Source organism: Mycobacteroides sp. LB1 (assembly GCF_013449725.1).
Lineage (GTDB): Bacteria > Actinomycetota > Actinomycetes > Mycobacteriales > Mycobacteriaceae > Mycobacterium.
This window is the reverse complement of record NZ_JACCFF010000001.1, coordinates 791,266-1,252,638: the sequence shown is the minus strand read 5'-3', so window position 1 is coordinate 1,252,638 and position 461,373 is coordinate 791,266. Positions and strand designations below refer to the sequence as shown.

Sequence of the window (461,373 nt, the reverse complement as noted above, 5' to 3'; positions counted from 1 at the left end):
CACGCCTCGTGAACGCCATATCCAAGACAGCCTTCATCTGCTGCGGCATCCGCGCTGAAGATGCGAAGTCGCGGGGCCCGATCTGCGCAGACACCTATGCCGAAGATTTCATGACCGACGAAGGCAGATCCATTTGGCAGCGCTTCGCCAGTAGCGCTCGTGGCAGTGCTATCAACGTGGCGCGAGCGCGCATGGTTCAGGACGAGATCAGCAGACACATTAAGCAGAACAAAGACCTGCAAATCGTCAATATCGGCGCGGGCTTCGACAGTCGTGCCTACAGGCTGGCAGGCGGGCGGTGGTTTGAGTTCGATGAGCCCGCCATCATCGAGCATAAGAACGATCGCCTACCTGCCCGTCTCTGTCCAAATCCGTTGCAACGCATTGCGGTTGACTTCGAGGCTGGCGAGCTGGCGGCCGCATTGCGCCAGTGTGACCGCCAAGCCGAAACTGTCGTGGTTATTGAGGGTGTCTTCCAGTATCTCGATAAGGCGCAGATTCTCGGCCTGCTCGATACGCTGTCCGAGGGATTTCCCCGGCATACGTTGATCTGCGACTTGATGACCAAGACCTTCTTCGACAGATACATAGGGAAGAAGCACGACCAGATACGCGCCCTTGGTAGTGAGTTCAAGTTCTTCGAGGCAAAGCCCGAGCAGCTTTTCCTCAACCATGGTTATGCGCGGCAACACAAGCCACGTTCGATCGTGGGCCAAGCGCGCGACTTCAAGGCCATCTTCGTGCCGGCCATCCTGTTCCACACCGCGCTGATGAGCCTCCGCGACGGATACCGCATACACAACTTCAGCAGATCGTAGTTTCGACGACCTGGGATCGGTAACCATCGATCCTCGGGGCCAGTCACGCCAGGTCGGTGTCGAAATGTACTCCCCTGTACCGTCACGGTATGAACCGCGCCACCCTGCAAAAGGACCCGCACGAGGTCGCGTCGATGTTCGACGGGGTGGCCCGCCGGTACGACATCACCAACACCGTGCTGTCCTTCGGCCAGGATCGCTTCTGGCGCCGCGCCACCCGCGAGTCGCTGAAGCTCAAGCCCGGAGACAAGGTGCTCGATATTGCCGCCGGGACAGCGGTATCGACGGTCGAGCTCACCCAATCCGGAGCATGGTGTGTGGCGGCGGATTTCTCGGTCGGCATGCTCAAGGCGGGTGCGCATCGCAATGTGCCGAAGGTTGCCGGGGATGCGACGCGGTTACCGTTCGCGGATCACTCGTTTGACGCGGTGACCATCAGCTTCGGGCTGCGCAATGTCGTCGATCACGTCGAAGGATTGCGAGAGATGGCCCGCGTCACCAAACCCGGTGGCCGCCTTGCGGTATGCGAATTCTCGACACCCGTCTACCGGCCCTTCCGCACGCTGTACATGGAGTACCTGATGAAGACGCTGCCGGAAGTGGCGCGGGCCGTCAGCAGTAATCCTGATGCCTATGTCTACCTGGCGGAGTCGATCCGGGCTTGGCCCGATCAGGAGGCGCTGGCTCAGCAAATCACCTCGGCCGGATGGTCGAATGTGCGGTGGCGCAACCTCACTGGCGGCGTCGTAGCCCTGCACGTGGCTTCCCTTTAGCCGCTCGCTGGTGAGGTCAGGAAAACGGCGGGCGCGCGTCGAGACGGCGTGAGCCGCCGCCGGCCACCCGCCAGGCGCGTGCGATCACGTCGTGGTCCTCATCGGTCACCAAATTTCCCATGAGCCGCACCGCGATTCGCATCATCACCTGCGAGCGCATGCCGACCGGCCCCATGGTGGGTAAGAAGCGCGGCAAGGTCAGCAGCGCCCCCAGTCGGCGTGCGATCGAGAACGATCGCCCGTAGCGTTCCCGCAACAGCTCCGGCCACAGCAGCGAGTAGTCATCGGCGTCGAGCACCTCGGCGGCCAGGTGGCCGGTCTCCAGTCCGTAGTCGATGCCCTCGCCGTTGAGTGGATTGACACATGCCGCCGCGTCGCCGATCAGCATCCAGTTGGGGCCCGCCACCCCGGACACCGCACCGCCCATGGGCAGCAATGCCGACGAGATGGACTGCAGCCGCCCGCTGAGCCCGAAGTCCTCGCGCCGCAGCTCGGTGTAGTACTCGATGAGCGGCCGTAACGCCGCGTCGGCGGGACGTTTCGAGGTGGCGAGCGCGCCGACGCCGATGTTGATCTGCCCACCGCCCAACGGGAAGATCCAGCCGTACCCGGGTAGGACTGCACCCTCGGGGGAGCGCAGCTCCAGATGCGACGTCATCCATTCCTCGTCGCCGCGGTCCGAGTCGATGTAGGCACGCCCCGCGACGGCATACACGGTGTCCTTGTGCCATTCGCGCCCAAGAACCTTCCCGAGCGTGGAGCGCACTCCGTCGGCGACGATGACGGCCTTGCAAGTGATCTCGCCGGGCCCGCTGTTGTCGAGTACGCGGATGGAGGTGACGCGGCCCGCCGAGTCACGTTCCACGTCAACGGCCTTGGTGGATTCGGCCATCTTGGCACCGGACTCCACTGCAACCTGCCGGATCTTGTCGTCGAGCTCGGTGCGGCGTACTGCGCTTCCGGTGCCACCGAAAGACGGTCCAGGCCAAGGTACTTCGAGGTTGCCGCCAAATCCGTGGAGTCGCAGACCTTGGTATCGGATGTGCTCGTCGAGCCATGGTCCGAGACCGAGTAACTCAAGTTGTTCGACGGCTCGCGGGGTCAGCCCGTCACCGCAGGTCTTGTCGCGGGGAAACACCGCCGAATCGACCAGAACCACCTCACGCCCGGAGCGTGCCGCCCATGCCGCGGCCGCCGATCCGGCTGGTCCGGCACCGACGACGACCAGGTCCGCTGACGTTTGCACCTTCCCAGTATGTTGGACCGGTGAGTAACTCGACCACGGTGGCCGGAGTTGATATCGGTGATCCCGTATTCGCCGCAAAGGTGCGCGACCATTTGGCCGCCATCGAATCCCTCATCGTGACCGAGCTGGGGCAGGCCGACCCGCTGTTGACGGAGTCTGTGCTGCACCTTTTCCATGCCGGCGGTAAGCGCTTCCGCCCGCTGTTCACGGTGCTTTCCGCGCAGACCGGCCCGGATCCGGACAATGACGAGGTGATCCTCGCCGGCGCGGTTTGCGAGCTCATCCATCTGGCCACGCTGTACCACGACGACGTCATGGACGAGGCGCAGAAGCGCCGCGGAGTTCCCAGTGCCAATGCCCGGTGGGGTAACAACGTGGCGATCCTCGCGGGGGACTATCTGCTGGCCACGGCGTCACGGCTGGTGTCCCAGCTGGGTCCGGCGGCTGTGCGGATCGTCGCCGAGACCTTCGCCGAGCTGGTCACCGGTCAGATGCGGGAGACCGTCGGGGTGCCAGAGGGTGGCGACGAAACCGAGCACTACCTCAAGGTGATCCACGAGAAGACCGGCTCGCTCATCGCCGCGACCGGCCGGTTCGGCGCGATGATGTCCCGCTGCGATGACGAGCAGATCGAACGGATGAGCCGCCTCGGCGGGATCGTCGGAACCGCCTTCCAGATCTCCGACGACATCATCGATATCGAGAGCCTCACCGACGAGTCGGGCAAGACCCCCGGCACCGACCTGCGCGAGGGTGTGCACACCCTGCCCATGCTTTACGCATTGCGCGAAACCGGATCCGACGCTGACCGGCTGCGTACCTTGCTGGCAGCACCTATCACCGACGATGCCGAGGTGGAGGAGGCGTTGACGCTGCTGCGCGCCTCCCATGGGCTCGCACAGGCCAAGTCCGTCGTCATCGACTATGCCGACCGCGCCAAGGCCGAGCTGGTGGAGCTGCCACCGGGCGATGCCCGCGATGCGCTGGGTGTGCTCATCGAATACACCGTCCGTCGCCACGGGTAGGCGCCCGGAACCCGAGCGCTCCCTGTTTCGTTAGCTTGAGTGAACCCGAGTAGACGGAAGGGAAGCTCATGTCGACGGCAGGACCGAGCCACGTCAACGGACTAAAGACAGTGCTGCTCCTGGGTGGTATGTCGGCGATGATCGTGTTCATCGGATCGCTGTTCCACAGCAAGTCCATCCTGCTGCTGGCCGTTCTGTTCGCTGTCGGTATGAACGCGTTCGCGTACTTCAAGAGCGACACCCTGGCGTTGCGTGCGATGCACGCCCAGCCGGTGACAGAGCTGCAGCAGCCCGCCATGTACCGGATCGTCCGGGAGCTGGCGACCGTCGCGCGCCAGCCGATGCCACGGCTCTACATCAGCGACACCAATGCACCTAATGCCTTTGCGACGGGTCGTAATCCGCGTAACGCGGCGGTCTGTTGCACGACCGGCATTCTCGACCTGCTCAGTGAGCGTGAGCTGCGCGCGGTGCTGGGCCACGAGCTCTCGCACGTCTACAACCGCGACATCCTGATCTCGAGTGTGGCGGGCACGCTGGCGGCCGTCATCTCGGGGCTGGCCAATATGGCGATGTTCATGAACTTCTTCGGTGGCGGCGGCGAGAACCGCCCGAACCCCTTTGCCCTGTTCCTGGTTTCGATGCTGGGGCCGATCGCCGCCACCGTGGTGAAGATGGCGGTGTCGCGTTCGCGCGAGTACCAGGCCGACAAGTCCGGTGCCGAGCTCACCGGCGACCCGCTGGCGCTGGCCTCGGCGTTGCGCAAGATCTCCGGCGGGGTACAGGCCGCGCCGCTGCCGCCGGAACCGCAGCTGGCCAGCCAGTCGCATCTGATGATCGCCAACCCGTTCCGGGCCGGTGACAGAATGGCGTCGCTGTTCTCCACACACCCGCCGATGGCCGATCGCATTGCGCGCCTTGAGGATATGGCCCGATTCTGAGGTTCCGCCGAGCGTGAAGCTATGGCGAGAAATCGGCAGAATTTCCGCCGTGGGTGCACGCTCGGTGAAATCGTCAGACGGACCGTCCGCTCAGAGCGGCCAGCCTCTCGAGTACCGGCGCGTTCGCGGCGACGGGCTGTGGGGTGCCGAACTTTCCGGACCGCGCGAATGCCCCGGCAAGTTTCTCGACGAAGCCCAATGCGTTCTCGACGAGATCGGCGGGCAGATTCGGGGAAACACCGGTGGACTGTGCCAGGTCCCAGCCGTGGGTCAACAGATCGGCCATCCGGACCTGCAGCTGCTTGTCGCCGGTCGTGTGCGCGAACGGGCCGGGGTAGGTCTGCTCGAGCACACCCGGAAGCGCCAGCGCGTCACTCAACGCCTGTGCGGACTGCTGGTATGCCGCCACGGGATCATCGCCAGTGCCGCCGCTGTGCCCGCCGAAGCGCGCGGCCAGCGAGTAGTTCACCTCGACGAGGTGGTTCACCAACTGGCGCAGATTCCACTCGGTGCATGGCGTCGGGGCGTCCCACTGGTCTGGACGCACGGCCGCGATCATTTCCTCGATGGCCGACGAAGCCCGCAGGAAGTCTTCGCGCAAGCGGCTCATCAGCGGTACACCATCACCGTGGTGGTCCCGTGTGCGACGAGCCGGCCCTGGGAGTCGACGACCTTGCCCTCGGCGGTCGCCACCCGCCGTCCCGGGTGCAAGACCGTGCCCGTCGCGATGAGCCGCTCGCCGTCGGTGGAGACGGTCCGGACATAGTTGACCTTGAGTTCGAGTGTCCCGTAACCGATTCCGGCCTCCAGCGTGGAGTGCACGGCGCAGCCCAGCACCGAGTCGAGCAGTGTCGCGCAGATGCCGCCGTGCAGAGTGCCCAGCGGGTTGGCGAATTCGGGCCGGGTCACCACGCTGAACGACACCGAGCCGAAGGTGATTTCCTCCAGCTGCATTCCGAGCAGCCGGGAGATGGGTGGCATCGCCTCTGGCGTTCCTCCCATGCTCTGCAGCAGTTCGAGCCCGGACAGGTTTTCGATTTCGGTGGTCATACCGCCCCTTCCGCGTAGACTGATTGGTCCATAACGACGGTAGCAGGCAATGGATCAATCGGTCCATTTCGAATGAGGAGGCTGACGTGACACCGGGCCCACGGCAACGGCTGATCGACAGCGCGATCGCGATGATGCGCGAACGCGGGGTGCACGCCACGGGGCTTGCTGACCTGCTTAAACGCAGCGGAGCCGCACGCAACTCCATCTACCAGCACTTCCCGGAGGGGAAGGCCGAGCTCATCGCCGCGGCGACGCGGGAGGCGTCCGCTCAATCGGTTGGGTTCTTCAATTCCTTGCGAGAACGGGGTGATGTCGAATACGTCATCACCCGGTTCACCCGGTGGTGGGTCAAGCAGCTCGAATCCCATGGCTACGACACCGGCTGCCCGCATGCCGCCGCGGCGCTGGCGGGGCCGGGGGAGGAGCAGATCCGGGAAGCGGCACACGAGGCGTTCCTGGGGATGCGTGCTCAGCTGGAGGGTTCTCTGCGGGACTCGGGCATAACAGTCGGGGCCAGAAGTCTGGCATCTCTCATCGTCAGCGCGATCGAGGGGGCGCTACTGCAAGCGCAGGCCGCTCACTCGGTGGAACCGCTGCGGGATGCCGAGCGTGAGCTCGTTGAACTCATCCGCTCGCGGAGGCGGTGAGGGCGAAAGCCCTTATTCCGCCTCGGCTTCCGCGAGATCGGTGGGCACGTGGAATGGCGGGGTGCTTTTCCCGATCACCCGATACCGGTTCCATGGGTCGGGATCGCCGATGAAAGCGTCGCGGGCGCTGTGGGTGGTGCGAATTGTGGCCTTCACGCGCGTCTCGTCACCGATGATTGCGGTGAGCTGATCATTCGGCCTGATACGCCCTATCCAGCGGAAGACGCCGTCTATTGGCTCGCTGTACCCCTTCAGCTCCAGTTCGACGGGGATTTCGATACCGCGAACGGTCACCGTGGCCTCGCCGATGTAGTCCGAATCGTCATGGGGGCTGTGGTTGAAGACGCTATTGGTCTCGTCTTGTCGGGGAAGACTCATGACTCTCCTCGGGTCGCCGTGGATGCAGTGAGGGTGTAGTTCCGGCTCGGGCCTTCGCTACCTCTTGACAATCGGGACATCTCCCCGACATGCTCGCTGGCATATGCGTAACAAATAGTACCTCATACCTTGAGATACGTATATCTAATTTGGCTGACCAGAAGGTGATGGCGTGACTTCCAGCAGTTACAAAGACATCAACTACACCGACCATGAGTTCAGCCCGGCCACCACGGTCGACGGCGCGCTCCCCACGCGTCGACGTCGGGTCGGCGATCGACTGAAGACGGCCCGCCGCCTGCTCTTCGAGGCGACCGAACTCAGCTACGATCCCGATCTGGACATCGACTGGGATGCGCCCCTGAATTCCGGGATGCACTGGTTGGCCGCCGATCGGGTATCTCTCTATGGCACCCCGGAATGGGATGCGCTCGCGGTGGGGCGGCAAGGCGAGCTGGCGCGCCAGGAACTGGTCAGCCTGCTGAGTTTCGTTCTAGACGCCCAGGGTGCGCTGGCTTCGATGATGTTCCGAGACGTCATCGAAGGCAACATCCTGGCAGATGACTACACACGTTTTCTGTTGGCGAGTGTTCGCGATATCAGCCGCAACGCCACCATGGTGGGCCGGCTGATCAACAAGACGGGCCTCGAGCTCCAGCCCGCTCCAGTGGTTGTGCAGCGCCTCCAGCGATTCCTGGTGCCGCTGATCCCTCATGGCCCCCTGGGGCGTGGATTCATCTTCCTGCTCAACAGGTTGATCCATCAGTCGATGCGTGAACTCGAGGCCGACGAGCTGGCCGAGCCCGTAGTCCGGCAGGTCGCGAAGATCTGCGTCCTGGTCAGCCGTCGCCAGCTCGAGTTCGCCGAGGGCGAGCTGTACCGCGCGGTGGATACCCGTAGGTACCTGCCGCCAGCCTTGGCTGACGTTTCGCTCGCGCTACTGACGGTGTTGGCGACGTCACTGATCGTGCGTCCGCAGGTGTATCGCAGTGTGGGCATGACCCCGCGGGTCGGCCGACGGGCGGCCCGGCGGAGTGGAAACAATCGTCGGCGCAACGAGGTGCTGCTGCAGCGATACTTCGAGGTCGCTGAGGATGCGGGAATGTTCAGAACCGGTGTTGCGAGGGCGATTCTCAGGCGCGCCGGCCTTCTCTGAAGGTCCTCGGCAGGGATTGACAAACCGAGGCTCGAGGGCAAGACTCAGTTCATAGTATTCAAAGTAACGGATACTTATCGTAATATATAAATCTGGAGGGCGGGATCAATGACGACCATCGACCAGCCGGCGGCTCTGCACGAGGCGGGTGCCTCGTCGGTACGGGGCAAGTCCGTGGGCGATCGACAGAAGACGGCTCAACGGCTCCTGCGTTCGGCCGCAGACCGGGCATACGACGGCGAGGTCGATATCGACTGGGACGCCCCGATTGTCCCCGGGCTGTACTGGACCACCCCACGCCGGACATCTCTTTACGGCACCAAACTGTGGGACAAGCTGACCCAGGAGCAGCGAATCGAGCTGACCAGGCATGAGTTAGCTTCCGTACTGAGCTTTGGCATATATGTCGAGACCGGGCTCAGCGCCATGCTGTGGCGGCAGGTCGTCGAACAGAACGGGGGAGCGTCCGATCACGGCCGCTACGCGCTGACCGAGGTCAGCGAGGAGGCTCGGCATTCCACCATGTTCGGCCGCCTGGTGAACAAGCTGGGAGTCAAGCCCTATACCTATCCCAAGTTCGCGACGCGCGTGATCCGGCTCCTCGGCCTGGCACCGCTAGGGCCGTCGGGGCTTGGTGTCCTCCTGCTGGTCGAGGAGGTACTGGACCGGATGCAGCGCGAGGCGATGATGGACGAGACGGTACAGCCGCATGCTCGTCAGCTGATGAAGATCCACGTGCTGGAGGAAGCGCGGCACATCACCTATGCGCGCGAGGAACTGGTGCGGCAGATCGCGGAGCGGGGGCCAATCTCCAATGCGTTCCACCGGGGGGTCTTCGCCATCGCGGTGGTGGGCATCTATCCGGTGCTCGTCAACCCCAAGGCCTACCGGTCGGTGGGTATCCGCCCCCTCCGCGGCATGCGTTCCTTCCTCACATCACCGCAGTATCGCGAGAACGCGGCATGGATTTCGGAGCCGCTGATGCGCTTCATGCACGAGATCGGTTTCCTGGACGGGAAATTCACGGGCCGACTGTTGCGGATGTCGCGGGCGATGCCGGAAGACATCCTGGCCGAGATCAAGGCTCGGTAGGGGCGACACTAAACCGCTTCGCCATCAAGAGTTTTCGCGGCTGAAATGGCTCGTTGCCGGAGGCGATGAGCCATTTCAGCCGTGTCAAGGGTCCACCTGTGAAACAGAAAGAGATTGCGCCACATGACTGTTACCGATACGCCGCCCGACGAGCAGCAGCCCGACACTGTGGTCGATAGTGGCTCTTCGGATCCCATTCGTACCCGTGCGTTGATCGTCGGCACAGGGTTCTCGGGTATCGGCGCGGCGATCGCGTTGCAGAAGATGGGAGTGCCCTTCCATATCCTCGAAAAGGCGGGGGAGATGGGCGGCACGTGGCGTGACAACACGTATCCCGGTGCGGCATGTGACGTACCAACCCACCTGTACTCCTTCTCGTTCGAGCCGCGATCGAACTGGGAACAGCTCTTCTCCAGGCAGCCCGAGATCTTCGACTATCTCAAGGAGGTCGCCGCCAAATACGATCTCTACCGGCACGTCACCTTCAACACGAGGGTCACCCGCGGGTACTGGGATGAGGACGAATACCGCTGGCATGTGTTCACCGACAGCGGGCAGGAGTACATCTGCCAGTTCCTCATCTCCGGGGTCGGCGCCCTGCATATCCCGAGCATCCCGGGGATCGAGGGCCTCGAGCGCTTCGAGGGGCCGGTCTTTCATTCCGCGCAGTGGAACCACGACTTCGACCTGACCGGCAAGAAGGTCGCTGTGATCGGCACGGGCGCCAGTGCTATTCAGTTCGTCCCCGAGATCGTCGGGGACGTCGGCGAGCTGAAACTGTTCCAGCGCACCCCACCGTGGGTATTGCCGCGCGCCAACGTCGAGTTCAGCGCGGGGGTCAAACGGGCGTTCGCGACCATTCCGGGTTTGCGCGCGCTGTTCCGTAGCGGCATGTATTTCGGAGCGGAAGCCGGTGCGTACGCGATGAACCGGCGCCCGGCCTTGCTGAAAGGTGTTGAGCTCCTTGGCCGCGCGTACATCAAGAGCCAGATCTCCGATCCGGAGGTACGCCGGAAGGTGACTCCCGACTATCGAGCTGGATGCAAACGCCTCCTCGGGTCGGCGACCTACTACAAGGCCATCGAGAATCCCAAGACGGAGCTGGTCACCGAGTCCATCGTGCGGGCGACGGCGGACGGGGTCGTCACCAACGACGGGATAGAGCGGAAGGTCGATGCCATCATTTTCGGCACGGGCTTCCACGTCACCGACTCGTACAAGTACCTGGATCTGAAGGGCCAGAACGGTGAGGACCTCGGCGACCGCTGGTCGAGAGAGGGCGTCAACGCCCATCGCGGTATCACCATCGCCGGCATGCCCAATCTCTTCTTTCTCCTGGGCCCCAACACCGGTCTGGGCCACAACTCGATCGTGTTCATGATCGAATCGCAGATCCATTACGTCACCGAGGCGATCAAACAAGTGGACGAGTCGTCTGCCCAAGCGATGGTGCCCACCCGTGAGGCCCAGGATCGTTTCAACGCCGAGGTCCAGCGCAAGTTACAGGGGTCGGTATGGAACAGCGGCGGCTGCAAGAGCTGGTATTTGGACGAACAGGGCAACAACCGCACGCTGTGGTCCGGATTTACCTTCGAATACTGGTCTCAGACAAGGAAAGTCGACCCCGCCGAGTACGAGTTCGAGGGTGCGGTGCGTCCGACTGTGCGTAGGACCGTTCCCCTTGTGGACGGTCCCCGCCAGACCTCGCCGAGTATGGCCGCAACCTAGATCACCCTCCCCGCCGAACAGAAGCGAGAAACGATGAAAGACTTCGATAACAAGGTCGCGGTGATCACCGGTGCCGGTTCAGGTATCGGCCGCAGTCTGGCGTTGGCGCTCGCGCAGCGTGGCGCACGGCTGGCGCTCTCCGACATCGACACTGCCGCAGTGGCGGACACCGCGGGGCGCTGCGAGAAGGCGGGTGGGACCGCCATCCCGTTTCACCTCGATGTCGCCGACCGTGCTGCCGTCTACGCCCACGCCGCCGACGTCAAGAACGAGTTCGGGCAGGTCAACCTGGTGTTCAACAATGCCGGGGTAGCGCTCTCGGCCGATGTCAAGGACATGGAATGGGATGACTTCGACTGGTTGATGAATATCAACTTCTGGGGTGTCGCACACGGCACCAAGGCCTTCCTGCCGCATCTGATCGAGTCGGGCGACGGTCATATCGTCAACGTGTCATCGGTGTTCGGATTTATGGGCATACCCTCCCAAAGTGCCTACAACGCAGCGAAATTCGCTGTTCGCGGCTTCACTGAAGCACTGCGTCAGGAGATCCGGGCGGCAAAGTACCCCGTCGGCGTTACCTGTGTGCACCCCGGCGGGATCAAGACCAACATCGCGTCGAGCGCCCGCGGTATCCCCGAAGGCGTGGACCGGGAGACCGTGCGAAAGGGGTTCCAGCTTGCGGCGATCACCCGCCCGGACTCGGCGGCCCGGATCATCCTGCGCGGGGTGGAGAAGAACCGACCACGTGTCCTGATCGGCCCCGATGCCCGGGTTTTCGACGCCATACCGCGCATCATCGGACCGCGTTACGGGGACCTGATGGCGCCGTTCTACGGAATCGGCAAGTACGGAATAGGCAGGAAGATTGCGGGCCGTTTCGGTATCGAGCTGTAGGCGGCTGTCGATGACGGACATTGCCGCACCCGATACGCGCACCGTGACGAGCAATCCCCATGTTCACTCGCTGGAGGTCGTCGAGATCATTAGGGAGACAGGAGATGCGGTCTCCCTGGTTTTCGAAGTGCCGGACGCGCTCAGCGGCGTCTTCCGCTACCGGCCGGGACAGTTCCTCACGCTGAAAGTCCCCAGTGAACAGACGGGCTCGGTCGCACGCTGCTACTCGTTGTCGAGCTCTCCTCACCTCGATGATGATCTCGTCGTCACCATCAAACGCACCGACGGGGGATATGCGTCGAACTGGCTGTGCGACAACGTCGGCGTCGGGGACCACATCACCGTGCTCACCCCTTCTGGGGTCTTCGTCCCGCGCTCCCTCGACGGCGACTTCTTGCTGATTGCGGCGGGCAGCGGCATCACCCCAATGCTGTCCATAGCCAAGTCGGTGCTACTCGGCGGGGCGGGAACGGTCTATCTCTTCTACGCCAACCGAGACGAGGGGAGCGTCATCTTCGGGGCCGAGATCAACGAGATCATGGTCGAGTTCCCGGACCGACTGCGAGTCGTGCACTGGATCGAGGCCGCACGTGGTCTGCCCAACCGTGAGGCTATGGCGGAGTTTTTCGCCGCCTACACCCGATACAGCACATACATTTGCGGTCCGGCGCCCTTCATGGACGAGGCCCGCGGCGCGCTGTCGGCGATCGGGATGCCCGCCAATCACATTCACGTCGAGCTTTACCAGTCGCTGACCGGCGACCCGTTCGCCGACATCGTGGTGCCGCAGGGCGATGCCGGAGATGCGGCCCAGGCGACCGTGGAACTCGACGGGGCACACGTGACCGTCGAGTGGCCCAGGAACACCCCGCTGCTCGATGTGTTGCTGGCCCAGGGGATCGATGCACCGTACTCATGTCGCGAAGGCGCGTGCAGCGCGTGTGCGTGCACGGTGCGCCAGGGCGAGGTGCGGATGCTCCGCAACGACACCCTCGTCGATGCGGATCTCGCGATCGGGCTTACCCTCGCCTGTCAGGCCATTCCGGTCACCGACAGCGTCGATATCGTCTTTGACCAGTAGACGCGAGATTGCCGGCGATCTTGGATAGGGTCACCGGATGCGTACCCTGCCTATTGCCGCCGCGCTGACCAGCGCCGTTGCCGCCGTGGTGCTCGGAGCGACCTTCGCCGGACCCGCATCCGCCGACCCGGACACCCCGAATCCCCTTGACCCGTCCGGGCTTCCGAACGTCAACGGGCTCACCCCGGTGTCGCCGCTGGAATACAGCACGATGGCAGACACGGCATACGGTTTCACCATTCCGGGTGGGATCTCGTGCCTGATCAAGCGTGCCGACGCCAGCTACGGCTGCAGTGGCGCGCTGCCCGGTGCGCCCAACGGGGCCAACCTCGTCAGCGGAAGTAACGCTCCCGGTTTCGCCAGCACCGACCGGCCGATTTACGGCTTCGGTGGCGAGCCGTTCAAACCTCTGCCACCAGGTTCTCGGCTGAGCTATCGGGAGGTCAGCTGCGGTCTGGACGGTGGAGGAACGCTGACCTGCGTCAACAACCGCTGGCAGAACGGTTTCGTGGTCGGACCGGGCGGCTCTTACACCACGTAGCGTCCAGTGGCGTCCGGATAGATTGGATTGCATGCGTCTCTGGTATCTGTTGTTGGCCGTCGCGTGCGGTGTCGTTCTCGTCGGTTGTGACAAGGGAGAAGCGCCCAGAGCGGCTCCCGCCCAAGAATCCACCTCCTTAGCCACCCCCACCTCCTCAGCCGTCCCCACCGCGACGGTCGACGCTGCCGCCGCCCAGTCCGCCTGCCCCAAACACGGCGGCCGCTGGGATGCCGAAGAGGGCTGTGTCATCGACGAGGTCACTCCGCAGGCCACCCAACACCTGCTCATCCCCGTCCAGTGGGATTCGTCGTTCCCCGAGCTGCAAAAGGCCGTTGACGCGATGGTGGCCGATATCCGCGCGAACTTCCGCGGGTCCCTTGAGCGGGCCGGGGCTCCGCCCGAGGGCAAGCCATGGGCACTCAAGGTCACCTTCGACGCGTATCAAGGCAAGGGTCTGCATCCGTCCGACGGGGTGAGGTTCACGGTCACCGAGGCATTGGGCGGATACCACCCGAGGTTCGCGTACCGCACCCTCGTGTTCGACCGCACCACCAAACAGGCTGTCAGCTTCGGTGCCCTGCTGATCGACCCGGCCACCGCGCTGCCCAAGATCTCCGCGCTGGTCCGTGCCGACCTGCGCGCGCGGCTCCGCGGCGTGGGAACCGAATTCGTGGACACCGGAACGGCTCCGGAGGAGGGCAACTTCCAGGACTTCGCGCTCGACGGCGATGAACTGGTGTTCTGGTTCGAGCCCTACCAGGTCGCTTCCTATGCGGACGGGCCGATAGAGAGCCGGTCACCGCTGTCCACACTGCGCGGTGTGGTGAAGCCCGAGTACCTGCCGGCCTGATCAGAATCCGGTGCCGTGCACCTCATGGCCCGGCGTCGCTGCCATCAGGCCACGGTAGGCCTGCTCCACCGTGGAGCCGTGGTTGATCACCCCGTCGACCTCGCGAGCTATCGGCATCTGGATGCCGTACTCATCGGCAAGGGTCATCACCACCGATGATGCCTTCACCCCCTCGGCAACCTGGTTCATCGCCTGGATGATCTCGTCGATGGTCTTGCCCTTGCCGATTTCCTCACCCACGTGTCGGTTGCGGCTGCTGGCACTTGTACAGGTGACGATGAGGTCGCCCAGGCCCGCTAGGCCCGGGAACGTCTCGGGGTTACCGCCCATGGCCACACCGAGTTTCGTCATCTCCCGCAGTGCCCGCGCAATCACCATGGCGCGGGTGTTCTCGCCGATCCCGATCGCATAACCCATACCGGTGGCGATGGCGAAGACGTTCTTGAGCGCGCCCGCCATCTCCACGCCCACCACGTCGTTGGTGCTGTACACCCGAAAACGCGAAGTGCGGAAAAGCTCGCCCAGCCGGTCCGCCTGGCGCTGATCCGGCATCGCGACAACTCCGGCGGCCGCATATCCGCGGGCCACCTCCTTAGCGATATTAGGCCCGGCAAGGATGCCCGCCGGATGCCCGGGCAGCACTTCCTCAATGATCTGCGACATTCGCATCCGTGAACCTTGTTCGAGGCCCTTCACCAGCGAGACGATCGGCACCCAGGGACGCAGTGACTGCCCGATCTCCGTGAGTACCTCACGGAAGCTGTGCGAGGGAACCCCCATGATCACCACATCGGCCTGCTCGATGGCCTCGTGCAGATCAGAGGTGGCACGCAGAGTTTCCGACAGCTCCACCTCGTCGGTGAGATACCGCGAATTGCGGTGGCGCTCATTGATATCGGCGACAGTCTCCGGCGAGCGGGCCCACTGCAGGGTAGGGGTTCGCCGCGCCACGATCGAGGCGACCGTGGTGCCCCACGATCCGCCACCGAGAACGACCACTTGCGGTTCACGACGTACTGCCATGCTCGCCAGGGTATGGGCCGCGTGCGTCTCGAATATGGACTTCGGCAATATGGGTGCGGTGCTGATCGATGTGACGCTCACGACCGGGTTGACCGCCATGGCTGCCGAAGCCGCCGAGGCCGAGGGGGCGGGATATGCAGGCATCTGGACATTCGAGGGTGCGCACGACCCGTTTCTGCCACTGCTGCTGGCCGCCGAGCACACCCGCGAGGTGACACTCGGGACATCGATTGCGGTGGCCTTCGCGCGGAATCCAATGCTGTTGGCCAATATTGGCTGGGACCTGCAGGCCTACTCGGGTGGCCGATTCATCCTCGGGCTCGGCACGCAGATCAAACCGCACATCACCCGCCGGTTCGGCATGCCGTGGAGCAGTCCCGCCGCGCGGATGCGGGACATGGTGCTCGCGGTGCGCGCCATCTGGCAGTCGTGGCAGGAGCGTGGACGTCTGGACTATCGCGGCGAGTTCTACCAGAACACCCTTATGACGCCGATGTTCATGCCGGATCCGGCCGAGGTGAGCGCCTTTGGCCCCCCACCGATCTGGCTGGCCGGTGTGGGCGGCCAGATGACCGAGGTGGCCGGTGAGGTGGCCGACGGATTCATGTCCCACCCGTTCTGCACGCCCGAGTACCTTGCGCAGGTCACGCTGCCGGCACTGGGGCGGGGTCTCGAGAAGTCAGGGAAATCAGGAAAGACGCTCGCCGACATCCACATCCATCACTCGCCGATGGTTGTCATCGGGTGCGATGAAGCCGAGCTGGCCCGTGCACGTGCGGCGGTACGCAAACAGCTGGCCTTCTATGGGTCGACACCTGCCTACTGGCCGATCCTGGAATTGCACGGCAGGGGAGAGGTTGGCCCAAAACTGAAAGAGCTTTCCAAACAAGGCGAATGGGACGCCATGACCAATCTGATCGACGACGAGTTTCTCGACGCCGCCGCCGTCACCGTGACCGATGCCGATCAGGGCGCGCGCGAATTGCAGGAGCGCTACGGCGATCTGGTGCACCGGTTGGGCTTCAACACCCCGTACCGACCCGACCGTGGACTGCTGGCCGAGCTGCGCACTGCCTGCGTGCAGGCCCGCTAAGAGCGGGCGCCCGAGACCGCCACACCTGCGCCCAGGCCGACGATCATGAGGCCTCCCGCGCCGCCCACGGCCTCCAAGCGCCGGGGTGAACGGGCGAACCAGTTGCGCGCGGTGCTGGCGAGCAGCGCCCACAGACTGTCGGAGACAAGAGCCATCGCAACGAACACGATGCCGAAGACGAAGATCTGCATCGGCACCGAGCCCGCGGCCGGATCGGCGAACTGTGGCAGCACGGCGGCGAAGAACAGCGCAGTCTTCGGGTTGGTCATGCCAACGATGAAGCCCTGTCGGAAGACTCGCTGCCGTCCTACCGCGGGCTGGGTTGCGTTCAATGCCTCGATAAGTGACTTGCGGTCCCGGAATGCCTGCACACCGAGGTAGATCAGGTATGCCGCACCGGCTAGCTTCACGGCTGTCAGCGCCCATGAGGAGGCTGTCAGCAGGGCGCCCAGCCCGGCCGTCGCCAGCACCACGAAAACCGCAGTGCCCGCCGTATTGCCGAGGACGCTCATGAGGCCCGAGCGGCGGCCCAGGCTGAGTGAACGGCCGATGGAAAACAGCACGCTTGGGCCCGGAATCACGATGAGGGCGTACGCAACGATCACGAAGCCGATCAGGTGGCTTGTGGAAATCACCGGACCATCGTCTTACCGGTAGTTCACGAACTGCAAGGCAATATCCAGGTCGGAACCCTTCAGCAGCGCCTGGACGGCCTGCAGATCGTCACGCTTCTTGCTCGAGACCCGGATTTCCTCGCCCTGTACCTGCGACTTGACCCCCTTGGGGCCCTCGTCGCGGATGAGCTTGTTGATCTTCTTGGCGTTCTCGGTATCGATGCCCTGCTTGAGGGTTCCGGTGAGCCGGTAGACCTTGCCGCTGGCCTGCGGGTCGCCCGCGTCGAAGGTCTTCATGCTGATATCCCGGCGGATCAGCTTCTCTTTGAAGACGTCGACGGCAGCCTTCAGGCGCTCCTCGGTGGAGCTGACCAGCTCGATGGCCTCGTCACCCTTCCACTCGATGGTGGTATCGGTGCCGCGGAAGTCGAATCGGGTGGCCAGCTCCTTGGCGGCCTGGTTCAGCGCGTTGTCGACCTCCTGACGTTCGAACTTGCTCACGATGTCGAATGATGAATCCGCCATGGCTGCTCCCTCTTTCTGGTCCTCGTATGTTCCGTATCCAGTCGGTTTGCGTTGGCACGACCCTATCGTTGTATCCTGCATCGTCTGATAAGGCGGGTTGCCCGAGCGGCCAATGGGAGCGGACTGTAAATCCGTCGGCTTACGCCTACACAGGTTCGAATCCTGTACCCGCCACAGCGGTCAGGCCCCCTTTCGAGGGGGCCTGACGTCGTTTTGGGGTTCGGATTGCCACCGGGAGAGGCGCTGCGGCCGAGCATGGGGCTGTGAGTGCACGTAGGTCTGCTGCGTGCATGCCGACGACCCAACCCGCCGGGTAGACCTGCAAGGCCCCACCGGCCACAGCCAGCGGCCCCGAATCTCCTATTGGGGTGGCCGCTCAGCGCAGATGGCCGGCCAGCTGGCCTTGCTCACCGAACAGTTGGGTGTTCCAGCGCTCCACCAGGTCGGTGTTATCGAATTCGTCCGGATGGAAACCGGGGCGGTTGTAGGCCCTGATGCGGTCAAGCATGGCCCGGCTCGCAAATGGTGAATGTCGTAACTCGGCAATGCTTTTGAATAACCTGACGGGGTGGTAGGCCGCCCTGTCGAGGCCCAGGGACATCATGGTGTCGAGGAACGTCCCGCAGATGAACACGGTCGTGATCAGCCGCATTGCCCACGCGCGCATACGTTCGGTGCCTCCGACCATCCGATAGACATCGAATGCGACGGCACGATGCTCGGACTCCTCCAGCGCATGCCACAGCAGCATCGACCGGACCTCGCTGTCGCCCAACAGGTCTTGGGCGCGCTGATCGGTCAGCAGCGTCTCGGCGAGCGTCGCGGTGTAGTGCTCTAGCGCTGCCGTCATCGCAAGGTTGAAGCGAGGCGACAGGTATCGGGTGTAGAGATTCATCCCTCGCCTGGTCATCCGGTCGACGAGGGCGGTCGGGTAGCCCATCTGCTGCAGGCGGTCGTTGAGTTCGCGGTGCTCACGCCCATGCGTCACCTCCTGACCGATGAACCCGGCCACCTGTTTCTTCAGTACCGGATCGGTGATCTCGCCGGAGAAGTGCTTGACGGAGCGGATGAAGTAGTCCTCACCCTCAGGAAACACCGCGGACAGCATCGCGATGAGGTGGCTCATCACAAGGTCGCCCTGCACGTAGTGGCGATTCAACGAACCAGTCGGATAGCGGAACTTGATGCGCCTCGTCGTGATGGGCCTGGTGCTATCACCAATGGCGGTGTTCATTGCGGCTCCTCGGTGGGTGTTGCGTGGGTGTCCCGGTCTGTGACCCCTGTGGGCCAGGGCTCGGCGGGGGGTTGTTCCTCGGGGCGTTGACGCCAAATAGTGCTGGCGACGATGTAGTGCGCGATGAGGCCAATTCCCCAGCCCAGTAGCGGGTAGACGAACCAGGGGTAGGCGGTGCCGTGGTCGAATCGCCAGGTGAGCGCCCAAATCGCGACCAGGAGGATCTGCACGGCGACGTAGGTGCCGGCGTGGATCTGGAACGCTGCTCGATTCACCTGCCGGATCCAGTCACGGCGTTTTCGATCGAGCCTGCGCTGCTCGTCCTCGGCTCGTCGTTCCGCGCGTTCCACCGCTCGTTCAAAGGCATCACCGCTCACTTCTTGGCTCCTCTCCTGCGGTCTTGAACTCGGGCTAGTTCTGTGATCTCGGTGGCGGCCCGATCGAGGATCGCCTCCATCGCCACGGGATCGACACGGCCCGCCGACGGCATGATCCGCGCAGTGAATCGAGCGAGGATCTTCTCGAACGAATCGCCGCGGCCGAAGCGTGCGCCGGTGCGCAGCTCCACGGCCGCCAGCACATCGGCTCGACTGGTCAGCGCTCGTTCGCCCTCTGCAGACGCGCGATAGACCGTCCGCCCCTCGCGTGTCTGGCCGGTCAAAAGGCCTTCCGCGGCCAACGCTTCGACGGCGGGATAGACAGCGCCGGGTGACGGCTGGTACCCGCCGGCCTCGAAGAGCCGCGATAGTTCGGACATCAGCTCATATCCATGCATGGGTCGCTGTGCCAGCAGTGCCAGAAGTATGAGCGGTAGCTCGCCATGACGGAAGAAGCGTGCCATTCAAAGCCCCCTCTCTTCTCCTACGAAACTATTACGAAAACTATATCGAAACTATTACGAAGTCAACGGTTGGGCAAGCGGTCTGCCAGAGAGGCACTACGGCTGTTGTGGCTCATTTCCCGATCGGCCCGGCGCCGTCGCGAACAGCGGAGAAAATGGTGCGACCATGCCCGCATGGCTGAAGACGCAGCGGTTGCGCAGGCTCGGGCCCTGTTGCTGTCCCTGCATGAGCATGTAGACCGCGTATCGGAACAGATCGCCAAGACCGAACGGCGGATCCACCGCGATGCGAATCCCGCCGCGCCCCGACATCATCGGCGCTTGCGGGCTATGCACAAGGACCTTGATGAGGCGCATCGCCTCATCAACGGTCTGCACGGTTGTTATCCGGCCACTCGCGCCACGCCGAGCAGGACATCGCGCTGATCTTCACGGGTGGCTAGTCGGCGGTCACCGTCAGCTGCTCTTGCCCCGCGGCGATGTGGGCTGTGGCATGGAAGGTCTTCCCCGTGTGCGACACAAGGAATCGATAGTCACCGGCCAGTGGCGCGGAGATCACTATCTCGCCCCAGTCATCGGCGACCATGGCAATATCGTGGACCTCGCCGGGCGCCGCGGCGATGCTGATCACAGCACCGGCCATCGGACGCCCGGCGGGGTCACGGAATGAGATACCGACCACGTATCCTCCAGTGTCCGTGTTCTCGGATTACCTGAAATGCCTTGTCACATACCGTTACTCTTCCAGGTCGACATGTTGTTGAAGACGGCACTGTTGATACGGGTGGCCGAGTTGCCCGAGTTGGCGCCATTGGTGTGAACACCGACTCCATAGCGGTTTCCGTTCTCCAGCACCCATACCGGTGAGCCGCTCTGGCCGCCCGTGGAGTCGATGTTGTAGGTGATGACACGATCGGAGACTGCCTTGGCGCGTTGCGCCATGAACCACTGCTCGCCGTTCTTCTCTCCGGGGTACCCGGACAGGTTCAGCGCTGCGGCCTTCAGGAAGTCGTCGTTGCGGGTTGCGAAACCGAAGTAGCCCGTCTGATCACCCGGACGCGACGACGACGGCAGGATGATCGCGCCGTAGTCGTTGTCGCGGTTCTGGTTCTGGGTCCAACCGGTGACGCTGCGGAATGTTGTGCCGACATGGGTACCGAACGGACGGACACCGGAATTGCGCCCGGGGATCACCTGGATCGAGCGCACCCATCCGCCATCGGCATGCATGTAGACGCAGTGTCCGGCCGTCATGACGGTGCGGGGTGCGATCAGCCAGCCCGTTCCGACATAGGTGCGGTTGTTGGCGGAGGTGATGATCAGGTGGCATATCGCGCGCCACGGAAACGTCGTGGTGTTGCCGACCCGAACGCGATCATCGGTGCCGATGATGACCTCGGCACTGTTGGCCAACTCGGGAAAACTACCGAGGATGGCGTCGAGCGGAGCGAGCTCGGACTCGTCGGTGGTCAATCCGTCGACGGATCCCAGCTCGCTGACCGTCGATTCGCCATGTGCTTGCGGGGCGGCGTTGGTGGTCTCGGTATCGGCGTTACCCGCTTGCGCCGAAGGCAATTCGTGTTCGGTGACGGCGGCCGCACCGGCGGCACCTGTCATCTCGTACTCGGTCTCGGACGGTTTGTGATTCGTTGACTTGACTGCGGTGGCCATGGTTTTCTCCCTGCGCGTTGAGTGCATGTCGAGCTATGACGTGCTCATCGTGGTCCAGATACCCAGGTTGCCTCGCGGGTAGTGCGGTACTCGATTCCACACTGGAGGAACGGTTTTCGTGACTAAATGCCCGCACGGAAGTGCTATGTTGGGCCAGTCGGGTGCTACCTGTAAGCCCGGTTGTGCTCGTGGCAGAGGGCGCGTGGGGACCGCCGTCGATCAGGTGGCGCGAGCAGCGGAGACGATCGCCCAGGCCACCTCGGGGTGCTTGATATCGCTATGTGCCCCGCTGAATTCGGATTGGCTGGCATCGTCGATGACCTTGTTGGCATCGAGCCGGTAGAAGTGCCCTCGCTGGAAATCGTAGGGTTTCCCGGCCTCCGTCAACGGAAGTGCCGCGGCGGCAGGGTTCTGCTGGTACCCGTCGTGACCCATTGCACCCCAGCGAAATCCGAGATCCTCCACGGATTGGCTGTCCTGCCGGGCAAGCATGCTGGCCGCCGGATACCACCATCCGACCGCCCGGTCGGCTGCGGTGTACGTGGCGAGCAGAGGCCCGTCCACTCGCTCCTCGAGCCCGGCGAGGCCGCCGCCGCGGCTCGCATCGAATGGCAGTGCGCGGTTGAAGGTGAAGTGCGAGAAGGCTCCCTGGATCAGGGTGAGCGACTTGACCGGGCTGGTTCCCGTCTTCGGTAGCCCCGCCAGTGCGTAGGAGACCAACCGCGCGCCAAAACTGTGGCCGATGAGGTGAATACGTGGAGCGCCGTCAGGCCCGGACAACGCGGCCAGCAGCGGACCGAGGCCGCGCTCACCGACGACACCGGCGCGGTTCTTCATTTCGTAGTAGCTCATCGTGCGCAATATCTCGCGCGCGCCGGACCACAGGGCGGCGAACGGATTACCCAGCCCCTGGGCTGCACTCGTGGATTTCGGTGCCATGGCTGCGGCATGCCCGAACACGGCGATGGCGTCGCCGTCCGCGATGGCGGACTCTCCGCTGTCCTCCTCCGACTGCGGCTTGGTGGTGACCAGACCAGAGGCCAATTTGTGGAACTCGATGAGCTTGCCTGGCTGCTGCGGTTTCTGGTCGAGCAGCTCACCCATCGTCTTGAGCTGTTCTGCCTGGCCGGGAAAGCGAGGAGCCAGTGCCGCCGCCAGCTGTGCACCCGTCGAAGGGACAGGAGGCGCGGTGTCCGGATCATCGTCGGGCAACAGCACCGATGGCCAGTTGATCCCCACCACGGCGACACCGGCCTTGTGGTCGCCAAGCTGGTCGGCGATCAGCGAGAACATCGCGGCGTACAGCTTGCGTGCCGAATCCACGCTGTTGTTCCAACCGTGCGACATCACGAACAGTTCGGTGATGCCGCCGGCCGCTACCGCAGCCGCCAGGCCGCCATCGCCGTCGCCGGTGGCGTCGTTCAGGGAACCGTCGGCGTTGAAATCCGGTTCATAGTAGGGTAATCCGCCAATTGTCACCGTTGTTGTCATGATGGCCTCACTCGTCGCTAGGTGTTGGATAGTGCGCGCATCAGGTCGACGAGCCCGGCGCCCTGGAAGAACTCGTGGCGCCCCAAGTCGACGGCCGACTTCAGGAAGATCTCCTTGACCTCGTGCGGTTTACCCACGAACTCGGTGCGGGCCGACAGGAATGCGGCGATCGCGCCCGAAACGTGCGCGGCGGCCATCGAGGTTCCGCTGTCCTCGATGTAGTTGGCTGCTCCCTCGGTTCCGTCGTCCTTCAAAAGGTCAATGCCCTCGGCTATGAGACCGGTTGCCGCAGAGGTGATTCGCTCGCCGGGGGCCACCAGATCGGGTTTGCGCCGGCCGTCGAGAGTGGGCCCCTTGGAGGAGTCGAAGGTGACACCGCTGGTGTGCGGCCGGTACCGATGGACCGAACCCACGGTGATGGCGGTGGCGGCATTGCCAGGGTCGGTGATGGTGGACAGCTGCCCGTAGACATCGGCAGTCGCCCCCATGATCGCGGCGCCTACACCGGCAGCCGCGGTACCTGCGCCCAGATTTCCCGCACTGACGACACACACCACACCCGCTCCGGTGAGCAGGTCGAGCTCGCGGCACAGCGGGCTTTGACCGGCCGCGTAATCTCTTGGCATCCAGCCGCATCCGAGAGACAGATTCACACCGTGAATCTGTAGGTCGTTGCCGTAGCTGTTCATCTCACGCACGTAGTTCAGGGCATCGATGAGCACGCTCGACAGCGTCTTGCCATCGTCGTCGAGAACCTTGAGGCTCACCAGGTTGGCATGTGGTGCTACCCCGGACAAACGTGAACCCTGTGGCAGCATCCGCGGAACCCATTCCGGTAGCCCCTCGGCAGTCGGTTGGGTGGATGCGATCCGGACGAGCTTCGGGTCTGCGGGAGATTGGCCCGCGATGATGCCGGCGACATGGGTGCCATGCCCGTAGACGTCGACGAGCGGGCCCTTCGAGGCTCCTGGGGACAGGGTGAAGTCCCGGTGCAGGGACTTCACGGAGTCCGCGGTAAGGGTGCCGTTAGCGGCGAAATGCGGGTGGTCGGCGTCGATTCCGGAATCCAGCACGGCCCAGACGACGCCGGTACCGCCGGAGCCATAGGTGCGGACGGCGGCATCGGCCTTGATCGTGGTGAGCGACCGGTCCAGGTGCGCCTCGACCACCAAGTCGGGCCACACCCGCCGGATCAGCTGCAGCGCCTGTTGTGCACTCTTAGTGCCGGAGGATTTGGAGCCGCCGCGGACCAGGCGCTGAATCTCGTCGGGGGTGAGCATGCAGCGCACGTAGTGGCGGCCGACGGGTTTGGGTGGCGGTGGCTCGTCGTGCAGCACCCGATGAAACATGTGCAGGAACTGCTCCCGCACATCGTCGGGGTCAATGCCTGCGCCAACCAAAAGCTCGACCAGCACCATCCGGCGGTCGTCATCGTCGGTGACCAGTGCGTTGGCCTCGGCCGGCGATGCCGTCTGCGGATCGGCGAGCACCATCGGGCTGATGACCGACGGGCGCTTGGGCCCGCGCGGCGTGGGGCCGGTCATCGCACATCTATGAGTGTGAATCCGCTGGTGCTCATCTGTCGATTGTGAACCCATATGCCCTTGTCGGTCATGAGTATTCGACTACTTGGTCGGCCCGCTGGCCGATGCGGGTGTCCATGGCGCAAAGGGATTGGCGACACCGGTCAGGGCGGAGTTCAAGGACGGGAAGTGCCGGAGTAGGACCGAGCGCATCGAGTTGTCCCTGACCCACGCAATGCCTTCCGGGGTGTAGATCTCGGGTCGGAAATCGGATGTGAAGAACCTGTCGCTCTCCAGTCGCCGGGACGCCATCAGCACGAAAATCCGGAAAGCTGTGTCGCTGAACCCGAATCCCCTCGGTTTGGGCTCCGCGTAGAGCCCGACCATCAGGTCTACCTGCTCCACATCGCCGTAGATCGCGGCGAGTTCCCCGGCCACCACCGGGTCATCGGTGAGTTCGGTGAAGGAAGACGCCGGCCGCAGACGCAGCATCCGTCGGAACTGGTTGTAGCGGGGGACACCCCGCTCGCGGACCCGAAGCACATCGATGGCGGCGAGGTCCAGAATCGATCCGTCCGGTCGCTCCAGACGCTGGAGATGCCGCGGGAAATTATGCAGAGTCAGTGCGCCCGGATTGGCACGGCCGAACGAATAAATGATGTTTTCCATTGGCGTCTCACGCAGCCGGGTCCGAACATGCTGCACGGCCAGATCGGGTAATTCGTGTTCGACGATCACGGAGTCGTCGGATGCCGACCGGAGCACAAAACTGTCGGGAATTAGCGGGTGCATCCGGTACACCGCGACAAATTCCTCGGTCAGCGAATAGGGCACGTCATGCAGACTCGTTGGGGAGCCGGGGATGCCGCGCAGGAGAGCATTATGGGGCTGGCGGCGAAATAAGTTGCTTAGCCGCTCACCGAGAATGCCGAACCAGTTCGTGTGCATCGCGAATACCGTGGTGGGGTGCCCGATTATCGCGGGGGTCCAGTCGATCGTGTGGATCTTCGCCATCAGTGCGGTGTTGACCAGGCGGGCCTTGTCGTACAGCTCCTGATCGGACATTTCCGGGTGGCTGGCGGCCAGCTGTTCGCAGATCGCGTTGTGTTCCCGCATGAACAGCGAATGCAGGATGGCCAAGCCAACCCAGAAGTTGACAGTTGTCTCTGATGTGCTGGCCAGCTCTTCGATATCCGCCGGTGGCAGACCGAGCTCGTCGAGCCGCAGCTGGCCCTTGATCCCGGAGCGCAGGGCATTCGCGATGGCCCGGGTCCCACCGTAAACCTGCGATCCGTCCCACCAATGGGTGTCCTGGGTGACGAATGTCGGGGGGCCTGATGAATCGGGGCAAGGGTCGGGCGCTGTGCGGCGTATCTGCATGGGGCGCTGTGGCCACGGATCGTCCTCGTCGAGCGGCACGACCCACGGCTCAGACTCGGCGGTGTTATGGCTGAACCAGTCGTGGACCTCGAACTGGATCCAGGCCGCGGCCAGCACATTCAGCTTCGTCGCCGGAATGAACTTGTCACGGGTCAGCAGCCTGCGACTGATAAGCCGCGGATTGGGGTTGAGGAGTTGCTCGGGGGGCTCGGGGAAGGTCTGCGCAAGAGGTGCGTTACGCCCGAACCGGCTGCCCACCGATCCCATCAGCGGGTAGTCGAGGTTGTTGTAGGAGCCATCCAGCGTCCGGGCGGTGCGATAGTTGGCGTTATCCGGGCTGTTCGGAGGCGGTGCTCCGCCGGGCGCCCGCCCCGTATCGAACAGATTGTCGGCACGTAATGCGTCGCGCAGCCCGATGAGCACTGCGATACCGACTGCCGTGGGCAGCCGGGACCATCCGATCGACTGATCGATTCGTGTCGCGAGGCGCGACGCCAGCCTGGTCGCCGATTTGGCGGGTCCGCGCATTTTCGCCATAGAGGTAATGCTGACAAATTCGAGCGTGCTGCGACATGAGTATTGCGCTACTCGATCCAGTCAAATTCGGATGTCGATAGTGGCTGGAATGTCTCGCCATTTCACCTGCGTCGGCCCCAGCCGCAGCGCAGGATTGAGTAGTCGCGTACTCATGTGCGCACCGCCGGTATTCACGACACTGAGAAAGCCATCGTTTCCGACGGCAAGACCACCTATTCGGGAGGGCTGGACCGCGATGAGCACAGCGGATGAATCGCTCGATACGCCGCGTACCTACCTCCGGTACAGCGATGACATGGGCGCGGTGCCTCCCGGCGAGGAGGAGGTCATCGACAAGATCATCAAGGTGTTGCACAAGAACAACGAGCGGGCCTTCCGGAAATATCGGCATGCCGTCCGCGACGCGCACGCGAAGAGCCACGGCATCTTGCGCGGTGAGCTGACTGTCTATCCGGACTTACCTCCGCACCTACGTCAGGGCATATTCGCAACGCCCGGTAGATACCCGGTCATCTCCAGGTTGTCCACCACCTCCGGCCTACTGCGCAGTGACCGGATCCGGGGCGTGCGAGGCCTGGGCATCAAGGTCCTGGGCGTGAGTGGCCCGCGCACTCTCCCGGATGACGACGCCACCACCCAGGATTTCGTTCTGGTCACCCACCGTGAGTTCCTCTTCGCGGGTGCGAAGGCATATCTTCGGCGGGGAATGCCGACGGCCTGGTTGCTAGCGCGCCTGCCGGACACCGCGTTGAGGCTGGGTAGCAACCTTCTTGGCGGTGTGGCGAAATTTCTTCCACGCGTGGGACTCTCACTGCCGGAATCGGTGGCGGTGTTCGTGCGTCCCAACACACATATCCTCGGCGATACCTTCTACTCCTCGGCGCCGTTGCGGTACGGAGAGTACGTGGCCAAGCTCAGTTACGTACCCCTGTCGAAATCCGTGCGAGACCTGGAAGGGGTGCTGCTGCCGGAGCCCGTCGCCGACGACGAGCTCCGTAATCTGGTCGCAGAGTTCTTCCAGCACAACAGCGCTGAGTACGAGGTGCGGGCGCAGCTGTGCACCGACGCGAAGATCATGCCTCTCGAGGATGCCACCGTCGCGTGGCCCGAGGCGGACTCCCCGCACCGGGGGATCGCCAAAATCGTCTTCCCCGTTCAAGATTCATATGGCGCCGAGCGGCGAGCATTCGGTGACGACGTGCTGTCCTTCAACTCGTGGCGCGCCCTGGCGGCGCATCGACCACTCGGGTCGATCAATCGGCTGAAACTCCGGGTTTACGAGGCGTCCAGCAACTTTCGGCATGAGAAGAACGGGGTGTCGCGGATGGAGCCCGCCGGGGTCCAGGATCTACCGGATTGAGATGGCTGCAATGACACGTGCGATCGCCAAACCCGCTACGTACGCGAAGTCGACTTACGGACTGGCCCACGCAAACCGGCATCGCGATCTAGACTCATTCTCCATGTCGGGTAGCTGGCAGTTGCTTGACCGCCCAACCGAATTCGAGGCTGTTCGATCGACACTCGAGGACAGTCCGTCGTGCGGGGTGGTGTTGGTCGGTTCCGCAGGGGTCGGCAAGACGACCCTCGCGCACACGGTCACCGACTCGTTGGGATGCCAGGTTCGCTGGGTGGCATGCACCGAGTCATCGCGAAGCATTCCGCTGGGTGTGTTCGCCCATTGGATACAGACGACCGGATCGCGTGACCCGGCAGCGCTCATGGCTGCGGCACGGGAATCCATTGTCGCGAACCCTCATCCGATCATCGGAATCGACGACGCGCACCTCCTGGACGACCTGTCCGCGACACTTCTGCATCAGATCGCCGTCGACCATGCCGGCCGGTTGGTCGCTACCGTGCGTAGCGGCGAGCCCGTTCCGGATGCGGTCACCGCATTGTGGAAAGACGACTACCTGCGTCGGTTCGAACTCGAGCCGTTCACCAAGGGACAAAGCGTCGCACTTGTCGAATCGGTGCTCGGCGGTGCGCTTGAAGGGCTCAGCGCCGACGTGATGTGGGAGTCATCCGGTGGAAATCCACTGTTCCTGCGGCACCTGGTGGAGGGTGCTGTCGAGGCCGGATCGCTTACCGCTGTCAACGGGGTGTGGCAGCTGCGCGGTAACACCGTTGTCCCGTCGGGGTTGGCCGCGTTGATCGGGGATCGTCTAGAGCAGTTGGACGGCGACGTGCTCAATGCGCTGAAGTTACTGTCGCTGTGCGAGCCGCTCGATATCGACACATTGTGTGAGATCGCCGGCGGTGATGCGGTGGATAGCGCGGAGATTGCGGGTTTTGTCCGTGTCGAACGCGACGGTCGACGGATCAATGTGCGGTTCAGCCATCCGATGTTGGGTGAGGTTGTCCGGCGCAGAGTGGGCACCGCCTCGGGGCGGCGGCTGCGGGGTCAGCTTGTGCGGGTGCTCCGCGACCGCGATATCGACTCGGCCGCCAAACGCATCCGGCTGGCGCAGCTGTCGGTCGACAGTGACGAGACCACGGACCCGGCCCTGCTGGTTTCCGCCGCGAAGGACGCCGTGTACCTGTCCAATCTGCCCGTTGGGGAACACTTGGCGCGGTGTGCGGTCGAACGCGATGGTGGGCTGCGCGCCGCCGAGGTGCTTTCGCGCGCGCTGCTGTGGCAGGGCCGTCCCGAAGAGGCTGAGCAGACACTCGCGGAGTTCGATCCGGACCAGCTCGACGAGCTCTCGCTTGTTCTTTGGGGTCTTCCGCTCGTCTCCATTGCATTCTGGTCGATGGGTGATGTCCGGCGTGCACACGAGCTGATGGCTCTGCTGCGCGAACGGGTACAGCACCCTGCCCTGAAACTGGTCGTCGATGCGACGGGGGCGGCATTGGCCATCCATGAGAACCGGTTCGATGAGGGACTGGCGGCCGCGACTCTCGTGCTGTCGGACCCGGAGGCTCCCCGGCAGGCAGTGGAATTCGCGGCGTTCGGTATCGGGCTCGCGTTGCCCGTCGCTGGGCGCGGTGACGAATTCGAGCCGATTGCGGCGAGGTGCCGCGCCCAGAAACGGTCCACCGACGGCATGATCGCGGTCATGGTGCGGTACTGCGATGTGCTGGCGCTCGTGTACACCGGGCAGCTCCGGATGGCCGACAGTCGCGTTGCCGAATACACCGAGTTCTCTTCTGCTGGACAGTTTCTCGCGTGGGCGATAGCACGGATCATGGCCGGGCTGGTGGCCGTGCACCGCGGTGCCTTCCCGACGGCGATATCGTCTATCGAGCAGGCTCTGGCCGCGCTCAACGCCGAGAAGCCACTGCCGTGGCAGCTTCCGGCGCGGCTGTTGCTCGCACGCGCCTATGCCGCACTCGGCAAGGTCGAAGACGCCGAGCGCGTGCTGACCGAGTCGGGGGAACACTCGGGGCAGTTCGTCGCGCTGCACGACCCGCAGTTGTTGATCGCAAAATCATGGCTCGCCGCGGCACGCGGCGCAGATCGGTCGGCGGTAGACGCCGCCCGACGTGCGGCCGACGCTGCACACACTGCTGGTCAATACGCGGTGGAGGCCGAGGCCTTGCACCATGCGGCACGGTTCGGTGACCGGACTGTGGGGCGCCGCCTTGAATCACTTGTCCCGCGTGTGCACGGCCCGTTGGTGGGGCTATATGCGCGGCACGCGGTCGCTGTCGGCACTTCGGATGCCGCGGCATTGGACATGGTCAGTGGTGATTTCGAGAATGCGGGCCTGCTGTTATCGGCGGCCGATGCCGCTGCGCAGGCGGTGACACTGCGCAGCCGCGGCGGGGATAGGTGCAAGAGTGCCGAGTCTGCCGCGCGCGCACTGCGGATCGCCGGTCAGTGCGGTGGCGCGGCCACGCCCGCGATCCGGGCCGCCGCCCGCCCGCTTCCGGTCACCGCACGGGAGCGGGAAATCGCGGCGCTCATCGGGGAGGGGCTGTGCAACCGCGAGATCGCCGAGCGTCTCACGCTGTCGGTGCGGACCATCGAAGGCCACATCTACCGTGCGTGTATCAAACTCGATGTGGCAGACCGCGATCAGCTCGCCAAGATCGTATGGAGCGATCTGGCCAACCCGCAGGAATAGGCACAGCGTAACGATCCGTGGCGCCTTCAGTCCTCCGCTGCGCCTTCAGATGCCGGCTGCCGGAGCACGGTGCGTTCATGCACCAGGTAACTGGATACAACGGTGAAAAGGACGGTGATGGCCGAGCCGACGTCCCCGGGTATTACGACGTTGAACTTGCCGAGGATGAATACCAGGACAACCGAGATCGCGCCGGCCGTCCCGCCTGCCGCCACCTTGGCGGTGGGTGTGCTCGACGGCTGTCGGATTGTTTGTCGTTCAAGCGTTGTCATGATTTGGTCCTCTCCGGTGACAGGTCTTCTCGAACCGTAGGCGCGGCGGGCGGGCATCACACGAGTAGCGGACTACTTCGTTCGCGGGGGCGATGGAAGCCACGCCTGCAGTCCGGCCGAGCCTCGGCCGGACGCTGTCAAATACAGGTAGTGGACCACTCATCCGATACCGAGCGATCTTGCCGATGATCGCTGGTAGCCGAACTAAACGCGTCTGTATTCCGTGGGGCGTCTTCGGCTTCCAGCCACGTACGTCAGGAAAGGGCGGACCAAGAGATGACTAACACCGACTCGGAAATCTACACAGGAAGACATGTGGTCGTATTCGCGCCGGCGAAGGCGCGGGGTAATCACGCCAACACCCTTGCCAGTGTCGCAGGGCTGTCGAATATCGTGCACAGCAGGGATTTTGAGAATCAAGCGATGGATATCAGCGCCATTGCCGGGGCAGATGCCACCGTGTTCGACGAACTCGGTCTGGCAGTCGTCGACTCCGATGCCGAGCAGACCGTGGCCCTTCAAGCCGCCGCCGAGGCGGGCGACATGGTGCTGTCGGTGGAACCGGAGCTGATTCACCACGCGCTCACGGTGACCTCTCCGGAGTACCTCAGCGGTTACCAACATGGCGTGTCCGACTTCTTCGCCCGGCTGCAAGCCGACACCACCGTGCCGACTGTCGATGAGCTCGCCGCCGCGTATGCGGATAGCGACAAATCGACGTGGGGTCTGCAGGCAACGAAGGCCAACACGAGTTCAAAGACCGGTCGTGGCGTTCGGGTAGCGGTGCTGGACACCGGTTTCGACGCGTCCCATCCGGACTTCAAGAAGCGTCACGTGACCATGCAATCGTTTGTCGACGGGGAAACCTCCGAGGATGCGCACGGGCACGGAACGCACTGCGTCGGGACCTCCTGTGGGCCGCGTTCCCCACGGGGCAGCCGTCGTTACGGCGCCGCCACCGAGGCCGAGATCTTCGTGGGCAAGGTGCTGGGCAATTCCGGGTCGGGTTCCGATGGCGGCATACTTGCCGGTATCAACTGGGCCGTGGCCAACAACTGCGCCATCATCTCAATGTCCTTGGGCGCCAACGTCGACAAGATATCTCTTGCCTACGAGACGGTGGGGCAGCGCGCGCTTGACCGCGGCTCGCTGATCATCGCCGCAGCGGGAAACAATGCGAACCGGCGGGCCGGAGAGTACGGCTTTGTCGGAGTGCCCGCGAACAGCCGCTCGATTATGGCGATCGCCGCGGTGGATTCGTCCTTGAACCCGGGCTGGTTCTCGGCGCGCTCGAGCACCAAGACTAAGGCCGCCGGTCATATCGACCTCGCCGGGCCAGGTGTCGATGTGTACTCGTCGTGGCTGATGCCGAAGCGCTACAACTCGATCAGTGGCACCAGTATGGCGACGCCACATGTGTCAGGCATCGCCGCACTGTGGTGCGAGGCCACCGGCCTCACCGGCAGACAGTTGTGGACAGTGCTTTTGCAGCAGGCGGTACCGCTCAACGTGCCGGCCGTCGACGTCGGCGCCGGGCTTGTGCAGGCCCCACAGTGACGGCGCAGCGGGTCACCGTGACGATCGAAGAGCGCGATTTCGAGGGCACGGTGGCCGCATTGCGGGCCGCCGGTATGGCGGGCATGCAAATACATCGTGAGATCGGAGTGGTTTCCGGTGAGTTCGCAAATGCCGCAGCGCTGGTTGGTATTCCGGGTGTAATCGTCGTGGAGCCGGAGGGGCGGGTGCATATCGCGCCGCCGAACGCGGGTATCCAGTAGTGGTTCCACAGAAAAGAAGGGGCTGTGCGGCGCCGCACAGCCCCTTCTTCGTCGGTATCAGCCGGCTAGTCTGCGCGCGTCCAGCGCGCCGACGGCAGCGTTGCTGGCGCAGTGGAATGCCGTCGGCGCGGCCGCACACCGACCGCTGATCGATACCGGGGTGGGGCAGGCGCCGAAGGCTCGCGAGGCCGGTTCGATACCGCCCGGGCGGGCGTCAGGTCTCATCGAAGATGAACTGACGTCGGCTGACTGCGGGTGGATGTCGTTGGATTCCAGGTAGGTGGCCGTCACTCCCGGCAGCGCCCGCAGATGCTCGGCGAGCCCGTCGAATTCGGGTCCGGCGGGCGCGGTGACGACGAAAATGGATCGAAGCTCTGGCGGTACGCCCGCCGCGTTGGGGTGCAGGGGTGCGACGGTGCGTCCGGCAACCCGAACGGCCTCGAAAATCGGTGCAGCCGAATTTGTTTCACCTGGATGCTCGCGCAGGTCGCGCGCAGGGCCGGGCTCGACCAGGATGAGCAGATCGACATCCGGAGTGACGCTGCGTGCGGCCGTTTGCGTGAACATTTCGACTCCTCCCGGCAAGGGGACGTGTGGTCCGGTTTCGTTGTGCAAGGCGCTGCACTAAACAAATCCTGATCCGACACGATCTCGATGGCGCGAGTAGCGAGGTACCCCAAACGGCGCTCACATGATGGCTGTCGTTACAGCAGCCGTTGGCGTGCGGCGACAAGCACCGAGCAGTGTGTCCTGCCCAGCACGCCGCAGCGATTGGGGCCGAACAATTCCTGCATATGTGCCGCGTCCCCCGCCCCGACGACCACCAACTGCACGGCATGCCCGTGGCGCTCTAGATAGTTGAGCGTTCCTCCTACCGGATCGATGGCACGGATATCCAGATCGGCGTGCCGCACCCGCACCGGTGCCAGCCGCCGCTCCAAATGTATGGCCGCCACCTGACGTTCCCCATGCGCCAAGGTGGCGAACCGATGTCCGGCCACGGTCAGCGGGCGATGACGTAACAAGACTCGCATCGGCGCGCCGCGCAGCCGCGCCTCGTGAGCGGCCAGTTCCAACGAGGCCACCGACTCGTGGGATTCGTCGACCTCCACCACCACCGCCCGCGTCACGCCGGCCGCCGCGTGGTCGTCACGGATCACCGCGACCGGGCAGCGCACCGATCGGAGAACCTCTGCTGCGGTGGAACCGACCCTCCGGGTATCGGCTCCGCTGATGCCGATCGCGCCCACACAGAGCATGAGGGCACCGCGTGAGGCGTCCAGCAGCACGTCCGCCACGCGTCCGCGCCGGATATCGGCCTCGACCTTCACCGGCTTCTGTGTGGAGCCGATCTCGCGGAACGCATGCCTTACCGCCGTCCCCGCGGTGGTCGGCTCGTCGCTGAACTCCGGCGGGGACTGCACGTGGACCAGGCGCAACGGCACACCGTGGTGCAGCGCCTCGTCGACCGCCCACAATGCGGCCCGAACCGCCGATCGCGACCCATCGATACCGACCACCACCGCGGATTCGGGAACACGGACACCACTCATGGCCGTGCCCTAGCCGCGAATCTCGAACACGTCGGCAAGCTGGCGGCGGGGTGTAGGCGGCGGGATACGGCCGAATGTCGGAGCCAGACCCACCCGGATCAGCGCCTGCGGGTGCGTCCTCCCGATAGCGGCGCCGACGACCTCGCGGCTGGCTGTCAACTCCAACATGTGCGTGATGGTGCAGGTCGCCATGCCGGCAAGGGTCGCCTCCAGCAGTACCTCCGAGAGCAGCTCGCCGCAACGCAAGAGATTCTTCGGGGTATCTCTGGCCGTCGACAGTGCCAGCACGTTCGCCTTGTCCTCCTGTAGGCCGGACCGCGGGGGGCGTTCGGTAACGACCGGGAACGTGCGGCCGATGTCGACACGATCGCTCTCGGCCGCCGATACCAGTGCACTGCGCGGAATGCCGTCCACCAATGTGAACGGTGCTGTCCACCAATCGAGTTCGGTCTGATAGGCGGAGTCGTAGATGCGTAGGGCGTCGCTCAGCGCGGATGCCTCGGCCAGTTTCGGCCGTATGGCGTCATCGACCACGTCCAGGATCACTGCTCTGTCGGCGATCACCGCGTTCAGCATCCGGGCGAACTGTGACCAGTTCGGCGATGATCCGAAGGGCAACCGGTCGGTGCGACGCTGCAGAATCGCGTCCGCGCGTCGACGATCGCCCGCCACCACAACGGCTCTGGGGGAGAAGGTGACGGTGGCGAGATGGTCGGGGTTCGCCGCGTCCGGGATCCGTTCCACGCGCGCCATCCAGCCCGCCGAGGCCATCGCGACCCTGAGATGGTCCAGCGCTGCACCGCAGCTGATGATCGCTTCACGCCCCGCGCCGTCAGTCCGCTTAACGCACCGAGTGCGATCGAGGTGCAGGTGCAGATCACCGGCCTCGACAATCCAGCGCCACGGCTGCGTGTTATGCAAAGACGGTGCGCGGCATGCGAGTTGGATTGCGGTCTGGATGACGTCAACATTGACCATCGTCTTGGGCATGGGGGACTCCGCTCGGCTGGTGGTGATATCGACTCTTGGTCACGTACTCGGGCGTGGACAGGGCACTTGGTCACCGGCCAGGGGCCCGAAGTCCCAGTGCTGTCGAAGCGGCGTACGTCGGCGGGAACGCGGAGGCGCCCGATTGGTGACTTCTGGCCCACGAACAAGGGGCACATGGCCGGATGTCTGTATCGCGAGCACGGCGACGATGAAGTCATGCGCTCATCACGATCGACCGCCGGCCCCACTTCCGTCGGTGCGGAGATTCGCGAAACCCACACGGGTATCGTCATTTTGCTCGGGGGGCGGGCGTACAAGCTCAAGAAGCCCGTCGTCACGAACCTCCTCGACTTCAGCACCCCGGAGCTCCGCGAAAGGGCCTGTGCCCGTGAGGTGGCACTCAACAGCCGCATCTCCGGGGACAGCTACGTCGGCGTCTCACATCTGGTAGATCCCGACGGTGGACCGGGTGAACCGGTCGTGGTGATGCGGCGTTACCCGGACGCTGCGCGGTTGTCGGCGATGGTCAAGTCCAGTCGGGTCACCAAGGCCCAGCTGGACGAGATCGCGGAGGTATTGGCGGCGTTCCACAAGCGGGCCGATCGCAGTCCGTCGATCGATGAGATCGGTGCGCTCGACGCCGTGGTCGACCGGTGGGAGGACACCCTCGCATCCCTGGAGAGGTTCGTGGGGACGGTGCTGCCGGCTGACGACGTGCGTCTGGTTCGGAAGCTTGCGACCCAGTTCATTTCCGGGCGGACGGTGCTGTTCGCGCAGCGCGTGGCCGACAGAAGGATCGTCGACGGGCATGGAGATCTGCTGGCCAGTGACATTTTCTGCCTACCCAACGGCCCGGTGCTGTTGGACTGCCTGGAATTCGACGACCGGCTGCGGCACGTGGACGCTCTCGACGATGCGGCCTTCCTGGCCATGGATCTGGAGTTCCTGGGGCGTCGGGATCTCGGCGACTATTTCATGGACCGCTATGTGGAGCTGTCCGTGGATCCCGCACCGGAACCGTTGCGGCACTTCTACATCGCCTATCGCGCACTGGTCCGGGCCAAGGTGGACTGCCAACGGTTTTTACAGGGGCAGCGCGCCGCCTCGGGACGCGCCGCTCGGCACCTGGGGATGGCGCTCGACCATCTCGGATCGGCGACGGTACGGCTGGTCCTGGTCGGCGGCGGACCGGGGATGGGTAAGAGCGCATTGGCTCAACGTGTTTCGGAAGATATTGGCGCGCAAATTATTTCAACCGATGAAGTGCGCCAGCAGCTGCATCGTCTGGGTGTGATATCCGGGGGCAAGGGCGTGCTCGACACCGGGCTGTACTCGCCGGAGAACGTGGGCATCGTGTACGACGCCGTGCTGCGGCGTGCGCGGCTGTGTTTGGCAAGCGGCCACACCGTCATCCTGGACGGAACGTGGCGCGGTGCGCGGCACCGGCTGCGTGCGCACCAGCTCGCCTACGAAGCCGGCGCGCCCGTGGTGGAGTTCCTATGCATGGCGCCACTGGTCGCCGCGCAACATCGGATGGCGGCCCGTCATGATGGGGTGTCGGACGTCACCGGCGATATCGCAGCCGCGCTGGGCACCGAATTCAACGGGTGGAGCGAGGCGCATGTGATCGATGCACGTCTGCCGCTGGACCGGTCGACCGCCGAGGTCGAGGAGTTGTGCCGGCGGGCGCTGTACGCCCCCGTGCCCTGTCAGTCGAGGTAAAGCCGTTTTGGTTCCGCCGACACCAGCGGGTACCCTCGTGAGGGCTTTATGCCCCCTTAGCTCAGTCGGTAGAGCGTTTCCATGGTAAGGAAAAGGTCAACGGTTCGATTCCGTTAGGGGGCTCGGTGGACACTCGGACCTTCGGGCACGAAGTTCTGAAGGTGCCTATCGGGGCGGTGTAGCTCAGCTGGTTAGAGCGCACGACTCATAATCGTGAGGTCGGGAGATCGAGCCTCCCCACCGCTACCACGTACTACGCAATACAACGAGACAGTGAAAGAGGGCAACTGCAGTGGCCTCCAGTACAGACGTCCGGCCCAAGATCACCTTGGCCTGCGAGACATGCAAGCACCGTAACTACATCACCAAGAAGAACCGGCGCAACGACCCCGACCGGTTGGAGCTGAAGAAGTTCTGCCCCAACTGCAAGTCGCACCAGCCGCACAAGGAATCGCGCTAGCAGTAGGCGCCTGTGCCGCCCCGCCGCGACACGAATAGGTGAGCCTTACTTGGTATCGATCAACATCAGTAGGTAGGTTCCGGCCGTGGCTTTATCGCAAGATCTCGTCGGAACGCACTACCGATATCCCGACCACTACGTGGTTGAGCGGGAGAAGATTCGGGAGCACGCCGAATCGGTCAAGAGCGAGCATCCCGCTCATCACCACGAGGCCGGTGCCTCGGCTCTCGGCTACGATTCGCTGGTCGCTGCGCCCACCTTCCTTTGCATCTTCGGATACACCGCCCAGGTAGCTTTCTTCGAGGACGCAAACATCTTGCTCAAGGACGAGAAAATCGTCCAGGTTGACCAGGAACTCAGGATGCTGCGCCCGATTAAAGCCGGTGACACGCTGTATTGCGATGTGTATGTGCACTCGATCCGACGCTCGTTTGGCGCAGACATCGTCGTGACCAAGAGCCTCATCACCAATGACAAGGGTGAGCTCGTGCAGGAGATGTTCACGACTCTTGCCGGGCGCACTGCAGACGACGGAGAAGAAGGCGGGTTCAACTGATGGCATTGCGTGAGTTCAGTTCGGTCAATGTTGGGGATCTGCTGCCGGAGAAGACGATTCCGCTGTCCCGGCAGGATCTCGTGAATTACGCCGGGGTCTCCGGCGATCTCAACCCGATCCACTGGGATGACGAGACCGCCAAGCTGGTGGGGCTCGAGGACGGCGCCATTGCGCACGGCATGCTCACCATGGGCCTCGGCGGCGGCTACGTCACCGAGTGGATCGGCGACCCGGCCGCGGTGACCGAGTACAACGTGCGGTTTACCAGCTTCGTCACTGTTCCCAATGACGGTGTCGGTGCGGAGATCGTCTTCAACGGACGGGTGAAGTCCATCGATGCGGACACTAAGTCGGTGACCCTCGCGCTGACCGCTACCACCAACGGCAAGAAGATCTTCGGCCGCGCCGTCGCGACGGCGACGCTGGCGTAATCATGGCGCTTCAACTCGATGTCGTCGGAATGACGCACCAGTACTCCCAGACCTATGTGGTGGGCCGAGAGAAGATCCGAGAGTTCGCGAAGTCGGTCAAAGCGGTAGATCCGGCCAGCCACGATCCGAAGGCGGCGGCCGAACTCGGGCACCGCGGTCTCATCGCGCCCTTGGCCTTTCCAGCAGTGATGGCGCTGCTGGTGCAGAAGGAATTCTTCCGCACCTATGACGTCGGCATGGAGACCATGCAGATCGTGCATTCCGAACAGAAGTTCGTCTATCACAAGCCCATCGTGGAGGGCGACGAGCTGTCTTGCGACTTCCAGGTTGACTCCCACAAGGAAGCTTTCGGCGTGGACATCGTGACCACCCGCAACGTCGTCCGCAACCAGGCCGGCGAGCTGGTTATGGAGGCGTTCACCACCTTGATGGGCCGGGATTCGGACCGGATGGCCGATATCAAGCTCATCTAGCACCCGTCCCATGAGCGGCCGAGGCAATTTCAGTCTGGGGCTGGCCTCGGGGTACACTCAAGATTCGGGGTTTTCCCATCACAACGCGCCTGTCGGGTACTCGGGAGGCGCGTGTGTTGTGTGAGGCCCCGGCCACCAGGTTGGCGCGCCAGCCACTAGGGGTGTAGCTCAACTGGCAGAGCAGCGGTCTCCAAAACCGCAGGTTGCAGGTTCAAGTCCTGTCACCCCTGCAAAGCCCTGGGGTAAGCACTAGGGAACGACGAGATCACTCACCGAAAGGTAAGAGAGGTACGGAAGGGAATGAGCGACGAGCTAGACGAGTCCGGAGTCGACAGCGACCGGGCCGTCACCTCGACCAAACCGCTTCGCCCGACGGGTAAGCGGACCCGCCGTGCTGACGCTTCGACCGTGGCTACGGAGCTCACCGAATCAGGTGCTTCCGAGACCGGTGAGGTGAAGAAGAAGGCCAAGAAGCCAACCGCCAAGAAAGACAAGACGGGGCCGTCGCGTAACCCGTTGGTCCAGCTTTGGGTGTTCCTCAAGCAGGTGGTCGCCGAGCTGCGCAAGGTCATCTGGCCGAACCGCAAGCAGATGGTCAGCTACACCTCGGTGGTGCTGGTCTTCCTGGTGTTCATGGTCGCCCTGATCGGCGCGATCGACCTGGGCCTGGGCCGGCTGGTCATGCTCGTATTCGGGTAATGCCGGGCCGACTAGAACAACGAAAGACGAGAGAGGACGAACGGTGACAACCTTCGATGGCGACGCTGCGAGCGAGCCAGAAGACACCGGTGACACCGCTGTATCGGTCGATGTGATCGACGAGAGCGCCGAACCCGATGTAACTGCACCCGAGCCGGCTGAGTCGTCTTCGGAAGAGCCGGGCGCTGAGGCGGAAGTTGACGAGGACGCCGACCCTGCCGTCACGTTGAAGGCGCAGCTGCGCCGTGAGCCGGGCGAGTGGTACGTCATTCACTCGTATGCCGGATATGAGAACAAGGTCAAGGCCAACCTGCAGACCCGTGTGCAGAACCTGGACGTCGGCGACTACATCTTCCAGATCGAGGTGCCCACCGAGGAGGTCACCGAGATCAAGAACGGCCAACGCAAGCTGGTCAACCGCAAGGTGCTGCCCGGTTACATCCTGGTCCGGATGGAACTCAACGACGAGTCTTGGGGTGCGGTCCGCAACACCCCCGGCGTCACCGGATTTGTCGGCGCTACCTCGCGCCCGTCGCCGCTGTCGCTGGACGACGTGGTGAAGTTCCTGCTCCCGCAGAATCCGGCCAAGAAGCCCGCCAAGGGCAGCGCGGCCGAGGCCGCCGGCGGTGCCGCTGCCGAGACCGGTGGTCTGGAACGGCCGGTCATCGAGGTCGACTTCGAGGTCGGCGAATCGGTCACCGTCACCGACGGTCCATTCGCAACGCTGCCCGCCAGCATCAGCGAGGTCAACGCCGAGCAGCAGCGCCTCAAGGTCCTGGTGTCGATCTTTGGTCGCGAGACCCCGGTCGAGCTCAACTTCACCCAGGTCGAAAAGCTCTGACAAAACTTCGGACCGTATGACGGTCCGGACCCCGCGCGAAAACGTGCGGGTACGGAAGGAAAGTTAGGAAAACCCGAATGGCCCCGAAGAAGAAAAAGGTCGTCGGGCTGATCAAGCTTCAGATCAAGGCCGGCGAAGCCAACCCTGCGCCGCCGGTCGGTCCCGCGCTCGGTCAGCACGGCGTCAACATCATGGAGTTCTGCAAGGCGTACAACGCCGCGACCGATTCGCAGCGCGGCAACGTCATCCCCGTGGAGATCAGTGTCTACGAGGATCGCACCTTCACCTTCGCGCTCAAGACCCCGCCCGCTGCCAGGCTGCTGCTGAAGGCCGCCGGTGTGCCCAAGGGTTCCGGTGAGCCGCACAAGACCAAGGTCGCCAAGGTGACCTGGGATCAGGTGCGCGAGATCGCAGAGACCAAGAAGGAAGACCTGAACGCCAACGACATCGACGCCGCCGCCAAGATCATTGCCGGCACCGCGCGTTCGATGGGCATCACCGTCGAGTAATACGGCATAGCACCCCGAATACCAGTGGTAAGGCCCGCTTCGGCCTGAAGTGTTTGAAGCTCTTGACCCAAGAGGTTCATCACAAACCACGACCCAACAATTGATTGGATTCCCATGAGCAAGAACAGCAAGGCGTACCGTGAGGCCGCCGAGAAGATCGACCGCGAGAAGCTGTACTCGCCTCTTGACGCCGCAAAGCTGGCCAAGGAGACCTCGTCCAAGAAGTACGACGCCACTGTCGAGGTCGCTATGCGCCTCGGCGTCGACCCCCGCAAGGCTGACCAGATGGTCCGCGGCACCGTGAACCTTCCGCACGGTACCGGTAAGACCGCTCGCGTCATCGTCTTCGCAGTGGGCGAGAAGGCTGAGGCGGCGGCCGCCGCCGGTGCCGATGTTGTCGGTAGCGACGACCTGATCGAGAAGATCCAGGGCGGCTGGCTGGAGTTTGACGCAGCCATCGCCACCCCGGATCAGATGGCGAAGGTCGGCCGCATCGCCCGTGTCCTGGGTCCGCGCGGTCTGATGCCGAACCCCAAGACCGGCACCGTGACCCCCGACGTGGCCAAGGCTGTCGCCGATATCAAGGGCGGCAAGATCAACTTCCGCGTCGACAAGCACTCCAACCTTCACCTGATCATCGGCAAGGCCTCGTTCGACGCCGACAAGTTGACGGAGAACTACGGTGCTGTCCTCGATGAGGTTCTGCGTGCCAAGCCGTCCTCGGCGAAGGGCCGTTACCTGAAGAAGATCGTCGTCACCACCACGACCGGCCCCGGCATCCTGGTCGACCCGGCCGTGACCCGGAACTTCCTGGAGGCCTGACCTTTCTCGGTCGCGTCCGCGAACGTTAGTTGCAAAGCCCCCATTTCCCGCTCGCATTGAGCCGGAAATGGGGGCTTTGCCGTTGTGATGCCGGCGACCCGCATCCCCTGCGAGTAGGGACCAAAGACCGTAGCCACCAACATCCGCCCGTCGTACCGTGGAATCAACGAGGTACGACGGGAAGGAATGCCATGACGGTGCGCTCTATCCCATTCCACGACAGCGTGAGTGTCGGAACACTGGTACGGGCTGCGGCGCTATTCGACGGAAGGCGCCCCGGGGTTCCGGCGAATAGCGCCTCCGGCTGCGTTCTGAACGCGGTGCCGGCCAGTCACCTGCTAGACGCGATATCGCACAGCGACAAGCACATCGGTGATCTGTACGCGGTTGGACTGTAGCGATGCCGGTGCTGGATTCCGTCGCCGGTGCCACACTGGATGCGGCAGGTGGAAGGGAAACGGACATGATCACGGTGTTCCTGGTCGACGACCACGAGGTGGTGCGCCGAGGTCTGGCCGACCTGTTGGAAGAGGAAGAGGACTTCTCGGTGATCGGGCAGGCGTCTTCGGTCGCCGAGGCGATGGCGCGCATCCCCGCACTGCAACCGGATATCGCGGTGCTGGACATCCGGTTGCCCGACGGTAACGGGGTCGAGCTGTGCCGGGAATTGCGGTCCAAATTGCCGGATCTCAACTGTCTGATGCTCACCTCGTTCACCGACGAACACGCCATGCTCGACGCGATCATGGCGGGGGCCGGGGGTTATGTCATCAAGGACATCAAGGGAATGGAACTGGTCTCCGCGGTCCGCACCGTCGGGGCGGGACGCTCGCTGCTGGACAACCGGGCCGCCGCCGCTCTGATGAACAAATTGCGCGCTGCGGCAGATAATCCATCGCCGTTGGCCGGGCTCACCGCGCAGGAGCGCACCCTGTTGGAGCTGATCGGAGAGGGTCTGACGAACCGCCAGATCGCCGAGCGAATGTTCTTGGCGGAGAAGACGGTCAAGAACTATGTCTCGCGTCTGCTCACCAAACTGGACCTCGAACGCCGAACACAGGTCGCGGTGCTGGCCACCAAATTAGCGCGAGACAACCAGGGACTCCACGGCTGACGGTCTGGTATTCACCCGAGGTCAAGGTATGCGAGAGTTGAATGGTGGTCGAGGACGTTGGTGCGCAACCCAATCGGGTGACGGCCGAGCTTGCTCACTTGCAGCTGCGTGACCTGCTCTCCGAGGTGCAAGGCCGGATCGAGCAGATTGTCGACGGCACCCGCGGGCGCATGGATGCCTTGCTCGATGCCGTCATGGCCGTCAGCTCGGGGCTAGAGCTTGATGCGACACTACGGGAAATCGTCTGTGCGGCATCGGAGCTCGTCAGCGCCCGCTATGGCGCACTCGGTGTGGTGGGATCGGACGAGAAGCTCACGGAGTTCGTCTACGAGGGTATCGACGAGGCCACCCGCGACCTGATCGGGCCGCTGCCCACCGGCCACGGTGTGCTCGGAGTGGTGATCGACGAGGCCAAGCCGTTGCGGCTGCGCGATATCGCGGCACACGTGGCCTCGGTCGGCTTCCCGGTGAACCACCCGCCGATGCGAACCTTTCTGGGCGTGCCCGTGCAGGTGCGCGGCGAGGTGTTCGGGCGGCTGTACCTGACCGAGAAGCTCGACGGGCAGGAATTCACCGAGGATGACGAGGTGGTGGTACGCGCGCTCGCGGGTGCGGCCGGCATCGCGATCGAGAACGCCCGCCTCTACCAGCACGCCCGCCGTCGCGAGCAATGGCAGCGTGCCACCGCGGATATCACCGCCGAACTGCTCGCCGGCGTGGACCCGGGTAAGGCGTTGCACCTGGTGGCCGCCAATGCGGCATTGCTTGCGGAGGCCGACTTTGCGTTTATCGCGCTGCCGGTGGGCGCGGTCGGGGATGAGGATATCGCCGAGCTGGTAGTAGCCGTTTATCTCGGCGAGGGTGCAGAAGTGTTGAGCGACAAGGTGATCCCCATCGATGGGTCAACCTCGGGGAGTACCTTCGTTGATCAGGAGCCGAGAAACGTGGGCCGGCTCGCGGTTGACCTGGCTGAGGGGACGGATCTGGCGTTCGGGCCTGCCCTGGTGCTCCCGCTCGGGGGAGGGGAGTCGACGGCAGGTGTGTTGATCCTGCTGCGCGCGGTGGGAGCGGTGGCCTTCGACGAGGAGCAGCTCGATATGGCCGCCTCCTTCGCGGGGCAGGCGGCGCTGGCACTGGAACAGGCCGAGGTCCGTCTGGCCAAACATGAATTGGATGTGCTGGCCGATCGCGACCGCATTGCCCGTGACCTGCACGACCATGTCATCCAACGATTGTTCGCCGTCGGCCTGGCGATGCAGAGCACTCATCGTCGGTCCGTAGAACCGACGGTTGCGGCCCGCCTCGCCGACCATATTGACCAGCTGCACGAGGTGATCCAAGAGATTCGGACCGCGATATTCGACCTGCACACCAACGACGAATCGTTGCGCGCAACGCTGCGTTCCACCATCAACGAGCTCACGGCGGACACGGGGCTGCGCGTATCGGTGCGCATGAGCGGTCCACTGGATGTGTTGCCCGCCAATACTTCCGGCGATGCCGAGGCGGTGGTGCGTGAGGCCGTGAGCAATGTGGTCAGGCACGCCCGGGCCAGGGAACTGTCGGTGACGGTGTCGGTTGACGATGAGCTGGTCATCGAGGTGGTTGACGACGGCATCGGGATACCAGATGTGGTCGCCCGCAGCGGGCTGAGTGGGCTCGCGAATCGGGCCACCGAGTCGGGGGGCACGTTCACGGTGTCGGCATTGGACACCGGGGGCACCCGGCTGGTCTGGTCAGCCCCCCTGCCGTAAGGACGCGGATCGGGCCGAATCCGATGCGGCGTATGCGGTGGATATCGCCTTCTCGGCGATCGAAGAGGCCGAAGGCTAGGCTATTTACGCCCGCAGGTGCGCCGCCGAAATCGCGTAAGGACCATGGGGCGAAGCCCCATTAGGAAGGACTGTCATGAACGAGAATCGACCCGTGACCGACACAAATCCCGTTGGCGGCCCCGAGATTTCCGTATTCACCTCCGATGTGGACCGGATGGCGATCTACTACCGCAGGTGGCAACCGCCGTGTGGGGTCGCCAGCCGGGCCGCGGTCCAGATCACGCACGGTATCGCCGAATACAGTGCCCGGTACGACCGCCTGGCCCGGTTCCTCGCGGCGCGTGGTTGTGTGGTGTACGCACTGGACCTTCGCGGGCACGGGCAGACCGCCGGCCCTGACAAATTGGGGCTGCTCGGAGTCACCGCCTGGGACGATATGGCGGCTGATATCAAGCAGCTCGCCGACATCGCGCGTGCCGAGAATCCCGTGCTTCCGCTGATCGCGTTCGGGCACAGCATGGGCTCGGCGCTGACGCAGTCCCACATCCAGAACCACGGGGACCTACTGGCGGGGGCCGTCCTCTGCGGCACACTCGGCGCGGTGCCAGGCCTCACCGAGGAGGCTTACCAGCAGGCAATCGCGCAACTCGAGGCCGTCGCCACAGGTCCGAATGCGATGGCACCGAGCGAATTCATGGGATCCATGCTGGCCGCGTTGAACGCACCCTTTGTGGCCGAAGGTGCCACGTCCACTGGGTCCGAGTGGCAGACCTGCGACCCCGAAGAGATCCGCGCCTTCCAGTCGGATCCCTTGTGTGGCAAGCCTTTCTCCAACGCGATGACGTACTCGGTGATCAAGGGATTCCACTCATTGTGGGAGCCAGAGAATGAATCCCGCATTCCGACCGAGCTGCCGATCCTCGTCATCGCGGGAAGCGAGGATCCGGTCGGGGGGCGAACCGAAACGATTCAGAGTCTCATCACCCGTTATTTGACCGAGGGTCACCGGCGTCTGGAGTATCGGTTCTACGCGGGCGGGCGTCACGAGATTCTCAACGAGCCGGAGAAGGATCGCGTCCACCGCGATATCGGCCTTTGGTTGGAGAGCGTCCTCGACGCTGTCTAGCTCCGGGTCGTGCTTTCACATTCGGTTATACGACGCCGCAGAAACTCTCGGCCGGGGGCAGAACCATTGGTGGACAGTGCCTTTCGATACCATTCGACCGCCTCGGCGTTGCGTCCGGCGCGTCGGAGCAGATCGGCACGGACGGTGACCGCCAGGTTCGATCGCGCCAGCCGCGGATCGTGGGCGACCTTTTCCAATGCGGCCAGTCCCGCGTCGGAGGTGTCGCGCAGCCCGATGGCCAACGCCCGGTTCACCAGCACCACAGGTGAATCCGTCATGGTCGCGAGCCGGTCGTAGGCCAGGCAAATGGCATGCCAGTCGGTTTCTTCCCAGGACGGGGCGGTGGCGTGCAGCGCGGCGATCACCGCCTGCGGTAGATAGGGGCCGGTCGATCCTGCCGCCTGCCGCAACTGGCTCAGCCCGCGGGCGATGCGGTCGCGATCCCATCGGCCCCGGTCCTGCTCCTCCAGGGGGACCAATGCGCCGCCGGCTTCCATTCGGGCGAGGCGCCGCGAATCATGAAGCAGCACAAGTGCAGCGAGTGCGTTCGCTTCCCGTTCCTGTGGCATGAGCTTGCACAGCTCGCCGGCGAGACGCGCGCCCTCGTCGCATAACTCGTCTCGAATGGCCGATGGTCCGCCCGTCGACCAATAACCCTCGGTGAACACCGAGTAGATGCAGCCGAGCACATGCGGGATGCGTTCGGGTAACAGCTCGGTGGGCGGCACCCGCAGCGGAATATTGGCCGTGCGAATCTTGGCCTTGGCGCGGGTGATTCGCTGGCCTATCGCGGCTTCGCTATGGAGCAGCGCCCGGGCGATCTCGGCGACCGTCAGGCCCGATACCAACCGCAGCGTCAGGGCCAGCTGCGACATTCTCTCGAGGGCGGGATGGGCACAGGTGAACATCATCCGCAGCTCGTCATCGCGTACCGAATGAGGGTCGGAGAGGTCCGTCCGGGCGGTGATGTCGTCAAGCATGGCCGCCAATTCCTTTCCCGGGCGTAGAGTCTCGCGCCGGAGTCGATCACGTGCCCGGTTCCGTGCGGCCGTCAACAACCAACCGCCCGGATTGTCGGGTACGCCGTCGCGCGGCCAGGTGCGCAGTGCGTCGGTGCATGCTTCCTGGACGGCGTCCTCGGCGATGGTGAGGTCCCCTGACCATCGGGCGATGGCAGCGACGGTGGCGCCCCACTCCCGCCGGAAGACGCCGTCCAGTTCGGTCGTCATCCGGTGGTTAGAGACCCGAGACGCCGGTGAGTTGGCGCAGCTGGACGACCGATGCGGGGATCTGCGATGCGAGCTCGATGGCCTTGTCGCGGTCGTCGGTGGTCAGCACGTAGAAACCGTTCGCGATCTCGGCACCCTCGATATAGGGGCCGTCGGTGAGAAGGGTCTCGCCATCGCGCAGCCGGACCGTGGTCGCCGTCGACGGGGGATGAAGCGGTCCGGCGATCTTGATATGCCCGCCCGCCTTCTCGCCGAACGCTCCGTGCTGTGCCGCCACCGCTTCCCATTCGGGGCTACCCGGCGGATACGCGCGATCGCGTGGCTCTAGAAGCAGTGCGAGCCAACTCATTGCGCCCTGCCCGCCGAACTCCTGTGAGCAGTCGACCAGTGGCCACACCTCGACCGCACCATGCTTGGCCTCCGGGATGTCTCGGGCCAGCGCCAGCGCATCGTCGAGGTTCTCGGCCTCCAGTACGTAGTAGCCGCCGGCGACCTCGGCGCCCTCGACGAACGGTCCGTCGGTGACTACGGCGGTATCGGGCCCCCGGTGATCCGGACACCGTCGGCGACGGGGAACAGGGCGTCACCCGCACGGATCGCAGATGCCGCCTTGGCGTGAAAGTTCTGATAATCGGCCATCTCCTGGGCGCCCTCTTCGGGTGTGCGATCCCGCTCGGGGCCGATCAGCAGCGCGAGGTAGTACATGGTGGAGCCCTCCGTCTGTGTCAGTGAGCGGAACTCTGCGATCCACTCTCTACTTGTCTGACGAACCGCGCATCGCCAATCAGACATCCTCGGCCATTATGTGAACACCTGCTCGGGCGGCGGCGGTGCTTCCATGAGTGCGGGAAGCACAAAGGTCCGGACATAACGGCGCACCTGATCGGGATCATCGCAGCCCGGTATGGAACTCGACAGCAGACTCATGACCACCGACAGCACGTAACGCGAGGCGTCGCCGGCGCTGAGACCCTCGCGCAGCGGCGCCAGACCGCTGCTGAACATCGACTCGTACAGCGATGCGAGCATCTGTGACAGCCCGGGTGAGCCGAAAATCAGGCTCGCGGCGGTGCTATGGGTGCCGTCCGGGTCGGCGAGCGCGCGGAGCAGGGGGTCCTGGGTGGTCTCGGTCGCGACGATGACCATGGACTCGACGACCATCTCGGACCAATCGCCGAGCGCCATCAGCCGGGGAGCCGTTTCCGCGATGTTCGTTGTTGCTCTGCGCACGATCAGGGCGTCGAGTACCTCGTCCCGATTGTTGAAGTATCGGTACACGACGCCACGGCTGTAACCGGCCTCGCTGGCGACGGCCCCCATGCTGAGTGCGGTGGCCCCAACCCGGGTCAACACACGCTCGGTCGCGTCGAGCAAGTGCGAACGCACTTCTGCGGACGTCTTACCGTCCTTGATTGGCCGCCCGCGTCCACGTCCTGCCTCGGCGGCGATGTGGTCGGTCACTGTGAGTCTCGATCCTCGAAATTGCTAGACAAATATATCGTGTTGTTCTATAAATAGTGCGAGCTCGTTTTCCGTGGCGCTTCCGGACGGGTCTCGCTGGTTTGCAGTGGTGGGATGTGCGGTTTGAGGGGTCTGCACTGATAACTATGGGGGCCGTCCTGTCGGCGCACCATGGAGGCCGGCGTACAAAGGAACTCATGGCGCGAAGCGACGGAGACAGCTGGGAAATCACCGAAAGTGTCGGCACCACCGCGTTGGGAGTGGCCAGCGCCAGAGACGCGGAAACCCGCAGCGAGAATCCGCTGATCACTGATCCGTACGCCGGGCACTTTCTCTCGGCAGCCGGTGACGGGGTGTGGAACATGTACCGCTTCGACGGGGAGCCGCCCGCAGCTCTGCTGGAGGCCGAGCCTCGATTGGTTGAACGGATTGCCGCCATGCGGTCGTATATCGCATGCCGCACCAAGTTCTTTGACGATTTCTTCGGTGCTGCGGGGGAGGCCGGGATTCGTCAGGCGGTGATTCTGGCGGCCGGACTCGATGCACGCGGATGGCGACTCGACTGGCCCACCGATGCACTGTTGTTCGAGCTGGACCTGCCCAAGGTTCTGGCCTTCAAGGCGGACACTCTGGACGCGCAGGGCGCCACCACCCGCGTCCGTTACGTCCCGGTGGCGGTGGACTTGCGCGACGACTGGCCCGCCGCGCTAGCAGCCAACGGATTCGACCCCGCCCTGCCCTCGGCGTGGATTGCCGAGGGGCTGTTGCCGTATCTGCCGCCCACAGCACAGGACCTGCTATTCGAGCGCGTTGATTCGCTCAGCGCACCGGGCAGCCGTATCGCGGTGGAGAACTTCGGAGAAGGCTTCTTCGACCCGGAAACTCTTGAGCGCCAACGGAAACGTGGGCAGGCATTTCGACGTGCCGCGGAGAAACTCCAGGACGAGGAGATTCCTAGCGTCGCCGATCTCTGGTACCTGGAGGACCGCACCGATGCCGGCGAGTTCCTCGCCAACCGCGGGTGGCAGGTGACCAGCGAGCCCACCACCGCCCTGCTGAAGCGTCACGGTCGTGGCATCCCCGCGGATCTGGAAGACGCGACCCCGCACTCCGCATTCCTGTTCGCGGACAAGGCCGGTTAGGCGAAGACGGTCAGGGCGCCGGGAACGACATCGATATCGATCGGCAGCGGCGCCACCGGTTCGCCGTCCGCATAGGCGGTGATATCCGTGGAGGTCAGCCGCACCTGCCGTGACCGGAAGGTGCTGACCTCGGGCAGGTCGACGTGGGTGCCCTTGTAGACGGTGGGGGACAGGCGCAGCAGGCGGAGCCGTCCACCGGCCGCCACCACCGTCACGTCGAGTAGCCCGTCGTCCAGAACTGCGTTGGGACAGATGCGCATTCCACCGCCATACGAGGTTCCGTTCCCGACCGCGACGAGGGTGACATCGGTCTCGATCACCTGGTCGTCCAACTCGATACGGAACGGCAGCGGCCGCAGTTTCGCGGCCTCCAGTGCCATGGCGATGTCGTAGCGGCGACGGCCCCGTGGCCAGCTCATCCGATTGGCGCGATCGTTGACCAACGAGTCGAAGCCGGAGGCCACCACGGTGGCGAACCACGTTGTGTTCCCGTTGTATTGGATGCGTCCGGCGTCGATCACTCGGATATTGCCGGTGGCAATCACGTCGGCGGCGGCAATCGGGTCTCCCAGCGGGATGTCCAGCATGCGCGCGCAGTCGTTGCCGGTGCCGATAGGGATCACGCCCAGGGCCACCGGGGTGGATGCCACCGCCTGGAGCGCGATGCTCACCAGACCGTCTCCGCCCGCGGCGACGATCCCGCGAGCGCCCGTGCGCGCGGCTTCCTGTGCCAGCGCATGCGATTCCGATACCGATGACGCGGCGTGGTGGGTCACCGTCAGCCCGCGCTTGCGCAAATGGGCGATGGCGGCCTCGGCGGCCTGTGCGGCGGTATGGCCGGCGGCCGGATTCGTCAGGACGGTAACGTGCGTCATCGGCGCTACTCGCTGACCGGAATCAGATTGCCGGGGTTGAGGATTCCCTGCGGATCGACGGTTCGCTTCACCGCTTGCAGGATCTCGATGCCGAGCTCGCCGACCTCGTCGGCAAGCCACGGTTGGTGATCGCGTCCCACGGCGTGATGGTGCGTAATGGTGGCACCGGCAGCGACGATGGCGTCACCTGCCGCCTTCTTCGCCTTGCCCCACTGGGTCAGCGGGTCCTCGGCGGCCGCGCACACGACGGTGAAGTACAACGAGGCACCCGTGCGGTAGGTGTGCGAAATATGGCACAACACCAGAGGTGGGGTGCCTTGGGCGCCAAGCGCTTCGGCCAGTGCCGTGGTGACGGCCGTGCGCAGGTTGGTGAGGTTCCGCCAGGAGGTAGCGGTCTCCAGCGTCTCCACCACCGCACCGGCGTCGATGAGGGCGTCACGCAGATACGGTGCGTCGAAGCGTCCGTGGTCCCACGCCTTGGCGGGCTCGTCGCCGAGCGCAGTGCCACCCGCGGCGGTGAGAACGGCAGACACTTCCGCCGATCGGGCCTCGACATGGCCCCGGGTGCCTTCCACGGTGGTGATCGCCAGCACCCCGGCGGCGGGGTTCTTCCCGCCAATGTCCTTGGCCAGGGCGAGGTTCAGCCCGCTTTCGGCTTCATCGGATAGCCGGAGCACAGTGGGTGCGCCGTCGGATTGGACCAGGGTGCGTAGCGCCTGGGCGCCGGCGTCGAAGGAGGGGAAGGACCAACCCTGGTACCAGGTGTCCTCGGGCAGCCGGTGCACCCGCACCGTCACCTCGGTGATGATGCCCAGCGCACCTTCCGATCCCAGGAAGAGTTGACGCAGGTCCGGTCCGGCCGCCGAGGCGGGCGCCCGGCCCAGGTTGAGATCGCCGCGTGGGGTGGCGATCCGGACCGCATCCACCATCGCGTCGAAGCGTCCGTAGCCGCTGGAGGCCTGCCCGGAGGAACGGGTTGCGGCGAACCCGCCGATGCTCGCGAACCGGAAACTCTGTGGGAAATGCCCGAGCGAAAAACCTTTGGCTGCGAGGAGTTCCTCGGCCTCGGGGCCCGTCGTTCCGGGTAGCAGCACGGCAGTTCCGGACTCTTCGTCGAGGGATACCAGGCCGGACATCCGTCGCAGGTCCACGGCGATCACCGCGGTGAATCCGCCGCGTTCCGGGTCCAGTCCGCCGACCACGCTGGTGCCGCCGCCAAACGGTACGACCGCGATAACCTGCTCGCCGCAGAGCGCGAGGAGCGTAGACACCTCGTCATGCGACGCGGGGTAGACGATGGCATCTGGCGCGTCCTGGACTCCGGTGGAGCGTCGGCGCAGTAGATCCGGGGTGCTCTTGCCGCCTGCGTGTCGGAGCCGGGCGCCGTGATCGGTACTCACGTTCTCCGTGCCGACCAGGTCGTGCAGCGCGGTCAGCTGTTCCCCGGTGAGCGAGCTGGGGGAGAGCGTGACGGCGGATTCGTCGCGGCTGACGGGATCCCGTTCGGGAATGCCCAGTGCCGACGCCAGCAGCGTCTTCACTTGAGGTGAGAGAGTCTGTCGTTTTTCGGCCACGCCCCAGGCGTCCCACTCCATCATGCGTTACAGTATTACATACAATGGCAAGTTGTAACGCAGATTTCTTTGGCTCGCGAGGAGTGGTGACATGACGGCTCCGGCTGTGCTGGCCGCGGGCACCGAGGCCTCGGCGGATCCGGTCACCGAACGCATCCTCGACGCCGCGCTGTCCTGTGTCACCGAATTCGGAGTGCGACGGACCACGCTGGTCGAGGTGGCCAAGCGTGCAGGTGTCAGCAGGCCATCGGTGTATCGGCGCTGGCCCGATGTACGCACCCTGGTCGCCGAGCTGCTGACCCGGGAGATGGGCTCGATCCTCCCCGCGGCCGGGGAGGGGCACGCGCGCGGCCGGCTGGTGCAGTCGGTGACCGGCCTGGTCACGCAGGTGCGCGAGCACTCGATATTCGCGGCGATCGTGCGATCCGATCCCGAACTCCTGCTGACCTACATCGTGCAGCGGCTGGGTACCAGCCAGCGCGCCCTGATCGGTTGGACCGCGGTGCTCATCGCCGAAGGGCAGGCAGACGGGTCGATTCGCGCCGGAGCCCCGGAGCAGATGGCGGCGATGGTGCTGCTGATCGGCCAATCAGTACTCCAGTCGGCGCGCATCGTCGCCGACCTCCTTTCGCCAGATGAGCTGTTGAACGAATTGGCTACCGCCATCGACGGATATCTCAAGCCGCAAGGAGCACCATGACAACCCAGCTCAACAGCGCGCGACGCAGCGCTGACCTCGCGGCCCTCGCGGGTGGCGCACCAGTGGATGTCCTCGTCATCGGCGGTGGGATCACCGGCGTGGGGGTGGCGCTCGACGCCGCGAGCCGCGGGCTGCGCGTCACGCTCGTCGAAAAACACGACTTAGCCTTCGGTACAAGCCGATTCAGCTCCAAGCTGGTGCACGGCGGACTGCGCTACCTCGCCTCGGGTCAGGTGGGCATCGCCAGGGAGAGCGCGGTTGAGCGTCATATCCTGATGACCCGTACCGCTCCGCATCTCATTCACCCGCTCGCGCAGGTTGTTCCATTGCATCCTTCGGTGAGCGTCTTCAGCCGAACACTGGTACGGCTCGGCTTCGTCGCGGGGGACGGGCTGCGCAAGCTCGCGCACACCCCGGTCGATGTATTGCCGCGTTCTCGTGCGATCGATGCCGGAGAGGTGATCAGGCGCGCCCCCACGGTGCGACGCAACGGACTTCGCGGCGGACTGATGGCCTTCGACGGGCAGCTCATCGACGACGCACGGCTGGTGGTGACCATCGCCCGCACGGCGGCCGGACTGGGTTCTCGCATCCTCACCCGAGTGTCGGCGGAGGATGTTACCGGCGACGGAGCGGTGCTACGTGACGAACTGACCGGCAACACCGTTGCGGTACAGGCGGGTTTGGTCATCAATGCCGCCGGGGTATGGGCAGGCCAGGTTGATCGTGAAATCAAGCTGCGCCCCAGTCGCGGTACGCACCTGGTGTTCCGTGCCGCTAGCTTTGGCGGGCTGACCGCCGCCCTCACCGTCCCGGTGCCCGGGACCATCAACCGGTTCGTGTTCGCAATGCCTGCCATCCACGATCGGGTGTACCTCGGGCTCACCGATGAACCGGCACCTGGGCCGGTGCCTGATGTGGCGGAACCCTCTGCAGCAGAAGAGCAATTCCTGCTCGATACCGTCAATACGGTGCTGCAGACGCCGCTGTCCGAAGCACACGTGGTCGGACGATTCGCGGGTCTGCGGCCGCTGCTCGACGGGGATGATTCGGCGACGGCCGACCTCTCTCGCAAGCATGCCGTCCGGGTTTCGGATTCGGGTGTCGTCAGTGTGGTGGGTGGCAAGCTCACCACCTACCGCAAGATGGCCCAGGATGCGCTCGATGCAGGGCTGGAGCGCCGGCCGTTGGCGGCCTCGGAGTGTGTGACGCAGAACCTGGCGGTCGTGGATGACTGGCCGGGTACCGCCGGCACCCCGTTGGTGCACGACGTCGACATCACCAGGGAACAGGTTGAATTCGCGCTTACCCATGAGGGCGCGCTCGACGCCGACGACATCCTCGATCGCCGCACCCGGATCGGGCTGGTGCCGGTCGACAAGGGTCTGGCAGTCGGTGTGGTCCAGAACCTCGTCGATTCCTACTTCTCGCAGGTGAACTGAACGACGTCGATCCAGCGCTCGCGGAATGCGTCGGCGCACCCGGTCAGGTACTTGATGTACCTGTCGTAAACCTCTTGGGATTGAAGAGCGATCGCTTCATCCTTATGGGCGACCAGGTTCTCCGCCCAGCAGTCCAGGGTGCGCGCATAGTGGAGTTGCAGGCGCTGGTGGCGGGTTACCTGGAAACCGGCGCGGTCAGTGTGCTCGTCGACCATCGATTCCGAAGGTAGCCGTCCGCCGGGAAAGATCTCGGTGAGCATGAAGTGCATGAAGTAGATCCTCGACATCAGCACCGGAACGCCCATGCGCCGCAACTCGTCAGGGTGATAGCTGACGATGGTGTGTAACAACATCTTCCCGTCGTCCGGCAGTGCCCGATGGGCCATCGCGAAGAAGCTGGCATACCGTTCGTGGCCGAAATGCTCGAAGGCGCCAATACTGACTATTCGGTCGACGGTGCCGTCGAATTCTTCCCACCCGGCCAACCGGACCTCGTGTATCCGCGAACTTTCAGCGGAGTCGAGGACCTTGTTGACATACGCGAATTGATTTTCGCTGAGCGTCAGGCCGATGACATTGACGTCGTAGTGTTCGAGAGCGCGTTTCATGGTGGAACCCCAGCCGCATCCCACGTCCAGCAGGGTCATTCCGGGTTCGAGGTTCAGTTTTCCGAGAGCGAGATCGATCTTGGCCTGCTGGGCCTGCTCAAGCGTCAGGTTCTCGGGCTCGAAATACGCGCAGCTGTACGTTCTGCTGGGGTCGAGAAACAGCGCGAAGAAGTCATCGGATAAGTCGTAATGTGCCTGTATATCGGAGAATTTTGGGGTCAATTTGGACATAGGGCGGCCTCCCACGACGATGGCGCGATGCCCCGAACGGCGCGCGGGTGATTGATTGAAGCTGGTACTGGCTGTTGTCCCGAGCTGAGGCTAGAACAACAGAGCAGCAGCGACAAGGGTTGCGCGGATAATTAACGCGCCGTCTGACCGCTGCGAAACCGTTTCGTACGGGAGCTAATTAGCGGCCCGCGGCCTCGGATTCCGTTGTATCGGCTGCGGGCTCCGATAGGGCGAAATTCTCGGTGAGCTTGGCAATTATCCGGTTCCACAGCAGCTCGGGCAGATCGTGACCCATCCCGTCGATCAGTGCCAGCCGTGCTCCGGGGATGGCTCGGGCAATGGCGCGCGCACCCGAAGGGCGCATCAGCTTGTCTGCCTTGCCATGCAAAACCAGCGCGGGGGAGGTGATTCGGTTGTCGAATGGCGCCAGGCTGCCAGTTCCCATGATGGCGGCGAACTGCCGGGCGAATCCCCTGGGGTAGTGGCTCCGGTCGTAGTACTCGGCCGCGTGCTTGTACGACTTCGCCTCGGGTTGGCGGTATTTCGGACTGCCGATGGTTCGGCCGACCTGCACGCTGTTGGCGATGATCTCCTCGCGGGTAGCGTCGGCAGGCGGAGCTTTCAGCAGTGCCATCAGCTGGCGTGGTCCGGGCGGCGGCAGGAATGCCTGATTGTTGCTCGACATGATGATGGTGACCGTCTCGGTCCGATCGGGATGCTCGGCGGCGAAAACCTGCGCGATCATGCCGCCCATCGAGGCGCCCACGATGTGCGCGCGCTCGATACCAAGATGGTCGAGTAGTCCCGCCGCGTCACCCGCCATGTCCACCAACGTGTAGGCAGTTCCGGTGATCTTCACTCCGGCAAGGAATTTCGCCATACTCGGAAGGAGCGAGCCGCCACCGGCACGCACGCCGTCCAGTTTGGTCGAAAGGCCGCAGTCGCGGTTGTCGAATCGGATGACCCGGTAGCCCTGATCGGCGATCTGCTGGCAGAACTCGTTGCGCCAGAACACCATCTGCGCGCCGATGCCCATGATGAGCAGAACCGCGGGATCGGTCGGATTACCGAACTCCTCGTAACACAGCTCGATATCGCCGACCTTCGCGGTGTTGGCTGTCATCTCAGATGTCTCCCTCGCGGTTGTGCTCACGGCTGATATCAACGATGAAATTACCGAAGTAACCCTTGAGCTCGGGGTCCTCCATCATCTGCCAACGTGGCGCCAGCAGTTTCATGTATCGCTCCACGTACAGGAATTGCTTACCGATGAGCACCAGCTCGCGCGGCAGCTTGACGTCATACTGGTCGGCGAGTGTGGACAGCTGCTTGCCGATGTCCGAATACGACATGTCGTCAAGCGATTTCATCGTGAGTGGAGTGGCGAAGGCCCGGATGTCTTGGGTGCCCTTATCGGCGTCGCCGGGATTACCGACGGCGCCCAGCAGCACCACGATCTTGCCTGCGGCGCGATGATCCTTTTTGACCAGTAGCGCGTGGATCAGTTCGCGCAACAGCCAACGAGTCCGCGGGTCGATAAAGCCGACGATGCCGAAGTCCAGGAATACGATCCGGCCCTCTTCATCCACCAGCAGGTTGCCTGCGTGGAGATCGCCGTGGAACAAGCCTTGGCGCAGACCGGATTCGAACACCGAGAACAACAGCGACTTCACCAGTTCGGTGCCGTCGAATCCGGCCTTGCGAATGTTCGGCGCGTCATCGATCCGAATGCCGTGCACCCGCTCCATGGTGAGCACTTTGGACGTCGTGTAGTGCCAGTGCACATCGGGCACACGGATGTTCTTACCGAGGGACGAGGTGTGCAGGTGCTCCACCCAGGTTTGCATGGCCTGGCCCTCGGCGAGGAAATCCAGTTCCTCGGAAAGGTTTCCGGAGAAATCGTCTACCACGTCGCGGGCCGAGAGCATCCGGCCGACCTTGCCGAGCTCCAGTAATGACGCTCCGCGCTTCAGGATCTGCAGGTCGGCTGCCACCCGGCGACGGATGCCCGGACGTTGGATCTTGACTACCACATCCTCGCCGGAATGCAGTGTCGCGTAATGCACCTGGGCGATTGACGCGGATGCGAACGGCTCGGGGTCGAAGGAGGCGAACAGCTTCTCGGGTTCCGAGCCGAGCTCGCCGATGATCAGCTCACGGACCTGCGTGGGATCGGCGGGCGGAACGCGGTCCAGGAGCCCGCGGAATTCGCGAGACAGAGACTCTCCGAACGCGCCCGGACTGGACGCGATGATCTGTCCGAGCTTGACGTATGTGGGACCAAGATCGGAGAACGTCTGCGGAAGCTCGGCGATCACTTTCTGTTCGAAGCTGCCCTTTTTGGTGAGCTTGCCCAGCACACGTCCTGCGGTACGGGCGACCTGCCAGCCGGTGGTGCCCAGACGTGCGGCCTCGGAGAGCAACGCCACGCGCCCTAGCGGTGCCACCTGACGTGCGCGGCCGTCACCTACGCTCCGGCCGGGCTGATGCTCTTCACGCGAGCGGCTCATCGCGCGCGTCCTTGGGCAGTCATGAAATGCAAGTGTGCCGCATCGGGCCCGCGCGGCCCTACTCAGTCCTGTACGCAGCTGTCAAAAGTTGCCAACAACTCTCTGGTCACGGGTTCCCAGACAGGTTCCGGCAGATCGTGCCCCATGCCGTCGATGAGCGCGAAACGCGAGTGGCGGATGTTCTTGGCCACCACTCGCCCGTTCTGATAGGGCACCAATGGGTCGTTGCGGCCGTGGATAACAACCGTCGGGGCGGTGATGGCGCGGGTGAACCGCAGCAGGCTGCCGGTGCCCAGGATGGCGTCGAACTGCCGCACGGTGCCGATCGGGTAGTCGCTGCGGGCCTTATGGTCAAGGATGCGCCGACGGAGCTGCTCGCGGGAGGGAAGGTTTTCGGGCCCGTTGTAGACGATGCCGTTGTTGATCTCGAATTCGAGCCATTCCGCGGCCGTAGCGTCCTTGCCCGGGGCAGTCATGGCGGTCCTGATCAACTCCCAGGATGGCAGCCGGGAGAACGGGCGCCCGGTCGCCGAGTAGATGATGCCGACCGAATGGACGCGTTCGGGGAAGGTGCCCGCGAAGACCTGCGTGATCATGCCGCCCATCGAGGCACCCGCGATATGAGCCCGCTCGATGCTCAGATGATCCATGAGGCTGCGGACGTCCCCGGCCATATCGACCAGCGTGTACGGGACCTCGCTGCCTATGCCGAACGCGTAGCGCACCACGCGGCGATAGATCGGTCCCGGCGCTCGGTGGCCGTCCAGTTTGGTCGACAGCCCGCAATCGCGGTTATCGAAGCGAATCACCCGGTAACCGCTGTCGATGAGCCGCTGGCAGAACCCGTCCGGCCACATCGGGAGCTGTGCTGCCACTCCCATCACGAGGATGACGGCGGGATTCTCAGGCTTACCCAAGTCCTCGTAAAAGAGCTCGATATCGCCATTGTGGGCGACGCCGGTCCGGGTGGGGGATGGCGCCTCAGGCTGCGAAGGCACGTCCTCCTTGCTACCACTACGACCTGAATGCGTCGAGGACCTGAGATGCGTCGAGCGTGGGGGATACACACCCAAACGGCGCAGCTTACGTGCATAGGGCACACGTTCGCCGGAGAGGGTTTTGGATTGTGCACCCGACCTGCGGTAGCCTGATGCAGCTCCACCGAAGACCGTCGGTCACCTCTTGCGAGGTTGAAGGTCCGAGATGATTCTCGGCGGCCCACGCAGGAGGACGAGGTTCGACCTTTGGATGAGAAGTCCGTAGGTTATCGCGCCCCGACCGCATCCTGCGTCGGGGCGTTTATCATTTCGGCCCCTCTCTTGTCGGCTGTCCCAGGTGGAACGACCGAAACGAGATGAGGAGGCAATACATGGCTAAGACTGAAAAGGTCTCCGCCGTTGCCGAGATCACTGAGCAGTTCAAGGGTTCGACTGCCACTGTGATCACCGAGTACCGCGGCTTGTCGGTGTCCGCTCTGGGCACCCTGCGTCGCGCTCTCGGTACTTCCGCCACCTACTCCGTGGCCAAGAACACGCTGGTTAAGCGTGCGGCTGCGGATGCCGGTGTGGAGGGTCTGGACGAATTGTTCAGCGGCCCAACGGCAATCGCGTTCATCAAGGGTGAGCCCGTGGACGCTGCGAAGGCCATCAAGACCTTCGCGAAAGATAACAAGGCTCTGATCATCAAGGGCGGCTACATGGATGGCCGCGCTCTGTCAGTTGCCGAGGTTGAGCGCATCGCCGATCTGGAATCGCGCGAGGTGCTGCTGGCCAAGCTGGCCGGCGCTATGAAGGGCAACCTGGCCAAGGCCGCCGGGCTGTTCAACGCCCCGGCGTCTCAGGTTGCACGCCTGGCCGCCGCCCTGCAGGAGAAGAGGGCCGCCGAGGAATCGGCTGCCTGACAAGCCAGTACCAACCAAACCTGTTGTAAATCAAGGAAGGAACCAACATTATGGCAAAGCTGAGCACCGAAGAGTTGATCGATGCTTTCAAGGAGCTGACGCTGCTTGAGCTGTCCGAGTTCGTCAAGACCTTCGAAGAGGTCTTCGAGGTCACCGCTGCCGCTCCGGTCGCCGTCGCCGCTGCCGGTGGCGCTGCCCCGGCCGCCGAGGCCGCCGAAGAGCAGAGCGAGTTCGACGTCATCCTGGAGAGCGCCGGTGACAAGAAGATCGGCGTCATCAAGGTTGTGCGCGAGATCGTTTCCGGCCTGGGTCTGAAGGAAGCCAAGGACCTGGTTGACGCGGCCCCCAAGCCGCTGCTGGAGAAGGTGGCCAAGGAGGCCGCCGACGACGCCAAGGCCAAGCTCGAGGCCGCTGGCGCCACCGTCTCGGTCAAGTAGTCCGCAGTACCGCGAACCGGCCCCGGGAATCTTCGGATTTCCGGGGCCGGTTTCGTTTTGATCCCTGCGGGAAGCCATCGGAATCCGGACACTCGGTTGTATGAGCGCCTATCTACTCGTCGCGTTGGCCGGTTTCGTGGTCGTCCTTATAGTGCTTCGCACTCGGCGCGGTCGCCGCACCCCGACCTCGGCCGTACCCACAGTCGGACCACGAACGAAGACGCCGACCGATGACGAATTACGCAGCCGGCTAATGGCGCGTCTCGCTTTCGATATGCGCGCCCCTATTGCAACGGCAACCCGCGCCATGACGGCCATGCATGACAAGAAGTCGTTGTCCCAGCCCGTCCTGCCGCCATCTCCCGTCCCGCTGCCGAAGGAAGGCGACGGTTATGAAATCTCCTGGGCTCCTTAGATCGACGCGGCAAGCCGGGTCGCGGCGATGGCCGCCGAGCTGCTCACCCGTTCGGGGGTATCGCCCAGTGCGATAAGCAGATCGGTGGTCATAGAGCCCAGCACCGGGCCCACCGCCACGCCATCCTCACCCCAGAAACCGGCCAGCTCGAGCATGACGAACCCATGCATGATGGTCCAGAACTTGGCGGCGGTCGCGGCGACCTTTGCGGCGTCGTCGGGGGAGCCGTCGATCCGGCCCGCGGCCATCGCGCGTTGCACACTGCGATAGAGCTGTGTGGCGCTGGCGTGCTGCGGTGTCAGGTGCACGGTGTTGAACATGTTGCGGCTGGGGGCGTTGATACCGTGCGCGCTCGTAACGCCGAACATCAGTCGGTACATGTGTGGGTAGTCGATGGCGAACTGCCGATAGGCCATGCCCGTCACCATGAAATCGGCGATGGGGTCGTCGGTCTGGGGTACGTCTGCCTGTGCGCCGGAGAACTGTCGCAGCCCCTCCTCGGCTACCTCGGCGATGAGCTCACGGATACCACCGAAGTATGTGTAGACCGCCATGGTGGAGGTGCCGGCGGCAGCGGCGATCTTGCGCGTCTGCAGTGCATCGGGGCCCTGCTCGTTCAGAAGCTGTACGGCTGCGGAGACAAGGTCGACCCGGGGATTGCGGGCGGCGTTCCGGTCGTTCTCTTGACTATTTTTCGGCACGGATGAGCTCATGGTCTTGCCATGTTCGCACAACGGGAGTAGATTCACCATAACGTCGTAATAACAGTGTTATGCCACCCAGCCCTGGAGGACAACGATGACCGCGACCGCCCAACCGACTACCGTCACGAGCCCCTACCTGACCGGAATCTGGGAACCGGTCGAGCGGGAAATGGACAGCGTCGACCTTGAGGTGACCGGGACCCTGCCCGATCATCTCGACGGCAGGTATCTGCGCAACGGTCCCAACCCGGCTTCCGAGGTCGATCCGGCCACCTATCACCTCTTCAGTGGGGACGCGATGGTGCACGGACTGTCGCTGCGCGACGGCAAGGCGCAGTGGTACCGCAATCGCTGGGTCCGCACTCCGTCGGTCAGCAAGGCGCTCGGCGAGCCGCGTCCTAGTGGCATCAGCACTCGCGCCGGTATGGGGGTTATCGGACCGAACACCAGCGTGATGGAACACGCCGGGCGCACGATCGCCCTGGTCGAGGGCGGTATCGCCAACTACGAACTCACCGAGGACCTTGACACGGTAGGCACCTGCGATTTCGACGGCACCCTTCCGGGCGGATACACCGCACATCCGCATACCGATCCCGACACCGGCGAAATGCATGCCGTCTCATACTCTTTCACGCGTGGAAGCACCATCCAGTATTCCGTGATCGGCACCGACGGCCGTGCCCGCCGGACCGTTGACATCCAAGTACACGGTGCGCCGATGATGCACGACTTCACCCTCACCGAGAAGTACGTCGTCTTCTATGATCTGCCGGTCACCCTGGACATGTCGATGATCAGCCAGTCGGTGCCGGTGCCGCGGCTGCTGCGCAAGCCCGCCCAGCTCGTCATGAATTCGATCATCGGCAAGGTCAAGATTCCTGGTCCCATCGCGGCCAAGGCCAGCCAGTTCTCGGGCAATTCCCCGTCCATCCCGTATTCCTGGAATACCAAGTACCCGGCCCGGATTGGCGTGATGCCGCGTGAGGGCGGTAGTGGTGACGTGCGCTGGTTCGAGATCGCCCCGTGCTACGTCTTCCACCCGCTCAACGGGTACTCCGAAACCCGCAACGGTTCCGAGGTGCTCGTGATCGACCTGGTGCGGTACGACTCGATGTTCTCGCAGGACGTGCTGGGTCCCAGCGACGCCAAGGGGCAGCTCGATCGCTGGACGATCGACCTCACCAAGGGTGTGGTGCACATGGAGCGCAAGGACGACCGGCACCTCGAATTCCCCCGGATCAACGAGACTCTGACAGGTAAGAAGCACCGCTACGGGTACCTGCCGGATGTCGAGAACTTCTTCAGCGCCGGGGAAGCGGCGGGAGCCAGCATCGTCAAGTACGACTACGAGACCGGAACCAGCCTTTCGAGCCGACTGGACCCCGCCGTCGTGCTGGGGGAGGTGTCGTTCGTGCCGAATCCGGCGGCGGCCACCGAAGACGACGGTGTGCTGATCGGATTCGCCGTAGACCGCCGATCCGATGAGGGGCAGCTACTGCTCCTGGATGCGGGCACTCTCGATCTGATGGCGACAGTGCATCTGCCGCAGCGGGTTCCGGCAGGGTTCCATGGCAACTGGGCTCCCCGCTGAGACCATGGACGACCCCATCCCGGATTCCTTGCGCTACACGGACGGGCGGTACGTCTTCGAGCGGATGCCCGGTCTGGACACGACAGGAGGGGCGCTGGCGGAACGCCGCCGTTTCGCCAGCGTGCTGCATGCGGTGCATCGACCGTGGTTCGCGATCCGGGTGCCTCGAGGTGTCGGCATACTCACCACCATCGGAAGAAAGTCCGGTAGTCCCCGCGTCACGTACATCAAGGCGGTGCGCGACGGGGACAGGGCATACCTGGTCGCGATCACCGGCCAGCACACCTTGTGGGTCAAGAACATTCAGGCCAACCCGGCGGTGCGGCTGCGGCTCACCGACGGAACGTACATCGGTGAGGCCCGCCAGATCGCGCCCGCCGACCCGGTGTACGAGGCGGCCCGCGAGCGATTCTGCGGTGTCGTACACCCCTTCGACTATGCCGAAAACCTGTTTCACCGCAAGGGGTTGCCATCGCGGCGGAAGATCATCGAACTGCATCGGGCCTGGTTCGAAGGTGGGACTTCGCTCGTCGTCGAACTCAACTCACGAGTGTGACGGTGTCAGGAAATCGTCACTGAAACCTTCGTGACGGCGTCACACTTATGACATGGAGATCACCGCGGCTATCAGTGCCATCCTCGGGGCATTCGGGCTTTCGGGTGCTGCCGGACTGAACGCCTGGCTGCCGTTACTTGCGGTAGGTGCCGCCGACCGATTCGGCTGGATCGAGCTCGGCCAGTCGTACGGCTGGCTGTCCTCCACCCCGGCGCTCATTGTCGTCGGGATCGTTTTCGTACTCGATCTCGTCGGCGATAAGATTCCGGCCCTGGACTCCTTCTTGCACGCGGTAGGGACATTGATTGCGCCGGCATCGGGAGCCATTCTGTTCACGGCCGAAACGAGTCTCTCGTCGAATCTGCCACCGGCGGTGGCGGCGATTCTCGGGGCCATCACCGCGGGCAGTGTGCACGCCGGTCGGACGGTTGCGCGCCCCTTCGTCACCGGAACCACTGCAGGCGTGGGCAATCCCCTGGTTTCGACCGCTGAGGACGGCACCTCGCTGGTGCTGACGATTCTGGCCTTGGCGGTGCCGATTCTCGCGTTCGTTGTGGTGCTGGTGCTTTTGGTCGGACTTGGATGGCTGACCTTCCGGGCCATCCGATGGGCGCGCGGCCGACGCCGCGCCACCGCGACAGAGCCTTAAGTCATGGGACCGGGCCAAACCCCGCGAACATCGACCCCACTTCGTACAGTGGCCTGACCAAACGTGGCCTGTCACGTGGTCAAGGGAGGGCGCATGAGTCGGGTCGGGATCGCACGCAACGTTCTCATCGCGTGCGCGGTGCTGTTGTCGGCCGAGCTCGGACGTAGCGTGCAGGACCTCGCGCTGGCGAGCCGAATGGCCGGGGATCCGCAGGCTGTGCATTGGTCTGGGTGGAGCACCGCTCTGAGCACTGTGCTGGCGGTCGCTCCACTTCTTCTCATTGCACGCCTCTCGAATTATCTGCGCCCCTCCAGCTTCCTGACGGTTGCGGCGGGGCTATCGCTGACGAGCACCCTGGGTGCGCTACTGCCGGTATCGATGGCTCCTACCGGTCTGCTGTACGCGGGCAGCGATACCGCCTTAGCGCTGGCAACGGTGGCTTCGCTCATCGTCATCGTGCAAGAGGTCAATGCCCCGCGGGGGGTGGTGATCGGTTTGTGGGCGGCGATGACTCCATGCGCTTACGGCGTCATGGTGGCCGCGGCCGATGTCGTGCCCTTCGATCTGTGGAGCCTGGTGATCTGCGGCGTGCTGGTGCTGACGCTCCTCGTCTTCCTCGCCTCGATCCTGGGGCCGTCGATCGAGCCCGTCAGCACGTTCGAGCAGTTTGATCTGCCCGGTGCGGCGCTCTGGATGATCGGGATTTCCGGGGTGATCTACTTCCTGGCCATCAGGGCGTCGTCTCCCTCGGCGATGGCCGCCGCTGGGGTGGGTTTGGTAGCCCTTGCCGGGCTCATGCTTTGGATCCGCCAGGTGCATGCGCAGGGGTTTGTCCCACGCGCCCTCATCTCACGGCGTGGGCTCGTCGTGGGTTTCGTCGGAGCCCTCGCCCTGGGAATCGTCATTGCGTTGAGCGCGATGCAATCGATGTCGGTCGATTGGATAATGGCCAATGGCGGATCGACCAATACCCCGCTACTGGCGCTGTGGATAACGGCTGCCGCGTTCGCGCCGGTCACCGGCCGACTACTGGATCGCGGAGCGGGCTGGGTGGTGCCGATATGCGGTGCGATCGAACTCATCGCCGGATTGGTGATCTTCAAGGCACTCGCGCAGCCGGCAACGGACCTCGCTCAGTCACGAGAGATGCACAGTCTGTGGACCCTGGTGCCGGGGCTGGCCCTGTTTGGCGCCGGGCTCGGCACCGTGACCGTCTGGGTCCTTTATGTGGCATTTCGGGGAGTGTCGCGGTCCATGCTTGCCACGGCCGCGGGCCTGATGGTGACGGCTCTCTACGCGGGCCGGGTTCTCGGCGGCTTCGTCGAGAAGGTGATCTCGGGCGAAGCGGAGGGCGTGGGGGAGCTGGTACGGACCTCGGCGGTACCGATCGTCATCGCAATCCTGGGATTGGGTGCGCTCACCGTGGTCCCGGTGATCACAAGACGTTGGGAGGCCCAGCGGGCGGCGCAAGACTTAGAGGATGACCTCGTGGATGAGCAGGAAACCGATCGGTACTAACCGCGTAGTGCCTGGTTATCACAGTTAGCCAGTCGATGGTCCCGTCTCGGTACAAACGCGATGCAGCTCCTGGGCATGCGCTAAAGTGATCCGAACCACAGCCTGGCCGGGTTCGTGGCGGAGTGTGCGTGTTGCGGAAGGATCGCCTGGTGGGTGCAGAAGTCTCCGTTGAGGGTTTGACGAAGTCCTTTGGTTCACAACGAATCTGGGAGAACGTCAGCCTGTCCCTGCCGCCGGGTGAGGTCAGCGTGCTGCTGGGGCCGTCCGGTACCGGTAAGTCGGTGTTCCTGAAGTCGCTGATCGGCCTGCTGCGTCCGGAGCAGGGCGCCATCTACGTCGACGGCACCAACATCATGGAGTGTTCCTCCAAGGAGCTGTACGAGATCCGCAAGCTGTTCGGCGTGATGTTCCAGGACGGCGCGCTGTTCGGCTCGATGAACCTGTACGACAACACTGCCTTCCCCTTGCGTGAGCACACCAAGAAGAAGGAATCCGAGATCCGCGACATCGTCATGCAGAAGCTTGACGTCGTGGGTCTGACCGGCCACGAGACCAAGTTCCCCGGTGAGATCTCCGGCGGTATGCGCAAGCGCGCAGGCCTGGCCCGCTCGTTGGTGCTAGACCCGCAGATCATCCTCTGCGACGAGCCGGACTCCGGTCTGGACCCGGTGCGTACCGCATACCTGAGCCAGCTGCTCATCGACATCAACGCGCAGATCGACGCCACGATCCTGATCGTGACGCACAACATCAACATCGCCCGGACAGTCCCGGACAACATGGGCATGCTGTACCGCCGCCAACTGGTCATGTTCGGCCCCCGTGAGGTGCTCCTGACCAGTGACGAGCCGGTGATCAGGCAGTTCCTCAACGGTCGCCGCATTGGGCCGATCGGTATGTCCGAGGAAAAGGACGAGGCCACCATGGCCGAGGAGCAGGCCCTCGTCGACGCTGGACACCACGACGGTGGCGTCGAGGAGATCGAGGGTGTGCCGCCGCAGATCATCGCCACTCCCGGTATGCCGGAGCGGGCGGCCGTCGGTCGCCGCCAGGCACGGGTGCGTGAGCTCATGCACTCGCTGCCGCCGAGCGCGCAGGCCGCTATCCAGGACAGCCTTGCCGGCACTCACCAGTTCCCCGTGCACACCTTCGCGGATGAGCCCGGTACCGCGGCGACCGCCACGCTGGCGCCGCCGCATGTCGAAGCGCCAACCCAGCGCATCAACACCCCGGCCGACGACGACACCCCCACGGGCCAGATCCCGCCCGTGCGGCAGTAAGGCGCACACCAGGGGTTGATATTTGCGAACGCACGTTATCGAATGGGGTCCAGCCCTGTTGACGTGCGTGAAAGCGGTGCCGACTATGACAGTCGAAACGAAGTCCACGTATTGCCGTATTTGTGAACCCCTCTGCGGCATGGTCGCCACAGTCGAGGACGGCAAGCTGCTCTCGTTGCGCCCCGACAAAGAGAATCCACTGTCCTCGGGCTTCGCGTGCCAAAAGGGCATTGCCTTTGCCGAGGTCCATAACGACCCCGATCGGGTCACCACCCCGCTGCGACGCACCGCCTCCGGCGAGTTCGAGCCGGTGGATTGGGAAACCGCGATGGCCGATATCGCGGCACGGGTACGTGCGATCCACCGCGCCCACGGATCGGGTGGGCTGGCCTGGTACTTCGGAAATCCGGGCGCGTTCAGCTACTCGCACGTGATGTGGCTTCAGCTGGTGACCAACGGCATTGGTCGCCGATTCCACCTGTTCACGGCGGGATCACAGGACATCAACAATCAGCTCGTCGCCAGCCAGCTTCTCTACGGATCGCCAGTGGTGTTCCCCATCCCAGATATTCCGCGCACCGACTTACTGGTGGTGATCGGTGCGAATCCTGTTGTGTCACATGGTAGTGCGTTATCGATGCCGCGGATCAAGGACGGGATGCGGGAGGTGGTCAAGCGCGGGGGAAGGGTTCTCGTCATCGATCCGCGCCGGACCGAGACGGCATCGGAGTTCGAATGGTTGGGCATCACGCCCGACGGTGACGCCTTCCTGCTGCTGTCCCTCATTCAGGTGATATTCGCTGAGGGCTTGGTGGATCGTGATCGAATCATCAAGCAGGCCAATGGAATAGATTGGCTCGAAGCGATCGCCGGGGACTTCACTCCTGAGTCCACCGAGGCGCACACCGGCATCGATCCGGAAACCGTGCGACAGCTGGCGCGCGATCTGGCCACCACTCGTCGTGCTGCGGTGTACGGACGCGTCGGCATCTGCCTCGGCGAGAACGGGACGCTGACGAGCTACCTGCTCAACGTCGTGAACCTGGTGGCCGGAAACGCCGACAGCCCCGGTGGGCAGGTATTCGGTTCGTTCGGTTTCCCGGGGGAGCGGTATGCGATGAAGGTGGCCGGTGCGGCACTCGGCGCGATCTACCGACGTCGGCGGTCCCGGATTGGCGGTTTCCCCTCCGTGCTCGGCTCCGAACCCGCAGCGCTAATGGCCAAGGAGATGACCACACCGGGCAATGGGCAGGTACACGGGCTGTTCGTGAGTGCGGGCAATCCGGTGCTCTCGGTACCCAACGGAGACGAGCTGGAAGCGGCGCTGAAGCAGCTCGACCTCATGGTCTCGATCGATCTCTATGTCAACGAGACCAATGCCCACGCCGACTACATCCTGCCGGCGACGACGATGTACGAGCGTGAGGATTTCCCGATTCCGTTCACATCGATGCAGCCCACACCGTTCCGTCAGGCCAGCGAGGCTGTGGTGCCGCCGGCGGGGCTCGCTCGACAGGAATGGGAGATCATCGACGATCTGATGGCGCGGTTGTGGCGCATGACCCCGGTGCTCGGAGCTGTTCATGGCCTGCGCACGCTGCTGACGTTGTTCGGTGCGCGGCTCAACCCGCGGCCGTTGATCGACCTGATCGTCCGGTTCGGTGAGGGCGGCGACTGGTTCGGATTGCGTCGAAGTGGGGTCAGCTTCCGGAAGCTGGTCGAGCAGCACCCGCACGGCAAGGTGGTGGCACCCATGGTGCGGGCGGGTGGCCTGCGTCGAGCGGTGGTCTATCGCAGTAGTCGAATACGATTGCAACACAAGGAGATAGCGAAAGAGATTGTGTCCCTTGCCGAGCGACGCAACGATCCGGAATTCCCTATGCGGTTGATCGGGATGCGGGAGATGCGCTCGGAGAATTCATGGATGCATAATTCGCCGACGCTCATGCGCGGTGCGCGGGTGCAACGTGCCCAGCTGCACGTCGACGACGCCGATCGGTTGGGAATTGCCACGGACGACCGGATCCGAATCCAATCGCCGCATGGGGAGATCGAATTGCCCGCAGCGACGACCAAGGACATCGTTCCCGGTGTTATCGCGGTGCCGCACGGGTGGGGTCACAACCGTGGGGGTGCGTGGCAGACCGCGAACGCGAACCCAGGCGCCAACGTGAATCTGCTGACGTCAAGCGAGCCCGAGGACCTGGAGGCGCTGGCAGGGATGGCGCGCCTCAACGGGGTGCCCGTCAGGGTGGAGCGCGTATGACGGGCGCACAGGACCATGCCCCTGCGGGTACCGCCCTGGAGCAGATCGAGGGTCTGCTCACTGTCCCGGTGCGGACGTCGGGCGAAGGCTATCTCGACATCATGGGTCCACAGAATGTCCGTCTACACCTGGGTCAGCACACGATGCAGAACTCAGTCTTCAGCTGGGTGTACGACAGGTTCTGGCGGTCATTCGCCTTCGCGGTTCTGACCGCGCAGTCGGGGACCAGGGAGACCGAACGGGCGCTGCACCTGCTGGCGATCGAGCCCGGCGACCGGGTGCTCGATGTCGCGTGTGGCCCCGGGAACACCGCGCGACGGGCGGTGCGGGCTGTTGGTGCGGACGGATTGGTAGTCGGGCTGGATGCGGCCGCCAACATGCTCGCCGAGGCGGTTGCGAATCCCACCCACCAGGGGCAGGCGGGTCAGCTCGGATTCCTCCGTGCCGACGGCGTGCGGCTGCCGTTTCCCGACGACACCTTCGACGCGGTGTCCTGTTATGGAGCGCTGTACTTCATGGAGGATCCGGACACGGTGGTCGGCGAGATGATTCGTGTTCTGAAACCGGGTGGCCGGATCGCGATTCTCACCTCGTGCCTGCGTGGCCCCAGGTTCACCCATTCCAGTCAGCGTCTGTTCGCGCGGCCGATGTCATTCCGCATGTTCGATCGTGCTCACTTCCCCCGGGTGCTCATCCGACATGGGTTAACCGACCAGCGGCAGTACGTCTCCGGGCTCAGTCAGACGCTTGGGGCCGTCAAGCCCGGCTGACACGGCAGTCTGCGTATATGTAAGGGCAAAAAAGAAACGCCGAAAATACTGCCGCTATCTCTTGACGGGCGGCGTGCGACGCGTCACTCTGTTTGGCAGCACGGACTTATGCGGAACGCAGCCAGGTGGGCATCGAGGCGCCAGCCAGCGCTGATCCGCATAATTGACCGGGCAGTTGAAGGCTGCGCGATAGTACGCTATTGTTAGACGTTGCGCTGGCTGCCTCCTGCCCACCTTCCCCCGCCACGACGGCGTTGGTTCATGTTGTGACCGATCGGGTGTGTGTGTTTGGTCGTCTGCTGGCGCAAAAAATCGCAGATGCGCGGCAACACTGGAGGACCGATCTTGGCAGTCTCTCGCCAGACTAAGACCGATAACGCAACTACTAACTCCGTTCCTGGGGCACCTAGCCGACTTTCCTTCGCCAAGCTGCGCGAACCTCTTGAGGTTCCCGGCCTGCTCGATGTACAGACGGATTCCTTTGAATGGTTGGTTGGCGCGCCGCGTTGGCGTGAGGTTGCGACTGCCCGTGGTGAGGTGAACCCGACCGGCGGCCTTGAGGAGATCCTCACGGAACTCTCGCCGATCGAGGACTTCTCCGGCTCGATGTCGCTGTCCTTCAGCGACCCGCGCTTCGACGAGGTCAAGGCACCCGTCGACGAGTGTAAAGACAAGGACATGACGTACGCGGCCCCGCTGTTCGTCACGGCGGAGTTCATCAACAACAACACCGGCGAGATCAAGAGCCAGACGGTCTTCATGGGTGACTTCCCGATGATGACCGACATGGGCACCTTCATCATCAACGGCACCGAGCGTGTTGTCGTCTCGCAGCTCGTCCGTTCGCCGGGCGTCTACTTCGACGAGAACATCGACAAGTCGACCGAGAAGACCCTGCACAGCGTCAAGGTCATCCCGGGTCGCGGCGCGTGGCTCGAGTTCGACGTTGACAAGCGCGACACCGTCGGCGTCCGCATCGACCGCAAGCGCCGCCAGCCCGTCACCGTGCTGCTGAAGGCACTCGGCTGGACCAACGAGCAGATCGTCGAGCGCTTCGGGTTCTCCGAGATCATGATGGGGACCCTGGAGAAGGACAACATCGCCGGCCCCGACGAGGCGCTGCTGGACATCTACCGCAAGCTGCGCCCGGGCGAGCCGCCGACCAAGGAGTCCGCGCAGGCCCTGCTGGAGAACCTGTTCTTCAAGGAGAAGCGTTACGACCTCGCGCGCGTGGGTCGCTACAAGGTCAACAAGAAGCTGGGCCTTGGCGGTGCCAACCCGGCTCTGGTGACCACGACCACCCTCAACGAGGAAGACGTCGTCGCCACCATCGAGTACCTGGTGCGCCTGCACGAGGGCCAGACCGCGATGACCGCCCCCGGCGGTCTCGAGGTTCCCGTCGAGGTCGATGACATCGACCACTTCGGCAACCGTCGTCTGCGTACCGTCGGCGAGCTGATCCAGAACCAGATCCGCGTCGGTCTGTCGCGCATGGAACGTGTTGTGCGTGAGCGCATGACCACCCAGGACGTCGAGGCGATCACCCCGCAGACCCTGATCAACATCCGGCCTGTCGTGGCGGCGATCAAGGAATTCTTCGGGACCAGCCAGCTGTCGCAGTTCATGGACCAGAACAACCCGCTGTCGGGCCTCACCCACAAGCGCCGCCTGTCGGCGCTGGGCCCCGGTGGTCTGACCCGTGACCGTGCCGGCCTGGACGTCCGTGACGTGCACCCCTCGCACTACGGCCGCATGTGCCCGATCGAGACGCCGGAAGGCCCGAACATCGGCCTTATCGGATCGCTGTCGGTGTACGCGCGGGTCAACCCGTTCGGCTTCATCGAGACCCCGTACCGCAAGGTTTCCGAGGGTGTCGTCACCGATGAGATCCGCTACTTGACCGCCGACGAAGAGGACCGCCACGTCGTGGCGCAGGCCAATTCGCCGACCGACGACACGGGCCGGTTCACCGAGGACCGTGTGCTGGTGCGCCGCAAGGGTGGCGAGGTCGAGTTCGTGCCGTCGACTGATGTCGATTACATGGACGTCTCGCCGCGCCAGATGGTGTCCGTCGCGACCGCGATGATTCCGTTCCTCGAGCACGACGATGCCAACCGTGCCCTGATGGGTGCCAACATGCAGCGCCAGGCGGTTCCGCTGGTCCGCAGCGAGGCCCCGCTGGTCGGTACCGGTATGGAGCTGCGTGCCGCCATCGACGCCGGTGACGTTGTCATCGCGGAGAAGGCCGGTGTCATCGAAGAGGTGTCCGCCGACTACATCACCGTGATGGCCGACGACGGCAGCCGCCAGAGCTACCGGCTGCGCAAGTTCGCGCGGTCCAACCACGGCACCTGTGCCAACCAGCGCCCGATCGTGGACGAAAGTCAGCGTGTCGAGGTCGGCCAGGTTCTCGCCGACGGTCCTTGCACCGAAAACGGCGAGATGGCCCTCGGTAAGAACCTGCTCGTGGCGATCATGCCGTGGGAAGGCCACAACTACGAGGACGCCATCATCCTGTCCAACCGCCTGGTGGAAGAGGATGTGCTCACTTCGATTCACATCGAAGAGCACGAGATCGATGCTCGCGACACCAAGCTGGGCGCCGAGGAGATCACCCGGGATATCCCGAACGTCTCCGATGAGGTGCTGGCCGATCTCGACGAGCGCGGCATCATCCGCATCGGTGCCGAGGTCCGCGATGGCGACATCCTCGTCGGCAAGGTCACCCCGAAGGGTGAGACTGAGCTGACCCCTGAGGAGCGTCTGCTGCGTGCCATCTTCGGTGAGAAGGCCCGCGAGGTCCGCGACACCTCCCTGAAGGTGCCGCACGGTGAGTCCGGCAAGGTCATCGGCATCCGCGTCTTCTCGCGTGATGACGATGACGATCTGCCTGCCGGTGTCAACGAACTGGTCCGGGTCTATGTCGCGCAGAAGCGCAAGATCTCCGACGGTGACAAGCTGGCCGGACGCCACGGCAACAAGGGCGTCATCGGCAAGATCTTGCCCGCGGAGGACATGCCGTTCCTGCCTGATGGGACCCCGGTCGACGTCATCCTGAACACACACGGTGTGCCGCGTCGTATGAACATCGGCCAGATCCTGGAGACCCACCTGGGGTGGGTAGCCAAGACCGGCTGGGATGTTCAGAAGGGCGGCTCTGCCGGAATTCCCGAGTGGGCGTCGAAGCTGCCGGCGGACATGTTGTCGGCCCCGGCTGATACCCGCACGGCCACCCCGGTGTTCGACGGTGCCCGCGAGGAGGAGCTGACCGGACTGCTGTCCTCGACGCTGCCCAACCGGGATGGCGAGGTCATGGTGGACGGTGACGGTAAGGCGCGGCTGTTCGACGGCCGTAGCGGCGAGCCGTTCCCGTATCCGATAACCGTCGGCTACATGTACATCCTGAAGCTGCACCACTTGGTCGACGACAAGATCCACGCACGCTCGACCGGCCCGTACTCGATGATCACCCAGCAGCCGCTTGGTGGTAAGGCGCAGTTCGGTGGCCAGCGGTTCGGCGAGATGGAGTGCTGGGCCATGCAGGCCTACGGCGCCGCGTACACACTGCAGGAGCTATTGACCATCAAGTCCGACGACACCGTCGGCCGGGTCAAGGTGTACGAGGCAATCGTCAAGGGCGAGAACATCCCCGAACCGGGTATCCCGGAGTCGTTCAAGGTTCTGCTCAAGGAACTCCAGTCGCTGTGCCTCAACGTGGAGGTGCTGTCCAAGGACGGTGCCGCCATCGAGATGCGCGATGGCGACGACGAGGACCTGGAGCGGGCAGCCGCGAACCTGGGAATCAACCTGTCCCGCAACGAATCTGCGTCCATTGAGGACTTCGCCTAATCCGATTTCTATCCCGCAAGGGGAAAGGGAGTTTACGTGCTCGACGTTAACTTCTTCGATGAACTTCGTATCGGCCTCGCGTCGGCGGATGACATCCGTAATTGGTCCTTCGGCGAAGTCAAGAAGCCGGAAACCATCAACTACCGCACGCTGAAGCCCGAGAAGGACGGCCTCTTCTGCGAGAAGATCTTCGGACCTACTCGCGACTGGGAGTGCTACTGCGGCAAGTACAAGCGTGTGCGCTTCAAGGGCATCATCTGCGAGCGCTGCGGCGTCGAGGTGACTCGTGCCAAGGTGCGCCGTGAGCGGATGGGCCATATCGAACTGGCCGCTCCGGTCACGCACATCTGGTATTTCAAGGGCGTGCCATCTCGTCTCGGTTACCTGCTCGACCTGGCGCCGAAGGATCTCGAAAAGATCATCTACTTCGCCGCTTACGTCATCACCGCGGTCGACACCGAGCTGCGCCACAACGAGCTCTCGACGCTCGAGGCCGAGATGGAGGTCGAGAAGAAGGCTGTCGCGGATCAGCGTGATACCGACCTGGAGGCCCGTGCCCAGAAGCTCGAGGCCGACCTGGCCGAGCTGGAGGCCGAGGGTGCCAAGTCCGATGTGCGCCGCAAGGTGCGCGACGGTGGTGAGCGTGAGATGCGCCAGCTGCGCGACCGGTCCCAGCGTGAGCTGGACCGGCTCGACGAGATCTGGACCACCTTCACCAAGCTCTCCGTCCAGCAGCTGATCGTCGACGAGCTGCTCTACCGCGAGATCGTGGACCGCTACGGCGAGTACTTCACCGGTGCCATGGGTGCCGAGGCCGTACAGAAGCTCATCCAGAACTTCGATATCCCCGCCGAGGCCGAGAACCTGCGCGAGACCATCCGCAGTGGCAAGGGGCAGAAGAAGCTTCGCGCACTCAAGCGGCTCAAGGTGGTGGCGGCGTTCCAGAACTCCACCAACACCCCGGGTGGCATGGTGCTCGACGCGGTGCCGGTGATCCCACCGGAGCTGCGCCCGATGGTTCAGCTCGACGGTGGCCGCTTCGCGACCTCCGACCTGAACGACCTGTACCGCCGCGTCATCAACCGCAACAACCGCCTCAAGCGACTGATCGATCTGGGTGCGCCCGAGATCATCGTCAACAACGAGAAGCGGATGCTGCAAGAGTCCGTGGACGCACTGTTCGACAACGGCCGTCGTGGACGTCCGGTCACCGGACCGGGTAACCGTCCGCTGAAGTCGCTGTCGGATCTGCTCAAGGGCAAGCAGGGCCGGTTCCGTCAGAACCTGCTCGGTAAGCGCGTCGACTATTCGGGCCGTTCGGTCATTGTGGTCGGTCCGCAGCTCAAGCTGCACCAGTGCGGTCTGCCCAAGCTGATGGCTCTGGAGCTGTTCAAGCCGTTCGTGATGAAGCGCTTGGTCGATCTGAACCACGCGCAGAACATCAAGAGCGCCAAGCGGATGGTGGAGCGCCAGCGTGCCCAGGTGTGGGATGTCCTCGAAGAGGTCATTGCCGAGCACCCGGTGCTGCTGAACCGTGCACCAACCCTGCACCGCCTGGGTATCCAGGCCTTCGAGCCGCAGCTGGTGGAAGGCAAGGCAATTCAGCTGCACCCGCTGGTGTGTGAGGCGTTCAACGCCGACTTCGACGGTGACCAGATGGCCGTGCACCTGCCGCTGTCCGCGGAGGCGCAGGCCGAGGCGCGCATCCTGATGCTCTCCTCGAACAACATCCTGTCTCCCGCGTCGGGCCGCCCGTTGGCCATGCCGCGTCTGGACATGGTGACCGGTCTGTACTTCCTGACTACCGAGATCCCAGGCGACATCGGCGCGCGTACGCCGGCCGCCAAGGATCGGCCGGAGACGGGTGTCTACAGCTCGACCGCCGAAGCCATCATGGCCTTGGATCGTGGCGCGCTCAGCGTGCGGGCACCGATCCGGGTGCGGCTCACCCAGCAGCGCCCGCCGGCCGAAGTCGAAGCTGAGCTATTCGAAAACGGTTGGCGCCCAGGTGATGCCTGGATCGCCGAGACCACGCTGGGCCGCGTGCTGTTCAACGAACTGCTGCCTCACGGGTACCCGTTCGTGAACAAGCAGATGCACAAGAAGGTGCAGTCGGCGATCATCAACGACCTCGCCGAGCGGTTCCCGATGATCGTGGTCGCTCAGACCGTCGACAAGCTCAAGGACGCTGGTTTCCACTGGGCCACGCGTTCGGGCGTCACGGTGTCGATGGCCGACGTGCTGGTGCCGCCGCAGAAGGCGGAGATCCTCGACCGCTACGAGAAGGAAGCGGAGCGGATCGAAAAGCAGTACCAGCGTGGTGCTTTGAACCACCAGGAGCGGCGCGAGGCGCTGGTCAAGATCTGGCAGGAAGCCACCGACGAGGTTGGTAAGGCACTGGAGGAGCACTACCCGGAAGACAACCCGATCACCTTGCTGCCCAAGTCCGGCGCGACCGGCAACATGACCCAGGTGCGCAACCTGGCGGGCATGAAGGGTCTGGTGACCAACCCGAAGGGTGAGTACATCCCGAGGCCGATCAAGTCCTCCTTCCGTGAGGGCCTGACCGTTCTGGAGTACTTCATCAACACGCACGGCGCCCGTAAGGGTCTGGCGGACACCGCGCTTCGTACCGCGGACTCGGGTTACCTGACTCGTCGTCTGGTTGACGTCTCGCAGGATGTCATCGTCCGCGAGCAGGACTGTGGCACCGAGCGCGGCATCAATGTGACCATCGCCGAGAAGCAGGCCGACGGCACGCTGATCCGCGATGCGCATATCGAAACCTCCGCCTACGCACGGACTCTCGCCGCGGATGCGGTGGATGCCGATGGCAACGTGCTGGTGGAGCGTGGACACGATCTGGGCGATCCCTCGATCGAGAAGCTGCTCGGTGCGGGTGTCACCCAGGTCAAGGTGCGGTCGGTGCTTACCTGCACCACGGGCACCGGGGTCTGCGCGATGTGCTACGGCCGCTCGATGGCGACCGGCAAGATCGTCGACATCGGCGAGGCGGCGGGCATCGTGGCCGCGCAGTCGATCGGTGAGCCCGGTACCCAGCTGACCATGCGTACCTTCCACCAGGGTGGCGTCGGCGACGACATCACCGGTGGTCTGCCGCGTGTCACCGAGCTGTTCGAGGCGCGAGTTCCCAAGGGCAAGGCACCAATTGCCGATGTCACCGGACGAGTGCGTCTGGAAGAGGGTGAGCGCTTCTACAAGATCACCGTCATCCCGGACGACGGTGGCGAGGAAGTCATCTACGACAAGCTCTCCAAGCGTCAGCGCCTGCGCGTCTTCAAGCATGAGGACGGCTCCGAGCGTCCGCTGGCCGACGGCGACCACGTCGAGGTTGGACAGCAGCTCATGGAGGGTGCGGCCGACCCGCACGAGGTGCTCCGTGTGATGGGCCCGCGCCAGGTGCAGGTGCACTTGGTCAGCGAGGTCCAGGAGGTGTACCGCAGCCAGGGTGTGTCGATCCACGACAAGCACATCGAGGTCATCGTGCGCCAGATGCTGCGTCGTGTGACGGTCATCGACTCGGGCGCAACGGAATTCCTGCCCGGCTCGCTCACCGAGCGTGGCGAGTTCGAGGCCGCGAACCGTCGCGTGGTGGCCGAGGGCAACGAGCCCGCGGCCGGCCGTCCGGTGCTGATGGGTATCACCAAGGCATCGCTGGCCACCGACTCGTGGCTGTCGGCGGCGTCCTTCCAGGAGACCACTCGCGTGCTGACCGATGCGGCCATCAACTGCCGCAGCGACAGGCTGAATGGTCTGAAGGAGAACGTCATCATCGGTAAGTTGATCCCGGCCGGTACCGGTATCAACCGTTACCGCAACATCTCGGTGCAGCCGACCGAAGAGGCGCGGGCTGCCGCGTACACGATCCCGTCATACGAGGACGCGTACTACAGCCCCGACTTCGGCAGCAACACCGGTGCTGCGGTGCCGCTGGACGACTATGGCTACAGCGACTACCGCTAGTTCGTAAGCACGAAAAGGCCCCCGGGAGATTTCCCGGGGGCCTTTTCGTTTCGTCAGTTCCTCACCCTTTCCCCGCGAGCAGACGCTTAGTGCACAGCCATCCTGGGATTCGTGTGCACTAAGCGTCTGCTCGCGATGGTGTTATCCACAGAACCCGATTGGGTGTTTCGAACAGGCGTGTCCATGGGCAGGCTCGTGTGATGGGTCTCGACTGGGCGCTGTCCATGGGCGGTGGCGTCGCGATGCGGAGTCAGCTGCTGGAGGTTCTCGGCAGGCGTGGTCTGGACGAAGCGGTAGCCAATCGCAAAGTGATCCGCCAGTATCGTGGCGTCTATACGGCGCCGGAACCTGGCATAGCGGTACGGCTGAAGGCCTTGGATCTGTTCATAGGTGAGAAGGCAGTCGCGTGCATGTTCACAGCAGCCGCGCTGCACGGATTCGATACCGAGCGGCCCGAGGAATTGCACGTCTACGACCTGGGACGGAGGCTACGGCCGACTCCCAACCTGGTTGTCCACCAACGCGATGGCGCACCGTTGTCCAAATTGGATGGACGTCTCATGAGTACTGCGCCCTGGACCGCGATTGAATGCGCCCGCGCCATCCGACGCGGCCGAGCGCTGGGTGTGCTCGACGCGGTGTTGCGCAGCAGACTGTGCAGCGTCGCTGACCTCGCCCGCGCGGCGGATGTCCAGCGTGGCAGGCGGGGGATCGTCAGGGTCCGTGAGCTCTTGCCGCTGGCCGACGGACGAGCCGAGTCGGTGATGGAGAGTGAATCTCGTCTCGTCATGATCGACGGTGGGCTTCCATTGCCCGAGTTGCAGTTTGAGATCTTTGATCGTTGCGGTGAGCTGTGGCGAGTCGACTTCGCGTGGCCTGATATACGGCTTGCCGCGGAGTACGACAGCATCGAATGGCACGGGAGTCGAGAAGGAATGCTGCGTGACAAGATGCGAACCGCTCGGTTGCAGGAATGTGGTTGGACAATCGTCCCGATCACGGTCGAGGATGTGCGACGCGATCCCATCGGCCTGGTCGCGCGTATCCGGCATCACCTGAGCGTTGCCCGAAAGGCTGGGTGAGCAGACGCTTAGTGCACAGCCGTCCTGGAGTTTGTGTGCACTAAGCGTCTGCTCGCGGGGAAGGGTGGGTGGGCTGGGGCTACCGACGCACCAGACCAGTCACCAGCAGAGCCGTTCCAACGATCCCGGAGGCCACCCGCAGGTGATTCCATGCTGTCCACTGTGACAGGTATTGCCGCCAGAATTGCTGTCCATCAACGCTGTTCACATCGACCATGTCCAGCCGTCCGTTCAACGGAATGTTGAACACCACGGTGACGACGAACGTGCCCACAAAACAGATGGTCGCGCCGGCCACAATCCACCACGAGCGGTGTGACCCGGCCATGGCCAGCACGCCCGCCGCAACGGCGCAGAGCGCCGACCCGAGGAACACCACCAGGAACACGGGATTGACGATCATCCGGTTGATGGACTGCATCGTCGCGGCACCCGCTACCGCCGTCTGCTGACCGAGCGCCGGCATGACCGCGGCGGAGAATGCGAACAGCAGCCCAGTCAACGTTCCGTTGAGAAGGACTGCCGCACCGTCGATCACATCGAATGACGCCTTCGTGTTCATACCTCTCTTTCTATCCGCGAGCGGGCGCGCATGTGTCGGAATACGTTGACAAGCACTGTTGGGGCTATCAGCCACTCAAGGAACATGTCGACGGGGATCAGCGGGCCGAACACCGGGCAGTGATGTCGGAACTCGGCATATAAGAAACTCTGAGTGGCCGTCAGCAGTGCGAAGGCCGCCCAGTAGATTGCCCACGGATAGCTCACCGCCAACCCCGGCCTGCCGACCACGCGCATTGCGAGCGTGGTGAGACCGGCCAGAGTCGCTACGGCCGCGGCGATGCTGTACACGGCCCACCAGCGGCACGGATCGAGATTGAGCTGACCGGCGATGATGGCGAAGGGGAACGCAACGATCAGCATCAGCAACATATGGGGCCGGATGGATGATGATTTTCTCACGCCAGAAACCTATGGAGCCAAGCGATATCGGGGTAGCGCATAACTACCTACTGTCGCCCCGCAATTCCACTCGATTGTCCGGCGACGCCCTCTCAGCAGGCGCGTATTGCACGACCGTCCTGGGATTACTGTGCAAGAAGTGTCTACTCACGTAATGATGTTCCGATGACCGTTGCCAATTCCGAATCCGAGACACCCGACGCCGGATATTCACGTGGACTGTCTGCCCGCACGGTGCAAATGATCGCGATCGGCGGTGCCATCGGTACGGGCCTGTTCTACGGGGCGGGCGGTGCGATCGAGAAGGCGGGACCGGCGCTCATCTTGGCCTACCTGGTCGCGGGCCTCGCCATCTTCGTGATCATGCGTGCGCTCGGTGAACTGCTGGTCTATCGGCCGGTGTCGGGCAGCATCTCGGAGTACGCCGAGGAATTCATGGGGCGCTTCGCCGGATTCGCGAACGGCTGGACGTACTGGGCGGTGTGGGCCACAACCTGTATGGCCGAGATCACCGTCGCCGGCGTATATATCCAACGCTGGTGGCCCGGTGTCCCGCAGTGGGTCACCGCCTTGACGGTTCTTCTCATCCTGTTCGCGGCCAACTTGATATCGGTGAAGATCTTCGGTGAGGCCGAGTTCTGGTTCTCGATGATTAAGGTGACTGCGATCGTAGGCATGATCATCATCGGTATTGGTGTGCTGCTTCCCATTTCGGGTCTGGGGCCTGAATCTGGCCCCACCGTTGCCAACCTGTGGAACGACGGTGGGTTCTTCCCGACGGGCTTCAGCCAGGCCTTATTGAGCCTGCAGATCGTGGTGTTCGCGTATGTCGGCGTTGAGCTCGTCGGAGTCACGGCGGGGGAGGCCGAGAACCCTAAAGTAACGCTGCGCAAGGCGATTAACACATTGCCGTTCCGCATCGGGTTGTTCTACGTAGGCGCGCTGATCGTGATCCTCTCGATCCAGGGTTGGCAGAATTACCACAAAGGTGAGAGTCCCTTCGTCGCTGTGTTCGAGTACCTCAACATTCCGCAGGCCGCGAACATAGTGAACTTCATCTTGCTCACCGCGGCGCTTTCCTCCTGTAACTCGGGCATCTATTCGACAGGACGGATGGTGCGCAGCCTGGCGCAGCGCGGCGACGCCCCCGTGGGTCTACAGGCGTTGAGTTCACGTCACGTCCCGCTGTTGGCCATCTGCTTCTCGACGCTCGCAATGGGTATCGGCGTGTTCGTCAACTGGCTTTCGCCGGACAAGGCATTCGCCTACATCACTTCGGTATCCACCATCGGCATCATTTTCGTGTGGGGTTCAATCCTGTTGTGCCACCTGATTTATCGGAAGCGGGTCGCCGCCGGAGAACTGCCTGCCTCGGATTACAGGCTGCCTGGTGCGCCCGTGACGAATCTGTTGGCGCTGGCCTTTCTGGCGCTCGTGGTGGTGCTCTTGTTCTTCACAGAGGACGGTCGCACCGCCCTCGTGGTAGGTCTGGTGTGGTTTGTGATTGTGGTGCTCGGTTACTTCGTGCACCACGGAGAGCCGGCGCAGCAAGAGAAGCAGGACGCCTAGCTGCGGTCCGCGTCGAGACGGAGCTCGACGGTCACCCGGTCTCCGGGCCCCTTGCCCAGCTGTGCCTGAATGTCCTTGCGTACCCCGAGAAGATGCTTACCGCCGTACGGTGCCAGGGATCCCGTGTAAGTCACCGAGCCGTCGAATACCACCCGCACTGGTACTCGGGCCTTGACGCCGAAGGTATCGACCACGGAAAAGGGGAACTCGACGTACGCGCCGGGGCCCTCGGGCTTCTCGATCATCGCATCGAAGGTGATGGTGCCGGGATCGCGGTACTCCACCATAAAGTGAGCGTAACGGGGCGCCCGTACCGTCGGTATGGGGTGCGGGCGCCCCATCGCTTAGCAGCGGACGAGTTCGTCGATCTGGTTGATCGCCGAAGAAGCACCTTCGATGACACCCATATCCAGCACTTTTTGCAGCGCCTCTGCCGTCTCAAATGTGCTCACGTATGTCGCCAGGGTGCGGCCATCCTTCTCGACGAACGTGTAGACGTTCTCTGAAACCGGCATGTTGTCCACCGGGTTCAAATTCTCGTCGGAGAATCCATCCTTGAACGCGAAGCTGTTGGGTTCGTCGACTGCCGTAATCTCCCACCATCCGGCGTACCGTTCGCCTTCGGCTCCGGTCATGTAGTAGTTCACCCGGCCACCCGGCTTGAAGTTGTGGTCGACAAAAGTCGACGGGCAACTTGGTGGTCCCCAAACCTTTTCAAGCTGACGGGGGTCGGCGTAGATCTGCCAGATCCGGCTGATCGGTGCATCGAATTCGGCGTCTATGGTGATGGTGCGGGTGTCGATATCGTGAGTAACGTTGGTGACGGGCATGATTCAGTCCTCCTGTGGTGATTCGAATGCGATGAGTTCATCGATGCGAGCGATTCTGCCGCGCCAGATCTGCTCCAGCTCGGAGAGCATGGCGCCGACCGAGCGAACTGCTACTACGTCGCCGCTGGCCAGCTGTTCGCGGCCGTTACGCCGCTTGTTAAGCAGCCCGGCCCTTTCCAGCACGGCGACGTGCTTTTGCACCGCGGCGAAACTCATGTCGTAGTTCGCCGCAAGTGTCGAGACCGAGTGTTCGCCGGCCAACACTCTCCGCAGGATGTCGCGTCGGGTGCGGTCGGAGAGTGCATGGAACAAGGCGTCGGCCCTGTCCTCATCTGCTCCGGCCACGCCCCCAATGTACAACCATTTGGTTGTATGTCAACCGGTGGAATCGGAGGAGGGGGAGGGTCTCGATCTAGAACGGCCGAATAATGTCGTGTCTGCTGGTCGCGACGGTATCGATATTGGTATGAGCGCCAAAGGCTTTGACGCTCTCGAGCATCGCCATCACGCGCTCGCCCAGCTGCTGTTGATCCGAGGCGCCGTACCAAGCCAGCGGATCGGTGAGCGCCGAGGCGGGGAACTGTTCAAGGACGATCGCCGAGATTACGGGCGCATCGGCGGTGACGGCGCGGACCACAAGGTTCTGTTCGTATCCGATCGTCGACTGCAGGTCGAGTGCGTTCTGAGTGTGAACGCCCTGCCATTGTTGACGCCACGCGTCGAATGGCATGTCCGCGGGCCTGCGCAGCAGCGCGATATTGGTGAAACCCATTGACCGCGAGCCGGGTTCGGGCTCGGGGGAGGATAGTGGCACAGACTCTGTGACGAGATATCCGTGCGCGACCGCAGACGCTGCGGTGAGAACGGCCGCGATCTCCTGTATCGCGGGGCCGTACGACTGCTGAACCCACACACTGACCGCGGCGACGAACGGCGGGTCCAGGGTCATCAGCCGCAAGCTCGCGGCTCGTACGGCGGCGTCATGGACACACACGCTCAGGCCGTGCACCCCTACTGTCCGGATCTTGTCGACGACGGCTGTGCATAGCTGCTCCACCCACTCGTCGGTGGCGGCATCGGGCGGTTGACGCAGCACAAAGATCACTTTCTCCACGTCGTCTTTTGTAGCGCACCAAGAGCTCGCGCAAGGCCATCCGAACAGATCTTGTGCGATTGTCGTAGAAATGTAACACTGACGTATGGCCGATACGCATGTCGTTACCAATCAGGTCCCACCGCTGTACGACTACAACGCGGCGACCAGCCCCGTGCTGATGGAAGCGCTTGTTCGAGAAGGCGGTCAGTGGGGCGTCGATGAGGTTGTCGAGGTCGGTGCGCTCAACGGCACCCCTCGCATGCAGCGCGCCGGGGAGCTTGCGAATCGGAACCGCCCCGTGCTGCACACCCACGACCGTTGGGGTCATCGTGTCGACGAAATCGAGTTCGACCCGGCCTATCACGAGCTCATGCGCGAGGCGGTCGCACACGGATTGCACGGGGCACCGTGGGCGGACGAACGTCCGGGCGCCCATGTGGTGCGCGCCGCGAAGACGGGGGTATGGACTGCCGATCCCGGCCACATGTGCCCGATCTCGATGACCTACGCGGTGGTGCCGGCGCTGCGGGCCAACCCCGAGCTGGCGGCCGTTTACGAGCCGCTGCTGTCCAGCCGCGTATATGACGCGGAGCTGAGAGTTCCCACCACCAAGGCGGGGCTGACGGCAGGTATGTCGATGACCGAGAAGCAGGGCGGCTCGGATGTGCGCGCGGGTACCACCACCGCGACCCCGAACGCCGACGGCAGCTACACCGTGGTGGGGCACAAGTGGTTTACCTCGGCGCCGATGTGCGATGTGTTCCTGGTGCTGGCGCAGACACCCGGCGGGTTGTCATGCTTCTTCCTGCCGCGGGTGCTCCCGGACGGAACCCGCAACCGGATGCGGTTGCAGCGTTTGAAGGACAAGCTCGGCAACCACTCCAACGCATCATCGGAGGTTGAGTACGACGGTGCCACGGCCTGGTTGGTCGGTGAGGAGGGGCGCGGTGTCAAGACCATCATCGAGATGGTGAACATGACGCGCTTGGACTGCACCCTCGGATCGGCCACCAGCATGCGTACGGGTGTGGCGCTGGCCATGCATCATGCTCAGCACCGCAAGGCCTTCGGCGAGTACCTTATCGACCAGCCGCTCATGCGCAATGTACTCGCGGACCTGGCGATCGAGGCCGAGGCCGCGACCGTGGTGGCAATGCGGATGGCGGGTGCAACTGACCGCGCCACTCGCGGGGACGAGACGGAATCCTTGTTGCGTCGCATCGGGTTGGCCGCCAGCAAGTATTGGGTGTGTAAGCGTGCTACGCCGCATGCGGGTGAAGCCATGGAATGTCTGGGCGGCAACGGGTACGTCGAGGATTCCGGCCTACCGCGCCTGTATCGCGAGGCTCCGCTGATGGGCATTTGGGAGGGCTCCGGGAACGTCAGCGCCCTGGACACGTTGCGGGCCATGGCCACCAAACCAGAATGCGTCGAGGTGCTGTTCAAGGAGCTCGCCCTCGCGCAGGGGCAGGATGAGCGTCTGGACCGTCATATCAACGGACTGCATTCGCAGCTCACAGATCTGGACTCTGTCGCCTACCGCGCACGCAAGGTCGCCGAGGACATCTGCCTCGCACTGCAAGGGGCGCTGCTGGTCCGTCACGGTCATCCGGCGGTCGCGCAGGCGTTCCTGGCGACCCGGCTTGGCGGCAACTGGGGCGGCGCATTTGGCACTCTCCCAACGGGATTGGACCTGTCGCCGATTCTGGAGCGGGCGTCCGTCAAGGCGGGCAACTAGGCCATGGATGAGCCGCTTGCGCGAAGCTCGGCAGGTATGGACACATTGAAGACGATGACCGACCTTTAGATATGGGCAACCCGGTCGACCACCACCCGATGACGGCACGCTCGGTCATTCTGAGCCTCCTGCTGGGTGCTCACCCGGCAGAGTTGTCGGTGCGTGAGATCCGCGCATTGACTACCTTGTTCGGAATCAGCGATACGACAGTACGGGTGGCGCTGACCCGGATGGTGTCCGCGGGAGACGTCACGAGAACTGAATCGGGGTATCGGCTTGCCGAGCGCCTACAGGCCCGTCAGCTTCGACAGGACGAGGCCTGCGATCCGCATCGGCGCGCCTGGAATGGCGACTGGACACAGTTGGTGGTCACCAGCGTGGGTCGCGACGCGCGTGACCGCAACGATCTGCGAACCACCCTGCGGCAAAGGCGGTTCGGCGAACTGAGAGAGGGCGTGTGGCTGCGTCCAGACAATCTGGAGATCGAGCTGCCGCCGTCGGTTGCCGACCACGTTTGGGTCCTGCACACCCGAACCGACGACCCCGCAGCATTGGCGGCCCAGCTGTGGGATCTGCCGGGATGGTCGCTGTATGCGACAGACCTGCTGAAGTGGTGGGATCAGGCCGGGACGATTCCGGCGCGATTCGTTTTGGCTGCCGCGATGGTGCGGCATCTGCTGGCCGACCCGGTGCTGCCGGATGAGTTGTTGCCGCCAGAATGGCCTGCCGACGAAATGCGTTCTCGTTATCGGGAATTCAAGGATGAGCTGGTGACACTGCGTGATCCCGCTGAAATGGAGGAGGTTCCGTATGGGTAGGGCCATGAGTGAGGACGCCGATCCGGCCGTTCGGGTTGAGAAGACGGGTCCGGTGACGACGATCATCCTCAACCGACCCCACGCCCGTAACGCCGTCGACGGCCCGACTGCTGCGGCGTTGTTCGAAGCGTTCACCGAATTCGATGCTGACCCCGATGCGTCCGTGGCGGTGCTGTGGGGTGACAACGGAACATTTTGTGCAGGAGCAGATCTCAAGGCCATGGGTACCGACCGTGGAAACGAACTGCACCCGCATGGCCCCGGCCCGATGGGTCCGTCCCGACTACGGCTGTCCAAGCCGGTGATCGCGGCGATATCGGGTCATGCCGTCGCGGGTGGTATTGAGCTCGCGCTGTGGTGCGACCTTCGGGTGGTCGAGGAGGATGCTGTGCTGGGGGTGTTCTGCCGGCGTTGGGGCGTGCCCCTCATCGATGGTGGAACGATCAGGTTGCCACGGCTGATCGGACACTCGCGTGCCATGGACCTCATCCTGACCGGACGCCCCGTCGCGGCGAATGAGGCCCTGGACATCGGGCTCGCCAACCGGGTGGTGCCGCGTGGCCAGGCTCGCGCGGTGGCGGAAACGCTGGCTGCGGAGATCGCGGCATTCCCGCAACAGTGCGTGCGCGCCGACCGCGATTCGGCCCTCGCGCAATGGGGGATGACTGAGGAAGCGGCGCTGGACAACGAGTTTGGCAGTATCGAGCGGGTCGCTGCCGAGGCGCTGGAGGGTGCCGGTCGGTTTGCGGCAGGTGCCGGGCGCCACGGCGCCGGGGTCTGACACGCGCGGTGCCCGACGCCGACACACTCGAGTATGTCCGAGACGTACGAGAGGCATGCGGGATGCGGACGTACTGTGGACACCGTGAGTGTGCGGATTGTCCCGGTAATGGCCCTGGCCGTTGCCGCCGTGGTGTTGGCTGGATGCTCGCCGCGGTCGTCTTCCGGTGGTGACGACGACGGCGGCGGCGGATCACCCGACGTGCAGGTGACCACGGTGCCAGAGGTGAGCAACGGTCCCGGCAAGGGTTTCAAGCTCGGTGACTGCGGCGGCATGGCTGATGCGGAAGTCACTGCGGCGGTGGGTAATCCGGGACTCAAGCGTGATGTGGACAGCCTGCTGGGCTGCCGGTGGTCCACCGGTCCCGGTAACGGGGACACGTCCGTCTCGCTGTACTGGTATCGGGGGAGCTCCGCGGAGAAGGAGGCCTCGGTTGCTCGGAACCTCGGGCATACGGTGGAATCGGTGACTACCAAGTCCTATCCGGGTTACCGGGTGAGCAACACCGGGCTGTGCGAGCTGTCCGCGGGATCGGGACCGGACTTCCTGCATTGGTCCCTGCAATCCGGGGCCGTTAAGAATGACCCGTGCAAGGCCGTCGAGACCCTGATGGACACGCTGCTCAGCAGGGTGGGAAAGCAATGAAAAGAATCGTCGGCGCGCTTGCCGCTGTCGCGTTACTTCTAGCGGGACCGACCGGTTGCGTACGCACCGTCGACGGCACCGCCATTGCCCCAGGCGAGAGTCTGAGCTCCAACGAGCGGGGCGAGAACGACAAGCTGGACCCGTACGGATTTGGGAACGGCCAATGCGGCCCGCTCGATGAGAAGACCATCGTCGAAACCATCAAGGCCGCGCAGATTTACCAGAATTTCTTTGGGGCACTGTGCTATTGGGTCGCCGCCGATGACGGTGGAAATCTCATAGACCTCCTCTACGCCTACTACGAGGGCGGTGATGTCGACCGCGACCGCAAGGCGGCCGATGGGATGGGCCAGAAGACCGCCGACATTACGATCAACGGCCGCAAGGGATTCACCAGCACCGGACCCAGCAGTGGTTCGGCATGCGGTGTGACCGTTCCCGCCGGAACGGGGTCGTTGACGTGGTGGGTTCAGTACCGCAAGACAGGTGACGGTTGCGCCGCGGCCCGCCAGCTTGTCGAACACATTGTGCAAACGGTGCTGTAGTTCGCTCTGCGGAAGGTTCTAGGAAACCTTCTCGACGGTGTTGTTGGATCCGTTGTTGTTGACCTTCGGCTCGCCGGTCTTGTAGGTGAGCTTGTTCGCGTAACCGGTGACCGTCACTTCGGTCTTGAGCTCGTCGAACGTGACAGTGTTCGAGAAGCCGGAGACGGTGACCTTGTCGCATGGGCCGGTGATGGTCAGCGTGTTGTTGGCACCGGTGATGTTCAGGCGCTTGCCCTCCTCGCAGGCGGCGGTCGTGGTCTGGCCGAAGTATCCGATGACGGTTTCGTCTCCGACGTCGACCTTGGCGGACGTGGGAGGGCTCGCGCTGGACGAGGTCGAGCTGGACGGGGGAGTCCAGGTGCCGGGTGTCGGATTACTTGAACCCGGTTTGATGACGCCGCAGCCTGCCAGTCCGAGGGCGGCGAGGGCGGCGACGGCGAGGGCCATGTGTTTGCGGGACATAGAGCTCATTATCCCGGAGTTGTTCCCGGGATTTGGGTGTCCGGATGGGGTCAACCAGGAACGCGGTCGATGAAATTCATCATGCCCAGCTCGCGCCCGCGGTCGATGATGGCCGGATCGCCCGACTTGTAGAGCACCTTCTGGTTGACGCCGTACACGGTGATGTCGTTGACCACGTTGTCGGCGATGATCGTGTTCGACGATCCTTGTACCGAGATCGCGTAGCAGCTGCCGAGGGCGGTGATGACGTTCTGCGATCCGTTCACGAAAATCGTCGAGTCGCTGCAATCGACGGTGGTGACTAGCCCGTACTGAGTGATGTGGGTGTCACCGTTCTTGGCCAGCCGGATGTTGTCGGCCAGGTCCGAATGACCGGTGTACGAGGTCGTCAATGTGGCGATGCCCGCGGTCACAAGGACCGCGATCAGCAGTCGCTGCGCAACGGAAACTAGAACGTGTGTCATTTCAGCGTCCCGGTCACCCGTTGAGAATAAGCCACGGCTCGCCACGACGAGCACGATAGGCAGACAAACGCGAAGGTGGCGGTGGGAGCGATAGGGTCATGGCAGGCCATGTGCACGGAGGCCGGACCAGGTAGTACCGAACTAGAACGACTCACTCCAGAAGGCGGCAACACGTGACGACCGAGCCCGCAGCCGCGCACCGCAGAAACCCTGCGCGGGCAGCTCGGCTCAACCGTGAGACCGTCGTTAACGCCGCACTTTCCTTCTTGGATCGGGCCGGTTGGGACGCGCTGACGATCAACGCGCTGGCCGTCGAGCTCGGCACCAAGGGGCCCTCGCTCTACAACCACGTGGACAGCCTCGATGACCTGCGCCAAGAGGTGCGAGACCGGGTGCTGGCCGAGATTGTCGGCATGTTGCATACCGTGAGCTCCGGCCGCACCGGCGAGGACGCGATCCTGGCCATGGCCGGCGCCTACCGCAGTTATGCACACCACCACCCCGGCCGGTATGCCGCGCTTACCCGGATGCCGTTCCTGAACGATGTGAACCGCTCGGTGATCGACGTACGCGAGCTGGCCAAGCCCGCGATCGATGTCATCGGTATTTATGGGCTCAATGGAGACACCGCCTTCCATGCCGGAGTCGAGCTGTGGGCCGCGATGCACGGCTTTGTCATGCTGGAGATGACCGGATTCATGGCGGGTCTCGAGATGGACCCTGATATGGCGTTTACGGAGATGGTGCACCGCTTTGCGTCGGGTCTCGCCGAGCGTAAGTAGGCAAGTTGCTCGATCCTGAGTGAGTCGCCGATGACCTGCGCTTTGTCGCTGGTAGGCGAGTTTGTCTCACTGTGATCAGCCCTGGTATGGTAGGGCGCTGTGCCTGGCCAATGGCCACCACTGGGTTACTCGGTGAGGGTCGATAGGGCGCCAGGTCAATTCGCATGCCCAGAGGGTGAAGGAGTTTTTCTTCGCGGCCGCGGTGCGTGCGACACGCCCGGCCTCGGGATACCGATACGGGCGGAAACTGCAGGACAACAGGGCCTTTTGAGGGCTCGCGACGCTAGAGCCCCACACGGTAGTTAGAAGTAACTCGAAGGAAGAGAAAGCCGGTACATGCCAACCATCAACCAGCTGGTCCGCAAGGGTCGCCGCGACAAGGTCGCCAAGGTGAAGACTGCGGCCCTGAAGGGCAGCCCGCAGCGCCGTGGTGTCTGCACCCGCGTGTACACCACCACCCCGAAGAAGCCGAACTCGGCGCTGCGGAAGGTGGCTCGTGTGCGGCTGACCAGCGCGGTCGAGGTCACCGCCTACATCCCGGGTGAGGGTCACAACCTGCAGGAGCACTCGATGGTGCTGGTGCGTGGCGGTCGTGTGAAGGACCTCCCCGGTGTGCGCTACAAGATCATCCGCGGGTCCCTGGACACCCAGGGCGTCAAGAGTCGCAAGCAGGCCCGGAGCAAGTACGGCGCCAAGAAGGAGAAGAGCTAATGCCACGTAAGGGACCCGCGCCGGCGCGCCCTCTGGTCAACGACCCGGTCTACAGTTCTCAGCTGGTGACCCAGCTGGTCAACAAGGTGCTGCTCGATGGCAAGAAGTCCATCGCCGAGCGCATCGTGTACGGCGCTCTGGAGCAGGCCCGTGACAAGACCGGCACCGATCCGGTTGTCACCCTGAAGCGCGCCATGGACAACGTCAAGCCCGCCCTCGAGGTGCGTAGCCGCCGCGTCGGTGGCGCCACCTACCAGGTGCCGGTCGAGGTCCGCCCCGATCGCTCCACCACGCTGGCGTTGCGCTGGCTGGTGAGCTTCTCGCGGGCGCGTCGCGAAAAGACCATGATCGAGCGGCTGGCCAACGAGATCCTGGACGCCAGCAATGGTCTGGGCGCTGCGGTGAAGCGCCGCGAGGATGTCCACAAGATGGCCGAGGCCAACCGGGCGTTCGCGCACTACCGCTGGTGATCTGACGGGCCTCACCCAACACGAGGCCCGCCCAGTTCGTCCATCCCATTCGAAGCGAAAGAGCGGAAACTTCTGTGGCACAGGAAGTGCTGACCGACCTGAACAAGGTCCGCAATATCGGCATCATGGCGCATATCGATGCCGGTAAGACCACCACCACCGAGCGCATCCTGTTCTACACCGGCATCAGCTACAAGATCGGTGAGGTCCACGACGGCGCGGCCACCATGGACTGGATGGAGCAGGAGCAAGAGCGCGGCATCACCATTACATCCGCCGCCACCACCTGCTTCTGGAACGACAACCAGATCAACATCATCGACACCCCCGGGCACGTCGACTTCACCGTCGAGGTGGAGCGCAGTCTGCGCGTACTCGATGGCGCCGTCGCGGTGTTTGACGGCAAAGAGGGCGTGGAGCCGCAGTCCGAGCAGGTGTGGCGTCAGGCCGACAAGTACGACGTGCCGCGCATCTGTTTCGTCAACAAGATGGACAAGCTGGGCGCCGACTTCTACTTCACCGTCAAGACCATTGAGGACCGGCTCGGTGCGCGTGCGCTGCCCATCCAGCTGCCGATCGGCTCCGAGGGTGACTTCGAGGGCATCATCGATCTGGTCGAAATGAACGCCAAGGTGTGGCGCGGTGAGACCAAGCTCGGCGAGAAGTACGAGACCGTGGAGATCCCGGCCGAGCTCGCCGACAAGGCCGACGAGTACCGCGCCAAGCTGCTGGAGACCGTCGCCGAAACCGATGAGGTTCTGCTGGAGAAGTACTTTGGCGGCGAAGAGCTCACGATCGACGAGATCAAGGGCGCCATTCGTAAGCTGACGGTGACCTCGCAGCTATATCCGGTGCTGTGTGGCAGCGCGTTCAAGAACAAGGGTGTGCAGCCGATGCTGGACGCCGTCATCGACTACCTGCCGTCGCCGTTGGACGTCGAGTCGGTCACCGGCCACGTCCCCGGTAAGGAGGACGAGCTGGTCACGCGTAAGCCGTCGACAGACGAGCCGTTCAGCGCGCTGGCCTTCAAGGTGGCCACCCACCCGTTCTTCGGCAAGCTCATCTACATCCGGGTGTACTCGGGCAAGCTTGATTCGGGTGCCCAGGTGATCAACTCCACCAAGGGCAAGAAGGAGCGCCTCGGCAAGCTATTCCAGATGCACTCCAACAAGGAAAACCCTGTGGAGACCGCGTCGGCCGGCCATATCTACGCGGCCATCGGCCTCAAGGACACCACCACCGGTGACACCTTGTGCGACCCAAGCAACCAGGTAGTACTGGAGTCCATGACCTTCCCGGATCCGGTGATCCAGGTGGCCATCGAGCCCAAGACCAAGAGCGACCAGGAAAAGCTGGGCACCGCGATCCAGAAGCTTGCCGAAGAGGACCCCACCTTCAAGGTCAAGCAGGATGACGAGACCGGCCAGACCATCATCGGCGGCATGGGCGAGCTGCACCTGGACATCCTGGTGGACCGCATGCGCCGCGAGTTCAAGGTCGAGGCGAATGTCGGCAAGCCGCAGGTGGCCTACCGCGAGACCATCCGCCGCGCGGTAGAGAAGGTCGAGTTCACCCACAAGAAGCAGACCGGCGGCTCGGGCCAGTTCGCCAAGGTTCTGATTACGCTGGAGCCGTTGGTGGACGCCGAGGACGGTGCCACCTACGAGTTCGTCAACAAGGTCACCGGTGGCCGCGTGCCGCGCGAGTACATCCCGTCGGTGGATGCTGGCGCCCAAGACGCCATGCAGTACGGCATCCTGGCCGGGTATCCGCTGGTGAACGTCAAACTGACGCTGCTCGACGGCGCCTACCATGACGTTGACTCCTCGGAAATGGCCTTCAAGATTGCCGGCTCGCAGGCGTTTAAAAAGGCTGCCGGACAAGCACAGCCCGTCATCCTGGAGCCCATCATGGCCGTCGAGGTCATTACCCCCGAGGACTACATGGGGGACGTGATCGGCGACCTGAACTCCCGCCGTGGCCAGATCCAGGCCATGGAGGAGCGCAGCGGTGCCCGTATCGTGAGGGCGCACGTGCCGCTGTCAGAAATGTTCGGTTATGTCGGCGACCTTCGGTCGAAGACTCAGGGCCGGGCCAACTACTCCATGGTGTTCGACTCGTACGCCGAAGTTCCGGCCAACGTGTCGAAGGAGATCATCGCGAAGGCGACTGGGGAGTAGCGAAAGCTATCGACCCATTCGGGCTTGCGCGAGTGAGTCCGCTAGGCAAATGAAAACCCCTTGCCTCTGAGAAAGTCTCAGAGACAACAGAAAGTCCAGGAGGACACAACAGTGGCGAAGGCGAAGTTCGAGCGGACGAAGCCGCACGTCAACATCGGGACCATCGGTCACGTTGACCACGGCAAGACCACTCTCACCGCAGCGATCACCAAGGTGCTGCACGATAAGTACCCGACTCTGAACGAGGCGTCAGCCTTCGACCAGATCGACAACGCTCCCGAAGAGAAGGCTCGTGGTATCACGATCAACATCTCGCACGTGGAGTACCAGACCGAGAAGCGTCACTACGCGCACGTCGACGCCCCCGGCCACGCTGACTACATCAAGAACATGATCACCGGTGCCGCCCAGATGGACGGCGCAATCCTGGTGGTCGCGGCGACCGACGGCCCGATGCCGCAGACGCGCGAGCACGTGCTGCTTGCTCGCCAGGTGGGTGTGCCCTACATCCTCGTCGCGCTGAACAAGTCCGACATGGTGGACGACGAGGAGCTCCTCGAGCTCGTCGAGCTGGAGGTCCGGGAGCTGCTGAGCAGCCAGGACTTCGACGGCGACAACGCTCCGGTGATTCGTGTTTCGGCACTCAAGGCGCTCGAGGGCGACGCCGAGTGGGGCAAGACCGTTGCCGACCTGATGGACGCGGTTGACGAGTCGGTCCCGGATCCGATTCGTGAGACCGACAAGCCGTTCCTGATGCCCGTTGAGGACGTGTTCACCATCACCGGTCGTGGCACCGTGGTGACCGGTCGCGTCGAGCGTGGCGTGATCAACGTGAACGAGGATGTCGAGATCGTCGGCATCAAGGACACCGTCACCAAGACCACCGTCACCGGTGTCGAGATGTTCCGCAAGCTGCTCGATCAGGGCCAGGCTGGCGACAACGTCGGTCTGCTGGTCCGTGGTGTGAAGCGTGAGGACGTCGAGCGTGGCCAGGTTGTGGTCAAGCCCGGCACCACCACTCCGCACACCGAGTTCGACGGCAGCGTCTACATCCTGTCCAAGGACGAGGGCGGCCGTCACACGCCGTTCTTCAACAACTACCGCCCGCAGTTCTACTTCCGTACCACGGACGTGACCGGTGTGGTGACACTGCCTGAGGGCACCGAGATGGTTATGCCCGGTGACAACACCGACATCTCCGTCAAGCTGATCCAGCCGGTGGCCATGGACGAGGGCCTGCGTTTCGCGATCCGTGAAGGTGGCCGTACCGTCGGCGCCGGTCGCGTTACCAAGATCCACAAGTGATCTAAAGGACGCCAAGGAAACGGCGCTCACCCTTCGGGGTGGGCGCCGTTTTCGTTGTGGGGCAGTGGCTGTTGACCGCGCGTTGGCGCTAACGAGTGAACGAGTGCCCGGAGGTGTTGTTGTCGTGCATCGTGTAGGTCGAGGCCACCTTGGCGCGTTTCTCGATCAACTCGGACAAAAGATTGTTCACCGCACTGGGATTGGGGTTGAGGGCAACCAGCTGTCGGCGCACCAGGCCGATGCCGGGTAGTCGATCCAGGACCGCGGATGCGTTGGCATTGGCCGTCGCCGCCACGCTGAACAGCCGACCCGACATGCGGTGGTTTACCCCTTCGAAGGTTGTGCCCTGGAAGAACTCATCCATCGCCTCCGGTCCCATGAGCATCGAACCCGGGCCTGCGAGAACCTCCGCGAAGACACGTCGGATCGGACCCGTGTGTGCACCCGTCATTCCCGTGGCGAGCGCCTCGATCAGCTCGACGCGCCAACGTGATGCGTCGCCGGAGCGTGCGAGGAGATAGTCGAGATTGCGCATCGCGTCGATACCGGTGCGCGGCAGCAGGTCTTCGGTGACGCCGAACATCAACGCCCACCGCAGCAGGTAGTGCCATACGTCATCGATTTCCCTGAGGGTGCAAGGCCTTCCGAGTCGGTAGTCGACCAGCAGAGCGCCGAGCATCGCCTCGATGAATCCGCACATAGACGCGTTCGAAATGGGGGCACCGTACTGAGCGAAGTTGTCCTCGCCCCAGGCGCTGCGCAATCCGCGGCGAGCCAGTGAGTGCACCAGCCGAACCCGCATGGTCAGCTTGATCTGTTCGGAACCGGGAACCAATCCGTCACGATCGAAGATCATCGAGAAGAACCGATTCGTTTCGGCCAGGCGTTGTGCACTCTGATAGCGGAACCGGCCGGTGGCTCCGGTGGCCGCCGAGACATCCGAGTTCATGACGGTGTCGAAGACCGCGAAGGTTGCCATGACGGCGGTGGTCGCCGTCGTCACCTGCCGTGCCCGTAGCCGGCCCCGTTCCGCCTTGGCGGGATTCCACCATTCCGGAACGCGGTAGGCCTCCGCGAAGAGCGCGCGCAGCGCATCGGGCGGGTTGTCCAGACTGTCAATGCCATGCTCGACGGCCTGTTCGAACAGTGCCCGTGCTTCGCCCGGTCCGAGCTCGTGAAACAGATCCACGACGGCGTCCATTGGTTCGTCGCCCTGCCACATGTGATCGTCGAAGAGGCGGGTCGCCGGTGTCGGGGTCACCTCGTCTTCCACGTCGAACCATGGATCGAACAAATAGTGTCGACAGTGGCGCCAGATCCATCCGAATTCGTTCTTGCCCTCGGGAATTGGGCGCAGCTCCATTCCAGGCCGGAAGTAGTGGTCGAAGGGGTGCGGGTCGCCTGTCGGTGGCTTGTCGACCACGGTGAGCTTGGGCATCGGAAGGCCTCCTCGTGCGATGATGTCGACATCTTTGGCAACATGCATTGTCAATATTAGGGGTCGGGCGGATCCCGCACAAGACACCCTGATGGTCATGGATGATGTACGCCATGAACGTGGTCACACGGTTCCTGAAGATCCTTGCCTTCTCGTTGCTATGTGGGATCGTGGGGCCGATCTTCTGGGTGATGTACTACGTCATCGACGACCCCATGGTGAGCTGGATGCTTTATAGCGGTGTCGGTATCACCATCGCGATCGTGGTCATCGCGTTCGTTTTGACGGTGATATTCACCAGAACCGAGGAGACCCGCAAGCTGTTGGAGGCCAACGGCATTCTTGCGCTGGCCGATGTGGTGGCGGCCAATGAGACCGGGATGAGGGTCAATGATCAACCGGTCATCAAGCTCACGTTGCAGGTGCACGGTGACGGGATCAGCCCGTTCCGAGCCGAGACGCGGACCAGGGTGTCGGTACTGCAGGGTCCCGCGCTCGCCCGGGGGAAGCTCGTCGTGTTGGTTGAGCCGGGTACCGAGAACTTCCAGATCGATTGGCAGCGCAGCGCTTTGCTCAGCGGCCTGATGCCGGCCAAGTTCACCAGTTCGGCATATGGCCGTGAGTATGACCTCACCGGCCAGGCCGGCCCGTTGTTCGAGATCATGAAGATCCTCAAGGCCAATGGTATCGGTGTCGGCGGCGTCGTGGATGTTCGGTCGAATCCAGTTGTCCGTCAACAGATCGACGCGATTCTGCGCAAGACCGAGGGGGCCGGGCAGGCGGCAGAAGCCAAGAGTTCTGTCGCGGATCGGCTCGCCGAGCTGGACCGGTTGAAGGCGACATCGCTGGTGTCCGAACCCGAGTACAACGCCAAACGTGCGGAGATTCTCGGTGACCTTTAGGTTGATTACCCGCTGAACGGTCATTGAACTGGAACACGTTCTAGAACTGCTGCTAGCCTGGTTTTCGATTGCAAAGGAGCAACAGACATGGCAGAGCAGCCCCTGGCTGGAAAAGTGGCCTTCGTAACCGGTGCGGCCCGTGGGCAGGGACGTCAGCATGCCGTGCGACTGGCGCAGGCCGGTGCGGACATCGTGGCGATCGACGCCTGTGCTCCCGTGTCGGAGTACGCGGCGTACGAGGCCGCGACACCCGAAGACCTCAAGGAAACCGTCCGGCTCATCGAGGAGACTGGGCGCAAGATCATCGCCGAGCAGGCTGATATCCGCAATGGCGCCGCCCTGCAGAGCGTGGTCGAGGAGGCTGTCGCGCAGTTCGGGCGTATCGACATCCTTATCGCCAATGCCGGAGTGCTGAGCTGGTCGCGGTTGTGGGAGATGCCCGACCAGCAGTGGGAAGACGTCATCGACACCAACCTCACCGGCACCTGGAAGACCGTGAAAGCCGTTGTCCCGACGATGATCGAGGCCGGTAATGGGGGCTCGATCGTGATCGTGAGCTCGGTGTCGGGGCTCAAGGGCACCCCGGGTAACGGCGCCTATGTTGCCTCGAAATTCGGACTGACCGGTCTCACCAAGTCGTTGACGATCGAACTCGCCGAGTACGGCATCCGCGTCAACTCGATCCATCCGTACGGGGTGACCACGCCGATGATCACCGGCGACTCCATGATGAAGATCCTCGCCGAGCACCCCAACTACCTGCCGAGTATTGCCCCAATGCCGTTGTCACCCACCAAGATGCTCGAACCCGACGAAATCTCCGATGTGGTGCTATGGCTGGCGAGCGATGCGTCGGGCACCCTGGCCGGTGCGCAGGTGCCGGTGGACAAGGGGCACCTGACGTACTGACGCGAGGGCTAGCCCGGCATCACCACGACGGGGACCGGGCTGTGCCTGACGATTTTGGTTGCGCGAGAACCCAGGAAGACGCGGGCGACGGTGCTGTGTGGCCGGCTGCCGAGGACCAGCAACTCGCCGTCTAGCCAGTCGGCACTGTCCAATGCGTCATCCCAGCTGTCGCCCGTGACCACCCGCAACTCGACATCGGGTCCCACGATGTCCTTGCGACGCAGCTCCGCCAACGCTTCCTCGGACTGGGTGACCCAGCTTGCGAGGACGGCATCCTCGGCCTCGGGGCCGACCCCGGCGGTCAGCATGGTGCGGCCGCGCACCGCGAAGGTGGCGACCCGTAGCGGTGCATGCAGACGCTGTGTCAGCCGAACAGCCTGGTGCACAACGTCAACCGCCTCCGCCGTGCCGGGGTACCCGCAGGTCACCCGGCTGACGGTGCCCTCCTTCGAGCCCCGGTAGCCGCGTGGACTGATGGCTAGCGGGATGGGGGAGGAGTGCAACAGCCGGTCACCGGTGGAGCCCAGGACCACCTGCCCGAGGCTCCCCTCTGAGGCGGACCCGACGACGAGCACCTCGGCGTCGGACGCCTCCACGGCCTCGAGGAGCCCGCCCGACACCGAGCGGTGTGCCACGTTGTGGAACGTGACATCGATTCCGGCGTTGATCTTTTCAAGATATGCGGCGGCTTCGGACTTTGAGTCGTCCGACAGCTTCTGTGCCCATTGGGCGTACTCGGCGTCGATTTTAGCTTTCGACAATGTGGACCATGGCTTTGGCACGACGGTGGTGACGGTGAGCGAGGTCTCCAGGACACGGGCGGATTCGACGGCCAGGTGTAGCGCACCCTTGCCGCCCTTGCCGGAGAGGTATCCGACGACGACGGTCATACCGGTTCCTTCTCGGCAGAAACGCTTGGCACTGAGGGTGGTTCGTTGAGCGCGCTGTGGTGACGGCCCCACAGTAGATAGAACGCCAGCACCACAGTGACCCAGGATCCGAAGGCAATCCAGGTTACCCAGGGCAGGCTGAACAGAATGTAACCGCAGGCAATGACAGAGAGGACCGGTGTGACCGGGTAGCCGGGAACCCGAAAGGCGCGCGGTAGCTCGGGTTCTCGGACCCGCAGAATGATGACGCCGATCGATACGACGATGAACGCGGTGAGTGTACCGATCGACACCATGTTTGCGAGGCTGTTCAGCGGTACGAAGGCGGCCATCAGGCCCACGACGACGGCGACGATGATCGTGTTGTTCACCGGCGTCAGCGTGCGGGGGTTGACCTGTGCGAAGACCGAGGGCAGCAGGCCGTCGCGGCCGATGGCGAACAGAATGCGGGTCTGTCCGTACATCGAGACCAGAGTGATCGAGAAGATCGAAATGACCGCGCCCGCCGCGAGGAATGTACTGGCAGAAGTACTTCCGGTGACTTTATCCAGAATCAGGGCCAGGCCGGCGGACTGCCCTTCGAACTCTCTCCACGGCTGCGCGCCCAATGCCGCAAGGGCAACCACCAGATAGAAAACGGTGACAATAAGGAGCGCGGCGATGAGCGCACGCGGCATGGTCCGTTGCGGGTCCTTCACTTCCTCGCCCGCGGTGGACACGGTGTCCAACCCGACATAGGTGAAGAAGATCGTGCCGGCCGCAGCGCCGATACCGCTGACGCCGAACGGTGCGAAGTCGGTGAAGTTGCCCGCTTGAAAGGCGGTGAACGCGATGATCGCGAACACCGTCAGGACGGCGAGTTTGAGTAGCACCATGACGGTGTTCACCAGTGCGGACTCACTTGTCCCGCGGATGAGCAGGATTGCGCACATGACGATCAGGACCACCGCAGGCAGGTTGAGCCAGGCATGCGGTAGCGCGGGGTCCACGTTGTCCCATGGTGCGGCGCTGATCGCGTGCGGCAGATGCGATCCGAAGACGTTGACCAGAAGCTTGTCGAGATACTGGCTCCAGCCCACCGCCACCGCGGCCGCTGACACGCCGTACTCCAGCAGCAGGCAGGCGGCCACGACCATCGCCGCCAGTTCGCCCAAGGTGGTGTACGCGTAGGAGAACGAGGAGCCCGATACCGGTACCGCGGAGGCCAATTCGGCATAACAGAGCGCGGCCAGTCCCGCGGCGAGACCCGCGACCATGAACGAGACCATCACCCCGGGGCCCGCCTTGGGCACGGATTCGGCCAAGATGAAGAAGATGCCGGTGCCCACCGTGGCGCCGACGCCGATCATGGTGAGCTGGAAAGTTCCCATCGACTGCCTCAGATGCCCGCCGGCGCCGTGGGCAGTGGGCGCCCCCGACGTAGGACGGCGGCGCAGCAGCTGCTGGGCAAGGCTGGGTGACGAGGGTGCCATAGTGCCTCCTGGGGCCGGGCGAAACCTACCGGGCGTTGGCCAGCGCTTCAGCGAACTGGTCTATCGCCCAATCGATTTCGTCCTCGGTGATGACGAGGGGTGGTGCAAACCGGAGAGTCGCGCCATGCGTGTCCTTCACTAAGACGCCACACTCTGCCATGCGCAGACTGATTTGTCTTCCGGTTGCCAGATTCGGATCGATGTCTACCCCGGCCCACAATCCCAGCGAACGCACCTCGGTGACACCGTGCCCGATCAGGGCATCGAGACGGGCACGTAGGTGCCTTCCCAGCGCGGCCGATCGCCGCTGGAATTCACCGCGCTCGACGATTGCCACGACGGTCGAACCGATGGCCGCTGCCAACGGATTTCCGCCAAAGGTGGAGCCGTGTTCACCGGGGTGCAACACCCCGAGCACGTCGGTATCGGCCACCACGGCCGAGACGGGTACCACACCGCCGCCGAGCGCCTTGCCTAGCAGGTACACGTCCGGGACCACGTTCCAGTGGTCGCAGGCAAATGTCCGGCCGGTGCGGGCGAGCCCGGACTGGATCTCGTCGGCGATGAACAGAACATTGCTCTCGGTGCACAGTGCGCGGACGGCCGGCAGGTAATCGCGGGGTGGAATGACGATGCCGGCCTCGCCTTGTATGGGCTCCAGGAGCACGGCGACGGTGTCGTCGTCGATAGCCCGGGCCAGCGCATCGATGTCTCCAAACGGGACGCCGCGGAACCCGGGCGTGAACGGACCGAACCCGCCACGTGCCGTCTCGTCCGAGGAGAAGCTCACAATGCTGATGGTGCGGCCATGGAAGTTGTTGTGTGCCACCACGATGTTGGCCTGGCCCGCGGGCACTCCCTTGACGTCGGTGCCCCATTTGCGGGCGACCTTGATCCCGCTCTCGACGGCCTCGGCGCCGGTGTTCATCGGCAGCACCATGCCCTTGCCGCAGAGCCGGGCGAGGTCGCGGCAGAACGTGCCGAGACGATCCGAATGGAATGCCCGGCTCACCAGGGTGACTCTGTCGAGCTGTGCGTGCGCGGTCGCGAGGATCTCGGGGTTCCCGTGTCCGAAGTTCACCGCCGAATAGGCGGCCAGACAATCCAGGTACCGCTTGCCTTCCACGTCTTCGATCCATGCGCCCGCGGCACGTTCGGCGACGACCGGTAGCGGCGCATAGTTGTGGGCGCCGTACTGGTCGGTCAGTCCGATGAGTTCGGAGCTTCTGTACGAATCAGATGACATGCTGGGAGCCTGTTCCGTGACGGTCACGAGTGCAGCTCCAGTGTGCAGCATTTCACCGATCCGCCGCCCTTGAGTAGTTCGGAAAGGTCGATCCCGACCGGTTCGAATCCGGCGGCGCGGAGCTGCTCGGCGAATCCGGTCGCCGCGGCGGGCAGCATGACGTGGCGACCGTCGGATACCGCATTCATACCGAGCACATAGGCATCGGCGGAACTGGCGATGATGGCGTTGGGGTACATGAACCGCAACCTGGCCTGGGAAGCCTCACTGAATGCCGATGGGTAGTACGCGATGGTCTGCGGATCCAGTACGGCCAGTGCGGTATCCAGGTGATAGAAGCGCGGATCGACGAGCTCCAGCGTGACGACGGGAATGTCGAGCATCCGTGCGACTTCGACGTGCGCCCTGACATCGGTGCGAAAACCCGTACCCGCCAACATGATGTCGCCTACCAGTAGGAAGTCGCCCTGGCCCTCGTTGGTGTAACGCGAGTACATGGGACGTAGTCCGTTCCTGCGCATCCACTCGGCGTGCGCGGTGGACTCTCCGGCGCGTTCGGCGTGCGTGAATCGGGCCACGACAGCGTTGCCCCGCAACACGATTCCGCCATTGGCTGCGTAAACCATGTCCGGCAGGCCGGCGACTGGGGACAGGATGTCTACGGTGTGACCAAGACTTTCATAGGTGGCGCGCAGCACATCCCATTGGGCGGTGGCGAGCACCGGGTCGACGGGATTGGACACGTCCATCCAGGGGTTGATTGCGTACTCGACTGTGTAGTACGTCGGCGGCACCATCACGTAGTGACGTGTCGTCGGTGTTCTGTCTGGTTGGTGTGTCGGCGATTCGGCCGGGTGTCCACCCTCGTGCACAACGGTCATGTGCTGAGCGTATGAGAGTCGATTCCTGCAATCAATCTCCATTCGTTGTTTTAAATAGCATGGTTTATTGCGTCTGGATGTTGGATTTGGCATTCTATTGCAGAAAAGAATTGAATCTCCGGAGAAGGGGCGTGAATGGCCGAGCTGGATGCCACCGATGAGCGCATCGTGACGTTGTTGATGCGTAATGCCCGAGCGACATTCGCCGAGATCGGCGCGGAGGTGAATCTTTCGGCCCCAGCGGTCAAGCGCCGTGTCGACCGGTTGGTCGCCACGGGGGTGATCAAGGGCTTCACCACCGTGGTGGATCGCGCTGCCGTCGGTTGGAACACCGAGGCGTACGTTCAGGTCTACTGTCAGGGCACCATTACCCCGGAAAGCTTGCGGCGCGCCTGGATTGACATACCCGAGGTGGTGAGCGCCGCGACGGTGACCGGAACCTCCGATGCGATGCTGCGGGTGTTGGCACGCGATATCCAGCACCTCGAGCGGGCGCTGGAACGCATCCGTTCCAGCGGGGATATCGATCGCACCGAGAGCATCGTGGTGCTCTCCAACTTGGTGGACCGCGCGCAGGTCCAGGGGTAGGAGGCTGGGGTAGGAGGTTGGACGACTCGTGTGTCCAGTCGTGTATGAAGAGACCGTGAATGAAGCGACCGGGAGCGACGCGGAGCGAGGCGTACTGATCATTGGCGGTGGGCTGGGTGCGGCGCGAACCGCCGAACAGCTGCGTCGCGCGGAGTACGCCGGGCCGATCACCATAGTGAGTAGCGAGTCCCACCTGCCCTATGACCGTCCGCCGCTGTCCAAGGACGTCTTGCGTGACGCGGACAAGACCATCGATGCGGTGGTTCTCAAGCCCCGAGAGTTCTACGACGAAAAGCAGATTGAGCTACGACTCGGCGGAAAGGTCGTCTCGCTGGATCCGGTCGCCCGGACGGTGACCCTCGATGACGGAAGCGCGTTGGAGTACGGAGAGGTGATCATCGCGACCGGCCTCGTTCCCCGTCGCATTCCCGCCTTCCCCGACCTGGACGGTATCCACGTACTGCGCACCGCCGACGACAGCTTCGCGCTGCGCGACGATGCCGCGAACGCACGGCAGGCGGTCGTTGTCGGAGCGGGATTCATCGGATGTGAGGTTGCATCTACATTGCGGGCCAACGGAGTTGACGTGGTTCTCGTCGAACCGCAACCTGCCCCGCTATTGGCTGCGATTGGTCAGCAGCTTGGCGACCTGGTTGCGAGGCTGCACCGCAATGAAGGTGTCGACGTTCGGGTGGGCGTCGGCGTGGATGCCGTGGCGGGGGAGGGGCACGTCCAGTCCGTCACGCTGTCGGACGGGACACTGCTGGATGCGGATCTCGTGGTGCTGGGTATCGGGAGCCGACCCGCGACCGATTGGCTGGAAGGGTCGGGCGTCGCGGTGGACAACGGTGTGGTGTGCGATGCCGTAGGTCGCACCAGTGCCTCGCATGTCTGGGCGCTGGGCGATGTCGCCGCATGGGCGGATGCCGATGGGCGTCCTAGCCGTGTGGAGCACTGGAGCAATGTCGCCGAACAGGTCCGGGCTCTCGTGCCGGCGCTACTCGGTCAAGATCCCGCCGCGAATGCGGCTGCCGTGCCGTACTTTTGGAGTGACCAGTACGACGTGAAGATTCAGTCGCTCGGCCATCTCGGGGACTCGGACATCGTGCACATCATCTCTGACGATGGCCGCAAGTTCCTGGCCTATCTGGAGCGCGACGGCGTTCTCACCGGGGTCGTGGGCTGTGGGATGGCCGGTCCGGTGATGAAGATGCGGGCCAAGATCGCGGCGGGAACACCGATCGCCGAGGTGCTCTAGTTCTTCGTCGGGTTAACCCAGGGCCCGCAGGCCCGCCTCCGCGGCATCGAAACCCTTGCCGAGTAGTGCGGTAAGCGCCGACGATTCGTCAGCGAGCCATTGTTCGTAGGCGGCGAGTGCCACACCCAGCAGTGTCCAGGCAACCGTCTGAGGCAAGAGTGTGTGGGGATCAATGCCGCCGCGCCGGGCCACGAACTGTGCGATGACATCGCGCCAGCCGGTATACATCAGCATCGAATATGCCTGCAATGCCGGGATTTCCAGAATCAGTCGCATTCGCATGCGGTGCCGCGGGGTTTCGTCGGCAGGAAAGTTGTTGAAGGTCAACAGCGCCCGGCGCAGGGCGGTGCTGGTGTCCAAGGTGTCCGGAGTCGCTTCCAGGAGCGCGCGCATCACCGCGAGGTGAGCGTCGAAGTCTCCCCACACAATCGCATTCTTGGAGCTGTAGTAACGAAATACCGTGCGCCGGGCGATGCCGGCCGCCGCGGCGATGTCGTCGACGCTCACCTCGTCGAAGCCGCGCTCTGCGAACAACGCCATGGCGACCGTGGTGATCTCCTCCCGGGTCGTGGAAGGGCGTCGGCCTACGCGCGGCGCCTGTGCGTTCATTTCGCCAATTCCGCCATTTCCTGACACCCTCTTCCCTTTCTGCACTCGATGCCATTATTATCGTGACTGCTTCGGTGCTCTTCGCGCAAGCGGCTCATCGGAAGCCCCAGTCGAAACTCACAAGGGAGTGAACAGATGGCCGAGCCCACCACTGTCGCCGGACAGACCACCGACCCCGATGCTCTTCGCGCAAGCGGCTCATCAACCACCGAGCTGGTGCAAGAATCGCTGGTCGAAGAGGTGTCGATCGACGGGATGTGCGGCGTCTACTGAGACGCCCCACCTCAATGAGCGCCATGATTGACGAGGCGCCCACCGGTTTCGACTGGACCCGACCCTGGCAGTTACACCCGCAGGTGTCGCTGCGTCCGGAACCGTTCGGCGCGCTGCTCTACCACTTCGGCACCCGCAAGCTGTCCTTCCTGAAGAATCGCACTCTGCTGCAGATCGTGCAGTCGCTCACCGACCACAGCAGCGCTGAGAACGCTTGGCGAGCAGCCGGTGTGGACGACGACCAGGCCGCCACGTATCGACGGGCCCTGACCGTGCTGGCGGATTCGACGATGATCGTGACCCGAGAGGACTCCCCATGACCGTTGCTCTTCGCGTAAGCGGCTCATCCGCGACTGCTCCGGCACTGCCCCGTCTGAATGTCGCTGACGTTGCGGCTCCGAAACTTGTGGACCAGTTCGAAAAGGGACTGGATGCGCCCATCTGTCTCACCTGGGAGCTGACCTACGCCTGCAACCTGTCCTGTGTGCACTGCCTGTCATCGTCGGGCAAGCGCGACCCGCGCGAGCTATCCACGCAGCAGTGCAAGGACATCATCGACGAGCTGGAACGCATGCAAGTGTTCTACGTGAACATCGGTGGAGGTGAGCCCACTGTGCGATCGGACTTTTGGGAGCTCGTCGATTACGCGACCGAGCACCACGTGGGGGTCAAGTTCTCGACCAACGGCGTGCGGATTACCGAGGAAGTCGCCGCGCGTCTTGCCGCGAGCGACTATGTGGACGTGCAGATCTCGCTGGATGGCGCGACCGCGGAGGTCAATGACGCGGTACGTGGTGTGGGATCGTTCGCCATGGCCGTTCGGGCGCTGGAGAACCTGGCTGCGGCCGGATTCAAGGACGCCAAGATTTCGGTGGTGGTCACGCGCCATAACGTGGACCAACTCGACGAGTTCGCCGCGCTTGCCGCGAGATATGGTGCCACGCTCCGAATCACGCGCCTCCGCCCCTCCGGCCGTGGGGCCGATGTGTGGGACGAGCTACATCCGACCGCGGCGCAGCAGCGCCAGCTGTACGACTGGCTGGTGCTCAACGGGGATCGGGTACTCACGGGCGATTCTTTCTTCCACCTGTCGGCATACGGAGACGGCTCGGGTGGCCTGCCGGGCCTGAACATGTGCGGCGCTGGTCGGGTGGTGTGCCTGATCGATCCGGTGGGTGACGTGTACGCCTGCCCCTTCGCCATCCACGACCGCTTCCTTGCTGGAAATGTGTTGTCCGACAGTGGATTCGACGCGGTGTGGAAGCACTCGCGGCTGTTCAACGAGCTGCGCGAGCCGCAGTCGGCGGGCGCGTGCGGCAGCTGCGGGCATTACGACAGCTGCCGAGGCGGCTGCATGGCGGCCAAGTTTTTCACCGGACTCCCGATGGACGGGCCCGATCCGGAATGCGTTCAAGGCTATGGCGAGGCCGCGCTGGCCGCTGATCGCGTGGTGCCCAAACCCAGTGGCGACCATTCGCATTCGAAGAAGAAGGGTAGGCCGGCCGCCGGACCTGTTGCACTGACTTTGACGCAGAGGCCACCCTCGCGCGCGTGCGATGAGAACCCCCTTTCCAACTTACGAGCAGGACGGTAGATGGCCCGCAACACCTGGTTCGAGACGGTCGCGATTGCCCAGCAACGGGCCAAGAAACGACTGCCGAAGTCCGTCTACAGCTCGCTGATCTCGGCCAGCGAGAAGGGGCTGACCGTCAGCGACAATGTGGAGGCGTTCGGTGAGCTCGGATTCGAGCCCCATGTCGTCGGCATCCAGCCGGACCGTGAACTTTCGACAACTGTTCTTGGTCAAGAGATCTCACTGCCTGTGATGATCTCGCCCACCGGGGTGCAGGCAGTCGACCCCGACGGTGAGGTCGCTGTGGCGCGTGCCGCCGCCGCGCGCGGAACCGCAATGGGACTGTCCTCGTTCGCGAGCAAGCCCATCGAGGACGTGGTGGCCGCCAACCCGAAGACGCATTTCCAGATCTATTGGCTCGGTGGTCGTGACGAGGTGGCTCAGCGCATTCAGCGCGCGAAAGACGCTGGTGCCGTTGGTCTTATAGCTACACTCGACTGGAGTTTCTCGCATGGAAGGGATTGGGGCAGCCCATCCATCCCTGAGAAGATGAACCTGCGGTCGATGATCCGACTGGCGCCGGAAGTTGTCACCAAGCCCGGCTGGCTGTGGTCGTTCGGGAAGAAGATGAACATCCCGGACCTGCGGGTGCCCAACCAGGCGGCCCGCGGGGAAGCCGGCCCGCCCTTCTTCGACGCCTATGGGCAGTGGATGGGAACTCCGGCGCCGACGTGGGACGACGTCCGATGGATGCGTGAGCAATGGGACGGTCCGTTCATGCTCAAGGGCGTCATGCGCGTCGACGATGCGAAACGTGCTGTGGATTGCGGTGTTTCGGCAATCTCGGTGTCCAACCACGGCGGCAACAACCTCGATGGCACCCCGGCGGCGATCCGCGCGCTGCCGGGCATCGCCGCGGCCGTCGGAAACGATCTCGAGGTGCTGCTGGATGGTGGCATTCGCCGGGGCAGCGACGTCGTCAAGGCATTGGCCCTCGGTGCCCGCGCGGTGATGATCGGACGGGCATACCTGTGGGGTCTGGCGGCGGGCGGTCAGGCCGGAGTCGAGAACGTTCTCGACATCATGCGTGGCGGGATCGACTCGGCGCTGATGGGCCTCGCTAAGAAGTCTGTACACGAACTGTCCCCAGAGGACCTCCTGATCCCCCAGGGATTTGCCCGGGGCCTCGGAAGGCACTAGTTAAGCGCACCGCGAACTGAACACACTGTTTCCTGCAGTGAGACAGTGGCGATGTGGCGCCAGGGACTGACGTGACAATCGGGGCGAAGTGGCCGCCAGCGCATAAGCCGACGGCCAGCAAGGATGTAAAGACCTCGCTCGGGTGCGCCAACTTTGGATGCATTTGAGGTGAATTCGGCCTACCATCGGCGGGTGGCTGTCCCGACTGTCTTGAGCACCGCCACCTCTCGGGAGCTCGCAGACGAGGCCATCACCCTGTTTACTCCGCTCGGCTCAACCGAACAGCATGGGCCGCACCTGCCGTTGGATACCGACACACAGATTGCTGGTGCCGTGGCAACCGGTGCGGCCCGGGAGCTGAGGGCCGATGCCGGAGACACCCGAACAGTTCTCGCTCCGGCCATAACGTACGGAGCCAGTGGGGAACACCAATCCTTCGCTGGAACAATCTCGATCGGTACCGCGGCGCTGACCCACGTTCTCGTCGAGTACGGGAGGTCGGCCACTCAGTGGTGTCGGCGCATCGTGTTCGTGAACGGTCATGGCGGCAATATTGAGGCGACGGTGTCGGCGGTGCGGTTGCTGCGTTCAGAAGGTCGCGATATCGCATGGTGGGCGTGTGCCGTCGAGGGCGGCGACGCTCACGCCGGACACGTGGAAACGTCTCTGCTGCTGCATATTTCACCAGAATCGGTGCGACGCGAGAAAGTGTGTGCCGGAAATTCCGCACCGCTACGTGAGTTGATGACACCGATGCGGGCAGGCGGAGTGGCGGCGGTGAGTGCGATCGGCGTACTCGGCGATCCGACGACCGCCAACAGTCAGGACGGCGCGCGGATGCTCACCACGATGACCCGAGGATGCGCCGACGCGGTGCGTCGCTGGGCGCCCGATGCCGACGGGCGGCTGGTATGACCACAAGCGACGGAGACACGCGGGGCGTGCAGGGTGTGTTCGTGCCGGACGGCAGACTGCCAGACGGATTCGCGGTTCAGGTGGACCGGCGGGTTCGCGTTCTCGATGAGGGCTCGGCGCTGCTAGGTGGCTCCCCGACTCGGCTGCTGCGGTTGGCCCCTGCCGCGCGAACTCTGCTTTCCGGTGGACGGCTTGAGGTGCGAGATGCGACCAGCGCCCAGCTCGCACGGACACTGCTGGATGCGACAGTCGCCCATCCCCGCCCCACGGGTGGGCCCGGTTACCGTGATGTGACCGTCGTTATTCCGTGCCTTAACAATGGATTTGGGTTGCGCAGGCTGCTGCGCGCATTGCGCGGAATGTCCGTCATCGTCATCGACGACGGCTCCACTATCCCGATCGTGGAGAGTGATCTCGAGGGGATGCACTGTGACGTGCGCGTGGTGCGCCATGCCGACAGCCAGGGACCGGCGGCCGCGCGCAACACCGGGCTGAAGCTGGTGACCACGGACTTCGTCGCGTTTCTCGATTCCGATGTGGTGCCCAGGCGCGGCTGGCTGGAGGGACTGCTGGGTCATTTCAGCGATCCGGCGGTGGCCCTGGTTGCCCCACGCATCGTGGGATTGGTGCTGAGCGACAACGCTATTGCTCGATATGAAGCAGTCAGATCCTCGCTGGATCTTGGACTGCGTGAGGCCCCGGTCGTGCCATACGGTCCGGTGTCCTATGTGCCCAGTGCGGCCATCGTGGTCCGTCGGTCGGCGATCGATGGGATCGGTGGATTCGACGAGTCGCTGCGATGTGGCGAGGATGTGGACCTCTGCTGGCGGCTGATCGAGGCAGGTTCTCGGCTTAGGTACGAACCGGTATCCCATGTGGCGCATGACCACAGGCTTACCCTTCGGGAATGGTTCGCGCGCAAAGCATTCTACGGAAGAAGTGCCGCACCGCTGTCGACGCGTCACCCTGACAAGGTGGCGCCGATGGTCATCTCACGGTGGACACTGCTGGTGTGGATTCTTGCGGCGGTGGGTTCTGGAATGGGATATCTGGCCGCGGCGGGAATGGCGGTACTGGCGGCCGGACGCGTGGCGCGCACGCTCAGAGGAGTGGACACCCCGCCACGTGATGTCGCTCGGGTCGCTGCCCAGGGGGTGGGTGGCGCCGCGTTGCAGATCGCGTCCGCGCTGTGCCGTCATTACTGGCCGTTGGCGTTGGTAGCGGCAGCGCTGTCACGGCGCAGCCGGCAGGTGCTCGTCGTGGCAGCCATTGTCGATGGCGTAGTCGATTGGATGAAGCGCAACGACAACTCGGCCTCACCCGATGACCGGATCGGTCTGATCGAGTACGTACTGCTGAAGCGCCTCGACGACATCGCCTACGGGATTGGTTTGTGGACCGGGATCGTGCAGGAGCGCAATCTCGGCGCGCTCCGACCGGAACTACGGCCCTGAGCAGGCCGATCCACGCGGATGCGCTCATTGTGGGCGCGGGGAGCGCGGGTTCCATTCTGGCAGGGTGTCTTTCCGAGGATCCGTCGTTTCGGGTAGTGCTTGTCGAGGCGGGCCCGCCGTCCTCCGCGGACGAGGCCGGTATACGTGACGGGTACCGGCTGCCGATCGGACCGGGTAGCGAGGTCGCCACCTATTACTGGGCGACGCTGACATCCACAGGCGACCAGGCGGAGTTGGTGCGGGGATCCGTGGTCGGTGGCTCCGGTGCGATCAACGGTGGCTACTTCGTCCGGGGTCGGCCCGCAGACTTCGATGGATGGTCGGTGCCGGGATGGTCCTGGGCAGATGTGCGTGAACACTTCCGTGCGATGGAGACCGACCGCGACTTCCGTGACGATCCGCTGCATGGGTCGTCGGGACCCATTCCGATCGGGCGCAAGCACGAACAGAGCAGCGCCGGAAGAGAATTGATGGGCTTCGCCGCCAAGCTCGGGTATCCGGTGGTGGCGGACCTCAACGGCGCCGCCGGCGTCGGGGTGGGACTGGTGCCGCTCAACATCGACAGCGGGGTGCGCGTCGGGCCCGCGCGCGCATATCTGGAGGGGGCGGGCTGGCGTCCCAACCTCGCGGTGTATTCCGGTACTCGTGTCCTTCGGGTGTTGTGTAACGGCGGGCGCGCTACCGGGGTACAGGTGGCGGTTGCGAACTCGGTGCGGACACTGACCGCCGATCGAATCATTTTGAGTGCGGGGGCGATTGAGAGCGCCAAGCTGCTGTTGCTTTCCGGGCTCGGGCCGGCGGATGACCTACGCGCGGTGGGGGTTGAGCCCGTTGTCGACCTGCCGGGTGTCGGTACCCGTGTGATGGACCACGCGGAATGGGTACTGGACACCGGGGATGAGGGGCAGCCGGGCTATCCCGTCCTGGACACCGTGCTGCACACCGACCGTCAGACGGATATCGAGATACGGCCTTATACAACCGGATTCGCCGCGATGGCAGGGGTGAAGGTGAAAGGGCCGGACGCTCGGCAGATCGGCGTCGCATTGATGACGCCGCAGTGCCGCGGTCGCGTTGAGCTGCGCTCGGCTGACCCCGCGGCACCGGTGTACATCGACTTGCGTTATGACAGTGAGGCCGCCGATATGGATCGGTTGCGTGACGGCGTGCGCCTGGTGTCCGATCTGTATGGACGGCGGTTCGGTGGTCCGCGGTGGTCCACCTCGCAGCATCTGTGCGGAACCGCTCCGATGGGTAATGACGGTGACACGCATGCGGTCGTCGACAAATACTGCCGTGTCAGGGGAATCGACGGGCTCTTCGTCATCGACGGCTCGATCATGCCGACCATTCCGAGCCGTGGGCCAGCCGCCACCATCGCGATGATTGGCCATCGAACTGCCCAGTTTGTTGCGTGGTCGTAACGTCGGCACGAATCTTGCCGTCTACCGCACGCGTGCGGGCCATCGCACGCACAATTGGACGATGTCCAGCACCGATAGAGGCACGAATGCCAGTGAAGCCGTCGACGCACCGCACGAGCATGCGGGTGTCCAATCACACCTCGAAGGTGCCGACTATCTCGCCCGGCGCACGCTGAAATCGGGTACCGCCGGCTGGGTGCTACTGGCCGGGCTCGGGGTGAGTTATGTGATTTCCGGCGACTACGCGGGCTGGAACACCGGGCTGAGCAAGGGCGGATTCGGGGGGATGGCCATCGCGGCGGTCATCATCGCGGCGATGTACCTCGCCATGGTGCTCAGCATGGCGGAGATGTCGTCCGCGCTGCCGACCGCGGGCGGCGGGTATACCTTCGCGCGGCGCGCGCTGGGGCCTTGGGGTGGATTCGCCACGGGGACGGCGATTCTCATTGAGTACGTCATTGCACCGGCCGCGATCGCGACATTCATCGGCAGCTACGTCGAGTCGCTGCACTTGTTCGGGCTCAAGGACGGCTGGTGGATCTATCTCGCCGCGTACGCGATCTTCATCGGCATCCACCTCAGCGGTGCGGGTGAGGCCCTCAAGACCATGTTCGTCATCACCGGTATCGCGTTGGTCGGCCTCATCACCTTCGCCGTGGGGGCGGTCGGCAAGTTCGATATACACAACTTGACCAATATCCCGGTCGCTGAAACAGCCACGGGTGCTTCGGCATTCTTACCCTATGGATACCTGGGTATCTGGGCGGCGGTGCCGTTCGCCATCTGGTTGTTCCTGGCCATCGAGGGTGTCCCGCTGGCCGCCGAAGAAGCCCGCGACCCGGCCAGAAACATTCCACGCGGCATCGTGATGGCCATGCTGGTGCTCGTGATCACCGGGACAACCGTGCTGTTCTTGGTGCCCGGGGTCGGGGGAGCTGAGGCGATGGGCCAGTCGGGCAATCCTCTAGTCGAGGCACTGGGTACGACCACGGTCGCGAAGGCCGTCAACTACATCGGGTTGGCCGGGCTCATCGCCAGCTTCTTCTCCATCGTCTACGCCTACAGCCGACAGACCTTCGCGCTGTCGCGGGCCGGTTACTTGCCGACCGGGCTATCCGTCACCAACAGTCGAAAGGCCCCGCTCCTAGCGCTCATCGTCCCCGGATTTATCGGATTCCTGTTGTCGCTCACCGGAAAAGGCGCGATGTTGCTGAACATGGCGGTGTTCGGTGCGGCACTGAGTTACGTGCTGATGATGGTGAGCCATATCGTGCTGCGTGTCCGCGAGCCCGAGATGGAGCGCCCGTACCGCACCCCGGGCGGCATCGTCACCAGCGGGTTCGCCCTGGTGATCGCCTGTGCGGCCGTGGTGGCGACATTCATCGTTGATACCACCGCGGCGTTCGCCACGTTCGGTGTGTTCCTGCTGTTTATGGCGTACTTTGGGTTGTACAGCCGTCATCATTTGGTAGCGAACTCCCCGGACGAGGAGTTCGCGGCGCTTGCAGAAGCCGAAAAAGAAGTGAAATAGGCATATTATGAGCACCTTTCGCCACATCGCCGGGCCGGTCACCTACCAGTTCGGATCGCTCGCCGAAGTTCTCGCGAAGGCCTCGCCGCCTCGATCCGGTGATGAACTCGCAGGATGCGCGGCGCAATCGGATGCCGAGCGGGCCGCCGCGCGCTGGGTACTCGCCGAGGTGCCCTTGGCGACGTTCTTATCCGAAGAGATCGTGCCGTACGACACCGACGAGGTCACCCGGCTCATCATCGACAGTCATGACGCCGAGGCATTCGCGGTCATCTCACATCTCACCGTCGGCGATTTCCGTGATTGGCTACTGGAGACCATCACCAAACCCCATGGGGCGCAGTCCCTCAAGGATTTGTCTCCCGGGCTGACTCCCGAGATGGTGGCGGCGGTCAGCAAGCTGATGCGTAATCAGGACCTCATCGCGGTTGGCGCCGCGGTGCGTAATCCCAGCGCCTTCCGCACCACCATCGGCCTGCCGGGAACGCTGGCGACCCGGCTGCAGCCCAACCATCCCACCGACGATGCGCGCGGGATCGCCGCCGCCACGCTGGACGGCCTGCTGCTGGGGTGCGGCGACGCTGTCATCGGCATTAACCCTGCGACCGATTCCCCGCATGCCGCGGCCGACCTGCTGCGTCTCATCGATGACATCCGATTGCGATTTGATATCCCGACGCAGTCATGTGTGCTCGCGCACGTCACCACCACCATGGAGCTCATCGAACGAAATCTGCCGGTGGACTTGGTATTCCAATCGATTGCCGGGACCGAAGGCGCCAACGAGAGCTTCGGGGTCAACCTCTCGCTGCTGCGCGAGGCGAACGAGGCCGGACGTTCGTTGGCCCGCGGCACCGTGGGTAACAACGTCATGTATCTGGAAACCGGTCAGGGGTCCGCGTTGTCGGCCGGAGCGCATATCGGCGTGGGAGGCGTTCCGGTAGACCAGCAGACGCTGGAGGCTCGCGCCTACGCGGTCGCGCGCGAGGTGGAACCACTCCTGGTCAATACCGTTGTGGGATTCATTGGGCCGGAATATCTTTACGACGGAAAGCAGATCATCCGGGCGGGACTGGAAGACCACTTCTGCGGCAAGCTGCTGGGACTTCCGATGGGGGTCGACGTCTGCTACACCAATCACGCCGAGGCCGACTCCGATGACATGGATGTCCTGCTGACCGTGCTCACGGCTGCCGGTGTCGCCTTCGTCATCGCGGTGCCCGGGGCCGATGACGTCATGCTCGGGTATCAGAGCCTGTCCTTCCACGATGCGCTGTTCGCGCGCCGCACCTTCGGCCTGCGCCCGGCCCCGGAGTTCAATGACTGGCTCGACCGCATGGGCATGCTGGAACGCGATGGCGGGCTGCGTGAAATCCCGGTCAACGACTCGCCATTGCGGGCGCTGTTATGAGCGATGTCGCCAACAATGTTGCGGCACGGGACATTTGGGAGACGCTGCGTCGATCCACCCAGTCGCGAATCGGATTGGGGCGAAGTGGTGATGCGCTGCCCACGACCAGAGTTCTGGAGTTCGGGACCGCGCACGCCGCGGCCCGCGACGCCGTACACACGCCACTGGACGCCCGCGCTTTGGCCGGCCGGATCGACGGACTCGGATTGGGCACGCCGCTGCTGGTGACCAGCCGGGCGGGCGATCGATCCGAATACCTGCGCCGCCCGGACCTGGGGCGCGCACCCGCCGATGGCGCGCTCGACGTGCTCCCCGAGTCCGGTGCCGATATCGGAATTGTGCTGGCCGACGGGTTGTCGCCACGAGCCCTCGACGATCACGGGGTACAGCTGTTGCAGGCGCTGCACCAGCGGCTCCGGGGGTACTCGATTGCGCCGCTCGTCGTCGCGACTCAGGCGAGGGTGGCTTTAGGCGACCATATTGGCGCCGCACTTGGCGTCGACACCCTGTTGGTGCTCATCGGGGAACGCCCGGGTCTTTCGGTCGCCGACAGCGTCGGGATCTACCTCACGCACAATCCCATGGTCGGATGCACTGATGCGCAACGCAATTGCGTTTCCAATATCCATCCTCCCGAGGGCTTGAGTTATGACCAAGCGGCCCAGGTCGTGGCCGCGCTGGTGGCGGGGGCGCGTCAGATCGGCCGCTCCGGCGTCGACCTCAAGGACATGACCGGCGCGGGCCACCAGATCGAGGGGGCGGGGCCCGCCCTGTCCACCTAACAGGGTGACCCTTCGGGGCCAACCGGGCGGTTGGTTACCATCGGCGGATGGCCATCGACCCTCGCACGCCGGTCCTCGTCGGTACCGGGCAGGTCAATCAGCGGACAGACGCTGACACCCCGTTCTCCGAGATCCCCGAGCCCATCGATCTCATGGAGCAAGCCGCCCGGCTGGCCGCCGAGGACGCGGGGACGACAGATCTCCTTGCGGCAATCGACACGGTGTCGGTTGCGAACATCTTCTCGTGGAAGTACCGCGACCCGGGTGTGCTCCTGGGCGAGCGTCTGGGTGCAGCACCCAAGCGGACCTTCTACACCGGGCCCAGCGGCAACTCGCCGCAGCTCTTGGTAAGCCATGCAGCTGCCGACATCCTGGCCGGAGACGCCGACGTTGTTCTCATCGGTGGTGCCGAGATGTGGCGTTCGCGCAACAAGATGATGGCCACCGGTGTGCAGCCGGTGTGGACCGCGCAGGACGAATCCATCGCGGAACCAACGATTCTCGGTGGTCGCATGGATCAAGTGGGCGGCGCCGAGACCACGATCGGTCTGATCTCTCCCGGCCACGTCTATCCGCTCTTCGAGCAGGCGATTCGCATCGCAAGCGGTGTATCGATCGCGGATCATCGGATCGCGATTTCCCGACTGTGGCAGCGATTCAATGCGGTGGCGGTGAACAACACGCACGCCTGGTCCAATGATGCATACAGCGCAGAGGAAATCGCCACACCCGGCCCCGATAACCGGTGGATCAGCTCGCCGTACACCAAGCTGATGAACTCCAACAATATGGTCGAGCAGGGTGCGGTCGTGCTGCTGACCTCTTTGGAAACAGCGTTACGGCTACGAATTCCCAAGGACCGCTGGATATTTCCGCTTGCCGGCAGTCACGCCAACGACACCTTCGCGCTCAGTGAACGTCACGAGCTGCATCGGTCGCCGGCCATTCGGCTCGCAGGCAAGCGTGTGTTCGAGCTCGCCGGACTGGGAACCGATGACGTCGACCTGATCGACATCTACTCCTGTTTCCCATCGGCGGTGCAGGTTGCGGCCACCGAGCTGGGGCTACCGCTCGACGACCCGGCCCGGCCGCTCACGGTGACCGGCGGACTTACCTTCGCCGGCGGCCCTTGGTGTAACTACGTCACCCACGCCATCGCGACCATGGCCGAACGGCTGCGTGAGCGTCCCGGCACACGGGGACTGATCACGGCCAACGGTGGATACCTGACCAAGCACGCACTCGGAATCTACGGAACCGAGCCGCCTGCAACTGGATTCAAGTACGAGGACGTGCAGTCCGAGGTCGACGGAGAGCCCACAACCGAGGCGGCCGATGGCTATTCGGGCACGGCAACTGTCGAAGCGTGGACCGTCAACTATGGGCGAGATGGATCGCCGTTCCAGACGTTCGTCAGTGTGCGCACGCCCACTGGGGCGCGCACCTTCGCCAAGGTTGACGATCGTGACGCCGCCGTCGAGATCGTGAACACCGATATCGCCGGCGCGTCAATCGAAGTCGCCGCGGACGGCTCCGCGCGACTCACCTAAAACTGGCGAGCAGCCCCCCGCAGGCGGGAGGTATCCCCGGCACGGTGCACAGCCGACCTGCGATTCGCGTGCAATAGGCGTCTGCTCACGCGGGGGTTAGCGCAGCGTGTACCGGATCGGTAGGTGTTTGATACCGCCGACAAATATGGTCGACGTCCGTGCGATATCCCCGTCGATCTCGATGGACTCCAGCCGGGGGAGTAGCGCCGAGAAGAAGCTGTTGACCTCCATCCGGGCCAGCGCGGCCCCCAAACAGAAGTGCACCCCGAACCCGAATGCCAGGTGTTTGTTGGGATCTCGTCCAACATCGAACGTGAACGGGTCGGTGAAGGTGTCCTCGTCGCGGTTGCCCGACGGGTAAGACAGCAGCACCGATTCCCCCTCGGCGATGGGTACGCCGCGAATCTCGGTGTCCGCGGTCGCTGTTCGCATGAATTCCTTGACGGGTGTCACCCAGCGGATCATCTCGTCGACCGCTAATGGCATGAGGTCGGGGTTCCCGCGTAGTCGTGCGAGCTGGTCCGGGTGCTGAAGAAGCGCTTCGAGTCCACCCGCGATGGTGGCACTGGTGGTGTCGTGTCCGGCGGTGGCGATGATCGTGTAGTACGACGCGGTGTCGACATCACTGAGCAGCTCGCCGTCGACCTTCGCGTTCGCGATGGTCGAGGCCAAGTCCTCGGTGGGGTTTTCGCGCCGGGACGCGGTGAGGCCGCTGAAGTACCCGAAGAAGTCGAGCAGCGCCATGAGCTGCTCCTCCGGGGTGGTGCCGCGCTGGAATTCGGTGTCGTCACCGCCGAACAGCTCTTGGGTAAGTTTGAGCATCCGGTCGAAGTCAGATTCGGGAATGCCGAGCAGCGACATGATGACGTACAGCGGGAAATGCACCGCGACGTCCTGTGCGAAATCGCAGGTTCCGCCGGCGTCCATCAGTTTGTTCACGTACCTGGTGGCCAGCTCATCGGTCCGGATCTTCATGTCCCGCATGGCCTTCGGCCGGAACCAATCGGCGCCGATGGCGCGCAGTACGCGGTGCTTGGGGTCGTCGATGTGGACCAGGGTCTTGAGCTCGATTCCCATGGCCGCCTGCTTATCCAGCTCGGCCTCCTGCTCAAGGTTCATGAGTAGCGGACGAGGTTCATTGACCCAGAGCGAATTGTCACGCTCGACATCCATGATGTCGTCGTGCTTGGTGATCGCCCAGAACGGTCGATAGTTGTCGGCGACGACCCTCGCCACGGGTTGTTCGCGGCGCAGCAGGGTCATCGCGGCGTGTAGGCGAGACTCGTCGGTGTAGGCGGTCGGGTCGGCCAAAAGGCGGCCGGCGTCTTCGATTTCGGACAGTGCGGTGGCCATAGCCGGAGTGTGCGCGCGGCACACCATAGATTTGTCCCTAACGGCTGAAATTTCCGCCGCACTGCTCGGGAACTGACTAGGCGGGCGTGACCCAGGTGGTGATCTCTGCCCTCACCACTTCCTTGCCGTCGCGATCGGTGATGCTGATCGGCACGACGACGTCGGTGCCCTCGGTGATCGAGGCGAAGTCGAGGCCCTCCAGCTTGGCAACCGCCCGCAGCGAGGTGGTGGCCTTGCCGAGGTACTGCACGTTCATCGCCTTGGGGATCCAGCGATGCGAGGACGGGGTGGTGGCCTCCATCAGCATTCCCATCGCGACCTCGGCCAGGTTGCACGCGGCGATCGCGTGGAACGTCTTGAGGTGGTTGTAGACGAAGTACCACTTGGGAGCGGTCACCTCGCAGTAGCCCGGTTCCATTCGGTGCACGTGCGGCACCACCGAAGCGAAGTAGGGAACGCGGGCCATCATGGCGGCGGAGAACAGGGCGGAGCCGCCGGGCTTGTTCTGCAGACGCTGCCAGATTTTGTAGGTCGGGGATGCACTCACAATGCGTACCTTACTCGAAAGTAAGGTACGCAGGTGCCTCGGCCGCCGGGTCGAGGCAGGCATGGCCGTCTCACGGCCAGAGCTGGATGCGCTCCCAGTCGTCGTCAACTCGCTGATAACTGAGCCGCAGGTGTTTCCGGTCGGGGGAGCCCTGCCAGAACTCGATCTGCGTCGGCTGCACCGCGTACGACACCCATTCATCGGGTACGAGATCAGGATCGTCCGCCAGCTTCCGGTGCGCCTTCTCGATCTCGGCGTCGATCTCCGCGGCATCCGCGAGAGGCTGGCTCTGCCGAAGCGTCAGTGCCATCGCGCGGGATCCGATCGGCCTGCCCAGGAAATCCAAGGCGCTCGCCTGCGCACCGTCGTCGACAACCGGGCCCACCACCCGTACCTGCCGGACGAGCGCCGGCCAATGGAAGGTCAGTGCGGCAGCGGGGTGAGAGGAGAGGTCACGTCCCTTTTGGCTCAACGAACTCGCCGCGAAATGCCAACCGCTCTCGTCGATGGCCTTCAAAATCAGCACTCGTGCGCGGGGTGCACCCTGGGCATCGACCGTCGAGATCGTCATGGCATGCGGCTCCAGTACGCCGGCCTGCGCTGCCTGTTCGATCCATTCGATGAACAAGGGGAGCGGTTCGGCGGGGGCATCGCCAACGTCAAAGGGTGGGGCGCTGCCGGCCAGAACGGGCAGGGCCCGCAGGAATGAACGCCCTCCGTCGGCTTTCTGCCAATGCACGTCACAACCTCCTCAACGGGATCTGTACTAGCGTTCCAGACGTCCTCGGAACCGCAGGTCAGGGGCTCTCGGTTGCCGCCGCTGGGTGGGTACAGTCGGGATTCGGCCCGGATTTTGAGGACGCGGGGGAATAAGGCATACTGTTCGGGTTGCCGTGAACCGGTTGCAGCGCCCTGGGTCGCCCCAGTGTGCGCTGCTAACGGAGGCGGCGAACCACTAGCGTCCTTACGGGCGCTTCGGCCCAGTCCACGCGACGAGAATTTTCGACGCGGACGACTGCGCGAGCGGGCGACACGCCCGACCGCGGGGGTCGGTGAACTACGACAGGTAAACAGCGGCGGTATCGGGTTGCGCGTGAGAACGTGCTCCGGACCCAGTGACAGTAGAGGTAGGAAGCGTGGCGGGACAGAAGATCCGCATCAGGCTCAAGGCCTACGACCATGAGGCCATTGACGCTTCGGCGCGCAAGATTGTTGAGACGGTCACCCGTACCGGCGCGAGTGTCGTTGGGCCTGTGCCGTTGCCGACCGAGAAGAACGTGTATTGCGTTATCCGGTCGCCGCACAAGTACAAGGACTCGCGCGAGCACTTCGAGATGCGCACCCACAAGCGGCTCATCGACATCCTTGACCCGACGCCCAAGACGGTTGACGCGCTCATGCGCATCGACCTGCCGGCCAGCGTCGACGTGAATATTCAGTAGGAGATCCAGAAACCATGGCAAGAAAAGGAATTCTGGGCACCAAGCTGGGTATGACACAGGTTTTCGACGAAAACAACCGGGTTGTCCCGGTGACCGTCGTCAAGGCCGGACCCAATGTGGTGACCCGCATCCGCACCCAGGAGCTGGACGGCTACAGCGCCATCCAGCTCGCGTTCGGTGAGATCAGCCCGCGCAAGGTGACCAAGCCGGTCACTGGTCAGTTCAGCGCCGCCGGGATCAACCCGCGCCGCCACCTGGCCGAGCTGCGTCTCGAAGACGAAGCTGCTGCCGCCGAGTACGAGGTGGGTCAGGAACTGACCGCCGAGATCTTCAGCGATGGCGCGTATGTCGACATCACCGGGACCTCCAAGGGCAAGGGCTTCGCCGGAACCATGAAGCGTCACGGCTTCAGCGGTCAGGGCGCGAGCCACGGTGCGCAGGCTGTGCACCGTCGTCCCGGCTCGATCGGTGGCTGCGCCACCCCGGGCCGTGTCTTCAAGGGCACCCGGATGTCGGGACGTATGGGTAGTGATCGCGTCACCACCCAGAACCTGGTGGTGCACAAGGTGGATGCCGAAAATGGCGTGCTGCTGATCAAGGGTGCCATCCCCGGACGTAAGGGTGGCCTGGTTGTGGTCCGCACCGCTGTCAAGCGAGGTGAGAAGTAGTGTCTGAGAATCTTTTGACAATCACGGTCAAGGCTCCGGGTGGCAAGACGGACGGCTCCATCGAGCTGCCCGCCGAGTTGTTCGACGCCCCAGCCAATATCTCGCTGCTGCACCAGGTGGTGACCGCTCAGTTGGCGGCCGGCCGCCAGGGCACGCACTCCACGAAGCGTCGTGGCGAGGTGTCCGGTGGTGGCAGGAAGCCGTACCGGCAGAAGGGAACCGGCCGCGCCCGTCAGGGCTCGACCCGTGCTCCGCAGTTCACCGGTGGTGGCGTCGTACATGGCCCGCAGCCGCGTGACTACAGCCAGCGGACGCCCAAGAAGATGATCGCCGCCGCGCTGCGCGGTGCGCTGTCGGACCGGGCCCGCAACGGCCGCATCCACGCCGTCACCGAACTGGTTGCCGGGCAGGAGCCCTCGACCAAGAGCGCCAAGGCGTTCCTGGCCGAGATCAGCGACCGCAAGCAACTGCTACTGGTGCTGGGCCGCGACGATCTGGCCGCGGTGAAGAGTGTCCGGAACCTGCCGAATGTGCACGTGCTGGCCTACGACCAGCTCAACACCTACGACGTGCTCAAGGCCGACGATCTGGTGTTCAGCGTCGAGGCGCTCAATGGCTTTATCAGCGCGGCCGCCAAGAAGAAAGAGGAGGTGTCAGCCTGATGGCAACCATCACTGACCCCCGCGACATCATCCTGGCCCCGGTGATCTCGGAGAAGTCGTATTCGTTGATCGAAGACAACGTTTACACCTTCGTGGTTCGCCCGGACTCCAACAAGACGCAGATCAAGATCGCGATCGAGCAGATCTTCAGCGTCAAGGTTTCCTCGGTGAACACCGCCAACCGGCAGGGCAAGCGCAAGCGCACCCGCACCGGTTTCGGACAGCGCAAGAGCACCAAGCGCGCCATCGTCACCCTGGCACCGGGCAGCAAGCCGATCGACCTGTTTGGAGCCCCGGCCTAGCGCTGGGAGTAGAGGACTTAGAGAAGACATGGGAATTCGCAAGTACAAGCCGACGACTCCGGGTCGCCGTGGCTCGAGTGTTGCAGATTTCTCGGAGATCACTCGCTCGACTCCCGAGAAGTCGCTGATCCGTCCGCTGCACGGCACTGGTGGCCGTAACGCGCACGGCCGCATTACCACTCGTCACAAGGGCGGCGGCCACAAGCGCGCCTACCGGCTGATCGACTTCCGTCGCCACGACAAGGACGGTGTCAACGCCAAGGTCGCGCACATCGAGTACGACCCCAACCGCACCGCGCGCATCGCGCTGCTGCACTTCCTGGACGGCGAGAAGCGTTACATCATCGCGCCGGTGGGGCTTTCGCAGGGCGATGTGGTGGAGTCGGGCGCCAACGCCGACATCAAGCCGGGCAACAACCTGCCGCTGCGCAACATCCCGACGGGTACCACGATCCACGCCGTCGAGCTGCGTCCCGGTGGTGGAGCCAAGATCGCCCGCTCCGCGGGGTCTGGCATCCAGCTGCTGGGCAAGGAAGGCGCCTACGCCTCCTTGCGTATGCCCAGCGGTGAGATCCGTCGTGTCGACGTGCGCTGCCGCGCAACCGTCGGCGAGGTGGGTAACGCCGAACAGGGCAACATCAACTGGGGTAAAGCCGGCCGTATGCGATGGAAGGGCAAGCGCCCCACCGTCCGTGGTGTCGTGATGAACCCGGTCGACCACCCGCACGGTGGTGGTGAGGGTAAGACCTCCGGTGGTCGCCACCCAGTTAGCCCGTGGGGTAAGCCCGAGGGTCGCACCCGCAAGCCCAACAAGGCGAGCGATCAACTCATCGTCCGACGCCGGCGCACCGGCAAGAACAAGCGCTAGGAGTAGCCAGCGATGCCACGCAGCCTCAAGAAGGGCCCGTTCGTCGACGACCATCTGCTCAAGAAGGTCGACGTCCAGAACGAGAAGAACACCAAGCAGGTCATCAAGACCTGGTCGCGGCGTTCGACGATCATCCCCGACTTCATCGGCCACACCTTCGCGGTGCACGACGGGCGTAAGCACGTGCCCGTCTTCGTCACCGAGGCGATGGTTGGTCACAAGCTGGGCGAGTTCGCGGCGACTCGGACCTTCAAGGGTCACATCAAGGACGACCGAAAGAGCAAGCGGCGATGACAACTACCGAATTTCCTTCGGCGACGGCGGTGGCCCGCTTCGTGCGGGTCTCGCCGTCCAAGGCGCGCAGGGTCATCGACCTGGTGCGCGGTAAGCCTGTGGCCGTCGCCATCGACATCCTGCGGTGGGCGCCGCAGGCCGCCAGCGAGCCGGTGGCCAAGGTCATCGCCAGCGCTGCCGCCAACGCGCAGAACAACGACGGACTTGACCCGTCCACCCTTGTGGTATCGGCGATCTTCGCTGATGAGGGCCCGACCGCCAAGCGCATCCGTCCCCGCGCGCAGGGTCGTGCTTTCCGGATCCGCAAGCGCACCAGCCACATCACTGTGGTGGTGGAGAGTCGGCCGAAGCAGGACGGCAAGGCCGGTAAGTCGGCAGCCGCCTCTCGCACCCGCCGGGCTGAGGGCTCGAAGGCTGCCGCCAAGAAGACCACCGCTGAGGCGAAAGTGACGGCGTCGAGCGCCGCTGGCGCCGCGACGGACAAGACTGATGCGAAGGGAGGCTCGCGCTAGTGGGCCAGAAGATCAATCCGCACGGTTTCCGACTCGGTATCACCACCGACTGGAAGTCCCGCTGGTACGCCGACAAGCAGTACGCGGACTATGTCAAGGAAGACGTGGCCATCCGTCGTCTGCTGGCCACTGGCCTGGAGCGTGCCGGTATCGCCAAGGTGGAGATTGAGCGCACCCGTGACCGGGTTCGCGTCGACATCCACACCGCGCGTCCCGGCATCGTCATCGGCCGTCGTGGCACCGAAGCCGACCGCATCCGCGCCGACCTGGAGAAGCTGACCAAGAAGCAGGTGCAGCTGAACATCCTCGAGGTGAAGAACCCCGAGGCTGAGGCGCAGCTGGTGGCTCAGGGTGTGGCCGAGCAGCTGAGCAACCGTGTCGCGTTCCGTCGCGCCATGCGCAAGGCAATTCAGTCGGCCATGCGCCAGCCCAACGTCAAGGGCATCCGGGTGCAGTGCTCGGGCCGCCTCGGCGGTGCTGAGATGAGCCGCTCGGAGTTCTATCGCGAGGGTCGCGTGCCGCTGCACACGCTGCGTGCCGATATCGACTACGGCCTGTACGAGGCCAAGACCACCTTCGGCCGCATCGGTGTGAAGGTATGGATCTACAAGGGCGACATCGTTGGTGGCAAGCGTGAGCTCACCGCCACGGCTGCTGCGCCAGCCGGAGACCGTCCGCGCCGTGAGCGTCCGGCCGGTGCCCGTCCGCGTCGCAGTGGCGCCTCGGGTACCACCGCGACGAGCACTGAAGCCGGTCGTGCCGCCGTGGAATCAGGCGGGGATACCTCCGCCAATGTCGCCGAGGCTGCGGCTCCGGCGGCCGAGACAAGCACGGAGAACTGAACATGTTGATTCCCCGTAAGGTCAAGCACCGCAAGCAGCATCACCCGAAGAAGAAGGGCACCGCCTCCGGCGGTACCACGGTAGCTTTCGGTGATTACGGCATCCAGGCGCTGGGCCACGCGTACGTCACGAACCGGCAGATCGAGTCCGCTCGTATCGCCATCAACCGGCACATCAAGCGTGGCGGCAAGGTGTGGATCAACATCTTCCCCGATCGTCCGCTGACCAAGAAGCCCGCCGAAACCCGCATGGGCTCCGGTAAGGGTTCGCCGGAATGGTGGGTTGCGAACATTAAGCCCGGTCGTGTGCTGTTCGAGTTGAGCTACCCGAACGAAGAGACCGCGCGCCAGGCGTTGACGCGCGCGATCCACAAGCTGCCGATCAAGGCACGCATCATCACACGAGAGGAGCAGTTCTGATGACAGTGGGAGTTTCCGCTGGCGAACTGCGGGAAAGCACCGAGGACGAGCTGATCACCAAGCTGCGTGAGTCGAAGGAAGAGCTGTTCAACCTGCGCTTCCAGATGGCCACCGGTCAGCTCGCCAACAACCGTCGGCTACGTGCGGTACGCCAGGAGATCGCGCGCATCTACACCGTCATGCGTGAGCGTGAGCTGGGATTGGCCGCCGGACCCGATAGCGAGGACAGCAAGTGAGCGAGAAGACAAAGGACGCCGGCACTGTACCGGGACCGAAGCACACCCCGGCCACCGAGCAGCTGCGCGGACGTCGGAAGACCCGCATCGGCTACGTGGTGTCGGACAAGATGCAGAAGACGATTGTCGTCGAACTCGAAGCCCGTCACCGGCATGCGCTGTACGGCAAGATCATCCGCACCACCTCGAAGGTCAAGGCCCACGACGAGAACGGTGACGCCAGTGTCGGCGACCGCGTCTCGCTGATGGAGACCCGTCCGCTGTCGGCCACCAAGCGGTGGCGGCTGGTCGAGGTTCTCGAGAAGGCCAAGTAGTCAGATACGCGAAATGCGCGCCGTACCCGAAAAGGGGCGGCGCGTTTTTTCGTTGTAAACCCGCAAAACTCCTCATTTATCTATCGAATACCATACGATCGTATGCAAATAGATAGTTAATGTAGAGCGGTCGAGGGAGGTTGCCTTGCCGGATCGAGGGCGACTGGTCTGTGAGCTTCGCCAGCTGCGGCCCGCACGGCGCTTGGTCTTAATCGAGGCTGTGTCTGCCTTGGTACTGGCTGTTGTGACCCTGCCCTTTTCGCTCCCGGTGGCGGTCGAGGCACAGCCGGAGTGGGTGCAACTGACGGGCCTGGCGTTCCTGGCCGGGTCCTTCGCACTCAATCTCGTGGTGTGGCGCCGGGCCACCAACGGGATTCACCGCCGGACAGAGGATGTTCGCCGGCTGCGGGCCGCGGCGGCGGCATACCTGGTGGCGCTCATTGTGTTGACCCCCCTGCCCGCGACATGGCAATGGCTCTGGTTCACGTTGACGATCCTGGCCGTGATGCTGGGCGCAGTATCGACATGGCGGCTGTGGCGCTCGGATCAGTGGCCGCGCTGAGCGATTACGAGGTGTTGATCGGGCGGGTGACTTCCTGGACGACCTCGGCATACCACCGAAATAGCCGAATCGGCTGCGCGGGTTCGGCCTCCAAAAGGTCGGCCCAGCATTCGGCCACCGCGGCGCGTGCGGCCGTGCCGGTCCACGGTTGGGGGAGGAGATCCGGCGGCAACAGGGGGTCAGGTTCGATCGCTCGGGTGAATTCGGCGGCGAGCGTGATGGCGATTCTGAGGTGTTCGGTGCGCGACGCGCCTGGGATGGCCGGCTTGAGCCGTTGCGCCGCGGCCAGTAGCCGTCGATGGCCATCGACGATACGGTCCAGCGGCCAAAGGCGCCGGGCGAGATCGGGTGCCGTTCGGCTATCGCCTACGGCCAGGTCCTCAGTCGTCAGCAGTGAGATGTGCGCACGCACGTCGAGTTCGGTTGCGAGAGTCAGAATGTGGTCTTCCCACGGGTTGGCCGAAACGTATAGCCCGCCCTGAATCAGCGCTCCGCCGAGACGCACAATGGCATTGCGCATGGTGTCGCGGGCGGACCTCATCGATTCCGGGATGCCGAAAGCCGCCAGATGCCAGCGGCCGTCCCACCGCGCCTCACCGCGATCCTGGGCATACATGAACCGGACGAACTCCAGGTCGGGTTCGATGGCGGTGCGGGTCCGTTCCGTTGCGCGCAATATGGCCTTGCGCCCGCGTCCGTCTTGGGTGAACCGTCCCTCGGCGGCCAGCCTTTTGATACAGAGGCGAACCTGCTGATCGCTCATGCCCAACGCGTTGGCCACGTCGTAAAGCTCGCCGGCGTCAACGGTGGCATCCTCGCGGATCAGGCTCTCGACGAGAGTGCGGGTGGTGACCTCCGCGTCGTCCTGATCGCTATCCAAGCTTCACCTTCCCGCTGTCGGTCTGTTCAACATAGTGTCGGAGGTTATCCAGGTACCCGGGTGCGTATAGCGAGCGCGGCGCGAAGGTGGCGACCAGGACGGTGCGGATCCCGTGGACATTGTCGAGGCTTGCTCTCGCAAGGCTGTGCGAGGCACGCGGATCTCGGCCACGAGGTTGTACTCGCCCTGCCGCAGCCAGTTGGCCGCGGCGCCGACGAGGATGACGAACTGCATATCCGGCTGGCGCACGGCCAGCTCGGGGACAACCCAGCCGCCCTGGCTGATACCCCATGCGCCAATGCGTTTCGGGTCGATGTCGGAGCGTCCGCGGGCACACGTGATCGCGGCCTCTGCCTCGGTTGCGCGGTCGTGCATGCTCTGGTTCAGCCAATTGCCGGGGGCACCGTCGATCCCCGGCTTGTTCCATGCCAATGACGCGTATCCGGCCCTGGCGAGCGATTCCCAGATCGGGCGGTAGAACGAGTCGCGGGTGGCATCGGCCGGTCCGTCACCGTGTACGAAGGCGACGAGGCCATAGGGGCCCTTGCCTTGTGGTGGCAGCGCGAGGACCCCATGCAGCGGCTCTGCCGAGCCGGGGACGATCACCTGCTCTTCGTGGATCGCGAAATCGTTGGCGACGATCACCCAGATGCCGGCGCTGGTGGCGAGCGCAATCACGCTCGCGACAGCGATCAGCAGCGTGCGCTGCTTCGGCATCATAAAACGAACGTATCAGATACGTCCGTTTTGAGTTTAATAGGTGTTTAACGGCGCAGGAAGTCGACGACCGTCTGCTCAAAGGCCTGCTTGGCCTCGATCATCACCCAGTGGCCGCTGTTGGGGAAGATGTGCAGTTCGGCATTGGGGATGAGCCGCATCGGCACGATCGCCATGTCCGGCGGGCTGACGCGGTCATCGCGACCCCAGGTGAGCAGGGTCGGGCATTTGATCTTGTGCATCATCGCCCAGTACGGCGGGATGTCGGCGTTCGCGAGGAACTTCTGTTGCATTGCAAAGGCTTTGGAGCCGTACATCAGCTGCGCGGTCTTATGTGCGTCGGGGTTGATCGCGGCTTCCCACCGCTCCTCGATGAGCTCCTCGGTGACGACGGCCGGGTCCCACACCATGGAGTTGAGCCAGCGGACCAGCTTGTCGCGGTCCGGGCCATCGGTGAACTCCTGCAGTAACCGCAGGCCCTCGCTGGGGCTCGGGCTGAAGATGTTCGGCCCGACACCGCCGATGGTGACGAGCTTGGCGATGCGATCGGGGTGCTTGATCGCGAGGTTGATACCAACGACGCCGCCCATCGAGTTTCCAACGATGGCGGCCGATTCGATGCCGAGGCCGTCCATGAACCGGATGACCGAGGCGCCCGCCGTCAGGACCGGGTGCCCTTGCACCGCGTCGCTGACGCCGAAGCCCGGGAACTCCAAGACGTAGGTGTGGAAGTGCTCGGCGAAAACCGCGAGATTGCCGCGGTAGTTGCGCCAGCCGGTCACGCCGGGGCCGGAGCCGTGCAGGAGGATCAGCGGCTCACCCTCGCCGGCCTCGTGATAGCGCAGCACGCCTTCATTGGTGGCCAGTTCTTTCTTGGTGCCCTCGTATGTCACGTCCACGAGACAAGAGTAGAACGTGTTTCAGTTTTGCGTTACATCGGCGCCCGCTCAGTGGGCGGCGACGGATTCGAGGGGCCGCAGCCACGAGAAGGTGAGCGCCCGAGGCCTTGCCTAGCGCTGGTCTCGGATGACAATTTTCCAGTAGTTCCAACACCGCCAAGAAGCTCTGCCAGGGAACTACGCTGGACGAATGAACCGATACGTCAAGCGTGGATCGGTCGGGGTTTCGATTTTCTCGTTATCGGCGGCGGTAGCCGCGATACTCGCCACTCATAGCGACAACTGGCCAACGGCCAACGCAGCCGGCTGTCCCGACGTGGATGTGTCCTTCGCCCGCGGTACCAACGATTCTCCGGGCCTTGGAGACGTGGGGAAGGCCTTTACCGACGAACTGACCGACCGACTGCCGAACAAGTTCGTCGACATCTACGCCGTCAACTACCCAGCCAGTTTTGACTGGGTCCGTGCCGGCGATGGTGCCAATGACATGAGCTTCCACGTCCAAGAGGTGGCGCGTAACTGTCCAAATACGCAGTTCGTGCTCGGCGGGTTCTCCCAGGGCGCTGCTGTGGTCGACGTGTTGATGGGCACCAACGGGACGGGGCTCACCTTCAACAACCCATTGCCAACCGATCTGGAGCAGCGGGTCGCCGCGATCGTGCTCATTGGAAATCCCAGGAATTGGCAGGTCAACGGGATGAGTCTGGAGCTGTCGATCAAGGATTCCCAGCGCAGCAAGGTGATTGACATCTGCAATCCCGGCGACGGGATCTGCGATCCGAATGGTGGTGGTCTGGGGCCGCACATGCAGTACAAATCGGATGGATCGGCCGATCGTGCTGCTGATTTCGTCGTCAACCGGTTGACAGCCATCACCGCCAGCAGCAGCGCGGCCGCCGCGAGCAGCACCAGCGCCACGAGCTCCTCCAACTCGGCCACGTCCAAGAGTGCAACCTCATCCGCGGCTGCACCATCGTCCACCCCGTCTGCAGCGGTGGCGCCCGCATCCTCCGCGCCAAAGCCCGCGGCCGCGACGCCAACGCGAAAGGCGCCGGCGTGGATGATGCCCGCATCAGATGCTCCTGACGCCAACGCGTCAACGTCGAGCGCACCCGCGCTCGACCCCGCCCGACACGGCCCGCCGCCGGGTCCCGCCGGTGATCAGTAAGCGTGCATGACCGTTTCGACCGCTAGTGCGCCAACGCCCTCGGGTCGGGCCGAAACCCGTCGCGCCATCTGGAACACCATCAGGGGTTCGTCGGGCAATCTCGTCGAGTGGTACGACGTCTACGTCTACACCGTCTTCGCGATGTACTTCGAGAAGCAGTTCTTCGACGAAGCCGATGAGAACTCGACGATCTACGTCTACGCGATCTTCGCCGTCACTTTCATCACCCGACCGCTGGGATCGTGGTTCTTCGGCCGGTTCGCCGACCGGCACGGCCGCCGCGCGGCTCTGACGTTCAGCGTTTCGCTGATGGCGGCCTGCTCGCTGGCAATCGCGCTGGTTCCATCGCGTACCAGTATCGGGATGGCCGCGCCGATCGCTTTGATCCTGTGCCGGCTCGTTCAAGGATTCGCGACAGGTGGCGAGTACGGCACTTCTGCCACCTACATGTCCGAGGCCGCGACGCGTGAGCGACGCGGGTTCTTCTCGTCCTTCCAATACGTGACCCTGGTGGGTGGTCATGTGCTCGCCCAGCTCACGCTGCTGATCATCCTGACGGTCTTCGACAATGAGCAGGTTCACGAGTTCGGTTGGCGCATAGCCTTTGCCGTCGGAGGTGTGGCCGCGATCGTCGTGTACTGGTTGCGGCGCACCATGGACGAATCCCTGAGCGCCGAACAGCTCGCCGCCATCGAGTCCGGTGAGGACAACAGCGCCGGATCGATGCGGGAGCTGCTCACCCGGTACTGGAAACCGCTGCTGCTGTGTTTCCTCATCACTATGGGTGGCACCCTCGCGTTCTACACCTACAGCGTCAACGCCCCAGCGATCGTCAAGGCCGCCTACAAGGACCAGGCGATGACGGCCACCTGGATCAACCTCTTCGGGCTCATCTTCCTGATGCTGCTGCAGCCCATCGGCGGAATCATCAGCGACAAGGTTGGCCGCAAACCGCTGTTGCTCTGGTTCGGATTCGGCGGGCTCTTCTACACCTACGTGCTCATCACGTATCTGCCCCAGACGCATTCGCCGATCGCGTCATTCCTCTTGGTCGCAGGCGCCTACGTGGTCTTGACCGGCTACACGTCGATTAACGCACTGGTTAAGTCCGAGCTCTTCCCCTCGCATGTACGGGCGCTGGGGGTGGGTGTCGGCTATGCGCTCGCGAACTCGGTGTTCGGCGGGACGGCACCGCTGATCTATCAGGCGCTGAAGGCGCACGGTCAGGTGCCGTTATTCATTGCATATGTGACGGTGTGCATCGCGATCTCATTGGTGGTCTACCTGTTCTTCCTCAAGAACAAGTCGGAGACCTACCTGGACCGCGAGCAAGGCTCGGCGTTCTCGCGCTGACTCCCGCGATGGTCGGATTTGTATCCGACCTGCAGGTTCGCCTACACTAGGGCGGTTGTCTTGTGGGTGCTTGGCGCCCGAGGACAGGTAGGCATTCCCACCAGGTGAAAACCGGGGATGGCGCTTGCCCTGAGGCAACGTGACCGCGTGCGTCGGGTCGGTATCCGCCGCACATCCAAATCCAGGTCAATTAGGAGAGACCAGTGATTCAGCAGGAGTCACGGCTGAAGGTCGCCGATAACACCGGTGCCAAGGAAATCTTGTGCATCCGCGTGCTCGGTGGCTCAGGGCGACGCTATGCGGGAATCGGGGACATCATTGTGGCGACCGTCAAGGACGCCATTCCCGGAGGCACCGTCAAGCGTGGTGACGTCGTCAAGGCCGTCATAGTCCGCACCGTCAAAGAGCGTCGTCGCCCGGATGGCAGCTACATCAAGTTCGATGAGAACGCCGCCGTCATCATCAAGGCCGACAACGACCCGCGTGGCACCCGTATCTTCGGGCCCGTCGGTCGTGAGCTGCGCGAGAAGAAGTTCATGAAGATCGTTTCGCTCGCCCCGGAGGTGCTGTAAATGAAGGTGCACAAGGGTGACAGCGTTCTCGTCATCGCTGGTAAGGACAAGGGTGCCAAGGGCAAGGTCATCGCGGCCTACCCCGAGCGCAACCGGGTCCTTGTCGAGGGCGTGAACCGGATCAAGAAGCACACAGCCGTATCCACCAACCAGCGCGGTGCGCAGTCCGGCGGCATCGTCACGCAGGAGGCCGCCATCCACGTATCGAACGTGATGGTGATCGACTCCGACGGCAAGCCGACCCGCATCGGCTACCGCATCGACGAAGAGACCGGCAAAAAGGTCCGCATCTCCCGCCGCAACGGGAAGGACATCTGATGACCACTGTAGAAGACACAGCAAACACCTCGAAGGCTCAGCCCCGTCTGAAGACGCGCTACCGCGAAGAGATCAAGACCGCGCTGAACGACGAGTTCAACTACGCCAACGTGATGCAGATCCCGGGCGTCCTGAAGGTCGTCGTCAACATGGGTGTCGGCGACGCTGCCCGTGACGCCAAGCTCATCAACGGCGCCGTCACCGACCTGGCCCTGATCACCGGCCAGAAGCCGGAGATTCGCAAGGCCCGCAAGTCCATCGCTCAGTTCAAGCTGCGCGAGGGCATGCCGATCGGTGCCCGCGTCACGCTGCGCGGCGACCGTATGTGGGAGTTCCTGGACCGTCTCGTGTCCATCGCACTGCCGCGTATCCGTGACTTCCGCGGCTTGTCACCCAAGCAGTTCGACGGCAAGGGCAACTACACCTTCGGTCTCACCGAGCAGTCGATGTTCCACGAGATCGACGTGGACTCCATCGACCGCCCGCGGGGCATGGACATCACCGTCGTCACCTCGGCGACCAACGACGACGAGGGGCGGGCGCTGCTGCGGCAACTCGGCTTCCCCTTCAAAGAACTTGAGCAGGGAGCGAAGAAGTAGATGGCGAAGACTGCGCTGGTCAATAAGGCCAACAAGAAGCCCAAGTTCGCGGTGCGCGGGTACACCCGGTGCAACCGGTGTGGACGCCCGCACGCCGTGTTCCGCAAGTTCGGCCTGTGCCGAATCTGCTTGCGGGAGATGGCACACGCCGGCGAGCTGCCCGGCATCCGCAAGAGCAGCTGGTAAACCTCTGCACAATAGGCCGGGACTTTAGAGTCCCGGCCTATTGGCGTCTCGCCGTCCGGAAGCCCCATGGCCGTTACGCTTGCGCCCGTGCCACAGAATGTTCGGTGCGCGTGACATGACCCGGCTGTTGTTGGTTGTGCTGGTGGTCCTCGCATCGGTGTCGTGCAGCCCAAAGGCGGTGGACCCGACGATCGTCAACACCAGTGCGGGAGCCGTACGCGGGCACGTTGACGATGAGGTACGTGTCTTCAAGGCAATCCCTTACGCCGCACCGCCGGTGGGCCCGCGGCGATTCGCAGAACCGGGGCCTGTCTCATCGTGGACGGGTATCCGTGATGCGACGGGGTCGGGTGTGGAATGCCCGCAGCCCGGCACCGAAAGCGACCTGGCACAGAACGAGGACTGCCTGGTCCTCAACGTCGCCACGCCCCGGCATATCCAGGGGAAGGCGCCCGTACTGGTGTGGATACACGGCGGCGCCTTTGTGGCCGGGAACGGATTCGGCTACGACGCGCGAAAATTGGCTGCCCAGGGTGGAATCGTCGTCGTCACCATCAACTATCGGCTTGGGACGTTGGGATTTCTGGCGGCTCATGGCCTATCTGATGCGATCGGCAACTACGGTCTCCTGGATCAGGAAGCCGCGCTGCGTTGGGTGCGTGACAACATAGCCGAGTTTGGAGGCGATCCCCAGCAGGTAACCGTCGGTGGCCAGTCTGCGGGCGGGGTGTCGGTGTGCGACCTATTGGCGGCACCGAGTGCCGCGGGATTGTTTCGATCCGCGATCTTGGAGAGTGCTCCATGCCAGGCTCAGGCCTCTGTCTCGGGAGCCGTCCGCGATAGTGCGACGTTTATGGCAGAGGTCGGATGTCCAGTCGGGCCTGATAGTGCCCGCTGTCTGCGCGCACTATCGGTTGACGCATTGCGCGATTCTCCGCAATTCAGCGGCATAGGACTACCGGTGAGTCCGGTAACGGGGACGCGAGAACTTCCGGTGCCGCCATTGGATGCTTTCACCAGCGGCTTCACCGCCGCCGTCCCTGTGCTTATCGGGAGTAATGCCAACGAGGCCACGGTGTTTCAGGCCCAACAGCACCAGCACACACCCGCGCCCCGCGGCGCCGAGGAATACCGGCATGCGCTCGAAAGCAAGTACGGGGACAAGGCAACCGAACTTGCAGGGCGATACCCACTGTCCGACTATGGCGGAAATGTACTTGCTGCGCTCGCCGCAATCGACACCGATAACAGCTATGCGTGCCCGACACTCGACATGGCCGAGGCGTTGGGGAGAAGCGGGCCGGTGTATGCCTACGAATTTGCCGACCCGGCCGCGCCGGTAGATTCGCAGTATCAGGACGCACCGCTGCCGTTGGGCGCTTCGCATGGTTCCGAGCTGGGGTATCTCTTCGATATGTCCAGACCGTTGAGCCAGGAATCCGCAGCGTTGTCCACGCAGATGATCAGGTATTGGGCGCAGTTCGTGAAGACCGGGAATCCCAACATAGAGGGTCAACCACAATGGCCCAGATACGTGCCCGGAGGAGCATTCCTGCGCCTGGCACCACCGATGTCGAAGCCAATGGAGGGCTTCGCCAACAGTCATCAGTGCGGTTTCTGGCGATAGCCACCGCTCCCGACATATCTGGGAACGCCCGTCATCTAGACTCAGCCGGTGATTGACCGCCGTCAGGACATTCAAGGCCTGCGAGCGGTAGCGGTTCTCCTGGTTGTCGCGTACCACTGCGGTCTACCTGTTTCCGGTGGATTTGTCGGTGTCGACGTCTTCTTCGTCATCTCCGGATTCGTCATCACGCGACTGCTGCTGCGCGAGGCGGACGAGGACGGAAACATCAACCTCCGGCGCTTCTACACGCGCCGGGTACGGCGACTCTTGCCTGCGCTCGCCCTCTTGATTGTCGTGGTGCTGCCGGTGACGGCGGTCGTTCAAAGCCCGCTCGGATCAATGCAAGTCGCGGCGCGAACGGCCGCCGCGGCGGCGTTGTTCGTTTCGAACGCGGTGCTGTTTCTGGAACCCTCGGGTTACTTCGCGGCGCCGGCAGCGATGAACCCGTTCCTGCACACCTGGTCGTTGGCCGTCGAAGAGCAGTTCTATCTCATTTTCCCGGGTGTGATGGTGTTGGCGGCATATGTGGCAACGCGGCGCCGGGCCAGTCGGCGTCGCGTCACGTTCGCGCTACTTCTTGTGCTGTCGGCCCTCTCGTTCCTCCTCGCGATGCACCTGACGGCGACCGATGGATTCCCGTTCCATGCGCACAATGCGGCTTTCTCTTTCTATAGCTCGCCCACGCGTGCATGGGAATTCGGTATGGGCGCGCTGATCGCGCTGGGCGAAGGCCGGATACAGAGATGGGGTCGCCGGGCTGCGCTACCGGTAGCGGTCCTTGGTGCGGCCGGTGTCACCTGGGCTGCCGTGGCGATCACCGCCGCGGACCCCTTTCCGGGTTTCAATGCACTGATCCCAGTGGTGGGCTCGGGCCTGTTGATCATCGCCGGATCAATATCCTCGCGACAGCCAATCAGCTGGGTGCTGTCATCGGTACCGATGCAGTGGATCGGGGATCTGTCCTACAGCTGGTACCTCTGGCACTGGCCCGTGATCGTCTTCGCCAACAACGTGTTGAGCACCGAATATCACTGGCTGTTGCCCTGCGCGGGCGTGCTGTCGTTGCTACCCGCGTGGTTGTCGAAACGCTATGTCGAAGACCCGATTCGGACGGGGCGGAAACTGGCTGATCTTCGTGCGTCGCGGCTGGTGGCCGTGTCCGTCGGATTGGCGGTGATCGTTTCGGCGGTGACATTCGGTGCCGCGCAGATAGCCACACCGGAGATTCGTGATGCTCGCGCGCAACGAGCGGCCCATCTGGATGTGGGCAGAGGATGCATCGGCAACATGCCGGATGAGGAAAGGACCCGCCTTCGTTGCCTGTGGCCCGAAGGTGGAGAGGTCAATGCACGGTCAGTCGTTCTCATCGGTGACTCCAACGCCGGTCAGTTCGCCGAGGCGCTCATCCCGGCGGCCACACAGCAAAATCGGACGACGATCCTTGCGACGAACGCCGCCTGCCCGTTCGTCGAGCTCGTCCTGGATCCTGCGCCGCCCGGCTGTATCGATTTCGTGGAGCGCTGGCTCCGTGCACTCGCGGATGTTCGGCCCGGTTTGGTGGTGATTGCCTCTGCCTCGAGCGATTACTTCCTAGCCAATCAACATGTCCGGTTCCGGTTACCGCACGCCGAGGAATGGACCGAAGATGACGCCGGCAAGGGCCGGTTGTGGCAGCAGGGGATAGCCGCGGTCCTGCAGAAGCTGGCGGGGGCGCATGTCCCGGTCGTCGTCGTGCACACCCTGCCGCATTTCGTGAACTGGGACCTCTACAAATGTCCGGGGTACGAGGTCTGGGTGTCGCCTTCCCGCTGTGGTCGCAGCACAGGTTTGGCGGAGACTCAGCGGCAACAGAACACCGCCACCTTGGCCGAACGGCGTGCCGCCAGTGGACTTCTTGGAGTGTCCACTGTTGATCTGGGTCCGACGATCTGTCCAGACGGGGTATGTCGCACCAATGACGGATCACGATGGGTGGCCCGCGATGGTGGGCACATCACCGTGGGCGAAGCGCAACGGCTGCAGTCGGAGTTCACGCGTCTCATCGCTGAGCACGCCCGCTCATGAGTCGGCGGACATCACGAGTGTCGCTGGCCGTGACCGCCCACTAGGCATCGAATGCCGACTCGGGCCCATCCTCCGGCGGCGTTCCCGATGGCGATCAGCAACCTTCAATACTGTGCCGGAGAGTTGGTCTTCGCTGAGACGCGCACCGGTATCGATTCCTGGTCGCGTGTCACAGTTATTTGCTATGAATTGAGCAACCTGGCTGTTCGGTGCCGGAATTGCCGACCGCCCTTGCGGCTAATCCAGCCCATACCGTCTCCAAAGTCTCACGGTGATGTTGCGCACGATTTCGCATCGCGCGCCAGATGGTTGAGTTAGCGGCGGCCGCACGGCTGGTATACCTTTGTGATACCGCATTGCTGATACATCGGCAGCGGCTCGACAAACTCGCTGATCTGGAGGGTTAGGTAGCGAGAGACGTCGAAGAATTCATGCCTGAGCAAAGTATGACGAATGGACAAACCGATGCAGGTCTCGCAGGGTCGACGAGAAATCTCCAAGTTACGGGTACGTAGAACCGGTGCCGCTGCGCTCGCGGCGCTGGCGCTCGTGGCGCTTCCCGGTGTGGCGAGTGCCGACCCCGAGGTGCTGCAATCCGGTGACGGCTTGCGTTTCGAGACGACCAGCACGCCGCAGCCCGAAGGGCAGACCACCACCATCACCGTGCGCAGTGGCGACGGCAAGGTTGTGCAGACGATCTCCGAACCCTTCAAGGGCTGGCTCGGCGGTGCTGCCGTCGAGTTGCGCGATCTCGACCAGGACGGGCGTGACGATCTGCTCGTCCAGGTCGACGCGCGCGTGAAGGACGGGAAATGGGCGATCTGGCACGCCGCGGGTAGCAACCCGAAGCTGTCACGCGTCGGCGTCGTCGACGGGCATCCGGAGAGTGCCGGACCCGGTCTGATCAAGGCGGATACCGAGCAGGGCACGTTGTTCTACATCATCAAGGGCAATGCGCTGGCTCCCGCTCCCGCTGCGTAGCGTCGGGGTTTGATGCCGCGTCGTTAGCCAAATGTGCTGTGGTGCACCCTATTAGGTATGCCAGAGACTCTGCATCCCGTCTTCCAGCCGCGTTTCGAGACCGTTCTCGCGCGTAACCCCGGAGAGGCGGAGTTCCAGCAGGCTGTCTTCGAGGTCATGGCCAGTCTCAGCCCTCTGGTTGGCAACACGCCGGACTACGACCGCTGGTCGATCCTGGAGCGGATCTGTGAGCCGGAGCGGCAGATCATCTTTCGCGTTCCGTGGATCAGGGACGATGGCGCCGTCGAGATCAATCGCGGTTACCGGGTGGAGTTCAACTCCGCGCTGGGGCCGTACAAGGGCGGTCTGCGCTTCCACCCGAGCGTGAACCTGTCGATCGTGAAGTTCCTCGGCTTCGAGCAGATGTTCAAGAACGCGCTTACCGGGCTCCCGATCGGTGGCGGCAAGGGTGGAGCCGATTTCGACCCCAAGGGCCGCTCCGACGCCGAGATCATGCGGTTCTGCCAGTCATTCATGACCGAGCTGTACCGACATATCGGTGAATACACCGATGTCCCCGCCGGTGACATCGGGGTGGGCCAGCGCGAGATCGGATATCTTTTCGGACACTACAAGCGCATTACCAATCGCTACGAATCCGGTGTGCTGACGGGTAAAGGGTTGCCCTGGGGCGGATCCCAGGTGCGCACCGAAGCCACCGGATATGGCGTTGTGCTTTTCGCGCAGGAGATGCTGGCGACGCGCGCGCAGTCCCTGGCCGGAAAGACCGTCGTGGTGTCGGGCGCGGGGAACGTCGCGATCTATGCCGTCGAGAAGGCCCAGCAGCTGGGTGCGAAAGTCATCGCCTGCTCGGATAGCGACGGCTACATCGTCGACGAACGCGGACTGAATCTCGAACTCCTCAAGGAGATCAAGGAGGTTCGGCGGGGTCGGCTCTCCGAATACGTCGAGGCGCATGGTGGGGGAGCACGCCAGGTCACCGACGGAACCCTCTGGGAGGTTCCCTGCCAGGTCGCGTTGCCCTGCGCCACTCAGAACGAACTCGACGGCAAGGACGCCCGCCGGCTTATCGGGAACGGCGTGCAACTCATCGCCGAGGGAGCCAACATGCCGTGCACCCCCGAGGCGGTGAAGTACTTCCAGGAATCAGGGGTGCTCTACGCGCCGGGCAAGGCGTCGAACGCAGGTGGGGTGGCGACCAGCGCGCTGGAAATGCAACAGAACGCCAGCCGCGACTCGTGGTCCTTCGAGGCGACGGAGGCCCGCCTGCGATCGATCATGCAATCGATCCACGCCACCTGCGTCGAAACCGCGGATCACTACGGGGACCCGGGGAACTACGTGACGGGCGCCAACCTCGCCGGGTATACGAGGGTTGCCGATGCGATGGTCGCTCTCGGCGTGATCTGACGATCACGTTCGATCGTTCGGGTCCCGTCGTGCACGCGCTGTGTTATCAGTGACATATGCGCAGGTGTGGTGGGCTGGCACTCGCGGCTGTGGCGTCATTGTTCAGTGCCGGTTTGGCGCACGCCGACAGGCCAGAGCCGGTGCCGCTGTACGGCACCTATGACACCTACCTGGACCATTCTCGGCAGACGTTCGAGGGCAGACCCGATGCCTCGGCCCCTTCGACGCAGGCGGCGAGCTTCACCACCACCTGCGGTGCGCGGGGATGCGTGGCGCATTGGCTGCGGTTGGCCGAGCTGGCGGACAATCCCAATGCGCCGGCGCTCTTCGACTACCGGTGGAACGGTGATCGGTGGGAGTCGGCCGCGGACTATCCGTTCCATTGCAGCGACGGCAGTCCGGTGACCGCTGCCAGGTTCGACTTCTTGGTGCCCAACGGCGATGGCAGCTTTGCGGGGGAACGGACGTTCACCGTGGGCGCACCGGGGTGTCCAGATGACGGTCCCGGCACCTATTGGCTGCCGTTCAGGTTGACACCCACCGGGTGATGAACCCGCCATCGGCGGGCCGCGCTCACCGATTTGGTCCGTAGGTCCAGGTCACCTACACTTAACCGGTTGCCCGGGCTGTGTTTCGCCTATGGCCGGTCGGCATGTGCTGGTTTTGTTGGGACAGCACTGCTGATGCACGACCCCTGACCGAACCCGGTCAGATACGGAAGATCACTTCGCAGTAGGCCCACCGTGCGATGTACCAGGCCCTTACGGGAACCGGTACGAGCATGCTGCATGGGAACCGCAGCGAGAAAGGTTGATGGACTCTGTCATGACTATGACTGATCCGATCGCAGACTTTCTGACACGTCTGCGCAATGCCAACTCGGCATACCACGATGAGGTGACCCTGCCGCACTCGAAGATCAAGGCCAATATCGCCGAGATCCTCAAGCGCGAGGGCTACATCACCGATTACCGCACCGAGGACGCCCGCGTGGGCAAGAGCCTGGTTGTCTCGCTCAAGTACGGCCCCAGCCGTGAGCGCAGCATCGCCGGCCTGCGCCGCGTGTCGAAGCCCGGCCTGCGTGTGTATGCAAAATCCACCAGTCTGCCCAAGGTTCTCGGCGGCCTCGGCGTGGCGATCATCTCCACGTCCACTGGTCTACTCACCGATCGCCAAGCAGCCCGACAAGGCGTGGGCGGCGAAGTCCTCGCGTTCGTCTGGTAGGGGAGGACTTAAAAAATGTCGCGTATTGGTAAGCAACCGGTGCTGATTCCTTCCGGAGTGGACGTCAACATCGACGGCCAGAACGTCTCCGTCAAGGGCTCCAAAGGCACCCTCGAACTGACAGTGAGCGAGCCGATCTCGGTGTCGCGCAATGACGATGGCGCCATCGTGGTCAGCCGCCCGGATGACGAGCGGCGCAACCGCTCGCTACACGGCCTGTCTCGCACCCTGATCGCCAACCTGGTGACCGGTGTGACCCAGGGCTACACCACCAAGATGGAGATCTTCGGCGTGGGTTACCGCGTCGTCGCCAAGGGATCGAACCTGGAGTTCGCGCTCGGTTACAGCCACCCCGTGCTGATCGAGGCACCCGAGGGCATCACGTTCGCGGTCGAGACCCCCACCAAGTTCTCGGTCAGCGGAATCGACAAGCAGAAGGTTGGCCAGATCTCGGCCAACATCCGCCGCCTGCGTCGCCCCGACCCCTATAAGGGCAAGGGCATTCGCTACGAGGGTGAGCAGATCCGCCGCAAGGTCGGAAAGACAGGTAAGTGACCATGGCTCAAACGAAGACAGAAGCGAAGCAGCACGAGCCCGTCGGCAAGAGTGTTTCGGAGGCGCGTCGCACTTCGCGTCTGCGCCGCCACGCACGTCTGCGCAAGAAGGTGTCCGGTACGGACGCGCGGCCGCGTCTGGTCGTCAACCGTTCGGCCCGCCACATTCATGTGCAGCTGGTCAACGATCTCACCGGGACCACCCTGGCCGCGGCTTCGTCCGTCGAGCCCGACGTGCAAGCGGTGGACGGCGACAAGAAGGCGCGCAGCGCCCGGGTCGGTCAGCTGATCGCCGAGCGTGCCAAGGCAGCCGGTGTGGACACCGTGGTCTTCGACCGCGGCGGCTACACCTACGGTGGCCGGATCGCGGCACTCGCCGACGCCGCCCGCGAGAGCGGGCTGGTGTTCTGATGTTCGAGACTTTCAACGGAAGGAATGCATGATGGCGCAGCGCAATACTGGCGCTCCTGGCGCCGCAGGCGGCCCCAGTGACGGTCGCGACGGCGGCCGCGGACGTCGTGACAACCGTGACGACCGTCGTGGTGGCCGCGATAACGCCGAGAAGAGCAACCATATCGAGCGCGTCGTCACCATCAACCGCGTCTCCAAGGTGGTCAAGGGTGGTCGCCGGTTCAGCTTCACCGCACTGGTGATCGTTGGCGACGGCAACGGCCTGGTAGGCGTTGGCTACGGCAAGGCCAAGGAAGTTCCGGCTGCCATCGCCAAGGGTGTGGACGAGGCTCGCAAGAACTTCTTCCGCGTTCCGCTTATCGGTGGCACCATCGTCCACCCGGTTCAGGGCGAGGATGCGGCTGGCGTCGTCATGCTGCGGCCGGCTTCCGCCGGTACCGGTGTGATCGCCGGTGGCGCCGCCCGCGCAGTGTTGGAATGCGCTGGCGTGCACGACATCCTGGCCAAGTCGCTGGGTAGCGACAACGCCATCAACGTGGTCCACGCAACCGTCGCGGCGCTCAAGGCACTGCAGCGCCCCGAAGAGGTTGCGGCCCGGCGCGGTCTGCCCATCGAAGATGTGGCACCGGCCGGCATGCTCCGGGCCCGCGCCGAGTTCGCAGCTGCAGCAGCACAGGGAGGCAGCCATGGCTGATCTGTTGATCACCCAGGTGCGCGGCACCATCGGAACCCGGTGGAACCAGCGCGAATCGTTGAAGACACTGGGACTGCGCAAGATTCGCCAGACCGTTGTCCGTGAGGACAACGCGCAGACCCGCGGCCTGCTCCAGGTGGTTCGCCACCTGGTCACCGTCGAGGACGTGAAGTAAATGACTATCAAATTGCATCATCTGCGCCCAGCCCCCGGCTCCAAGACCGAGCGCACCCGCGTCGGTCGCGGTGAGGGGTCCAAGGGTAAGACCGCCGGCCGCGGCACCAAGGGCACCAAGGCACGCAAGAACGTGCCGGCGACCTTTGAGGGTGGGCAGATGCCCATCCACATGCGGCTGCCGAAGCTCAAGGGCTTCAAGAACCGCTTCCGCACCGAGTACCAGGTGGTGAACGTCCGCGATATCGAGCGGCTGTTCCCCGAGGGTGGCGACGTCACCATCGAGGATCTGGTGAACAAGGGTGCGGTCCGCAAGAACCAGCTGGTTAAGGTGCTCGGCAACGGCGACCTCACGGTCAAGGTGTCGGTGACCGCCAACAAGTTCAGCGACGCGGCCCGCGAGAAGATCACTGCCGTAGGCGGATCGATCAACGCGGTCTAGTACCCACTTATCAGCAAGGGCGTCCACCTCAGGGTGGGCGCCCTTACTGTTTCGCCGAGCGTGAAGCTATGGCGGGATATCGGCCGATTCGTCGCCATCGCTTCACGCTCGGCGCTCATGTGGAGCGGCAGGCACGTCCGGCTAGCGTTTCTTGTAGATGTCGGCGACCCAGGATTGCTTGCAGAATCGGTCCTGTGCGGACGGTGGGTCGATGCCGGCCTCCGTCAACGCCTGGTTCCTTTTCTGGGCTTGTCCCGGGGGATCGTCGTCGTAATTGAAGGAGCACAACGTGTTTCCGTTGGTGTGCCAGGTGCGGGCGGGATCCGCGGGATCCGGCCAATCCGCCGCCTGCACGAAGAGGGAACCGAGCTCCACCACCTTGTCATTGACGAATCGGTAGAGGGAAACCCTTCCTGATCCGGCACCGGTACTGGCATAGAACGCGGTGAAGCGCTCATCGGTTATCCGGAACTCGGGATAACCGAACACCTGTCCCGCTCGGGAGAAGTTCCCCGAATCCTTGTTCACCCGCCACACATCCAGGACGTCGCCGTCGGAGCCGACGTTGTCGACCACCACCAACTCGTCGCGGCCGTCTTGGTCGAGGTCGGCAAGAAGAGGCGGCGTTCGTTCCGGTTTGTTGACGGGAACGGTAAAGGTCTGCCGCTCAGTCCCATTGGGTTCGTACACCTTGATGGTGGTGGGGGGTGTGCCCATCACCTCTAACGTGAGCTTCGCCGAATCCTTGGATCGCAGCACGCACTGCAGCGCCGGATCCGGATCGGGTTCGATGGCCTGCGGCTTGATCGACGAACACAGTGGCAGCGAGTCCAGTCGATTGGGCGCTGAGCTCGTGGACGTTTCAGTGTGCTGGATACCGCCGTGGGTGCATGCCGTCAGGGTTAACCCCATGACGAAAAGCGCTGCGGTACGCCACTTCGTCATGTCAACACACGTCACCGTGTGCCCTGGCGATAGAGCCCCGCCACCCACGGCTGTAGGCAGAAATGTTCCTCGGCCGTCGCCGGGTCGACACCCGCCGCGCGCAGCGCGTCCATTCGCGACCCGAGTGCCCCCGGCGGGTCATCGGATAAGTTCATCGCGCATTTGACGTTGGCATTCAGACGCCACTTCGGATCGAGCGGCTTGTTGTCCACTCGTCTTTCGGTGTCCAGCAGCGCCAGCACCGCCAGTTTGTTGTCGACGAACCGGAAGAGGGCCGCCACCCCGGCGTCGGCGCCGTTGCGCGAGAAGATTCCGATGAATCGATCGGACGTCATCCAGAATCGCGGGACACCGAATATTGTTCCGGCCATATCGAATTGATCAGAATTCGGCCGCGGTCGCCACACGTCCATGAGGTCACCGGCTGGGTCGCCGGTCGCCCTGACCACCAGCAGCTCTTCGCGCTTGTCCTGGTCCAGATCCTGTAGTAACGGCAGACGCTGCTGAAAGATCGGGTTGGGCACGCGGATGGATTGCAGCTGAGCGCCGTTGCCGTTGAACACCCGGATGGTCCCCGCGGGGGTGCCCAGCACCTCGAAGATCACGCCGCTGCCATCAGAGGTGCGGATTGTGCAGTCGAGCGTCGGATCCGGCTGCGGATTCCCAGGTTTAAGCGCAGCGGTATCGCAGCCGGTCAGTCCGGCCAACCGGCCGGCGTTCTGCTCGGGGGGCGGCGGGGCATGCTTTGCGTTGGCGATGCTGGTGGCCATCAGCTGGTCCAGCAGGCCGGCGTCCACCTGGTCGGTGCCTTCCACCTCGAACACCACCGAACGCACTCGTGCGAGCAGAATGCGCTGACCGCGCACTCCCAACGACTCCTTACCGGCTGACGCGTCGTCCAGATCGGTACTCGCACTGGTGTATACGTAGGTCTGTACGCCCTCGACGATCGGCCCGGGGGCGAAGGTGTCGGTGACATGCCGATTCCGCACATCCGGCTTCGCGAACGTCGGAAACGCCTTGTCGTACTGGCCGCACTTCTTGATCCAGTCGGTGGTCGACGCGAACACGTCGGTGCTCTCGCGCTCACGGTTGACCGTCACGATGATGTGATTGCCGGCGGGGTCCGCCTCGTGGAATGTCGAGGCCGCGTAGTACAGGTTCCAGTCCGAACCGTCGGGAGCCCTCGAAAAGGACTTGCCGAAGGGTGTGTACAGGCATTCGGGCGGACGTGTTTCACCATCCGTTTGGCCATGCAGTCCGAGCCCGGACCCGTCGTCGGAGGCGATATCGGTGGGACGGGTCAGCCCGGGCGCGGGGAAGTCGGTGGCCACCGGCAGCAGACTTGCCAGTTCTGCGTTGTTTCGCCCACCCAGATCCGTGTGGTTGGGGTGGAACTTGCCTCGGTACTCGGGGAACAACCCGGGATAGCTGCGGGCGGGCGCCGCTGCCGTCTTCGATGTCGACTGTGACGGTGTCATATCTCGTGACCCGGAAGTGTCGATGCACCCGGACACCATGGTCACCGCGAGTAATGCAGCGACCTGCGCCGTCACCTTCTGTACACGTCTCATCGTTGCCCCTCCGCCAGCGAATGGCTCAGACCCTACGCGCCGCGTGATTCAGCAGCGCGGATTTGTAGCCGGGAGTATCGCCGCATTCGTGGGTACGCTCAAGGCATGTTCGCCTTCACCGCACCCACGGACGTCCGCGATCTCCTGGCCAAGGTTGACACCGCACGTCACCGGGGTGTGCCCCGGGACTGCATTCTGGAACTCGATCTGCTCGAGGTGCCGCCGGAAACCGTCAACTTCGATCCGCTGGGTCTGGTGTTTTCGGGCGCGAGCAGGCCGCTGTCGCTGCGGCACACCATCGCCGCCGTCCACCGCGCGATCGATGATCCGCGGGTCGCCGGTCTTATCGCGCGTGTGCAGATCCCACCCGCCGCGGCCGGAGCCGTGCAGGAGCTACGGGCCGCCATCGAGGCGTTCAGTGCGGTCAAACCCAGCCTGGCATGGTCCGAGACCTATCCGGGCACGCTCGCCTACTACCTGGCATCGGCGTTCCGTGAGGTGTGGATGCAGCCCTCCGGCACCGTGGGGCTCATCGGATTTGCGGCCAGCGGTACCTTCCTGCGCGGTGCCCTGGACAAGGCCGGTGTGCAGGCGCAATTCCTCGCTCGTGGTCAATACAAGTCGGCGGCAAATCTTTTCACCGAGGACGGCTACACCGACGCGCAGCGGGAAGCCGACGGGCGGCTGCTGGAGAGCCTGTCCGAACAGGTTCGCGACGGCGTCGCGGCATCGCGCAAGCTCGATCCGGCCGATGTGGACGTCCTGGCAGACCGGGCGCCGCTGCGCCGCACCGATGCGGTCTCGGGTGGGCTCGTGGACCGTATCGGCTACCGCGATGAGGCGTATGCGCGCATCGGCGAACTGACTGGGGGACAAGGGGACACCGAGCTCCCGCTGCTTTATCTGGCGCGCTACACCAGGGCCACCCGCCCGCAGGTGCCGAGCCTTCCATCCCTGCCCGGTCGTTCGTCGCGGCCGACCATCGGCGTGGTCTCCTTGACGGGAGCGATCGCGAGCGGCCGCAGCGGACCAAGGCTCTTTCCGCCGGGACCGGCGAGCGGAGGCGATGTGATCGCCGACGCGCTGCGGGATGCCGTCGCCGACGATTCGGTGGCCGCCATCGTGTTGCGCGTGGACAGCCCCGGCGGATCGGTTAACGGATCGGAAACGATTTGGCGAGAAGTGGTCCGCGCACGGGAGGCCGGTAAGCCGGTCGTGGTATCCATGGGAGCGGTAGCCGGGTCGGGCGGCTACTACGTCGCCATGAGTGCGGATGCGATCATCGCCAATCCGGGAACCATCACCGGGTCCATCGGGGTTATCACCGGAAAATTTATCACCCGAGGACTTAAGGAGAAGCTCGGTGTCGCGTCGGACACCTTGCGCACCAACGCCAATGCCGACGCGTGGTCCAGTAATGAACCGTTCACCGACGAGCAGCGCGATCTCGTCGAGGCCGAGATCGATATGCACTACGACGACTTCGTGCAGCGGGTCGCCGATGGACGAAAGCTCACCGTCGATGCCGTGAAAGCGGTTGCACAGGGCCGGATCTGGACGGGCAAGGATGCGCTGGAGCACGGTCTGGTCGATGAGCTCGGCGGGTTCCGCGAGGCGGTGGCCAAGGCCAAGGAACTCGCGGATATCGACGCCGACGACGAGGTTCGGATACTGAACTTCCCGAGCTCACCGCTATCCTCCATGCTGCGGCAGCGGGCCTCGTCCCAGCCTGCCGCTGCGGCCCTCACCGATGCGATGCTGGGTCGAGTGGCGCAGCTGGCTCTGGAGACGGTGCAACGCGCTCAGCGATCCGTCGGCAGTGTCCAGGCGATGGTGTTGGGCGACTACCGCTTCTAGTCGCGCCGCACGCGTATTTCGCCGGGGCCGGCGACGGCACCGACTAACGTGTCGTGTGCAGCTGCCCGCGGAAGGGGTCTGGCGTGAACACCGAACTGACCGTATTTCAGAAGCGTGTGCTCGCTGTCCTCACCGGTTTGGGCATCGTCTTCGGCATCTACTTTCTGCGTGGCTACTTCATCCTGATGGTCGTCGCAGCGGTGGCCGCGTACCTGTTCACACCGCTGTACCGACGACTGGGCCAGCGGTTCGGCTCGGGCATCGCCGCAACATTGACACTGTTATCCGCGCTGGGATCGGTTGTGGTGCCGGTGGGTGCGCTGGTTTTCGTTGCAACCGTTCAGATCACCCGCATGGTCGAGAGTGTCTCGAACTGGGTGGGAGACACCGATATGACCACACTTGGGCAGAAGGCGCTCGCGGTGGTCAACGACGTATTGGCCCGAATTCCGTTCGTACATGTCCAGTTGACTCCGGATACGCTGCGGCAGTCGATCGCATCCTTGGCGGAGAACGTGGGTCAAGGGCTGCTGCAGGTGCTCCAGAGCGCCGTCGGCAGCGTCGCGTCGGCGGTCGCGGCATCCATCATCTTCCTGTACGTGTTCGTGTCGCTCTTAGTCAAGCAGGACAAGGTGCTCACCCTGCTGCGACAGCTCAATCCGCTGGGGGAGGAGATCACCGACCTGTACCTCGACAAGATCGGGGCGATGGTACGCGGAACGGTCAAGGGACAGTTCGTGATTGCGACGGCGCAGGGGGTTGCAGGTGCCGCGTCGATCTACGTCGCAGGCTTCCGGCAGGGTTTCTTCTTCTTCGCAATACTGCTCACCGCGTTGTCGATCATCCCGCTCGGGGGCGGCATCGTGACGATTCCGTTCGGCATCGGCATGATCATCTTCGGCCACCCCGTCGGCGGACTGTTCGTCATCGCATGGCACATCCTGGTGGTCTCCAATATCGACAATGTGCTGCGCCCCTTCCTCGTGCCGCGTGGCGCACGCTTGGACCCCGCGTTGATGCTCCTGGCGGTCTTCTCGGGTATCGCGGCCTTCGGATTCTGGGGAGTTGTGCTGGGCCCGGTGTTGATGATCGTCATCGTGACCACGATTGACGTGTATCTCGCTGTCTATAAAGGGGTTCCGTTCGAGGGTGCCGACACCGACGAGCCGGAGGCGCCGAGGCGCTCCTGGTGGAAGTGGGGCCGTACGCGCGCGGCGGGCTAGCCCAGCGTGGCGTCGACGTAAATGATGTTAGGGAATATGGTGCGCAGCATTGGGTTCGGCGGTTCCAGACCGAGCCGGGCATACAGCGCGTCGTTCTCCTCGGTCACCACCGTCCAGCCGTGTTCGGCGAGCCAGTCCGCTGCCATTTGGCGCTCGCCGGCGTACACCAGCGACTCCATATCCAAGTCCAATGTGTCCCCGGCGAATTGGCGGGTGAGCTCCCGCGCCTTGGAGAAGTCGGCGGTTTCCAAACCGGGGACCTGCTCGCAGACCAGGCGGCTGCCGGGCGCGCTTAGCTCGGTGATCGAAGCGAACAACCGATCCTGCGCCTCCGGGGGCAGATAGATCAGCAGCCCCTCCGCCGACCACGCCGTTGGCTGCCCGGGGTCGAAACCGGCCGCCTGCAACGCGGTTGGCCAGTCGTCGCGCAGATCGATCGCCACGGTCCGTCGATCAGTGCTGGGCGTTGCTCCCAGCTCGGCCAGAGTGTTGGTCTTGAAGGCGATCACCTCCGGCTGGTCGAGCTCGTACACCGTGGTGCCCGCAGGCCAATTCAGACGGTAGGCGCGGGTGTCCAGTCCGGATGCGAGGATGACGACCTGGCGCACCCCGGCGGCGGTGGAGGACTCAAATGCCGAGTCGTAGTACTTGGTGCGGCTTGCCATCCCGTTGGCCATGCCGTCGGCGGTGATGCCGAGCTGTACCAGCCCCGCCAGCTGCTCGGGATCGAAATCCCCTGAGGCCAATCGGGTGAAGTACTCGATGCCGACGGCGCGTACCAGCGGTTCGGCATAGGGATCGTTGATCAGTGCGTTGGGCACATGGCTGGCCAGCGCACGCTGCGCGGCCACCATCGTGGCGGTCGCTCCCACACTCGAAGCCAGATCCCAGCTGTCGTCATCGGTCCGCGCCATCGGAGAATCCTTAGTGGTTGTCATTGGGTTGGCACTGCAGGCGTGCCCCGACCATAGTGCGCCGCAGTCTGCGATTGCGCACGTCCGCCGCTGTGGCCTGCGCGAACACATCTGGTAGCGGGCTGCGGAGATCCGCGATAACTAACCGGAACTGGCGGTGAACGGTCGATGACGGGCCCCGAATCGCGGACGCGCGGTGGTAATTTCACCCCGGTGAAGGCATTCGGGTGGCTCGCCGTCGTCGTCCTGTCGGTAGCGGCCTGGAACGGGAGTGCCCCCGCCGCACACGCTGCACCCGGATGCCGTCAGCTGGATGCCGCGCTGCCCTGGTACGGCGATGTCAGGGAACGGCTGCAGGCCGTCATCGACGCCCACAGCACATGCACCGGAACGTGGAAGCGGCCCACACAGGCGGTCGCGCTCTTCGATTGGGACAACACCGAGGTCAAGAACGACATCTCCGATGCCACCCTGGCGTGGATGCTGCGGCACGACAAGATCCGTCAGCCCGCCGACTGGCACGCCACCAGCCGATACATCACCGAGGCCGCGACCACTGCGCTGCGTGAGGCGTGTGGCACCGCAACCCCCGCTGGACGGCCGCTGCCCACCTCCACGAATGTCGCCTGCGCCGACGAGATCCTGGCCGTGCGGGAAGGAAAGACGCATGACGAGCAGGAAGCGTTCAGCGGATACAACCAGCGCTGGAGCAACGGCGCCTACGTGTGGACAGTCGCGCTGACCACTGGATACACCGCCGAGGAGGTCACCGAATTCGCGCAGGCGGCCAAGCGGGAGAACCTGGATGCGCCGATCGGTGCCGAACAGACCATCGGCACTACCACCGTGCCCGGGTATGTGCGGATCTACCCACAGATCAAGGACCTCATCGGCACCCTCCAGGCACACGGCGTCCGCACTTGGGTGATCTCGGCGTCCTCGGAGGTCGTAGCCAAGGTGTGGTCGCCGGAGATCGGCATCCCGACGAACCAGGTGATCGGCGTGCGAAGCGTCTACGACACCAACGGGAAGCAGACCCCGCACGTCAGGGGCTGCGGTGGACAGCCCGATGGCGCTGACACCGTCATCACCTACGTGGATGGCAAACGCTGCTGGGCCAACCAGGTTGTCTTCGGTGTGCAGGGACCCACCGCATTCGAGCCCTTCGACGTCGACAAGCGCCAGATCCTCGCGGCGGGGGACTCGACCACCGACGTCACCTTCGTCGACGACGCCACCGCGGCGCACCTCGCGATCAATCGCGACAAGACTGAACTCATGTGCCGGGCCTACGACAACGCCGACGGCAAGTGGCTGATCAATCCCATGTTCATCGATCCCTATCCGCAGCGTGTGGACCCGTATCTGTGTGCAACCGACGGCCGGACCAACCCGGATGGCAGCACCGGACCGCTGCTCCGCTCCGACGGCACCGTCATCGCCGACCAGAAGGACACCGTCTTCTGACTGGTGTGGCAGCGAACTGTTAGTCTCGTATCCGGCCCGGGCGTGCCCTGACGGCCGCCGAAACGGTTACCCAACGCTGGGATCACCAGCTGATTCATCTTGCAGATCACGTGGCGAGCTGCAGGATGCGCAGGAGGATGTGTGCTTTCCGCTTTTGTCTCTGCTCTCAGGACAGCTGACCTGAGGCGGAAGATCCTCTTCACCATCGGGGTCGTGATCCTTTATCGGATCGGTGCGACCCTCCCGTCTCCCGGTGTGAACTACTCCGCCGTGAAGTACTGCGTCGAGCAGGTGAGTAGTGGCGACTCCGCGCAGATTTACTCGCTGATCAACCTGTTCTCGGGTGGCGCGCTGCTACAGCTGTCGGTGTTCGCGGTCGGCGTCATGCCGTATATCACCGCCAGCATCATCGTCCAGCTGCTCACCGTGGTCATTCCTCGGTTCGAGCAGCTGCGCAAGGAAGGCCAGTCCGGCCAGGCCAAGATGACGCAGTACACGCGCTATCTGTCGGTTGCGCTGGGACTGTTGCAGTCCACCTCGATCGTTGCCCTTGGTGCCAGCGGAACCTTGCTGCAGGGCTGTGATCGCAAGACTGAGATTGTCCCGGACCAGTCGATCTTCACGCTGACGGTGATGGTTCTGGTCATGACCGCCGGATCCACCCTGGTGATGTGGCTCGGCGAGATGGTCACCGAGCGCGGAATCGGCAACGGTATGTCGCTGCTGATCTTCGCCGGCATCGCCGCGCGGATTCCGGCAGAGGGAAAGACCATCCTTGACAGCCGCGGTGGTGTCACCTTCGCCGCGGTGTGCGTGGCAGCACTGCTCATCGTGGTCGGTGTGGTGTTCGTCGAACAGGGCCAGCGCCGTATCCCCGTCCAGTACGCCAAACGCATGGTGGGCCGCCGCATGTATGGCGGCACTTCCACCTATCTGCCGTTGAAGGTCAACCAGGCCGGTGTTATCCCGGTGATCTTCGCCTCCTCGCTGCTGTACATCCCGGGTCTCATCACCCAGCTGGTGCGCAGCGGCAAGCAGGATAAGACCGGCTGGTGGGACCGATTCGTCAGCACCTACCTGACCGATCCCAGCAACTACTGGTATGTCTTGATCTACTTCTCGCTCATTGTCTTCTTCACGTTCTTCTACGTGTCGATCACCTTCAATCCCGATGAGCGTGCCGACGAGATGAACAAGTTCGGTGGCTTCATCCCCGGTATCCGCCCCGGTCGGGCGACCGCCGACTACCTGCGCTACGTGCTCAACCGCATCACCTGGCCAGGATCGATCTACCTGGGCATCATTGCGATCCTGCCGAACCTGTTCCTGCAGATCGGGAGCTCGGGAGGCCCGCAGAACCTGCCGTTCGGTGGAACTGCGGTACTGATCATGATCGGCGTCGGTCTCGACACCGTGAAGCAGATCGAAAGCCAGTTGATGCAGCGTAACTACGAAGGGTTCCTGAAGTGAGAGTGGTGTTACTCGGCCCGCCAGGGGCAGGCAAAGGTACGCAGGCGCAACTGATTTCGGAGAAGTTCGGCATTCCGCAGATCTCCACGGGCGACCTGTTCCGATCGAATATCAGCGAGGGCACCGAGCTGGGGATTCAGGCCAAGCAGTACTTGGACGCGGGGGACCTGGTGCCCAGCGAGGTCACCAACAAGATGGTTGAGGCGCGCCTCGACGAGCCCGATGCCGCAGACGGATTCATCCTCGACGGATTCCCGCGCACCGTGGACCAGGCCGATGCGCTGGCCGCGATGGAAGAGGCCCGCGGAGTCAAGATCGACGCCGTGCTGGAGTTCCGGGTGCCGGTGGAAGAGCTCGTGCAGCGACTACTGGGACGTGGCCGCGCCGACGACACCGAAGGCATCATCCGCAACCGCCTCAACGTGTACCGCGACGAGACCGCGCCGCTGCTGGAGTACTACCAGGACGTGCTGCAGACGATTGATGCCGTCGGCACGGTCGACGAGGTCTTCGCACGGACCTCGCAGGCTCTGGGCCGGTAGTAGGAGCACGAGTGGGGCTGTTCGGCCGCAAGAAGACGGTGGAGCAGCGCACCACCGATGAGCTCGATGCCATGGCTGCTGCGGGCGCCATCGTGGGGGCCGCGTTGGTCGCCGTCCGCGATGCCGCCAAGGCCGGTGTCTCGACGCTGGAACTGGACCAGGTTGCCGAGGCCGTGATCCGGGATGCCGGCGCGGTGCCGTCATTCCTGGGCTACCACGGTTTCCCGGCATCCATCTGTTCGTCGGTCAACGACCAAGTGGTCCACGGAATACCTTCGGCGACAGCCATCTTGGTCGACGGCGACTTGGTCTCCATTGATTGCGGGGCGATCCTGGACGGCTGGCACGGGGATTCCGCGTGGACCTTCGCGGTGGGCACCGTCATACCCGTCGATGAAGCGTTATCGACCGCCACTCGGTTGTCCATGGAAGCCGGTATCGCGGCGATGATCCCGGGGAACCGGCTCACCGATGTATCCCACGCGATCGAGCTGGGTACCCGGGCCGCCGAGAAGCAATTCGACCGTGCATTCGGAATCGTGGACGGTTACGGCGGCCACGGCATCGGCCGCTCGATGCACCTGGACCCGTTCCTGCCCAATGAGGGCGCCCCCGGGAAGGGGCCACTCCTCGGGGTGGGATCGGTGCTTGCCATCGAGCCGATGCTCACGCTCGGCACCACCCAGACTCGGGTGCTGGCCGACGATTGGACCGTCGTCACCACCGACGGTTCTCGGTCCGCGCATTGGGAGCACACGGTGGCCGTCACCGAGGACGGCCCCCGCATCCTGACACTGCGCCCGTAGGCCCAGCGCCCCTAGTTTCCCTTGATGGATTGGGTGCGGTCGGTGGTGAACACAGCCACGCAGGCGATCGAGCGATCACCTTGGGCCCAAGACCGTTTGGTCGGGTAGAGGTAGGTGATCTCTACCCCGTCATCCTCGAAGGCATTGGGCGAGTAAGTCTCCAAGGCTGAGCTGCAGCCCTTATTGCCCTTGTCATCCAGCTCCGACTGCGAGGGAACGGAAGTTCCGGACAGCGGTAGCAGTGCGTAGACCTCAGCCTTGTGCGGCCGTGAGCACGGGATCGCCTTAGTCGTGGTGTAGTAGTCCTTGTCGCCCATGTCGGCGACACAGTCGCCCACACGCAACTTGGTGACGTCCATATCGCCGGACTGGGTGACATGCCCGGATTCGTCACGTTTGGGCTGGTTGCTGACACCCACCGCGATAACAACAACCCATACGGCGATCCAGACGAATCCGAGCACGATGCCCGCGATCGCCAGACCGCGACCGTTCTGGCCTGTTCGTTTGATCTGGTTCAGGCCGACGAATCCGAAGATCACACCAAGGATGCCGGCACAGATCGGTAGGATGCCGAAAACCAGGGCCGCTATGGAAAATCCGTTGGTGCCCCGTGCGGCCTCGATCGGGGGGTACGCCCCCGGCGCGGGATATCCGTACGGCGCGGCCGGCGGTGGATACCCGGCAGGTGGTGGGTATCCCACCGGGTCGGTCTGCGGGTACGGCGGGTAGGGAACGGCGCCGGCAGGGCCGGACGGCGGAATGGGTGGATATCCGCCCACCGGCGGTGGCCCGACCGGTGGATATCCAGGGCCCGTCGGCGTCGGGTACGGCGGAAACTCCGACCCGGGATCCGAGGGTGGCGGCCCGGCAGGCGGTTGCGTCATGTAGGGACTTTAGCAAACACGTGGTAGATGTCGGTGAGTCTCAGATCAGTTGATGAGGCCGTCCAGGTACGTCTGTACATCGACGGCCAGCGGTAGCAACCCCGAGTCTCTTGCCTGCATCAATGATGGTGCGGCCCTGTCCTTTTCGGAAATAAGCAACGAAAGTTCGGTGCCGTCGGGAGTGGTCGTGGGCCACCTGACACCCACTGTTGGATCCAGTGGGTCGATACCGTGCTCGCGGCCCGGGGCGTATCCGGTCGAACATAGGTAGGCAACTGTGGAGCCGTCCTCCAGGGCAAGGAAGGCGTGGCCGGCTCCCTCTGGGATGTAGATGGCACGCCGGTCACTGGTATCGAGCAGCACCGCATCCCATGCGCCGAATGTCGGTGAACCGACGCGAATATCGACCACAACGTCATAGACGGACCCGCTGAGGCACGTGACGTATTTGGCTTGTCCGGGTGGCACATCGGCGAAATGTATGCCGCGCAACGACCCGGCTGCAGACACCGAGCAATTGGCTTGTTGCAAGTCGAAGGGATGTCCGATGGCCTCGGCCAGCGAGGGCCCCTTGAACCATTCGAGGAACACCCCGCGGTCGTCGTGGTGCTGCACCGGGGTGATCTCGAAGGCGCCCGGTACCGAGAGTTCGCGGATTTGCATATCACTGCCCCCGTGCGGCGTATTGAGCTTCAACGCCATCCTTGATGGGTCGCCACCAATCCTCGTTGTCGCGGTACCAGGCGATGGTTGCGGTCAGTCCGCCGGCGAAATCGCCATGCGTTGGTTGCCAACCCAATTCATCGCGCAGCGGTGTCGGGTCAATGGCGTAGCGCAGATCATGACCGGCGCGGTCCGTGACATGGTCGAAGTCGTCCGGTGCTTGGCCCATGAGCTCCAGGATGGTGCGCAGCACCGACAGGTTGTCTCGTTCGCCGTCCGCCCCAATGAGATAGGTGCGTCCGATGGTTCCCGACTCGATGATGCGCCACACCGCACTGTTGTGGTCGTCGACGTGAATCCAGTCCCGGACATTGGCGCCCGCCCCGTAGAGACGAGGACGACGACCCGTGAGGATGTTGGTGACCTGCCGAGGAATGAACTTCTCCACATGCTGATACGGCCCGTAGTTGTTGGAGCAGTTGGAGATCGTCGCGCGTACTCCGAACGACCTCATCCACGCACGCACCAACAGATCGGCCGAGGCCTTGGAGGCCGAATACGGGCTCGACGGGTTGTAGGGGGTGTCCTCGGTGAACCGATTCGGATCGTCGAGCTGAAGGTCACCGAATACCTCATCGGTGGAGATGTGGTGCAACCGCACATCATGGCGGCGTACCGCTTCCAGCAGCGTGTAGGTACCAATGATGTTGCTGTGCAAGAACGGCGACGGATCGGCGAGTGAATTGTCGTTATGCGTTTCGGCGGCGAAGTGCACCACCACATCGCTGTTGGCGACCAGTCGATCCACCGTCTCGGCATCGCAGATATCGCCCTGCACCAGGTCGACTGCCGCGGCCACCGGCGCCAATGATTCACGGCTACCCGCATACGTGAGCGCGTCGAGGACCGTAACCGAGACATCGGGGCGTTCACGGACGGTCGTGTGAACAAAGTTGGCTCCGATGAAACCGGCGCCGCCGGTGACCAGCATCCGCATGCTGTAACCCTAACGGGGGATTACCGAAGCACGTCCGCCAGTGAGGTCAACGTGTCGATCAATCCCTTATCGCCTAGGACCTGAATCAGCACCTGATCGGCGCCTGCGTCGATGTGCTTGCCCAGCTGACCGGCGATTTCTTCGGCGGTACCGTGCGCCACCACGGCGTCGATGAATGTGTCGCTACCCGGTGAGGTGACATCCTCGTCGCTGAAACCGAGTCTCTTCCAGTTGTTTACGTAATTGCTCAACTGAAGATAGAAGTCGACGGTGCTCCGGCCGATCGCACGTGCACTCTCCGCGTCGGTGCTCAGCACCACCTTGTGCTCGGGAATGAGCAGGGCATCTGGACCGATGACCTCTCGGGCCTGTCGGGTGTGTTCCGGTGTCGTCAGATAGGGGTGTGCGCCGGCGGTGCGATCCGCGGACAGCTTCAGCACCTTGGGTCCCAGTGCGGCCAGCGCCCGGCGCTCCTTGGGGACGCCTGCCGCATCCAGCCCGTCGAGGTACTCGACCAGGGCGTCGTACGGCTTGCGGTACTCGGCCGATGCTTCGGGATGTCCAGCGCCAACCCCGAGCAGGAATCGCCCGGGATAGGCCGCCTCGATGCGATGGAATGAAGCGGCTATCTCGTCGACGGGGGAGGTCCAGATGTTGACGATGCCGCTGGCAACCGTGAGATGCTCGGTCGCTTCGAGTAGCGGTTCCACATAAGCCAAATCCGAGGTGAACACACCCCCGATCCACACTGAGCCGTAGCCCAGATCCTCGATGGCCTTGGCCTGCTCCGGTGTGACCGGACCGCCCTTCCATACTCCAAATCGGCTGAGGTTCGATTCGCTCATATCGCGTCCCAACTTCACCGGTGGTGTCGCTATTCCTCTACCCGTCCGTCGGAGCGGGCAAGCGGTGCCGCAGGAGTGGACGAATGTTCCTTGGTCTGCTGAGTGCGGTTGAGAAGCTCGGGTAGGTCGATACCTGAAACCTTAAGACTCTCAATCACTTTCGCTACCGCTTGCGGGCTAACCCCGAGAAGGGTGCCCAATGCGTCCTGGGCATCACCGGCGCCGCCGATGATGGACAGCCTTTCGATCTCGCCGAGCGGTTTTGCCGCGGCCTCGGTTGCCTGCACCACCGCCGCCAGGATGTCCGGCAGGGTCAGCAGTCGTGCGGCCTCCGGCGTGTAAGCGTTGAGGGCCGCGGCGACCTCCTTCTTTCCGTCGGCCTCTGCCAGCAGCTTGGCCTTGGTGCCCTCAGCCTCGGCGATCAGCTGGGCCCTGGTGCCATCGGCTTCGGCGATGAGCTTGGCCTTGGCACCGTCGGCGGCGGCCTGCTGCTCCACGCGGAATGCGTCGGCGGCCGCCTTACGGGCGTCTGCCTCCGCGGAACCCTTCTGCCGTTCCGCCTCGGCATCGGCCTGCGCCTTCAGGATCGTGGACTGTCGACTGCCTTCCGCGATAGCGATATCGGCCTGACGACGTGCTTCGGCCGGGGCGATGACATCGGCCTGCAACGCGGCCTGAGCCTGCTCGGTGCGTCGCAACTCCACCTCGGTGCGGGCTTGCACGCGCGCGGCCTCCGCCTGCTCGCGGGCTATACCCACGTCCTTCTCGGCCCGTGCCTGGGCCAACGGGCCCGCCTGATCTGCCTGGGCGTTCTCGGCTTCGGTCTGTGCGCGCAGCCGTGCCAGCTCCACGTCGCGCTTCTGGTTGGCGGAGGCGATCGCGGTATCGGCCTCGGCCTGCGCGATGGAGCCGGCCTGCCGGGCCTGTGCCGATTGAATCTGCGCGTCCCGTTCCGCTTGGGCCGTGCCGACCGTCGCATCGCGGCGGACCTCGGCGATACGACGCTGCCCCAGCGACTCCAGATATCCGTTGCGGTCGGAGATGCCCGCGATCTTGAGGACATCGACCTCCATACCGATGCGGGAGAGGTCACCGCCTGCTTCCTCCACCACGCTGCGCGCCAGCGAATCACGATTCGAGTTCAGGTCCTCGACGGTCATGGTGGCTGTGATGCCGCGCAGGCTGCCTGCCAGGATCTCATTGATCTGCCGCTGCAATTCGCTCAGATCCGCGGTCAGGAAGCGTTGGACAGCGGTCTGCACGGCCTCGTCGTTAGAGCCGATTCGCACCAGGCCCACGGCCTCGACGTTGACCGGAACGCCATTGTTGGACAACGCATTCTGCAGGTTGATGTTCACGTTGAACGGTTCGAGCGACATGATGTCCACCCGCTCGATACCGGGCATCTTGAACCGGGCGCCACCGCGCACCACCTTCGGCTGGCCGCGCCCCGTGAAGACGGCGACCTCATTGGGCGGCACCTTGATGTAGTTGCGGACGTAAATCAGCGGCAGGGCCACGAATAGCACCAGTACCGCGATCGCGATGATGACGATGATAACGAGCAAACTCATATGAGGTCCTTCGTGGTTGCGCCGGATGGCGCTTCGGGGATGGCGACGACGTGCAGGTATTCCGAGTCGACATCGGCGATGTAGACCGCAGTGTTCTTGGACAGTTCAGAAGGCTCATCGCTGATCGCTCGCGAATGCACCCGGTTGCCGTCGGCATCGATGAACGCGATCTCACCCCAGCCATCTCCGGCGGGCACTTCGAGGGTTACGGTGCCGAGCCTGCCCACATAGGACGCACGACCGGAGTGTGAGTTCGCTTGCTGGCCCCGCAGGTATGTCAGGAAAAGTTGCAGGATCGACACCAGGGCAACGGCGCACACCACGGCGACGATCGCCGTCGGCAGTGGCGCGATGTGCAGCGCCGAGCCGACGAATCCACCGGCGCCTGCGCCGGTGAGCGCTGCGGAAAGCGAGGTCAGGCTCAGAAACGGCATCCCGTCGCCGTGGCCGATATCGGTGAGCAGCAGCGCTGAGAGCACCGCGATGCCTCCGACCGCGAAGGCCGCCAGATATCCGATCGTCAGACCGTCCACCCGACCCCCTCCCCGTTGCCGACGGCAATGTTCGCCACTACCGACATAGGTACCACGAATCCGCCCCGCTGGCTACGTGCTCACTTGGTGCGGCGCGCGCCGCACCAGGTATGTCACTGCCGAGATCGCGATTGCCGCGATGCCGATGCCGTCGAGCAGTGATCTGTCGGCAGGTAGGCGGTCTTGTCCTCCGAACTAAGTAACCAACGGAAGGTTCGGATCGTCCCTGCCCGCGAGCGGGACGGTGATCTCTGGGGAGGGGCAGTGGATCGGCAGCTGCGCATCGGGCCGGATAGTCGTCGGCGCGGGATCCACCGACCTTGTCCAGTTCGGTTCCGGACCGACCAGATTCGACCTGCAGTGCAGCTGACGGCTACCCGGTTCGAGCCGGGACCGATCCATTGGCCGGTGGCGTGTCGAGCGCAAAACGGGAAACAGCGAGGAGACATACATGCCCGGAGAGAACCTGACCCGAGTCGAGGTGGCGGAGCGCGCGAAAGCACTCCCAGTTCGAAGTGCCGGATTCACGGCGTATGTTCGCGGTGTTGGAACAGCCCGACCTCAAGGCGACGTTCAGATTCACCGTCACCGCCCCCGCCCGCTCGGAAGTGGTGAGCAGCCAGCCAACACCAGCCCGCACCGCCGCCGGCGAGAAGGACGGCGAGGCGATCGCTAACTCGAAGGTGGCAGCACATGCATGACCTGATCATTCTCGGCGGCACGGTCTACGACGGCTTCGGTGGAGCGGGCATCACCGCCGACGTGGCCATCGCCGACGGTCGAGTCGCGGCGATCGGCGCGGACCTCGGCCCTACCCGCGAACGCATCGACGCGGACGGTCTCGCGGTGACGCCAGGATTCGTTGACCCGCATACGCATTCCGACACCGTCCCGTTCATGCCCGATCCGCAGCCCTTCAAGTTGCTACAGGGAGTGACGACCGAGATCGTCGGCAACTGCGGATACACCTGCGCGCCAACACATTCGGATCACGCCGCTGAGGTGGTGGCAGAGATGGGACATTCCTTCCCTCGATTCGTCGACTACCTCGATGCCGTCGATGTGGCCGGAACGACGAACCACCTCGCAGCGCTCGTGGGTCACAACACGCTGCGCATCGCAGTGGCAGGGTTCGAACGGAAGCTGCCACCCGGTGGGCTGGAGCGGATGTGCGAGCTCGCCGACGAAGCATTCGCTGCAGGCGCCGTCGGCTGGTCGTCGGGACTCGAGTACGTGCCGGGCGCCTACGCCGAGCGCGACGAACTCATTGCGCTCGCGCAGGTCGCACGCCGCTGGGGCGCGAGCTATGCAACGCACATGCGCAACGAGGGGGAGGGGCTACTCGACGCCGTCGACGAGGCGATTGCTGTTGCCCGGGCGGCTGGAATTCGGCTTCAGGTATCGCACTGCAAAGCCTCCGGATACGCCGCGCACGGGGCGGCGCCCCACCTGCTCGAACGCATCACTCAGGCCCGCTTGTCCGGGGTGGACGTGCTCGGCGATCTGTACCCGTACGAGGCCTGCAGTACCGGTCTCGTAGCAGTGCTCCCGACGCTCGCCTCCGAAGGAGGCAAGAGCAGGCTTCGGGAACGATTGGCCGATCCCCTGGAACGGCTGCGGCTACGCCGGATCGCTGAGGATCCTGTCGAGTTTGTGGGAGCAGGAATTTGGCGTGAGATCCGACCCGACGACCTGACTGTCACCCGACATGCAGATCTTGCCGTCGCCGGTCGAACCCTCGCCGACATCACAGGTGATCGCGACCCATGGGACACCCTGTGCGATCTGCTTCTCACCGACCCTGCGGCCGACACCGTGCTGCATGTCATGCGGGCCGACGACGTCGAAACCCTCATGCGGAGCCCGCTCATCTCGATCGGTTCAGACAACGATGTCCCTACGGGTCTTGTTCATCCACGCACATACGGGACCTTTCCTCGCTTCCTCGGCACCTACGTCCGTGACCGTGAGATCGTGTCTCTCGGCGAGGCTGTGCGAAAGATGACATCCGCATCTGCTTCACAGTTCGGACTTTCAGATCGGGGCTGGTTGGGGCGCGGTGCCGCTGCTGATATATGCATTTTCGACCCTGATGTCATCGACCACGCCGGCAATTACAGTCATCCCGAAACACCGCCCGCCGGTATGCAATGGGTATTACTTGAGGGGACTCCAGTGATCCGCGACGGACAGTTCTCAGGGGAGCGCCGTGGGCGACTACTTCGAGCCGGAACGAGCGAGCCCTCCGGTCCGCTGCGCTGACCCATCAGTCTGAATCTGGGGCATTCTCATCGGATCTGGGGCAGCCAAGGCCTCGGGTGGCGAGGTAGTTATGCCAGCGGCGCTATGCGCCATTTCCGACTTACGTACCACGAATCCGCCCTGCTTGGCTACGTGCTCAATTGCTCAGGCGTGCGCCGCACCAGGTAGTGGCCTCAATATACGGACCGAAATATCGGTAGGCGCACGATTTGCCCCGCGCGGTACCGTCATGGTGTGCCTCACCTTGCGGCGGTATCAGCGGACGCACGCCGGGACGTCACCGATGACGCCGTCGTGGTGGTCGGCGGCGGACCTGTCGGTTTGCTTGCTGCCGCGGTATTGGCACGCCGGGGAATTCACGTGGTTGTGCTCGAGGCTGCCGGCTCGAAAGAGCGTCAGCGGCACCGGAACTGCGCCACATTTGTCGGGCACTCGACATTGCGGCGATATGACCGGGTGGCACCCGAGCTCGGCGCCCGGCTGCGCGGGTCGGCGTTGGCGGTTCACGGTGTCCAGACCTTCTACCAGGGCCGACCGGTATTCGTCATGTCCTCGTACGCTCCATCGCGGATGCCCGGCCCGTGGAATCCGGCGGCCTGGGGAATGAGCTTGTCGCAGAAAGCAATTGAAGACGAGACATTGGCCGAGGCGCTGGACCTGGGTGTTGAGTACCACTCGGGTGCCGCGGTCACCGACATCAGCACCGATCACACCGGAGCGCGGCTCACCCTCGCAAGCGGCGACCGGGTGCGCGCCAGCTACGTCATTGCCGCCGACGGCACCAGGTCGGCCATTCGCCAAGCACTGGGTATCGGCATGTCGGATCGCCCGCCGTCCCCGCCGTGCGTGGTGATCGACGTCGAACCACACGCTGACGGCGTCACTGCGGATCTACCCGTGCAGATCCAGTACCACCACCCCGATCTCGGCGAGCGGCACGCCATTCGCCTGCCGTACCCGGATGGGCTGCGCCTGGATGTCCAGTACCTGCCTGAGGACGAAGCGACCGCACCGACCGCAGAACAAGTGCGCTCCTGGGTCACGGCGCTGACCGGTGACGACTGGTATGCGGACCACATCAGGTCGGTCGAGGTGCATCAGACCGTCCAAGGAGTGGCCGCCAGCTACACCGACGTCAACCGCCGGGTGCTGCTCGCGGGCGAGGCCGCTCACCAGTTCGCGCCGCTGGGTGGACGCAGCCTGAACTCGGGTGTGGCTGACGCGGTCGCTGCCGCGGATGCCATTGCGGAGGCGTTGGGCGAGCCCAGTGACCTTGCGGCGGCCTGGCTGGCGATCAACCGCAGCGCTCGCGAGCGGCGTCGGTCGGGAGTGCGTAACCGGATACTGTCCGTTCGGGCCCAGCGAGTCCTGGACGGTTCGGATGTCTCGATGCGTGCCAGGCGGACCGTCGCAGCCAAATCCGCACCCCATATATGGCTCGCGGGGGCATGGCTGACTGCCGGCCTGGTGCGGCCCACGGCGATTCCCCATATCAGCAGGTCGGGAGTCACCTGGTCCTAGGGCATTCGGGGATACTGACCGGACTCTTGGCCAGTTTGGCTTGGGGGCGTTACGCGAGTACCCTTGACCAACGGTGCGGCTTACGTGCCGACTATGTGCGTGCCCAGTCCTGGATTTTCCTGTCACCGGCTCACGTTTCGAGGGTCGGTAAGGGTTTGCCGTGTCATGCCGGCGATAGCCGGAGCAGGCAATAAGAATCGCGGAGGATATGGCTAAGAAAGACGGAGCCATCGAGGTCGAGGGTCGGGTGGTCGAACCCCTGCCCAATGCGATGTTTCGCATTGAGCTGGAGAACGGACACAAGGTGCTCGCCCACATCAGCGGCAAGATGCGGCAGCACTACATCCGCATCCTGCCCGAGGACAGAGTGGTGGTGGAGTTGTCTCCCTACGACCTGTCCCGCGGTCGGATCGTTTACCGGTACAAGTAACTACAACTGCGAGACAGGATCGAAGAACGTGAAGGTCAACCCGAGCGTCAAGCCGATCTGCGATAAGTGCCGCGTGATTCGCCGGCACGGGCGCGTCATGGTGATCTGCCAGGACCCCCGCCACAAGCAGCGGCAGGGCTAGGCGTAACAGCCAGCCAGCAACAACTGAATGATGACCTCCCAGAACCACTGACCGGAATCGCTGGTCAGACACCCCCGGAACGAAGGCCGGGGCCCCAACCTAGAGGGGGCGGACTGGGAACAGACCTTCGTTGAATGAAAGAGGAACTGCCGCATGGCACGTTTAGTAGGCGTTGACCTACCGCGCGATAAGCGTATGGAAATCGCGCTCACCTATATCTATGGCGTTGGCCGGACCCGTTCCAAGGAGATCCTGGCCGCCACGGGTATCAGCCCCGAGCAGCGCAGCAAGGACCTGACCGATGATCAGGTGACTCAGCTGCGCGAGTACATCGAAGCCTCTCTCAAGGTGGAGGGTGACCTGCGCCGCGAGGTCCAGGCCGACATCCGCCGCAAGATTGAGATCGGCTGCTACCAGGGCCTGCGCCACCGTCGTGGCCTGCCGGTGCGCGGTCAGCGGACCAAGACCAATGCGCGTACCCGCAAGGGACCCAAGCGCACCATCGCCGGCAAGAAGAAGGCCAGGTAACCCGCAATGGCACCACCAAAGAAGGGCGCCGGTTCCGGCCCCAAGAAGGCGCAGAAGACCCGTCGTCGGGAAAAGAAGAACATCCCGCTCGGCGCTGCGCATATCAAGAGCACCTTCAACAACACCATCGTCTCGATCACGGACCCGCAGGGCAACGTGATCGCCTGGGCGTCCTCCGGCCATGTCGGCTTCAAGGGTTCGCGTAAGTCAACCCCGTTCGCCGCACAGCTGGCTGCCGAGAGCGCGGCTCGCAAGGCACAGGAGCACGGCGTGAAGAAGGTCGACGTGTTCGTCAAAGGTCCCGGCTCCGGCCGCGAGACCGCCATCCGCTCGCTGCAGGCCGCTGGCCTCGAGGTGGGCGCGATTTCCGATGTCACTCCACAGCCGCACAACGGTTGCCGTCCGCCCAAGCGGCGCCGGGTCTAAGGGAGGCTTGAACTAAATGGCTCGTTATACCGGACCCGTCACTCGCAAGTCCCGTCGTCTGGGCGTCGACCTCGTCGGTGGCTCCAGCGCGTACGAGAAGCGTCCTTACCCCCCCGGCCAGCATGGTCGCGCGCGGGTCAAGGAGAGCGAATACCGCACCCAGCTGCAGGAGAAGCAGAAGGCTCGCTTCACCTACGGCGTGATGGAGAAGCAGTTCCGTCGCTACTACGCCGAGGCCAACCGGCACTCGGGTAAGACCGGTGAGCAGCTGCTGCAGATCCTTGAAACCCGCCTCGACAACGTCGTGTACCGGGCAGGCCTTGCCCGCACCCGACGGATGGCACGTCAGCTGGTGAGCCACGGCCACTTCACCGTCAACAACGTGAAGGTGGACGTGCCCAGCTACCGGGTGTCGCAGTACGACATCATCGACGTCAAGGAAAAGTCGCTGAACACCTTGCCGTTCGAGGTCGCACGCGAGACCGCGGGCGACCGGCCCATCCCGGGCTGGCTGCAGGTCGTTGGCGAGCGCCAGCGCATCCTCGTGCACCAGCTGCCCGAGCGCGCCCAGATCGACGTGCCGCTCACCGAGCAGCTGATCGTCGAGTTCTACTCGAAGTAATCGTCTGTAGCGATTCTGCTGCAGACCCACTTGACCGGCATCAAATAGCGGGTGCCGAGAAGGAGATAGAGAAACACCATGCTGATTTCTCAGCGACCCACCCTGTCCGAGGACACGCTGGCCGAAAACCGGTCGCGCTTCGTCATCGAGCCCCTGGAGCCGGGTTTCGGCTACACCCTGGGCAACTCGCTGCGGCGCACCCTGCTGTCGTCCATCCCGGGCGCGGCCGTCACCAGCATCCGGATCGACGGTGTGCTGCATGAGTTCACCACCGTTCCAGGGGTGAAGGAAGACGTCACCGACATCATCCTGAACCTCAAGAGCCTGGTCGTGTCCTCGGAAGAGGACGAGCCCGTCACCATGTACCTGCGCAAGCAGGGACCGGGCGCCGTCACAGCCGGTGACATCGTGCCGCCCGCCGGTGTGACCGTGCACAACCCGGACATGCACATCGCGACCCTGAACGACAAGGGCAAGCTGGAGATCGAGCTCGTCGTCGAGCGTGGTCGCGGCTACGTCCCGGCCGTGCAGAACAAGGCCTCGGGTGCCGAGATCGGTCGCATCCCCGTCGATTCCATCTACTCGCCGGTGCTGAAGGTCACCTACCAGGTGGACGCCACCCGCGTCGAGCAGCGCACCGACTTCGACAAGCTGGTGCTGGACGTCGAGACCAAGAACTCGATCACCCCGCGTGACGCGCTGGCCTCGGCCGGTAAGACGCTGGTTGAGCTGTTCGGTCTGGCACGCGAGCTCAACGTCGAGGCCGAGGGTATTGAGATCGGGCCGTCGCCGGCCGAGGCAGACCACATCGCCTCGTTCGCGCTGCCCATCGAGGACCTGGACCTGACCGTCCGTTCGTACAACTGCCTCAAGCGCGAGGGTGTGCACACCGTCGGCGAGCTGGTCGCCCGCACCGAGTCGGACCTGCTGGACATCCGCAACTTCGGTCAGAAGTCCATCGACGAGGTGAAGATCAAGCTGCATCAGCTTGGCCTGTCTCTCAAGGACAGCCCGACCAGCTTTGATCCGTCCGAGGTCGCCGGATACGACGTCGCCACCGGCACGTGGTCGGACAGCGCCTCGTACGACTTCGATGGCGACCAGGACTTCGCCGAAACCGAACAGCTCTAACACAATCCGTCCCGGCCCTACCTGATACGGGGGCCGGCCCCGAATAGGAGATAGTTGCAATGCCCAAGCCCACAAAGGGTCACCGGCTCGGTGGGTCGTCTTCGCACCAGAAGGCGCTCCTGGCGAACCTGGCCACCGCACTGTTCGAGCACGGTCGGATCAAGACCACCGAGACCAAGGCCCGCGTGCTGCGGCCGTACGCCGAGAAGCTGATCACCCACGCCAAGAAGGGCGATCTACACAACCGGCGCGAGGTGCTCAAGAAGATCCGCGACAAGGACGTCGTGCACGCCCTTTTCGCGGAGATCGGTCCGTTCTACTCCGATCGCAACGGTGGCTACACCCGCATCATCAAGGTCGAGAACCGCAAGGGCGATAACGCGCCCATGGCGATCATCGAGCTGGTGAAGGAGAAGACGGTCACCTCCGAGGCCGACCGGGCTCGCCGGGTTGGGTCTACGAAGGCGACTGAGGAAGCTCCTGTAGAAGAGGTCGTCGAGGTCGAGACCGACACCGCGGACGATGCCGCTGCCGAGGCTGAGGCCGAGGTTGACGAGGCGGATGCTCCCGAGGCTGAGGTTTCTGATGTTGAGGACGCAGACAAGAAGGCCTGATCTTGGTCACATCTGACAACAAGCCCGCCATCTCTGATGGCGGGCTTGTTCGTTTACGGCTCGATATCGCCTATGACGGAACCGGATTCGCGGGTTGGGCGGCTCAAGTAGGCCAGCGCACCGTGGCGGGCGTGCTGGGTGAGGCCTTCACGACTATCGTGCGGGAGCCGGTGTCGCTGCATGCGGCCGGGCGCACGGACGCGGGAGTGCACGCGACCGGACAGGTAGCGCATATCGATATCCCTGCGACACAGCTCCCGGGAATCCTCGGCAGATCCCGGCGTGCGGATGCCCTCGAATTTGATCTGTTGATTCGTCGGCTGTCCCGGTTTCTGCCCAATGACGTACGGGTGCTCGATATCTCGCGGGCCCCAGCACATTTCGATGCCCGGTTCTCCGCGCTGCGACGCCATTACGAGTACAGGTTTTCCACCGCGCTGTTCGGTGTACTGCCCCTGGAGCGGCATGATGTCGTCGGGTGGCACCACCCGCTGAACGTGGATGCGATGAACGAAGCGTCGCGGAATCTGTTGGGGTTACGCGATTTCGCGGCGTTCTGCCGCCACCGTGAAGGTGCTACGACCATCCGTGAGTTGCAGCGATTCGATTGGGCGGCCGACGGGCCTCGGCTGACCGCACGCGTGAGCGCCGATGCTTTCTGTTGGTCAATGGTGCGTTCACTGGTGGGTGCCGTGCTGGCGGTGGGGGAGGGCAGGCGATCGGTGCAGTGGTGTGCCGACCTGCTGAAGAATGAAAGGCGTTCAAGCGATTTCGCGGCCGCACCGGCGCGCGGACTGACGCTGGTCGGCGTCGACTATCCGCCGGACAATCAGATGGCGGCACGCGTGTTGATCACCCGCGACATACGGGTTAGGCCAGCGGTCGACTAGTGCGGGCTAACCCCCTATTCGGTGGGCTCGCTTTCGCCGTGCCGGTTGAGCTTCGATGCGACGAAAGCTGCCGCCTCGGCGGGCAATCCGGTGCGCTCGTACGAGGTGTGAGCGTCCCAGCTGTTATTTGGTCCGGCCATGCAGATGGGATCTCCCTGGTTGCAGAGATCGATTGCGCGCGAGCCGTATACGCCGGCAATGCCGCTTAATGGTCCACCGGTTCGGTGCGTTGCGTTTCCGAATGTCGCGATGGCGACGATACGGTCGCCTACCGACGCTGACAGAGGACGACTGAACCCGAGACCGACATTCGGGACACCGATGATCGTGTCGATCACTTCGGCGCCCATCGAATACCCGCCGATGACGAACTTGGTTCGTGGGCAGCTCGCCGCGACCGACTGCAGGTGATTGCTCAGGTCATTGGCCCCGCCGCCGGCCGAGAAGATCCCCGCGTCATAGTTGACGGGGTAGACGTTCATAGTGGCTCCGGTCGCAGTGATGCGTGGTGTCAGGGAATCCACGAATTCGTCGCCCACCCGGCCCAGACCGACCGGTTCCTTACGTCCGCGCGCAAACGAGACGTCGACATCCGAGCATGGATCCGCCGAAGCGGTAGGGATCGCATGAACGAGCCCAACAACATTCACCCCTGACAGCGCAAAGATCGTCAAGGGGACAAGAAAACTTAGGACCACGCCGACCCTCGTGCCCCGCCGATGCGTGGTCACGCCCTGATATTACGGGGCGACGCGGCCGCGCGTTGTTCTTTTTTAGAGCTTGCCTGCCACGAAGGACGCGGCCTGGGCGGGCAGGTTGGTCTGCTCGTAGGTCTGATGTGCGGTCCAGGAACGCCCGCCACTATCGCAGACGGGGTCGCCGGGGTTGCACTGGTCGATCCATCGCCCAGCAAGGGGGCCGGACATCTGCCCCTCGCGGCGCGCGACGTTCCCGAATGTCGCGACCCCTCTGATCCCCGGTGGTGGACTGTCGGCGACATCGTCGACCACAGTCGCTCCCATCGAGTAGCCGCCGATGACGAGTTTCGTGTTGGGGCAGGATGCCGCAATCTCGCTGAGGTGGCCGCGTAAGTCGTCGGCACCTTCCCCGGTGGAGAGCAGACCGGCGCTGTAGTTCACGGGATAGACACTCAAGCTGCCGACCTTGTTCTGCAGCGCTCCGACGAAAGCATCCCCCACACGGCCGAGGCCCGGCGGCTCATCGCGGCCGCGGGCGAAGGAGACATCGACTGCGGCGCAAGGGTCGGCGGTTGCGGTGCCCGGGTTCGACACCGTCAGCACGCCGGTGAACATGAGCAGAGCGGCGACCAGGTATCCCCACCGCCGGATGTGCAAGATTGCAGGCCAAACAGCATTGTGCGTCGTCACACGCGAATGCTACGGGTAAGTCAACCTACCTGTCATATCGGTGCGGTATGGCCCTCGTCACCTGGGCAGGAGCGCTCCGAGGAAGTCGATCATCGCGCCGTTGACCGCGCCCGGCTGCTCCATCTGGACGAAGTGGCCGGCACCCTCGACGATCAGGACGGACCTCAGGCCGGGAACGAGATCGGCCATCGCGGTCATCGGGTCGCGGCCGAGCATTTCCAGGACCGGGTCGGCCGATCCGGCGATGAATGCCACCGGCACGTTGATCGGCACGTCGTGCAGGTGCTCGTTCTGGGCCCACACCTGGTCCTCCGCTCGGTACCAATTGAGTCCGCCGGTGAACCCTGTCCGCGCGAATTCATTCGCGTAGTAGTCCAGGTCTGCGTCGGTAAGCCAATTCCACGGCAGGGGAGGGGGGCCGGGCAATACGTCCAGATAACCGTTGCGCTTACCGTCCGCGTAGGCGGGGAAGGCCCAGCAGTCCAGATAACGGTTGGCGCCGCTGAGAGCGTTGAATAGCGCGGCTAAGAACGCCTTTGGCTGCGAGTTGAGCTCAGCCTCCGCTACTCCGGGTTCTTGGAAGTACTCCAGGTGTGTGAAGTGCTGCGACGCAAGATATTTGAAGCCGACGCTGGGTTTCACCGGGAGGCGCCGGGTGCGCGGTACCGACAGCTGGATGAGGGCAGAGACTCGATCCCCTGCCCAGGCAGGCATGTCCCACACCAGATGTGCCCCGAAATCGTGTCCGCAGAACACCGCGTCCTGCAGATCCAGGGCGTCCAACAGGCCGACGAGGTCGTTGACGGTGGTGCCGCGGTCATAGGCGGTAGCGTCCCGCGGCGCCGTCGTGTGTCCGTATCCGCGCATATCCGGTGCGATCGCCCGATATCCGGCCGCGGAGAGTGCGGCCAGTTGGTGGCGCCAGGTGTACCAGAGTCCGGGAAAGCCGTGGCATAGAACGACCGCCGGGCCTTCGCCCTGCTCGGCGACATGCATGTCGATTCCATTGACCGACAGCTGACGGTGGGTGATCTGGGAAACAGTCACCCCGGCGAGGCTAGTTCACTCTGGCTGCCGCGAAGTCCGCAGCCTGGTTGATCAGCGCCGTCGGGTATGAGGTGTGGGACTTCCAGCTGTCGTTATCGCCACCCATGCATACGGGGTCGCCGTCATTGCACAGGTCAAGAACCCGATCTCCATACGCGCCGGCCAGATTCTGGATCGGGGCGAAGCGGTTGACGATATTGCCGAACGTGACGATCGCACGGATGTGGTCGCCCACCTCCGGTGGAACCGGGTTGCTGAAGTTGAAGAAGTCGCCGATCGATACCGGGCCCTGAAAACCCAGAGCGGTGTCGACCACGCCCGCACCCAGCGAGTAGCCGCCGACGACGAGTTTGGTGTCGGGGCAGTTGTTGGCGGTCTGCTGCAGGTGTGCGCTCAGGTCGTTGGCGCCGCCACCCACGTCGGTGTTGGCGTCATAGCGCACCGCGTAGACATTGATGTTCTTGACACGATTGCGTAGCGCGCCGACGAAGGCCTCGCCGATATCGCCGAGTCCGGGCGGTTGGCTGCGTCCGCGGGCGAAGGACACCTCGACATTGGGACATGCCGCCGAAGCGGTAGCGGGGAGAATTACCGCCAGACCCGTGGTCAACATGATGGCCGCAACCGAAACAACCGCCGCGCGAGCGGCGGCGGTGAGGAACTTACTGGCTGGGCGTGGATTCGGTTGTAGCGTCACATGCTGAGATTACGGATAATTCGCTGTCGTTGCCATGTGATTTCATTCCTGCAGGTCGCGATGCTGTGTTCTTCGCTGCATTGGATTCGGAGTGCGATTGTCTGTCCCCGCCCTGATGTGCGAGCACGAGTCCCGCGAGAATGACTGCGGCGCCCACATACTGGACGGGTGCGATGGTCTCGCCGAGCAGCACCCAGCCCGCGATTACCGCGCACAGCACTTCGGTGAGGCCGATCAACGAGGCATAACTTGGCTTGAGCCGGGCAATGGCAGCGATACCGGTGAGGTAGGCGATCGCCGTGGTGACCACCCCGAGCACAAGGATGGGTACGTACACCGGCGCATGCCAACCGGCGACCTGAACGTCCTGTGCGGAGAAGGTCGTGGGCATAAGCCCGGTGAGCGCGAAGCCGCTCACGGCGATGGTGCCGACGAGCAGACCGCTTGTGGTCAACGTGATGGGTTGCAGCCCTTGTGCCTTGCCGCCCGCGCGGTGCGACGAAATGAAGTAGTACGCGGCGCATACCGCCGCGCCCAGTCCCCACAGCACACCCGCGGGCTCTACGCGTGCGCCGCTGAAGATGTTGAGTACCAACAGCATTCCTGCCAGCGCAAGAGTGGCCCCGGCGAGCACCTGGGTGCGCGGGCGCTGCCGTGTGTAAAGCCATGTCCACGCGATTACCAGGATGGGGCTCAGGAACTCGAGGAGCATCGCGACTCCCACCGACATGTGTCTGACCGCGCCGAAGTAGCAGAACTGGGCGCCCGCGACGGGAATGATGCCGTAGAGCACAACGACTTTGGCGTGACGACGAGCCTCGGAGAACCATCCTGGCGCCAGTATGCAGGCAGCCACGATCATGACTGCGGCACCGGTGGCCAAGCGTGCGGTGACCACGGCCGTCAGCGACCACCCGGCAGCCATGAGTGACTTGGCGAAGGGGCCGGAAAACCCGAAGGTGGCGGCCGAGGCTATGGCGAGGACCAGCCCAGTTCGGAAAGTGGCCCTGTCGTTCACCGCACCTCCCACGTGTCATGAGTAAACTTGAATACGGTCATGACCATAGACATGAAGGGTGTCAGGTGTCAAATGATTTTCACTCATGACACAGAGCAGGGGCTGCGGTCCGCCGCAGAACTGATCAACACTGCGCGCAATGATCGGGAGCTGCTCACGGATCTGGTGGCGTTACCGCCGCTGCTCGACCGGTACGGCTGGACGGGTAGGCGTGACGGCGACGAGGCCGAGCTTCACGCCGTGAAGGTGCTACGTATGCGGTTGGGCGATATCTGGGCGCATATCAACGACGAGGAGTACGTGGTCCGGCAGGTCAACGCGCTGCTGGCCGATACCCACGCTTCGCCGTGGCTCACCCGGCACGTCGAAGAGCCCGACTGGCACTTGCACATGGCTGCCAGTGATGCGCCGCTGGCGGACCGCCTCGGTGCCGAGACCGCCATGGTATTCGCTGACCTGATGCGCACCGGGGAGCAGCGGCGTTTGAAGACCTGCGCCGCCCCGGACTGCGACGCCGTCTTGGTGGACTTGTCGCGTAACAGGTCCCGGATGTTCTGCGATACCGGAAACTGTGGCAACCGCCAGCATGTCGCCGCCTACCGGGAGCGCATGCGCGACGAGCCCTAGCGGCCGCCGGCGCGAAGTTACTGCGCGTAGGCCTGTATCGGCCGGCCCAAGTAGGCGAGCTCGTCGCTCACGGTGACCAGGCGGACCTGGATGGTTTCAGCGCCCGCGGTGAGAAGTATGTGGTCGCCGTACCCATTGGGTTGGTCGATGATGACATCGGGCCGGGCCGGAAGTGCGTCGTACTCGCTGCTGATGATGTGCAGGGCCGTGCAGTTGCTCGGTAGCGCGGTCGGCTGCATGCCGTCCACCACCGCCAGAGTGCATCGGGGGTCGATAAATCCTGGGCCACTGGCGAATTGGATGCGGTTGGCGTCACCGATTGAGGTCACCATGACATCCCACATGTGTGGTCGGTCGGTGTAGACGACGGCGAGCGCACCGACCGCCACCGATCGGAGTACCACCTGCTGGCATACGTAGAGCTCGGCACGTACGACCACGGTATGTACACCGAGTCCGGACAACCGCGCCGCGATAGCCCGGCCCGACATGTCCGATCCAATCAACTGTCCGCAGCCGGATGTCGGCAGATGTATACCGTCGAGCTCCTCGTTGCTCATCTCGATGCTGCGTGTCAGGTACTCCAAACCGATGGCGCCCACGGGAAGTCCGGCGAAGAACGCGTCGCGTTGGCTGCCGTTGAGCGAGGTCATTCCGGTGGAACGGCGTACCGGGAGTTGTTCGTCGGTGGCCCACCGGACCAGCGCGCCAACCGATGTGCGGCCTTTCGCGGCGGGGCGCACTCGTACCGTCACCGTGGTCTCCAGCGTTGGCCGGGCCCACAATCCGGTCAGCGTGGCATCGGTGATGTACCACGGGTCAATGCCCATGGCGACGTTGTACGAGTCGATCAGCATGAGTCCGCTCCACTCCTCATGCATGGGCGCGCCCGCATATTGGCGGAGCATCTCGGCGCTGATTCGGTGAATCTGTCCGGCCTGCAGGATGGTGCTGCTGCAGTGTGACGCAGCCAAGGCCCGTCGAACGCGTGCAGTGGCGATAACGGCGCATCTTTCCGCACCGCGCCGCCCACCTCCGCGACGGAACACCGCGTCCACATTGGCGCCGGGGTCGAACCGCAGCACCACCCACACGGTGCGAATGGCAACGGCAGGCAGGGGACCCACGAGCCGGTCATAGCCACCGCGCAAGACCGTGCCCTGCGCGGTGCGCTGGCCGTTGCTGATGACGTCGATGCTTTCGAGCTCGATATCGTTCTGCTGCATGCACTCCCGCAGCACACGAAGCGGTACGAGGGAGTCGGTCGCGCAGTGATCCGGGGTGATGACCGAGGGATGGCGCTGGGTTGCGCTGATTTCCAGCACCGTGATGAGTTTGCCGTTTTCCCAACGGGTTCCGGTCCAACTGTCCTGGCTGCTCGGGGTATCGGCGATACTGCCCGAGCTTCGGTAGGTGCGGCCCGTCAGATACCTGAAACCGGTGACGGCCCAATGTCTGACGGTCTGGCCTCCCCATCGGCCGAGGACAAGCGCCAACGACACGATCGCAATCAACAGCGCAGCCCACCACGGCCAGCCGAACAACAATGAAACGAGGATTGCGCCGAGTATCAGCAGCTGTGAAACCACCATGATCTGGATCGGCATCGTGGCCCGACGTACCTGTGTCGGAGCCGCCCCACTCGAGGTCACATTTCCCCCTTCTGTCCCGCCGTAACGCAACGCTTGACCCGACTCGATCACCGCGGTTGCCACCCGCAACCTATCGTGGTTGCCCAGTATTGCAATAGGCTGCAGGCCCGTGTGGCCGGTACGTAGGATCTAACACGATCGGGGTCGGCCGAGACGGTCATCAATAGGCCGTAGACCCGAGTTTCACGGAGGGGGGACGATGGCGCGACAACCGACCACTCGGCTGCAGGTGAGCGGGTACCGGTTCCTGGTGCGGCGCATGGAGCATGCACTGGTTCGCCGTGACGTCCGAATGATTCACGACCCGATGCGGTCGCAGTCGAGCTCGCTCACGGTCGGTATTGCGCTGGCCACTGTGATGGTTGCCGGTTGCGCGATCTTGGCGTTCTTTCGCCCTAACATGCCGCTGGGTGACCAGCCCATTGTCATGGCCAAGGACACCGGAGCGGTCTATGTCCGGATCCAGGACACGCTGCATCCCGCACTCAATCTGGCATCGGCTCGGTTGATCTCCGGGAACAACGAGAACCCCAAGCCGGTCAAGGATTCCGAACTGGCCAAGGCGCGACGCGGTCCGCTGGTCGGGATTCCCGGTGCGCCGGCGTCGATTCCGGGTCCCTTAACAGGGGACGACACCATCTGGACGGTCTGCGATGTCTCGACGCCTCCACCGAGCTCCACTGTCACCACCACTGTGATCGCGGGCAAGGTGACTCTGGAGAACGGTAACCAGGAGATGCCGAAGGATAGGTACGCCCTGGTGACGGTTAACAGCCAGATGTACTTGCTCTATGACGGCAAGCGGGCGGCGGTCGACCTGACGAACCCCGCGGTGACCCGTGCGCTGCGGCTGGAAGGTGTGACGCCCCGACCGATTTCGATGTCTGTGCTCAATGCCATTCCCGAGATGCCGGCCGTTGCACCGCCGCCCATCCCGGATGCTGGCGCGCCATCGCCCATCACGACCGCCGGAGTTCGAGTGGGATCGGTCATTAAGATGAGCCGGGCGGATTCGGCCGAGTATTACGTCGTGCTCGCTAGCGGGGTGCAACGTGTCAATGAGGTCACCGCGGATCTCATCAGGTTCTCCGATTCTCAGGGGGCGCAGGACATAGTTACCGTCGCGCCCGACGTGATTTCGGGGCACCCCAGCCTCAATCTGCTTGCGGTGCAGACGTTCCCGGAGCGTGCGGGTAAGACTGTCGACGTGCCGGAGAAGTCGGTGCTGTGCAGCAGCTGGAAGCCTGGTCAGGAAAAGACGCAGGAGCATGCCGCCACCAAACTGTTGTTGGGGAATTCGCTGCCGTTGAAGACCGATCAGGTGCCGGTCGTGTTGGCGCAGGCAGACAAGGAGGGCCCCAACGTCGACACGGCCTACATTCCGCCCGCGCGAAGCGCTTTCGTGCGCTCCACCGGTCTCGGTGGAGACACCGGGCGCGCTGAATCTCTGTACCTCGTTCTCGATACCGGTGTGCGCTTCGGTATCGGAAATCTCGAGGCAGCGAAAGCGCTGGGGCTCACCGTCGAACCCGTCGCCGCACCGTGGCCGATCGTTGGGCTGCTGCCGCCCGGACCGCGGCTGAGCAAGGAAGACGCCCTCGTCGTGCACGATGGAATGCCGCCCGACAAGACAGGTTTGGCGATCAACCCGTCGACATCGGCGCAAGCACCGTCGTAAGTCGCGCGTTAACAGAGTGCTAGTCGGGGGAGTCGCTCCGGCTCTGTCGGAGTCTGCGAACCGGTGCCAGCATGGCCAGTGCCGCAGCCAGAAATGCTGCGCATACCGCAATTCCGATGAGGGCTACGTGTCGCGGTCGTGGGTCGGGAGGCGGAGGTGCGGGAGGCAGCTGCAGCTTCTTGGCCGCGTTGGCCCGCGCGAGATCACTGGTGGTGGCGAGGTCATCGCTGACCGCGGCGAGTGCGTCCACTACGCCGAAGCCCAGATACGGGTCCCAGCCACCGGGCGGCCGGTGCGCGGTGTTCTTGATGCGGTCCATCACCTCACGCGCACTCAGCTGAGGGAAGCGTGAACGCACCAGCGCGACAACGCCACTGACGACCGGCGCGGAGAAGCTGGTGCCCTGGATGGGCACCGCACCCTGCTCGCCCATGTAGGCATTGGTCAGCGCATCACGGTTGGGATCCAACGAGATGATGTCCTCGCCGGGAGCGGAGATGTCGACCCAGGGGCCGCCGAGGCTGAACTTGGATGGTTGCCCGTCCGGGCCGATCGAGCCCACCGTGAGGACGAGGTCGTTGTACCAGGCCGGACTCACCGTCTCCAGGACGGCATCCCAGTCCGGGATGTTGGGCCTGGCCGGATCCGGGGGCGGATTCTGGTTCTTGCACTGCCCGTCGCCGACATTCCCCGCGGCAACGACCACCACGACGTTCTTGACGTCCACGGCGTATTGCAGCGCGGCGCCCAGCGGTCGGTCATCCAGAAACTGCTTGGCGGAGGCGCATGCCACCTCGGAGATATTGATGACCGTCGCGCCGAGATCCGCGGCAGTGCGTACCGCCATCGCCAGGGTGTCCACATTTCCGACGCCGCTGATCTTGGAGGGATCATCCCGGTCGTTTCCGCCGCCCTTGTTTTTCACGGCGAATTTCGCGCTGGATTGGCGAATGGTGATGAGGCTGACGTCCGGTGCGATGCCGCTGAACGCACTCGCCCCCGTGGGATCCGGTGCGGCCGCGATGATTCCGGCGACGATGGTGCCGTGGGCATCGCAGTCCTGAGTCCCGTTGCCGCCCTCGAAGACGTAGTCGCCGCCAGGGATAAGCGGTGGCAGCCGCGGACTGCGTGCGACACCGGTGTCGATCACAGCGACCGTCTGGCCACTGCCGCGCGACAGCTGCCAGACCAACGGCAGGTCCAGTCCACGCTGTTGCGTGGGTACCTTGTTGAGGTCACGCTTGGGATCGATGCCGGGGAATCGGCACAATTCCTTCTGCTCGGTAGGCTCGATCGGGGCGGCAGGGCGCGGGCCGGGCAGCATGCTCGGGTCGACTGGGAGCGGTGCAAAGGCGTGAGCCGTCGCGAGCACATGCACGGAACCAGTAGCCAACTGCGATGACATCGCCAACATCACGACGGCTGCAGCGATGGCGGTACGGCGGGCCACGCCGAGGTTCATGGCAGGTTCAATCCCCGCACGGCGCTGTACACGCCACACACCCACACGGCTACCGGAACAATCAATGACAACGCAATGTATTCGATGATCTCCACCATTCGGCGCGAGACGGGTGAGTACTTACGTGCCGACACCAGGAAGCCAAGTGCGATGGCTGAACCGGCCGCGATCGCCGCCAATGCGGTGGTGAACACCGCGGCCGTCGGGTAGGCGACGGCGACGAACGCGAATACCGCTGCCGGAATGGCCAAGCCGCCCAGGTTGATGGCCACTGTTTGTGCGAGGTCAGCATGCGAGCGTGCTCGAAGCATCATCGCCAACGAGATCAATCCCGCGAGCACGAGACCGCTGAAACGGTGCACACCGATGGGGTGATGGGTCCCCGCCCCGGAGAATGTCAGTACCGCAAGCACGGCGCCTACTGCCGTGACAGCGGATGTTCCACACACCAATCCGGTCAGCACGGCGTGCGCCCGGAGGGCCTTCTCGCGGAGGTCGGGCAGCGGTGGCAGTGCCGTCGCGTCCTCGACGTCGTCACCCTCGGTATCGAGTCCGTCGAGACCCTCGATCGCTTCGATCGGAGCTGTGGAATGTTCCGGGCGAGATGGTGCGCCCTGTGTGGGTACCGGGGGCAGGGGAAGCCGGGCGAGGACCATCGCCACGCGCGGTGACAGCGCCACCGCGCAGATTCCCACGGCGCCGAGCGCGGCCCCAAGGCCGTAAATGGGGGGGTCGAACAGCACGTAACCCAGCGCTGCGGCGAACCCGAGGAGTGATGCCGAAGCCACCGCAATCAGTGACATTGTGCCGGTACCGGTTGCGCGCATGGCGAGGATGGACACGACCATCGCCACCATGAGCGCCAGCATCGCGTGGGGAGCGCCGTACTTTCCGGGTACGAAGAGAGCTCCAGCCACCGCCGAAAAGCCGACAGCGCAATGGCTCAGCATCACGGAGGCGAGCGGGTCGTCGTACACCCTGTTGGCAAAGACCGCGGCGGTGATTGCCACAAGCGCGATCGCCACCGCGATGATCGGAAGGAGCAAGCCAGGATTGGTGGCGCCGGCGCGTAATAGCGCGGTCGCACCGAGTAACGCGGCCAGCCCACATACCGAAGCGCCGAGTATTCGGGCGGCCGTCCGGCTCCATGGATGTGCCGACACGGTGCGGAACGTGGACACCGCGAGGAAGACATCGTCGAACAGCGGATCCGGTGCAGCGACATCAGACTGGGTGAGAATCAGTTGATCGCCATCGCGGACCTCCAGCTCCCCAAGGGTGCTGGACATCTGCAGTGGTGGCTGACCAGGCCGGGACAACCGCCAATGCGTTTCGACGGCGTCCTCCGGGCTGGTCAGCTCGGGGACACCGACATGCTGGTTGATGATGTCGACGATGGAACCGACCAAGAGGGCCAACGGGACACTCGTCGGCAGCGCCAAGTCGACCTGAGTGCGCTCAGCCTGAATGGAAACGCGGCACAGTTCGAGAACCGCCGAACGTTGCTCGGCGCCCGACTGCGCATGTGTCATTCTGTGCCCCCACGGTCGTTGATCTTTGCGCATGCACACTAGCCGAACGCGGCTGAGCGCCGCCAGCGGTTCGGCGCAACCGGGCAGCCATCGATCGTATGACCAGCGGGTCCGGCGATCTTGTCTGCGAATTCGTTGCGGCACCGGATATAACGGCCCTATCCTGTAGCCCGCCGTGGGCTGGACGGTAGCGTGGACACGGCAGATTGCCACGAGATGTGACGCGGGGGAACCGGAGGGCGTCGGGTGAACACCACAATCTTTATTCGTCGACCTCGGCTTGCGGTGCCTCGGGTGCCGGGTGGTGAGGTCAATGTGCAGCCACCGCCGGAGATTCCGCGACCGGTGCCGTCGCCGATCATCGCCAAGATCATGCCGGTGGTCATGGTTGTCGCGATGGTGGGCATGGTCGCCTTCTTCATTACCTCGGGGAGCTTGGGCGGCGGTGCGGGCAGTGGGATGATGCGCAGCCCGATGATGATGATGTTCCCGATCATGATGATGGTCTCGATGGTCAGCATGATGTCCAACAGCGGCGGCAAGGGAGCCAAGACCAGCGAAATCAACGAGGACCGCAAGGATTACTTGCGGTATCTCGAGGTGGTGCGCAAGAACGTCACCGACACCGGTGGTGCTCAGCGCAAGGCCCTGCTCTGGAACAACCCGGATCCCTCCGCCCTGTGGACGTTGGCCGGGGGCCGTCGCATGTGGGAGCGGCGTCCCGGCGACAGCGACTACTGCCATGTTCGCGTCGGGGTAGGGGACCAGCGGCTCGCCGCCCAGCTGGTGGCGCCGGAGATCGGTCCGGTCGAAGAACTGGAGCCGGTGGCCTCCGTAGCGCTGCGCCGTTTCGTGCGGACGCACTCGCTGGTGCCTGAGCTTCCAATCGCGTTGAACCTGAGAGGTTTCGCGGCCGTCACCATCGACGGCTCACCCGAGGTGGCGCGAGGCATGTTGCGCGCCATGATTTGTCAGCTGGCAATGTTCCACGGGCCCGACCAATTTCTGGTCGCGGCAGTGGTCAACCGGCATGCGGCGCCGCACTGGGACTGGCTCAAATGGCTTCCACACGCCCAGCATCCGACCGCGTTCGACGGTGTGGGCACATCCCGACTGGTCTACCACTCGCTGGGTGAGGTCGAGGAGTCGTTGGCATCGCTGATCACCGAGCGTGAGCGGTTCTCGCGGACCGCACAGCCGTCTCCCGACCGGCCGCAGATTCTCATCGTTGTCGACAGTGGCACGCTGATCGGTTCCGAACGCCTCATCATCGATCACGGCATCGATTCGGTGACCCTCGTCGAGATCGGTACCAGGGTGGACCCGCTCGCAGCCCGCCGCGGTATGCAGCTGGAGCTGACCGAACGCGGACTCGGCGCCAAAGGCAATGTGGGGTCGGAGGTCTTCGCCCATCCCGATCATCTGACCATCACCGAGGCGATGGCTTGCGCCCGGCGTTTGGCGCCCTACCGGGTGCTCACCGGAAGTGGCGACGAGGTCCAGATCCAGACCGAAGTCAGCACCCGCTGGTCTGACATCGTGGGGATAGGCGATCCTGGTCTGCTCAACCCGGAAGTAGTGTGGCGCAACCGCGTCGGGCGCGACAGGTTGCGGGTACCCATCGGCATCGCCGTGGACGGCACTCCCATGGAGCTGGACATCAAGGAAGCCGCCGAGAATGGCATGGGTCCGCACGGCCTGTGCATCGGCGCGACCGGTTCGGGCAAATCGGAGTTCCTGCGGACGCTGACGCTCGGGATGATCGCCACCCACTCACCGGATGCCCTGAACCTGGTGCTCGTCGACTTCAAGGGTGGTGCGACGTTCCTCGGCCTGGACCGGGCACAGCATGTCGCGGCCATCATCACCAACCTCGCCGAAGAGGCAAATCTGGTGTCCCGTATGAAGGACGCGCTGGCCGGTGAGATGAACCGGCGCCAGGAGTTGCTGCGCGCCGCGGGCAACTTCGCTAATGTCACCGAGTACGAGCGCGCCCGTGCCGCGGGTGCGTCGCTGTCGCCGTTGCCCGCGCTCTTCATTATCGTCGACGAGTTCTCCGAATTGCTAAGCCAGCACCCGGATTTCGCGGAGCTGTTCGTGGCGATCGGCCGACTGGGTCGATCGTTGCACGTTCACCTATTGCTTGCTTCGCAGCGTCTCGACGAGGGCCGCCTGCGCGGGCTGGAATCGCACCTGTCCTACCGACTGTGTCTGAAGACATTCTCGGCCAACGAGTCTCGCGCCGCCATTGGCGTGCCGGATGCCTACCACCTGCCCAATACCCCGGGTTCCTGCTACCTCAAAGATGACTCGGGTGAGCTGATACGGTTCCAGACCTCGTATGTGTCTGGTCCGTATGTGCCCTATGGGCCGACACGTCGAACCGTTACCACCGGGGCTGCTGCGTCACCACGGCTTTTCACCGCGGCGCCCGCGGTGTTGCAGTCACGGACCACGGATATCGTCGAAGACGACTCTCCGGCCGTCGCCGAAGGGGCCGCCAGGTCAGTAATCGACACGATTCTCGATCGCGTTGAGCGGCACGGTAATCCAGCACACGAGGTGTGGCTGCCGCCACTGGATGAGTCGCCGACGCTCGGCGACCTGATTCCTCGTCATGGTCGCGCTGGTTTCGATGCCGTCGGCAGCCTGACCGTCCCGATCGGAATCGTGGACCGGCCGTACGAGCAGCGGCGCGACCCATACATCATCGACCTGTCCGCTGCTGCGGGAAACATTGCGATCGTGGGTGCGCCCCAGTCCGGTAAGTCGATGGCGGTGCGCACCCTGGTGACTTCTCTTGCGGTGACGCACAGTCCCGCTCAGGTGCAGTTCTACTGCTTGGACTTCGGTGGTGGCACGCTCACCTCGCTGGCGCAGCTCCCGCATGTCGGTTCGGTGGCCAGCCGATTGGAATCCGACCTGATCCGGCGGACGTTCGCCGAAATGCTGACGATCGTCAGATCACGCGAGAATGCCTTCCGTGCTTATGGAATCGACTCGATGGCCGAGTACCGGCGGCGAAAGGGCGCTGGCGATCCCCAGCTCGCGAGCGATCCATTTGGCGATGTGTTCTTCATCATCGACGGATGGTCCACAGTCCGTCAGGAGTTCGAGGCTCTTGAGCCGCAGGTCACCGCGCTCGCGGCACAGGGTCTCGGCTTTGGTGTGCACACGGTGGTTACGGCATCCCGGTGGGCCGAGATTCGACCGGCGCTCAAGGACCAGATCGGCACCCGCGTTGAGCTGCGCCTCGGTGATCCACTGGACTCGGACTTCGACCGCAAGCTGGCGCAGCTCGTTCCAGATGGCAGACCCGGCCGCGGCATTACCCGCGACCGTCGGCACATGCTCATCGGACTGCCGCGCGTCGATAGCGTTTCGTCGAATCAGGAGCTTGGTGAAGCGATCGGCGCTGCGGCGGCAAGCATGCGGCAGCGCAGCTCGGCGATAGCCCCGCAAGTTCGGATGCTGCCGCACAAGGTCGACTACGCCGCGCTGGTTCCGCAGGCGCCGCCCAACGACAAGCCGAACCTGCGGATTCTTATCGGTGTCAACGAGACCGAGTTGTCTCCGACGCTCCTTGAATTCGGCGAGCAACCGCACATGATGATCTTCGGTGACAGCGAGTGCGGCAAGACGGGTCTCCTGCGCACTATCTGCCGCGAAATCGTCCGCACCACCACACCGCAGCAAGCACAGCTGTTCATCGTCGACTACCGCCGCACCTTGCTCGGCGTCGTCGAGACCGAGCACCTGGCCAAGTACGCGATGTCGAGTAACACGCTGGTGGATGAGGTACCGGTGCTCATCGAGCTCCTCAAGTCGCGTATGCCGGGACCGGATGTCACACAGCAGGAGTTACGTGACAGGTCCTGGTGGTCGGGCCCCGAGATCTACATATTGGTCGACGACTACGACCTGGTGGCCCTGGCGAGTGGAAACCCGCTGCTGCCGCTGGCGGAGTACCTGCCCCACTCGAAAGACATTGGCCTGCATGTCGTCATCGCACGCCGCACCAGCGGCGCGTCCCGGGCGATGTTCGAGCCGGTGATGGCGCGCATGAAGGACCTCTCCTGCATCGGCCTGCAGATGAGCGGCAACAAGGACGAGGGTGCCCTGCTCGGCACGGTTCGGCCGAGTGATCAGCCGCCGGGCCGCGGCACCTTGGTCATGCGCACGGGTGGTCAACAACTGATCCAAGTTGCGTGGAGCGATCCGCAGTGATTCTGGATCGCGACCCGCAGGTAGGGACGCGGGTAGCGATCGAAGTCACCGAAACCGCCGTACGGGCGCGAACCGAGGACGGCATCCGAGTCGCCGGGCATACCGACATTCGGTCGGCCGTCGCCGCACTCGATGACGATATGGCCCTGTTGCCCGGCCGGGTGGTTCCATCCCGTGCGCTCTGGGCGGCGTTGTTCGAGTCATTGCTTACCGACCAGAATGCGCCGGTCCGCCTCGATTCCATGCTGCTGATCCACCCGACGACCTGGAGCCCCGGACGGCTCACCTTGTTATCGAGTGCTGCGCGGATGATGGCGGCCACGCTGACATTGCGGCCGCGAGCTCTCGCGCTCGCCGAGCGTGGTGTGCGTGCTGATTTATCGGGGCGGGCGTTTGTGGTGGTAGAGGTGTCGCCGACTGAGGTCGCGGTAGCCGTTGTGGGACGCGGCTCCACCGGTGAGCCGGCATCGGCGGTTTGTCATCTCGAAGAGAGGTCGTGGGAGACCAAAAGCGTCGCCGATGTCGCACGCGCGGTGGCGCGCGCCGTGGAGGACATAGTCCGTAACGGACGCCCCGGGGTCGCTGCGATTGTCGTCGATTCGACCGACAACGAGATGGGGGAGGCGATCGTCGATGCAGTCGACCGGATCGGGTTGACTCCTGGGGTATCGCAGGTGGCCGAGGATTCGGTGTTCCGCGACGTCAACCGAGCTCCCCGTGTGTCGGCCTCCACCGATGAGCCCGCCGACGAGCCCGCTGTTGGCAGAGCGCCCGAGTGGACGCCCGCGGCTCCCGCGAGATCTGCGTCGCGACTGCCGAGGTGGTGGCCTGCTGCCGCGATTGGCCTGGCGGCAGCGATTGTGGTGACGGGTGTCGTGTTGACCGTGGCGTCCACACGTGGGCGGCAACCGTCACCACCGACTCCCGCGATGGCGACCTCGCTGCTGGTTGAGGGGCGTGTGCAGTTCATGGTGCCCGCTGAGTGGGCGGTAAGGCGCATACCCGCAGGTGGCGCGGGATCAGCCCGGGTCGAAGTGATCTCGCCCAAGGATCCCGAGGCGATGGTCCATATGACCCAGGTGCGGGTGAAGTCGACGGAGACCTTGGCCTTGGCCGCCGAAACCCTCCGTGCTGCCATGGAGAAGGAACCGTCAGGCGTATTCACGGACTTCACAGCCGATGACCGCAAGATGGGGCGACCTGCGGTCACTTACACCGAGGTTCGGGAGGGCCACGACATTGCCTGGACAGTCCTGCTGGACGACGCGCTAAGGATAGGCGTTGGCTGTCAGTTCAAGAAGGATAGCTATGCTGATGTTCAGCAGGCGTGTGAGCTGGCAGTTAGAACTGCGCAAGCGGTTGATTCGGGTAACTAGCAAGATTGCTGAAAAAAACTTTGAAAAAGATGGAACCGATCTGGCGGTGGGGCCATCGTATCTAGTTGTAAGGACAAACCGGCCAGAAACCGGAAGTCACACCCGTGACTGGCCGGGCCTGGGGACAAGGGAGGATTCGAAGTGGCTGTTTTCCAGAATGACTTGGCGTTGCTCGACGCTACGTCGAAGAAGATCGAAGGCAAGCACCAGGAGTTCGCCGCGATCCAGAACCAACTGCGGGACCGCGTAGCGGTGGGCACCAGTACTTGGCAGGGCCAGGCGCGGCATGCCTTTGACGAGGCGATGGCTCGCTTCGATCAGGAGATGGGTGATATCCAGAAGGTGCTGTTGCAGATCTCCGACACCATGGAGTCGAACAAGCGCCGTATCCAGGAAATGGACGAGGCTCCGACCTACAACGTCTAGTAATAGCTGTCAAAGACATCACACAGAAGGGAATAAGCATGCAGATTACGTATAACCACGGCGAGATCGACGCGTTGGTTGCAGATGTAAAGGGTATCGTCGGCAAGCTTCAGGCTGGCCTCGAGGAGCTGCAGCACGATGTTCAGCCCTTGATTCAGCAGGCGGAAGGCCAGGAAGCGTCCGCGTACCAGGATTACCAGAAGTCTTGGCACCAGTCTGCGGAGGACCTCAACCACATCCTGACCCAGCTCAACTCCAAGGTTGATCAGGGTAACCAGGACGCGCAGCACACCGACCAGAGCGCTGCGGGTGCCTGGCACGGCTAAATCGCCGACGGTTGATTGAAGACCCTGTGGGGCCTTGGTGGAGGAGAGCCACCAAGGCCCCACAGTTTTTTTGAAGCTGGCGCTCGAATCGGCGAGCCGTGGTTAGCGAATGGCTGGTGGCATAAACTTCCCATGGTTAGGCTCGGAATTGGCCTCGGTGCTGGTGGATGAGGGGGCGTCGTGTTGAGAGTGGGTCTCGCATGGTTGCGTGAGCAATTGCAACGCACTCAGTTAAAGCGCCTATGGCAGGTCGTGACAGTTGCGGTCTTGGCTGTTGCTGCCGCGTTCGGCGGGCTCGGCGAAGCGCCAACGGTCAAGCCGGTTCAATTAGGTGAGACGTACCTGAATGGCCCGCTTCGTATCACCCCCCACGCATTAGTCGCGGGATGTAAGAAGGTCCCCTTTTCATACGCGTATGCCATCCCCGACGATAAGTCTATTCTTGTTCTTCGCGTCACTATCGAGAGTGTCGTTGATGAGGACTTGGTTTTTGATGGAAATAATAGATACAAGATATTTGAGCTTCAGACCGACAAGTCAAACGACGTGTTTGTGGGCATTGTTCCAGAAGGTGGCAGCTCTCCGGTGACGGATATTGCGGCGGGTACCACCATGGAAGCTGGTATCACGTGGCAGGTTCCGAATAAATGGCTAACGAGTTCACGAACGGCGATTGTTAACATCAACGACCTTGAGAAGAAGTCACAAGAGTTCATTCCCGTGGTGCAATGGATGCTGGCTGATCGAGATACTCACGGTCAACTCACGGCTCAGCTGGGTAGATGTTGAAATATGAAGGGCCTCAGTCAATCGGACCTCAGCCGCTCGGTCGCTGCGCTAATTCTAGTAGCAATCTCGATGTTTATTTGGTCATGTATACCATCTCGGCCGGAATCCTATTCGGCATTGCCTGTTGCGGGGCAGATTGGCGACAAAATCACTGGGCGCAACATTTCGGCTACGGTGCATAGTGTGTATGCCTCGCGTCATATTTCTGCTGAAATAGGAACGTTGGGTGTCCTTAGTCACGACTACTATTCGCAAGGCTATTGGATTGTTGTTGATACTACGTATGGGACGCTGGTCAAATCCTCTCGACTGAGCCCCTACTTGCAGTCGGGTTCTACCCGAACTGGACTGCGCACTAATGTCGGCGACATCTCGTCGCGCCCCTTGATGTTGCAGCCAGGACTGCGATACAGGTCCGTCTTAGTGTTTGAGGTCCCAGAGATGGGCGATGTCATGAAATTGGACTTGTTGAACTCGTTTCAAGATGAGCGTACCGGCGAGGCGATGGACCCCCCTCTGGATTCCCAGATTACTGTGTCGATTTCGCGGCAATCGGTGCAAGTGCGCTCGAGGATAGTTCTCGACGGATTCGGAGTTCGGCAATGACTTTGAAGATTCGTCACGCAACCGTGTTTGCGCTGGTCATTATCGTCGTGTGCTGTTCGGTGTATTATATTACAATCTGGGTCCCCGCTATGCGCCGTTCCACCCTTGCCGAGAATGTGCCGGTGGTTGTCGCATCTAAAGGGGTGATAGAAATCTTTGGTACGTCGTGGCGTATGCGTGAATTAAGCATTCCGAAAGTTGAGCCGGACACTAGGGGGAAAACCCCGCTGAATGGCCGAACTGTTGCTTTTCTTTTCGAGCGTGAATTCGGTGAAGAGAAGGTGGGCAGGGCGGGCAACGATTACTCGAAATGCTCGGCATCCGTATTTGACGATCGAATGCGAGAGTGGAATTCATGGGATTCGATACGTTCGCGAGATATAGACCAATGGATGGAAAGAAATAGTTACTCCGGGAATTGTTCAGGAAAAGTGCCATCGAAGGATTACGTTCTCGTTGTCGAGATTCCCAAAGATGTTCAACTCAGAGGTGTCGATGTGTCATTCAGTGGATCGGGCCGGATTAAATTGATCGCTCGATTCACGCTTAATTGACGTGTTCGCTCGACGCAATACCAGAACATCCCCGCGACGAGGCAAATGCGGATTGGCTCGATTAATGCGCCAAGGAATAGCCGAATGGTGCCTTCGCGGGCAGTCCACCACATCCATTCGTGAGGCCCAAACAGGTAGGCGAAGCCCCGCCAAAGAATTCCGTCAGTAATCTGCGGATTGAAAAACGTATCCGTCGGGTAGAGCAGCACAAGAATAGCGAATAGCGTTGTATAGAAAGCGAACGGTAGGGCGCCAGTCTGCAATGCGAGCCGCAGAGCATCTCGCACATGGTCGAAGGTCCCGAGTATCCCTGATCTGAACTCCTCGCTACGTGCTCGCAGTGACGAGGGAAGGGACTGCCACCGCGACGTCACTGTATCCATCGGCTTGCGGGCGACCCGGACGACTTGTTCATAACGTGTCTGACCGAGCACTGCCCGGGACGCATCTGCCCAGGTTGAGGTGTTTTCTTGGCTATACGCCAGACCTGCGATCACAAACCACGACAGGGGAGCAAGTAGTGCGAGCGATGCGTCAGCGGTGTGATCGCTTATCCAATTGATCGCGTCGGCTATTGGTCCGAGATGGTCGAATACGATCTGTTTCTGATGTCGATACCAGGCGACGACCTTTCGTTCGCTTATCCATTCAGGAGACGCGAAAATCGCCGCGGCAGAGGCCACCGACACGATGTAGACCCAGGTGGCCTCCACGTACAGTCGGGCCGGGATCGTCCAGGTTGGCAATCGGGTTGCGAGCACGGTGAGAAGTCGCCGAATGACAAGTAGGCCGAGAACGATGAGCAAGAGAGTTGTGGCATTGGGGTGTATCAAGTGATCTTGCTCGGCTCTGAGAGTTCTCATAGCTTCGGTGTTTGTCGGTAAAACTGCGGCGTTTCGCAGGTCCTTGAGGCCTAGCCGGGTCCCGAACTGATAGTCGCGTTCGTCGTGCAGGTGAAGCTTCCACAGGACGAGAATGGCGAATGCGGGGAGGACAGTCTGCAACGCCGTGTTGAGAAATGTTTGGACACCGGTATCGGTTGCGTCGGGAAATATGTATGGCCGCAGCACCCAGAACATCCCCAGATACGTCAGCAGCATCGTCAACGGAGACAGCGGTAGAAGGAAGTTTCCCCAGATCATGCCGTGCTTGACGGCCACTGCGACTGCAAGCTGAACGATGCCGTATCGGACCAGCCATCCGACGAGATAGATGGCGATCAACTGTAGGAAGCATCGTCGATACAGAAAGAACGTGTTCTTCAGGATCTCCACGCCTGAGCCTCCCCGTCTGCCGTCGAACACGATAATCCCACGCGGGCCACCCAGCCGCGTTTTGACCTGCGGTGACGTATCCCGGTAAGCTCCGTCGTTGGCGTGCGGTACGTCATGTACATGAGGCTCGGGTCACCACTGGTCGCCGAGATGAACCTCCACCGCCTGCCGTGGCCAGCGTCTCGAACGGCGGAAACCGTCCGAGCATCCACCCGAGTAGACAAGGAAAGATTGTGCCTACCTACACGCCCAAGGCGGGTGACATCACCACTAGCTGGTATGTCATCGACGCCACGGACGTAGTACTCGGCCGTCTTGCCGTCCAAGCAGCCATTCTGCTGCGCGGCAAGCACAAGCCGACCTATGCCCCCCACGCCGATGGTGGCGATTTTGTCGTCATCATCAACGCCGAGAAGATTGCCCTGAGCGGTAAGAAGCTCACCGATAAGTTCGCCTACCGTCACTCGGGTTTCCCGGGCGGTCTGCGCAAGCGCAGCATCGGCGAGCAGCTGCAGAAGTTCCCCACTCGCACGGTGGAGAAGGCAATCGTCGGCATGCTGCCCAAGACCAAGCTGGGCCACCAGATCGAGCGCAAGCTCAAGGTGTACGCCGGCCCTGAGCACCCGCATGGCGCGCAGCAGCCGATCCCGTTCGAGATTAAGCAGGTGGCTCAGTGACCGATATCGCCGAAGAGCAGACCCCCGCAGACGACACTGCAAAAACGGAAAATGCCGTCGAGACCGGTGACCAGGCGGTCGTCGAGGTGACTGTCGAGGAGACCGAGGTCGTCAAGGCCCCGACTCGCGGTCCCGTCGTCATCGACAAGCCCATCCAGACCGTCGGTCGCCGCAAGGAAGCCGTCGTCCGTGTGCGCCTCAGTCCCGGCACCGGCAAGTTCCTCCTGGATGGCCGTAGCCTGGAGGAGTACTTCCCGAACAAGGTGCACCAGCAGCTCATCAAGGCGCCGCTGGTCTCGGTGAACCGCGTCGACACCGTGGATATCTTCGCCCACCTGGTTGGTGGCGGCCCCTCGGGCCAGGCCGGCGCGCTGCGTCTGGCCATCGCCCGGGCACTCATCATCGTGGAGCCCGAGGACCGTCCGGTGCTGAAGAAGGCCGGCTTCCTCACTCGTGACCCGCGTGCGATCGAGCGTAAGAAGTACGGTCTCAAGAAGGCCCGTAAGGCGCCTCAGTACTCGAAGCGCTGATCGATTCTGTTCGTCCGCGTATTGCGCCGGCACACAACATGTGTGTCGGCGCAATCGCGTTTTGGGGCCAGTCGGGTGTGAGAGGTTAGGCGCATGGGTTTGTTTGGCACGGACGGCGTCCGGGGTGTCGCGAATGCCGATCTGACGGCAGAGCTCGCGATGGCACTCGGGGCCGCCGCGGCACGGTCTCTGGGACACAGGAGCGCCGTCGCCATCGTGGGCCGCGATCCGCGCGCCAGCGGCGAGATGCTTGAAGCGGCGGTCGTCGCGGGTATCGCTGCAGAGGGTGTCGACGTGCTAAGGGTCGGGGTGCTTCCCACGCCGGCGGTGGCGTATCTGACGGGTGCCTACGGCGCTGCCTTTGGTGTCATGATCTCTGCTTCTCATAATCCCATGCCCGACAACGGAATAAAGATTTTCGGCGTAGGGGGTCACAAGCTCGACGATGTCGCCGAGGCCGCCATTGAGGCGCAGCTCGAGACGACCGCAGTGCGTCCGACGGGTGCCGGAATCGGCCGTGTCCGTGATGCCGCGGATGCCCTCGATCGGTACTTGCATCATGTCGGCACTGCCGACATCCATTCCTTGGACGGCCTGACCGTTGTGGTCGATTGCGCGCACGGAGCGGCATCGGATGCGGCCCCGCTGGCATACCGGGAGGCCGGCGCCCACGTTATCGACATCAATGCCGACCCTGATGGGCTGAATATCAACGACGGCTGCGGCTCAACGCATCTGGGCCCGGTGCAGGCTGCGGTCAGGGCTCACAACGCCCATCTTGGCCTCGCGCACGACGGCGATGCCGACAGATGCCTCGCGGTGGATGCCGACGGGAATGTCATCGACGGCGACGTCATCATGGTTGTGCTCGCGAAGGCGATGGCGGAGGCTGGAGAGCTCACCGACAACACGCTCGTCACCACGGTGATGAGCAACCAGGGGCTTCATATCGCGATGCGCGCGGCAGGCATCGACGTCAAGGTGACGGCAGTCGGCGACCGCTACGTGTTGGAAGAGCTACGCGCAGGCCAATTCGCCTTGGGTGGTGAACAATCCGGCCATATCGTGCTGCCTTCCTTAGCCACCACCGGCGACGGGATTGTGACGGGCCTGCGCCTCATGTCCAGGATGGCCCAAACCGGGCAGTCGCTGGCCGAGCTGGCCTCCGCGATGCGTGGCCTGCCCCAGACACTCATCAACGTTCCGGTTTCTGACAAACAGGCCGTTGCGCAGGCGCCGCAGGTGCTGGCCGCGGTCGCGGAGGTGGAGTCCGAGCTCGCGGGCAATGGTCGAATTCTGTTGCGTCCTTCTGGAACCGAACAGCTGGTCCGCGTCATGGTGGAGGCCGGTGAACAGTCCATTGCGCAGCGCCTTGCCGAGCGTGTGGCTCAGGTGGTCGGCGCGGTCTAAGTGCGTGACAGGGCGCGCGTGTAGAGCGCGGTGCCCGCGGCATCGCATAGCGTGACGGTCAGGTTGCCGCCGCCATCGATGTCGATCTGCCCGAAGTGCTGGTAGCCATCCAGCGGTGACTGTTGATCTACCGGCGCGGCGTGCACGAAATCGGCTCGCGGACCGAATGTCCCATCGAGCGGCTTCTCCTGGCCGGCACCCGCGTGTAGCGGCCCGGACACGAACTCCCAAAACGGCTCGAAGTCCGTGAACTTGGCCCGTGCCGGTGAGTACTCGTGTGCCGCTGTGTAGTGGACATCGGCGGTCAGCCACACCACATTGCGCACCTGCCTGGCCTTGATCTGCGAAAGGATATGCGCCAGTTCGGTTTCCCGTCCCAGGGGCGGGCCGTCGTCGCCATTGGCGACGGCTTCAAAGTTCGTCTTGCCGTCTGGCACCACCAATGCCAGCGGCAGGTCGTTGGCGATGACCTTCCACACGGCTGTCGATGACGCGAGGGCGTCGATGAGCCAACTGGTCTGGCGTTCACCGAAGATGGCGCCCGAAGGCTGCCGGTTGGGGGAGTTGGGGTCCTTGTAGCTGCGCATGTCGAGAATGAACACGTCGAGCAGGGGGCCGTAGGAAACCCGTTGGTATACGCGGCCGTCCACTGCTTCGCGGGCCTCGAGCGGTTGCCATTCGTGGAATGCCCGGTGCCCGTACTCGGCGAGCACGTCGACGCGCTTTTCCGTGTACTTGTCGTTATCGAGGATCTCGCCGGGATACCAGTTGTTGATCACCTCGTGGTCATCCCATTGCACGAGCTGCGGCACGTGCCCGTTGAAGTATCGATAGTTGTCGTCGGTGAGGTTGTAGGCGTATTGGCCCCGATATTGTTCGAGTGTCTGGGCGACAGCGCTTTTCGCCTCCGAGACCTGGTTTCGCCAGATTCGCCCGTCGGGCAACGTCAGCGTCTCTTGAATCGGGCCATCCGCATACACGGTGTCCCCACTGTGGATGAAGAAGTGCGGATCGCGGTCCGCCATGGTGCGGAACACCTTCATCCCGCCGACATCGGGGTTGATGCCGAATCCCTGCCCGGCGACGTCACCAGACCAGATCAACCGGACATCCCGTGCGGACGAGGGCGCCGTCCGGAAGAGGCCGGTGACTGGCTCGCTAAGCGTGCCGTCCGAGTCGAGCGTCACCCGGTAGTGCACCTCAGAGCCGGCGGGCAACCCGGTGAGACGCATCCGGCCGGTCCCGTCCGATTCCGGGGTGAGCAGTGGCCCGGTGAAACGCCTTGCATCCGAGAAGCGTTCGGTGGCAGCCGTTTCGACGATCATGGTGGCGGGGCTATCCGACCGGGCCCAGATCACTGCGCCGTCGGTACGCGGGAACCCGCTTGCGACTCCGTGCGTCAGCCGCGGGCGCGCCGACACCAACGCCGGTCCGCACGCCGCTGCCGGGGCTATCGCGAGACCCAGCAAGGCGGCGCGCAATACGGTGCGGCGTGGGACGGCTGTCATCCCACTACTTTCGGGGCCCTAGGCGAACGCACACCTAACGCCATGCGAACGCAGGGCGAATCAGAGCAGCTCGCGCAATGCCTCGACATGCTTGATTCGACCTGCCGCGTCGGCGGCGAGTGGTGCCACATTGAGGGTGGTCACGCCCGCCTCTTTGAAGGCTGCAACCCGTTCGGCGACAAAGCTCTTCGGTCCGATGAGTGAGACGTTTCTGACCAGCTCGTCGGGCACCGCGTCGGTTGCCTCGGCCTTCTTGCCTGCCAGGTAGAGCTCCTGGATGCGGTCGGCTTCCTTGCCGAACCCGTAGGAGGTCGCGAGGTTGTGATAGAAGTTCTTGCCCTTGGCGCCCATGCCGCCGATGTACAGCGCGAGGCTCGGCTTGACGAATCCGTACAACGCCTCGACGTCATCGCCGATCGCGAGAGCCGGGCCGGCGTAGACCTCGAGCTCGCCGAGCGACGGGTCGCGCTTGGCCTTGCCCTCGGCCAGGGCGGCACCCCAGACGTCGTTGGCCTTCTCGGGCAGGAAGAAGATGGGCTGCCAGCCTTCGGCGATCTCTGCGGTGAGTGCCACGTTCTTGGGGCCGAGCGCGGCGATGAGTACTGGAATGCGGTCGCGCACAGGGTGATTGATCAGCTTCAAGGCCTTGCCGAGGCCGGTGCCCTGCTCGGGCGGGAGCGGCACCGTGAAGTACTTGCCCTCGAACTCCAGGCGCTCACGGCGCCACACCTTGCGGCAGATCTCGACGGTCTCCCGGGTGCGGCCCAGGGGAGCGTCGTACTTCACGCCGTGGAATCCCTCGATGACCTGTGGCCCCGAGGCGCCGATGCCGAGGATGAAACGGCCGTTGGAGACGTAGTCCAGGCCCGCTGCCGTCATGGCCAGCAGGGTGGGTGTGCGGGTGTAGAGCTGGAAGATGCCCGACGCGAGCTTGACGGTCGACGTCTTGGCGGCGAGATACCCGAGTTGGCTCGCGGCGTCGTATGAGTAGGCTTCGGCGACGAACGCGATGTCGAGCCCGACTTTCTCCAGCTCAGCGAGTTCGTCGACGACCTCGGTGAATCCTCCGGCATAGCTCAGCGTGGTTCCAATGCGCATGCCGAGACCCTACTCGACCAAGCGGTTGAACGGGAAGGTGCTCCGAGCCCCAGATCGGTGAAAAAAGATGGAACCGGAATCGATACATACCCGTCGTAGTCAATATGGGAGAAACCTCGATCGATGTCCCTGGTGTCCGGGGGGTGGCCGGAGAGTTCGACAATTTGGCCGGTGAGCTGCAAAAGGCCATCGAGCAGCTGCGCGGCTTATCCTTCGCCGGCGCTTCCGCCGGGCGGTGGCACACAGCCAAGGGCGATCAGGTCAGCGCCGGGTTGCGAGAAGTGGTAACTCATCTTGAGGATTGGCATCGGACCAACACCGCGATCGCCGAACAACTTCGTGTGACTGCGCAACGGTATGCCGATCTCGAGGCCAAGAACAAGGCAAGGATGGCTGCAGCCGATGGCCGGTAAGTACGACATTGAGGCACTCCGGAGCGAGGGGATCCAGGCGATCGCGAACTCGCAGAACTACACGACCGCCGCGATCCGAGGGAACGGCAAGTCTCCCGTCACGATCACCAACCCGGACCTCACCGCCAACGAGCGCCAGCTGTTCGATTGGTACGACATGGACGCCGGCATGAACCTGAACACGCTCGGCGCGGACCTCGAGCTGTTCAAGAGCGCGGTCACCACCATGAAGTCCGCAGCGGAACGTCAGCACGGACAGCTGCAGCAGCTCATGGGGATGTGGGGAGGCAAAGGTTCGGAGGCCGCCAACCAGTTTCTGAGGACGCACAACTCCACCGCCGATGAGGTAACTGAGGAATTCGGAAAGGTGTCGACCGGACTGGACAGCCTGCGTGATGCCTTGTGGAACATCGTCGATCTGAAGAAGCAGGCGTCGACCATGGTCGACGGGTTGGTGTCCGACCGTACGGCGTTCGACAACGCGGTCGCGACCTACAAGACCGGTGCAGGCGATAGGGCGACAGCAGACGAAACCAATGCGACCAAGATCGGCCCGCACGTGAAGGACAGTATCGAGGGCAAGTGGCTGCCCGCGATGAAGACCGCATGGTCCAAAGGCGGCGAGGCATACGACACCTTGATCAACGGTCTGAAGCAGAAGTTGCCTCAGGAGTTCAAGACGCCACCCGGTCAGTTCGGACCCGAGTACGACTCGGGCACCGATCCTCAGACAAATCCGCAGACAAACCCCAAAGACAAAGACAAGGGCAAGGGTGGGGACGAGCAGCCCGGTGGCGGCGGTAAGGACGGCGGGTCTGCCACCGGCACCGCAACCGGTGGGATGCAGGGCACGGCTACCCCGGCGTCCGCGATGGGCAACCAGAGCGGCCAGATGCCCAGCGGCGGGCAGCAGCAGGGCGCCGGACAGGGGCAAGGACAGCAGGGCATGGACCCGAGTCAGATCGTCAGTGGTTTGACCGGCGCCATGACGGGAGCCATGGGGTCCATAGGTCAGATGGCGAGCGGGATCGTCAGCGCGATCACCGAGGGCCTGTCCAACATCCCGTTCGACCAGATGGGACAGGGCGGTGAGCCCGGAGCAGGGGAAGACAAGCCCGAGGACAAATTCGATGGCAAGGTCGACGAGGCCGCCGACAAAAAGGATCCGGACGCCAAGATGGCCGCGGCCAAGGACGCGGCGATCCAAGAGGCCCGCTCAGATGCGGGAGGGACCTTCGCGACGGACGGCAAGCCGGCGTCGATTCCCGGTATTCAGCTAGCGGGCGCTGGTGGACTGGAAGCCACTCCGACCGCCCCAGGTCAGACAACTCCGGGTGCACCGCTTGGGATGACCCCGCCGGGAGCGATGCCTCCGCAGGCAGGTCCGATGGCGCCGGTGACGCCGCCTCCGGTCCAGACGCCGCAGCCCACCGCGCCCCTGCACGTCGAGCCGCAGGCTCCCGCACCGGCTGCGCAACCTCAGGCCGCGGGGACGGACGCCGGGGAGACGCCCTGTGAGATCGCCGCGGACGAACTGCCGAAAGCCGGACGATGATCGATATCACCGATGCGCTCGCGGGGATCGTCGCGGATTTTGAATGCTCACTCGACCAACTGCGCGATGAGGCCGATGCCGCAGGCGGGGAGGAGCCTCGCGAGCAGGGGCCCGCGCAGATCAGCTTCGGCGGAGATTACGACCCCGACGACGAATTTTGGCCGTCACGAATCGTGAAACCCGCTGATGAACTGCGCATGCCCACCCAGGTCCACCTCACTGAATCCGGGATGGAAGAGGACGATATCTACCGCTGGCAGCGGTGGAGACGCTAGCTATCTCAGCAGCGACTGCACGCGATCGATTTCGCTGACGTCCAGCTCGGCGGCATCGGGCAATGAGGTGTTTGGCAACTCGGCCGTGGCATCCGCGAAGTCGCGGTAGCGCTTATCGCCCGCAAGCTGGAACAACAGATATCCGGTCAGCAGGGCCCGTGTGTTGCGTTGTGTCGCGCGGTTTGATCCGCCGAGGCCCATAAATCTACGCAGCCAGCTGTGTTCGGGTAACCCGCCGGACTTCGCCTTCGCAATGTTCCGCAGTTCGGCGCCCTGCCACGCCTGCGCGAGAGCCGCGGCATTCGATCGCAGCGACTGCACGTCGTCGGTGCTCGTCACGACCAATCCGGGGATGGCCAGCGCCGCTACGCTGTTCTCCACCGGCGGCCGGGTCGTGCTCGGAAAGAGAGCCACAACGGCCTTGGCGCTCACCGGACGATTCTTCTTGTCCACCAGCGCTGGAGGTCGGGTCGCCGCGAAGACCGCCGCGGAGCCACCCAGACCGTGACCCGCGAGCGCGAGCTTGGTGGGGTGCACGCTGATCTTGCCGTCGCCAAGACGTACCCGGGTCACGATCTCGAGGGTTGTGCTCAGGTCGGCCGCCAGGTTCAGATGTGACGGGATCAACCCCTTTTCGGTGTCGGGGGCGGCCGCCACGATTCCCCAGGACGCGAGATGTTCGAGGGTCGCTCGATACTTGTCCGTACCGGTCAGCCAGTCGTGCCCGAACGCCACAGCGGGCAGATTGAACCCGGATTCCGGCGAGTAGACGACACCGGTCACGCCCGCAAATGCGAGATCCCCGCGCAGGACCTTGTGCGGACCGCGGCGGGTCAGGGCTTTGAATAGCGTGCGGGTACTCGCCATGGCATGACCGTAGCCGATCGTTCGCGTTGCAGGCTGCGGCGGGAACTGAACTACCCTGGTGCGCTATGTGCGGAATCGTCGGGTACGTCGGCCACCGGGACGCTCTTGGTGTCGTCCTTGAGGCGCTGCGTCGGCTCGAGTACCGGGGCTACGACTCCGCTGGGGTCGCGCTGGCCGATGGCAGCGGTGGACTTCTGGTGCAGCGGCGAGCTGGCCGGCTGGCCAACCTGGAGTCGGCGATCGCGGAATCCGGTGAATCCTTCGCCGCGACGACGGGGATGGGCCACACCCGCTGGGCCACCCATGGTGCGCCGACTGACCGCAACGCCCACCCGCACCGTGACGCTTCCGGCAAGGTGGCGGTGGTTCACAACGGAATCATTGAGAACTTCACGGTGCTGCGCGCCGAGTTGGAGGCCGCCGGCGTCGAGTTCGCCAGCGATACCGATTCCGAAGTAGCCGTGCACCTGGTGGCGCATCAGTACGAATCCGGCGACACCGCCGGCGACTTTGTTGCTTCGGTGCAGGCAGTGGTGCGACGACTGGAGGGGCACTTCACTCTCGTCTTCTCCCACGCGGACGATCCGGGCACGATTGTGGCCGCCCGCCGGTCAACTCCGCTGGTTGTCGGCATCGGCGACGGCGAGATGTTTCTCGGGTCCGATGTCGCCGCGTTCATCGAGTACACCAGGGATGCTGTCGAATTGGGGCAGGATCAGGTTGTTGTCATCACGGCGGACGGCTACCGCATCACCGACTTCGCAGGCAATGACGACACCCACAATGCCCGGGTATTCAAGATCGATTGGGATCTGTCGGCCGCGGAAAAGGGCGGTTACGAGTACTTCATGCTCAAGGAGATCGCCGAACAGCCGGCGGCGGTATCCGACACCCTGTTGGGGCACTTCGACCACGGTCGGATAGTGCTCGACGAGCAGCGGCTCTCCGATCAAGAGCTACGCGATATCGACAAGGTGTTTGTGGTGGCCTGCGGTACGGCATTCCACTCGGGGCTGCTGGCCAAGTACGCCATCGAGCACTGGACGCGGCTGCCCGTGGAAATCGAGCTCGCGAGCGAATTCCGTTACCGTGATCCGGTTTTGGATCGCAGCACGCTTGTCGTCGCCATCTCGCAGTCGGGTGAGACTGCGGACACCTTGGAGGCGGTGCGACACGCCAAGGAGCAGAAGGCCAAGGTGCTGGCCGTCTGCAACACCAACGGTTCGCAGATTCCCCGTGAGTGCGATGCGGTGCTGTACACGCGTGCCGGGCCGGAGATCGGTGTGGCCGCGACAAAGACGTTCCTCGCTCAGGTCACCGCCAATTACATTGTGGGCCTTGCCTTGGCGCAGGCTCGCGGGACCAAGTACCCGGACGAGGTGGCTCGTGAGTACCACGAGCTGGAGGCCATGCCGGAGCTGATCCAGCGCGTCATCGATGCGATGGATCCGGTCGCTGAGCTTGCTCGGCAGTACGCGCAGTCCTCCAGCATCCTGTTCTTGGGGCGCCATGTCGGGTACCCAGTAGCGCTTGAAGGTGCGCTCAAGCTCAAGGAACTGGCGTACATGCATGCCGAGGGCTTCGCGGCCGGTGAGCTCAAGCACGGGCCGATCGCGCTGATCGAAGAGGGATTGCCGGTCATCGTGGTGATGCCATCGCCCAAGGGCATGGGGCTGCTGCATTCGAAGCTGCTCAGCAACATTCGTGAGATTCAGGCCCGCGGGGCGCGTACGATCGTCATCGCCGAAGAGGGTGACGAGACAATTCGGCCGTATGCGGACCATCTCATCGAGATTCCGGCTGTGTCGACGTTGTACCAACCGCTGCTGTCCACGATTCCGATGCAGGTCTTTGCCGCGGCGGTGGCGCAGGCCCGTGGGTATGACGTGGATAAGCCGCGAAACCTGGCCAAATCGGTAACCGTCGAATAGCGTTTCGCTGTGGCGAGCGTCGCGGTCCCTGAACATCGCGTCGGAAAACGTTGGGCTGCTGAGAAACTGGGCCATTTTATCGACGCGGAGGCATTCGGCAGGTTTGTGGGGGCATATCTGCGCGGAATGGAAGAACTGCCCGCGGTGATCTCCAGCGTGGACGTTGACACGCGGCTCGGGATCGTGCGGGCGTACAGATTTGGCTCAGCGTCTGGTACCCCATTGGTCCTGCTTCCCGGCCGGAACGCATCCACTCCCATGTGGAGCGCCAACCTGGCCTCACTGATCCCGCGGCGTACCGTCTATACCCTGGACCTGCTTGGGGAGGCCGGGATGAGCGTGCAGCACAAGGCGATCGGCGGTGCCGCGGATCAGGCCGATTGGCTTGAGGACGCACTCGACGGACTCGAGCTCGATCGGGTGCATATGCTCGGCTTGTCGATCGGTGGTTGGAATGCCGTGAATCACGCCGTCCGCTACCCGAATCGACTCGCTTCGCTGACCCTGCTTGATCCGGCGATGACGTTCGCGCCGGTCACCTGGAAGATGATCGTGGTATCGCTCGGCTCAATCATTCCGGGCATGCCGCAGTGGATCCGGAATCGCTTGTTGAGCTGGATATCGGGTGGCGTGCCGGTCGATGAATCCATACCCGAGGCTGCGCTGATCTCCTCCGGTATGCGGGATTTCGCGATGTATCTACCGACGCCCCGTCCGTTCGATGATGAGCAGCTGCGGGGGTTACGGGTGCCGGTACTCGCGGTGATCGCGGGGCGCAGCATCGTCCATCGCCCCGAGCGGGCCGCTGCGCGGGCGCGAAAGCTACTGCCGCACGCCCGGGTCGAGATGTGGAGCGATGCATCGCACGCACTCAACGGCGAATTCCCGGAGCGGATTTCCGATCTCACCCACCAGTTCCTCGATGACATAGACGAGGGAGCGAGGGGAGTTCGCAGTTCATGAGGTACTACTACAGCGCCGACCAGATCCGGGAGGCCGAGGCGCCGCTGCTGGCCTCCTTGCCCGAGGGCGCGCTGATGCGGCGCGCGGCATACGGACTGGCCACCGTCGTCGTGGGTGAGTTGTCGCGGCGATCAGGTGTCGTGGCCGGGCGGAGCGTCTGTGCGATCGTGGGTTCCGGAGACAACGGGGGAGACGCCTTGTGGGCGTTGACATTCTTGCGTCGGCGTGGGGTGTCCGTCAATGCCGTGCTGCTGAATCCAGATCGGGCCCACCGCGCCGGTCTGACGGCGTTCCGTAAGGCCGGCGGTCGGGTGGTGTCCGCGGTGCCCAACGACACCGACCTCGTCGTCGACGGCGTCGTGGGAATCTCGGGCACCGGTCCGCTGCGGCCGGGGGCCGCCGAGATCGCCGAACAGATCACTGCCCAGGGTCTTCCGGTGATTGCGGTGGACATCCCCAGCGGCGTCGACGTACACACCGGGGCGGTTGATGGCCCGGCCTTTCGAGCCGACGTCACGGTGACGTTCGGCGCCTACAAACCCGTTCATGTTCTTGGTGATTGCGGCGACGTCAGGTTGATCGACATCGGGCTGGATTTGCCCGTATCGGAGATCCGGGAACTCGATGCCGATGATGTGGCGGTCGCATGGCCCGTTCCCGGACCGGCCGACGACAAGTACACGCAGGGCGTCACGGGTGTGCTGGCGGGATCGAGCACCTACCCCGGGGCGGCGATCCTGTGCACCGGCGCCGCCGTCGCTGCGACGTCCGGGATGGTCCGGTACGCCGGAACGGCTGCCGCCGAGGTGGTTTCGCATTGGCCGGAAGCGATTGCCACACAGACCGAGGAGGCCGCAGGTCGGGTGCAGGCCTGGGTGATCGGTCCCGGATACGGGACGGGCGAGCGTGGGGCGCGGACCCTGCGGCGGGTGCTCTCGAGCGAGCTACCCGTGCTCGTTGATGCGGACGCCCTGACGATCCTCGCAGAGCACGCGGACCTGGCCGATCTCGTCGCCGCACGCAAAGCAGCGACGATACTGACCCCACACGCCGGTGAATTTGCACGACTGGCAGGCACGCCGCCCGGCCTCGACCGGATAGGTGCCGCGCGGTCGCTGGCCGCGCGACTCAACTCCACGGTGCTGCTCAAGGGCAACGTCACCGTCATCGCCCAGCCCGATGGGACGGCGTATGTGAACCGGGCGCACGGATCGTGGGCCGCGACAGCAGGTTCGGGCGATGTGCTGGCGGGTGTGATCGGTGCGCTGCTGGCCGCTGGGATTCCCGCGGACAAGGCCGCTGCGATGGGCGCGTATGTGCATGCCCGCGCGGCCTCTGCCGCCGCGGCAGATCCGGGTCCGAGTGAGGCCCCGATTTCGGCTTCCCGCCTTCTTGGCCATCTGCGGTGGGCGGTCGCCGAAATAAGGTGAGAATTGGGGTATGTCGAACCCCAGCGATCAGTTCCATCTTTCGGCGCACGCCGGAAAGGTACATGCCTCGTCGTTCAGTCCGGCCTACACCGGCAGGTTGTCGAGGGCGCCCATTCCGGCCTTGCGCCTCCCCGACGAGCCGATGGACCCGCAGGCCGCCTATCGGTTCATTCACGACGAGTTGATGCTCGATGGCAGTTCGCGGTTGAACCTGGCCACCTTCGTGACCACCTGGATGGACCCCGAGGCCGAGAAGCTGATGGCCGAGACGTTCGACAAGAACATGATCGACAAGGACGAGTATCCGGCGACCGCCGCGATCGAGTCGCGATGTGTTGCGATGGTTGCAGATCTGTTCCACGCCGACGATCTGTCCGCTGAGGACCCGTCGTCGGCGGTCGGGGTGTCGACCATCGGATCGAGTGAGGCGGTGATGCTCGCCGGGCTGGCTCTCAAATGGCGCTGGCGCGCCAAAGTGGGTGACGGCTGGAAGCGGCGCACGCCGAACCTGGTGATGGGTTCCAACGTGCAGGTGGTGTGGGAGAAGTTCTGCCGGTACTTCGATGTCGAGCCGCGATACCTGCCGATGGCAGAGGGCCGGTATGTCATCACCCCCGAGCAGGTTCTCGACGCGGTGGATGAGGACACCATCGGGGTCGTCGGCATCCTGGGCACCACGTTCACCGGTGAGCTGGAGCCGATCGCCGAGATCTGCGCGGCGCTGGACAAATTGGCGGCCACACCCGGCAAGCCCGATGTCCCGGTGCATGTTGATGCGGCCAGTGGAGGTTTTGTGGTGCCGTTCCTGCACCCGAACGTGCGCTGGGACTTCCGGCTGCCCCGGGTGGTGTCCATCAATGTCAGCGGGCACAAGTACGGCCTGACCTACCCCGGGATCGGCTTCGTGGTGTGGCGCAGCAAGGAGCATCTGCCCGAAGACCTGGTGTTCCGGGTCAACTACCTCGGCGGTGACATGCCGACGTTCACCTTGAACTTCTCCCGGGCGGGTAACCAGGTGGTGGGGCAGTACTACAACTTCCTGAGGTTGGGCCGGGGTGGATACACACAGGTGATGCGCTGTCTGTCGGAGACCGCCCGCTGGTTAGGCGACGAACTACGCATGAGCGAGCACTTCGAGGTGATCACGGACGGTTCGCAGATCCCGGTGGTGTCGTTCCGGCTGAAGGGTAAACGTCCGTACACCGAGTTCGACATCTCGCATTCGCTGCGGGCCTTCGGCTGGCAGGTGCCGGCGTACACCATGCCCGCTGACGTCACCGATATCGCGGTGCTGAGGGTGGTGGTGCGCGAGGGCTTCTCGGCGGACCTGGCCCGGGCGCTGCGCGACGACCTCGTCACCGTGCTGAAGGGTCTTGACGAGCTGAAACCGAAGGGTCACTTCGACGCGGTGCAGCCGTTCGCTCACTAGCGGGTGGTGGGACAATATGGGCGGTGACGACAATTCCGAAGACCACAGCGCCTGCAGCCGGTCTCCCGCCGAACACGGGGGAGACCACGGCGCAGGCCGTCGTCGACCTCGGCGCTATCGCACACAATGTCCGGCTGCTTCGTGAGCATGCGGGCTCGGCTCGGCTCATGGTGGTCGTCAAGGCCGACGGTTACGGGCACGGGGCCGTACAGGTCGCACGCGCCGCGGTCGCCTCTGGAGCCGACGAGCTGGGTGTCGCCACCATCAGCGAGGCACTGCAGGTTCGGGCCGGGGGTATCGATGCGCCACTGCTCGCCTGGTTGCACGCGCCTGGCGCCGACTACGCCGCCGCGCTCACGGCTGACATCGAGATCGCGGTGTCCTCGCTCGACCAGCTGAGTGAGCTGATCGAGGCGGCGCAGTCCACGGGACGCCAGGCGATAACGACCGTCAAGGTGGACACCGGGCTCAATCGCAATGGGGTACCCGCCGAGTACACCCGTGACCTCTTCGAGGCGTTGGCGAAGGCGCAGTCCGAGCAGTCAATTCGGGTGCGCGGCATCATGTCTCATTTTGCATATGCCGATCAGCCCGGTAATCCCACCATCGACATGCAGATCCGCCGGTTCGACGAGGCGCTTGAGCTGGCCCGCAGCCTTGGTGTGCGTTACGAGCTGGCGCACCTGTCGAATTCGGCGGCCACATTGACCCGGCCCGATGTCCGATATGACATGGTGCGCCCCGGTATTGCGGTGTACGGCATCAACCCGATGCCAGGCGAGGTGGATACCGACCTGATCCCGGCGATGTCTGTGACCTGTGCGGTGTCCTCGGTGAAGCCGGTGCGGGCCGGCGAAGGCGTGTCGTACGGCCACGTGTGGACGGCTCCGCATGACACCAACGCGGCACTTGTCGGGATCGGATACGCGGACGGTGTGACCCGCGGGTTGGGTAACCGTTTTGAGGTGGCGATCGGTGGGCGTCGTTACCCGAATGTGGGGCGCGTCTGCATGGACCAGTTCGTGGTCGACGTAGGTGACAACGAGGCCGGGGTGAAGCCCGGCGATGTCGCGACGCTGTTCGGGCCGGGTGCTGCGGGAGAGCCCACCGCGCAGGACTGGGCGGAACTGCTCGACACCATCGCCTACGAAGTGGTCACCGGCCCGCGGGGCAGGATCGTGCGGACGTATCGGGATTCCGGGACCGTTGAGCAATAAGTCGAACGCCTGGCTGGCAGGCGTCACGGGGCTTGGCGCCGTGGTAGCGGTGGCCGGTGTCGGCACTGCGCGCTCGATCGGCAGACGTAAGTTCGATGACCCCTATCGCAGCGAGAACTTCGACCTTCTGGAGACCGATCGCGGCAGCATCGTGATGACCGATGACGGTGTGCCGCTGGCGGTCCGCGAGGTGGGCCCGGCGAACGCGCCGCTGACCGTCGTGTTCGTGCACGGCTTCTGTCTGCAGATGGCGTCGTTTCATTTCCAGCGTCGCGAACTTGCGAGCCGCTGGGGCGATAAGGTCCGCATGGTCTTCTATGACCAACGCGGACACGGGCGTTCGGGCCTTCCTGCCCCGGAGTCCTGCACCATCAGCCAGCTCGGCGACGATCTCGAATCCGTGTTACGTCTGCTGGTGCCCCGGGGTAACGCGGTCTTGGTGGGGCACTCGATGGGCGGTATGACCATTCTTGCGCACGCCGGACGCCACCCCGAGCAATATGGCCGCAAGATTGTCGGCGTTGGCTTGATCGCCAGTGCGGCCGAAGGTCTTTCGCAGACCGCGATCGGCGAAGGTCTGCGCAATCCGGCGCTGCGCGTCCTGCGGACGGCCGTGCATTACGCGCCTCGTCCCGCCCACCACGGTCGCGGCGCCGTCAAATCACTCGTCGGCCCGGTGCTGCAGGCCGCGTCGTACGGAGGCCGGCGGGTAAGCCCCACACTGGTGAAGTTCAGTGAACGGATGATCCATCAGACTCCGGTCACCACCATCGTGGATTTCCTGCGGGCTCTGGAGCAGCACGACGAGACCGCGGCGCTGCCGACTATTGCGCCGTTGCCCAGTTTGGTGGTGTGCGGGGACACCGACATGCTCACTCCGCAGACTGAATCGGAGTCCATGGCAGCGCAATTGGGGCCAAACGGGCATAACGAGTTGATCCTGGTAAGCGAGTCTGGGCATCTGGTGCAGCTGGAGCATCCGGGAATCGTCAACGACGGTATTGACCGGCTTGTCATGCGTTCAACCCCGACACTCTTTTCCGCTATCAAGCAGCGTCTGCGTGATAGGACCGGGCTGTGATCGATGAGTCGGGGACCGTCGCGCTGCCGACGCTGCAGGACACGCTTGATTTCGGGGTGCGGATCGGACGTGATCTCGTCGCGGGCGATGTGATCGTGTTGAGCGGGCCTCTCGGCGCCGGCAAGACCGCGTTGACCAAGGGGATCGCTCAGGGTCTGGATGTCGACGGTCCCATCACCTCACCGTCGTACGTGCTGGCAAGGGTCCATGAGGCACGGCGGGTGGGTGCTCCGGCGTTGGTGCACGTGGATGTCTACCGGCTGCTGCAACACCAAAGTACCGACCTGATCGGAGAGCTCGACTCGTTGGACCTGGATACCGATTTGGACGATTCGGTGGTGGTCGTCGAATGGGGCGAGGGACTCGCCGAGCGGCTGTCGGAACACCATCTGGACATCCGGCTGGAACGTGCGATCGACTCCGATGAGCGCACCGCGACCTGGCATTGGAGCCGTGAGCTATGAGCGTGATACTCGCTGTGGACACGGCTACCCCCGCCATCACGGCGGGGCTTGTCAGACGCTCACCGGATGGGTCGGTGCAGACCCTGTCCGAGCGAATCACCATGGGCGCCAGGGGGCATGCGGAGGCCCTCACGCCGAACATCGGGGCAGCGTGCGCCGACGCGGACTTCCCGGTCAGTGATCTCGGTGCCATCGTGGTGGGCTGCGGCCCGGGCCCGTTCACGGGACTGCGCGTGGGTATGGCGACCGCATCGGCGATGGGCCTGGCACTGGACATCCCGGTGTATCCGGTCTGCACTCTCGATGCCATCGGCTATGGCACCGTCGGCAGCGTCCTCGTCGTCACCGACGCGCGCCGACGCGAGGTGTACTGGGCCGGATACCGGGACGGAACGCGTATCAGCGGCCCCGCGGTCAACGCCCCCGCAGACGTGCCATGGCAGAGCTACGCCCAGGTGGCCGGATCGCCAGACCACACAACGCTTTTCGACCTCCCGGTACTCGACCGTCGGTACCCGTCGCCGTCCAGGCTGGTGCTCGCGGCCGATTGGGGCCAACCGCCGGGGGCATTGACCCCGCTGTACCTGCGTCGCCCCGATGCCCAAGAACCCCGTCGATGACGATCGAGCTCGGGCCACTTCGTCGGCGCGATATCCGCCGGTGCGCCGAGCTTGAGGCGATCCTGTTCGTGGGCGACGACCCGTGGCCGGAGTCAGCCTTTCGTGCCGAGCTTGAGTCCTCGCACCTTCACTATCTAGCGGCCAGGGACGGACGCACCCTCGTGGGGTACGGCGGCATCTCCCGGTTAGGGCATCACGAACCGGAGTACGAGATTCACACCATCGGTGTCGATCCCGCGTACCAGAAACGGGGTATCGGGCAGCGGCTGCTGGACGGGTTGCTCGCGCATGCCGACCAAGACCCGGGGCCGATTTTCCTGGAGGTGCGCACCGACAATGAGGCGGCGATTGCTCTCTACCGCGGTACCGGATTCGAGACCGTCGGCGTGCGCAAGCGGTACTACCCGGGTAGCGGAGCCGATGCCTTCACCATGAAACGCCCTGGTCGCTTAGGCTGAACCCGTCATGACAGTCATCCTTGCCATCGAAAGCTCCTGCGACGAAACCGGAGTGGGTATCGCTGAGCTGACCCCCGACGGATCTGTGGTGCTGTTGGCCGATGAGGTGGCGTCCAGCGTCGACGAGCATGCACGTTTCGGCGGGGTGGTTCCCGAGATCGCGTCGCGCGCCCATCTGGAGGCTCTCGGTGTTACTGCACGGCGTGCACTGGACATCGCCGGTGTACAGAAGCCCGACGTGATCGCTGCGACGATCGGGCCGGGGCTGGCCGGTGCGCTCCTCGTCGGGGTCTCGGCCGCCAAGGGACTGGCGCTGGCCTGGGGGGTGCCGTTTTACGGCGTGAACCATCTGGGCGGGCATATTGCCGCCGACGTCTACGAGAACGGGCCGTTACCCGAATGCGTGGCGCTCCTGGTCTCGGGTGGGCATACCAGTCTCTTGCACGTACGGTCGCTGGCCGAGCCCATCGAGGAACTGGGTGCCACGGTCGACGATGCGGCCGGTGAGGCCTACGACAAGGTGGCCCGGCTGCTCGGGCTGGGATACCCGGGCGGCAAGGTGCTTGACGATCTTGCGCGAGAAGGTGATTCGTCGGCGGTTCAGTTTCCGCGCGGTATGACGGGGCCGCGCGACGACAGGCACAGCTTCAGCTTCTCCGGGCTCAAGACGGCAGTCGCACGCTACGTGGAAAAACACCGCGAAGACTCCGATTTCGTCCCTGCAGACGTGGCCGCCGGCTTTCAGGAGTCGGTGGCCGATGTGCTGACCATGAAGGCGGTGCGGGCGGCGACGGATCTAGGGGTGTCGACACTGCTGATTGCAGGCGGGGTGGCCGCCAACTCGCGGGTGCGTGAACTCGCCGAGCAGCGGTGCGCCGACGTCGGTGTGACGCTCCGGGTGCCGCCGCTGCGGTTGTGTACCGACAATGGCGCCATGATCGCCTCCTTCGCGGCGCATCTGGTGGCTGCGGGCGCGGAACCGTCCTCGCTGCAGGCCGCCGCGGACCCCGGACTTCCCGTCGTGAAAGGGCAGGTGCGATGAGCGTCTCGCGTGGGCGCGCAGCAGGGGGAGTTGAGCATCGGCGATCGACTCGCCATCACCCATCTGCTCATGGGTCCGGGGACTCTGGGCGGTAAGGAACAGCCCAGCCTTGAGCACTAGCACTCTCATGTATAGAGTGCTAGATGGCGATCGGTTGACGTCGTGTCGGCACCCGCGACGACGACTCGGCATTCATCCGGCCGCCGAAACATCTATTGACAATCCAGGCTCGTGGGCATCAGGCCCACCGAGCCACCCTGAGAGCGAAAGGGATCATTGTGGCCGTGAACATCAAGCCACTCGAGGACAAGATCCTCGTGCAGGCCAATGAGGCCGAGACCACGACCGCTTCCGGTCTGGTCATCCCGGACACCGCCAAGGAGAAGCCGCAAGAAGGCACCGTCGTCGCAGTTGGCCCCGGCCGCTGGGATGAGGATGGCGAGAAGCGGATCCCCCTGGACGTGTCCGAGGGCGACGTCGTCATTTACAGCAAGTACGGCGGCACCGAGATCAAGTACAACGGCGAGGAGTACCTGATCCTGTCGGCTCGCGACGTACTGGCTGTCGTTAGCAAGTAGCACTGTGTGACCGCCCCGGAAACCACCTGCACCGCAGGCGATTTCCGGGGCGGCATGCGTTCGGCCCCCATTCCTTTCCGCGAGAACCCGGAATCTGTACCCGAGTGCCTTCTCGACGCTGAATAGAGAGAACACATGAGCAAGCTGATCGAATTCAACGAGACCGCGCGCCGCGCCCTGGAAGCCGGGGTCGACAAGCTGTCCGACGCGGTCAAGGTCACGCTCGGTCCCCGCGGACGGCACGTGGTGCTGGCCAAGGCGTTCGGCGGTCCTGTCGTGACCAACGACGGCGTCACCATCGCCCGCGATATCGACCTGGAAGACCCGTTCGAGAACCTGGGCGCTCAGCTGGTCAAATCGGTGGCCACCAAGACCAACGACGTCGCCGGTGACGGCACCACCACCGCCACGGTGTTGACTCAGGCGCTGGTACATGCCGGTCTGCGCAACGTGGCCGCCGGTGCCAACCCGATCGCGCTCGGGGCCGGTATCGCCCGTGCCGCCGACGCGGTGTCGGAGCGTCTGCTGACTGTGGCCGCCCCGGTATCCGGCGAGCACGCGATCGCGCAGGTGGCCACGGTCTCCTCGCGTGACCCCGAGATCGGCGAGTTGGTTGGCCGGGCCATGACCCAGGTCGGCAGGGACGGCGTGGTCAGCGTCGAAGAGTCGTCGACCATCAACACCGAGCTCGTCATCACCGATGGTGTGCAGTTCGACAAGGGCTACTTGTCGCAGTACTTCGTTACCGACTTCGACGAGCAGAAGGCGATCCTGGAGGACGCGCTGGTGCTGCTGCACCGCGACAAGATCAGCTCGCTACCGGACCTGCTGCCGCTGTTGGAGCTGGTGGCCAAGGAGGGTAAGCCGCTGCTGATCGTGGCCGAGGATGTGGAAGGCGAGCCGCTGTCCACCCTGGTCGTCAACGCGATCCGCAAGACCCTCAAGGCCGTCGCGGTCAAGGCGCCATTCTTCGGGGATCGCCGCAAGGCATTCCTGGAGGACCTGGCGATCATCACCAACGCGCAGGTGGTCAACCCCGACGTGGGCCTGTCGCTGCGCGAGGTGGGTATCGAGGTGCTCGGAACTGCCCGCCGCGTCGTGGTGAGCAAGGACGAGACGGTCATCGTCGACGGCGGCGGCTCCGAGGAGGCCATCAAGGCGCGCGTCGCGCAGCTGAAGGCGGAGATCGAAACCACCGACTCGGACTGGGACCGCGAGAAGCTGCAGGAGCGGCTCGCCAAGCTGGCCGGCGGCGTGGCTGTGATCAAGGTGGGCGCTGCCACCGATACCGCGCTCAAGGAGCGCAAGCACCGCGTGGAGGACGCCGTCTCGGCGGCCAAGGCGGCTGTGGAGGAGGGCATCGTCGCCGGCGGCGGTAGCGCCCTGGTGCAGGCCCGTTCGGCGCTGGACGGCTTGCGTGTCGAGCTCAAGGGTGATGAGGCCAAGGGTGTCGACGTGTTCGAGGCCGCGCTCTCCGCGCCCCTGTTCTGGATCGCCACCAATGCGGGGTTGGACGGAGCCGTTGTGGTCAGCAAGGTGGCCGAGCTCGATGCCGGGCACGGTTTCAACGCCGCGACGCTGGAGTACGGCGACCTGATCGCCGATGGCGTCATCGACCCGGTGAAGGTGACCCGCTCGGCCGTCATCAACGCGGCGTCCGCGGCACGGATGATCCTCACGACTGAGACGGCGATTGTGGAGAAACCTGCCGGGGCAGTCGACCACGGGCACGGCCATCACGGTCACGCCCACTAGGCGGTACTACGAAAACACCCCCGGCCCGAGTGGCCGGGGGTGTTTTCGTTTCTGCGACGGTTTACTTAGGTGCATGAGTACTTGTATCTCTCGACTGTCGGCTGTTGTTCTCGCCGCGCTGTTACTCACTGGCTGCGGGGGAGCCTTCGATCTGGGGCTGACCTCCGAGCTGTCCACATCGAAGCTGCAGGACGGGCTCAAGGACGGAATCAAGAGCAAGACCGGTATCAAGATCACCAGCGCCACGTGTGACGGGCCGCTGAAGGGTGAGAAGGGCGCAACGCAGCGGTGCAAGGTCGTGGACACCGAGGGCCAGACGATCGAAGTCACCGTGATAGCAACCGACGTCAAGGGATCGCAGATCTACTTCAATTGGGCGGTCAACACCGAGTCGGCAGGCTCGACCCCGTAACAGTCGTTCCGCAAACGTCGGGCCCCCGCCACCATCTGGGTGCGGGGGCCCGACGTTTGTTTGACGTGTTAGGCGGTGCGGCGAACCCCGCGACGCAGAATCAGTTCGCGCTCGGCCTCCGAGAGTCCACCCCAGATTCCGTAGGGCTCGCCGACGCCCAGCGCGTGTGCGCGGCACTGCACCAGCACCGGGCATGCCCGGCACATCTCCTTGGCCTTCATCTCGCGCTGGGCGCGAGCGCGGCCGCGTTCACCGTCGGGATGGAAGAACACCGAGGAGTCGACTCCTCGGCAAAGGCCCTTCATCTGCCAATCCCAAATATCTGCGTTGGGCCCAGGCAGTTGCTGTGGCTGCGGCATGTGGTTAACCCTCTCGCTGCGCGCGCAGTCGACCTGCGCGTGAGTGAAGTAGCACCAGACGTGTCGCCGATGACAAGCGGTGTACACAACGTAGGTGCGCGGCTGAAATCCAGTCAATAGGCGATGATCATGGCAACATCACGCTAAGAGGTCCAGAATTAACATCACGTTCATCGCCTTTGCTCACGACTGGTATGTGGCGGTCGCTCACCTGCGTGGTCAGCGGGTTTTGGCCGCGGGCTTTCCGTTTACTTAATGCTGTGTTGGGTAACTGTTTACGCCACCCGTTGACGTCGATTTAACATCCGCTGCATCAACTGTTAACCCCATATTGGGGGAAATTGGTACCGTGACCGCTCCCATGGTCATTTTCCGAACCTCCACACCGGCCGTGCTGACGGATGCCGCCTTCGGGCCGCTTCCAGCTACTTGGCCACTTCCGCCTGCCTCGACAGGTGAGGATGCCTGGCTGCGCGCCGTGGCGCTGGGGGGAGCGGGGCGGTATGCGGCCGCTCATGCCGAGCTGGACGCGCTGGTGGCGCCGGGTGGCCGGACAGGCCGGTTGGCCTCGTTAGCGCAGAGCACACGCGCATCGCTCGTGCGCCAGCTCGGGTGGCATGCACAGGCTCGCGGTTTGGACGGCCGAGCGCTGGCGGTGGCGGGCACGGATGCGGAAGCACGGTCCGATGCGCTCATCGGGTTGGCGGCGGATGCGCTGGGTCTGGCGCGATTCCCACTCGCTCACGCGTTACTGGAACAGGCCGAGGCTCTGTCCGCACCGGGCGGCGTTCGTTGGCCGTGGCGCCTGCCCCTGCGACTGGCCTGGGTGCACGCCGAGCTGGCGATGGTGTCTGGCGACGGCCCGCGATCGCTTCGGTATGCCCGCACTGCCGAACAGCTCGCGGCGGATGTTCCATCGGTAAGACACCAGGTCAAGACCGCGATGGTGCTCGCCGCGGCGCTCAGCAGCGCCGGGGATTTCGATGAGTCTGCTGCGGTCGCGGCGCGCGGGCTGCAGGCCGCGACGACGAATGGGTTGGTGCCGCTGCGTTGGGCGCTGGCGGCGATGTTGGCGGGTCTGCCGTCGTTCGAGGGGGCCCGGCACAGTCTCGAGGAACTCGTTGCCGTTCGCCGCGAATGTGCCGCGGGGATAGTGCGCGCAGGCGGGCGCTGGCGCCTTGAGGTGGTGGACTAAATGCGTTGCCCCGTGGCGTCCAACGCTATTGTCCTAGGTAACAGCACCACTACGGTGCACCACACGTAACACTGGGGAATGCGCAGTCGATGACAAGTACGGAGAGCGGGCTCGACGACGTCGTTGCTGCTGCCGTCAAAGGCGATCGCGACGCGCTTTCCGAGGTACTTGGTGCCATCCGGCCCGTCGTGGTGCGTTATTGCCGCGCGCGTGTCGGTACGACGGAAAGAAGTGGTCTCTCCGCCGACGATGTTGCGCAGGAGGTGTGTCTCGCGGTGATCGCAGCACTGCCTCGTTATCGGGATCAGGGACGGCCGTTCCTGGCGTTTGTGTACGGCATCGCCGCACACAAGGTTGCCGATGCGCACCGGGCGATGTCCCGGGACAAGTCCGATCCGGCAGAGACCCTTCCCGAGCAGTTCGACCGCAATGCGGGGCCCGAGCAGGAGGCGTTGAACTCCGAATCGGCGCGACGGATGCAGGCCCTGTTGGAAGTGCTACCGGAGAAGCAGCGCGAGATCTTGATCTTGCGCGTTGTCGTCGGCCTCTCGGCGGAGGAGACCGCCGATGCGGTCGGCAGTAGTGCGGGCGCAGTGCGGGTGGCGCAGCACAGGGCATTGCAAAAGCTCAAGGCCGAGATGACCCGGGCAGGTGATCACCGTGGCTGACGGACGCGGATGGTTCCCCGGTGGGCAGGGCGGGCCGGGCAACGAGGGGCCGGAGGACCTGGCGGCGCTGCGGCGCACCAACCGGATGATCGATGCCATTGCGGCCGATCTGCCGGTGGCCACCTCTGATTCCGATGAGTACGCCGTGGCGATGATGCTGGCGGCGTGGCGTGAGGATGTCGGGCGCGAGCCGATGCCGGCGAAACCCACACTTGGGCAGGCCCGTAACGCACTGCGTGACCGTGGTGGCCGTTCGCGGCTCCTGGCCACGACGGTGGGTTCGGCTGCCGCCGTGACGCTGCTATTCGGCGGATTCGGTGCGGCGCTTTACCAATCGCATCCCGGTGACGCGCTGTATGGGCTGCGAAGTTCGCTGTTCGGCACCGGCCCGACGGTGCGTACCGATCCCGTGGTGTTGTCGGCACAGACCGAACTCGCACAGGTGGAAAAGCTTATCTCCCAAGGAGATTGGGAGGGGGCGCAGCAGCAGCTCGGAGTGGCCGCCGCGCGCGTCAACGAGGTCGGCGATGCCCAACAGAAGGCCGAGTTGGCCAGCCGGGTCCAGCAGGCCGAGGTCAGGATCGATGCCAAGAACCCGGAGGCGACGGTGCCGCCGGCGATGGTGACCGAGACACCGCGGATCATGCTGTCGCCGCCGGTGATTGCGCCCATCACGAGTTCGACCACCTCGACGACGTCGTCGACAGCCACCACGTCCGAGACGACGACAACGCCTTCGTCGCCGACGGAGACGACTAGTTCGACATCAACGAGTACCTCCGACTCCACGTCGACAAGTTCTACGACATCGACATCGACATCAACGTCGACAAGTTCTACGTCTACGTCAACCACCTCGTCGGCCACGTCGACGCCCCCGAGCTCGACATCGACACCGTCCAGCGCGACGGAGACGTCAACGGCACCGTCGACGCCCGGTACATCCACTTCGGTGCCGGGATCCGCCATCGGCACCACGCCGCCGTCTACAGCGCCGGTCCAAACCGTCCCGACCACTCCCGAGGGGGTGACCATCGTCACCACCCAGCGGGGGATCGGCGACAGTCCCGCCATCACTGCGCCGACGACGATCCAAGCGCCGTCACCGATTACTCGCACTCCCGACAACCAAGTGCCGATCTATCAAGCACCCAACAACCCAGGATCCGGGAACATCCATGGTTTCCCCGGCAGCAGCGGGAACGCGGGTTCTGGCTCTGACGGTCCGTCGCGACACATGCCGGTAATGACGTCGGTGCCGGTGGCACCGGCCAACCCGGGCGGCGGGTCGTCGAATCAGGGCAGTGGATCGGGTACGAGCTCCGGCGAATAGGCCGAGAACGAATGGATCAGCGGAACCCGTCGCGGTCCGTCGCCGCCTCGTTGAGTGAGGCGTCTGCGTATCCGCGGCAATAATCCCAGGTCACGTAGGCTTCCGGTTCGGGATCGAAGGCCGGCTCGTGCGGGCGGACGGTTCCGTCGACGAGCAGCTGCAGCAGGTTCGCGCGCAGCATGTCCCAGTCGTGATAGTGATCCTGCTGGCATTCGTCACAGCACACCACGAGGCCGCGAATTCCCTTATGGGCCAGCAACGCCTCATAGACCGCGAGGTCGGCAAGATCCTCCTCGACCGCGATCCGCTCCTGCGGGTCGAGCGGTTGCCCCGGCTCGATAGCGTCGAGCGCGGCCGACGGATCGTGGGGATCGTCGGCGAACGGGTCTGGTGGCAATCCCGGCGGAAAGTGGTCGCGCACACCCTTAGAGTACGCAATTCGCGGGTTCGCGCGCCAGCTCACCTGGGGCATGCCCGAGCATATGTCCGGGACATTGCAGCCGAGACGAGCCGATAGGATGGATCTACTCCTTCCCGTTCCACACCTGGGATGAATACGACGGCTATCTGGCATGGAGGCTTGAATGACCATTGCGGCAGGGTCCGTCCACACCGGCGGCGACGACCCGCACAAGGTCGCCATGCTCGGTTTGACCTTCGACGATGTGCTGTTGCTGCCTGCGGCATCGGATGTGTTGCCGAGCGGCGCCGACACCTCATCGCAGCTGACGAAGCGGATCAGACTGAGCGTCCCGCTGGTCAGCTCGGCCATGGACACCGTTACCGAGGCCAGGATGGCCATCGCGATGGCGCGCGCCGGCGGCATGGGCGTGCTGCACCGCAATCTCTCGCTGGAGGCTCAGGCCGGCCAGGTCGAGACCGTCAAGCGGTCCGAGGCCGGTATGGTCACCAACCCGGTGACCTGCTCGCCGGAGAACACGCTGGCCGAGGTCGACGCCCTATGCGCCCGGTTCCGGATCTCCGGCTTGCCCGTGGTCGACAAGGCCGGTTCGCTCGTCGGCATCATCACCAACCGCGATATGCGGTTCGAGGCAGACCTGTCCAAGTCGGTCGCCGAGGTCATGACCAAGCCACCGCTGATCACCGCGCGCCAGGGTGTGACCGCCGACGCCGCGCTGGGGCTGCTGCGGCGCCACAAGATCGAGAAGCTGCCGATCGTCGACGGACAGGGCCGCCTGACCGGTCTCATCACGGTCAAGGACTTCGCGAAGACCGAACAGCATCCCAACGCCACCAAGGACAGTGACGGTCGGCTCCTGGTCGGTGCGGCCGTCGGTGTGGGCGACGACGCATGGGCCCGGGCCATGGCTCTTGCGGATGCCGGTGTCGACGTGCTGATCGTGGACACCGCGCACGCACACAACCGCAAGGTGCTCGACATGGTTGGCAAGCTCAAAGCCGAGGTGGGCGAGCGCGTCGACGTGGTCGGCGGCAACGTGGCCACTCGGTCGGGCGCTGCGGCGCTCATCGAAGCAGGCGCCGACGCGGTGAAGGTCGGCGTGGGACCGGGTTCCATCTGCACCACACGCGTGGTGGCAGGTGTCGGCGCACCACAGATCACCGCGATACTCGAGGCGTCTGCGGTCTGCCACCTCGCCGGTGTGCCCGTCATCGCCGACGGCGGCATGCAGTACTCGGGCGATATCGCCAAGGCGCTCGCGGCCGGTGCGTCCACGACCATGCTGGGGTCACTGCTGGCAGGTACCGCGGAGTCGCCCGGCGAGCTGATCTTCGTCAACGGCAAGCAGTTCAAGAGCTACCGCGGTATGGGGTCGATGGGTGCCATGCAGGGGCGCGGTGCTGCGGGAAACACCGGGCAGAGCTACTCGAAGGACCGCTACTTCCAGGACGATGTGTTGTCGGAGGACAAGCTGGTACCCGAAGGCATCGAGGGCCGGGTTCCGTTCCGTGGTCCTTTGTCGACGGTCATGCACCAACTGACGGGCGGGCTGCGCGCGGCCATGGGGTACACCGGGGCGTCGAGCATCGAGGAGCTACAGCGCGCTCAGTTCGTACAGATCACCGCGGCGGGGCTGAAGGAAAGCCATCCGCACGACATCACCATGACGGCCGAGGCGCCGAACTACTACGTGCGTTGAGCATTCGGCACGACAAAGGGAGTCAAGATGCGTGACCTCGTCGAAATTGGCATGGGCAGAACAGCTCGCCGCACCTACGAGCTCGATGATGTGAACATCGTTCCGTCGCGCCGCACTCGTTCCTCACAGGACGCGTCGACGGCGTGGCAGCTCGATGCGTATCGTTTCGAGATTCCGGTGGTGGCGCACCCGACCGATGCGCTGGTATCGCCGCGCTTCGCAATCGAACTTGGCAGGGCCGGCGGGCTCGGCGTCATCAACGGTGAGGGATTGTGGGGCCGGCACGCCGACGTCGAGGCGCGCATCGCCGAGGTGGTCGAGATCGCCCAGAAGGAGCCGGAGCCTTCTGCCGCGATTCGTCTGCTACAGGAATTGCATTCGGCACCAATCGATCCCGAGCTGTTGGCGGCGGCCATCACCGAGGTTCACGGGGCCGGCGTGACCACCGCCGTGAGAGTGAGCCCGCAGAATGCGCAGCTGCTCACCCCGCATCTGATCGCCGCCGGTATCGACCTGCTGGTCATCCACGGCACCATCGTCTCGGCCGAGCGGGTGGCCCGCGACGGCGAGCCTCTCAACCTGAAAACCTTTATCTCCGAACTGGATATCCCGGTTGTCGCCGGTGGTGTGATCGATCACCGCACGGCCTTACACCTGATGCGGACCGGGGCCGCGGGTGTCATCGTCGGGTACGGGCAGACCGCGGGTGCGACAACCAGTGGAGAGGTGCTGGGCATCAGCGTGGCCATGGCCACCGCCATCGCCGACGCCGCCGCCGCCCGCCGTGAGTATCTCGATGAGACCGGCGGCCGGTATGTCCACGTGTTGGCCGATGGCGACATCCACACCTCGGGCGATCTTGCGAAGTCCATCGCCTGTGGTGCCGACGCCGTCGTGCTGGGCACGCCGCTGGCGGCCGCGCGGGAGGCCGCGGGTGACGGGTGGTTCTGGCCCAATGCTGCCGCGCATCCCTCGCTGCCCCGTGGTGCGCTGCTGCAGGTGGCGGTGGGGGAGCGGCCACCACTGAGCGAGGTGCTCAACGGGCCGTCCGACGACCCGTTCGGTACGTTGAATCTCGTTGGCGGCCTCCGTCGTTCGATGGCGAAGGCCGGATACTGCGATCTCAAGGAGTTCCAGAAGGTCGGCCTGACCGTCACCTCTTAGACGTGTGTCTACTTAGGGTGACCTAATTTACATAACCCCCCTCGTTGTATTCCATACTGGTCGGTAACGTGACCACGCGGAGGTAGGCCAACGATGTCATCACCGGTAGCAGTCCAGCCAGAACCTGACTTTGACGTCCTCATCGTCGGATCCGGATTCGGCGGGAGCGTCACCGCCATGCGGTTGACCGAAAAGGGTTACCGCGTAGGGGTCCTGGAGGCGGGTCGTCGGTTCTCGGACGAGGAATTCGCCGAGACATCGTGGGATCTGCGCAAGTTCCTGTGGGCGCCGATGTTCAAGTGCTTCGGGATTCAGCGGATCCATCTGCTGAGTAACTGCATGATCCTGGCGGGTGCCGGGGTGGGCGGTGGCTCGCTGAACTACGCCAACACGCTGTACGTACCGCCCGAGCCATTCTTCAGCGATCCGCAGTGGAAGGGCATCACCGACTGGCGCGCTGAGCTCTCCCCGCACTACGAGCAGGCGCAGCGGATGCTTGGCGTGGTGAAGAACCCCACCTTCACCGATGCGGATCGACTCATCAAGGAGGTCGCCGACGATATGGGTGCCGGCGACACCTTCGTCGCCACACCGGTGGGTGTCTACTTCGGGCCCGACGGCGCCAAGGCTCCCGGAGTCAAGGTGGCCGATCCCTACTTCGGCGGTGCCGGACCCGACCGGGTGGGCTGCACCGAGTGTGGTTCCTGCATGACCGGTTGCCGGGTCGGCGCCAAGAACACCCTCGTCAAGAACTATCTGGGGCTGGCTGAATCCTCTGGTGCCCAGGTCATTCCGTTGACGACAGTCACCGCAGTCGAAGAGGGCGCAGATGGCGTGTGGCAGGTGTCCACCAAGGCCACCGGCCGCTGGCTGCGTAAGCAGCGCAAGACCTACACCGCCAAGCACGTCGTACTCGCTGCGGGTACCTGGGGCACGCAGAACCTGTTGTTCAAGATGAAGGACAAGGGCCTGCTGCCCAGGCTTTCGGATCGGTTGGGCGTGCTCACGCGAACCAACTCCGAATCCATCGTCGGCGCAGGGCGATTGGAATACAAGGACGACCTGGACCTCACCCACGGGGTGGCCATCACGTCCTCGTTCCACCCCACCAGCGATACCCATATCGAGCCGGTCCGGTATGGCAAGGGGTCCAACGCGATGGGGCTGCTGCAGACCCTGATGACCGACGGGGACGGCGAGAAGTCGCGATGGCGCCAGCTCATCGAGGCCGCCCGCGCTGACCCCAGGGGCACCCTGCGGATGCTCAACGTGACGCAATGGAGCGAGCGGACCGTGATCGCTCTCGTCATGCAGCACCTGGACAACTCGATCACCACGTTCACCAAGAAGACGCTGTTCTGGCGGCGCTTGGACAGCAAACAGGGCCACGGCGAACCCAATCCCACCTGGATTCCCGCCGGGAACGAGGCCACCAGGCGACTTGCCGCCAAAATCGACGGTGTGGCTGGCGGCACCTGGGGCGAGCTGTTCAACATCCCGCTCACCGCGCATTTCCTAGGCGGTGCGGTCATCGGGACCAGCCCGGAGGACGGCGTCATCGACCCCTATCACCGGGTGTACGGCTACCCGACCATGTACGTCGTGGACGGGGCGGCGATCTCGGCGAACCTGGGCGTCAACCCGTCGCTGAGCATCACCGCACAGGCCGAGCGGGCGGCGTCGTTGTGGCCGAACAAGGGTGAGATCGACCTGCGTCCGCAGCAGGGGCTGGCATACCAGCGGATGTCGCCGGTTCCGCCGGCGCACCCCGTGGTCCCGGTGGGTGCACCCGGTGCGTTGCGACGTCTTCCGATCGAACCGGTGAGGTCAGTTAGTTAGACCCGGTCGCTGCGCTCTCCCCCGCAAGTGGGCGGTTCCCCCAGCTCGTCGGGCCAGCTATCGGCACCATTAAGCTAAGCCGGTGGCGCAAACGGAGCAGCATGGCGACCGACCGGTTCTGGTCATCGATTTCGGGGCGCAGTACGCGCAGCTGATTGCGCGGCGGGTCCGCGAGGCACGCGTGTTCTCGGAGGTGATCGCGCACTCGGCCAGCATCGAGGAGATCAAGGAACGCGACCCGCGGGCAATCATCCTGTCCGGCGGCCCGTCGAGTGTTTACGAGGTGGGGGCGCCTCAGCTCGATCCGGGCGTATTCGACTTAGATGTTCCAGTTTTCGGTATCTGCTACGGATTTCAGGCCATGGCGCAGGTGCTTGGCGGCACGGTCGCACACACCGGCACCAGCGAGTACGGCCGCACCGAGCTGAATGTCTCGGGTGGAGACTTACATGATGGTCTGCCTGAGCTACAGCCCGTCTGGATGAGCCACGGCGACGCGGTAACAGAGGCGCCACAAGGTTTTACCGTCGTCGCCAGCAGCGAGGGCGCCCCCGTCGCGGCGTTCGAGAATCGATCGCGTCGGCTGGCCGGCGTGCAGTATCACCCCGAGGTGCTGCACTCGCCACATGGACAACAGGTACTCAGCCGCTTCCTGCATGAATTCGCGGGCATCGAATCCACATGGACGGCAGCCAATATCGCAGAGTCGCTGGTCGAGCAGGTCCGCACGCAGATCGGTGACGGACGCGCATTGTGCGGGCTGTCCGGTGGGGTGGACTCGGCGGTGGCGGCAGCCCTGGTGCAACGCGCCATCGGTGACAGGCTTACCTGTGTGTTCGTTGACCACGGTCTGCTGCGCAGCGGCGAGCGGGCACAGGTGCAGCACGACTTCGTCGCGGCAACCGGCGCCAAGCTGGTGACTGTCGATGTCGCCGAGACATTCCTGAGCGAGCTCGCCGGTGTCAGCGACCCGGAGGCCAAACGCAAAATCATTGGCCGTGAATTCATCCGGGCGTTCGAGGGCGCCGTCTCCGACGCGATTGGCAACTCGGAGGATGGGATCGATTTTTTGGTGCAGGGCACGCTGTACCCGGACGTCGTCGAGTCCGGGGGAGGCAGCGGTACGGCCAATATCAAGAGCCACCACAACGTGGGCGGGCTGCCAGAGGACCTGAGCTTCGCCCTCGTGGAGCCGCTGCGTCTGCTGTTTAAGGATGAGGTTCGCGCGGTCGGTCGTGAACTGGGTCTGCCCGAGGAAATCGTTGGCCGTCAACCCTTCCCCGGGCCGGGGCTGGCAATCCGGATCGTCGGCGAGGTCACTGCTGACCGGCTGGATACCCTGCGTCGCGCCGATGCCATTGCGCGCGAGGAACTTACCGCCGCGGGCCAGGACCGCAATATCTGGCAGTGCCCGGTGGTGCTCTTGGCCGATGTCCGCTCGGTCGGAGTGCAGGGCGACGGCCGCACCTACGGGCACCCCATCGTGTTGCGCCCGGTGTCCAGTGAGGACGCCATGACGGCGGACTGGACGCGACTGCCCTACGAGGTGCTGGAGCGGATTTCCACCCGGATCACCAACGAGGTGCCGGAGGTGAATCGGGTGGTCCTGGATATCACCAGCAAGCCGCCCGGCACCATCGAATGGGAATGACGCGAAGCTAGCGGTTTTGTCGGGCCGGAACCGCCACCAGCGCAACGCCGATGGCGATGGCGATGGCGATCGCGACCCAGCCGAGCAGGTCGCTGACCACCAGTTCGCCGAAATCCTGACCGGTCAGTGCCCAACCCCCGACGATCAATGCGGCCAGACCGGACAGCGCCAGGAGAATGGACGGCCTGACCTTCTCGTGGGCAGTGACTTCAGGTAGGGACTCCGCCCGGTTTTTCGGCGTGATGTTGCTGTCGGCGTCTGCCGCGGCGTTCATGTTCTCAGACACGTTGCACCTCAATGCTTCCCATGTTGATTTTGGAGTTGATTGTCAGTACCGGACCGGTGCTGGTGGGTGAGGGTAGGCAGTCGAAGCTGCCGACGTTCACCTCGCACTTGCTGTGTACGTTCATCGACGCTGGAACCAGCACCTGGATGTCGCCCAGCCCGGCACGGAGGTTCACCGTCTTGTCGCCGGTGAGCTTGATCTGTGTGAGGTCAAGGGTGATGGTGCCCACGCCGATCTCGTAGTCGCTCTGTATGTCGGAAGCCTCTGTGGGGCGGTAGCTTTGGTCGCCGATGTTGAGGGACACCTCCAGTGGGCCCACCGCGGAGGCCACGATGACGAACCCGGTCAGTGGAATCGCCAGGAAGAGCAGGGAGTAACCGCTGCGGAGCCATGCGCCCGCCAGCATGCCGACCCCTACGACAACCAGTGCCGCCGCCGTCACCACCACGGGTGTCACCCAGCTGCCGCCCAACAGCCCGATGGCCACGAGTATCGCGCTGACGATGATTGCCGCGCCGATAGTCACCTTCGCCACGCGGGACTTGGGCTTGACCGGCGGTGCGGGCAGGGGGGCCGGATTGGGTAGGTCCCAGGCAAAGGGCGCCGCCCGTAGCGGGTCCCATGCGGGTGGGGCCGCCAGCAGCGGCTCGTTCAAGCCGGCCGGTGTGGTCGCCGCTGTGGCGTTATCGGTCTGGTCATCCTCGGTGGCCTGGTCGGCACCGCTCACTGCGGAACCGGCCGCGTTGGTTTTCGGGGCCGCCGGAGGCTCGGTCTGGCGCTGATAGAGCAGATACCAGCCGCCGAGTAGGACCGCGGCACTGACCAATCCCCACGGCTCTCGGTCGGTGTCGATGAACGGCCCGCCGACGAGCAACAGGACGATAATCCAGAAGACCGTCTTAACCTTGGACTCGTGATATGGGGTGGTGTAGCGGGCAGTGGGCATCAGCAGCCAGCACGCCACGTACATCACCGCACCGGCGCCGCCGAAAAATGTTGTGACCACAAAAATTACGCGTACCAACAGCGGATCGACGTTGTAGCGGTATCCGATTCCCGCGGCCACACCGGCGAGCTTTCCGTGTCCCGGTAGTCGCAAGGGCCGGGTTCGCCACATGTCCCCAAGCGTGGAGGACGGCGCCCGCTTGGTGTCCGTATCGGTGTCCATGACAGCAATAGTTGCCGAGCCGCACGTATGTCCGCCATCGGGATTCACCCTGATCTTTGCGCGGCGAGGGTTCAGGGATAAGCCCGATGGCGGGCGGAGCTGGTCATGGCAGGATCGCAGGGGTGAGCCCCAAGTTTCGGAATGCCTTCGCGGACGGGAATCGGCTGACGGCCGCCCCGCCGTTGCGCCGGCGTACCGGTGGGCGGGTGGTCGCCGGTGTGGCCGGAGGTATTGCAGACCATCTCGGCGTGCCGGTGTTTCGGGTGCGTCTTGTCTTCGCGGTGTTGGGGGCGGCCAGCGGTATGGGCGTCGCGGCGTACGGGTTGCTGTGGATGCTGATGCCACCGGGCGATGACGTCACTGCGGTGAGCGCGACCGACCGCAGGCGGGCGACCGGGCTGTTGTTGTTGAGTTTTGCCGCGCTGGTCATTTTGATGTCGACGGTCAGCGGTTCGACGTCATCATTGATCTTCCCGGTGGTGCTGGCTGCGGTCGGGCTTGCCGTGGTGTGGCGCGAATTCGATACGCAGGGGCCAAGTTCAGCGGTGCTGGGAGCATCAGGCAGGCCGTCGATGCTGACCTGGGTTCGGGTGATCGCCGGTGCGACATTGGTCTTCGGCGGGATCGCGGTCGTGGTTTTACGCAATGTGGACCTGTCCTCCTTGCGTGATTCGTTGGTGGCCATTGCGGCCGCCTTGGTGGGCGCGGTGCTGCTGACGGTGCCGTTGTGGTTGCGGCTGTGGCGCGCACTCGGTGCCGAGCGTGCCGCGCGTATCCGCACAGAGGAGCGCGACGAGATCGCCTCGCATCTGCATGATTCGGTGCTCCAGACGCTGGCGTTGATCCAGAAGCGCACCGATAATCCCGGTGAGGTGCTGCGGCTGGCCCGCAGCCAGGAGAGGGAACTGCGCAGTTGGCTGTTCTCATCAGGGGATTCCTCCGACTCGTCATTGGCTCAAGAACTGCGCGCCGTGGCCGGGGAGGTCGAGGACGCCCACACCGTGGTGGTCAGTTCGGTGATTGTTGGTGATGCCGATCTGTCCCTGGAACCGGAGACCGGGCGGGCGCTGGTCGGGGCAACCCGCGAGGCACTGGTCAACGCAGCCAAGCACTCTGGGCAATCGGATATCAACCTGTATGCCGAGGTGGAGCCCGGCCAGATCAGTGTTTTCATCCGGGATCGCGGTAAGGGATTCGATCCCGAGGCGGTATCTCCGGACCGGCAGGGCATCGTGCGTTCCATCAAGGCGAGGGTGATGCGTCGGGGTGGGCAGGTGCAGGTGAAATCGGAGATCGGCAAGGGCACCGAGGTGGGAATTACCCTGCCGTACAGGCCCCTTGATGCCGACGAGAAAGAAGCGTGATGCTGCGGGTATTTCTGGTCGATGATCACGGTGTGTTCCGGTCTGGGGTGCGGGCGGAGCTGTCCGGCGAATCGGATATCGAGATCGTGGGTGAGGCAGGTTCGGTCGCCGAGGCAGTGGCCGGGATCAGGGCCACTGCACCGGATGTGGTGCTGCTGGATGTGCACATGCCAGCTGGTGGTGGAGTTGCCGTCATCAACGGGACAAGCGGCTCCGGGCCGGATTCTCTTCGCGCAAGCGGCTCATCGCCGGTCTTTCTGGCGCTCAGCGTGTCTGATGCGGCCGAGGATGTCATCGCGGTGATCCGGGCTGGAGCCAGAGGCTATGTCACCAAGACGATTTCGGGGCGCGAACTGGCCGATGCGGTGCGCCGGGTGGCCGGCGGGGATGCGGTGTTCAGTCCGCGGCTGGCCGGGTTCGTGCTTGATTCGTTCACGGGCCGCTCGAATATCCCTGAGCCGGCGCTGGATCCGGAGCTGGATTCGTTGACTCCACGTGAGCTTGAGGTGCTGCGGCTCCTCGCCCGCGGATACACCTACCGGGAGATCGCCGAGGATCTGGTGATCTCGGTGAAGACGGTGGAGACGCATGCCTCGAATGTGCTGCGCAAGACCCAGCAATCCAACCGCAACGCGTTGACTCGTTGGGCGCATACCCGCCAGCTCGACTAGGTCCGCCGACACGCCGCCTCGTGGCGGACATGTGCGACACGAATCCGCCGCAATGCGGCGTGTCGGCGGATGGGGCCAGCATGGGGCGCAGCCCGTACCTCCCGCCTTGACGGTTGTCGGGGGGTGGGTGTTTACTCCAGACATCGAACATATGTTCTAGTCGAGTGTGTCTGGAGGTGCGGTTGTGACGGCAGTGGCGGCCGCCGGGGAGGCGTTGGTAAACCGTGCTGACCAGCTACAAAAGCTCCGGAAGCAGATGGCGGCGATATCGGGGAAGGTTGGCGGGGACCAGTCGTCGGCGGGGCGTTTTCACGAGGTCCTGCCGGGCGCGCAATCTTTGCTGCCGGTATCAGATGTGCTGGCCGGATCGATAGGCCACGTGTTGCGGCGCGGCACGGTTGCGGTGGCCAGCGGGGCCCGATCGCTGCCCTTGGATGTGGTGGCTTCGGTGACTGCGGCGGGCGGGTACGCCGCGATCGTGGGCATGCCGGATATGAGTGTGCTGGCGGCGGTGGAGCGGGGGGCGGACCTGAGTCGCCTGGCGTTGATTCCCCACCCGGGCCTGAGTGCCGTGGAGGTGGCCTCGGTGCTCATGGACGGGATGGATCTGGTGGTGCTGGGTCTGGGTGGGCGAAAGGTGACTTCGACGTCGGCGCGAGCGATAGTGGCCCGGGCGCACGGCAACGGATGCACGCTGCTGGTCGCCGATGGGGACTGGGAAGGCGCCGCGGTGCGGTTGCAGGCGCGGGTAACCGGTTATGACGGAATTTCCGCCTGCGGTCTGGGCCGGATCCGTGGGGTGCGGACGGCAGTACAGGCGACGAGGCGCAGAGGCCCCAGAGCCGCCGGGGAGGTGTGTGGTGGCCGTGGCGCGATCAGGTCCGCGTGACAGGCCGGGGAAAGGACGGCGTAAAGCGCCACGGGTGCTGGCGATGTGGTGCCCGGACTGGCCGGCGGTGGCCGCTGCGGCGATGGCCGATCTTCCGGCCACCAGACCCGTGGCAGTGACCCTGGCCAACAGGGTGACGGCATGCACTGCTGCCGCGCGGGCGCTCGGGGTGCGACGGGGTATGCGGCGCCGAGAGTCCCAAGCTCGTTGTCCGCAACTGCATATCGCGGTGGCCGATGCCGATCGGGATGCGCGGTTCTTCGAGCCGATGATTACCGCGGTGGATGATCTGGTGCCGGGGGCCGAGATCCTGCGCCCCGGGCTGATGGCGCTGCCGGTGACCGGCGCCGCCCGGTACTTCGGCAGTGAGCAGGCCGCGGCGGAACGGCTGGCCGATGCGGTATCGGTGGCCGGGGCGGAATGCCAGGTTGGCATCGCCGATCAGATGTCCACCGCGGTGTACGCCGCGCGGCATGCGGCACTGGTGCCGCCAGGTGGTGATGCGGAGTTCCTGGCGTCGTTGTCGATCAAGGAGATGGCCGCCGAACCCAGCCTGTGTCAACCGCAACGTGAAGACTTGGTAGACCTGTTGTGGCGTATGGGAATACGAACCATCGGTGCGTTCGCGGAGCTAGCGCGTTCGGACGTCGCCTCGCGGTTCGACGATGACGCGGTACGGGCACACCACCATGCGCGAGCCGAACCGCAGCGCCCTCCATCGGGGCACTCGGTACCGGCTGAGCTGGGAGTCGAGCTGCCGTGCGATCCGCCGATCGATCGGGTGGATGCGGCGGCTTTCGCGGGACGGACGCTGGCGGTGAGTCTGCACGAGGTGCTGTCCTCGGCTGGAGTGGCCTGCTCCCGGTTGGCCATTCACGCGGTCACGGTGGATGGGCAGGAGTTGTCCCGGGTGTGGCGGTGCGCCGAACCGCTCACCGAGGAGGCGACCGCCGACCGCGTGCGTTGGCAGCTTGACGGCTGGCTTGCCCGGCGCCGGTCTCTGGATGGACCGGTGGCCATGCTGCGGCTGGAGCCGGTCGAGGTGGTGGCTGCAGAGGCGTTGCAGTTGACGTTGTGGGGAGCGGTGGGCGCCGAGGAACGCCAGCGGGCCCGTCGCGCGCTGACACGAGTTCAGGATTTATTGGGAGAGGAGTCGGTACAGGTGGGAGTGGTCAGCGGCGGGCGTGGCCCGTCCGAACGAATTACCTTGGTGCCCTTAGGAGATGAATTGAGGCCGCGAGCCGATCCGGATGCTCCGTGGCCCGGGAGGTTGCCCGATCCGGCTCCGACGGTGCTATCCGACGAGCCGGTGGAGTTGTTGGACATCGACGGAACGCCGGTGACGGTGACAGGGCGGGGAATGTTCTCGGGGGAGCCGGCCAGGGTTCGCCGGGGCAATGGCCGCTGGGAGCTGAGCTGGTGGGCGGGGCCATGGCCGATCGACGAGCGATGGTGGGAGGAGCGGGAGCCGGCTTCCGTTTCGGTGGCGGCGAGGGCGCAGGTGCTGCTCGAAGACAAGGGTGGCGGCCAGGCACTGCTCCTGCATTTCCGCAGGCAACGCTGGTATGTGGAGGGTGTGTACGAATGACGTTTTCGCCGAGTGTCAGCTATCTCCATCAAATTTTCGTGCGAACAAACTCACTCGCTCGATGAATCGCTCAAAGAACACCGCGGGGTCGGTCTCCACGGCGATCTGCGCATTGGGCTTCTGGCCCCACTGTCCCTTCCAGTCGGCGATTGTCATCGCACGGGTCAGATCGCCGGTCAGTTCCACATCGACGGTCGCGGAACGGGTTTGCACCAGTGATGGATCCAGTGCCACCGCAGCGGCGAACGGATCGTGCATATGAGCTAAGAAGCCTTCGTCCTGCTTCATGTGGAATTCGAAATAGAAGCGCACCGCGTCTTCGATGAACCGCAGCAGCGAGTTGCTTGCCGATGAACGGCTCGACGGAAGGTCGAGCACCGAGAGGGCAGTGGTGGTGGCGCCCGCCGACTCGGCCAGCTTGACCAGGTGCTCTGGTGTCATGGCGATCGTCTCGGTGAGATTCAGGCCGCATACGATCGGAAGCTCTTGTACGTCAGCGGCTCCCCAGGCGGCGTACACCTCTGCCGTCGCACCCGGATCCACAACGACATTCCATTCCGCCACCGGCGTGGTGTTGCCCGGGTAGTCGAAGGAGCCACCCATGATCACGAGTCGTTTGAGAAGTTTGGGCAACTCGGGCTCGGTGCGCAGGGCGAGTGCCAGATTGGTGAGCGGGCCGGTCGCGAGACCCACCAGCTCGCCGGGGTGTGCGTGCGCGGCCTTCACCCATGCCTCGGCGGCGTCGTAATCGGTGAGCGTGCGTGTGGATTCCGGCAGCACCGCATACCCGAGCCCGGTGGGGCCATGGGTGTCCTCCGCGGTGCGCAGTGTCGCACTCAACGGCTCGGCCACACCCCTCGACACCGGAATCTGGGGGGCGCCGCATAACTCGAGAAGGCCCAGATTGTTCGCGCAAACATGGTCCACCGAGACATTGCCCGCAGTAGAGGCGATACCGACGATCTCCACATCCTCGCTAGCGAGGAGATAGATCAAACCTAATGCGTCATCGACTCCGGTATCGACGTCGGCAAAAACGGGAACCATGGACGTCAACCTACCGTCAGTTAGCTCGGCTCAAGGATTCGACAAGCGGTAGAGCGCCGGCGATTCATAAAGTCGTATGGCAGACCGGATCGGTCACCAATGCACTCCGGGGATCAAGCGCACCGCCTGCTTGATGGGGCGCGGAACACGAAATTTTTTCGACACCGCAGTGACTCGTTTGGCTGCCTTCGGGCGGCGCCGCGACGTCGACAAGTCGCGGCGCTCATCGACGGGTTCGAGTCCGCGCGCAGCCTTGGAATCCGGATACGCCAGATACATCTGATGCATGATTCGCCGGGTCAACTTCGGTGTCAGGTACCGGCCGATATCTGCGTAGGTGCCCATCGGGTGGTCGATCCGCGTCGGCTTTTCGACGAGACCGCGAACCACCATGGCGGCGGCGTGTTCTGGGGTAAGCCCCGGCACCACGTTCAGCTTGTTGGATGGCTGGATCATCGGCGTCTTTACCAGTGGCATATGGATGTTGGTGAAGGTGATGTGATCCGACACCGTCTCGGTCGCAACAACATCGGAGAAGGCGTCCAGCGCAGCCTTGGTGGGGATGTATGAGGCGTACTTGGGGTTGCGGGTCTGCACTCCGGCTGTCGACACGTTGACGACGTGGCCGAATTTCCTTTCCCGCCAATGGGGAAGCAGCGCCAGCACCAGCCGCACGGCGCCAAAGTAGTTGATGGCCATGACCCGTTCGTAGTCATGGAATCGGTCGACGGTGTTCACCGCTGATCGGCGGATCGAGCGGCCGGCGTTGTTCACCAGGTAGTCGACATGCCCGAACTGGCCGAGGATGCTCTTGACGGTGTCGTCGACCGCCGAGTAGTCGGTGAGATCGCATGGGAACGCGTGCGCCTTGCCGCCGTCCTCGCGAATCTCGGCGACCAATCGATCCAGCGCCTCGACATCACGCGCCACCGCGAACACGGTGCCGCCGCGCTGCGCCACCGAGATGGCCGCGGCGCGCCCGATGCCGCTGGAGGCGCCGGTGATGATGACATGCCGGCCAACCAGCGGCCCTGCTGGGTCATTGCGGCGGTACCGCTCGGGGTCGAGGTTCCTGCGCCAGTACTCGTACAGCTTGCCGGCATAGCTGCCGAAGTCGGGGACAGTGATCCCGCTGGGGCGCAAGGCTTCCTGCGTCACCTCGGAGACAAAGGTGGGCATGATCTCGGTGATGTCGATGACCTCGGGTGGGATGCCGAGCTGAGTGACGACCATGTTGCGCCAGACCTTCAGTGTGCCACGGGCTTTCAGGAACGGTGTGGCGACGGAGTGGGGAAGGGACCCGCGCACCGGAGGCAGTCCCGCGGCGGAGGCGATTCCCGAGTAGATATCGCGCAGATAGGTCACCGACGGGTTGGTCAGGTGGAAGGCCTGGCCGTCACGCCCCTCCTGGTGCATCAGCTCGACGGTGGCATCGACGACGTAGTCGACCGGGACGATATTGGAGCGCCCGGCCTTCGGCAGCAGCATGGGGGTGAACCGGGGAAGCCGCGCCAGCTTTGTCAGTATCCCGAAGAAGTAGTACGGCCCGTCGATCTTGTCCATCTCGCCGGTCTTGGAATCGCCGACCACGACGGCTGGACGGTAAATCCGGTAGCGCAGACCGGGTTCCGAGCGCACCAGCAGTTCGGCCTCGAACTTGGTCTGGTGGTATGGCGATGGCAGATCCTGGTTGACGTCGAAGTCATCTTCGGTGAACTCGCCTTCGTAGCTTCCGGCCACGGCAATGGAGGAGATGTGGTGCAAGGTGGCGCCGGCACGCTTGGCCAGTGCGATGACCGACCGCGTACCCTCCACGTTCGCGGCACGCTGCGCCTTGTCGTCCACGGTGACGTCGTAGATCGCGGCACAGTGCACGATGTGATCGGCGGTGACCGGATCACCTTCGGTAGGCAGACCGAGGTCGGGTTGGGTGAGGTCACCCACCAGCGGCCGCACGCGGTCGTCCCATTGTTCGGCGAGCTTTTCGAACCGGGATAAGGATTCACGCCGCACCAGGACGGCGACTTCGGCATTGCGCTGGGTCTCCAGGATGCGGGTCACAATCCGTCGTCCGATGAAGCCGGTGCCGCCGGTGACGATGTATTTCACGTGCTACCCCTGAGACTGTTAGGCCGCCTATCGGCCCGTTTGGAGTAATCGTTGCCGTTTGCGGGTATTTCGTCAACGATGTGTGACAAGTTCGTCACTGGCGAGTTAGCCATAGGGGATACTCCAGGAATGTCGAACTCCCAGGTGTTCAGTGCTGCCCGCATCACGGGCAACGCTGCCTGGTGGGTGTTCGTGATAGCCGTGCTGGTGAACCGAGGGCTGAGCCCGCAGGGCTGGGATTTCGGGTGGACCGCGTACACCCCGCTTACCGATGGGATGCCGCGCCACTATGCCGACTACGTCCCGTTTGACCCCACCGTGCAGATGGTGGGCGTGGTGGTGTTCATCGCGTTCGTGATCGTGGTGATCTCGGCCGTGGTCGAGCTGCTGATTATCCGACGGTGGCGGGCGGTGGTGACGGTGCTCATCCCATTCGTATCGCTGGGGTTGATCGCCTATGCGTTCGGTGATCTCGACCGTACGATCATGTGGTCGCCGACTGCGGTTCTGGTGTTTGTCCTTGCCGCCGTGACGATTCGGCAGTTCTGGATGCGTCGGTTCGCTCCGACGATGGGGGACGGGTCATGATCGATGCTCCGCCAATAGAGCGTGCGGCACCGGCCGGATTCGGTGCCAGCAGGTCGGCGCCCGTGCTCTGGGCCGTCCAGTATGCACTGGCATCGACACCTCTGATCGTCATGGTCGCCGCGGTGTGGACGGGGACCGCCCTCCCCGCGCATGCGACAACCGCAATGGAGCATCTCGTGGCCGTGCTGGGACTGCTGTGTCTTTCGTGTGCAGTGGCGTGGGTGGTGCTCCGGCCACTGCAGCGTTACCGGACCTATCGGTGGGGTGTTCTGGACGACAACCTGGCGTACGTTGCATCGAAGACGTTGTGGCAGAAGTCATTGTGGGTTATCCCGTTGGCTCTGGTGCGCACGGTGGAGCTGCGTCAGGATCCGTTGTCACGGGTTTTTGGGTTGGCGGCGGTGCGGGTGCGGGCGGATCAAGGCGAGCTGCGGATCGTCGGGATCGATGCCGATACCGCGCGGCAGGTCGTTGAGTGGTTATTCGCCGGAGTTGACGAGGCTTCCGTCCATTAATGATGTGACGTCGTTCCAAGCCCTTCGCGAGTTCACAAGTGTTAGCATCGATGCACTGTCGTCAACTAAATACGTTCTCCGACAATAATTCTGATTGTTTACTGTGCTCAGACATGGGAGCTGGCTGATGGAGCGGAAACAGGGTTGGATCCGGGGCGCAATGGCAATCGCCAGCTGCGCGCTGCTTGTCCTGGCGGGCTGCGGCAAAGAGACCGCACACCATTCCGGGCCGGGTGCCGCACCGAATGGCGGTCAGGTCGACGGGCCTGCGCGCAACCCCTATCTCTCGGCGGAGAAGTACGGCATCACGCATATCGACTCCGCGCAGACCGACAGCTTCGCCGACCCCATCCCGCGGGGCACCTTCCATATCGATCCCGCCGCGATGCCGCGCGTGCCCGGTGGTCCGGTCAACATCATCACGATGGCCTCCACTACGCCGCAGTACATGTGGGTGAGCTCGTCATCGGGTGTCCGCTATGTGGATGTCTCCGATGGTGGATTCCGTGAGGTGGCATCGCTGGAAACCCCAGGTGTGCCGCCGATCTCGGTCCAGGATCTCGATGTGGTGCTCAATCAGAAATTCAGCAGCGTCGAGCAGATCGAGGCCGCGATTCGGGATCACTGGGGAGGGGCGACATGGCAGCGACTTATCAACGGCGTCTACGGCGCGGTCGATAAGGACAACCAGCTGTACTACGTGACGCAGAACGCCGAGATCCTCAAGTTCGGGCTGGAGAACAAGGACAATCCGGCCGCGGGCATCAAGGTAGCGAAGACCTACGACTTCAAACCCTATCTGGGCAAAGGCATGACGACGCTCGGCGCTCCCGAGGGCATCGTCGGTGTGTCGATGACCTACGACGGGCATCTGCTGGTGCAGTCCAACCGGGCACTCGCTGTCCTCAACCGCGGCCTCGACGCTCCTCCGATTCAGCAGATCCGGTTTGGCGATGACGAGACCGTGTCGAATTCGATTGCCGTGGATGATAAAAACGGCATCTATGTGGCCTCGGACAAGCTCATGCGCAAGGTCGTCTGGACGGGTTCGAAACTGTCGACCGACGAGGCTGACGGTGCGTGGTCGTCTCCCTACGACTTCGGGCGGCAGCCCCCCGCGGTGAAATTCGGTATTGGCACGGGATCCACGCCGACTCTGATGGGGTTTGGCAAGGACTCCGATGAGCTCGTCGTCATCACCGACGGTGCCGACAGAATGAAGCTGGTTGCCTTCTGGCGGAACAAGATTCCGGAGGGTTTCCAGCAGAAGCCAGGCGTCAAATCCAATCGGATCGCCGATCAGATTCAGGTCACCGCGGGCCTGAAGGAGCCGCTGCCGGAGTTTATCCAGAGCGAGCAATCGGTGGTGGCTACCGGCTACGGGGCTTTCGTGGTGCAAAACATCGGCGCCGGAGGTTCCCCGGATCGGCTGGTCGATGTGCTCGCCAACGGCCCGGTGTCACCTGCTCCGCAGGGTGTGGAGCGGTTCGAATGGGACCCCAAGGGGCATCGCTGGGCCTCGGCGTGGGCAAGGGGGGACGTGGTGTCTACCTCGATGGTGCCTGCGGTGTCGACCTCCTCGGGCGTCGTGTTCCTCAATGGCTATACCAAGGCCGACGGCTGGGAAGTCACCGGCTTGGATTGGAAGACCGGAGAAACAGTGCATCGCACCATATTTGGTCAGTCGAATCTGGGCAACGGCGCCTATGCGCTCATCGAGGGTCTGCCCAACGGGGACCTGCTGTTCAACAGTGTGGGTGGCCCGTTCCGGGCGAAGATCGCCGGTTAGATGCGGCTCTCGCCGAGCTCGCGGATCTCGTGAACGGCTTGTCTGAGCGCGTTCGGGTCGGGTGAGAGGTCCGCGAGAATCGTATGTACGGCCGAGAGTCCCGCGCTGTCGAGCAGACGTTTCTCGTTGGTCACCCACTCGCCGCGTGCGGCGAGTGCGGCGTGGGCGTACTCCGTGGCGGCGACTGCGAGCAGTCCAGCGGTCTGGGTCACCCGTCCGTGTGGTGCATGGTTCTTCTCTGCGTAGATCAGGTTCAGTGCGGCGCGTTCCTGCCACGTCTTAGACGCCGATTCGCGAAGTGCTGCAGGGTATTCCGGTCGGGGTAATGTCCCTCGGAGCACGCGGTTGAGAGCGAGTTCGCCTACCACCAGATAGCTGGGGATTCCCGCGAGGTGGAACATCAGCGGCTCGATATGGAACTCGCCGTGCTGTGCATGGTGCAGTTGCTCCTCCACGACCGCCAGGTTGCGGTAGTGCACATCGACGTCGCGGTCGTCGATGCGGAGCCATGCGCCGCCGTTGAACACGCCGCCGCCCCAAGCGCCGATCTCGGAGACCTCTCCCTCCCAGCCGATTCGGCGGAGTTCCTCGGGGTCGAAATCGCCGCGGTAGTAGACCGCCAGGTCCCAGTCGCTGTCCGGTCGCTGCGTGCCTTGCGCGCGGGAGCCACCCAGCGTCACCGCTTCGACATTGGACAGTGCGGCAAGACCGTCTGTAACGGATTCGAGAAACTCAGCGTCGGATGCGGCCATAGTGGGTTCAGCGCCGCGGATCGTCCTGCGTCGAGATGAGCGCTTCGACGGCCGCTATGAGTGTGGCGCGATGGCGGGCTAGGCGTTCAGGGGAGAAGGGTTCGGCTGCTGACTGTGCGCGTAGTGCCGATGAGGCACCAAGCCAGGCGGTGGTCAATCCGAGAGTGAGCGCCAGGATGTCGGCCGGTTCCAGATCGCCATCCGAAGGATAGGTGTCCGCGATGGCCTTGATTTTGGTCGCGTAGGCATTCGTCTCCGAGGGGCCGGCATCGAGACGTTCGAGCTGTGCCCAGGTCGCCAGGCGGAGATGCTGAGGGCTTTTCACCAGGTGGTCGAACAACGCACCTGCATACCCGGGCAAGTCTTCGGGGGTGAACGGAACCGCCTCGGACATCTGCTCGATGGAGTGTGCGACGACAATGTCGAAGAGTGTTTCCTTGTTGGTGAAGTAGACGTAGAGCAGCCGCTTGTTGGCTCCGGCCGCGGCACCTATCCGGTCGACGCGGGCCCCGGCGAGCCCGTACTCCGCAAACTCAGCATATGCGGCGTCGAGCAGGCGCTTCTTGGTGGCAGAAGCGTCAGGCGGCATATTCCTGAGCCTAAAGGTAACTATTCAGTTACTAATTCTTCGCCGCGAGGGTGGCTGTGTGCCATCTGGCAGTACTTAGTGAGTGCTAGCGCGTCGTTCATTTAACTTCGGAACCTCGTATCGCGAGAGGTAACTATCTAGTTATTGATTTGCGATACTGCCTGCACTAGTGTTCGGGCTATCTGGACAGTTAGCCAGTATTTGTTGGTTGCCGTGTGACGCAGCTCCGTTGGACGGCGTGGGCATTGTTGATGACGAGTTGAGGAGTCGATTCTTATGAAGGCAATCGTGATGACTGGAGCCAATCGGCCGTGGGAGGTTCAGGAGGTGCCCACCCCGACGGCGGAGCCGGGGCAGGTGCTGGTCAGGGTGCATGCCTCTGGCATGTGTTACACCGATGCGTGGGCCACGCAGGGCTTTGGCGGCGATATTTACCCCCAGACCCCCGGCCATGAAATTGTGGGTGAGGTCGTTGAGGTGGGCGCGGGTGTGCACACCCGCGAGGTCGGTGACCGGGTGGGCGCCACTTGGGTGCAGTCGGCGTGTGGGCGGTGTGCCTATTGCCGCGAGAATCGTCCGTTGACCGGGCAGACCGCGGTGCGGTGTGTCAATCCGCGAACCTCGGGTTTTGCCGCCCAGGGTGGTCATGCCGAGTACATCGCGCTGTCCGCTGAGGGCACGGTGCTGCTGCCCGACGGGCTGTCTTATGAGCTGGCCGCACCGATCATGTGCGCCGGTTACACCACGTGGAGCAGCTTCCGGGACGTCGAGCCCCAGCCCCATGAGCGGGTGGCAGTGGTCGGTATCGGTGGTCTTGGCCATGTCGCGCTGCAGCTTTCCAAGGCCAGCGGGTTCGAGACGATCGCGATCACCCATTCCCCGGACAAGCGCGACCTTGCCTTGCAGCTGGGGGCTGATCATGTGGTGGCCAACGGGCAGGAGCTGCTCGACATCGGCGGGGCTGATGTGCTGATGGTGACCACGAATGCGTTCGCCACCGCCCAGGAGGCGATGGCCGGTCTGCGCCCGGACGGCAGGGTGGCTCTAAGCGGCCTGGACTTCAACCACCCGTTCGAAATCTCATCTGGGGCTGTGCCGTTTCACATGATGCGCCAGAAGGTCATCGGCTCTACACATGGCGGCCAGCAGCGGCTTGGCGAGATACTCGACTACGCAGCCAAGGGCAAGGTCACACCCATCATCGAGACCTACTCCCTGGATCAAGCCACCGAAGCATACGACCGGCTCGTTTCGGGGAAGGTCCGCTTCCGAGGCGTCTTCACCCCGTCCAAAACCGGCTGATCGGCCGTCCTTGGGCGGGCGCTACCGCACCCGTCCAAGGGCCCGGATCGCGAGATTCTCACCTGAATATTGTTGCGAACATATGTTCGATACACTGTGTGAATGGGCTGGTCGCATGGCCCGCCGACGTGGGCGGAGATGGAGCGGGTGCTCAACGGGCGCCCGAGTCCTCATGCGCCCCCGGGCGATGGTGGAGATGGCCCGGCCTGGAGCCGCAAGCGCCCGCCCTATGAGCCGGCCACTCGTGAGCGCCGGCGTTCGGGGATGCCCTATGCGGAACTGCATGCGCACTCGGCGTTCAGCTTCCTCGACGGTGCCAGCCTTCCCGAGGAGATGGCGCAAGAGGCGGCGCGCCTGGACCTGAAGGCGCTGGCGCTTACCGACCATGACGGTTTCTACGGTGTGGTCCGTTTTGCGGAAGCGGCGAAAGAACTTGGCCTGCCCACGGTGTTCGGTGCGGAACTATCCCTTGGTGGGCAGGGAAATACCGAGGACTCCACACATCTGCTGGTACTGGCCCGCGGGCAGGAAGGGTACCGGCGGCTCTCGCGGCAGATGGCCGCAGCGCATCTGTCAGGCGGCACGCCCAAGGACCGGAAAGGTAAGCCGCGCTACAACCTTGACGCATTGACCGAGGCGGCCGGAGGGCACTGGCACATCCTGACAGGTTGCCGCAAGGGGCACGTGCGGCGCGCGCTCGCCGATGGTGGCCCGGCCGCCGCGGAGAAGGCGCTTGCCGGTCTCGTGGACCGGTTCGGGGCAAGCCGGGTCAGCGTCGAGCTTGGCAGGCACGGGCACCCGGACGAGGACGAACGCAATGCTGTGCTCGCCGCGCTGGCGCCGAAGTTCGGTACGGGAATGATCGCCACTACCGCAGCACATTTCGCCACACCCGATAGCGGCCGGCTGGCCATGTCGATGGCGGCCGTACGGGCACGCAAGAGCCTCGATGATGCCGCGGGATGGCTGGACCCAGTGGGCGGAGCTCATCTGCGTTCTGGGGACGAGATGGCACGGCTGTTCTCACACTGCCCGCAGGTGGTGACCGCAGCGGCCGAGCTGGGGGAGGCGTGTGCCTTCGACCTGAAGCTCATTGCGCCCGAACTACCGCCGTTCGGCGTCCCGGCTGGGCATACCGAGGACAGCTGGTTGCGGCACCTTGCCCTGGAGGGTGCCGCACGCCGGTACGGCCCCAGGGTGGCAGCGGAGAAGGCATACGGTCAGATCGAACGGGAACTGGGAATCATTGCGCAGCTCAACTTCCCGGGGTATTTCCTGGTGGTGCACGACATCACGGAGTTCTGCCGCCGCAGCAAGATTCTGTGCCAGGGCCGCGGGTCGGCTGCCAATTCGGCGGTCTGTTACGCACTCGGTGTCACCAACGTCGATCCGGTGGCCAACGGTCTGCTCTTTGAGCGCTTCCTTTCCGCGGCAAGGGATGGGCCTCCGGATATCGATATCGATATCGAATCCGATCTGCGCGAGCAGGCCATCCAGTACGTATACAACAAGTACGGCCGGGAGTATGCCGCTCAGGTGGCCAATGTCATCACCTATCGTGGCCGGATGGCGGTGCGGGACATGGCCAAAGCTCTCGGATATTCGCAAGGGCAGCAGGATGCATGGAGCAAGCAGCTCGGGCATTGGGGTGGGCTGGCTGATGCCGCCGAGGCCGACGGTATTCCGTCGCAGGTGATTCACCTGGCCCAGCAGATCCGGAACTTCCCCCGACATATGGGTATCCACTCGGGCGGCATGGTGATCTGCGATAGGCCGCTGGCCGACGTGGTGCCCGTTGAATGGGCGCGCATGGAGAACCGCAGCGTGTTGCAGTGGGATAAAGATGACTGCGCCGCAGTGGGTTTGGTGAAGTTCGATCTGCTGGGTCTGGGCATGCTCTCGGCGCTGCACTACTGCATCGACCTGGTCCGCGATCATAAGGGCATCAAGGTCGACCTGGCCCAGATCGATCTATCGGAGCAGGCGGTGTACGAGATGTTGGCGCGCGCCGACTCGGTGGGGGTGTTTCAGGTGGAATCGCGCGCGCAGATGGCTACCCTGCCACGGCTGAAACCGCAGTGCTTCTACGACCTGGTGGTGGAGGTTGCGCTCATCCGGCCCGGCCCCATCCAGGGCGGCTCGGTGCACCCGTATATCAAGCGGCACAATGAGAGGCAACGTGGTCAGCCTCGCACGTGGAAGCATGACCATCCCTCTATGGCGGCCGCGTTGGATAAAACCCTAGGAGTTCCGCTGTTCCAGGAACAGCTGATGCAGCTGGCCGTTGACGTGGCCGGGTTCAGTCCCGCCGAATCCGATCAGCTGCGCCGCGCGATGGGCTCCAAACGCTCACCCGAGCGAATGGAGAGGCTGCGCGCCAGGTTCTATGAAGGCATGGCGCGCCTGCACGACATCACCGGCAGTGAGGCCGATCGGATCTATGAAAAGCTTTACGCCTTTGCTAATTTCGGATTTCCGGAAAGTCATGCGCAGAGCTTTGCCTCGCTGGTCTTCTACTCGTCGTGGTTCAAGCTGCACCATCCGGCCGCGTTCTGCGCGGCGCTGCTGCGCGCCCAGCCGATGGGCTTCTATTCTCCGCAGTCCCTGGTGGCCGATGCGCGCCGACACGGCGTTACCGTCCATGGTCCCGACGTCGGTGCGAGCCTGTCCTACGCGACTTTGGAGAACCGGGGACTCGAGGTGCGGATAGGCCTGGGCACGGTTCGTCATATCGGCACTGATCTGGCGCAGGCCATCGTCGATGAACGGGATACGAACGGCCCCTTTGGTTCTCTGCTTGAACTGACCGGGCGCATCCAGCTGACCACGCCGCAGGTCGAGGCCCTGGCCACCGCCGGTGCGCTGGGTTGTTTTGGTATGTCGCGGCGGGAGGGTCTGTGGGTGGCAGGTGCTGCGGCGGCGCAGCGGCCAGACCGGTTGCCCGGGGTCGGGGTGTCCTCGCGCATCCCCGAACTTCCTGCGATGGGAGCGGTGACCCAGGCCGCAGCCGACGTGTGGGCCACGGGAGTCACTCCGGATGCGTACCCCACCCAGTTCCTGCGCCCGCGGCTCGACGAGATGGGGGTTGTTCCGGCCAGCGGATTATTCGATGTGCCTGACGGTGCGCGAGTGTTGGTGGCGGGGGCGGTCACTCACCGGCAGCGTCCGGCCACTGCGGCCGGGGTGACGTTCATCAATCTCGAGGACGAGACGGGCATGGTGAACGTGGTGTGCTCGGTGGGCTTGTGGGCGCGGTATCGCAAGCTGGCGGTGACCGCGCAGGCGCTGGTCATCCGCGGCCATGTGCAAAACGCCAGCGGCGCCATCACCGTGGTGGCCGATCAGCTGCGGCCGCTGGATCTGCGTATCCGGTCCACCTCGCGGGACTTCCGTTAGACGCTTCCGGTGAAACCGTGCTGGCGCCAGGCCTCGTACGCCGCGATCGCCGCCGCGTTGGACAAATTGAGCGACCTGCGGCCCGGCAGCAGCGGTATCCGCACCCGCTCGGTGACATGCGGGTCAGTGAGTACCTCGGGATCCAGGCCGGTCGGTTCGGGGCCGAACAGCAGCACATCGCCCGGCTGGTACGCGATATCGGTGTAGGCGACGTTCGCGTGCGCGGTGAAGGCGTACACCCGTTGTGGTCGCAGCGAATCCCAAGCTGCGGAAAGGCTCTCGTGCACTGTCACAGACGCCATGTCGTGATAGTCCAGACCGGCACGCCGCACTTTTGCTTCTGACAGGTCGAAGAGCGGCTGCACCAGATGCAGTTCGCACCCCGTGCCCGCCACCATCCGGATCGCATTCCCGGTATTCGGGGCAATCCGGGGCTCGTGGAAGAGGATTCTGAACATAATCGGCCTAGTTATAAGCGCATGCGGTAACGATATTCCCGTCAGTCAAGCCCTTGGCCTCTAGTGTTTCGAGCATTCCGGATAGTGCCCCATCGCCCTTCCCGGAGAAGAGTGCCCAAGTGTCGCCTTGGAGATGACTTTGGCTTAACGCCGTACCAGCGGCGCAGCTTCCCTTTCGTTTGGCGGTGGTATCGGCATTGACTACCTGAAACTGCCACGAATGTGCCCTTTCCTGGTACGAGCACAGCTGAAAATCAAGGGCAAGCACACAACTGAACCCGTTTGACGCCAGCCACGTACCAAGGTCGGCGTTGCTGGAGAACTTGGCTGGATCGGCATAACTCACTGGGGCGCAGCTTATTAACGCGGCCAGTACAACCAGGACAGCCTTCATGGTTCCCTCCTCAAGTCCAACCCAATTAGCGCACTGTACGCCGAGGAGAGAAGCGAAAGCTTCGGGGTCTTCGTTCAATCCACGTCGAAGATCGGCAGCGCGGTGGACTCAAGTGTTCAGCAGCGAGTCATATTCGATTCATGGAAAACGATGCGGAACACGGGTGACAGTATCCCTATTCCTAACGGCGCGATATGGCGCAGGATGGAACCATGCGTGGTCCGGCTAGCTACGAGCGTGGGGCGACAGGTGAAGCTGCCTGGCAGGCAGTGACTACATCTGCTGATGCCACGCTCTCCGGTATCGCGCACGGATATACCGAACTTCTCGAGTGTTCCTACCGGCCTGTCGAGCGCAGCGAGGTTGCCAGTGTCGAGCCGGTGCTCATCATCGAACTTGATGACCCACTGCTCGTTGCCGATGTAGCGGATCATGCGTCCCCGCGGATGTGGCAATCATTCGGCGCGGGTGTGAGCCAGGGGCCGATCTCAACCTTGCATGCGGGTGCGCAGCACTGCGTTGAGGTGCGGCTGACGCCGCTCGGGTTGTATCGAATGTCTGGCTTGGCGATGAACGAAGTGAGCAATCGCGTGGTGAGTCTCGAAGATCTGTTCGGGCAGAACGGCCGATATTTGCCTGAACGCCTTGCTGCTGAATCTGATTGGGCGCACCGTTTCGACCTGCTCGATTCGATGTTCATGCGCGCCGCGGCCGATGGACCCGAGCCTGACGCCGAGGTCGAATTTGTCTGGCATTGGCTGAATCGCACCGGTGGGACCGCGGTCATCGGGGAGATACTGGCCGAGATCGGTTGGAGTCGTGCTCGATTGGCGAAACGTTTCCGCAGCCAAGTCGGTCTGACGCCCAAGGCGGCCGCACGTGTGCTTCGTTTCAGTCGCGCAATGACGTTGTTGGCCGCACCGGGCCATCGATCGCTTTCCTCGATCGCCTTGGCTTGCGGCTACTTCGACCAGCCGCATTTCAATAGAGACTTTCGGATGCTGGCTGGGTGTTCGCCGGGGGAATGGGCCCGATTACGGCACGACGACCTGCTGGGATGCGGGATCCCGGTGGCCGGTGAACATTTGTACAAGACGGGGGTGGATTGCGGGCCTAGCGTTGGCGCCATCAGATGAATCCAATCGAGGAGGAACCCCCACGATGACTGGTGAACCGACGTACTTCGAGATCGGTGTGCCCGATGCGGTACGCGCTCAGAAGTTCTACCTGGAGCTCTTCGGCTGGAAACCACACGCAATGGGTGCGACTGGGCAGGCTTGGCTTGAAACGGGAGGCGTGCGAGGCGGGCTGCACAACGATGATGAGGACCGCCGGATCGACGTATTTTTTGGAGTCCCGGATATTCAGGCCGCAGTCTTATCCGTCCGCAAACTCGGTGGTGAAGCCGAAGATCCCGGACCTGAGGAGCCTGACTTCGGCAGGTTCGCATTCTGCAGGGACGACCAGGGCGTACGGTTCGGACTGCATCAGCCTGCTGGCGGCACTACCTGACCCGGACCGGTGTCTGACAGGCCGCTAGTGCCGTGTCAACGGAGCCCCGGATGCCTCCAAGCCTGGCTGCCCTTCGTGTCAAGGCACTACCAGATCTTGCAATGGCGCGGATCGAGGCCGTTCGGGAAATCCGTTGGCCGTGTACCTCCTTCGTGTGATGATCCACGGCATGCCCAGTTCAGTTGTCGAGGTCCGTCGGCTATACACCGAGGCCGAAGAGGTGGCAATCATCGATGCAGTCCACGGTGCGCTCGTAACTGCTTTTCAGATACCGGAAGGGGACAAGCATGTGCGCCTCGTCGTGCATGAACCCCACCGGTTCTCGCACGCGCCAAGCCTGGCCCAGCCAGAGCTGTACACCTTCGTTTCCATCGACTGCTTCGCGGGCCGGTCTGTGCAAGCAAAACGAAACCTCTACGCCGAGATCGTGAAACGCCTTGCTGTGCTGGGCATACCACCGGATCACGTCACGATCACGCTGAGGGAGAGCGCACTAGAGAACTGGGGAATCCGAGGCGGTCAGGCCGCCTGCGATATCGACCTGGGTTTCGATGTGAACGTCTGAAGGCCGAACTCGCCTTAGATTTTGTACCGGACATAGTTCACGGCGGCGAGGAACAGCGCAGCGGAGCCGGCCACGAGGCTCAGGGGAATGCTTTTGGTTGCAAGCGCGGTGCATATGACGGCGGCTATAGGAGCGACGGCCCAGTAGAGCCACTTCTGGCGGGAACTTTCGCCCGGCTCGGCGAATAGGAGGATGCCGCCGCTGACCGCGGCCATCAAGGCCATGTAGAAATCGGGATTCGGCGCCGTCACCTGGTCATCTTGCGACATGGCGACCCGTCGGACCCGCCCGGCATGATGACAGTCATGGCCGAGCACTGGACTGACCGGGAATTCACGGGTGAGAAGTTCTTCGACGAGGACTTCCGTGAACTGCACACCGAGCGTGTGGTTTTCACCGAATGCGATTTCAGCGGAGCCAATCTCACCGAGTCGTTACATATCGGTTCGGCCTTCCGGAACTGCACCTTTCGCCGGACATCCATGTGGCATTCGGAGTTCCGGCAGTGCAGCCTGCTCGGCTCGTCGATCACCGACTGCAGGGTGCGACCGGCGAAGTTCACCGAAAGCGACTTCACCCTGGCCTCGCTCGGCGGGCTGGATCTCCGTGAGCTGGATCTGTCCGACTGCCGGTTCCGCGAGGCCAACCTGGTGGGCACCGATCTGCGTAAGGCGAACCTGCACGGCGCCGACCTCACGGGAGCTCGGACGCAGAATCTCAAGCTGGACGGCGCGGACCTGCGGGGTGCCCGGATCGACCCGACACTGTGGACCACCGCAAGCCTGTTAGCCGCGAAGGTCGATCTGCCACAAGCCATCGCGTATGCCGCCGGGCACGGACTGGATGTGCACGGGGCCTGACGTGAAACGGACTAGCCCTTGAGGCGGATCCGCCACCGCACGAACGCCGTCATCACCACGGCGAGAAGCGCCAGGATGCCCATATCGAACAGCCATGTCGAGGCGTTGTGCTCCCACAGGCTGTCCTGCGGACCCACCGGCACCAGCTTGCGCAGGTCGGTGGTCGCAGCGGTCGCGGCAAATCCCCAGCGGGACGGGAACAGGAACGAGAACTGCTCCAGCCCTGTGCGTCCCGTCACCGGGATGAGGCCGCCACTGAATACGATCTGCGTCATCGTCGCGATCACCAGCATCGGCATCACCTGCTCGGCGGAGGTGGCTAGCGAGGACAGCACCAGGCCCAGCACGGTGGCCGCACATGCCGTGGCGGCCACGGCCACCCACAGCTCAAAGTTGGCGCTGCCCAGCAGCACCGCACCCTGCGTGGGGCCGCCGCGTACCAGCACGATGACCGCCGTCATCACCGCGGACTGCACAATGGCCGCACCGCAGTAGGTGATGATTTTGGCGAGCAGATACGCCGTCGCCGACAGGCCGACCGCCTGCTCGCGCCGGAAGATCACCCGTTCGCCGATCAGGTCGCGGATGGTCAACGCCAGGCCCAGGAAGCTCGCGCCCAGATTGGTCAATGCCAGCAGCAGTCCCGGTTCGTTGGGGTTGTCAGGTAGTGCGACGTTGAAACCGGAGCTGCCGGGTACCGACAACACCAGGCCGGCAAGAACGAACGGCAGCAGCGCCAGGAAGATGAAGTACCCGCGATCGGCGAGGATCAGCCGCCCTTGGCGACGCGACACCGTCGAGATCTGCCGCAGCAGGCTGGTTTTGGGCGGCTTCCCCAGATCGCCAGGCTTCACCGGAGCGGTCGCGGGTTTGTTCGCGGCGGGGTGCCGCGACAGGTAGGCCTGATGCACGCCGTCCGGGTCGGCCGCGGCATTGGCGAAGATGTCGGCCCAGTCGGTGGTGCCCATCTCCTGGCCGATGCCGCGCGGTGGACCGCAGTAGGCGGTCTTGCCTCCGGGGGCCAGCAGCAGCACCTGATCGCAGTAGCTCAGGTAGGTCAGCGAATGCGTCACCACCACAACCACGCGGCCGGCGTCGGCAAGCTGGCGCATCAGGCTCATCACCTGGCGATCCAGCGCCGGATCCAGACCGGAGGTGGGTTCGTCGAGGATCAGCAGTGACGGGCCGGTGAGCAGCTCCATGGCCACCGAGGCGCGCTTGCGTTGTCCACCCGAGAGCTTGTCGACGCGGGTTTCGGCATGCTTGGTCATCTCGAGTTCCTCGAGAACCCGGGACACCACCTGTTCGCGGTCTTCCTTGGTGGTATCCGGCGGCAGCCGCAGCTCCGCGGCGTAATGCAGCGCCTGGCTGACGGTGAGCTGGGGGTGCACCACATCGTCCTGCGGCACCATGCCGATGCGGTTTCGCATCACGGCGTACTCGGCGTGCACACCGTGCCCTTCGAAGGACACCTTGCCCGCAGTGGGTTGGGTGTTGCCGACGATCAGCCGGGCCAGCGTCGACTTACCGGCACCTGAGGGGCCGATGACCGCGGTGAGCGATCCGGGCGCGGCCGAGAAGCTGATGTCGTCGAGCAGCTTCTTGCCGCCTTCGACGGTGAAGTCGATGCCCTGAACCTCGAGTCCGCCGACCCGGGTGGCCATCGTCGGTTTGACGAGCGTGCCGTCCTGGACGACGAGGTCGACGTTACCGATGGTGACGGTGTCGCCTTCGCGCACCGACGCCTGCTCAACCTGGACACCGTTGACGAAGGTGCCGTTGATGGTGTGCAGGTCCTGGATCTCGAGCCCGCCGGCAGTCGGTAACAGCAGGGCGTGGTGACGCGAGGCCAGCACGTCGTTGACGACGATGGTGTTATCGGGTGCGCGACCCACGGTGACGGCGCCGGGGCTTGGTTTCGGTGCGCCACCGATGCCGAGCACACGCATCGCGCGGGTACCGAACGGCTCGACTGGTTCGTGGGAAGCGCCGGCGTAGGCGGCGGGCACCGGGGTGGGTTCCGACGGGTACTGCTGACGCGGTCGGGTGGGCCCCGAGGTTCCGTACGTCTGTGGGCTCGAAGGTGGCGCTCCGTACGGATGCTGCTGACTCGGTGGCTGCCCGTAGGTCTGCGGACCTGACTGGTAGCCGCCGGTCGGGTAGTGCTGCTGCGTGCCGGTGTGGGAGGTCGGCTGCGGGCCCGACGCGTAGCCGCGCATCGTCGGGGGAGCGATTCCCAGCTGGGTTTCGCTGCCGAGACCGCCGAGGGCGAAGGTCAGCCGGGGGCCGCCCGGGTCACCGAGGTTGACGATGGTGTCATCGCGTACCTCGACCCAACCGACCTGGCGACCGTTGGCGAAGATGCCGTTGAGGCTGCGTTGGTCCTCGGCGATCCATTTGCCGTCGACAAACCTAATTATCAGGTGGATACGCGACACCAGTGGGTGCGTGATGCGTACATCGGCGTGGATATCGCGGCCGATCTGAATGTCGTGCCCGGGTGCGAACTTTCGTTCGTCACCATCGAATACCACGGTGAGAGTGGGTGCTTCCCGACCAGTCATCGCTACCGACTCTATCGGGTCGGGGCGTGTGGCCCGGCTTCCCGCGCCGGAGGCTCACAGGGACTGGAACAGAAACAAGGTCCAGGCAAGCGAGGCAGTGCACAGCGCCGGCCAATACCAAATGTGCCAACGACGCCAGTGTCCGATGCCCATCGCTACCGGCGCGACCATGCACGTCAATACCGTCAGCAACGACCAGACGAATACCTTGCCGGCATCATCGGCCTGCTCGGGGAAGGCTCCGCTGAATCCGACGGGGAAGATGGCGGCGAACGCGACAACGCACGCCGTTGCGCTCACCAACACCCACAACAGCCAGCTGACGACGGCCTCGGCAGTTCCCGGCCTACGAAGTTCGGGCGCTGTCGTCATGACAGCCGATGCTAGGTGAGCACACAGTGGGTCCTGCTGAAAATCGTGGCCATACATTGATTGCAGTGAGTGCATCGCGAATGGGTGGCACGATCGGCCGCGACCCGGTTCACCAGATCCGGGTCGGCCAGCAAAGCGCGGCCCATGGCCACGAACTCGAAGCCCTCCGCCATGGCCAGGTCCATCGTCTCTCCGCCGGTGATACCGCCCAACAGGATCAGTGGCAGGTCCAGTTCGGCGCGGAACTTGCGGGCGTCGTCGAGCAGGTAAGCGTCGCGGTAGGGGTAGTGCCGAAAAAAGGACCTGCCCCCTAGACGCACTCCCCACCCAATTGGCTTGGGGAACGCCTTGCCGAGTTCCCGGATCGGTACTTCTCCGTGGAATAGATACATCGGGTTGACCAGTGAGCTGCCCGCCGTCAGCTCCAAGGCGTCGAGCCCGCCGTCCTCTTGGAGCCACTTGGCGGTTTGTAGCGATTCTTCGACATTGATTCCGCCGCGAATCCCGTCGGTCATGGTGATCTTCGCGGTCACGGCGATGCGATTGCCAACAGACTTGCGGACCGCCTGAACCGCGGCACGCGCGATCTTCGCCCGGTTGGATAGCGATCCGCCATATTCGTCGTGGCGTCGGTTGAACAGCGGGCTGAGGAATGAACTGATGAAGTAGCCGTGTCCCAGATGGATTTCGACGGCGTCGAATCCCGCTTCGACGGCGAGCCGGGCGGCATTGGCGTGCGCCGCGACTACCCCATCGATATCGGAGGCGGTTGCTCGTTTGGCGAACTTCATGCCCAGGGGACTGAAGAACCGGATGGGGGAGAGCGCCCGCGACCCGTTCGACCGAGCGTTGGCCACCGGGCCGGCATGGCCGATTTGCGCGGAGACGGCCGCGCCTGTGTCGTGGATGGCGTCGGTGAGACGCCGCAGCCCGGGGACGGCCTCCTCGCGCATCCAGACCTGGCCGTACTCGGTGCGGCCTTCAGGGGCGACAGCGCAGTAGGCGACGGTCGTCATGCCGACGCCGCCCAGTGCGGGCTTGCGGTGGTATTCGATGAGATCGTCGGTCACCACCGCATCAGGGGTGGCGGCCTCGAATGTCGCGGCCTTGATGGTCCGGTTGCGCAGCGTGATGGGACCGAGGCGTGCGGGCGCCAATACGTCGGGAGCTCCGGTGGCCATGTGGCGCAGATTACGCCGCGACGACGGTTCGTGAATTCTGGAGGCGCACTCCTACTTTTCGACGAGGCCGATGGTTGTACGTTCGTTCTATGACCTCCTTGAATCTGTCAGCCGACGAAGTCCTGACCACTACTCGCTCGGTGCGCAAGCGCCTTGATTTTGACAAGCCCGTCGAACGTGCGGTCATCGAGGAATGTCTGAACATCGCGATGCAGGCTCCGACCGGCTCCAACCATCAGGGCTGGCACTTTGTCGTCGTCGAGGATGCCGACAAGAAGAAGGCCATCGCCGATATCTACCGCGATGGCTGGAACAAGTACGCCACGGGCCAGGGCCCCGAGTACGGCGAGGGTGACACCCGGGGTGAGCGACGCGACAAGGTGGTGGATTCGGCCGGCTATCTCGCCGAGAACTTCGAGCGGTCGCCGCTGTTCCTCATTCCCTGCATCGAGGGTCGTCTCGACAATCTGCCCGTGGTCGGGGCGGCGTCGACGTGGGGGTCACTGCTGCCTGCGGTGTGGAGCTTCATGCTCGCGGCACGCAACCGCGGGTTGGGATCGGCCTGGACGACGTTGCACCTGATGGACGACGGCGAGAAGCGGACCGCCGACATCCTGGGCATCCCGTTCGACAGGGTCACCCAGGGCGGGCTCTTCCCGGTCGCGTACACCGTCGGCACCGACTTCCGACTCGCCAAGCGGCAGCCGCTCGCCGACGTCCTGCACTGGGACACGTGGTGAATTACGTGGCGGATACTGACTCGGTGACTTCGGCAACGGCAACTCGACTTGATGGCAAGGCCACCCGCGACGAGATCTTTGTGGAGCTGGCCGTTCGCGCCGCGGCGCTGACGGCGGCGGGCAGGACGCCGGGCCTGGGAACGATCCTGGTGGGGGACGACCCCGGTTCGCAGGCCTACGTCCGGGGCAAGCACAACGACTGCGCCAAGGTGGGCATCAACTCGATCCGCCGCGATCTGCCGGCCGACATCGACCAGGCGACACTGTGCGCCACCATCGATGAGCTGAACGCCAACCCTGACTGCACCGGATACATCGTGCAGTTGCCGCTGCCCAAGCATCTCGATGAGAACGAGGCGCTCGAGCGCATCGACCCCGACAAGGATGCCGATGGTTTGCATCCGACGAACCTTGGTCGGCTGGTGCTCGGTAAGGAAGCGCCGCTTCCCTGCACGCCCCGCGGAATCGTGTATCTGCTGCGTCGCTACGACGTCAAGCTCGATGGTGCGCACGTTGTGGTGATCGGCCGCGGCGTCACGGTGGGCCGTCCGCTGGGGCTGCTACTCACCCGGCGCTCGGAGAATGCGACAGTCACTTTGTGTCACACCGGCACTCGTGACCTGGGTGCGTTGACGCGGCAGGCCGATATCATCGTCGCCGCTGCCGGCGTGCCCCATATGGTGACCGCCGATATGGTCAAGCCGGGTGCTTCCGTGATCGATGTGGGGGTGAGCCGCGTCGATGACAAGCTGACCGGGGACGTGGCGTCGGACGTCTGGGATGTCGCCGGATACGTCTCGCCGAATCCCGGTGGTGTGGGGCCGTTGACCCGAGCCTTCTTGCTCACCAACGTGATCGAGCGAGCGGAACGTCCGTGACGGCGACTCGTGACGTGTTCGCAGCCATGCTTGATGCCATCCGACGCTTCGCCCGCGCGCAGTGGCCGATCCTGGTGGTGTCGGCGGTGTTCCTGGTGGCGTTGGGATTGATAATCGCCGACCGTTGGCGGCGCGGTGCGCTGGTCGTGGGAATCGGAGTGGGAGTCGCTGCGGCGCTGCGGCTGGTGCTCGCCGACGACACGGCGGGCCTGCTGGCGGTGCGCGGCAAGACCTTTGACGTCGCTGCCCTCGGCGCCGTCGCGGCAGCGATGGTGTATTTGGCGTTGACGATCGACCCGCTGGGCACCGGATAGGCGTTATTTGAGCAGTTGCACCGAGCGTGCGATGGCATCGGCCTGCGGGCCGAAGAACTGCTCGGACGGCTCGCCGGTGGGGCCGCCGGTATTGCTCGTGGCGATCTGCCAACGCTGATCGCCCTGCCCGATGAAGGCAACGTAGATCTTCGGTGTCGCCGATACCGGCGGCTTGCCTTCGGCGGGTGGGGGTTTCTCCAGCTCCAGGCTGGCCGAGGCTCCGGGGAGGCCGGGGCCGTCCCATGAGTCTCGTTTGTCCGCAGTGACTTTCGGTTTGCGGGTCTTGACGAAGTCGCTCACCGCGTCGGCGTTCGACGATTCCAGCCAGCCCTTCACCTGCGGAACATCATCGGAAGGCGCCAGCTTGCGGATGCGCACATACTGTGCGAATTCCGTCGACTCCCACTTCGGTCGGATCTGGTAGGTCGTCAGCCCCTTGTTGTCGTGGACCCCGTCGGCGAAGGCTACCCAGTCATGCGGAAGGGCCACGTAGATGCCCAACTCGGGGATGAATTGCCGGGTATGCCGTTCGGCGGGTGCGCTGCTGGAGGTGGTTTCAGGCTCGCCCTTGGTGTCTTGTGATGATCCACATCCGGCCAGCGCCGGGGTCATGAGCGTGGCGACAACGAGAGCTGCGAGGAGACGGTGATCCGTACGCACGGGTACACCGTAGCGGCACTGGGCGCCTTCGTCTCTGTGAATTGAGGCACCCGCTTACGGGAGCGACTACTGGTCCAGGGTCGCCCGGATGCTTACGGTGACATACGGCAACGCCAGACCCGTCGACTGTGCGAGCGCCGGATGGGTGGTCAGTAGCTCACGAACCTGCTGCAGCGTCTTCTTCCGGGCGGCCTCGGGGGCGGTAATGCAGTAGCTACGCGAGGCCACCATGTCCAGAAGTGCTTGCGGGGTAAGGTAACTCGTCCACTCGACCTGGTGGCGTTCTTGCCCTGTGAACGGCGTGGGCAGGCTGACTGCGTGGTTGAACGGGTCATCTTCACTGCCGATGATCTTGCCGAGGTCGGCCACCCAGCCCAGGCGTTCGTCCCGGGTGTTCCACACCAGTCCCAGCCGTCCACCGGGTCGCAGCACGCGGGCAACTTCGGGGATCGCACGTTCCGGATCCACCCAGTGCCAGGCCTGTGCCACCAGCACGGTATCCACGCTGTTGTCGGGCAGCGGAATCTCCTCGGCGGTCCCCAGCAGCGCGGGAGTGTCGGGGAGTGACTGGCTCAGTACTTCAAGCATTTCCGCGAGCGGATCCACCGCGACCACATTCAACCCGCGCTCCACCAGGCGGGTGGTGAGCTTGCCGGTGCCGGCGCCCAGATCCAGGACGTCACGTGTGCCCGCCGGTAGCAGCCAGTCGATTGCCTCGGGCGGGTACGAGGGGCGGCCTCGCTCGTAGGCCACGGCTTGCGAGCCGAAGGAAAGCGATCGCTGTGCTTGTGCGTCCGGCATTCGCGCTCCTTCTGTTCCCGTCACGAAGCCTGTGTTGCCTTGGCGAGTGCGAGCGTTTCCCGTACCAGTTCACTCACCGCGGCGAACTCGATGAGGAACGCGTCATGGCCGTGCACAGATTCGACCACCCGCAAGCCGGTACAACCGGGTAGCAGGTCTGCTAATTCCTTCTGCAGTCGCAGCGGGTACAGGCGGTCGGAGGTGATGCCACCAACGACCACCGGGACCGGGCAGTCGCGTAGCGCCTTCTCGACACCGCCGCGGCTCCGGCCGACGTCGTGCCTGTTGAGCGCTTCGGTGAGGATGACGTAGCTGCCGGCGTCAAAGCGCCGAACGAACTTGTTGCCCTGATGTTCGAGGTAGCTCTGCACCGCGTATCGGCCGCCGGCCCAGGGATCCTCGGGTCCGTTCGGGCCGACCTGCGGATCGTTCCCGAACCGGGTGTCCAGCTCGACCTCGCCACGGTAGGTCAGGTGTGCGATGCGCCTGGCCAGGTTCAGTCCCTTCTCGGGGCTGCGTCCGCTGCCGTGGTAGTCGCCGCCCTGCCAGTCGGGATCGGCCTGAATGGCGGCGATCTGCGTGTTCTGTGTGCCGATCTGATCGCCGGTGGCGCGCGCGCCGACCGCCAGCACCAGGGCTGCGCGCACCGAATCCGGGTGCATGACAGCCCATTCCAGCGCGCGTGCACCGCCCATCGAACCGCCGACAACAGCGGCTACCTCGGTGATGCCGAGCTGCGCGAGTGCGGCGACGTCTGCATCTACCTGATCGCGCACCGACACCTCGGGGAATCGCGAACCCCAGGGTTTTCCTTCCGCGGCAAGGGAAGTCGGACCGGTCGTGCCGCGGCAGCCGCCCAGCACATTGGTGGCGACCGCGCACCAGTGGTCGGTGTCGATCGCCGCACCCGGGCCGATGATTCCCTCCCACCACCCGCCGGTGAGGTGATCGGGACCGGCGGAGCCGATCACATGAGAGTCGGCGGTGAGTGCGTGGCAGACGAACACGACATTGTCGCGACGCGGGGAGAGTTCTCCCCAGCTCTGCACCGCGATGGTCACGTCATCGAGGACAGCACCGCTTTCCAGCGTGATCGAACCTATTGGTACATAGGCGATTTCGTCGCCCTGGGGGAGGGCGACGTTGGGCGCCGGAAGCTGCTCTCCGGCGGATGGGCCGCTTGCGCGACGATCGTCGGTCAAGGTCACGATGATGCCACCGCCGCGGGCTGTTTGAGTCGTCGTACGGCGGCGAATCCGGTGTCCAGGTCGGCCAGGATGTCATCGATGCCCTCGATGCCGACGGCCAAACGGACCAATCCCGGGGTGACGCCGGAGGCCAGCTGTTCGGCGGGGGCGAGCTGTGCGTGTGTCGTCGTGGCGGGGTGGATGACGAGCGAGCGCACGTCACCGATGTTGGCGACATGGCTGTGCAGGGTGAGTGAATCGACGAATGTGGTCGCAGCCTCCGATGCACTCACGCTGCCGCCGTCCAGCTCGAAGGCAAGCACGGCACCGGCGCCCTTGGGGGCCAGCGCTTTCGCACGTTCGTGCCAAGGGGAGGTGGGCAGCCCGGCGTAATTGACCCGGGTTACCTCGGGCTGGGTGACGAGGTAATCGGCCACCCGCTGTGCGTTCTCGACGTGGCGTTGCACACGCAGGCTCAACGTCTCCAGGCCCTGCGCGATGAGGAACGCGTTGAACGGTGAGATGGCGGGACCGAGGTCGCGCAGCAGCTGCACGCGCGCCTTGAGTGCGTATGCCGGTGCACCCAGGTCGGCGAAGACAACCCCGTGGTAGCTCGGGTCGGGGGTGGTGAAACCCGGGTGGCGGCCCTGCGTCCAGTCGAACGTGCCGCCGTCGATGATCACGCCGCCGATCGCAGTACCGTGCCCACCAAGGTATTTGGTGGCCGAGTGGACCACGATGTCGGCGCCGTGGGCCAGCGGCTGAATCAAATACGGTGTGGCAACGGTGTTGTCGACGATGAGCGGGATGCCTTCGGAGTGTGCGATCGCCGAGATGCCCGGGATGTCGAGAATGTCGTTCTGCGGGTTGGAGATCGACTCTCCGAAGAATGCCTTCGTTTGTGGGGTGATGGCGCTGCGCCAGGCATCGAGGTCATCGGGGTCCTCGACGAAGGTGGTCGAGATACCGAGGCGCGGCAGCGTGTAGTGCAGCAGGTTGTAGGTGCCGCCATAGAGACGTGGGCTCGACACGATGTTGTCGCCGGCTTGCGCGACGTTGAGGATGGCCAGCGTCGCGGCCGCCTGCCCGGACGCCAGCAGCAGCGCTGCCACACCGCCCTCGAGGGCGGCGATGCGCTGCTCGACGGCATCCTGCGTCGGGTTGCCGATGCGGGTGTAGATATTGCCCTCTTCGGACAGGCCGAACAGCGCCGCCGCGTGCGCGGTGTCGTTGAAGACGTAGGACGTGGTCTGGTAGATCGGCAGGGCTCGGGCATTGGTCGCCGGGTCGGCGGATGCGCCTGCGTGGATCTGCTTGGTTTCGAACGCCCACTGCGCGGTGGGATCGATGTCAGTCATCGGACTCTCCTGGGTAGTCGGGTGTGGCTGATCAGGGTCGGGAACAACAGCGACAGTGACAGCACCGACAACAGGAACGCAGGGATTCACCCCCGGGTGACAAATACTTCATCGGGCCAACCTGTCTTCTCGGGGCCCGCCATCGGACCCGCGCTTGCCGTGTGGCCAACTGTCCTTGAACCCAGTCGGCTACTCAACCTGGTCATCACCCGGGGCACCCCACCGCGGTTGGAGGGTTGCCGACCAGCGAGCCGGGGCTTGACGCTGGTACTCATGACCGACAAGCAGCGTATCGCAATTCACCGAATGGTTGCCACCAGGTAGTTGAAGCCGGGGCAGGACCCTGCCGGGGATACATGCGGGTCAGCAGTGGGAGCGCCGTCACAGAGCCGTCCGCCCGCCTAGGCTCGGAGGCGACGTGATACTGAATAGGGCAACCGCGTGACCCGCGGAGTACCTCAGATTCTGACCGACCAACGAAGCCGGGAGCGACCATGAGTGCGCAGCAGCCGACCATCATTTACACGCTGACAGACGAGGCGCCGCTGCTTGCGACGTACTCCTTCTTGCCGATCATCCGGGCCTTCGCCGGACCGGCCGGTGTCGACGTCCAAACCAGCGATATCTCCGTTGCAGCGCGCCTGCTCTCCGAGTTCGGTGAGTTCCTCCCCGAAGAGCAGCGCGTTCCGGACAACCTGGCCGAGCTGGGCCGGCTGACGCAGTTACCGGACACGAACATCATCAAGCTGCCGAATATCAGCGCATCGGTGCCGCAGCTGCTGGCCGCCATCAAGGAACTGCAGGGCAAGGGCTACAAGCTGCCCGACTATCCCGAGGACCCGAAGAACGACGAAGAGAAGGCCATCCTGGCGCGCTACACCAAGTGTCTCGGCAGTGCCGTGAACCCCGTGCTGCGTGAGGGCAACTCGGACCGTCGCGCACCGCGCGCGGTGAAGGAGTACGCGCGCAAGCACCCGCACAGCATGGGTGAGTGGTCGCAGGCGTCACGCACCCACGTCGCGACCATGAAGGAGGGCGACTTCTACCACGGTGAGAAGTCGCTGACCCTGGACCGCGCCCGCAAGGTGAAGATGGTGCTGACTACCACGGGCGGCGAGACCGTCGTGCTCAAGCCCGAGGTGAAGCTGGGCGAGGGCGATGTCATCGACAGCATGTTCATGAGTAAGAAGGCGCTCTGCGACTTCTACGAGGAGCAGATCGAGGACGCCTACAAAACCGGCGTCATGCTCTCCTTGCACGTCAAGGCGACCATGATGCGGGTCAGCCATCCCATCGTCTTCGGGCACGCGGTGAAGATCTTCTACAAGGAGGCCTTCGCCAAGCACCAGGCGCTGTTCGACGAGCTGGGTGTGAACGTCAACAACGGCATCTCCGACCTCTACAGCAAGATCGAGGCGCTGCCCGCATCGCAGCACGAGGAGATCATCCGCGACCTGCACGCCTGCCATGAGCACCGGCCCGAGCTGGCGATGGTGGATTCGGCCAAGGGCATCTCGAACTTCCACTCGCCCAGCGACGTGATTGTTGACGCCTCGATGCCGGCGATGATTCGCGCCGGCGGAAAGATGTACGGCGCAGACGGCAAGCTCAAGGACACCAAGGCCGTGAACCCGGAGTCCACCTTCTCCCGGATCTACCAGGAGATGATCAACTTCGTTAAGACCCACGGCCAGTTCGACCCCACCACCATGGGCACCGTTCCCAACGTCGGTCTCATGGCGCAGAAGGCCGAGGAGTACGGCAGCCACGACAAGACATTCGAGATCTCCGAGGCCGGTGTCGCCGATATCGTCGACATCGAGACCGGCGAGGTGCTGCTGAGCCAGAACGTCGAGGCCGGTGATATCTGGCGCATGCCGGTCGTCACGGACGCGGCCATCAAGGACTGGGTCAAGCTCGCCGTCACCCGCGCCCGGGAATCCGGTATGACGGTGGTGTTCTGGCTCGACACCGAACGGCCACATGAGAACGAGCTGCGCAAGAAGGTCAAGGCCTACCTCAAGGACCACGACACCGAGGGCCTGGAGATCCAGGTCATGCCGCAGGTATGGGCGATTCGGTACACGATGGAGCGGGTGATCCGTGGACTCGACACCATCTCGGCGACCGGCAATATCCTGCGCGACTACCTGACCGACCTGTTCCCGATTCTGGAGCTGGGCACCAGCGCCAAGATGCTGTCCATCGTGCCGCTGATGGCGGGCGGCGGGTTGTACGAAACCGGGGCGGGTGGTTCGGCGCCCAAGCACGTCAGCCAGCTGGTCGAGGAGAACCACCTCCGGTGGGACTCGCTCGGCGAATTCCTGGCACTGGCCGTCAGCCTGGAGGACCTGGGCATCAAGACCGGGAACCCGCGGGCCAAGATCCTGGCCACCACGTTGGATGCCGCGACCGGGAAGCTGCTGGAGAACGACAAGAGTCCGTCACGCAAGGCCGGTGAGCTCGACAACCGCGGCAGCCAGTTCTATCTCGCCCTGTACTGGGCGGCCGAACTCGCTGCGCAGGGCGAGGATGCGGAGCTGGCTGAGCTGTTCGCGCCGCTGGCCAAACGATTGGTCGAGAACGAGGACGCGATCGTTGCTGAGCTGGGGGCGGTGCAGGGCAGCCCGGTCGATATTGGCGGCTACTACTCGCCGGACCCCGAGAAGATCTCCGCTGTCATGCGCCCAAGCGTGACCTTCAATGAAGTCTTGGCGTCAGTCGAGGCTTAGTTCCACGTGCCGAGTGTGAAACCTGGGCGGCGATTCAGCCGAACCCGCCACAGGTTCACGCTCGGCGTAAGGGTTCTTACCCGGCGTCGGACGCCGCGCTGCGCTTGGCCGCGACCAGCGGATCGATCAGGTCGGTGATCACCTCGGTGACCTGACCCGGCGCCTCGAGCATGGGCACATGCCCCATGCCCTTGAGGGTGATCCGGCGCGCGTTCGCGGGCAGGCCTTGGCTGATGAGTTTTCCGAAGCGGCCGGGCGGGACGATCTCGTCCTTCTCGCACAGCACGAGCTGCGCGGGCACCGAGATGGTCTGCAGATTCTCCAAGCCCGGAGCCGGGAGGATCGACGTCAACGACGCGAAGTACGCCGGGCAGTGCGTGATGTCCTCGAAGATGCTGTGGTAATCCGGCAGGCTCAGTGCCTCGGTGTCCCCGCAGAGGGCGCGGGCGGTGGCGAGCTTCACGAACGGCAGGCCCGCTGCGCGGCGGCCGAGGAGGCGGGAGAACGCCAACCAAGGCGCCATCGCTGCGAACTTCACCGTGATCTCTGCCTTGAGAGCCGAGTACTTGGTCCAGCCGCCCGCGGGGGCAATCGCGGTCACGCTGCGGGCCCGGCCACGCAGTGCAAGGCCCAGAGCGATCCAGCCGCCAAGCGAATTGCCCACCAGATGTGCTGTTTCCCAGCCCTTCTGGTCCATGATCTGTTCGATCTGGTCCAGGTAGACGTCGACCGACCGCTGGGAGAGCGGTGGCAGTTTGGGCATCGGGCCGCCGCCGTTGTGGCCGGGGTATGTGGGGGCGAACACCTCGTACCCAGCGTCGACGAGCTGCTCGGCCACGGTCTCCCACACGGACTGGGACAGCATGAACGGGTGTAGCAGCAGGACCGGCTCGCCCGCACCCATCTCGATGGGCGCCCGCTTGCTCGACGGTTTCGACAAGACGGCTTCCAACATGGGGTCCTCCTATTGCGCCAACGCCAGCGTTGACATTACCGAGTATTGCGTCAACTTACAGTGCCCCATGTTCTTCGCCCCAGCGGCTCATCACTGTCAGACCGCTGAGCTATCGTCGGCGACCGATGATCACCGTGACCACCATCAACGTCAATGGCATTCGTGCCGCCGTCAAGGAGCGTTCCGCGGAGAACCGGGGGCTGCTGCCCTGGCTCGAGCAGACGACCACCGACATCGTGTGCCTGCAGGAGGTCCGTGCTGAGGAGGACCAGCTTCACGAGGCGCTGGCCCCGGCCCTGGCTGCGGGGTGGCATGTGGTGAGTGCGCCGTCGGTTGTGAAGGGACGCAACGGCGTGGGAATCCTCAGCCGGCTCCCGGCCGCCTCCACCAAGGCGACGTTGGACGCCGACGGCGGCGAGTTCGACGAGGCCGGCCGATACCTGGAGGCCGAGATCGGCGATCTCACCGTGGCGAGCATCTACCTGCCCACCGGAGAAGCCGGTACGGAGCGCCAGGAGGAGAAGGAGCGCTTCATGGCGGCCGTCGGCACCAGGATGGCCGCGTTGGCTGCCAGTGGACGGGACACGGTGATCTGTGGCGATTGGAACATCGGGCACACCGAACGAGATATCAAGGCGTGGAAGGCGAATCAGAAGAAGGCCGGTTTCCTGCCGGAGGAGCGGGCCTGGGTCGGATCGCTGCTGGATGCCGGTTGGGTCGACAGCTTCCGGCTACTGCATCCGGATGTCGACGGGCCGTACAGCTGGTGGTCATGGCGGGGTAAGGCCTTCGACAACGACGCGGGCTGGCGTATCGACTATCACCTTGCCACTTCCGATCTCGGGCGGCGCGCGCACTCGGCGAGGGTCGAGCGGGCCGACCTGTACGCGTTGCGCTGGTCTGATCACGCACCCGTGACGGTCGAGTACCGCACGTCATAGCCGTGGGTGGTCTGCCGGGCGATCGGCGGGTAATCGCGTTGACCGGTCGTGTCAGGATGGACGCACCATGACTGATCGTCTTCACGCAAGCGGCTCATCCACGACTGCCGATACCGCGAACCCCGGAGCCGACCCCGCTCGGCTCTTCTCCGGGATCCAGCCCACCGCCGATTCTCTTCACCTCGGAAATGTGTTGGGCGCGGTGCAGCAGTGGGTCCGACTGCAGCACCAGTACGAAGCCCTGTTCTGCGTCGTCGATCTGCACGCGATCACCGTGGCGCAGGATCCCGAGGAACTGCGGCGGCGGACCCGCGCGGTGGTCGCGCAGTACATCGCGCTTGGCATCGACTCGGCCGAGAGCGTCATCTTTGTGCAGAGTCACGTGCCCGCACACACCGAGTTGGCTTGGGTACTGGGATGTCTCACCGGCTACGGCGAGGCATCGCGGATGACGCAGTTCAAGGACAAGTCCGCCAAGCAGGGAACCGATGCCACCACCGTCGGGCTGTTCACCTATCCGGTGTTGATGGCTGCCGACATCCTGCTCTATCAGACCAACCTTGTTCCGGTGGGTGACGATCAGCGTCAGCACCTCGAACTGACTCGTGATGTGGCACAGCGGTTCAACAGTCGCTACGGCGAGACGTTCGTGCTGCCAGAGACGTTTGTGCCGAAGAATGCGGCGCGAATCTACGACCTGCAGGACCCGACGGTGAAGATGAGTAAGTCGGCGTCGGCTCCGACGGGGCTGATCAACCTGCTCGACGATCCGGCGGTGTCCGCCAAGAAGATCCGATCGGCGCAGACCGACAGTGATCGGGAGGTTCGTTTCGACCGCGAGGACAAGCCGGGTGTCTCGAACCTGCTGAGCATCCAGTCGGCGCTCACCGGCGCCGATATCGACACGCTTGTCGATGGCTATGCCGGACGCGGTTACGGAGATCTGAAGAAGGACACGGCCGAGGCGCTCGTGGAATTCGTCACACCGGTGCGGAACAGGGTGAACGACCTGCTCACCGACACCGCGGCGCTCGATGACATCCTGGCCGCGGGTGCCGAACGTGCCAGGGAGCTGGCAGAGAAAACTCTCACCGAGGTCTACGACCGGATAGGGTTTGTCCGGCCTGCGAGGTAGCGAATAGCAGAGGCGGTAATTGGTGGCCGACGACAACAAGCCCGGAATTCTCGACCGCTATCGTGCGCGGTTTCCCTGGTTCGACCACATCATGCGCATGCAGGAGCGCTACCAGGACGTCAAGGGCAATTTCTACGCCGCCGGAATCACGTATTTCACGGTATTTGCCCTGTTTCCACTCATGATGGTCGGCTTCGCGGTTGCGGGATTTGTGCTGTCTCGTCAGCCGGAAACGATTGCGGAGCTACGTACCCGAATCGGCGAGACGGTGTCGGGCGAGGTGGGTAATCAGCTAATCAACTTGATGGACACGGCGATTGCTTCGCGCACCAGCCTGGGCCTTGTCGGCCTGGCGACCGCAGCCTGGGCGGGGCTGGGCTGGATGGCCAATGTGCGCGAGGCGCTCACCGCGATGTGGGAGCAGCCCGACGAATCGGTGGGGTTTGTGAAGGGCAAGCTATCGGATCTCACCGCGTTGTCCTCTACGTTCGTGGCGCTCGCGCTCACCATCGCGGTGACCGCCGTCGGTGATGAGAAGACCATCATGCGGATACTCGGCTGGGTCGGGCTGCACGACGTCTCGGTGCCGGCCGCGTTGCTCAAACTCGCGACCCTCACGGTGGCGATCGTGGTGTCCTGGGCGCTCTTCACCTGGATGATTGCTCGGTTGCCGCGTCAGCGGTTGCCCTTTACGAGCTCGGTGCACGCCGGCCTCATCGCTGCCATCGGTTTCGAGCTGTTCAAACAGGTGGCGTCGATCTATCTCAGGGTGATCATGCATGGCCCGGCGGGATCCACCTTCGGTCCGGTTCTGGGCATCATGGTGTTCGCCTACATCACCGCGAGGCTGCTGCTCTACGCCACGGCGTGGGCCGCGACCTCCGAGGGCGCCATGCTGATGGCGCCGGTTGCGCCTCCGGAGCCCGCGGTCATCTCCACCCGCTTGGAGACGAGTTCGCGGCCGTCGACACTCGGTGTGCTCGCCGCAGTGGGAGCCGGAGCACTTGGTGCGCTGGGTATTTCGTGGCTAGGTCGCGGCCGCGACTAGACCTGGGCGCGACGGTTCAGTGACCTGGCCGCCAGGATGAGACTGAACACGATCATCGCCCCGATGATTGTCACGCCCACTCGGACCGGGACGCTGTTCACCGCGTCGGCGCTGAGGCCGGCGGCCTGGGGGGTGGCCGAGTCATCGGCATGCGGTTTGGTCAACAGCGTCGGATCGGGGTCGACGAGCTTACCGATCGAGGTGTCGCGGGGAGTGGAGAAACCGTAGTCGAGCAGATGGGCCGCCTGCTCCCACGGTGCGATTGGTAGACGCGTACCGCGCAGCATCGTGACCACCAGTCGGCGACCGTCACGTTCGGCCGCGCCGACGAAGGTCTGTTGTGCATCGTCGGTGTATCCGGTCTTGCCGCCGAGCGCGCCGGGGTAGTTGTAGAGCAGCCTGTTGTCGTTCGTCATCTCGTACGCCGGATGGGCATCGGGCTCACCGGGTTTGGCGGGATGGCCCGGGAAGGTCGCCTTCGGCGCCGACACCAATTCGGCGAAGGTGGGGTCGGCGAACGCGTACTTGTAGAACAGGCCGAGGTCATAGGCCGAGGTGCTCATGCCGGGGCCGTCGAGGCCGGATGGGGTGGCCACCCGGGTATCCCGCGCGCCGAGCTTATGTGCCAGGTCGTTCAGCTTGCCGACGGTGTCTTCCATGCCGCCGAGCTGCACCGCCAGCGCGTGTGCGGCGTCGTTGCCCGAGTTCATCAGCAGACCGGTGAGCAGCTGCCGGACCGTGTAGGTGCCGCCCACGTCGACGCCGATTTTGGTGCCTTCGCTGTTCGCGTCGTCCTGGGTTCCCACCACCGCCTGGTTGAGGTTGAGGTTGTTGATGGCTTCCATGGCGACCAGCACCTTGATGACGCTGGCGGGCCGGTGTCGGGCGTGGGGGTCCTTGGCGGCCACCACATTTCCGGTGTTCAGGTCGGCGATGAGCCAGGATTCCGCGGAGATGTCGTTGGGTACTGGCCCGGTTCCGTCGGCGGTCACCACATCGCAACCCCCGAGCTGGTCGCCGCCGATGGGCTTGGCGGGCACTGCAAGAGGAGCGGGCGGCTCGCCGCCGGCCCTGGGGACCTCGGAGGAATCGACTGCCGGTGGGGTGACGACCTTGTAGGGGCAACCGCTGGTGTCCGGTGGGGTGAATCCAGGTTCGGCGGTGGCGATCGGCGTGCTCAGCGGGACGGCGGCGACGATCAGCCCGGCGGCGGCGGTCGCAGCGAGACGAGTCGCGGCGGTGCGCAGCGCCTGGCGGCGGTCGGGCGCAGAAATCCTGGTGGTCATCGCTTTGCCACAGTAAGCGAACACCGCCCTGAACTGGGGGATGTTACGCCTGTGTCGGATGTGACTTGCTGGCTCAGCGCGCGGATGGCGCGATATCGGCCAGACTGATGTGACCGACGGCGGACGAGCCGATGCACCCGATCCAGAGGCGGCCACCTGATTCGACGACGCCGGTCGTGGTTTGCAGCCTGGTGTCCCGGCCCCGGATGTTCGCAAGCGCTGCGCCGGTTTCGGGGTGGAACGCGACGACCCAGGCGTCCGCCGCGATCGTCGGCTGGATTGACTCCGGCAGCTTCCAGATCAGTTTTCGCACGATCGGTGCTTGGGGCACCAGTCTCTCAAGCGCCGCGTTTCGTGGTCCAGCCATGGCGACCCAAATGCGGCCGTCGGCGCCGGTGCTGATGTTGTCTGGCATGCACGGCAATTCCTCTGCCAGCCGCGATATCTCACCCTGCCGTGCGCCGGCGAGCGCGATGGTGCTCAACCTGCGCCCGATGGTCTCGGCGAACACCAATCGAGACTCGTCGGCTGTCAAGGTGACACCGTTGGTGAAGTACAGGCCGTCCGCGATGGTGGTGACCGTGCCGTCGGTGTCGCGCCGGAACACTCGGCCCGTTCCCCGGCCCTCGATGGCGGCGGCGCGATACTCCTCGAAGGGGAAGCGTGCCGTTGACTCGCTGAAATAGATTGTCCCGTCGGCTGATTCGGTGACATTTGAGCAGAAGATGAGTGGTGGTCCGTCAACCTTGGTGACAAGTGGCTCGATATCTCCGGAAGCCGGGTCGAGGGCCAGCAGCTTGTCGCGGCTGCAGATCAACACGCGACCGTCCCGCGCGATGTGCATACCCAGGGGCGGATGCTCGGTGGTCGCGATATGCGTGACTTCGGCACCGTCCGGCGAGATGCGGAGAATCTTTCCGTCCACCACACCTGTCCAGATGTTTCCCGCCGCGTCGGCCACCACATCCTCGGGGCCGTGACCGGGGACCGGCACCACCGTGAGCGGGGGCAGGGGCTGCGAATTGAGGGCTAACGCCCGCACTCCGGGCGGCTGCCAACGGACGGGGTCGATAGACGGCTTGGCCATGGGTTCACCCTATTGCAGGCCTAGGCTGATCTGGTGGCAGGTCACGTTCGGGAGCGCACCGAGGAGTTCGAGAAATTGCGCCCGCGCCTACAGACGGTGGCCTATCGGCTCACCGGCAGCGTCGCCGATGCTGAGGACATTGTCCAGGACGCGTGGCTGCGCTGGCATGCCGCGCCCGACGAGATCGACGACCTACCGGCCTGGCTTACCACCGTCGTATCTCGGCTCGGCCTGGACCGGCTGAGATCGGCCGTTTATCGCAGGGAAACCTATGTGGGGGAATGGCTTCCGGAGCCGGTGGTTACCGGCCTGGACGGTAATGACCCGCTGGCCGTGCTGGTGGCCAGCGAGGACGCACGCTTTGCGGCCATGGTGGTGCTGGACCGTCTGGCGCCCGATCAGCGCGTCGCCTTCGTTCTGCACGATGGATTTTCGGTGCCGTTCAAGCAGATTGCCGAGATTCTCGGTGTCAGCGACGCAGCCGCGCGCCAGTTGGCGTCGCGCGGCCGACGCACCGTGGCCGCAACCCCGGAGCCGGTGGCCGATGCCGAGCACAACGAGGTGGTGGGCAGGCTGTTGGAGGCCCTCATGTCGGGCAGCGTGGAAGCCGTTGTGCGGCTGCTGCATCCCGACGTCACGATGACCGGCGATTCGGACGGCAAGGCGCCGACCACCGCTCGGATTATCAGGGGTCCCGATAAGGTGGCCCGTTTCATGCTTGCCTTGTTACACCGGAGGTACGGGCCGCAGATGACACAGGCCATCGAACCCGCGCTGGTCAACGGCCAGTTCGGTTTGTTCCTGCGGGCGACTGACACCGACCCGAACTACCAGCCCGTCCTGCCCCGCGTCAGCGGTTACACGGTGCAGGACGGCAAGGTGCTGGCGGTATGGGATGTGTGCAATCCCGACAAGTTCGCCGGGACACCGCTACGTGGCGCCTAAGCGTCTAGGGAGTCTTGGGGAGTTGCCCATGGGACGCGGCAGGCGTCACCGGAGTTGAAGCCCTGCTCGGTGATTCCCAGTGCCGCATAGGTGCGGGCACGCATGTTCTCGACGCCGATCTGGTACGTCAGCTCGATCACCCCGGCGTCGCCGAACCGTCGCCGTAGATCCTCGACCTGCTCGTCGGTGATGTCGTGCGGATTGCCGGTCATCGCGTCGGCGTACGCGATGGCGGCGCGCTCATCGTCGGTGAACAGGGGAGAGGTCGCATAGTCGTCGATGGCCTTGAGGCGCTCAACGTTCAGACCGTCGAGTCGCTGCAGCATGGAACCGAAGTCGACGCACCATGAGCAGCCCACCGTGCGGGCGGTCCAGAACACCGCGAGTTCACGGACGCTCGCCGGCAGGACTCGGGATGCGCTGCTCAGCATCTGCTCGTGTATCGCGGCGGCGACCATCAACTTGCGGTGGTGGGCGATCACGGTAAACGGCTCGGGCACTTGGCCGTAACGCCGCTTGGTCACCCGGTACATGATGCGGGTGAGCAGTGATGCGTTCTGTGGGGCAATGGGATCGATACGTGTTGTCTTGCGAGGTATTGCAGTCATACCCGTATGACGAGACAGCCCACAGATGTGTGACAGACCGTCAACCACCCGCTCGGCGAGGGGCGGAAGGGGAGAGCTGTCAGCGCGCGAACATCAGCGCGCGCTTGACCTCTTGGATCGCCTTGGTGACCTCGATACCGCGCGGGCAGGCGTCGGTGCAGTTGAAGGTGGTGCGGCAGCGCCACACTCCGTCGATGTCGTTGAGGATGTCCAGACGCTCGGCGGCGGCCTCATCGCGGCTGTCGAAGATGAACCGGTGCGCGTTGACGATCGCCGCGGGACCGAAGTAGCTTCCATCGCTCCAGAACACCGGGCAGCTGGTGGTGCAGCAGGCGCACAGGATGCACTTGGTGGTGTCATCGAAGCGCGCACGGTCGGTTTGGCTCTGGATGTATTCGCGCGTCGGCGCATTGCCGCTGGTGATCATGAACGGCTTCACCGCGCGGAACGCGTCGAAGAACGGTTCCATGTTGACCACGAGGTCCTTCTCCACGGGAAGGCCGCGGATCGGCTCGATGGTGATGGTCAGCGTCTTCTTGGAGTTCTTGGGCAGCAGGTCCCGCATCAGTACCTTGCAGGCCAGCCGGTTGACGCCGTTGATCCGCATGGCATCCGAGCCGCACACGCCGTGCGCGCAGGACCGGCGGAAGGTCAGCGTGCCGTCGAGGTAGCCCTTCACGTACAGCAGCAGGTTCAGCAGCCGGTCCGTCGACAGGCATGGCACGCGGAAGCTCTGCCAGCCGGCTGCATCGGGATCCTCGGGATTGAAGCGCTGGATCTTGAGCTCGACCATGACGGCGCCCTCGGGGACCGGCGGCAGCGGTGGATCTCCTACTTCGGCTTTCTCGATAACCGCGGTCATCTCAGTACTTCCGTTCCATCGGCTCGTACCGGGTCTGGACCACAGGCTTGTAGTCCAGCCGGATATCTGAGAGCAGTTCGGCACCCTGCTTGTAGGCCATGGTGTGCCGCATGTAGTTGGTGTCGTCGCGGTTCGGGTAGTCCTCGCGGGCATGTCCGCCGCGGGATTCCTTGCGGTTGAGCGCGCCCACCACGGTCACCTCGGCGAGTTCAAGCAGGAAGCCCAGCTCGATCGCCTCAAGCAGATCGCTGTTGTAGCGCTTGCCCTTGTCGTGCACCGTGATTCGGCTGTACCGCTCCTTGAGCCGGTGGATATCCTGTAACGCCTGCTTGAGGGTCTCCTCGGTGCGGAACACCGCGGCGTTGTTGTCCATCGACTGCTGCAGCTCGGTGCGGATATCGGCCACCCGCTCATCGCCGTGCTCGGACAGGACATCGGCCACCCAGTCGGTGACCATCGTCGCCGGGTTCTCTGGCAGGTCGATGAAGTCGTGGGCTTCGGCGTATTCGGCCGCGGCGATACCCGCCCGGCGCCCAAACACGTTGATGTCCAGCAGCGAGTTGGTGCCCAATCGGTTGGCGCCGTGTACCGAGACGCATGCGCATTCACCGGCCGCGTAGAGGCCGGGGACGATGTTGTCGTTGTCGCGCAACACCTGTCCCGTGATGTTGGTCGGGATACCGCCCATCACGTAGTGGCAGGTGGGGTACACCGGAACCAGCTCGGTGACCGGGTCGACGCCCAGGTAGGTGCGGGCGAATTCGGTGATATCCGGCAGCTTCGCTTCCAGCACCTCGGCACCGAGGTGACGCACGTCGATGTAGACGTAGTCTTTGTTCGGTCCGGCGCCGCGGCCCTCAAGTACCTCGAGAACCATTGACCGCGCGACGATATCGCGGGGGGCCAGGTCGACGATGGTGGGGGCGTAGCGCTCCATGAACCGCTCGCCGTCGGCGTTGAGCAGGCGACCGCCCTCGCCGCGCACGGCTTCGGAAATCAAGATGCCCAGGCCGGCAAGGCCTGTCGGATGGAACTGGTGGAATTCCATGTCTTCCAACGGAAGTCCCTTGCGGAACACGATACCGAGGCCGTCGCCGGTCAGGGTGTGCGCGTTGGACGTGGTCTTGTACATGCGTCCCGAGCCGCCGGTGGCGAAAACGATTGCCTTGGCGTGGAACACGTGGATGTCACCGGTCGCGAGCTCGTAGGCGACGATGCCGGTGGCCACCGGGCCATTGGGTGTCTCGGTGAGGACGACGTCCAGCGCGTAGAACTCGTTGTAGAACTCGACATCGTGCTTGACGCAGTTTTGGTACAGCGTCTGCAGGATCATGTGCCCGGTACGGTCCGCGGCATAGCAGGCCCGGCGCACCGGCGCCTTACCGTGGTCGCGGGTGTGGCCGCCGAAGCGGCGCTGGTCGATGCGGCCCTGGGGTGTCCGGTTGAACGGCATACCCATCTTCTCGAGATCGAGGACGGCGTCGATGGCCTCCTTGCACATGATCTCCACGGCGTCCTGGTCGGCGAGATAGTCGCCGCCCTTGACGGTGTCGAAGGTGTGCCACTCCCAGTTGTCTTCTTCGACATTGGCCAGCGCGGCGCACATGCCGCCCTGGGCGGCGCCGGTGTGGCTGCGCGTCGGGTACAGCTTGGTGAGTACCGCGGTACGAACCCGAGGTCCGGCCTCCACGGCGGCGCGCATGCCTGCGCCGCCTGCACCGACGATGACGACGTCGTACCGATGTTCCTGGATAGTTGCCGAAGGCATAAACGAGCCCCTAACCGATATTCGGGTTGAAGGTCAGCAGGACGTACGTGCCGAGCACCACCGTGAAGATGATCGACAGCGCCAGCAGGCAATTGAGCCAGAACCGGGTCGAATCCTTACGGGTGTAATCGGCGATGATCGTGCGCATCCCGTTACCGCCGTGCAGTTGGGCGAGCCACAGCATCGTCAGGTCCCAGGTCTGCCAGAACGGGCTTGCCCAGCGCTGCGCCACGAAGTTGAAGTCGAGGCGGTACACGCCGTTGTCCCACATCAGCATGATGAATAGGTGGCCCAGCGCCAGGAAGATCAGGACGATGCCCGACAACCGCATGAAGATCCACGCGTACTTCTCGAAATTGGGCATGCCCGATGCGCGCCGTGGTGCGCGCGGATTGTCCAGCGCGGCAGGGCGGTCGTAGTTGCGCTCCATCACGGGAGCGGGGCGACCGCTGGCGCGAGTGCTCGCGTTCGGGCCGGTCTGAGGAGTTGTCACAGGAATCGCTCCGCCATATGCATCAGCAGCCGGGCGGCCGCCGGAACCATTACCACGAACCAGACAGCGCCGATGATCCACAGCATGAGCCGCTGATAACGCGGGCCCTTCGACCAGAAATCGACGAGGATGACTCGGACGCCGTTCAGCGCGTGATACAAGACCGCCGCTACGAGTCCGAGTTCCATCAGGCCGACGAGCGGGGTCTTGTAGGTCTCGATCACCGCGTTGTACGTCTCGGGGCTCACCCGAACGAGGGCGGTATCCAAGACGTGAACGAAGAGGAAGAAGAAAATCGTGGCACCGGTAATGCGATGCAGGACCCAGGACCACATTCCTGGATCACCACGGTATAGCGATCGCTTGAGGCGATTACCTTGGCGGCCAGATGTGGCCGTTTCGGGCGTCGCAGTCGTCACGTGGGCCTCCAACACCAATGGTGGACTGGGGCCAAGCGGAGCGGTAAATGGGGGCGTCCATGACGCGCAACCGCTGGCCCAACGGTGGTCGGCGAACCGTCAGTGGAACTGTAAACCCATTCCGATGTGGCGCCGAAATCGTGTGAGCGCGAAAAGCGCCGAAATGCACCGTACTCCAAAGTAAGTTAGGTAAACCTTGCACGAGCAAATGATGGCCCGATGTGCGTCTCGTAGGGTCGACAGGGAGGTCTCTCGATCATGGTGATTGACTGGAATGAATTGCGGGACAAGGCATACGCGGTTACCAAGCATGCGTATGCGCCGTATTCGAAGTACCCGGTGGGGGCCGCTGCCCTAGTCGACGACGGTCGCGTGATCGCCGGCTGCAATGTGGAGAATGTCTCATATGGGCTGGGTCTCTGCGCGGAGTGTTCTGTGGTCTGCGCCCTGTTCTCCACCGGCGGGGGCCGGTTGGTGGCGCTGTCCTGTGTCGATTCCCGCGGCGAGCCGCTGATGCCCTGCGGCCGGTGCCGTCAGCTGCTCCTCGAACACGGCGGCCCTGACCTGCTCATCGATCACGGCGACGCGCCACGACGTCTTGCCGAGTTGCTCCCGGAGGCCTTCGGCCCCGACGACCTCGACAGGGGGAGGATCTGATGGCCGACTCATCGCGCGCCTACATCTTTGACATGCCGTCGGTCATCGCGACCAAGCGTGATGGCGGTGAACTGAGTGCGGGAGCGATCGACTGGTTGATCGGTGAGTACACCCGTGGCGACATTGGTGAGGAACAGGTGGCCGCCCTGCTGATGGCCATCTACCTGCGCGGCATGAACACCGACGAAACGACGGCGTGGACCGCCGCGATACTCGCCTCCGGCGAGCGACTGAATCTGTCGGGCTTGACCCGCCCGACCGTCGACAAACACTCCACGGGAGGGGTAGGAGACAAGATCAGCCTGCCGCTGGTGGCCGTCGTCGCAGCCTGCGGAGCGGCGGTTCCTCAGCTTTCCGGACGTGGCCTCGGGCATACCGGTGGCACCCTCGACAAGATTGAGTCCATCGCGGGCATCCGCGTCGACCTCACGAATGACGAGATACGTCACCAGCTTTCCGAAGTCGGGGCGGTGATCTGCGCAGCCGGAGCGTCATTGGCGCCCGCCGACCGAAAGCTCTACGCGCTGAGGGATATCACCGGCACCGTGGAATCGATACCACTTATCGCCGGGTCGATCATGAGCAAGAAACTCGCCGAGGGCACGGCTGCGCTGGTACTGGACGTCAAGGTGGGCGCGGGCGCTTTCATGAAGTCTGAGCAGCAAGCGCGCCAATTGGCCTCGGCGATGGTCGATCTGGGTACCGCACACGGGGTCGTCACCAGCGCCTTGCTCACCGCGATGGATACGCCGCTGGGGGCCACGGCGGGAAACGCCATCGAAGTGCAGGAGTCGTTGGACGTGCTGGCGGGGGGAGGTCCCGATGACGTCATCGCGCTGACCATTGCTCTCGCCCGCGAGATGCTCGCCGCCGCGGGCATCGACGGCAAGGACCCGGTGACGACCTTGACCGATGGCACCGCGATGGATGTGTTCCGGGCGATGATCCGTGCGCAAGGTGGCGATCTTTCGGTGCCGCTGCCGGTCGGGCGGTGCCAGGAGACCGTGCTCGCCCCGTCCAGTGGTGTCATGCACCGGATCGACGCGATGCCGGTCGGGATCGCCGCGTGGCGGCTCGGGGCCGGGCGTAGCCGTCCCGGCGACACTGTGCAACACGGTGCCGGGGTGCGTATTCACCGACGTCCGGGCGAATCGGTTATCGCAGGCGAACCGCTGTTCACGCTGTACACCGACACCGCCGAACGCATGCCGGCCGCACTCGAAGCTCTGGACGGTGGTTGGGACATCGGTGCGGCACCCACCTCCGCGCCACTCATCATCGATAGACTTTCGGTGTGACGGCCGAACTCGATTTGGTGTCAATCACCCAGGCTCCCAAAGCGCTTCTCCATGACCATCTCGACGGGGGGCTGCGCCCGCGCACGGTCCTTGATCTGGCCAGGGAGGCCGGGTACGAGAACCTCCCTGCCGAGGACGAGAGTGCTTTGGCCTCGTGGTTCCGCACCGCCGCCGATAGCGGCTCTTTGGAGCAGTACCTGGAGACCTTCGCGCACACCGTGGGTGTGATGCAGACGGCGACCGCCTTGCACCGAGTCGCGGCCGAGTGCGTCGAGGACCTCGCGGCCGATGGCGTGGTGTATGCCGAGATCCGTTTCGCGCCGGAGCTTCATATCGACGCGGGTCTCACGCTCGATGACGTCATGGACGCCGTGCTGGCCGGATTCGCCGACGGGGAGCGGCAGGCGCTGGCGGCAGGTAAGCGCATCAAGGTGCGCACGCTGGTCACCGCGATGCGGCATGCCGCCCGGTCGCGCGAGATCGCCGAACTCGCCGTGAAGTTCCGCGATCGCGGTGCCGTCGGGTTCGATATCGCCGGAGCCGAGGCGGGCTATCCACCGAGTCGACACCTCGACGCCTTCGAATACATGCGGAATGCCAACTCTAGGTTCACCATCCATGCCGGTGAGGGATTCGGGCTACCGTCGATCCACGAGGCGATTGCCTTCTGCGGTGCCGATAGGCTCGGCCACGGGGTGCGCATCGTCGACGATATCGAGGTCGCCCCCGACGGATCGGCTCACCTCGGCCGGCTGTCATCGCTGTTGCGTGACAAGCGGGTGCCGCTGGAACTGTGCCCGAGCTCGAACGTGCAGACGGGTGCGGTCGACAGCATCGCCGATCATCCCTTCGACCTGCTGGCGCGGCTGCGATTCCGGGTGACCGTCAACACCGACAACCGGCTGATGAGCGATACCTCGATGAGCCGCGAAATGCTGCGCCTTGTCGACGCATTCGGATACGGCTGGAGCGACCTTCAGCGGTTCACCATCAACGCGATGAAATCCGCATTCATCCCGTTCGACGAACGGCTGGCGATCATCGATGACGTCATCAAACCGGGATATGCGGTCCTAATCGGTTAGTCGCGCCAAGACCGGGGCGGTCACTCGCGGCGGAGCCGCGCTTCCATGGCACGTTCCAGGGTCCGCCAGCTCTCGGCTGCGTCGGCGAATGGGCCGCTGGGCTCGTCGTGCTTATCCGGTTCGAGCAGATGGCCGACTAGCTTGCCCAGTGAGGTGTCGCCGTCCAGTTCCGTGTCGAGGCTGTCGTCCTCGGAGTATTCGGCGACATCGGTGAGGAGTTCCACGGCCAGCTCAAGCTGGTCGCGGTCCACCTCGTCGATACCGTCTTCCAGGTCGTCGGCGAGCCCGGTGAACACGTAGATGTTGTCATCGGTGATATCGATCCGCAGCGAGCCGTCGGTGGCCGCGGTGCGGATGTCGTCATAGGTGCTCAGGTCGGCCAGATCGTGATCGTGTTCATCGGCAAGGTACCGGGCCAGTGCCCGCTCGGAACCGAACACACTGATTCTGCCATTGCGCCCTAGGAAGATCGGCTCGTCGTTGAGATAGCAGCGCAGTGTGTAGAACGTGCCCGAGTTGGTGATCATCTGGATCGGGTCGATACCGACCGCCAGCCAGAAATCCTCGTCGCCGCCGAGAACTGCGTCGTCCTCCACAACGTCGTCGTCTGCGGATTCCTCGTCTTCGTCTTCGGACTCGTCCTCGGTGTCATCAGTGTCGTCGGGGTCGTCTGGGTCCTTTTCGGCGCTCTCGCTGTCCGTATCGGACTCCTCGTCGAGTAGTTCCAGGTCGTCGTCATCCTCGAGGTCGTCGTTGTCGACGGCGTTCTCGGCGGCGGCAAGCAGCTCGGCGTCAGCGGCGGCGGAAAGTTCCTCATCGACATCCGGTGTTGCGGCGATCTCGTCGATCGCGTCGACCACCGCGTCCCACGACTTGCCGACGATGGCACCGATCTGGTTCCACCGCTTCAATCCATCTTTCCCCGTGAAGCTTTCGGCACCGCCGGACAGCGTGGTGAGCACCGGGTTGCCGTTGATGAGTTTGTTGATGGGGGCCAGCTCGCAGACGGCGCCGATAGAGGCCACGATCGCCAGGGTGGCGCGCAGCGTCTCAACGGCGTCCTCACTTGGCTTGTCGGCAACCAGCTCCGGCACACCGATCAGGTCGAAGCGATTGTCGTCGTCGGGCTCAAGCTCGTCGGCCGACAGCGACCCCAATGCCGACCACGCGGGGTGGTCGACGAGGTCGTTGTCGTTGTCGGTCCGCACGAAGGCCACCAGATCGGCGACCGACTCGAACACGAATAGATCGTCGTCCTTGCCGAGAAACGCCTCCCACTCGTCTCCGGCGTCGCGCCACCGCGGGGCCCACAGGGTGACCACGTCACCTTCTGTGAGGCCGAGTTCGATGGGAACGATGTCAGCAGCCATGCGGCAAGCCTATCCAGAACGGTTGGGCTGAGGGAAAGACCCACCACGCGAGCCGGTGTATGCGTGGCCGCGCGAGCCGCCCGCGCCACGGCGTTTCACTACGCGGAGTCCGCCGACAGCGCGGCAGTCAGAGTGACGAGTGCCGCGAAAGCATTGTCACGCAACGCGAATTTGGTCGCGGACGCATGTACTCGAAGCCACCCACCCGACGTGGCTCGCACCCGTAGTACGCCGGCGGTTGATCCGGCTCGGAGCTGCTCTCGCATGGCGTGCGCCAGGGCCGCGTCCTCAGGATGGATGCTGTCGGGTCGATCGGGGTCATAGCGCCATGCCAGGTCGGGGTAGGGCGTGTCGATCCATTTGAGGACCGCGAAGGTGTCGACATTGATGAGCAGCCGGTGGACTCCGGGGGCGGCGACCGCCTCCAGGATCTGCTGCGCCAATCCCACCTGTGGCTCGGCGGGGGTGTTCTCCACCCGCGTGCACACGATTCTGTTGATACGCTCCACGGCTCCTGCCGCATTGGTTTCCTTGGATGCCCGTCCGGCGTAGTGAACTTGGAGGACGTTTCCTTGGTAGTCGGCGGCCAGACAAGTTCCGCAAAAAGTCGCCTCAAGTTCGGGGTTCACGACATTCGCCATCAATTCGACGTTGTGCGGACTTGGTAGTACAGGGGCAAGACCTTCGGCGATGGCTTGTTTCTCGGACCTGTTGTGCGGGTCGAAACCCATCACATCGAAGTACTCGGCGGTGAGCGTCGTGACCGATGTGTCCAGATCACCTAGGCATGCCCCGGCGATGGGCCGTCGCGGCGGTTCGAGGTCTGCCGGGCCGAACCACACCTGGACGCCGTGGACGTTTACCTGCCCCATGGATATCGGATGCACGCGCACGATGCGGTCCCGTGCCGGGGTAACAGCCACCGCTGGTTCGCCCGTACGCCGACATTCGGTGATCGCCGCCTCGATCAGTGGACGGTGCCGGTTGCGGCCCAGCACCGACTCGAGCGGCGTCATGTTGCGGGCCTGCAATCCGATGGCTATGACCGTCGGCTCATCACCAAGGGTCTCTAGCAGCATCCAATCGCGTGACATCGCAGGATGTTAGCAATTATGGGCGATCTCGCGGGGGCCCGAATCTGACCCGGATCGGGGTGTCGCCGCCGCGGCACTGCGATGGGCCGCTTACACGAAGAGCATCAGGCCGCGGGCCGACGCCGGTGGGTGATGAGTGCGACGGTCGCGTCCTCGCTGAGTCTGACCACTCGGGTAGAGCAGTGCAGCGATTCCCAGCTGTCGTCATGGCATCGGAACCTGATGACAGCCTCGGTGGTACCGAACACGGCATTGTCGATCATGAAGTTCAGATTCGCCTCGTCATCCGGATGAATCTTGGGTCGGCCCTGCGGGTCGAACTCCCAATGCCATTCCGGTGCAGGCGGATCGATCCACTTGATCAATTTGCGCGAGGCGATCATGACCAGCGCCCGATACGCGCCCGGCTCGGCGGTGGCCTCGAGGACCTGTTGTTCGAGTAGCGGAATGGGTAGCGCCGGGCTGCCGACACGCAGGTTGATCGCGCGCCCCAGACGCTCGGGGACGCCCTCGTCGTTGGGTTCCAGAACTAATCGGCTTGCGAAGTGACACAGCGTGGGATTTCCGTCGCTGTCGACACCCGGCCAGGTGGCGCTGTAGGTCATGCCTTCGGTGGCGGTCACGATAAGCCCCAGGACATCCGTCTCGCCGGGATTAGGCGCCACGTAGCGGTACAGCTGCGGCATGCTGATCTCCGCGTGTGGATCCGAAGGGGCCATTCCCATGGCCAGGGCGGCGCCGTCGCTCATGTACAGCGCTCCGGTATCGGCGTTGAGGACCACCGCACCGCCCTCGGCGGGAGGATCGGCGGGTGGGGGTGTAGAGCCCGCCCACAGCCATACCCCGTGTACCCGACCGTCGGGCATGGCGACCGGACGGACGTCGATGACCACATCCAGATCGGGTGGGCCGATCGTGGCGGCCTTGTTGGCCTGTGTTGCCGCGGCGACCACCCGGCGAATGAGACCAAGATTTCGATTACGGCGAAGGAATGCGCTGAGGGGAACCATATTCCGCGACTGATTTCCTGCTGCGATGACTGTTGGCTCGTCGCCGAGGGTTTCCAGGAGAAGCCACTCGCGCGCCACCTGCGAATGTTATCAGCGGAGGTACCCGTAGCAATTGAACGACAGTGCTAGGCGCGCAATTGTTCGAGTATTCCGAAAAGGTTGCGCGGGCAGCTCAGAAGCGATATTTTTTGGCTCGCTCCCGCGATCGGCGGGCTAAGTACGGACCCTGTGTCTTCGGGCCGTGCCCGCAGCGTGGATGCGCTATGTTCGGCGGCCGCTCGACCGCAGACAAGCCCATCTTTGGTCGCCGCGAGCACCTACCGGTGCATCTATGAGGGGTCGGTAGGTGTGACGGCGACCATGGACAGCCGATGTAATTCGAGACGCCGTCGGGACACCTTGCTCTTGCAGCCCGGGACGAAAGGGCGAATGGTGAATGATCCCAAATGGCGAATGGTTGTCGATCGGTCGGCATGTATCAGGTCAGGAAAATGTGTTTCCTTGGCGCCCAAGCACTTTTCTTTCGAATCTGCGGGGGCTCGGCCAATTAATACGCTCGTCGAGCCTGGCACGGTGGTTATCGATGCAGCCGAATCATGTCCGGTGGAGGCCATCAGGGTGTTCAGCGCGCTCAGCGGTGAACAGATCGCGCCCTCGTCGCTCGACTAGGGCTGCGGGTCCTTCATATCGACCATCAGTTGGGCGAACACCCGTTCGCGGTGATCGAATGCCTGACCCGCGGCGGCTGCGGCGGTAGCCACAACGATCTGCCCGACGAGCCTCGGGGACAGCTTGGTGACCGAGTCGTCAAGCTTCAGGTTGGTCAACGCACCGTTGCCGTTGGCTTCCGCCTCGACATGGCCCTGCGCCGAACGTGCCCATCCGCGAAGATCTTTCAGCTCGTCGACCGCGCCGTTGAGGATATGGCCGCCGGCGCGGGCCTTCGTCATGGTCTCCTGATACTGCTGTTCGAGTGCCTTGAAGAAGGTGAGGTCTGGCTCCGTCATCAGGATCTCCGTTCCATCTGCTCTTCGGATTGGCGCAGTTCGAGGTCGGCGACCTGGGCGGGCGTCGCCAGACCGAGCTTGTCCAGGATGTAGTCCGGGATACCGGTTTCAGCGAGTTCTTCGCGGCGGGCCGCTCCGCAGCGCGCGGCACCGAGTTGGCACAGATTCAAGATTTCCCGTGCCAGTGCTGACGCGCCGCGGCCGAGCAGGTCAGGTTCGACCTGAACCTCAAGCGGCAGACCGAATTCGGATACCTTGACCCGCAGCGTGCGAGCACGATTTGTCATGTCGATGCTCGCACGCGGCTCGGGCCGCGGCACTCCCGAACTAGGAAGTGGGTCGGAAGAATCCATGGAATCCCTGCCCGGCGTTGGTGGTGCGGATCGGGGAGATCTGCACCGGGTCACCGGCCTCGACCATCATGCCGTTGCCGATGATCATGGCGACGTGGCCATCCCACACCGCAAGGTCGCCCGGCATGACCGAGCCCTGGTCGACGTGGATACCGACACCCTGCTCCTGGGCGAGCCGGGGGATGTTGACGCCGGACTCTCCGTACGCCCACTGGGTCAGGCCGCTGCAGTCCAGGCCGACACCGGGCTTGGTGCCACCCCACTCATAGGGCACACCCACCTGGCTGAGCGCCTTGCGCACCGCCTCGGCGGCGGAGGCGTTCGGGGCCTGGCTGGTGCTGCCATCCGGGAGGAACAGCTGCGCACCCTTACCCATGCTGCGGGGGTCGAGCAGCATCTTGGCCGCATTGGCGTTGGCGCCACCCAATCCGCTGCTGGTACCACCGGCAGTGCTGGACGCATGGCCGCCACCGCCGAACGGATTGTTGAGCGCGCCGGCGGCAATGCCGCTCATGTTGGCACCGCCCAGGGCGCTACCTGCGCCGCTGCCTCCACCGGCGCCACCGAGCAGGCCAGTGAGGGCCTGCGGAATCTGGCCGAGGCCTTGACCCATCGAGCTCATGGTCTGGGTGACGCCGCTGGCGGCACCGGACAGTGCCTGGGTTCCGGCCTGGAGACCGCCCTGCATCGCCGACATGGCGGGCTGGACGCTTCCGGACGCGGGTGTCGAGGGGTTTCCCATGTCGGCACCCGCCATGCCTGTCAGTTCACCGGCCTGTCCGCCTAGCTCACCCTCGAGCGTCGCGGTGTAAGCCGAGACCTTGGTGGTGCACTCGGCTGCTGCTTGGGCGAGCTCAGCGGCAGCGGGAGGGAAAAGCCCAATCAGCGGTGTCAGCATCTCGGAGGTGTGTTGGAACTGTTGCAGGGCCTCCGTGATCAGGGTGCCGGCCCGGGTGGTGGACTCGGATGCCTGTCCGACATTGGCGCCCATGGAGCCGCTGCGGGTGGCCATGCTGCTCAGCGCCTGGCCGGCCATGCCGGCGAACTGCCCCAGAGCCTGAGCTGCCGCACCGGCGAAGGAGCCGATGAGCTGGCTGCCCGCCTGCATGCCCTGTTGCATGACCTGTTGCATGACCTGCATGCCGCCCTCCAGCATCTTGCTGGGGTCCTGGCCTTCCTTGAACTGGCCGTTACCGACCGTGCCCGCCATGTCCATGGCCGAGCCGATCAGATTGGCCGAGAAGGGGTTGTTCTCGAAGCTTGGGTAGTTGGTATTCGTCGCCTGCGACAGGTGCTCGGACGAATACGGCTTTGTCTCAACCATGGTTACGCCTCGATTCCCTCGACGGTGGCGCTGATGTTCTGGCCGACGTTGTCGTCATCGTCGTCGTAGCCGTTGCTCGCCAGATTGGTGCTGACACCGGACTCGGTGACGCCCATTGCGAGCTGACCGACGTCCATCCCTTGCTTGGCGGAGGTCATGGCGAATGCGCCCAGGTAGTGCGCGCCAATCGGACCGAAGATCGGCGCCAGTGCGGCGACCGGGAAAATGCTGACTGCGGTGCCCACCGCCGCGAGCGTTCCGCCCATCCCCGTCTGAACCCCGCCAACGCCACGCAGAATGTCTGTGTCAGCTGCTAGTCCGTCTGCCATGTCCCCTCCATCTCATCGGTGGCGGCTACCTGCCCGGTTTCGGGCAGTTTTTGCCTTGTAACTGAATACGACGGGGGTGGTGGCGAATCGGTTCCATCTTTCTCAAACTTTTTGAAAGATTTTTTCGGCAACCTGGCTACCCCGTAGTATTGCCTGTTCAGGCTAGCTTGCTCGGCTTTGCTAGGAACGATTTTGAGGCACAGAGGCGCGGTGCGTCGAGAGTGATGCCCGTCACATCCAAGGTTGTCGGGATCGATGCTTGCTGTTCTAGGGTCTCTCCATGCATGTGCATGTAGTCGAGCACCCGCTGGCGGCGGCCCGGTTAACCACCCTTCGCGATGTCGGCACCGATAACGCGGCTTTCCGCGCTGCGCTGCGGGATCTGACGCTGATGCTTGTCTATGAGGCCACCCGTGCGGCACCGATCGAGTCCTCCACGGTGCGCACACCGGTGGCCGAGACGCTCGGTTATCGGTTGGCCAATCCTCCGTTGCTGGTACCGGTTCTTCGGGCGGGGTTGGGCATGGTGGATCAGGCACACGCCCTCATTCCCGAGGCGCGGGTCGGATTCGTCGGGATGGCACGCGACGAAGAGACATGGCAACCCACCCCATACCTGGAATCTCTTCCGGCCGATTTGTCGGCACGGCCGGTGTTTGTCCTGGACCCGATGCTCGCCACCGGCGGGTCGATGGTCTACACACTCGACCTGCTGCACTCCCGAGGCGCCACCGACATCACCATGCTGTGCGTGGTCGCGGCACCACAGGGGGTCGCGGCGGTTCAGGAGTGCGTTGCGCGGTACGGCGAGTCCGGGGGAATCGAGTCCGCGCGACTGTTCACGGCCACGATCGACGAGGGCCTCAACGAGGCTGGGTACATCGTTCCCGGATTGGGTGACGCGGGCGATCGCCAATTCGGGCCCAGATGATCGGGCCGAGCTAGATGTTCCGGGCGTACGCCTCCAGCTCGGAGACCACGACGCCGGCCCAGATCCGCGCGACGGTTGCGTCCGTGATGACGGGTTCACGGACCTCGATGTAGCACTTGACCTTTGGCTCGGTTCCCGATGGGCGGATCACCAGCCGGATGGACGACCCGCCGATTTCGCCGGAGAGGATCACCGCATCGGTGCGCTCCTGGCCCCGTCGTTCCAGCAGATCCTCCGGGGTGATGGGGAACCCGGACAGTGCGGCGGGCAGGTTCTCCCGGAGGCGGGTCATCATCGCGGTGATGTCGTCGAGCGAGTTCATCCGCCGCGACACCTGCGCGGTCACGTGGATGCCATGCCTGATCGCCAGATTCTCAAGCTTTTCCTCGATGCTCGTGCCGAGGGCACGCAGGTGCGTGACTAGGTCGCAGGCGAGTACCGCCGCGGAGATGCCGTCCTTATCGCGCACCGCGGCCGGATCCACGCAATGCCCAATGGCTTCCTCGTACGCATAGACCAGATCGAAATCCGCTGCCCGGACCAGCCATTTGAATCCGGTGAGGGTTTCCACATGGCGTGCGCCAAGCGATGCTGCGATGCGGGCGAGCATGCGGGAGGAGACAACGGTGCTGGCCACCACTGGCGGAGTGGATGAACGAGGTTGCGTCGAGAGGATGTAATCACCCAGCAGCCAACCGGTTTCATCCCCGGAAAGCATGCGCCAACCTGTCGTGGTGGGGATTCCGATGGCGCACCGGTCGGCATCCGGATCGAGCGCGATCGCCAGATCCGCGTCGACCTGGGCGGCCTGTGCAAGCACCGCGTCGGAGGCTCCCGGTTCTTCGGGGTTCGGAAACGCGACGGTGGGAAAATCGGGGTCCGGCTGGAACTGGTTGTCAACTACATGGATGTCGGTGATACCAGCGGCATTCAGCGCAGCCAACGCGGTGGCCCCGCCGACCCCGTGCAGCGCGGTGAGCGCGACGCGGACCGCGCCGGATCCTCGGCGCACCGTTGCGGCACGTTGGATATAGGCATCCACCAGTGAGTCGTCGGCGGGGGTGACCGGATTCCGTGGAATCTGATCGGCGAAAGGGGCAGCGGCCGTCGTTGATTCGATATCGCGATCAGTGGGGGAGATGATCTGAGCCCCGCCCGACCAATATACCTTGTAGCCGTTGTCGGCCGGAGGGTTGTGAGATGCGGTGATCTGTATTCCGGCCGCCGCATCCACGTGGCGGACCGCGAACGCCAGCACTGGCGTCGGCAGCGGGCGGGGCAACAGCACGACGTTGAACCCTTCGGCGGCAAGAACTTCCGCCGCACCCTGAGCAAACTTGTCGGACCCGTGCCGGGCATCGCGACCCACCACCACGGTCGAGCCGCCCAGGCACCGGTTCTTGAGCACCTTGGCCACTGCAAAGGTGGTCCGCACCACGACGGCCAGGTTCATACCGTTCGGGCCGCCTCGGACGGTGCCGCGCAAGCCCGCTGTACCGAACACCAGTGGCTCGGAGAATCGTTCTGCGAGCTCCGCTGCGGAGCATGCGCGCAGCTCGGCTGCGGTCTCGGGGTCGGGATCGTGGTCGATCCACTCCTGGATCGTTTGCGCGGAAACCGTCATAGTCGACCAATCACCGAGCTCAGCAGCTGACCCATACGCGTCGCGGACGCACGCCCGGCGGCCAGCACCTCTTCGTGGTTGAGGGACTTCCCGGTCATTCCCGCCGCGAGATTTGTTACCAGAGACACCCCAAGCACCTCGGCCCCTGCCGCGCGTGCTGCGATGGTTTCGTGCACCGTCGACATGCCCACCAGGTCCGCGCCCAACGTGCGCAGCATGCGGATCTCCGCGGGTGTCTCGTAATGCGGGCCGGGCAGACCCGCGTACACCCCTTCGGCAAGGCTGTCGTTGACCTCCCGGGCCAGTGCCCGCAATCGCGGCGAATAGGCGTCGACCAGGTCGACGAACTGCGCACCGACCAACGGCGACCTGGCCGTCAGGTTGAGATGGTCGCCGATAAGCACCGGCTGACCCACCGTGTACTCCTCGCGTAGCCCTCCGGCCGCGTTGGTGAGCACGACCGTCCGTGCGCCCGCGGCGCAGGCAGTGCGCACCGGATGGACGACATGGCGCAGGTCGTGACCCTCGTAGGCGTGGATCCTGCCCAGCAGTACCAGCATCCGGTCGGTGCCGGCTCTGGGGCCGCCGATCGGTACGGACAGCACCGATCCGCCGTGACCGGCCGCGCTCGGTGGACTGAATCCAGGTAGATCGGCCATCGCAATTGTTGTCGCGGGGATTCCCAGTTCCTCAGCCGCAGGTGCCCAGCCAGATCCGAGAACCACCGCCACGCGGTGGGATGCGACGCCGGTGCGTGCCGCGATTGCCGCCGCCGCGAGAGATGCTTTGTTGTCCGGACCCTCATCGGCGTTTTCGCCTCTTCGCCCAAGTGGCTCATCGGTCACAACTAGGCAGCCTAACCATGATGGGATACTGATCTAATGCCCTTGACCACGGAAGCGGCCTCCGCCCCGCATGCCCAGGCCGCCTGCGCGGTCGTGGATGGTGCGGCGACCGATCTGGTGGCGTTATCGCATGACATCCACTCCGAACCCGAGCTGGCCTTCCATGAGGTTCGCAGTGCCCTGAAAACCCAGCGGCTGCTTGCTGAGCGCGGATTTGAGATCGTCACTGGTCAGGGCGGTATGGACACCGCATTTCGGGCCACCTTCGGGGATGGCCCACTGGTCATCGGAGTTTGCGCCGAGTACGACGCGCTGCCTGGGCTCGGGCACGCCTGCGGGCATAACATCATCGCGGCCTCTGCGGTCGGTACCGGGCTGGGGCTCGCCGAGGTTGCCGATGCCCTCGGGCTCACCGTGGTGGTTATCGGCACGCCGGCCGAGGAATTCGGCGGCGGCAAGGCACTTCTGCTCAAGGCGGGCGCCTTTGATGACATCGCGGCCGCGGTGATGCTGCATCCCGGGCCGATCGATATCGCCGGCGCCCGGTCGCTGGCGCTCACCGACGTCATGGTCACCTACCACGGCAAAGAGTCACATGCCGCGGTCGCACCCCACCTCGGAATCAACGCCGCCGACGCGGTCACCGTCGCACAGGTCTCGATCGGCCTGTTGCGCCAGCATCTTTCGCCCGGGCAGCTGATCCATGGCATCGTCACCGAGGGTGGCGAGGCAGCCAACATCATCCCGGGTCGAGCCGCGATGCAGTACACGATGCGTGCCGTCGAATCGGTCTCCCTGCGCGAGCTGGAGCAGAAGGTGTACGCCTGTTTCGCCGCAGGCGCGATGGCGACCGGATGCAGCCACGAGCTCGCTGAATCCTCGCCCCCATATCTGGAGTTGACGCCGGATCCCTGGCTCGTGCAGGTGTTCCGTGAGGAAATGGAATCCCTGGGCCGCACGCCGGTGCCCGCGGAGTTCGAAGCCGCGGTGCCTTTGGGCAGCACCGATATGGGCAATGTGACACAAGTGCTGCCCGGTATCCACCCGGTCGTCGGCATCGACTCGGGTGGGGCTGTCATCCATCAACCGGATTTCGAAAAGGCGGCGAAGGAACCAGGTGCCGATCGGGCGGTGGTCGAAGGAGCGAAGATGTTGGCGCGCACCGTGATACGTCTGGCTGAGGACGAGACCGAGCGGTCCCGAGTGCTGGAGCGACTGGCGCGTAGGACGGTGGCGGTATGAGTGAATCGCTAACCGCCCTGGCGGATCGTTGGCTCGAGGAGAACTCGGAGACGCTGATCCGGTGGCGTCGTCACATCCACGCGCATCCCGAGCTGGCGCGCCAAGAACATGCCACCACCGAATACGTGGCCGCCCGGCTGGCCGAAGCCGGGTTGAACCCCAAGGTGCTACCCGGTGGCACCGGAATTACCTGCGACTTCGGGCCCGAAGACGGTCCGCGGGTGGCGCTGCGCGCAGATATGGACGCCTTGCCGATGCAGGAACGCACCGGCGCCTCCTATGCGTCGACGGTGCCGAATGTCGCGCACGCGTGCGGGCACGATGCGCACACCGCGATCCTGCTGGGCGCGGCGATGGCCCTCAATTCGGCACCCTCGCTGCCGTCGGGGGTGCGCCTGATTTTTCAGCCGGCTGAGGAGGTCATGCCGGGTGGCGCTATCGATGTGGTGGCCGCTGGGGCAATGGCCGGTATTACGAGAATCTTTGCCCTGCACTGTGATCCGCGACTGGAGGTGGGCAAGGTGGCGATTCGTGCGGGGGCGATCACCTCGGCCGCGGATACCGTCGAGGTCACGCTGCATTCCCCGGGCGGGCACACGTCACGACCGCATCTGACGGCCGACCTGGTGTACGGCCTCGGCACCATCATCACCGGCCTACCGGGAGTGCTGAGCCGCCGCATCGATCCGCGGGCAGGCACCGTCATGGTGTGGGGAGCCGTCAACGCAGGCCAGGCCGCCAATGCCATTCCTCAGATCGGCTCATTGGCGGGCACGGTGCGCACCGGAAGCCGCGACGTATGGGTCACGCTGGAGGACACCGTCCGCGATGTGATCGAGGGACTGCTGGCACCGCTGCGCATCGATTACACCCTCAACTATCGGCGCGGGGTTCCTCCGGTCATCAACGAACCCGAGTCCACGCACATCTTCGTGCGGGCGATCCAGGACATCGGGTTGGACGCGCTCGCGGAGACCACTCAATCCGGTGGCGGCGAGGACTTCTCCTGGTATCTGGAGGAGGTGCCGGGCGCGATGGCGCGGCTGGGGGTGTGGTCGGGAACCGGCCCGCAGCTCGATATCCACCAGCCCAATTTCGATATCGATGAACGGGCGCTGGGTGTTGGCGTGCGGACGTTGGTCAACCTTGTGGAACAAAGCGCGGTCTAGTCAGGCCGTTCCGGGACCGATATTGCGCGACGCCCGGGTGCGCAATCCGTGCACATAAGTTTCTGGGGCTCCAGCGATTTCTGCTGCATCTGCCATCACGCCAAGGTACCGGGCGGACGGTAGTCCACCCTCGTAGGCGTTGACGACGTAAAGCCAGGCCAGCACCGGGTCGGTGTTGGTATCGGAGGATTCGCGGTCGATCCGGCAGCGAATCTTGGTGTGGATACCGAGCTCTGAACCTTCCCAGCGATCGAGGTTGTTCTCGTCGGCCCCTGTCATGTCGTACAGGACCACGAATACCTTCGAATGTGGGTCCTGCACGACCGTGGCCAGTGCGCCCTCCCAGCCGATATCCTCCCCGCCGAAGGTCAGCCTCCAGCCGTGCAGCCAGCCGGTGCCGGCCATGGGTGAGTGCGGCGCCCGCTGCAACATCTGCTCGGGGTGCATGTTGGAACCGTAGGCGGCGTAGAGCGGCACGGGGGCAAGCCTAGTGGTCCTGTGTCTCAGGTGGCGGCAGGGATGGCGGCAGGGTTCCCCGCGATGGCAAGCCGGGTCGGTTCGGTGCTTGTAGGTTTGACGCCGTGGCAACGCGCATCGTGATCATTGGTGGAGGACCAGCGGGGTACGAGGCGGCACTCGTTGCCGCGGCCCATGAGCGAAGCACCACCGAGGTGACGGTGATCGATTCCGACGGCATCGGCGGCGCCTGCGTGCTCTTCGACTGTGTGCCGTCCAAGACGTTCATCGCGTCCACCGGTGTGCGCACCGACCTGCGGCGGGCGCCGAACCTGGGTTTCGACATCGATGTGGAGCACGCCAAGATCTCGCTGCCGCAGATCCACAGCCGCGTCAAGCGCCTCGCCTCCGAGCAGTCGGCTGATATCGCCGACCGTCTGCGCAGTGCCGGGGTGCGGCTGATCGCCGGGCGCGCCGAGCTGGTCGATCACGTGGTCGGGATGGCATTCCACCGGATCAAGGCCAGCCTGCCCGACGGCAGCAGCACCATCCTGGAGGCCGATGTGGTGCTCATCGCGACGGGCGCCAGCCCGCGTGTGCTGGCCCATGCGCGGCCCGACGGCGAACGCATTCTCACCTGGCGCCAGCTCTACGACCTGGAGGAGCTGCCCGAACACCTCATTGTCGTGGGTTCGGGTGTGACGGGCGCGGAGTTCGTGCACGCATATACCGAGCTGGGCGTTCAGGTGACCGTGGTGGCCAGCCGGGACCGGGTGCTGCCGCACGAGGACGAGGATGCCGCCCTGGTTCTGGAGGACACCCTGGCCGAGCGCGGTGTGACGCTCGTCAAGAACGCCCGGGCCGATTCGGTGACCCGAACCGATACCGGCGTCCGGGTGGCGATGGCCGATGGACGGGTGGTCGACGGCAGCCATGTGCTGATGACGGTGGGATCCGTTCCGAACACCGCCGGCCTGGGCCTGGAACGGGTCGGAATCATGCTGGGCGCTGGCGGCTACCTCACCGTCGACCGGGTGTCCCGCACATCGGTGGCCGGCATCTACGCCGCGGGTGACTGTACGGGCCTGCTGCCGCTGGCCTCGGTGGCCGCGATGCAGGGCCGCATCGCGATGTATCACGCTCTTGGCGATGCGGTGCAGCCGATCAGGCTGAAAACTGTTGCTGCCGCCGTTTTTACGCGTCCGGAGATCGCCGCTGTGGGGGTCTCCCAGGCGGCCATCGACAACGGTGAGGTGCCTGCCCGCACGGTGATGCTGCCGCTGCACACCAACCCGCGGGCCAAGATGTCTGGCCTCAAACGCGGTTTTGTGAAGATCTTCTGCCGCCCGGCCACCGGTGTGGTGATCGGCGGTGTCGTGGTCGCTGCGAACGCCTCCGAGTTGATCCTGCCCATCGCTATCGCGGTGCAGAACCTGCTCTCGGTGAACGATCTGGCGCAGACGCTCTCGGTGTACCCGTCCCTGTCGGGCTCGGTGACGGAAGCGGCGCGCCAGTTGATTGCCCACGACGACCTGGACTGACTTCCGGCGATACACGCCATAGCGGCGTGCATCACTGACGAGATCGCTACTGGCCGGTAACGTGATGTTCCGGAGTGATTCCCAGACCCTGTGAAGGCGTAGAAGGGAAGTAATCGTGAGTGACGCAACCAACCCGTCGCGATCGAGGGGGCCTACCTATACGTTCCTGGGACCACAGGCACGTTCGCTGAACTGGGAGCGCCTCGGATCCGAGCAGTTCGATGTCATCGTGGTCGGTGGCGGCGTGGTCGGCGCCGGATCGGCGCTCGATGCCGCCACTCGCGGGCTGAAGGTCGCGTTGGTTGAGGCGCGTGATTTCGCTGCGGGTACGTCGAGCCGGTCCTCGAAAATGTTCCACGGCGGGCTGCGTTATCTGGAACAGCTCGAATTCGGTTTGGTGCAGGAGGCGTTGCGCGAGCGGGAGCTGTCGCTGACGACACTGGCGCCGCATCTGGTCAAACCTCTTCCGTTCTTGTTCCCGTTGACCAATCGGTGGTGGGAGCGTCCCTACGTCGCCGCCGGAATCTTCTTGTATGACCAGATGGGTGGCGCGAAATCTGTTCCCGCCCAAAAGCATCTCACTCGCGCAGGTGCCCTGCGGCTTGCGCCGGGGCTGAAGCGCAACTCACTCATCGGCGGTATCCGTTACTACGACACGGTGGTCGACGACGCTCGTCACACCATGAATGTGGCACGCACCGCCGCGCATTATGGGGCGGTCGTCAGGGCTTCGACGCAGGTGGTCTCGCTGCTGCGTGAGGGTGATCGCGTGACCGGCGTGGTGGTGCGGGACACCGAGAACGGCGCCGAGACCGAGGTACGCGGGCATGTCGTCGTCAATGCCACCGGGGTATGGACCGATGAGATCCAGGCGTTGTCGCGTACGCGTGGCCGGTTCCGGGTGACCGCATCCAAGGGTGTTCACATCGTGGTACCGCGAGACAGGATTGTCAGCGAGGTGGCGATCATCCTGCGGACAGAAAAATCGGTGCTGTTCGTCATTCCGTGGGGCAACCATTGGATCATCGGGACCACCGACACCGAGTGGAATCTCGATCTGGCACACCCGGCCGCCACCAAGGTGGACATCGACTACATCCTCGACAAGGTCAACACGGTGTTGGCTACATCGTTGACACATAACGATATTGACGGGGTGTACGCGGGGCTGCGGCCACTGCTGGCCGGTGAGGATGACGACACTTCCAAGCTCTCCCGCGAGCACGCCGTTGCCGTGGCGGCCCCAGGTCTGGTGGCCATCGCCGGCGGCAAGTACACGACTTATCGCGTGATGGCGTCCGATGCCATCGATATGGCAAGCGAATTCGTGCCGGCCCGGGTGGCGCCATCGATCACCGCCAAGGTGCCACTGCTCGGCGCCGACGGCTATTTCGCGCTGATCAACCAGACCGAGCATGTGGGGGAGACGTACGGTCTGCATCCATACCGGGTGCGGCACCTGCTGGACCGGTACGGATCACTGATCGGTGAGGTACTGGCCTGTGCGGGTTCGGATCGCAGCCTGCTGCAGCCGATTGCCAAGGCCCCGATGTACCTGAGAGTGGAGGCGCTCTACGCGGTGGTGGCCGAGGGTGCACTGCACTTGGAGGACATCCTTGCGCGGCGTATGCGGATTGCGATCGAATACTCGCACCGTGGAGTCGACTGTGCCCAGGAAGTTGCCGAGCTGGTGGGTCCGACGCTCGGCTGGTCGGCGGAAGACATTGTCCGCGAGGTGGATACCTATCGTGCGCGGGTTGATGCTGAGGTGCGATCGCAGCGCCAGCCCGACGACGCGTCGGCGGATGCACTGCGGGTGGCCGCACCCGAGGCGCGCTCGTTCATCGTCGAACCGGTGACCGACGTGCTGTCGCCCTCCAAGTGAGTCACGGTTATGAGCCCCAGGCGAAGGGCTCCTGAGCCACCGCTACCGGTGCGGGACGGCTTGGGGCCGGTCCGAATCCGACTGCGCGAGAGCGGGTGTGTGGTCGACGAGCTGGTTTCCAGATTCGGTTCGGCCGCCGCCGAAAAGGTGAGCCGGGGCGAAGTCGTCGATGCCGCAGGCGTGCCGGTCACTGCCGATACACACCTGCCCGCCCGGGCGTCGGTATACACGTATCGCGAAGCGGCCGTGGAGATTCCCGTCCCGTTCGCGATCGACGTCTTGCACTGGGACGAGAATGTTTTGGTGATCGACAAGCCACACTTCCTCTCCACGATGCCGCGCGGGCGGCATGTCACCGAGACGGCACTGGTGCGTCTGCGCAAGGCATTGGACCTGCCTGAGCTGTCACCGGCACACCGGCTCGATCGGCTCACCGCGGGTGTATTGCTGTTTACGGTGCGTCGTGAGGCGCGTTCCGCATACCAATCGTTGTTCGCGCAACGCCAGGTGTCCAAGACCTACGAGGCGTTGGCACCCGTCGATCCCGACGTTACCCTTCCGGTGACGCTGCGGAGCAGAATTATCAAGCGGCGCAGTATCCTTCAGGCATTCGAGGAGCCAGGACCGGTGAACGCCGAAACGCATATCGAACTGGTCGAGCGGGTGGGCGCGGTGGGCAGATACCGGCTGACACCAATCACGGGACAGACGCACCAGCTGCGGCTGCATATGAGCGGCCTCGGCATTCCCATCGTCAACGATCCCCTCTATCCCACGATCGTCGATGTCGGCGAGGACGATTTCAGTCGCCCGCTGGCGCTGCTAGCACGGTCGATCGAATTTCGGGACCCCTTGTCTGGCAAGCAGATCCGCTATCAGTCGGGGCGCGATCTCGGATTCGAGTCGTTTGTCCCGGGCTAGTCGTCCTCAGGCTTCCGCTAATTCCGCATCTGCCACGGCTCGCTGCGTGCCGGACGCTCCGGGGACAAGGCGGTAGTCGGACAGCCGGAAATCACGCATTTGCTTGCGGTATTGCGTTGCGAACCCCGGATACATGGAGGCGTTGAAGCCATCGGAGGTCAGGTACCAGCTTTGGCAGCCGGTCATCCATGTTGTCCGCTTGAGCCGCTTCTGTATGTCGATGTTGTAGCGCCGCTCGACTTCCTCGCGGACGTCCAAGTAGATGAGATCGTGGTCGACGACGGTCCGGATTCCTTGAACCGCGTAGGCGATCTGTGCTTCGAGAAAGACGAGGAGTGAGTTGTGGCCGGGGCCGGAGTTGGGGCCGTTGGTGAGAAACAGGTTCGGGAAACCTGAGGTGTGGGCGCTCTTGTATCCGTAGGCGTGGCCCGTCCACTTGTCCTTGAGCGTGCGGCCACCGAGTCCGGTTACGGGGAAGGGCGGTCCGTCCAGATGCACGTCGTAGCCGGTGGCGAAGACGATGCAGTCGACTTCGTGCTCGACTCCTTCGCTGGTGCGGAGTCCCTTTGGACTGATGGTGGCGATGGGCCAGGTGATGAGTTTGCAGTTGTCCTTCTGCAGGGCCGGGTAGTACTCGCTGGAGACCAGCATGCGCTTGCAGCCGGCGCGGAAACTGGGGGTGAGCTGACGCCGCAACCATGGATCCGGCACGGCGCTCCGCAGATGTGCAATCCCTAGCTTCTGAATGAGCGTGGTAATCGGGGTGTTCCACACCAGCCCGAGGGCCGCGACCTCGTGCCCCCAATAGAGTGCGGCCCTTGACGCACGCTGTGTCGCCGGAACGGCGGCATACAGTCGCCGTAGCGCTGGTGGCACAGCCACATTGAGTCGGGGCATGACCCAACCCGCGGTGCGCTGGAACACCTTCACGGACTCGGCGGTCTTTACCAACTCGGGGATGATCTGGATGGCGCTGGCACCGGTTCCGATCACGGCGACATGCTTGCCGCGCATGTCGTAGTCGTGGTCCCACTTGGCGCTGTGGATCTTGTGGCCCTCGAAGGTGTCCATTCCTCGCATGGTGGGCAAGCTGGAATCAGACAACGGACCGGTGGCCATGATGATGGTCCGCGCACGGTACTCGATACCGGAACTGGTTGATACACGCCAGATTCCTTCTTGCTCGACGAAATCGAGTGCGGTGACTTCCTGGTTGAACCGGATCAGATGCCGCACTCCGAACCTGTCCGCCAACTGGTCGATGTGCTGGCGCAGCTCATCGGCGGGTGCGAAGACACGTGACCAGTGCGGGTTGGGCGCGAAGGAGAACGAATACAGCATCGAGGGGATATCAACTGCAGCACCGGGATACGTGTTGTCGCGCCATGTTCCGCCGAGCCGGTCCGACCGGTCCAGGATCAGAATATCGTCGACGCCGGCCTCGAGGAGCTTGTGCGACGCTCCCAGGCCGCTGAAACCCGCACCGATAACGAGAGTGGTGTAGGTGTGTGAAGTCTCGAACTGGTCGGTCATGCGGCTTCCCTGCGCTCGATGCCCTTGCTGACTGGGGCATAGGTGATTTCGCTGAACCAGGTCGGTACCTTCGGCAGCAGTCGCGTCGGGATGAAGTCGCTGGCCTTGACCATGACATCGGCGAGTATCTGATACGGATACCACTTGTTGACGACTAGGTTCGAATGCCACTTCACCACGTGGAATAGCGGCATGCGCTTGGTATGTGTACCTCGCGCGCCCAGCGTCTTGAAGCGGTCCATCGCGGAGTAGAGGCGCTCTGGTTCAAAGCCCATGCCGACCATTTCGCGAAGAATCCGGTTCAGCAGCGGCACGTACATCAGCGCACCGATGATCAGGCCGGGCGAGGCGACGGTTCCCACGAATTCGATCAGGATTCGACGCAGCCGGGCATGTCCGAGCCTGTCGATGACCTCGAAACCCACTGCAATGTGCCGAGATTCATCGTTGTTGATCTTCTCGAAGACCTGGTTGCATACCGGGTCGTGAACCTCGTCCAACAGGAATTTGAGCAGGGCGCCGTCGAGCGCGACTTCCAGCATCGGGATCACCGTGCCGAGCGTGGACATGGGCATGTCGTCGGCATACCGATCCAGCCAGTCCATGGCGAGCCGAATGTTGACGTTGGGCTCGGGCAACTCGCCCTCCTCCAGCATCCCCCAGCGCTTCATCAACGCCAGCTCGGCGTTGGCATGCCGTTGCTCCTCGGCGTGGAAGTAGCGGTAGATCTCCGCGAGAGTCGGGTCCTCGGCCTTTCTGGCCAGCGCCGCGAAACCACGCGCGCCGACGTTCTCGATCCAGGCCAGGTCGGCCATGAACGCCTTGAGCTTGGGCTTGAACGCTTCGTCGATGGTTTCTGCCCCTGGAGCGTCCCAGTCGATGTCGGCAAGTCCCCATTGCCGATCCTTGATCTTCGCCAGCGTGGTGTTGAGATCCATTACTGCCTTGTCTCCTTCGTATGTGCCAGCGCAGCATGGCGACCGACATCATGTCGAGGATCACATCACCACCATGGACGCCATTTGTCAATGGCAAGGTGTTGAGAGTGTTCGGTTATTGCACCATTGACTAGTGGCATATTTGCGGCCATGCTGGTGTTCGACAGGGCGGCCGAGGGCCTCTTGCCGATGCCGCCGTCGCTAGGCGCGAGCATCCTCCGACTTGTAGGCGGTTTTCCGCGTAACACGTTTCAAATCAGTGGTTTTCGACCACGCCGCATCACATAACGAAAGGCAGGTCAGTCGGATGTTCGGATTGAGCACGCTGCGCGGTGTCAGACGCGCACAGGGCAATTCGTACGGGGCGCAAGCCGTTGTCACCGGCGCGGGCAGCGGTATCGGTCGTGCATTCGCCCTGGAGTTGGCCGCGCGCGGTGGCGATGTCGTTTGTGCCGACATTGACAAAGATCGTGCGGAGCAAACGGTCCAAACCATCGAACAGACCTACGGCCGCCGTGCCCACTCCGTACAGTGCGACGTCGGGAAGCGTGCCGATATGGAAAACCTTGCCCTGCATACCGAGCTGATTTTCAATGGTCCACCCACTCTGATCGTCAACAACGCGGGTGTTGGTATTGGCGGTCGATCAGTCGGCGATATCGGGCTCGATGACTGGAAGTGGACACTCGATATCAACCTCGGCGGTGTCATACACGGCTGCGAACTGTTCGGCAGGAACCTGCGCGATGCGGGCCGTGGCGGAATCATCAACGTTGCATCGGCCGCCGGATTTGCCGCGGCTCCGCAGATGGCCGCGTACAACGTCTCCAAGGCGGGAGTCATGTCGTTATCGGAGACGATGGCGGCTGAGTTTGTCGGCACCGACGTCACCGTCACCGTGCTGTGTCCGACGCTGGTCAAGACCAATGTGATCGCCGATGGTCGAATCCCGGTGTCCACCCTGCAGTTCGGCCAGAAATTGATGGGATGGTTCGGCTTTGCGCCCGAGCGAGTGGCTCGGCTTACCCTTGATGCCCACGACCGCGGCAAGCTCTATGTGATGCCGCAGCCCGATGCCGTCCTGGGGTGGTATCTCAAGCGCTACCTCCCCGTTCAGTGGATGCGGGCGCTGGGATTGGTTCAGCGGCTCCTCCCGGCGGAGAGCGGAGCTCGTGGCGACCTCGCCGATGCGACGACCGGGGACTAGCCGTCGGCGCGGTGTCATGCCTGGCCATCCATGGAACCGATTAGTGTTTGAGGTGTGATGTGGCCTCGATATCGGACCGCAGTGCGGTGACGACTGGCAACCAGCCGATGGGATCCAGCTCCCGGCAACGGGCCGACACGATCTCTGCGGTGTTGGTGAACGTTCGCAAGGCGCAGCGCCGCGTCCGGAATCTGTCCCGCGATGCCGTTGATTCGATCGTTTCGCAGCTGCTCGATTCGCAGGCGCGGCCGTCGGCATCGGAATCGGCGACAGAGAAATTCCACATCGCCGATCTCGCTCGTCTCGCCGGCACCACCACCAGGAACGTGCGGCTTTACCGTGAACGGGGACTGCTGCATGCGCCCCGCCGTGACGGGCGATCCGCGATCTACGACGATAGCCACCTGGCCCGCCTGCGACTTATCGTTTCGATGCTGGATCGCGGTTACAAGATCGCACACGTCAAAGAGATGATCGACGCCTGGGAGCGCGGCGGCAACATTGCCGACATTCTGGGCGTTGAATCCGCACTGGTGGGTGGGCAATGGGCCGTCGAGAGACCGGAAACCGTGCCCCGCTCGGTGGCGGTCGAATTTGCCGGAGGGGCGGTCAATCTCGATGAGATGGCTCGCCTGGGCCTGGTTCAGATCGAAGATTCGAGCGTTAATCTGTTACGGCCCAAGCTGATTAATGCGTTCAACGAGGCACGCGGGCTTGGAATCGACATGCCGGAGATTCTGGATGTGCATGCCCGAATCTCTGAATTGCTGCAACAGGTTAGTGAGATTCTGGTCCGGGCGGGTGCGGACCACTACTTAGCACGGATTGATATCAAGACTCTGGCGACCGGCGAAGCCGATTTCAGCGGCCTTTCGTACACCCTTACCCGGTTTCGGACTCTCGCCACAGAAGCAGTTGGCACGAGTATGGCTACAGCGATCGATGATTCGATCAGATCGGTTTTGAGCGGATATCTCGCGGCGCTGCTGGAGACGCCGGATCTCCCGGAATCCGGGCCCTGACGCGCGTGCCCGATGGGCGGAGCTCTGTCATGGGGCTAGGTGCTGTTCTGTTCTAGCTCGGCGACTCGAGCTCTAAGCCTCTCGATTTCGGCGGTGAGCTCGGCCTCCTTGGCCGCGGCCCGTTCCTGATATGCCTTGCCGAGCTCTGAGATGTACTGCTGGTCGTAGCGGGGGATGATGCTGCGGGAGCAATTCCAGTCGAATGCCTCCACCGCCACTTCGATCTCGCGGCGTTCGCCGTCATGCACACTGCCACGGCCGAACACCTTGAGGCGCTGCTTGCGCGGGTAGTCGACAAAGAACATCGCCAACCGGTCATCGGCGGCGAGGTTTCCGAGTGTCACGAACTGGTTGTTGCCGGGAAGGTCGATGAACCTCAAGGTGTTGCCGCCGAGATGCCGAACGAATCCGGGAGGGCCGCTGCGGTATTGGAGATACGGCCAGCCCGTCTGCGTCACGGTGCCCAGGCAGAACTGCGTAGCCTCGGCGATCATCCGCAGCTCCCGTGGTCCCAGGTCGTCGGGGCCGTCGTCGGGGCGTTCCAGGTGCGTGCCATAGGCCACGTAGCTGCCGTTGGTGCGTTGGCGCTCGATCGCATCCGGGCCGAAGGCGAGATGGTGGTAGTGGTTGTTGGTCATGGGTATACCGCGATCTCGACGAGATTCCCATCAGGGTCGCGGCAGTAGTGCGATGTCATCTCGCCCAGTGCACCGACCTTGGTGACCGGTCCCTCGATGATCTCGATGCCGCAGGCGATGAGATGGTCCACGACCTCCGAGGGCGACGCATCGGTCACGAAACAGAGGTCATCGGACCCCGCTGCGGCGGCCAGGCCGGTGAACCATTCGTCCTGGGTCGCCGTTACGGGCCGCAGGTTGATCTTCTGCCTGCCGAACACCAAGGCTGTACGCGCCGCAGGCCCAAACGTTTCTCGAGACATACCGAGGACGCGCTGATACCAGGCCGCGGTTGTGTCCACGTCGCTGCAGTTGATCACGATGTGGTCGAACCGCGTCACCTTCACTTGTACCGTTTCCTCTTCGTGCAAGCGCTCATCGGCGCAACCTCAATCCTCGTGGCGTCCGTGCGAAGCCGGCCTCGATCAACGCCTCGATCACGGGTGAGTGCCCAATGTCGAAGACCGATCTGCCATCTACTCTTTCGATCACCAGACCATCGAGTCCACCCTCGCGGACTAACTCCATCGTGCCCAATGCCGCCGCATGCAGCATCGTGGGGTCGGTCACGAAACTGAGTAGCGACTTGCCGCCACGTTCGATGTAGAGAACCAGATCTCCGTCAACAAGCGCTGTGAGCGCCCCCGCCTTCCGTCCCGGCCGATGACCGGAGTCGGATACCGTCCGCGGCCACACCAATGCGGCGCCATACGGATTGGCCGGATCGGTCGCTGCCAATACTGCTGCCCGATACGGTTTGCGGGCGTTGTCGACGGCGTCGAGATACTCACGCAGCCTGTCGACGGTCGCGGGAGACGCGAACTGCGCACCTCCGAGCGATTCGATGAAATAGCCTCGGCGGCAACGCCCATTGTCCTCGAACGTCGACAACACCTTGTACAACCAGGCGAACCCACCCGCGACTCCTTCGGCGACGACACTGCCCTTGGTCACGACGCCATACCTGCCGAGTAGAAGTTCGGCCTGCATATGCGATCGTTCGGTGCCGTCGGCGAGCCTTTCCGGGAGCAGCGACCACCTGCCTGCGACAGCGGGATCGACCGGCAGTGCGGTGGGGATGGGGGTGTAGGCGCGCAGTCTCGGCGCTCGGCGATTACGGTGCGCGGTCCTCGACTTGGTGCTGGTACCCAGTAGCGCCCGGACCGGTGCGAAGGTGTCTCCCGTTACCAGCCCCGCCCACACCAGATCCCACAACGCTGCCCGCGATGCCTCCGCGCCGAACTGGCGGAAGAAGTATCCGCCGCCATCGGCGAGACCGTCCAGGATCGCTCGATGCGCCATGTCGAGAACAACGGGGTCCGTAGCGGCGAGAGTGGCCGGCGCAACCCCACTCGGGTGCAACGCGATCCACCCATCCTGTGCGGTGATCGAGCCATGTCCCGACCACACGGCTTCCCCGGAGGCCAGCAGCTCGTCGAGCATCCGGGGGGAGTAGTCGCGCACTCGGCGCGCCAGTATCAGCGGCTCCCATGCGGATGCGGGAATCGGTACCCCGGCGAGTTGATCGATGACGGTGGCGACGCCGTCGGTCCCGCGCAAACTGGCATCGAGATACTGCCAGTCGGGTAGGAACCGCGCGAACGCGGCGGTGCTGACCGGCTCCACCTGCGCGCGCAATGCGGCGAGCGATCGACGGCGCAGGACCCGCAGCACCTCCGCATCACACCACTGCTCGGAATCGGTGGCGCGTGAGTTGAATTGGCCGGTGAATTCACCACGTACCAGCTGGCCGCGGGTGGCCAGACGATCCAGCACATCTGCGGCAACACGGACTCCGATGCCGAAGCGTTCGGCGGCCTGCCCGGTGGTGAACGGACCGTGCGTCCTGGCGAATCGGCCCAGCAGCTCACCGAGCGGATCCGCGGTCGCGTCGGTGAAGGCTGCGGGGACACCTGGAGGTACCGGAACACCGAGCGCGTCGCGCAACCGCGCCACATCCTCGACGGCGGCCCACCAGGAATGCCCCCCGTATCGGCTCTCGACCACTCGCCGCGCGGTGACAAGTTCACGCAGCCAGTCGGTTCCGGCGCCGTCGCAGCGTGCGTTGACCTCAGCTGCGGCCAGGGGGCCAAGGAGCCGGAACAGATCGGCGAGGGCCTCGGCGTCGCGCGCCTTCCGGTCGTCGGCGAGATGCTGGAGCTGTCGCTCGGTCGCGTCGATGACCGCCGGGTCTAGCAGCTCTCGCAGTTCCACGCGTCCCATGAGCTCCGCGAGCAGGCCCGTGTCCAACGAGAGTGCCGCGGCACGCCGCTCCGCCAGTGGCCGATCCTCGTCGTACATGAATCCGCCGACGTAGCTGAACAATTGAGCGGCCGCGAATGGGGAGGGTGTGTCGGTCTGCACCTCTACGATCCGGATTCGGCGTTGCTCGATACCGGACATCAACCGCACCAGGGTTCCGATGTCGTACACGTCCTGCAGGCATTCGCGTAACGCCTCCAGGATTATGGGGAAGTCGGGGTGATTGCGCGCCACATCCAGCAGCTGCGCTGCCCGCTGGCGCTGCTGCCACAGCGGCGACCGCCGGCCGGGATTTCGACGGGGAAGCAGCAAGGCGCGAGCCGCGCATTCACGAAACCGTGCGGCGAACAGCGCCGATCCGCCGACCTCCCGGGTGACGATCGCCTCGATCTCCGCGGCATCGAAGACGAAAAGACTTGCCCCGGGCGGGTTGTCATCGGTATCGGGAAGGCGCACGACGATGCCGTCATCGGTGGCGGTGGGTGATTCGCCGATACCGTAGCGCTGCTGGAGCCGGTCGGAGACCGCGAGGGCCAGCGGTCCGTTGACCCGCAGCCCGTAGGGGGAATGCAAGACGATGCGCCAGTCGCCGAGCTCATCGCGGAATCTCTCGACGATCAGCGTGGTGTCGGTGGGGACAGCACCGGTCGACTGCAGCTGGTCGCTCAGCAGCGTGCGCAGGTTGCCCATCGCGAAGTCGTCGAATCCGATAGCAGAACAACGCTTCTCGAACTCGGCGTCACCTGCTGCGGCCAGTTCTCCTGTGAGATGTCCCAGCGCAATACCCAGCTCGGCGGGCCGACCCACCGCGTCGCCACGCCAGAAGGGCAACCTGCCGGGTTGACCGAAGGCCGGGACCACGATGACCCGTTCATGGGTGATCTCGGTGATCCGCCAGCTGGTGGCACCCAGCGAGATCACGTCGCCGGGCCGCGACTCGTACACCATCTCCTCGTCGAGCTCGCCTACCCGTGAGGGCTTCTCGCCCTCCGCACCGGCATACATGTACACCGTGAACAGACCGCGGTCGGGAATGGCGCCACCGGACGTCACCGCGAGCCGTTGCGCTCCGGGCCGTCCGGTGAGTGTCCCTTCGTCTCTGTCGTACACGACACGTGGACGCAGCTCGGCGAAGTCGGTGGACGGATACTTGCCACTGAGCAGGTCGAGGACCGCGTCAAACGCACTGCGCGGCAAGGAGCTGAAGGGGGCGCTGCGCCTGACCACGTCGAACCACGTCTCGACGTCCAACGGATCCAATGCACAGGCAGCCACCGTGTGTTGCGCGAGAATATCGAGCGGGTTGGCGGGCACCCGCAGAGTCTCGATATCGCCATCGAGCATGCGCCGCACCGTGACCGCACAGCCCAGGAGATCGGTCCGGTGCTTCGGGAAGAGAACGCCCCTGGATACCTCACCCACTTGGTGGCCTGCCCGGCCGATTCGTTGCAGTCCGCTGGCGACCGATGGCGGCGCCTCCACCTGGACCACCAGATCCAGGGCACCCATGTCGATTCCGAGTTCCAGGCTGCTGGTGGCCACCACGCATTTGAGACGTCCGGTCTTCAGATCATCTTCGATGGCCGCGCGCTGTTCCTTGCTCACCGAGCCGTGATGAGCGCGCGCCAGCAAAGGGGCGGCACCAAAGGTCTGCCCGCTGCCCATGATGTGTGCCGGTGGCCCTCCGGGCACTCCGGGATTGGGTATCGGGGTGAGGTCCACCCCGAGGCGTTCGGCATGAATCTCGTTGAACCGTGCGGTGAGCCGCTCGGCGAGGCGGCGCGAATTGGCGAAGACGATGCTCGATCGGTGCGCCTCGATGAGGTCGACAATGCGTTGTTCGACATGCGGCCAGATGGTGTTGGTACCTGCATTGGCGGCCTCTGGATCCGGATAGGTGTCCGGGGCACTCATATCCGGAACCGGCACCACGACCGACAGGTCGAACGTCTTGGGACTGGCGGGTGATACGACGGTGGCTGGGGCGCGACCGGAGAGAAAGCGGGCGACCTCGCCCGCTGGTTTCACCGTCGCCGATAGGCCAATCCGTTGTGCCGGTTGGGAAAGTCGACTGTCCAGTCGCTCGAGGGAGAGCGCGAGGTGCGCACCGCGTTTCGTACCGGCTACCGCGTGAACCTCGTCGACGATGACAGTCCGCACCGTATCGAGGGTTTCGCGCGCGGCGGAGGTGAGCATGAGGAACAGCGACTCGGGGGTGGTGATGAGGATGTCCGGGGGAGATGAGATCAATGCGCGGCGGCGCTGTGCGGGGGTGTCGCCCGAGCGCACACCGATGGTGATCGAGGGCTCGAGCAGGCCCATCCGTGTGGCGGTCCGGGCAATCCCGGCCAGAGGGGCGCGCAAATTCCGCTCGACGTCGACGGCAAGTGCTTTGAGTGGTGAGACGTACAGGACCCGGGTCCCCCGGCGGTCGGGCTCGGCGCCGACCAGGGTGTCGATGGCCCACAGAAACGCCGCGAGGGTCTTACCCGACCCGGTGGGGGCGACAACGAGTGTGTTGTCACCGTTGGCGATGGACTGCCATGCGCCGGACTGCGCCTGAGTAGGACCCGGGAATGATTCGGTGAACCATTCCCGGGTGGGCGCCGAGAACCGGGCGAGTGGGCTGGACTCCCTGCTCATCAGGTCATCGTGCCAACAAGGCCCGACAACTAATCAGCGCCCATGAGATCTACCACTGTCTGTGGGATGTTCGGCACCCGCCGCACGGCATCGATCATGGCGTGCGCGGAGGTATCGGCGAGCCAGTCGACGTCGAGATCCGGGTTGATGGCACGTTGGCGAGCCAGTTCCTGGTTGAACGTCAGCCATGCCCGGATGACCACCCGCAAGATAGTGACAAGATCCGGGGTCAGCTGATCGCCCGCGACATGTTCGACAACGGCCATGATGCGATCGGTCTGCTTGTCGTATTCCTGCTGCTCGATGGCCGCGACGGTGGGATCGGCCGAATCGATCATGCGGAAGACGGTCACCGGCGCATACGGATGCTCCTCCTGATAGTGCAGATACACCAAGAGAGTGCGCCGGAGGCGCTCGAAACCCGAGAGCGTTGGGTCCATGTCCAGTGAGATGGTGGCGTCGTAGAGCCTGTCGTACTCGGCCTGCATAACCGCGGTGTAGAACGCGCGTTTGTCGGGAAAGTAGCGGTACAGCAGCGCCCGTGAGACGCCGGCCTGTTCGGCTACCTCATCCATGCGGACGTCGTCGTAGTGCCGTTCGCCGAACAACTGGGTACCAAAATCTAGGAGCTCGGCGCGCCGATCTTCGGGACTGAGCCGACGACGAGGCGATGAGCCGCTTGGGCGGACTGCATCGGAGTCGTCTGTCATTTAGCCGATTTTACTAGGCAGTGCTGTTGCTCTTGGTGGGATCGGTTAGCTCGATCGATTAACCCGTCAATTAACTGGTTTTGACTCAGGTGGGCTTCATCAGATCTGCCATTACGAGAAGTCGTTATCGCCTAACTACACTGCGTCGGTGGCTAAGCACATCGACCCCGCGGATATGGCCATCTTTGGGCGTGTCCTGGATCAGGCCGCCGAGCTTGCGCCGGAGCATCCCGATTCAATTGCTGTGCAACGCGGAGTCGCAAAACTCTTCAAGATCGTCAAAAGACAGCGCCGGCGTCAGGCCCGCCAGGCGGAGTTGGATGCCGACCGCGCGGTGATCGGTGCGACCGCCACCGGTTCGGCCGACCGGATCGATGACGAGACGGCCGGGCTGCCGCTGCGCGCCGGTGACGCCATGGGGACGCTGCGGCGCCCGCAGCATTGCTATATCTGCAAGGTCAGATACACCGAGATCGATGCTTTCCATCACCAACTGTGTCCGGATTGCGCGCCCGCCAATAGATCCCGGCGCGAGCAGCATGCTGACCTGACCGGCCGCCGGGCCGTATTGACCGGTGGCCGCGCCAAGATCGGGATGTATATCGCCTTGATGTTGTTGCGAGACGGGGCGAGTCTCACCATTACCACCCGTTTCCCGCGGGATGCGGCCCGCAGGTTCGCGCAGCTGCCGGATGCTGACGGCTGGCTCGACCGGCTGAGCATTGTCGGGATCGACCTGCGCGACCCTGCGCAGGTTGCGCGCTTCGCTGATGAAATCGCCGCACAGGGACCGTTGGACATTCTGATCAACAATGCCGCTCAGACGGTTCGTCGGAGCCCCGGCTCCTACATGTCCTTGGTTGATGCCGAACAGGCTCCGCTCAGTGGCGCTGCAGCGCGTCTTCCGATTACGACGATGGGCGATTCCAGTGAATTGCATCCGCACACCTTGGCGCTCGGTGAAGGATCTGAGGCCGCCGCGCACTCGCTGGTGTCGTTGGCATTGACCGCAGGCTCTGCGGCACCGGACCGGATTGTCGATGGGACGGCCGTCGACGCCGGTGGACTGCTGCCCGATCTCGTCGATACCAACAGTTGGGTACAGACGGTCGATCAGATTGATCCACTGGAACTGCTTGAGGTGCAACTGTGCAACAGCGTTGCGCCATTCATTCTGCTGTCTCGGCTTCGGCCCGCATTGCGTGCCTCAACCGCTCGCCGCAAGTACGTGGTGAACGTATCCGCGATGGAGGGCAACTTCTCGCGCGGCTACAAGGGGCCTGGGCATCCACATACCAATATGGCCAAGGCCGCGCTGAACATGCTGACCAGAACCAGCGCGGGTGAACTGTTTTCCGAGGGCATCTTGGTAACCGCGGTCGATACCGGCTGGATCACCGATGAGCGTCCGCACAGCAGCAAGATGCGGTTGGCGGAGGAGGGATTCCGGGCACCGCTTGATCTCGTGGACGGTGCTGCCCGGGTCTATGACCCAATAGTTCAGGGTGAGCGCGGCGTCGATCTGTACGGCTGTTTCCTGAAGGACTTCCAGCCGCACCCCTGGTAGGTGCTGATCAGCCCGTCCGATTAGCCGAAGTGAACGCCTTGGGCTAAGGGCAGTTCCGTGGAGTAGTTGACGGTGTTCGTGGCACGGCGCATGTACGCCTTCCACGAGTCCGAGCCGGACTCGCGGCCGCCACCTGTCTCCTTCTCGCCGCCGAATGCCCCGCCGATTTCGGCCCCTGAGGTGCCGATGTTGACGTTCGCGATCCCACAATCCGATCCGTCGGCGGCCATAAAGCGCTCCGCCTCGCGCACGTCGAGAGTGAAAATCGCCGAGGAAAGGCCCTGGGGGACCGCATTGTTCAAGGCGATAGCCTCGTCGAGGGTGTCATAGGTGAGCACGTACAGGATCGGCGCGAAGGTTTCCCGATGGACGACCTCTCCTTGTTCTGGCATCCGGACGACGGCGGGGGTGACGTAGTAGGAATTACTGCAGGAGCCACCCGAGGAGCCCTCACCGACTTCCCGGCGTTCGCCGCCGGTGACCGTTCCGCCGTGCGCACGGGCCGCGTCCAGTGCGTCCTGCATATCGCGATAGGACTTCTCGTTGATCAGCGGACCCACCAAGGTGCCTTGGCCGAACGGATCCCCGACCGTGAGCTGGCCGTAGGCGCTCACGATGCGCTCGACCAGCGTATCGGCGATCGAGTGATGAACGATCAACCGCCGCAGGGTGGTACAGCGCTGGCCCGCGGTGCCTGCGGCGGAGAATACGATGCCGCGTACCGCCAGATCCAGATCTGCCGAGGGGGTGACGATCGCCGCGTTGTTGCCACCCAGCTCGAGCAGCGACCGGCCGAACCGGGCGGCGACGCGCGGGCCCACCTGCTGGCCCATGCGCACCGACCCGGTGGCGCTCACCAGCGCGATACGCGGGTCATCGACGAGTTGTTCGCCAATCTCGCGGCCGCCCTGGATCAATCGGCTGACCTCCGGGGGTGCTCCTACATCGGCGGCCGCACGGTCCAGAAGTGCCTGGCAGGCAACAGCAGTCAGCGGTGTGAGCTCCGAAGGCTTCCACACCACGGTGTCACCGCAGACCAGCGCGATCGCGGTATTCCATGACCACACGGCAACCGGGAAGTTGAACGCCGAGATGACACCGACGACGCCCAGCGGGTGCCAGGACTCCATAAGGCGGTGCCCCGGGCGTTCCGATGCCATCGTCTTGCCGTACAGCTGTCGAGACAACCCGACCGCGAACTGGCAGATATCGATCATTTCCTGCACCTCGCCGAGGGCCTCGGAGACGATCTTTCCGGCCTCGATGGTGACCAGTTCGGCGAGATCCTTCTTGTGCTCGGTCAATAGCTCACCGAGGCGGGCCACCAGTGCGCCCCGCACGGGCGCGGGTGTCGTGCGCCAGTGTGAAAATGCTTGTGCGGCTTCCGCAATGGCTTCCTCGACGTCATCCTTCGAGCTTGCCATGAGGGTGAAGAGGGTGTCGCCGGTGATGGGGGTGCGGACAGCGACGCCGTCACCGGCCGTCGCCTCCGTACTGAGTTCTATATCAGCGCCGATCCAGCGCAGCGCGTTCCGGGCGCGTGCGCGCAGCTCGTCGGCCGAGGGCAGTACCTGGGGTGGTGTCGAGGCCTCGGTTGTTGGCACTGTGGTGGTCATCGGTCGGCTCCTATCGTGAGTTCAGATTGTGCAGCGATCGCGGCGTATAGCGCATACGGATCGTGAATGTCCCTGCCGATTGCACCGGACATCCATTCCATCGAGTAGTCGGCGGTCGAAGAGTCAGTGCCCTCACCGTACGATCCGTCGCCATCGAGATTGGACCGGAAGATCCCTGCGGCAGACCGGGGCAGGAAGTCTTCGTACACGATGGGGCTGCGCACGATCTCGCCTCCGGAACCGGTACTGGTGCGGAAGTAGGCGAGCCCTTGCTCGGCCAATCCGGTTTCGGTGTCAGGGAAGTGGTCGGACCATATCGACGCTGCCTGTCCGGGAGTTGTCTCGGTGGTATCGATGGCGGCCATGGCGTCGTCGTAGCGGGTGCGGCCCGCGGGGGTAAGGGCTATGCCTCTGGCCTCGACCTCGCCAAACCGGACCCGCAGCGTGTCTCCGACCACGGAACCGTCGCGCATGCGGAATCGTCGCGGCTCGGCCAGTGCCCGGAATGAGGTCTGCCGCAGCAGAACGTCGGGTCCACGCCACCGAGGTGGTCCCTGGATCGCGTCGATCATGGCGATACCGCGTGCCGTCATCCGGTGGTACAGATCGTCGATATCGAGCACGCGCGGTGTCAGGTGATTGATATGCGTGCCGCTCACGCCGGCGATATCGGCCGCGACGGGGGAGACCGCGGAAAGCTCGTCGTACCAAGCACGGTCGATGGGTGCGGTCGACAGCGCGAAGGCCTTGACCGCAGCGCTGATGAAGTCCGCGGCCTGCGCCGGGGTGGCTCCGCCCGCGCTGCTGATGAGTCGCGCGTGTGCCAGTAGTGCCGGGTCGAACAGCTCTCGCTGCGTGACGAAGTTCTGCACGCGCGTGCGCAGGTCCGCGTCGAAGAACCTGCGATCGGCGGTCGCCAGCATCGAGGTGAACACGCGGAACGGATTGAGTGCCAACTCTTCTTCGTCGATCGGCCGGAACGCGGTCGAGACCACGGGCACCGGGGAGGCGGCGTCGCGCAGGTCGTAAAAGTCGACGGGATACATCCCGAACGCTTCGAATAGATCGGCAACGGCGGCGAGTTCCCGTGGGCCGCCCACTCGGATCGCGCCGTGGCGTTCGGCGGTGACGCGCTGTACCGATCCGAGCCGTTCGGCGTCCGGATGCGTTGTGGCGTAAGTCTGGTTCACTGCGGTGCTCACATCGACCAGGGTGTTGTACGCGGGAACTTCCGCGCCGTACATCCGCGACAGTGCCACCGCGAAATGCGCCCGCAGTTCCCAGCACGGGATCAGCGCGGTCATCGAGCTCGTCCCAGAGTTGAGGTGATTGGCCTGCGCAAGTCCGTTCCCTGATGTCCCTGGTCGCGGTACTCTGCCCCGGTGACCCAGGAGGTACCCGAGCGTCCGCTCGATGATGTCGATCGAATTCTGGTGCGCGAGTTGGCTCGCGATGGCCGGGCGACGCTCGCGCATCTGGCGGCCAAGGCCGGCCTGTCGATCTCGGCGGTGCAGACCCGGGTCCGGCGGCTGGAGTCTCGCAGTGTGTTGACCGGATACGCCGCACGGGTCAACCCCGAGTCGGTGGGCCAGCTTCTATCGGCGTTCGTGGCCATCACCCCTCTCGATCCTTCTCAACCCGATGATGCTCCGGCACGACTTGAGCACATCGCCGCCATCGAGTCGTGCTACTCGGTGGCGGGCGAGGAGAGCTATGTCCTCTTGGTGCGGGTGCCCTCGCCGCGTGCGCTCGAAGAGCTGCTGCAGCTGATCCGCACCACAGCCAACGTTCGTACGCGAAGCACCATCATCTTACAAACTTTTTACGACGGTCGCCAGCTAGTACCGTAAAAATTCTTGTTCTGATGTAGAAAACTCGTAAATACTTCGTTAGTGTGGGTGCATGACCGCACTGATGTTCTCTGGTTCCACGACCGATGATGACGGCACTCGCGCCGCCCTCCGGGCGGATTCGGTGACACCGGATCGGGTGCACGAGGTGCTCGGTCGCAGCATTCTGGCCGACGGGATGGACCTCGTTCTCGACCTCGAGCGTTCCCGTGGGGCACACCTGGTGGATGCGCGTGACGGGACCACATATCTCGACATGTTCACGTTCTTTGCTTCGTCGGCGCTGGGTATGAATCACCCGATGCTCGCCAATGACAGCGAATTCCGCGCCGAACTTACCCGGGCCGCCATCAACAAGCCGAGCAATTCCGATATCTACACCGTCGAGATGGCTCGGTTCGTCGACACTTTTGCGCGTGTGCTCGGTGACCCGGCGCTTCCACACCTGTTCTTCGTCGACGGCGGCGCGCTGGCCGTGGAGAACGCGCTGAAGGTTGCGTTCGACTGGAAGAGCCGCTGGAACGAGGCCCATGGGATCGATCCAGCATTGGGTACCCAGGTGTTACACCTGCGCGAGGCATTCCACGGCCGCAGCGGATACACGATGTCGCTGACGAACACCGATCCCAACAAGGTGGCGCGGTTCCCCAAGTTCGACTGGCCGCGTATCGACGCTCCGTACCTGCGCCCGGATGCCGATATCGACGAGCTGGAGGCCGCCGCACTGGCGCAGGCGCGTCGTGCTTTCGCCGAAAACCCGCACGATATCGCATGTTTCATCGCCGAGCCGATCCAGGGCGAGGGCGGCGATCACCACTTCCGTCCCGAGTTCTTCCACGCCATGCGTGCGTTATGCCACGAGAACGACGCCTTGTTCATCTTCGACGAGGTGCAGACCGGGTGCGGACTCACCGGAACGGCCTGGGCTTTCCAGCAGCTGGGTGTGACACCCGACATCGTGGCCTTCGGCAAGAAGACGCAGGTCTGTGGAGTCATGGCCGGTGGCCGCGTCGATGAGGTGGCCGACAATGTCTTCGCCGTCAGCTCGCGTATCAATTCCACCTGGGGTGGCAATCTGGTCGATATGGTGCGCTCCCGCCGCATTCTGGAAGTGATTGCGGCAGAGCGGCTTTTCGATAACGCGACACGGATGGGCGAGTACCTGCTCGACCGCCTGCAGACCCTCGCGCTGCGACACGGCGAGGTTGCCGACGTACGCGGCCGTGGGTTGATGTGTGCGTTCAGCCTGCCGACTACCGAGGAGCGCGATCGCCTGGTGCAGCGCCTGTGGTCAGAGGAACGCGTAATCCTGCTGCCCAGCGGCAAGAACAGCGTGCGGTTCCGCCCGCCGCTGATCGTCAGTGCTGCGGAGATCGACGCGGCGGTCGCGGCGGTATCGCGAATTTTGTCTTACCAGCCATAGGGCGAGTGCTCGCGTGCCGTCCGTAGCGCGCCGGCCCACCACGCCAGCTCGTCGAGCATCGTCTTGGCCGCGGTCTCCGCGTCACGGCTGTCGGTGAGCTGACCGGCATCATCGAACTGGCTCCATACGCCGTGGAAACTCACCACATCCCGGGTGGTCACGGCGTGGAGTTCGGCGAACACCAGGCGTAGCTGCTCGATGGCGCGCAATCCTCCCGACATCCCGCCATACGACGTGAATCCGACCGGCTTGGCCTGCCACTCACTGTGATGCCAGTCGATCAAGTTCTTCAGCGGAGCGGGGAAGCTGTGGTTGTACTCCGGAGTGACCACGAGGAATGCGTCGGCGATCCGCAATCGCGCCGTCACCTTGGCCAGCTGGGCGGCGTCGTCAGCGGCTGGATTCCTGGAAAGATGAAGGGGCAGAGGGTACTCCGCGAGATCGATGTAGCCGACGTCGAATGCCGAGTGGCTGCGGGCGTTCGACGCGATCCAATTCGCCACGGTGGGGCCGAAGCGACCTTCACGCGTGCTGGCGCAGATCACGGCGAGGCGCAGTGGGGTGTTCACGTGCCCCATCGTTGTACCTAAAGTGCACTCGAGGTCAAGAGGTTTCGTTCCGTCACGCGTCGTGGTCAGCCGAGTATGGCGTCGGCGAAGCGGCGCACCGCCATCACGGCTTCCTGCTCGGCGTCTCGCGAGCCGGGATAGTCGGGACGTGCCCGTGATTCGACGGTCCGGGTGACGGGGTCGAGTCGCACCTCGGCCACCATCTCGGCGGTGGTGGGTTCGCAGACCGCCCAGCTGTACAGGCGATCGGAGTCCCAATCTGCGGCACGTGCGGCGACGTAATCGGCGTCGTCGACACCCAGCGATGTCAGTGCCGAACGGTCGTCCATTCGTTCGTCGGCGCGCAGGGCGCGCAAGTACCACGCGCCCGCGTTGATCTCGATGGGTTCCATGGCTCTAGAAATGCGTCGAGCGTGAAACCATGGCGGCAATTCGGTGAGAATCCCGCCATAGCTTCACGCTCGGCGACAAAGTCCTACTTGATTTCCGCGATGACGGTGCCCTGGGTGATGGCGGCACCTGCCTCGACGCTCAGCCCGGTGATCGTGCCGGCCTTGTGCGCGGTGACGGGGTTCTCCATCTTCATGGCCTCCAGCACCACGATCAGCTCGCCGGCCTCGACCTCCTGGCCCTCCTCGACGGCGACCTTGACGACGGTGCCCTGCATCGGTGCGGTGACCGAGTCGCCGGTCGCGGCGTTGCCGCCGTGGCCGCCACGCTTGCGCGGCTTGGGCTTCTTGCGCACGACACCGTTCGCGGCGCCACCGCCCCCGCCCAGCGAGATATCACCGGGCAGCGACACCTCAAGGCGACGGCCGCCGACCTCGACGACCAGCTTCTGGCGAGGCAGCGCCTCTTCCTCGTCCTCGGCGACGCCCTCAGCGGTGAACGGCTCGACGGTGTTGTCCCACTCGGTCTCGATCCAGCGGGTGTGCACGGTGAAGCCGTCATCGTCACCGATGAAGGCCGGATCCGAGACCACCGCGCGGTGGAACGGGATGACGGTGGCAAGGCCCTCGACGTTGAACTCGGCCAGCGCGCGGCGCGAGCGGGCCAGGGCCTCGTTGCGGTCGCGACCGGTGACGATCAGCTTGGCCAGCATCGAGTCGAACTGGCCGCCGATGACCGATCCCGCACGCACACCCGAGTCCAGCCGGACACCGGGGCCCGACGGGGTGTCATAGACCTTGACGGGGCCGGGGGCCGGCAGGAAGTTGCGGCCGGCGTCCTCGCCGTTGATGCGGAACTCGATGGAGTGGCCGCGCGGTGTCGGGTCCTCGGTGAACTCCAGCGCCTCGCCGTTGGCGATCTTGAACTGCTCCAGCACGAGGTCGATGCCGGCGGTCTCCTCGGTGACCGGGTGTTCCACCTGCAGGCGGGTGTTGACCTCGAGGAACGAGATCAGGCCGTCCTGGCCCACCAGGTACTCGACGGTGCCGGCACCGTAGTAGCCGGCCTCCTTGCAGATCCGCTTGGCGGACTCGTGGATCTCCTTGCGCTGGGCGTCGGTGAGGAAAGGTGCCGGAGCCTCCTCGACCAGCTTCTGGAAGCGGCGCTGTAGTGAGCAGTCGCGGGTGCCTGCGACCACGACATTGCCGTGCTGGTCGGCGATGACCTGCGCTTCGACGTGGCGCGGCTTGTCCAGGTAGCGCTCCACGAAGCACTCGCCGCGACCGAACGCGGCGACGGCCTCACGGGTGGCCGACTCGAACAGCTCGGGGATCTCTTCCATGGTCCGCGCGACCTTCATGCCGCGGCCGCCGCCACCGAATGCCGCCTTGATGGCGATCGGCAGACCGTGCTCCTTGGCGAAGGCAATGATCTCGTCCGCGTTCTTCACCGGGTCGGGGGTGCCCGGCACCAGCGGGGCCTGGGCCTTGGCGGCGATATGGCGCGCGGTGACCTTGTCGCCGAGGTCACGGATGGACTGGGGGCTGGGCCCGATCCAGATCAGCCCGGCGTCGATGACGGCCTGGGCGAAGTCGGCGTTCTCGGACAAGAAGCCATAACCGGGGTGGATGGCGTTAGCACCGGACTTCTCGGCCGCGTCCAAGACCTTTCCGAAGTCCAGGTAGGACTCGGCGGCGGTGTTACCGCCGATACCGAACGCTTCGTCGGCCAGGTGTACGTGGGGGGCGTCGGCATCGGGTTCTGCGTAGATCGCGACGCTGCCCAGTCCGGCGTCTTTGGCCGCGCGGATCACCCGAACCGCAATCTCGCCGCGGTTGGCGACGAGTACCTTGCTGATCTTCGAGCTGGCGTGATTGGGCACGGAGCCTCCTGGTTTTAGCGCTTTCTTAAGTTTCTCGGCAATGAGTTTATGCATCCGTGGCGCGAAGCACACATCAGGGTTGGGGTGCGCCGGGCGTGTCTTTTGCCTACTCGTGAGTAGGTTTAGGCCAATCGCCGCTTGATCCGGGCCAACATCGCCGACATCCCCCGCAGTCGCAGCGGGCTGATCAGCTCGGCCAGGCCAAGATCTGCATAGAAGTCGTCGGGTACCGCCAGGATCGCGTCGGCGGACTGCCCGTCGAGCCCCTGATGCAGGATCGAGGCGAATCCACGCGTGGTGGGAGCCTCGGCGGGTGCGCTGAAATACAACCGGACGCCGGAGCGGTCGGTGGAATCGACGTCCAGAAACAGAGGTGACTGGCACTCCGGCACCGGCTCCATCGCTGCCTGCTCCAAATGCGATGGTAGGTCAGGTAATTCGCCCGAGAACTCCAAGAGCAGCCGCAGCTTGTCCTGCCCGTCGACGGCCTTGAAGTCGGCGACGATCTCGGCGAGTTCGGCGGGAAGGGTCACTGTTTTAGCGGAGGAATCGCGCCGGGCTTGTCGCCCTTGACGATCGGTGTGCGGACCCGGTTGCCCCATTCGGTCCAGGACCCGTCGTAGTTGCGGACACCCTCGACACCCAGCAGGTACGTCAGGACGAACCAGGTGTGGCTGGAGCGCTCACCGATCCGGCAGTAAGCGACGATGTCGCCATCTTCGGCGATCACGTCGCCATAAATGGCGTCGAGTTCGGGGCGCCGACGGAACCTGCTGTCGTCTGCGGCGGCCTTGGCCCACGGGATGGAGACGGCGGTGGGGATGTGCCCGCCGCGCAGGGCGCCTTCTTCCGGGTAGTCGGGCATGTGGGTGCGTTCGCCGGTGTATTCAGCGGGGGAGCGCACGTCGATCAGCGGGCCGTGTCCCAGGTGCCCCAGCACGTCGTCCGCGTATGCGCGGATCGGGGCGTCATTGCGGTCCACCACGGGATAACCCTCGATGTACTTGGCCGGGACGTCGAGTGTGGTGTCGCGGCCCTCGGAGATCCACAGATCCCGTCCGCCGTCGAGGAGCCGCACATCGGGGTGACCGAACAGGGTGAAAACCCAGAGCGCGTAGGCGGCCCACCAGTTGGACTTGTCGCCGTAGATGACGACGGTGTCCTCGCGACGGATTCCCTTGCGGTTCATTAGTTCCGCGAACTGCTCGCCATTGATGTAGTCCCGGACCGTGCCATCGTTCAGGTCGACGTGCCAGTCGATCTTCACCGCGCCGGGTACGTGCCCGATGTCGTAGAGCAGGACATCCTCGTCGGACTCCACGATGGACAGTCCGGGTGTGCCAAGGTGCCCAGAAAGCCAGTCCGGCGAGACAAGGCGTTCGGGGTGGGCGTAGGCGGCGAATTCGGGGCTGGGGTCGGCCGGAAGGGTCACGGTTGGAGCCTAGTCGCGTTCGCGAGTGCGGGGCTCACCGAGTTGGATACCGAGTTCAGATCTGCGGTGCGTTGCTGGTCGCGGTGCGAGAATTCGCCAATGCCGGACTGGACATATCACCCGTTAAGCCCTATCGCGTCGTCGGTTTTCGGTGGACGCCGGACGCGGGTGTGGGCGATGAAGGTACTGGCGGCGGTGGTGACACGCGTCGGCGGCCGGCGCTGGATTCCGTGGGTGTTCGACCATCCGCCGGTTCCACCGGAATGGAAGGGCCGGTTCGGGGCGACAGTCCCGCCATCGATCGCGCGCGAGGCCGTTGCGGTGTTGCCGGTACAGGGAGCCGGCGTCATCGAGATCGGTCCGGTGGGCCTCGCGGATATCGACACGATTCGGCAGGCGACCGCTGATCGCCGGTGCCGGGTGATTGCCGTAGCCGCCACACCCGAAGCCGCCGCTGCCGTGGCACCGCTTGTCGACGCGGTGTCCGCGTCTGTTGATAGCGGCACTGTGCGGCTCACTGAACCCGAGATCGACACCGCAGTGCGCGCGTTGGCCGATCCGTCGACGACGGTGCTGGCCACACCTGCGGTGTTGATCGCCGCCGGACCGGGCTGGTTCAACCGGGTGATCGAGGCCGCGACATCGACATCGCCGCCAAAGAGGTTGCACGATATTGGGTTCGATCCGCGTGGATGGCCCGCGTGGGTATGGGGCGGGCTGGTCGGGGTCGGCCTGATCGTCGCGGGTATCGGGGCCGCCGCCATCGCGTTGGGGCCGGTGCTGTTGTGGTACGACCGCGATTACCTAGGTCTTTCGGTGGACGACTTGCGTGGTGTGAACCATCACCTGGTCGGGTTTCTGCAGCATGACCGACTGACCATGGCGGGCAACATGATTGGCATCGGAGTTCTGTATTTTGGGCTCGCCTGGGGCGGGATCAGGGAAGGGCATCGCTGGGCCCGCAATGCCTTGTTGATATCCGGACTCGTCTCCTTCCTGACATACTTCTATTTCCTCGTGACGGGATTCCTCGAACCGCTGCACACACTTGTGGTGATCATTCTGTTTCCCATGCTGCTGCTCGCGGTGTGGCGTGCACCCTCGACACCGCATTGGCCGCCTGTCGTGGAGGGGCCTGAGGCGCAGCGGCGACGCGCGCTGTGGGGGCAGCTGCTCATGATCGGCGTCGGCGGCGGGTTATTCGTTGCCGGAGCGGTGATCTCGACTGTCGGGCTGACGTCGGTGTTCGTACCGACCGATCTCGATTTCCTTGGTACCAGCTCCGAGGCGCTGCGCGCCGCCAATCAGCACCTCCCGCCATTCATCGCACATGACCGCGCGGGCTTCGGTGGTGCGTTGATGGGTGCCGGGCTGGCGGTGCTCCTGATCAGTCTGTGGGGCTGGCGCCGCGGCGAACGCTGGGTGTGGTGGTCACTGCTGATCGGGTGCGCATTCGGCACGGTGCCGGTCCTGGCGGTCCACTTCTCCATCGGATACACCCATTTCGAGCATCTGCTGCCGGTGTATGTGTTGGTCGCCGTGGTGACGGTCGCGCTCGCATTGTCGAGGGGCTACCTGACCGCGGCGGCGGATCGGTCGCCGCGTATCAACCGGTAGGTGGTGACGGTCTCACCGCGCTCGTCGCCGCGTCGATGGCGCGCCGCCAAATCGACTGTGCGGCATGGGAGAGTGTGGCATCTACGCCGACTTCCTCGCTGGCGTCGATGTCTCGTGTCAGGTTCTTGGCAGATTTTCGGGTCCGATGGGGTTCCCTTAGCTCGTGGACTGAGGGCGCGGCGGTAGTCCGCGTGTTGAGGGGCGTGGTGGGTCGGCGCGGTTATTCTGGCGTGCGGCTTTGACGTCGTTGCGGTACTGGGCGAGCGACTCCGGGGAGTAGTGGCGGCCATGGCGCCAGGTCGGGTTGCCGAATTTGAGGCGGGCCCAGAAGAACGCTTCACCTCCACGACTGGTCAGGACGGGCGGGACAATTCGCCAAAACCTGCGTTGCGCCCGTATCGAAAGTTCGTCCAGCCTGGATCGGGAGATGCCGAGCGCCCGTTCGATTTCCGGCGGGATGATCATGAGCAGACTGGTTCGCAGGAAGTGCCGCACGGGCCAGGACAACGCCAGATACACCGCGCGCGGCAACCACGGTGCGAGCCGGGGTGGTGACGGGTCGAGGGACTGCTTCAGCAGGAAGTGGGGCGCCTGTGCATGTTCTGTGTCGATGTATGGCAGCCAAGTTTGATCCCAGTAGACGGTGAATTCGTCGTAGGTGTCCGGTAGACCTTTGACGCCGATGAGGGCGCCGATCTGTAAGAAGCCGGTGTAGGCGTCCTGCTTGAACTGTTCGGACTCGAATCCGCGTAGTTGTTCGCGGACGTCCATGATCGGTTTGATGATGCCGGCCCAGGACCATGCCCACAGGTCGCGTTCCCAGGCGTGGTAGCGCTGGCCGCTAGTCAGGTGGCCCTCGATGTGTCGGTGCAATTCACGTAAGGATTGGGCGACGACGGGTCGTTCGTCGCCGGCGAAAACGATGCCGATTGTTAGGTCCAGCGTGTCGATCAGGCGGATGAGTATGTCTTCAAGGCGCACCTGTTCGCGTGCGGAGATCTTGGCGATGCGGTCGTGATCGTCTACGCCTTTGCCTCCTTCGGGGCTCAGGGTCAGGTAGATGAATGCAGGGAAGCCGGCATACGCGACGGTGGCGTCACTGAGGATCGTGTAAAGCGGCGTGCCGGGCCCGGTCAGATCGAGCGGAACTTGTTCGGCGGTCCGCGCCGAGAACACTGACCCATGAGGGGACTGACTATTCATTCAGCCAATGTACTACAGGCTGCCGGCGTATCCCCGTGGCATACGATCGAGGCTGTGAGCCCCCGAGTCCGTAGCGTTGCCTCGACCAACGGGGTGGGCAGCCGCGACGACGAGTTGACGAAGCGCAGGCGCAAAGAGATCCTGCTCGGTGCCTGCGAGGTGTTCGATCAACGCGGATACGCAAACACCCGGATGGCCGACATCGCCGGGCATCTGCGGATCGGCCAGGGCACGGTGTACCGCTACTTCGCGGGCAAACCGGAATTGATGGACGAGATCGTGCAACACACGATTCGCCGCATGCTCAACGCCATGCGGGAGGACGCCCCTGCCTCTGCGGTCAGCCTTGCCGAGTTCACCCGTCAGATCAGCGACGTCGCAGTACGGTTGTTGGATGTGGCGGCCGACGAGCCAGTACTGATCCGCGTTCTGCTCAGAGAAGCCCCAGCGGCCAAGCCGGAATCGGTACAACAACTGTCGGGCGGACTTGCCGCGGTCACCGCGAACTATCTGAATCAAGGTGTGCAGCAAGGCTTTCTGCGGACCGACCTTGACACCGGCGTCGTCGCCGATGCGATGGTCGGTGTCTTGATCCCCGCGATGGGTCGAGTTCTGCGCGGCGAGTTGGACCGATCTGCGCGCCACCTGCACGCGCACACCATCGGTGAGCTCATTACCCACGGCGTGGCCGAGAACGATTTTGGGGCCACCTGACACCGGTCTGATCGACCACCGCGGCGAAACGCCTCGGCCACATTCGGCAGTTGCGGCGCCAACACCTCACTGGTCAACCCACACCGCGGTGCCAGCTGCTCGGCGTCAGCGATCCGGCGGCGGGCCGCCCCCCAACACTCCAATCGAACTCATATCGAATACTGACCACACCCACCGGCAACGCACCCTGAAACGGCTGTGAAAGAAGTGAATTCAATCGGGCGGTGTCAGCCCACTCACCTCGGCCACGATCTCCAACGATCTCAGCTGCAGTTTCCGGTCGGGCGCGTTGGGGACCACGATGAGCTCGTCGGCGTCGGCCAGCTGCGCGAAGTTGTCCAGGTATGCGCCCACATGGTCGGGTGTCCCGACGGCGAAGTACTTAGTCATCGCCTGAATCTGTTGTCCAGCAGGGAGCTCGAGAGCGGCGAGCGCCTCGTCATCGGTGAGGCGTGGGCCACCGCCTCGATGCAGGAAAAGCTTGGCGCGTTCTATCAGTGCCGCGCGATGCTGCTCCTGCGCGGTGGCGTCATCGTCCGCGGCAATCACGTTCACCCCCGCGATGACATACGACTCCTGCAACTGCTCAGACGGCTGGAACTCTCGCCGGTATAGCGCGATCGCATCCTGCAGGGCGGGCGGCGCGAAATGCGAAGCGAATCCGTAGGGCAGGCCCAATACGGCCGCCAGCTTCGCGCCGAACAGCGAGGAGCCGAGGATGTAGAGCGGCACATGCGTCCCGTGCCCCGGGGTTGCGGTCACACCCGGGACCCGACTCTGTTCACCCAGATATGCCTGCAGCTCGATGACGTCCTGTGGGAAGTGCTCGGCGTCGGCGGGGGAGTGCCGCAATGCGCGGAGAGTCACTTGGTCTGTCCCCGGAGCGCGGCCGAGGCCGAGGTCGATGCGTCCCGGGTGCAGGGTCTCGAGGGTGCCGAACTGCTCGGCGATCTGCAGCGGCGAGTGGTTGGGCAGCATGATGCCGCCGGCGCCGAGTCGGATGGTCGACGTCTGGGTGGCCACGTGCCCGATCAGCACGCTCGTCGCTGATGAGGCAATGGACCGCATGTTGTGGTGCTCGGCGTACCAGACGCGGTGAAACCCCAGCGCTTCGGCGTGCCGTGCGATCTCGACGCTAGCGGCGAAGCTCTCGGCCACGGTCTCGTCCGGCGCAACACGCGCCAGGTCCAGAATCGATACCTGTCTCGCCATGATCTACAGCAACTCCTGGTGTTTCTCCGCTATTCCCGCGAGGGACGCACCATAGAAGGTACAAACGGGTGGTGCCCTATATTCCGACCGCAGCGGAACTGGCGGGTGCGCTCGCCGAGTTGCTCGATGGTCTCCAATCCGAGCTGCCCTCGTCCTCGGTACACCGAGCCCGCGTCGGTGCCAATATCGCCAGGATTCTGCAGCGCGAGCTGACCACCGTTCCGGCGCCGTCTACCGCAGATCCCACCTGGGAGGACCTGGTCGAGGCGGTTCGAGGTGAGCTCGCAGTGGTTAAACCCGGCTACGACGCGTGGGAGGGGGCATGACCGACCTGGCCGAAGGGCTGACCCGTTACCTGCACGACGAGTTCGGCAAGCCGTTTCAGGTGTCGGGTGTGGTCGGTGTCTCCGCGGGGGCCCGACGGCGGAATGTGCTGCTGGACGCCACTTCCGGGGATGAGACTCTCGAGCTGGTAGCGACGATTGTGCCCGCGGTGGTGCAGCAGGTTCCGGTGAGCAGTGAGGCCGGGGTGCGTGAGCTGGCGCGTAGCAACGGTGTTCCGGTTCCACGGATCCGTGGTGTCTGTTCAGAGTCGTCGTATGTGGGTGCGCCTTTCATGATCTCCGAACGCATCGCGGGGGAGACGGTGCCGCGCAAGGTGCTTCGGCTGGTGCAGTCCCAGGGGATCGACGATCTGGTGGCGGGCCAGCTCGGTGCGGCAATGGGGCGGCTGCACGGGATCGATCCGGCGATGGCGCCGCCCGACCTTCCCGGCGATCGAGAGGCCGAGCCCGCGGTCGTCATGTTGGAGCAGATGCGCGAGGGCGTCGTGGGGCTACTCCCGGATCGGCCGGTGTTCCAGCGCACGCTCTACTGGCTGACCGAGCGCATGCCGGGACCGCCCGCTCGACGGTGCTTGGTGCACACCGATATTCGCAACGGCAACATCATCGTCGGCGAGGATGGGCTGCGCGCCGTGCTGGACTGGGAGGGCACCACTCGCTTTGGTGACCCCATGCGTGACGTGGCCTGGTCGGCGCTGCGCATGTGGCGGTTCGGTGTGGACGACCGCGAGTTCGGCGGGTTCGCGGGCCGTGACGTATTCGTGCGAGCGTACGAAGGCGAAGGCGGGACTTTCGATTCCGAACGGTTCCAGTGGTGGAAGGTGCTCGGCACGCTGTGGTGGGGAGTGGGTCTTGCCGCGCAGACAGCGTCCTACCTCGACGGAAGCGTGCGGGACATCGTGATGGCCGCCAGTGGCCGCCGAATTCCCGAGATCGAGTGGGACTTGTTGATGCTGACCAAACCATAGACAGGGAATGGACTCCATGAATTTTGAACTCCCGCCAGAGCTCGTCGATTATCTCGGCGTGCTCGATGAGTTCATCGAGCACGAGATCGTGCCGCTCGAACAGGCCGATGACAACATGCGGTTCTTCGATCACCGACGAGAGGATGCCCGAACCGACTGGGACCGTGGTGGTCTGCCCAACGGCGAGTGGGAGGCGCTGCTCGCCGAGGCCCGTCGGCGAGCCGACGCCGCAGGCCACCTTCGATACCCATTCCCTGCGGAATTCGGCGGACGTGACGGGTCCAACCTGGGTATGGCGGTCATTCGTGAGCACCTGGCACGGCGTGGCCTCGGACTGCACTGCGACCTGCAGAACGAGCACGCCATCGTCGGCAACAACGTGGGGCTGCTGCTCATGCTGGAGTACGGCTCCCCGGAGCAGAAGGCCGACTGGGTCGAGGGACTCGCCAGTGGCACAAAGTTCTTCGCATTCGGCATCACCGAGCCTGAACACGGCTCCGATGCCACCCATATGGAAACCAGTGCGATCCGTGACGGCGATGGCTGGGTTATCAATGGCGAAAAGACATGGAACACCGGTGTGCACATTGCCAACGCCGACCTGATTTTCGCCCGCAGCTCCGGCGAACCGGGTGACGGGCATGGCATCACCGCATTCCTGGTGCCCGCGGATGCCCCGGGCTTCAAGGTCGAGGAATACCTGTGGACGTTCAACATGCCCACCGACCACGCCCACATCTCGTTGACCGATGTGCGGGTTCCCGACTCGGCGATATTCGGTGGAGAGGGACACGGGCTGGGTGTTGTGCAGCACTTCTTCAACGAGAACCGGATTCGGCAGGCCGCCTCCAGTCTCGGGGCCGCTCAGCACTGCATCGACCGGTCGATCGAATATGCCAAGGAACGCAAGCCCTTTGGGAAACCACTGGCGTCGAACCAGGCCATCCAGTTTCCGCTCGTCGAGCTGCAGACTCAATGCGAGATGCTGCGCGCACTGATCCATAAAACCGCATGGTCGATGGACACCTATGGCCCGTTCTCGGTCTCCGAGCAGGTGTCGATGTGTAACTACATCGCCAACCGGCTGTGTTGCGACGCGGCCGATCGCGCCATGCAGATCCACGGCGGACTGGGATACTCACGACACATGCCCTTCGAACACATCTACCGCCACCACCGGCGCTACCGCATCACCGAAGGCGCCGAGGAGATCCAAATGCGTCGCGTAGCCGGATACATGTTCGGCTTCATGACGCAGAAGGCGCCCAAAGGAGTCCAGTGACACGCGCGAGGCCTGTTGTTGTGGTGATGGGTGTTGCAGGGGTCGGTAAGACCACGGTGGCGCGGCTCTTGGCGCAAAGGCTGGATGCGCCCTATGCGGAGGCGGACGACTTCCACCCGGAGGCCAACATCGCCAAGATGTCGGCGGGTATCCCACTGGAAGACACAGACCGATGGCCGTGGCTACAGCGGATTGCCGAATGGATGTCAGACCGGGGACGTGAGGGGACCGGTGGAGTAGTCACCTGCTCGGCGCTCAAACGCCGTTACCGCGACGTTCTTCGTACGGGGTGTCCCGATGCCTTCTTTGTGCACCTGTCCGGGGATCGGACTCTGATCGGTGACCGGATGTCGCATCGCACCGGACATTTCATGCCAACGTCATTGTTGGACTCACAGTTCGACATTCTCGAACCGCTACAACCCGATGAGCGAGGAGCCGTACTGGACGTGGGCACCGGGCCGGACGAACTGGTAGCAGAGGCATTGAGGCAGCTCGGCACATGAACGTGCTTCTTGCCGACCCGGCGTCGAAGATTCCGCACACCACGAGCGATCTTCGACTACTCACCGCGGTGGTGCTGAGCATCGGGGTGATCATCCTGCTGATCACCCGCCTCAAGATCCATCCGTTCCTGGCGCTACTGCTGGGATCGGGGGCTCTCGCCGCTACCGCGAGCGTTCCATTCGACAAACTGCTGGGATCCTTTGTTACAGGGTTCGGTTCGACCATCGCCGGCGTTGGACTGCTCATCGGTCTGGGAGCGATGCTCGGCCGTCTGCTGGCCGATTCCGGCGGGGCCAACATCGTGGCCGATGCCGTGCTGCGGCGTTCCGGTCCGCGCATGCTGCCGTGGGCGGTGGCGTTGATCGCCGCGGTGCTGGGGTTGCCCTTGTTCTTCGAAGTGGGTGTTGTGCTGCTGATTCCCATCGTGCTCTTGGTGGCGCGTCGGGGAAACGTGCCACTGCTGCGGGTGGGAATCCCTGCGCTGGCGGGCCTGTCTGTGTTGCACGGACTGGTTCCGCCGCATCCGGGTCCGTTGGTGGCGGTGGACGCACTGCAGGCGGATCTGGGTGTCACCCTGGCGTTTGGTCTCCTGGCGGCGGTGCCCACCTTGATCGTGGCGGGGCCCCTCTATGCGCGGGTGGCGGAACGCTGGGTGGGGCCACTGGAGATTCCCACCGCGACGGCGCCCGAGGCCAAGCGCACGGGACCCGCTCCAAGTGTTGCCGCGGTACTGGCGACGATCTTGCTTCCGGTAGCACTGATGTTGGCGAAGGCCCTCTCCGATGTGGTGATCGATAATCCGAAATCGTTGGTGCAGAGGATTTTCGATACGGCCGGCACGCCGCTGGTAGCGCTGTTGGCGGCGACGCTCGTGGCGATGGTGACGCTGGGCAAGGCTTCGGGGCTTGACCGCGTGGGTGTCTCGGGAATCGTCGAGAAGTCACTCGGCCCTATCGCGGGAATCGTCTTCATCGTCGGTGCCGGAGGCGGATTCAAGCAGACCCTCATCGAGGTGGGTGTCGGGGACGCCGTAAGCGCCTGGTCGGAGAAATGGCAGATCCCCGCGCTATTGCTCGGCTGGCTTATCGCCGTGCTCATTCGACTGGCCACCGGGTCGGCCACCGTCGCCACCATCACCGCCGCCGGTATCGTCTCCCCACTCGCGGTCGATATGTCCACCGCGCATGTGTCGCTGCTGGTGCTTGCGATAGGCGCTGGATCGCTCTTCTTCTCCCACGTCAATGACGCTGGGTTCTGGTTGGTAAAGGAGTATTTCGGTATGACTGTGGGCCAGACGCTCAAGTCGTGGTCCGTGATGGAAACGGTGATCTCGGTCGTCGGTTTTTTGATGGTTCTGCTGCTGAGCGCGTTCGTCTAACTCTTCGTGGCGCTCACGAATTGTGATAGGCCGCGGACTTCCTGATCGATGTCCTGGAATCCCGCATTCTGCAACGCCGAGGTGATGTCCGAGCGATCAAAGCCGTGTAAGCCGCCCAGCGCTGCCAGTTTGGCGGACACCGACCGCAGCAGCACGGGGCCACGCGTGCAGCTGGTCATCACCGCGATACGGCCGCCCGGAGCCAGCACCCGGATCATCGCGTCGAGAACCTTGAAGGGTTCGGGCACCAAATACAGTGCGGCAAAACAACACACCGCATCAAAGCTCCCGTCATCGAACGGCAGCGTGCGGGCATCCGCACGTAGGTAGCCGACTCCGTCAGCGACATTGGTCCGGACCGCGCGTTGCAGCATGGGTTCGGAGAAGTCCAGGCCGATCGCCAGACCGTCTGGCCCCTGTTGTTGCCCTAAGTATTTGGTGAAGTTCCCGGGACCACAGGCGACGTCCAGCAGTCGGTGCGATGGGCCGAGCTGCAAGGCTTCGGCAGCACGGCGTCGTTCGGCCGACGGAGTGATGCCGGTGTAGAGGACGGTCTGGCTCCAGCGCCACGGGCCTTGGTAGATCGAGGCCACCAAGGGATTGTTCATGGCGATTTGGGCGCCGCGCTGGGGTTGATCGGAAGGTGGCGGAAGGAGATCCAGGTATCCGGCCGCCGAATGCGCGCCGCCGCTCAACGCGTCTGGCCGGACAAGATCGCGGATTCGGTCCAATGTCGCGGTGGTCATCATTCGGCCTCCTGCAGCTGTTCTTTGTCGTTGCGAAGATGTTCGTCGAAGAAGGCATAGACCCGCTGCCATGCGTCTGCCTCCGCCTCGGGGGAGTATCCGAATCCAGCGATGCGCATCAATGGCTGCATCGGCAGTTGGTTGGCGAAGCTGTGTCCCGCGTTGTATTTCTTGATGTCGTGCGGGATGCCGTGAGCGTCCAGTGCCTTCCGCAACCGGGGCTCACCCCGGATCACGAATGGGTCCCGCGTGCCCAGACTCGCGACGATGGGGCAGGACTCCTCGAAATGGTCCCCGTATGGCCCGGGCATTGCGCCGTAGAAGGGTGCGGCAGCCTCGAATCCCTTTGTTGCGGTGATCAAGGCGAAACCGCCGCCCATGCAGAAGCCCGCGACTGCCACCGCGGATGTGGTGTACGGCAGTGCCCGCACGTAGTCGCGGGCGGCCAGCACCTCTTCGACTGCCTTGCCGTGCCGGGTGGCGAGATTGGTCAAGACTCTTGTGATGCAGCGGATCCGGCCGCGTGAATACAGGTTGGGCGCCAGTGCAACGTAGCCGTTCGCGGCCACGTTCTTGGTGATGCGCCGCAGGTCGGGGGTGGATCCGCTGATGTCATGGAGCACCACTACCGCCGGCCAGGGGCCCGCACCGGCGGGTGTCTCCAGAATGGCGCTGATCTCGCCGTTGGGCGTAGGGATGTGTACCTCGGTCATGCCTTCCCGGCCTCCAGTGCTGTAATAATCTTACTCAGATGTAAAATTAAATGAAAGGTAGGCTGCGCAGCGATGGCTGTCAATCCCCGGAGGTCCAGGGGCCGTCCGCCCCAGACCGACGAACAGCGGGCCAGGACACGCGCACGTATTCTGGCCGCGGCCGGCGGTGTCTATGCCGAACACGGCTACCGGGGCACTACGGTCGCCCGTATTGCCGAGCGCGCAGAACTGTCAAAACCGACCTTCTATGCCTTCTTCGACGGTGTGGCGCAGGTGATCACAGCCTTGGTGATGGACAGCCAGCAACAGCTGCTGACGCAGTGGGGGCCGGTTGTGAATGCCGGCGGCGATTTGATCGAGAAGGCGAGTGCGGGTCTTGACGCGTATCTCGAGACGGCCGAACGCGGCCGCGACTCATGGCTTGTCTTCCATATCGAACAACACGACCCGGCCTCACCCGCGCGTCAGCTGCGGGCAGCATACGAAGAACGTCTCATCGAGGTGCTGCGGCAGGCTCTGGTCGCCAGCGGCAGGCCCGCACCCGGGGTGGAGACCTTGGGTGTGCTGCTGGCCAGCATGCAGGCGGGCTGCTATCGGTACCTCTCGACGCCGCGTACCGGCCGTCCGGCCGTGCGCGCGGCGATGCTGCGCAGTGCGCTCGCACTGCTAGGCACGCCGGAGGACTGGCGCGCTCTGGCAGCGCGCCCCGAAATATTCGGCGAGGGTTAAATACTCAGATACTCCGGGGTGAGCACGATCGAGTAGAGGATGGTGCGGTACGCGCGGGTGGGGTCGGTAACCCATTGGCTCACAAGGAAATGCAGAGTCTGAGTGCCGTCGGCATTCATGGTCACATTGACCACTTGTGGTCCGTAGGGCTGTAGCAGCTTGTGCGCATCCCTGGAGATGAACGGATCATCGGGCCGAGGGTCCGACGGATCGTTGCGGATCAGCACCGTCATCGGTGCGCTGACCAGTTCCTGCGGAGTTCGGAACAGTTTGAGTCCGATGTGCGCGTCGCCGGCGCCGTTGGAATCAAGCAGTCCGAATCCGCCTGCGGGTAGAGCGAACAACTGATTCTCGCGGTCGCCACCACCGTCGATCTGTCCGATCTTCTCCCACGCCGACGAGTCCAGGAACGCCGGATTATCGATCGGCGGTGTGAGCCAAGCAAATCGGGGTGCCCAGGGCCCGGTTCCGATGTTCCCGGCCACCAGCATCCGTCGGCCGGGCATCGAAACACCACTCGGTTGTGAGACACCGACCATGACACCCATCGGCCGGTACGAGGCTTTACCCGGCTCGCTCACGTCATACACAGTGGTATTCGCCGACACGAAGGTGCTGCATCCAGGAGACGGAATGCACGAGGCGAACAACAATGACCGGTGCGCCAATTCCGCCGATCCGGTGGGTAGCAGCCGGGCGCCGTCCTGCGCATCCGACGGCAGCGCAAGGGGTTTGGAACGTCCACCCAAGGCGACCGAAGGCTCCGCGGGGTCGACCGGAATCAGCTGGATTCCGTCTCCCGTGTTCAGGTAATCGCCCGTCCAGAGGCAGGCTCCCCGGTTGGTGTGCACCCCGAGATCGAACGAGTCATCACTGCATACGGTTTGGAAGCTGGCATTGACGGACGGCATATGCGGGATCGGGTTGCCGTGGGCGTCCTTGAAGACCTGCTGCTGGGTTGGCCCGATCATGACAAGTGAATCGAATACGGGAACCATGCGCGGGGGCAGCGGCGTGACGGTGGGCGTATCGGGGTGGAACGGCTTGGGTGGCAGATGTTTTTCGTGCCGCACCCACAACGACGACACGGGCACGCCAAGGTTGTTCAGCATCCGGCCGACCAGGGGCGCACTGACGCCGATGACATTCGACGGATCGCCGTCGATCCCCTCGACGAACCAGCTGCCCAGGCCGTCGAGAGTGAATGCACCGGCCACCTGCAGCGGCTCGCCGGTGGCCAGATACGCGTCGAGGTCCTCTGCCGAGGGGCTACCGAAATGCACTGTAGTCGAACGTGTTTCACTGACTCGCGCGACCGGTTTACCGTCGATGACCCGTATCAGGCAGTGCCCGGTCAGCAGCTCGGCCGAACGCCCGGCCATCAGCCCCCAGCGGCGGCGCGCCTCCTCGACGGTGCCCGGCTTGCCCTGTAACGAGCCGTCGAGCAGGAGCATGGAATCGCAGCCCAGCACCACCGCATCGGAGGCGACTTCGCCGGCAAGGCCGGAAGCGACATCAAAGGCCTTGGCGGAGGCCAGCACCTCGACGGCGCGGGCCGGTGCGATACCCGAGGGCTGCGTCGCCATGACGAGATGTTCGTCGACGTGCGACACGATGACGACCGGGTTGAGACCGGCCTGCTCCAAGATCCGTTCGCGGGCGGGCGATGCGGACGCCAGAACTAGAACAGGCACAGCCGGTCTCCGATTCTCTAGCGAGACAGCGTCTAGCGGGCCAGCTTTGTGCGCTGGAGCAGGGTGACCAGCTGCCAGCTGTGTGCGCTATACCGCAGCTTGTCGACGGGTTGGCCCCAGCGGTTGTGCGTCGTGAGACTCTCGGCTTCGGCCTTGGAGGCCAGCGCACTGAGCGCCGCGACCAGGGCCGCGATCTCCGCATCGGCCGGGTTGCCCCTGACCACCTCGATGTCGGCGGCCTTGACCTTGTCCTCGGTGCCGGGCCCCTGTTCGGCGGAAATGATCTCTGTGGCTTCGTCAGTCACGTGGTCCTCCGCGCTCTCTTGACTCATAGCGGGATGTTTCCGTGCTTCTTCGGTGGGAGCCGCACGATCTTGCGGTCGAGCAGGCGCAGTGCCGTCACGATGTAACCGCGGGTATGTGACGGCGGGATGACCGCGTCGACGTATCCGCGCTCGGCGGCGACGTACGGGTTCACCAGGGTGTCCTCGTACTCCGCCTGCAGCTGCAGGCGGAGGGCGTCGACATCCTCACCGCTCTTGGCGGCCTCGCCCAGCTGGGAGCGGTACACGAACCCGACCGCACCCGAGGCGCCCATGACGGCGATCTGCGCGGTGGGCCAGGCGACGTTGACATCGGCGCCCATGTCCTTCGATCCCATCACGCAATACGCCCCGCCATAGGCCTTACGGGTGATGACGGTGATCTTCGGGACGGTGGCTTCGCCGTAGGCGTACAGCAGCTTGGCGCCGCGGCGGATGATGCCGTTGTACTCCTGCTCGGTACCGGGCAGAAACCCGGGCACATCCACCAGGGTGATGATCGGGATGCCGAAGCAGTCGCAGGTCCGGATGAACCGCGCGGCTTTCTCCGAGGCGTTGATGTCTAGGCAGCCGGCGAACTGGGTGGGCTGGTTGGCGACGATGCCGACGCTGCGGCCGTCGACGCGTCCGAATCCGATGACGATGTTCTGCGCGTAGCCGGCCTGCACTTCGAGGAACTCGTCATCGTCGAGGATGCGGGTGATGACCTCGTGCATGTCGTACGGCTGGTTTGGGGAGTCTGGGATCAGCGTGTCCAGCTCGAGGTCTTCTTCGGTGAGGTGGTCCTCAATGGCGCCGTCGGTCGGTTCGGGGCCGGGATGGCGCGGCGGCTCGGAGGCGTTGTTCGAGGGCAGGTAGCTCAGCAGGTCGCGGACGTAGTCGAAGGCATCCTGCTCGCCAGAGGCGACGTAGTGCGTGGTACCGGACTTGGCCTCGTGGGTGTGGGCGCCGCCAAGCTCCTCCATGGTGACGTCTTCGCCGGTGACGGTCTTGATGACGTCAGGCCCGGTGATGAACATCTGGCTGGTCTGGTCGACCATGACGATGAAGTCGGTTAGCGCGGGGGAGTACACATGCCCACCGGCGGCCGGCCCCATGATCAGCGAGATCTGCGGGATCACGCCCGAGGCGATGATGTTGTTGTGAAAGATCTGGCTGTACAGGCCGAGGGAGACGACACCCTCCTGGATGCGGGCACCAGCGCCCTCGTTGATGCCGATCAGCGGGCGGCCGGTCTTGAGGGCCAGCTGCTGCACCTTGACTATCTTCTCTCCGTACACCTCACCGAGGCTGCCGCCGAATACCGAGACGTCCTGGCTGAAGATGCAGACATCGCGGCCGTCGATGGTGCCGAAGCCGGTGACCACACCGTCGCCGAGCGGCCGCTTGGACTCCAGGCCGAATTTGGTGCTGCGGTGCTTGGCCAGCGCGTCCAGCTCCACAAACGAGCCCTCGTCGAGCAGCGCGGAGATGCGCTCGCGGGCGGTCAGCTTGCCCTTGGCGTGGATCTTCTCGACGGCGACCTCACCAACCGGATGCAGTGTTTCCTCGGTACGCCGACGCAGATCGGCAAGCTTGCCCGCGGTGGTGTGGATATCCGGCTCGGTGGTGGCCGTGGCTTCGGTCATGGTCACCGATGCTATCGCGCGCCACCCGGCAGAACGCGCACGGGCCTTAGAGAGTTCTCAGAAATTTTGTCGAATAGAAGTTCTGGATCGAAGTACATAGAACGAGATGGACAAACAGCCCGGACTGGGCGCTGACTCTGTCTTCACGATCGTGTCCCATTTCGACCAGCGCGATGTCGTCACCGCGGGTTTCTCAAGCAGATCTATCCGGGCGCCGTGGCGCAGAGCATCACCAAGCTCGTGCCCGATGAGTACCGGCACCTGATGGGTGCATCATCGGCGATATGCCCGACGCTTCCACACCGCGCGCCGATATCGCCACGATGCTCCTCGACCGGATCGGCGATAACAACCCAGGGTTGCGCACCCGGGACCGCGACTGGACCTGGGACGAGGTCGTCGGCGAATCCGCCGCACGGGCCGCGCTCGCGCAGAAGCTGAGGGTCGAGGGCCCCTTTCATATCGGCGTGCTGTTGGAGAACCTTCCTGACTTCGTCTTCTGGCTGGGCGGTGCCGCGCTGACCGGGGCCACCATCGTCGGTATCAACCCCACGCGCGGCGCAGCGGAGATGGTGGCCGAGATTCGTCACACCGACTGTCAGCTGATCGTCACCGACACCGAACACCTCGACCGGCTCCAGCATCTCGATCTCGGCCTTGCCGAAGATCGGTTTCTGGTGATCGACAGCCCCCAGTACCTCGCCCGGCTCGACGAGAACCGCACCGCGGCGACGGTTTCCGTTGGGGTGGGTGCCGATTCGTTGTTCCTGCTGCTGTTCACCTCCGGCACGACCGGCGCCTCCAAGGCGGTGAAATGCAGCCAGGGACGGCTGGCGCAGATCGCGCACTTGGCCACCGAGAAATTCGGGCATATCCGCCGCGATATCGACTACTGCTGTATGCCGCTGTTCCACGGGAACGCACTGATGGCGTTGTGGGCTCCCGCACTGGCCAACGGTGCCACGGTATGCCTGACGCCCACCTTCTCGGCATCGCGTTTTCTGCCCGATGTCAGGTATTTCGGCGCGACGTTCTTCACCTACGTCGGCAAGGCGCTCGGGTACCTGTTGGCGACCCCGGAGCAGCCCGATGACGCCGACAACCAGCTGGTGCGAGGATTCGGCACCGAGGCTTCGCCGGAGGATCAGTCTGAGTTTCGACGACGGTTCGGCGCGGAACTGTTCGAGGGCTACGGATCCAGCGAGGGCGGGGGAGCGGTCACGCTCGACCCCGAGACGCCGTCCGGCGCACTGGGACGTCCGGCGCACGAGGGCGTGGCCATCGTGGATCCGGAGACGTTACAAGACTGTGCCGCGGCGGTATTCGATGAGCATGGACGTGTACTCAATGTCGACGAGGCGGTCGGCGAGATCGTCGACAAACAGGGACGGCGCGGTTTTGAGGGCTACTACAAGAATGACGATGCCGACGCCGACCGCATTCGCGACGGGTGGTACTGGACCGGCGACCTGGGCTACCTCGATGCGGCCGGGTTCATCTATTTCGCCGGCCGGCGCGGCGACTGGATCCGGGTCGACGGCGAGAACACCTCGGCGCTGACCATCGAACGGGTGCTGCGGCGCCACCCCGCCGTGATCGCGGCGGGTGTCTACGCGGTACCAGACCCTCGTTCTGGCGATCGTGTGATGGCTGCCATCGAGGTCGCCGATCCGGCCGAGTTCGACGCCGAGGGATTCAGTGAGTTTCTCAAGACGCAGGAAGACTTGGGGAGCAAGGGAATCCCGCGGTTCTTGCGGGTATCGGCGAGCCTGCCGGTCACGGGATCCAACAAGGTGCTCAAACGCGAGTTGAAGGAGCAGCGTTGGCACTGCGAGGACGCAGTGCTGCGGTGGGAGGGACGCGGCGATCCGGTGTTCGAACGGATGCGGCCGCAGGACAAAAATGCACTCGATGCTCAATTCAGGGCATATGGGCGACACCGGCTGCTGTAGCGCGCAGTATTGGAGACAGGTCCGAAGGGGAGGCCCCCGCGATGAGGCCCCCACAAGTGGGAGGTACCCCCAGCTTGCGCGAAGATCATTCAATACAGACTGACGACGCGATCCGCGAAATCGACAGTGGCACAGCGATGAACCGGTTTGCTAGGGGATGGCACTGTCTCGGATTGGCGGAGTCGTTTCGTGACGGGGAGCCGCACGGTATCGAAGCGTTCGGTACCAAACTCGTGGTCTACAGCGACGCCGCGCGGGCGTTACACGTTCTGGATGCCTATTGCCGGCACATGGGCGGTGACCTCTCGCAGGGCACCATCAAGGACGGCAACGTGGCCTGTCCGTTCCACGACTGGCGTTGGGGTGGCGACGGCAAGTGCAAGCTGGTGCCGTATGCCAAGCGCACCCCCAAATTGGCCCGCACTCGCAGCTGGCCCACCCTTGAGGTGAACGGACAGCTGCTGGTGTGGCACGACCCGGAGGGTACGGTGCCGCCGCCCGAGCTGGCGCCGCCGACGATTGACGGCTACGGAGAGGGCAAATGGTCGTCATGGCAATGGAATTCGATTCTCATCGAAGGATCGCACTGCCGCGAGATCGTCGACAACAATGTCGACATGGCGCACTTCTTCTACATCCACCACGCCTACCCGACGTACTTCAAGAACGTCATCGAGGGGCAGACGGCCAGTCAGTTCATGGAGTCCAAGCCGCGGCCCGATTACGTCCCCGATCCCGAAAAGCTTTGGGAAGGAACGGGTGTGCGGTCCGAGGCCACCTACTTCGGGCCGGCGTACATGATCGACTGGATCCACAACGATCTCGGCCCCGGATTCACCGTCGAAGTGGCGCTCATCAACTGCCACTACCCGGTGACGCACGATTCCTTTGTCCTGCAGTGGGGCGTTGCCATTCAGGAGATGCCCGACCTGCCACCGGAGAACGCCAAGAAGCTGGCCGCGGCGCTGGCCATGTCGTTCGGTGACGGGTTCCTGGAAGACGTCGAGATCTGGAAGAATAAGACGCGAATCGACAATCCGTTGCTCACCCAGGAGGACGGCGCCGTTTACCAGCACCGCCGCTGGTATGAGCAGTTCTATGTGGACCTGGCCGATGTCACCCCGGATATGACGGAGCGGTTCGAGATAGAGGTGGACACCACGCACGCCCATGGGGTGTGGGTGCACGAGGTCGAAGAAAATCTCGCCGAGCGGGCTGCCGCGCACTCAGTCGTGCAGTAGGGCGAGGCCGAGGCGCTCCGGATTAAGTGCCGCCAAGTGTCATCGCCACGTCATTTTCGGGCGGTACGAATCCTTGCGTTGCACAACAATTTCGCGCTGACCCTCGGGCAAGTAGACAGTTATTCGGAAGTCGTCCCCATGATGTAGCCAGGCGATGGGATCCGCTGTACGGATAGGCCAGGTGGCGCCGCTCGGTAATGATGGGCCGGATGCTTTCAGCTACAAACACGACGCGATTCGACGTTCGTGTCAGCCATGGCGACAACCTCGATTGGGCAAACGACTGCGTCGACTGTGACCCGATTAGCAAACACTGCCGTGTTGCTCCTGGGGCAGGAAGAGAGACGGTGCAACGTGTCCGCGGGGAGCGCTCGGCGGTGCCCTCAGTCGACGTTGTTTAGCTGGCTAGTGAGACACGCGTGGGATTCGGGAATCTCTTATGTGAGAACGGAATTCTGGGCACGGATCGCTACACAGTCACTCGCGCCGAGAATGCGATGTGAGGCCATTCGTGGGCGTGCGGTAGCCGTTCGCCGACGAATCCTGAGCCCCTAATTACCTGTATCTGGCCTGAAAGTTTCGCAAATTTCTGGCGGGGTACAACGAGCAGCTGTTAGATCGTCATATGTGACATCAAGATCCAACACTGAGTGCAAGTGGACTGGTTGGCGCTCTGGTTTGCCGGAGCGATTAATCATGCAGTGCTGCAACTGTATTCGGGTCGCGTGTAGCGCTATCGAGTTAGCTGTCTAGACACGAAGGGCGATCGGCGAAGCTCCATCCGTTCGGGGATGGCAGGTGCAGGGCGGCGTGCGCAGGGTCGGCGATGCGCAGACCGCCTGGGCATGAGCGGCACGGTAAAGCTGGGAGGTCTCAGTGGAACTCGATGACCGGGCGTTTCCGCTAACGCGAGAACAACTGGATATATGGCTTGCGCTACAAACAGGGCGCTTCGATACGGCGTGGCAGTTGGGTGTGCTGGTACGGATCGAGGGAGCGGTCGAGAGTGGCCTGCTCCAGCAGGCGATTCGTCACGTGGTGGGCGAGGCCGAATCGATGAGGGCCGGCATCTTCGAGGTGGATGGCAAGGTCTTCCAGAGGGTCATTGATGAGCCCGATGTGGATATGGCCTGCTATGACCTGAGGGAATCGGGAGATCCGACGCAGGAAGCTCGCGGCATGGCGGCGTCGATCCAACGGACACCGATGCCGCTCACCGGCCCGCTGGTCAAATTCGCGTTGTTCCGAACACGAGACGATGAGTACTACTGGTTCGGGTGTCTCCACCACATCATCATCGATGGGTTGGGTATCGCCCTGGTGGGAAGGCGGATTGCGGCTGTCTACTCCGCGCTTGCCGCGGGCATCGCTATTTCTCCCGCCTTCTTCGGCTCGCTACAGGATTTCGTCGCCGGCGAGGCGGACTACGTGGCGTCCACCGACTACGTGGAAGACCGGGACTATTGGGCCGGGAACCTGCCCTCGGGGGATGAAACGGGTTATCGGCCGCCGCAGATCGCCGACGAGCAGGATCCGTATTCGCCCTCCGCCCCGGTCCAACTGGACTCCGCCGTAATCGGACGGGTCAAGGAGCTGTCCAAGGCTCTACGGGTCCGTAGATCATCCGTGCTGACCGCGGCGTGCGCGCTCTTGGTACGTGGATGGAGTGCTGACGGTTCGGATGAGGTAGTACTGGACTTCCCGGTAAGCCGAAGAGTGGATCCGGCGTCAAAGGTCCGTCCGGGCATGCTCGCCGGTGTGGTGCCACTGGTCTTGAATGCGGGCCCGGAAGCTACGGTGGCCGATTTTTGCCATCAGGTCGACAGGAAGGCCCGGGAGGCACTGCGGCATCAACGTTTTCCGGTGAACGCGGTTATCGGCGAGAGCGACTCTCGTGGCCCGAGGCAGGTGCCCAATCGGGTAGTCGTCAATTTCGTGCCGGCAAGACTCACCTTGGATTTCGGTGGTGTACCGGCAACCGCTACCTACACGACCTTCGGCCCGGTGGGGCATTTTGGCCTGTTCTTCCTTGGGTTCGGTGATGAGCACTTCTTGAGCACAGTGGGTGCCGGACAGCCCTTTTCGAATTTTGATGCTGCGGATCTGGTGGCTCGATTGGAGCGGCTGCTGGTGACAATGGCCGCCGATCCGGATCGGCGGCTGTCGGCGATGGATCTGCTGGGCGCCGACGAGCGCGCGCGCCTGGATGAGGTCGGTAACCTCGCGGTGCTGACCGAACCTGCGGCCGGCGCGATGTCGGTTCCGGAGTTGTTTTCCGCGCAGGTGGCTCGCACCCCGGATGCGACGGCGCTGACTTTCCAGGGCCGGTCGTTGACCTACCGTGAACTGGATGGATCGGCTAATCGGTTGGCGCACTTATTGATTGCCCAAGGTGTGGGACCGGGGCGGTATGTGGCGTTGATGTTGCCGCGGTCTGCAGAGGCGGTCGTGGCAATCCTGGCGGTGCTCAAGTCGGGGGCGGCATATCTGCCGATCGACCCGGCACTGCCGGCCGAGCGGATCGCATTTATGGTCGCTGATGCCGGTCCAACCGCGGTGGTGAGCACCAAAGATCTGGCCGACCGGTTCGTTGGATTCGAGCTGCCACTCGTCGATGTCGACGACCCTGCCGTGGATAACCAAGCCGGCACGGCGCCCCCGGCGCCGACCCCCGACGATCTTGCCTACCTGATCTATACCTCCGGTACCACCGGTGTGCCTAAAGGTATTGCGATCACTCACCGTAACGTGACGCAGCTGTTTGCATCGTTGGATCTGATACTGCCGCCCGCCGGGGTGTGGTCGCAGAGTCACTCCTATTCTTTCGATTTTTCGGTGTGGGAGGTCTGGGGCGCGTTACTGCGTGGCGGGCGGCTCGTGGTGGTTCCCGAAGAAGTGACCCGCGCACCGGAGGATCTTCACGCCTTGCTGGTGGCCGAGAAGGTCACGGTCCTGAGTCAAACTCCCTCGGCGGTACAGGCGTTATCGCCGCTGGGGCTGGATTCGACGGCGTTGGTGATTGGTGCGGAGGCCTGCCCACCGGATGTGGTGGATCGGTGGGCACCGGGGCGGGTGATGGTCAATGCGTACGGTCCCAGCGAGACGATGATCTGTGCGTCGATCAGTGCGCCCCTGAATGCGGGGTCAGGTACTCCTCCGATTGGCTCGCCGGTACCCCGGGCGGCATTGTTCGTGCTGGACGAGTGGCTGCGGCCGGTACCCGCCGGGGTGATCGGTGAGCTGTATGTGGCCGGTGCCGGAGTCGGGGTCGGCTACGTGGGTCGGGTCGGCTTGACCGCGTCGCGATTCGTGGCCTGCGCGTTCGGGAGGCCGGGCCATCGGATGTACCGCACCGGGGACCTGGTGCGTTGGCGTGCCGACGGACAGCTGGACTATCTCGGTCGCGCCGATGAGCAGGTCAAGGTTCGTGGGTATCGCATCGAACTGGGTGAGATCCAATCCGCTCTCGCCGAGTTGGACGGCGTGGAGGCGGCAGTGGTGATCGCTCGCGAGGACCGTCCGGGCAACAAGCGGCTGGTCGGCTACATCACCGGGTCGGCGGACCCCGCCGAGGCGCGCGGAGCGCTGGTCAAACGGCTACCGGACTACATGGTGCCGGCCATGGTGGTGGCGCTGGAAACGCTGCCCATGACCGTCAACGGCAAGCTTGATGTACGTGCGCTGCCGACACCCGAATACAGCGCGGGCGAGTATCGCGCCCCGGGCGATGCGATCGAGGAGATCCTGGCGGGCATCTATGCCGAGGTGCTCGGGCTCGAGCGAGTGGGGGTCGACGAATCCTTCTTCGAGCTTGGTGGCGACAGCATCTTGTCGGTGCAGGTGGTGACGCGGGCGCGGGCAGCGGGTCTGACGTGTCGCCCACGAGACATCTTCGTGGAGCAGACCGTGGCGCGGCTGGCCAGAGTGGCCAGTGTCACCGACAGCGGAGCTCACGTGATCGACGAGGGTATCGGGCCCGTGCTGGCCGTACCCATCATGCGCTGGCTAGCAGCGGTGGATGGACCAACCGACGAGTTCAACCAGGCGGTGCTGGTGCAGGCTCCGGCCGGGGTCGGCGAGGTCGATGTGGTGACCATGTTGCAGGCTTTGCTGGATCGTCATGCAATGTTGCGGCTGCGTGTGGATCACGACGAGGTAGGCGGCTGGTCACTGCAGGTACCGGAAGTGGGCTCGGTGGATGCCCGTAGACGTCTGCGGTCGGTGGACGAGCTGTCCGACAAGGCATTACAGGAGGCGCGGTCACGGTTGAACCCGGCGGCCGGGCTGATGCTGAGCGCCCTGTGGGTCGAGTCCCCCTGCCAGCTGGTGTTGATCATTCACCACCTTGCCGTTGATGCGGTGTCCTGGTTGATCTTGTTGGAAGACTTGAATATTGCCTGGGCGCAGCATCGTTCGGGACAGCCGGTGGTGCTACCCGCCGCCGGGACGTCGTTTGCCCGGTGGGCATCGGTGTTGACCGAGCACGCGAGCCGGCCGGATGTTGTCAAGCAGGTGGGCGCCTGGAGGGAGGTGACGGCGACACCTGCCGCATTGCCCGCGGCGGATCCCGGGGCGGACACCTACGCCACCGCTGGACGTTTGTCGGTGGAACTGGATTCCGAGACCACCGGAATCCTTCTGGGCGAGGTGCCGGTGGCGTTTCATACCAGGGCGCAAGACATCCTGTTGATCGCCTTCGGGTTGGCGTGGGCGGAGTTCCTGGGCGACCGTGATGCTGCGATCGGGATCGACGTCGAAGGCCACGGGCGGCACGAGGAACTGAGCCCGGACCTTGACCTATCGCATACCGTCGGCTGGTTCACCACCAAGTATCCAGTGTCGCTATCTGTTTCGGGATTGTGCTGGGCGCAGGTGGTGGCGGGTGAGGCGGCGCTCGGGGCGGTGATCAAGGGTGCCAAAGAGCAGCTTCGCGCGCTTCCGCACGGGCTGACCTATGGATTGTTGCGCTACCTCAACGACGATGTCGATCTGGAGGGGGGCGACCCGTCGATCGCCTTCAACTACCTGGGACGTTTGGGGGCGGCGGCCGGATTCTTCGGCGACGGCTGGCGAATCCATCATGATGGGCTGTCGGCAATCGGCACCGCCGAGGCGGTACCGATGCCGTTGATGCACACCGTCGAGCTCAATGCGGGCGCGATAGACACCGGCTCCGGCCCGTGCTTGCATGCCGAATGGACTTGGGCGACCTCGATTCTCGACGAGGCGCAGGTCACCCGGCTCAGTAGGCTGTGGTTCGAGGCGCTGGCCGGAATCTGCACTCACGTGCGGTCCGGTGGAGGTGGTCTGACGCCGTCCGATATTGCACCCGCGCGGCTGAGCCAGTTGCAGATCGACGAGCTGCAACGGAAATATGACGTAGCCGATATTTTGCCGTTGACCCCGTTGCAGCGGGGGCTGTTGTTCCACGCCGGCACCGCGCAGGCCGGGGACGATATGTACGCGGTCCAGCTGGATTTCACCCTGACCGGCCCGCTGGACCCCGACCGTCTACACGATGCGATGCGCACCGTCGTCGGTCGGCACCCACACCTGGCGGCCCTGTTCAGCCAACAGTTCGAGGAGCCGGTGCAGGTAATTCCGGCTCATCCCGCAGTGCAGTGGCGATATGTCGATCTCGGTGGCGGCGACACGGAAACGGATGAGCTGATCGCGCAGGTGTGTGGCGCCGAACGTGCCGCGGTGTGTGACCTCGCGCGCCAATCCGCGTTTCGGGCCGCGTTAATCCGTATCGAGGAGTGTCGGCATCGGTTCGTGCTGACCAGTCACCACATCCTGCTCGACGGGTGGTCGCTGCCGATCCTCCTGCGGGAGATCTTCGCGAGCTACTACGGACAGCGGCTGGCCGCGGCCGGGTCGTATCGCGCGTTTCTCACCTGGTTGGCCGATCGGGATCTGGAGGCGGCTCGCGAGGCGTGGGGTGAGGTGTTGGGCGGACTCGAAGCTCCCACACTGGTCGGACCCAAGAATCGGTTGGGGCAGGGGCAGCGGGGATTTGAGACGTCCCGGGTATCCGAGCAGACCACACGAGCCCTCGGCGAACTGGCGCGCTCCTGCCGCACCACCCTCAGCACGGTGCTGCAGGGCGCCTGGGCGATGGTGCTGACCTTGTTGACCGGTCAACAAGATGTCGTCTTCGGAACCCCCCGGTCGCGCGTCGGTCAGCTGGAGGTGGCCAACGCGGAATCGATGGTGGGCTTGTTGATCAACACGGTTCCGGTACGCGCCAACATCACCGCCACTACGACCACCGCAGACCTACTTGCGCAGCTGCAGAAGGCCCACAACGACACACTTGAGCATCAGCACCTGGCGCTCAGCGAGATTCACCGCGTGGCCGGCCACGAGCAACTATTCGACACGCTTTTCGTGTACGAGAACTATCCCATCGACAGTGGCATGATGCTGGGCGCGGATGGGCTGGCGATAGCCGAGTTCACCAACCGCGAGTACAACCACTACCCGCTGACGGTGGAAGCCCTGCCCGGCCGTGAACTCGGCCTGCACGTCGAGTACGACACCGACGTGTTCGACGCCGTCGGCATCGGGGCGCTCGTCGACAGATTGCAGCGGGTACTGGTCGCGATGGCTCCGGATCCCACCCGGCGGCTGTCGTCGGTGGATCTGCTGGATCGCGCTGAGCGTGATCGGGTGTTGTCGGGGTTGTCCGGTGCGACTACGGCGGCGCCGGTCGGGGTGACGCCGCGGCTGTTGGCCGCTGCGGTAGCGGCCCACCCGGATGCGCCGGCGGTGCTCGACGGTGTGCGAACAATATCGTATCGTGAGCTCGACGAGTATTCAAATCGGTTGGCGCGCAAGATGATCGACATGGGTGTGGGCCCGGAGCATGCGGTGGGCGTGGCGATGGATCGGTGTACCGAACTGGTTGTCGCGTGGTGGGCAGTGGTCAAGGCCGGTGGTGTGTACGTGCCGGTGGACCTGGACCATCCCGTCGAGCGGATCGCCTCGGTGCTGGACGCCGCGGGAGCGGTATGCGTATTGACCTGCGGCGCTGACGATGTCGCCGCCGTCGGGTCGCTCCCGGTCCTGCGCATCGACGGTCTGGAGGTGTCCGGGTATTCCGCGGAGCCGATCACGGATGCGGATCGGCTGTCGGTGCTGACGGCGGCGGACACCGCGTACGTGATCTTCACGTCCGGCTCGACGGGTGTCCCCAAGGGGGTGGCGCTCAGTCACTCGGGTCTGCTGGGTTGGGCGGCGGCCCAATGCGATCTGTTCGGGTTGGATGCGGACGCGCGAGTGCTCATGGTGGCCTCGCCGACCTTTGATGCGTCAGTCGGTGAGTTGTTGTTGGCGGCCGGGTCGGGAGCGGCATTGGTGATCGCCCCGCCGCAGGTGTATGCCGGGGAGGCGCTGACTTCCTTGCTGCACAGGCAGAAGGTCAGCGCCGCGATACTTACCCCCACGGTGCTCTCGACGCTGGATCGGGGTCGGCTCGATGGGCTGCACACGCTGATCGCCGTCGGGGAGGCTTGTCTTCCGGAGCTGGTGGAAGCCTGGGCGCCGGATCGGCGGATGTTCAACGGGTACGGCCCCAGCGAGACCACCATCTGGGTCACCTGCGCGCCGCTCAAGGCGGGGCAGCCGGTCCGCATCGGCGCCCCGATTGCCGGGGTGCGCGCACTGGTGCTCGACGCCTGGCTCAATCCAGTCCCGGTAGGGGTGGTGGGCGAGCTGTATCTGAGTGGGCCTGCATTGGCACATGGCTATCTGGGCCGAGTTGAGCTGACCGCGGAGCGGTTCGTGGCCAATCCTTTTGGGAGTCTGTTCGGTGTGGCCGGGCAGCGGATGTATCGCACCGGCGACCTGGTGCGGTGGACTCCCGACGGAGTCCTGGAGTATTTGGGCCGTGCCGACGGTCAGATCAAACTGCGTGGGCAGCGCATCGAATTGGGGGAGATCGAGAACACCCTGCTGGCCTGCCCGCAGGTGACCCAGGCCGCCGTCACCGTGCAGGACGGCGCCGCCGGCTCGCACCTGGTCGCCTACGTGACTCTCGATCAAACCGTCGCCGACCACGACGCCGGAGATGTCGAGGAGTGGAAACACCTATACGACGACCTGTACGGCGCCGATATCGCGTCCAGCTTCGGCATGGACTTCCGCGGCTGGAACAGCAGCTACACGGGCGAGCCGATCCCGCTCGAGGAGATGGTCGAATGGCGTTGCGCCACAGTGAACCGGATCATGTCCTTGCGACCGAAACGTGTGCTGGAGATAGGCGCGGGTTCGGGATTGCTGCTATCGGAGATCGCTCCGCAGTGCGATCAGTATGTGGCCACCGACTTTTCGGCGGTGGCGATCGACAATCTGGCACGCTCACTGGAGCAGCTACAGGTCTCGTGGCGTAATCGAGTCGAGCTGCTGGCCCAGCCCGCACACGTCACGGAGGGACTGTCGCGCAGCCACTTCGACACCATCGTCCTCAACTCTGTTGTCCAATACTTCCCCAATGCGGGGTATCTCGCCGAGGTCATCGACACCGCGATGGATCTGTTGGCCCCCGGCGGCGCGGTATTCATCGGCGATATCCGCAATCACGCCCTGCAAGGTGCCTTCCAAACCGCCATCGCGGTGGGGCGCTCCGGCGGCGCTGATACGGCCGAGATCCGCGGCCGAGTCCGCCATGCGATGCGCGGTGAGACCGAATTGCTTTTGGCTCCAGAATTTTTCACCACCTGGGCGGATTCCTGCCCGTCGGTGGGTGGGCTGGATATCCGAGTCAAGCGCGGATGGGCCGACAACGAACTGAGCCGGTACCGCTATGACGTTGTCATCCACAAGACTCCTACGCCCGCACGTTCGGTGAGCGCCGAGTCCACCTGGACGTGGGCCCGATGTGCGAGCCTGCGCGGGCTGCGTGACGAGCTGGTGTCCCGACGTCCGGCCGTCATCCGCGTCACCGACATTCCCCGTGCCGGACAGATAGACGATGTCAGGGTCGAGGCCGCACTGGCGGCGGGGCTATCCGTGGTCGACGCCCTGGCCCAAGCGGCCGCCGGTCCCGAGGCCGTCGATCCGGAAGAACTGCATCGCCTCGGCGAGGCCGCCGGATATCACGTCGCGGTGACCTATGGCACCCAACTCGGCAGTCTTAGTGCGGTTTTCATCGCAGACGACGGGCTTCCGGCCCCGCGGCTGACCGATCTCTACCAGCCCTCCGTCTGGGCCCAGCAGCGCATCAGCCATGCCAATGACCCGCGCACCAACACCAAGATCGGCGGCGTGCGCGAGCGATTGAGCGCTTGGCTACCCGACTACATGGTGCCGACCTACATTGTGGCGCTTGAGGAACTGCCGCTGACCTCCTCGGGGAAGCTCGACCGCAAGGCCCTGCCGGCGCCGGAGTACCGGGATGGTGATCGCTACCGAGCCCCGGTTGGTGCGGTCGAGGAAATCCTCGTCGGGATCTACGCCCACGTGCTGGGGCTCGAGCGGGTTGGTGTCGACGATTCGTTCTTCGATTTGGGTGGCGACTCGCTGTCGGCGATGCGTCTGATCTCTTTGGTAAACACCACCCTGGGCGCTGATCTCGGGGTCAGGGTCATCTTCGAGGCGCCTACGGTTGCCGAGCTGGCGTGCCTCGTCGGCGGGGATGCTCCTCGGCCCGAGCCGTTGGTGGCGGGGGCGCGGCCGGCGGCGCTCCCGTTGTCGTTCGCTCAGAACCGGTTGTGGTTCATCGACCAGTTGCAGGGGCCTTCGCCGATCTACAACATCGCGGTGGCATTGAGGCTGCGCGGGCACCTGGATACCGACGCGTTGGGCGCGGCGCTCGCCGATGTCGTGGCCCGCCACGAAAGCCTGCGCACGGTGTTCGCGGCGGTCGACGGGACACCTCGGCAGGTGGTGATTCCCGCGGAGCGGGCCGGCTTCGCATGCGAGGTCGTCGATGCCACTGGTTGGTCGGAGGGCCGGCTGCGTACGGGTATCGACGCGGCGGCCCGGTACGCGTTCGAACTGGCGAGTGAAAGTCCGCTTCACACTGAGCTTTTTACCGTGTCGACCGATGAGCATGTGCTGGTTGTGGTGGTGCATCACATCGCTGCCGACGGCTGGTCGCTCACTCCGTTCGCACGGGATCTGGGCCTGGCCTATGCCGGTCGCTGCGACCGCCAGGTACCCCAATGGGCGCCTTTGTCGGTGCAGTACGCCGACTACACGCTCTGGCAGCGTGCGTACCTGGGTGATGCTGACGACGGCGACAGTCGTCTTGCCACACAGCTGGACTTCTGGCAGGACACCCTGGCGGGGCTGCCGGAGCGCCTGCAGCTGCCGACCGACCGTCCCTACCCGTCGGTCGCCGATCACCGTGGTGCTCGGGTGGCGGTTGATTGGCCGGCCGAGCTGCAGCAGCAGATTTCTCGAGTGGCCCGCGAACACAACGCCACTGGCTTCATGGTGGTCCAGGCCGCATTTGCCGCGCTGCTCTCCAAGATCGGCACCAGTTCCGATGTAGCAGTGGGATTTCCGATCGCCGGGCGCCCGGACCCCGCGCTCGACGAGTTGATCGGGTTCTTCGTCAACACCCTGGTCCTTCGGGTCGACGTGACTGGAGACCCCACCTTCGCCGAGCTGCTGGCTCAAGTGCGGCTGCGCAGTCTGGCAGCTTTCGAGCATCAGGATGTGCCGTTCGAACTGCTGGTGGATCGGCTCAACCCTGCCCGGAGCCTGAGCCATCATCCGCTGATTCAGGTGATGTTGGGCTGGGAGAACTTCTTCGGGCATAACAAGAGTCCGCTCGGCGCGATGACCCTGGGTGATCTACAGGTCACACCCATACCGGTACACACCGACACCGCCCGCATGGATTTGGCGTTGTCTCTGGCCGAACGCTGGACCGAGGCCGGTCAGCGCGCCGGCATTGCGGTGACGGCGGAATTCCGTACCGATGTGTTCGATGCGGAGACTATCGAGGCTTTGATCGAACGGCTGAGGCGCGTGTTGACGGGGGTCACCGCCGAGCCGCAACGGCGTTTGTCCTCGGTGGATCTACTCGACGGTGCCGAGCACGCCCGGCTGGCCAGGTGGGGCAACGAGGAGGTATTGACGCGACCGGCGAAACCGGCGACGGTGGCGGAGCTGTTCGCCGCCCAGGCGGCCCGCACGCCTGACGCGGTGGCCGTGACCTTCGACAGCAGGTCTATGACCTACCGGGAGCTTGATGAGTCCGCGAATCAATTGGCGCACTTACTGGTTAGTCGTGGAGCCGGCCCGGGTGAGTTCGTGGCGTTGCTGTTCCCGCGTTCTGCCGAGCCCATCGTGGCGATCCTGGCGGTACTCAAGTCCGGGGCAGCGTATCTGCCGATCGACCCGGCACTGCCCGCCGCTCGAATCGAATTCATGCTCACCGACGCCGCCCCGAGGGCCGCCGTCACCACGGCGGCGCTGGCGGACAAGCTGGACGGGTTCGACGTGCTCGTCATCGATATCGACGACCCGGCTCGGGAAACCCAGCCCATCATGGCGCCGCAGGCTCCGGCCCCAGACGACCTTGCCCACATCATCTACACCTCCGGCACCACCGGCGTCCCCAAAGGTGTTGTGGTTACTCAGTACAACGTCGTCCAGCTGTTCGACGCGCTGGACATCGGCGTGGAGTTGGCGCCGCACCAGGTGTGGACGCAATTCCACTCCTATGCCTTTGATTTCTCGGTATGGGAGATCTGGGGTGCGCTGCTGCACGGCGGGCGGCTCGTGGTAGTGCCGGACTTGGTGGCGCGCTCGCCGGCGGACTTCCACTCGCTATTGGTCGATGAGCGCGTGACGGTGCTGACCCAGACTCCGTCCGCTGTGGGTCTGCTCTCACCCGAGGGGCTGGAGTCGGTGGCCTTGGTAATCGGCGCGGAGCCCTGCCCGCCGGAATTGGTGGATCGGTGGGCACCCGGTCGGGTCATGGTCAACGTGTACGGCCCTACCGAAACCACGATGTGGGCGTGCAAGAGCGCGCCGCTGGAGGCGGGGTCCGGGTTCCCCCCGATCGGCTCACCGGTGTCGTGGGCGGCCTTCTTCGTGCTCGACGAGTGGTTGCATCCGATGCCCACGGGGGTGGTCGGTGAGTTGTATCTGGCGGGTGCCGGGGTGGGTGCGGGCTATTGGCAACGTTCGGCGCTGACCGCATCGCGGTTTGTGGCTTGTCCCGTGGGAGTGCCAGGACAAAGGATGTATCGCACCGGAGACCTGGTGTGCTGGGGTCCCGATGGGCAGCTGCGGTACCTGGGTCGCGCCGATGAGCAGGTGAAGATCCGCGGCTATCGCATTGAGCTTGGTGAAATACAGTCTGCGCTTACCGATTTGGACGGTGTAGAGCAGGCAGCGGTCATCGCCCGCGAAGACGAACCCGGCGACAAGCGCCTGGTGGGGTATGTCACCGGGTCGGCCGATCCGGCCAAGACGCGTGCCGTGCTTGCCGATCGGCTTCCGGCCTACATGGTCCCGGCTGCGGTGGTGGTACTGGAGGCGCTACCGGTGACCGTCAACGGAAAGCTTGATATCCGAGCCCTGCCGGCGCCGGACTATCAACACGTCGATCACTACCGCGCCCCAACGAATCCAACAGAGGAGATCTTGGCGGGCATCTACGCGCAGGTGCTTGGTATCGACAGCGTGGGGATCGACGACTCGTTCTTCGATCTGGGTGGGGACTCACTGTCGACCATGCGATTGATCACGACGATCAACTCTGCACTGGAAGCTGATCTCGGTGTGCGCGCCGTTTTCGAAGCGCCCACGATTGCCCAGCTGGCACCCCGCGTCGGTATGGGGGTTGGTGGTCTGGAGCCGTTGTTGGCGGGGGAGCGGCCCGCCGCGATGCCGTTGTCGTTCGCTCAGAACCGGTTGTGGTTCATCGATCAGCTGCAGGGGCCCTCACCTCTTTACAACATGCCGGCGGCGCTGCGGCTGCGCGGGCACCTGGATACCGACGCGTTGGGTGCGGCGCTCGCCGATGTGGTGAGCCGCCACGAGAGTCTGCGCACCGTGTTTCCGGTGTGCGGGGGAATGCCGCAGCAGGTTGTGATTCCCGCGGAGCCGGCCGATTTCGGTTGGGACTTCGTGGATGCCGCCGGCTGGCCGGTAGGACAACTGGACGAGGCCGTCAAGGCCGCGACCCTCTACGGCTTTGACCTGGCGACCGAGATACCGATACGTGCAATGCTTTTCGGCGTAGGGCCGGACGAACACGTGCTGGTGATCGTGGTGCATCATATCGCCGCGGACGGCCTGTCGTTGGCTCCATTGAGTGCCGATTTGTGTGTTGCCTATGCCCGCAGGCGTGCGGGACAGGCGCCCGGATGGGCCGAGCTGTCGGTGCAGTACGCCGACTACACCCTGTGGCAGCGCGCGCAATTCGGCGATCTCGACGATACCGGCAGCCGCATCGGCGCGCAGCTGTCCTACTGGCAGGACGCCCTAGCCGGAATGCCGGAGCGCCTGCAGCTGCCCACCGATCGGCCCTACCCGCCGGTGGCCGATCAGCGCGGTGCCACGGTGCCGGTGGACTGGCCGGCGGAGTTGCAACAGCAGGTTCGGCGGCTGGCGCGCGAGCACAATGCGACCAGCTTCATGGTGGTGCAGGCCGCTCTCGCGGTGCTGCTCTCGAAGATCGGCGCTAACAACGATGTGGCAGTGGGATTTCCGATTGCGGGGCGACGAGACCCCGCACTCGATGAGCTGGTGGGCTTCTTCGTCAACACCCTGGTGTTGCGGGTCGATCTGGCCGGAGACCCCACCTTCGCGGAACTGTTGGCCCGGGTTCAGGCGCGCAGTCTGGCGGCCTTTGAGCATCAGGACGTACCGTTCGAGGTGCTGGTGGAGCGCCTCAACCCCGCCCGGAGCCTCACCCATCACCCGCTGGTTCAGACGATGTTGGCCTGGCAGAACTTCGCCGGGCACGATGATCCGGCCGCCGGTCTGGCGTTGGAGGGCCTTGAGGTTACATCCGTACCGCTGGAGACCCATTCGGCCCGTATGGATGTGGTATTCGCGCTGGCGGAACGCTGGAACGGAGCCGGTGATCCCGCTGGGATTGGCGGACACGTGGAGTTCCGCACCGACGTGTTCGACGTGCCGACTATCGAGACGTTGATCGGACGGTTGCAGCGGGTGTTGGCGGCGATGACCGCAGACCCGGGTCGCCGGTTGTCCTCGGTCGATCTGCTCGACGAGGCCGAACGTGTTCGGCTGGACAGACTGGGCAACCGAACGGCGCTGACGCGACCGGTGCCCGTGCTGCCGTCGATCCCGGCATTGTTCGCCGTGCAGGTGGCCCACACCCCGGGCGAGGCGGCAGTGGTGGGTGAGGGCCGGGCGATGACGTATCGCGAGCTGGATGAGGCTTCGAACCGATTGGCGCACTTCCTTATCGGTCAAGGAGTCCGACCCGGCGATCGGGTGGCGCTGGTGTTGACGCGTTCGGCCGAGGCCATCGCCGCGATCCTCGGGGTACTGAAAACCGGGGCGACGTACCTGCCGATCGACCCGGCATTGCCGACGGAGCGGATCGGGTTCATACTCGCCGACGCCGCACCGACGGCGGCGATCAGCACCGCCGCCCTGGCCGACCGTCTGGACGGACACGACGTGGTGGTTGTCGATATCAACGATCCCCAGATCGACGGTCAACCCGGCACAGTGCTGCCGACGCCGGACGCCGCCGACGTTGCCTATCTGATCTACACCTCGGGCACTACCGGTATACCTAAAGGCGTTGCAGTTACTCATCGTAATGTGACGCAGCTGCTGGAACACCTAGGTGCGGGCCTACCGTCGGCGGGGGTCTGGTCGCACAGTCACTCGTTGGCATTCGACGCCTCGGTGTGGGAGATCTTTGGTGCGTTGCTCCGTGGTGGGCGGGTGGTGGTGGTGCCCGATCCGGTGGCCCGCTCGCCGAAGGACTTCCACGCCGCGCTCGTTGCTCACGAGGTCAGCGTGTTGACGCAGACGCCGTCCGCGGCGGCGGTGCTGTCTCGGGAGGGGTTGGAGTCGGTATCGCTGGTGATGGCCGGTGAAGCCTGCCCGACGGAAGTGGTGGATCGGTGGGCACCGGGACGGATGATGGTCAATGCCTACGGTCCGACCGAGACGGCTATGTGTGTGGCGATCAGCGCGCCCCTGATAGCGGAGTCGGGTGCCCCGCCTATCGGATTCCCGGTGCCGGGGGCAGCACTACTGGTGCTGGACGAGTCACTGCGGCAGGTACCGGCCGGGGTGGTCGGCGAGTTGTACGTGGCCGGCCACGGGGTGGCGGTGGGATATATCGGCCGCGCCGGTCTGACGACGTCGCGGTTTGTGGCCTGCCCCTTCGGAAAATTGGGCGATCGGATGTATCGCACCGGAGACCTGGTGCGTTGGCGTGCGGATGGTCAGCTCGACTACCTGGGCCGTGCCGACGAGCAGGTCAAGATCCGGGGGTATCGCATCGAGCTCGGTGAAATTCAGTCCGCGCTCACCGGTTTGGACGGCGTCGAGAACGCGGTCGTGATCGCCCGCGAGGACCAGGCCGGTGGCAGGAGACTGGTCGGCTACATCACCGGAACGGCCGATCCGGCCGAGGTGCGTACTGCGCTGGCGGTGAGGCTGCCTGCCTATATGGTTCCGGCCGTGGTAGTGGTGCTGGATGCGCTACCGCGCACACCGAACGGCAAACTCGACACCCGTGCCCTACCGGCACCCGAATACACCGCTGGCGAGTACCGTCCGCCGGAAGGCCCCGCCGAGGAGATCCTCACAGGTATCTACGCCCAGGTTCTCGGCGTCGAGCGCGTCGGGGTCGACGACTCGTTCTTCGATCTTGGTGGCGACAGTATTTCGGCAATGCGTCTGATCGCCGCGATCAACAACTGCCTGGGCGTTGGTCTTGCGGTCCGCACCGTTTTCGAAGCGCCCACCGTCGCGCAGTTGGCTCCGCGGATCGGTGAAGGTGTGGCGGGACCGGAGCCGGTGGTGTCGTGGGAGCGGCCCGCGGTGGTGCCGTTGTCGTTCGCGCAGAACCGATTATGGTTCCTGGATCAGTTGAACGGACCCTCACCGGTCTACAACATGGCCGTGACGTTGCGGCTGGATGGACCTCTTGATGCCGATGCGTTGGGTACGGCGCTTGCCGATGTGGTGTCCCGGCACGAGAGCCTGCGCACCCTCTTCACGGCACCCGAGGGGACACCGCGGCAGGTCGTGGTGTCGGCTGAGTTGGTCGACTTCGGTTGGAGTGTTGTCGATGTCGGCGGCTGGGCGGCCGACCGGCTCAGCGAGGCCATAGGTCTTGTGGCGCACCATACCTTCGATCTCGAAAACGAGATACCGCTGCGGGCGAAGCTTTTCCGTATCGCCAAAGACGAACACATGCTGGTGGCCGTGGTGCATCACATCGCCGCGGACGGGATGTCGATCACCCCGCTGGTTCGTGATCTAGGGGCGGCCTATGCAAGCCGGTGCGTCGGTTGCCCTCCTGGCTGGGCGCCGTTGGCGGTCCAATATGTCGACTACACCTTGTGGCAGCGCGCGCAGTTCGGAGATCTCGACGACGCCGCCAGCCCGATCGGTGCCCAGCTGGCCTACTGGCAGGATGCCCTGGCCGGAATACCGGAGCGTCTACAGCTGCCCATCGACCGGCCGTACCCGCTGGTCGCGGATCAGTGTGGTGCCACGGTCGAGGTGGATTGGTCGGCGGAGTTGCAACAGCAGGTCGCTCGGGCGGCCCGTGAGCACAATGCGACCAGTTTCATGGTGATGCAGGCCGCGCTGGCGGTGCTGTTGTCGAAGATCGGAACCAATCCCGAGGTGGCGGTGGGTTTTCCGATCGCAGGCCGGCGCGATCCCACGCTCGATGAACTGGTCGGGTTCTTCGTCAACACCTTGGTGCTGCGGGTTGACGTCGCGGGAGATCCGACATTTACCGAGCTACTGACGCAGGTGCGGCGGCGGAGCCTGGCGGCTTTCGAGCATCAGGACGTGCCGTTCGAGGTGTTGGTGGAGCGGCTCAACCCGACCCGGTCACTGACGCATCACCCACTGGTGCAGGTGACGTTGGCCTGGCAGAACTTCGCCGGACACGATGATCCCGCGGCCGGGCTGTCCCTGGGGGATGTTCTCGTCACGCCGCTACCAGTCGATACTCACACCGCACGAATGGATTTGGTGATATCGCTCGGCGAACGCTGGAGTGATGCCGGTGATCCCGCCGGGATCGGTGGGACGGTGGAGTTCCGTACCGATGTGTTCGACGCGCGAACCATCGAGGCGTTGGTGGGACGGTTGCAACGGGTGTTGCTGGACATGACCGCCGAGCCGGCCCGGCGGTTGTCGTCGGTGGACGTGCTCGACGATGCCGAGCACACGCACCTGGACGCGATCGGGAACCGGGCAGTGTTGACGGAGCTGCTGGGTGCACCCGTATCGGTTCCGGAGTTGTTCGCCACGCAGGTAGCCCGCATTCCGAATGCGGTGGCGCTGACCTCTGGGGGTCGGTCCATGACATACCGCGACCTCGATGAGGCATCGAATCGATTGGCACACGTGCTGATTGGTCGAGGTGTTGGGTCGGGGCAGTGTGTGGCGCTGTTGTTGTCGCGTTCGGCCGAGGCCATTGTGGCGATGTTCGCGGTGCTAAAGACCGGTGCGGCGTATCTGCCGATCGACCCCGCGCTGCCGGATGATCGGATCGGGTTCATGCTCACGAATGCCGCTCCGGTCGCCGCGGTAACCACCGCCGAGCTGGCCGCCCGGATCTATGGCCACAAGGCAGCGGTCGTCGACGTGCACGACCCCGCCCTGGGTGCCGAGCTGAGCAGTCCGCTACCGGTACCGGACCCCGATGATATCGCCTACCTGATATACACATCGGGCACCACCGGCGTACCGAAAGGCGTTGCCATTGCGCACCGCAACGTGACTCGGCTGATGGAGACACTGGATTTCGGCTTCCTGCCGGCGGAAGTGTGGTCGCAGAGTCACTCGCTGGCGTTCGACATTTCGGCGTGGGAGATCTTCTGCCCGCTGTTACGTGGTGGGCGACTGGTGGTGGTCCCCGAAGAGCTGACACATTCCCCGGAACAGTTCCACGCCTTACTGGTTGCCGAAAAGGTCACTGTGCTGACTCAGACCCCGTCTGCCGTGTCGGTGCTCTCGTGTGAGGGATTGGAGTCGGTATCGCTGATAGTGGCCGGTGAGGCATGTCCGGCCGAGGTGGTGGACCGGTGGGCGCCGGGCCGGGTGATGATCAATGCCTACGGCCCCAGCGAGACGACGATAGCTGTGACGGTTAGTGCGCCGCTGAAAGCTGGGTCCTCGGGTGTGGTTCCGATCGGTGCGCCGGTCCGGAGCGCAGCATTGTTTGTGCTGGACGGGTCGTTACGGTCGGTGCCTGTCGGGGTGATCGGTGAGCTGTATGCGGCCGGCGCCGGAGTGGGCTGCGGATATATCGGCCGCGGTGGTCTTACCGCATCGCGGTTCGTGGCCTGTCCGTTCGTCGGCACAGGAGCGCCAGGACAGCGGATGTATCGGACCGGGGATCTGGTGCGCTGGCGCGCCGATGGACAGTTGGACTATCTGGGCCGTGCCGATGAGCAGGTCAAGGTTCGTGGGCATCGCATCGAGCTGGGTGAAATCCAGTCTGCTCTCAGCGAACTGGATGGGGTAGAGACAGCGGTGGTCATCGCCCGCGAAGACCGTCCGGGCGACAGACGCCTTGTCGGCTACATCACCGGCACCGCGGATCCGGCCGAAGCGCGTGCCGCGCTGGCCGACCTGCTGCCCGCCTACATGGTGCCGGCGGCGGTGGTGGCGTTGGAGGCGTTACCGTTGACAGCCAATAGCAAGCTCGATATCCGTGCCCTTCCCGCGCCGAACTATCACGACGTGGACCGCTATCGCGCACCGGGCAACGCGGTCGAGGAAATCTTGGCCGGTATCTACGCCCAGGTCCTCGGGCTTGAACGGGTCAGCGTCGACGAGTCCTTCTTCGAGCTTGGCGGGGACAGCATTTCGTCGATGCAGGTGGTGACGCGAGCGCGCGCCGCCGGGCTGACGTGTCGACCGCGGGACATCTTCGTCGAACAGAACGTCGCCCGGTTGGCTCGCGTGGTCGAAGTGGCAGAGGGGCCGGTAGGTCCGATCGATGAGGGTGTCGGCGCGGTGTGGGCCACCCCGATCATGCACTGGCTGCGGGCCTCCGAGGGCCCGATCGACGAGTTCAACCAGACGATGCTGGTGCAGGCTCCGTCTGGGGTCGGTGCGGCCGATGTGCTGATCGTGTTGCAGGCCTTGCTGAATCGGCACGCCATGTTGCGCCTGCGCGTTGATCCTGGCGAGAACGGCTGGTCGTTGACGGTGCCAGAGGTGGGATCGGTGGATGCTCGCGGCTGCTTGCAGTCGGTGGACGAGCTATCCGATGATGCTGTAGTACAGGCACGTTCGCGGTTGAACCCGCAGGCCGGTGCGATGCTCAGTGCGCTATGGGTTGCCTCCACCGGCCAGCTGGTGATCATCATCCACCATCTAGCCGTAGACGCGGTGTCCTGGCGGATCTTGTTGGAGGACCTGAACATTGCGTGGGTGCGGCATCGCGCCGGCCAGCCGGTGGTATTGCCAGCCGCAGGCACATCATTCGCTCAATGGTCCTCGCTGTTGACCGAGCGGGCGAGCAGTTCGGAAATCGTTGACCAAGTGGGTATCTGGAATGCGGTGGCGAGCACTCCGGCCGCGCTGCCTGCGGTGCGTCCCGGCACGGACACCTTTGTCACCGCCGGGCACCACGCCGCCGAATTGGACGCCGAGACCACCAGCATGCTGCTCGGTGAGGTGCCCGCGGCGTTCCATGCCGGGATACACGAGATCCTCTTGATCGCTTTCGCGCTGGCCACAGCGGAATTTGTGGAAACCGGCACGGCGGTGGGCATCGACGTTGAGGGCCACGGGCGGCAGGAGGAACTCGCCGCGGGTGTCGACCTGTCGCGCACCGTCGGGTGGTTCACCACCAAATATCCGGTATCGCTTGCAGTTTCCGGTCTCGACTGGGAACACATCGTCTCCGGGCAGGCCGCACTGGGCACGGTGATCAAGGACGCCAAAGAGCAGCTTCGCGCGCTCCCAGAACCGCTTACCTATGGATTGCTGCGCTACCTGAACACCGACGTCGACCTGGAGGGCACGGACCCGACGATCGGGTTCAACTATCTCGGACGCCAGGGCCGTGCGGCAGAACTCTCCGAGGAGCTGTGGCGGCCCGGGCCGCAAGGCGGGTCTGCCACCACTGCGGCGGCCGCGATATCCATGCCGCTGCTGCACACCGTGGAACTCAACGCGGTCACCATCGACACCGACACAGGCCCGCGGTTACACGCCAATTGGACGTGGGCGCCATCTGTTCTCGGTCGCGCACAGATCGGTCGGCTGAGCGGGCTATGGTTCGAGGCCCTGACCGGAATCTGCGCCCATGTGCGCTCCGGTGGGGGCGGATTGACCCCATCGGATATCGCACCGGCCCGTCTGAGTCAGCGACAGATCGACGAGCTTGCGGGGCGATACCGGATTGCCGACATACTGGCGCTGACCCCGGTACAGCAGGGCCTGCTCTTCCATGCCAACACCGCGGCGGGGAGCGATGATCTGTATGCGGGACAGCTGGATTTCACCCTGACCGGTCCCCTTGACGCCGGACGCCTGCACGATGCGGTGCAGACGATGATCACCCGGCATCCGCATCTCGTAGCACGATTCTGCGATCAGTTCGACGAGCCGGTTCAGGTCATCCCCGCCGATCCCGCAGTGCCCTGGGAATACATCGAGCTCAACGGCGATGTCGATGACAGGATTCAACGGTTGTGCGCCGACGAGCGCACCGCGGTGTGCGATCTGGGTAACCGGTCGGCCTTCAGAGTGGCGTTGATCCGCACCGCAGCCGATCGGCATCGGCTGGTGCTAACCAACCATCACATCGTCCTCGACGGCTGGTCACTGCCAATCCTGTTGGGGGAGATATTCGCCGGGTACTACGGGCAACGGTTATCCCCGCCTGCGCCCTATCGCAGCTTTGTCACCTGGCTCGACGCCAGGGATCGCGACGGCGCGCGCGCGGCGTGGCGTCAGGTGCTGGCCGGCTTTGACAGTCCGACGCTGGTAGGTCCCCAGGATCGGGTCAAGCTCGGAGCGCGAAGAGCCGAATTGGTTCAGTTGTCTGCCGAGCTCTCACGAGCTGTCGGTGAGCTCGCGCGTTCGTATCACACGACCGTCAACGTCGTGTTGCAGGCCGCTTTCGCGCAGCTCTTGTGCTGGATGACCGGTCAGCATGATGTCGTGTTCGGGACCACGGTCTCGGGTAGGCCTCCCGAGGTGCCGGGCGCCGAATCGATGGTTGGTCTGATGATCAACACCGTACCGGTGCGCGCCGATATCACCGCGACGACCACCACTGCGGATCTGTTGGCACAGTTGCAGAACACTCATAACGACACACTTGAGCATGAGCACCTGGCGCTCAACGAGATTCACCGTATTGCCGGTCAGGAGAAGCTGTTCGACACCCTGTTCGCCTTCGAGAACTATCCGATCGACGCTGCCGCGCTGGCGGGCGAGCACGAGCTGGCCATCACCGATATCGGCAGCCGCGAATCCACGCACTATCCGCTGACGTTCCAAGCGCAGCCGGGCCCGCAGCTGGGCCTCCGCGTCGAATACGACACCGAGGTATTCGATCCGGACCACATTGAAACCTTGGTCGAGCGCTTCCAGCGGGCGCTGGTGGCCATGACCGCCGACCCGGAACGACGATTCTCGTCTATGGATGTATTGGACGAAGCCGAACACACGCAGCTGGACGGTTGGGGCGACCGAGCGGTGTTATCGAAGTCGGCGACCGGAGTATCGATCCCAACCCTGTTCGGAGAGCAAGTGGCCCGCATCCCGGACGCGGTCGCGATCACCTTTCAGGACCGGTCCATGACCTACCGCGAGCTGGATGAGGAAGCAAACCGGTTGGCGCACTTACTGATGGGCCACGGCGCCGGTCCGGGAAAGTGTGTCGCACTGCTGTTTCCCCGCTCGGCCGAGGCCATCGTCGCGATCCTGGCCGTGCTCAAGACCGGGGCGGCGTATCTGCCGATCGATCCTGGGCATCCGCCGGCCCGGGTCGAGTTCATGGTGGAGGATGCTGGACCGATCGCCGTGATCACTACGGCGGAGCTGGTAGACCGGTTCGTCGGGTGCACCCTATCGGTCGTCGATATCGAGGATCCCGCTTTACGCACCCAATCATGCATGGCGCCAACGGAGCCGGTGCCCGACGATCTTGCGCACATCATCTACACATCGGGCACGACGGGTGTCCCCAAGGGGATGGCAGTCACGCACGACAATGTGACTCGAATGTTCGACGCGGCTTCCGTCGGCGTGGAATTGGCGCCGCACCAGGTGTGGGCGCAGGTCCATTCCTACGCCTTCGACTTTTCGGTGTGGGAGATCTGGGGTGCGCTGCTGCACGGCGGGCGGCTGGTGGTGGTGCCCGAGTCGGTGGCCCGTTCTCCGAAGGACTTCCACGCCTTGTTGGTCGCCGAGAAGGTCACGGTGGTCAGCCAGACTCCTTCGGCGGTGCGGATGCTATCTCCGGAAGGGTTGGAGTCGGTGGCGCTGGTGGTCGGTGCGGAACCCGTTCCGTCCGAGCTGGTGGATCGGTGGGCCGCCGGCCGGACGATGGTCAACGGCTACGGACCCACCGAGACAACGATATTTGCGTCGATCAGTGCGCCCTTGAATTCGGGCTCGGGTACTCCTCCGATCGGCTCCCCGGTACCTGGAGCGTCGTTGTTCGTGCTCGACGGCTGGTTGCGGCCGGTGTCGGTCGGAGTGATCGGCGAGTTGTATGTGGCGGGTCGCGGTGTCGGGGTCGGATACGTGAGTCGGGCCCCGCTTACCGCGTCGCGGTTTGTGGGCTGCCCGTTCGTCGGCGCGGGAGCGCCAGGACAACGGATGTATCGCACCGGAGATCTGGTGCGCTGGGATACCGATGGGCAGCTGCACTACGTGGGCCGCGCCGACGAGCAGGTCAAGATCCGCGGGTATCGCATCGAGCTGGGTGAAATCCAATCCGCTCTAGCCGAGTTGGATGGGGTGGAGGCGGCGGAGGTGATCGTCCGGGAGGATCGTCCCGGCGAGAAACGGTTGGTCGGTTATCTGACAGGGTCGGCCGATCCGGTCGCGGTACGTGCCTTGCTGGCCGAGCGGCTGCCCGCCTATATGGTGCCGGCGGCGGTGGTGGTGCTGGAGGCACTGCCGCTCACACCCAATGGCAAGCTCGACAAGCGGGCCTTACCGGCACCCGAATACACCGCCGGTGCCTACCGTGGCCCTACCAGCCCGACGGAGGAGATCCTTACCGGTATCTACGCTCACGTACTCGGTGTTCAGCGTGTTGGAGTCGACGAGTCGTTCTTCGACCTTGGCGGCGACAGTATTTCGGCGATGCGCCTGATCGCGGCGATCAACACCGCCCTCGATGACGATCTTCCGGTCCGCACGATTTTCGAGGCGCCCACAGTTGCCCAGTTGGCGCCGCGGATCGGTGATGGCGCGGGCGGTCTGGAACCGTTGGTGGCCGGCCCGCGGCCCGCGGTGGTGCCGTTGTCGTTCTCCCAGAATCGGTTGTGGCTTGTCGACCAGTTGCAGGGGCCCTCACCGGTTTACAACATCGCGGCCGCGATGCGCCTGAATGGACCTCTTGATTCGGAGGCGTTGGGCACTGCGCTCGCCGATGTGGTGGCCCGCCATGAGAGCCTGCGTACCTTGTTCGCCGCGCCAGGCGGAACTCCACAACAGGTGGTGATCCCGGTCGATCGCGCCGATTTCGGTTGGGAGGCCGTTGATGCCACTGGGTGGTCTGCCAGCAGGCTGAGTGAAGCGGTCGGCAAGGTGGCCTCCCACGCGTTTGCTCTGGAGTCCGAGATTCCGTTGCGGGCCCGGCTTTTCCGTATCGCCGAGGACGAACATGTGCTGGCGGCGGTGGTGCACCACATCGCGGCCGATGGTTGGTCGTTCACCCCGCTGGTGCGCGATGTCGGGGTGGCGTACGCAGGTCGGTGTGTAGGACAGGCCCCGGACTGGGAGCCACTGGCGGTGCAGTATGTCGATTACACCTTGTGGCAGCGTGCTCAGTTCGGTGAGATCGACGACCGCGGCAGCCGGATGGCCGCGCAGCTTGCCTATTGGGAAGAGGCCCTGGCGGGTATGCCCGACCGGTTGCAGCTGCCTACCGACCGGCCCTACCCGCTCGTGGCTGATCAGCGCGGTGCCACGGTGGAGATCAGCTGGCCGGCCGAGCTGCAGCAACGGGTCGCTCGCGTGGCTCGCGACCACAATGCGACCAACTTCATGGTGATACAGACCGCTCTGGCAGTGCTGCTTTCGAAGATCAGCGCCGGTGACGATGTCGCGGTGGGTTTTCCGATCGCCGGGCGGCGTGATCCCGTGCTCGACGAACTGGTCGGATTCTTCGTCAACACCTTGGTGCTCCGCGTCGATATGGCCGGGGACCCGACCTTCATCGAGCTGCTTGCCCAGGTGCGCCAGCGCAGTCTGGCTGCCTTCGAGAACCAAGATGTGCCTTTCGAATTGCTGGTGGAGCGGCTCAACCCAACCCGATCGCTCGGTCATCATCCGCTGGTTCAGGTGATGTTGGCCTGGCAGAATCTCCCGGGGAACTCCGCCGATCCGGCTGCTGGGCTCTCTCTGGGAGACGTTCAGGTCACCCCGCTACCGACGGACACCCAGTCGGCTCGGATGGATCTGACATTCTCGCTATCCGAACGGTGGAGTGAGAATGGCGATCCCGCCGGAATCGGCGGCAGGGTGGAATATCGCACCGACGTCTTCGACCCTGCTGGAATCCAGCTGCTCACCGATCGTCTGCAGCGGGTACTGATGGCCCTGACAGTAGATCCCACGCGGGTGTTGTCCTCGGTGGATCTGCTCGACGAATCTGAACACGCCCGGCTGGATGAGATCGGGAATCGGGCCGTGTTGGCCGAACCCTCGATCTCGGTGTCGATCTCGGCGCTCTTTGCCGAACAGGCGACCCGCACCCCGTCTTCGGTGGCCGTGACCCACCAGGGCCGGTCCATGACCTACCGTCAGCTCGACGAGGCATCGAACCGATTGGCGCACTGGCTTGTTCGCCACGGGTCGGGCCCGGGACGTTGCGCGGCATTGATGTTGCCGCGTTCAGCCGAGGCCATCGTGGCGATCCTCGCGGTGCTGAAGACAGGGGCGTCGTATTTGCCGATCGACCCGGCGCTGCCAACTTCCCGCATCGCATTCATGCTCGAGGATGCGGGGCCGGTAGCGGTGCTCAGCAATGCTGATCTGGCGGACCGGCTCGACGGCCATGGCGTGGCGGTCATGAACGTCGACGATCCCGCCGTGGGCATGCAGCCCTGCACCGATCTACCCGCACCGGCGCCGGATGACATCGCGTATTTGATCTACACCTCGGGCACCACCGGTGTGCCCAAAGGCGTTGCGGTCACCCACCAGAATGTGACCCAGCTGTTGGCATCGACCAGTGTGCGGCTGCCCCACACTGGGGTGTGGTCGCAGTGGCACTCGTTGGCGTTCGACGTGTCGGTGGCGGAGATCTTCGGCGCGCTGTTGCACGGTGGGCGGCTGGTGGTGGTGCCCGAGGAGGTGGCACGCTCGGCCGAGGAGTTCCACGCCCTACTTGTGGCTGAACGGGTCAGCGTCTTGAGTCAAACCCCTTCCGCAGCGGGAATGCTCACCACCGAGGGCTTGGAGTCGGTGGCCTTGGTAGTCGCCGGTGAGGCGTGTCCCGCGGAGCTTATGGACCGCTGGGGTCCGGGACGGGTGATGGTCAACGCCTACGGGCCCACAGAGGCCACCATTTATGCGGCTGTCAGCGCGTCCCTGCAAGCGGAGTCGGCGGGAGCCCATGGCGCGCCGATCGGGTCGCCGGTACCAGGTGCGGCGTTGTTCGTGCTGGACAGATCGTTGTGCCCGGCGCCGGCCGGAGTGGTCGGCGAGCTGTATGTGGCAGGGGCGGGTGTGGGAGTCGGGTATTGGCGTCGTGCCGGGTTGACGGCCTCGCGATTCGTGGCGTGCCCGTTCGGCGGAGCCGGGATGCGCATGTATCGCACCGGGGATCTGGTGCGCTGGCGCGTGGACGGGCAACTGGACTATCTGGGCCGCACCGACGAACAGGTCAAAATCCGCGGGTACCGCATCGAGCTCGGCGAAATCCAGTCTGCCCTGGCGAATCTGGACGGAGTAGAGGCGGCGGTGGTGATCGCCCGCGAGGACCGCCCAGGTGACAAACGGCTTGTCGGCTACATCACGGGAACGGCGCGCTCGGACGAGGCGCGCGCCGCCCTGTCTGAGAGGCTGCCGATTTACATGATTCCCGCCGCAGTGGTGGCGCTCGATGCCCTGCCACTCACTCCCAACGGCAAGCTCGACAAACGAGCTCTGCCCGCTCCCGAGTACCGCGTCGGCGAGTACCGCGCCCCGGAAAGCCCCGTCGAGGAGCTCCTGGCCGGCATCTACGCCCAGGTCCTCGGGCTTGGACAGGTCAGCACGGACGAGTCGTTCTTCGAGCTCGGCGGGGACAGCATCTTGTCGATGCAGGTGGTCGCGCGAGCACGCGCCGCCGGCTTGACATGTCGGCCGCGGGACATCTTCGTCGAACAGACCGTCGCTCGGCTCGCTCGAGTCGTCGCGATCGCGGACGGTTCGGATAGGCCGATCGATGAGGGCGTCGGGAAGCTGAACGCGACTCCGATCATGCATTGGTTACAGGGCGTGAACGGCCCGGTGGATCAGTTTAATCAGACGATGGTCGTGCAGGCCCCGGCCGGGGTTGGCGCTGCCGACGTGGCGATCGTGTTGCAGGCCTTGTTGAATCGTCATGCCATGTTGCGGCTCCGTGTTGGCCGTGACGAACCCGCCTCGTCGCTCTCGGTGCCCGAGGTGGGTTCGGTGGATGCTCACGACTGTCTACAGTCGGTCGATGAGTTGACCGAAGAGGCGGTGGTACAGGCGCGGTCGCGGTTGAACCCGCAGCGCGGTGTGATGCTCAGTGCGCTGTGGAGCGAGGCCACCGGTGAGCTGGTGGTGATCATCCACCATCTGGCCGTCGATGCGGTGTCCTGGCTGATTCTGGTGGAGGACTTGAACATCGCGTGGTCCCAGCTTCGTGATGGGCGCCCGGTGGTGTTGCCCGCGGGTGGAATGTCATTCGCGCGCTGGGCCGAGCTTCTCGGCGAGCACGCACGTACGCCGGAAGTTGTGGCCCAGAATAAGGTTTGGCAACGGGTCGCGGCCACGCCGGCGGTATTCCCTGCGGGGCAACCCGCTATCGATACCTATGCCAACGCCGGTCGCTTGTCGGTCACATTCGATGATCTCGAGACGATCCCGGCGCTTCTGGCTGAGGTGCCCATAGCGTTTCATGCTCGGATACAAGAGATTCTGTTGATTGCTTTGGCTTTGGCGGTGGCGGAATTTTCTGGCAACAACGGTGCCGCGATCGGCATCGATATCGAGGGGCATGGGCGCGCTGAAGAACTGGGTGAGGCTGTTGATCTGTCGCGTACCGTGGGGTGGTTCACCACCAAATATCCAGTGTCGCTGTTGGTTTCCAGGTTGGATTGGACGCAGGTCGGTGCGGGTGAGGCAGCACTCGGGGCGGTGATCAAGGACGCGAAGGAGCAGCTTCGCGCGCACCCCGATGGTCTGACCTACGGGGCGCTGCGCTATCTGAACGCCGACGTCGACCTGGAGGGAGCGGACCCGACGATCGGATTCAACTACTTTGGCCGTCAGGGCACATCGGGAACCGACTTGGCCGGCGAGGGCTGGCGGATATGCCGGGACGGAGCATCGTTCGTCGATGCGGCCATGGCGATACCGATGCCACTGATGCACTCTCTTGATATCAATGCGGTCACCATCGATACCAAGGACGGCCCGCACCTACACGTCGACTGGACATGGGCACCTTCGGTTCTCGACGAAGGTCAGGTACGGCGGCTGAGCCGGTTGTGGTTCGAGGCGCTGGCCGGTATCTGCACGCTTGTGCGCTCGGGCGGGGGCGGGTTGACGCCATCGGATATCGCACCGGCCCGCCTCGGACAGCACCAGATCGACGATCTCGCGCGGCGGTACCGAATCGCTGACGTTTTGCCGTTGACACCCCTGCAGCAGGGGCTGCTCTTCCACGCCAACGCCGTGCGGGGCAGCGGCGATCTGTACGCGGTGCAGATGGACATCGGGCTGAGCGGTCCGCTCGACCAGCGTCGCCTGCGCACCGCGATACAGGCAGTCACCGCCCGCCACCCCAATCTGGTGGCCCGATTCTGTGACCAGTTCGACGAGCCGGTGCAGATCATCCCGGCGGATCCTGTAATGGCTTGGCGCTTGGTTGATCTCGTCGGCGATATCGGCCTCGATATCGATGGGCAGGTTCAACAGGTGTGCGCGGCAGAGCGCGCCGCGGTGTGCGATCTGGCCGACCAACCGGCGTTCAGGGTCGCGTTGATTCGTATCGCAGCCGACCGGCATCGGCTCGTGCTCACCAACCATCACATCGTCCTCGATGGTTGGTCGATGCCGATCCTGCTGGGTGAGATATTCGCCGGCTATTACGGACAGCGGTTACCCGTGGCGGCGCCCTACCGCAGCTTTGTGTCCTGGCTGGCCGCACGTGATGTCGATGCCGCACGGGCGGCCTGGGGTGAGGTGTTCGCGGACTTTGACACCCCCACCCTGGTGAACCCGCAGCGCAGATTGGGAAGGGGCGCGCGGGGCGTTCGATCTTTCGAGATACCCGCCGAGACCATCCAGTCCGTCGGCGCGCTGGCACGTTCGTCTCGAACGACCGTCAACACGGTGTTGCAGGCAGCCTGGGCGCTCGTGCTGACCTCGCTGACCGGGCAGAGCGATATCGCCTTCGGTACCACGGTCTCCGGTAGGCCGGCCGAGGTGCCGGGCGCGGAATCGATGGTCGGACTGTTGATCAACACGGTGCCGGTGCGTGCCAATATCACCGCGACAACAACCACCGGCGACCTACTGGCCCAGCTCCAGGGTGCATACAACCGCACATTGGAGCACCAGCACCTCATACTCAACGAGATCCATCGCGTCACCGGCCACGATCAACTCTTCGACACACTCTTCGCCTTTGAGAACTATCCGACCGATACCGGGGTGGCGCTGGCCGACCAGGAGTTCGCCATCACCGATGTCATCAGTCGGGAATCCACCCATTACCCATTGACGGTGCAAGCACAGCCCGGGCGCGAGCTGAGACTCCGAGTCGAGTACGACACCGATGTCCTCGACTCGGACAGCATCGAATCGGTGATCGATCGTCTGCAGCGAGCGCTAGAGGTGATGACCACAGACCCGGGACGCCAGCTGTCGTCACTGGATCTGCTCGATGACGCTGAACATGCTCGTCTGGATGAGGTTGGGAACCGGGCGGTGTTGACCCGGCCGGGGAGTGCGCATATGTCTGTTCCGGGACTATTCGCTCAGCACGTGGCCCGAATCCCGGATGCGGTGGCGGTGAGGTTCGAGGGCCGATCGGTGACCTACCGTGAGCTCGATGGGGCGTCGAATCGTTTGGCACACTTGCTCATTGATCGTGGTGTCGGCCCGGGGCAGACTGTGGCGCTTTTGCTGTCGCGATCGGCTAAGGCGATCGCGGCGATGTTGGCGGTACTGAAAACCGGAGCGGCGTATCTGCCCATCGACGAGGCGTTGCCGGCGGAGCGGATTGGGTTCATGCTTGCCGATGCCGCGCCGGTGGCGGTGATCACCTCGCTGGATCTCCGGTCTCGGCTGGACCGTCATGACCTGGACGGTCAGGACAAGGTGATTATCGATATCGACGATCTCGCCGTATACATCCAACCCGGCACGCCGCTGCCGTGGCCGGATCCGGATGATGTTGCGTACTTGATCTATACCTCAGGCACTACAGGAGTCCCCAAAGGTGTTGCGATAACTCATCATAACCTGACTCAGCTATTGGAGTCGCTGGATGCTGGTCTGCCGGACGAGGGGGTCTGGTCGCAGAGTCATTCGTATTCCTTTGACTTTTCGGTGTGGGAGATCTGGGGTGCGTTGCTGCGAGGTGGGCGGCTGGTGGTGGTGCCCGACTCGGTGGTGCATTCGCCGGAAGACTTCCACGCCTTACTGATAGCCGAAAAGGTCGGCGTACTTTGTCAGACCCCGTCGGCGGCGGGCGCGCTCTCTTCGGAGGGGCTGGAGTCGGTGGCGTTGGTGATCGGCGCGGAGTCTTGCCCGTCGGATTTGGTAGACCGATGGGCGCCGGGGCGGGTGATGATCAATGCCTACGGCCCCACTGAGACCACGATATGTGCCTCGGTGAGTGCGGGATTGGCCGCGGGGGCGGGTGTGGTGCCCATCGGGTCACCGGTGCCGGGTACGGCGTTGTTTGTGCTGGATGGGTGGTTGCGGCCGGTACCGGCCGGCGTTGTCGGCGAGTTGTATGTGGCGGGCCGCGGCGTGGGGCCCGGGTACGTGCATCGGTCCGGGTTGACCGCATCGCGATTTGTGGCGTGCCCGTTTGGGGAATCCGACTCGCGGATGTATCGCACCGGAGACGTGGTGCGCTGGCGCGCCGATGGGCAGCTGCAATACATGGGCCGCGCCGATGAACAGGTCAAGATCCGTGGATACCGCATCGAACTCGGCGAAATCCAGTCTGCGCTAGCAGAATTGGACGGGGTGGAGCAGGCGGTTGTGATCGCCCGCGAAGACCTACCCGCGGGCAAGCGGTTGGTGGGTTATGTCACCGGGTCGGCGGATCCGGCAGAGGTTCGCGCCCAACTGGGTGCACGGTTGCCGGCGTATATGGTCCCGGCTGCGGTGGTAGGCCTCGAGGCATTGCCGTTGACGGTCAACGGCAAGCTCGACATTCGCGCCCTACCGGCACCCGAATACATCACCGGTCAGTACCGCGCGCCGAAAGGCCCCACGGAGGAGATCCTGGCGGGTATCTACGCCCGCGTTCTTGGTGTCGAACGTGTTGGGGTCGAGGATTCCTTCTTCTACCTTGGTGGCGACAGCATTTCAGCGATGCGCCTGGTCGCCGCGATCAACACCGCGCTCGATACTGATCTTCCGGTGCCCGTCGTATTCGAGGCGCCCACCGTCAGAAGCTTGAGTCAGCGGCTGAGAGTGGCCGCCGGCCATGTGCCGGTAATAGTTCCCGTTCAGACCTTGCACGAAGGATCCGGTGTTCCGCTGTTCTGCATTCATCCTGCGGGAGGTATGAGCTGGCCATATCACGTTTTTGGTAATTATCTGGACTGCCCGATCATCGGAATTCAACAAGTACCCGAACAACTTTCGTCAATCCACGAGATGGCGATGGTCTACGCAGACAGGATTGAAGAGGCGTTTCCTGCGGGGCCCTACAACCTTCTTGGCTGGTCTTTCGGAGGGGTGGTCGCTCACGAAGTCGCCATCGAGCTTCAGCGGCGCGGACGCGTAATCTCACGCCTCGTCCTTCTCGATGCGCAACCCGTGATCGATGACGCCGTTATATCGGAGGTGTCCGACAAGTATGAGTCGCAGAATAACGAGCAGATAGCAGAGCTACTTCGGGAATCAGGACTATCCGATTTTGCTCAATCCAAACAAGTATTCGACTTGCTCGTTGAAAATGCCGATAAGAACATAGCGCGATACCGAATTCACCGGCCAGGTGTGTTTGAGGGTGACGTGACCATATTCTCGGCAGAGCGGAGTCGGGCCGATCGCAGGTTATTCCTGTCGCAATCCTGGGCGCCGCATGCCTCCCGCACGGTGATCGTCGAATCGATTGACTGCACACACGATGAGATGCTGACCAACGAATCCGCCGGCATGTATGGGCAACGACTTTGGCACCTACTAAAGCCGTGAATAAAAGCTGTGCGCTCATGGACGTTCGCTCCACACTGCGCGGCTCGGGCCCTAGGCTGGGTGCGTGACTTCGGACAGACTCACCCTCACCGACAGCCCCGGCGGACAGTGGCGCCGAATCGACATCGTCGACGAAACGGGCTCCACCAACGCCGATCTGGTGGCGCGCGCGGCGGCGGGGGAGGACATCGACGGTGTCGTCCTGCTCGCCGAACACCAGACCGCCGGGCGCGGGCGCCACGGCCGAAACTGGGGCGCACCCGCATACACGCAGTTGTCGATGTCGGTAGGCATCGCCGTCGGCGACGTGCCCTCGGACCGATGGGGGTTGGTCCCACTGCTCGCCGGAGTCGCCATCGTCGACGCGGTCGCGGAAGCGACCGGTGTTCAGGCCGGACTCAAATGGCCCAACGACGTGCTCGTCGACGGGCGCAAGTTGTGCGGAATCCTCGCCGAGGTCGCGTCTCCTCAGCAGGCCATCGTGGTCGGTCTTGGGCTCAACGCGACGTTCACCGAACATGAGCTGCCCGACCCCAATGCCACGTCGCTGGCGATCCTCGGCTGGGCTGATCCAGACCGCAACGAGTTGGCCCGCGCGGTCCTGCGTGAGCTCGGCGGCCGCATCGAGCATTGGCGGGCCGCACGGGGCGTCGATCAGCAGCTGCTCGAGGACTACCGCTCCCGCAGTGTCACCCTGGGAGCGCGGGTGCGCGCCGAACTGCCGGGCGACCGTGAACTGGTCGGCATCGCGGTCGGGCTCGGCGAGAACGGGCAACTACGGATCGAGGGCGCCGACGGTGCCGTTACCGCGGTGACGGCGGGCGACATTACGCATTTGCGTACGTCAGAAGACCAGTAAAGTCGCCCAACGTGGGGTATCCGGAGAACGTACTCGCCGATGACGAGCAGGTGGTGTTGCACCGCCATCCGCACTGGAAGCGACTGATCGGGCCGGCGCTGGTGCTGATCCTGTCCACGGGTGCCGCGGCCTTCGTCGCCGCGATGGTCGATAACACCGATTGGCAGCCCACCGCGAAGAACGTCGTGATGATCGCCATCGGCGTGGTGTGGTTGGTGCTGGTCGGCTGGCTGAGCGTATGGCCGTTCCTGAACTGGCTGACCACGCACTTCGTCATCACCGACCGCCGCGTGATGTTCCGCCACGGATTGTTGAGCCGCTCGGGTATCGACATCCCGTTGGCGCGTGTCAACAGCGTCGAATTCCGGCACGGCCTGATCGACAGGATTCTGCGCACCGGCACGCTGATCATCGAATCGGCGTCACAGGACCCGTTGGAGTTTCATGAGATACCGCGAGTGGAATACGTCCACTCGCTGCTGTATCACGAGGTCTTCGACACCCTCGGTTCGGAGGAGGGCGACAGTCGCTCCACCGGTCGTGGCCGGGACCGGCCACCCGCCACATGATGCGCTGAGCCGTATAGGCCGCGGCCGACCTCGGTGCCGTAATGCACTGCGGACCCGTTGGGCAGTCCTGGAGCCGGCTGCAGCGTGGTGGCGTTGTCGTCTTCTTCGATATCGCCCTGGGCGTCGCCGGTATCGACCAGAGCCACCGGGACGTCTGACCGTCCGAACTCGTCGGGGAACACCCAGCGGCGGAAGGCCCAGAACCGGAAGGCCATCTGGAGCAGGTTGCCGATGATGTATGCGCTGATGAAGTCGGCGATGTTCTCGACCGTCAGGCTGACGTTCGGTACGCGCAGTTCGAAGACGTAACTCGACACCCACAGCGGAATCATGGCGATGAGCACGCCTATACCGCTGACCGCGAAGAACAGCAGCGCCTCGTGATGCCGCTCACGGCCGCCGCGGTCCCGGAAACTCCACTCCCTGTTGAGGATGTAGGAGGCGATGACGGCGATGATGCCGGAGATGATCTTCGCAGTGAGGGGCTTGGACTCCAGGACCGTGAGCTTGAGCCCGTAGAAGATGCCGAAGTCGATGATGAACGTGGTGGCTCCGACGATGCCGAACTTGATCAGCTCGTGGTGCCGCTCGGCAACAGGCCGGATGAACCGGGGCAGCCGGGCGATGGTGGCATCGGCGAAAGACACAAATGGCGAGTGTACGGAAGATGGTGTGGCAGCGCGAAGCGGTCCGTGAACCCCGTTGGGTACGGGCGTATATCTGATCGTCGAATCCTGGCTGCCAATGGCGACGGGGACCGACCGTTCTCGCTGGGCCGCGCAGCCAGCATGACAACATATGTCTGTGTCCGAAACTCCCGTGGTCACCATGATCGGTGGTGGTCAGCTGGCCCGTATGACCCATCAGGCGTCGATAGCACTCGGTCAGACGCTGCGGGTGCTGGCTCACGCGGCCGATGAGCCGGCGGCTCAAGTCACCCCCGATGTGGTGCTCGGTTCGCATACCGACCTGGACGACCTGCGTCGCGCGGCCAAGGGTGCCACCGTGTTGACCTTCGATCACGAACACGTACCCACCGATTTTCTTGCAACCCTGCAGAGCGAGGGCGTCAACGTGCAGCCACCGCCGTCCGCCCTCATCTACGCGCAGGACAAGACGTTCATGCGGCGCAAACTCAAGAGCATTGGCGCTCCGGTGCCGGCCTTCGCGGAGATCCTGACCGTTTCCGATGTCGAGCGGTTCGCGGCCGAAACGGGCGGCTCGGTTGTGTTGAAGGCGGTACGCGGCGGATATGACGGCCGCGGTGTGTGGATCACCAACGATCTCGACGAGGCGCGCACCGTGGCCGCCGAGCAGCTGGCCGCCGGTGTAGAGCTGCTAGCCGAGGAGCGCGTCGATATGCGGCGTGAACTGTCGGCCATGGTCGCCCGTTCGCCATTTGGGCAGGGTGCCGCCTGGCCCGTGGTGGAAACCGTTCAGCGGGATGGGATTTGCGCCGTGGTCGTTGCGCCGGCACCCGAGCTCCCCGAGGAGCGGGCGATGGAGGCCGAGCAGCTCGCGCTTCGGATCGCCACCGAGCTCGGGGTGACTGGGTGTCTCGCTGTGGAGCTGTTCGAAACGAATGACGGCCGACTACTGGTCAATGAATTGGCAATGCGACCGCACAACTCCGGGCATTGGAGCATGGACGGTGCGCGGACCGGGCAATTCGAACAGCACCTCCGTGCGGTGCTTGATTACCCGCTCGGCTCCACCGAACCCCTTGCCCCCGTGACCGTCATGGCCAACGTGCTTGGCGCGCAAGAGACGCCCGTGATGTCACTTGATGAACGGATGCACCACTTGATGGGTCGCATCCCGGAGGCAAAGGTGCACCTGTACGGCAAGGGCGAGCGCTCGGGCCGCAAGCTCGGGCATGTGAATATTCAAGGCCGCGTGGATGGTTCACTAGCAGATCCGCAGTATGTGGCCGAGGTGCGGGAGCGTGCCGAGCGGGCCGCGCACTGGTTATCGCACGCGGTGTGGACAGACGGATGGACGGAAGGGCACTAGAGATGGTGAGCGCACGGGTCGGCCTGATCATGGGCAGCGACAGCGACTGGTCGGTAATGTCGGATGCCGCGAATGCCTTGGCGGAGTTCGAGATTCCTTTCGAAGTGGGCGTTGTCTCGGCGCACCGGACGCCGGGGCGCATGCTGGAGTATGCGCAGTCGGCGGCAGAACGCGGTCTCGACGTGATCATCGCCGGGGCCGGCGGTGCCGCACATCTACCCGGCATGGTGGCCTCGGCCACCCCGCTGCCGGTGATCGGCGTTCCGGTGCCGTTGGCGCGCCTGGACGGCCTTGATTCGCTGCTCTCAATTGTGCAGATGCCCGCTGGTGTGCCGGTGGCGACGGTGTCCATCGGCGGGGCCCGCAACGCCGGGCTGCTGGCGGCACGGATCCTCGGGGTGTCCGATACCGCGCTGCGGGAGAAGGTTGTTGCCTTCCAGGCGAGCATGGAAGCAACCGTTCTGGAGAAAGACGAGGCGCTGCGGCGCAGACTGATGGGCGACCAAATTTGACCTTGCCGTACAGTTAATGCCGACTAACTCTGATTGACCCTGGAGGGCGTGATGGCTGGGAACCCGTCGTTTGACCTGTTCAAATTGGCTGAAGAGCACGACGAGCTGCGTGCGGCGATCCGGGGATTGGCCGAGAAAGAGATCGCCCCGCACGCCAAGGACGTCGACGAGAAGCCGCGCTTCCCCCAGGAGGCGCTTGACGCGCTGGTCGCGTCGGGCTTCAACGCGGTGCACGTTCCCGAGGAGTACGACGGGCAGGGTGCCGACAGTGTCGCCGCCTGCATCGTCATCGAAGAGGTTGCGCGGGTCTGTGCTTCTTCGTCGCTGATTCCCGCGGTGAACAAGCTGGGCACCATGGGTCTGATTCTCAGTGGTTCCGAAGAGCTGAAGCGGCAGGTGCTGCCGTCGATCGCCAACGGTGAGGCCATGGCCTCGTACGCGCTGTCCGAACGCGAGGCCGGTAGCGACGCGGCCGCCATGCGCACCCGCGCGAAGGCCGACGGCGACGATTGGGTTATCAACGGTTCGAAGTGCTGGATCACCAACGGCGGAAAGTCGTCCTGGTACACCGTCATGGCGGTGACCGACCCCGATAAGAAGGCCAGCGGGATCTCGGCGTTCATGGTGCACAAGGACGACGAGGGATTCACCGTAGGTCCGCTGGAGCACAAGCTCGGCATCAAGGGTTCGCCGACGGCCGAGCTGTACTTCGAGAACTGTCGCATCCCGGGTGACCGGATCATCGGCGAGCCGGGCACCGGGTTCAAGACCGCGCTGCAGACGCTGGACCACACCCGTCCGACCATCGGTGCCCAGGCGCTCGGCATCGCCCAAGGTGCGCTGGATCAGGCGATCGCATACACCAAGGACCGCAAGCAGTTTGGCAAGTCGATCAGCGATTTCCAAGGTGTTCAGTTCATGCTGGCCGATATGGCGATGAAGGTCGAGGCCGCGCGCCTGATGGTGTACACCGCCGCGGCCCGCGCCGAGCGCGGCGAGAAGAACCTGGGCTTCATCTCCTCGGCATCGAAGTGCTTCGCCAGCGATGTGGCCATGGAGGTCACCACCGATGCCGTGCAGCTGTTCGGCGGCGCCGGATACACCACCGACTTCCCGGTGGAGCGCATGATGCGCGATGCGAAGATCACCCAGATCTACGAGGGCACCAACCAGATTCAGCGCGTTGTCATGAGCCGCGCGCTGCTGTCTTCCTAATCTCTTCCGCCGAACGCGCAACTACGCACTGGTCTACTTGCGAAATGTGTGCGTACTAGCGTGTTCGGCGCCTAGAGGGGCTTCGTCACCTTCTCGGAGAGAACCCTTCGTTCCTGCGCGGCAGGGTCGGGGTTGGCCACCTGAACCAGCGACGCTCCGGGGATGAGCACCGCCAGCAGATTGGCGATCAGTGCATCACCGGAATCCCAAGGGCCCGAGCTCAGCACCCGATCCTCGGCCGTGATGCCCTGTGCTGCGGCACTTTCCCGTGCGGCGGCAGCAATCTCGTCGACGCCGCGACCGTTTAGCGCGGGTCCGGCGCCGGTGGGGGAGAACCGGTCCCCATGCACCCGGACTGTCGTCGAGTAGTCAGTCAACCCCAGTGGCAGGTCGGGCACCGGGCGCCCGAATGCGTCGAGGGACAGTACGCATACCTCATCGGCGTCCGGCTCATCACCGAGCCTGCAGAACGCCACGTCGGCTGAGTTGTCCCCAGCGAGCACCACTTCCGCACCGGCCCACCAGATTCCGAGGAGCACACCCGCGGTCTGCCAATGCGCGGGCAGCCGCACCGCGACCGTGGACCCAGGTCCCGCGCCGAACTCGTCGCGCAACATGTTGGCGGTCTTGGCGGCCCAATTGGCGAGCGTCACCGTCGAGAGCTCGATGCGCTCGCCGGTGGCGTCGTCGTAGTAAGTGATCCGCGGTGCCGGACTATTCAAGTCGCCCAGCAGCAATGACGTGAGGTTCATCAGTTGACGCAGCGCGGGCCGTTGGCCGCGGTGAAGATGGGCGACGGCGGAGGTGGAGGCGTCGCTTCCTCGGTGTATCCGGTCTCCGACGAGGACGCCGGTGTGGTGTCGCGGCCAGACCCGGGACCGTGGTAATCGCTGGACAGCACCACCCGTACGGTGCGTTCGGGGAGCCCCTGCTTCTGCACGACCTGCAACCCCAGTATCTCGCCCACTGCCTTGGCGCCCACGTCGTCTTGTTTCGCGGCCTGGACCTGGCTGCTGCCCGCGTGCTCGCTGTCGTTGTTACCAACCTTGCCGGCGGTGAATCCCTTACCTACCAACAGTTCCGAAACAGCGGCAGCCAGGCCGTTGATCTCGGTCTCATTGACGACCTCGGCAGTCGTTTGATCCTTGGAATAGGTGGCCTCTTCGGTCCTGCCCTCAGCCTGTTGATCCAGCAGGCCGGACACCCAGTTGCGTACCTGGTCGGCGTCCACCTTGACGACGCTTTGCGTCCCGTCCTCGGTCCAACCGTCCTCGCGCAGGATCGGGATGGTCGCGAACGCGATGTTCCCTCCGGACAACTTCTGCAGCTGCTGGATGAAGTCCATGACATTCCAGCCCTCGCTGAGCACCACGGTGCGGGTGATCGCATCGCGCAGCTTGCCCAAGGTGGTGGGATTGGTCAACGTGCCTCCCGAGAGCGCCGAATGCGCCAAGGACGACATCACCACCTGCTGGCGGACCACTCGATCGAGGTCGCCGCGGGGCAGGTCGTGGCGTTGCCGCACGAAGCTCAATGCATTCGGCCCATCGAGTGTCTGCGGGCCGGCGGGGAAGTCGGCGCCCGACATAGGTTCGTAGACAGCCTCGTTGAGACACACGCCGACTCCACCAAGCGCGTCGGTCATCAGTACGAACCCGAGCATGCTGACCTCGGCGTAGCGGTCGACGGTCACGCCGGTCAGCTTGGCCACGGTCTGGGTCAGCGCCGCACGCCCCGCATCCACTGACTCGCGCTCAGCGGCCTCCAGCGTCTCGCCGGATTCGACGCGCTTCTGCCGATCGTTCTCCTTGGCTTCGCCGTAGACGCCGTTGATTTTTCCCTTGCTGCCGTCCGGGACGGTGACATAGGAGTCGCGGGGGATGGAGATCGCAGTTGCCGATTTTCCGTTGTTGGGGATGCGGATGAGAATGATGGTGTCGGTGTTCGTGGCGGTCTCATCACCAGCGCGCAACATCGCCAGTTCGTCCTGCGAGAGCGGATTGCCGTGCGCATCGCTACGGCTGTCGACGCCCACCATCAGGATGTCAATTGCGCCGTCATCGGGTCTGGCCGCATTACCGAACAGGCCAGGAAGATCGAACCGGGCGATGGTCGGATCGATGTTGCCGATCTGTCCCCAGGCTGCCCCGGTGACCACCATGACGGCGACCGCGGCCAGAGTCGCGATACCCCGCCACAGGGGACGCGGTGTCTCTGTCTGCGTCTCCGTCACGGTGGGTTCGTTCCTTTCCGGGCCCGGGTCTTCACCGGGCAAAAACATCTCAAGCCTCGTCAAGGCTACGTCGGCCGACCGTGCATCCTTTGGAAGCGCACCCCGGCGTGCCAGACTCGGGGCGTGCTCGTCATCACCGGAGCGGGTGGTCAACTCGGCTCTCACCTTATTGCCCGTGCCAGGTCTCGCGACATTGCGATCCGTGCGCTGACATCGTCTGATTGGGATATTACCCGGGACGATGTGGCCGACGGGGTGGTTGCTGCAGGGGATACCGTCGTCAACTGCGCCGCCTACACCGCCGTGGACGCCGCGGAAACGGACGAGGCCAGGGCGTATGCGGTGAACGCCGACGGTGCCGCCAGGGTGGCGCAGGCATGTCGTGACGTTGGCGCCAGGTTGATCCATGTCTCCACCGACTACGTGTTCGGTGGAGAGTTCGGTGACGGTAGCCCACGCCCGTACCGCCCGGATGACGCCACGGCTCCCAATAGTGTGTACGCACGTACCAAGTTCGCCGGAGAGCAGGCTGTCCACGCCGTCCTACCAACAGCTCACGTGGTGCGTACGGCGTGGGTCTACACGGGTGTTGGTGGCGATTTCGTCGGCGTCATGAGGCGACTGGCCGCTGGGGACGGGCCTGTGCGGGTGGTGACGGACCAGACCGGGTCGCCGACGTATGCCGCAGATCTGGCCGATGCCCTCCTGGACTTGGCTGCCTCTTCGGTAGACGCACCACTCCTGCACGCGGCCGGGGGTGGGGTGGTTAATCGGTTCGACTGGGCGAGGGCGGTGTTCGAGCTGGTAGGAGCCGACAGCGCACGAGTTCAACCCTGCCTCTCCGCGGATATGCCGCGCCCCGCGCCGCGGCCGGTGTACTCGGCGCTCGACGGCAGCCAGTGGGCCGAATTGGGTCTGCCGCCGCTGCGGCATTGGCGTGACGCATTGGCTGAGGCGCTGGCCACAAACGATGTATAGGTACCCTCTAGCACCGTGACTGGATCCTCTGCGCAAGCGGCTCATCTGTGACTGATTCTCTTCGCGCAAGCGGCTCATCGGTGACTGACCAGCTTGCCGTGGTGACGGTGACCTACTCGCCTGGCGAGCATCTGCACCGTTTTCTGACGACGCTGCGCCATGCCACGAATCGTCCACTGCGGGTGATCCTGGCCGATAACGGCTCTGTCGATGGAGCGCCCGAGGCCGCTTCCACGGAGTCCGATGTCGAGCTGCTCCGCACCGGGGGCAATGTCGGCTACGGGAAGGCCGCCAACCTGGGGGCCGCCCAGGTCGATCCGGATGCCGAATGGATTGTGATCGCCAACCCCGATGTGCAATGGGGTCCCGGCAGCCTCGACGCACTGCTGGAGGTTGCGCAGCGTTGGCCGGCCGCTGGCGCGCTGGGCCCGCTGATTCGTGAGCCCGACGGCACGGTGTATCCCTCCGCGCGGGTGGTGCCGACCCTGATGGGAGGCGGCCTTCATGCGCTGCTGGGCTCGGTGTGGCCATCAAATCCCTGGACCGCGGCCTACCGTCAGGACCGGCTGGAACCGTCCGAGCGCGTTGTCGGATGGCTGTCGGGATCTTGCCTGCTGCTCCGGCGTAAGGCCTTCGATGCCATCGGCGGATTCGATACGCGGTACTTCATGTACATGGAGGACGTCGATCTAGGGGACCGGCTCGCACGTGCGGGCTGGCAGAACGTGTACGCGCCCGCCGCGGAGGTGGTGCACGCGAAAGGTCATGCAGCCGGACGTGATCCCGCGCGGAGCCTCAACGCTCACCACGACAGTGTCTACATCTTCCAGGCGGACCGGCATCCGCACTGGTGGCAGGCGCCGTTGCGCTGGAGCATCCGGGGTGCGTTGGCGGCCCGATCGGCCGTCGTGGTGCGCGCGGCGATCCGCGCCAATCGGCGCCAGCAGAAGCAAGGAGAGTGATATGTCTGACCATATGAAAGCCGATGCCGTCATCCTGGTGGGAGGGCAGGGCACCCGGTTACGCCCGCTGACGCTCTCGGCGCCCAAGCCGATGCTGCCGATTGCCGGGTTCCCCTTCCTGACGCATGTGCTGTCGCGGGTCGCGGCGGCGGGTATCGACCATGTCGTGCTCGGGACTTCCTACAAGGCCGAGGTCTTCGAGTCGGAATTCGGTGACGGGTCCAAGCTCGGGCTCTCGATCACATATGTCACCGAGACGGAACCGTTGGGTACCGGTGGTGCCATCCGGAACGTGCTGGAGCACCTGCGCCATGACACCACCTTGGTCTTCAACGGCGACGTGCTGTCCGGCCTGGATCTGAAACATCTCCTCGCGCACCATGAACAGACCCATGCAGACCTGACGTTGCACTTGGTGCGGGTTGGCGACCCGCGTGCGTTCGGTTGTGTGCCTACCGATTCCGACGGTCGTGTCACCGCATTTCTGGAGAAGACCGAGGATCCCCCCACCGATCAGATCAACGCCGGATGCTACGTGTTCCGGCGCGAGCTGATCGAGCAGATTCCTTCGGGCAGACCGGTTTCGGTTGAGCGGGAGGTCTTTCCGGGACTGCTGAGCGGCGGTGCCAAGGTGTGCGGATTCGTCGACACCAGCTATTGGCGCGATATGGGAACTCCCGAGGACTTCGTGCGCGGCTCGGCCGATCTGGTCCGCGGTATCGCGCCGTCTCCGGCGATTCCCGAGCATCACGGGGAGGCGTTGGTGCACGACGGTGCCTCGGTGGCGCCCGGCGCGGTGGTGATTGGTGGCACCGTGGTGGGTCGGGGTGCCGAGATCGGTCCGGGGGCGCGGCTGGACGGTGCGGTGGTGTTCGACGGTGCTCGCATCGAAGCGGGTGCCGTGGTGGAACGTTCGATCATCGGGTTCGGCGCACGCATTGGTCCGCGGGCATTGGTGCGGGACGGCGTGATCGGTGACGGTGCCGATATCGGTGCGCGCTGCGAGCTGCTGCGTGGCGCCCGGGTGTGGCCCGGAATCACCATTCCAGACGGCGGCATCCGGTACTCCTCGGACGTCTAGCACCGTTGCTGCGCAACGGGGACCGACACCGCGTTACACGCGGCGGGCGCGGGCTCGTTGCGACAACGTGACGACCGACGGATCGTCGTCCGGAACCTGGTCGATGGGCCACCAACGCAGGTCGAGTGATTCGTCACTGACGGTGATCTGCGCGCCCTCCGGTGCGTGCGCGAGGAACTGCAGATCGAGGTGGCGCGTCGGCACGCCCAGCGAGCAGGTGATCGGATGTACATGTACCCCAAGTAGATTCGGGTCGAGGAGAAGGCCCCCGATGCCGGACTCTTCGGTGGCCTCCCGCAGGGCGGCGGCCTGGATGGTGGTGTCCTCCTCCTCGCAGTGGCCGCCGAGCTGGAGCCACTTACCCACCCGAGGGTGCAGAGTCAGCAGCGCCTTCGATCCGTCGTCGCTGACCACCAGGGCCGAGGCGGTGATATGGCCGGCGACACTGCGACGACGGCAGGCGTCCGGATTGGCGTCGAGAAACGCCAGCACGGCGTGCCGCAGACTGTCCTGTTCCTCATTCGGAGCCTCCCATGAGGAGAGCAATTCGATGGTGGACCCATGTAGCCCGCTCATGCTGGACGTTCCTCGCCCGAGTGGCTCGTCACAATTCCACCAGCATCTGGCCGGGTGGCAGGGGAGAGCGTGGTTCCAGTGGCTCGGACGGATAGCCAATCGCGATGGCTCCCATCGGTTCCCACGACGCTTCTAGCCCCAGTTGGCTGCGCACGACATCTCCCGCGAAGATGGTGGACCCAATCCAGCAGCTGCCCACACCTCGCGCGGCCAACGTCACCAGCAGTGCCTGTACCGCTGCGCCGACTGCGACGGTGAACATGGTGCGTTCCGCGCCGGTGCGACGCTCGTCGGGATAGTCGTGGGCGCCGTCGGGCACCAGGAACGGGATCACGACTTCCGGCGCGTCATAGAGGATCTGTCCGCGTGCCACCCGCTTGTCCACGGATTCGGGGGTGCGGCCGTCCCCGGTGAGGTCGCCGGCCCATGCCTGCTTCATGGCATCCAAGAGAGCGTGCCGCATTGTCAGATCCCGCACCCACACGAATCGCACCGGATGGGTGTGATGCGGAGCGGGTGCGGTCAGCGCCTCGCCGATGGCTTCGCGTAGCAGGTCGGGATCCACTGCGGTGTCGGTGAATTGTCGGACTGAGCGGCGTACCAGTACCGCGTCGCGGCGGCCCTGCTCCAAGGCTTCGGCGGTGCCGAGCCAGAACAAGTCGTCCGGACCCGAGCGCAAGAGATCGCGGGCGACGCTGCCGTCGTCGGGCACCGAAAGTCCTCGCACCACCGCTACCGGCACGTCGGTGAGCTTGCCCTTGACCAAATCGGCTGCAGCCGCAATCTCATCGGCTATGGCGACCTCGGTCACCTGAAGCTCGTTGCCGTGCTTATCTTTTGCACCGGCGTAGGCGTAGAGGACGGATATGCCGGAGGAGCCGATGGCCGCATCGGTCTGGCCGTTGCGCCAGGCTCGCCCCATGGTGTCGGTGACCACTACCGCCACGTTCACGCTCAGCTGCCGTGACAGTGCCGCCCGGACCGCCGCAGCGCTGCCGTCGGGGTCGACGGGAAGCAACACGAGTTCGGCCGTGTCCACATTGGATGCGTCGATTCCGGCGGCGGCCTGCACGATGCCGATGGTGTTCTCGGTGATCAGCGTCTTGCCCTTGCGGGCTAACACGCGGACCGACTCGGAATCGATCAGTTTGCGCCGCAGGCTGTCTCGGGCCTCGGGATCGGTGGGTGCGGCGACGATCCGGCCCTCGGCCTTGGAGATGATTTTGCTGGTGATCACCACCACATCACCGTCGCGTAGCCACGGTGCCGCCGCGGCTATGGCCGCGGCCACATCGTCACCGGGGCGGAATTCGGGTAAACCCGCGACCGGTAGGATTTCGATCGGCTTGGCCGAACCATGTTCGGGTGCAGGGGAATCCGCAGGTGAATTCATAGTTTCACTCCGGCCAGGTCGAGTCCCGCACGCACCATCGCCGCCGTTGCGTCCGGGTCGGTCATGAGCAGCGGAACCGACCGTACCTGAACTCCCTCAATGTGAGCTGCATCACCCTCGTCGACCAGCCAGCCGTCCAGGATGCCGGTCTGCGTGCGGGCGCCGAAGTGTTCTCCGACACCCTGTGAGCTCACCTCGACACCGATCACGCGCAAACAATCGTCGGCCATTCCGCGGAGCGGCTTCCCGGACACGATCGGCGAGTAACCGATCACCGGAGCCGAGGTTGTGCGGAGCGCCCCGCGAACTCCACCCACCGCCAAGATGGCCCCGATGCTGACCACCGGATTGGACGGCGCCAGCAAGACCACATCGGCGTCGGCGATGGCCTCGGCAACGCTCGGGGTGGCCTTTGCTTCGTCCGCTCCGACGAACGCGAAGCTGTGTGTGGGGACCTGCGCCCGATGCTGCACCCACCACTGTTGGAAATGGATCGCGCGCTGCTCTCCGTCGGCGGGGTCGGTGATCACCACGTGGGTCTCACACCGGTCGTCGCTGGCGGGTAACAGGCGGACCCCGGGCTGCCATCGATTGCATAACGCTTCGGTGACCGCTGATAGCGGGTAACCGGCTCGCAGCATTTGACTGCGTATGAGGTGAGTGGCCAGGTCCCTGTCGCCGAGCGAGAACCAGTCGGGCTGGGCGCCATAGGCGGCCAACTCCTCCATGGCGTTCCAGGTCTCGTCGCGGTGCCCCCAACCCCGCTCCGGGTCGACCCCCCCGCCGAGGGTGTACATGCAGGTGTCCAGGTCAGGGCAGATCCTGACGCCGTGCATCCAGGCGTCGTCGCCAATGTTCACGATGGCGTTTATCTGATGCTTGCTGGAATCTGATCCGAGCAAGCGCTGGACGCCGAGGAGGAAACGCGCTCCGCCGACGCCGCCGACGAGGACGGTGACTTTCACGTTGACCGAGACTAGTGCGCCGGCAATGATGCGACACGCCATGAGGGCGCCACGCCGTTTTTGTCGGTGGAAGATGGTATGAATTTTCGTCCTTCGCTTGACCCCGGCAGCGAACACGTGTGTAATCACAGCAGTGTCATTCCTCGGGCTGAGTTTGTAAGTCTCAGGCGCAGACCGGGATTCGATCAAATGTTCGAATCGAAATGGCCGGAAGTGAAGATTGTGGCACGAAACCGGGCAATACGAGTTGTATTCGGATGCGACAGGAACAGTGAGGAGGCGGGACGATGCTGTTCGGACACAGTGAATTTGGTGTACACGACGAGCTGAGTTCCGGCGTTGGCACGGGTGCGACGGGCTTACCGCCCGCACGTCCGCATCTGACGTTGGTACAGAACGATTTTGACGCGGTGTTGGGTGCCGCCGACGACCAGTGGCAAGAGAAGGCGCTCTGCGCGCAGACCGATCCCGAGGCGTTCTTCCCTGAGAAGGGTGGGTCGACTCGTGAGGCCAAGCGCATCTGCCTGGGCTGCGAGGTCAAGGACGAGTGCCTTGAGTCCGCATTGGCCAATGACGAGCGGTTCGGCATTTGGGGTGGGTTGTCCGAGCGTGAGCGCCGTCGCTTGAAGCGCGGCATCATCTGATTCGGTGTTCTGTGTTCGCCCCAGGGTGAGTTAATCGCCCTCGTCGGTGATGGTTGGGTCGATCACCGACGGTTCCACCCCCAGATGGGTGGCAACCTGCGCGACCAGTAGATCGTGCAGGAGATCCGACAAATCCCCAGATTTCTTCGCGCGCAATTCGATCGGCTTTCGGAATAGGACAATCCGCGCCCGGGTGGTGTTACCCCGGGTGTCCACACCGGCCGGAATCAGTCTTGCCAGCGGAATCGGCCCGTCTGCGATCACTTCCGGCGGCCATTGCACCGAATCCGGATCCTTGGGTTGGATGCGTGGAATCTCGTCGACCGCGACGTCCAAACCCTCCAGCCGTGCCTGCCACGCCCGTTCGATCGGTTCGTAGGCCTCCAGGACTGCCATATCGAAGCGCTCGGCACGTGAGCGCCAGCCGGGAACGGTGGGCGGTAGGAGAGGTCCGCGGAATTCGCGACCCCTTCGAGAGCCCTGCGAGCTCGATCCTCCAGAGGACCCACCGCGTCGTCCATCACGTGACATGTCCCGAATGGTATTCGCGATCCGTGGGGAAGGTGAGGCTGCTGAGACTGGGGAATAGCAACGGGCAGGTCACCGCCCGGTCTCACGACGCTTACGTTCTTCGCGCAAGCGGCGCATCACCGCTGACACCAGCGTGTCTGCGAGTCGGAACGTGTTTGCGCGCGATAGCCTCAACGCTTGTGAGAGCCCCCCGTCGCTGCTGTCGGCCCGGGTGCCCGAGTTTCGCCGTGGCGACATTGACATTCGTCTACGCGGATTCGACGGCCGTGGTCGGGCCGCTGTCCACGTCCAGTGAGCCGCATTCGTGGGATCTGTGTGCGCAGCACGCGAGCCGGATCACCGCGCCCCGAGGCTGGGAGCTGGTCCGTTACAGCGGCCCCATGCCGTCGAATCCCGAGGACGACGACCTGGTGGCCCTGGCCGACGCCGTGCGGGAGTCGACAGGCGGCGTCCGGCGGGTGGCGGCCGCCGGTTTCAGTGAGCCGATGCTCGATGTCGGTACCCACGCGGCCCCCGCCGCGTCTCGGCCCGTGCATCCGGCTCCGGTCGGGCGACGCCGTGGGCACCTGCGGGTTCTCCCTGATCCCGTCGAGTGAGGCTGGTCCGAACGAGCATGACCTGCGAGTGAGGCTTGGGTACCTTCGGCTCGGTCTGCTGACATTCTCTAACCACTCGCCGGACGTTCACGTTCGATGCGGGCCGACCACTAGGCTGGCCAGCGATACCTAACGTCCTTCTCTCAACAGACCAACTCTCAACAGACCATAGGAGAGCTTTCGTCATGGCCCGGTCCGCTGACGCTGTCCACGCCGTCATCAAGGCGTACGACGTCCGTGGCCTATTGGGCGAGCAGATCGACGAGTCCTTTGTCTTCGACGTGGGGTCCGCGTTCGCGCGGCTGGTCAGGGCGGAGTCCGCCGACCCCGACGGTCCGCTGCGGATCGTGGTGGGGCGCGATATGCGCGACTCGTCGCCGGGTTTGGCGCGGGCGTTCACCGACGGTGTCACCGCCCAGGGGCTCGACGTCGTGCTGATCGGACTCGCATCGACCGACCAGCTGTATTTCGCTTCCGGGTTGTTGGACTGTCCGGGGGCCATGTTCACCGCCAGTCATAATCCGGCCGCGTACAACGGAATCAAATTGTGCCGCGCGGGCGCCAAGCCGGTGGGCAAGGACAGCGGCTTGTCCATCATTAGCGATGAGCTCATCAACGGCGTGCCGACATGCGACGGTCCGAATGGCACCGTCGCCGAGCGGGACGTCCTCGCCGAGTACGGCGATTTCCTGCGGTCACTGGTTCAGTTGAGCGGGGCTCGCCCGCTTCGGGTGGCGGTAGACGCAGGCAACGGTATGGCCGGGCACACGACGCCGGCAGTGCTGGGTGCCATTCCGTCGATCACGCTCGCGCCGTTGTACTTCGAGCTGGACGGTAATTTCCCCAATCACGAGGCCAATCCGCTCGATCCCAAGAACCTGCGTGATCTGCAGGCATTCGTCACCGCCGAAGGTGCCGATATCGGACTTGCCTTCGATGGTGACGCCGACCGGTGTTTCGTGGTCGATGAGCGCGGACGCGCCGTATCGCCCTCTGCGGTAACCGCTTTGGTAGCGCGCCGAGAGCTGGAGCGGGAGATCGGCGGCACCGTGATCCATAACCTGATCACGTCGCGTGCGGTGCCCGAGCTTGTGATCGAGCACGGCGGGACGCCGGTGCGGTCCCGAGTGGGTCACTCATACATCAAGGCGCTGATGGCCGAGACCGGCGCGATCTTCGGTGGTGAGCATTCCGCTCACTATTACTTCCGCGACTTCTGGGGCGCCGACTCGGGCATGCTGGCGGCCCTGCACGTGCTCGCGGCGCTCAGTGAACAGGACCGGCTGTTATCGGACCTCATGGCGGACTACGAGCGGTACGCGTCCTCCGGTGAGATCAATTTCCGCGTCTCGGATGCCAGGGCTTGTGTCGACGAGGTACTGAAATCATTTGGCACGCAGATCATTTCGATTGACCACCTGGATGGCGTCACCGTCGATATCGGTACCGGAACGTGGTTCAACCTCCGCACGTCCAACACCGAGCCACTGCTGCGCCTCAATGTCGAGGCGCGCACCGATGAAGATGTGGCCGCCGTGGTCGCACGTGTCACCGAGCTGGTCGGCCGTACCGAGGCCGCGACCTGATGAACGCCACAATCGATCTGGATGACGCCGAGGCGCTATTGGCGGCCGATCGGGATGGCTCGCTGGAGGCCGCGTCCATGGCCGGCGCTCAGGTGCGTGCGGTGGGTACCGCCCTCGCCGAGGGGGCCCTGGATTCCCTCCGCTCGGAAGACCGATTGCGTACCGTCGTGTGGGTTGCGGGTCGGGGTACGGCCGCGACAGCGGGAGCGATTCTGGCCGGTGCTCTTTCGGACACGGTGAACCTTCCGTTCGTGACCGCCGCACAGGCGCCGGTGTGGTTGGGGCCGCTGGATGTCATGGTGGTCGCCGGTGACGACGCCGGCGACCCGGCCCTGAGTGCTGCGGTGTCGGTGGGTACTCGCCGTGGTGCTCGAGTGGTGATCGCCGCCCCTGATGAGGGTCCGCTGGCGGATTCCGGTGCCGGTCGTGCGATTTCGTTGGCCCCCCGATTGCGTGTGCCGGACACGTTTAGCCTTGCGCACAATCTTGCGGTAGGTGCGGCCGTGCTCGGCGTGGTGGACAGGTCCGTTGCGCCCGATGTCATGACCATCGCCGACGAGGTGGACGGCGAGGTTTCCCGGAACACCGTGGGGCGGGAGGTCTTCACGAACGCCGCCAAGGCGATCGCCGCGCGCTTGGCCGGTGGTCCCGTGGTGTTGTGCGGAGATCGGTCGGCCACGCTGGCACTTGCTCAACATGCGGCGGTCACGCTGCTGCGGCTGACCCAGCGCACCGTCACCTCATGTGGACTTTCGCAGGCGTTGGCCGCGATGCGGGATGCCTTGTCGGGCAGGGGCTCTGGTAGTGCCTCGCTGTTCCACGACGAGTTCATCGATGGTCCTCGTGGCGTCGGACCGCCGCGGATATTGGCTCTTGCTACCGACAAGGACTTCCAAGCTGTCGCGGCGAGGATCGAGGGTGTCGACGACACCGAGCTCGTGGCCACCACCGACCTCGGCGAGGTGGCGGCACGACCATCGGAGCTGGCGCAGCTGATGATGCTCGCGACACGGTTCGAAATGGCCTCGGTCTACGCCCGGCTTGGCGGGGGGAGATCCGGGCCGTGAATCTACTCAGGGGGGCGATCAGGACGTACGCCTGGGGTTCGCGAACAGCCATCGCCGAGTTCACCGGACGCCCAACGCCTACACCGCATCCGGAAGCCGAGCTTTGGCTGGGTGCGCATCCGGCCGATCCCGCGTACCTGGAAACAGGCGGTGGTGCAAAGTCATTGCTCGACGTGGTGGCCGCGGATCCGGCCGGGCAGTTGGGTTCGGCGTCGGTGGCAGAGTTCGGTGATCAGCTGCCCTTCCTGCTCAAGGTGCTGGCCGCCGATGAGCCGCTGTCGTTGCAGGCGCACCCCAGCGCGCAGCAGGCGGCCGACGGGTACGCGCGCGAAGAGGCGGCCGGCGTGCCGCTCAACTCCCCGGTGCGCAATTACCGCGATCGCAATCACAAGCCGGAACTGGTAGTAGCGCTGGACCGTTTCGAGGCGTTGGCCGGCTTCCGCGACCCCGGCGACACCATGGCGCTGTTTCATGCCCTGGATGTCGACGAGCTGACGCCGTATGTGAATCTGCTGGACGGGCAATCCGACGCAGACGGACTCCGGGCCTTGTTCACCACCTGGATAACCCTTCCGCAGCCGAGCTTGGATCTGTTGGTGCCGGCGGTGCTGGACGGCGCGGTGCGCTATCTGTCCTCCGACAACGTGCGCTTTCGTGCCGAGGCGCGCACCCTCCTGGAGTTGGGTGAGCGTTATCCCGCTGATGCCGGAGTGCTTGCATCCCTGTTGTTGAATCGGCTCACGCTGGAACCGGGGGAGGGGATCTATCTGCCTGCCGGAAACCTGCACGCATATCTGCGTGGCCTTGCGGTAGAGGTCATGGCCAACTCCGACAACGTCTTGCGCGGCGGACTGACCCCGAAACACGTCGACGTACCCGAGTTGCTTCGAGTGCTGGATTTTTCACCTGCTGCGGAAAAGCATCTGCACGTCGAGACGGTCACCGACGGTGCGGAAACCCGGTATCGCACGCCTGCGAAGGAGTTCGCGTTGTCCCGTTTCGATCTCGTGGACGGTGAGCGAACGGCTGTCGGGGTCAAGGGGCCGCGGATACTGCTCTGCACCCAGGGCAGCGTGAGGCTGGACGGTTCGGAGACGGACCTCAGGGTGCGCGCCGGACAGTCGGTGTGGGTGCCGGCCGACGGTGGAAGTGTCACGCTGACTGGGCAGTCCGATGCCCGGGTGTTCTTGGCGACAGTCGACGCGGACGCGTAGCGATCTACCGGGGCAAGACGAGTCGGGGACAGAAGGAGAGACGATGTCGGCAGGCGGTAGTAAGAAGGCGATCATTGCGGCCCTGGCAGCCAATGCCGGTATCGCGGTGGCCAAGTTCGCCGGCTTTCTGATTACCGGGAGTTCGTCGATGCTCGCCGAGTCCGTGCACTCGGTGGCGGACACCTCGAACCAGGGCCTGCTGCTCTATGGACAGCGTGCCGCGAGCAGGGAAGCAGATCGCCTGCACCCGTTCGGGTATGGGCGCAGCCGATTCTTCTACTCCTTTGTGGTCGCACTGGTGTTGTTCACGCTCGGTTCGGTCTTTGCCCTGTACGAGGGCTATCACAAGGTGCACGCCCCCGAGCATCTTTCTTCTCCTATCGTCGCGATCGTGATCCTGGTCCTTGCGATAGGGCTGGAGGGCTACAGCTTCCGCACCGCGTTCGTGGAGTCCAAGCCACTGAAGGGCAAGGCCAGCTGGTGGCAGTTCATCCGCAACTCACGCAATCCTGAGCTCCCGGTCGTGCTGCTTGAGGACACGGGTGCCCTGCTGGGGTTGGTGTTCGCGCTGTTCGGCGTTGGTATGACGATCGCGACCGGCGACCCGATATGGGACGGCATCGGCACCATGGCGATCGGCGTGCTGCTGGGCATCATCGCGATCGTCCTGATGGTCGAGATGAAGAGTCTGTTGATCGGCGAGGGCGCGACCGCAGCGCAGGAGCGGGCGATCCTGGACGCGCTGGCCGGCACCGATCACGTCGATCGGGTAATCCATTGCCGTACCCAGTATCTGGGCCCGGAGGAGCTTCTGGTCGCGGCGAAGATCGCGATTTCACCGAAAGCGGACCTGCCGCGGGTCGCTGCCACGATCGACGGTGCCGAGCAGCGGGTGCGGGAGGCGGTTCCGATCGCGACGGTGATCTACCTTGAGCCCGATCTGGATCGCTCGCCCGCCGATTCTTAGCTAGACGGCGTGATCAACCGTCGTGAGCATGGGGCTTGTGCGAGACTGCCGTAATGCCGGGTAGCGGATTGTGGCGTACGAAGTCTGTCGAACAGTCGATCGCGGATACCGACGAGCCGGAGACCAAGCTCCGTCGGGACCTAACCTGGTGGGATCTCACCGTTTTCGGCGTCTCGGTGGTCATCGGGGCCGGTATCTTCACCGTCACCGCGTCGACGGCGGCCAATGTCACCGGGCCTGCGATCTCGCTGTCATTCATCATGGCCGCGCTCGGGTGCGGCCTGGCGGCGATGTGCTACGCCGAATTCGCCTCCACCATCCCGGTTGCCGGTAGCGCCTATACGTTCTCCTATGCGACATTCGGCGAGTTCGCTGCCTGGATCCTGGGCTGGGATCTCATTCTGGAGTTCTCGGTTGGCGCGGCCACTGTCGCCAAGGGCTGGTCGAGTTATCTGAGCACCGTATTTGGGTTCTCCAGTAGCACAGTGCATCTCGGGTCGCTCAAGGTCGACTGGGGTGCGTTGCTCATCGTTTCCGTGTTGACGGTGCTTCTCGCTTTCGGCACCAAGCTGTCCTCACGGGTGTCCCTCGTCGTCACGACCGTCAAGGTTCTGGTGGTGCTGCTGGTGATCATCGTCGGTGCCTTTTTCATCAAGGCGTCCAACTACACGCCGTTCATCCCGCCGCCGGAGGCCGGTGGTTCCAGCAGGACCGGACTGGATCAGTCGTTGTTCTCATTCATTGCCGGCGGTTCTGGAAGTCAGTACGGCTGGTTCGGTGTGCTGGCCGGCGCCTCGATCGTGTTCTTCGCATTCATCGGTTTCGATGTCGTCGCCACGACCGCGGAGGAAACCCGGAATCCGCAAAAGGATGTGCCGCGCGGCATCATCGCGTCGCTCGTGATCGTCACCGTCCTGTATGTCGCGGTCACCGTGGTGCTCTCCGGCATGGTCAAGTACAGCGACCTCCGAGCAGCCGACTCGCACCCGAATCTGTCCACGGCCTTCCACCTGAACGGCGTCGACTGGGCAGCCAAGGTCATCGCCATCGGTGCGCTGGCCGGGCTGACCACCGTGGTCATGGTGCTGATGCTTGGGCAGATCCGGGTCATCTTCGCAATGTGTAGGGACGGACTTTTACCGCGTGAGCTGGCGAGAACCGGATCGCACGGTACGCCGACACGGATCACCCTGATCGTCGGCTTCCTTGTCGCGCTGGCCGCAGCCTTCACCCCGATCGAAGGTCTGGAGGAGATCGTCAACGTCGGCACGTTGTTTGCTTTCGTGCTCGTCTCGGCCGGCGTCATCGTGTTGCGGCGGTCCCGGCCTGACCTGCCGCGTGCCTTCCGGGCCCCGGGTGTGCCGTGGCTGCCGATCATCGCGATCCTCGCCTGCGGATGGTTGATGCTCAACCTTGCTGTGCGCACCTGGCTGTTCGCGTTGGCGTGGATGGCTATCGGTGTCGTCGTCTACTTCGCCTACAGCCGTCGGCACTCAGTGCTCGGGTTACGCGTAGCCGTCGACCAGTAGCCCTCGCACAACGCCGACCGTGGGCGTTGTGGACACAAAGTCCGACTCTGCTGTCCCTAACTCCCATTCTCGGCGAATCTGCATCGACAACCAATGAGTGACGCGCGCCACCAGGCACTTTACAAAACATACTCATTTGTCTAGACAAGCGACGAAGCATCACCTATCGTCAAGCTTGTTCGGTGATGTACCTCACGCAGATTTCGACCGAGGAGACAGTGACGATGACGTCCAACCTTGAAGCAGCCCATGACCTGCCCGTCCAGTGGCGCGACCGCAAGCGCTACATGTGGCTCTACGGGATGATCCCGCCCACCGCGATCTTCATCGCGACAGGGTTGGTCTATGTGATGAACCAGCTCGGCTGGCAGCAGATCTCGCCACTGTTTTTCTGGATCGGTCCCGCGCTGCTGTACGTGATCTTGCCGGCGCTGGATCTGCGCTTCGGGCCCGACGGCGAGAACCCGCCCGATGAGGCGATGGAGGCGCTGGAGAACGACAAGTACTACCGGTACTGCACCTACATCTTCATCCCATTCCAGTACGCGAGCTTCTTCCTGGGCGCCTACTACTTCGCTGCCACCGACCTGAGCTGGATCGGGTTCGACCATGGCATCAGCTGGATCTCCAAGCTGGGCATCGCGCTCTCGATTGGTGTGCTTGGCGGCATCGGCATCAACACCGCCCACGAAATGGGGCATAAGAAGGACGAGTTGGAGCGCTGGTTCTCGAAGATCACGCTGGCGCAGACCTTCTACGGCCACTTCTACATCGAGCACAACCGCGGACATCACGTGCGCGTCGCGACTCCCGAGGATCCGGCCAGTTCACGCTTCGGCGAGACGTTCTGGGGCTTCTGGCCGCGCAGCGTCTGGGGCAGTCTGAAGTCCTCCTGGAATCTTGAGGCCACCCGCATGAAGCGGCTCAATCGGTTCGTACTGCACCCGAGTAACGACGTGGTCAACGCATGGCTGATGTCGGCAGTCCTGTTTGGTGTCACCATCGCGATCTTCGGCGCCGCGGTCATTCCGTACCTGGTCATCCAGGCAGTCTTCGGCTTCACTCTCCTGGAGACGGTGAACTATCTGGAGCACTATGGGCTGATGCGGCAGAAGGTTGCCGGTGGACGGTACGAGCGCTGCACGCCCAAGCACAGCTGGAACTCCGACCATCTGGTGACCAATATCTTCCTGTACCACCTGCAGCGGCACAGCGATCACCACGCCAACCCCACGCGGCGCTACCAGACCCTGCGCAGCATGGACGGCGCGCCGAACCTGCCCAGCGGATACGCGACGATGCTGACGCTGGCGTACTTCCCGCCGCTGTGGCGCAAGATCATGGATCAGCGGGTGTTGGAGCACTACGACGGCGACATCACCAAGGTGAACATCCAGCCGAGCAAGCGCACAAAGATTCTGGCCAAGTACGGCGTGACGGAAGAGGCGGCCTGACATGTCGCAGTACCGTTGCCCCGTATGTCAGTACCTGTACAACGAGAGCGCGGGAGCCCCTCGAGAGGGGTTCCCGGCGGGGACGGCGTGGTCGGAGATTCCCGACGACTGGTGCTGCCCTGATTGTGGAGTGCGCGAGAAGGTGGATTTCGAAGCCCTACAAGGAGCGGATTCATGAGCGACGACGACTACAAGCTGTTCGAATGCATGCAGTGTGGATTCCAGTACGACGAGGCACTGGGCTGGCCGGAGGATGGCATTGGGCCGGGCACTCGCTGGGACGATATTCCCGACGACTGGAGCTGCCCCGACTGCGGCGCCGCGAAGGCCGATTTCGCCATGGTGGAGATCGCGAGACCATGACATGACATTGACCGAGTACACCGCGCCTGCCAGGCTCCCCGGTGTGACGCCGCGAGTGCCGTATGCCGAGGCCGCGCGGGCGCTGCTTCGCGAATCGGTCCTCGATGCGCTCGGAGATCTTCTGCGGCAACAGGACTGGTCGGCGGTAACCATGTCCGATGTGGCCCGCCGGGCGGGAGTCAGCCGTCAGACGCTGTACAACGAGTTCGGCTCCCGACAGGGGTTGGCCCAGGGGTATGCGTTGCGATTGGCCATGCGGCTCGCCGGCGCCGTCAATGACGCGATCTACGCCCATGTCGGCGACATTCACGGCGCCCTGCACGCGGGATTCGCCGCGTTCTTCGCCGATAGCGCCGCCGATCCGATGGTTGTCTCGCTATTGACCGGCGAAGCCAAGCCCGAACTGATGCGCCTGGTAACGGTCGACAGCGCCACGATCGTGCTGCCGGCCTCCGCCCGGCTTACCGAGTCGTTCAAGAACAGCTGGGTGCGCGCCAGCGCGGAGGACGCGGCCATCCTCGCCCGGTCGATCGTGCGGCTGGCGATCAGTTACGTCTCCATGCCGCCGGAGTCCGACCATGACGTTGCCCTCGATATGGCGCGGCTGCTCTCGCCGTTTGTGGAAGCTAATGCGGCGACCCGCGACTCGTGACCTGCGCATCCACAAATCTCGCTACCTGATCTAACAATCGGCCGCTCGTACGCGCTAACCTGGTGACGGACCCCGGTAAGTCAAGGGGATTGACATACTTCACTAGAGGCGGAAGAGACAAAAGATGACCGAGCTGGTGGCCGACGTACGCAACGGCATTGATTACAAGGTGGCAGATCTTTCCGAGGCCGAGTTCGGCCGCAAGGAGATCCGCCTGGCCGAACACGAGATGCCGGGCCTGATGGAGCTGCGTCGCGAGTATGCGGATGTGCTGCCGCTCAAGGGCGCCCGCATCTCCGGCTCGCTGCATATGACCATCCAGACCGCGGTGCTGATCGAGACCCTGGTGTCTCTCGGCGCGGAGGTCCGCTGGGCGTCGTGCAACATCTTCTCCACACAGGACCACGCCGCGGCTGCAGTGGTTGTCGGGCCGCATGGCACCGAGGAAGAACCGAAGGGCACCCCGGTGTTCGCCTGGAAGGGCGAGAGCCTGGAGGAGTACTGGTGGGCCGCCGAGCAGATGCTGACGTGGCCGAACGAGCCCGCCAACATGATTCTCGACGACGGCGGCGACGCCACCATGCTCGTGCTGCGCGGCGCGCAGTACGAGAAGGCCGGTGTGGTGCCGCCCGAGGAGGAGAATGACTCGGCCGAGCACAAGGTGTTCCTCAACCTGATTCGTGCGCGGTTCGAAACCGACAAGGACAAGTGGACAAAGATCGCCGGATCGGTCCAGGGCGTCACCGAGGAGACCACCACCGGCGTGCTGCGCCTGTACCAGTTCGCGGCGGCGGGCGAGCTGTCGTTCCCGGCCATCAACGTCAACGACTCGGTGACCAAGAGCAAGTTCGACAACAAGTACGGCACTCGGCACTCGCTCGTCGACGGCATCAACCGCGGCACCGATGTGCTGATCGGTGGCAAGAAGATTCTGATCTGTGGTTACGGTGACGTCGGCAAGGGCTGCGCCGAGTCCCTGGCCGGGCAGGGCGCCCGGGTGCAGGTCACCGAGGTCGACCCGATCAACGCGCTGCAGGCGCTGATGGACGGGTTTGACGTCGTCACCGTCGAACAGGCGATCGGGAATGCCGATATCGTCGTCACCTCGACCGGCAACAAGGACATCATCCTGCTCGACCACATGAAGGCCATGAAGGACCAGGCGATCCTGGGCAACATCGGCCACTTCGACAACGAGATCGACATGGCTGCCCTGGAGAAGTCGGGTGCTACGCGGCTGAACATCAAGCCGCAGGTGGACCAGTGGACGTTCGGGGACTCGGGTAAGTCGATCATCGTGCTGTCCGAGGGCCGTCTGCTCAACCTGGGCAACGCGACCGGACACCCGTCCTTCGTGATGAGCAACAGCTTCTCGAACCAGGTGATCGCGCAGATCGAGCTGTGGACCAAGAACGACGAGTACGACAACGAGGTCTACCGGCTGGCCAAGCACCTCGACGAGAAGGTCGCCAAGATTCACGTGGAGGCGCTGGGTGGCACGCTGACCCGGCTCACCAAGGACCAGGCCGAGTACATCGGTGTGGACGTGGAAGGCCCGTACAAGCCGGAGCACTACCGCTACTGATCGCCGCTAATCTGCGTAGAGGCCCCTTGCACCCCGGTGCGGGGGGCCTTTGCGTAGGCTGACCTGCCGTGGGCCAGCTGATTGCGATCGAGGGTGTCGACGGCGCGGGCAAGCGCACTCTTACCGAGGCGCTGATAGCGCGCTGGAATGCCCAGGGGTTATCCGTTGCGACGCTGGCCTTCCCGCGCTATGGCCGCTCGGTGCATGCCGACCTGGCGGCCGAGTCGCTCAAAGGCGGGCACGGTGATGTGGTGTCCTCCGCATATGCGATGGGGGTGCTGTTCGCGCTGGACCGGCGCGATTGCCGTGAAGAGCTCGCGGGGCTGGAGCGCACGAACGACCTCGTGATCCTGGATCGCTGGGTGGCCTCGAATGCCGCGTACGGCGCGGCCCGGCTGCATCAGGACGGCGGCGGCGATATGGCCCGCTGGGTGTATGAGCTGGAATTCGAGCGTTTTGCCCTGCCCCGTCCTGATTGGCAAGTCTTCCTGAATGTTTCGCCGGAGCTCGCCCAGCAGCGTGCCCGTCGGCGTGAGCAGCAGGAGAGTGACCGCACCCGTGACACCTACGAACGCGATGGAGACCTGCAGACGCGGGTGTCTGCGGCGTATGCCGATCTGGCACAACGTAACTGGGGTGGTCGGTGGGTGGTCGCCGATGGCGGCGACCCGGAGACGCTGGCGGCCTCACTGCTGCGCTGAGCGTGAAACCACGGCGGGGAATCGGTCGAAATCCCGCCATAGCTTCACTCTGGGCGAGCGCGGTTACAGCCAGTTGCGTCCCTTGAATATCGCATAGAGGCTGACACATGTCAGCACCATCAGTCCCAATGCGAGCGGATACCCGTAGTTCCAAGCCAGCTCGGGCATGCTCTGGAAGTTCATGCCGTACACGGTGCCGATCAGCGTGGGGGCGAACAGGATTGCCGCCCACGCGGACACCTTCTTGATTTCCTCGTTCTGTTGGTACGCGGTCTCGGCGAGCCTGCGCATCTGGACGTTCTGCTCCTGAGTCACCAGGGTCGAGTTGACGGTCAGGATATTGTCCAACAGCTGACGGAAACCGTCGGCCCGCTCCACCACCATGGTGGCGTGGTCGGTGACGTCGCGCAGATAGCTGCGCAGCTCCTCGTTCGAGTTGTACTTGGAGAAGCCCGTCGAGAGGTTGTTGAGCATCGCCAGCAGCGGTTTGGTGGCGCGCTGGAACTCGATAACCTCGCGTGACAGCTTGTAGATACGTTGCGAAACATTGGGATCGCCGCTGAACACCTCGGTCTCGATCTCGTCGATATCGTTCTGCAGACCGGCGATGACGGGCGCGTATCCGTCCACCACGGCATCGCAGATGGCGTACAGCACCGCCTCTGGCCCCAGCCGGAGCAGCTCGGGGTGGCTCTCCATGCGAGCCCGTACCGCGGACAGGTCCGGGGATTCGGCATGCCGCACTGTGAGGATGAAGTTACTGCCGCAGAACACATGTAGTTCACCGAAGTCGACGCGCTCGGTGCGGTCCACATAGCGTGCCGCGCGCAACACCACGAAAAGCGTGTTGCCGTAACGTTCGAGCTTCGGGCGCTGATGCGCGTCGATGGCATCTTCCACCGCCAACGGATGCAGGTCGAATTCGTCTGCTGCCGCGTGTAATTGGTCGTCGTTGGGCCGGTACATGCCAATCCATGCCATCGACGAGTCGTCGGGCAAGCTCTCGAGTGCGTCGGCGAGGGTTTTGGTGGTGCTGATCTTGACCCCGTCGCGGTACACCGAACTGTTGACGATGCTGGCTTCCACCGAGCATGCGGAGCGGTCGGAGTCGTATTCATCGGAGTCACGGTGTACCGCCATGAACTCCTCGGGTGACGGCGTCCGTCTCAGGGCGCCTCTCCGTAGCGAAATCATGGGGTCTCCTTACCATTCACTGGCTTCAACCTCTTCTTCGCGATCGACGTGCCAGCGCACTGACGACACAGCGGGTTCCATGCTGAGCCGACTTACCGCGGACTCCATCAGGGAGTCGTTGCGCTCTTCGGTGCTCAGCTTCGCGACCACCCGCACATGCTTGCCGTCCTCGACGTCGTACGACCGCACGGATTGCAGCGCGAATTCCGGCCGGCTCACGGCCTGCACGGTGAGTGCCCGGATATGTGCCTCGGTCTCATCGGTGGTGGTGACCTCAAAGAGGTATTCCGCGGGCCGGGCCTCGCGACCGGCAGTGGTCGGGCTGCGGTCGAGTAGATGGCCCAGCGGGCGTAATAGCAGGTTGGCCAGCACGATTGCCGCGGTGCCGATGATCGCCACGTCGTACATCCCGCCGCCGGCCAAGGCCCCAACCGCGGCGGTCGCCCACATGGTGGCGGCGGTGTTCAGCCCGGTGATGGTGGCGCCCTGTTTCATGATCACTCCGGCGCCGAGGAAGCCGATGCCCGAAACAATCTGTGCCGCAACACGTGTGGGATCGGCACCGGGGCCGTGGAAGCTATAGGCGCCCATGATGACGAACAGTGTCGCGCCCAGGCACACCAGCGCGTTGGTGCGCAGGCCGGCGTTCTTGGCGCGCCACTGCCGTTCGATCCCGATGGCGCAGCCCAGGCCAAATCCGAGGGCTACACGGATGACGACATCCCAATGGCTCATAACGGGTCCTGTTCTTTCGCAGTGGCTTCGAGGTGCACGTTGTATTGGTGCAACAAGAGCGCCTTCGAGCGCGACCCGGGTCTGCGTTAGAAGGCGCTGTGGATACTCGGAGGTTGACTATCGGACATAGTCGCGTCACCTCCTAGTCGCGGGCGCAAAGCGCACATGAACCACTGCTGAACAAGCGCCTTCATTAAACACCCGTCTGCCTGCGACCGGCAAGATGGCCTGTCGCTTCGTCGATATCGGCACCACACCCCGCGTGGGACGGCAGGATTGGTGCGTGTTCTTCGACCTGAGCGTGCGTGATTTCCTGGACCGTGCCGAGCTTGTGTACCCCGACCGTGTGGGGGTTGTCGACGAGCCGGTTCAACCGGCGCCGTCCTGGGGGCGGTTGACCTACCGGCAGCTCGCCGCGCGTGCGCGTGGGCAGGCCGCGGCACTGGATGACCTCGGTGTTGAGCCGGGGGAGCGGGTGGCGATCGTCTCGCATAACAGTGCCCGATTGCTCACGTCCTTCTTCGGGGTGTCCGGGTGGGGGCGCATCCTGGTGCCGATCAATTTTCGGTTGGCTCCTGCCGAAATCGAGTACATCGTCGAACATTCGGGTGCATCGGTGCTCCTGGTGGACCCCGAGGTGCGTCACTTACTGGACACCGCGCGTGCCACTCACAACTTCGTGTTGGGAGAAGACGATGCGGCGATCTTCGGAGCGACGAGCGAGGCGGCCGATTCGTATGCCGCCGAACCGCGACCGTGGTCGTGTGATGAATCATCTACCGCGACACTGAATTACACCTCTGGTACCACGAGTCGCCCCAAGGGTGTTCAGCTCACTCATCGCAACATCTGGATCAACGGCGTCGTATTCGGATTGCACGCCACTCTGCGCGAGGACGATGTGCTGCTGCACACGTTGCCGATGTTCCATTGCAACGGTTGGGGCTGGCCGTATGCCGCCACCGGTATGGGTGGCCGGCATATCGTGCTGCGGAAGATCGACGGTGACGAGATTCTGCGACGTGTCGACGAGCATGGCGTGACCGTGATGTGTGCGGCGCCAACGGTCGTCGACGCCGTGTTGGATGCCGCAGCGAGCTGGGAAGGGCCCATCCCCGGCAGGGGCCGGGTCCGGATCATCGTCGCGGGAGCGCCGCCTCCGACGCGCACCATCGCGAGGGTGCGTGCGGAACTCGGTTGGGAGTTCATCCAGATCTACGGGCTCACCGAGACCGCGCCGCTCATTGCCATCAACCGCTTTCGGTCCGAATGGGCCGACCTCGACGAGCAGCAGCAGGCTCGGATGTTGGGCCGTGCGGGTGCTCCGGCGATCGGTGTCCGCGTGTCGATTGCGGAGGACGGGGAGGTGCTGACCCAGTCGAACACGAACCTCGACGGGTATTGGGACCAGCCGGAGGCCACCACGGAGGCATTGGCAGGCAATTGGTTTCATACCGGTGACCGCGGATCGATGGCCGACGGATACCTCACCATCTCGGATCGCAAGAAGGACGTCATCATCACCGGCGGAGAGAACGTGTCCTCCATCGAGGTGGAGGATGCCTTGATATCGCATCCTGGTGTGCGCGAGGCCGCCGTTGTCGGGGTGCCCGACGAGAAATGGGGCGAGCTGGTCACCGCGGTGGTCGTGGTCTGGGGGACAAACCCAGGGGCAGACGCGCCGACCGGACCCGATCTCGTCGCGCACTGTCGGGAGAGTCTGGCCGGATACAAGTGCCCCAAGCGCGTCGAGTTCGTCGACTCCCTGCCCAGAACCGCCACCGGGAAGATCCAGAAATTCAAGATCCGCCAGCAGCTCGCCTGATTGCGCCGATACACCTACTCGTGGCGAGGATCCGCGAATAGAACGGCAACTCGCCCCTTTGGTACCCCGGTTTTGTCACGATCTAGTGACACGATGGGATCTATGAGGCAAAGGATCCTTGTTGTCGACGATGACGCGTCATTGGCGGAGATGCTCACCATCGTGTTGCGCGGGGAGGGCTTCGAGACCGCGGTGGTGAGCGACGGTACGCAGGCACTTACCGCCGTTCGGGAGCTACGTCCCGATCTGGTTCTGCTGGACCTCATGCTGCCGGGGATGAACGGTATCGACGTGTGCCGGGTGCTGCGCTCCGATTCCGGTGTGCCGATCATCATGCTGACGGCCAAGACCGACACCGTTGACGTGGTGCTGGGCCTGGAGTCCGGCGCCGACGACTACATCATGAAGCCGTTCAAGCCGAAGGAGCTCGTCGCCCGCATCCGCGCCCGGTTGCGCCGTAACGACGACGAGCCCGCCGAGCTGCTGAACATCGCGGGTATCGAGATCGATGTGCCCGCGCACAAGGTGACGCGCGAGGGCGAGCAGATCTCACTGACTCCGCTGGAATTCGACCTACTGGTGGCGCTGGCACGCAAACCGCGCCAGGTGTTTACTCGAGATGTGCTGCTCGAACAGGTGTGGGGTTACCGTCACCCGGCCGATACCCGGCTGGTGAACGTCCACGTGCAGCGTCTACGGGCGAAGGTCGAGAAGGACCCGGAGAATCCGACCGTGGTGTTGACCGTTCGAGGAGTGGGATATAAGGCCGGACCCCCGTGATCTTTAGCTCGAAGCGGCGCATTCAGCGGCGGTCGGCACCACTGATACGCGGTCTGAAGGCGCTGAGTCGGGCAGTCGGGTTCACCTGGCGCCGTTCCCTGCAGGTGCGGGTGGTGGTGTCCAATTTGGCGCTGTCGTCCCTGGTCATCCTGATCCTGGGATTCGTGCTCACCAGCCAGGTCACCGACCGCATCCTGGAATCAAAGACCCGGGTTGCGAAGGAGGAGATCGAGCGTGCGCGCGTCATCGTCAGCGACGATGTCGGCGGCGAGGAAACCCGATCACTGCAGAGCAGCCTGGAGCTGGCCCGTAACCAGTTACTGAACCGCACCAAGGGCTCCGAGGGCGGAGTTGCCGGGGGGTTCGACGCGGTCCTCATGGTTCCCGGGGATGGGCCGCGCGCGGCCACCTCGGCGGGACCCGCCAACCAGATCCCGGGCCCGCTGCGCGATTTCGTCAAGGCCGGCCAGGTCAGTTACCAGTACTCGACCGTGCATACCGAGAGCTTCTCGGGGAAGGCTCTGGTCATCGGCTCGCCGACGACGTCGAACGTCACCGCGCTCGAGCTGTACTTGGTCTTCCCGCTCTCGAATGAGGAAAGCACTATTTCGCTGGTGCGCGGCACCATCGTCACCGGCGGTGTGGTGCTGTTGGTGCTCCTGGCCGCGGTGGCGCTGCTGGTCGCCCGTCAGGTGGTGCTGCCGGTGCGTTCGGCCTCCCGGATCGCCGAGCGATTCGCCGAGGGGCATCTCTCTGAACGCATGCCGGTGCGCGGTGTCGACGATATGGCCCGGCTGGCTGTGTCCTTCAACGATATGGCCGAAAGCCTCTCGCGCGAGATCACACAACTCGAAGAGTTCGGAAATCTGCAGCGCCGCTTCACCTCTGACGTCAGCCACGAATTGCGTACGCCGTTGACCACTGTGCGGATGGCGGCCGACCTCATCTACGACAACCGGGACGAGCTCGATCCGTCGTTGCAGCGTTCCGCCGAGTTGATGGTCAATGAGCTCGATCGATTCGAATCGTTGTTGAGCGACCTGCTGGAAATCTCGCGGCACGATGCCGGTGTGGCCGAGCTCGCCGTGGAGCAGGTGGATCTGCGCGACACCGTCAAGACCGTCGTGGCTTCGGTCAAGCACCTGGCCGACGAGTTGGACACCGCGGTGGAGCTCGACATGCCCGACAGCGAGATCATTGCCGAGGTGGATCCTCGTCGCGTGGAACGGATTCTGCGCAACCTGGTCGCCAATGCGATCGATCATAGTGAGCACAAACCCGTCACCATCCAGATGGCCGCCGATATCGACAGCGTCGCCGTCACCGTGCGGGACCGTGGGGTTGGTCTGCGTCCCGGCGAGGAAAAGCTGGTGTTCAACAGGTTTTGGCGCGCGGACCCGTCGCGGAAACGTCACTCCGGCGGCACCGGACTGGGTCTGGCGATCAGCGTCGAGGATGCCCGGCTGCATCAGGGACGTTTGGAGGCATGGGGCGAGCCGGGCAAGGGGGCGTTGTTCCGCCTGACGGTGCCGCTGGTCCGCGGGCATAAAGTGACTACGAGCCCCCTTCCCTTGAATCCCACCAGCCGTCCGAGTTCCGCTGTGCGCCGGCCGGTTCCGCGCCCCGGTCGCCCGGGAGAGCGGCCGGGAGAACAAGAGACCGCGCCGATGCGTGCCTCCGGCGCCACGGTCGAGCCAGTGGGAGAGTCATCATGATGCGCCGGAAAGTGGCGGCGATCCTGACCGCGGCGGCGCTTGGACTCACCGCGTGCGCAGGGGTGCCATCATCGTCCTCGCCGCAGGCCATCGGAACGGTGCAGCGCCCGGCGCCGCCGGGGGTGCCCGCACCCACACCGGGTATGGAACCCGAAACGGTATTGCGCGAGTTCTTGAAGGCGACCGCCGACCCATCGAACAGGCACCGCGCAGCGCGCCAATTCCTCACCGAATCCGCCTCGCGGGCTTGGGATGACGCGGGTGACGCGGTGCTCATCGAGTCGCCGGTGTTCGTCGACCAACGTGGTGTCGACCGGTGGGCCATCAACGTACGCGCCAATAAGTTGGGCACCCTGTCCGATATCGGGGTCTTCCAGACCGCCCAGGGTGATATCCAGGATCCTCAGTTCACGTTGGCAAAGGCCAACGGCGAGTGGCGAATCGACTCGCTGCCCAATGGAGTGTTGCTCGACTGGGCGCAATTCCAGGCCACCTACCGTCGGTACACCGTCTACTTCGCCGACCCGGCCGGTCGCACCGTGGTACCCGACCCGCGGTACGTGGCGGTCTCCGACCCCGACCTGTTGGCCACTGAGCTCGTGTACAAGCTTTTGTCCGGTCCGCGGCCCGAGCTCGCGGGGGCGGTGCGCAATCACCTGAACGGCCTGCGGCTACGCGGCCCGGTGACGCGTGCCGACGGCAGCAGGGTGGACGTGGGGCGCGGATACGGCGGTGTGCGGGTCGAGCTGGAAGGTGATTTGACGCCCGATCAGCGGACCCGGCAATTCCTTGCGGCGCAGGTGATTTGGACGCTCTCTCGCGCGGGAATCGCCGGACCGTATGTGCTGCAGGTCAACGGCGCCCCGCTCGATGATCAACTGGCGCAGGGGTGGAGCACACAGAACGTCGCGTCCACTGACCCAGGTGCGTCTGAGGGCGCGGGTGTGGGCCTCTATGGGTTGCTAAATGGAACGCTGGTGACGGTGGACCGCGATGAGGCCGTGCCGGTGCGTGGATCGTTTGGCCAAGTGGGGAACCAGGTTTCGGCGGCGCTGTCGCGCAGCGGGCGTCAGGTGGCATCGGTGGTGCGGGTGCAGGCCGGAGACGATCCGCAAATGTCGCTGTGGGTAGGTGCGAATGGCGCCAATGGCAGCGAGGCGGTCGGCGGCAAGGCACTGACTCGCCCGACCTGGGCGCTCGACGACGCGGTGTGGGTGGTGATCGACGGGGGCCGCGTGGTCCGCGTCATCCAGGAGGCCACCACCGCCATGGTGGCGGTGTTGCCTGTCGAATCGTCGGCGGTGGCGCAGAGCTTTCAGGGGCAGATCACCGAACTGGCGTTGTCGCGAGACGGAACCCGTGCCGCCATGATCATCGACGGCCAGGTGGTTTTGGCCAGTGTTGTGCAGACCGACAGCGGCGACTACGCCCTGGTGCATCCGCGTCGGCTCGGCTTTGGCCTGGGGAAGTCGGCGGTATCGCTGGCCTGGCGGACTGGTGACGATCTCGCGGTTGCCCGCAACGACGGATCACACCTGGTGGCCAACGTGAACCTCGACGGCGTGAACTCCGATCTGGACGACCGGAATCTGCTTACTCCCGTGTCGACCGTTGTCGCATCGCCGGCCAATATCTACATCGCGGACGCGCGCGGCGTGCTGCAGCTGACGGGATTGGGCACGCCGGAGGAGAGGTGGATCGAGGTGCGTCCACTCATGCTGCCCCAGACGATTCCGGTACTCACCGGGTAACCGGAAGGCGCCGAGCTGTCAGGATTACTCGGCGATCATCTCCGTCGCGAGCAGCGCCTCGGGAATTCCGAACGCATCCACCAATTCCCGCAGATGTGGCCTCAGCTCGGAGCACAGCTGGTTGACACCGCGCCGGATGGCCTTCGCCCGTTCGGTCGACACATGCCGGTGCATGAGGAACCACGACAGGTCGGCTTCGAGCGCGCTGTAGACGAACAGATCGCACAGCTTCTCCAGCAGCTCTTGTGCAGATCGGCTGTCGCAGCTGTCGATCGCCGCGATGAACGCTTCCAGCACCACCCGCTCGGTGTGCGCGGATCCGACCTTGAGGATGTGGTCCTGCGCCGAGTTGAAGACCTCGAAGGGGTCCTCATCCGGGTTGTCATCGTCGGATTGGGCGCGTTGCATCCGGGTTGCCGCGGTCCGCAGCAGATGATCCTCGCGATTGCGCAGCAGGCGCAGCTGCGTGCCGCGATTGCTGAGATCGGACTCCTCGACGTCCTCGTCGGACGAGTCCAGGATCGTCTGGATGACCTGCCGTGCCGCGGAGCGTTCCAGGAGGACATCGCGGGCCATGCCGGCAATAAATCGAGTCCAGCCAACGGCGTTGAGGCCGCGTACGTCCTCGGCATAGGCCGAAAGCAGCTCCTTAGCCACCAGCTGAGTGAGCACGGTGTTATCGCCCTCGAAGGTGGTGAACACGTCGATATCACGCCGCAGGATGGTGAGCTGGTTGGCGTCGAGGTACCCGGCCCCGCCGCACGCCTCGCGGCAGATGGTGATGGCGTGCTGGGCGTGCCAGCTGGTCATTGCCTTCAAACCCGCTGCGGCGCTTTCCAGCTGACGTTGACGGTCGCCGTCCACTTCGTTGGCAGTCTGTACCTCGTGCAGCTCTTCGGTGAGCTCGTTCTGCGCGAACGCCAGCGCGTATGACCGTGCGATCAGGGGCAGCAGCTTGCGTTGATGCACCAGGTAGTCAGCGATGATCACCTCGTCGGTGCTGTCCGGGGTATCGAACTGCTTACGCACCAGGGCATACCGCGACGCGATGGTCAGCGCCTTGCGGGCCGCCGCGCCCGAGGTAGCGGCGACGCTGACCCGTCCGCGGATGAGCGTGCCCAACATGGTGAAGAACCGCTTGTTCTCGTTCTCGATGGGCGAGCTATAAGAGCCATCAGCGCCGACATCCGCATATTTGTTGAGTAGGTTGGCCCGCGGCACCCGCACGTTGTCGAACACGATGCGCCCGTTGTCGACTCCGGCGAGTCCGCCCTTGTATCCACAGTCGCTGGTGGTTACTCCGGGGAGGTCGTTGCCGTCGGCGCCGCGGATCGGCACCACGAAGCAATGGACTCCGCGGCCGGTCGCCTCCTCGCCGGGTCCACCGGTGACGAGCTGCGCGAAAACCGCGGCCACGGCGGCGTGCTCGGCGGCACCGCCGATGTAATCCTTACGCGCGAGATCGCCCTCGGAGCTGAGAATGAAGTCGCCGCTCTCGCTGTCGTAGGTGGCGACGGTTTGCAAGGCCTGGACGTTGGAGCCATGCCCGGTCTCGGTCATGGCGAAACAGCCGAGCACATCGAGATTGATCAGCGGGACCACGTACTGCTCGTGATGTGAAGCGGTACCCAGGTTTTCGATCGCTCCGCCAAAGAGGCCCCATTGCACGCCCGCCTTGACCATCAGCGACAAGTCCGCGTAGCCGAGCATCTCGATGCCGACGATCGCGGCCCCGACGTCGCCAGTGCCGCCGTGTTCCTTTCGGAACCCTGCCTGTGGCACGCCATGTGGTACCAGCTCGCGCATGATCCGCAGCGATCGCGCACGCGCCTCTTCGAGGGTCAGCGAGGGATCGGGAAGTAGGTCGGCGCGGTCCAGATACTCGCGCGCGGCGTCGCGTATCGGACCAAATCGCCCGTCGAGCGCAACACGCAGGTGTGAGCTCAAGGCATGGGGGACGGGCTGGGCATCGGCGGGTGCTGTCCGGGTCTCCATGCATTCGAGCCTAGTCAGGAGCGGCCCGCCGGTTGGCGTTCTGCGGCACGCATCTTGCTATTACCGACCAGCGGTCTAACATACCGACCAGTGGTCTATTTGGGCCATTCGGAAGGAGCCGACGACATGACCACTACATCCACCGCGATCGACCCGGTCCAGCGCACACGCGCATTCGCACGGGTCATCGGCCCATTCGTCGCCACGGTAACCACCATCATCGCTTGTCGGGTGGGCGGTCCTGGCTTCCTCAGTGACAGCTTCTTCAACGACCCGATGTGGACGTGGCTGTTCGGTGCCCTGCTGCTCTTTTGTGGGCTGATGATCATCGCCTTCCATCAGTTTTGGAGAGGCCTCGCTCCGGTGATCATCTCCCTGTTCGGCTGGTTTCTGGCGCTACGAGGATTCGTCCTGCTGGCATTCCCCCACGTGATGCAGAAGGGGGTGGACGCGTCGATGCCCGCAGTGGGTCCGGTGCGGGCCTTCTTCCTGTTCATGGCCGTCGTCGGCCTGTATCTGACGTACGTCGGCTGGATCAAGAAGTCCGCGGCCGGCGACTGATTCAATACCGATGTGATGAGCCGCTTGTGCGAAGAACATCAGCCATGCCGCGCGTGGTGAAGCATCCGGAGGTGCGTCGGACCGAATTGCTCGATCTGGCGATGTCCCTATTCCTGGAACGCGGTTACGAAAAGGTCAGCCTCAACGATCTCATCGCTACCTCTGGGATCTCGAAAGGTGCTTTTTACCACTACTTTTCCTCCAAGGAGGCCCTGGTGGCGGCGCTTGTGGAGCGCAGCGCGGACCAGGCGTTCGAGGCGTTGGGTCCGGTCTTCACCGAGCCGGGGAAGGGTGCATTGGAGCGGTTGAACGCAGGGCTGCGCGCGAGCTACGAGGTCAAGATGGTGCTCGGCGCGCCAGAGAGCATCGCGGCGATGGTCTCGATGCTGCGGCCGGAGAACCAACCGTTGCTGCGCCGGATCTCGGCGATCTGGGAGGACAAGTTTCGGCCGGTACTCACCGAGGTCATCGAGCGGGGAGTCGCCGAAGGGGTGTTCGAGACATTCGATCCCGAAGGCGTCGGTGACATGATCCAAGGCTTTGCGGCCAATATGGGTACCACCGTCCAGCGGATTACCGCTGCGCCGGATGCGCGGGCGCGCGGGGAGGCGATCGATGCGGCGGTGCTGCGTCAGCGGCTCTACGGCGTTGCTACCGACCGCATTCTCGGGCTGCCCGACGGGACAGTCGAGGTGCTGAACCGCGGCCAGATAGAAATGTTGGTCGCCGCGCTCTAGGCCGGGCAATTGCGCTCCAACCCGGTTCAGCAAGCTGTAGGCGAGAGTGTCAGACCCCGCGTGCAGACTTTCTGGCATGCTCGACCTGGTGCTGCCGCTGGCCTGCGGTGGTTGCGGGGCACCATCGACCCGATGGTGCGAGGCCTGCGCCGATGCGTTCTCCGCAGAACCCGTGGTGGTGACCACGCGGGTGGACCCGGGTGTTCCCGTTCTGTCGCTGGGCCGGTACGCCGGCCCCCGACGGCAGGCGATCGTGACGATGAAGGATCGCGGTCGCCACGACCTCACTCTTCCTCTGGGTGCGGCGCTTGCCAGGGGAGTGGGGCAACTACTGCGGTGGCACCTCGTCGAGCCTCCAGTGACGCTGGTTCCGGCCCCCACCCGATGGACGTCGGCGCGTGGACGCGGCGGAGACCCGGTGACTGCGGTCGCCGCTGTCGCCGCCCAGATTCCCGGCGTACACGCTGTACCGCTGCTACGCATGAAGATGGGGGCGCGCGATTCGGTAGGACTGTCAATCTCCGCTCGGCAACGCAATGTGACGGGGCGTATCGCCGTGCGTCGGGGTCCGCGACCGGACACAGAGTTGGTGCTGGTCGACGATGTGCTGACCACCGGTGCCACCGCTGCAGAATCGGTACGAGTGTTGCGAACGGCGGGTTTTCGCGTCGCGGCCGTCCTCACGCTCACGTACTCCTGATGCGTACCTGAGCCCATGTTCGATGCTCTTCGCCTGGTCGGCTCATCGGGCGTGTGACGATCTCGAAACGACTCTTGCGAATCGGTGGCAAGGTGCGTGAACACGGACTACCGTCGGGGCCAACAAGCTATGAACGTTCCGCGTTCGGGCGGTCAAAACCGCTCACCAACACGGAACGCCTGCTTCCCATATCGGCGGAGGAGGTGGTTACCAACCCCAGCGCCGGCGGGCTGCCGTCTCAGCGTTTCAGGCGACTCCGGCGTACTGTAAACATCAAATATGCGCAGCACCAACATTTTTGACCCATCGGGCATGTTGGCCGTGAGCGCACTCTCAGTACGGGAGGTATGAGTTGTCAAGCACATCAAAGGCATCCGTTGCACTCGAGGACGCGGAGCGGACAGCCCAAGCCGATATCGTGGTCAAGGGGCGAAACGTAGAAATTCCGGATCACTTCCGAATCTTTGTGAACGACAAACTGTCCCGTCTGGAACGGTACGACAAAACCCTTTACCTCTTTGACGTAGAACTCGAACATGAACGCAACCGTCGCCAGAAGAAGGTCTGTCAGCGCGTGGAGATCACCGCGCGGGGCCGGGGACCGGTTGTCCGGGGCGAGGCGTGTGCCGACACGTTCCACAGCGCCCTCGAAGCTGCCGTCGCCAAGTTGGAGAGCCGGCTGCGCCGAGGCCGTGACCGCCGCAAGGTTCACTACGGCGACAAGACGCCGGTATCCCTCGCCGAGGCCACCAAGGTTCTCCCGGCCGACGCCTTCACGCCACCCACCACGGTGGATGGCGCGCACAGTCATAACGGTGCCGAGGACGACGGACAGGGTCCGGGTCAGGTCGTGCGGACCAAGGAACACCCGGCCAAGCCGATGACGGTCGACGACGCGCTGTACGAGATGGAACTGGTTGGTCACGACTTCTTCCTGTTCCACGACGAATCCACCGGGTGCCCCTCCGTGGTGTACCGGAGACACGCGTATGACTACGGCCTGATACGCCTCGGGGAGTAGGGCGCGCAGACACCGCGCCGAGAGTCCCCGCACCTGGTCTCACAACCGGTGCGGGGACTTCTCGCATCCTGACCAGGCACTGTTGCCTGGTCACCGAGACTGCATTGAGAGCGTGAAATCCAGGGAATGGGCACTCCCACCGCAGTCTCGATATCGCGGCAGGTCCAGCCCTGACAGCACGTGCGCCTACGATGGGACTCGCTGAAGGCGGATGAGCCGCTTGCGTGAAGACTGAAGGATTGCGCAAGTCCTAACGAGTACAGGGGATATTGACGTGCTGTCGAAGTTGCTGCGCCTCGGTGAAGGTCGCATGGTCAAGCGTCTCAAGGGCATGGCCGATTACGTCAACACCCTGTCGGATGACGTCGAAAAACTGTCCGATGACGAGCTTCGAGGGAAGACCGGCGAGTTCAAGGGACGCCTGGAAAAGGGTGAAACCCTCGACGACCTGATGCCCGAGGCTTTCGCCGTTGCCCGTGAGGCCTCCTGGCGGGTGCTGAGCCAGCGTCACTTCGATGTGCAGGTCATGGGTGGTGCCGCGCTGCACGCCGGGAATGTCGCCGAGATGAAGACCGGTGAGGGCAAGACGCTGACGTGTGTGCTTCCCGCGTATCTGAATGCCCTGGCCGGTAAGGGCACGCACGTCGTCACGGTCAACGACTACCTGGCCAAACGTGACTCGGAGTGGATGGGCCGCGTACACCGCTTCCTCGGCCTGAACGTCGACGTGATCTTGTCGCAGATGACCCCCCAGGAGCGACGCGAGGCCTACAACGCCGACATCACCTACGGCACCAATAACGAGTTCGGTTTCGACTATCTGCGTGACAACATGACCCACTCGCTCGACGAGCTGGTGCAGCGCGGTCATGCATTCGCCATCGTCGACGAGGTGGACTCGATCCTCATCGATGAGGCCCGTACGCCGCTCATCATTTCCGGGCCGGCCGACGGCGCCTCCAACTGGTACCCCGAGTTCGCGCGGCTTGTCCCGCTCATGGAGAAGGACACCCATTACGAGGTGGACATCCGCAAGCGCACCATCGGTATCCACGAAGTCGGGGTGGAGTTCGTCGAGGACCAGCTGGGCATCGACAACCTGTATGAGGCGGCCAACTCGCCGTTGGTGAGCTACCTCAACAACGCGATCAAGGCCAAGGAGCTGTTTAATCGCGACAAGGATTACATTGTCCGCGACGGCGAGGTTCTGATCGTCGACGAGTTCACCGGTCGCGTGTTGCTGGGCCGCCGCTACAACGAGGGCATGCACCAGGCCATCGAGGCCAAGGAGCGGGTGGAGATCAAGGCCGAGAACCAGACGCTGGCCACCATCACCCTGCAGAACTACTTCCGGCTCTACGACAAGCTCGCCGGTATGACCGGTACTGCCCAGACCGAGGCGGCCGAGCTGCACGAGATCTACAAACTCGGCGTCGTGTCGATCCCGACCAACAGGCCGATGGTCCGCAAGGACCAATCCGATCTCATCTACAAGACCGAGGAAGCCAAGTACATCGCGGTCGTCGACGATGTGGTCGAGCGGTACGAGGCAGGCCAGCCCGTCCTCATCGGTACTACGAGTGTTGAACGCTCCGAATACCTTTCGCGGCAGTTCACCAAGCGGCGCATCCCGCATAACGTGCTCAACGCCAAGTACCACGAGCAGGAAGCCGGCATCATCGCTGAGGCGGGGCGCCGGGGGGCCATCACGGTGGCCACCAACATGGCCGGTCGCGGTACCGACATCGTGCTGGGCGGTAACCCGGACTTCTTGGCGGACAAGCACCTTCGCGAGCAGGGCCTGGATCCGGTGGAGACCGCGGACGAGTACCAGGATGCCTGGGACGAGACACTGCAGAAGTTCAAGGACGCCGCCGAGACCGAGGCCAAGGAGGTCCAGGAGGCCGGTGGTCTGTACGTGCTGGGCACCGAGCGGCACGAGTCTCGCCGTATCGACAACCAGTTGCGCGGTCGTTCCGGCCGTCAGGGTGACCCGGGTGAGTCCCGCTTCTACCTATCGCTGGGCGACGAGTTGATGAAGCGTTTCAATGGCGCTGCGCTGGAAACGATTTTGACGCGCATGAATGTGCCGGACGATGTGCCGATCGAGGCCAAGATGGTCACCAGCGCCATCAAGAGCGCCCAGACTCAGGTCGAGCAGCAGAACTTCGAGATCCGCAAGAATGTCCTTAAGTACGACGAGGTGATGAACCAGCAGCGCAAGGTCATCTATGCCGAGCGTCGCCGCATCCTCGATGGCGAGGATCTGCAGCCGCAGATCCGAGAGATGATCACCGACACCATTGCTGCCTACGTCGACGGCGCCACCGCGGAGGGCTATCACGAGGACTGGGACTTCGACGCGTTGTGGACCGCACTCAAGACGCTGTACCCGGTGGGGGTGACTCCCGAAGAGCTGATCGCTTCCGACAAGTACGGTGACGCCGATGAGCTGGGCCCGGTGGATCTCAAGGCGGCTCTGCTTGACGACGCCAAGAAGGCCTACGCCGCGCGTGAAACCGAGATTGACGAGCTGGCCGGTGAAGGCTCGATGCGCCAGCTGGAGCGCAACATCCTGCTCAGTGTGATCGACCGCAAGTGGCGCGAGCACCTGTACGAGATGGACTACCTCAAGGAGGGCATCGGCCTGCGGGCGATGGCGCAGCGCGATCCGCTGGTCGAGTACCAGCGTGAGGGCTACGACATGTTCAGGGCCATGCTCGACGGCCTCAAGGAGGAGTCGGTCGGCTTCCTATTCAACATCAACGTCGAGGTCCAGCAGCCTGTCGACGGAGCTGTTGCGCCGCAGGCCGCACCCGAAGGCTTGGCTGAGTTCGCTTCTGCCGCAGCACAAGCCGCGGGTGGTGCGGTCGCCACTGAGGAAGCGCCGCGCGCACTGCGGGCGAAGGGGCTGGAGGAATCCGAGCCCGAGCTGACTTACTCGGGTCCGGCAGAGGACGGCTCGGCGCAGTCGCGCCACGAAGGCGGCGACGCCTCGAGCTCGGGTGCCGGCACTCGGCGCGAGCGTCGGGAAGCGTCGCGTAATGCGGGCCGTACTTCCAAGCCGCCGCGGTCGCGCCGCAAGCGCTAAAGGGGCGGGGTTGTGTGCAAAAGGGGTGCGCTGAGCGCCCGAAAATGCACCGAACTCGCGGCCTGACGGGTCACGTCGACAGTAGGCCGGCCCGCGCTGCGGTCAGCGTGAGCTGAGTGGCGTGGACGATCAGGTCATCGTCAATGGGGTCGCCTGTCGTGATCGTGCGGTAGAAGAGCGGTGCGCGAAACGTGGTGAGGAGCGTGTCGACATCGCACTCGGCCGGCAGCTCACCCCGGTCGATGGCCCGCCTGATGACCGGTACTGCGCGGACAGCCTGATGGTCGAAGTAGCGTCGGGTGGCTTCGCGAAGCGGGGTGGAACGGAGACCGGCGGTGAGAACCAGTGCGGCAACCTGACGTCCGACACCATCGTTGAGGAGCTCGGCCAGTTCGCGGCCGGTCGCGAGCAGGTCCGATTCGATACCGCCGGTGTCCGGGACCGGGATGGCCTCCAGCGACCAGGTCGTGAGTGCATCCACCAGTAGGTCTTCGAGTGTGGGCCACCGTCGGTAGATGGTGGTCTTGTTGACGCCGGCGCGGGAGGCGACGGCTTCCACGGTCAGCTCGGCATACCCGCGGTCGATCAGCTCACCGAACGCGGCCTCGAGTATCGCCTCGCGGACACGTGCACTGCGCCCACCCGTTCGTCGACCCTGCACGGTCTGCCGATTCGTCATTAATCGCCTCCATAAGTTGCGTTAGTGATGGCGGCATGCAACTCTCATATTATCGCAACAATGCGTTGCGATAACGAAGAGGGGTGGATATGCGCTTCATCTTTGACTCTGACGAGTCGTTCTCGTTCGAGACACTTCGGACGGTCGGATACGCCGTGTACGGAGGTGCTGATATCGGCGAAGTGATCATGACGGCAGAACGAATCACGGCCGGAGACTGGGACTCCTGGTATCTGGAGTGGCGCGCGCTCGCGGACCGAATCGCAGGGATCGGAGACGCGTGTGCGACCGCCGGGCACGCCGTGAGCGCAAGCATTGCCTACCTGCGTGCGTCCAACTACTACCGGACCGCTGAATTCTTTCTTCGCGACGACCCGTCGAATGATCCTCGCGTGTCGGACACGTCCGCACGCGCAATCGACACGTTCCGGAGCGCCCCCGAGATTCAGCAGCGATGGCAGCGTGTGCAAATCCCCTACGAGGGAATTCAATTGGAGGGCTACTACCTCAACGTCAGCGGGGACGACCGTGGGCCGACGTTGCTCGCGCATGGCGGGTTTGATTCGACGGTCGAGGAAATGTACTTCGCGGTCGGGGAGGCCGCGCGGCGCTACGGCTGGAACTGTCTGATCTTCGAGGGGCCCGGGCAGGGCGCTGCGCTGCGTGCTGACAAGGCGACGTTCCGTTACGACTGGGAGGCCGTGGTCACTCCGGTGCTGGACTTCGCCCTCGGCCTTCGCGGAGTCGACCCCGACCGTGTCGCGCTGTTGGGGATGAGCATGGGCGGTTACCTGGCTCCCCGGGCCGCGGCGTTCGAGCCGCGACTGGCGGCGTGCGTGGCATATGACGGCGTGTTCAAGCTGTCTGCGGGCATGCCCAAGGTGCTTGAAAACGAGCACAGATTGGACAGTGGCGAGCGGATTGCGGCGGTTCGCAATCTGATTGCCCATCGAGCGGAGGCGCCCAGCTCACAGCGTTGGGTACTGTCGAATGCCTTGTGGGTGTTCGGGGTTGATACGGCCCAGGCGTTGGTCGACACGGTCGCCAAGTACGACCTCACCGATGTCGCCCATCAGATCTCCTGCCCGACGCTGGTGTGTGAGGCGGAGAACGATCAGTTCTTCCGAGGGCAGCCGTCGATGCTTTACGACGCCCTGCGGTGCCCGAAGACCTATCTGAAGTTCACTGCCGCCGAGGGTGCCGGTGAGCACTGCCATGAGGGAGCCCTGTTGCTATTCCATCAGCGAATGTTCGACTGGCTCGACGACGTCATTAGATTCTGACAGGGCTCCGCACTTCATGAAGACATTTGCGCGCCAAAGGCATCCGGAGGCAGGCGTCGGATGACCGGCGGCCAGGTCAGCCGAGTTGCAGGGCGACGACCAGCCAACTGCCCTTGACGGATTCGATCCGTCCGGCGAATGCCTTGGTGCGTCCGTTGCGCTGGAACGTCCCGAAGATCTCCGCCACGTCGTCCCCGCAGCAGCGCACTCGAATCTTGCTGAGCCGCGCGGCGGTGGTGGCGGGGGTGCGAGCCGCACGTGCCATCACCGCGCTGAGCGGTCCGTCGGCCAGCAGCGGTCGCAGTTGGACCATGGGCCGTCGCCGATCCATGACTTCGAGAACGCGGCGTAGTGCGGCGTCCGCGAACGCGACCACCTGCGGCGGCGGAGATTGTTCGCGCAGATGTGCTTGCCGCTCGATACCCGCTGGCCGAGTCCGCGATTGATGCAACGTTCCGGGCCGCAGCGAATGACAGGCCGCAGGCAAGCTGGCCAGCACCGGCGCCGGTTCGTAATCGACAACCCGGGTGACATAGCGATGAGACATTTCCCTCCCCAGTGAATGAGCCCCCACATTTGCTCTGCTGGAGAGAGGCAGATCGTTGCCGAACATAATCGCACAGCCGATGTCGAGAGCGCCAGGGTAGGGTTGGCCCAGCTGCGCCGCTGGGTACAAGTGGCGAAATTTCTAGGGGAAGGCGGCGCGGGTAGTGGTCAGCAGGTTGTCCGCCGTTGACGCGTCGTTCTACTCGAGCGAGGACAGCTCCACCCCTATGCACGTCGGCTCGCTGGCGATCATTCGCAAGCCCCGCGGAGGCTTCACCTATGAGGAGCTTCTCGCGTTGGTGGAGAGTCGACTTCCGCAAGTTCCGCGATACCGACAGAAGGTCAAGGAGATCGGGTTTGGGCTGGCCCGACCAGTCTGGCTCGACGATGTCGACTTCGATATCACCTACCACATTCGTCGGTCGGCGTTGCCGTCCCCGGGTAGTGACGGGCAGCTGCAAGATCTGGTGGCCCGGTTGACATCTCGCCCGTTGGACCGCTCGCGGCCGCTGTGGGAGATGTACCTGGTGGAGGGATTGTCCAAGAACCGGTTGGCTATCTACACGAAGACGCATCAAGCGTTGGTGGACGGCCAGTCCGCAACTGAACTCGGGCAGGTCATGTTCGACCGGACTGCCCGTACGCCAGAGTTCGAGGAAGACATCTGGGTTCCTGCGCATGAACCGAGTTCCAATGAGCTCATCGCCGGTGCGGTATCCGAATGGCTGGCGCGCCCCGGTGCGCGACTTGAGGCGGTACGCAGCACGGTCGCCGACGTCGCGTCGCTGACAGGGGAGATCGGTGAGTTGGGCGAGCGCATGGTGAAGGTGGTGCGCACCGCGGCTCGCGGTACCGCCCCGCGTGGGCCGCTGAACCAGCCCGTATCGCGCAGTCGGCGGTTCACCGTGGTGACCACAAAATTAGCCGACTACCGGCGGGTGCGTGCCAAATACGATTGTGATGTCAACGATGTGGTGCTGGCGGTAGTCGCTGGGGCACTGCGCAATTGGTTGTTGAGCAGAGGGGAACCCGTTACTCCCGCCTCGATGATCAGGGCGATGGTGCCGATGTCGGTATTCCGGGACGGCGATCTGGATGTCGTCGCGGAGGGGGCCGCGACCACCGAGGTGTCACCGTTCCTCGTTGACCTACCGGTCGGTGAGGGCAACGCTGTGGTGCGCCTATCGCAGATCGCGCATGCCACCGAATCGCATTCTGCGGCATTCAGTTTGGTAGATGTTCCAAAGATGGCGGCGCTGTCGGGGTTCGTGCCGCCCACTCTGCATGCGTTGGCGGCCCGAGTCGCGGCGACACTGCCGAACCGGCTGTTCAACCTGCTGGTCACGAATGTGCCTGGGCCGCAAGTACCGATGTACTTGGGTGGTGCGCGCCTGGCAGAGATTTATCCGGTGCCACCGCTGCTGCGTAATCAGGTGTTGTCGATCGGACTCACCTCCTACAACGGCGTTGTGTACCACGGGATAAATGCAGACCGGGACGCGATGCCCGATGCCGACATGATTCCGGTGCTCATCACCGAGGCGCTCGACGAATTGTTGGAGGCGGCACAGTAATGCAGGTGTATATCCCGGTGACGCTGTCGATGCTGCGCGGACTGGTGACTGACGGCGAGCTGTGGCCGGTGAACGGCACCGCCTTCGCGGTGACACCGGCGCTGCGTGAGGCCTACTCCGCGGGCGACGAGGACGAGCTGTCCGAGGTGGCGATGCGCGAGGCGGCGCTTGCCTCGCTGCGGCTACTGGCCAACGAGGACGGTGGCGACGGGCTGCCGGCTCGCCGGGCGGTGCTGGTCGCGGATGCCGAGGAAGCGAAGCTGCGTCCCGATCTGGACGATGCCGTGGTCCGGCTGGCGGGTGCGGTGCCGATGTCTGCGGTGGTGGCTGCGCATATCGACCTGTCACAGGCCGAGCCGGATGTGGTGCGGGCGGCCGAGGTGATCGATGCCGCGGATCTGGGCGATGAGGATGCCGAGCTGGTGGTCGGGGATGCCCAGGACCACGATTTGGCTTGGTACGCGACCCAAGAACTGCCGTTCCTACTCGACCTGCTGTAGGCGGCATGACCTGGCCGATTGGCCTGTTCCCGACCAGTAACCTACGGTAGCGTAGGTTACGCCTCGCTGGGCATCTCCTTCGTCAATGGAAGGTCATCGGCTGTGAAACTGGCTTCCTGGCTCGACGCATCGGCTCCGGGTGGGCCCAAGTCACGCCATGCTGCGGTAAACGTCTTGCGTGGCTTGGCTTCTCGCATCACCACGCCACTGCTGCCGGATGACTACTTGAGCCTGGCCAACCCGCTATGGTCTGCTCGCGAATTGCGCGGGCGCGTGGTCAGCGTGCACAAGGAAACGAGCGACTCCGCGACCCTGGAGATCAAGCCGGGCTGGGGCTTCCACTTCGACTATCGCCCCGGTCAATACGTCGGCATCGGCGTGCTTATCGACGGCCGTTGGCGTTGGCGGTCGTACTCACTGACATCGGCACCCGTGCACGCCGGCGGTTCGGGGCGCACCATCACCATCACCGTCAAGGCGATGCCTGAGGGATTCCTCTCCACGCACCTGGTCAACGGCCTGGAGCCGGGCACGATCGTCCGGCTGGCCGCCCCTCAGGGGAACTTCGTGCTGGACGACCCCGCGCCACCCGCGATCTTGTTTCTCACTGCGGGCAGTGGCGTCACCCCGGTGATGTCGATGCTGCGGACATTGGTGCGGCGCTCGGCCGCGGCGGATTTACCGCTGCCCAATGTGATGCACCTGCATTCGGCGCCGACCGAGGGTGATGTGATGTTCGCAGGTGAGCTCGCCGCATTGTCGGACGCGCATCCGTCGTATCAGTACCGCTTGCGGACGACGAAAACCCAAGGACGCCTGGATCTTTCATCGCTATCCTCCGAGGTCCCCGACTGGGCGCAACGCCAGACGTGGGCTTGCGGACCGGAAGGCATGCTCGATGATGCGCAGCGGGTGTGGACCGATGCCGGTGTGGCCGAGCTGCTGCACCTCGAGAGGTTCGCGGTCTCGCGCGCCGCACCGCATGGCCAGGGTGGTCGGGTGACCTTCGCGCGCAGCGGTAAGCAGCGTGACGCCGATGCGGCCACGTCGTTGATGGAGGCGGGTGAGGAGGCCGGGGTGCAGATGCCCTTCGGCTGCCGGATGGGAATCTGCCAGACCTGCGTGGTGCCGCTGCTGGAAGGGCACGTCCGTGACCTGCGCAACGGCACCGAGCATGAGCCCGGAACACGTATTCAAACCTGCATTTCCGCAGCTTCGGGCGATTGCGTGCTCGACGTTTGAGGTTTACGGACTAGTAACCTACGGAACCGTAGGTTACGGTATCGTAAGGGCTGAACGGGCGAAGGGAGCTCAAGGATGGCGATCTCGGATATCCAGGAATTCGCGCACCTCACGGAGGCCGATGTCGAGGCTCTCGGCCACGAACTGGATGCGATCCGTCGTGATGTCGAGGAATCGCTCGGAGCTGTCGACCGCCGCTATATCCGTCGCACCATCGCGGCGCAGCGAACCCTTGAGTTGAGCGGGCGAGTGCTGCTGGCGGCGAGCAAGAAGCGGTCCGCATGGTGGGCAGGAGCAGTGACTCTCGGCGTGGCCAAGATCGTCGAGAACATGGAGATCGGTCACAACGTCATGCACGGCCAGTGGGACTGGATGAACGATCCCGAAATCCATTCCTCCAACTGGGAATGGGACATGGTGGACCCGTCCTCGCACTGGAAGCAGACCCATAACTACATCCACCACAAGTACACGAATGTGCTTGGCATGGACGACGATGTGGGCTACGGGCTGCTCCGCATCACCCGCGACAAGAAGTGGTCGCCATTCAACCTGGGCAACCTCGCGTACAACACGCTACTGATGCTCCTGTTCGAATGGGGTGTTGGTGCACAGCATTTGGAGCTGGGCAAGGTGGCGCAGGGACGTGCCGACAAGGGAGAGTTCGCGGCCAAGCGTGAAGAGGTGCTGGCCAAGATAGGCAAGCAGGTGGCCAAGGATTACGTCTTGTACCCCGCGGCCAGTGCGCTCTCGCCGACGGGCAGTTTCCGTAAGACCGCCACCGCCAACGCGCTGGCCAACGTGATCCGGAACATCTGGTCCAACGCCGTCATCTTTTGCGGACACTTCCCGGATGGTGCCGAGAAGTTCACCAAGCAGGACCTGGAGAACGAGACGCAGGGTCAGTGGTATCTGCGACAGATGTTGGGCAGTGCCAACTTTGACGCCGGCCCAGGAATGGCGTTCATGAGCGGCAACCTGTGCTATCAGATCGAGCACCATCTGTTCCCGGATCTGCCGAGTAACCGGTTGTCGACGGTGGCGGTGCGAGTGCGTGAACTATGCGACAAGTACGACCTGCCGTACACCTCCGGCCCGTTCCTGGTGCAATACGCCAAGGCCTGGCGGACCATCGCCAAGCTGTCATTGCCGGATAAGTACCTGAAATACACCGCCGACAACGCTCCGGAAACCCGCAGCGTCAAGATGTTTGACGATTTGGAGCCACGCGAGCGACGCGGGCTGAAGTCTGCCTTCGCCGCGGTGCGCGAACGCAGAAAGACTCGGCCCACCGTCAAGGTGTGATGAGAGAACGTAAAAGCCCCCGAACGCTTAAGTGCGTCGGGGGCTTTTACGTTGGTCGCGGTGCGGCTATCCCAGGCCGGAGACGGATAGCCACATGGTTGCCCAGGCGGCGACACCACATGCGGAAATGGCTGCCACGCTGGCGATTCTGCGGAAGTAACTCGTCATCTGTCAGCCCCTGACCCTCATTGGCTGTCTCCGTCGCAGCCACTGATGGCAACGCTAATCGGCGTGTGCTGTTCCCGCGATCCGAGACGGGCCTCGCAACCAAGAGTTAGGACGTTGTTAACACAGAAAGCAACTGGCGAACTGCTATTACCCGTTTCGCTGACGCCCCCGTCAACTCGTCGAGCATGCATTCGGGATCTGCCGGTGGGCCAAGGTGCTGGCAGCCGCGCGGGCAGTCGCCGATGGCCCCGGCGAGGTCGCTGAACGCGGCCACCACATCGGACGGCTGAATATGGGCCAAACCGAACGACCTGATACCCGGGGTGTCGATGACCCAGCCCGATGGATGCAGCGGCAGTGCCACCGATTGGGTCGACGTGTGACGCCCCTTGCCGACGCCCGTCACCTCGCCGGTCGGCCGATGGGCCTCGGGGACAAGGCGGTTCACCAATGTGGACTTACCGACCCCGGAATGTCCGAGCAGTGCGGTGAGACGACCCGTCAATATTTCCATGACCGGTTCGACGGGTGCATCACGTCCCGTCTTGATGACCTGCAGATTGAGATCTTCGAATTGTGCGGCGAACGAATCCGGGTCGGCGAGATCGGTTTTGGTGAGCGCCAGGATCGGGGTGAGTCCTCCGGCGTAGGCGGCGATGAGGGTCCGCTCCACCAGCCCGGTGCGCGGCGGAGGATCGGCGACCGCCACCACGATGAGTAGTTGGTCGGCATTGGCCACGAAGATCCGCTCGAAGGGATCGGTATCATCAGCGGTGCGGCGCAACACCGTTCGCCGCTCTTCCAACCGGACAATCCGGGCCAGTGCGTCGGTGCGTCCGGACAGATCGCCCACCAGGCTTACGGTGTCGCCCACCACGATCGGGGTGCGACCGAGCTCCCGCGCCCGCATGGCGGTGACCCGTTGATCGGGGTCGCCGTGCAGTACACAACCCCACCGGCCGCGATCGACGGTGACCACCATCGCAGGTACGGCGTCGGCATGGTCGGGGCGGTTCTTGGTGCGAGGCCGCGAGCGTTTGCCCGGCCGAATGCGGGCGTCGGACTCGTCGTACTCGCGGGGACTCAAGAGGCGTGACCGCCCGGTCCCGGTGTGCCGCTTGCGCGAAGAGCTTCAGCCTGGGCGAGCATGTCGGCCCACATTCCGGGGAAGTCGGGCAGTGTCTTGCCGGTCGTGGCGATATCGTCGACGGAGATTCCCGGCACCTTGAGGCCGACGAGTGCACCGGCGGTCGCCATGCGGTGATCCGCGTAGGAGCCCCACACCCCACCGTGCAGATCGGTGGCGACAATCCGCAGCCCGTCCTCGGTCTCCTCGCATTGCCCACCGAGAGCATTGATTTCGTGGGCGAGCGCCTTGAGCCGGTCGGTCTCGTGCCCGCGCAGATGTGCGATCCCACGCAGCGTGGAGATGCTCCCGGGCTTGGCCAGAGCGGCCAGCGCCGCCACCGTGGGCGTCAGCTCACCCACCTCGGCGAGGTCCAGATCGACACCGTCGTAACCGGTCCGCCCGATGACCTCCAGATGTGAATCCGTCAGCGAGACACGGTGAGCGAACTGGCGGACGACACCTTCGATCTGGCGTGCGGGCTGGGTGGATTGTCGCGGCCAGCCGGTGATCCGGACGCTGCCGCCGGTCGCCAACGCCGGTGCAATGAAGGCCAGCGCGTTCGACAGATCGGGCTCAATTAGCCAGTTATGGGCCGGAATTGGTTGCGGTTCGATATGCCAGCGGCCCGGAGCGGAGTCATCCACGGAGACACCTGCCTCGCGCAGCATCGTCACCGTCATCACCACGTGCGGACCCGAGGGCAGTACGTCGGCAGTGTTGACCGCCGTCAACCCGTCGGTGAACGCGGCGCCGGAAAGCAGGAGGCCGGAAACGAATTGGGACGATCCCGAAGCGTCGACGCCGACCTTGCCGCCCTGCACCCGCCCGGTGCCGGCCACCGTGAACGGCAGGTGCTGTCCGTCGATGCCGACTCCGATCGAACGCAGTGCGTCCAGCAGGGGAGCGATGGGTCGGGAGCGTGCCTGTTCGTCACCGTCAAAGACCGTGGGGGCATGGCGAAGTGCTGCCACCGATGGCAGGAACCGAAGTACCGTCCCGGCCAGACCGCAGTCAACCGTCGACGCGTCGTCATCGCCGGACCCGGGTGAGACCGTCAGATCGGTGCCTTCGCCGCTGACGTCATACCCGAGGGCGCGGACCGCGCCGATCATCAGATCCGTATCGCGGCTGCGCAGAGCACCGGACACCGTGGATGTGCCGCCCTCGCGTGCGGCGAGCGCGGCGAGTACCAGCGCCCGATTGGTCTGCGATTTGGAGCCGGGCATGGTGATGGTCGCGTTGACGGAACCGTCGATCGTCGGTGCCTGCCAGTGTCCGCTCGTCACAGCGCCATTGTCCCGGACGAGTACCTGCGGTAACCCCACCGGCCCCTGCTGAGTGGCAGCATGGCGATATGTGCGGACGGTACGCGGTGACGATCGACCCGGCCCTGCTCGCCGGTGAGATCGACGCGGTGGACGAAACAAGCACCGCGAGTGAGACATCTTCACTGCAGCTTCCGAGGATTCCGAACTACAACGTTGCGCCCACCGATCCGGTGCTCACGGTTGTCGCAAGGCACCGCGAGCCCGGGGACGTCCCCTCGCGTCGCATTCGCGCCATGCGCTGGGGGTTGGTGCCGACATGGGCCAAGGCGCGCGAGGACGGCCGTCCGGAAGCCAAGGGCGCGCCGCTCATCAATGCCCGGGTGGAAAGCCTCGCTACAGCGGCGACATTCCGCACCTCAGCGCGGTCCAAGCGATGCCTCGTCCCGCTGGACGGCTGGTACGAGTGGCGCAAGGGTGCTGACGAGTTCGCGGCGCGCAAAACCATCAAGACACCGTTCTATATGAGTGCAGGGGACGGGAAGCAGTTGTTCGCGGCCGGTCTGTGGTCGGTGTGGAAGCCAGCCAAGGACGCGGCGCCACTGCTGAGCTGCACGATCGTGACCACGGATGCCGTCGGCCCGCTGCAAGAGATCCACAACCGGATGCCGTTGATGCTCGGTGCGCAGCTGTGGGATCGCTGGCTGGACCCGGACCAGGACCTGGACCTGGACCAGAATCTGCTGCAGGCCGCGGACGAAGCAGCCGGCATCGGAATCCGGCAGGTGTCATCGCTGGTTAACAGCGTCGCCAACAATGGTCCGGAGCTGCTTGTCCCAGCTGATCGCACCGCGACGGAACAGGTGGGGGAGCAGATCACCCTGCTGTGATGGATGCCGTCACAGCGTTGGCGAGCCGGAGCAGGTCTGCGGGTGCCAGCGCCAACTGTAGACCGCGTTTCCCAGCGCTGCACAGGATGCGATCCCATGTCAGCGCCGACGAATCGATGACTGTGGGCAACGGTTTGCGTTGCCCGAGCGGCGAGATTCCGCCCACCACATAACCCGAGCTGCGCTCGGCCGCTGCCGGATCGGCCATCGTGGCCTTCCCCCGACCGAGAGCGGCCGCGGCAGCCTTGAGTGACAGCGTCGCAGGCACCGGGATCACCGCGACCGCCAGCTCTGGCCCGCGATCCAGTGAGATCAGTAGCGTTTTGAAGACCTGCTCGGAAGCTAAACCGGAGCCCGCAAGCGCGCGCACCGCCTCGTCACCGAACGCGTTCTCGCCGGGACGGTGTTCATACGGCAGCAGCGCATAGTCGACACCAGCGGCGATCACCGCGGCGACGGCTGGAGTGGCAGCTTTGGCGGCCTTGGAACCCACGAACTGGACAGTAATGCCCGACGACGAGCCGCTTGCGCGAAGAGCATCCGACTAGGTCCATTGATTTTCCAGTTGACAGTGGAGATACGTTGGGAAATACCCCGGCATGCGTCGGTGTTGAGAAGTCTGTCCGCAAAGACGGGCAGACTATGGTCCTCAACCCGGAAAGGGGTATTGCAGGTGACAATGGCGTGCCTCGAACGTCCGATGTCGGTGCCGATCCGTATGGTCGGTGTCGCTACCGAAAGGACCGCCGTGACCAGCATGAGGGACCCTGCCGATACGTCCGTTGGCGATACCCAGCCGCCAGGTCACGTCGAGACCGAGGCTGAGCGGACCGCACGGTTCGAACGTGACGCGTTGCCGCTGCTGGACCAGCTCTACGGTGCCGCGTTGCGGATGACCAGAAATCCCGCGGATGCCGAGGACCTGGTGCAGGAGACGATGGTCAAGGCATACGCCGGGTTCGGGACCTTCAAAGAGGGCACGAACCTCAAGGCGTGGCTGTACCGGATTCTCACGAATACCTACATCAACATCTATCGCAAGAAGCAGCGCCAGCCGGCGGAGTATCCGACCGAGGAAATCACCGATTGGCAGCTGGCTGCGAACGCCGAGCACACCTCTACGGGGCTGCGGTCAGCGGAGATCGAGGCACTTGATGGACTGCCTGATGACGAGATCAAGGCGGCGTTGAATATGCTGCCGGAAGAATTCCGGATGGCCGTGTACTACGCGGACGTCGAAGGCTTCCCCTACAAGGAGATCGCCGAGATCATGGAGACCCCCATCGGCACGGTTATGTCGCGGCTGCACCGTGGCCGTCGGCAGCTGCGCGAATTGCTGTCCGAAGTGGCCAAGGATCGCGGCTTCCTGCGCAAGAATGAGTTGGCGGAGGGCCGGGCATGACCGACGGTGAGCTTAAGGACACGGGCAACTGCGAAGTATCAGGTTGCGCCGAGGTGATCGCGGAGGTCTGGACTCTCCTTGACGGCGAATGCAGCGCTGAGAGCAGCGCGCGGCTGCGGCATCACCTCGAAGAATGCCCGGGTTGCCTGCAGCACTACGGCATCGAAGAGCAGATCAAAACACTCGTAGCCCGCAAGTGCGGTGGAGATAAGGCACCTGACGGGCTACGAGAGCGTCTGAAATTCAAGATCAGCCAAACTACTGTCATCCAGCAGCGGGCCGACAACTCTTAGCTGTTGGGGCGCTTGCCGTGGTTAGCGGCGTTGTGCTTACGGCTGCGCTTCTTGCGACCACGCTTGGCCATGGGAATCTCCTTCGGATATGTCGATCGGGTTCCGGGGTGTCAACCCCGATAACAGTCCATCCGCGCTAGGCGCGCGCTGGTGTATGTATCCATTCTCTCATGCCGGTGAGGGTGGTTGAACGCGTGGATGCCGTGCGTGTGGTTCGATACTGAGGACCGGTAACTGGATGTTGACGAGAGCGAGGTGGCGCGCAGATGGCCGAGGAAGTACACGCCGAGATCGTGGCCAGCGTGCTGGAAGTGCTCGTCAAGACGGGTGATCAGATCGCCGAAGGTGACACCATTGTCCTGCTGGAATCCATGAAGATGGAGATCCCGGTACTGGCCGAGGTGGCAGGGACCATCAGTGACGTGAGCGTGTCGGTGGGCGATGTGATTCAAGCCGGCCACCTGATCGCTGTCATCGACGACTGATTTTCGTTTCGCGAGCAGACGCTCAGTCCTACATTCCTGTCGGATTGCGAAACGTCCGCTGGGGTCCCTCGCTTGCGGGGGACTACTCGGCGTAAGGGGTATGGATGTCCACTCTCGGTGACCTGCTGGCAGAACACACCATGCTGCCCGGCGATGCTGTCGATCACCTGCATGCCGTGGTGGCCGAATGGCAGCTGCTCGCGGACCTTTCCTTCGCCGACTACCTGATGTGGGTGCGCCGCGATGATGACGCGTTCGTGTGCGTCGCCCAGTGTCGGCCCAATACGGCGCCGACGATTATCGACAACGACGCCGTCGGCACCGTTGCCAAAATCGCGGACGTTCCACTGGTGGAAGCTGCGTTCGCATCGGGTTCCATTGAGCGCGAAAGCGATTCGGATCTGACCGAGCAGGCCTCCGAACTCAACGTTCAGGCGGTTCCGGTGCGCTGCGGCGACCGGACTGTGGCGGTGTTGACACATCAAACCGCGGTGGCGGCCCGGCTCAAAAAGGGCGCGCTTGAACGCGCATATCTTGAGTGCGCGGTCGATCTGCTGCTGATGCTGACTGAGGGCACCTTCCCGAACGTGGCTGATCAGGCCATGTCTCGCTCCAGCCCCCGCGTGGGCGACGGCTTCATCCGGCTCAATGTCGCCGGTGAGGTCGGCTATGCGAGCCCCAACGCGCTATCGGCCTATCACCGCATGGGGCTGGTCAGCGACCTACAGGGTCACAACCTCATGGATGTCACCAAACCGTTGATCTCCGACCCGTTCGAAGGGCAGGAGCTGGCCGCGCATCTTCGCGACCTGCTGGCGGGCGGCCCCAGTATGCGCATGGAGGTCGACGCACGCGGTGCCGCGGTGCTCATCCGTACGCTGCCACTCATTGCGCGCGGTGCATCGGTGGGGGCGCTGCTACTGACCCGCGATGTGACCGAGGTCAAGCGCCGCGACCGGGCGCTGCTATCCAAGGACGCGACCATCCGTGAGATCCACCACCGGGTGAAGAACAACTTGCAGACGGTGGCGGCGCTGCTGCGGCTACAGGCCCGGCGCACACAGAACGAGGAAGCCCGCGAAGCGCTTTTCGAGTCGGTTCGTCGAGTGTCGTCCATCGCGCTGGTGCATGACGCGTTGTCGATGTCGGTGGACGAGGAGGTCAACCTCGACGAGGTGATCGACCGGATCATGCCGATTATGACCGATGTGGCCACCGTCGACACCAAGGTGCGTGTCTCCCGCGAGGGCGCGCTGGGGGTGCTCGACTCCGACCGCGCGACACCGTTGATCATGGTGATCACCGAGTTGGTTCAGAACGCCATCGAGCATGCCTTCGAAGAGGGTGCGCACGGGCAGGTGGTTATCAGGGCCGAGCGATCGGCGCGCTGGCTTGATGTTGTCGTCCACGATGACGGCCGGGGACTGCCTGACGGATTCAGTGTCGAGACGTCCGACCGCTTAGGTCTGCAGATCGTCAGGACACTGGTATCGGCGGAGATTGACGGTTCACTGGATATGCGCAGCGATCCAGAGGGCGGAACCAATGCGGTGCTGCGCGTTCCGCTGGGTAGACGTGCCCGCTTGATGGCCTAGCGACAGCCCCACGTAATTCGACACCGCGCAGCAAAGAACCCGGCACCAAATTTTGTGTGCCGGGTTCTGATTGCTGCGGCGTTAGACGGAGCTACGAGCGCGGGCGCGAGCGTTGCGGCGCTTGAGAGCGCGACGTTCATCTTCGCTGAGGCCGCCCCACACGCCGGCGTCTTGGCCGGATTCCAGTGCCCAGGTGAGACATTCGGTTGTCACCGGACAGCGGTTGCAGACGAGCTTTGCGTCAGCAATCTGCGCGAGGGCCGGTCCACTGTTCCCTACCGGGAAAAACAGCTCAGGATCCTCGTCGCGACAGACCGCCTTATGGCGCCAATCCATAGTTGTGCACTCCCTTGTTGCGTGCGCGCCACAAAGCGCACGAGATGAATGTTTTTCGGCTGTTAACGCGTGCGTACCAAATGTTTCTGCACTGTTGCTTCCGATCGTTTCACAAGCTCAGCAGAAGTCAATAGCGTGAGTTAACACGTGGTCAATCTCACTCAGGGGTGGTGTCCGCGGACTCCATAATCGTTTGTACTACACTTATCCAATCTACGCCTTGAATCTGGCGATATTCACCTATTTTCCCAGGTCGTCAACCGCTACCCGTGAGTAACGTCACGACCTCGAGGGACATGACTACGCAATGTAGTACGCCTGATTCGGCCCCGATGTGACGTGGATCGCCTTGTGCCTGTGAGTCGGCTGTGGCTGGAACGGACTGGCGCCCAACACTATTGCGCGTCGAGTCGGGCTCAGGAAGGCGTGTCGGCGGGTTTTGCCGGGGCCACCACGTCGAGAACGTCGGGTACGGCGGTGAATGTCAGGTCGCTGCGCATCCCAAGGAAATCACCGTCGACCTGCGTGGCGATCGGCGCCGACGAGCGCACCCGCACCCACGGGAGGTCGTCTTCGCGCAGCAGGTGCCGGGCCGCCGGACGGTCGGGGCGCGGTGCGCCCACCATGTGCCGAACCAGGCCCAGATTCGGCATCACGTTCATGCTCTTTGACGCGAATAGGCCCAGACCGCTCTCGAAACCGGTGCCCGGATTCGTCCAGATGGCGCGCTCGTTGGCATATGTCCACGGATTGGAATTGCTGATGAAGGCGAAATGGACGCCCGCTTGGGGCTCGTGGCCGGGCAGCTCAACCGTGAGCGTCGGCTGGCGTCGTGCGGCGCGAAAGAAGCTCAGCACCGCGCGCGTCACGTAGCGCCCCGCTGTGACCTGCTTGCCCTTGTTGCGGTGGGCCTCCATTGCGGCGACCACCTCGCCGTCCAGACCCATACCCGCGTTGAAGATGAACCAGCGCTCGCTGCAGTGCCCAAGGCTGATTCGGCGCCATCGCCGCTGGTCGCGGCGGTGCTCGTCCAGGAGATCGACGACTTGGTTGGTGGCCTGAACGGGGTCGGCGGACATGCCCAGCGTTCGGGCGAACACATTGGCTGATCCGCCCGGCACCACTGCGATGGCGGGCAGCGGACCCGGCGCCGGGTGCCCTGGCTGTCCCAGTAGTCCGTTCACCACCTCGCTGACCGTGCCGTCGCCACCGTGCACGACGATGACCGCCGCACCCTCGTCGGCGGCTCGGCGAGCCAGCTCACTGGCGTGGCCGCGGTGATCTGTGTGCAGAACCTGTAGGTGCACACGGCTTTCCAGCGCATGAGCCAGCAGGTCACGGCCGGCCGCCGTCGTCGACGTGGCATTGGGATTCACTATGAGCACCGCACGCACGGGGCATGAGCTTAGCCGGGTTGGACCCACCTAGGCTTGTCGTGTGACCACAGCCGTTCCGAACACCGTTCGCCGCGCAGGGATGATTGTTGCCGGTGAAGGCGCCGTGGGCTTGGTGATCGCGGTGGTCCTGGTGGTGCGAGCGGCCAGCGGCGCGGACCAGCACCTGGTCAACGGGTACGGCACCGCGGCCTGGTTTGCGATATTCGGCACCGCGGTACTGGCGGGGGGTCTTGCGCTCGTCATAGGGAAACGTTGGGGTAGAGGGATCGCCGTGATGATGCAGCTGCTGCTACTGCCCGTCGCGTGGTACGCGGCCGTGGGGTCGCACCAACCCGCACTTGGCGTGCCTATCGCGATCGTCGCCGTGGCCGCCCTAGCGCTGCTGTTCAGTCCCACCGCCCAGATGTGGGCCGCCGGTGACGAGATCGGCGCTGACGAATCCGAATAACCTCAGCGGTCCGAGGCCAGCTCCGCCAGTGCGGGCCCCGACAGCCGGTAGGTGATCCAATCGGATTGCGGGTTGGCGCCGAGCGAGTCGTAAAACTTGATGGACGGTGTGTTCCAGTCCAGCACAGCCCAATCCAGTCGCGTGTAGCCGTTGGCCACGCATTCGGCGGCCAGCGCCGATAACAACGCCTTGCCCAACCCGGCGCCACGCTGCTCTGGTTTGACGTACAGGTCCTCAAGATAGATGCCGTGGTATCCGGTCCAGGTGGAGAAGTTCAGAAACCAGACGGCGGTGCCGCAGACCACTCCGTCCACCTCCGCGACATGGGCGAAAAGTGCTGGAGTCGAACCGAATAACGCCTTTCGGAGCTGCTCTTCGGTGATAAGGCATTCGTCGCGCGCCTTCTCGTACTCCGCGAGGTCTTCAATGAGCCCGACGATGGCCTGGACGTCAGCCTCGGTGGCGCGGCGAATCTGGGTGCTACTCAATCTCGGCTCCTAACCCTGCCAGTATGGTCCGGAATTTGACTGTGGTCTCCGATAGTTCGTCCTGCGGGTCCGATTCGGCGACCAGGCCGCCACCGGCGTAGGCGCGAAGGAAGGTTTCGTCGGCCGAAAGCTCGGCGCAACGGATCGAGACGACCCATCGACCGTCCCCGTAACTGTCACACCAGCCGGCCGCGCCGGCGTAGAATCCGCGCTCGCCTTCAATGCGCGCGATCAGATCGGCCGCCGATTCGGTGGGCGTGCCGCATACCGCTGGGGTCGGGTGCAAAGCCAACGCCAAATCGAGTGCTGTGGTGGAGCTTTGGCGCAATCTAGCGCTGATGGATGTGCTGAGATGCCAGAGTGCCGCGGTGCTACTGAGGGTCGGTTCCGGTGGGACCTGGACGTCGACGCACAACGATGCAAGGTCTTCGCGCAGCTGATCGATCACCACTGAATGTTCGTGCCGATCCTTGTGTGAGCCCGCAAGGTCTTCGGCCGTGCGCCGATCCAGTGACGGATCCTTGGACCGTGGGGCGGAACCGGCGAAGGGGTGACAGATCACCATGTCTCCGCGGCGTTCCACCAACAGCTCGGGACTGCAGCCCACCAAGGTGCGGTCGCGAAATCGGTCGCCCGCGGGGGAGAGGTCCACGCAAAAGCTGTTGGCGTCGGGGTCGTTTCGGATCAGCCGATGTGTCAGCACCAACGCGTCCACGGGCGCGTCGGCCTGCAGTTCGAGTACGCGCGCAAGAACCACCTTGGACAGCCCGCTGTTGGTATCGCGGAGCACCTCGATGGCCTCGGTGACGCGCCGTAGATGCTCGGCGGGTTCCGGTATCTGTTGTTTTACAACGATATTCGGCATGGTGCCGTAGAACTCTTGGGGCTGTCCGCGTCGAACCGTCACCGGCACCGTCAGCGCTGCCGGTTTCGAGGTGTCAAAGGGCAGTGCGCCTACCAGCATCTGATGACGTCCGGCGCGCAGCGCTTCTGCGGCGGTGGCGATGTCGTTGTAGACGGTCTCGTGGCCATACGCGTACAGCGCGTCGGCGGCCCGCGACATCACGAAATGTGGGTGCGCGGGGATTCCGGTGGCCGTCATGTCAGATTGACGGTACCGGGTGCCGGTAGCCGGTCAGTCCGAGTGCGGCCACCTGGCGCTGACCGTGCTCGTGCCCGCCCACCGCGACTGAGGCCGTGGCCATACCAAGTCGGGTGCCCTCTTCCAGCGGAAGATCGATCCACCGGGTCATGAGGGAGCGGGAGAAATGGCCATGGCCCACCAGGAGCACATCGCGTTGGGCGAGCTCGGCGGCGATCGTGGCGATCACCCGATCGGCGCGGGCTTGGACCTGAGCCACCGACTCGCCGCCAGGGCAGCCGTGTGTCCACACCAACCAGCCCGGGTCGTCCTCACGGATCTGCGGGGTCGTCAGACCCTCGTAGTCGCCGTAGTCCCATTCGGCGAGGTCCTCTTCGATGGCGCCGACTGTGAGACCTGCCAGCTCTGCTGTCTGGATCGCGCGCTTGCGTGGACTGCTCAGGACCAGCGGATCAATCAGGTCAAGATTGCCCAGCACCTCGCGTGCCGCCACGGCCTGGGCGCGACCGGTTTCGGTGAGGTCCAGGTCGGTGCGCCCGGTATGTCTGCCGATTTTTGACCACTCAGTTTCACCATGGCGTAGCAACAACATTCGGTGTTGGGGGGTGGGCACAGCTTGATTGTGCCGTACCGACTTCCGTCGCGATCATCTTCGGCGTGCCAGTATGTGGGCGTGACTCGGGTGCTGGCGGTAGCCAATCAAAAGGGTGGGGTAGCGAAAACCACGACGGTCGCGTCGCTGGGTGCGGCCTTGGCGCAGGCCGGCAAGAAGGTTCTGCTGGTCGACCTGGATCCACAGGGCTGCCTGACGTTCTCGCTGGGGCAGGACCCGGACCGGCTGGGGGTCTCGGTGCACGACGTGCTGCTGGGGCAGGCCGATATCAAGGAGGCACTGGTCACCACCAGCGAGGATCTGACGCTGCTGCCCGCGAACATCGACCTGGCCGGTGCCGAGGCGATGCTGTTGATGCGGGCCGGGCGTGAGTACGCGCTGAAGCGGGCGCTCGAATCGTTGGGGGATGAGTTCGATGTGGTGATCATCGACTGCCCGCCGTCGCTGGGTGTGCTGACCCTGAATGGCTTGACGGCCGCTGACTCCGTGATGGTGCCGCTGCAGTGCGAGACGCTGGCGCACCGAGGTGTCGGTCAATTCTTGCGGACGGTCACCGATGTCCAGCAGATCACCAATCCGCGGTTGACGCTGCTCGGTGCGCTGCCGACGCTGTACGACTCGCGGACTACCCATAGTCGCGATGTCCTGCTGGACGTGGCTGATCGCTACGAGCTGTCGGTGTTGGCACCGCCGATCCCGAGGACCGTGCGGTTCGCGGAGGCGAGCGCGTCGGGTGCATCGGTGCTGGCAGGCCGTAAGAACAAGGGTGCGCTGGCCTATCGCGAGCTGGCGCAGAGCCTGGTGAAGCACTGGAAGAGCGGCAAGGCCATGCCGACCTTCTCGCCGCCCGTGGACTGAGGCGTAGCCCGATCGGGGTGCCGTCAGATACTTGCGATCTCCGCGGACGGAACGAAGACCGATGGTCCGGCCGGATTGATGACCAGGCCTGCGTACCCGTCTCGGATGACGACCTCCAGCACCTTCTGCGTCGTCACAGCGACTACTGCATCGGACGGGACGTACCCGATTACCTCGGGAGCGCTGGTGAAGGCGACGAGTGCGACGGAACCGTCAGCGAGCTGTGTCCTACGGGTGGCGACCGTTCCCGGAACTGTGCGGTCATCGGCGCCGAGCAGGATCGGGCTCTCCTGACGAAGGAGGTCTAACACCGATTGCCGGTCGGCCTGTCCTAGCGCGACAAGTTCGACTGCTTCCCTGATTGAGTCATTGCGCGGATTCCGCACGGCGAAATCGATTTCCTCGGCCGATAACGCGCAGGTTGGGCCGGCCGGGTCGATGTACAGCCAACGGTCGCCCTGGCTCCGAGCCAGTTCGAGTGCGCTTGCGGCCGACTGGACGAGCGACTGGTAGTTCGCACCTGGGGGATGGTGCCGAGCGATCTCTTCATTGCATGTGTAGACGAATAGTGCCCGGCCTCCGTCGGGTCCGGTTCCTCCGCGGATCTGGAGCCGGGCACCGGCAGGGAACGGAATGGAACCCTGGACAAGGGGGTCCGATCCGGTGATGTCGAAGAGGACCTCGCCGTACATGCAGGCACGGAGTACGTCGTAGACCCGCTGCTGCCCGGGTTCGGCGGCGAACGCAGTTACTGCCCTGCGAAGATTCGCGTTGTCTACTAAATCCATGGTGGCCGCCCTACGTAAATGCGGTGAACTACCCCAGCGCGACGATGCGCGAGCCCCGCTGTTCGACGACGGTGTTTCCGACAACGGCACTGATGATAGAGCCCTTCTCGTCGGCCGGATCCCGTTGCACCGCAATGAACTTCCGGAACTCTCCGGTGGCCATGTTGTAGGCATCGATGCCACCCTCGACGGGGACCAACAGCTCACCGGCCATTGCAGTGCCCGGCCCCAGGGGCCTTCTGGTGGTGGGCAGCACGAATCGGTAGGTGAGATCGGTGGCACTCAGCACCAGCACCTGATTACCCGTCCACCAGGTCACAACCTCGCCGGCTTGCGCGGCTGAATTCGACTGGACTACCGCACCCGGCAGGGCCGTCGCACCGACTCGCATCCCGTGGTCGTCGAACACCACGAGCTCGTTGTGGGTTCCTGGTAGGTACACCGCTGACCGGGTGTCCGCGACCGCGAGCACCCTGGCGGCAGAACCGCGTTCGACCCCAGGCAAGGGCGCTGAGTAGAGCTCCTCAGGCTTGTCGTTGTCCTTTGGTGTCGGCTTCTGCAGCGTCAGCCGCAAGGTGGGGTCCTGTGGGCAGGTTTCCAGCACCGCGAGCACGCTGGCCCCGACGGCACCCGATTTCAGCGTGCAGTCGACGCGAGGCTGACTGTTGGGGGTAAGGGGAGCGACCACTCGCCCGTACTCCAGGGTGCGCACCATGTCCGAACGCCACAGTTCGAGCCGGGTACTGCCGAGCGCCAGCACGTAGGTGCCGTCGGTCGACAGCGATACCTTCGGATCATTTGCACTGCTGCGCAATGCACCTCGGCGCCCGGTCTGTCCGTCGATCATGGTGACCTGGCCGCATCCACGCGCGTCCCGATAGACCGCAACCGCGTCATCGATGAACCCGATGGCACCACAGAGATCGAGATTGCCGCGCGCGTAGGACCACAGCTGCGCTCCGGTCACCGGATCGTGGCCCACCACATCGTGCCCGTCGGCGCTGACAACGGCACCGCCTGCGATGACTGGAGCCTTCGTGGCCCCGCTCGCGCTGGACCACAGTTCGCGGACCGAGTCGGGAACCCGGGTAGCAGTCATCGGACGTTTGACGTCGCCCGCCGCGGGATGGCTCACGGTGGCGCGGGCATCACTGGTCCACCAGATGGTGGCACCGGTTACGACGACCACGACAGCGATCACCGCCGCGGCAATGATGTCGGCCCGGGTGCGCCGCTCCGGTGCGATCACGCCGAGGCGGTGGTCGCAGCCGGTCGACGCCGGCGACGACGCCGCGCAGGAGCAGGTTGGTCACCTTCCGCGGTGGCCACCGCCGCGGGCGCTTCGGCGGCCGCGCCGTCGGCGGGCTCGCCTGCGCGTGTACGCCGACGCGGCGCGCGGGTGCGCTTGGGCTTGTCGCTTTCGGAACCCTCGGAACGCTCGGCACGGGGTTCGCGGCGCTTCTGTCCGCCTGCGAACTTCGTACCGACAGATCCGGTTACCCCGGCGGGGATGTTCATCTCGGTGAACAAATGCGCTGAGGTGGAATAGGTTTCGTCGGGATCGGGTACACCGAGGCCCAGCGTCTTGTCGATCAGGTTCCAGCGTGCGACATCGTCCCAATCAACGAGGGTGACCGCGATGCCGGTGCGTCCGGCGCGGCCGGTGCGGCCGATGCGGTGCACGTAGGTCTTGTCGTCCTCGGGGCATTGGTAGTTGATGACGTGAGTGACGTCGTCGATGTCGATACCGCGCGCCGCGACGTCGGTGGCGACCAGCACGTCGATCTCGCCGGCACGGAAGGACGCGAGCGACTTCTCGCGGGCGATCTGCCCAAGGTCGCCATGCACGGCGCCCGCGGCGAAGCCGCGCTCGGCGAGCTCGTCGGAAACCTTCTGCGCGGTCCGCTTGGTACGGGTGAAGACCATGGTGGCGCCTCGGCCCTCGGCCTGCAGGATTCTGCTGACCAGTTCGATCTTGTCCAGGGCGTGTGCCCGGTACACGAACTGTTCTGTCGAGTCATGCACGGAGGAAGCCTGCGGGTCCTCGGCGCGGATATGAGTCGGCCGGTTCATGAAGGTACGGGCCAGCGTAATGATGGCGTCGGGCATCGTCGCCGAGAACAGCATCGACTGCCGTCCCGCCTCGGCGGAGGGACACAGCGCGAGGATGCGTTCGATATCGGGCAGGAACCCCAGGTCGAGCATCTCGTCGGCCTCATCGAGCACCAGCATGGCCAGACCACCCAGCTGCAGGTGACCCTGCTGAGCGAGGTCCAGGAGACGACCCGGCGTGCCGATGACAACATCGACTCCGGCGCGCAGTGCCTCGATCTGTGACTCGTAGGGCCGTCCGCCGTAGATGGCGGTGACGGTGAAGTCGCGGTCACCGGCCGACAGGTACTTGCATGCCTTGGTCAGGTCTTCGTAGACCTGGATGCACAGCTCGCGGGTCGGGACCACCACCAGGCCTCGAGGCGTGCCGTTGAGCGGCCGGTCCTCAACACCGGTGGCGATGCGATGCAGCAGCGGGACGCCGAAGGCGTAGGTCTTGCCCATACCGGTACGGGCCTGGCCGATGAGGTCTGCGCCGCCGAGGGCGAGGGGGAGGGTGAGTTCCTGGATAGCGAACGGATGCTCGATGCCGACCTCGTGCAGTGCCCGGACGATCTCGTCGCGGACCCCGAGTTGGGCAAAGGTGTGCTCGATATGGCTCATGGTTAGTTGTACGTACCTTTCGTGTTTCGCTCAGCGCGCACGATCGGTAAGTCAGATTCGACGGGGCCGGGCCCGGCTGGACATGGCCAGCGGCGGCACGTGCACGCACATTTTCAGTGGAAGAACTCCCTGGCAGCGGGTTCGTTCCTTCTCCATGGTAGCGGGCAAGCTGCGATTTTCCGATTCGCCGTGGTTTGCCGCGCGGATCGATGTCCTCACGTGGGCGCCCGACTAGAGTTCCAGGCATGACTGCGGACCTCGATCCTCCCGGTGTCAATGAGCTTTTCGCGGTGATCGCATACGGCGAAGTCGCTGCCTTCTACCGGTTGACCGACGAGGCCAAGATGGCTCCCGATCTGGCGAGCAAGATCGCGATCGCCAGCATGGCCGCCTCGCAGATGCGTCACTACGAGACGCTGCGAGACGCCATGGAGGCCAACGGAGTTGACGTACTCAAGGCCATGGATCCGTATGTCAAGACGTTGGAGAATTACCACTCGCTGACCCTGCCGCACACCTGGTTGGAGGCGATGGTCAAGGCGTATATCGGAGACTCGTTGGCTGCCGACTTTTACGGCGAGGTGGTCGCGTCATTGCCGGGTGAGTCGGCGGCCGTGCTCAAGTCGGTGCTGGGTACGACGGGGCATTCGGAGTTCGTCATCGCACAGGTGCGTGAGGCCGTCACGGACAACCCGCAGCAGCGCAATCGGCTCACGTTGTGGGGCCGTCGGCTGCTCGGTGAGGCGATCACGCAGGCACAGCATGTGTTGGCTCGGCACGACGAGCTCGCCGAGCTGGTGATGTCCGGTGACGCCGGCCTCGGGAATCTGAACGAGTTCTTCGAGCGGTTGCAGAGCGCGCACACCGAGCGGATGGGTGTGCTCGGCCTGGGGTAGCAGGGACCTACTGGTACTTGACGTTCCAACCCATCGACTTGTACCGACGGATCTCGGCTTCCTCGCGGCGCTTTTCGGCCTCGTCGTGCTCGGACCAGTCGCCGATCACGCCGGGCGACGCCTTGGGTAGGTTGCCGAACAGCTCGCTGCCGTTGTCCATGTTGACGAGGTAGCTCGGGAGCTCGTGCTCGTCGTCATCCTCACCCTTGCCGCGGGCACCGTGAGCTCCCATGGGCGCCATGCCCATACCGCCCATACCGAAGCCGCCACCGCGACCACTTGTCCCGCCTGCGCCGCTGCCGGCGCCTCCAGTTCCTGCGCCCGCACCTGACGGCAAACCGCCGGCGCGAAGCGCGCCAGGGCCAGCTCCGGTTCCTGTACCGGCGGCGGATGTCGGGCTGTAGCCGGCGGCAGTGGTGTTACCCCCGTAGGGGGAGTAGCCGGAGCCACCTTTGGGGTCAGTACCTAGGCCAGAACCCGCGCCGGAACCACCGCCTGTGCCTCCACCGGCTGGGTTGCCGCCACCTGCACCCGAACCTTGGCCGGAACCTTGGCTGCCGCCCTGGCCTTCTCCTGCCCCTGCGCCCTCATTGGAAGCGGGTTTCGTATCACCGGGGCTCGCTGGCTTCTGCGGATAGCCGTTGGCTCCACCGGTGTCGCCGCCTCCAGCTCCGTCGCTTCGTCCGCCAGACGGTGGAAACCCAGGTGGGGGTTTCTCAATGCCGCCGAGCTGATCCAGCATGCTCGGCCGCTTTCGCATAAGCGCGTCCGTGTAGAAAGTCTGTGCCTCGTGTTGGATCTTCGCGAGTTTCGCCAGGCGATCTGCCTCATACTGCGCGACGAGTGCTGATTGTCCAATCGGCGGTAGATTGCCGGGTATTTGCGGATACTGCGGTTCAGGATTGTTGGCGGCTACTGCCTTAGCGCCTTGAAGGATCTTCGAATCCTCGTCGAGGCCATCGCCGATTTTCTTTGCCAGATCTGCTGGTGGCACTGCGGCCTTGTAGCCCCGGTCAAGTTTGTCCTGCGCTGCCTCCGGGCCTTTTCCAGTCCAGAAATCGGGATCATCCATCCTGTCCCTGGCCGCTTTGAGATACCGGTTAGCTGAGTCTACTTTTTCACCGATGGTGGTCCATTTTTTTCCGGCAGCTTGAACTGCTGCGGGATTCACCGCGCTCAGTTGGTCGGCAATTGGCTGGTGCCGCTTTCCCTTCCATCCGTCATCACCCATCAGTTTTCTCCCTGTGCCTATTTGGGCAGCCGCGGTGCGGTCTGCGCCGCAATATCAGCGGATTTTTTGCATGGATCGGGAATCGTCTGCTCTGCCTTCGGATCAACATGGACCCCCGTGCTGACTACTGCGCCTTGGGACGGCAACACGACTTCACACCGCTCGTGTGTTCCTGGTGGATTCCAGTACACAACGCCATGTAATCCGCCTACCTCAATAGGCTTTGCACCGGTGTAGCTCAGAAATTCGCTGACAGACCGGTTGGCCACTATCTGAGACACATACAAGCCGTCACCGCGCCAGCGGCATCCGCGAACCAGTTCGTTATCTGCTCCTGCATCGACAACATTGGAAGAGGAAACTCCCCAAGATTCAATCTCTGAGGACGAATAGGCAAAACAGGGATCGAAAGAAGTGCCGTCTGTGAACTGATTGGGCGGAGGATGCGGACCGGGCAGGGTGTTCGTGACCGTGGGCGCGCTGTTGCTGGTGGTGTCGTTTGATCCTGTGGTTTTCGAGATTGCCGAGCGAGGTTGCCCGTCGATCGCTGAGTTACATCCAGCACCTAGCGAGACCATGGCGATGGCGCCGATAGTGATCGCGAATCTGTATGACGGCATCAGATGGTTAGTTCCGTAACGGTGTTGCCGTTTTGCGTCCATTTCTGGAGGCCTTGAGCGTTCGCTTGCTCGGTCTGGAGGTAGGCGTACTCCATCGCCAGGAACTCGTCGGCCATCTTTTCGTACAGAATGCTCGCGGCCTGTAGTTCTGCGGTGACCGTTTGCTGCTCGGTAGCGTAATGACCGGTCACTTCGCCGCCGGTGGGAAGGGTGTCGTTGAAACCCTTCCCGACCGTGAGGTCTGCGAGACCGGCCATAATTTCGTCGATGATGTGTTTGGCCTCCAGGAGGTCCTTCGCTTGGGTTTGCCCGGCCTCTGCCTGCATGTGGGTTACTCCCGCGGCAATCCCCTGGTAGTGCTTCTTGTCTTCCTCCGACAAGCCGCCCCAGTTGAACGGATGTGGTGGTCTTGGCGCCACGTCGTCCCTCCCACTAGCTAGAACTCTGCTCTCACCGGGGTACGACGGTGCCCGCCCCCGGTTTGGTTCCATCTTTCTGTAAAGATCTTGAAACCGCAGGCAGATACCCGTTTACCGGTGGAAACGAGCCGCTAGGGAACTACTTGGCGCAGCGGGCGATGATGCTGTTGCCGTTCTGCACCGCAAGCATCTGGTTCTCGCTATTGCTGATCGAGCAGTTGATCTGGCTGGCGAAGCTCGTCGCGGTAATCGAACCGCCCACAATCCCGGGGCTCGGAGTCACGATCATCGTCCACGGCAGCGAGGCCCCGAGCACGGTCCGCGTTGAGCCGTTGCCGTCGGTATAGGTGATCGTGAGCAGATCGCCGGGTGTCTGGTTACCGGTCACGTAGTACGCGAACGCCGCGGGCGTGATTGGTCGCTGGCCTTCCGGCGGCAGCATCGGGTTCGACGGCGGCGGCTCGGGTGCTGGTGCCTCCGTGGACGGGACCGTGCTCGGCGTTTCCTGAACGGGAGTGGTCGTCACGGTTGTCGTCGACGGCTTCACCGATGTCGCGGATGGCGGCGGAGGGGGAGTGGTGGTCACCGGCGTCAGTGACGGCACGGGCGTGGTGATGGCGGAGGCCGGCGGCTTGTCGTCGCCTCCACTGAGCACGACAGCGGTCGCGATTACGGCGATCGTCAGCACTGCCGCGGCAATCGACGCGACCCATTTCCAGTTCTCGTTGGAACCCGGAGGCCCGTACTCGAAGTCCTCGTCGAGCCCCGAGTACTCGGAGTACTGCGGGGTCGTCCGGGAGTCATACGGGTCGTCGTAGGGCCCGTAGTCGTTCGATTGCCGAGAATCTCCGCGATAACCGACCATGATCAGCGCCTCTTCTCAATGTGAAACCTGGTACTGATGTTACTGCTGTGATTAACGGGCGGCCGCGATCATACGAGGTGTGTCGGCCTAAACCGCGTGGGCTAACCTCTGCAGTACACGCTTAATGACCTTGGAAGGTTTCCTGGTGGAGATAAAGATCGGTGTCACAGATAGCCCGCGCGAGCTGGTCATTTCTAGTGATCAGGCCCCGGCTGACGTCGAGAAGGTCGTATCCGCGGCGCTGTCCAAGGAATCTGATGTGCTGAACCTCACCGACGTGAAGGGGCGGAAGTACCTGATCGCGGCCGCCAGGATCGCGTACGTGGAGATCGGTGTTGCCGACGCGCGCCGCGTCGGCTTTAGCGGTTAGTCGAGCGCTTGCAGCGGAACGTGTGAGAGCCCGCCCCACGCGAATCCGACCGTGGCGTTGACCGCGTCGTCTTTGGAGATCGGCTTCTCGTTGTCCAACCAGTAGCGGGCGCTCACCTGGCTGATGCCGACCAGACCGACCGCCACCATGCGTGCATGGTGCGGATCTAGGCCGGAATCGTGGCTGACCAGGTCGAATACCGCATCGGTGCAGGCGCTGATGGCACCCTCGACGCGTGCGGAGACCTGCGGGACGCCCACGAGGTCGTTCTCGAAGATCAGCCGGTAGCCCTGGCTGTCGTGCTCGACGAAATCGAAGAACGCCATCACGGCGGCGCGCAACCGCTGACGGTTGTCGGTGGTGGTGCGCAGAGCCTGTCGCACACTGGACACCAGGTTCTCGGCATGCTTCTGCAGGACCGCCAGATACAGCTCTAGCTTACTTGGGAAGTGTTGGTACAGAACAGGTTTGCTCACTCCGGCCCGGTCGGCGATCTCGTCCATGCCTGCGGCGTGGTAGCCGCGGTCGACGAATATCTCACTGGCAGAAGCGACCAGCTGGCCACGACGCTCATCGCGGGGCAGTCGCGCGCCACGACGTGTGTTTCCCTGAGTCGAATCCTGCGTCGCCACCGTCGAGTTCACCCTTCCTCGACGGCCGGCCACATTCGCAAGATCACTCATGTCCTTATCCTCTACGCGCACGCGCCCCAATGGTCGCCTGCACCATCTCAAGCGGCCAATTGAATCCGCTTGGACCCGAACTACAGACAGTACTCCTGACACCCGGCGGCGTGCCCGAGGCGTGATGGCCTGTCGCTATGCCATTCTTGCTCCGTGACCTACGAGCCGCATCAATGGGCGCATAATCGTAGGTCCATGCCAGAAACCATGAGTCGACTTCCGGTGCAGGAGTCCTCCCAACGCTACGAGCCATTGCGCGCCCAACGCGATCCGCTCGCCGAAGGAAGCGGGCGCATCCGCTCCGACCGGCGCGACCGCGACCGCTGGCGCAAGCAGACCTGGCTCGGTCGCTTCATTTCCACCTATGGATGGCGCGCATATGCCATCCCGCTGCTGGTGGCGTTGACCGTTTTCGTCGGGTACCAGACAGTCACGCAGCGTGAACAGGCACATGCGGGTACCGGCCCCAACGAACCCGTTGCCGATCCACCCTCCATCGGGGCGCTTGGCGACGCGATCATCGGTGCCCCGCCCAAGGGGCTCACCCAATTCGATGCGAGTCTGTCCATCGGTGTGCTGCCGGCGGGTGAGCCGTTTACCGACGCGGGCGCCAAGTCCTGGCACATCGTGCCGGGCACGACACCGCAGATCGGGACGGGTGCCGCGAAGGTGTTCTCGTACACCATCGAGGTCGAGGACGGCATCGACACCATGGGTTTTGGCGGTGACGATCTCTTTGCGCGCATGGTTACCGAGACGTTGGCGAGCCAGAAGAGCTGGACACATAACCCTCAGTTCGGGTTTGTCCGGATCGACTCGGGCACACCCGATTTCCGGATCTCGTTGACCTCCCCTGAGACGGTGCGCGAGGGGTGCGGTTACGAGATTCAGCTCGAAGCCTCTTGCTATAACCCGAGATACGGCGAGAACGGTGATCGGCGTGTGTTCATCAATGAGGCGCGTTGGGTGCGCGGCGCCGTCCCGTTCCAGGGGGACATCACGTCGTATCGCCAGTACGTCATCAACCACGAAGTCGGACATGCCATCGGTTATCGGGTTCACGAACCGTGCGAGCAGGACCAGCAGCTGGCGCCGGTGATGATGCAGCAGACGTTCAGCACCAACAACAACGATGCGGCGAAATTCGACGAGGATTCGATCAAGCCCGACGGCAAGAGCTGCCGCACCAATCCCTGGCCCTATCCGATTCCGTAGGGGCAGTCCTGACTCCGGGAAGGGTTGGCATCCCGATACTGTTGATGCAGCTATAGCCCTCTCAGCCAGCCCTGAGGAACCCGAATCACAGGAGTCACGGTGCCCACATTGCCGCCGTTGGTAAGTCCCGCCGCGGATCTGACCCGCGAAGAAGTCGCCCGGTATAGCCGGCATTTGATCATCCCCGACCTCGGCGTGGATGGGCAGAAACGCCTCAAGAACGCCAAGGTGCTGGTCATCGGCGCCGGTGGGCTCGGATCTCCGACGCTCCTTTACTTGGCCGCCGCCGGAGTCGGCACCATCGGCATTGTCGATTTCGATGTGGTCGACGAGTCCAACCTGCAGCGCCAGATCATTCACGGCCAGTCCGATATCGGCAGATCCAAGGCGCAAAGCGCGCGCGATTCGGTCCTGGAGATCAACCCGCTGGTCGAGGTGCGGCTGCATGAGCTGCGGTTAGACCCCGACAACGCGGTCAATCTGTTTAAGCAGTACGACCTGATCCTGGACGGCACCGACAACTTTGCGACGCGCTATCTGGTCAACGACGCCGCGGTGCTCGCGCATAAGCCGTATGTGTGGGGCTCCATTTACCGCTTCGAGGGGCAGGTGTCGGTCTTCTGGGAGGACGCGCCCGACGGGCTCGGCCTGAACTACCGCGATCTGTACCCCGAGCCGCCGCCTCCGGGGATGGTGCCGTCATGCGCGGAGGGCGGTGTGTTGGGCATCCTGTGCGCCTCCATCGCCTCGGTGATGGGCACCGAGGCGATCAAGCTGATCACCGGAATCGGTGACACGCTGCTCGGCCGGCTCATGGTGTACGACGCGCTCGATATGACGTACCGCACCATCAAGATCCGCAAGGATCCGGCCACGCCTAAGATCACCGAGCTCATCGATTACGACGCCTTCTGCGGCGTGATCAGCGATGAGGCCTCCGCCGCGGTCGCCGATTCCACCATTACCCCTCGTGAGCTGCGGGAATTGCTGGATGCCGACAAGAAGGTGGCGCTCATCGATGTGCGCGAACCCGTCGAATGGGACATCGTCCACATCGACGGTGCCGAGTTGGTGCCCAAGTCGACCCTCGAGTCCGGAGTGGGGCTTGCCAAGCTGCCGCAGGACCGTCAGGCGGTGCTGTACTGCAAGACCGGGATCCGGTCGGCAGAGGCGCTTGTGGCCGTCAAGAAGGCGGGTTTCGCCGACGCGGTACACCTGCAGGGTGGTATCGCCGCGTGGGCCAAGCAGGTGGACCCCGACATGGTCATGTACTGATCGATTGGCAACAGCAACAGCCAAATATGCCGACGTGCCATCTGTGACCGCCGACACGAACACCGAGCGAACACAACCCAGTTCATTGCAGGCGGTAACGTATCCCGCGTGACTGTGGACCGCCCGCCTGAGCATGTGCTCGCGACTTACGGGCTCAGCGGCGTCAAACCAGTCCAGCTCGGCCCGACATGGGAGGGCGGCTGGCGCTGCGGTGAAGTGGTGTTGTCACTGGTAGCCGACCATGCGCGTGCAGCCTGGTCGGCCAAGGTGCGCGACACCCTGTTCGTCGACGGAGTGCGGTTGGCCCGGCCCGTTCGATCCACCGACGGGCGCTATGTCGTATCGGGTTGGCGTGCGGACACATTCGTCGCCGGTGCGCCCGAGCCTCGGCACGACGAGGTGGTCTCGCTGTCGGTGCGGTTGCATGAGGCCACATCCAAGCTGGAACGTCCCCGTTTCCTCACCCAGCCTCCGGTGGCGCCGTGGGCCGATGTTGACGTATTCATCGCAGCCGACCGCGCGGCCTGGGAAGACCGGCCGCTGCAGTCCTGGCCCTCGGCGGCCCGGGTGTCGCCCGGCTCGCCCGACGGCCAGCGATCCATCGACCTGATCAACCAATTGGCGAGCCTGCGTCGGCCAACCAAGAGCCCGCCGCAGCTGGTGCACGGAGACCTGTACGGCACTGTGCTTTTCGCAGGTGCCGCCGCACCCGGCATTACCGACATCACGCCGTATTGGCGGCCCGCGTCATGGGCGGCCGGTGTCGCCGTGGTGGACGCGCTGTCCTGGGGTGACGCGGACGACGGTCTCATCGAACGCTGGGCGACGCTGCCGGAGTGGCCGCAGATGTTGTTACGGGCGTTGGTCTTCCGGTTGGCCGTGCATGCGCTGCATCCGCGCTCGTCGGCGGAGTCCTTCCCAGGACTGGCACGTACCGCGGCGCTAGTGCGACTCACGCTGTAACGCACGTCACGTTACGACGTCATTGTGACGCATTCGCCGGGAGTTGCCGGTCTGCTCACCGTCACATGACAGACTCGTGTGAGCGAGTTGTGATGGTTCGGTCATCGCCAGCAGCGCCGCCGCAACAACATTTTTCTACCGTGCTTGCATGGCGAATGACACGGCAACAGCCCCAATTGCACGGCGCGGACGCTGGATTGAGAACTGGGATCCCGAGGACGTCGCTGCCTGGGATAACGGTGGCGCGAAAGTCGCGCGGCGCAACCTGATCTGGTCGGTGGTCGCCGAACACGTCGGATTCTCCGTGTGGTCCATCTGGTCGGTGATGGTTCTGTTTATGCCGCAGAACGTCTATCACATCGACGCGGCCGGAAAGTTCTTCCTGGTCGCCATGCCGACTTTGGTGGGAGCCGTGCTGCGGCTGCCCTACACCTTCGCCACCGCATGGTTCGGCGGCCGCAACTGGACCATCTTCAGCGCTCTGGTGCTGGCGATCCCGACCGCGCTCACGCTGTACTTCATGGGTCACCCCGAAACCTCGTACACCACCTTCATGATCGTGGCGGCGGTCGCAGGATTCGGCGGCGGTAACTTCGCCTCATCGATGACCAATATCAATGCCTTTTACCCGCAACGGTTCAAGGGCTGGGCGCTCGGGCTCAACGCCGGCGGCGGAAACATCGGCGTGCCGGTAATCCAGGTGATCGGCCTGCTCGTCATCTCGACAGCCGGGAACCGGTCGCCGCACTGGGTGGCAGCGATCTACCTGGTTCTGATCGCCTTCGCGGCAGTTGGTGCGGCGCTGTTTATGGACAACCTGGCGAACCAGCGGACCGATGGCCGCTCGCTCATCGACGTGATGAAGTACCGGGATTCGTGGATCATCGCCTTCCTCTACATCGGCACGTTCGGGTCGTTCATCGGATTCAGCTTCGCGTTCGGCCAGGTGCTGCAGTTGAACTTCCTTGCCGGGCTGACGCACAGCGGCCTTACTCCGGCCCAGGCGGCGGCCCAGGCGTCTTTGCATGCGGCCCAGATCGCATTCATCGGACCGCTGCTCGGCTCGCTTACACGGCCGGTGGGCGGGTGGCTCTCGGATCGCGTCGGCGGCGGCAAAATCACTCTCTACGCATTCGTCGCGATGATCTTCGGCGCAGGGATCTTGGTGACCGCGGGAACGATCGATGACCGTGCGGCGGGGGCGCCCTCCGGAACCATCATGTCCGCGTATGTAATCGGTTTCATCATCCTGTTCGTGGTGTCCGGACTGGGCAATGGCTCGGTGTACAAGATGATTCCGTCGATCTTCGCCGCCAAGGCGCATAGCGCCGGGCACGACGAGACGTGGTCGCGAACCATGTCGGGCGCGTTGATCGGTGTGGCCGGTGCGATCGGCGCCCTCGGCGGAGTCGCCATCAACCTGGTGTTGCGTGCCTCCTACCTCAGCGCCGCCAAGTCGGCCACCATGGCGTTCTGGGTGTTCCTCGCCTTCTATGTCGTCTGCGCCGTAGTCACCTGGTACGCGTATGTGCGACGTCCGGTGGGCGTGCCGGCTCCGGCCATGTCCAATTCCAAAGACCAAGTGGCGGTGTGAAAGTCATGAATAAGAATGTTGTCGTGATCGGTCACGGCATGGTCGGCCACCGATTCGTCCAGGTGCTACGCGAGCGGGACGCCACCGACCAATGGCAGGTCACCGTCCTCGGTGAGGAGGCCGACGCCGCCTACGACCGCGTGGCGCTGTCCTCGTACATCGACGGCTGGGAACGGGAGGCACTGGCGCTCACCGGAAACGACTATTCCGGGGATTCGATGGTGGCGCTGCACCTTGGTGACCGCGTCGTCAGCATCGACCGCGCCAACCAGACTGTTACCACCGAATCCGGTATGGAGCTGCCGTACGACGCGCTCGTGATGGCGACCGGGTCCTACCCGTTCGTGCCGCCGGTGCCGGGAGGCGACGCGCCGGGCTGTTTCGTCTACCGCACCATGGATGACCTGGACGCGATCAAGGCCGCAGCCGACAAGGCGCCCGGTGCCGCAGGTGTTGTGATCGGTGGCGGCCTGCTGGGGTTGGAGGCCGCGAATGCGTTGCGCCTCATGGGTATGACCCCCCACGTTGTCGAACTCAACCCCCGTCTTATGCACCTGCAGGTGGACGAGGGCGGCGGCGCGCTGCTGACCCGATTGGTCACGGAGCTGGGGCTGACCGTGCACACCAGCGTCTCCACCTTGGCCATCGAGACGGCGGCGGACGGATCGCTGTCCGTGCAGCTGTCGGACGGCTCGGCGATCGACGCTGCGATGCTGGTGTTCTCGGCAGGCGTCCGCCCCCGCGACGAGTTGGCCCGTGAGTGCGGGCTGGAACTGGCCGAACGCGGCGGTATCTTCACCGACGTTGGTTGCCAGACAAGCGATCTACACATCTACGCGATCGGCGAGGTGGCCGCGATCGAGGGCCGCTGCTACGGACTGGTTGCCCCCGGCTACACCACCGCGGAGATTGTCGCCGACCGGCTGCTCGGCGGCGAATCAGAGTTCCCGGGCGCCGACCTGTCGACCAAGCTCAAGCTGCTCGGCGTCGACGTCGCCAGCTTCGGTGACGCGCACGGCACCTCTGACGGCGCCTTGGAAGTCGTCTTCAACGACGCCACCAAGGGCACCTACGCCAAGCTTGTGGTCTCCGACGATGCGCGAACCCTATTGGGCGGCATCCTCGTCGGAGATGCCAGTGCCTACGGGACGCTGCGCCCCATGCTGGGCCGGGAACTGCCGGCCGACCCGGCCTCGCTGATCTCCCCGGCAGGCGCCGAGATCGGCGTCGGCGCGCTGCCGGACGACGCACAGATCTGTTCGTGCAACGCGGTCACCAAGGGTGCGATCTGCGGTGCGATCTGCGATGGTGCTACCGATGTGCCCGCCATCAAGGCGGCCACCTGCGCCGGAACATCCTGCGGTAGCTGCATTCCCATGCTCAAGCAGATCCTTGCCGCGCAGGGTGTCGAGCTGTCCAAAGCGCTGTGTGAGCATTTCACCCAGTCGCGTGCCGAGCTGTTCCAGGTGGTGCAGGTGACGGGTATCCGGACCTTCTCGGAGCTGATCGCCAAGCATGGCAGCGGAACCGGCTGCGATATCTGCAAACCCACGGTGGCGTCCATCCTGGCGTCGACCTCCAGCGACCACATCCTGGAGGGCGAGCAGGCAGCGCTGCAGGACACCAATGACCACTTCCTGGCCAATATGCAGAAGAACGGCACCTATTCGGTGGTGCCGCGGCTCCCCGGTGGGGAGGTGACGCCGGAGAAGCTCATCGTGATCGGTGAGGTGGCGCAGGAATTCGGGCTGTACACCAAGATCACCGGCGGTCAGCGCATCGATCTGTTCGGTGCCCGTGTCGAGCAGCTACCGCTGATCTGGAAACGGCTCATCGATGCCGGCATGGAGTCCGGGCAGGCCTATGGCAAGTCGCTGCGAACCGTGAAGAGCTGTGTGGGTTCGACCTGGTGCCGGTACGGGGTCCAGGATTCGGTGGGAATGGCCGTCGAACTCGAATTGCGTTACCGCGGTCTGCGTTCCCCGCACAAGCTCAAGATGGGTGTATCCGGGTGCGCACGGGAATGCGCCGAGGCCCGCGGTAAGGACGTCGGCGTCATCGCCACGGAGAACGGCTGGAACCTGTATGTGGGGGGCAATGGTGGCGCCACTCCCGTGCACGCGAAATTGCTTGCCGGCGATCTGGATTCCGAAACGCTGATCAAGTACATCGACCGGTACCTGATGTTCTATATCCGCACCGCGGACCGGCTCCAGCGCACCGCCCCTTGGCAGGAAGCGATCGAGGGCGGCCTGGATCACATCCGGGCGGTGGTATGCGAGGACTCGCTCGGGATCGCCGAGGAACTGGAAGCCGCTATGGCCCTCCACGTCGAGGGATACGCCGACGAATGGGCGGCTGTACTCGCCGATGAGGACAAACTCCGTCGGTTCGTGTCCTTCGTCAATGCACCGGACCAGGTCGATTCGACGATCGCCTTCGATGATTCCGGCCCGCGAAAGGTTCCGGTGCTACTGGGTACGCCGGGAATCAGGCCGGCCGCCGAGCCGGCAACATGACGCGCCTGCGCTGGTAATACTCGGGTAACACGAGGCCGGTAGACATGACACAACAGAACGAGAAGAAAGGCCGGAGATGACGATCCTGGATGCTCGCCCCAGATTTAAGCGGTACCAGTACGTGTGGTCGACGGCCTGCGCGGTGGATTCGCTCACCCCGGGCCGCGGTGTGGCGGTGCTATTGCCGGACGATGTGCAGGCCGCGCTTTTTCTGCTGCCAAGTGGTGACTTGTACGCGGTCGGTAACATGGATCCATACGGCCAGGCCGCCGTCATGTCGCGTGGTTTGACCGGTGATCGCGGCGGCGAGCCGACTGTGGCGTCACCGCTGCTCAAGCAGGTCTTCTCGTTAATAGACGGGCGTTGCCTCGATGATGCGTCGCGCCGGTTGCCAGTCTTCGAGGTGCGGGTGAGCAATGGAAATGTCGAAATCGGAATGCTCAGGAGTCGACACCGGGACGCGGTTGCCGCCTAACGAGCAGGATCGTCGGCTCGACGGGTTCACCATTGGTGTCACGGCTGCCCGCCGGTCAGAGGAATTGATCGCGCTCTTGGAGCGCCGCGGCGCCGCCGTCGTGCACGCCGCAGCGATCCGAATCATCCCGTTGGCCGACGATGCCGAGCTGCAGCGCGCCACCGAACTTGTCATCGCCAACCCACCAGATGTCACGGTGGCCACCACCGGAATTGGCTTCCGTGGCTGGATCGAGGCCGCCGATGAGTGGGGCGTGGCCGACAGTCTCAAATCGGCGCTCGAATCCGGGCGCCTGGTCGCCCGCGGACCCAAGGCCACCGGGGCGATTCGCCAAGCGGGGCTGCGCGAAGAGTGGTCGCCCGCATCGGAGTCCTCCGCGGAAGTTTTGGATCGGCTGCTTGAAGAGGGTGTGGAGGGGCGGCGTATCGCGGTGCAGCTTCATGGTGCCGCGACCGAATGGGAACCCATCGCTGATCTATGCGAGGCGCTGACAATCGCTGGTGCACAGGTGATCCGGGTGCCGGTTTACCGCTGGGAGCCGCCAGAGGATCAGCGGCCAATGGACCGCATGATCTCCATGGCCATTAACGCCGAGTTGGACGGGATGAGTTTCACGAGCGCCCCTGCGGTGGCGTCAATGCTCGGTCGTGCCAAGGCAACCGGCCGATTGGATGAGCTGCTGTCCGCGTTGCGGGGAAGGGTGGCGCCGCTGTGTGTCGGACCGGTGACCGCCGCACCGCTCGAGGTCCTGGGCGTGCGGACGACGCAGCCCGAACGGGCCCGGCTGGGAGCATTGGCCCGGCACATGGCAGACGAACTGACCAGGCGTGCACCACGTTTCCACGCCGGCGGGCACGTCGTCAGCGTACGCAGCCGCGGGATCGCGGTCGACGGCGAGACGCGGCAGATCTCCCCAGCGGGAATGGCGTTGATGAAGCGGCTGATGGTGCGCCCCGGCCAGGTGGTATCCCGCGAGGACCTGTTGGCAGCACTGCCCGGAGGCGGAGATGACACCCATGCGGTCGAGATGGCGATGACCCGTCTGCGGTCCGCGCTCGGCACACCGAAAGTGATTCAGACAGTCGTCAAACGGGGTTACCGGCTGGCAATCGACCCGACCACGATTGGGGAATGTCATGGTTGATGGTCTTCGCGCAAGCGGCTCATCCGGGTATGAGCTCGTCCTGGTCGCACACGGAACCCGGTCGGCCGCCGGGGTGGAGAATATTGCGGCCCTCGCGGAGGCGGTGGCGCGGCGCGTGGGTTCGGTACGCACCGCGTTCGTCGACGTGCTGGGCCCGACGCCGTCGGAAGTGCTCTCGACGATCGAAGGTCCAGCAGTGTTGGTTCCGGCCTTCTTGGCGTCGGGATATCATGTGCGGCAAGATATTCCGCAGCATATTGAAATGAGCGGACATCCGGCCGTGGCTGTCACCCAAGCGTTGGGGCCGGATCCCGTGTTGGCCGGCGTCATGGCAGAGCGGCTACGTCAGGTCGGATGGCGCCGCGGTGATGCGGTGGTGCTTGCCGCGGCGGGTTCCTCGGATCCCCGTGCCCGCCATGAGGTTCATATCGCGGCAAGTATGTTGGCGCGTCACACCGGACCCGTCCGGGTGGGTTACATCGCTACCGGAGAGCCGCGGGTGGCCGACGTGGTCGCGGATGTGCGCGCGACCGGCCGCCGCGTCTTCATCGCGTCATACCTGTTGGCACATGGGTTGTTTCAAGAGCGCCTCAATGGGTGCGGTGCCGATGGCGTTGCGCAACCGTTGGGTGTACATCCCGAGATCGTAGATCTGGTGGTGCGACGGTTCACCTCGGCCACGGTGGTGTCGGGTGCGCTAGAAGCCGTGGCGGACTTCGCGTAACGCGATACGTCCGTCCGTCGCCAATACGCCCTCGGCCCTCAGTAGTTCGAGCTGACGCGTCAGGATATGCGGTGCTGGGCGACCGCTCGCGCCGATGACGCGATGCCAGGGCAGATCGGCAGAGTCGGTGCGCATGATCCACCCCACGATCCGCGCGCTGGAAAGCCCTGCCGCGTCGGCGATGTCACCGTAGGTGGCCACCCGCCCTGTCGGGATGGATGCGACCAGCGAGCGCACCAGTTCGACCTGTTCCTCGGAAACGCGGTTGGACTCTCTTCGTGCACGCGGCTCTTCGGCAGCCATGGTCTTCCTAACTACAGGTGTGACCGTATCGCGGCAGCGGTCTCCGCAGGTCGGGATTGGGACACCATGTGATCGCAGTCGATATCGATCAGTTCGAATCGGTCGCCGAGTGTGGCCTGGAGCGCGTCGAGAAGCTGGGTCGTCACATACGGTGGTGAGGTGCGGGTGGCCCGTAATAACGTGACGCGAATGGTGTTGGCCGGTAGGGCAATATCGCGCGCCAGCTCGCTCCAGGCGGTGACCACGGCGGGCAGGTTCATGCGCCAGCCCCACCGAAGGTTGGACAATTGGATCAGGTGCTCGTCGAGCTCGGTTTCGATGACCTCATCCGGTACGTCCGACCAGGCACCCGCGACCTTGTCCGACTTCGCCTCGGCGCGGTCGGTGTAGTCCGGATAGGCCACCATCTGCTCGGCGATCTGACGCATCCAGTCGCCGTCCAGTCCGATTGCCGGATCGAGGAGTATGAGCGACTTCACGAGGTCTGGTCTGCGCGCCGCCAAGTGCAGCGCCGTGGCGCCGCCGAATGAATGCGCCACCACCACGATGGGCCCGGTCTCCGTTTCGTCGAGCACGGCGGCCACCGCGTCGGCATGCGCCTCCAACGACCACGGCGCGGGCGCGGGGGAGTGTCCGTGCCCCAGCAGGTCCGGTGCCAGGGTCGGCACATCGGACAGGTGTTCATCGAACAGCGGCGCCCAGCGCTTGCCGTGTCCGGTGAGTCCATGCAGTGCCAGCAGGCGCGCGGGTTCATCGGGACCGTATCGGTGGGCGTTCAACAACGGCGTCACTGCAGCATCCTCGCACTATCCCCTGATGGATACCCAGGTCAGCTCCACTTGTCGGACCGACATGCTGTGATCTGCGTATGCCGACACCGAGCGCCTCCCCGCGATCTTGGGACGGCGCCGCGGCGGATCTGCTGGACCCGGCCCGGCAGGGCCGATTCGTGGTGGTCGGCGGTAGCGGGACCGGGAAGACGAGCCTGCTGGTGGACATTGTGGCGGCGCGGATCGCGGCGGGGACGAGCCCGGAATCCGTTCTCGTGCTCACCGGTTCCGCTCGGGCAAGTGCCGATCTGCGGACCCGGATCTCGGCGGAGGTGTTCGAGCGCCGCGCCGACATTGCCATCCGTGAACCCATGGTTCGCACCGTGCACTCGTATGCCTTCGCCGTGCTTGCCGCCCACGCGGCCCGTCAGGGCAATCCGCCGCCGCGATTGATCACTGCGGCCGAGCAAGACAGCGTTGTGCGGGAATTGTTGTGCGGCAATGCGGAAGATAACAGCGGGGCATGGCCGGATTCGCTGCGACCCGCATTGACGACGGCCGGTTTCGCCACCGGCGTCCGGGATCTCATGGCGCGCTGCACCGAGCGCGGCGTGGACGCCACCGCACTTCGAGCGATCGGACGACGACACAACCGTCCGGAGTGGGTCGCGGCCGCCGGCCTGGCACGGCAATATGAGGAGGTCATGCTGCTGCGGTCCGCAGTGGGGATGGCGGCTCCGCAGGCGACGGTGCCGGCACTCGGCGCCGCCGAGCTCGTCGGGTTGGTATTGGAATCCTTCGCCGTTGATCCGGGAATTCTTGCCGCAGAACGTAATCGCATAGATCTTCTACTCGTCGACGATTCCCAGCATCTTGACCCACAGGCCGCGCTGCTGGTGCGGCTGCTCGCTGGGGGTGCCTTGTTGTCGGCATTCGCGGGTGACCCCAACCAAACGGTGTTCGGATTCCGGGGCGCGGACGCGCAGCTGTTGCAATCGGATTCCACGACAATCGAACTCAGCCGTTCGTATCGCTGCGCTGGACCGGTTGCGGAACTCGCGAACGCGGTGGCGCGACGACTGCCCGGGAGCTCCGCCGGGCGTGAAATCCTGGGGCTGGAGCATTCCTCGGCCGCCGTTCGTCTCGCCGGCGCGCTCTCCGAAACCGCCGAAGCGTCGCTCGTGGTCGATCTGCTGCGGCGATCCCATCTGATCGACGGGGTGCCGTGGTCTCAGATGGCGGTCATCGTCAGGTCGGTACCGCGCAGTGGCGCGGCCCTGCGCCGTGTTCTGCAATCCGCAGGCGTTCCCGTACATGCCGAGTCGTATGACGGTCCCGTGGCCGCCGTGCCCGTCGTGCACGCGCTGCTGCTGGCGGTATCTGCCGCGCAGGGTGGGGTGAACGACGAGGAGGCAGCGGCCCTTGCGACCGGCCCGATCGGGCGCGTGGATCCGGTGGCGCTGAGACGTTTACGACGCCAATTGCTGCGCTCCGAGGAGGCCCGGGGAGGTGACAGAACTAGCGGTGAGCTGCTCCGTGGGGTTCTCGTCGATGCTGACTCCATGCACGTTGCGGCGCTCACCGATATCCAGGCCGCTCCGCTGCGACGCGTGCGGGCGGTGATCGCATCAGCTCGTGACGCCATCACATCTGGCACCAGCGTTCTCGACGTGCTGTGGTCCGCGTGGAGCAGGTCGGGTCTGCAGCGACGCTGGGACGGGTTGTCCCAACACGGGGGTCCGTTGGGCGCTCAGGCCGACCGGGATCTCGATGCGGTTTCCGCATTGTTCGACCTGGCATCCGAACATGTGGCGCGCACACCGGGCATCGGTGTGACGGGATTGATCGACCACATCCGGTCGCTGGCGCTCGCCGGTCGGCGAGTGACACGGGTCGAGCCCAACGCTGTGGCCATCGTCAGTGCGCACGCTGCCGTGGGTCGCCAGTGGGAGGTGGTCGCGATCCCCGGTGTGCAGGAGGGGCTATGGCCCAACACGGCGGTGCGGGGAGGCGTGCTGCGTACCCAGGAGCTGATGGATGTGCTGGCGGGCATCGATCAAGCGGCGCATGTCGATGGATCGGCTGTGGCACTCGCGGAGGAGCGCCGTCTGCTGCTGCTAGCCATTGGCAGGGCAGGTCGCCGAGTACTTATCACCGCGGTCGACAATGAGAACGCCGATATGGGCGGCGGGCCCGCGATGCCTTCCCGCTTCCTCACCGAACTCATGCTCGCGCACCCGGATTGGGTAATGCCCGAGCGTCGGCCGGGGACAGCGGAGTCCCGGACGTTGACCGCCGCGAACCTCGTGGGCGAGCTGCGTGCCGTCGTCACCGACTCCACAGGCATGGTGAACGCGACCCGTCGCCGCGCCGCCGCCCGACAACTGGCCCGGCTCGCGGAGGCAGGCATCCCCGGTGCGGATCCCGAATCCTGGTACGGGCTAGCCGATGTCAGCAGTGGCGGTCCGCTATGGCACACCGAGGACGGTCCGGTCCGTTTGTCGCCCTCCAATATCGAGACGCTCATCGCCTGCCCACTGCGCTGGCTGCTGGAACGACATGGTGGCACCGACCTCACGGATCCGCGTCGAGCGCTCGGGACGCTTGTGCACGCGCTCGTCAGTGAGCACTCTGGAGATGCGGATACGATGCGCCGGGAGCTCGATAAGTCGTGGGAAACAATGCCCTTCGAGTCGAAGTGGTACGCGCGCAACGAGCTACGTCGGCACCAGGAGCTACTGGAGGCCTTTACCGCCTGGCGTGCGACGACCCGCGGCGAACTCACCGAAGTCGGTCGAGAGATCGGTGTCGACGGAGTGCTGACGCATTTGGGTTACCCGCAGGTGCGCCTGGTGGGCCGCATCGATCGGCTTGAACGTGATGCTGAAGGCCGCCCCGTCGTCGTTGATATCAAGACGGGAAAAAGTCCCGCTACCAAAGACGATGTGCAGCAACACGCCCAGCTCGCCACCTACCAGGTCGCCGCTGCCGCAGGGCTGATCGACGGGGAACCGGCGGGTGAACCGGGTGGTGGCCGGCTGGTGTATGTCGCCAAATCCAACCTCGATGACGGTGCCACGCAGCGCCATCAGGATCCGCTGACTCCCGCTGCCCAGGGCGCCTGGCGCGAGACCATCCACACCGCCGCGGCCAACACCCAGGGGCCGGTGTTCGTCGCGCGGGTCAACGACGGGTGCGGGCACTGCCCGCTGCGGGCCTGCTGCCCCGCGCAGGCCGAAGGGCAGGCAGTATGCCAGTCGTGAGCACATACTCGCCGGTCGAACTATCCAGGGCGCTAGGACTTTTTGAGCCCACTGAGGAGCAGGCCGCTGTCATCGGGGCGCCGCCCGGACCGATGGTGGTGATTGCCGGGGCGGGCGCGGGTAAGACCGAGACGATGGCTGCCCGGGTCGTCTGGCTTGTAGCCAACGGATATGCGACCCCGGGGCAGGTGCTCGGGTTGACGTTCACCCGCAAGGCCGCCGGCCAACTCTTGCGTCGCGTCAGGTCACGGCTTGCCCGGCTGGCCGGCAGCGGGATCCTGCCTCCGGTCAGTGCAGATGCTGCGGATCCAGTCATCGCCACCTACCACGCCTACGCCGGAACCTTGTTGCGGGAGCACGGACTGCTATTGCCGATGGAACCCAATGCGCGACTAATGACCGAAACGCAGTTGTGGCAGTTGGCCTTCCGATTGGTCTGTGATTTCGACGGCGACCTCGACACGGAGAAGACACCGGGAGCCGTCACCGCTCAGGTGCTCGCCCTGGCCGGACAGCTGTCCGAACATCTGGTGGACACCACCGACTTGTTGTCCTCGCACGATGAACTGGAACAACTGATTCACACCCTGCCGCCGGGACCGTATCAGCGTGAGGGCCGGCCAAGTGCCTGGCTGTTGCGTCTGGTCGAAACACAGTGTGAAAGAACGCAACTCGTTACGATCGTGGACCGGCTGATAAAGGAGATGCGCGCCCGTGGTGTTCTCGACTTCGGAGCGCAGATGTCGCTGTCGGCCCGCCTGGCCGCTGATCACTCTATCGTCGGACAAACCCAGCGGGATCGCTACCGGGTAGTGCTTCTCGACGAGTACCAGGACACCGGGCATGCTCAACGGATCTTGTTGTCGTCGTTGTTCGGACGGGGTGTCGATCCTGAGTTGGCGTTGACCGCGGTTGGCGATCCCATCCAGTCCATCTATGGCTGGCGCGGTGCCTCGGCAACCAATCTGCCCAGGTTCACCACCGATTTCCCGTTGTCCGACGGATCGCCCGCGCCGACGCGGGAACTGCGCACCAGTTGGCGTAACCCGCCCGAGGCTCTGCATTTAGCCAATGCCGTGTCAGAGGAAGCTCGGCGGCGTTCGGTGGCGGTGCGGCCGCTGCGTCCCCGCCCCGACGCGACCTCCGGACGCATCGCCTGTGCACTGCTCGGCGATATTGGGGCGGAACGGGAGTGGGTCGCCACACAACTGGCCTCGGTATACGAGGAAGCCCAACGCGATGGGAACCGTCCGCCGTCGTCGGCGGTTCTGGTCAGGCGCAACAGCGACGCCGCCCCGATGGCAGAGGTTCTTTCCGCACATGGTGTTCCGGTCGAGGTCGTCGGATTGACGGGCTTGCTTGGTATTCCGGAGGTCGCCGATAGCGTCGCGATGCTGCGCCTTGTTGCGGACCCGACCGCCGGGCCTGCGGCGCTGCGAGTGTTGACCGGTCCGAGATGGCGCCTCGGCGCCCATGATCTGGCGGTGCTGTGGCGACGGGCGACCGGATTCGGCCGCGGCGGCTCCGCCGTGATGGGGGAGGACGCGGACATTCCGTGCCTGGCCGACGCCATCAGTGATCCCGGTACGCCAGAAGAGTATTCGCCGGAAGGCTGGATTCGCCTGACGGCGCTGCGGCGGGAACTGTCCGGTCTGCGCACTCGGCTCGGTATGCCGCTCACCGACCTGATCGCCGAGGTGCAGCGGGTATTGGCACTTGACGTCGAGCTCGTGGCGGGGCGGCGCACCGGCGGGTTGGACCAACTGCGCGCATTCACCGATGTCGCCGCCGGATTCGCCGAGGCCGCCGACCAGAGCGACCCGGTTGGGCTGGTCGCCGCGTTCCTGCAATATCTTGACGCGGCATGGGAAATTGAAAAAGGTTTCACACCAGTGGAAGTCGCGGCCAGCCCGGGACGGGTGCAGATCCTGACCGTGCACTCGGCCAAGGGGCTGGAATGGGATGTGGTCGCGGTCCCGCACTTGAGTGCTGGAGTTTTTCCATCGGGCGTGGCCGCGTCGACGTGGCTGACGAGCGCCACCGAACTGCCTCCCTTGCTGCGGGGCGATCGCGCCACCCAGGGCGATTGTTTCGGGGTCCCGCAGTTGAACACCGAGGGCATCACGAATCGTAAACAGCTCTCCGATGCCATTGCGCGGCATAAAGACAGCCTGGCCACCCGTCGGATCGACGAGGAACGCCGACTGCTTTATGTGGCGGTTACTCGCTCGGCCGAACAGCTTTTCGTCTCGGGACACCATTGGGGGCAGACCGGACTGAAACCCAAGGGGCCGTCCGACTTTCTGATCGAGCTGCGGGATGTCATCGAAGGCGCGGCCGCTGAGGGCATTCCGTGCGGAACAGTGGAGGAGTGGACTCCCGCTCCCGCGGCGGGTGAACGCAATCCCATGCTCGATCAGACTGTCGAAGCACAGTGGCCCGCTGACCCACTCCAGGGCAGGCGTAGCGAGATCGAAGTAGGGGCGCGGATGGTGCGGGAAGCGCTCGCGGGTGCCGCGTCGCCGGCCGAGGACGAAAACGACGACGATCCCGACGGTTGGACATCCGATGTCGACGCGCTGCTACGCGAACGAGAACAGGCCCATCGTCGAACGGAAGTGGCGCTTCCTCAGCATCTTTCCGTGACAAGCCTGGTCGATCTGCGTCACGACCCGCAGGCGCTCGCCCGCCGTCTCGCCCGCCCGCGGCCCACACGTCCCGACCTCGAAGCTCGCCGCGGCACCGCCTTCCACTCGTGGGTACAGCGGCATTACGGGTCGGTACGCCTCATCGATTTCGAAGATCTGCCCAGCGATGGCTACGGAGATTTGGAGGACGCCGAGGATCTGGCGGTGCTGCAGTCGGCATTCCTTGACTCGGAGTGGGCAGACCGAACCCCGGTAGAAGCTGAGGTGCCGTTCGAGATTTCCGTCGCTGGAACCATCGTCCGCGGCCGGATCGACGCCGTGTTCGGACCCGATAGCGGCACAGATGGCACCTGGACAGTCGTCGACTGGAAGACAGGTCACGAGCCGTCGGGTGCGGAGATGGAGGCCGCGGCCCTGCAGCTGGCCGTGTACCGGCAAGCGTGGGCGGCGCTCCAGGGGATCGATCCCGCACAGGTGAACGCGGTGTTCCACTACGTGCGCACGGGGCGGACCGTCGCACCTGCCGAACTGCCCGAGCTGCCGCAGGCAGCAGAGCTCGCTGGGCTGACTGTGAAGTGATTTCGGTGCCGACATCCCGGCTATCAGCTGGCCAACGCGAATCACGGGCGCGATGTGAGTAGATTGACACCCGTGCAACCGGTGACTCGGACGCGATCGGGCTGGAGCCGTTGGTCTTCGCGCAAACGGCTCATCCATGGCCGGTAAGCTTCGCCAGCGGTTTCGCGGCCTCGACGGAGCGCTAACCGCACAGCCAGACCACGCGTTGGTCGGTGTCCTGCGTATTCCCCAAAATGCCGCCAGCCCGTGGCGGGCCATCGGAAAACGCATCCTGATCGCGGTGGGAACGCTCTTCGCCGCCGTGATCGTCGTGTACCTCGACCGCGGCGGCTACCGCGATGTCGCAGCCACGCCGGAGGAAAGCGATCCGCTCAGCTTCCTGGATTGCTTCTATTACGCCACCGTCTCACTCTCGACCACGGGTTACGGCGATATCACCCCGTACACCGAGGGTGCCCGGTTGGTGAACATTCTCGTGATCACACCGCTACGGCTGCTGTTCCTGATCGTTCTGGTCGGCACCACGGTCGAGGCGCTCACCGAACGTTCGCGTCAAGCACTGAAGATCCAGCGATGGAGGGCCCGCGTGCGCAACCACACTGTTGTCGTCGGATACGGCACCAAAGGGAAGACCGCCGTCCAGGCGATGATCTCCGATGGCGCCTCCCCGTCTGAAATCGTGGTCGTCGACGAAGATCAGATGGCGTTGGACGCCGCGTCCGCCTCTGATCTGGTGACGGTGCGAGGCAGCGCCACCAAATCGGATGTATTGCGGCTTGCCGGTGTTCAAAACGCCAAGTCGATCATCGTGGCCGCCAACCGGGACGACACCTCGGTGCTGGTCACGCTCACCGCTCGCGAACTCGCTCCCAAGGCCAAGATTGTCGCGGCGATCCGCGAGGCCGAGAACGTGCACCTGCTACGCCAGTCGGGCGCCGACTCGGTGGTGGTGTCCTCGGAAACGGCGGGACGTCTTCTCGGCATCGCCACCTCGACACCCCGCGTCGTCGAGATGATCGAGGACCTGTTGACACCGGAGGCAGGGTTCGCGATCGCCGAACGCGAGGTGGAGCGCAGCGAGGTCGGCGGCTCACCACGGCATCTCTCGGACATCGTCCTGGGCGTGGTGCGCGATGGCACCCTGCACCGGGTCGATGCACCCGAGGTCGATTCCATCGAGGCAACCGACCGCCTGCTCTACGTCCGCAACGCCGGGGCCTGACATGAGTTTCCGGCTCCGTAATGTGCCGCTGCTTTCGCGTATCGGCTTGGATCGTGCAGACGAATTACGTTCCAGCCCTGAGGAATTGGCCAAAGGGTGGGTGGCCGCCGGGCTGCTTACGCTTGATGTCCGCGGCCGGGTCAACATCGTCGACGGGCAGGTGGTTCTCGAAGACGCCGCCAGTGTCGGCGCTCAACCGCCCGAGCACGCCGTGTTCTTGGGGCGCATCCCGGGCGGCCGACACGTGTGGGCCGTGCGCGCCGAGCTCGATGACGACAGTGCGCCGCTCTTAGACCTGCGCCGCTCCGGTCAGTTGTTCGACGACACCAGCGCGGCGCTGTTGGCCACGGCGATGGCGATGCTGACGTGGCACGACAACGCCGGATTCAGCCCCGTCGACGGATCACCCACCAGCCCGGCCAAGGGTGGTTGGGTTCGGGTGAACTCGACCACCGGGCAGGAAGAGTTCCCGCGCACAGACCCCGCCGTCATCTGCCTGGTGCATGACGGCGGCGACCGGGCAGTGCTGGCCCGTCAGAAGTTCTGGCCGGAACGGATGTTCTCGCTGCTGGCCGGATTCGTCGAGGCGGGCGAGTCTCTCGAGGCCTGCGTCGCCCGTGAGATCTCCGAGGAAGTCGGTCTCGCCGTCACCGATGTGGAATACCTGGGCAGCCAACCGTGGCCGTTTCCGCGGTCGATCATGCTGGGCTTCCACGCCCTTGGTGACCCGACGCAGCCCTTCTCGTTCAACGACGGAGAAATTGCCGAGGCCGATTGGTTCACCCGCGATGAGGTGCGTGCCGCATTGGCGATAGGGGACTGGACCACCGAGTCCGACTCACGGCTCATGCTGCCCGGATCCATCTCGATCGCCCGGGAGATCGTGGAGTCCTGGGCCTACGCCTGATTACGGGCGGACGGAACTACTCCCCCACAAGTGGGAGGTTCCCCCAGCCGAGCTTGGCCTTGACCTGGGCCAGTGACGGGTTGGTCAGCGCGCTGCCGTCCGGAAATTTGACGGTCGGCACCGTCTGGTTCCCGCCATTGACGTTCGCGACGTAGTCGGCCGCGGCCGGATCCTGCTCGATATCGACCTTGGTGTAGTCGATACCCGCGGCCTTGAGCTGCGTCTCAAGTCGACGGCAGTAGCCGCACCAGGTGGTGGAGTACATGGTCAAGGTGCTGGTGTCGCTCACATAAGCATTCAACGTCATACCCCCTCCGGGTGTTCCGTCCGGGGTGTGAGATCTATCAACGTCGAGTGTGAAGCCATGGCGGAAATTCACCGAAAATCCCGCCATGGCTTCACTCTCGGCGGGGAGCAAAGGCGGGGTGTGACCGAGCCTTGTCGGCGGTTGCTGCGAAGATGGCCGGGTGGTGCGCTCCCTACTGGATGGTCTCGACGACGAACAGCGTGCCGCCGTCACCGCGCCGCGCGGTCCCGTGTGTGTGCTCGCCGGCGCCGGGACGGGTAAGACGCGCACCATCACCCATCGCATCGCCCACCTGGTTGAATCCGGGCACGTCGCTCCCGGCCAGATCCTTGCGGTGACCTTCACCCAGCGAGCCGCGGGGGAGATGCGTGGAAGGCTCCGCGATCTGGGCGTCGGATCCGCGCAGGCTGTCACTTTCCACGCCGCCGGTCTGCGGCAGCTGCGGTACTTCTGGCCGCAGCTCGTCGGCGACACCCGCTGGGAGCTGATGGACAGTAAGTTCACCATCGTCGCGCAGGCCGCTAACCGCGCCAAGCTGAGCACCACCACCGACACCGTGCGTGACCTCGCCGGTGAAATCGAGTGGGCCAAGGCGTCTTTGATCAGCCCCGAGGCCTACCCGGCGGCCGCCGCCAGATTCGGGCGGGACACGCCGGTACCGGCCGAACAGGTCGCAAAGGTCTACGCGGGCTACGAGAAACTCAAGGCCCGGCCCGACGGTTCGACCCTGCTCGATTTCGATGACTTGCTGCTGCACACCGCGGCCGCTATCGAGAACTCGGCGACTGTCGCCGACGAATTCCGGGACCGCTACCGCTGTTTCGTGGTCGACGAGTACCAGGACGTCACCCCGTTGCAGCAGCGGGTGCTCGACGCCTGGCTTGGTGCCCGCGACGACCTGACAGTGGTGGGCGACGCCAACCAGACCATCTATTCGTTCACCGGGGCCACCCCGCAGTATCTACTCGGCTTCTCCCGTCGATTCCCCGACGCGGCCGTGGTTCGTCTCGAACGTGATTATCGCTCGACGCCGCAAGTGGTTTCGCTTGCCAACCGGGTGATCGCGGCGGCGCAAGGACGGGTGGCCGGCAGTAAACTGCAACTCATCGGTCAACGGCCAGAAGGGCCCACTCCCAGATTCTCTCAACACGATGACGAGGCGGCTGAGGCGAAGTCTGTCGCGAAATCTATTGCGGCACTGATTGAATCAGGAACTCCGGCATCGGAGGTCGCGGTGCTGTACCGGATCAACGCGCAGTCGGAGGTGTATGAGGAGGCGCTCACCGAGGTGGGCATACCGTTCCAGGTGCGCGGCGGCGAAGGTTTCTTCACGCGCCAAGAGGTGCGCCAGGCGCTGGTTGCCCTGCATCGTGCGGCAGAGCGTGGAAACGCAGACACTCCTGTGCCACAACAGGTTCGGGATATTCTGGAACCGCTGGGCCTGTCTGCCGAGGAGCCGCACGGAACCCAGGCGCGCGAACGTTGGGAATCGCTACGTGCCCTCGCCGTGCTCGCCGACGAGGAATGTGCTCTACTGCCGGAGCTCGATCTGCCGGGGCTAGTCCGTGAGCTGCGGGTGCGGGCCGAGGCGCGCCACCCACCGACAGTGCAAGGTGTCACCCTGGCCTCGCTGCATGCGGCGAAGGGCCTGGAATGGGATGCGGTGTTCCTGGTAGGGCTGGCCGACGGCACGCTGCCCATCTCGCACGCCCTGTCGCGAGCAGGCGATATCGAGCCGGTTGAGGAGGAGCGGCGCCTGCTATATGTCGGAATCACCCGCGCCCGTGTGCATCTGAATCTGAGTTGGGCGCTCGCGCGGGCTGCGGGTGGCCGCAAGACGCGTAAGCATTCGCGGTTCCTCAACGGAATCGCGCCCACCGCACAGCTTCCCGCTTCGGCCACGCCGAGGCGCCGGGGTAGTGGGGCGCGCTGCCGGATCTGCAATGCGGCGCTCAGCACCCCGGCGGCGGTGCTGTTGCGGCGCTGCGAGAGTTGCCCTTCCGATATCGATGAGGAACTCCTTGCCGCGCTGAAGGATTGGCGGCTCGTGACGGCCAAGGAGATGAAGGTGCCCGCGTTCGTGGTGTTCACCGACAACACCCTGATCGCCATCGCCGAACTGCTTCCCGGTGATGACGCCGCGCTCGTCGCCATTCCCGGGATCGGTGCGCGCAAGCTGGAGCAGTACGGCCCCGATGTGCTTCGTTTGGTACGCGCCAGATCCTGATAAGCCCTTGTTCAACACGTGTCTAGCGCTGATCGTGATCTCGCCTTAGGCTCGGCGCATGGCCGACGATGACCTCCGTGATTTCGAAGCAGCCACCTTCACTCATGAGGGCGATACCAAGATCGTGTTGAGAAAGGGCAGTGGACCAGCGGTGATCGTGATCGCCGAGATGCCCGGAATCAGCCCCAAGGTTGCGAACTTCGCGCGCAAGGTGGCCGATATCGGTTGCACCGCCGTCATGCCGCACCTCTTTGGAAACCCCGGGCAGAGCGTGGATCCCAAGGCCGATGGCTGGCTCCGAACAGCCACCTATGGGCTGTCGTCGATGTTCCGTGGGTGTGTGAGCCGCGAGTTCACAGTGCTGGCCACCGGCAAGAGCTCCCCAGTGGTGGCATGGCTGCGCGCACTGGCCCAGAACGAGCATGAGCGCAATGGCGGTCCCGGAGTGGGTGCCATCGGTATGTGCTTCACGGGTGGATATGCGCTGGCCATGGCCGCTGACGACCGCCTGCTGGCGCCCGTGTTGTCTCAGCCCTCGTTGCCGTTCGGACTCACCAAGAATGCCCGCCACAACATCGATATCTCCCCGGAGGACCTGGCCAAGGTCAAGCATCGCTGTCAGCACGACGGGCTCAAGGTGCTCGGCATGCGCTTCACCACCGACAAGCTGGTGCCCGCCGAGCGGTTCGAGTTCCTCAGGGAGGAGCTGGGCGACGCCTTCATCGCCATCGAGTTGCCCGGTGATGCCGCGAACCCCAACTCGCTGATGCCACCGCATTCGGTGGTGACCGAACATCTCATCGACGAGCCTGGTCAGCCCACGCGCGCGGCGCTTGATCAGGTGCTGGAACTATTTCGGTCCCGGCTGCTGACCCCAGCCTGAAATATCCGCAGGTCAAAAATAACTTGTCAACCGATAGACGACCTTTTACTCTGGGCATCAGGAATTCGTGAGGATTCTCAACCAGACCTGTTCATGTGTGAGTAGACGGAAGGAGGAGCGATGAATACAGCCACCAATTACGGCGACACCTTGTGGCGTGATGCCCATGGTGCGTTTGTCGTATTGCCGATCGCTCCGCCGTCGCTCCTGACGCATGCCGCTGCCGCTAAGCCGGCGGTAGTTGCAATGTCGCCGGCCGCATCGGTTCCTGCGATTAAGCACCGCGCCGTCGCTGCCGCCGCGAATGTCGCGTCCGTGAATAGGGGATACATCTAGGTAGCCCCGCAACCGCCTCCTAGGCCACGGACCCGACACCACCGGGATCCGTGGCCACATTTGTTTGAGCCTCAAAACCTCAGACGTGGTTCCGGATCTCGATCGATAAGACACCGATACGAGATCAGAAGTTTTACAAGGAACCGAAGAGGAAGCAGGTGAACGGACAGATGATGACCGTCGAAACGGAGGCCCGAAGGCGTGCGCTACCGTGCCACGCAACGGATGCGGACCTGTGGTTCGCGGAAAGCCCCGCTGACCTGGAGCGTGCTAAGACGCTGTGCGCGGAGTGCCCGATCCGCTCGCAGTGCCTGACTGCAGCGCTGGACCGCGCGGAGCCCTGGGGTGTGTGGGGTGGCGAGATCCTGGATCAGGGTGTCATCGTGGCCCGCAAGAGGCCGCGTGGACGTCCCCGCAAGGATCCGCTGCCGGCAGCAGATCCCGCCGCAGCATGACCCGGCATGTCGTAGGCCCCGATAAGCAATGCTCCCCATCGCCCATGGCGGTGGGGAGCATTGTCATTAGGCGGGCTTGACGTTGGGTTCGAAGAACCCTGGCATCCATTCTTCGGCGATCGCGGCGTAGTTGAGGTGCGCGTCGAGTTGTACAAGCACTCCAATCATTCCGCCGAGCGTGCGCAGCAGCATGACGTAGCCCGGTGGCACCGTCATTTGACGCGCCAGCTTGAACCGTTCGGTGAAGCCCTCGTCCAGGAGATCGGTGGATGCCACCGCGGCCTGCTGGAACCACTGTCGCGTGAAGTGGAATTCGCCCGAGCGCAGCGGATCGACATACGGCCACAGCGGCCTGATGTAATCCATTACTTGATCCCCGGACAGTTGGACCTCTGACGGCATGAATCCGAGTTGCTTGATCAGTCGGATCACCTGATCCCATTGCTCATCCCGAGCCCAGCACAGCACCTCGCCGAACTCTGGCGGAATACCGCCGTGGTGCTCGGCTACGGCGCCGAAATCGATGATGCCGAAACGGCCGTCGGGTAGCAGCATGAAATTGCCTGGATGCGGGTCGGCGTGGACCAGGCCCACTCGTACCGGTGAGCTCACCGTGAACTCGAGCATCAAAGCGCCGGCGGAGTCGCGCTCCTCAGGAGTGCCCTCGGCGATGATCTTCGAGAGTCGCCGCCCCTCCATCCATTCGGAGATGATGACCTTGGGTGCGCTGGCGACCACGGCCGGGACGAAGAACTTCGGATCGCCGTCGAAGGCCTTTGCGAAGGCGCGCTGGTTGGAGGCCTCCTGGCGGTAGTCCAGCTCGGCCTCGATGCGGTCGCTGATCTCGGCCACGAGCCTGTCGATATCTGCTTTGGGCGCAATCTGTTTGGCCAGTGGCGTCATCCGCTGGATGAGCTTGAGATCCGCACGCAGTGCATCGTCGGCACCGGGGTACTGGATCTTGACGGCGACCTCGCGACCGTCCTTCCAGATGCCCTTGTGTACCTGTCCGATGCTGGCCGAGGCGACGGGTGTGTCGTCGAAGGACTGGAACCGGTCGCGCCATTTGGTGCCGAGCTGCGCGTCGAGCACGCGGTGCACCTTGGCCGCGGGCAGCGGTGGGGCCTCGCTCTGCAGTTTGACCAGGGCCTCACGGAACGGATCGGCGAACTGCGGCGGTATCGCGGCTTCCATCACCGATAGGGCCTGGCCGACCTTCATGGCGCCGCCCTTGAGCTCGCCGAGCACGTTGAAGAGCTCGTCGGCCGCCCGTTCCAGGAGTTCGGCGTTGACGTCGTCTTTGGAGGTGCCGGTCAGTCGTTTACCGACTCCGAGGACTGCGCGCCCGGCAATTCCGGCGGGCAGGCTCGCCAGCTTGGTCATACGTCCGATTCCGCCGCGGCGAATATCTGCCATTACAGACCTGTGCCCTTTCCGTCCGGCACCTTTGCCGGGACGTCTTGACGGAATGCTAGCTGGTGCTAGCTGGCGGCGACAGGTGTGTCTTCTCGAAAGCCCGGTACCCAGTCACCGATGATCCGCGCGTACGGGACTGTGGCGTCGAGCTGGGCCAAGATCCCGGTAATCCCCATCAGGACGCGGAAGATCATCACCTGGTTGGTGGGAAGGTTCAGATGCCTGCCGGTCTGGAACTGGGCACCACGTAGATCGCTGGACTTGGCGGCGACGCGCTGCAACCACTTGCGGCTGAAGTGGAATTCGTCTGTTTTCAGTGGATCGATGAACGGCCGGAGATAATCGTCGATCTCCTCCGGTGTCACGTCCTTCTTCGGCGGGATGAACCCTTCCTCACGGAGCAGAGGGATGAGCTCATCCCACTTCCCGTCCCGCTCAAGACGCCAGATCGGACCCAGGTTGGGCGGGAAGCCGCCTTCGTGGGTGGCGACGGCGCCGAAGTCCATGACGCCGAAACGTCCGTCGTCGAGGAGCATGAAGTTTCCCGGGTGGGTGTCGGCGTGCAGGATCCCGCAGCGATAGGGAGAGCTCACGGTGAACTCGACGAGACGCCTACCGCACTCGTTTCGCTCGTCCTCGGTGCCGTCGGCGATGATCGCGGAGAGCTTGCGGCCGTCCATCCATTCCGTGATGACGACCTTGGGGGCGGAGGCGACCACCGGAGGTACGTGGTACTCCGGATCCCCCGCGAAGGCTTTGGCGAACTTGCGTTGGTTGGTGGCCTCGATGCGGTAGTCGAGCTCCTCCTCGGTGCGCTCTATCAGTTCGTCGATGATGCTTTTGACGTCGGCACCGGGAACGATCTGCTTGAACAGTCCCGCGAGGCGTTGCATCGTTTTCAGATCGGAGCGCACGGCCTCGTCGGCGCCGGGGTACTGGACCTTGACGGCGACAACGCGTCCGTCGCTCCAGACAGCCTTGTGTACTTGGCCGATGCTGGCGGAGGCGACGGGCTTGTCTTCGAACGACTGGAACCGGTCGCGCCATTTGGTGCCCAGCTGCGCGTCGAGCACGCGGTGCACCTTGGCCGCGGGCAGGGGAGGAGCATCGCTTTGTAGCTTGGTCAGCGCCTCACGGAACGGCTCGGCGAACTCGGCTGGAATGGCGGCCTCCATCACCGAAAGCGCCTGGCCCAGTTTCATTGCCGCGCCCTTGAGCTCGCCCAGCACCTGGAACAGCTGCTCGGCGGCGCGTTCCATCATCTCGGCGTTGACTTCATCCTTGGACTTGCCGGTAAGTCGCTTACCGACGCCGAGTGCGGCGCGGCCCGCGATTCCCGCGGGAAGGGATGCGAGCTTGGCGGCACGTGCGGCGCGGCCGCGGCGGATCTCAGCCATGGCTACATCATGCCCGGTACGCACCCAATAATGACAACGCGCGTTTTCTTTTTCGGTCCTATTGTGCGCTGACCGTGCTGTCCTCGTGGAAGCCGGGGACCCATTTGTCGACGATGGCGGCGTAATCCACCGGGGCGTCGAGTTGTGCGGCGATACCGACCAGGCCGCCAAGGACTCGGAAGAGCATGAGGTAGTTGGGCGGCAGGTTCATCTGGCGGCTGGTCTTGAACGACTCGAGGAATTCTGCGCTCCGGAAATCGGTGGCCTTGGCCGTGAGTCGTTGCAACCACTTGCGGCTGAAGTGGAATGTTTCATGATTGAGCGGCTCGATGTACGGCGCAAGATAGGAGTTGACCTCTTCGTGAGAGACGTCCGTTGCGCTCGGCGGGATGAAGCCCTCTGACCGCAGTACCGCGGTCAGCTCTTCCCACTTCTCATCCCGGGCCAGGCGCAGGATCGGTCCGAAGCCCTTGGGGAGGCCGCCCTCATGGGTGGCGCAGGCGCCGAAGTCCATGACGCCGAATCTGCCGTCTTCAAGCAGCATGAAGTTTCCGGGGTGAGTGTCGGCGTGCAATAGCCCGCAGCGGTACGGGGAGCTGATGCTGAATTCCAGCAGCAGATGTGCGCAAGTGCTGCGCTCGTCCTCGGTGCCCTGGGCGATGATCTCCGAGAGTTTGCGGCCCTGCATCCACTCGGTGATGATCACCTTGGGGGCGGATGCCACGACTGGTGGCACGTAGAACTCGGGGTCGCCGGCGAAGGCCTTGGCGAAGACGCGGTGGTTGGTGGCCTCTATGCGGTAGTCGAGTTCTTCTTCGGTGCGATCGATGAGCTCGTCGATGATGGCCTTGATATCGGCACCGGGAGCCACCTGCTTGAACAGTGAGGACAGTCGCTGGATGGTCTTGAGGTCCGAGCGGACGGCATCGTCGGCGCCGGGGTACTGGACCTTGACGGCGACAACGCGCCCGTCCTTCCAGACAGCCTTGTGTACTTGGCCGATGCTCGCGGAGGCGACCGGTTTGTCGTCGAAGGATTGGAAGCGTTCGCGCCACTTGGTGCCGAGTTGGGCGTCGAGCACGCGGTGCACCTTGTCTGCGGGCAGCGGGGGTGCGTCACTTTGCAGTTTGGTCAACGCCTCGCGATAGGGCTCGCCGAACTCGGGCGGGATGGCGGCTTCCATCACCGAGAGCATCTGGCCGATCTTCATGGCCGCACCCTTGAGCTCGCCGAGCACCTGGAACAACTGCTCGGCGGCCTTTTCGACGAGCTCGGCGTTGACCTCTTCTTTGGACTTGCCGGCAATTCGTTTGCCGACGCCGAGCGCGGCGCGACCGGCGATGCCTGCCGGGAGGGATGCGAGCTTGGCGGCGCGTGCTGCGCGGCCGCGCCGGATTTCTGCCATGCCAATATCATGCCTGGCGCGCGCGAATATTGACTCAGCGGCCCATACTGTCAACCCGCGGCGAAGTAGGCACCGCACCCACACAGCGGGTGCGCGGTCCAGTGCCGGGCGGTCAACGCGTGGGTGGCCAGGTCGAGCTCGAGTGTCGCGTTGAGCGTTGCCAGCGGTCCTGGCGTCTGTCCGCGGATGGCCGACAGCACCCGATCGATCTGTGCGAGCGCCACCGCGACGGTGCCCAGCACCGTGGCCGGGGCGGCGACGCCCACGGTTCCGGTGAGCTGAGCCGCGACCGCAGGCCACTGCTCGTCACGATCCCGGCGATGGCGGTCGGCGCATTCCAGACAACTGGTGATACCGGGCAGAACCATGGGCCCGATGAGACCGGTGCCATCGCGCGCCCGGACGGCGAGATGCGGCACATTGGCACAGGCGAGCGTGCGCAGCAGCCTGTTGTCGACTATCAGATCATCGGCGAGTATCACCAAATCCGCATATTGCCAAGACTTTCCGTGTGCCGACTGTGTCGAGCGCTGGATGCGTGCCGAGCTATGCCGCAGTGCTACGGCGAGAGCGTCGGAAAGCGGACCGCGGCCGACGATTCGGATCATCGGCGATGCGACCGCGAGCGGACGGGTTCGACGGATTACCGCGCCGGTGTCGACCAACTCGTCCAGCAGGGACCGGATGTCCTCGATATCGTGAAAGTCCTTGACACACTGAAGGTTCAGTATCTGATCCCAGGTGAGTTCATCGCTGAGTGAGCTCAGCAGCTGTCGTACCGCGGCGGCCGGCGCGTTCGTCGAGGGGCGCACGATTACTGCGCGACGTGGCGCCCAGCCGATCTGCACCCCGTTGTCCGGCCGCGGCAGCACGGGACGTGCTGGGTCGAGGGTGAACGTCGGCTCGCTGGACATGACCCACTGTGGCATATCCGATGCGTCCGGCAGGCAGCCGAAAGCCGTTTATCCACAGCCCGATTCGGGTGCTGACCAGCGCCGAATAGGCGCCGCCTCAGTTTTCTCAGTCTTGCGGGGGGGTGCCCGGATCGAGCTTCTCGATCTGCGCGATCGGGTCATCGGCGGGGTCGGTGCCGCCGACGATGCGATCGATGAAGGCGGCGGGGTTATCCAGATCGCCGGAGTCGGGGATCAAGTCGGGGTGTGCCCAGACCGCGTCGCGCTTGTCCACGCCGACCGCGTCGGTAAGCCGCCGCCACAGGTCCGCGGCCTCACGCAGCTTGCGTGGACGCAGTTCCAGACCCACCAGGGTGCTGAAGGTCTGCTCGGCGGGGCCACCCGTCGCGCGGCGACGGCGCAATGTCTCGCTGAGGGCCGCGGTCGCCGGGATGCGTTCGCCCAGCGCATCGGTCACCACGGTCTGCACCCATCCCTCGACCAGAGCAAGCAGGGTCTCCAGGCGCTCCAGCGCCTGCTCTTGCTGCGGTGTGGTCTTCGGCTCGAAAATGCCCTGGGAGAGAATCTGTTCCATATCGGACGGATCGTTGAGCGAGGCGGGGTTGAAGCCGCGTGCGGCTTCCTCAATGGCGCTCATATCGATGGTAATGCCCTTGGCGTACTGCTCGACGGTGTCCAGCAGCCGGATGGTCAGCCAGCCGACGCCACTGAACAGGCGATGATGTGCGGCTTCCCGGGCCGCCAGGAACGTCATGATCTCGCCCTTGGACTGTTCCAGACCTTCCGAGAACGCCTCGATGGCGGCCGGCAGTAGGGCCGCGGTGCCCTTGGGGCCCAACGGCAGTCCGATATCGGTGGAGGTCAACACCTCTCGGGACAGCTGTCCGAGGGCCTGGCCGAGCTGAGATCCGAAGGCCATGCCGCCCATCTGGGTCATCATGCCCAGCAGTGGACCGGCCATGCCCTGGGCCTCTTCCGGGAGGTTCGCCGCCCACATGCCCGAGATCTGTTCGGCGACAGGATCGACCAATCGCTTCCAGGTCTCCAGGGTGTTGTCCACCCAATCGGTTGGGGTCCAGGCTGCGGTACGGGTGGCGCCGGCGGGCAATGTGGTGGCGCCGTCCAGCCAGGTGTCGGCGAGGTGCACCGCATCGGTGATGGCCGATGTGGTGCTCTCGGTGATCGGGGCGACGAAACCGATTGAACTTGAGGCTAGTTGACGGGCGATGTCGTAGTTGACCGGGCCTGCGGGGGTACCGCTGGCCGCGCCTGCGGCCGCACCGCTGAACATTTGGCCCAGCTGGGTGAAGATCTGGCCGAGGTCGGCCGGATTGAATCCCCCAGATCCGAAGCCGAACGGGTCCGCACCCGACGAACCCGGGCCGGACCCGGATCGCTCGCCGTCGCCCCGCTCGCGGTCAGGGTCGTCGCCAGCAGCGAATCCAAAGGGGAAGTCGGCCATATCTCCACGGTACCGCCGGTTGATGCGGCTCGATCACGCTCACGGCGTAATCAGAGGAACACACCGAATTTCCCGCACGCGATCAGGCCAGGAAACGTGCGCGGACCTCGGGCGGCGGCACCGGGCAGGTGTCGTACCGGCCGAACACCCGGTACCGGATGCCCGCCACCAGCCGGTAGAGCGCATCGCGGACCGGACGGGGGATCAACCGCGCGATGAGCGAGGCGCGCCTGGTTCCGCCCAGATACTCGACGACGCGTAACACCGCGTCGGAGCGGATATGTATTCGTTCGGCCGGCCCACCCGGGTTGTCGACGATCACGAAGGAGTCGACGCCGACGAGTTCGGGGTGCCGTTCGATCACCTGCTCGCCGTACTCGCTGTCGAGTGCCGCGAATCGCATCGTCCCGACCTGGTCGTCGCGCAGGATCTTTTTCACCGCACCGTTGCACAGTGCGCACACGCCGTCGTACAGCAGGACGGGGGCATCCTCGTTCATCGAACCTCCACCACGAGAGTAATGGCGGCGGGGTACCAATCGGCTGTTGCCATAGGGTGACGGCATGAATCGCCGCGTTGCGACGTTGCTGGTCGCGCTCATCCCGATCCTCGCCTTCGGGCTGTTGATATCGGTGATCACGGTGCCGTTCGTATCCCTGGGCCCGGGCCCGACGTTCAACACCCTCGGGCAGGTCGAGGGCAAGGAGGTCGTCGACATCAAGGGCACCAAGGTGGACCCGGTGTCTGGTCACCTCAACATGACGACTGTCTCCCAGCGTGACGGGCTCACCCTGGCCGATGCGCTGCGGTTGTGGGCAAGCGGACGTGAGCAGTTGGTCCCGCGGGATGTGGTGTACCCACCCGATCGGTCCAAGGACCAGGTCGACAAGGAGAACGACCTCGAATTCAAGAAGTCGGAGGAGAGTGCCGAATTCGCGGCGCTCGGATACCTCAAGTACCCGTCTGCGGTGACCGTTCTGACCATCAGCGAGGACGGACCGTCCAAGGGGAAGCTGCAGGAGAATGATGCCGTCACCGCCGTCAACGGGCATCCGGTCGCGACGCTTGAGGAATTCACCGCACAGCTCAAGCTCACGAAGCCGGGCGACGTGGTGGCCCTCGATTACAAGCGCAAGAATGCCCCCAGTGGCACGGTGAAGGTCACGCTCGGCAAGAACGGGGACCGCGATTACGGATTCCTGGGGGTCGGAGTGGTGCAGGCGCCGTGGGCGCCGTTCACCATTGACTTCAATCTGGCGAACATCGGCGGGCCGTCGGCCGGACTGATGTTCAGCCTCGCGGTGATCGACAAGCTGACCCCCGATGAGCTCGACGGTGGAAAGTTCGTCGCCGGAACGGGAACCATCGACGCCGAGGGCAAGGTGGGACCCATCGGCGGGATCACGCACAAGATGCTGGCCGCCAAAGACGCTGGAGCGACGGTGTTCTTAGTACCCGCGGGCAACTGCGCCGAAGCGAAGGCAGACGGCGGGCAGGGGCTGACTCTGGTCAAGGTCGGCACCCTGACAGAAGCGGTTGACGGACTCAACGCCCTCAACCACGGTGGTCAACCGCCCAGCTGTTGACGCTGGTCTGCGGCTACAGTGGGGTGAATCCAGCCGCTGAGCGGTGCTGATCACTCGACGAGGAGCGTAGCGACGTGGGAATGCGGCCAAATGGGGCTCTGCCACGATTGACCCGACGGAGCCGGCGCCTGGTCGCCGTGGCGTTGGTGATCGTGGTGCTGTTGTTGATCGGGCCGCGCCTGGTCGACACCTACATCAACTGGCTGTGGTTCGGTGAACTCGGCTTCCGTGATGTGTTCACCACCGTGCTGCTGACCCGTCTCGCGTTGTTCCTGATCGTTGGAACCCTGGTCGGTGTCGTGGTTTTCGCGGGCATCGGGCTGGCGTATCGGGCACGGCCGGTGTTTGTGCCCGCCAAGGGGCCGGGTGACGCGCTGGCGCAGTACCGCGCACTGATCCTGTCGCGGGTGCGGCTCTTTGTCTTCGGCGTACCCGTGCTCATCGGAGTGCTGGTAGGCGTTGTCGCCCAAAGCTATTGGATGCCCGTGCAGCTGTTCCTGGAGGGCGGGGAATTCGGGATCAAGGATCCGCAGTTCGGGCTGGATCTCGGTTTCTTTGCCTTCGACCTGCCGTTCTACCGATTCGTGTTGACGTACCTTTTCATCGCGGTCTTCGTTGCTTTGTTCGTCAACGCCCTGGTGCACTACATCTTTGGCGGTATCCGACTCTCCGGGCGCGCTGGCACGCTGTCGCGTCCGGCCCGTCTCCAGCTGGTGACGCTCGTCGGAATCCTGGTGCTGCTCAAGGTGGCCGCGTATTGGCTCGATCGTTACGAGCTGCTATCGCATACGCGGGCGGGTAAGCCGTTCACCGGTGCCGGGTATACCGATATCAACGCGGTGCTGCCGGCCAAGCTCATCCTGCTGGCCATCGCGGTGATCTGCGCGGTCGCGGTGTTCTCGGCGTTGGTGTTGAAGGATCTGCGGATTCCCGCGATCGGCCTGGCGCTGTTGCTGCTCTCCTCGTTGGTAGTCGGCGCCGGGTGGCCGTTGATCGTCGAGCAGTTCAGCGTCAAACCCAATGCCGCGCAGAAGGAAAGCGAGTACATCTCGCGCAGCATCAAGGCGACCCGCGACGCCTACGGTCTGACCCCGGACGTGGTGTCCTATCGGGATTACAGTGGCACGGCATCGGCGCCCACCGGCAGCGAACAGCTGGCCAAACAGGTTGCCGCCGATCGGTCGACGATGGCCAACATCCGGGTGCTCGACCCGAATATCATCAGCCCGGCTTTCACCCAGATCCAACAGGGCAAGAACTTCTACGGTTTCCCAGAGGCGCTGTCGATCGACCGGTACCGCGGGAAGAGCGGCGAGCTGCGTGACTATGTGGTCGCGGCACGTGAGCTAGATCCGGCGAAACTTCGTGATAACCAGCGGGACTGGATCAACCGACACACCGTGTACACCCACGGCAACGGGTTCATCGCGGCTCCGGCCAACACCGTCCGGGGGGTGGCCGACAAGCCGGATGAGAATGGTGGTTATCCGGAGTTCCTGGTCAACGCCGTCGACGACAACGGCAAGATTCAGTCCGATGGCCCGGCGCAACTGGATCAGCCGCGCATCTACTACGGCCCGATCGTGGCCAGCGGTACCGACGACTACGCGATCGTCGGGAAGAGCGGCAATGACCGTGAGTACGACTATGAGAACAATGCCGGGACCAAGAACAGCACGTACTCCGGTACGGGTGGGGTGCCCGTGGGCGATGCGCTGGCGCGCACGGTGTTCGGTCTGAAATATGCCGAGCGAAACTTCCTGTTCTCCAATGTGATCGCCGACAACAGCAAGATTCTGTTCAACCGTGACCCGAACCGCCGCGTGGAAGCGGTGGCGCCGTGGCTGACGGTGGACAGCGGCACGTACCCGGCCGTCGTCAACAAGCGCATGGTGTGGGTCGTTGACGGTTACACGAC

At 64.1% G+C, this 461,373-nt stretch carries 423 protein-coding genes, 4 tRNA genes, 4 pseudogenes and 1 riboswitch (1 of these 432 only partly in view); of the genes and pseudogenes, 265 read left to right on the top strand and 166 right to left on the bottom strand.

What is annotated here, in order from left to right; translation table 11 throughout:
- The first annotated feature begins 8 nt into the window (after positions 1–8).
- Positions 9–818 (top strand): SAM-dependent methyltransferase, encoded by an 810-nt coding sequence (locus MLB1_RS06245; protein ID WP_180748781.1) that lies wholly within the window; start codon positions 9–11, stop codon positions 816–818.
- A gap of 89 nt (positions 819–907) precedes the next feature.
- Positions 908–1,591, top strand: coding sequence for a demethylmenaquinone methyltransferase (locus MLB1_RS06240; protein WP_180748780.1), 684 nt, complete (start codon positions 908–910; stop codon positions 1,589–1,591).
- A gap of 16 nt (positions 1,592–1,607) precedes the next feature.
- On the opposite strand, the gene menJ is transcribed toward MLB1_RS06240, so the two are convergent.
- The gene (menJ, locus tag MLB1_RS06235) at positions 1,608–2,837 is read right to left on the bottom strand and encodes a menaquinone reductase (protein ID WP_180748779.1); all 1,230 of its coding nucleotides are present in this window, start codon (positions 2,835–2,837) and stop codon (positions 1,608–1,610) included.
- Between the two features lie 38 nt (positions 2,838–2,875).
- Here menJ and MLB1_RS06230 point away from each other — a divergent pair, with 38 nt between their 5' ends.
- Positions 2,876–3,862 carry a polyprenyl synthetase family protein gene (locus MLB1_RS06230; RefSeq protein WP_180749720.1) on the top strand — a complete coding sequence of 329 codons (987 nt, stop codon included), beginning with the start codon at positions 2,876–2,878 and terminating at the stop codon, positions 3,860–3,862.
- A 68-nt stretch (positions 3,863–3,930) separates the two neighbouring features.
- Positions 3,931–4,803, top strand: a complete 873-nt coding sequence (gene htpX / locus MLB1_RS06225) for a zinc metalloprotease HtpX (protein ID WP_180748778.1) — start codon at positions 3,931–3,933, stop codon at positions 4,801–4,803.
- Between the two features lie 73 nt (positions 4,804–4,876).
- On the opposite strand, the gene MLB1_RS06220 is transcribed toward htpX, so the two are convergent.
- Together MLB1_RS06220 and MLB1_RS06215 are read right to left on the bottom strand one after the other, a co-directional pair.
- Positions 4,877–5,413, bottom strand: a complete 537-nt coding sequence (locus MLB1_RS06220; protein ID WP_180748777.1) for a TIGR03086 family metal-binding protein — start codon at positions 5,411–5,413, stop codon at positions 4,877–4,879.
- Positions 5,413–5,853 (bottom strand): PaaI family thioesterase, encoded by a 441-nt coding sequence (locus MLB1_RS06215; protein WP_180748776.1) that lies wholly within the window; start codon positions 5,851–5,853, stop codon positions 5,413–5,415. The genes MLB1_RS06220 and MLB1_RS06215 overlap by 1 nt, the downstream gene beginning before the upstream one ends.
- 53 nt (positions 5,854–5,906) lie before the next feature.
- Here MLB1_RS06215 and MLB1_RS06210 point away from each other — a divergent pair, with 53 nt between their 5' ends.
- On the top strand, positions 5,907–6,503 hold the full coding sequence (locus tag MLB1_RS06210; protein ID WP_180749719.1) for a TetR/AcrR family transcriptional regulator: 597 nt from the start codon (positions 5,907–5,909) through the stop codon (positions 6,501–6,503).
- A 12-nt stretch (positions 6,504–6,515) separates the two neighbouring features.
- Here the strand turns inward: MLB1_RS06210 and MLB1_RS06205 are convergent, their stop codons facing one another.
- Complete coding sequence (locus MLB1_RS06205; RefSeq protein WP_180748775.1) at positions 6,516–6,881, bottom strand: DUF4873 domain-containing protein; 366 nt, start codon at positions 6,879–6,881, stop codon at positions 6,516–6,518.
- A 172-nt stretch (positions 6,882–7,053) separates the two neighbouring features.
- On the opposite strand from MLB1_RS06205, the gene MLB1_RS06200 reads away from it, so the two are divergent.
- The 7 genes from MLB1_RS06200 to MLB1_RS06170 all read left to right on the top strand — a co-directional run bounded on the left by MLB1_RS06200 (position 7,054) and on the right by MLB1_RS06170 (position 14,226).
- Positions 7,054–8,037, top strand: coding sequence for a diiron oxygenase (locus MLB1_RS06200; RefSeq protein ID WP_180748774.1), 984 nt, complete (start codon positions 7,054–7,056; stop codon positions 8,035–8,037).
- Positions 8,038–8,145: 108 nt separating this feature from the next.
- Entirely contained in the window at positions 8,146–9,129 is a 984-nt protein-coding gene (locus MLB1_RS06195; RefSeq protein ID WP_180748773.1) for a diiron oxygenase, read from the top strand.
- A 123-nt stretch (positions 9,130–9,252) separates the two neighbouring features.
- On the top strand, positions 9,253–10,857 hold the full coding sequence (locus tag MLB1_RS06190) for an NAD(P)/FAD-dependent oxidoreductase (protein ID WP_180748772.1): 1,605 nt from the start codon (positions 9,253–9,255) through the stop codon (positions 10,855–10,857).
- Between the two features lie 33 nt (positions 10,858–10,890).
- Positions 10,891–11,754, top strand: coding sequence for an SDR family NAD(P)-dependent oxidoreductase (locus MLB1_RS06185; RefSeq protein ID WP_180748771.1), 864 nt, complete (start codon positions 10,891–10,893; stop codon positions 11,752–11,754).
- A 10-nt stretch (positions 11,755–11,764) separates the two neighbouring features.
- Complete coding sequence (locus tag MLB1_RS06180; protein WP_180748770.1) at positions 11,765–12,835, top strand: ferredoxin--NADP reductase; 1,071 nt, start codon at positions 11,765–11,767, stop codon at positions 12,833–12,835.
- A gap of 37 nt (positions 12,836–12,872) precedes the next feature.
- Positions 12,873–13,376, top strand: coding sequence for a hypothetical protein (locus MLB1_RS06175; RefSeq protein WP_180748769.1), 504 nt, complete (start codon positions 12,873–12,875; stop codon positions 13,374–13,376).
- Between the two features lie 31 nt (positions 13,377–13,407).
- Positions 13,408–14,226, top strand: coding sequence for an RsiV family protein (locus MLB1_RS06170; RefSeq protein WP_180748768.1), 819 nt, complete (start codon positions 13,408–13,410; stop codon positions 14,224–14,226).
- On the opposite strand, the gene MLB1_RS06165 is transcribed toward MLB1_RS06170, so the two are convergent.
- Positions 14,227–15,249 (bottom strand): NAD(P)H-dependent glycerol-3-phosphate dehydrogenase, encoded by a 1,023-nt coding sequence (locus MLB1_RS06165; protein WP_180748767.1) that lies wholly within the window; start codon positions 15,247–15,249, stop codon positions 14,227–14,229. It lies immediately after the preceding gene.
- Between the two features lie 34 nt (positions 15,250–15,283).
- On the opposite strand from MLB1_RS06165, the gene MLB1_RS06160 reads away from it, so the two are divergent.
- On the top strand, positions 15,284–16,342 hold the full coding sequence (locus tag MLB1_RS06160; RefSeq protein ID WP_180749718.1) for a TIGR03617 family F420-dependent LLM class oxidoreductase: 1,059 nt from the start codon (positions 15,284–15,286) through the stop codon (positions 16,340–16,342).
- Here MLB1_RS06160 and MLB1_RS06155 read toward each other — a convergent pair.
- Both MLB1_RS06155 and MLB1_RS06150 read right to left on the bottom strand, forming a co-directional pair.
- The gene (locus tag MLB1_RS06155; protein ID WP_180748766.1) at positions 16,339–16,977 is read right to left on the bottom strand and encodes a LysE family translocator; all 639 of its coding nucleotides are present in this window, start codon (positions 16,975–16,977) and stop codon (positions 16,339–16,341) included. The two genes, MLB1_RS06160 and MLB1_RS06155, sit on opposite strands and share 4 nt — an antisense overlap.
- Positions 16,978–16,989: 12 nt before the next feature.
- The gene (locus tag MLB1_RS06150; RefSeq protein WP_180748765.1) at positions 16,990–17,481 is read right to left on the bottom strand and encodes a YajQ family cyclic di-GMP-binding protein; all 492 of its coding nucleotides are present in this window, start codon (positions 17,479–17,481) and stop codon (positions 16,990–16,992) included.
- Positions 17,482–17,572: 91 nt separating this feature from the next.
- Between MLB1_RS06150 and MLB1_RS06145 the strand changes: the two genes are divergently transcribed.
- Positions 17,573–17,655 (top strand) — tRNA-Tyr (locus tag MLB1_RS06145).
- Positions 17,656–17,857: 202 nt separating this feature from the next.
- Here the strand turns inward: MLB1_RS06145 and MLB1_RS06140 are convergent.
- The 9 genes from MLB1_RS06140 to MLB1_RS06100 all read right to left on the bottom strand — a co-directional run bounded on the left by MLB1_RS06140 (position 17,858) and on the right by MLB1_RS06100 (position 26,149).
- Positions 17,858–18,715, bottom strand: a complete 858-nt coding sequence (locus tag MLB1_RS06140; RefSeq protein WP_180748764.1) for a metal-dependent hydrolase — start codon at positions 18,713–18,715, stop codon at positions 17,858–17,860.
- Positions 18,712–19,092 (bottom strand): 2TM domain-containing protein, encoded by a 381-nt coding sequence (locus tag MLB1_RS06135; protein WP_180748763.1) that lies wholly within the window; start codon positions 19,090–19,092, stop codon positions 18,712–18,714. The genes MLB1_RS06140 and MLB1_RS06135 overlap by 4 nt, the downstream gene beginning before the upstream one ends.
- The gene (locus MLB1_RS06130) at positions 19,089–19,556 is read right to left on the bottom strand and encodes a helix-turn-helix transcriptional regulator (RefSeq protein WP_180748762.1); all 468 of its coding nucleotides are present in this window, start codon (positions 19,554–19,556) and stop codon (positions 19,089–19,091) included. The genes MLB1_RS06135 and MLB1_RS06130 overlap by 4 nt, the downstream gene beginning before the upstream one ends.
- 96 nt (positions 19,557–19,652) lie before the next feature.
- Entirely contained in the window at positions 19,653–19,934 is a 282-nt protein-coding gene (locus MLB1_RS06125; RefSeq protein ID WP_180748761.1) for a hypothetical protein, read from the bottom strand.
- A 61-nt stretch (positions 19,935–19,995) separates the two neighbouring features.
- Positions 19,996–20,238 (bottom strand): hypothetical protein, encoded by a 243-nt coding sequence (locus MLB1_RS06120; RefSeq protein ID WP_180748760.1) that lies wholly within the window; start codon positions 20,236–20,238, stop codon positions 19,996–19,998.
- Positions 20,239–20,282: 44 nt separating this feature from the next.
- Positions 20,283–21,227, bottom strand: a complete 945-nt coding sequence (locus tag MLB1_RS06115; RefSeq protein ID WP_180748759.1) for a trypsin-like serine protease — start codon at positions 21,225–21,227, stop codon at positions 20,283–20,285.
- Between the two features lie 219 nt (positions 21,228–21,446).
- Complete coding sequence (locus tag MLB1_RS06110) at positions 21,447–22,718, bottom strand: serine/threonine protein kinase (protein ID WP_180748758.1); 1,272 nt, start codon at positions 22,716–22,718, stop codon at positions 21,447–21,449.
- Positions 22,719–22,735: 17 nt separating this feature from the next.
- On the bottom strand, positions 22,736–24,262 hold the full coding sequence (locus tag MLB1_RS06105) for a S8 family peptidase (RefSeq protein WP_180748757.1): 1,527 nt from the start codon (positions 24,260–24,262) through the stop codon (positions 22,736–22,738).
- Positions 24,263–24,343: 81 nt separating this feature from the next.
- On the bottom strand, positions 24,344–26,149 hold the full coding sequence (locus MLB1_RS06100) for a peroxidase family protein (RefSeq protein ID WP_180749717.1): 1,806 nt from the start codon (positions 26,147–26,149) through the stop codon (positions 24,344–24,346).
- 244 nt (positions 26,150–26,393) lie between these two features.
- On the opposite strand from MLB1_RS06100, the gene MLB1_RS06095 reads away from it, so the two are divergent.
- Both MLB1_RS06095 and MLB1_RS06090 read left to right on the top strand, forming a co-directional pair.
- Positions 26,394–27,518 (top strand): catalase family protein, encoded by a 1,125-nt coding sequence (locus MLB1_RS06095; protein ID WP_180748756.1) that lies wholly within the window; start codon positions 26,394–26,396, stop codon positions 27,516–27,518.
- A 103-nt stretch (positions 27,519–27,621) separates the two neighbouring features.
- Complete coding sequence (locus MLB1_RS06090; protein WP_180748755.1) at positions 27,622–30,231, top strand: LuxR family transcriptional regulator; 2,610 nt, start codon at positions 27,622–27,624, stop codon at positions 30,229–30,231.
- 74 nt (positions 30,232–30,305) lie between these two features.
- Here the strand turns inward: MLB1_RS06090 and MLB1_RS06085 are convergent.
- Positions 30,306–30,503, bottom strand: a pseudogene (locus tag MLB1_RS06085) (hypothetical protein); the annotation flags it as partial.
- A 276-nt stretch (positions 30,504–30,779) separates the two neighbouring features.
- On the opposite strand from MLB1_RS06085, the gene MLB1_RS06080 reads away from it, so the two are divergent.
- On the top strand, positions 30,780–32,060 hold the full coding sequence (locus MLB1_RS06080; protein WP_180748754.1) for a S8 family serine peptidase: 1,281 nt from the start codon (positions 30,780–30,782) through the stop codon (positions 32,058–32,060).
- Positions 32,057–32,281, top strand: coding sequence for a hypothetical protein (locus tag MLB1_RS06075; RefSeq protein WP_180748753.1), 225 nt, complete (start codon positions 32,057–32,059; stop codon positions 32,279–32,281). Before MLB1_RS06080 ends, MLB1_RS06075 begins: the two co-directional genes overlap by 4 nt.
- A gap of 57 nt (positions 32,282–32,338) precedes the next feature.
- On the opposite strand, the gene MLB1_RS24025 is transcribed toward MLB1_RS06075, so the two are convergent.
- The 3 genes from MLB1_RS24025 to MLB1_RS06060 all read right to left on the bottom strand — a co-directional run bounded on the left by MLB1_RS24025 (position 32,339) and on the right by MLB1_RS06060 (position 34,824).
- The gene (locus tag MLB1_RS24025; RefSeq protein ID WP_255485600.1) at positions 32,339–32,848 is read right to left on the bottom strand and encodes a hypothetical protein; all 510 of its coding nucleotides are present in this window, start codon (positions 32,846–32,848) and stop codon (positions 32,339–32,341) included.
- A 137-nt stretch (positions 32,849–32,985) separates the two neighbouring features.
- Positions 32,986–33,834, bottom strand: a complete 849-nt coding sequence (locus MLB1_RS06065; RefSeq protein ID WP_180748752.1) for a universal stress protein — start codon at positions 33,832–33,834, stop codon at positions 32,986–32,988.
- A 9-nt stretch (positions 33,835–33,843) separates the two neighbouring features.
- A complete protein-coding gene (locus MLB1_RS06060; RefSeq protein WP_180748751.1) occupies positions 33,844–34,824 on the bottom strand; it encodes an NAD(P)H nitroreductase in 981 nt (326 codons plus the stop codon).
- 174 nt (positions 34,825–34,998) lie between these two features.
- Between MLB1_RS06060 and MLB1_RS06055 the strand changes: the two genes are divergently transcribed.
- The 16 genes from MLB1_RS06055 to MLB1_RS05980 all read left to right on the top strand — a co-directional run bounded on the left by MLB1_RS06055 (position 34,999) and on the right by MLB1_RS05980 (position 45,352).
- Complete coding sequence (locus tag MLB1_RS06055; RefSeq protein WP_180748750.1) at positions 34,999–36,546, top strand: bifunctional aminoglycoside phosphotransferase/ATP-binding protein; 1,548 nt, start codon at positions 34,999–35,001, stop codon at positions 36,544–36,546.
- Between the two features lie 50 nt (positions 36,547–36,596).
- A tRNA-Thr gene (locus MLB1_RS06050) sits at positions 36,597–36,669 on the top strand.
- Positions 36,670–36,718: 49 nt separating this feature from the next.
- A tRNA-Met gene (locus MLB1_RS06045) sits at positions 36,719–36,795 on the top strand.
- A gap of 43 nt (positions 36,796–36,838) precedes the next feature.
- The gene (gene rpmG, locus MLB1_RS06040) at positions 36,839–37,006 is read left to right on the top strand and encodes a 50S ribosomal protein L33 (protein ID WP_162526255.1); all 168 of its coding nucleotides are present in this window, start codon (positions 36,839–36,841) and stop codon (positions 37,004–37,006) included.
- Between the two features lie 85 nt (positions 37,007–37,091).
- Positions 37,092–37,562 (top strand): (3R)-hydroxyacyl-ACP dehydratase subunit HadA, encoded by a 471-nt coding sequence (gene hadA / locus MLB1_RS06035; RefSeq protein ID WP_180748749.1) that lies wholly within the window; start codon positions 37,092–37,094, stop codon positions 37,560–37,562.
- The gene (hadB, locus tag MLB1_RS06030; RefSeq protein WP_180748748.1) at positions 37,562–37,993 is read left to right on the top strand and encodes a (3R)-hydroxyacyl-ACP dehydratase subunit HadB; all 432 of its coding nucleotides are present in this window, start codon (positions 37,562–37,564) and stop codon (positions 37,991–37,993) included. The genes hadA and hadB overlap by 1 nt, the downstream gene beginning before the upstream one ends.
- A 2-nt stretch (positions 37,994–37,995) precedes the next feature.
- Positions 37,996–38,466 (top strand): MaoC family dehydratase N-terminal domain-containing protein, encoded by a 471-nt coding sequence (locus MLB1_RS06025; RefSeq protein WP_180748747.1) that lies wholly within the window; start codon positions 37,996–37,998, stop codon positions 38,464–38,466.
- Positions 38,467–38,623: 157 nt separating this feature from the next.
- Positions 38,624–38,696 (top strand) — tRNA-Trp (locus MLB1_RS06020).
- A gap of 70 nt (positions 38,697–38,766) precedes the next feature.
- Positions 38,767–39,165, top strand: a complete 399-nt coding sequence (secE, locus tag MLB1_RS06015) for a preprotein translocase subunit SecE (RefSeq protein ID WP_180748746.1) — start codon at positions 38,767–38,769, stop codon at positions 39,163–39,165.
- A gap of 43 nt (positions 39,166–39,208) precedes the next feature.
- The gene (gene nusG, locus MLB1_RS06010; protein WP_180748745.1) at positions 39,209–40,006 is read left to right on the top strand and encodes a transcription termination/antitermination protein NusG; all 798 of its coding nucleotides are present in this window, start codon (positions 39,209–39,211) and stop codon (positions 40,004–40,006) included.
- 77 nt (positions 40,007–40,083) lie between these two features.
- Positions 40,084–40,515, top strand: coding sequence for a 50S ribosomal protein L11 (gene rplK, locus MLB1_RS06005; RefSeq protein WP_180748744.1), 432 nt, complete (start codon positions 40,084–40,086; stop codon positions 40,513–40,515).
- A gap of 114 nt (positions 40,516–40,629) precedes the next feature.
- Positions 40,630–41,337 (top strand): 50S ribosomal protein L1, encoded by a 708-nt coding sequence (gene rplA / locus MLB1_RS06000; RefSeq protein WP_180748743.1) that lies wholly within the window; start codon positions 40,630–40,632, stop codon positions 41,335–41,337.
- Positions 41,338–41,528: 191 nt separating this feature from the next.
- A complete protein-coding gene (locus MLB1_RS05995; protein WP_180748742.1) occupies positions 41,529–41,735 on the top strand; it encodes a hypothetical protein in 207 nt (68 codons plus the stop codon).
- 65 nt (positions 41,736–41,800) lie between these two features.
- The gene (locus MLB1_RS05990) at positions 41,801–42,451 is read left to right on the top strand and encodes a response regulator transcription factor (protein WP_180749716.1); all 651 of its coding nucleotides are present in this window, start codon (positions 41,801–41,803) and stop codon (positions 42,449–42,451) included.
- Between the two features lie 44 nt (positions 42,452–42,495).
- Positions 42,496–44,205: a GAF domain-containing protein gene (locus MLB1_RS05985; RefSeq protein ID WP_180749715.1), complete on the top strand. Its 1,710-nt coding sequence runs from the start codon at positions 42,496–42,498 to the stop codon at positions 44,203–44,205.
- 172 nt (positions 44,206–44,377) lie between these two features.
- Positions 44,378–45,352 (top strand): alpha/beta fold hydrolase, encoded by a 975-nt coding sequence (locus MLB1_RS05980; protein ID WP_180748741.1) that lies wholly within the window; start codon positions 44,378–44,380, stop codon positions 45,350–45,352.
- Here the strand turns inward: MLB1_RS05980 and MLB1_RS05975 are convergent.
- From MLB1_RS05975 to MLB1_RS05965, 3 genes and pseudogenes are all read right to left on the bottom strand, one after another.
- Positions 45,349–46,581, bottom strand: a complete 1,233-nt coding sequence (locus MLB1_RS05975) for a sigma-70 family RNA polymerase sigma factor (RefSeq protein ID WP_180748740.1) — start codon at positions 46,579–46,581, stop codon at positions 45,349–45,351. The genes MLB1_RS05980 and MLB1_RS05975 overlap by 4 nt on opposite strands.
- A 7-nt stretch (positions 46,582–46,588) precedes the next feature.
- Positions 46,589–47,286 (bottom strand): annotated as a pseudogene (locus MLB1_RS05970) (YciI family protein).
- Between the two features lie 96 nt (positions 47,287–47,382).
- Positions 47,383–48,042, bottom strand: a complete 660-nt coding sequence (locus MLB1_RS05965; protein ID WP_180748739.1) for a TetR/AcrR family transcriptional regulator — start codon at positions 48,040–48,042, stop codon at positions 47,383–47,385.
- A 197-nt stretch (positions 48,043–48,239) separates the two neighbouring features.
- Between MLB1_RS05965 and MLB1_RS05960 the strand changes: the two genes are divergently transcribed.
- Complete coding sequence (locus MLB1_RS05960; RefSeq protein ID WP_180748738.1) at positions 48,240–49,184, top strand: class I SAM-dependent methyltransferase; 945 nt, start codon at positions 48,240–48,242, stop codon at positions 49,182–49,184.
- On the opposite strand, the gene MLB1_RS05955 is transcribed toward MLB1_RS05960, so the two are convergent.
- Complete coding sequence (locus MLB1_RS05955; protein ID WP_180748737.1) at positions 49,181–50,059, bottom strand: diacylglycerol kinase; 879 nt, start codon at positions 50,057–50,059, stop codon at positions 49,181–49,183. The genes MLB1_RS05960 and MLB1_RS05955 overlap by 4 nt on opposite strands.
- 5 nt (positions 50,060–50,064) lie before the next feature.
- Positions 50,065–51,657, bottom strand: coding sequence for an FAD-binding oxidoreductase (locus tag MLB1_RS05950; RefSeq protein ID WP_180748736.1), 1,593 nt, complete (start codon positions 51,655–51,657; stop codon positions 50,065–50,067).
- 67 nt (positions 51,658–51,724) lie between these two features.
- Here MLB1_RS05950 and MLB1_RS05945 point away from each other — a divergent pair, with 67 nt between their 5' ends.
- Together MLB1_RS05945 and MLB1_RS05940 are read left to right on the top strand one after the other, a co-directional pair.
- A complete protein-coding gene (locus MLB1_RS05945; protein WP_180748735.1) occupies positions 51,725–52,333 on the top strand; it encodes a TetR/AcrR family transcriptional regulator in 609 nt (202 codons plus the stop codon).
- A complete protein-coding gene (locus tag MLB1_RS05940; protein ID WP_180748734.1) occupies positions 52,330–53,775 on the top strand; it encodes a glycerol-3-phosphate dehydrogenase/oxidase in 1,446 nt (481 codons plus the stop codon). Before MLB1_RS05945 ends, MLB1_RS05940 begins: the two co-directional genes overlap by 4 nt.
- Here MLB1_RS05940 and MLB1_RS05935 read toward each other — a convergent pair.
- The 4 genes from MLB1_RS05935 to MLB1_RS05920 form a co-directional block, all read right to left on the bottom strand.
- Positions 53,754–54,614 carry a cyclopropane mycolic acid synthase family methyltransferase gene (locus MLB1_RS05935; RefSeq protein WP_180748733.1) on the bottom strand — a complete coding sequence of 287 codons (861 nt, stop codon included), beginning with the start codon at positions 54,612–54,614 and terminating at the stop codon, positions 53,754–53,756. The genes MLB1_RS05940 and MLB1_RS05935 overlap by 22 nt on opposite strands.
- 178 nt (positions 54,615–54,792) lie before the next feature.
- On the bottom strand, positions 54,793–55,737 hold the full coding sequence (locus MLB1_RS05930; RefSeq protein WP_180748732.1) for an alpha/beta fold hydrolase: 945 nt from the start codon (positions 55,735–55,737) through the stop codon (positions 54,793–54,795).
- 1 nt (position 55,738) lies between these two features.
- Positions 55,739–57,124 carry an AarF/ABC1/UbiB kinase family protein gene (locus tag MLB1_RS05925; protein WP_255485598.1) on the bottom strand — a complete coding sequence of 462 codons (1,386 nt, stop codon included), beginning with the start codon at positions 57,122–57,124 and terminating at the stop codon, positions 55,739–55,741.
- Between the two features lie 62 nt (positions 57,125–57,186).
- The gene (locus MLB1_RS05920) at positions 57,187–58,122 is read right to left on the bottom strand and encodes an alpha/beta fold hydrolase (RefSeq protein WP_180748731.1); all 936 of its coding nucleotides are present in this window, start codon (positions 58,120–58,122) and stop codon (positions 57,187–57,189) included.
- A gap of 371 nt (positions 58,123–58,493) precedes the next feature.
- Between MLB1_RS05920 and rplJ the strand changes: the two genes are divergently transcribed.
- The 3 genes from rplJ to MLB1_RS05905 all read left to right on the top strand — a co-directional run bounded on the left by rplJ (position 58,494) and on the right by MLB1_RS05905 (position 59,876).
- On the top strand, positions 58,494–59,024 hold the full coding sequence (gene rplJ, locus MLB1_RS05915; RefSeq protein ID WP_180748730.1) for a 50S ribosomal protein L10: 531 nt from the start codon (positions 58,494–58,496) through the stop codon (positions 59,022–59,024).
- 50 nt (positions 59,025–59,074) lie between these two features.
- A complete protein-coding gene (gene rplL / locus MLB1_RS05910) occupies positions 59,075–59,461 on the top strand; it encodes a 50S ribosomal protein L7/L12 (protein ID WP_180748729.1) in 387 nt (128 codons plus the stop codon).
- 100 nt (positions 59,462–59,561) lie between these two features.
- The gene (locus MLB1_RS05905) at positions 59,562–59,876 is read left to right on the top strand and encodes a hypothetical protein (protein WP_180748728.1); all 315 of its coding nucleotides are present in this window, start codon (positions 59,562–59,564) and stop codon (positions 59,874–59,876) included.
- Here MLB1_RS05905 and MLB1_RS05900 read toward each other — a convergent pair.
- On the bottom strand, positions 59,873–60,628 hold the full coding sequence (locus tag MLB1_RS05900; protein WP_180748727.1) for a TetR/AcrR family transcriptional regulator: 756 nt from the start codon (positions 60,626–60,628) through the stop codon (positions 59,873–59,875). The genes MLB1_RS05905 and MLB1_RS05900 overlap by 4 nt on opposite strands.
- A gap of 46 nt (positions 60,629–60,674) precedes the next feature.
- Between MLB1_RS05900 and MLB1_RS05895 the strand changes: the two genes are divergently transcribed.
- The 10 genes from MLB1_RS05895 (at position 60,675) to MLB1_RS05850 (ending at position 78,128) form a co-directional block, all read left to right on the top strand.
- The gene (locus MLB1_RS05895) at positions 60,675–62,174 is read left to right on the top strand and encodes a carotenoid oxygenase family protein (protein ID WP_180748726.1); all 1,500 of its coding nucleotides are present in this window, start codon (positions 60,675–60,677) and stop codon (positions 62,172–62,174) included.
- Complete coding sequence (locus tag MLB1_RS05890) at positions 62,152–62,730, top strand: nitroreductase family deazaflavin-dependent oxidoreductase (protein ID WP_219602570.1); 579 nt, start codon at positions 62,152–62,154, stop codon at positions 62,728–62,730. Before MLB1_RS05895 ends, MLB1_RS05890 begins: the two co-directional genes overlap by 23 nt.
- Before the next feature lie 52 nt (positions 62,731–62,782).
- Positions 62,783–63,379 carry a DUF4126 domain-containing protein gene (locus MLB1_RS05885; RefSeq protein WP_180748725.1) on the top strand — a complete coding sequence of 199 codons (597 nt, stop codon included), beginning with the start codon at positions 62,783–62,785 and terminating at the stop codon, positions 63,377–63,379.
- Positions 63,380–63,472: 93 nt separating this feature from the next.
- Positions 63,473–64,897 (top strand): hypothetical protein, encoded by a 1,425-nt coding sequence (locus MLB1_RS05880; protein ID WP_180748724.1) that lies wholly within the window; start codon positions 63,473–63,475, stop codon positions 64,895–64,897.
- 149 nt (positions 64,898–65,046) lie between these two features.
- Positions 65,047–66,177, top strand: coding sequence for an ATP-binding cassette domain-containing protein (locus tag MLB1_RS05875; protein WP_180748723.1), 1,131 nt, complete (start codon positions 65,047–65,049; stop codon positions 66,175–66,177).
- A gap of 85 nt (positions 66,178–66,262) precedes the next feature.
- Positions 66,263–68,443: a molybdopterin-dependent oxidoreductase gene (locus tag MLB1_RS05870; protein ID WP_180748722.1), complete on the top strand. Its 2,181-nt coding sequence runs from the start codon at positions 66,263–66,265 to the stop codon at positions 68,441–68,443.
- Positions 68,440–69,213: a class I SAM-dependent methyltransferase gene (locus tag MLB1_RS05865; RefSeq protein WP_180748721.1), complete on the top strand. Its 774-nt coding sequence runs from the start codon at positions 68,440–68,442 to the stop codon at positions 69,211–69,213. The genes MLB1_RS05870 and MLB1_RS05865 overlap by 4 nt, the downstream gene beginning before the upstream one ends.
- A gap of 318 nt (positions 69,214–69,531) precedes the next feature.
- Positions 69,532–73,062, top strand: coding sequence for a DNA-directed RNA polymerase subunit beta (locus MLB1_RS05860; RefSeq protein ID WP_180748720.1), 3,531 nt, complete (start codon positions 69,532–69,534; stop codon positions 73,060–73,062).
- A 36-nt stretch (positions 73,063–73,098) separates the two neighbouring features.
- A complete protein-coding gene (locus MLB1_RS05855) occupies positions 73,099–77,046 on the top strand; it encodes a DNA-directed RNA polymerase subunit beta' (RefSeq protein WP_180748719.1) in 3,948 nt (1,315 codons plus the stop codon).
- A 200-nt stretch (positions 77,047–77,246) separates the two neighbouring features.
- The gene (locus MLB1_RS05850) at positions 77,247–78,128 is read left to right on the top strand and encodes a hypothetical protein (protein ID WP_180748718.1); all 882 of its coding nucleotides are present in this window, start codon (positions 77,247–77,249) and stop codon (positions 78,126–78,128) included.
- A gap of 79 nt (positions 78,129–78,207) precedes the next feature.
- Here the strand turns inward: MLB1_RS05850 and MLB1_RS05845 are convergent, their stop codons facing one another.
- Together MLB1_RS05845 and MLB1_RS05840 are read right to left on the bottom strand one after the other, a co-directional pair.
- Positions 78,208–78,690, bottom strand: a complete 483-nt coding sequence (locus MLB1_RS05845; protein WP_180748717.1) for an anthrone oxygenase family protein — start codon at positions 78,688–78,690, stop codon at positions 78,208–78,210.
- A complete protein-coding gene (locus MLB1_RS05840) occupies positions 78,687–79,091 on the bottom strand; it encodes a hypothetical protein (protein WP_371750563.1) in 405 nt (134 codons plus the stop codon). The genes MLB1_RS05845 and MLB1_RS05840 overlap by 4 nt, the downstream gene beginning before the upstream one ends.
- 165 nt (positions 79,092–79,256) lie before the next feature.
- Between MLB1_RS05840 and MLB1_RS05835 the strand changes: the two genes are divergently transcribed.
- Positions 79,257–80,660 (top strand): amino acid permease, encoded by a 1,404-nt coding sequence (locus MLB1_RS05835; protein WP_180748716.1) that lies wholly within the window; start codon positions 79,257–79,259, stop codon positions 80,658–80,660.
- Here MLB1_RS05835 and MLB1_RS05830 read toward each other — a convergent pair.
- The 4 genes from MLB1_RS05830 to MLB1_RS05815 form a co-directional block, all read right to left on the bottom strand.
- Positions 80,657–80,947, bottom strand: coding sequence for a DUF1905 domain-containing protein (locus MLB1_RS05830; RefSeq protein WP_180748715.1), 291 nt, complete (start codon positions 80,945–80,947; stop codon positions 80,657–80,659). The genes MLB1_RS05835 and MLB1_RS05830 overlap by 4 nt on opposite strands.
- A gap of 57 nt (positions 80,948–81,004) precedes the next feature.
- Positions 81,005–81,490 carry an SRPBCC domain-containing protein gene (locus MLB1_RS05825; RefSeq protein WP_180748714.1) on the bottom strand — a complete coding sequence of 162 codons (486 nt, stop codon included), beginning with the start codon at positions 81,488–81,490 and terminating at the stop codon, positions 81,005–81,007.
- A gap of 3 nt (positions 81,491–81,493) precedes the next feature.
- Positions 81,494–81,835, bottom strand: coding sequence for a metalloregulator ArsR/SmtB family transcription factor (locus MLB1_RS05820; RefSeq protein WP_180748713.1), 342 nt, complete (start codon positions 81,833–81,835; stop codon positions 81,494–81,496).
- A gap of 67 nt (positions 81,836–81,902) precedes the next feature.
- Positions 81,903–82,604, bottom strand: coding sequence for a hypothetical protein (locus tag MLB1_RS05815; protein ID WP_180748712.1), 702 nt, complete (start codon positions 82,602–82,604; stop codon positions 81,903–81,905).
- An 85-nt stretch (positions 82,605–82,689) separates the two neighbouring features.
- On the opposite strand from MLB1_RS05815, the gene MLB1_RS05810 reads away from it, so the two are divergent.
- The 5 genes from MLB1_RS05810 to MLB1_RS05790 all read left to right on the top strand — a co-directional run bounded on the left by MLB1_RS05810 (position 82,690) and on the right by MLB1_RS05790 (position 87,113).
- The gene (locus MLB1_RS05810) at positions 82,690–84,324 is read left to right on the top strand and encodes an acyl-CoA dehydrogenase family protein (RefSeq protein WP_180748711.1); all 1,635 of its coding nucleotides are present in this window, start codon (positions 82,690–82,692) and stop codon (positions 84,322–84,324) included.
- A 71-nt stretch (positions 84,325–84,395) separates the two neighbouring features.
- Positions 84,396–85,142, top strand: a complete 747-nt coding sequence (locus MLB1_RS05805; RefSeq protein WP_180748710.1) for a PaaX family transcriptional regulator C-terminal domain-containing protein — start codon at positions 84,396–84,398, stop codon at positions 85,140–85,142.
- A gap of 4 nt (positions 85,143–85,146) precedes the next feature.
- Positions 85,147–85,923 (top strand): crotonase/enoyl-CoA hydratase family protein, encoded by a 777-nt coding sequence (locus MLB1_RS05800; RefSeq protein WP_180748709.1) that lies wholly within the window; start codon positions 85,147–85,149, stop codon positions 85,921–85,923.
- A 75-nt stretch (positions 85,924–85,998) separates the two neighbouring features.
- Positions 85,999–86,568 carry a DUF3558 domain-containing protein gene (locus MLB1_RS05795; RefSeq protein WP_180749711.1) on the top strand — a complete coding sequence of 190 codons (570 nt, stop codon included), beginning with the start codon at positions 85,999–86,001 and terminating at the stop codon, positions 86,566–86,568.
- The gene (locus MLB1_RS05790; protein WP_180748708.1) at positions 86,565–87,113 is read left to right on the top strand and encodes a DUF3558 domain-containing protein; all 549 of its coding nucleotides are present in this window, start codon (positions 86,565–86,567) and stop codon (positions 87,111–87,113) included. The genes MLB1_RS05795 and MLB1_RS05790 overlap by 4 nt, the downstream gene beginning before the upstream one ends.
- An 18-nt stretch (positions 87,114–87,131) precedes the next feature.
- Here the strand turns inward: MLB1_RS05790 and MLB1_RS05785 are convergent, their stop codons facing one another.
- Together MLB1_RS05785 and MLB1_RS05780 are read right to left on the bottom strand one after the other, a co-directional pair.
- Positions 87,132–87,575, bottom strand: coding sequence for a DUF3060 domain-containing protein (locus MLB1_RS05785; protein WP_255485597.1), 444 nt, complete (start codon positions 87,573–87,575; stop codon positions 87,132–87,134).
- Between the two features lie 50 nt (positions 87,576–87,625).
- The gene (locus MLB1_RS05780) at positions 87,626–88,006 is read right to left on the bottom strand and encodes a DUF3060 domain-containing protein (RefSeq protein WP_180749710.1); all 381 of its coding nucleotides are present in this window, start codon (positions 88,004–88,006) and stop codon (positions 87,626–87,628) included.
- Positions 88,007–88,212: 206 nt separating this feature from the next.
- Here MLB1_RS05780 and MLB1_RS05775 point away from each other — a divergent pair, with 206 nt between their 5' ends.
- The 5 genes from MLB1_RS05775 to tuf all read left to right on the top strand — a co-directional run bounded on the left by MLB1_RS05775 (position 88,213) and on the right by tuf (position 93,487).
- Positions 88,213–88,821 (top strand): TetR/AcrR family transcriptional regulator, encoded by a 609-nt coding sequence (locus tag MLB1_RS05775; protein WP_180748706.1) that lies wholly within the window; start codon positions 88,213–88,215, stop codon positions 88,819–88,821.
- A gap of 336 nt (positions 88,822–89,157) precedes the next feature.
- A complete protein-coding gene (gene rpsL / locus MLB1_RS05770; protein WP_078297736.1) occupies positions 89,158–89,532 on the top strand; it encodes a 30S ribosomal protein S12 in 375 nt (124 codons plus the stop codon).
- Positions 89,532–90,002 (top strand): 30S ribosomal protein S7, encoded by a 471-nt coding sequence (gene rpsG / locus MLB1_RS05765; RefSeq protein ID WP_180748705.1) that lies wholly within the window; start codon positions 89,532–89,534, stop codon positions 90,000–90,002. The genes rpsL and rpsG overlap by 1 nt, the downstream gene beginning before the upstream one ends.
- A gap of 74 nt (positions 90,003–90,076) precedes the next feature.
- A complete protein-coding gene (gene fusA / locus MLB1_RS05760) occupies positions 90,077–92,182 on the top strand; it encodes an elongation factor G (protein ID WP_180748704.1) in 2,106 nt (701 codons plus the stop codon).
- Positions 92,183–92,293: 111 nt separating this feature from the next.
- A complete protein-coding gene (gene tuf, locus MLB1_RS05755) occupies positions 92,294–93,487 on the top strand; it encodes an elongation factor Tu (protein WP_078359767.1) in 1,194 nt (397 codons plus the stop codon).
- A gap of 88 nt (positions 93,488–93,575) precedes the next feature.
- On the opposite strand, the gene MLB1_RS05750 is transcribed toward tuf, so the two are convergent.
- Entirely contained in the window at positions 93,576–94,925 is a 1,350-nt protein-coding gene (locus MLB1_RS05750) for an oxygenase MpaB family protein (protein WP_180748703.1), read from the bottom strand.
- 113 nt (positions 94,926–95,038) lie between these two features.
- Here MLB1_RS05750 and MLB1_RS05745 point away from each other — a divergent pair, with 113 nt between their 5' ends.
- Entirely contained in the window at positions 95,039–95,827 is a 789-nt protein-coding gene (locus tag MLB1_RS05745; protein WP_180748702.1) for a hypothetical protein, read from the top strand.
- A gap of 87 nt (positions 95,828–95,914) precedes the next feature.
- Positions 95,915–96,736, top strand: a complete 822-nt coding sequence (locus MLB1_RS05740) for a mycofactocin-coupled SDR family oxidoreductase (RefSeq protein ID WP_180748701.1) — start codon at positions 95,915–95,917, stop codon at positions 96,734–96,736.
- Positions 96,737–96,744: 8 nt separating this feature from the next.
- On the opposite strand, the gene MLB1_RS05735 is transcribed toward MLB1_RS05740, so the two are convergent.
- The 4 genes from MLB1_RS05735 to ddaH are packed head-to-tail and all read right to left on the bottom strand — an operon-like array spanning position 96,745 to position 101,225.
- Positions 96,745–97,626: a universal stress protein gene (locus MLB1_RS05735; protein ID WP_180748700.1), complete on the bottom strand. Its 882-nt coding sequence runs from the start codon at positions 97,624–97,626 to the stop codon at positions 96,745–96,747.
- Positions 97,623–99,098 carry an amino acid permease gene (locus MLB1_RS05730; protein WP_180748699.1) on the bottom strand — a complete coding sequence of 492 codons (1,476 nt, stop codon included), beginning with the start codon at positions 99,096–99,098 and terminating at the stop codon, positions 97,623–97,625. Before MLB1_RS05730 ends, MLB1_RS05735 begins: the two co-directional genes overlap by 4 nt.
- Positions 99,099–99,123: 25 nt before the next feature.
- Entirely contained in the window at positions 99,124–100,344 is a 1,221-nt protein-coding gene (rocD, locus tag MLB1_RS05725) for an ornithine--oxo-acid transaminase (RefSeq protein WP_180748698.1), read from the bottom strand.
- Between the two features lie 23 nt (positions 100,345–100,367).
- A complete protein-coding gene (gene ddaH / locus MLB1_RS05720) occupies positions 100,368–101,225 on the bottom strand; it encodes a dimethylargininase (protein ID WP_180748697.1) in 858 nt (285 codons plus the stop codon).
- A gap of 135 nt (positions 101,226–101,360) precedes the next feature.
- Between ddaH and MLB1_RS05715 the strand changes: the two genes are divergently transcribed.
- Positions 101,361–101,813, top strand: a complete 453-nt coding sequence (locus MLB1_RS05715) for an Lrp/AsnC family transcriptional regulator (RefSeq protein WP_180748696.1) — start codon at positions 101,361–101,363, stop codon at positions 101,811–101,813.
- Between the two features lie 55 nt (positions 101,814–101,868).
- Positions 101,869–103,071, top strand: coding sequence for an FAD-dependent oxidoreductase (locus MLB1_RS05710; protein WP_180748695.1), 1,203 nt, complete (start codon positions 101,869–101,871; stop codon positions 103,069–103,071).
- A gap of 12 nt (positions 103,072–103,083) precedes the next feature.
- Here the strand turns inward: MLB1_RS05710 and mftR are convergent, their stop codons facing one another.
- Entirely contained in the window at positions 103,084–103,680 is a 597-nt protein-coding gene (gene mftR, locus MLB1_RS05705; protein WP_180748694.1) for a mycofactocin system transcriptional regulator, read from the bottom strand.
- Positions 103,681–103,815: 135 nt separating this feature from the next.
- On the opposite strand from mftR, the gene mftA reads away from it, so the two are divergent.
- The 11 genes from mftA to MLB1_RS05650 all read left to right on the top strand — a co-directional run bounded on the left by mftA (position 103,816) and on the right by MLB1_RS05650 (position 115,793).
- A complete protein-coding gene (mftA, locus tag MLB1_RS24020; RefSeq protein ID WP_078359775.1) occupies positions 103,816–103,953 on the top strand; it encodes a mycofactocin precursor MftA in 138 nt (45 codons plus the stop codon).
- A gap of 14 nt (positions 103,954–103,967) precedes the next feature.
- Positions 103,968–104,273, top strand: coding sequence for a mycofactocin biosynthesis chaperone MftB (mftB, locus tag MLB1_RS05695; RefSeq protein WP_180748693.1), 306 nt, complete (start codon positions 103,968–103,970; stop codon positions 104,271–104,273).
- Positions 104,270–105,547, top strand: coding sequence for a mycofactocin radical SAM maturase (mftC, locus tag MLB1_RS05690; RefSeq protein ID WP_180748692.1), 1,278 nt, complete (start codon positions 104,270–104,272; stop codon positions 105,545–105,547). Before mftB ends, mftC begins: the two co-directional genes overlap by 4 nt.
- Positions 105,548–106,726 carry a pre-mycofactocin synthase MftD gene (mftD, locus tag MLB1_RS05685; protein WP_180748691.1) on the top strand — a complete coding sequence of 393 codons (1,179 nt, stop codon included), beginning with the start codon at positions 105,548–105,550 and terminating at the stop codon, positions 106,724–106,726.
- A 168-nt stretch (positions 106,727–106,894) separates the two neighbouring features.
- Entirely contained in the window at positions 106,895–107,641 is a 747-nt protein-coding gene (mftE, locus tag MLB1_RS05680) for a mycofactocin biosynthesis peptidyl-dipeptidase MftE (RefSeq protein WP_180748690.1), read from the top strand.
- Positions 107,638–109,095, top strand: coding sequence for a mycofactocin biosynthesis glycosyltransferase MftF (gene mftF, locus MLB1_RS05675; RefSeq protein WP_180748689.1), 1,458 nt, complete (start codon positions 107,638–107,640; stop codon positions 109,093–109,095). Before mftE ends, mftF begins: the two co-directional genes overlap by 4 nt.
- A 26-nt stretch (positions 109,096–109,121) precedes the next feature.
- Positions 109,122–110,519 (top strand): mycofactocin system GMC family oxidoreductase MftG, encoded by a 1,398-nt coding sequence (gene mftG, locus MLB1_RS05670; protein ID WP_371750591.1) that lies wholly within the window; start codon positions 109,122–109,124, stop codon positions 110,517–110,519.
- A gap of 61 nt (positions 110,520–110,580) precedes the next feature.
- On the top strand, positions 110,581–112,050 hold the full coding sequence (gene eat, locus MLB1_RS05665) for an ethanolamine permease (protein ID WP_180748688.1): 1,470 nt from the start codon (positions 110,581–110,583) through the stop codon (positions 112,048–112,050).
- Between the two features lie 7 nt (positions 112,051–112,057).
- A complete protein-coding gene (locus MLB1_RS05660; RefSeq protein WP_180748687.1) occupies positions 112,058–113,461 on the top strand; it encodes an ethanolamine ammonia-lyase subunit EutB in 1,404 nt (467 codons plus the stop codon).
- Positions 113,458–114,243, top strand: a complete 786-nt coding sequence (gene eutC, locus MLB1_RS05655) for an ethanolamine ammonia-lyase subunit EutC (RefSeq protein ID WP_180748686.1) — start codon at positions 113,458–113,460, stop codon at positions 114,241–114,243. The genes MLB1_RS05660 and eutC overlap by 4 nt, the downstream gene beginning before the upstream one ends.
- Positions 114,244–114,290: 47 nt before the next feature.
- Positions 114,291–115,793, top strand: a complete 1,503-nt coding sequence (locus tag MLB1_RS05650; protein WP_180748685.1) for an acetyl-CoA acetyltransferase — start codon at positions 114,291–114,293, stop codon at positions 115,791–115,793.
- A gap of 96 nt (positions 115,794–115,889) precedes the next feature.
- On the opposite strand, the gene MLB1_RS05645 is transcribed toward MLB1_RS05650, so the two are convergent.
- The 3 genes from MLB1_RS05645 to MLB1_RS05635 all read right to left on the bottom strand — a co-directional run bounded on the left by MLB1_RS05645 (position 115,890) and on the right by MLB1_RS05635 (position 118,432).
- Complete coding sequence (locus MLB1_RS05645) at positions 115,890–117,146, bottom strand: cytochrome P450 (RefSeq protein ID WP_180748684.1); 1,257 nt, start codon at positions 117,144–117,146, stop codon at positions 115,890–115,892.
- Between the two features lie 76 nt (positions 117,147–117,222).
- Positions 117,223–117,693 carry a hotdog fold domain-containing protein gene (locus tag MLB1_RS05640; RefSeq protein WP_180748683.1) on the bottom strand — a complete coding sequence of 157 codons (471 nt, stop codon included), beginning with the start codon at positions 117,691–117,693 and terminating at the stop codon, positions 117,223–117,225.
- Between the two features lie 70 nt (positions 117,694–117,763).
- A complete protein-coding gene (locus MLB1_RS05635) occupies positions 117,764–118,432 on the bottom strand; it encodes a pyridoxal 5'-phosphate synthase (protein WP_180748682.1) in 669 nt (222 codons plus the stop codon).
- A 397-nt stretch (positions 118,433–118,829) separates the two neighbouring features.
- Between MLB1_RS05635 and rpsJ the strand changes: the two genes are divergently transcribed.
- The 12 genes from rpsJ (at position 118,830) to MLB1_RS05575 (ending at position 124,814) form a co-directional block, all read left to right on the top strand.
- Positions 118,830–119,135: a 30S ribosomal protein S10 gene (rpsJ, locus tag MLB1_RS05630; protein WP_003883485.1), complete on the top strand. Its 306-nt coding sequence runs from the start codon at positions 118,830–118,832 to the stop codon at positions 119,133–119,135.
- Positions 119,136–119,149: 14 nt separating this feature from the next.
- Positions 119,150–119,803, top strand: a complete 654-nt coding sequence (gene rplC / locus MLB1_RS05625) for a 50S ribosomal protein L3 (RefSeq protein WP_180748681.1) — start codon at positions 119,150–119,152, stop codon at positions 119,801–119,803.
- Positions 119,803–120,465, top strand: coding sequence for a 50S ribosomal protein L4 (rplD, locus tag MLB1_RS05620; RefSeq protein ID WP_371750562.1), 663 nt, complete (start codon positions 119,803–119,805; stop codon positions 120,463–120,465). The genes rplC and rplD overlap by 1 nt, the downstream gene beginning before the upstream one ends.
- Positions 120,465–120,767: a 50S ribosomal protein L23 gene (gene rplW, locus MLB1_RS05615; protein WP_155937265.1), complete on the top strand. Its 303-nt coding sequence runs from the start codon at positions 120,465–120,467 to the stop codon at positions 120,765–120,767. Before rplD ends, rplW begins: the two co-directional genes overlap by 1 nt.
- Positions 120,768–120,795: 28 nt before the next feature.
- On the top strand, positions 120,796–121,635 hold the full coding sequence (gene rplB, locus MLB1_RS05610; protein ID WP_180748680.1) for a 50S ribosomal protein L2: 840 nt from the start codon (positions 120,796–120,798) through the stop codon (positions 121,633–121,635).
- Between the two features lie 12 nt (positions 121,636–121,647).
- Positions 121,648–121,929 carry a 30S ribosomal protein S19 gene (rpsS, locus tag MLB1_RS05605; protein ID WP_180748679.1) on the top strand — a complete coding sequence of 94 codons (282 nt, stop codon included), beginning with the start codon at positions 121,648–121,650 and terminating at the stop codon, positions 121,927–121,929.
- Positions 121,926–122,441 (top strand): 50S ribosomal protein L22, encoded by a 516-nt coding sequence (rplV, locus tag MLB1_RS05600; protein WP_180748678.1) that lies wholly within the window; start codon positions 121,926–121,928, stop codon positions 122,439–122,441. Before rpsS ends, rplV begins: the two co-directional genes overlap by 4 nt.
- Complete coding sequence (gene rpsC, locus MLB1_RS05595) at positions 122,441–123,283, top strand: 30S ribosomal protein S3 (RefSeq protein ID WP_180748677.1); 843 nt, start codon at positions 122,441–122,443, stop codon at positions 123,281–123,283. The genes rplV and rpsC overlap by 1 nt, the downstream gene beginning before the upstream one ends.
- Before the next feature lie 2 nt (positions 123,284–123,285).
- Positions 123,286–123,702: a 50S ribosomal protein L16 gene (gene rplP / locus MLB1_RS05590; RefSeq protein WP_180748676.1), complete on the top strand. Its 417-nt coding sequence runs from the start codon at positions 123,286–123,288 to the stop codon at positions 123,700–123,702.
- The gene (rpmC, locus tag MLB1_RS05585; protein ID WP_180748675.1) at positions 123,702–123,938 is read left to right on the top strand and encodes a 50S ribosomal protein L29; all 237 of its coding nucleotides are present in this window, start codon (positions 123,702–123,704) and stop codon (positions 123,936–123,938) included. The genes rplP and rpmC overlap by 1 nt, the downstream gene beginning before the upstream one ends.
- The gene (gene rpsQ / locus MLB1_RS05580) at positions 123,935–124,252 is read left to right on the top strand and encodes a 30S ribosomal protein S17 (RefSeq protein WP_180748674.1); all 318 of its coding nucleotides are present in this window, start codon (positions 123,935–123,937) and stop codon (positions 124,250–124,252) included. The genes rpmC and rpsQ overlap by 4 nt, the downstream gene beginning before the upstream one ends.
- A gap of 220 nt (positions 124,253–124,472) precedes the next feature.
- Entirely contained in the window at positions 124,473–124,814 is a 342-nt protein-coding gene (locus MLB1_RS05575) for a hypothetical protein (protein WP_180748673.1), read from the top strand.
- A gap of 4 nt (positions 124,815–124,818) precedes the next feature.
- On the opposite strand, the gene MLB1_RS05570 is transcribed toward MLB1_RS05575, so the two are convergent.
- The 3 genes and pseudogenes from MLB1_RS05570 to MLB1_RS05560 all read right to left on the bottom strand — a co-directional run bounded on the left by MLB1_RS05570 (position 124,819) and on the right by MLB1_RS05560 (position 127,310).
- The gene (locus MLB1_RS05570; RefSeq protein WP_180748672.1) at positions 124,819–125,694 is read right to left on the bottom strand and encodes a PaaX family transcriptional regulator C-terminal domain-containing protein; all 876 of its coding nucleotides are present in this window, start codon (positions 125,692–125,694) and stop codon (positions 124,819–124,821) included.
- Positions 125,687–126,393, bottom strand: a pseudogene (locus tag MLB1_RS05565) (alpha/beta hydrolase family protein). The gene MLB1_RS05570 and the pseudogene MLB1_RS05565 overlap by 8 nt, the downstream one beginning before the upstream one ends.
- Before the next feature lie 65 nt (positions 126,394–126,458).
- The gene (locus MLB1_RS05560; RefSeq protein ID WP_180748671.1) at positions 126,459–127,310 is read right to left on the bottom strand and encodes an alpha/beta fold hydrolase; all 852 of its coding nucleotides are present in this window, start codon (positions 127,308–127,310) and stop codon (positions 126,459–126,461) included.
- Positions 127,311–127,500: 190 nt separating this feature from the next.
- On the opposite strand from MLB1_RS05560, the gene MLB1_RS05555 reads away from it, so the two are divergent.
- From MLB1_RS05555 to rplO, 17 genes are all read left to right on the top strand, one after another.
- A complete protein-coding gene (locus MLB1_RS05555; protein ID WP_180748670.1) occupies positions 127,501–128,478 on the top strand; it encodes a cutinase family protein in 978 nt (325 codons plus the stop codon).
- A 6-nt stretch (positions 128,479–128,484) separates the two neighbouring features.
- Positions 128,485–129,831 carry an MFS transporter gene (locus MLB1_RS05550; RefSeq protein ID WP_180748669.1) on the top strand — a complete coding sequence of 449 codons (1,347 nt, stop codon included), beginning with the start codon at positions 128,485–128,487 and terminating at the stop codon, positions 129,829–129,831.
- 203 nt (positions 129,832–130,034) lie between these two features.
- Positions 130,035–130,403, top strand: coding sequence for a 50S ribosomal protein L14 (gene rplN, locus MLB1_RS05545; RefSeq protein ID WP_180748668.1), 369 nt, complete (start codon positions 130,035–130,037; stop codon positions 130,401–130,403).
- Positions 130,404–130,721, top strand: coding sequence for a 50S ribosomal protein L24 (gene rplX, locus MLB1_RS05540; RefSeq protein ID WP_180748667.1), 318 nt, complete (start codon positions 130,404–130,406; stop codon positions 130,719–130,721).
- Positions 130,721–131,320, top strand: a complete 600-nt coding sequence (rplE, locus tag MLB1_RS05535) for a 50S ribosomal protein L5 (RefSeq protein WP_180748666.1) — start codon at positions 130,721–130,723, stop codon at positions 131,318–131,320. The genes rplX and rplE overlap by 1 nt, the downstream gene beginning before the upstream one ends.
- Complete coding sequence (locus tag MLB1_RS05530) at positions 131,321–131,506, top strand: type Z 30S ribosomal protein S14 (RefSeq protein ID WP_078297704.1); 186 nt, start codon at positions 131,321–131,323, stop codon at positions 131,504–131,506.
- 115 nt (positions 131,507–131,621) lie between these two features.
- Positions 131,622–133,133: a carboxylesterase family protein gene (locus tag MLB1_RS05525; protein WP_180748665.1), complete on the top strand. Its 1,512-nt coding sequence runs from the start codon at positions 131,622–131,624 to the stop codon at positions 133,131–133,133.
- Between the two features lie 48 nt (positions 133,134–133,181).
- Complete coding sequence (locus tag MLB1_RS24245) at positions 133,182–135,197, top strand: acyltransferase family protein (RefSeq protein ID WP_180748664.1); 2,016 nt, start codon at positions 133,182–133,184, stop codon at positions 135,195–135,197.
- A 465-nt stretch (positions 135,198–135,662) separates the two neighbouring features.
- On the top strand, positions 135,663–136,178 hold the full coding sequence (locus MLB1_RS05515) for a hypothetical protein (protein WP_180749707.1): 516 nt from the start codon (positions 135,663–135,665) through the stop codon (positions 136,176–136,178).
- Positions 136,179–136,235: 57 nt separating this feature from the next.
- Complete coding sequence (gdhA, locus tag MLB1_RS05510) at positions 136,236–137,588, top strand: NADP-specific glutamate dehydrogenase (protein ID WP_180748663.1); 1,353 nt, start codon at positions 136,236–136,238, stop codon at positions 137,586–137,588.
- Positions 137,589–137,644: 56 nt separating this feature from the next.
- Entirely contained in the window at positions 137,645–138,136 is a 492-nt protein-coding gene (locus MLB1_RS05505) for a hypothetical protein (protein WP_180748662.1), read from the top strand.
- A gap of 277 nt (positions 138,137–138,413) precedes the next feature.
- On the top strand, positions 138,414–138,812 hold the full coding sequence (gene rpsH / locus MLB1_RS05500; protein WP_180748661.1) for a 30S ribosomal protein S8: 399 nt from the start codon (positions 138,414–138,416) through the stop codon (positions 138,810–138,812).
- A 15-nt stretch (positions 138,813–138,827) separates the two neighbouring features.
- Positions 138,828–139,367 carry a 50S ribosomal protein L6 gene (rplF, locus tag MLB1_RS05495; protein ID WP_180748660.1) on the top strand — a complete coding sequence of 180 codons (540 nt, stop codon included), beginning with the start codon at positions 138,828–138,830 and terminating at the stop codon, positions 139,365–139,367.
- Positions 139,368–139,369: 2 nt separating this feature from the next.
- Entirely contained in the window at positions 139,370–139,777 is a 408-nt protein-coding gene (gene rplR, locus MLB1_RS05490) for a 50S ribosomal protein L18 (RefSeq protein ID WP_180748659.1), read from the top strand.
- A gap of 28 nt (positions 139,778–139,805) precedes the next feature.
- Positions 139,806–140,471: a 30S ribosomal protein S5 gene (rpsE, locus tag MLB1_RS05485; RefSeq protein WP_180748658.1), complete on the top strand. Its 666-nt coding sequence runs from the start codon at positions 139,806–139,808 to the stop codon at positions 140,469–140,471.
- The gene (rpmD, locus tag MLB1_RS05480) at positions 140,464–140,646 is read left to right on the top strand and encodes a 50S ribosomal protein L30 (RefSeq protein WP_180748657.1); all 183 of its coding nucleotides are present in this window, start codon (positions 140,464–140,466) and stop codon (positions 140,644–140,646) included. The genes rpsE and rpmD overlap by 8 nt, the downstream gene beginning before the upstream one ends.
- Positions 140,647–141,087, top strand: a complete 441-nt coding sequence (gene rplO / locus MLB1_RS05475; RefSeq protein ID WP_180748656.1) for a 50S ribosomal protein L15 — start codon at positions 140,647–140,649, stop codon at positions 141,085–141,087.
- Positions 141,088–141,228: 141 nt separating this feature from the next.
- Here the strand turns inward: rplO and MLB1_RS05470 are convergent, their stop codons facing one another.
- The gene (locus MLB1_RS05470; protein ID WP_180748655.1) at positions 141,229–142,032 is read right to left on the bottom strand and encodes a hypothetical protein; all 804 of its coding nucleotides are present in this window, start codon (positions 142,030–142,032) and stop codon (positions 141,229–141,231) included.
- A gap of 11 nt (positions 142,033–142,043) precedes the next feature.
- Positions 142,044–143,606 carry a sensor domain-containing protein gene (locus tag MLB1_RS05465; protein WP_180748654.1) on the bottom strand — a complete coding sequence of 521 codons (1,563 nt, stop codon included), beginning with the start codon at positions 143,604–143,606 and terminating at the stop codon, positions 142,044–142,046.
- A gap of 105 nt (positions 143,607–143,711) precedes the next feature.
- Between MLB1_RS05465 and sppA the strand changes: the two genes are divergently transcribed.
- Positions 143,712–145,463: a signal peptide peptidase SppA gene (gene sppA, locus MLB1_RS05460; protein WP_180748653.1), complete on the top strand. Its 1,752-nt coding sequence runs from the start codon at positions 143,712–143,714 to the stop codon at positions 145,461–145,463.
- 83 nt (positions 145,464–145,546) lie between these two features.
- Entirely contained in the window at positions 145,547–146,686 is a 1,140-nt protein-coding gene (locus MLB1_RS05455) for an AI-2E family transporter (RefSeq protein WP_180748652.1), read from the top strand.
- Here the strand turns inward: MLB1_RS05455 and MLB1_RS05450 are convergent.
- Positions 146,683–147,600, bottom strand: a complete 918-nt coding sequence (locus MLB1_RS05450; RefSeq protein ID WP_180748651.1) for a class I SAM-dependent methyltransferase — start codon at positions 147,598–147,600, stop codon at positions 146,683–146,685. The genes MLB1_RS05455 and MLB1_RS05450 overlap by 4 nt on opposite strands.
- A 213-nt stretch (positions 147,601–147,813) precedes the next feature.
- Between MLB1_RS05450 and MLB1_RS05445 the strand changes: the two genes are divergently transcribed.
- The 4 genes from MLB1_RS05445 (at position 147,814) to map (ending at position 151,885) form a co-directional block, all read left to right on the top strand.
- Positions 147,814–149,067, top strand: coding sequence for an HAD family hydrolase (locus MLB1_RS05445; RefSeq protein WP_180749706.1), 1,254 nt, complete (start codon positions 147,814–147,816; stop codon positions 149,065–149,067).
- Between the two features lie 141 nt (positions 149,068–149,208).
- Positions 149,209–150,537 carry a preprotein translocase subunit SecY gene (gene secY, locus MLB1_RS05440; RefSeq protein WP_180748650.1) on the top strand — a complete coding sequence of 443 codons (1,329 nt, stop codon included), beginning with the start codon at positions 149,209–149,211 and terminating at the stop codon, positions 150,535–150,537.
- Positions 150,534–151,079 (top strand): adenylate kinase, encoded by a 546-nt coding sequence (locus MLB1_RS05435; protein WP_180748649.1) that lies wholly within the window; start codon positions 150,534–150,536, stop codon positions 151,077–151,079. The genes secY and MLB1_RS05435 overlap by 4 nt, the downstream gene beginning before the upstream one ends.
- An 11-nt stretch (positions 151,080–151,090) precedes the next feature.
- Positions 151,091–151,885 carry a type I methionyl aminopeptidase gene (map, locus tag MLB1_RS05430; RefSeq protein WP_180748648.1) on the top strand — a complete coding sequence of 265 codons (795 nt, stop codon included), beginning with the start codon at positions 151,091–151,093 and terminating at the stop codon, positions 151,883–151,885.
- A gap of 11 nt (positions 151,886–151,896) precedes the next feature.
- Here the strand turns inward: map and MLB1_RS05425 are convergent, their stop codons facing one another.
- The 6 genes from MLB1_RS05425 to MLB1_RS05400 are packed head-to-tail and all read right to left on the bottom strand — an operon-like array spanning position 151,897 to position 157,384.
- Positions 151,897–152,772, bottom strand: a complete 876-nt coding sequence (locus tag MLB1_RS05425; RefSeq protein WP_180748647.1) for a DUF4190 domain-containing protein — start codon at positions 152,770–152,772, stop codon at positions 151,897–151,899.
- 45 nt (positions 152,773–152,817) lie between these two features.
- Positions 152,818–153,435 carry a dTDP-4-dehydrorhamnose 3,5-epimerase gene (locus tag MLB1_RS05420; RefSeq protein WP_180748646.1) on the bottom strand — a complete coding sequence of 206 codons (618 nt, stop codon included), beginning with the start codon at positions 153,433–153,435 and terminating at the stop codon, positions 152,818–152,820.
- A 1-nt stretch (position 153,436) separates the two neighbouring features.
- A complete protein-coding gene (rfbB, locus tag MLB1_RS05415; protein WP_180748645.1) occupies positions 153,437–154,432 on the bottom strand; it encodes a dTDP-glucose 4,6-dehydratase in 996 nt (331 codons plus the stop codon).
- Between the two features lie 20 nt (positions 154,433–154,452).
- Positions 154,453–155,277, bottom strand: a complete 825-nt coding sequence (locus tag MLB1_RS05410; RefSeq protein WP_180748644.1) for an LLM class F420-dependent oxidoreductase — start codon at positions 155,275–155,277, stop codon at positions 154,453–154,455.
- Between the two features lie 29 nt (positions 155,278–155,306).
- Positions 155,307–156,851: a flotillin family protein gene (locus MLB1_RS05405; protein WP_255485595.1), complete on the bottom strand. Its 1,545-nt coding sequence runs from the start codon at positions 156,849–156,851 to the stop codon at positions 155,307–155,309.
- Complete coding sequence (locus MLB1_RS05400; protein ID WP_180748643.1) at positions 156,848–157,384, bottom strand: hypothetical protein; 537 nt, start codon at positions 157,382–157,384, stop codon at positions 156,848–156,850. The genes MLB1_RS05405 and MLB1_RS05400 overlap by 4 nt, the downstream gene beginning before the upstream one ends.
- A gap of 533 nt (positions 157,385–157,917) precedes the next feature.
- Between MLB1_RS05400 and MLB1_RS05395 the strand changes: the two genes are divergently transcribed.
- The 11 genes from MLB1_RS05395 (at position 157,918) to truA (ending at position 165,950) form a co-directional block, all read left to right on the top strand.
- Entirely contained in the window at positions 157,918–158,085 is a 168-nt protein-coding gene (locus tag MLB1_RS05395) for a hypothetical protein (RefSeq protein WP_219602564.1), read from the top strand.
- The gene (locus tag MLB1_RS05390; RefSeq protein WP_180748642.1) at positions 158,078–159,646 is read left to right on the top strand and encodes an amidohydrolase family protein; all 1,569 of its coding nucleotides are present in this window, start codon (positions 158,078–158,080) and stop codon (positions 159,644–159,646) included. The genes MLB1_RS05395 and MLB1_RS05390 overlap by 8 nt, the downstream gene beginning before the upstream one ends.
- A gap of 234 nt (positions 159,647–159,880) precedes the next feature.
- Positions 159,881–161,167 carry an FAD-dependent oxidoreductase gene (locus MLB1_RS05385; RefSeq protein ID WP_180748641.1) on the top strand — a complete coding sequence of 429 codons (1,287 nt, stop codon included), beginning with the start codon at positions 159,881–159,883 and terminating at the stop codon, positions 161,165–161,167.
- Between the two features lie 208 nt (positions 161,168–161,375).
- The gene (gene infA, locus MLB1_RS05380) at positions 161,376–161,597 is read left to right on the top strand and encodes a translation initiation factor IF-1 (protein ID WP_003418601.1); all 222 of its coding nucleotides are present in this window, start codon (positions 161,376–161,378) and stop codon (positions 161,595–161,597) included.
- A 28-nt stretch (positions 161,598–161,625) separates the two neighbouring features.
- Positions 161,626–161,739, top strand: coding sequence for a 50S ribosomal protein L36 (gene rpmJ / locus MLB1_RS05375; RefSeq protein ID WP_003886927.1), 114 nt, complete (start codon positions 161,626–161,628; stop codon positions 161,737–161,739).
- Positions 161,740–161,892: 153 nt separating this feature from the next.
- On the top strand, positions 161,893–162,267 hold the full coding sequence (rpsM, locus tag MLB1_RS05370) for a 30S ribosomal protein S13 (RefSeq protein WP_180748640.1): 375 nt from the start codon (positions 161,893–161,895) through the stop codon (positions 162,265–162,267).
- 6 nt (positions 162,268–162,273) lie between these two features.
- Complete coding sequence (gene rpsK / locus MLB1_RS05365) at positions 162,274–162,693, top strand: 30S ribosomal protein S11 (RefSeq protein WP_180748639.1); 420 nt, start codon at positions 162,274–162,276, stop codon at positions 162,691–162,693.
- Positions 162,694–162,709: 16 nt separating this feature from the next.
- The gene (rpsD, locus tag MLB1_RS05360) at positions 162,710–163,315 is read left to right on the top strand and encodes a 30S ribosomal protein S4 (RefSeq protein ID WP_078297681.1); all 606 of its coding nucleotides are present in this window, start codon (positions 162,710–162,712) and stop codon (positions 163,313–163,315) included.
- Between the two features lie 78 nt (positions 163,316–163,393).
- The gene (locus MLB1_RS05355) at positions 163,394–164,446 is read left to right on the top strand and encodes a DNA-directed RNA polymerase subunit alpha (protein ID WP_180748638.1); all 1,053 of its coding nucleotides are present in this window, start codon (positions 163,394–163,396) and stop codon (positions 164,444–164,446) included.
- Between the two features lie 59 nt (positions 164,447–164,505).
- Positions 164,506–165,060: a 50S ribosomal protein L17 gene (rplQ, locus tag MLB1_RS05350; RefSeq protein ID WP_180748637.1), complete on the top strand. Its 555-nt coding sequence runs from the start codon at positions 164,506–164,508 to the stop codon at positions 165,058–165,060.
- A 2-nt stretch (positions 165,061–165,062) separates the two neighbouring features.
- Positions 165,063–165,950 carry a tRNA pseudouridine(38-40) synthase TruA gene (truA, locus tag MLB1_RS05345; protein WP_180748636.1) on the top strand — a complete coding sequence of 296 codons (888 nt, stop codon included), beginning with the start codon at positions 165,063–165,065 and terminating at the stop codon, positions 165,948–165,950.
- 14 nt (positions 165,951–165,964) lie between these two features.
- Here truA and MLB1_RS05340 read toward each other — a convergent pair whose 3' ends face one another.
- The 5 genes from MLB1_RS05340 to MLB1_RS05320 form a co-directional block, all read right to left on the bottom strand.
- Complete coding sequence (locus MLB1_RS05340) at positions 165,965–166,681, bottom strand: cutinase family protein (protein WP_180748635.1); 717 nt, start codon at positions 166,679–166,681, stop codon at positions 165,965–165,967.
- A gap of 42 nt (positions 166,682–166,723) precedes the next feature.
- On the bottom strand, positions 166,724–167,263 hold the full coding sequence (locus tag MLB1_RS05335; RefSeq protein ID WP_180749705.1) for a cutinase family protein: 540 nt from the start codon (positions 167,261–167,263) through the stop codon (positions 166,724–166,726).
- 132 nt (positions 167,264–167,395) lie between these two features.
- Complete coding sequence (locus MLB1_RS05330) at positions 167,396–168,385, bottom strand: alpha/beta fold hydrolase (protein WP_180748634.1); 990 nt, start codon at positions 168,383–168,385, stop codon at positions 167,396–167,398.
- Positions 168,386–168,395: 10 nt separating this feature from the next.
- Positions 168,396–168,998, bottom strand: coding sequence for a cutinase family protein (locus MLB1_RS05325; RefSeq protein WP_180749704.1), 603 nt, complete (start codon positions 168,996–168,998; stop codon positions 168,396–168,398).
- A 49-nt stretch (positions 168,999–169,047) separates the two neighbouring features.
- A complete protein-coding gene (locus MLB1_RS05320) occupies positions 169,048–170,100 on the bottom strand; it encodes an EamA family transporter (protein ID WP_180748633.1) in 1,053 nt (350 codons plus the stop codon).
- A 72-nt stretch (positions 170,101–170,172) separates the two neighbouring features.
- Between MLB1_RS05320 and MLB1_RS05315 the strand changes: the two genes are divergently transcribed.
- A complete protein-coding gene (locus MLB1_RS05315; protein ID WP_180748632.1) occupies positions 170,173–170,727 on the top strand; it encodes a CGNR zinc finger domain-containing protein in 555 nt (184 codons plus the stop codon).
- Between the two features lie 17 nt (positions 170,728–170,744).
- On the opposite strand, the gene eccE is transcribed toward MLB1_RS05315, so the two are convergent.
- Complete coding sequence (eccE, locus tag MLB1_RS05310) at positions 170,745–172,379, bottom strand: type VII secretion protein EccE (RefSeq protein WP_180748631.1); 1,635 nt, start codon at positions 172,377–172,379, stop codon at positions 170,745–170,747.
- 199 nt (positions 172,380–172,578) lie between these two features.
- On the opposite strand from eccE, the gene eccB reads away from it, so the two are divergent.
- The gene (gene eccB / locus MLB1_RS05305) at positions 172,579–174,057 is read left to right on the top strand and encodes a type VII secretion protein EccB (RefSeq protein WP_180748630.1); all 1,479 of its coding nucleotides are present in this window, start codon (positions 172,579–172,581) and stop codon (positions 174,055–174,057) included.
- A 19-nt stretch (positions 174,058–174,076) separates the two neighbouring features.
- On the opposite strand, the gene mycP is transcribed toward eccB, so the two are convergent.
- Positions 174,077–175,519: a type VII secretion-associated serine protease mycosin gene (gene mycP / locus MLB1_RS05300; protein WP_180748629.1), complete on the bottom strand. Its 1,443-nt coding sequence runs from the start codon at positions 175,517–175,519 to the stop codon at positions 174,077–174,079.
- Positions 175,516–177,051: a type VII secretion integral membrane protein EccD gene (eccD, locus tag MLB1_RS05295; RefSeq protein ID WP_180748628.1), complete on the bottom strand. Its 1,536-nt coding sequence runs from the start codon at positions 177,049–177,051 to the stop codon at positions 175,516–175,518. Before eccD ends, mycP begins: the two co-directional genes overlap by 4 nt.
- Before the next feature lie 246 nt (positions 177,052–177,297).
- Between eccD and eccCa the strand changes: the two genes are divergently transcribed.
- The 6 genes from eccCa (at position 177,298) to MLB1_RS05265 (ending at position 185,355) form a co-directional block, all read left to right on the top strand.
- On the top strand, positions 177,298–181,278 hold the full coding sequence (gene eccCa / locus MLB1_RS05290) for a type VII secretion protein EccCa (RefSeq protein ID WP_180748627.1): 3,981 nt from the start codon (positions 177,298–177,300) through the stop codon (positions 181,276–181,278).
- Positions 181,275–182,654, top strand: coding sequence for a type VII secretion-associated protein (locus MLB1_RS05285; RefSeq protein ID WP_180749703.1), 1,380 nt, complete (start codon positions 181,275–181,277; stop codon positions 182,652–182,654). The genes eccCa and MLB1_RS05285 overlap by 4 nt, the downstream gene beginning before the upstream one ends.
- Positions 182,655–182,795: 141 nt before the next feature.
- Positions 182,796–183,080, top strand: a complete 285-nt coding sequence (locus MLB1_RS05280; protein WP_180748626.1) for a WXG100 family type VII secretion target — start codon at positions 182,796–182,798, stop codon at positions 183,078–183,080.
- Between the two features lie 38 nt (positions 183,081–183,118).
- Positions 183,119–183,406, top strand: coding sequence for a WXG100 family type VII secretion target (locus tag MLB1_RS05275; RefSeq protein ID WP_180748625.1), 288 nt, complete (start codon positions 183,119–183,121; stop codon positions 183,404–183,406).
- Between the two features lie 189 nt (positions 183,407–183,595).
- Positions 183,596–184,195, top strand: coding sequence for a hypothetical protein (locus MLB1_RS05270; RefSeq protein WP_180748624.1), 600 nt, complete (start codon positions 183,596–183,598; stop codon positions 184,193–184,195).
- 602 nt (positions 184,196–184,797) lie between these two features.
- Positions 184,798–185,355 (top strand): hypothetical protein, encoded by a 558-nt coding sequence (locus MLB1_RS05265; protein WP_180748623.1) that lies wholly within the window; start codon positions 184,798–184,800, stop codon positions 185,353–185,355.
- Here MLB1_RS05265 and MLB1_RS05260 read toward each other — a convergent pair.
- Positions 185,280–186,629, bottom strand: coding sequence for a hypothetical protein (locus MLB1_RS05260; protein WP_180748622.1), 1,350 nt, complete (start codon positions 186,627–186,629; stop codon positions 185,280–185,282). The two genes, MLB1_RS05265 and MLB1_RS05260, sit on opposite strands and share 76 nt — an antisense overlap.
- Positions 186,630–186,862: 233 nt before the next feature.
- Between MLB1_RS05260 and rplM the strand changes: the two genes are divergently transcribed.
- The 3 genes from rplM (at position 186,863) to glmM (ending at position 189,246) form a co-directional block, all read left to right on the top strand.
- Entirely contained in the window at positions 186,863–187,306 is a 444-nt protein-coding gene (rplM, locus tag MLB1_RS05255; protein ID WP_180748621.1) for a 50S ribosomal protein L13, read from the top strand.
- Positions 187,303–187,836, top strand: coding sequence for a 30S ribosomal protein S9 (gene rpsI / locus MLB1_RS05250; protein ID WP_371750561.1), 534 nt, complete (start codon positions 187,303–187,305; stop codon positions 187,834–187,836). Before rplM ends, rpsI begins: the two co-directional genes overlap by 4 nt.
- 93 nt (positions 187,837–187,929) lie before the next feature.
- Positions 187,930–189,246: a phosphoglucosamine mutase gene (gene glmM / locus MLB1_RS05245; RefSeq protein ID WP_180748620.1), complete on the top strand. Its 1,317-nt coding sequence runs from the start codon at positions 187,930–187,932 to the stop codon at positions 189,244–189,246.
- On the opposite strand, the gene MLB1_RS05240 is transcribed toward glmM, so the two are convergent.
- Positions 189,243–190,754: an alkaline phosphatase D family protein gene (locus MLB1_RS05240; protein WP_180748619.1), complete on the bottom strand. Its 1,512-nt coding sequence runs from the start codon at positions 190,752–190,754 to the stop codon at positions 189,243–189,245. The genes glmM and MLB1_RS05240 overlap by 4 nt on opposite strands.
- A 60-nt stretch (positions 190,755–190,814) precedes the next feature.
- Complete coding sequence (locus MLB1_RS05235) at positions 190,815–191,852, bottom strand: LLM class F420-dependent oxidoreductase (RefSeq protein WP_180748618.1); 1,038 nt, start codon at positions 191,850–191,852, stop codon at positions 190,815–190,817.
- Between the two features lie 104 nt (positions 191,853–191,956).
- On the opposite strand from MLB1_RS05235, the gene MLB1_RS05230 reads away from it, so the two are divergent.
- The 3 genes from MLB1_RS05230 to MLB1_RS05220 are packed head-to-tail and all read left to right on the top strand — an operon-like array spanning position 191,957 to position 194,095.
- Positions 191,957–192,265, top strand: a complete 309-nt coding sequence (locus MLB1_RS05230) for a type VII secretion target (RefSeq protein WP_180748617.1) — start codon at positions 191,957–191,959, stop codon at positions 192,263–192,265.
- On the top strand, positions 192,255–193,820 hold the full coding sequence (locus tag MLB1_RS05225) for a hypothetical protein (protein WP_180748616.1): 1,566 nt from the start codon (positions 192,255–192,257) through the stop codon (positions 193,818–193,820). The genes MLB1_RS05230 and MLB1_RS05225 overlap by 11 nt, the downstream gene beginning before the upstream one ends.
- Positions 193,817–194,095, top strand: coding sequence for a hypothetical protein (locus tag MLB1_RS05220; protein ID WP_180748615.1), 279 nt, complete (start codon positions 193,817–193,819; stop codon positions 194,093–194,095). Before MLB1_RS05225 ends, MLB1_RS05220 begins: the two co-directional genes overlap by 4 nt.
- Here the strand turns inward: MLB1_RS05220 and MLB1_RS05215 are convergent, their stop codons facing one another.
- Positions 194,096–194,962, bottom strand: coding sequence for a hypothetical protein (locus tag MLB1_RS05215; RefSeq protein ID WP_180748614.1), 867 nt, complete (start codon positions 194,960–194,962; stop codon positions 194,096–194,098). It lies immediately after the preceding gene.
- Positions 194,963–195,027: 65 nt separating this feature from the next.
- Here MLB1_RS05215 and glmS point away from each other — a divergent pair, with 65 nt between their 5' ends.
- The 13 genes from glmS to MLB1_RS05150 all read left to right on the top strand — a co-directional run bounded on the left by glmS (position 195,028) and on the right by MLB1_RS05150 (position 208,342).
- Entirely contained in the window at positions 195,028–196,893 is a 1,866-nt protein-coding gene (gene glmS, locus MLB1_RS05210) for a glutamine--fructose-6-phosphate transaminase (isomerizing) (RefSeq protein WP_180748613.1), read from the top strand.
- A 9-nt stretch (positions 196,894–196,902) separates the two neighbouring features.
- A complete protein-coding gene (locus MLB1_RS05205; RefSeq protein WP_180748612.1) occupies positions 196,903–197,856 on the top strand; it encodes an alpha/beta hydrolase in 954 nt (317 codons plus the stop codon).
- Positions 197,853–199,286, top strand: coding sequence for an NAD(P)H-hydrate dehydratase (locus tag MLB1_RS05200; RefSeq protein WP_180748611.1), 1,434 nt, complete (start codon positions 197,853–197,855; stop codon positions 199,284–199,286). Before MLB1_RS05205 ends, MLB1_RS05200 begins: the two co-directional genes overlap by 4 nt.
- A 10-nt stretch (positions 199,287–199,296) precedes the next feature.
- Complete coding sequence (locus tag MLB1_RS05195) at positions 199,297–200,715, top strand: glutamate decarboxylase (protein ID WP_180748610.1); 1,419 nt, start codon at positions 199,297–199,299, stop codon at positions 200,713–200,715.
- A gap of 32 nt (positions 200,716–200,747) precedes the next feature.
- Entirely contained in the window at positions 200,748–201,932 is a 1,185-nt protein-coding gene (gene alr / locus MLB1_RS05190) for an alanine racemase (protein WP_180749701.1), read from the top strand.
- The gene (locus MLB1_RS05185; protein ID WP_180748609.1) at positions 201,922–203,013 is read left to right on the top strand and encodes an alpha/beta fold hydrolase; all 1,092 of its coding nucleotides are present in this window, start codon (positions 201,922–201,924) and stop codon (positions 203,011–203,013) included. The genes alr and MLB1_RS05185 overlap by 11 nt, the downstream gene beginning before the upstream one ends.
- Positions 203,010–203,477: a tRNA (adenosine(37)-N6)-threonylcarbamoyltransferase complex ATPase subunit type 1 TsaE gene (gene tsaE, locus MLB1_RS05180; protein ID WP_180748608.1), complete on the top strand. Its 468-nt coding sequence runs from the start codon at positions 203,010–203,012 to the stop codon at positions 203,475–203,477. The genes MLB1_RS05185 and tsaE overlap by 4 nt, the downstream gene beginning before the upstream one ends.
- The gene (tsaB, locus tag MLB1_RS05175; RefSeq protein ID WP_180748607.1) at positions 203,474–204,097 is read left to right on the top strand and encodes a tRNA (adenosine(37)-N6)-threonylcarbamoyltransferase complex dimerization subunit type 1 TsaB; all 624 of its coding nucleotides are present in this window, start codon (positions 203,474–203,476) and stop codon (positions 204,095–204,097) included. Before tsaE ends, tsaB begins: the two co-directional genes overlap by 4 nt.
- On the top strand, positions 204,094–204,555 hold the full coding sequence (gene rimI, locus MLB1_RS05170) for a ribosomal protein S18-alanine N-acetyltransferase (protein WP_180748606.1): 462 nt from the start codon (positions 204,094–204,096) through the stop codon (positions 204,553–204,555). The genes tsaB and rimI overlap by 4 nt, the downstream gene beginning before the upstream one ends.
- Before the next feature lie 7 nt (positions 204,556–204,562).
- Positions 204,563–205,597, top strand: coding sequence for a tRNA (adenosine(37)-N6)-threonylcarbamoyltransferase complex transferase subunit TsaD (gene tsaD / locus MLB1_RS05165; protein ID WP_180748605.1), 1,035 nt, complete (start codon positions 204,563–204,565; stop codon positions 205,595–205,597).
- Positions 205,598–205,872: 275 nt separating this feature from the next.
- Entirely contained in the window at positions 205,873–206,175 is a 303-nt protein-coding gene (gene groES, locus MLB1_RS05160) for a co-chaperone GroES (protein WP_032668542.1), read from the top strand.
- Between the two features lie 135 nt (positions 206,176–206,310).
- On the top strand, positions 206,311–207,930 hold the full coding sequence (gene groL, locus MLB1_RS05155; protein ID WP_180748604.1) for a chaperonin GroEL: 1,620 nt from the start codon (positions 206,311–206,313) through the stop codon (positions 207,928–207,930).
- Between the two features lie 85 nt (positions 207,931–208,015).
- Entirely contained in the window at positions 208,016–208,342 is a 327-nt protein-coding gene (locus MLB1_RS05150) for a DUF4333 domain-containing protein (RefSeq protein WP_180749700.1), read from the top strand.
- A gap of 68 nt (positions 208,343–208,410) precedes the next feature.
- Here the strand turns inward: MLB1_RS05150 and MLB1_RS05145 are convergent, their stop codons facing one another.
- Positions 208,411–208,701: a WhiB family transcriptional regulator gene (locus MLB1_RS05145; RefSeq protein WP_180748603.1), complete on the bottom strand. Its 291-nt coding sequence runs from the start codon at positions 208,699–208,701 to the stop codon at positions 208,411–208,413.
- 349 nt (positions 208,702–209,050) lie between these two features.
- Between MLB1_RS05145 and MLB1_RS05140 the strand changes: the two genes are divergently transcribed.
- The 3 genes from MLB1_RS05140 to MLB1_RS05130 all read left to right on the top strand — a co-directional run bounded on the left by MLB1_RS05140 (position 209,051) and on the right by MLB1_RS05130 (position 211,897).
- Complete coding sequence (locus MLB1_RS05140; RefSeq protein ID WP_371750560.1) at positions 209,051–209,896, top strand: hypothetical protein; 846 nt, start codon at positions 209,051–209,053, stop codon at positions 209,894–209,896.
- Positions 209,897–209,985: 89 nt separating this feature from the next.
- Complete coding sequence (locus MLB1_RS05135; protein ID WP_180748602.1) at positions 209,986–210,564, top strand: sigma-70 family RNA polymerase sigma factor; 579 nt, start codon at positions 209,986–209,988, stop codon at positions 210,562–210,564.
- The gene (locus tag MLB1_RS05130; RefSeq protein WP_180748601.1) at positions 210,557–211,897 is read left to right on the top strand and encodes an anti-sigma-D factor RsdA; all 1,341 of its coding nucleotides are present in this window, start codon (positions 210,557–210,559) and stop codon (positions 211,895–211,897) included. The genes MLB1_RS05135 and MLB1_RS05130 overlap by 8 nt, the downstream gene beginning before the upstream one ends.
- Positions 211,898–211,913: 16 nt before the next feature.
- Here MLB1_RS05130 and MLB1_RS05125 read toward each other — a convergent pair whose 3' ends face one another.
- On the bottom strand, positions 211,914–212,318 hold the full coding sequence (locus MLB1_RS05125; protein WP_005056069.1) for a DUF5319 domain-containing protein: 405 nt from the start codon (positions 212,316–212,318) through the stop codon (positions 211,914–211,916).
- 163 nt (positions 212,319–212,481) lie between these two features.
- Between MLB1_RS05125 and guaB the strand changes: the two genes are divergently transcribed.
- The 4 genes from guaB (at position 212,482) to guaA (ending at position 218,671) form a co-directional block, all read left to right on the top strand.
- Positions 212,482–214,017, top strand: coding sequence for an IMP dehydrogenase (guaB, locus tag MLB1_RS05120; RefSeq protein WP_180748600.1), 1,536 nt, complete (start codon positions 212,482–212,484; stop codon positions 214,015–214,017).
- A 27-nt stretch (positions 214,018–214,044) separates the two neighbouring features.
- Complete coding sequence (locus tag MLB1_RS05115; RefSeq protein WP_180748599.1) at positions 214,045–215,181, top strand: GuaB3 family IMP dehydrogenase-related protein; 1,137 nt, start codon at positions 214,045–214,047, stop codon at positions 215,179–215,181.
- 93 nt (positions 215,182–215,274) lie between these two features.
- On the top strand, positions 215,275–217,020 hold the full coding sequence (locus MLB1_RS05110) for a GMC family oxidoreductase (RefSeq protein ID WP_180748598.1): 1,746 nt from the start codon (positions 215,275–215,277) through the stop codon (positions 217,018–217,020).
- Positions 217,021–217,102: 82 nt separating this feature from the next.
- Positions 217,103–218,671, top strand: a complete 1,569-nt coding sequence (guaA, locus tag MLB1_RS05105) for a glutamine-hydrolyzing GMP synthase (protein ID WP_180748597.1) — start codon at positions 217,103–217,105, stop codon at positions 218,669–218,671.
- Positions 218,672–218,678: 7 nt separating this feature from the next.
- On the opposite strand, the gene MLB1_RS05100 is transcribed toward guaA, so the two are convergent.
- Together MLB1_RS05100 and MLB1_RS05095 are read right to left on the bottom strand one after the other, a co-directional pair.
- Entirely contained in the window at positions 218,679–218,957 is a 279-nt protein-coding gene (locus MLB1_RS05100) for a hypothetical protein (RefSeq protein ID WP_371750559.1), read from the bottom strand.
- Positions 218,950–220,125 (bottom strand): PspC domain-containing protein, encoded by a 1,176-nt coding sequence (locus tag MLB1_RS05095; protein ID WP_180748596.1) that lies wholly within the window; start codon positions 220,123–220,125, stop codon positions 218,950–218,952. The genes MLB1_RS05100 and MLB1_RS05095 overlap by 8 nt, the downstream gene beginning before the upstream one ends.
- 86 nt (positions 220,126–220,211) lie before the next feature.
- On the opposite strand from MLB1_RS05095, the gene MLB1_RS05090 reads away from it, so the two are divergent.
- From MLB1_RS05090 to MLB1_RS05075, 4 genes are all read left to right on the top strand, one after another.
- On the top strand, positions 220,212–221,489 hold the full coding sequence (locus MLB1_RS05090) for an ATP-binding protein (RefSeq protein WP_180748595.1): 1,278 nt from the start codon (positions 220,212–220,214) through the stop codon (positions 221,487–221,489).
- The gene (locus MLB1_RS05085; RefSeq protein WP_180748594.1) at positions 221,489–222,160 is read left to right on the top strand and encodes a response regulator transcription factor; all 672 of its coding nucleotides are present in this window, start codon (positions 221,489–221,491) and stop codon (positions 222,158–222,160) included. Before MLB1_RS05090 ends, MLB1_RS05085 begins: the two co-directional genes overlap by 1 nt.
- Positions 222,161–222,344: 184 nt before the next feature.
- Positions 222,345–223,049: a hypothetical protein gene (locus MLB1_RS05080; protein ID WP_180748593.1), complete on the top strand. Its 705-nt coding sequence runs from the start codon at positions 222,345–222,347 to the stop codon at positions 223,047–223,049.
- Positions 223,050–223,092: 43 nt separating this feature from the next.
- Positions 223,093–224,637 (top strand): DNA polymerase Y family protein, encoded by a 1,545-nt coding sequence (locus MLB1_RS05075; protein WP_180749697.1) that lies wholly within the window; start codon positions 223,093–223,095, stop codon positions 224,635–224,637.
- A gap of 15 nt (positions 224,638–224,652) precedes the next feature.
- On the opposite strand, the gene MLB1_RS05070 is transcribed toward MLB1_RS05075, so the two are convergent.
- Together MLB1_RS05070 and MLB1_RS05065 are read right to left on the bottom strand one after the other, a co-directional pair.
- Complete coding sequence (locus MLB1_RS05070) at positions 224,653–225,684, bottom strand: nucleoside hydrolase (RefSeq protein WP_180748592.1); 1,032 nt, start codon at positions 225,682–225,684, stop codon at positions 224,653–224,655.
- Between the two features lie 93 nt (positions 225,685–225,777).
- On the bottom strand, positions 225,778–227,793 hold the full coding sequence (locus MLB1_RS05065; protein WP_180748591.1) for an SDR family oxidoreductase: 2,016 nt from the start codon (positions 227,791–227,793) through the stop codon (positions 225,778–225,780).
- A gap of 129 nt (positions 227,794–227,922) precedes the next feature.
- On the opposite strand from MLB1_RS05065, the gene MLB1_RS05060 reads away from it, so the two are divergent.
- The 3 genes from MLB1_RS05060 (at position 227,923) to MLB1_RS05050 (ending at position 230,685) form a co-directional block, all read left to right on the top strand.
- On the top strand, positions 227,923–228,381 hold the full coding sequence (locus tag MLB1_RS05060) for a hypothetical protein (protein ID WP_180748590.1): 459 nt from the start codon (positions 227,923–227,925) through the stop codon (positions 228,379–228,381).
- Positions 228,378–228,896, top strand: coding sequence for a PH domain-containing protein (locus MLB1_RS05055; RefSeq protein ID WP_180748589.1), 519 nt, complete (start codon positions 228,378–228,380; stop codon positions 228,894–228,896). The genes MLB1_RS05060 and MLB1_RS05055 overlap by 4 nt, the downstream gene beginning before the upstream one ends.
- 127 nt (positions 228,897–229,023) lie before the next feature.
- Positions 229,024–230,685 (top strand): hypothetical protein, encoded by a 1,662-nt coding sequence (locus MLB1_RS05050; protein WP_180748588.1) that lies wholly within the window; start codon positions 229,024–229,026, stop codon positions 230,683–230,685.
- On the opposite strand, the gene MLB1_RS05045 is transcribed toward MLB1_RS05050, so the two are convergent.
- Both MLB1_RS05045 and MLB1_RS05040 read right to left on the bottom strand, forming a co-directional pair.
- Positions 230,682–231,437: a nucleotidyltransferase domain-containing protein gene (locus MLB1_RS05045; RefSeq protein ID WP_180748587.1), complete on the bottom strand. Its 756-nt coding sequence runs from the start codon at positions 231,435–231,437 to the stop codon at positions 230,682–230,684. The two genes, MLB1_RS05050 and MLB1_RS05045, sit on opposite strands and share 4 nt — an antisense overlap.
- A 7-nt stretch (positions 231,438–231,444) precedes the next feature.
- Positions 231,445–232,026, bottom strand: coding sequence for a TetR family transcriptional regulator (locus tag MLB1_RS05040; RefSeq protein ID WP_180748586.1), 582 nt, complete (start codon positions 232,024–232,026; stop codon positions 231,445–231,447).
- Between the two features lie 291 nt (positions 232,027–232,317).
- On the opposite strand from MLB1_RS05040, the gene MLB1_RS05035 reads away from it, so the two are divergent.
- Together MLB1_RS05035 and MLB1_RS05030 are read left to right on the top strand one after the other, a co-directional pair.
- The gene (locus MLB1_RS05035; RefSeq protein WP_255485594.1) at positions 232,318–233,328 is read left to right on the top strand and encodes an alcohol dehydrogenase catalytic domain-containing protein; all 1,011 of its coding nucleotides are present in this window, start codon (positions 232,318–232,320) and stop codon (positions 233,326–233,328) included.
- 102 nt (positions 233,329–233,430) lie between these two features.
- Complete coding sequence (locus MLB1_RS05030) at positions 233,431–236,724, top strand: error-prone DNA polymerase (protein ID WP_180748584.1); 3,294 nt, start codon at positions 233,431–233,433, stop codon at positions 236,722–236,724.
- On the opposite strand, the gene MLB1_RS05025 is transcribed toward MLB1_RS05030, so the two are convergent.
- Together MLB1_RS05025 and MLB1_RS05020 are read right to left on the bottom strand one after the other, a co-directional pair.
- Positions 236,721–237,182, bottom strand: coding sequence for a tRNA (cytidine(34)-2'-O)-methyltransferase (locus MLB1_RS05025; protein WP_180748583.1), 462 nt, complete (start codon positions 237,180–237,182; stop codon positions 236,721–236,723). The genes MLB1_RS05030 and MLB1_RS05025 overlap by 4 nt on opposite strands.
- A gap of 7 nt (positions 237,183–237,189) precedes the next feature.
- Positions 237,190–237,576 (bottom strand): hypothetical protein, encoded by a 387-nt coding sequence (locus MLB1_RS05020; protein WP_180748582.1) that lies wholly within the window; start codon positions 237,574–237,576, stop codon positions 237,190–237,192.
- 269 nt (positions 237,577–237,845) lie between these two features.
- On the opposite strand from MLB1_RS05020, the gene MLB1_RS05015 reads away from it, so the two are divergent.
- From MLB1_RS05015 to MLB1_RS05005, 3 genes are all read left to right on the top strand, one after another.
- On the top strand, positions 237,846–238,712 hold the full coding sequence (locus MLB1_RS05015) for a helix-turn-helix domain-containing protein (protein WP_358144474.1): 867 nt from the start codon (positions 237,846–237,848) through the stop codon (positions 238,710–238,712).
- A 25-nt stretch (positions 238,713–238,737) separates the two neighbouring features.
- Positions 238,738–239,088, top strand: a complete 351-nt coding sequence (locus MLB1_RS05010; protein WP_180748580.1) for a VOC family protein — start codon at positions 238,738–238,740, stop codon at positions 239,086–239,088.
- Positions 239,089–239,257: 169 nt separating this feature from the next.
- Complete coding sequence (locus tag MLB1_RS05005; protein WP_180748579.1) at positions 239,258–239,653, top strand: tautomerase family protein; 396 nt, start codon at positions 239,258–239,260, stop codon at positions 239,651–239,653.
- Between the two features lie 14 nt (positions 239,654–239,667).
- On the opposite strand, the gene MLB1_RS05000 is transcribed toward MLB1_RS05005, so the two are convergent.
- Positions 239,668–239,904 (bottom strand): hypothetical protein, encoded by a 237-nt coding sequence (locus tag MLB1_RS05000; RefSeq protein WP_371750558.1) that lies wholly within the window; start codon positions 239,902–239,904, stop codon positions 239,668–239,670.
- 54 nt (positions 239,905–239,958) lie between these two features.
- On the opposite strand from MLB1_RS05000, the gene MLB1_RS04995 reads away from it, so the two are divergent.
- Entirely contained in the window at positions 239,959–240,513 is a 555-nt protein-coding gene (locus tag MLB1_RS04995; protein WP_180748577.1) for a pentapeptide repeat-containing protein, read from the top strand.
- An 11-nt stretch (positions 240,514–240,524) separates the two neighbouring features.
- On the opposite strand, the gene MLB1_RS04990 is transcribed toward MLB1_RS04995, so the two are convergent.
- Genes MLB1_RS04990 through MLB1_RS04980 form a run of 3 tightly spaced genes read right to left on the bottom strand, consistent with a single transcriptional unit; the run spans position 240,525 to position 244,630 of the window.
- Entirely contained in the window at positions 240,525–243,077 is a 2,553-nt protein-coding gene (locus MLB1_RS04990; protein ID WP_180748576.1) for an ATP-binding cassette domain-containing protein, read from the bottom strand.
- 54 nt (positions 243,078–243,131) lie between these two features.
- The gene (locus MLB1_RS04985) at positions 243,132–243,449 is read right to left on the bottom strand and encodes a hypothetical protein (protein WP_180748575.1); all 318 of its coding nucleotides are present in this window, start codon (positions 243,447–243,449) and stop codon (positions 243,132–243,134) included.
- Between the two features lie 11 nt (positions 243,450–243,460).
- A complete protein-coding gene (locus MLB1_RS04980; protein ID WP_180748574.1) occupies positions 243,461–244,630 on the bottom strand; it encodes an NADH:flavin oxidoreductase in 1,170 nt (389 codons plus the stop codon).
- Between the two features lie 89 nt (positions 244,631–244,719).
- Between MLB1_RS04980 and MLB1_RS04975 the strand changes: the two genes are divergently transcribed.
- The 3 genes from MLB1_RS04975 to MLB1_RS04965 are packed head-to-tail and all read left to right on the top strand — an operon-like array spanning position 244,720 to position 246,562.
- The gene (locus MLB1_RS04975) at positions 244,720–245,370 is read left to right on the top strand and encodes a nitroreductase family protein (RefSeq protein ID WP_180748573.1); all 651 of its coding nucleotides are present in this window, start codon (positions 244,720–244,722) and stop codon (positions 245,368–245,370) included.
- A gap of 23 nt (positions 245,371–245,393) precedes the next feature.
- Complete coding sequence (locus tag MLB1_RS04970) at positions 245,394–246,248, top strand: bifunctional methylenetetrahydrofolate dehydrogenase/methenyltetrahydrofolate cyclohydrolase (protein ID WP_180748572.1); 855 nt, start codon at positions 245,394–245,396, stop codon at positions 246,246–246,248.
- A gap of 26 nt (positions 246,249–246,274) precedes the next feature.
- Positions 246,275–246,562 carry a DUF3017 domain-containing protein gene (locus tag MLB1_RS04965; protein WP_180749696.1) on the top strand — a complete coding sequence of 96 codons (288 nt, stop codon included), beginning with the start codon at positions 246,275–246,277 and terminating at the stop codon, positions 246,560–246,562.
- 3 nt (positions 246,563–246,565) lie between these two features.
- On the opposite strand, the gene MLB1_RS04960 is transcribed toward MLB1_RS04965, so the two are convergent.
- From MLB1_RS04960 to MLB1_RS04945, 4 genes are all read right to left on the bottom strand, one after another.
- Entirely contained in the window at positions 246,566–247,222 is a 657-nt protein-coding gene (locus MLB1_RS04960) for a hypothetical protein (protein ID WP_180748571.1), read from the bottom strand.
- 66 nt (positions 247,223–247,288) lie between these two features.
- Positions 247,289–248,023, bottom strand: a complete 735-nt coding sequence (locus MLB1_RS04955; RefSeq protein ID WP_180748570.1) for a class I SAM-dependent methyltransferase — start codon at positions 248,021–248,023, stop codon at positions 247,289–247,291.
- A 20-nt stretch (positions 248,024–248,043) separates the two neighbouring features.
- Positions 248,044–249,141, bottom strand: coding sequence for a homoserine O-acetyltransferase (locus tag MLB1_RS04950; RefSeq protein WP_180749695.1), 1,098 nt, complete (start codon positions 249,139–249,141; stop codon positions 248,044–248,046).
- Positions 249,142–249,227: 86 nt separating this feature from the next.
- A complete protein-coding gene (locus tag MLB1_RS04945; protein WP_180748569.1) occupies positions 249,228–250,568 on the bottom strand; it encodes a bifunctional o-acetylhomoserine/o-acetylserine sulfhydrylase in 1,341 nt (446 codons plus the stop codon).
- Between the two features lie 145 nt (positions 250,569–250,713).
- Positions 250,714–250,847: riboswitch (SAM riboswitch) on the bottom strand.
- A 215-nt stretch (positions 250,848–251,062) separates the two neighbouring features.
- On the opposite strand from MLB1_RS04945, the gene MLB1_RS04940 reads away from it, so the two are divergent.
- Complete coding sequence (locus tag MLB1_RS04940) at positions 251,063–253,300, top strand: NADP-dependent isocitrate dehydrogenase (protein WP_180748568.1); 2,238 nt, start codon at positions 251,063–251,065, stop codon at positions 253,298–253,300.
- Between the two features lie 76 nt (positions 253,301–253,376).
- Here MLB1_RS04940 and MLB1_RS04935 read toward each other — a convergent pair whose 3' ends face one another.
- Entirely contained in the window at positions 253,377–254,255 is an 879-nt protein-coding gene (locus MLB1_RS04935) for an alpha/beta fold hydrolase (RefSeq protein ID WP_180748567.1), read from the bottom strand.
- A 125-nt stretch (positions 254,256–254,380) separates the two neighbouring features.
- Here MLB1_RS04935 and MLB1_RS04930 point away from each other — a divergent pair, with 125 nt between their 5' ends.
- The 3 genes from MLB1_RS04930 to yhjD all read left to right on the top strand — a co-directional run bounded on the left by MLB1_RS04930 (position 254,381) and on the right by yhjD (position 257,379).
- Positions 254,381–255,196: an exodeoxyribonuclease III gene (locus MLB1_RS04930; RefSeq protein ID WP_180748566.1), complete on the top strand. Its 816-nt coding sequence runs from the start codon at positions 254,381–254,383 to the stop codon at positions 255,194–255,196.
- 67 nt (positions 255,197–255,263) lie between these two features.
- Positions 255,264–256,331: a tryptophan--tRNA ligase gene (gene trpS, locus MLB1_RS04925; protein WP_180748565.1), complete on the top strand. Its 1,068-nt coding sequence runs from the start codon at positions 255,264–255,266 to the stop codon at positions 256,329–256,331.
- 19 nt (positions 256,332–256,350) lie between these two features.
- Complete coding sequence (gene yhjD, locus MLB1_RS04920; RefSeq protein WP_180748564.1) at positions 256,351–257,379, top strand: inner membrane protein YhjD; 1,029 nt, start codon at positions 256,351–256,353, stop codon at positions 257,377–257,379.
- Here the strand turns inward: yhjD and MLB1_RS04915 are convergent.
- Both MLB1_RS04915 and MLB1_RS04910 read right to left on the bottom strand, forming a co-directional pair.
- The gene (locus MLB1_RS04915) at positions 257,376–258,665 is read right to left on the bottom strand and encodes a D-alanyl-D-alanine carboxypeptidase family protein (RefSeq protein ID WP_180748563.1); all 1,290 of its coding nucleotides are present in this window, start codon (positions 258,663–258,665) and stop codon (positions 257,376–257,378) included. The genes yhjD and MLB1_RS04915 overlap by 4 nt on opposite strands.
- A 73-nt stretch (positions 258,666–258,738) precedes the next feature.
- Positions 258,739–259,752 (bottom strand): SMP-30/gluconolactonase/LRE family protein, encoded by a 1,014-nt coding sequence (locus MLB1_RS04910; RefSeq protein ID WP_180748562.1) that lies wholly within the window; start codon positions 259,750–259,752, stop codon positions 258,739–258,741.
- A 33-nt stretch (positions 259,753–259,785) separates the two neighbouring features.
- Between MLB1_RS04910 and MLB1_RS04905 the strand changes: the two genes are divergently transcribed.
- Positions 259,786–260,697 carry a sigma-70 family RNA polymerase sigma factor gene (locus tag MLB1_RS04905; protein WP_180748561.1) on the top strand — a complete coding sequence of 304 codons (912 nt, stop codon included), beginning with the start codon at positions 259,786–259,788 and terminating at the stop codon, positions 260,695–260,697.
- On the opposite strand, the gene MLB1_RS04900 is transcribed toward MLB1_RS04905, so the two are convergent.
- The 5 genes from MLB1_RS04900 to sdhC all read right to left on the bottom strand — a co-directional run bounded on the left by MLB1_RS04900 (position 260,694) and on the right by sdhC (position 264,763).
- On the bottom strand, positions 260,694–261,305 hold the full coding sequence (locus tag MLB1_RS04900) for a carboxymuconolactone decarboxylase family protein (RefSeq protein ID WP_180748560.1): 612 nt from the start codon (positions 261,303–261,305) through the stop codon (positions 260,694–260,696). The two genes, MLB1_RS04905 and MLB1_RS04900, sit on opposite strands and share 4 nt — an antisense overlap.
- Before the next feature lie 79 nt (positions 261,306–261,384).
- Positions 261,385–262,167, bottom strand: a complete 783-nt coding sequence (locus tag MLB1_RS04895; RefSeq protein WP_180748559.1) for a succinate dehydrogenase iron-sulfur subunit — start codon at positions 262,165–262,167, stop codon at positions 261,385–261,387.
- Between the two features lies 1 nt (position 262,168).
- Positions 262,169–263,935: a succinate dehydrogenase flavoprotein subunit gene (sdhA, locus tag MLB1_RS04890; protein WP_180748558.1), complete on the bottom strand. Its 1,767-nt coding sequence runs from the start codon at positions 263,933–263,935 to the stop codon at positions 262,169–262,171.
- Between the two features lie 10 nt (positions 263,936–263,945).
- Positions 263,946–264,368 (bottom strand): succinate dehydrogenase hydrophobic membrane anchor subunit, encoded by a 423-nt coding sequence (locus MLB1_RS04885; RefSeq protein ID WP_180749694.1) that lies wholly within the window; start codon positions 264,366–264,368, stop codon positions 263,946–263,948.
- Between the two features lie 56 nt (positions 264,369–264,424).
- Complete coding sequence (gene sdhC, locus MLB1_RS04880) at positions 264,425–264,763, bottom strand: succinate dehydrogenase, cytochrome b556 subunit (RefSeq protein WP_255485592.1); 339 nt, start codon at positions 264,761–264,763, stop codon at positions 264,425–264,427.
- A gap of 342 nt (positions 264,764–265,105) precedes the next feature.
- Here sdhC and MLB1_RS04875 point away from each other — a divergent pair, with 342 nt between their 5' ends.
- Genes MLB1_RS04875 through MLB1_RS04865 form a run of 3 tightly spaced genes read left to right on the top strand, consistent with a single transcriptional unit; the run spans position 265,106 to position 267,887 of the window.
- Positions 265,106–265,504, top strand: a complete 399-nt coding sequence (locus tag MLB1_RS04875) for a cytidine deaminase (protein ID WP_180748556.1) — start codon at positions 265,106–265,108, stop codon at positions 265,502–265,504.
- Complete coding sequence (locus MLB1_RS04870) at positions 265,504–266,802, top strand: thymidine phosphorylase (RefSeq protein ID WP_180748555.1); 1,299 nt, start codon at positions 265,504–265,506, stop codon at positions 266,800–266,802. Before MLB1_RS04875 ends, MLB1_RS04870 begins: the two co-directional genes overlap by 1 nt.
- Entirely contained in the window at positions 266,799–267,887 is a 1,089-nt protein-coding gene (locus tag MLB1_RS04865; RefSeq protein ID WP_180748554.1) for an adenosine deaminase, read from the top strand. The genes MLB1_RS04870 and MLB1_RS04865 overlap by 4 nt, the downstream gene beginning before the upstream one ends.
- 20 nt (positions 267,888–267,907) lie before the next feature.
- Here MLB1_RS04865 and MLB1_RS04860 read toward each other — a convergent pair whose 3' ends face one another.
- From MLB1_RS04860 to MLB1_RS04850, 3 genes are all read right to left on the bottom strand, one after another.
- Positions 267,908–269,257, bottom strand: coding sequence for a primosomal protein (locus tag MLB1_RS04860; protein ID WP_180748553.1), 1,350 nt, complete (start codon positions 269,255–269,257; stop codon positions 267,908–267,910).
- A gap of 98 nt (positions 269,258–269,355) precedes the next feature.
- Entirely contained in the window at positions 269,356–270,351 is a 996-nt protein-coding gene (locus MLB1_RS04855; RefSeq protein ID WP_180748552.1) for a GAF domain-containing protein, read from the bottom strand.
- 104 nt (positions 270,352–270,455) lie between these two features.
- On the bottom strand, positions 270,456–271,439 hold the full coding sequence (locus MLB1_RS04850) for a GAF domain-containing protein (protein WP_180748551.1): 984 nt from the start codon (positions 271,437–271,439) through the stop codon (positions 270,456–270,458).
- Between the two features lie 282 nt (positions 271,440–271,721).
- Between MLB1_RS04850 and MLB1_RS04845 the strand changes: the two genes are divergently transcribed.
- Positions 271,722–272,030, top strand: a complete 309-nt coding sequence (locus tag MLB1_RS04845; RefSeq protein WP_358146004.1) for a ferredoxin — start codon at positions 271,722–271,724, stop codon at positions 272,028–272,030.
- Here MLB1_RS04845 and MLB1_RS04840 read toward each other — a convergent pair.
- The 4 genes from MLB1_RS04840 to MLB1_RS04825 are packed head-to-tail and all read right to left on the bottom strand — an operon-like array spanning position 272,027 to position 274,374.
- Entirely contained in the window at positions 272,027–272,368 is a 342-nt protein-coding gene (locus tag MLB1_RS04840) for a YbaB/EbfC family nucleoid-associated protein (protein WP_180748549.1), read from the bottom strand. The two genes, MLB1_RS04845 and MLB1_RS04840, sit on opposite strands and share 4 nt — an antisense overlap.
- Positions 272,368–272,721 carry a hypothetical protein gene (locus MLB1_RS04835; RefSeq protein WP_180748548.1) on the bottom strand — a complete coding sequence of 118 codons (354 nt, stop codon included), beginning with the start codon at positions 272,719–272,721 and terminating at the stop codon, positions 272,368–272,370. The genes MLB1_RS04840 and MLB1_RS04835 overlap by 1 nt, the downstream gene beginning before the upstream one ends.
- A complete protein-coding gene (locus tag MLB1_RS04830) occupies positions 272,696–274,045 on the bottom strand; it encodes a C40 family peptidase (protein WP_180748547.1) in 1,350 nt (449 codons plus the stop codon). The genes MLB1_RS04835 and MLB1_RS04830 overlap by 26 nt, the downstream gene beginning before the upstream one ends.
- 2 nt (positions 274,046–274,047) lie before the next feature.
- Positions 274,048–274,374, bottom strand: a complete 327-nt coding sequence (locus MLB1_RS04825; protein ID WP_180748546.1) for a hypothetical protein — start codon at positions 274,372–274,374, stop codon at positions 274,048–274,050.
- A 280-nt stretch (positions 274,375–274,654) separates the two neighbouring features.
- Between MLB1_RS04825 and upp the strand changes: the two genes are divergently transcribed.
- Positions 274,655–275,305 carry a uracil phosphoribosyltransferase gene (upp, locus tag MLB1_RS04820; RefSeq protein WP_180748545.1) on the top strand — a complete coding sequence of 217 codons (651 nt, stop codon included), beginning with the start codon at positions 274,655–274,657 and terminating at the stop codon, positions 275,303–275,305.
- A 10-nt stretch (positions 275,306–275,315) separates the two neighbouring features.
- On the opposite strand, the gene MLB1_RS04815 is transcribed toward upp, so the two are convergent.
- Both MLB1_RS04815 and MLB1_RS04810 read right to left on the bottom strand, forming a co-directional pair.
- The gene (locus MLB1_RS04815) at positions 275,316–276,929 is read right to left on the bottom strand and encodes a phospho-sugar mutase (RefSeq protein WP_180748544.1); all 1,614 of its coding nucleotides are present in this window, start codon (positions 276,927–276,929) and stop codon (positions 275,316–275,318) included.
- Positions 276,926–277,774: a purine-nucleoside phosphorylase gene (locus tag MLB1_RS04810; RefSeq protein ID WP_180748543.1), complete on the bottom strand. Its 849-nt coding sequence runs from the start codon at positions 277,772–277,774 to the stop codon at positions 276,926–276,928. Before MLB1_RS04810 ends, MLB1_RS04815 begins: the two co-directional genes overlap by 4 nt.
- Before the next feature lie 36 nt (positions 277,775–277,810).
- Here MLB1_RS04810 and MLB1_RS04805 point away from each other — a divergent pair, with 36 nt between their 5' ends.
- Both MLB1_RS04805 and MLB1_RS04800 read left to right on the top strand, forming a co-directional pair.
- Positions 277,811–279,016 (top strand): M20 family metallopeptidase, encoded by a 1,206-nt coding sequence (locus MLB1_RS04805; protein WP_180748542.1) that lies wholly within the window; start codon positions 277,811–277,813, stop codon positions 279,014–279,016.
- Positions 279,013–280,185, top strand: coding sequence for a M20 family metallopeptidase (locus MLB1_RS04800; RefSeq protein ID WP_180748541.1), 1,173 nt, complete (start codon positions 279,013–279,015; stop codon positions 280,183–280,185). The genes MLB1_RS04805 and MLB1_RS04800 overlap by 4 nt, the downstream gene beginning before the upstream one ends.
- Here MLB1_RS04800 and MLB1_RS04795 read toward each other — a convergent pair whose 3' ends face one another.
- On the bottom strand, positions 280,186–280,662 hold the full coding sequence (locus tag MLB1_RS04795; protein WP_180748540.1) for a gamma-glutamylcyclotransferase: 477 nt from the start codon (positions 280,660–280,662) through the stop codon (positions 280,186–280,188). It abuts the gene before it with no gap.
- Between the two features lie 104 nt (positions 280,663–280,766).
- Here MLB1_RS04795 and MLB1_RS04790 point away from each other — a divergent pair, with 104 nt between their 5' ends.
- The 3 genes from MLB1_RS04790 to MLB1_RS04780 all read left to right on the top strand — a co-directional run bounded on the left by MLB1_RS04790 (position 280,767) and on the right by MLB1_RS04780 (position 284,988).
- On the top strand, positions 280,767–282,182 hold the full coding sequence (locus tag MLB1_RS04790) for an NAD(P)H-quinone dehydrogenase (RefSeq protein WP_180748539.1): 1,416 nt from the start codon (positions 280,767–280,769) through the stop codon (positions 282,180–282,182).
- 115 nt (positions 282,183–282,297) lie between these two features.
- Complete coding sequence (locus MLB1_RS04785; RefSeq protein ID WP_180748538.1) at positions 282,298–284,067, top strand: glycerol-3-phosphate dehydrogenase/oxidase; 1,770 nt, start codon at positions 282,298–282,300, stop codon at positions 284,065–284,067.
- Between the two features lie 9 nt (positions 284,068–284,076).
- Complete coding sequence (locus MLB1_RS04780; protein WP_180748537.1) at positions 284,077–284,988, top strand: pseudouridine synthase; 912 nt, start codon at positions 284,077–284,079, stop codon at positions 284,986–284,988.
- A gap of 6 nt (positions 284,989–284,994) precedes the next feature.
- Here MLB1_RS04780 and MLB1_RS04775 read toward each other — a convergent pair whose 3' ends face one another.
- Positions 284,995–286,521 (bottom strand): NAD(P)/FAD-dependent oxidoreductase, encoded by a 1,527-nt coding sequence (locus MLB1_RS04775; protein ID WP_180748536.1) that lies wholly within the window; start codon positions 286,519–286,521, stop codon positions 284,995–284,997.
- Positions 286,518–287,459, bottom strand: a complete 942-nt coding sequence (locus MLB1_RS04770; RefSeq protein ID WP_180748535.1) for a ferritin-like domain-containing protein — start codon at positions 287,457–287,459, stop codon at positions 286,518–286,520. The genes MLB1_RS04775 and MLB1_RS04770 overlap by 4 nt, the downstream gene beginning before the upstream one ends.
- 307 nt (positions 287,460–287,766) lie before the next feature.
- On the opposite strand from MLB1_RS04770, the gene MLB1_RS04765 reads away from it, so the two are divergent.
- Positions 287,767–288,666 carry an SDR family NAD(P)-dependent oxidoreductase gene (locus MLB1_RS04765; protein ID WP_180748534.1) on the top strand — a complete coding sequence of 300 codons (900 nt, stop codon included), beginning with the start codon at positions 287,767–287,769 and terminating at the stop codon, positions 288,664–288,666.
- Positions 288,667–288,725: 59 nt separating this feature from the next.
- The gene (locus MLB1_RS04760; protein WP_180748533.1) at positions 288,726–289,688 is read left to right on the top strand and encodes a MerR family transcriptional regulator; all 963 of its coding nucleotides are present in this window, start codon (positions 288,726–288,728) and stop codon (positions 289,686–289,688) included.
- A gap of 35 nt (positions 289,689–289,723) precedes the next feature.
- Here MLB1_RS04760 and MLB1_RS04755 read toward each other — a convergent pair whose 3' ends face one another.
- The 4 genes from MLB1_RS04755 to MLB1_RS04740 are packed head-to-tail and all read right to left on the bottom strand — an operon-like array spanning position 289,724 to position 295,980.
- Positions 289,724–290,326, bottom strand: coding sequence for a pyridoxamine 5'-phosphate oxidase family protein (locus MLB1_RS04755; protein ID WP_180748532.1), 603 nt, complete (start codon positions 290,324–290,326; stop codon positions 289,724–289,726).
- Positions 290,323–290,712 (bottom strand): VOC family protein, encoded by a 390-nt coding sequence (locus MLB1_RS04750; protein ID WP_371750557.1) that lies wholly within the window; start codon positions 290,710–290,712, stop codon positions 290,323–290,325. Before MLB1_RS04750 ends, MLB1_RS04755 begins: the two co-directional genes overlap by 4 nt.
- A gap of 28 nt (positions 290,713–290,740) precedes the next feature.
- A complete protein-coding gene (locus tag MLB1_RS04745; protein ID WP_180748530.1) occupies positions 290,741–295,270 on the bottom strand; it encodes an ATP-dependent helicase in 4,530 nt (1,509 codons plus the stop codon).
- A 29-nt stretch (positions 295,271–295,299) separates the two neighbouring features.
- Positions 295,300–295,980: a TetR/AcrR family transcriptional regulator gene (locus tag MLB1_RS04740; RefSeq protein ID WP_180748529.1), complete on the bottom strand. Its 681-nt coding sequence runs from the start codon at positions 295,978–295,980 to the stop codon at positions 295,300–295,302.
- Between the two features lie 175 nt (positions 295,981–296,155).
- On the opposite strand from MLB1_RS04740, the gene MLB1_RS04735 reads away from it, so the two are divergent.
- A complete protein-coding gene (locus MLB1_RS04735; RefSeq protein ID WP_180749693.1) occupies positions 296,156–297,547 on the top strand; it encodes an SDR family NAD(P)-dependent oxidoreductase in 1,392 nt (463 codons plus the stop codon).
- 20 nt (positions 297,548–297,567) lie between these two features.
- Here MLB1_RS04735 and MLB1_RS04730 read toward each other — a convergent pair whose 3' ends face one another.
- Positions 297,568–299,163 (bottom strand): aldehyde dehydrogenase family protein, encoded by a 1,596-nt coding sequence (locus MLB1_RS04730; protein WP_180748528.1) that lies wholly within the window; start codon positions 299,161–299,163, stop codon positions 297,568–297,570.
- Positions 299,160–300,467 carry a VOC family protein gene (locus MLB1_RS04725; protein WP_180748527.1) on the bottom strand — a complete coding sequence of 436 codons (1,308 nt, stop codon included), beginning with the start codon at positions 300,465–300,467 and terminating at the stop codon, positions 299,160–299,162. The genes MLB1_RS04730 and MLB1_RS04725 overlap by 4 nt, the downstream gene beginning before the upstream one ends.
- A gap of 78 nt (positions 300,468–300,545) precedes the next feature.
- Here MLB1_RS04725 and MLB1_RS04720 point away from each other — a divergent pair, with 78 nt between their 5' ends.
- Entirely contained in the window at positions 300,546–301,013 is a 468-nt protein-coding gene (locus MLB1_RS04720) for an Lrp/AsnC family transcriptional regulator (protein WP_180748526.1), read from the top strand.
- Between the two features lie 124 nt (positions 301,014–301,137).
- Positions 301,138–302,436, top strand: coding sequence for an L-lysine 6-transaminase (gene lat / locus MLB1_RS04715; protein ID WP_358146000.1), 1,299 nt, complete (start codon positions 301,138–301,140; stop codon positions 302,434–302,436).
- Here the strand turns inward: lat and MLB1_RS04710 are convergent.
- From MLB1_RS04710 to MLB1_RS04690, 5 genes are all read right to left on the bottom strand, one after another.
- Positions 302,424–303,014 (bottom strand): NAD(P)H-dependent oxidoreductase, encoded by a 591-nt coding sequence (locus tag MLB1_RS04710; RefSeq protein ID WP_180748525.1) that lies wholly within the window; start codon positions 303,012–303,014, stop codon positions 302,424–302,426. The two genes, lat and MLB1_RS04710, sit on opposite strands and share 13 nt — an antisense overlap.
- Positions 303,015–303,070: 56 nt before the next feature.
- Positions 303,071–303,397, bottom strand: a complete 327-nt coding sequence (locus MLB1_RS04705) for a hypothetical protein (protein ID WP_180748524.1) — start codon at positions 303,395–303,397, stop codon at positions 303,071–303,073.
- Between the two features lie 83 nt (positions 303,398–303,480).
- Positions 303,481–305,277: an acetyl/propionyl/methylcrotonyl-CoA carboxylase subunit alpha gene (locus MLB1_RS04700; RefSeq protein WP_180748523.1), complete on the bottom strand. Its 1,797-nt coding sequence runs from the start codon at positions 305,275–305,277 to the stop codon at positions 303,481–303,483.
- Between the two features lie 122 nt (positions 305,278–305,399).
- Positions 305,400–305,810: a SufE family protein gene (locus MLB1_RS04695; RefSeq protein ID WP_180748522.1), complete on the bottom strand. Its 411-nt coding sequence runs from the start codon at positions 305,808–305,810 to the stop codon at positions 305,400–305,402.
- Positions 305,807–306,709: a sulfurtransferase gene (locus MLB1_RS04690; RefSeq protein ID WP_180748521.1), complete on the bottom strand. Its 903-nt coding sequence runs from the start codon at positions 306,707–306,709 to the stop codon at positions 305,807–305,809. The genes MLB1_RS04695 and MLB1_RS04690 overlap by 4 nt, the downstream gene beginning before the upstream one ends.
- Before the next feature lie 99 nt (positions 306,710–306,808).
- Between MLB1_RS04690 and MLB1_RS04685 the strand changes: the two genes are divergently transcribed.
- The gene (locus MLB1_RS04685) at positions 306,809–308,326 is read left to right on the top strand and encodes a hypothetical protein (protein ID WP_180748520.1); all 1,518 of its coding nucleotides are present in this window, start codon (positions 306,809–306,811) and stop codon (positions 308,324–308,326) included.
- On the opposite strand, the pseudogene MLB1_RS04680 reads toward MLB1_RS04685, so the two are convergent.
- Positions 308,281–308,435: pseudogene (locus MLB1_RS04680) on the bottom strand (NAD(P)-dependent oxidoreductase); the annotation flags it as partial. The gene MLB1_RS04685 and the pseudogene MLB1_RS04680 sit on opposite strands and share 46 nt — an antisense overlap.
- A gap of 47 nt (positions 308,436–308,482) precedes the next feature.
- Positions 308,483–309,529: an oxygenase MpaB family protein gene (locus MLB1_RS04675; protein WP_180748519.1), complete on the bottom strand. Its 1,047-nt coding sequence runs from the start codon at positions 309,527–309,529 to the stop codon at positions 308,483–308,485.
- 54 nt (positions 309,530–309,583) lie between these two features.
- On the opposite strand from MLB1_RS04675, the gene MLB1_RS04670 reads away from it, so the two are divergent.
- The gene (locus MLB1_RS04670; protein WP_180748518.1) at positions 309,584–310,243 is read left to right on the top strand and encodes a TetR/AcrR family transcriptional regulator; all 660 of its coding nucleotides are present in this window, start codon (positions 309,584–309,586) and stop codon (positions 310,241–310,243) included.
- 213 nt (positions 310,244–310,456) lie between these two features.
- Here the strand turns inward: MLB1_RS04670 and MLB1_RS04665 are convergent, their stop codons facing one another.
- The gene (locus tag MLB1_RS04665) at positions 310,457–311,455 is read right to left on the bottom strand and encodes an LLM class flavin-dependent oxidoreductase (protein WP_180748517.1); all 999 of its coding nucleotides are present in this window, start codon (positions 311,453–311,455) and stop codon (positions 310,457–310,459) included.
- Between the two features lie 71 nt (positions 311,456–311,526).
- On the opposite strand from MLB1_RS04665, the gene MLB1_RS04660 reads away from it, so the two are divergent.
- Genes MLB1_RS04660 through MLB1_RS04640 form a run of 5 tightly spaced genes read left to right on the top strand, consistent with a single transcriptional unit; the run spans position 311,527 to position 315,934 of the window.
- The gene (locus MLB1_RS04660; protein ID WP_180748516.1) at positions 311,527–311,781 is read left to right on the top strand and encodes a hypothetical protein; all 255 of its coding nucleotides are present in this window, start codon (positions 311,527–311,529) and stop codon (positions 311,779–311,781) included.
- Positions 311,778–312,767: a phosphotransferase family protein gene (locus tag MLB1_RS04655; protein ID WP_180748515.1), complete on the top strand. Its 990-nt coding sequence runs from the start codon at positions 311,778–311,780 to the stop codon at positions 312,765–312,767. The genes MLB1_RS04660 and MLB1_RS04655 overlap by 4 nt, the downstream gene beginning before the upstream one ends.
- Before the next feature lie 16 nt (positions 312,768–312,783).
- Positions 312,784–314,049 carry an acyl-CoA dehydrogenase family protein gene (locus tag MLB1_RS04650; RefSeq protein ID WP_180748514.1) on the top strand — a complete coding sequence of 422 codons (1,266 nt, stop codon included), beginning with the start codon at positions 312,784–312,786 and terminating at the stop codon, positions 314,047–314,049.
- 26 nt (positions 314,050–314,075) lie between these two features.
- On the top strand, positions 314,076–314,555 hold the full coding sequence (locus MLB1_RS04645; RefSeq protein WP_180749691.1) for a gluconokinase: 480 nt from the start codon (positions 314,076–314,078) through the stop codon (positions 314,553–314,555).
- On the top strand, positions 314,552–315,934 hold the full coding sequence (locus tag MLB1_RS04640; RefSeq protein WP_180748513.1) for a gluconate:H+ symporter: 1,383 nt from the start codon (positions 314,552–314,554) through the stop codon (positions 315,932–315,934). Before MLB1_RS04645 ends, MLB1_RS04640 begins: the two co-directional genes overlap by 4 nt.
- Here the strand turns inward: MLB1_RS04640 and MLB1_RS04635 are convergent.
- Both MLB1_RS04635 and MLB1_RS04630 read right to left on the bottom strand, forming a co-directional pair.
- Positions 315,931–316,683, bottom strand: a complete 753-nt coding sequence (locus MLB1_RS04635; protein ID WP_180748512.1) for a methyltransferase domain-containing protein — start codon at positions 316,681–316,683, stop codon at positions 315,931–315,933. The genes MLB1_RS04640 and MLB1_RS04635 overlap by 4 nt on opposite strands.
- Positions 316,680–317,393 carry a dienelactone hydrolase family protein gene (locus MLB1_RS04630; RefSeq protein ID WP_180748511.1) on the bottom strand — a complete coding sequence of 238 codons (714 nt, stop codon included), beginning with the start codon at positions 317,391–317,393 and terminating at the stop codon, positions 316,680–316,682. Before MLB1_RS04630 ends, MLB1_RS04635 begins: the two co-directional genes overlap by 4 nt.
- Positions 317,394–317,465: 72 nt before the next feature.
- Here MLB1_RS04630 and MLB1_RS04625 point away from each other — a divergent pair, with 72 nt between their 5' ends.
- Positions 317,466–318,122 carry a TetR/AcrR family transcriptional regulator gene (locus MLB1_RS04625; protein ID WP_180748510.1) on the top strand — a complete coding sequence of 219 codons (657 nt, stop codon included), beginning with the start codon at positions 317,466–317,468 and terminating at the stop codon, positions 318,120–318,122.
- Here the strand turns inward: MLB1_RS04625 and MLB1_RS04620 are convergent.
- From MLB1_RS04620 to MLB1_RS04610, 3 genes are read right to left on the bottom strand one after another with little or no spacing between them, the layout of a single operon-like run.
- The gene (locus MLB1_RS04620) at positions 318,119–319,816 is read right to left on the bottom strand and encodes a Maf-like protein (RefSeq protein WP_180748509.1); all 1,698 of its coding nucleotides are present in this window, start codon (positions 319,814–319,816) and stop codon (positions 318,119–318,121) included. The two genes, MLB1_RS04625 and MLB1_RS04620, sit on opposite strands and share 4 nt — an antisense overlap.
- 32 nt (positions 319,817–319,848) lie before the next feature.
- On the bottom strand, positions 319,849–320,121 hold the full coding sequence (locus tag MLB1_RS04615; protein WP_180748508.1) for an acyl-CoA carboxylase epsilon subunit: 273 nt from the start codon (positions 320,119–320,121) through the stop codon (positions 319,849–319,851).
- A 23-nt stretch (positions 320,122–320,144) separates the two neighbouring features.
- Positions 320,145–321,767, bottom strand: a complete 1,623-nt coding sequence (locus tag MLB1_RS04610; protein WP_180748507.1) for an acyl-CoA carboxylase subunit beta — start codon at positions 321,765–321,767, stop codon at positions 320,145–320,147.
- A gap of 284 nt (positions 321,768–322,051) precedes the next feature.
- On the opposite strand from MLB1_RS04610, the gene MLB1_RS04605 reads away from it, so the two are divergent.
- The 5 genes from MLB1_RS04605 (at position 322,052) to MLB1_RS04585 (ending at position 358,359) form a co-directional block, all read left to right on the top strand.
- Positions 322,052–323,719, top strand: coding sequence for an AMP-binding protein (locus MLB1_RS04605; protein ID WP_180748506.1), 1,668 nt, complete (start codon positions 322,052–322,054; stop codon positions 323,717–323,719).
- Positions 323,720–323,856: 137 nt separating this feature from the next.
- Positions 323,857–324,960: a Rieske 2Fe-2S domain-containing protein gene (locus MLB1_RS04600; protein ID WP_255485590.1), complete on the top strand. Its 1,104-nt coding sequence runs from the start codon at positions 323,857–323,859 to the stop codon at positions 324,958–324,960.
- An 876-nt stretch (positions 324,961–325,836) separates the two neighbouring features.
- On the top strand, positions 325,837–356,931 hold the full coding sequence (locus MLB1_RS04595; RefSeq protein ID WP_180748504.1) for a non-ribosomal peptide synthase/polyketide synthase: 31,095 nt from the start codon (positions 325,837–325,839) through the stop codon (positions 356,929–356,931).
- Positions 356,932–356,995: 64 nt separating this feature from the next.
- Positions 356,996–357,790: a biotin--[acetyl-CoA-carboxylase] ligase gene (locus tag MLB1_RS04590; protein WP_180748503.1), complete on the top strand. Its 795-nt coding sequence runs from the start codon at positions 356,996–356,998 to the stop codon at positions 357,788–357,790.
- A gap of 11 nt (positions 357,791–357,801) precedes the next feature.
- Complete coding sequence (locus MLB1_RS04585; RefSeq protein WP_180748502.1) at positions 357,802–358,359, top strand: PH domain-containing protein; 558 nt, start codon at positions 357,802–357,804, stop codon at positions 358,357–358,359.
- Here the strand turns inward: MLB1_RS04585 and MLB1_RS04580 are convergent.
- Entirely contained in the window at positions 358,275–359,006 is a 732-nt protein-coding gene (locus MLB1_RS04580) for a GtrA family protein (RefSeq protein WP_180748501.1), read from the bottom strand. The genes MLB1_RS04585 and MLB1_RS04580 overlap by 85 nt on opposite strands.
- 157 nt (positions 359,007–359,163) lie before the next feature.
- Here MLB1_RS04580 and MLB1_RS04575 point away from each other — a divergent pair, with 157 nt between their 5' ends.
- Genes MLB1_RS04575 through MLB1_RS04565 form a run of 3 tightly spaced genes read left to right on the top strand, consistent with a single transcriptional unit; the run spans position 359,164 to position 362,099 of the window.
- A complete protein-coding gene (locus MLB1_RS04575; RefSeq protein ID WP_371750556.1) occupies positions 359,164–360,372 on the top strand; it encodes a 5-(carboxyamino)imidazole ribonucleotide synthase in 1,209 nt (402 codons plus the stop codon).
- Between the two features lie 5 nt (positions 360,373–360,377).
- Complete coding sequence (gene purE / locus MLB1_RS04570) at positions 360,378–360,884, top strand: 5-(carboxyamino)imidazole ribonucleotide mutase (protein WP_180749690.1); 507 nt, start codon at positions 360,378–360,380, stop codon at positions 360,882–360,884.
- A gap of 51 nt (positions 360,885–360,935) precedes the next feature.
- A complete protein-coding gene (locus MLB1_RS04565) occupies positions 360,936–362,099 on the top strand; it encodes an acyl-CoA dehydrogenase (RefSeq protein WP_180749689.1) in 1,164 nt (387 codons plus the stop codon).
- Between the two features lie 71 nt (positions 362,100–362,170).
- Here the strand turns inward: MLB1_RS04565 and MLB1_RS04560 are convergent, their stop codons facing one another.
- Both MLB1_RS04560 and MLB1_RS04555 read right to left on the bottom strand, forming a co-directional pair.
- Entirely contained in the window at positions 362,171–362,854 is a 684-nt protein-coding gene (locus MLB1_RS04560; RefSeq protein WP_180749688.1) for a TIGR03089 family protein, read from the bottom strand.
- A complete protein-coding gene (locus MLB1_RS04555) occupies positions 362,851–364,380 on the bottom strand; it encodes an LCP family protein (RefSeq protein WP_180748499.1) in 1,530 nt (509 codons plus the stop codon). Before MLB1_RS04555 ends, MLB1_RS04560 begins: the two co-directional genes overlap by 4 nt.
- A gap of 75 nt (positions 364,381–364,455) precedes the next feature.
- On the opposite strand from MLB1_RS04555, the gene rfbD reads away from it, so the two are divergent.
- From rfbD to MLB1_RS04540, 3 genes are all read left to right on the top strand, one after another.
- Entirely contained in the window at positions 364,456–365,310 is an 855-nt protein-coding gene (gene rfbD, locus MLB1_RS04550) for a dTDP-4-dehydrorhamnose reductase (RefSeq protein WP_180748498.1), read from the top strand.
- Positions 365,311–365,408: 98 nt separating this feature from the next.
- Positions 365,409–366,272, top strand: a complete 864-nt coding sequence (locus MLB1_RS04545; RefSeq protein ID WP_371750590.1) for a glycosyltransferase family 2 protein — start codon at positions 365,409–365,411, stop codon at positions 366,270–366,272.
- 1 nt (position 366,273) lies between these two features.
- Positions 366,274–367,353, top strand: coding sequence for an NDP-sugar synthase (locus tag MLB1_RS04540; RefSeq protein ID WP_180748497.1), 1,080 nt, complete (start codon positions 366,274–366,276; stop codon positions 367,351–367,353).
- Between the two features lie 33 nt (positions 367,354–367,386).
- Here the strand turns inward: MLB1_RS04540 and MLB1_RS04535 are convergent, their stop codons facing one another.
- From MLB1_RS04535 to cofD, 3 genes are read right to left on the bottom strand one after another with little or no spacing between them, the layout of a single operon-like run.
- Entirely contained in the window at positions 367,387–367,929 is a 543-nt protein-coding gene (locus MLB1_RS04535) for an NUDIX hydrolase (RefSeq protein WP_180748496.1), read from the bottom strand.
- A 28-nt stretch (positions 367,930–367,957) separates the two neighbouring features.
- Entirely contained in the window at positions 367,958–369,322 is a 1,365-nt protein-coding gene (locus tag MLB1_RS04530) for a coenzyme F420-0:L-glutamate ligase (RefSeq protein ID WP_180748495.1), read from the bottom strand.
- The gene (gene cofD, locus MLB1_RS04525; RefSeq protein WP_180748494.1) at positions 369,319–370,287 is read right to left on the bottom strand and encodes a 2-phospho-L-lactate transferase; all 969 of its coding nucleotides are present in this window, start codon (positions 370,285–370,287) and stop codon (positions 369,319–369,321) included. Before cofD ends, MLB1_RS04530 begins: the two co-directional genes overlap by 4 nt.
- Positions 370,288–370,667: 380 nt before the next feature.
- Here cofD and MLB1_RS04520 point away from each other — a divergent pair, with 380 nt between their 5' ends.
- On the top strand, positions 370,668–370,931 hold the full coding sequence (locus MLB1_RS04520; protein ID WP_180749686.1) for a WhiB family transcriptional regulator: 264 nt from the start codon (positions 370,668–370,670) through the stop codon (positions 370,929–370,931).
- A gap of 30 nt (positions 370,932–370,961) precedes the next feature.
- Here MLB1_RS04520 and MLB1_RS04515 read toward each other — a convergent pair whose 3' ends face one another.
- Complete coding sequence (locus tag MLB1_RS04515; protein WP_180748493.1) at positions 370,962–371,462, bottom strand: metallopeptidase family protein; 501 nt, start codon at positions 371,460–371,462, stop codon at positions 370,962–370,964.
- A 179-nt stretch (positions 371,463–371,641) separates the two neighbouring features.
- Between MLB1_RS04515 and MLB1_RS04510 the strand changes: the two genes are divergently transcribed.
- From MLB1_RS04510 to MLB1_RS04455, 12 genes are all read left to right on the top strand, one after another.
- On the top strand, positions 371,642–372,058 hold the full coding sequence (locus MLB1_RS04510) for a DUF3499 domain-containing protein (protein ID WP_180748492.1): 417 nt from the start codon (positions 371,642–371,644) through the stop codon (positions 372,056–372,058).
- A gap of 185 nt (positions 372,059–372,243) precedes the next feature.
- On the top strand, positions 372,244–373,644 hold the full coding sequence (locus tag MLB1_RS04505; RefSeq protein ID WP_180748491.1) for a phosphomannomutase/phosphoglucomutase: 1,401 nt from the start codon (positions 372,244–372,246) through the stop codon (positions 373,642–373,644).
- On the top strand, positions 373,644–374,711 hold the full coding sequence (locus tag MLB1_RS04500) for a TobH protein (RefSeq protein ID WP_180748490.1): 1,068 nt from the start codon (positions 373,644–373,646) through the stop codon (positions 374,709–374,711). Before MLB1_RS04505 ends, MLB1_RS04500 begins: the two co-directional genes overlap by 1 nt.
- Positions 374,708–375,925 carry a mannose-6-phosphate isomerase, class I gene (gene manA, locus MLB1_RS04495; protein WP_180748489.1) on the top strand — a complete coding sequence of 406 codons (1,218 nt, stop codon included), beginning with the start codon at positions 374,708–374,710 and terminating at the stop codon, positions 375,923–375,925. The genes MLB1_RS04500 and manA overlap by 4 nt, the downstream gene beginning before the upstream one ends.
- 43 nt (positions 375,926–375,968) lie before the next feature.
- Positions 375,969–376,892, top strand: coding sequence for a cation diffusion facilitator family transporter (locus MLB1_RS04490; protein WP_180748488.1), 924 nt, complete (start codon positions 375,969–375,971; stop codon positions 376,890–376,892).
- 53 nt (positions 376,893–376,945) lie between these two features.
- Positions 376,946–378,421 (top strand): amino acid permease, encoded by a 1,476-nt coding sequence (locus MLB1_RS04485; RefSeq protein ID WP_180748487.1) that lies wholly within the window; start codon positions 376,946–376,948, stop codon positions 378,419–378,421.
- A 224-nt stretch (positions 378,422–378,645) separates the two neighbouring features.
- Positions 378,646–379,875 carry an alkane 1-monooxygenase gene (locus MLB1_RS04480; RefSeq protein ID WP_180748486.1) on the top strand — a complete coding sequence of 410 codons (1,230 nt, stop codon included), beginning with the start codon at positions 378,646–378,648 and terminating at the stop codon, positions 379,873–379,875.
- A gap of 1 nt (position 379,876) precedes the next feature.
- Positions 379,877–380,053, top strand: coding sequence for a rubredoxin (locus MLB1_RS04475; protein WP_180748485.1), 177 nt, complete (start codon positions 379,877–379,879; stop codon positions 380,051–380,053).
- The gene (locus MLB1_RS04470; RefSeq protein WP_180748484.1) at positions 380,050–380,238 is read left to right on the top strand and encodes a rubredoxin; all 189 of its coding nucleotides are present in this window, start codon (positions 380,050–380,052) and stop codon (positions 380,236–380,238) included. The genes MLB1_RS04475 and MLB1_RS04470 overlap by 4 nt, the downstream gene beginning before the upstream one ends.
- A gap of 55 nt (positions 380,239–380,293) precedes the next feature.
- A complete protein-coding gene (locus MLB1_RS04465; RefSeq protein ID WP_180749685.1) occupies positions 380,294–380,890 on the top strand; it encodes a TetR family transcriptional regulator in 597 nt (198 codons plus the stop codon).
- 124 nt (positions 380,891–381,014) lie between these two features.
- Positions 381,015–382,475, top strand: coding sequence for an adenosylhomocysteinase (gene ahcY, locus MLB1_RS04460; protein ID WP_180748483.1), 1,461 nt, complete (start codon positions 381,015–381,017; stop codon positions 382,473–382,475).
- A gap of 68 nt (positions 382,476–382,543) precedes the next feature.
- Positions 382,544–383,176 (top strand): dTMP kinase, encoded by a 633-nt coding sequence (locus MLB1_RS04455; RefSeq protein WP_180748482.1) that lies wholly within the window; start codon positions 382,544–382,546, stop codon positions 383,174–383,176.
- A 63-nt stretch (positions 383,177–383,239) separates the two neighbouring features.
- Here MLB1_RS04455 and MLB1_RS04450 read toward each other — a convergent pair whose 3' ends face one another.
- Entirely contained in the window at positions 383,240–384,316 is a 1,077-nt protein-coding gene (locus MLB1_RS04450; RefSeq protein WP_255485714.1) for a magnesium and cobalt transport protein CorA, read from the bottom strand.
- Between the two features lie 63 nt (positions 384,317–384,379).
- On the bottom strand, positions 384,380–385,105 hold the full coding sequence (locus tag MLB1_RS04445) for an MgtC/SapB family protein (protein ID WP_180748480.1): 726 nt from the start codon (positions 385,103–385,105) through the stop codon (positions 384,380–384,382).
- Between the two features lie 283 nt (positions 385,106–385,388).
- Between MLB1_RS04445 and MLB1_RS04440 the strand changes: the two genes are divergently transcribed.
- The 4 genes from MLB1_RS04440 (at position 385,389) to lpqB (ending at position 391,176) form a co-directional block, all read left to right on the top strand.
- Entirely contained in the window at positions 385,389–386,930 is a 1,542-nt protein-coding gene (locus MLB1_RS04440) for an AMP-binding protein (protein WP_180749684.1), read from the top strand.
- Between the two features lie 93 nt (positions 386,931–387,023).
- Positions 387,024–387,710: a two-component system response regulator MtrA gene (mtrA, locus tag MLB1_RS04435; protein ID WP_180748479.1), complete on the top strand. Its 687-nt coding sequence runs from the start codon at positions 387,024–387,026 to the stop codon at positions 387,708–387,710.
- A complete protein-coding gene (gene mtrB, locus MLB1_RS04430; RefSeq protein ID WP_180748478.1) occupies positions 387,707–389,425 on the top strand; it encodes an MtrAB system histidine kinase MtrB in 1,719 nt (572 codons plus the stop codon). The genes mtrA and mtrB overlap by 4 nt, the downstream gene beginning before the upstream one ends.
- Complete coding sequence (gene lpqB, locus MLB1_RS04425) at positions 389,422–391,176, top strand: MtrAB system accessory lipoprotein LpqB (protein WP_180748477.1); 1,755 nt, start codon at positions 389,422–389,424, stop codon at positions 391,174–391,176. The genes mtrB and lpqB overlap by 4 nt, the downstream gene beginning before the upstream one ends.
- Before the next feature lie 24 nt (positions 391,177–391,200).
- Here the strand turns inward: lpqB and MLB1_RS04420 are convergent, their stop codons facing one another.
- Positions 391,201–393,171, bottom strand: a complete 1,971-nt coding sequence (locus MLB1_RS04420; RefSeq protein WP_180748476.1) for an acyl-CoA dehydrogenase — start codon at positions 393,169–393,171, stop codon at positions 391,201–391,203.
- Positions 393,172–393,297: 126 nt separating this feature from the next.
- On the opposite strand from MLB1_RS04420, the gene MLB1_RS04415 reads away from it, so the two are divergent.
- The 5 genes from MLB1_RS04415 (at position 393,298) to secA (ending at position 399,281) form a co-directional block, all read left to right on the top strand.
- Positions 393,298–393,732 carry a hypothetical protein gene (locus MLB1_RS04415; protein ID WP_180748475.1) on the top strand — a complete coding sequence of 145 codons (435 nt, stop codon included), beginning with the start codon at positions 393,298–393,300 and terminating at the stop codon, positions 393,730–393,732.
- Positions 393,733–393,776: 44 nt separating this feature from the next.
- Positions 393,777–394,469 carry a TetR/AcrR family transcriptional regulator gene (locus MLB1_RS04410; protein ID WP_180748474.1) on the top strand — a complete coding sequence of 231 codons (693 nt, stop codon included), beginning with the start codon at positions 393,777–393,779 and terminating at the stop codon, positions 394,467–394,469.
- Between the two features lie 76 nt (positions 394,470–394,545).
- Positions 394,546–395,169 carry a ComF family protein gene (locus MLB1_RS04405; RefSeq protein WP_180748473.1) on the top strand — a complete coding sequence of 208 codons (624 nt, stop codon included), beginning with the start codon at positions 394,546–394,548 and terminating at the stop codon, positions 395,167–395,169.
- Between the two features lie 352 nt (positions 395,170–395,521).
- Positions 395,522–396,190 (top strand): ribosome hibernation-promoting factor, HPF/YfiA family, encoded by a 669-nt coding sequence (hpf, locus tag MLB1_RS04400; protein WP_180748472.1) that lies wholly within the window; start codon positions 395,522–395,524, stop codon positions 396,188–396,190.
- Between the two features lie 274 nt (positions 396,191–396,464).
- Positions 396,465–399,281 (top strand): preprotein translocase subunit SecA, encoded by a 2,817-nt coding sequence (gene secA / locus MLB1_RS04395; RefSeq protein ID WP_180748471.1) that lies wholly within the window; start codon positions 396,465–396,467, stop codon positions 399,279–399,281.
- 70 nt (positions 399,282–399,351) lie between these two features.
- Here the strand turns inward: secA and MLB1_RS04390 are convergent, their stop codons facing one another.
- A complete protein-coding gene (locus tag MLB1_RS04390; protein WP_180748470.1) occupies positions 399,352–399,960 on the bottom strand; it encodes a TetR/AcrR family transcriptional regulator in 609 nt (202 codons plus the stop codon).
- Between the two features lie 89 nt (positions 399,961–400,049).
- On the opposite strand from MLB1_RS04390, the gene MLB1_RS04385 reads away from it, so the two are divergent.
- A complete protein-coding gene (locus MLB1_RS04385) occupies positions 400,050–401,243 on the top strand; it encodes an alpha/beta fold hydrolase (RefSeq protein WP_180748469.1) in 1,194 nt (397 codons plus the stop codon).
- Positions 401,244–401,319: 76 nt separating this feature from the next.
- Here MLB1_RS04385 and MLB1_RS04380 read toward each other — a convergent pair whose 3' ends face one another.
- The gene (locus tag MLB1_RS04380; protein WP_180748468.1) at positions 401,320–401,790 is read right to left on the bottom strand and encodes an Rv3235 family protein; all 471 of its coding nucleotides are present in this window, start codon (positions 401,788–401,790) and stop codon (positions 401,320–401,322) included.
- A 163-nt stretch (positions 401,791–401,953) separates the two neighbouring features.
- Here MLB1_RS04380 and MLB1_RS04375 point away from each other — a divergent pair, with 163 nt between their 5' ends.
- From MLB1_RS04375 to MLB1_RS04360, 4 genes are all read left to right on the top strand, one after another.
- Entirely contained in the window at positions 401,954–403,363 is a 1,410-nt protein-coding gene (locus MLB1_RS04375; protein WP_180748467.1) for a wax ester/triacylglycerol synthase family O-acyltransferase, read from the top strand.
- Positions 403,363–403,863, top strand: coding sequence for a hypothetical protein (locus MLB1_RS04370; protein ID WP_180748466.1), 501 nt, complete (start codon positions 403,363–403,365; stop codon positions 403,861–403,863). The genes MLB1_RS04375 and MLB1_RS04370 overlap by 1 nt, the downstream gene beginning before the upstream one ends.
- A gap of 102 nt (positions 403,864–403,965) precedes the next feature.
- A complete protein-coding gene (locus MLB1_RS04365; protein ID WP_180748465.1) occupies positions 403,966–405,105 on the top strand; it encodes a ferredoxin reductase in 1,140 nt (379 codons plus the stop codon).
- 75 nt (positions 405,106–405,180) lie between these two features.
- Positions 405,181–406,410 (top strand): fatty acid desaturase, encoded by a 1,230-nt coding sequence (locus MLB1_RS04360; protein WP_180748464.1) that lies wholly within the window; start codon positions 405,181–405,183, stop codon positions 406,408–406,410.
- Between the two features lie 274 nt (positions 406,411–406,684).
- Here MLB1_RS04360 and rsgA read toward each other — a convergent pair whose 3' ends face one another.
- Together rsgA and aroA are read right to left on the bottom strand one after the other, a co-directional pair.
- Positions 406,685–407,665: a ribosome small subunit-dependent GTPase A gene (gene rsgA / locus MLB1_RS04355; RefSeq protein ID WP_180748463.1), complete on the bottom strand. Its 981-nt coding sequence runs from the start codon at positions 407,663–407,665 to the stop codon at positions 406,685–406,687.
- On the bottom strand, positions 407,662–408,993 hold the full coding sequence (gene aroA, locus MLB1_RS04350; RefSeq protein ID WP_180748462.1) for a 3-phosphoshikimate 1-carboxyvinyltransferase: 1,332 nt from the start codon (positions 408,991–408,993) through the stop codon (positions 407,662–407,664). The genes rsgA and aroA overlap by 4 nt, the downstream gene beginning before the upstream one ends.
- 68 nt (positions 408,994–409,061) lie before the next feature.
- Between aroA and MLB1_RS04345 the strand changes: the two genes are divergently transcribed.
- Positions 409,062–409,862, top strand: coding sequence for an SOS response-associated peptidase (locus MLB1_RS04345; RefSeq protein ID WP_180748461.1), 801 nt, complete (start codon positions 409,062–409,064; stop codon positions 409,860–409,862).
- On the opposite strand, the gene MLB1_RS04340 is transcribed toward MLB1_RS04345, so the two are convergent.
- Positions 409,849–410,355 carry an aminoacyl-tRNA deacylase gene (locus tag MLB1_RS04340; RefSeq protein ID WP_180748460.1) on the bottom strand — a complete coding sequence of 169 codons (507 nt, stop codon included), beginning with the start codon at positions 410,353–410,355 and terminating at the stop codon, positions 409,849–409,851. The genes MLB1_RS04345 and MLB1_RS04340 overlap by 14 nt on opposite strands.
- Positions 410,356–410,541: 186 nt before the next feature.
- Between MLB1_RS04340 and MLB1_RS04335 the strand changes: the two genes are divergently transcribed.
- Both MLB1_RS04335 and rsrA read left to right on the top strand, forming a co-directional pair.
- Complete coding sequence (locus MLB1_RS04335) at positions 410,542–411,264, top strand: sigma-70 family RNA polymerase sigma factor (RefSeq protein ID WP_371750589.1); 723 nt, start codon at positions 410,542–410,544, stop codon at positions 411,262–411,264.
- The gene (gene rsrA / locus MLB1_RS04330; RefSeq protein WP_180748459.1) at positions 411,261–411,557 is read left to right on the top strand and encodes a mycothiol system anti-sigma-R factor; all 297 of its coding nucleotides are present in this window, start codon (positions 411,261–411,263) and stop codon (positions 411,555–411,557) included. The genes MLB1_RS04335 and rsrA overlap by 4 nt, the downstream gene beginning before the upstream one ends.
- On the opposite strand, the gene MLB1_RS24240 is transcribed toward rsrA, so the two are convergent.
- The gene (locus MLB1_RS24240; RefSeq protein ID WP_085988129.1) at positions 411,554–411,628 is read right to left on the bottom strand and encodes a 50S ribosomal protein bL37; all 75 of its coding nucleotides are present in this window, start codon (positions 411,626–411,628) and stop codon (positions 411,554–411,556) included. The two genes, rsrA and MLB1_RS24240, sit on opposite strands and share 4 nt — an antisense overlap.
- Before the next feature lie 195 nt (positions 411,629–411,823).
- Here MLB1_RS24240 and MLB1_RS04325 point away from each other — a divergent pair, with 195 nt between their 5' ends.
- Positions 411,824–412,042, top strand: a complete 219-nt coding sequence (locus MLB1_RS04325) for a biotin/lipoyl-binding carrier protein (RefSeq protein ID WP_180748458.1) — start codon at positions 411,824–411,826, stop codon at positions 412,040–412,042.
- A gap of 104 nt (positions 412,043–412,146) precedes the next feature.
- Positions 412,147–413,637 carry a sensor histidine kinase gene (locus tag MLB1_RS04320; protein ID WP_180748457.1) on the top strand — a complete coding sequence of 497 codons (1,491 nt, stop codon included), beginning with the start codon at positions 412,147–412,149 and terminating at the stop codon, positions 413,635–413,637.
- Positions 413,638–413,718: 81 nt separating this feature from the next.
- Here MLB1_RS04320 and MLB1_RS04315 read toward each other — a convergent pair whose 3' ends face one another.
- A complete protein-coding gene (locus tag MLB1_RS04315; RefSeq protein ID WP_180748456.1) occupies positions 413,719–413,973 on the bottom strand; it encodes a WhiB family transcriptional regulator in 255 nt (84 codons plus the stop codon).
- Positions 413,974–414,389: 416 nt separating this feature from the next.
- Positions 414,390–415,367, bottom strand: coding sequence for a diacylglycerol kinase family protein (locus MLB1_RS04310; RefSeq protein ID WP_180748455.1), 978 nt, complete (start codon positions 415,365–415,367; stop codon positions 414,390–414,392).
- Between the two features lie 43 nt (positions 415,368–415,410).
- Between MLB1_RS04310 and MLB1_RS04305 the strand changes: the two genes are divergently transcribed.
- The gene (locus MLB1_RS04305) at positions 415,411–415,818 is read left to right on the top strand and encodes a hypothetical protein (protein WP_180748454.1); all 408 of its coding nucleotides are present in this window, start codon (positions 415,411–415,413) and stop codon (positions 415,816–415,818) included.
- A gap of 2 nt (positions 415,819–415,820) precedes the next feature.
- Here the strand turns inward: MLB1_RS04305 and MLB1_RS04300 are convergent, their stop codons facing one another.
- From MLB1_RS04300 to MLB1_RS04290, 3 genes are read right to left on the bottom strand one after another with little or no spacing between them, the layout of a single operon-like run.
- Positions 415,821–416,306, bottom strand: a complete 486-nt coding sequence (locus MLB1_RS04300; RefSeq protein WP_180748453.1) for a GNAT family N-acetyltransferase — start codon at positions 416,304–416,306, stop codon at positions 415,821–415,823.
- Positions 416,299–417,408 carry an isochorismate synthase gene (locus MLB1_RS04295; protein WP_180748452.1) on the bottom strand — a complete coding sequence of 370 codons (1,110 nt, stop codon included), beginning with the start codon at positions 417,406–417,408 and terminating at the stop codon, positions 416,299–416,301. The genes MLB1_RS04300 and MLB1_RS04295 overlap by 8 nt, the downstream gene beginning before the upstream one ends.
- A gap of 1 nt (position 417,409) precedes the next feature.
- The gene (locus MLB1_RS04290; RefSeq protein ID WP_219602760.1) at positions 417,410–418,000 is read right to left on the bottom strand and encodes an acid phosphatase; all 591 of its coding nucleotides are present in this window, start codon (positions 417,998–418,000) and stop codon (positions 417,410–417,412) included.
- Positions 418,001–418,081: 81 nt separating this feature from the next.
- Here MLB1_RS04290 and MLB1_RS04285 point away from each other — a divergent pair, with 81 nt between their 5' ends.
- A complete protein-coding gene (locus MLB1_RS04285) occupies positions 418,082–418,879 on the top strand; it encodes an AAA family ATPase (protein WP_180748450.1) in 798 nt (265 codons plus the stop codon).
- A gap of 23 nt (positions 418,880–418,902) precedes the next feature.
- On the opposite strand, the gene MLB1_RS04280 is transcribed toward MLB1_RS04285, so the two are convergent.
- From MLB1_RS04280 to MLB1_RS04270, 3 genes are read right to left on the bottom strand one after another with little or no spacing between them, the layout of a single operon-like run.
- Complete coding sequence (locus tag MLB1_RS04280) at positions 418,903–419,667, bottom strand: SseB family protein (protein ID WP_180748449.1); 765 nt, start codon at positions 419,665–419,667, stop codon at positions 418,903–418,905.
- A gap of 28 nt (positions 419,668–419,695) precedes the next feature.
- Positions 419,696–420,916 carry a hypothetical protein gene (locus tag MLB1_RS04275; protein ID WP_180748448.1) on the bottom strand — a complete coding sequence of 407 codons (1,221 nt, stop codon included), beginning with the start codon at positions 420,914–420,916 and terminating at the stop codon, positions 419,696–419,698.
- Positions 420,913–422,382, bottom strand: coding sequence for a DEAD/DEAH box helicase (locus MLB1_RS04270; protein WP_180748447.1), 1,470 nt, complete (start codon positions 422,380–422,382; stop codon positions 420,913–420,915). The genes MLB1_RS04275 and MLB1_RS04270 overlap by 4 nt, the downstream gene beginning before the upstream one ends.
- Positions 422,383–422,627: 245 nt before the next feature.
- Here MLB1_RS04270 and MLB1_RS04265 point away from each other — a divergent pair, with 245 nt between their 5' ends.
- Complete coding sequence (locus MLB1_RS04265; protein WP_180748446.1) at positions 422,628–423,278, top strand: ferritin-like fold-containing protein; 651 nt, start codon at positions 422,628–422,630, stop codon at positions 423,276–423,278.
- A 7-nt stretch (positions 423,279–423,285) separates the two neighbouring features.
- Here the strand turns inward: MLB1_RS04265 and MLB1_RS04260 are convergent, their stop codons facing one another.
- The 4 genes from MLB1_RS04260 to MLB1_RS04245 form a co-directional block, all read right to left on the bottom strand.
- Positions 423,286–424,350 carry a hypothetical protein gene (locus tag MLB1_RS04260; RefSeq protein WP_255485587.1) on the bottom strand — a complete coding sequence of 355 codons (1,065 nt, stop codon included), beginning with the start codon at positions 424,348–424,350 and terminating at the stop codon, positions 423,286–423,288.
- A 176-nt stretch (positions 424,351–424,526) separates the two neighbouring features.
- Positions 424,527–425,171 carry a DUF3558 family protein gene (locus MLB1_RS04255; protein WP_180748444.1) on the bottom strand — a complete coding sequence of 215 codons (645 nt, stop codon included), beginning with the start codon at positions 425,169–425,171 and terminating at the stop codon, positions 424,527–424,529.
- Positions 425,129–425,548 (bottom strand): hypothetical protein, encoded by a 420-nt coding sequence (locus MLB1_RS04250; protein ID WP_180748443.1) that lies wholly within the window; start codon positions 425,546–425,548, stop codon positions 425,129–425,131. Before MLB1_RS04250 ends, MLB1_RS04255 begins: the two co-directional genes overlap by 43 nt.
- A gap of 139 nt (positions 425,549–425,687) precedes the next feature.
- On the bottom strand, positions 425,688–426,413 hold the full coding sequence (locus MLB1_RS04245; RefSeq protein WP_180748442.1) for an MmpS family transport accessory protein: 726 nt from the start codon (positions 426,411–426,413) through the stop codon (positions 425,688–425,690).
- A gap of 145 nt (positions 426,414–426,558) precedes the next feature.
- Between MLB1_RS04245 and MLB1_RS04240 the strand changes: the two genes are divergently transcribed.
- A complete protein-coding gene (locus MLB1_RS04240) occupies positions 426,559–426,783 on the top strand; it encodes a DUF3107 domain-containing protein (RefSeq protein WP_180749682.1) in 225 nt (74 codons plus the stop codon).
- Here the strand turns inward: MLB1_RS04240 and MLB1_RS04235 are convergent.
- Positions 426,780–427,466, bottom strand: a complete 687-nt coding sequence (locus MLB1_RS04235) for a TetR/AcrR family transcriptional regulator (RefSeq protein ID WP_180748441.1) — start codon at positions 427,464–427,466, stop codon at positions 426,780–426,782. The genes MLB1_RS04240 and MLB1_RS04235 overlap by 4 nt on opposite strands.
- A gap of 195 nt (positions 427,467–427,661) precedes the next feature.
- On the opposite strand from MLB1_RS04235, the gene MLB1_RS04230 reads away from it, so the two are divergent.
- The 8 genes from MLB1_RS04230 (at position 427,662) to MLB1_RS04195 (ending at position 437,375) form a co-directional block, all read left to right on the top strand.
- The gene (locus MLB1_RS04230; protein ID WP_180748440.1) at positions 427,662–428,681 is read left to right on the top strand and encodes a DUF3152 domain-containing protein; all 1,020 of its coding nucleotides are present in this window, start codon (positions 427,662–427,664) and stop codon (positions 428,679–428,681) included.
- Between the two features lie 99 nt (positions 428,682–428,780).
- The gene (gene moeZ, locus MLB1_RS04225; RefSeq protein WP_180748439.1) at positions 428,781–429,956 is read left to right on the top strand and encodes an adenylyltransferase/sulfurtransferase MoeZ; all 1,176 of its coding nucleotides are present in this window, start codon (positions 428,781–428,783) and stop codon (positions 429,954–429,956) included.
- Positions 429,957–430,064: 108 nt separating this feature from the next.
- Entirely contained in the window at positions 430,065–430,919 is an 855-nt protein-coding gene (locus MLB1_RS04220; protein WP_180748438.1) for a TIGR02569 family protein, read from the top strand.
- 148 nt (positions 430,920–431,067) lie between these two features.
- The gene (locus tag MLB1_RS04215; protein ID WP_180748437.1) at positions 431,068–432,513 is read left to right on the top strand and encodes a nitrate/nitrite transporter; all 1,446 of its coding nucleotides are present in this window, start codon (positions 431,068–431,070) and stop codon (positions 432,511–432,513) included.
- Positions 432,514–432,518: 5 nt separating this feature from the next.
- Positions 432,519–435,032, top strand: a complete 2,514-nt coding sequence (gene nirB / locus MLB1_RS04210; protein WP_180748436.1) for a nitrite reductase large subunit NirB — start codon at positions 432,519–432,521, stop codon at positions 435,030–435,032.
- A gap of 121 nt (positions 435,033–435,153) precedes the next feature.
- Positions 435,154–435,507: a nitrite reductase small subunit NirD gene (gene nirD, locus MLB1_RS04205; RefSeq protein WP_180749680.1), complete on the top strand. Its 354-nt coding sequence runs from the start codon at positions 435,154–435,156 to the stop codon at positions 435,505–435,507.
- Positions 435,497–436,651, top strand: coding sequence for a uroporphyrinogen-III synthase (locus tag MLB1_RS04200; protein WP_180749681.1), 1,155 nt, complete (start codon positions 435,497–435,499; stop codon positions 436,649–436,651). The genes nirD and MLB1_RS04200 overlap by 11 nt, the downstream gene beginning before the upstream one ends.
- Positions 436,644–437,375, top strand: coding sequence for a sirohydrochlorin chelatase (locus MLB1_RS04195; protein WP_180748435.1), 732 nt, complete (start codon positions 436,644–436,646; stop codon positions 437,373–437,375). Before MLB1_RS04200 ends, MLB1_RS04195 begins: the two co-directional genes overlap by 8 nt.
- Here MLB1_RS04195 and MLB1_RS04190 read toward each other — a convergent pair.
- Together MLB1_RS04190 and MLB1_RS04185 are read right to left on the bottom strand one after the other, a co-directional pair.
- A complete protein-coding gene (locus MLB1_RS04190; RefSeq protein ID WP_180748434.1) occupies positions 437,349–437,678 on the bottom strand; it encodes an MGMT family protein in 330 nt (109 codons plus the stop codon). The genes MLB1_RS04195 and MLB1_RS04190 overlap by 27 nt on opposite strands.
- 11 nt (positions 437,679–437,689) lie before the next feature.
- Positions 437,690–438,469, bottom strand: a complete 780-nt coding sequence (locus MLB1_RS04185; protein WP_180748433.1) for an alpha/beta fold hydrolase — start codon at positions 438,467–438,469, stop codon at positions 437,690–437,692.
- A gap of 77 nt (positions 438,470–438,546) precedes the next feature.
- Between MLB1_RS04185 and MLB1_RS04180 the strand changes: the two genes are divergently transcribed.
- The 4 genes from MLB1_RS04180 to nudC all read left to right on the top strand — a co-directional run bounded on the left by MLB1_RS04180 (position 438,547) and on the right by nudC (position 447,067).
- Positions 438,547–441,711, top strand: a complete 3,165-nt coding sequence (locus MLB1_RS04180) for an ATP-dependent DNA helicase (RefSeq protein WP_180748432.1) — start codon at positions 438,547–438,549, stop codon at positions 441,709–441,711.
- Positions 441,708–444,938 (top strand): ATP-dependent helicase, encoded by a 3,231-nt coding sequence (locus tag MLB1_RS04175; protein WP_371750555.1) that lies wholly within the window; start codon positions 441,708–441,710, stop codon positions 444,936–444,938. The genes MLB1_RS04180 and MLB1_RS04175 overlap by 4 nt, the downstream gene beginning before the upstream one ends.
- Positions 444,939–445,074: 136 nt before the next feature.
- The gene (locus tag MLB1_RS04170) at positions 445,075–446,160 is read left to right on the top strand and encodes a potassium channel protein (RefSeq protein WP_180748430.1); all 1,086 of its coding nucleotides are present in this window, start codon (positions 445,075–445,077) and stop codon (positions 446,158–446,160) included.
- Position 446,161: 1 nt separating this feature from the next.
- A complete protein-coding gene (nudC, locus tag MLB1_RS04165) occupies positions 446,162–447,067 on the top strand; it encodes an NAD(+) diphosphatase (RefSeq protein WP_180748429.1) in 906 nt (301 codons plus the stop codon).
- Between the two features lie 16 nt (positions 447,068–447,083).
- Here nudC and MLB1_RS04160 read toward each other — a convergent pair whose 3' ends face one another.
- Entirely contained in the window at positions 447,084–447,374 is a 291-nt protein-coding gene (locus MLB1_RS04160; RefSeq protein WP_180748428.1) for a mycoredoxin, read from the bottom strand.
- A 160-nt stretch (positions 447,375–447,534) separates the two neighbouring features.
- Here MLB1_RS04160 and MLB1_RS04155 point away from each other — a divergent pair, with 160 nt between their 5' ends.
- The 4 genes from MLB1_RS04155 to MLB1_RS04140 all read left to right on the top strand — a co-directional run bounded on the left by MLB1_RS04155 (position 447,535) and on the right by MLB1_RS04140 (position 451,275).
- Positions 447,535–449,601 carry an ATP-dependent DNA helicase UvrD2 gene (locus MLB1_RS04155; RefSeq protein ID WP_180748427.1) on the top strand — a complete coding sequence of 689 codons (2,067 nt, stop codon included), beginning with the start codon at positions 447,535–447,537 and terminating at the stop codon, positions 449,599–449,601.
- A gap of 58 nt (positions 449,602–449,659) precedes the next feature.
- Positions 449,660–450,484 (top strand): dienelactone hydrolase family protein, encoded by an 825-nt coding sequence (locus MLB1_RS04150; RefSeq protein WP_180748426.1) that lies wholly within the window; start codon positions 449,660–449,662, stop codon positions 450,482–450,484.
- Positions 450,485–450,604: 120 nt separating this feature from the next.
- Complete coding sequence (locus tag MLB1_RS04145) at positions 450,605–450,820, top strand: hypothetical protein (RefSeq protein ID WP_180748425.1); 216 nt, start codon at positions 450,605–450,607, stop codon at positions 450,818–450,820.
- Positions 450,821–450,990: 170 nt separating this feature from the next.
- A complete protein-coding gene (locus tag MLB1_RS04140; protein WP_180749679.1) occupies positions 450,991–451,275 on the top strand; it encodes a WhiB family transcriptional regulator in 285 nt (94 codons plus the stop codon).
- A 66-nt stretch (positions 451,276–451,341) separates the two neighbouring features.
- On the opposite strand, the gene MLB1_RS04135 is transcribed toward MLB1_RS04140, so the two are convergent.
- The 6 genes from MLB1_RS04135 to MLB1_RS04110 all read right to left on the bottom strand — a co-directional run bounded on the left by MLB1_RS04135 (position 451,342) and on the right by MLB1_RS04110 (position 458,368).
- Complete coding sequence (locus tag MLB1_RS04135; protein ID WP_180748424.1) at positions 451,342–452,691, bottom strand: AarF/UbiB family protein; 1,350 nt, start codon at positions 452,689–452,691, stop codon at positions 451,342–451,344.
- A 65-nt stretch (positions 452,692–452,756) separates the two neighbouring features.
- Positions 452,757–454,088: an AarF/UbiB family protein gene (locus tag MLB1_RS04130; protein WP_180748423.1), complete on the bottom strand. Its 1,332-nt coding sequence runs from the start codon at positions 454,086–454,088 to the stop codon at positions 452,757–452,759.
- A 58-nt stretch (positions 454,089–454,146) separates the two neighbouring features.
- Positions 454,147–455,493 (bottom strand): AarF/UbiB family protein, encoded by a 1,347-nt coding sequence (locus tag MLB1_RS04125; protein WP_180748422.1) that lies wholly within the window; start codon positions 455,491–455,493, stop codon positions 454,147–454,149.
- A gap of 50 nt (positions 455,494–455,543) precedes the next feature.
- Complete coding sequence (locus tag MLB1_RS04120; RefSeq protein WP_180748421.1) at positions 455,544–456,422, bottom strand: hypothetical protein; 879 nt, start codon at positions 456,420–456,422, stop codon at positions 455,544–455,546.
- Between the two features lie 91 nt (positions 456,423–456,513).
- Positions 456,514–457,869, bottom strand: coding sequence for a zinc-dependent metalloprotease (locus tag MLB1_RS04115; RefSeq protein ID WP_180748420.1), 1,356 nt, complete (start codon positions 457,867–457,869; stop codon positions 456,514–456,516).
- An 82-nt stretch (positions 457,870–457,951) separates the two neighbouring features.
- Positions 457,952–458,368, bottom strand: a complete 417-nt coding sequence (locus MLB1_RS04110) for a DCC1-like thiol-disulfide oxidoreductase family protein (protein WP_180748419.1) — start codon at positions 458,366–458,368, stop codon at positions 457,952–457,954.
- 64 nt (positions 458,369–458,432) lie between these two features.
- Here MLB1_RS04110 and MLB1_RS04105 point away from each other — a divergent pair, with 64 nt between their 5' ends.
- Positions 458,433–459,455 carry a PDZ domain-containing protein gene (locus tag MLB1_RS04105; RefSeq protein WP_180748418.1) on the top strand — a complete coding sequence of 341 codons (1,023 nt, stop codon included), beginning with the start codon at positions 458,433–458,435 and terminating at the stop codon, positions 459,453–459,455.
- Positions 459,456–459,529: 74 nt separating this feature from the next.
- Positions 459,530–461,373, top strand: partial view of a UPF0182 family protein gene (locus tag MLB1_RS04100; protein ID WP_180748417.1) — the 5' portion only. 1,135 nt of this gene lie beyond the right edge of the window; only the first 1,844 of its 2,979 coding nucleotides appear in the window; it begins with the start codon at positions 459,530–459,532; the stop codon falls past the right edge of the window.

Coding starts and splice junctions, on each gene's coding strand:
- MLB1_RS04840 (WP_180748549.1), bottom strand. CDS start 272,368: ATGACGGAGCCAGACCTCACCTTCTTCAAGGCACTCGAACAGCAGTAT.
- MLB1_RS05960 (WP_180748738.1), top strand. CDS start 48,240: ATGGCGCGAAGCGACGGAGACAGCTGGGAAATCACCGAAAGTGTCGGC.
- rimI (WP_180748606.1), top strand. CDS start 204,094: ATGACGATCGAGCTCGGGCCACTTCGTCGGCGCGATATCCGCCGGTGC.
- rsrA (WP_180748459.1), top strand. CDS start 411,261: ATGACCGACGGTGAGCTTAAGGACACGGGCAACTGCGAAGTATCAGGT.
- rplR (WP_180748659.1), top strand. CDS start 139,370: ATGGCTCAAACGAAGACAGAAGCGAAGCAGCACGAGCCCGTCGGCAAG.
- MLB1_RS04995 (WP_180748577.1), top strand. CDS start 239,959: ATGGCCGAGCACTGGACTGACCGGGAATTCACGGGTGAGAAGTTCTTC.
- MLB1_RS05195 (WP_180748610.1), top strand. CDS start 199,297: ATGTCGAACCCCAGCGATCAGTTCCATCTTTCGGCGCACGCCGGAAAG.
- MLB1_RS04645 (WP_180749691.1), top strand. CDS start 314,076: ATGGGTGTTGCAGGGGTCGGTAAGACCACGGTGGCGCGGCTCTTGGCG.
- MLB1_RS04985 (WP_180748575.1), bottom strand. CDS start 243,449: ATGACGACAGCGCCCGAACTTCGTAGGCCGGGAACTGCCGAGGCCGTC.
- MLB1_RS05115 (WP_180748599.1), top strand. CDS start 214,045: ATGCGTGACCTCGTCGAAATTGGCATGGGCAGAACAGCTCGCCGCACC.
- MLB1_RS04405 (WP_180748473.1), top strand. CDS start 394,546: ATGCTCGACCTGGTGCTGCCGCTGGCCTGCGGTGGTTGCGGGGCACCA.
- mftB (WP_180748693.1), top strand. CDS start 103,968: ATGAGCGCCATGATTGACGAGGCGCCCACCGGTTTCGACTGGACCCGA.
- MLB1_RS04120 (WP_180748421.1), bottom strand. CDS start 456,422: ATGCCACAGTGGGTCATGTCCAGCGAGCCGACGTTCACCCTCGACCCA.
- MLB1_RS04685 (WP_180748520.1), top strand. CDS start 306,809: ATGCCGGACTGGACATATCACCCGTTAAGCCCTATCGCGTCGTCGGTT.
- MLB1_RS05850 (WP_180748718.1), top strand. CDS start 77,247: ATGGGTCTCGACTGGGCGCTGTCCATGGGCGGTGGCGTCGCGATGCGG.
- MLB1_RS05465 (WP_180748654.1), bottom strand. CDS start 143,606: ATGAGACGTGTACAGAAGGTGACGGCGCAGGTCGCTGCATTACTCGCG.
- MLB1_RS06170 (WP_180748768.1), top strand. CDS start 13,408: ATGCGTCTCTGGTATCTGTTGTTGGCCGTCGCGTGCGGTGTCGTTCTC.
- MLB1_RS05425 (WP_180748647.1), bottom strand. CDS start 152,772: ATGACGCAACCGCCTGCCGGGCCGCCACCCTCGGATCCCGGGTCGGAG.
- MLB1_RS05835 (WP_180748716.1), top strand. CDS start 79,257: ATGACCGTTGCCAATTCCGAATCCGAGACACCCGACGCCGGATATTCA.
- MLB1_RS04485 (WP_180748487.1), top strand. CDS start 376,946: ATGCCGGGTAGCGGATTGTGGCGTACGAAGTCTGTCGAACAGTCGATC.
- MLB1_RS05325 (WP_180749704.1), bottom strand. CDS start 168,998: ATGTTGACCACGGGTCTGGCGGTAATTCTCCCCGCTACCGCTTCGGCG.
- MLB1_RS05010 (WP_180748580.1), top strand. CDS start 238,738: ATGACTGGTGAACCGACGTACTTCGAGATCGGTGTGCCCGATGCGGTA.
- MLB1_RS04540 (WP_180748497.1), top strand. CDS start 366,274: ATGTCTGACCATATGAAAGCCGATGCCGTCATCCTGGTGGGAGGGCAG.
- MLB1_RS04770 (WP_180748535.1), bottom strand. CDS start 287,459: ATGGATCTCAACACCACGCTGGCGAAGATCAAGGATCGGCAATGGGGA.
- MLB1_RS05355 (WP_180748638.1), top strand. CDS start 163,394: ATGCTGATTTCTCAGCGACCCACCCTGTCCGAGGACACGCTGGCCGAA.
- MLB1_RS04470 (WP_180748484.1), top strand. CDS start 380,050: ATGAGCGACGACGACTACAAGCTGTTCGAATGCATGCAGTGTGGATTC.
- MLB1_RS04515 (WP_180748493.1), bottom strand. CDS start 371,462: ATGTCACGTGATGGACGACGCGGTGGGTCCTCTGGAGGATCGAGCTCG.
- tsaB (WP_180748607.1), top strand. CDS start 203,474: ATGAGCGTGATACTCGCTGTGGACACGGCTACCCCCGCCATCACGGCG.
- rplL (WP_180748729.1), top strand. CDS start 59,075: ATGGCAAAGCTGAGCACCGAAGAGTTGATCGATGCTTTCAAGGAGCTG.
- MLB1_RS06180 (WP_180748770.1), top strand. CDS start 11,765: ATGACGGACATTGCCGCACCCGATACGCGCACCGTGACGAGCAATCCC.
- MLB1_RS05895 (WP_180748726.1), top strand. CDS start 60,675: ATGACCGCGACCGCCCAACCGACTACCGTCACGAGCCCCTACCTGACC.
- mftC (WP_180748692.1), top strand. CDS start 104,270: ATGACCGTTGCTCTTCGCGTAAGCGGCTCATCCGCGACTGCTCCGGCA.
- MLB1_RS04830 (WP_180748547.1), bottom strand. CDS start 274,045: ATGGTTGAGACAAAGCCGTATTCGTCCGAGCACCTGTCGCAGGCGACG.
- MLB1_RS05390 (WP_180748642.1), top strand. CDS start 158,078: ATGCATGACCTGATCATTCTCGGCGGCACGGTCTACGACGGCTTCGGT.
- rocD (WP_180748698.1), bottom strand. CDS start 100,344: ATGTCATCTGATTCGTACAGAAGCTCCGAACTCATCGGACTGACCGAC.
- MLB1_RS05035 (WP_255485594.1), top strand. CDS start 232,318: ATGACTGGAGCCAATCGGCCGTGGGAGGTTCAGGAGGTGCCCACCCCG.
- MLB1_RS04145 (WP_180748425.1), top strand. CDS start 450,605: ATGAATACAGCCACCAATTACGGCGACACCTTGTGGCGTGATGCCCAT.
- MLB1_RS04500 (WP_180748490.1), top strand. CDS start 373,644: ATGAACGCCACAATCGATCTGGATGACGCCGAGGCGCTATTGGCGGCC.
- MLB1_RS05045 (WP_180748587.1), bottom strand. CDS start 231,437: ATGGCCGCATCCGACGCTGAGTTTCTCGAATCCGTTACAGACGGTCTT.
- MLB1_RS04135 (WP_180748424.1), bottom strand. CDS start 452,691: ATGGCAGATATTCGCCGCGGCGGAATCGGACGTATGACCAAGCTGGCG.
- mftF (WP_180748689.1), top strand. CDS start 107,638: ATGACCACAAGCGACGGAGACACGCGGGGCGTGCAGGGTGTGTTCGTG.
- MLB1_RS04935 (WP_180748567.1), bottom strand. CDS start 254,255: ATGTTGGAAGCCGTCTTGTCGAAACCGTCGAGCAAGCGGGCGCCCATC.
- MLB1_RS04780 (WP_180748537.1), top strand. CDS start 284,077: ATGAGCCCCAGGCGAAGGGCTCCTGAGCCACCGCTACCGGTGCGGGAC.
- MLB1_RS04360 (WP_180748464.1), top strand. CDS start 405,181: ATGGCGATCTCGGATATCCAGGAATTCGCGCACCTCACGGAGGCCGAT.
- MLB1_RS04245 (WP_180748442.1), bottom strand. CDS start 426,413: ATGGTCGGTTATCGCGGAGATTCTCGGCAATCGAACGACTACGGGCCC.
- MLB1_RS04870 (WP_180748555.1), top strand. CDS start 265,504: ATGGCCGACTCATCGCGCGCCTACATCTTTGACATGCCGTCGGTCATC.
- MLB1_RS04450 (WP_255485714.1), bottom strand. CDS start 384,316: ATGGCGGTACACCGTGACTCCGATGAATACGACTCCGACCGCTCCGCA.
- MLB1_RS05070 (WP_180748592.1), bottom strand. CDS start 225,684: ATGGTTCCCGTTTTTGCCGACGTCGATACCGGAGTCGATGACGCATTA.
- MLB1_RS05650 (WP_180748685.1), top strand. CDS start 114,291: ATGGCCATCGACCCTCGCACGCCGGTCCTCGTCGGTACCGGGCAGGTC.
- MLB1_RS05085 (WP_180748594.1), top strand. CDS start 221,489: ATGCTGCGGGTATTTCTGGTCGATGATCACGGTGTGTTCCGGTCTGGG.
- MLB1_RS04255 (WP_180748444.1), bottom strand. CDS start 425,171: ATGGACGCAAAACGGCAACACCGTTACGGAACTAACCATCTGATGCCG.
- MLB1_RS06140 (WP_180748764.1), bottom strand. CDS start 18,715: ATGAACACCGCCATTGGTGATAGCACCAGGCCCATCACGACGAGGCGC.
- MLB1_RS06190 (WP_180748772.1), top strand. CDS start 9,253: ATGACTGTTACCGATACGCCGCCCGACGAGCAGCAGCCCGACACTGTG.
- rplQ (WP_180748637.1), top strand. CDS start 164,506: ATGCCCAAGCCCACAAAGGGTCACCGGCTCGGTGGGTCGTCTTCGCAC.
- rplF (WP_180748660.1), top strand. CDS start 138,828: ATGTCGCGTATTGGTAAGCAACCGGTGCTGATTCCTTCCGGAGTGGAC.
- MLB1_RS05075 (WP_180749697.1), top strand. CDS start 223,093: ATGTGGTGCCCGGACTGGCCGGCGGTGGCCGCTGCGGCGATGGCCGAT.
- MLB1_RS04390 (WP_180748470.1), bottom strand. CDS start 399,960: ATGACGAATCGGCAGACCGTGCAGGGTCGACGAACGGGTGGGCGCAGT.
- MLB1_RS04630 (WP_180748511.1), bottom strand. CDS start 317,393: ATGACCGAGGTACACATCCCTACGCCCAACGGCGAGATCAGCGCCATT.
- MLB1_RS05735 (WP_180748700.1), bottom strand. CDS start 97,626: ATGACCGTCGTCGTCGGATACCTCTCCGGCAAGGGCGGCAAGGGTGCG.
- ddaH (WP_180748697.1), bottom strand. CDS start 101,225: ATGACCGTTGTGCACGAGGGTGGACACCCGGCCGAATCGCCGACACAC.
- secE (WP_180748746.1), top strand. CDS start 38,767: ATGAGCGACGAGCTAGACGAGTCCGGAGTCGACAGCGACCGGGCCGTC.
- MLB1_RS04635 (WP_180748512.1), bottom strand. CDS start 316,683: ATGATGACCACCGCGACATTGGACCGAATCCGCGATCTTGTCCGGCCA.
- MLB1_RS04745 (WP_180748530.1), bottom strand. CDS start 295,270: ATGAGCAGGGAGTCCAGCCCACTCGCCCGGTTCTCGGCGCCCACCCGG.
- sdhA (WP_180748558.1), bottom strand. CDS start 263,935: ATGCCTTCGGCAACTATCCAGGAACATCGGTACGACGTCGTCATCGTC.
- mftR (WP_180748694.1), bottom strand. CDS start 103,680: ATGAACGCACAGGCGCCGCGCGTAGGCCGACGCCCTTCCACGACCCGG.
- MLB1_RS04675 (WP_180748519.1), bottom strand. CDS start 309,529: ATGAATAGTCAGTCCCCTCATGGGTCAGTGTTCTCGGCGCGGACCGCC.
- MLB1_RS04105 (WP_180748418.1), top strand. CDS start 458,433: ATGAATCGCCGCGTTGCGACGTTGCTGGTCGCGCTCATCCCGATCCTC.
- MLB1_RS06220 (WP_180748777.1), bottom strand. CDS start 5,413: ATGAGCCGCTTGCGCGAAGACTTCCTGCGGGCTTCGTCGGCCATCGAG.
- MLB1_RS05805 (WP_180748710.1), top strand. CDS start 84,396: ATGGGCAACCCGGTCGACCACCACCCGATGACGGCACGCTCGGTCATT.
- MLB1_RS06240 (WP_180748780.1), top strand. CDS start 908: ATGAACCGCGCCACCCTGCAAAAGGACCCGCACGAGGTCGCGTCGATG.
- MLB1_RS04855 (WP_180748552.1), bottom strand. CDS start 270,351: ATGTCACGCGATTGGATGCTGCTAGAGACCCTTGGTGATGAGCCGACG.
- MLB1_RS05940 (WP_180748734.1), top strand. CDS start 52,330: ATGACAACCCAGCTCAACAGCGCGCGACGCAGCGCTGACCTCGCGGCC.
- MLB1_RS04230 (WP_180748440.1), top strand. CDS start 427,662: ATGCCAGAAACCATGAGTCGACTTCCGGTGCAGGAGTCCTCCCAACGC.
- lpqB (WP_180748477.1), top strand. CDS start 389,422: ATGATGCGCCGGAAAGTGGCGGCGATCCTGACCGCGGCGGCGCTTGGA.
- MLB1_RS05990 (WP_180749716.1), top strand. CDS start 41,801: ATGATCACGGTGTTCCTGGTCGACGACCACGAGGTGGTGCGCCGAGGT.
- sdhC (WP_255485592.1), bottom strand. CDS start 264,763: ATGTGGTCCTGGGTCCTGCATCGCATTACCGGTGCCACGATTTTCTTC.
- eccD (WP_180748628.1), bottom strand. CDS start 177,051: ATGACACATGCGCAGTCGGGCGCCGAGCAACGTTCGGCGGTTCTCGAA.
- guaB (WP_180748600.1), top strand. CDS start 212,482: ATGACCATTGCGGCAGGGTCCGTCCACACCGGCGGCGACGACCCGCAC.
- MLB1_RS05810 (WP_180748711.1), top strand. CDS start 82,690: ATGGCCGATACGCATGTCGTTACCAATCAGGTCCCACCGCTGTACGAC.
- MLB1_RS05865 (WP_180748721.1), top strand. CDS start 68,440: ATGACGGGCGCACAGGACCATGCCCCTGCGGGTACCGCCCTGGAGCAG.
- rplX (WP_180748667.1), top strand. CDS start 130,404: ATGAAGGTGCACAAGGGTGACAGCGTTCTCGTCATCGCTGGTAAGGAC.
- MLB1_RS06080 (WP_180748754.1), top strand. CDS start 30,780: ATGACTAACACCGACTCGGAAATCTACACAGGAAGACATGTGGTCGTA.
- MLB1_RS04725 (WP_180748527.1), bottom strand. CDS start 300,467: ATGACCGCGCTGATCCCGTGCTGGGAACTGCGGGCGCATTTCGCGGTG.
- rpsH (WP_180748661.1), top strand. CDS start 138,414: ATGACTATGACTGATCCGATCGCAGACTTTCTGACACGTCTGCGCAAT.
- MLB1_RS04295 (WP_180748452.1), bottom strand. CDS start 417,408: ATGACGGCCACCGGAATCCCCGCGCACCCACATTTCGTGATGTCGCGG.
- rpsM (WP_180748640.1), top strand. CDS start 161,893: ATGGCACGTTTAGTAGGCGTTGACCTACCGCGCGATAAGCGTATGGAA.
- MLB1_RS04980 (WP_180748574.1), bottom strand. CDS start 244,630: ATGGCCACCGGAGCTCCCGACGTATTGGCGCCCGCACGCCTCGGTCCC.
- rplW (WP_155937265.1), top strand. CDS start 120,465: ATGGCAACCATCACTGACCCCCGCGACATCATCCTGGCCCCGGTGATC.
- MLB1_RS05870 (WP_180748722.1), top strand. CDS start 66,263: ATGACAGTCGAAACGAAGTCCACGTATTGCCGTATTTGTGAACCCCTC.
- MLB1_RS04915 (WP_180748563.1), bottom strand. CDS start 258,665: ATGACCACCAGGATTTCTGCGCCCGACCGCCGCCAGGCGCTGCGCACC.
- MLB1_RS05555 (WP_180748670.1), top strand. CDS start 127,501: ATGAACCGATACGTCAAGCGTGGATCGGTCGGGGTTTCGATTTTCTCG.
- MLB1_RS04290 (WP_219602760.1), bottom strand. CDS start 418,000: ATGTTGTTGCTACGCCATGGTGAAACTGAGTGGTCAAAAATCGGCAGA.
- MLB1_RS04565 (WP_180749689.1), top strand. CDS start 360,936: ATGGCTGGGAACCCGTCGTTTGACCTGTTCAAATTGGCTGAAGAGCAC.
- rplP (WP_180748676.1), top strand. CDS start 123,286: ATGTTGATTCCCCGTAAGGTCAAGCACCGCAAGCAGCATCACCCGAAG.
- MLB1_RS04480 (WP_180748486.1), top strand. CDS start 378,646: ATGACGTCCAACCTTGAAGCAGCCCATGACCTGCCCGTCCAGTGGCGC.
- MLB1_RS06095 (WP_180748756.1), top strand. CDS start 26,394: ATGAGCACAGCGGATGAATCGCTCGATACGCCGCGTACCTACCTCCGG.
- MLB1_RS04665 (WP_180748517.1), bottom strand. CDS start 311,455: ATGGCGAGACAGGTATCGATTCTGGACCTGGCGCGTGTTGCGCCGGAC.
- MLB1_RS05135 (WP_180748602.1), top strand. CDS start 209,986: ATGACAAGTACGGAGAGCGGGCTCGACGACGTCGTTGCTGCTGCCGTC.
- MLB1_RS05745 (WP_180748702.1), top strand. CDS start 95,039: ATGAACGTGGTCACACGGTTCCTGAAGATCCTTGCCTTCTCGTTGCTA.
- MLB1_RS05925 (WP_255485598.1), bottom strand. CDS start 57,124: ATGAGCCGCTCGCGTGAAGAGCATCAGCCCGGCCGGAGCGTAGGTGAC.
- tsaD (WP_180748605.1), top strand. CDS start 204,563: ATGACAGTCATCCTTGCCATCGAAAGCTCCTGCGACGAAACCGGAGTG.
- MLB1_RS05530 (WP_078297704.1), top strand. CDS start 131,321: ATGGCGAAGACTGCGCTGGTCAATAAGGCCAACAAGAAGCCCAAGTTC.
- MLB1_RS05975 (WP_180748740.1), bottom strand. CDS start 46,581: ATGACGACCGAACTGGACGGCGTCTTCCGGCGGGAGTGGGGCGCCACC.
- MLB1_RS04765 (WP_180748534.1), top strand. CDS start 287,767: ATGTTCGGATTGAGCACGCTGCGCGGTGTCAGACGCGCACAGGGCAAT.
- MLB1_RS05030 (WP_180748584.1), top strand. CDS start 233,431: ATGGGCTGGTCGCATGGCCCGCCGACGTGGGCGGAGATGGAGCGGGTG.
- rpsK (WP_180748639.1), top strand. CDS start 162,274: ATGGCACCACCAAAGAAGGGCGCCGGTTCCGGCCCCAAGAAGGCGCAG.
- MLB1_RS06215 (WP_180748776.1), bottom strand. CDS start 5,853: ATGACCACCGAAATCGAAAACCTGTCCGGGCTCGAACTGCTGCAGAGC.
- MLB1_RS04610 (WP_180748507.1), bottom strand. CDS start 321,767: ATGACCGAAGCCACGGCCACCACCGAGCCGGATATCCACACCACCGCG.
- MLB1_RS04990 (WP_180748576.1), bottom strand. CDS start 243,077: ATGACTGGTCGGGAAGCACCCACTCTCACCGTGGTATTCGATGGTGAC.
- MLB1_RS04190 (WP_180748434.1), bottom strand. CDS start 437,678: ATGGCTGCCGAAGAGCCGCGTGCACGAAGAGAGTCCAACCGCGTTTCC.
- MLB1_RS04555 (WP_180748499.1), bottom strand. CDS start 364,380: ATGTTTTTGCCCGGTGAAGACCCGGGCCCGGAAAGGAACGAACCCACC.
- MLB1_RS05730 (WP_180748699.1), bottom strand. CDS start 99,098: ATGGCACCCTCGTCACCCAGCCTTGCCCAGCAGCTGCTGCGCCGCCGT.
- MLB1_RS05750 (WP_180748703.1), bottom strand. CDS start 94,925: ATGCCCAAGCTCACCGTGGTCGACAAGCCACCGACAGGCGACCCGCAC.
- MLB1_RS05055 (WP_180748589.1), top strand. CDS start 228,378: ATGATCGATGCTCCGCCAATAGAGCGTGCGGCACCGGCCGGATTCGGT.
- MLB1_RS05050 (WP_180748588.1), top strand. CDS start 229,024: ATGGAGCGGAAACAGGGTTGGATCCGGGGCGCAATGGCAATCGCCAGC.
- MLB1_RS05395 (WP_219602564.1), top strand. CDS start 157,918: ATGTTCGCGGTGTTGGAACAGCCCGACCTCAAGGCGACGTTCAGATTC.
- MLB1_RS04265 (WP_180748446.1), top strand. CDS start 422,628: ATGACTGCGGACCTCGATCCTCCCGGTGTCAATGAGCTTTTCGCGGTG.
- rplK (WP_180748744.1), top strand. CDS start 40,084: ATGGCCCCGAAGAAGAAAAAGGTCGTCGGGCTGATCAAGCTTCAGATC.
- MLB1_RS04940 (WP_180748568.1), top strand. CDS start 251,063: ATGAGTGCGCAGCAGCCGACCATCATTTACACGCTGACAGACGAGGCG.
- rpsL (WP_078297736.1), top strand. CDS start 89,158: ATGCCAACCATCAACCAGCTGGTCCGCAAGGGTCGCCGCGACAAGGTC.
- MLB1_RS05860 (WP_180748720.1), top strand. CDS start 69,532: ATGCGCGGCAACACTGGAGGACCGATCTTGGCAGTCTCTCGCCAGACT.
- MLB1_RS06195 (WP_180748773.1), top strand. CDS start 8,146: ATGACGACCATCGACCAGCCGGCGGCTCTGCACGAGGCGGGTGCCTCG.
- MLB1_RS04955 (WP_180748570.1), bottom strand. CDS start 248,023: ATGCCGGACGCACAAGCACAGCGATCGCTTTCCTTCGGCTCGCAAGCC.
- MLB1_RS04710 (WP_180748525.1), bottom strand. CDS start 303,014: ATGGGGCACGTGAACACCCCACTGCGCCTCGCCGTGATCTGCGCCAGC.
- MLB1_RS04335 (WP_371750589.1), top strand. CDS start 410,542: ATGGCGTGCCTCGAACGTCCGATGTCGGTGCCGATCCGTATGGTCGGT.
- MLB1_RS05950 (WP_180748736.1), bottom strand. CDS start 51,657: ATGATGGAGTGGGACGCCTGGGGCGTGGCCGAAAAACGACAGACTCTC.
- MLB1_RS06130 (WP_180748762.1), bottom strand. CDS start 19,556: ATGGCACGCTTCTTCCGTCATGGCGAGCTACCGCTCATACTTCTGGCA.
- MLB1_RS05060 (WP_180748590.1), top strand. CDS start 227,923: ATGTCGAACTCCCAGGTGTTCAGTGCTGCCCGCATCACGGGCAACGCT.
- MLB1_RS06150 (WP_180748765.1), bottom strand. CDS start 17,481: ATGGCGGATTCATCATTCGACATCGTGAGCAAGTTCGAACGTCAGGAG.
- MLB1_RS05110 (WP_180748598.1), top strand. CDS start 215,275: ATGTCATCACCGGTAGCAGTCCAGCCAGAACCTGACTTTGACGTCCTC.
- MLB1_RS04505 (WP_180748491.1), top strand. CDS start 372,244: ATGGCCCGGTCCGCTGACGCTGTCCACGCCGTCATCAAGGCGTACGAC.
- rpsE (WP_180748658.1), top strand. CDS start 139,806: ATGATGGCGCAGCGCAATACTGGCGCTCCTGGCGCCGCAGGCGGCCCC.
- trpS (WP_180748565.1), top strand. CDS start 255,264: ATGACTGATCGTCTTCACGCAAGCGGCTCATCCACGACTGCCGATACC.
- mftA (WP_078359775.1), top strand. CDS start 103,816: ATGGCCGAGCCCACCACTGTCGCCGGACAGACCACCGACCCCGATGCT.
- MLB1_RS04325 (WP_180748458.1), top strand. CDS start 411,824: ATGGCCGAGGAAGTACACGCCGAGATCGTGGCCAGCGTGCTGGAAGTG.
- glmS (WP_180748613.1), top strand. CDS start 195,028: ATGTGCGGAATCGTCGGGTACGTCGGCCACCGGGACGCTCTTGGTGTC.
- MLB1_RS05090 (WP_180748595.1), top strand. CDS start 220,212: ATGGCGGGCGGAGCTGGTCATGGCAGGATCGCAGGGGTGAGCCCCAAG.
- MLB1_RS05235 (WP_180748618.1), bottom strand. CDS start 191,852: ATGCGCATTGGAACCACGCTGAGCTATGCCGGAGGATTCACCGAGGTC.
- rpmD (WP_180748657.1), top strand. CDS start 140,464: ATGGCTGATCTGTTGATCACCCAGGTGCGCGGCACCATCGGAACCCGG.
- MLB1_RS06065 (WP_180748752.1), bottom strand. CDS start 33,834: ATGAGTGGTGTCCGTGTTCCCGAATCCGCGGTGGTGGTCGGTATCGAT.
- mtrA (WP_180748479.1), top strand. CDS start 387,024: ATGGGATCTATGAGGCAAAGGATCCTTGTTGTCGACGATGACGCGTCA.
- infA (WP_003418601.1), top strand. CDS start 161,376: ATGGCTAAGAAAGACGGAGCCATCGAGGTCGAGGGTCGGGTGGTCGAA.
- MLB1_RS04195 (WP_180748435.1), top strand. CDS start 436,644: ATGGTTGATGGTCTTCGCGCAAGCGGCTCATCCGGGTATGAGCTCGTC.
- MLB1_RS04380 (WP_180748468.1), bottom strand. CDS start 401,790: ATGTCTCATCGCTATGTCACCCGGGTTGTCGATTACGAACCGGCGCCG.
- MLB1_RS05470 (WP_180748655.1), bottom strand. CDS start 142,032: ATGACGAAGTGGCGTACCGCAGCGCTTTTCGTCATGGGGTTAACCCTG.
- MLB1_RS05550 (WP_180748669.1), top strand. CDS start 128,485: ATGACCGTTTCGACCGCTAGTGCGCCAACGCCCTCGGGTCGGGCCGAA.
- MLB1_RS04215 (WP_180748437.1), top strand. CDS start 431,068: ATGGCGAATGACACGGCAACAGCCCCAATTGCACGGCGCGGACGCTGG.
- rplA (WP_180748743.1), top strand. CDS start 40,630: ATGAGCAAGAACAGCAAGGCGTACCGTGAGGCCGCCGAGAAGATCGAC.
- MLB1_RS05005 (WP_180748579.1), top strand. CDS start 239,258: ATGCCCAGTTCAGTTGTCGAGGTCCGTCGGCTATACACCGAGGCCGAA.
- rplC (WP_180748681.1), top strand. CDS start 119,150: ATGGCAAGAAAAGGAATTCTGGGCACCAAGCTGGGTATGACACAGGTT.
- rpsD (WP_078297681.1), top strand. CDS start 162,710: ATGGCTCGTTATACCGGACCCGTCACTCGCAAGTCCCGTCGTCTGGGC.
- MLB1_RS06175 (WP_180748769.1), top strand. CDS start 12,873: ATGCGTACCCTGCCTATTGCCGCCGCGCTGACCAGCGCCGTTGCCGCC.
- MLB1_RS05830 (WP_180748715.1), bottom strand. CDS start 80,947: ATGGTGGAGTACCGCGATCCCGGCACCATCACCTTCGATGCGATGATC.
- MLB1_RS05935 (WP_180748733.1), bottom strand. CDS start 54,614: ATGTCCAAATTGACCCCAAAATTCTCCGATATACAGGCACATTACGAC.
- nirB (WP_180748436.1), top strand. CDS start 432,519: ATGAATAAGAATGTTGTCGTGATCGGTCACGGCATGGTCGGCCACCGA.
- MLB1_RS04160 (WP_180748428.1), bottom strand. CDS start 447,374: ATGACGTTGAATGCTTATGTGAGCGACACCAGCACCTTGACCATGTAC.
- MLB1_RS04965 (WP_180749696.1), top strand. CDS start 246,275: ATGCTTGATGCCATCCGACGCTTCGCCCGCGCGCAGTGGCCGATCCTG.
- MLB1_RS04130 (WP_180748423.1), bottom strand. CDS start 454,088: ATGGCTGAGATCCGCCGCGGCCGCGCCGCACGTGCCGCCAAGCTCGCA.
- MLB1_RS04740 (WP_180748529.1), bottom strand. CDS start 295,980: ATGACAGACGACTCCGATGCAGTCCGCCCAAGCGGCTCATCGCCTCGT.
- eat (WP_180748688.1), top strand. CDS start 110,581: ATGTCCAGCACCGATAGAGGCACGAATGCCAGTGAAGCCGTCGACGCA.
- MLB1_RS05660 (WP_180748687.1), top strand. CDS start 112,058: ATGAGCACCTTTCGCCACATCGCCGGGCCGGTCACCTACCAGTTCGGA.
- MLB1_RS06100 (WP_180749717.1), bottom strand. CDS start 26,149: ATGCGCGGACCCGCCAAATCGGCGACCAGGCTGGCGTCGCGCCTCGCG.
- upp (WP_180748545.1), top strand. CDS start 274,655: ATGCATGTGCATGTAGTCGAGCACCCGCTGGCGGCGGCCCGGTTAACC.
- MLB1_RS04605 (WP_180748506.1), top strand. CDS start 322,052: ATGCCCGACGCTTCCACACCGCGCGCCGATATCGCCACGATGCTCCTC.
- rplO (WP_180748656.1), top strand. CDS start 140,647: ATGACTATCAAATTGCATCATCTGCGCCCAGCCCCCGGCTCCAAGACC.
- MLB1_RS04875 (WP_180748556.1), top strand. CDS start 265,106: ATGGTGATTGACTGGAATGAATTGCGGGACAAGGCATACGCGGTTACC.
- MLB1_RS05995 (WP_180748742.1), top strand. CDS start 41,529: ATGACGGTGCGCTCTATCCCATTCCACGACAGCGTGAGTGTCGGAACA.
- MLB1_RS05800 (WP_180748709.1), top strand. CDS start 85,147: ATGAGTGAGGACGCCGATCCGGCCGTTCGGGTTGAGAAGACGGGTCCG.
- MLB1_RS04150 (WP_180748426.1), top strand. CDS start 449,660: ATGGCCGACGATGACCTCCGTGATTTCGAAGCAGCCACCTTCACTCAT.
- MLB1_RS05930 (WP_180748732.1), bottom strand. CDS start 55,737: ATGACAGCCAACACCGCGAAGGTCGGCGATATCGAGCTGTGTTACGAG.
- MLB1_RS06105 (WP_180748757.1), bottom strand. CDS start 24,262: ATGACCGGCCCCACGCCGCGCGGGCCCAAGCGCCCGTCGGTCATCAGC.
- MLB1_RS04370 (WP_180748466.1), top strand. CDS start 403,363: ATGCAGGTGTATATCCCGGTGACGCTGTCGATGCTGCGCGGACTGGTG.
- MLB1_RS06165 (WP_180748767.1), bottom strand. CDS start 15,249: ATGGCAGTACGTCGTGAACCGCAAGTGGTCGTTCTCGGTGGCGGATCG.
- MLB1_RS04640 (WP_180748513.1), top strand. CDS start 314,552: ATGAACGTGCTTCTTGCCGACCCGGCGTCGAAGATTCCGCACACCACG.
- MLB1_RS05505 (WP_180748662.1), top strand. CDS start 137,645: ATGCGCAGGTGTGGTGGGCTGGCACTCGCGGCTGTGGCGTCATTGTTC.
- nudC (WP_180748429.1), top strand. CDS start 446,162: ATGAGTTTCCGGCTCCGTAATGTGCCGCTGCTTTCGCGTATCGGCTTG.
- MLB1_RS05905 (WP_180748728.1), top strand. CDS start 59,562: ATGAGCGCCTATCTACTCGTCGCGTTGGCCGGTTTCGTGGTCGTCCTT.
- MLB1_RS24025 (WP_255485600.1), bottom strand. CDS start 32,848: ATGTTCACGCAAACGGCCGCACGCAGCGTCACTCCGGATGTCGATCTG.
- MLB1_RS05230 (WP_180748617.1), top strand. CDS start 191,957: ATGGGAGAAACCTCGATCGATGTCCCTGGTGTCCGGGGGGTGGCCGGA.
- MLB1_RS05095 (WP_180748596.1), bottom strand. CDS start 220,125: ATGGACACCGATACGGACACCAAGCGGGCGCCGTCCTCCACGCTTGGG.
- MLB1_RS04530 (WP_180748495.1), bottom strand. CDS start 369,322: ATGAATTCACCTGCGGATTCCCCTGCACCCGAACATGGTTCGGCCAAG.
- MLB1_RS05525 (WP_180748665.1), top strand. CDS start 131,622: ATGACCCGGCTGTTGTTGGTTGTGCTGGTGGTCCTCGCATCGGTGTCG.
- MLB1_RS05405 (WP_255485595.1), bottom strand. CDS start 156,851: ATGAGTTTGCTCGTTATCATCGTCATCATCGCGATCGCGGTACTGGTG.
- MLB1_RS04345 (WP_180748461.1), top strand. CDS start 409,062: ATGTGCGGACGGTACGCGGTGACGATCGACCCGGCCCTGCTCGCCGGT.
- MLB1_RS05845 (WP_180748717.1), bottom strand. CDS start 78,690: ATGAACACGAAGGCGTCATTCGATGTGATCGACGGTGCGGCAGTCCTT.
- MLB1_RS06025 (WP_180748747.1), top strand. CDS start 37,996: ATGGCGCTTCAACTCGATGTCGTCGGAATGACGCACCAGTACTCCCAG.
- MLB1_RS04445 (WP_180748480.1), bottom strand. CDS start 385,105: ATGAGCCATTGGGATGTCGTCATCCGTGTAGCCCTCGGATTTGGCCTG.
- mycP (WP_180748629.1), bottom strand. CDS start 175,519: ATGAACCTCGGCGTGGCCCGCCGTACCGCCATCGCTGCAGCCGTCGTG.
- rpsG (WP_180748705.1), top strand. CDS start 89,532: ATGCCACGTAAGGGACCCGCGCCGGCGCGCCCTCTGGTCAACGACCCG.
- MLB1_RS05450 (WP_180748651.1), bottom strand. CDS start 147,600: ATGGCGCGGACCGATGACGACAGCTGGGATCTGGCTTCGAGTGTGGGA.
- MLB1_RS04910 (WP_180748562.1), bottom strand. CDS start 259,752: ATGGCCAAGCCGTCTATCGACCCCGTCCGTTGGCAGCCGCCCGGAGTG.
- MLB1_RS04895 (WP_180748559.1), bottom strand. CDS start 262,167: ATGACCGCGGTTATCGAGAAAGCCGAAGTAGGAGATCCACCGCTGCCG.
- MLB1_RS05885 (WP_180748725.1), top strand. CDS start 62,783: ATGGAGATCACCGCGGCTATCAGTGCCATCCTCGGGGCATTCGGGCTT.
- MLB1_RS04180 (WP_180748432.1), top strand. CDS start 438,547: ATGCCGACACCGAGCGCCTCCCCGCGATCTTGGGACGGCGCCGCGGCG.
- MLB1_RS05315 (WP_180748632.1), top strand. CDS start 170,173: ATGATTTTCACTCATGACACAGAGCAGGGGCTGCGGTCCGCCGCAGAA.
- MLB1_RS04415 (WP_180748475.1), top strand. CDS start 393,298: ATGACCACTACATCCACCGCGATCGACCCGGTCCAGCGCACACGCGCA.
- MLB1_RS05220 (WP_180748615.1), top strand. CDS start 193,817: ATGATCGATATCACCGATGCGCTCGCGGGGATCGTCGCGGATTTTGAA.
- rpsS (WP_180748679.1), top strand. CDS start 121,648: ATGCCACGCAGCCTCAAGAAGGGCCCGTTCGTCGACGACCATCTGCTC.
- rfbB (WP_180748645.1), bottom strand. CDS start 154,432: ATGCGGATGCTGGTCACCGGCGGCGCCGGTTTCATCGGAGCCAACTTT.
- MLB1_RS04815 (WP_180748544.1), bottom strand. CDS start 276,929: ATGACGGTTTCCGCGCAAACGATCCAGGAGTGGATCGACCACGATCCC.
- MLB1_RS05945 (WP_180748735.1), top strand. CDS start 51,725: ATGACGGCTCCGGCTGTGCTGGCCGCGGGCACCGAGGCCTCGGCGGAT.
- MLB1_RS05275 (WP_180748625.1), top strand. CDS start 183,119: ATGCAGATTACGTATAACCACGGCGAGATCGACGCGTTGGTTGCAGAT.
- htpX (WP_180748778.1), top strand. CDS start 3,931: ATGTCGACGGCAGGACCGAGCCACGTCAACGGACTAAAGACAGTGCTG.
- MLB1_RS04420 (WP_180748476.1), bottom strand. CDS start 393,171: ATGGAGACCCGGACAGCACCCGCCGATGCCCAGCCCGTCCCCCATGCC.
- MLB1_RS04270 (WP_180748447.1), bottom strand. CDS start 422,382: ATGAGCCATATCGAGCACACCTTTGCCCAACTCGGGGTCCGCGACGAG.
- MLB1_RS04705 (WP_180748524.1), bottom strand. CDS start 303,397: ATGGAACCCATCGAGATCAACGCGGGCGCGTGGTACTTGCGCGCCCTG.
- MLB1_RS04235 (WP_180748441.1), bottom strand. CDS start 427,466: ATGAGTGATCTTGCGAATGTGGCCGGCCGTCGAGGAAGGGTGAACTCG.
- MLB1_RS06205 (WP_180748775.1), bottom strand. CDS start 6,881: ATGAGTCTTCCCCGACAAGACGAGACCAATAGCGTCTTCAACCACAGC.
- MLB1_RS05420 (WP_180748646.1), bottom strand. CDS start 153,435: ATGCAAATCCGCGAACTCTCGGTACCGGGCGCCTTCGAGATCACCCCG.
- MLB1_RS05715 (WP_180748696.1), top strand. CDS start 101,361: ATGGCCGAGCTGGATGCCACCGATGAGCGCATCGTGACGTTGTTGATG.
- MLB1_RS04260 (WP_255485587.1), bottom strand. CDS start 424,350: ATGGATGATCCCGATTTCTGGACTGGAAAAGGCCCGGAGGCAGCGCAG.
- mftD (WP_180748691.1), top strand. CDS start 105,548: ATGGCCCGCAACACCTGGTTCGAGACGGTCGCGATTGCCCAGCAACGG.
- MLB1_RS04975 (WP_180748573.1), top strand. CDS start 244,720: ATGACCTCCTTGAATCTGTCAGCCGACGAAGTCCTGACCACTACTCGC.
- MLB1_RS05240 (WP_180748619.1), bottom strand. CDS start 190,754: ATGACAGCCGTCCCACGCCGCACCGTATTGCGCGCCGCCTTGCTGGGT.
- MLB1_RS05040 (WP_180748586.1), bottom strand. CDS start 232,026: ATGCCGCCTGACGCTTCTGCCACCAAGAAGCGCCTGCTCGACGCCGCA.
- MLB1_RS05335 (WP_180749705.1), bottom strand. CDS start 167,263: ATGTTCACCGGCGTGCTGACGGTGTCGAACCCGGGCACCGCAACCGCC.
- MLB1_RS05785 (WP_255485597.1), bottom strand. CDS start 87,575: ATGTCCCGCAAACACATGGCCCTCGCCGTCGCCGCCCTCGCCGCCCTC.
- rplE (WP_180748666.1), top strand. CDS start 130,721: ATGACCACTGTAGAAGACACAGCAAACACCTCGAAGGCTCAGCCCCGT.
- MLB1_RS05890 (WP_219602570.1), top strand. CDS start 62,152: ATGGCAACTGGGCTCCCCGCTGAGACCATGGACGACCCCATCCCGGAT.
- MLB1_RS04280 (WP_180748449.1), bottom strand. CDS start 419,667: ATGGATTTAGTAGACAACGCGAATCTTCGCAGGGCAGTAACTGCGTTC.
- MLB1_RS06115 (WP_180748759.1), bottom strand. CDS start 21,227: ATGGCCACCGCAGTCAAGTCAACGAATCACAAACCGTCCGAGACCGAG.
- MLB1_RS05225 (WP_180748616.1), top strand. CDS start 192,255: ATGGCCGGTAAGTACGACATTGAGGCACTCCGGAGCGAGGGGATCCAG.
- MLB1_RS04320 (WP_180748457.1), top strand. CDS start 412,147: ATGTCCACTCTCGGTGACCTGCTGGCAGAACACACCATGCTGCCCGGC.
- MLB1_RS05410 (WP_180748644.1), bottom strand. CDS start 155,277: ATGAGCGAATCGAACCTCAGCCGATTTGGAGTATGGAAGGGCGGTCCG.
- MLB1_RS04930 (WP_180748566.1), top strand. CDS start 254,381: ATGATCACCGTGACCACCATCAACGTCAATGGCATTCGTGCCGCCGTC.
- MLB1_RS06110 (WP_180748758.1), bottom strand. CDS start 22,718: ATGACAACAACGGTGACAATTGGCGGATTACCCTACTATGAACCGGAT.
- MLB1_RS05740 (WP_180748701.1), top strand. CDS start 95,915: ATGGCAGAGCAGCCCCTGGCTGGAAAAGTGGCCTTCGTAACCGGTGCG.
- MLB1_RS04655 (WP_180748515.1), top strand. CDS start 311,778: ATGACCGACCTGGCCGAAGGGCTGACCCGTTACCTGCACGACGAGTTC.
- MLB1_RS04410 (WP_180748474.1), top strand. CDS start 393,777: ATGCCGCGCGTGGTGAAGCATCCGGAGGTGCGTCGGACCGAATTGCTC.
- ahcY (WP_180748483.1), top strand. CDS start 381,015: ATGACCGAGCTGGTGGCCGACGTACGCAACGGCATTGATTACAAGGTG.
- MLB1_RS04650 (WP_180748514.1), top strand. CDS start 312,784: ATGAATTTTGAACTCCCGCCAGAGCTCGTCGATTATCTCGGCGTGCTC.
- MLB1_RS04945 (WP_180748569.1), bottom strand. CDS start 250,568: ATGACTGACATCGATCCCACCGCGCAGTGGGCGTTCGAAACCAAGCAG.
- MLB1_RS04835 (WP_180748548.1), bottom strand. CDS start 272,721: ATGGATTCTTCCGACCCACTTCCTAGTTCGGGAGTGCCGCGGCCCGAG.
- MLB1_RS04475 (WP_180748485.1), top strand. CDS start 379,877: ATGTCGCAGTACCGTTGCCCCGTATGTCAGTACCTGTACAACGAGAGC.
- MLB1_RS04385 (WP_180748469.1), top strand. CDS start 400,050: ATGCGCTTCATCTTTGACTCTGACGAGTCGTTCTCGTTCGAGACACTT.
- rplV (WP_180748678.1), top strand. CDS start 121,926: ATGACAACTACCGAATTTCCTTCGGCGACGGCGGTGGCCCGCTTCGTG.
- MLB1_RS06090 (WP_180748755.1), top strand. CDS start 27,622: ATGTCGGGTAGCTGGCAGTTGCTTGACCGCCCAACCGAATTCGAGGCT.
- MLB1_RS04110 (WP_180748419.1), bottom strand. CDS start 458,368: ATGAACGAGGATGCCCCCGTCCTGCTGTACGACGGCGTGTGCGCACTG.
- eccB (WP_180748630.1), top strand. CDS start 172,579: ATGGCGCGACAACCGACCACTCGGCTGCAGGTGAGCGGGTACCGGTTC.
- MLB1_RS05020 (WP_180748582.1), bottom strand. CDS start 237,576: ATGAAGGCTGTCCTGGTTGTACTGGCCGCGTTAATAAGCTGCGCCCCA.
- MLB1_RS04775 (WP_180748536.1), bottom strand. CDS start 286,521: ATGACCGACCAGTTCGAGACTTCACACACCTACACCACTCTCGTTATC.
- MLB1_RS04490 (WP_180748488.1), top strand. CDS start 375,969: ATGTCGGCAGGCGGTAGTAAGAAGGCGATCATTGCGGCCCTGGCAGCC.
- MLB1_RS04825 (WP_180748546.1), bottom strand. CDS start 274,374: ATGGCAGACGGACTAGCAGCTGACACAGACATTCTGCGTGGCGTTGGC.
- MLB1_RS06060 (WP_180748751.1), bottom strand. CDS start 34,824: ATGCCCAAGACGATGGTCAATGTTGACGTCATCCAGACCGCAATCCAA.
- MLB1_RS04755 (WP_180748532.1), bottom strand. CDS start 290,326: ATGACCAACAACCACTACCACCATCTCGCCTTCGGCCCGGATGCGATC.
- MLB1_RS05145 (WP_180748603.1), bottom strand. CDS start 208,701: ATGCCGCAGCCACAGCAACTGCCTGGGCCCAACGCAGATATTTGGGAT.
- eutC (WP_180748686.1), top strand. CDS start 113,458: ATGAGCGATGTCGCCAACAATGTTGCGGCACGGGACATTTGGGAGACG.
- MLB1_RS04315 (WP_180748456.1), bottom strand. CDS start 413,973: ATGGATTGGCGCCATAAGGCGGTCTGTCGCGACGAGGATCCTGAGCTG.
- MLB1_RS04125 (WP_180748422.1), bottom strand. CDS start 455,493: ATGGCAGAAATCCGGCGCGGCCGCGCAGCACGCGCCGCCAAGCTCGCA.
- hadB (WP_180748748.1), top strand. CDS start 37,562: ATGGCATTGCGTGAGTTCAGTTCGGTCAATGTTGGGGATCTGCTGCCG.
- rpmC (WP_180748675.1), top strand. CDS start 123,702: ATGACAGTGGGAGTTTCCGCTGGCGAACTGCGGGAAAGCACCGAGGAC.
- MLB1_RS04805 (WP_180748542.1), top strand. CDS start 277,811: ATGCCCTTGACCACGGAAGCGGCCTCCGCCCCGCATGCCCAGGCCGCC.
- MLB1_RS05645 (WP_180748684.1), bottom strand. CDS start 117,146: ATGGCCACCGCACTGTCCGAAATCGAAGACGCCGGCCGCCTTTTGGCC.
- MLB1_RS05955 (WP_180748737.1), bottom strand. CDS start 50,059: ATGACGCACGTTACCGTCCTGACGAATCCGGCCGCCGGCCATACCGCC.
- MLB1_RS05825 (WP_180748714.1), bottom strand. CDS start 81,490: ATGCCCGTCACCAACGTTACTCACGATATCGACACCCGCACCATCACC.
- MLB1_RS04845 (WP_358146004.1), top strand. CDS start 271,722: ATGGACAGCCGATGTAATTCGAGACGCCGTCGGGACACCTTGCTCTTG.
- MLB1_RS06185 (WP_180748771.1), top strand. CDS start 10,891: ATGAAAGACTTCGATAACAAGGTCGCGGTGATCACCGGTGCCGGTTCA.
- groL (WP_180748604.1), top strand. CDS start 206,311: ATGAGCAAGCTGATCGAATTCAACGAGACCGCGCGCCGCGCCCTGGAA.
- MLB1_RS04170 (WP_180748430.1), top strand. CDS start 445,075: ATGGCCGGTAAGCTTCGCCAGCGGTTTCGCGGCCTCGACGGAGCGCTA.
- glmM (WP_180748620.1), top strand. CDS start 187,930: ATGGGTTTGTTTGGCACGGACGGCGTCCGGGGTGTCGCGAATGCCGAT.
- MLB1_RS05215 (WP_180748614.1), bottom strand. CDS start 194,962: ATGGCGAGTACCCGCACGCTATTCAAAGCCCTGACCCGCCGCGGTCCG.
- MLB1_RS04625 (WP_180748510.1), top strand. CDS start 317,466: ATGGCTGTCAATCCCCGGAGGTCCAGGGGCCGTCCGCCCCAGACCGAC.
- MLB1_RS05200 (WP_180748611.1), top strand. CDS start 197,853: ATGAGGTACTACTACAGCGCCGACCAGATCCGGGAGGCCGAGGCGCCG.
- MLB1_RS05790 (WP_180748708.1), top strand. CDS start 86,565: ATGAAAAGAATCGTCGGCGCGCTTGCCGCTGTCGCGTTACTTCTAGCG.
- MLB1_RS04115 (WP_180748420.1), bottom strand. CDS start 457,869: ATGGCCGACTTCCCCTTTGGATTCGCTGCTGGCGACGACCCTGACCGC.
- MLB1_RS04600 (WP_255485590.1), top strand. CDS start 323,857: ATGAACCGGTTTGCTAGGGGATGGCACTGTCTCGGATTGGCGGAGTCG.
- MLB1_RS05515 (WP_180749707.1), top strand. CDS start 135,663: ATGCAGGTCTCGCAGGGTCGACGAGAAATCTCCAAGTTACGGGTACGT.
- MLB1_RS04730 (WP_180748528.1), bottom strand. CDS start 299,163: ATGACCACCACAGTGCCAACAACCGAGGCCTCGACACCACCCCAGGTA.
- rplJ (WP_180748730.1), top strand. CDS start 58,494: ATGGCTAAGACTGAAAAGGTCTCCGCCGTTGCCGAGATCACTGAGCAG.
- gdhA (WP_180748663.1), top strand. CDS start 136,236: ATGCCAGAGACTCTGCATCCCGTCTTCCAGCCGCGTTTCGAGACCGTT.
- rplB (WP_180748680.1), top strand. CDS start 120,796: ATGGGAATTCGCAAGTACAAGCCGACGACTCCGGGTCGCCGTGGCTCG.
- MLB1_RS04900 (WP_180748560.1), bottom strand. CDS start 261,305: ATGACTGCAATACCTCGCAAGACAACACGTATCGATCCCATTGCCCCA.
- MLB1_RS06055 (WP_180748750.1), top strand. CDS start 34,999: ATGGCCGGATGTCTGTATCGCGAGCACGGCGACGATGAAGTCATGCGC.
- MLB1_RS06160 (WP_180749718.1), top strand. CDS start 15,284: ATGGACTTCGGCAATATGGGTGCGGTGCTGATCGATGTGACGCTCACG.
- MLB1_RS04140 (WP_180749679.1), top strand. CDS start 450,991: ATGATGACCGTCGAAACGGAGGCCCGAAGGCGTGCGCTACCGTGCCAC.
- MLB1_RS05880 (WP_180748724.1), top strand. CDS start 63,473: ATGAGTCGGGTCGGGATCGCACGCAACGTTCTCATCGCGTGCGCGGTG.
- MLB1_RS04535 (WP_180748496.1), bottom strand. CDS start 367,929: ATGAGCGGGCTACATGGGTCCACCATCGAATTGCTCTCCTCATGGGAG.
- MLB1_RS04860 (WP_180748553.1), bottom strand. CDS start 269,257: ATGGCTGCTGACATCGTTCCCATCGAACTCGGCCTCACAGAAGGTGAC.
- MLB1_RS04800 (WP_180748541.1), top strand. CDS start 279,013: ATGAGTGAATCGCTAACCGCCCTGGCGGATCGTTGGCTCGAGGAGAAC.
- sppA (WP_180748653.1), top strand. CDS start 143,712: ATGTTCGCCTTCACCGCACCCACGGACGTCCGCGATCTCCTGGCCAAG.
- MLB1_RS05900 (WP_180748727.1), bottom strand. CDS start 60,628: ATGGTGAATCTACTCCCGTTGTGCGAACATGGCAAGACCATGAGCTCA.
- MLB1_RS05265 (WP_180748623.1), top strand. CDS start 184,798: ATGACTTTGAAGATTCGTCACGCAACCGTGTTTGCGCTGGTCATTATC.
- MLB1_RS04735 (WP_180749693.1), top strand. CDS start 296,156: ATGGCCATCTTTGGGCGTGTCCTGGATCAGGCCGCCGAGCTTGCGCCG.
- MLB1_RS05025 (WP_180748583.1), bottom strand. CDS start 237,182: ATGTTCAGAATCCTCTTCCACGAGCCCCGGATTGCCCCGAATACCGGG.